The sequence below is a fragment of the Chryseobacterium sp. MYb264 genome (assembly GCF_035974275.1).
GTDB lineage: Bacteria > Bacteroidota > Bacteroidia > Flavobacteriales > Weeksellaceae > Chryseobacterium.
Map to the genome: position 1 here is coordinate 2,536,946 of NZ_CP142422.1, position 461,373 is coordinate 2,998,318.

The following is a 461,373-nucleotide window of genomic DNA, read 5'->3' on the forward strand; positions in this document are numbered from 1 at the left end:
ATCCAAATCCGTCCTGATTTGGATATTCGCCACCTCCCGCAATCGTTTCTGTATCTAATGCATTATACTTTTCCATTAATTTTCCGGTGTTTTTGTAGACTCTTTCCACGTTGAAACACCAGTTATTTTTTATTTTTTCGGCCAAATCATCAAAACCATAATTCTTCATCGCTTTAAAACCCAACCATTGATAAGGCGCCCAGGCATTTGGTAAATCCCATTGTTGTCCCGTTTTTTTAGTCGTGGTCACCAATCCGCCTTGATATAAAAATTTTTCAGAAATAATTTCAGCAACAGATTTCGCCTGTTCTTCACTCGCCAATCCAAGGAATAGAGGATAAAGAGCAGCAATATGTTCAGACGGGGTTTGTGTGTGTTTTTTTAAGTGATAATCTTTATAAATATTTCCATCCCAAAAGTATTTATCGATCATTTGTCTTCGGTCTGCTGCTCTTTCAGAATATTTTTTTTCTTTTTCGGTAAAATTTTGAAGCGCCGAAGATTTTGCCAATGTTTTCTCCAAATGCCACAAAAGACAATTCAGATCAACTTCAGCCAAACTCAACGTTTCAATCGTCTGTATATTTTCGCCGTCTGCAAACCATCTGCTGGAAAAATCCCAACCCGATTCACAAGCACTTCTGATGTTTCTGTAAAATTCTTCGCCAGTATTTTCGCCGTCTTCAATATCAATTAAATAACTTTCAGGGCGAGGCTCATTTTCTGCGTCGTAATATCTGTTTAAAATATTTCCTTCGACAGTTTTTGCCACTCTTTTTGTACTCGATCCGTTTTCCAGTTTTTCAACTCCGTTCATCCAGAAAGCGTATTCTTTTTCTAAAGTATCATGATATTTGATATAAGTATTTTCATCTTTTGTAGTCTCAAAAAGCAGATCCAACATCAACGAAAAATACGGCGGCTGAGAACGGCTTAAGAAATGAGTTCGGCTCGCATTCGGCACAAATCCAACAGTTTGAATTAAATAAGAACAGTTTTCAACAATATTCTCCATCATTTCCACTCTTCCGGAAACCTGTAGTCCAAGCATAATATAATAGCTGTCCCAATAGAAAAATTCGTTAAAACGACCTCCGGGAACGATGTACGGTTTCGGAAGTTTCAATAATGTTCCTTTTTCTTCATAAGCAGTTCTGGTCAACTCATCCCAAAGTTTTTCAATATGCTCTTCAATCGGCAACTGATCTTCTCTTTGAATTGAAACTCTTGCTCCTAAAAAGTCAAAGTTTGATAGTACGAAATTTTTCAAATCAAAATCATGAGATTGCTTCTCCTGCCCATATTTTTCATTAATCTCAGAAATTGGAAACAACGGAACTGCATCGGTCATCATTTTTTGATCTTCAAAAACCTTTGATCTCTGAACATCATCAAAAAGAGCCTGAATTTCTTTTATGTATAATTGTTTATTCATTTTTATTTTTTAGGATTTATTTTTAATTTATTCATGAAAATTGCCGAGATAATCAACAATGAAAGTGGAATTAATGAAAGGTAAAACGCCTGTTGACCACTGAATTCCTGAAACACAAAACCCGTGATAATAGATCCGATTGTTCCTCCGATTGCAGAGAAAACAACGATTAAACCAGACATGGCACTGTGTAAATATTTTGGAATCGATGCTAAGATCACCGAATTGATACTTGGATAAATGGGCGCCAATAAACCTCCCATCAACGGAAATAAATAGACAACCAACGGAGCATTCAACCAAGTTGTTCCTGCGTCAATATGAATATTGTGAGTTAAAGGAAGAACTAATAAAATACTGATTGCAAAACCAACGACGCAAAAAGAAACCACGTAAATCCAGCTGAATTTTTTCGAGAAAAAGCCCGATAAAAACCTTCCCAACGCAAAAGCTCCTGCCAAAACTGCTCCCGCCTGAATACTCATCGAAGTCGGAACTTTTAAAATTTCTTTATAAAAAGTCGGTGTCCACGTTTGGAAACTTTGTTCAACTAAAACGAAAAGGAAAGCACATAATAAAAAGAACAATACTTTTTTATAACTGAATAAACTGATGCTGTTTCTTAAGTCTCCGAGCAAATCTGTTTTCTCACTTTTCGCTTCGTGTTCGTCCAATTTTGTGAAGAATAAAAACAAAAAAGACAAGGTAGAAATTGCACCCAAAACCCAGTAAACATTCAGCCAATGGGTCGATCTTGGATTATGGTCATCAATAAATAAGCTGAATAAAACATTTCCCATTAATACGCCGATCATGAAAAACCCTTCCAGATAACCCATAAAACTTGAATGCTCTTTATCTGTATTCGTCACCAATCCGATAGAGGTGAACACGGAAATTTTAATTAAAGCAAAAGAAACCCCGACCACCGTAAACAAAATTTTGAAAAACCAGAAAGTATTCGCAAAAGGCATCACAAAACACATACAGCTTACCAAAAGCAATCCGATTAACATTGATTTTTTGATTCCGATCTTGGGTAAAAATGAAGCCAGAATGAATGAACAAATCGCAATCGGCAAATCTTTGAAACCTTCCAGAACACTGGCTGAAGATTTTGAGATTCCGAAGTTTTGTTGCATTTGCAAAATCACCGTTCCTACCGAATTCAGAAGAATCGCAAAAACGAAATAATTTAAAAATAAAACGGCCTTAATATTGAAATTTTTCATTCATATAATTTCTTGGTGACTAAGATAAAGGCATTTCGCTTAACGTTAATTTAACATCATAAATCAATATTTGAACTATATTAATATAATTATTATTTTAGTCAATAAAATATGATTAACTAAATGAAAGTTACTTTTGAAAGAGTTATCCCCGATGAAAAGAGCTCTTTTCGCATCATTCACAACAATTCTCCTATTTCAGAATTTAAATGGGAATATCATTATCATCCCGAAATCGAACTGGTGTGTGTGCTTTCCGGAAGCGGAACGCGACATGTTGGTTATCATAAAAGTAATTATACGAACGGAGATTTAGTTTTGATCGGTTCCAATATTCCGCATTCAGGATTTGGGTTGAATTCTATTGACCCGCATGAAGAAATTGTGCTTCAGTTTAAAGAAGAAATTCTCCAATTCCCGCATCAGGAAGTAGAAGCAATCTCAATCAAAAATTTATTGGAACTTTCAAAATTCGGGATTCATTTTCACCATAATATCCACAAAATGATGCTTCCAAAATTAAAACTCATGTTAGAATCAGAAGGATACAAAAGATATTTGCTGTTATTGGAAATCCTCTTTGAACTTTCAAAATGTGAAGATTATGAGCTTTTAAATAAAGAAATTATGCCTTATACCATTATTTCAAAAAATAAAACGCGACTGGAAAATATTTTCACCTATGTTGAAAACAATTATGACAAAGAAATCAATATTGATGAGGTGGCAAAGCTCGCCAATCTTACTTTGCCCGCTTTCTGTAACTTTTTCAAAAAAGCAACGCAGATTACGTTTACCGAATTTGTGAACAGATATCGCATCAATAAAGCCTGTTTACTGATGGCTCATGATAAAACGATCTCCGAATGCAGTTACAGTTGTGGCTTTAATAATGTGACTTATTTTAATAGAATGTTTAAAAAATATACTGAAAAAACGCCTTCAGAATTTATTAAGAATTTCTCACACAAAAAAGTGAATGTGGATTTGAAGATTGAAAATAAGGTGAAAATTAAAACTAGTTTTTAAAGTATTTTTTTAGATGTTTCGACAAGCTCAACATGACATTTCTCTAATAATAATTGCTATAAACCTCTCGCGGATTTGGCAGATTACGCAGATTTTTTTTTTTAACGCAAAGATTTATCTTTTTAAATATATTTTAAGGAGCAAAGATTGAATCAACAAGTTGATCTGATGAAGCTAAACGTTCGTTTCGCGAAGCAAATTTATTTGTCTTTGCTTGACTTAAAATCAAACATAAAGTTATATAAATCTTTGCGTTTAAAATTTCCCGCAGATCACACGAATTTCACAGATGATTGCACATAAAAATCTACTAAATCTGCGAGAGCAAACAAAAAAGCCGTCCAAAAGAACAGCTTTATATATTTTGAATTGCAAAGTCATCATCCGACAGCCCGCAAAAATCAACCAGAAATTATTTCCACTTAATATTACAACCCATGCTCGGTCTTTGAATTTCTTCCTGAGGTTCGCCCAACAAAAGATTTTCAAAAGCAATAATCAGATCCTCACCCGTTACATCTTTATGATTTCCAGGTCTAGAATCATCCATTTGCCCTCTGTAAATAAGGTCTAATTTATCATCAAAGAAAAAGAAATCCGGTGTGCAAGCTGCATCATAAGCTTTGGCAATAGCCTGGCTTTCGTCATATAAATAAGGAAAATCAAAGTTTCTTTCAATTTGAAATTCGATCATTTTTTCCGGAGCATCATCTGGATATTTTTCTACGTTATTGGAGTTGATCGCAATAAATTCAATCCCTCTTTCATTATAATCTTCATATAATTCATTCAGCTTATCAATCACATGAAGAACAAACGGACAGTGGTTACACATGAAGATCACCAATGTTCCTTTTTCTCCTTTCAGATCATCCAATGACTGAATTTCGTTTGTTTTTGAAGGGTTCGGAAGCTCAAAAAATGGTGCTTTTAAACCTAAATCAATCATATTTGAGGGAGTATTCATAACTTTTTTATTTGTGCACAAAGATAGAGATTTTCTTTATTATATAAGTAAATAAGCGTGAGGCAGGAAGATGGAAGTTTAAAAAATAATATTCAATTGAATTGGACTATAAACTATATTAATTTTTACAATGATTCAGAAATAAGAGCAAAAAAAGTAACTTCCAGCCTCTATTCTTCCAGCTTCCAGTAAATTTTCAAAATTATGTAAAACTATTCTTTAAAATGAAAGTCTAAAATTTGTTTGGAAGTTATGTTCAAAAGTTTGTAGTTTTGCTAACACTGTTAGAAAAAAATATCATGGGCTTACATGAACGTCGTCAAAGAGAAAAAGAATCTATACGTGCCAATATTTTGGACGCGGCTTTTTCTTTGGCTAAAACAGAGGGCTGGGCTTCACTTTCGATCAGAAAAATTGCTGATGCTATTGAGTACAGTGCGCCTGTAGTGTATGATTATTTTGAAAACAAAGAAGCTATTTTATTTGAAATATCACTGAATGGCTTCCATTGTTTGCACATCGAATTATTAAAAGCACAGAAAAAGCATGACACGCCTGAAGAGCAATTGGAAGCGATTGTAGATGCATACTGGAAATTTGCTTTTAAGAATAAGGAGTATTATCAGCTGATGTTCGGACTGGGAATGCAATGCAGCGGAAAAGGATTGATGAAAGAAGAATTTTCGTCGTTTCAGGATATGTTGTATGACTGCACCTATGAGATCATCAAGAAAAAAGGTTCAAATCCTGATAATGCCTGTCACTCCTCTCACGCGCTGTTTTCAGCGGTGCATGGTTTGATTTCCATTATGATGATGCGTAATGACGACATTCCTTCTACGATGAATAAAACGACTTTGGATGAAACAGTTTCTGCTTTCATTAAGTCTTTATAAATTTTTTTTGAACTAAAAATTAACACCGTTAGGAAAAGTATCACAGTATAATTAATAGTATTCAACTTAAAAAAAAATAAACTTTACAATGAAGACTAATTTCATGGCATTACTTTATGTAATTTTCTTTCCTTACCATTAACACTGTTAGGAAAAATAACACACGTACACCTTGCTTTTATATACTTAAATCAACATTAAAAACAATTTCGATTATGGAAACATCTACCTGATCAAGATTAATAATTCTGTAATTTTTTTTAAACTTTAAATTAACACCGTTAGGAAAAATAACAGAATATTAATTAAAAACAATATTATTTAATCTAACACTTCATTAAAAAATTTAAACTAAAAATGAAAATACCTGGAAAAATAAGGTTCATCGTACTTATATCAAGTATTATCCTTTTACAAAACTGCACAAAGGCTGCTGAAGGATCTAATACGGCTCCTCCCGCTCCAGAGCTGCCTGTTTATACTATCATCACGTCTCCGGCAACCACTTATCAGGAATTCCCGACTGCTTTGGAAGGAAAAAATAATGTGGAAATCAGATCGCAGGTAGACGGTTATCTAGACAAAATCTATGTGGAAGAAGGCGCTTACGTAAGAGCCGGACAGCCTTTATTCAAAATAGATTCAAGAACTTACGGCGAGCAGATGAATATGGCAAGTGCCAATTTACAGGCTGCAAATGCCAATATTCAAAAAGCTAAAGTTGAGGTCGACAGATTAGAACCTCTTGTAGCTGCAAAAGTAGTTTCAGACGTACAGCTGAGAACAGCAAAAGCCAATTATGCAGCTGCAGTGGCAGCCGCTTCACAAGCAAAAGCATCAGTTGGAAGCGCTAAAATTAATGTTGGATTTACTACGATTACCGCTCCTGTAAGCGGATACATCGGAAGAATTCCTTATAAAAAAGGAAGTTTAATTTCAAGAACAGATGTAAATCCGTTGACTTTATTATCAGACATCAGCGAGATTTATGCCTATTTCTCTTTAAGCGAACTGGATTTTATTGCTTTTCAGAATAAATATCCAGGTGCTACTTTGAACGAGAAGCTAAAAAATATGCCAATGGTAGATTTGGTGATCGCTGACAACAGTATTTATCCTGAAAAAGGTAAAATGAGCATCGTAGACGGGCAGTTTGATAAAACCACAGGAGCCATCAGTGTTCGTGCTGTATTCCCAAATGCCAACGGGGCATTGAGAACAGGAAATACAGGACGCGTTCGTATGCCGCAATTAATGTCTAATGCAATGGTTATTCCACAAGAATCAACATTTGAAATTCAGGATAAAACATACGTTTATGTGGTTGGAAAAGACCAGAAAGTAGCCAGCAAACCGATAAAAATATCAGGAAAAACAGAAAGCTATTACTTTATTTCTGAAGGAGTTTCCGCGGGTGACAAAATCGTTTACACGGGATTGGGCAGCTTAAAGGATGGTGTTTCTATCAAGCCGAAAGCTATTTCTTCTGACAGCTTACTAAAGGCAAAACCGTTGTAAAACAGCTTTTGCTTCTGGCTTTTTGCTTTTTGCCTTCAATGCAAGATTTAAAAATTATTAATTCTGAAGCATTATTTTTTTTAGTCAATGGCCAAAAGCTAATCGCTATAAGCAACTTAAAATTAAACTTCTTATGTTAAAACAATTTATAGAAAGACCGGTACTTTCAACGGTCATCTCCATAATACTTTTATTATTGGGGGCACTGTCCCTCTTTAATTTGCCCATCGCCCTCTTTCCGGATATTGCGCCGCCAAGTGTTCAGGTGACGGCTTTCTATCCGGGAGCGAATGCGGAAGTGGTTGCCCGTTCGGTAGCCACCCCAATTGAGGAAGCTGTAAACGGAGTGGAAAACATGACGTACATGACTTCCAATTCAAGTAACGACGGAACCATGACGTTAAGCGTTTTCTTCAAACAGGGTGCCGATGCAGATAATGCAGCCGTGAACGTTCAGAACCGTGTATCCAAAGCGATGAGTCAGCTTCCTCAGGAAGTTGTTCAGGCGGGAATTTCGACACAGAAAGTTCAGAACAGTATGATTATGTTTATGGGATTATCAAGTGATGACCCAAAACAATATGATGAGCTTTTCCTTCAGAATTATTTGAAGATTAACGTCATTCCACAAATTCAGCGTATTCCGGGGGTTGCTCAGGCACAGGTTTTCGGAACGAGAGATTATTCCATGAGACTTTGGCTGAAACCGGACCGATTAGCAGCGAACGGACTTTCTCCACAGGAAGTTTTGAATGCCGTAAAAGATCATAACTTAGAAGCGGCTCCCGGTCGTTTGGGACAAGGAAGCAAGGAAACTTACGAATATATCTTAAAATATAAAGGTAAATTAAATAAAAACGAAGACTACGAAAATATTGCTATTAAAGCAAACAGCGACGGTTCTTTCCTAAGATTGAAAGACGTGGCAAGAGTAGAATTCGGTTCTTATACGTATACAGCCGCTAACAGAGTTGATGGAAAACCGGTTGCCGGATTTGCTATTCTTCAAACAGCAGGATCGAATGCTAACGAGATCTTAACAGAGATAGAAAAACAGGTTGATCAGATGAAAACAACCCTTCCAAAAGGAGTTGAACCGATCATCATGTATAATTCTAAAGATTTCCTGGATGCTTCAATCCATCAGGTAGTTGAAACGTTGGTGATTGCGTTTATCCTTGTATTTATTGTAGTATATATTTTCCTTCAGGATTTCAGATCTACATTAATTCCGGCGATTGCGGTACCTGTGGCTATTGTGGGAACGTTCTTTTTCCTTCAGCTGTTTGGATTCAGTATTAATATGTTGACATTGTTCGCATTGGTACTCGCCATCGGTATTGTGGTGGATGATGCCATTGTAGTGGTAGAAGCCGTTCACTCCAAAATGGAAAGAACAGGAATGCCTGTGGAACATGCAACGATGAGCTCCATGAGTGAAATTTCCGGTGCTATTATTTCCATTACATTGGTGATGTGTGCTGTATTTATTCCGGTTGGCTTTATGCAGGGTCCTGCGGGAGTTTTCTACAGACAGTTTGCCTTCACATTGGCAATTGCGATTATGATTTCTGCAGTGAATGCCTTAACATTAAGTCCGGCTTTATGTGCGATGTTCCTCAATGATCCTCAGGGAGAACACGGTGAACATGGTAAAAAAACAGGTTTTGGAGCAAGATTTTTCAATGCTTTCAATGCCAGTTTTGATAACATGACCAGAAAATACATCTACAGTCTTAAATTTTTAATTAAAAATAAATGGGTCGCGATCGGAGGTTTAGCTCTTCTGATTGCCGGAAGTGTTTTCTTAATCAACAAAGCACCTTCAGGATTTATCCCAACAGAAGATCAGGGATTCGTTTTATATGCGGTGAATACGCCTCCGGGAAGTTCATTAGACAGAACCAACAAAGCGACAGAGCAAATCGATAAGATCATTAACGGGGAAAAAGCTAAAAATCACCTTTGGGTGGCCGATGGAATGAACTTCATCAGTAACTCTAATGCTTCACCTTACGCTGCAGGTTTCATTAAACTGAAAGATTATGATCAACGTGGCGAGATGAAAGATCCCGACCAGATTGCAGCTTCATTAACCGGAAAAGTCGCGCAGGTAAAAGATGCCAACGCGTTCTTCTTCAACTTCCCCACGGTTCAGGGATTTGGTAACGTTTCCGGGTTTGAATTTATGCTTCAGGATAAAACCAACGGTACTTTTGAACAATTGGGAACAACCACTCAGGCCTTCATCGGAGAATTGATGAAACGTCCGGAAATTGCTTTTGCTTTTACCACCTACGCAGCTGGAAATCCGCAATATACCATTGATGTAGATTCAGATAAAGCCAATCAGCTAGGTGTTTCGATTACGGAATTGATGCAGACTATGCAGATTTATTACGGAAGTAGCTTCGTTTCAGATTTCAACAGATTCGGGAAATATTATAGAGTAATGGCTCAGGCGGATATTCCTTATCGTACGGATGCGAACTCTTTGGAAGGAATTTATGTTAAAAATAAATCAGGAGAAATGGTTCCTGTAAAAACATTGGTGACTTTAAAAAGAACGTTCGGACCTGAAACGGTAACAAGAAATAACCTGTTCAATGCAGTTACAATTAACGGAACACCAAAACCTGGTTACAGTACCGGAGACGCCATTAAAGCGGTTGAAGAAACTGCACAAAAATCGCTACCGAGAGGTTTTGGGTATGAATGGACAGGAATTACGCGTGAAGAAATCAAAACAAGCGGACAAACGACTTTCATCTTTGCATTAAGTATTCTTTTCGTTTATTTCTTATTGGCAGCCCAGTATGAAAGTTACATCCTTCCGTTTGCGGTTATTCTAACGATTCCAACAGGGATTTTCGGAGTATTTGCTTTCACAGGATTAGCAGGAATTGACAATAATATTTACGTTCAGGTCGGATTGATCATGCTCGTCGGATTATTGGCGAAAAATGCCATTCTTATTGTGGAATTTGCCGTTCAGCGAAGAAATGCAGGAAGAAGTTTACTGGAAGCAGCACTTCAGGCTTCAAGATTACGTTTAAGACCGATTTTGATGACCTCATTTGCTTTCATCGTCGGAATGTTGCCATTGGTTTGGTCACAGGGAGCGGCTGCAAAAGGAAACCATTCAATTGGAATCAGTACCGTTGGAGGAATGTTTACAGGAGTGGTATTCGGAGTATTCATTATTCCTGTAATGTTTGTAATCTTCCAGTACTTACACGAAAAAATGCCGAGCAGAAAAAAGAAAAGACTTCAAAGACAAAAATTGGAGGAAGATCTTTTAACTCCGGCTCACTAATATAATGATTGACAAAACTTTGAGAATATTTAACCACAAACAGCACAAATATTTTCACAAATAATACAATCATCTGTGAAAATCCGTGGGTCTGTGGGAAATAAAAAAATAGAGAAGAAACTATTCAAACTAATATCATAAAAAGCAAAGCATTTTCTCCTACTAAAGACTTCTTTGCAACATAACTTCTCAAAGTTTTTGTCATCAATTAAAAATAAATATCGACTTATGAAAAAAGTAATAAATATCATCTTCGCTTTTGGACTGGCTCTGGGTTCGGTCTCCTGCGTGTCGAAACTGGCATACAAGGAGCCTGAGCTTGAGCTTCCGGAAACGTTTCAATATACAGCAACGGCCGATACAGCAAGCGTTGCGAACTTACAATGGAAAGAATTTTTCAGCGACCCTATGTTGCAAAGTTTAATCGAAAAAGGAATTAAAAATAATTACGATTTACAGATCGCTTTAAAACAGGTAGCTTCTTCACAGGAAAAATTAAAGCAGGCAAAATATCTTCAATATCCTGATGTTGGTTTTGGCGTTTCTGCACAGATTTCAAAACCTTCAAAAAACAGCATGAACGGGCAAAGCTTAAACTTATTTTTAGGTCAGAGTCATGTTGAAGATTATAATGCAGCATTCAACCTATCTTGGGAAGCTGATATTTGGGGGAAAATAAAAAATCAGCAGGAAGTTTCTAAAATGCAGTATCTGCAAACTTATGAAGCGACAAAAGCGATTCAGACACAGGTTGTTGCAGCGATTGCCCAAGGATATTACAATTTATTGATGCTTGACAAACAATTACAGATTGCAAAATCGAATTTAGAATTAAGCACCAATACCCTTTCTTTGACAGAAAAATTGTGGAAAAGTGGTGATACAACGTCTTTGGGAGTTCAACAGGCAACTTCTCAAAAACAATCCACAGAATTGTTGATTACGCAATTGGAGCAAAATATCACGATTCAGGAAAATGCCTTGAGTATTTTAGTAGGTGAAAATCCAAACAAGATCACAAGAACGATTGAAATGTCTGATACTTCTTTACCACAAGATATTTCTGCGGGACTTCCGGCAGCGATGGTAAGCCGTCGTCCGGATGTCCGTCAACAGGAATTGGTATTATTGGAATCCAATTCAATGGTGGGAATTGCGCAGGCAAATATGTATCCTGCATTGAAAATTACAGCCAACGGAGGTGTCAATTCATTTAAAGTAGACAATTGGTTTTCAATTCCGGCATCATTGTTCGGTTCTGTTTTAGGTGGAATTACTCAACCTATTTTCCAGAAAAGACAATTGAAAACAGACTTAAATGTTGCTAAAATTCAGAGAGAGAAAAACGTATTGGCGTTCCGTCAATCTGTTTTGAATGCTGTCGGTGAAGTTTCTGATGCTTTGGTTTCCAACGAAAGTTTAAAAGTTCAGGAACAAAAAGCAACCGAGCAGGTGGCAACCTTAAAAGATGGAATTAAAAGTGCCGAAATGCTTTACAAAGGCGGAATGGCAAACTATTTAGAAGTAATTACCGCTCAGGGAAATTCTCTACAGGCAGAGCTTAATCTGGCGTCCGTAAAAAGACAGAGATTGAGCAGTATTGTAGACTTATACCGAGCGTTAGGTGGCGGTTGGAAGTAGTAAATTTAATTATATTGTTAATGGAATGCGGTCTTTCGGGATCGCATTTTTTTGTTTTTATTTTTGTTGGAAAAACGCAAAGGCACAAAGAATTATAATAACAGGCTGTTTTTAAGACGCAAGAAAATCAAAGATTTTCAGCAAAATTCAACATTATACAATTTTATCGAAGATAAAATCCTTGCGTCTTAAAGCATTACTAAATAAAAAAACTTTGTGCCTTTGCGATTTTCCAACAACTAAATTATTTCAAAGCCTGTTCATTAATATACCCAATCAACCCATCAAAATCCTCCTGCGAATATCCCAACGTCAAATAATGAATATCATCCGCTTTTCGATACCAGGTCAATTGACGTTTTGCATATCTTCGGCTGTTTTTCTTTATTTCAGAAACGGCAAAATCTAAATCCCATTCGCCATCAAAATATTTGAATAATTCTGAATAACCAACCGTTTTCAAAGCTGTTAAATCTTTAAATCCTTCCAGACTTTTTGCTTCTTCCAGCAAACCTTTCTCCATCATAATATCCACTCTCCTATTGATTCGGTCGTACAATTCTTCTCTCGGCGCTTCAATTCCGATTCGGATCGAATTAAAATCTCTGGAATCCTGTGAAACAGCAATTTGTTCAGAATATTTTTTATTAGTCTGCCAAATGACATCAATCGCTCGTAAAAGTCTTCTGTGATTATGAAAATCAACAACGTTGAAATATTCAGGATCGAGTTCTTTTAATATTTCCTGAAGTTTATCGATTCCTTCATTTTCGAGAATTTCATGTAATTTTTTCTGATTGTCTTCGTCGGCTTCTGGCAAATCATTCAATCCTTCAATCACTGCTTTTTCATACATCATGCTTCCGCCAACCAAAATGACGGTATCATGATCTTTAAAAAGTTCATTGAGTTTTTTTAAAGCATCTTCCTCATATTGCCCGATTGAATAATATTCCTGAACCGAAAGATTTCCGATAAAATGATGAGGTGCTTCCGTTAATTCCTCTGCAGAAGGTGCTGCCGTTCCGATTTCCATTCCTTTGAAAAACTGTCGCGAATCGCAGGAAATAATTTCCGTATTGAAATGTTTCGCCAAATCAATCGCCAATCTCGTTTTCCCAATTCCGGTCGGTCCTACTACGGAAATCAAATTTTTCTTTTTCACAGCACAAATCTACGAAAACACGCTCATTTTATTTTACCGCAAAAGAGACAAAAGAACATTTTGAAAACATTTAGTTTATCAAAAGTTCAAAAAAGCAGGATGAAAACTTTTTTACACTTTTGAATATCTTAAAATGCAATGAAAATCTTTTGTCTCTTTTGCTGTAAAAATTGATTATAGTTAATACATAGACTTAAATGTTTATCTTTGTACGACAATAAAAAACTATGATTTTATCAATGACAGGCTTTGGTAGAGCCGAAGACGTTTTTGAAGGAAAAAAAATTACTATCGATATTAAATCACTGAACAGCAAAAGCTTTGATTTAAATATTAAAATTCCTTTACGTTATAAAGAGAAAGAATTTGAAATCAGAAAAATTCTTAATGATAGACTCATCCGTGGAAAAGTAGACTGCTACATCAATATAGAGAATCTTGAGGAGACCAACGATGTGAAAATCAATAAAGGATTAATTGATTCTTACATGAAAGAGCTTCGAAACATCGCTGGAGATGGACCCGATTTTGAGTATCTGAAAATGGCGGTAAGACTTCCGGATGCGATTACTTCCAGACCTGATGAATTGGCAGAAGGCGAATGGGAATCGTTGGCGAAAATTGTTCACAATGCGGTTGACCGTTTCGAAGAATTCAGAAAAACGGAAGGAAAAATTCTTCACGAAGAACTGGCAAGAAACATCCAGAATATCGATAAAAATTTAGCGGAAGTGATTCCTTTTGAAGAAGAAAGAATTGCTGCAGTAAAAGAACGTTATCAAAAGTCTTTAAAAGAATTTGAAAATGTTGATGAAACGCGTTTTTATCAGGAAATGGCTTATTTCACAGAGAAATTAGATATTTCTGAAGAAAAAGTGAGATTGACACAACACTTAAAATATTATAAAGAAGTAATGGATAACGAAGATTTCAACGGGAAGAAACTTGGATTTATTTCTCAGGAAATCGGTCGTGAGATCAATACTTTAGGGTCAAAAGCCAATCATGCACAAATCCAGAAATTGGTAGTGATGATGAAAGACGATTTGGAAAAAATTAAAGAACAGACGTTAAACGTACTATAATTTAGTTGATGGATTTTGGTTGATAGTTGATGGATTTTTTTTACAACTATCAACTAACAACCATCAACCAACAACAATATGGATAAAGTTATCATATTTTCAGCACCGTCTGGAAGCGGAAAAACTACATTAGTAAAGCATTCTTTAGAGGTTTTTAATGAATTGAATTTTTCGATTTCATGTACAACGAGACAACCGAGAGGAAGTGAAATCCATGCTGTGGATTATCATTTTTTAAGTCCGGATGAATTCAGACAAAAAATTTCGGAAGATGCTTTTGTAGAATTTGAAGAGGTTTATACGGATAAATATTACGGTACTTTAAAGTCTGAAGTTGAAAAAATTTGGAATCAGGGGAAAGTAGTGATTTTTGATGTTGATGTAAAAGGCGGAATTTCCCTGAAAAAATATTTTGGTGAAAAAGCATTATCGATTTTTATAGAACCACCTTCCATTGAAGAGTTGGAACGAAGATTGATTTCAAGAAATACAGATGATGCAGACACCATCAAAACCCGTGTAGAAAAGGCAGAAGAAGAACTATCTTATGCTAATGAATTTGACAAAATCGTCATCAACACGGATTTGGACGAAGCAAAAAGAGAAATAGAAAGTTTAATAAAAAATTTTATTGGGAGTTAAGAGGATGAATGATGAGAGCTGGAAGTTTGATGTCTAATAAATGATGTCAAAATTCTAATTTCTTATTTCTGACTTCTAATTTCTAATGAACAAAAACATTGAGGTTGATATGAGTACCGAAACATTAGAAAGGGCTAAATCGGCTATTCCGGTTAGGGGATATTTGGATATAAAAGACCTTATTATTCCGGAAGGTGAAGAATTGGTGAAAGCCATTCTCAAGTTGAAAGAAGAAAAAAATGCGGTTATTTTAGCGCATTATTACCAGCCTGGAGAAATTCAGGATATTGCTGATTTCCTTGGAGATTCTCTTCAATTGGCGAGACAAGCAAAAGATACCAATGCTGATATGATCGTATTCTGCGGAGTGCATTTCATGGCTGAAGCAGCGAAAATTCTGAACCCAACTAAAAAAGTAGTTCTTCCCGACACCATGGCAGGATGCTCTTTAGCAGACGGTTGCTCAGGAGAAGGTTTAAGAAAAATGCGTGAACAGCATCCAAATGCTTTGATTGCAACGTACATCAACTGTAACGCTGAAACAAAAGCTGAAAGTGATATTATCGTAACAAGTTCAAATGCTGAAACTGTGATTGAAGCACTTCCAACTGACCGACCGATTATTTTCGCACCAGACAAAAACCTGGGAAGATATTTATCTCAGAAGACAGGTCGTGATATGATTCTTTGGGATGGAAGCTGCATCGTTCACGAAGCGTTTTCAATGGAAAGAATTGCTCAGCAGCTGGCTGATAATCCGGATGCTAAATTAATTGCTCACCCGGAAAGTGAAGAAGCCGTGTTGAAATTATCACACTTTATCGGCTCTACTTCCGCATTGTTGAATTATGTGGAACAGGACGATTGTCAAAGATTTATCATTGCTACGGAAGAAGGAATTCTGCATGAAATGAGAAAACGTGCTCCCCATAAGGAACTGATCCCGGCTTTGGTTTTTGATGAAAGCTGCAACTGTTCAGAATGTTTCTACATGAAACGAAATACAATGGAAAAGTTGTATTTATGTATGAAATATGAACTTCCCGAAATTCTTATTGAAGAAGAACTGAGATTAAGAGCATTAAAGCCAATCGAGGCGATGCTTGATCTTTCAAAAAGTATAAAATAAACTAAAGCACTGTTTTTACAGTGCTTTTTTCGTTTTAAGTTAAACCATAGGTGCATAACAGGTTCCTCCGGGATTTCGCCAGCATCCCCAAGCTCCACCTCCGCGAAAACATACATAAGCTTCACCACCGCAGGCATCTATCTGAACTTGCGTAAAGCCACCCTGGATTTTTGTTTTCTCTTCTCTTGAAAGTTTTTTTAAATTTTTCATAATATTTTTTGTTTGGTTAAAAATCAATAGTAATAGGAACAAAGCACTCCGTATTTACGAGAACACAGTTTCTGCAGAACTCCGAAAGTGCCCAATAGGCATCACAAGAAAACGAGTCGTGAGGACCAAAAGCTCCTGTTGGACAGCCATTACAATGTGAAATCGGAGGAACTGCTCCCCCACTCATTTGTTTTAAATGAGTTCTGCTTAATTTTCTGAGTTGTTTCATAGTAATCTGATTTAGTTCATCTTATAAATATAATACTATTTAGTCGCTCCTTAAAAAGCTGTTTTTTGACTTTGAAAATTATATTTGCCTAAAAAGATTCGGAGAACAAGTTCGAGCCAAAGAAGAATTTGTTGTTTGATTTGATTCAATCTCATCTTCAAATTGTATCCAATCCCTGCTAATAATGCATTATTAATATCTCCAGCCACTCCTTTCAGGAAGTTTAATCCTAAGGAGTGGTTTCTTTTTAAATGAGAGATACAAGGTTCTATGGCTGCTCTTGCCCGGAATCTTAATCTGGCTACTTGTTGCCCATATTTTGTTTTTTCTTTTTTTGCGGGAAGCAAAATTGCTGTTCCTTCCACTTCTTTGATTCCTTTAAATCCTCTGTCTGTAGTGGCTTTCGTAGGTCTTGTTCCGCCAACGGATTTTCTTACCCTCTCACTCTGTGCCAATGATTCTTCAAGAGTTTTACTATCGTGAGGATTGCCAGAAAATCTCTTTACCGAGCTGATGATCCCTGTTTTCCGACCTCTTACTACTGCTACTTTTGTCCCAAACTCGTATGCTTTTCCCGATTTTCCTTTCGCAATACACGCAACTTGTGGCTCGTGAAGACTGTAAATTTTATCTTTCGTGGTACGTTCTTGGGTGAGTGCTTTAAGGTAAATTTTAAAAACGTCTTCGTAGCCTTTCAAAACATCTTTAGGAAGTTTTCTTTCCAATTCCCGAAGAACTCTTTTACCAATCGTCCTGAGCTTTTTCCTCGCCATTTTTGCCTTCTTCTGTCTTCTGGGATGATGTCCAAAAAAAGCGTCCCGCAATAATTGTTTGCTCACTCTTCTGTAGCTTTGTCTTTGTACAACGCTCTCTTTTTCTGCTATTTTTCTACAATTGTCGATTACTTTTTTTGCTAATTTGGCATCGGTAGGAAAGGTAATGTTCTTCTCCTGAACCGTCGTATCTACCTGAACTTCATCTTCTGTTTTGGCTTTGGGATGGAGAGAAACGCTTTGTCCCAAAAGAAATTCCAAACCCTTATCTCCAATTCTTTTTCTGAAGTGTACAAAATTGCTCGGATCGAAAGGCTGCTCTGTCTGGAAAAAGGTTTCTCCGGTAAAATATTGCCAATACGCATTCTCAATCCATCTCTCTATTACACTTTCATCACTTTCTTTAAACATTTCCTTGAGCAAAAGCATTCCTGCTATTTTACGGATAGCAATAGAAGGTCTTCCGTTTTCTGAAAATAATTTCTCAAACTCTGACTCCATTTTATCCCAGGAAATCTCCCCAGCTAATTTTACCACCGGATGCTCCATATTAATAAGCTCCGTAAGCCTGGTCTTGAATAAATTCTGCTGTAAATCCTCTCTTATTTTGCCTAACATTTTGCCACTTTTTATATCCTAAAAATACAATTTATTGCAATTTTTTACAACGATTTTTTACGAAATATAAGTGCATAAAACTGATAATCAAAATATTACTTGGTTTTTAAGGAATGACTATTTAAATAAATCACATTAATATGATAAAAATATTTTACCTCAAAAAACTGTCTTGTCAAAATAATTTGTACATTTGTTCAGTAACAATGAATTTTCTAAGAAACATATTTAATATTTCAGCTCCGAATTTCTCTATTTCGGAAGGAATTTTTGTTTCTATTATTGCTACAACAACTACGATTACCCCATAACGGGGTCTATTTTCACATATCATTATACGTTTGCGTACTCTTTTTTCTAAAGAGTAAAAATTTCAATTTTTTATCACTAAAATTTTACATAATGAAAGTTTTAAAATTTGGCGGAACTTCGGTCGCCAACGCTCAAAATATTTTGCTTGTTGAAAATATCATCAAAAAAGAAGCCTCTGAAAATAAAATAATCGTCGTAGTTTCAGCACTTCACGGAGTTACAGATCAACTCATAAAAGCAGCAGAAAGTGCCTCTCAAAAAGATGAAAACTATACTCAGATCATTAAAAATTTAGAAGAACAACATTTAAATGTTGTTAAAGAATTAATCCCGGTTTTAGAACAAAGTTCTTGGCTGAGTTTTGTAAAAAAACATTTCAACGATATTGAAGACATCTGCAACGGAATTTTTGTTTTAGGAGAATTTACCAATAGAATAAAAGATAAAATCACATCTTATGGTGAATTTCTTTCATCTCGTATTATTGCAGCCAAACTAAAATTTGAAGGATTGGATGTTCATTGGATGAATTCTTCAGAACAGATTTTGACTAACAGCAATTTCACAAACGCGAAAGTAAATTTTGAACGTACTGAACAAAATTTCAGAAAATATATAAATGAAAATCAACATCAGATTATCATTGCTCCCGGATTTATTGCTCAGGATGAAAAAGGAAATTCAACAACTTTAGGGCGCGGAGGTTCTGATTTTACAGCTTCGATAATCGCTTCTGCCATTCACGCAGAGGAATTACAAATCTGGACCGATGTCAGCGGAATGATGACCGCCGATCCGAGGTTGGTTTCCCATGCAAAACCTATTGCTGAGATTTCTTATCAGGAAGCTATGGAACTCTCTCATTTTGGTGCTAAAGTTCTATATCCGCCAACTATTCAGCCTGTAATGGTTAAAAATATTAATCTAAAAATTAAAAATACTTTTGAGCCTGAAGCTTTCGGAACATTCATTTCTCAGAATCTGAATAAAGTTGATATTGAAAATAAACCTATTGCGGTAGGAATTTCAAATATGAGCAATATTGCTTTACTCACTTTAGAAGGAAGTGGCATGATCGGAATTCCGGGTATTTCTGCAAAATTATTTCAATGTTTAAGTCATGAAAAAATTAATGTCATTCTCATTACCCAAAGTTCATCAGAACACTCCATCACCATCGCCATCAATGAAAAAGATATTTTAAATGCAGAAAACGCCATCAACAGTTCTTTTGAAGATGATTTACAGTTAAAAAGAATTGAACCTGTAAAAATCGAAAAAAATCTTTCGATTGTCGCTTTAGTGGGCGAAAATATGAAAAGCAGAAGCGGTGTAAGTGCTAAAATGTTCGGTTGTCTGGGAAATAACGGAATTAATATCAGAGCCATTGCACAAGGTTCTTCAGAAAAAAATATCAGCATTGTTATTTCCGAAAAAGATACCAAAAAGGCTGTGAATGTTTTGCATGAAGAATTTTTTGAATCTGAAATTAAGCAGGTTCATCTTTATATCTGCGGAACCGGAAATGTGGGAATGAAATTAATTCAGCAAATTTACGATCAGAACGAATATCTTAAAGATAATCTTCTAATTAATTTAAGAATTGTCGGACTATCTAACAGTCGTAAAATGATTTTCTCAGAAAAAGGAATTTCACAAAATGAATACGTTGATCATATCAACAATAGCGAAAATGCTTCTGCAGAAAAATTTGCTCAGGAAATGATATCACGAAACTTAAGAAATTCAGTTTTTGTTGATGTCACTGCAAGTTCAGAAGTTCCGAAAGTATATGAAAAGCTGCTGAAAAAGAGCATCAATATCATTGCCTGCAACAAAATTGCAGCTTCTTCGGATTTTGAACATTATAAAAATTTAAAATCAACCGCCCGAAATCACAGTTGCAAATTTTTCTTTGAAACCAACGTTGGTGCCGGACTTCCCATTATCGGAACCATCAATGATCTGATAAGAAGTGGAGATAAAATCACCTCTATTCAGGCAGTTTTAAGCGGAACCTTAAATTTTGTTTTTAATAATTATGATGGCAGCCAAAGCTTTTCGGAAGTTGTTCTTCAGGCACAAAAAGAAGGTTACACAGAACCCGATCCGCGGTTGGATCTCGCGGGAACAGATGTTGCAAGAAAAATTTTAATTCTCGCGAGAGAGTCTGGATATTCTCTTGAATTTAATCAGATTGAAAATGAAAGTTTTCTCCCTGAAGAGTGTCTGCGAGGAAGTGTTGAAGATTTTTATCAATCATTAATTAAATATGAAAATCATTTTAAAAACTTACTGAGTGAAGCAAAAAATAATGGTAAAATTCTAAAATATGTTGCTGAATTTAAAGATGGAAAAGCCAAAGTTGGATTACAGCATATTGCTCCTGAGAGCGATCTCTATCATCTTTACGGGAAAGATAATATTGTGATTTTTAAAACCCTACGATATTCTGAACAGCCCTTGGTTGTAAAAGGAGCTGGTGCCGGTGCAGAAGTGACAGCAAGTGGAGTTTTCGCTGATATCGTTCGTTCAGTTTAAAATTTTAAGTATGAAAAAAGTTAAATTACAAGTTCCGGCTACCGTTGCCAATTTGGTGTGCGGATTTGATATTTTGGGAATGGCCATCCATGAACCTTATGATATAATGGAGTTCAGCATATTGGAAACTCCTGAAATCATCATTAGACATACCGATCAGTTTGGTCTTCCTGAAGAAGCTTCACAAAATGTAGCGGGCGTCGTTTTATTGAAAATTCAGGAACATTTACAATTGAAAAATGGATTTGAAGTGATTATTCATAAAAATATAAAGCCAGGAAGCGGACTCGGTTCCAGTGCGGCAAGTGCAGCCGGAGCTGCAGTGGGTGCCAATATTTTGCTTGGCAATATTTTATCAAAAGAAGAATTGGTTCACTTTGCGATGTTTGGCGAAGAGCTGGCTTCTGGAGTACAACATGCAGACAATATTTCACCCTGCATTTATGGCGGAATAACATTAGTTAAATCTTTAAATCCTATTGATATTATTCCGTTGAATTCACCAGATTTATTTGTCACTGCCGTTCACCCGCAGGTGGAAGTAAAAACTTCTGATGCAAGACAGATTTTAAAGAAAAACATTCTCTTGAAAGATGCCATTGAGCAATGGGGTAATATTGCCGGATTGGTTGCAGGTATCCAGAAAAATGATTTTGCCCTGATCGGGCGAAGTTTACATGATGTGATTGTTGAACCCGTACGAAGTATTTTAATTCCGAAATTCGATGAAATAAAAGAAAAAAGTTTAAAAATCGAAGCTCTGGGAGGCGGAATTTCCGGTTCCGGGCCTTCTATTTTTATGTTGAGTGAACAAGAGGAAACGGCACAGAAAATTGCAAAAATGATGAAATCTGTTTATGAAGAAATTGATATTGAAAGTTTCGTGTATGTTTCAAAAATAAATCCGTCAGGCATCAAAATCATAGAATAAAATTAAACCGATGAAATATTATAATATAAAAGATAAACAGGAAGTTGTTGATTTCAAAACAGCAACTATAAAAGGACAAGGAAAAGAAAAAGGCTTATTTTACCCTGAATATATTCCGTCATTTGACAAAGAATTTATTGAAAATTTAAACAATTTTTCAAACGAAGAAATTGCATTTCAATGTATGAAAGATTTTGTAGGAGATGAGATTCCTGATGAAATTTTAAAGGAAATCGTTTCAGAGACCATCAATTTTGATATTCCTTTGAAGAAAATCAATGAAAAAGTATATTCTTTAGAACTTTTTCACGGTCCTACTCTAGCATTTAAAGATGTTGGAGCCCGATTTATGAGCAGATGTCTTTCTTATTTTTTGAAAGATGAAAACAAAAAAGTGACCGTTTTAGTTGCCACTTCCGGTGATACAGGAGGTGCGGTTGCCAATGGTTTTTATAACACAGAAAATACAAATATTGTCATTCTTTATCCAAAAAATCGAGTGAGTAAAGTTCAGGAACAACAACTGACGGCTTTGGACGAAAATATTTCAGCGCTGGAAGTGAACGGAAATTTTGATGATTGTCAGCAACTCGTGAAGCAAGCTTTTGCAGATGATGAAATTAACTCTCAGTTGTTTTTGACTTCAGCCAATTCCATCAATGTTGCGAGATGGCTTCCTCAGCAAATCTATTATCTATTAGCATTAAAACAATGGCAAGAGTTAGAAAAAGAAAATCCGGTAATTTGTGTCCCGAGCGGAAATTTCGGGAATATCTGTGCGGGAATTTTAACATATTTCAGAGGTCTTCCCGCAGATCATTTCGTGGCTGCCTGTAATGAAAATGATAGCATTCCAAATTATTTAAACACGGAAAAACTAGAAATCAAAGAAACTGTTGCCACACTTTCCAACGCAATGGATGTAGGAAATCCGAGCAATTTTGTGAGAGTTTTAGAACTTTTTGGAAATCAGTTTGAGGAATTAAAAAGTAAAATTTTCGCGTATTCTATTAATGATGAGAAAACTTTACAGACGATTCAGAACGTATATAAGAAGTTTAATTATTTACTTGAACCTCATGGAGCCGTAGCTTATGCTGCGTTGGAAAAATATTTAACAGAAAATCCTGATAAAAAAGGGTTTATTCTGGAGACGGCACATCCCGTAAAATTTCCTGATGCCGTGGAAAAAGCGACAAATATTAAAATTGAGTTACCGGAATCATTAAAAGAATTAATGAAAAAAGATAAAAAAAGTACAGAAATAGGTCCCGATTTTGAAGAATTAAAACGATTTTTGCTTAATAAAAATTAAAGAAAATATGAGCAAGATTTATCTTGAAGACGTAAAAATATATGCTTATCACGGGGTTTTACCTGAAGAAAATATTATCGGAACTTATTACATTCTAAATGTAGAACTTCACACTGATTTGTGGAAAGCCGCGGAATCCGATGATTTGAATGACACCATCAGTTACGCAGACATCAACGATATTATTCATGATGAAATGAAAATCAACTCTAAATTGCTGGAACATGTTGCAGGAAGAATCATCTCTAAAATTCATGAAAAATTTTCACAAATTGATTATATCAAGTTAAAAATAACCAAAACCGCTCCACCAATGAAAGGTGAAATGAAGGGAGCAAGCATTGAATTAGAACAAAGCTTTAAACCTCAGAATTAAATTTTTTTATTAATTTCGTTTATTAAAACATAAAGACTTGAAATCCATCAAAATAGTATTTCTTTTCGCATTCGCCGGAGTTTTCGGACAGACGAGTGTGAGCACTCAGCCCAATCCTTATAATTTCCCGAAGATAAAATCCAGCATTACCATGCCGGTGACGATCCCGCTTTTGGAGATCAGCAACATGATCAACGCTTCGGTGGGCGACCTTATTTATCAGGACGATTCTTATACGGATAACAACAACGACCAGTTTAAAGTAAAGGTGTGGAAAACTCGTGCTATACGCCTGGTTGGAGGAACAAACAATAACTTACTGATAGAAGTTCCCTTAAAGATCTGGGCAGAAAAAGGTATTGGAACTCTGGGCGTTTACAGTTATCAGAATACCACTTTTGAAACCGTAATGTCTTTTAACACCACGCTTAATTTTCAAAATAACTGGACCATTTCCACCAATACAAAACCCAATGGTTTTAAATGGGTGAGCAAACCGGTGCTGGATTATGGAAGAATTAAAATTCCCATCACCTCGCTGGTAGAGAAAAACCTGATTGAACAGCAGCAAAAATTCGCCAAAACAATAGATCAGCAGATGACGACTCAACTGAATTTTCAGCAGTATGCGGTAATGGCCTGGAACGTATTTTCGCAGCCTTTTAATATTTCGGAGGAATACAATACGTGGTTGAAAGTTACGCCCGTGAAAGTCAACATAACTCCTTTAAAATTCTACGGAAACCAAATCAATACCAATTTGGGAATCGATGTCTATTCTGAAACTTTTACAGGGTCGAAACCTGCTGCTTCACCTACGATCAACTCAGCGGCTAATTTTAACTTTTTGCCGAATTTGGCTGATCAATTTTCACTTCAGACGACCGCTAATATTCCTTTTACCGAAGCCAGCAATATTGCAAGACAAACTTTTCTGAATAAAGAATTTGATATTCAGAATTCAAAAGTAAAAGTGACGGACATCCGTGTGTATGGCATTGATGATAAAATTATGATCGAAGCCCAGACAGAAGGTTATATTAAAGGAACTGCAATTATTTCCGGTATCCCCGTGTATGATGAGGTGAAAAGAAAGATCGTTCTGTCGAATACCAAATTCAAGCTGAAAACTATGAATATTTTACATAAAACGGCTTCTGTACTATTTCAGGGGAAAATTGTAAAGACGATAGAACAGGAATATGGAATTCCCACACAGGAATTAGAGGATAATGCTAAAAAAAGTATAGAGGAAGCTTTTAACAAGGAATATTATAAAGGATTAAAAATGAACGGTCGGGTATTTAATTTAAAACCGTCAAAAATTCTTCTAACCTCAACGGGAATCACTGCTGTGATTGATACCAACGCTTCTTTAAAATTACTATTAAACGGAATGTAAAAACTTAAAACTAATAACTAAACATGAGAAAATATTTACAGATCATAGACAGAAACCGTGGCACAAAGTGGCAACGTTTCGCCAATTATTTTATTGACCGACTTATTATTAACATCTTTTTCTTTGGATTTGGTGCGTTTGGAGTACTGATTGATCAGCTTCTAGGCACCTATTATTTCACTAACTTTTTATTAAAAATCTCTCAGATAGGAAGATTCGGTGATATTCTTTTAACCTCTTTTATTTATTTTATGTATGCTTTTCTGATGGAATATTTTACTAATGGAAGAACGATTGGAAAGTATATTACAGGAACAAAAGTGATCATGACCGACGGGGAGCGACCGACACTGAGCAATTATTTTATCAGAAATATTTCGAGAATTGTTCCTTTCGATGTCTTTTCTTTCCTTGGTGAGAACGGTTGGCACGACAGCTGGAGCGATACCCGAGTCATTAATATTAAAAATTATGAAGCTGAAAGACAGGCAAAAAGCGAAATCGACAGCCTGGGCACGAAAGAAATTGCATAAAAAAATTTGGTTGAATAAAGAATTTTACTATATTTGCACACCTAAAAAATGGTAAAAACGGTGCTTTGGCCGAGCGGCTAGGCAGTGGTCTGCAACACCATCTACAGCGGTTCGAATCCGCTAGGCACCTCCAACCTCTTTGTATTATGCTGTAAATAAGCTAATTACAAAGAGGTTTTTTATTTTGTGTTTACGGAAAGTTTGATTAGAGGAAAGGAGGATCAGTTTCAAAGGATCAGTTTCAAAACTTGGGGAGAAATTCTTTAGATATTTTTTTGCCACGAATTCCCTAATATTTTTATTTCCTACAGATTTTCACAGATGATATCGTTGATTTTCTTTGCTTAACCTTCCCGGTCTTTTATAAGTGAAATCGAAGATTATCTCCTTTCAGTCGATGAATGATATTTCGACGGAGTCAAACGGCCTGGGGAGCCTGTCAACGATTAGTAGTTGTCAAAAACCTTGGAGAACTTAGTGTTCAGATATTAAATTACTTCAACATAGCTATCATTTGCTGAGTAGAACACCATTGCGAACGGAAAATAATTCGCATTAAAACAATTAAACCCTAGCGATCTTAGCGTTAAAAATAATGATTAGCCACGAATGCGCGAATATTTTTATTTCCCGCAGGCCGCAGATAATGCTTCCTATGTTGGTTTTTCGCGAAGCCGCAAAGATATTTTTCAATGCTTTATGTTTTTAAGTCGCAAGGATTTTATCAGAGATAAAATTGAGGGGTGAACATTATCGCTACGAATGCACAAATTTTATCTCCCACAGATTCTAAAGATTTTCACAGATGCTGCTGTTGATTTTTTATTGCTCCACTTTTCTGGTCTTTTATCAATAGAACGGCTTGATGAGCATTAAAAATAGGTAGTTGTCAAAAAACTTGGAGAGCCTTGGTGTTCGATATGCAAAGTGTAAGGAAAAAATCTGCATCATTTGTAAAATCTGCGAGAGTAACAAAAAACATTCTGATAAGTTAAAATTTTTGCTTCCTCCCCTAGTTTTGCGATTAAGCTACATTCGGTAACTTTTTGTATATTTAGAACGATCTAACAGCGATATTATGAATTACAAAGTATTACACAACTTATTTTTAGATTCTCTGGAACAGGAAGTTAATGAATACATTCTTCAGGGATGGCGGGCAAAAGGAGGAATAGTGGTTACAGACAAAGGGTTTTATCAGGCAATTTCAAAAGTATAAACTCTCTCTACATTTTCTTGAGAGAGGGCTTCATGAGTTCTTTTTATAATTGATTGATATTACAAAATCCTCAGCCTAAGCCGAGGATTAAAATTTGAAAGATATTATAATAAAGTGTTATAATACTATATTCAACCACTATGCCAGTAGCATAATGAATCCTGAAAAAGTGAATTTTTGTGGTACTTTTTACCAAATTATAGTTGAGGGATCATTTACGAAACCTGAAAATTAAGAAGAAAGTTGGCAGCCGAAAAGTTGCCCAGCCCCGTAGGGATTAAACATCGGATTAGAATAGAAGAATCAACAGTTCTTCATTTTATTTTTAACACCATCAATCGTTAAAGCGCTACCCCTCCTTTTAATTATTTTCTTTCGCCATGACGTTTCACTCAGAGCGTGTTTAAAATTATAATTAAAAAATGTTTTAGCTTATATCCTATTAAATTGTAAAATTTCAATGTTTTTTTTGTAACGCAAAGATTTTATTTACTTTCTACTGATTTTTAGAATGCACAGGCAAATGAATTTGCCTCGCGAAGCTTGAAAACACGCTTTGTAAAATCAACTTGTCGATTCTTCTTTGCTCACTTGAGTGTTTTTTACATTTAAATTAAAACTTTGCGTTAAAATTATACCACTAAAATTGAAACGGGCTCTCAGTAAATGCTAGCGACACTTAAAGATTTAACAGTAAAAATTCAAAGTCTTATACGTTAAACACTAGAGAATCATCAAGTTTTATGATTAAGTTTCAGCCAGCCGTTCTGCTTATAAAAGACCGTAAAAAGTTGATCATCTTATATCATTTTACCTTTAAAATTTTCTTTAAATGATTCAACCCCTTCGTGGTTATAACATTATTAAATACCTTATAAATCGAGTTTCACCCGACGCTACTGATCTTTAACCCCTTCGGGGTTTTTAAGGTAAATGCAAAAAGAAATCAATATTAGTTAAATGCTTGACACTAAATATACAGTATCACCTGTGGAAATCTGTACGATCTGTGGGAAATAAAAATCAAACTCCTTTTTAATTTTCAAAAGATCTAAACTTTTTTTCCAGATCCCCAAGTTTTGAGCTTGATCCTTTTCTTTCCATAATTCCATGCGGGACAGTGCTGCAATACGGAATACAAAACAACCCTCTGCGAACAGAGGGTCATAAAAACACAAATGATGAAAAAAAACGTCTCTTACGAGACATTGCAAATATACTAAAAAAAAACACTTCCGCGTGAATATTGCATACTATTTTTATCACGAATGTATTGATTTCCATTAATAACCGGTAGAATAAATACTCAGCATAACTATCCCAATGTTTGATACTCACTATATTTACCTGGAATAAACTTAGCCTTCTGTTTTCGATCAGTAATCACCGAATATTTTGCGCTGGAAGCCGCGAACAGGATTTGTAAAAAAAAAATCCTCAGAAAACTCTGAGGATAAAAACTAATAACCATGAAAACTCAAATTAAACATGAGTACTATACCATATTGAAAAATTATGCCAATGTATTTTCAAATTCATACTTTAAGAATATTTTAATAAATTTTATGTATTTTTAATAAAAATTCATTTATTTTTTCTCTTACGGTGAACTATAAACTATGACTATAATTGACAGAACAGCTCCATTCTACAGATACAGCATGTTACGATTATATCAATTTTTAAAAGGGTTATTTTATTTATCCTCTATTAAATTCTAAGGCATGATGGTTATTATTTAGTAAAAAACAAAAGCATAAGATACATTAATAGCAATTACAAAATGCTTAATAAAAAAGCTTTTTTTTACAAAAACAGCAAATAACAAAATCTAAAAACCTTCACTTTCATGAGCGATCACGAGAGAACAAAAAAAATAGAAATTATTGATAATAAGAAAATTACATACATTATACTTTTTTCTTACGACGTATTTTTTTTAATAATCACAGATATTTGATTTAAAAAATCAACCCAAATTAAGCATTTACTTAGCAAATTCAATAATTCACAATGGATAAAATTTATAAATTTTATAAAAAAAACAACTCTTCATATACTAAAAATAAGTAAAAAACGATTTAAATTTGTAAGATTAATATAAATAACGACAACTTATGAAGAAACTCTCTACTATTTTAGTACTTCTTCTGTGCCTCATTGACATTGGTTTTGTCCCCAATGCCTATGGTCAGGCCTCAACATTACCCTACAGTCAGGACTTTTCAACAGCTAATGACTTTACTTTCGTAAACGGAACTCAAACCAACGTCTGGTATTATGGTACGATAGCCGGTAACCCAGGTGGATCCCTTTACATTACCAACAATGGAGGAACCTCCAATGCGTATACAACAAATAATACCACCGTATCGCATGCGTACAAAGATTTTACTATTCCTGCAGGATCAGCTCTGGCTACTTTGATGTTCGACTGGCGGGCATATGGAGAAGGTGGCTATGACTACCTAAGAGTATGGCTTGTGCCAAGCACCTATACCCCTACCCCAGGCACTGAAATTACCGAAGATGCAGGAAGAATTCAGGTTGGCGGCGACTTCGGTGAGATTTCAGATTGGGAAACATACAGTAATTTTGCACTTGATATTAGTACTTTTGCGGGAGGTACCGTTCGCCTTGTCTACGAATGGACCAATGACTCTTCCTTTGGAACCCAGCCGGCAGCTGCAGTTGACAATATTACTCTGCTTATTCCGACTTGTTTGCAGCCGTCAGCACCTGCTGTGTCCGCCATAGGATCAAATACAGCAACTATTGAATGGACGGCACCGGCTACTGTACCCGGAAATGGCTATGAATACTATCTATCAACAGTAAATACTGCGCCCGATGTAAATACGGCAGGAACAGCAGCCCCGACTACATCTGCTATTTTACCTTCATTGGCAACCAGCACAACCTACTATTGGTGGGTACGATCAGTTTGCAGTACAACAGACAAAAGCATCTGGATTTCAGGAGGAAACTTTAGCACCACTCAAGTTCCCGCTCCGCTTCCTTATTTACAGGACTTTACAACAACTAACGATTTTGAATTTGTTAACGGAACCTCGGTTAACAAGTGGAATTACGGAACCGCTACAGGAAATACCGGGGGATCTATATACATTTCTACCAATAACGGCACGACCAACACATACAGCACAACGGACGCATCCACAGTACATGCCTACAGAGATATTACGATCCCTGCAGGAGCAACAACTGCAGTCTTCTCCTACGACTGGAAAGGACAGGGAGAGAGTATCTATGATTATTTAAGAGTATGGCTGGTTCCCACAACGTATACTCCGACTCCAGGAACATTAATTACTGCAGGAGGCGGAAGAATTCAGGTAGGCGCTGACTATATTAACCTAAAAGGTGATTGGCAGCATTATATGAATCCGATATTAAATATCAGCAATTTTGCCAATAGTACCATGCGTTTGGTGTTCCAATGGAGAAATGACTCAGGAGGAGGTACACAACCACCTATTGCCGTCGATAATGTCAACTTATATATTCCTACATGTAATGTGCCTACAGCACTTACGGTAAATTCTCAAACACAGGACGGTGCTTCACTGTCATGGACAGGCCCTAACCCGGCACCGGCGATCGGATATGAATATTACCTTTCAACAACCAATACAGCTCCTACCGGAACAACTGCGGGAACACCGAATACCGGAACGACTGCCAACCCAAGTGGTCTGGCATCAAACACGACCTATTATTGGTGGGTACGCGCTGTATGTTCAGGAACTGATCAAAGCATCTGGATGGCTGGACCTTCGTTCACCACAGGACAGATAGGTACAGGAACAACAACGTCTAGTTATCTGCCGGTATACTCTTACTATGGCTACAACTATTCTCAGCAGATTTATACAAAAGCTGAACTTACAGCTGCCGTAGGAAATAATAATTCTATCACAGGAATCAAGTTCTTTGTAGCAGCGTCTCAAAATCCTCAGTCGAATTATAACCAATGGGTAGTTTATTTAGGAAATACAGCGCAGAACAATTTCAGTTCAACAACAAACTGGGTTCCCCTTTCAGGTTTAACACAAGTTTATTCCGGAACGTTGCCTAATATGACCTCCGGTACCTGGGTTGAAATCCCTTTTTCAGCACCATTTATTTGGGACGGAAACAGCAATATTGTCGTTGCTGTTGATGAAAACTCTCCGAATTACACCTCAGGAGCAACCTGGGGAAGCTATACAGCAGGTTCAAACAGAGGTATTTTATATTATAATGACAATACGAACCCAGATCCTGCCAGCCCTCCTACAGCGAGCAGCAGATATTCCGATATTCCGAGAATTCAGTTCAAAGGAGAGCCTCTATTACCATGTTCCATCAACCCTCCAGGCAACATTGCTTTGGGTACGGTTACATACTCTACCGCTATTATCAGCTGGACACCGACACTCGGAGCGACTTATAATATTCAATACAGAGTTCAGGGTACCGGTCCGTGGATTCCGGCAGGACCTGTGGTTTCCCCTGGTTACAGTATCACGATTACTGGTTTAGAAGAGCAAACCACCTATGAAGTACAGATTTCGACAACTTGTGGAGGCTCTACAGGAGGATACTCTACTTCAACCGTATTTACGACCACTCCATTGTCCTATTGCCCAATGACAGGTACAGGAACGAATGATCACATCGCTAACGTTACGGTAACTTCTGCCAACGTAGGTTTCTTACCTATGAGCAACACGACTGTTCAGAATAATTATACAAACTACAATACACCTGCTACCTTAATTAATCTGGATATCGGATCTACAGGAAATCAGGTCTCTGTTGGTAAAGGATGGACAGGTACTACACAAAGTGACGCCGTGTCTGTCTGGATTGATTTTAACAGAAACGGTACTTTTGAAGCTTCGGAACGAATTCTAAACGCAGCAGCAAGTACTACGACTCCTGTTGCAGCCTATTTTGATGTTCCGGCAAATGCTTACCCAGGACCGTTAACGACGACAATGAGAGTTGTATTAAAACGTTCAAGTGCTCCTACTATGTGTGAGGCTTCTGTTACAAATGGCGAGGTTGAAGATTACGCAGTAAGATTGAGACCTTGTTCTACAGTTGTTCCAACTGCGCCAACATTTACAGCACCTACGCACACATCAACTACAGTTAACTGGACAGCAGTAGCAAACGTAACCTATCAGGTAAGATACAGAAAACAGGGACCTCCCGCCGGAGCCTGGGAAACTGCCTATGCTTCAACTCAGCTGGCTAATATTCCTTTAACAATTACAGGTTTAGATCCTGCTACAATTTATGATGTAGAAATCGCAACAGTTTGTGGTTCAAACGTAGGAACCTATTCTCCTACAACATCATTCACAACAAGATGTGATCCTACTCCTCCAAGTATCACTATCAGTAATATTACAGCATATTCAGCTACAGTAAGCTGGGCGCCAGTGGTTCCTAATGCTACTTATATCATGAGATACAGAATCGTAGGAAGTGGAGCTGCGGGATGGAGTGCAGACATTGCATTACCAACCACTTCAAACACGTATGCACTTACAAGTTTAACTCCTTATACAAGCTATGAAGTTCAGATTGCTAACCAATGTGTAGGAGAAACAACTCCAAACGCCTGGTCTAACCCTAAAGTATTCATTACAGAAAGAATTTGTGAGCTTCCTCCACCGGGACTAACAATCACAAACATTACACCTACTACCGCAGTTGTAACCTGGGATTCTTTCCCTGGAGCCACCTATATCTTAAGATATAGAAAAGTAGGAATTCCGAGCTGGACAAGCATTCCTTCCAACACGAATACAATAACCATAACAGGTTTAATAGAATTAACGAAATACGAAATGCAGGTAGTAAACGTGTGTAACGGAACCCCGGGAACCTACACCCCTCCGTACTATTTCACAACTCCAACTGTTGTTTACTGCCAGATGGAATCTGCTAACGGAACGGCAAATTATATTTCAAATGTAACAGTAAAACCTAATGGAAAACCGGAAATGATTAATGAATCAACAGGTTCAACATATACTGATTACACCGGTGATTCTACGAAATTCATCGAGCTTATTCAGGGATCCGAGGGCAATGAGATTTCCATCTCCAAAAAGCTATCAGGAACCAACAGCGATGCCGGCATTGCCGTTTGGATTGACTTTGATAGAAGCGGCACTTTCGATATTAATGAAAGAGTTTTTGCAGCAGGCCTGGATCAAACCGAGAAGCTGACAGGAACATTCAATGTACCGGCTGATGCTTTCGTGAGTTTAACAGATTACAAATATGTTGTCATGAGAGTGGCAATGCAAAAAGGAGGAATCCCTGTAAACTGTACAAGCTTTGCCGACGGAGAAGTAGAAGATTACACCATTAGAATTACTAAAAATCCGGTTCCGAACCCTACTAATCAGACGGATATCATGATCTATCCTAACCCGGTAAGTACAATACTGAATGTAAGAAACATCAGCGCAAGAGCTAATTATAAGCTTTACAATGCCGCCGGACAAATGATCTCAAGCGGAGTAATCTTAAATAATAAGATTGACGTAAGCAAATTGATAAACGGAGTGTATGTAATAGACATTGAAGATGTGAAAGGTACAGCTCAAAAGAAATTTATCAAGGAATAATAAAGCAAATTATTGCCATTTTAACGAGACCCGGAATATTCCGGGTCTTTTTTATATTTCCAGGCTGGTTATAAAGCATCTGCCTTACAGTTGCCATATATCCTCAATGATTCCGAACCTCATCTTGTACGCTGAGCGATATCACCGGAATAAGTAAAGGTAATACTGTTTTCTTTTTGAATTTACCTTACCCCCCGAAGGAGCTAAATATCAGTAGCGTCGGGTGAAGCCCGATAGATAAGTATTCAATGATGTTATACCCCTGAAAGGGTTAAATAATGTAATGGATATTTCAAAGATAAAATGGTATAAGATGATCAACTTTTTACGGTCTTTTATAAGCGGAACGGCTGGCTGAAACTTAATCATAAAACTTGATGATTCTCTAGTGTTTAACGTATAAGACTTTGAATTTTTACTGTTAAATCTTTAAGTGTCGCTAGCATTTACTGAGAGCCCGTTTCAATTTTAGTGGTATAATTTTAACGCGAAGTTTTAATTTAAATGTAAAAAACACTCAAGTGAGCAAAGAAGAATCGACAAATTGATTTTACAAAGCGTGTTTTCAAGCTTCGCGAGACAAATTCATTTGCCTGTACATTCTAAAAATCAGTAGAAAGTAAATAGTAACTGATCCAATATTTACGATCTGCCTTATCCCGCATTTTTCATTCTGTGGCTGAGAAAACGGATCACTTATTTCAAACTCGACAGCACAAAAAATTTTGAAAAATCCCAGACCTCATCATAAAAAGCATCCAAGAAGACATCGGCGACATCTTATAACACGAGTTGCCGTGGTACTTTAAACTTAGGGCCATAAAAACAAATGAACCCCACGGCAATCATGATACTAAAAAAAACCTCCCAAAGGAGGTTAAAAACACAAATGATGAAAAAAATTATTAATTAGATAAATTAATACCTATCAATTAATTCTCAAACAAATATACTTTCAATCATCAATAATATTTTATGACTCCAATCATAACACGAAAGATTCAGCAAATTAATTCACAAAAAAAAGACAATTAAATTAATAATTGTCTCAAAGTAAATTTCGTGTTTGTGTAAATTCTACCTGCGTTGTCTTTTATTATACCTTTTCCAGTAGGGCGTATCAAACCCGTACGTCCGAAAACCATTTCTTAGATTTTTTCTTTTAAGAAGCTGATAATAACCTAAAAGAGTCAGCAGAACTGAAACAAGCATACACGCGAATTTCAGAATAAATGAATAGTCTTCAATCTCCATAGTAAAAATAGCATTAGATAAAATGGGAGAATAAATTTACCATTTATTTCTTATCGACGTGAATAAAAAACCATTAATTTTTATTAAAGATTAAAATTTTTCACTTTAAGTAGAGAATTTCAGTAAGTTATATATTAAATCTTATTCTTCCCAGGTAATCGGAATATAGATCGTCACATATCCGTCAGCATCAACCTGTGCGTCTGAAACAGAAGAGGTCACAGAGCCATATCCTACCCAACCACCTTGTCCCTGCATGGCATAAAATTCATAAGTTCCTTCAGGAAGTCCCTCAGAATAAGCAGGTAAAGACTGGAAACCACCGCTATAGTAGGTATCAAAGCTTTCACCGGTCGTTGTATTGGTTGCTACAAAGCTTCCCACATCATAATTTCCCGAAAGTACTTTAGTTCCGCTTTTTGTCAAAAGACCATATCTTATTTTATAGGTTTTTGATGCAGCAACTTCTTTCGAAGAAATGTTTGAGCCAGATTCCTCATTTTTTAAAACATCTGTAGTTGTAAAAGAAGTCAAAACTGTCGTAAACCCTACTACAGCAAGGGTTTTAATCATTGAAATATTCATAATAATGTAATTTGGTTAAGTCAAAAGTAGAAATTTTATATGAATTGAAAGCAGATCCGAGATTAAATCAACATTACATTATTCAGTATTAAAAAATCAATGAAAAATATTAATTCAATTTTACTTTATCATAAAAAAAAAGATAATTAAATAATAATCAGTAAAATATAATTGCATATTATTTCAAACATCAATTAGATAATAGAAATTTTTTATTCATTGCATAAAATCAAAAATTTATTTTAAGATAATTTTAGATTATTTAACATTAGTTAACTCGGTTTTGGCTTTATAATTGAAAATACCTACACAATTAAAGGTCATCAAGACTTTTAATTCACTTCTAAAAATTTGAATTATGAAACGTTTAGTGTTAACAGGATTTTTGTCAGTATTTTTAATGACAGCCTGTAAAAAAGATGATCAGGTGGCGGAAAGATCTTTGGAACAACAGAAAATGGAGTTCCAGATGAGACAGCTTGAAATTGAAAAGCAGAAATTAGCAATTGAGAAAGAAAAAATGGCTTATGAAGCTCAGAAAAAAGCAGACAGCATTGTAGAAGCTAAAAAAGTGAAGGAAGCGGCTGCTAGCAATTCAAAACCGCAAGTGATAAGAGAAACGAAAACGATATACAGAGATAGAAATTCTTCAAGTTCAAATGGTAACTACGCCGATAACGGAAGTAGCTCTTCACAAGGAACAACCAAGAAAAAAGGGATGAGTAAAGCCGCCAAAGGAACCATTATCGGTACGGTAGGTGGTGCTGCCGCAGGGGCAATTATCGCTAAGAAAAACAGAGGTCTCGGTGCGGTAATCGGCGGTGTTGTTGGTGGTGCTACAGGTTATACGATCGGTAGAGCCGGCGACAGAAAAGACGGAAGAGTACAGCCTAAATAATTTATTATTTTCACGATAACTATAAAAGATTGCTTATTTTTAGGCAATCTTTTTTATGCTGTTATTATTTCTTTCCACCATTCTCATCATTCCGACCTTAATGGGATTGGGGAAAATTTTCACATTTTTTTCTCAGGAGAAAAGTATTTCAAGAAATATTTTAATCGGCATATTAGGTTTAAGTTTATTATTAACACTTAAATCTTTTTTTGGAGCTATTGATTTCTATACAGAAATAATAACTTTATCAATAGGATTATTTTCTTTTGTCTACCATAAATTATATAAAGACTTTTGCCAATTCTCAAAGAAAGAAATTTCATTATTAAGCATAGTTTCATTGATAATTTTATTCTGTTCTTCATTTCATCCTTATATATTAGATCATTTCGGATATTACGTTCCCACGATAAAATGGTTGAGAGAATTTGGAATGGTAAAAGGAATTTCAAACTTAGATCTCATACTTGGACAAATGTCGATCTGGCATATTTTTCAGGCTGGATTTTCACATTTTTCAGACCCTTTTTTACGAATGAACGGAATTTTACTGATAATTTATTCCATCTATGTTATAGAAAAGAAAAGCTGGATTCAATTGTGTTTTATCCCGGTTTTACTGCTTTTCTCACAATCGCCAAGTCCGGATTTACCCGTAATTGTTTTTTCATTAATTATTTTAAATGAAATTTTAAAAGGCAATAAAAATACAAATCTGCTTTTCGCATTTTCAGTTTTTGTTTTTGCCATCAAACCCACCATGATCTGGCTTCCGATTTTAAGTTTCCTCTACTCTATTTTCATCATTAAATCGCGTTTTAAATATTTAATTCCGGGAAGTTTAATTTTAATTTTATTCTTCATTAAAAATGTATGGACTTTCGGGTATCCTATTTTTCCGGTTGCAATTGGAGACTTGGGAATGTACTGGAAACCTAATCCCGAAGTCTTAAGAATATCGTCTCAATATGCCATTATGAAAACCTATGACATGCAATATTCTTATTCACAAATTCAACAATTTTCAGGTTTTGATTATATTAAAAACTGGCTTTTCTTAAACGGAATCAAATCAAAGATCAATATTTTATTTATTCTCAGTCTTTTAATTTTTATCATTTTTACCTATATCAAAAAGAACAAAATCATTACTCTTATTTGCATTTCAATTGTTATAAAAAGTATTTTAGTCTTATCATTTTCCGCGCAATACAGATTTTTTATTGATGTATTTTTTGTGATTATTTTTGTTATGTTTTTTCATCTTATTAATCAGAAAAAATCAATTATACTATTTTCAGGTTTAAGTATATTTTTCGTTCTGTTTTTATCATTTCCGAATATCATTCAAAAGTTGGCTCCGAGTTTCAGATTGGGAAATTACATGGCAAAATTCAATCAAAAGCAAATTTACAAGCCATCAACTTACGATTACAATCAATATCAAACATTTAAAGTCGGAAATTTAAAACTCAACGTATCAAATAATTATCCTTATAATTTTGACACAAAACCGCCTGCCATTTCTACAGGTTTTATTTTTGATGATGTTAAAGCAAATATTTTTCCGCAATTAATTGATGAAAATAATATTCAAAAAGGATTTATCTGGAAAAATTTAACACCGAAAGAAAAAAAAGAAGCGGAAAACGTTATCAATAATATCAAAAACAACTATAAATAGAACAAATCCTGAAACTTTATTATCTGAATAAAAAACGGTATTTTTGTACTATGTTCAATACTTTAGGTAATCTTCTCAGTCTTACAACATTTGGAGAAAGTCACGGTGTGGCTTATGGTGGAATCATCAATAATTTTCCGGCAGGTCTGGAGGTTGATCTTGATAAAGTTCAGCATGAATTAGATCGTAGGAAACCCGGACAGTCCGCTATCGTGACACAAAGAAAAGAAAGTGACACGGTGAAATTTCTTTCGGGAATTTTTGACGGAAAAACCACGGGAACCCCAATTGGTTTTATCATCGAAAACGAAAATCAGAAATCAAAAGATTATGATCACATCGCGAATTCTTATCGTCCAAGTCATGCCGATTTTACGTACGATCAGAAATTTGGGATCAGAGATTATCGTGGCGGAGGAAAATCTTCGGCAAGAGAAACCATCAATTGGGTAGTGGCTGGCGCTTTGGCGAAGCAGCTACTATCAAATATTGAAATCAACGCTTATGTCTCTTCTGTAGGCGATATTTTCTGCGAAAAACCATATCAGGCTTTAGATTTTTCTCAAACGGAAAGCAATGAAGTTCGTTGTCCGGATGCAGAAACTGCAGAGAAAATGATTGCAAGAATCAAAGAGATCAAAAAAGAAGGAAATACGATTGGTGGAACTGTTACCTGTGTGATTAAAAATGTTCCGGTGGGAATTGGTGAACCTGTTTTCTCTAAACTTCAGGCTGAATTGGCAAAAGCAATGCTTAACATTAATGCTGCAAAAGGTTTTGAATATGGAAGCGGATTCTGCGGTGCAAAAATGACAGGAAAAGAACATAATGATCTTTTCAACGAAGATTTTACGACTAAATCTAATCTTTCGGGAGGTATTCAGGGAGGAATTTCTAACGGAATGGATATTTATTTCCGTGTTGCTTTCAAACCTGTGGCCACAATTATCAGACCTCAGGAAAGCATCGATAAAGATGGAAATCCTGTGATTGTGGAAGGAAAAGGCCGTCACGACCCTTGTGTTGTCCCGAGAGCGGTGCCTGTAGTTGAAAGTTTGGCAGCATTTGTACTGGCAGATTTATTTTTAATTAATAAGACAAGAAATATTAATAATTTTTAATCATATATAAAGATGAAAAATTACTGGGATAAAGGAATTTCTTTCGAGGAATATCTTGAAATCGGAAAACAAAGACTTGAAAGTCCTGCTACACAACAGGAAATTGATTATCAACAATATTACGAACTGGGACTTCAGAGAATCGACAGAACGTTGAAAAAATTTATCCCAAATGAAGAGCAGTTGCAGGAACTTACCGCTAAAAATTTCGATGGAAAGATTTTAATTATTTCTGAAGTTTGGTGTGGTGATGCAAGCTCTACCGTTCCGGCTTTGGTTAAATTTTTTGAAGGTAAAAATGAGGTTAAAATTTTCCTTAGAGACAGCGATAAAAGTTTAATCAATCAATTTCAGACCAACGGAACAGAATCTATTCCGAAAGTTATTATTCTGGATAAAGATTTTAACGTAAAAAATTCTTGGGGCCCGCGTCCTCAATACGGAAAAGAATTGTTGATGAAACATAAAGCAGATCCTGAAGGTTATCCGAAAGATAATTTTTACAATGATCTTCAGATCTACTATGCAAAAAATAGAGGTAAAGATGCTGTTCAGGAAATTTTAGATCTTCTTTAATATGAATTCTGTACGATTTTTTATTATTTGTATTCTCATTTCAACGCTTTCGTATGCACAAAAAGGAGCATTTGAGGCTAAAGAAGTTTATTTCGCTACAGAATATAAAAAGATTCGGGAAAATAACGATTACGACAATAAAGATATTGAGTCTGTACAATTTTCTAAAGATTTTAAAAAGTTTATTTCTGAAAATCCTGAAACACTAAATTACAGTTTTAAGCAATTCAAAGAAATTGGAATTGATGTCGTTACTTCTGAGGATAAAAAATTAAGATTCTATGTTTGGGATACTGAATTGGGAGGAACGATGAAAAGTTATGATCAGATCATTCAATATTCTTCCGGTAAACAAGTGAAAACTGTTTACACCAAAGATCAGGAGGAAAATCATCATTTTGTATCTGAAATTTTGAAAACAGACATTAATAACGTAAATTATTATCTCGTTATTTTTAACGGAATTTTTTCAACCATGGACCAATCACAGGCTGTTCAGGCTTTTACGATTCGTCATAATGAATTGATTGATTCCGATAAAATTTTTAAGACCAAAACAAAAAGTCTCAACAAAATTGAAGCTAATTTTGATTTTTTCAGCGTGGTAGACAGACCCGAACGCCCTTTGAAACTCATTAAATTTGATCATAATAATTTGTATATTCCGGTGGTGAATGACAAAGGAGTGGTTTCAAATAAATATCTGATTTATCAGAAAAATAAAGATGGCTTCCAATATATTGGAGTAAAATAAATAGTATCATTTTCATGAAAAAAAATATAATTTATCTCGTATTAATTGTTATTATCGGAGGAATTGCCTTCATTCCCGGAGTAAGAAATATGTTGAAAGATACCTTTTTCCCGGTTGCTACTATTGAAAATGCAGTGCATATTGGCGAAGACGATTATGATATAGAATTAAAGGGAATCAATGTTCCGAGCACTAATCTGAAAACATTTAAAAACAAGCCTGTTTTTCTTAATTTTTGGGGCACATGGTGTCCTCCGTGCAGAAAAGAATGGCCTACCATTCAGAAACTGTATGATTCTAGAAAAGACCATGTAGATTTTGTGTTGATCGCCATGAATGATCAGGAAGATGCGGTAAGAAAATTCCTGAAGGATAATAATTACAATGTTCCTGTATACATCGCTCAAAGTCCGATCTCCGAAAAGCTGTTACCAAAAGCGTTCCCCACTACTTTTCTTTTGGATAAAACAGGACGAATCATGATCAAGGAAGATGCTTATAAAGATTGGAACACAGAGACTGTCCATCAGTTTATTGACAATATTATTAAATAATTATTTAACTAAAATTTATAATTACTTGGTACAGAATTTGCGAAATTTATACTGTTGAAAATTATTTTAAAACTAAACACAAAATGAAATATTCAAAATTACACGTAGCTAAAGAAGCCATCAGCCATAAGGGCTTTCTAAAAAAAATCCCTGATATTTTCAGAATGATAAAAGCATGGAGAAAGGGATCTTATCCCGTAAAATCAATGGACATGATTTTACCTCTGTTAGGTTTATTATATGTGATCTCACCGATAGACCTTATTCCGGAAGTAGCTATTCCCGTGCTTGGAGTTTTGGATGATTTGGCAGTATTGTCGCTTGTTATTCCCAAACTGGTTAAAGAAGTTGATAAATTTCTCCTGTGGGAAGCAGAACGCAAGTACAGTTCGGGCATCACTAAAATAATCGATGCAGAAATTGTAAAATAAATAAGAAACCATCTCTATACGGGATGGTTTTTTTATTTACTATTTTCAAATTAATACTAAACAAATTCACAATTGACTTTTAACCGTAAATCCTTAAATTTGCAACATCTAATAAAAAATAATGGAAAGTAAAAAAGAATTCTTTTTAGAATGCTACAAACTAGGTATCATTAAATTCGGAAGATTTACATTAAAAAGTGGGATCGAAAGTCCGTTTTATGTAGATTTAAGACCATTGGCTTCAGATCCTAAAATCTTAAAAAATCTTGCTAATTATTTATTGGAAATGCTTCCTTTAGATAATTTCGATTTGATTTGCGGAGTGCCGTACGCGGCTCTTCCCATGGCAACAGCTATGTCTTTAGAAAGTTATATTCCATTAATTATCAAAAGAAAAGAAGCTAAAAGTTACGGAACAAAAAAATTAATTGAAGGCATTTATCAGAAAGGGCAAAACTGTCTTTTGGTAGAAGATGTCATTACTTCCGGAAAATCTTTGGTTGAAACCATTGCTGAAGTTGAGCAGGAAGACTTGAAAGTAGCTGATATCGTAGTGGTTCTGGACAGAGAACAGGGCGGAAAAGAACTTTTGGAAAGCAAAGGATACAGAGTTCATACGCTTTTTAACATTTCAGAAGTCTGTGCTATTCTTCAGGAAGACGGGCAGCTAAGTGATGAAGAGGTAAAAAGAATTCAGGATTTCCTGAAAGGAAATCATATTCAGTTTGAAGAAAAGCAGAGATCTTCTTACGAGCAAAAATTAAACGTCGCTCAACACTCGGTTTCCAAAAAATTATTAGAAATTGCATTAGAAAAAAAATCAAACCTTATTGCTTCCGCAGACGTTACAACCACCCATGAACTATTGGATTTTGCGGAGAAAGTAGGCCCACATATTATTGCTCTGAAAACTCATATAGATATTATTTCGGACTTCGAGTATGAAAAGACAATTGCTCCACTAAAAGCGTTGGCTTCAAAACATCAGTTTTTATTAATGGAAGACAGAAAATTTGCTGATATCGGAAATACCCAGGAGCTTCAGTTTACAAGCGGGGTTTTCAAAATCACGGATTGGGCAGATTTTGTGACTTCTCAGGTTATTGGTGGTTTTGAATCTTTAGACTGTTTTAAAAACGTAGGTGTTGTTGCCATTATAGGAATGTCTTCAAAAGGAACTTTAACAACTAGCAGCTATCGTGAAGAAGCGTTGAAAGTTGCGCTTTCTCATCCAAACGTAATCGGTGGGGTTTCCCAGAATCAACTTCCGGATGAAATGTTATTATTTACCCCGGGAGTCAATTTAGCAGATTCAGGAGATGGAAAAGGCCAGCAGTATAATACCCCGGAACATGTTTTTAAAACCCTTCATACGGACTTTATTATTGTAGGAAGAGGCATTTATAAATCTGAAAACCCTGAGCAGTCTGCTTTAAACTATAAAAATGAAGGTTGGAATGCTTATTTAGGCTCTTTAGAGAAAAAAGCAATTCAGAACTAAAAACTTAAGTTAAAATTCAGCATATTTTAACTAAAATAAATTATATTTGGAGCTTTATCACATTTAATTGAGAAAGTTTAGTATTTGCTTTGTTTTGTTTTTGGGAATTGTTCAGGTTTCTGCACAGAAAGACAGTATTTATATTGAAGCCAAATTATCGGCCGACAAAAAAATACTGGACGTAAATCAGGAAATTACCTATTACAACCACTCCGATAAGGAGCTTAACACCGTAAAACTTCTCAATTGGGTTTCGGCTTATCACAAAAGAGGAACATCTTTGGTGTACAGAAAACTTGAAGACAGAAATAATGATCTTCATTTTGCACAACCTGAACAACAGGGAAAATTATTACAGCTTCATGTAAAAAATTCCGAAAATCAGGAAGTTTCTGTGGAAGATTTTTCAAAAGAAACGTTATTTGTTCCGCTTTCTCAGCCTTTGAAACCAGGTGAAAAAGTGATTTTACAACTGCAATATCAGATGCAGCTTCCCGATAAAAAATTTACGGGCTATGGAACATCTGATAAAAATATAGCTTTAAAATATTTCTTTATTGTTCCGGATCATTTTGATCCGGACAATATTTTGAAAAGAGATTATTATGATATTGAAGAAACGGTGAACTTCAATACCTACTGGACCGTTAATTTCGATGCACCCGTTAACAGTTTTATCGAAAGCAACCTTCAGCAGATCCAGATGAATTTTTTCAAAGGATATTTAGATTCTGATCCCGAATTTTTAATCTCGGATCGACCATTTTCTTCCATAGGTATACATTCGGAAGGAATAGATACTGAAATAATATTTGGTTATCCTCTCAAACCTCAGGAAAAGCAGGATCTTGAGTTTTTTCTTCCTCTACATTTAAAATTTATTAAAGACCGAATCGGCATCATTCCTGAAAGACTTTTCATTACAGATAAGTTCAGGACAAAGGAGGATTTTTTCGGAAATAATGATATCAGATTCTGGAAACTTAGATTTCAGATGTTCACCGATGCAGAGAAAACTGACTTGGATTATTTTGGAATCATCACTAAAAAAATTCTTGATGAAACGGTGATTGCGGATAAGGAAAATAAACACTGGTTTAAAAATGGGTTAAAATCTTATCTCGAAATACAGTATTTACAGAAATTCTACGGTGAAACTAAAATTCTCGGTTTCCTTCCAGAAACCAAAATTCTGGGTATGAAACCACTGAAACTGTTTCATGCCTCCGAGGTGAAATTGATTGATCGGTACGGATTGGCCTATCAGTATATTATGTCTCAAAATCTTGATCAAAAAATTGACGATCAGTTCTCAAAGCTGAGTAATTTTAATGATATGGCCATCAGTAGTTTTGAGACCGGAAGCCTATTGAGCTATTCAGCCGACAAAATGGGCTATGATCATTTCAATACACTGGTTAAAGATTTTATCACCAAAAATACAGACAGACCTATACAGCCTGAAGACTTTCTGAAAGAACTGTCGGAAAAAGACAAAACCACCAGCTACCTAAGTGAATTCTTAAGACAGAAGAACAGGATAAATTTCAAATTAAAGCGCATAAAAAAAGAAGAAGATTCTCTACATATTCATATAACAAAAAATACAGATGCGCCCATTCCAGTAAAACTGGAAACCGAAAACACCGATGGCGGTAGAAAATCATACTGGATCGAAACAGACGAAAGGGAAAAAGTAAAAACATTTACAATCCCTGCCACAGATATTAATAAAATCACGTTAAATGATAATTATATCTTCCCTGAATCCAACTACAGAGATAATTTTTTATATGCCAAAGGCTTTTTCTCAAACAATAAAAAGATCAGGCTTAAGCTGATAAAAGATATCCCAAACCCTGAATTCAATGAAATTTATATCAGTCCGAGAGTTCGTTTTAATAATGCATACGATAAATTTCTTTTAGGTTTTAATTTTAAAAATCAGTCACTGTTTGATCAGAAGTTTCTCTATTCGTTTACTCCGATGTACAGTACAGGAACAGGAAAACTGACAGGCTCAGGAGCCGTCTCTTATTCTATTTTGCCTGCTGAAAGTATTATCCGAAGCCTGACTTTTGGTGTTTCGGGATCATATTTTCACTATGATTATAATCTTGCTTACAGAAAAGCATCGTTCTTCACCTCGATTAACTTTAGAAAAGACCCGAGAAGTACTGTAGGACGCGGTGTTTCTTTTTCATACAATTATCTGGAAAGAGATCTGAACCCTATAAGAATAGCCCGAAGAGACTACAGCAAATATAATCTCTGGAGCTTAGGCTATGGGTACACCGACAGTCAGATGATTCATGAAAAAAGTTTAAGCATCAGTACTCAGGGGATGGAAGATTTTAATAAAATTACCGCAGAAGGGCTTTACCGATGGGAGTTTGCACCAAAGCAAAAGTTGAGTGTAAGAGCATTTGCCGGATATTTTGCCAGAAATGAGACCAGAAATGCCATGTTCAATTACGGTATTTCCAGAGTTTCCAATTACGCTTTTTCTTATACCCTGCTGGGTGAAAGTGCCAATAGTGGAATCTTATCGCAGCAGTATATTTTGGCGGACGGGGGCTTTAAGTCTTTTATTCCTGGAACTGTAAATCAGTGGATTACTTCTCTGAATGTTGACACCAGTGTATGGAAAATTTTCCACGTTTATGCAGATGCCGGCATGTATAAGAATAAAAATCAGACCACCCAGTTTATTTGGGACAGTGGTATAAAGGTAAGAGTTATCCCCGATTTCCTCGAAATATACTTCCCTGTTCAGTCTTCACTGGGATTTGAACCCGGATTTAAAGATTATGCCAGACGCATCCGATATACTTTGGTACTTAATTTAGGTTCTATTGTTAATGCCACCAGAAGAGGTTGGTACTAAATTCGCAGATGATGCTGTCTCTGTTGGTTTTTCGAAGGCCTAAAGGTATTTTTGAATGCTTAATATTTTAAATCGCAAGGATTTTATCAAAGATAAAATTGAGGGCTGAAAAATAATCGCCACGAATGCACTCATTTTATTTCCCACGGATCGCACAGATTTTCAAAGATGATATCGTTGATTTTCTTTGCTTCATCTTTCCGGTCTTTTATCAATAGAACGGCTTAGTGCGACTTAAAACGGGAGTTGTCAAAAAACTTGGTGGGGCTTCGTCTTCAATATGTAAAGTGTAAGGAAAAGAATCCGCTTCATTTGCAAAATCTACGAGAGCAAAAAATTTCATCTTACATAATCTAAATTTTTTGCCTAGTCCCCAACTTTTGTACTTGATCCGTTTCGACCTGAGATCGGGATAATAAATCCATCATTACATGCTAAACGAAAAACAGCTTCTCTAAAAAGAGAAGCTGTTTATGTTTGTAAAATTCTAATCTGAGATTAGTCTTTCAGGATTCTCTGAGAAACCGACTGATTGTTTACAGTTCCTGTAACAATATAATTTCCTTTGGCAAGTTCTGCTACATTAACCGAAGCACCTGATTTTACAGAAGCTGATTTTACAATCTGTCCTGACATATTGTAAATCTTTACATCTTTTACATCTGAACCGAAAGTAATTTCATTGGTTTTAACAAATGTGTTTTTCACAAAGTTTCCTTTAGCTGCAGAAGCGAAATCAGAAACTCCCAAAACAGCTGCCGACGTTACCACAATATCATCTAAGAAAAATCTGTTGTTAGAAGCAACATTTCCTTCAAAAGTTAGCGTAACATCTCCGGTAGCGTCTGTAATATTCACAGTGTAATCGGAAAATGAACCTTTAACCATCGTTACCGTAGCTTGACTTAAAGTTGCTCCCGTAGCAGAAATTTTCAAAGTAGTTGACTCACTGCTTCCACTCCAGGCTCCAGCTCTGAAAGTTAATGTGGCGTTACCTGTTAAAGTGAAACTAGGAGTTTTAACACTTCCTTTGCTATTACCTGTTCCTACCTTAATACATTGATCTCCTTTATACACTTTTGAAAAATCCCATGCTCCTCCTGTGGTATAAGAAGTATTTCCATCAGTGTAGCCAGCATTAGCTGCACTTCCACTCCATCCACCACTGTTTCCACCTGTTCCTGATACATCATCAAATGTTGCACTGAATACAGTTTGAGCAAAAAAACCGGACACTACCATTACTGTAGCAAAAAGCGAATAAATCTTTTTCATTTCGTAAAGTTTTAAATTAGTGGTGTAAAACTAGAAAAAATATACCGCCATATTTTGACGGCATATGATAATTAACAATAACTTAAAATTAGAGCTTAATAATTTTCACCGAAAGAAATTGGCTTTCCGAAGTTCCCGCCACTATATATGCTCCCGATTTCAAACCGCTGATATCAAGTGATATACCTGGCGTAACCAATGCCTTTTTAACAAGTTTTCCGTTTATGTCATATATCTTTACTTCAGCCTTTATCCCAAATATAAGTTCATTGGTTACCATTGTTTCTTTCAGGAAGCTTTTGGGGGAAATAAAATGTTCTGCGGTTCCCAGATAAGAAGAATTCTGTGGGGTCAGTGAAAAATCGTCCACAGCAAGACCGTCATCATTTCCGGGAATATTTACATCCACAAATCTGATCCAGAAATGCTCTCCCGGAGCAATATTCAGTTCCGTAATGGTTGAACTTATCAGTGACCTGTAATTATCATTGTTCCCATTTCTCGCACCTGCATTTCCTGAGATATCTGTTGTCATATACGAAAGCCCGGAAACTGTGGTCCATGTTCCTGTACTTAATGAAACAGCATCGGTACTGATTTCAAAAATAATCTGGTCCTGTGTAGTTCTTCCGGTGCTTCCCATTCTCCATTCTTCCCCGGTGTATGAAACCAGCAGTTGATTGATGCTGTAGCCGGTATCATTTTTAAAATGGGCTCCCCATCGCGATGTCAAATTCGTACTGGCTACTGCTCCGAGAGCTCTGTCACTGTCTCCCGCTGCCCCATAGCTATAAGTGTCTCCTGAGCCTGAAGATCCATTAGCTGCTGTATAGCTGGTATTGGCAGCAGAGCCCGTTTCTAAGATACTCCAGCCCGTGAGGTTTTCTGTAAGGGTTGTGGATCCGGTACCGGTACTTACCAATCCATCAAAATTCTGGGTATACTCCACATTCATTGTGGTAAGACTGATTTGTGCGAAAACTGAACATGCCAAGCAGATCATCATCGCTAGATAAAGTTTTTTCATTGTTTCGAAATTTTATTTTTAATCATTTTGAATCTTAAAAATAATTCGAATTAGACTTTAAACACAATAAATTGGCTAAAATTTTGTTAATAATGCTAAAATCTTAATTATAAACAATTTTTAGTTATTTTTACCAATTATTTTTAAGTTCTTGCGGAATTTTTTTCTAATATTCGTGATATTTTTCATGGGCCTTTTGACAATAAATGGTCAGACTTTTACGTGGAAGAATCCCAATATTCCTCAGGACTCTGTAAAAAAAGACAGTATACTGGCTGCAAGACTGGAGCAGGACATCTTCGCTAAAGACACTCTCGATTTTGTTAAAACCAGTAACAGAATTATCGTGGATGAGGCTGTGTTGGCTAAAAATGATAAAAAAAGATTTTTAGGAGAACTTAACTCTAAAGGCTCGATTATCCGTGGAATTACTTTTGGTAATAATCAGGGGCAGTCCGTCCAGAGTTCTATGGATCTTCAGATTTCAGGAAGACTGTCAAAAGATGTCACCATCTTAGCAAGTATTTCAGATCACAACCTTCCTATTCAGGCGGATGGTTATACCCAAACCCTGGAAGAGTTCGACAAAATATACATGCAGCTTAATATAAAAGACAAGTCTATCTTAAGAGCCGGACATTTAGATCTTGTTGAAGCTAAAAACTATTTTGCCAAATTCCAGAGACGAAGTATGGGTCTTGAGTTTCAGACTGAATTTGGTAAAGAAAACAAAACATTTGTCGATGTGTCCATGGGGGTTGCCCGAAGTGAGTTTCACAGAGTCCGCTTTCAGGGGGTGGAAGGCAATCAGGGGCCCTACCGTTTAACAGGGAAAAACGGGGAACAGTTTATCACTCTTATTTCAGGTTCCGAGCAGGTTTTTATTGATGGTATTTTAATGAAACGCGGGGAAAACCAGGATTATGTCATTAATTACAATACCGGTGAAGTCACATTTACCAGTTTCCGCCCTATTTTCCAGCAGAACTTTATTACCATTTCCTATAACTATACCAACCGGAATTATTCCAGGTATTTATTTACAGGAAAAGTGGAGCATAAAAGGGAAAAATTCAAAGTCGGATTAAATTGGTTCATGGAAAATGACAATAAAAATGCTCCGTTAGCTTTAAATCTTTCCAAGGAGGACGAGCAAATTCTCGCTGACGCAGGCAATAATCCTGATCTTATGTATGCTCCTTCCGGAGTAGTTACCCCTTATGATGTCAATAAGATTTTATATCGTTTAGTTCAAAACGGCAATGGCAATTATTATGAATTTTCCACCGATGCTGACGAAACACTTTATCAGGTCTCTTACACCTATTTCGGAGCTAATTTAGGGGATTATAAAACATCACAAACCACTAATAACGGACGTGTTTTTGAATATGTAGGACCTAATCAAGGAGATTACAGAGCCGTGAGAAAACTTCCTTCTCCACAAAAAGCGCAGGTGTATTCTGTGAATACAGAAGTAGCATTGAAAGATGGAAAGATAGGAGCAGATTTCTCATTAAGTAATTATGATCTCAACCTATTTTCATCAAAAGACTCTGACCAGAATTTAGGATACGCGGGACGTATTTTCGGAAATAAAACCTTCTCGAAAAATAACTGGAAAGGAACACCTAGTTTTGAATATCAATACATTGACAAGCAATTTCATATTCTGGACCGTATCAATGATGTGGAATTCTCCAGAGATTTCAACCTTGCTCAGGAATTCAGCGGAAGAACACAGAACAGATTTATTTTCAGTTTTCTGAATAAATGGAATAATAAATCAACCTTAAACTACCGCATCAACTATCTGGATGAAAAAGAATCCTATAAAGGGATTAAAAATGATCTGGACTTTGGCTGGATCAAAGGAAAATTTTTCACCAAGGGAAATTTCTCTTACCTCGGAACCAACGCGACCCTTCAGGATACTAAATTTATCCGGGGTGGTGCTTCTACAGAATATTCCGGCAAAAAAGGGAGCTGGACATTGGGGGGAAGTATGGAGCATAATGAAAAAACATACAATGACACCCAATTAATGGATGTTACAAGCTTCAGCTGGAAGGAACTCTTTGTTCAGAAAAAAATTGGGGACAGTACACGAACCAAGCTTTTAGCCAAAGTTTATATGCGCGATAACGACTCGGTACGTGATAACAAACTTCAGAATATGAATAATATTTTGGGAATCATGGCCGAAAGTCAGTTGATCAAAAGTGAAAAAACAACGCTTAACGTACTTCTCCATTACAGAAAATTCTTTTATCAGAATCAGGATGTCGATGCAGCAAGAAATAATGACTTTGTCGTCGGAAATATTCTGTATAACCAGCAGTTATTCAGAAACGGAATGCGTTTGCAGGCTTTTTATGAATTGGGTAATGGCCAGGAAGCACAAAGAGAGTTCCAATATATAAAAGTGACAGACGGACAGGGAGTTTATAAATGGACGGATTATAACGGTGATGGTGTTCAACAGCTTGATGAATTTGAAATTGCAGAATATTCAGATTTAGCACAATATATAAGGGTTTACACGAATTCTGTACGATATATTCCTTCCAATAAAAACAAGTTACAATTGGCATTATTTGTAAATCCTTCCATCATTTTTAATTCTGAAAATGCCTTTTTAAAACGCTGGAATTTTAATGTCTCTTTAAATTCACAAAACTCTTTTTATAAAAAAGATAAAGTTTTAGTACTCAATCCTTTTGAAAAAAGTGATGATCAGATTCTGAAAAATCAAAATATCCTGGCTTCTGTTCAGTTCAGCCCTACCGAAAAGTCAGGTTGGAATGGTAACTACCGTTTTATAGCCAATGACAATGTCATCAATGCCAATTTCAGTAATGAAGAACGCGAGCAAACTTCTCATTTTGTAAACATAGGCTACTGGTTTAATAAAGAATTCAGGATAGACTGGGAAAATTCCGTGCACGATATTCAGAATTCATCACAATTATTTGCCACAAGAGATTATCATTTAAGTAATTTTGAAACCAAACCAAAGGCTACCTATAAATTTACAGATGCCATTCAGGCTGAGCTCTCCTCTGCTTTCAGACAAAAAGAAAGGCTGGACGGTGAAGAATTATTAAAGGCTTTTGACATTACAGGAACCATTCAATGGGAGCGCAAGAAAACTTCTATCAGAGGGAATTTTTCTTTCATTAACAATAACTTTAACGGAAATAATTTCAGTATTGTCGGTAACCAGATGCTTGACGGTCTGAAACCCGGAAAAAACCAGGTTTGGAGTGTATTTATCCAGCAGGCTCTGAATTCTTTCCTGCAATTAAATCTGAATTACGAAGGAAGAAACTCCGGAGAGCGAACCATCCATATTGGAAGTATGCAGGTGAAGGCGAGCTTTTAGAGTTTTAGAGTTTTAGAGTTTTAGAGTTTTAGAGTTTTAGAGTTTTAGAGTCAAAATTACATATTATCGCATACTTCTGCCGCAAGAATAAAATATGATAAAAAAAATCTGAATAATTAGACGTTTTACCACTTTAAATAAATATCATCATATTCCACTTCAATACTTCCATCTTCCCACCTGATCCCTCTACTTGGCTCTTTTTACTTTTTACTTTTTACTTTTACCTTACAACCTTCCTCCATCTCATCTCTTACATTAATAGATACAATTATATTTTCGGAAGTTTAAAATTTTGTAATTTTGCAGCATGATAAAAATAGGCAATATAAAACTGCCGGAATTTCCGCTTTTACTGGCTCCTATGGAAGATGTGAGCGACCCTCCGTTCAGAAAGCTATGTAAAATGCATGGTGCAGATTTAATGTATTCAGAATTTATTTCTTCTGAGGGCTTGATTCGTGATGCCATGAAAAGCCGAAAGAAACTGGATATTTTTGATTACGAGCGTCCTGTCGGTATCCAGATCTTTGGTGGCGACGAGGAAGCTATGGCCATGTCTGCAAGAATAGTGGAAACCGTCAATCCTGATTTAGTTGATATTAATTTCGGATGTCCCGTAAAAAAAGTAGTTTGCAAAGGCGCCGGCGCCGGAGTTTTAAAAGATATTGACCTTATGGTCCGCTTAACGAAAGCCGTAGTTAGGTCAACCAGTCTTCCTGTTACCGTAAAAACCAGATTAGGCTGGGATTCTACTTCCATTAACATCGATGAAGTTGCAGAACGGCTTCAGGAAACAGGTATCAAGGCGCTCACTATTCATGCCAGAACACGTGCACAAATGTATAAGGGTGAAGCAGATTGGGAACACATTTCAAGAATCAAACAAAATCCGAATATTGAAATTCCTATTTTTGGAAATGGCGATATTGACTCTCCGGAAAAGGCGTTGGAATATAAACAAAAATATGCGTGTGACGGGATTATGATCGGTCGTGCCGCTATCGGGTATCCGTGGATCTTTAATGAAATCAAACATTTTTTTAAAACGGGAGAACATTTGGCTGCCCCCACTATCGAAGACAGACTACTGGCGGTTCGTCAACATGCTGAATGGAGTGCTGAATGGAAAGGCGAAAGATTAGGGCTTGTGGAAATGAGACAGCATTACAGCAACTATTTCCGCGGAGTTCCTCACTTCAAAGATTTCAGAAAAAAATTCCTTGAAGTTTTTACTTTAGAAGAAATGGATGCTCTGATTAAAGAAACCCAACAGTTTTATAAAGAATATCTTGCACAGCAAGAGGCATAGAATAAAAAAATAAACCATCAAAGTCAATTTTGATGGTTTATTTTTTATTATTTATCTGACTTTTCAATACGTTCCAGAGGCCGACTCATTTTTAATTAAAGCCAATGCTGAAGAGGTACCTATTCTCTTTACTCCGAGATTGATCATTCTTTCTGCATCTTCGGGAGTTCTCACTCCTCCGGCAGCCTTTACCGGCAGCTTTCCTGCATTGTTCAGCATAATTTGGATGCCTTCAAACGTCGCTCCGTTCGGCTTTCCATCTTTCGTTTGATAAAACCCCGTTGAAGATTTCACGAAAATAGATGCTACATCACCTTCTGAGAAATTTTCTTCAGCCCAATGAGAAATATGTTGAGTAAGATCTGCAATTTGTTCATCATTTAAAGCAGCAATTTCAATAATCCACTTCGCTATTTTATGATGCTGTAAACATAACCGGGTACACTGAACAAATTCTTCCTTTACGATATCCAGATTTCCTTTCAGATATGCTGTGTAATTAATTACGAAATCCAATTCGTCGGCCCCGTCTGAAATAGCCTTACCGGCTTCTGTCAATTTTTCGTCGATATTATAGGTTCCTTCATGAAAACCGATAACCGTTCCTACGACAACATCTGAATTTCTATCCTGAATATACTTTTTGATCGGTGCCACATAATCTGGACGAATCATGACGGCAAAGATACCATTATCAATAGCTTCCTGAGCAAGTTTCTCGTTAATTTTTAAAGTTTCTTCTTTTGATAGGCCTGACTGTTCAGGAGTTTTCAAATAGGTTGAATCCAAATATTGCGCAATATTCATAATCTGTTATACTTTCAATTGTCTGTAAATTCCTTGCTCCAAAGATATGAAAGTTTCCGTTCTTGTCACCCCTTTCAGCTTTTGAAGTTTACTCAAAATCTGCATAAGATGATCATTATCTTTACAAAGGACCTTAAGGAAGATGGTATAATTTCCTGTAGTATAGTGAGCTTCCACGACTTCATTGATATCTTTCAATGATTTTACGACATCCGGGTAATGGCTGGGCTGATCCAAAAATACCCCGATATATGATATTACCTTATACCCTATTTTCTTAGGATTCAGAAAAGAAATTGAATTTTCGATAACCCCTGCATGTTCCAGTTTTTTTATTCTCTGATGAACAGCTGTTGTCGAAATCCCTACATTTTTGGAGATATGGGCTAAAGATGTTTTAGCGTTATCCATCAGCATATAGATAATTTCCTTGTCAATGGAATCCAAATGATAGTTTGCGTTGCTTAAATTTTTCATTTTTTCTACTTTTTTTTATTATTCATGTTTTTAATTAACAATATTATAAACCTGTGAATTCCACGAAAACCGGAAAATGATCACTGTACCCTCCCAAATATCTTGTACCGGCGTAAGTACGGAAAGGTCGGCCTTCAAAATTCCTGTTGCGGCTTCTTATTTTTTCAGAATTAAAGATCCCTGCTTTCTCGAAACAAAGTACAGCATCACCGTCAAATAAAGATTTTGACAAAATAATCTGATCAAACAACAGTCCGGATTTGTAATGAAAAGTAGAATATTTTCTGGCAGAAAACAGCGCTTCAAAAGGGTTTTCCAACACCTTTATCTGGCTATCATCGAAGAGAATTTTTTTCAAATTTTCATCATCTGGGTTTTCGTTAAAGTCACCACAAAGAATTACATGTTCCTTATCTTTATCCAGAAGGCTCAAAATTCTGCCCCGAATTTCTGAGAGTATAAAGGCTCTTTTGGGTCTGTTAACATCCTTTTCGCGCTTAGAGGGAAGGTGCGCAATAAAAATGTTTAGGACAGCTCCTTTATATTTCACTTTTGAATAAAGTACATCCCTAGTTGTATCGTAATTCTCTGTGTTTTTATCTATAATTTCAAAGAAGTAAGTAATCGTTTCTGAATCTATTACCTCTATTTTATCCTTATCATATAACATGGCAACATCGACCTTTCTTTCATCCATGGAATTGTAATGAACAATTCCGTATTGAGAATTAAAAGGTTCTAGCTGCACAAGATCTTCCAGTACTTTCCTTCCGGAAACTTCAGAAAGACCTATGATAAATGGCAAATTACCATTTTTTTCTTTCATTAGCTGAAAAACGTGTGAAATTTTAAAGAGCTTGTTCTTGTATCGCTTTTCATCCCAATTCCTCAATCCCGATATCGTGGGATCCAGCTTATGTTTGGGCGGGGGATCCGGTAAAAATAAATTTTCTACATTATAAAAAGAGAACAGCTCCATCAACACGCATTTCTTTCCTAAAGTTTATACTACACTTTTCTTGATGTAAATTTATTATTTTTTTTTAAATATGATTAATTTATTTACAATATTTTCATATTTATTTTATATTCAAATAGTCACATTTTAGAAAAAACGTTTAACCACAATGGTTAATTTGGTTAAAAATTTCAACATATTTGAAATTAATTACTTTTTTCTTAAAATAAAATAGAATATATTTTTTTAAATTTAAGAAAAAAAATAACTCATTTAAGGCCTATAAAAGATAATATTTTAACTTCAAACGCATTTATAACAATTATCATTCCAATTAAAAAATGATTTATAGAACTATAATCCTGAAAACTAACTTTATTACCAATTATCATAGTAAATCGGGACGTTTTTCTTTTGTTATTCTCACCGCTTCATCATGACGCCATTCTTCAATTTTGCCAAAATTGCCACTTAAAAGAACTTTTGGAACCCCCAGACCTTTATAAATTTCAGGACGGGTATAAATAGGAGGAGATAACAGATCATCCTGAAAACTATCGGTTAAAGCACTTTGTTCATCATTTAACACGCCGGGAAGCAGTCTGATGACAGAATCAGCAAGAACACAGGCTGCTAGCTCACCACCGGTCAGCACATAATCTCCGATAGAAATTTCTTTTGTCACGTGCAGATCTCGCACACGCTGATCGATCCCTTTATAATGACCGCATACAAAGATTAGATTCTCTTTAATAGAAAGCGTATTCGCTATTTTTTGATTTAAAGTAACACCATCCGGCGTCAGATAGATTACCTCATCATACTCTCTCTGCGATTTAAGCTCAGAAATACAGTTATCCAGAGGTTCAACCATCATCACCATTCCTGCACCGCCACCGTAAGGTTCATCATCAACCTGCTTCTTCTTGTGAAGTCCCCAATCTCTCAGCTGATGAAAATGTACTTCGGCCAGACCTTTATCCATTGCTCTTTTCAAAATAGAAGTTTGAAAAGGACTTTCCATTAATTCTGGAAGTACACTTATTATATCAATTCTCATTGTACTGTTTCGTTTTTCTTATTAGGTAAAATAATGAGTCGTAAAGACGAATCTTTGTTGAAATAACTCCACATCCAGTTGAAGAACACGGCCAGTTTATTTCGAACGCTCAAAATTAGCATTAAATGTAGGAACATCCAGAAATACCAGGCCAAAAATCCCTGAAATTTTATAAAAGGGAGATCTACGACGGCTCTGTGCTTTCCGATAGTAGCCAATGAGCCCTGATCTTTGTATTCATACTCCACCCAATCGGCAGCTGTTTTCTTTAAAAGATTTTTACCCAGATTCTTTGCCTGATTAATCGCTACATTCGCCACCTGAGGATGTCCGTGCGGATATTTTGGAGTCTCCATATAAGCAATATCCCCAATGGCAAAAATATTATCATATCCTTTTATCTTATTATAACGATCTGTAATATATCTGTTTCTTATCAATTTATCTTCCGGAAAACCGTCGACTACATTCCCGGTAACTCCCGCTGCCCAGATGACGTTGTTGGAAGCAATTGTTTTCCCGCTTTTCATGTGTACTTTGTCACCGTCGTAATCTGTCACATATTCTTCACTGAGAAAAGTAACCCCCAGCTCTTTCAGATATTTTTCAGATTTTTCCTGAGCCTCGGAGCTCATTACTGCTAAAGGCTTTTCTGTAGAGCTCACCAGAATAATATTCAAATGGTCAAAATTCATAAAAGGATAATCTCGTGGAAGAATTTCCTTTTTCATTTCAGCAAAAGCTCCCGCGAGTTCAACTCCGGTAGGACCACTTCCTACGATCACAATATTCCAGTTTCCGTCATCACTTCGCCCTTTCTCAATGATCAGTTTTTCAAAGGTCATTAAAACGTGATTACGAATCCCAATTGCTTCCTGGGTATTTTTCATCCCGAAAGCTTTATTTTCAAGATCTTTATTTCCAAAAAAATTGGTTTTACAGCCGGTGGCAATGATGAGCTTATCGTAAGTAAATTCCGCTTCTTCCGTAATAACTTTATTGTTTGCCGCATCTATTTCGCGTACTTCTGTCATCCGGAACTGTGTATTTCTGGACTGCTGGAAAATCTTCCGGAAAGGAAAAGAAATATTGGAAGGTTCTATCCTTCCACACGCCACCTGATAGAAAAGAGGCTGAAACATATGATGGTTTACCCGATCTAAAACAATGACTTTTTTGTTCTTGTTATTTAATGTTTTTGCAAGTTGCAGCCCCGCAAATCCTCCTCCTATAATGATGATCTTTTCGCGTGTTTCCATAGTATACAAATTTACTGATTTTATTTAGCATTTAGTAGTGAAAAAAGTTAGTTTTGTAAAACTTTATGTCACCGAAAAAGTACAGCAAAAAGACCGCCAAAAGGCTCCATAATAACCGACGAAAGAACTATTTTTTCCGTCGCAAAGTGGTATTGGCTATTTTGATTATTGCATTAATCGGAACGGGGTTATATCTAAAACAATCAATCAGTTACTATTACGCCCTTTACTTTAATAAATTCACACATAAAAAGCTTCACAACAACGAAACTGAAACCTTAAGAATTCAGAAAATATTGTCCAATAACCTTGATAAAACATATGGTTTTGATATTTCACATTATCAAAACCGAGAAGACATCAAATGGGACAGTTTGACCATCGGAAATAAAACAATTCCCTTGGAATTTGTGGTGATGAGAGCCACCATGGGGAATCGTAATGCCGATAAACATTTTGATGAGTTTTGGGAGCAGGCTAAAAAAAATGATCTTATCCGCGGTGCCTATCATTTTTATCGCGCTGATGAAGATCCGGTCATTCAGGCTAATAATTTTTTAGAAAACGTAAAACTGGAAAGTGGAGACCTACCTCCCATACTTGATATTGAAAAGATTCCGAAACGTAAAACCAACAAAAAGCTCGTGGAGGATTTAAAAATCTGGTGTAAAATCGTGGAAGAAACCTATGGTGAAAAGCCAATTATTTACACCTATTATCATTATTATAAAGATTTTCTGAAAGGCGATTTTGATGATTATCCGCTCTGGCTGGCCAATTATAATGACGTCCCTACTCCATCTCCGGACAGCGACTGGGATCTTTGGCAGTTCACCGAAAACGGAATCGTACAAGGCATTAACACCAAAGTAGATCTGGATATTTACAATGGCAGTTCATGGTCTTTAAAAAGACTGACTTTAGATTAAACAAAAAACACTTCCGAGCCGTTCGAAAGTGTTTTTTATATTTTGATTTAGTAATTTAATTCTTCAAAAAATCAATCACATCTTTATTCAGTTCATCCGCAATTTCAAAAGGAAGATAATGAGAAACCTTCGGATAAATCTTCAGTTTTGCATTCGGAATTTCTTTAGCCAGCATTTCTGTATGATCTTTTCTGATAACATCATTCTCCCCGGCAATTACAAAGACCTTACTTTTTATTGTATTTAAGGATTTCTTGGTAATATTAGGTTCATTTAACATTAAATTCAGTAATCTTTTTTCGTTATTATATTCTGCCTGTTGAGAAAGCTCCATGAATTTCACTTTGCTTTTAAAATTTTTCAATAATTCTCCGTCAACGCCTTGCGGATAAGCATTCGCACCAATGATAATTAATTTTTCTACGTTTTGAGGATATTTTAAAGCAAATTCAAGTCCTGTATTTCCACCGTCACTCCACCCCAGAATATTGGCTTTAGACAAATTCAATTGATCCATTATATTTTTAAGATCATCAGCAAAGATCTTATAGGTTAAATTCCCTTTCGTAAGGTCTTCACTTTTCCCCTGAGATCTGGTATCAATGGCGATCACTTTGAATTGCTTTGAAAGCTCAGGAATCTGCCTGTAAAACTCTTTGATGCTACCGCCGTTTCCATGAAGTAAAATAAGAGGCTCTCCTTCGCCATAGGTTTCGTAATATAATGCTGCATCATTCAGTTTCACCGTTTTTCCTGCCGTTTCATTTCTTCCGTAAATAGAAGCTTCAGACTCCATATTGTACTGGCTGAGATCCGGAGTAAGCATTGAAGCTCTGTCGCTGTTATCTTTCACTTCGTCTTTGAGATTTTTTCCGCTCTTATCCACTTTTACGTCAATATTAATTGCCGGAGCTGCGATAGACATTTTTTTCCAGTCACCATAAAACTCTCGAATATATCCCGTTCTGAATAATGCTGCACTAATTTTTATTCCACCCTCAATTTTTCTTAAAAATTGTATTCCTACGAAAAATTTTCCTTGCAACCAAATATTACGATCATTTACATCAAGCGTAAAAGTACCGTCCTTCAGCTTATCTTCCGTTAATTTTACTGTAATCTCCTCATTTAGAATATTTTTATCCGGAAAACCATTTTTCTCTGAGTAAATACTATAACGTATTAAAATAGGCTGTTCAGAATCTATTTTTACAACATTCAGATTAATATTTTTAATTTTTGCTCTTTTGTTTGTATTAAATTCCAAAGCAGTTTCCAAATAATCTTCAGGCGACGAATCTTTGTTTAAAGAGTACATTATGCTCTTTGTTTTGGTCTTAACACCCCAATTTTTATCAACTAATTTTTTCGGTGCAATTTTCACTTCCTGAATATCCTTTACTTTTTCGTTTAAAATAATTTTTCGTGGATTTTGCTGAATGAAATCTTTAATATTCTCTGAAAAACTTTCGTAACCGGCAACATCTATTTTTACTTTATGGGAAGCATTTGACTTTGAAAGATCAATGGTAAAATTCCCTTTCTCATCTGAGATCACGCCGGTCGACTCTTTTTCCACACCTATTTTCACATAAGGGATTGGTCTTTTTTCATCATTGGAAATAACCGTTCCGGAAATGATCTGCGCATTATAATATAAAGTAGAGAATAAAAGAAATAGAATATTGAATTTTTTCATGTTAAAAGTTTGCGGCAAAAATCAAAATTTTTATCAACAATTACTCATAATATGATATTAAAATTAATTCCGTTTTAGTTAAATTTACTTAAAAACATACTTCACAGAAAATGCAACAACATAAACTATTTAAAAGGTTTTCTCTGAATCCATTCTATTTTCGGGGAAAGAGACGGAAAAATATTTTTCATAAATGGATTAATGGCGCAATTATTATGCTTGATCAATCCGAAAATTTCAAACGGTTCTGCTCCGATTGTTGACTTTATCTCTAAAGCCGTTCTTCCGAAAATTATTCTTGAAAACTGTTGAGTTATTCCAAATTCAACCATATCTAAGAGCATATTCAGATAAAGCTGCATCTGTTTTTGAATTTCTTTATCGTACCCTAAAAAGTAGGTATCAATATCTTTTGAGTTAAGAATTAAGGTATAAAAACCGACAAGCCTATCATCAAAAAAATATCCGAAAATTTTAAAATTTTTATTCAGGCATTCTTTCATTTTTTCAAAATGATTTTCAGCGAGAAAAAAAGTATTGAAAGGAGCATTTTCAGCAACATTTTGATATAGAACATTCATGGTATGCTGATGCTTTCTGATATCAGATAAGCTCAGTTCCTGTTTTATAATGCCAAGTGATTTTTTCTTCGCAGATTTAGCTCTGTCGCGGTATTTTTTAGAAAAATCACTCAAATAATCATTGAAATTTTTCCAATTTTCCCTGAGCCTCATCATCATATTGGGCTGCACTGAAAACCTGAAATACGATTCGTGGTTTTTATCCTGAAAATATTTTACAAAATTAGACTGATAATCTTTATAAATAACCAAGTCTGTTTTTCGGATTTCCTTCTGCATTCTGCAGACGGCTTCGTCCAGAAGTGAAACCATCTTTTCTATGGTAACTTTCGAACCATCGAAATAAAACCCGTTTTGTCCCGTCAGCATATTATTTCCGAGAATCATCACATCTTTGCTGAATTGTCTGGCTGTAAAATTCCGCATATCACACAACATCTCATTTTTCTGAAACGTTTTATGCTGAAGAAAATCCAAATACTGAAACAAAGCGCCGCCAATCAATTGATCATCCTGAAAAAATCCGAAAAAAAAACATTCCATATTCTCTGGTTTCGAGACCTCAAGAACACAAAAATATTCTTTGGAAAGCATGATATTATGATTTCCAACGATGGCATTCCAATTTTCAGGCAAATCAGAAGTCTTACTGTAAATTTTCAAAGTATATGACATAAAAAAGGCTACGCAAAAGTAGCCTTATCTTTTAAATATGTTCAAATTATTTTTGTGTTACCCAATGAAAACCGTCTACCGCATACCAGCCGCAGATAATTCCGCCCATAATGGTGATGGTAATTGTCCAGTAAGCAGAATTAATCATCGTATATCTCCAGGATTTCCTTTCAAACATTGCATTGATTGCCGTCATCGGAAAAACAAATAAAAATCCTGCCATGAAAGAATGTAAAGCCCCGTGTCCAAAAGAGCGATAGGCCATTTTATAGTCTTTCATAAACGCGTGATAAGAATCATTAGCATTCAGCTCATCTCCGCCTACCATTCCCAGTGCTCCAAACTGATGAATAGTGACAAATTGAAGAAAAAGCCCCATCAATAAGGATAAAATCACAGAGAAAACAAAGACACCAATCATAGAGCCTTTCATTTTTTCTTCTGTCAATCCGGATTCTTCCATCCAGATTCTACCAAAAATTTTGGGATGATACCAGATAAATCCCATTATTAATGGAACAAGTGCAGCTACGAAAATAGCCCAATAGTTAATTTGCATCATAGTTTTAATTTTATAATATGTTATAATAAAGCTACATTAAAAATCAATACAAAATGTATTTAATTTAAAACATTGTTAATTTTAATCACAATATCACAATTAAAACACCATCCATTGAATAATAATTCAAACCCAATAGCAATTTGTTGTTTATTTCAACCACAAACAAAATTCAAAATCGCATATTCTCAGAGGCTTTATTTAAAAGTTTTCTTGTTACATTTTCGTACTTTTGCGGCTCAATTGAAATTAAATATCAAACCATTACATTCCAATGAATTACGTTTCTGTAGAAAACCTTACCAAATCTTACGGCATTAAAGTTTTGTTTGAGGATATCTCTTTTCATGTAAATGAAGGAGATAAAATTGCCATCGTTGCCAAAAATGGAAGCGGAAAGTCTACCCTTCTTAAAATTTTAATGGGCAAGGAAATTGCAGACAGCGGAACGGTAAAAATTAATAAAGATATTCAGGTTGTTTTGTTTGATCAGGAAATCGAATTTGATTCTGATCTTACCATCGATGAGTTTATGATGACCTTAGATTCGGCACCTATTCAGGCTCTGAAAAATTATCATCAGTCGCTTCTTTCCACGGATTATGATTTCATTGAAAAAGCTTTGGCAGAAATGGAAATTCACAAAGCCTGGGATCTGGAAAATGAAATGGCACAAATCCTTTCTCAGCTAAAGATCACGGATCTGACGGCGAAAATGGGAACTCTTTCCGGAGGTCAGATCAAGCGTGTGGCACTGGCTAAACTATTGACAGAAACCAGAGCTGAACACCGCCATACTCTATTGATTATGGATGAGCCGACCAACCACCTTGATGTGGAAATGGTAGAATGGCTGGAAAGTTATCTGAGTAAAGCAAAAATCACGTTGATACTTGTAACCCACGACAGATATTTTCTGGATGCGGTTTGTGGAATTATCTGGGAAATGGAAGACAAAAATCTGTATTTCCATAATGGTTCTTACGCCACCTATCTTGAAAACAAAATGATTCGTGAGGATAATATGAATGCAACCATCGACAAAGCCAATAATCTTTACAGAAAAGAGCTTGAGTGGATGCGCAGACAGCCTAAAGCAAGAACAACAAAATCAAAATCCCGACAGGAGGACTTCTACGAAACGGAAAAAATAGCAAAAACCGACACGAGAAAAGAATCTCTGGAACTCGATTTCGAAATGAAAAGACTGGGAAATAAGATCTTAGAACTAAGAAATATTTCTAAAAGTTACGGTGAAAAATTATTATTGAAAGATTTCAGCTACCAGTTCCAGCGAGGTGAAAAAATAGGGATTGTAGGAAAAAATGGCGCCGGGAAATCTACTTTATTAAATATTATCCAAGGGTTTGAACCCAAAGATTCCGGAGAAATAGAAACCGGAGAAACCATCAAATTCGGGTATTTTTCACAAAAAGGACTTAAATATAAAGAAGAGGAAAGAGTCATCGATTTTATCAAAGAAATTTCTGAAAACTTTCCTTTGGCCAATGGAAGAACGATTTCGGCATCACAGTTTTTAAGATTATTCTTATTTGATGACCAAACTCAATATTCGCCCATCTCAAAACTTTCAGGAGGTGAAAAAAGAAGATTACACCTGATGTACATTCTATATCAGAATCCGAACTTCTTAATATGTGATGAGCCTACGAATGACCTGGATCTTCCGACATTGACGGTACTCGAAAATTTCTTATTGAATTTCCAGGGGAGTTTAATTATTGTTTCTCACGACCGATATTTTATGGATCGAATTGTTGACCATATTTTAGCGTTTGAAGGAGAAGGAAAAATCCGGGATTTTATAGGGAATTTCTCAGAATACAGAGAAAATTTAAAATTAGAAGATAAAACACCGAAAGCAGTTGTTGAGAAAAAAGCAGAAGCGCCAGTTCCTAAACCTACGCCAGTTGCTACGCCTCAGGCTCCAAAAAGAAAACTTTCTTTCAAAGAACAGAGAGAATTAGAGACTATTGACAAGGAAATTCCTCAGTTGGAAGAACAACGTGCGAAGATCCTTGAGCAGTTGAACAATGAAACGGATTACGAAAAAATAGCCAAACTTTCAGCTGAATTAGAAGCACTTTCCGAGAAATTGGAAAACCACGAAATGAGATGGCTTGAGCTTCAGGAAATATAATGAATTTAGAGTGAGAGGGTTGTAGAGTAGATAAGTTTGAGGAGTATCCGTATTTTAAATAAATTGTCTGAATTAATTTAATTAAGATACAGCCTCTACAACTCTCCTACTCTAAAACTCTCCCACGCTAATACTTTCAAACTCTATTCAAATGTAATTACCCGCTCGTCTTTCGAACTCGCCCACGCAGCATCAATAATTTTCATATTCAGAATCACTTCTTCTGCCGGTGATGGCAAGTAATATCCGAAAACGATATGCTCATAAATGTTTTGATAATAGTTCATATAATTTCCGGCCTCGCTTGAGGTAAGAATTCTTTCTGTTTCTTTATTTTCATTTAAATAATTCAGGATTCCATCTGCTTCTTTTAAAGGTAACGTCCAATCTTTACCATATTCAGGAACTGCTCCGGCTACCAGTTCATTTTCCTGATTATCTGTTCTTTCCTGTAAAAAACTACCATTGCTTCCATGCAGAACATAGGCGTAATGAGCTTCTTTACTAAACACGGAAGATTTTAACCTCACTCTTAATTCATCTTTATAATACAATAAAATTTCAAAATAATCGTTGGCATATTCAATTCCTTTCATAGAAAAAACATCTGCGAAAAGCTTTTCCGGAAAACCGAATAACTGAACTGCCTGATCTACCAAATGCGCCCCTAAATCGTGAAGAGAACCTGAACCCGTTTCATTTGGATTTTCTTTGTGAGATTTTCCACTTGGCTCGGTACGGAATCTATCAAAACGAATTTCCACTTCTTTAATAGTTCCTAATTTTTGTTCACTGATCACTTTCTGAACCTGAAGATAATCACGGTCAAATCTTCTGTTTTGGTAAACACTTAGAAAAAGACCTTTTTCTTCAGCTAATTTTGCCAACTGCTCTGCTTCTGAAACATTCACGGTGAAAGGTTTTTCCACCACAACGTTCTTTCCTGCCTCCAATGCCATTTTTACATATTCAAAATGAGTCTGAACAGGCGTATTCACCACAACCAGTTCGATATCTGCATGCTGCAACATTTCTTCGACGGAACGAAAAATTTCTGCATCGGGATATTTTTCTTTTGACTCTTCCTTACTTCTTTCTACCACAGCCGACATAAAAAATCCCGGATGTTCTTTTAAAAAGGGAGCATGGAAAACTTTCCCACTCATTCCAAAGGCACAAAGCCCGACTTTTACCAATTGCATAATTTTATTTTTAACAAATATATTTATAATTATTTTTAGCACATCCTTGATGATTCATTTTGGGATATGCATCATACGCAGAACTTTCCCGTTAGAATCTCACGGGATATTTATTTCAGTTCATCCCATTACTTTTACTTTTTTATTAAAAGCGGTAATCAGTACAGTACCTTTAAAGTTAAAACCCTTTACAGAGCCTTTATCAATTTATAATCACTATAATTTCTTTTTATAAAACGGAAGTTGCAAATTTGCATTTTTTAATTTAACCTTTAAAAGCAAAACAATTTACCTATGGATAAGATTAAGGATACGAGAAGTTTTATGAGAATCACCCATCGGTACCTGGGTTATTTTCTCGCGGGTATCATGGCGGTATACGCCATCAGCGGGGTTCTGCTGATCTACAGAGACACCGACTTTCTGAAAAAAGAACAGTCTTATGAAAAAGTAATAGAGAAGAACCTTTCCGAGAAAGAGATCAGCAAAGCGCTAAACATCAAAAACTTTGAAATAGAAAAGCAGGAAGGAGATATTCTTAAATTTAAAGAGGGCACCTATACCCCTTCTACAGGAGAGGCAAAATACACAAAAAAAGAACTTCCTTATCTACTTGACAAAATGGCTAAACTACACAAAGCCAAATCAAAGGACTCTTTGTCACCCTTAAATGCTTTCTTTGGGATTGCCTTATTATTTTTTGTGATTTCCAGCTTTTGGATGTTCAAACCGAAAACCAAAATATTCAAACGAGGAATAATTTTCACCATTTCAGGTATTATTATTTCTATTATTTTATTATTAATATAATTTTGCGAATTTTTTATTTTAAATGTTAAAAAAAACAATTATCAATTTTGTTAAATTTAACATTATTTTAAGAAAATTATCTGAAAATAAAGCTTTTGGCACGCATATTGAATCTCACTAGTTTTAGAATAATAAACATTAATTAATAAAAATTATAAATTATGAAAAAACTAATTCTAGCAGGTATACTAGGAGCAGCAGGATTAACAACTTCCATGAATGCTCAGATTCAAAAAGGAAACTGGATGGTAGGAAGCAGCTTGGTAACAAGTAATTTCGGATTAAATACCGGTGGTGGATATCAGATTAATCTTCAGCCAAAAGGTGCTTATTTCATTGAAGACAACGTAGCTGTTGGGGGATATGTAAATTTAGGTATTGGTAAATCATCAAACACATCAAATACCAGATTTGATTATGGAGTAGGTGCTTTAGGACGTTACTATCTTTCTCCGGGAGAGCAAGGTGTAGACAATTTATTAAACCACGGAAGATGGTTCTTCGAAGGTAATGTAGGTGTTGGTGGTTATTCTATCAGCAAAGGAGGTAACTCTACAACAGGTCTTGACTTTGGGGTAGGTCCTGGTTATTCTTACTTTATTACTCCGAACATCGGTTTAGAAGGTTTAGTAAAATATGCTGGGGTAACAGGTTTCGGGAACACAGGTTTAACGTCTAATATTACATTCAACCTTGGTTTCAGTATTTATTTGCCTACTTCTAAAGCTAAGCAGATTGCTAACGACGTTAAGTAATTTAATTACCTAACCTATATAAAATGAAATCGCCTCGAAAATATTTTCGAGGCGATTTTCTTACAAATTAAAACTAAACTATAAAAAATCAAATAAATCATGTATTGGGTTGGGGCGTATATCGTAGATACGGCTTTATTTCTGTAACCCCTTTTGGGAAAATTTTCCTCGCATCTTCTGTAGAAACCGCAGGGGGAATAATTACATCATCTCCATTTTTCCAGTTCACAGGGGTAGCAATTTTATGTGAATCAACCAACTGAAGAGAGTCCAGAACGCGGATAATCTCGTTGAAATTTCTTCCTGTAGAAGCAGGATATGTAATAATCAGACGAACTTTTTTTTCAGGATCAATAATTAATAATGACCGAACGGTCGCTGTCGCAGAAGCATTCGGATGAATAAAATCATACAATTCTGAAACTTTTCTGTCTTTATCGGCAATAATAGGAAACTGTACATCTGTATTCTGGGTTTCATTAATATCTTTTATCCAGTTTTGATGATCTTCTACACCATCTACACTTAAAGCAATAACTTTGGTTCCTCTTTTATCAAACTCAGATTTTAATTTTGAGGTAAAACCTAATTCTGTTGTACAGACCGGTGTATAATCCGCCGGATGAGAAAATAAAATTCCCCACGAATTGTCTAAATAAGTATAAAAATCAATGTTACCTGCAGATGACTCTGCCTGAAAATTCGGTGCAATATCTCCTAGTTTGATTGACATAATACGTTGTTTTTATTAGTCTACAAATTTAGTAGACTTTTTCTAACTGGCAAAATTTTTGCTGAAAATTTATATATTTAAATAAAAAAAGTTTCAATTCATGGAAAAAGAGAGTTTAAGGTATGTAGATGTGGTTTACAGAGTGCTGGAAAGCTGGTATATGAAATTTGCGGAGCTTACGCCCAAATTAATTGTAGGAATTCTTGTTTTTTCTTTCTTCTTAGTTACCAGTAAGTACCTCAGTAAAATTTCAGTAAAAATATTTCACAAACTGTTTCCTAAAAGCCAGAAGGAAAGTTCACTGGTCACCCTGATTGGTGTTTTCAGGTTCATTATTATGATCATGGGGACTTTTATTTCTCTGGAAATTATGGGATTCAGCGGTTTTCTATGGAAATTCATTGGGAGTCTGGGAGTTGCCGGGGTGATTGCCGGGGTAGCTTTGAAAGATCTGGTATCCAGCATTTTTTCGGGAATGCTTATCGGTATCGATAAAGCTTTTAAAGTAGGAGACTATATCAGTATTGGCGCCAACTCTGGAACGGTTTCGGAAATTGGCTTTCTGACCACAAAAATTATTACGGATGATGGTAGAAAGGTTTATATTCCGAATCAGGTCATTTTTAACGCACCCTTTTCCAATATTACCGCTTCACCACAACGCCGAATTATTTTAAATTTTGAAATTCCTGCTGATGAAGATATTTCCATAGCTCAGAAAGGCATGATGGAAGTACTTAAAAATTTAAAAGATATTGACCGTTCGGACAGTGCGGAGGTAATCTTCACAGATTTAAAACAGGGTATATTTACGCTTCAGGCTAAATTCTGGATGAAAGTTGGCGCCAACATCACCCACTTTAAAAGTGAGGCTTATTTAAAAATAAAGGAAAGACTGGATGCGGATGGCATACAGTTGATAACACCAACGAGCATCAGCATTACAGGTGTCGATAATGGAAACATCTCAAACCAGAGTTAATAACACTCCCATTTCCAAGCCGTCACCAGCCGCAGCCGCAGACTAGAAAAACAGCCTACACTTGCCCGGATGACATAATACAAATTATTTCAGAACTTAGAATGAAGGTCGGGACATCATATTTTTTTGATTTCCGACCTTATGCTTTATAGATGGGAAGAGTTAATGTACACAGATGGATACCCATTAACATTGTCATTTTCTTTGATTTTTTAGCATCAGTATTCCGCATGCTTCCAGCCGGATCTTTATTTTAGTTTCAGCGTCACTTACAGTATAGGATGCCCCCTATTGTGAAATCTTACCGTTATTACTTTTCTCTATCTGCTGTCCCTTCTTTTTTTCGGAAACAATACTCAATAAAACACCAAAAGTAATTAAAGATACTCCAACAGCTAAATTGACCCTAAAATCTTCACCGAAAAACAACACACTCACAGCCACAGCCACGATAGGCTCCAAAGCTCCCATAATAGAGGTTGGCGTTGAACCAATCATTTTAATTGCATACACTAAAGTGAGTATCGAAAGAACCGTGGTAACCAGTGCAAAAAGGGAAAGGTTACAGAAAATATCTAATTCAGGAATCAGCAATGAATCGCCCATTACCTGTGCTTTCACCAAATAATAAAAAGAAGAAAACAACATAGAATAAAATGTAATCTTCAGACTGGAGCCTCTAATTTTCACTTTATTTACCGTTACGATATACAATGCATAAAAAACAGCACTTAACGTTGCAATACCTAATCCCAGGATATTAATATCAAAAACCGAATCTTTGACACTTAAAATAAAAACACCGAAAATCGTTATAAATAATGATAAAACCGTGAGCTTCGTAATCGCTTCTTTAAAAACAAAAAAGACAATCAAAGCCACCACTACCGGATAAACGAAAAATATCGTTGACGCAATTCCCGGTGTGAGGTAGTCGTAACCCATAAAAAGAAATTCTGACATCAGTGCAAAAAAAACTCCCAAAATAAACAAAGTCAGGGTTTCTTTTCCGGAAATTCTCAGCGACTCTTTTTTGTAGATCAGCAAGGGAAGAATGAATATTGCAGAAAGAAAAAACCTGTAAAACAAGGTGATATTCATGGGAAACCCAATGGTTTTCAGAGGCAGGATAAACAAAGGAATCAAGCCATAGGAAACTGAAGAAATAAGAGCCGAAATGTAGCCTTTTGTTTTTATATTCATAGTGAATCAGCATCTATTTTTAATGCAAAAGCAAAGATTTTGATAAAAAACAGGGTAACAAATGACTTACATCACCGTTTTCATCTGATATAGATCAAATTTAAGGCTTTGAAATGCGGCTTAATGTCTCTCGGGAAATCCCCAGATAGGAAGCGATGATCGACTTGGGAACCCGCTGAATCAGCATCGGATATTGCAGAAGAAAAATTTCATACCGTTCTTTGGCATCATTACAAAGCAAAGAAACCAAACGTCTTTGGAAAGCGGCATAGGCTGCTTCAATTTTTTTTCGGAAGAAATATTCCATTTCGGGTAATTCATTACAAAGTCTCTCCCGGTCTTCAAAACTAAGCACCAGCAATTCACAGTCTTCAAGACATTCAACGGTAAGTGTGGCATTCTTTTTCTTAAAATAAGCATCGTAATCACTGATCCACCAATCTTCCATAGCAAACCGAACAATACGGTCTTTCCCGTCTTCAGACATCACAGAAGCCTTCAGACATCCCTTCACCACACAATATTCAAAATGAACGGAATCCCCTTCCTGAATTAGAAACCGATGCCTTTTTATTTTTTTAGACTTAAAAAAAGAGAGAATATAATTAAACTTTTCCTCTGTGAGAGGCGATAATTTTTCGATATGTTGTCTAAATTCTTCCATTCATCAAGAAAACCGTTTAAATCTAATTTTTATAAAGCGGGATAAATATATTAAAATCTCCATTGAATTCAATGAAAAAAGAACACTCCATGAAAATAGTAAAGGATTGTTCTGTTAAAAATAACAAGTCCTAAGTGTCATAAGAAACGACAGGTCACCTTTATAACCTGAGTTCGATTAAAATCAATAATTTAAAATTTTGATTTTATGGTTATTAAGATACGTATCATTGGGCTGAAGCCTATCCCTATTGGCCAGGTAGAATATCTTACCGATCAAACTCAGGTTTATATAGTATATTCAAAATAAAAAAAGGCAGCTTTAAAAAAGCTACCTTCTGTATGATATGAATCTCAGATTATTTTAAATCAAAACGATCTGCATTCATCACTTTTACCCAAGCTGAAACGAAATCTTTTACAAATTTTTCATTAGCGTCAGAACTTGCATATACCTCAGCAATTGATCTCAATTCAGAATTGGAACCAAAAACTAAATCTGCACGGCTCGCTGTCCACATTTTCTCACCTGTAGAACGATCTGTTCCTTCGTACAGTTCATTATCTGCTGAAACAGATTTCCATTGAGTTTGCATGTTTAACAGATTTACGAAGAAATCATTGGTTAAAACTCCTGGCCGTTTTGTAAAGATACCACGATCTGAACCGTCGAAATTTATATTCAAAGCTCTCATTCCCCCCACTAATACGGTTAATTCCGGAGCAGTAAGATTCAGCAACTGAGCTTTGTCAATTAATAAAGACTCCGTAGAAACAGCAAATTTTCTTTTTAAATAATTTCTAAATCCGTCTGCCGCAGGCTCAAGATACCCCATTGATTCCACATCAGTCTGTTCCTGAGAAGCATCTGTTCTTCCAGGTGCGAAAGGGACAATAATTTGATACCCTGCATCCTTTGCCGATTTTTCCACCCCTGCACTTCCCGCAATAACAATTAAATCAGCCAATGAAACTTTTTTACCTCCTGTCTGATTTTCATTAAATTCTTTCTGAATATTTTCTAAAGTTCCTAATACTTTTTGAAGCTGAGTCGGATTATTAACTGCCCAATATCTTTGAGGAGCCAACCGGATTCTTGCTCCGTTTGCCCCGCCTCGCTTATCGCTTCCACGGAATGTCGAAGCCGAAGCCCATGCCGTTGCCACTAACTCGGAAACTGATAATCCTGAATTTAAAATCTCAGATTTAAGAGCTTCCACATCAGAATTACTGATTAATTCATGATCAACTGCCGGGATGGGATCTTGCCAGATCAAATCCTCCTGTGGAATATCCGGACCAAGATAACGTTCTTTTGGCCCCATATCTCTGTGCGTCAGTTTAAACCAGGCTCTTGCAAAGGCATCTGCGAAGGCATCCGGATTTTCATAAAACTTTCTAGAAATTTTTTCGTAGATCGGATCAAATCTCAAGGATAAATCCGTTGTCAACATGGTTGCTCTATGCTTTTTAGCAGGGTCAAAGGCATCAGGAATAATCTCTTCACCATTTTTGGCCACCCACTGATGAGCTCCTGCAGGGCTTTTCGTTAATTCCCATTCATTTTCAAAAAGGTTTTTAAAGAAATAATTGCTCCATTCAGTCGGAGTTTCAGTCCATGTAACTTCTAATCCGCTGGAGATGGCATCCGTTCCTTTTCCGGATTTATAAGAACTGCTCCATCCCAATCCCTGATTTTCAATTCCCGCTGCTTCAGGCTCTTTTCCAACATGATCTGCCGGTCCGGCACCATGTGTTTTACCGAAAGTATGCCCTCCGGCAATCAAAGCCACTGTTTCTTCATCATTCATAGCCATTCTTCCGAAGGTATCTCTGATATCTTTTGCCGCGGCAATGGGATCAGGATTTCCATCAGGACCTTCCGGATTTACATAAATCAATCCCATCTGCACAGCCGCTAATGGCTTTTCCAAATCTCTGGAATGGATATCGCCGTCGGCATTGTCATCACTTGGCAGTACCCCGTGTCCAGGAACACCTTCTGAACCGTGAGCATAACGAATATCTCCTCCCAGCCACGTTTTTTCCATTCCCCAATACACATCCTGATCTGGTTCCCAAACATCTTCACGACCTCCTGCATATCCAAATGTTTTGAATCCCATCGATTCCAAAGCGATATTTCCTGTAAGAATCAATAAATCGGCCCAGGAAATGCTCCTGCCGTATTTTTGTTTGATAGGCCACAAAAGCCTTCTTGCTTTATCCAGACTTACATTATCCGGCCAGCTGTTCAATGGTGCAAACCGCTGTTGCCCTGCACCTGCTCCACCTCTACCGTCGCCTACACGATACGTTCCCGCACTGTGCCAGGCCATACGGATGAATAAAGGACCGTAATGCCCGAAATCCGCCGGCCACCACTCCTGTGAGTCCGTCATTAATGCATGAAGATCTTTTTTTACCGCTTCCAGATCAAGACTTTTAAATGCTTCTGCATAATTAAAATCTTCATCCATAGGATTTGAAAGCGAAGAATGCTGACGAAGAATGTCAACTCTTAATTGATCGGGCCACCAATCCAGGTTTTTAGTACCTCCTCCGGCGACATTTTCTTTTTTCATTGTACCGTTGTGAAACGGGCACTTGCTGATATCATTTGAATCTTTTTCCATTGTCGTTTAAATTTTTTATGTTGATTACAATTAAATTTCTCTGTTTAAGAACAAGGCAAACCTACAATAGTTTTAAAATAAATACAATCTATTAAAAATATTTTTACAATAGTAAAAAACTATAACATCTATTTTATCTTGTTTATAAGTTCATCTTCAAATGGAATACGCATTTAAATTAATAAATATTTGTAAGACTTGGACAGGAATAATGATGAGATTTTGATATTTAGAATAATTCAATTTAAAGAATAAGCAACTCATTAATTTTAAAGAATTATAAATAATATTGTAAAAATCAATTACGGTTCATTATAAATAAGTTCGGTATTGTTTACCTTTGTACATATTAAAGCACGAAAAAGAATTTAAAAATAGAACTCATGCAGGAAAACTGGCAAAATAAACATATTGTATTTTTCGACGGAGAATGTGGCGTTTGTAATTTTTGGGTACAATGGATCTTGGAAAGAGATAATGAAGACAAATTTATGTTTGCTTCTTTACAATCTGATTTCGGCCAAAAATTCTTATCTGAAAGAGGATTGGAAACGACTGTTTTTAACACCATGTATCTATGGAAACCTAATAAATATTATCTTATAAAATCAAGTGCAGTACTTCAAATCGCTAATCTACTGGGAGGAATTTACAAGCTTTCTAAAATAGGAAAAGCAATCCCCAAGTTTTTCAGTGATAAAGTATATGATCTGATCTCGAGAAACAGAATGAAACTGGCAAATCAAAAATGTTATCTGCCTACACCTCATCAGCGAGGGAAGTTTATTGAGGTTTGATTTTTTTCTTAGATATCAATTTACTCAACCTTCAAGGTAGTAATTAAGCTAAATAAATACAAAGACTGCTTCAAAATTGAAACAGTCTTTTTTTATTTAAATATATCGTTAAAATTTTATTGATTCAAAGACCAAACCGTGTAAGAATTTGGTGGACACTGAATTTTCACCCGTTTATCTGCCGCGGTTGTAGGATACCAGGTAGAATTTCCTGTAAAATCTTTAATCTGCTGATTGCTCCAGTTCGTATCCACCCATTTTTCCTGCCAGTCTGATGAATTATTGATATAAACCACCAATCCCGGATTTCCGTTATAGCCGTTTCTTCGTGCAATATACTCATCATTATCGGTATACAAAATGGACGTGTTTCCTGTGGCTTTGTTATTGTGAATCCATATTAAATTGTTCAGTTTATCTTTATTCAGCCATTCTTCATAATCGCGATAGAAAATGGTAGGATATCCTTCATGGGTTAAAATATAAGCATACGCTAACGTTTTATTGTAAATAATATCCGTGTCATGATTCGCTACAAAAGTCACCGCTTTATATGGGTTTCTTTTCCACATCATATCGTCATTCAAGACATTTAAATTTCCGTTATCAAACGCTTCATCCATCTTATAATATGCAGCAAAATCAAACACTGAACTATTCGCATTATTCGCCCACCACTCCAGCGTATTAACGTTAGAATCCCAAAGCTCACCCACAGAAAATCCGCCTACACTTGAATTCCACGCATTCACGACCCAAGGTCCGAAACCCTTCACATAATCGAATCGCCAGCCGTCGAATTTCATGACATTTTTATAATACTTCGCGACAGAATCATCTCTTCCCCAAAGCCAGTCCTGAACATAAGGATTCGCATGACACAGATCCGGGAAACCACCGAAAGCGCCTTCATCATTATTTCCGTAAGCATTTTTGTAAAAATCATTATAATTTCTCGGAAATTTTCCTGAGGCGATGCCTGAGAAATTAGTCCAGGTATTGGTTCCAGTGTAAGGATTCGCTTCCGATTGCCCGCCACTGTTATGGTTAATCACAATATCGGCGTAAACCTGCATATTTTCAGCGTGTGCCTGCGTGATCAATGCTTCCAGTTCCGTTCGAGAACCAAAACGGGTCTCCACACTGCCATTCTGATTATAATTTCCGAAGTCATAATAATCGGTAGGATCATACCCCATAGAATACGCTCCGTTTTGTGCTTTCGACGCAGGCGGCAACCAAATGGCCCCGATTCCTGCATTCGACCAGGCGATCACTTTTCCTTTTATGGTATTCCACCAGTTTCCGCCATCCGGAACATCCCAGTAAAATCCCTGCATCAGAACACCACCTCCTGGTCCCGCAACAAACTTTCCATTGACCGAAGAATTGGTTCCTGTACTGAATGACCGCCCATCATGTTTGGTGACATTCACAATTCTGTCATGAACTTCAGAATCTAAAGCTTTTTCACCCATCAGCTCATCACTGTTCTGACATGAATTAATAAGCATGAAACCTATTAAGGGAAGGAATACTTTTATTTTTTTCATAGACAATATTTTAGTTATTAACCTATTACCTAAATTACAATTTTATTCATGTAAATTCTATATTTTGTGATTTATTTTAGGTTTAATTAAAAAAAATAAGAATAATTGTAATTTAAATTTTAATTAAAAAAACATAAACTTTAAAGATTTTCGGTACAATTTTTCCATTATTGCATATATTTGCAGACTATGGAATACAATACCCAAAAAACCCAGCTTCATATACCGGAATACGGTAGAATTATACAACAGTTGGTTGAGCGTTGCAAAGAAACTTCTGACAGAAATGAAAGAAACGAAATGGCAGCCGCAATCATTGATTTTATGGGTCAGAGAAACCCTCAGCTTCGTGATGAAGATAATTATAAACATAAACTTTGGGATCATTTATTCATTTTAGCGGATTATGATTTGGATGTAGATTCACCTTATCCTTTCCCTACCAGAGAACAACTGGCAGAGAGACCAAAAACCATGGAATACCCTAAACTACAGGGAGATTTTAAATTTTACGGAAAGAGTATTCTTCAGTTAATAGAAAAAGCAATTGAACTGGAACAAGGCGACGAGAAAGAAGCCCTGATCGAGGTAATTGCGAACAATATGAAGAAATCTTACAACGTATATAATAAAGAACACGTAACGGATGATGTAATTTTCCGTCATTTGAAAGAACTTTCGGAGAACAGGTTGGATTTAACCGGAATTGATTCGCTTGAAAAGAGTAAAATTTACTACACCAGCAACAATAACCGTAATAACAATAATAACAACCGAAATAACAACAACCGAAGCAATAACCAGAACAATAACAACAAAAGAAGACATAACAACAATAATCATAAAAACAGAAAGTAAATGAGTGGAACATTTCAGATAAGAGGAGGGAAAAGATTGCATGGTGAAATCACTCCACAAGGGGCTAAAAATGAAGCTCTACAAATTCTTTGTGCGGTTTTATTAACTGACCAGGAAGTTAGAATTAAAAACATTCCGGATATTCATGACGTGAACCGACTAATTGAAATCCTGGGAGACTTCGGGGTAAAAGTGACTAAAAACGGACATGGAGATTATACTTTCCAGGCTGATAAAGTTAATTTTGATTATATAAAATCCAGCGAGTTCAAAAAGGACGGCGCGAGATTAAGAGGATCAATCATGTTGATGGGTCCCATGTTGGCAAGATACGGAGAAGCCTATATGCCAACTCCAGGTGGAGACAAAATCGGAAGAAGAAGATTAGACACTCACTTCCAGGGTCTTGTTGAACTGGGTGCCGAATTTCATTATGATGAAGAAGAATATTTCTATTCTTTAAAGGCGAAGGAGCTTAACGGTAAATTCATTTTACTGGAAGAAGCTTCCGTAACAGGAACTGCCAATATCGTAATGGCAGCCGTTTTAGCAAAGGGTAAGACAAGAATTTATAATGCCGCTTGCGAACCTTATCTTCAGCAGCTTTGTAAGATGCTGAACAGAATGGGCGCTAATATTTCGGGAATCGGCTCTAATTTATTAACAATTGAAGGTGTTGAATATCTTCATGGGACTGAGCACACCATGCTTCCTGACATGGTAGAAATAGGATCCTGGATTGGTCTTGCAGCCATGACAAAATCTGAAATCACTATTAAAAATGTAAACTGGAACCAATTGGGCGTTATCCCTAATACATTCAGAAAATTAGGTATTCAGCTTGAGCAAAGTAATGATGATATTTTCATTCCGGCTCAGGAAAATTATACCATCCAGAAATTCATTGACGGTTCGATCTTAACCATTTCGGATGCGCCATGGCCAGGATTTACTCCGGATTTGTTATCAATTATTTTAGTGGTTGCCACTCAGGCGAAAGGAAGTCTTTTAGTTCACCAGAAAATGTTTGAATCAAGATTATTTTTTGTTGATAAATTAATTGACATGGGCGCACAGATTATCCTTTGTGATCCGCACAGAGCAACCGTCATCGGATTGAATCAGGAAGCTCCTTTAAGAGGAACAACGATGGTTTCTCCAGACATCAGAGCGGGTAATGCGCTTCTTATCGCGGCACTTTCTGCAGAAGGAAAATCGATTATCCACAATATCGAGCAGATCGACAGAGGATATGAAAATATCGATGGAAGACTAAAAGCGATTGGTGCTGATATTGAAAGAATATAATAAGTTATAAATGATGAGTTTTAAGTTATTAGTTTACTTAAAATTATAATTTCATAAAAAAGCGTTCAAAATTATTTGAACGCTTTTTTTTTACTTTAAAAAGTATGTTTTTTTTAACGCAAAGTTTTATTTTTAATACTGCATATTTTTAAAGGAGCAAAGAGGAATCAACAAGTTGATTGGATCAAGCTTTCGTTTTAGCCTCGTGATACTTCTTGACATCTTTGTTTTAAAGGTTTTCTTACCCTATTTTTACTTTTACCTTTTTACCCGGCTCTCTTTACTTTTTACAGAACCGACTTACCAGCCGCCTCCGCCTCCACCACCGCCTCCACCGCCGGAGAATCCACCCCCTCCGGAACCGGAGCTGCTGCTGCTTGAATTGGAAGATGAAGGTTGTGTAGATGTAGACTGAATAGAGTTTGTAAGACTAGAGTTCAGCGCACTTGCAAAAGCATATTGATTTAAAGTAGAGCCTGTATACCACGTATTATTGTAGTCTGTAGACATTCGGCTCATGATCTGCTCAAATTTCTTTCCCCAAATATCATCAACCCCCAAAATCATCGCATAAGGCAATAAGGTTTCAAAAACCTGTGGCGTGATCTGAGGAGGATTGTGAAATTTCAACTGTTCATTTTCAGCAGCGCCCATGTACATTTTAAATCCGTCAATCAAAGATTTTTTTCTCAACTTTTCTTCACTGGGTCTTTTAACCAAATATTGAAATATAATTAAAAACATAAAAGCTAAAGCGAGAAAAAAATAACAGAAAATGAAATTATTGTTCTCGTAATTACCGTAGTTTAAGGCAGCAAATCCACCTAATCCTACCGTGATAAAAATCGGTAAAGGAATAAATACCCACCAGAACATTTTTCTGACAGCAAAAGTGAAGATAAGAAATGCAATCAGTAAAACCACATAAAACACTCCTCCCACTACCAAAAATACAGGATCATCAGACACTGTAAAACTCACAAACAATCCCACAACATAAATGATGGAGATCAGGAAAAATGGTAGTAACAGTTTCTTCCTGTTGTTTCCTTCGTTCAGAAGTTTATCATGCTGAAAAGATAAAGACGAGCGAAAACTATTCACCGCATTTTCCACCTTAGAATTATAATTTCCATCAAACTTTATGGAACTTTTAGCACCGGTAAATAAACTGTTCATCAAACCAATTTCTTCAACCGGTAAACTCTGATCAGGCTCTTTTATTTTTTGAATGGTAAAAACTTTACTGCTGAAAATACCTAGTATCCCAGAACTTGCGCTTTCGATAATTTTAATATATCCTTTTACCGCAAGATTAACCAAAGCCGCAGTCAAGAAACTATTTTTAAAACTTTCATGCTGAATATATCCCATAGAACCCGGGGATAGATTATCGGGAGCATTAAACTGAGGATAAACAGTAGGTGTCGCAGGATCTACTCCATATTTTTGCCATGTTCTGAAAAAATAAGCAAACAATCCAAATAATAGAATCGCAAAAACTGATAAAAGTCCGTACTCTTCTAAAAATCCGGGCGGTGGTGGCGGAACCATTATTCCTTTTTTGAATCCGACGGCAATGGTCAGCCCTTCCGAAGGATATAATTTTGAAGCCCCCCACTCTATTGAGGTATCCGATAAAAGTTTCGCATTACAATTCTGAGAATTGCTTCCAGAAGCTCCGGTATAACATGAATTCTGTAAAATATTGGCGCCCGCCGGAAGATTTACTTTTGCAGAAATTGTGTCTACATCAAAATTCCATGCATTTCCGTTGACATTCCAATACAATTCATCGTAATTATTGAAGAAACCGATCTGGTTTTTCGTCTCATATTTTATTTCATATGCATAATTTCCTGTATCCAGAATAACATCTCTGTTTCCGACATATATTTCAAAATTATCTCCGTTGGTCTCGGTATGATAATCTTCTTTTTCACCATTTTTTGTAATGGATATAATGTCATACTGAATCTTTTGCTTCTTATTATTCAGATTTCGGGTTAAAGGCAATGTGCGGAAAATTCCTCTTTTAATTTCATTTCCGGTACTATAAACATTAATCTTTTCAGTCACCGTAAGCCCTGAATTTTTATTAACATCTATATCCGAATGAAAAGAAGTTATCCTTTCCTTTTCATAATCCACACTTACGGCATCAGAAGAATTTAGATCATCTTCAATATGCTGCTGAGCAAAGCTCAATGCAAAAAATAAAAGGTAAAAAAGCAACAAAAACTTCTTCATTGCTTAAAATTTTACCGTTGGAACTTCTCTTTCTGCAACATTCTGAAGTTCGAAGAAAGGAGATTTTTCAAACTTATACATATTAGCGATGATATTGCTTGGGAAAGACTCCACGGCAGTGTTATTTTCGCGAACGGTTCCGTTATAATATCTTCTGGATTTTTCAATATCATTTTCTATAGAAGTAAGTTCGGCCTGTAATTGCTGAAAATTAGCGTTTGCTTTCAGATCAGGGTATTGCTCGGCCACTGCGAATAAATTCATCATTGCCTGATTCAGATTTTTTTCTGCTGCCTCTTTTGCTTCCACAGAATTCGCTCCTAACGCCAAATTTCTCGCTCTGGTCACATTTTCCAGTGTTTCTTTTTCGTGAGTAGCATAACCTTTTACAGTTTCTACCAAATTTGGAATAAGGTCATGGCGTTTTTTCAACATCACATCGATACTGCTCCACCCTTCCTGAACGAGGTTCCTAAGTCTTACCAATTTGTTGTACACCGAAACTCCGTAAAGAAGGAAAATAACCACTAAAGCGATTACAATAATTAAAATCATCATAGTCTTAAAATTTTTAAATGTTACTTAAAAATAAGCCTTTTTTCGATAACACAAACAAAAGGATGCCCAAAATGAGCATCCTTTTCGTAATTAAAACTATATGAATCTGGCTTAAGAGTATTTTCGGCAGAGATATTCTACCGTGGTACTCAAAAGTTTATTGTTTTCCAGATAATATTCGAGTTTTTGAAAATCATCTGAGTTGACATTAATATATAACTGTACTGAACCAAAACTATTTCCGTTCACATATTCCACATTAGCTGATAACACTCTGTGACATATCCCGAATTTATTGTAAATAGTATTCATCAAATGTTCGAATTTCATCTTCCCATTCAACTCTATTTCCAAGATCAATTCTTTTTTCGGCAGGTTTACTTTTGTCTGTAAAAACTGCAGGTTTGGATTAGGTGTAATCATAACTAAACATTTTTTTTGGTTAAACATCGTCGATTCAAGTATTATTAAGTCTCAAATCTTTGACAAAAATATAAAAAATTATTAGTCCACCAAATTAGTAGACTAATAATTTTTAATTTTAACATAAAAAAAAGAGAAGTTGATGCACTTCTCTTCTTTTTTATAACTCTTTTATTCGGTTTAACTTTTCGGAAGCTGCCAGACCATTGGGATTACAACCGGGCTCGCCTTCAGGCACTCTGAGGTTTTTCTTTCGGTAAAATTCTTGCCAGAATTCGTTTATTTTTCCTGTTTTCGGATCCATAAAGGTCATTGGTTCCAATTTAAAAATATGATCATCCCGAAAAGCTCTTTCAATATAATCTGAACAGTAATAAGAATTTTCATCCAGAATATAATTGAAATTATAAGGTTTTCCTAACATCGACTCTGCTTTTTCGATGGCCTGAGGAATTGTCTTCTGATAGTCGGGTTTCAAACGATAAACAACGACTCTTTGTCCGTCTTTCGCCTGATCTTTAAGAAAATCCTGTAAATTTTGTTTTTGAGAACCCCCTTTTGGGGCTGCATGCAGAACAAAAGCTCCCGTTTTATTTTTTTCTAAAATCCCGATATGATCGAAAGATGCATTTTTCTGCTTTTGGGTTACGTTATTAATCGCTCCTGAAAGTCCGCTTTCTTTTGCCGTAACAAAGAGCAGATCTCCAGTTTTTAAACCGCTTCCCAAAGAAGATGCGCAGGAATTCAGTACCAGAAAAAAGGCACAAAAAGTAAATGGTACGAAGAGGCTTTTGGCAAAAAAAAAGGGCTTTTTAGTATTCAATATCATCATTCAAAATTACAAATTTAGAATTCATTACTTTTGTAAAAAACACAGCAAAGCGTTTTTTACAAAAAAAACAATTCATCCAATGCCTCATATCCTATTATTAGAAGACGACAAAAGACTTTCAAGGCTCATTGCTACAGGCTTGCTGGAGCAGGAGATGGATGTGAGCTTTGCTTATGACGGAGAAAAAGCCTATGAACTGGCTTCGACCCAGTATTTTGATCTTATTATTACGGATATTATTGTTCCTCTAAAAAACGGAATAGATTTTTGCACAGAAATAAAAGAATTAAAACCCAATATTCCTGTGATTATGCTGACAGCTCTGGGAAATACCGATGATAAACTGAAAGGTTTTGACTCGGGAGCCGATGATTATCTTACCAAACCTTTCGAGATGCTGGAGCTGCTCGCCCGAGTGAAAGTTCTGCTCAAGAGATTTTCTCCACAAAACCTTCATTCATCCAATATCCTGAAGTATGAAGGTATAGAAATGGATCTAAAGCTTAAAACCATCCATCGGAACGGGATTCTTATTAAGCTGACTCCAAAAGAATTTAATCTGATGCAGTTTTTGCTGGAAAATCCCGAACGCGTGCTTTCAAGAACCGAAATCGCGGAGAAAGTTTGGGAAACACGTTTCGATACCGGTACTAATTTTATTGATGTGTATATTAATTATATCAGAAAAAAAGTAGATAAAGGTTTTGACGTTAAACTGATTCATACAAAGCTCGGAATGGGTTTCATCCTGAAAAAGGGCTACGAAGATCATATTCTCTAAACCATAGCATAATGAAAACCAGAACCAAGCTTACTTTACTTTTCACCATTGTGACTGCCGTACTGGTAAGCCTGTATGGCATTGCTGTTTACTACTTTTCAAAAGAGGCCAGGGAGATTTCATTTTACTCAGAATTAAAAGCTGAAGCAACTGCGAAGGCCAATCTTTTCTTTGAAGGCGCTCTCACGGAAAAAGAAATGCACCGGCTTTATAAAAGTAATATTCAGACCCTGACTGAAGTTCAGGTAGCCATCTACGATTCTGATTACCATCTTATTTATCACGACGATTATAAAGTGGACTATGTAAAAGAAGACTCGGCGATGCTGGCTTCTATTTTCAAGAGAAAGCAGGTTAGTTTTTTTATCAACAATCTTCAGGCAACGGGAACCGTTTATACATATCAGGGGAAAAAATATGCGGTAACCGCTGCCGGATATGACCAGTATGGATACCATTCAACATTAAATTTATTAAGCATCAGCATTTTTATCTTTATTATTATTCTGGTTCTGGTTTATTTTGCGGGACTTTTTCTGTCTAAAAAAGCTCTGAATCCTGCTGTGGAAATGGTAAAAGGCGTTAAAAATATTACCGCAGGAAAACTTCAGTTGCGGTTAGAATATCAGACCGAGAAAGATGAGTTTTATGAACTTGCCAAAAACTTCAATCTGATGCTGGAAAGACTCGAAAATTCTTTTTCTTCTCAAAAAAACTTTGTCTCTAATATTTCTCATGAGCTGAATACCCCTCTGGCTACAATGACTGCCGAGCTCGAGCTTGCCCTTCAGAAAACACACGGCACCGAGGAATACCGCAATATCATTCTTAATACCCTGAATGATGTTAAAAATCTCAGCAAACTCTCCGCAAGCCTCATGAATCTGGCGAAGGCGAGCTATGACCCTTCTGAGATAAACTTTGAAGACATAAGAATTGATGAAATCGTACTCGATTCCTATGCCAAGATCTTAAAAGAAAACCCACAGTACAGCATACAGATTAATCTGGATGATTCTATTGAAGAACAAAAGCTGATCTATGCGGGAAATCATTATCTTTTGCTGGTGGCCTTTACCAACCTTATAGACAATGCCTGCAAATATTCTCCCGACTATTCCTGCATTGTTTCTATCCGGATTATCAGTGGTTTTTTATCTGTAGAATTTATCAATCACGGATCTTTTATCTCGGAAAAAGACTATCAGAATATTTTTAAACCATTTTACAGAACCGAAGAAATACCTCATAAAAAAGGTCATGGTATCGGTCTTTATCTCACAAAAAAAATAATTGGCCTTCATCACGCCCGCCTTTCCGTATTGTCTAAGGACGGAATCACCTCTTTTCAGATTCTCTGGCCGTAAATTCGGAGTCATTTTTACATTTACTTTTTCTAATGGGATTCTAATATGATTCTAAAACCTCTCTAACAGCTGGTTAGGAGACGTATGTCTAATTTTGCAGCAAATAAAAAAACAATGGATCCTGACCCCTACAGTCTTAGCATTTATTAAATTTTCTGCGCATACTTTTCCTGTATGCCCGGAAGGCATATAAAAAAAAGGAAAAGTTATGAGTACATTAGAATTTACTAACAGGCTTTTTATTGCCTTTATCTTAGGCGCCGTTATCGGTTTCGAAAGACAATGGCATCAAAAAAGCGCAGGTCTCCGCACCAACACGCTCGTCTGCCTGGGCTCGGCGGCATTTATTTTACTTTCTATAAAAATCGGAGATGGTGCAACCGGAAGGGTGGCTTCTTATATCGTGAGCGGTATCGGTTTTTTAGGAGGAGGAGCGATTATGAAAGACGGACTTACCGTACGCGGGCTCAATACGGCTGCTACCATCTGGTGTTCGGCATCTGTGGGGGCATTAGCGGCATTGGGATTGTTTCCGGAAGCCGCTGTGATAAGCGGATTTATTGTGCTTACCCACACTTTTCTCCGGCCTTTGGGTATGAAAATTGGCAGCCAGACCTTACGAATAAATACCACAGAATACCTGATACGCATAAAATGTAAAACCGAGATTGAAAATCATACGAGAGCTTTATTAATGCAGTCCTTTAATTCTACCGATAAGATCCTGCTAAAATCTCTGGCGAGCGAAGATTCAGAAAATCCTGAGCACATTATTATCTCTGCGGAACTCTATGCTTCTTCTCCTCAGGATAGTTTTATAGAAAAAACAATAAGCAGGCTGACTCTGGAAGATAAAATACTTAAAGCCAGCTGGGAAATCATAGGAACAGAAAACGATCTATAAATTTTTAATACTAAAAAAATGCTAAAAAAACAGAACGACAACGTCCTGAATTCTGCTGCATTCTCAAAAATAAGAGAAATCTCAGCGGCAGATGATAAAAGAGTATATGCCATTCTGGAGACTTCAGATGATGGGATTAGCGAAAATACGGTGAAAGACAGGATTCGGATATACGGTAAAAATGAGATTGCCTCACAAAGCAGTCCTTCCGGGGCGAAGCAGCTCGCGTATGCATTTTTTAATCCATTCAATTATATCCTCGCCTGCATCGTTGTAATCTCCATTTTTATTGATGTTATCATCGTGCCAGCTGAGGAAAGAGATTTCAGTACCATCATCATTATTACCACGATGCTGTTATTCAGTACCGGATTAAGGTTTATTCAGGAATTCAGAAGTAATAAAGCGGCAGATGCTTTAAAAAAGATGGTAAAAACAAGCTGTCATATAAAAAGAAAATTTAAGGAAAGTGAAGAAATAGATATCAGTGAAATTGTACCGGGTGATATTCTCTATCTTTCTGCAGGAGATATGGTCCCTGCAGACTGCCGGATTCTGAAAAGTAAAGATATCTTCATAAGTGAAGCTATTTTAACCGGGGAAGCTTTACCTGTTGAAAAAAATAACCTTCCGGTTTCCAACGCCCAGAAAGAAAATCCACTTTCGTTATCCAATATCTGTTATATGGGAACCAATGTCGTGATAGGCACTGCAATGGCTGTTGTGGTGAATACAGGATCTCTGACCTATTTCGGCAGTATAAGCAGAAGCCTGAATACGAAACGTGCAGAGACCTCTTTTGACATTGGTATTAACAAGGTTAGTATGATTCTTATTCGGTTTATGCTGGTAATGACACCGGGGATCTTCCTGATTAATGGTCTCATCAAAGGAGACTGGATTCAGGCGCTTCTTTTTTCTATTGCGGTAGCTGTAGGGCTTACTCCAGAAATGCTTCCGATGATCGTAACGGCTAATCTTGCCAAAGGAGCCTTGAATATGAGTAAGAAAAAAGTAATCGTAAAGAGACTCAATGCGATTCAGAATATCGGCGCCATGGATATTCTGTGTACAGATAAGACGGGAACCCTTACTTTAGATAAAATTGTGCTGGAAACCCATCGCAATGTAAAGGGAATTGAGGATGAAAGAGTGCTAAAATGGGCATATCTCAACAGTTTTCATCAGACGGGCTTAAAAAATCTTTTAGATAAAGCCGTTTTAGACCATGCCGAAATGCACGATTTGCTGAAGACAGAAGAATCTTACGAAAAAATAGATGAAATCCCGTTTGACTTTGAAAGACGCAGAATGTCGGTCATACTCCGTACACCAACCGGTAGACATCTAATGGTTACCAAAGGCGCGGTAGAAGAAATGCTTCCTTTATGCCAATATTCTCTGGATCCCAGCGCAGATGAAAGCCGGACAATCGATCCTGAGCAGATGATTCCGCTGGGACAAGCCATGAGAAATGAAATTATTGAAACCTCTAATAAACTCAATGGTGAAGGTCTTCGTGTCCTTTTAATTGCCATCCGGGAATTTAAAGAAAATCATCCTTTGAATTATTCTGTAGCAGATGAAAAAGACCTTGTGCTCACAGGATTTATAGGATTTCTCGATCCTGCAAAGCCCAGTGCAGGCCCGAGTATTAAAGCCTTACAGGAACTTGGGATTGATATAAAAGTAGTGACGGGAGATAATGAGATTGTGGCGAGAAAGATCTGTCATGATGTAGGCATTCCCGTAACTCATATTATGTCTGGCGATGAGCTTTCACATATTTCGGATAAAGAACTTACGGATAAAATAGAGAACTATTCAATTTTCGCAAAAGTGAGTCCGCTACAGAAGCAGCATATCGTGAAAATACTGAAATCAAAAGGTCACAGTGTTGGTTTTATGGGAGACGGTATTAACGATGCGGCGGCCATAAAAGAAGCCGATGTGGGCATCTCTGTAGATACAGGAACTGATATCGCCAAAGAGAGTGCCGATATTATTCTTCTGGAAAAAGATCTGATGGTCTTGAGAAGCGGCGTTATCTATGGGCGAAGAACTTTTGGAAATATCATTAAATATATTAAAATGACCACCAGCAGCAATTTTGGAAATATGCTGAGTGTTATCGGGGCGAGTATATTTTTGCCGTTTCTGCCTATGCTTCCCTTACAGATTCTGATCCAGAATCTTCTGTATGACATTTCTCAATCTTCCATCCCTTGGGATACTATGGATAAAGATTTTCTAAAAAATCCAAAGAAATGGGATCCCAAAAGCTTACAGAAATTTATGTTATTTATAGGCCCGATAAGCTCAGTTTTTGACTATGTTACATTCGCGGTGATGTTTTTTATCTTCAAAGCAAACAGCACAGAGCATCAGAGCCTGTTCCAGACCGGATGGTTTATCGAGGGGCTTCTTTCTCAGACCTTAATTGTACATATTATCAGAACCAAGAAAATCCCTTTTATCCAAAGCTGGAGTACAGCTCCCGTTCTGGCGCTGACAAGTCTGATTATGCTTATCGGTATCGCCCTTCCTTTTAGTCCTCTGGCTGCCTATTTTAAAATGGAAGCACTGCCACTGAGCTATTTCCCTTATTTATTCATCATTTTATTAAGCTATTGTGCATTAACACAAATTATAAAAACATGGTACATCAAAAAATTCAACGAATGGTTATAGAAAAAATCCTGAAAACAGCTTTGGTAAGTTCTCTTTCTATTATAATAACTTCCTGTAATAATAAGGCCGAAACCTCATCCGCCTCATCAGAATGGATAAAAAAAGAAGGACAACATATTGTGATTTCAGAGAACAATCCTGTTTTAAAGAAAATTCAGGTAAAACCTGTTATCCAGCAGCCTTCTTATCATGACATCAGCTCTGTGGGGCTTATTGAAGCAATTCCTAATAACTATGCCGAAATCGCCAGTCCTTTTTCAGGAAGAATCGTTAAATCTTACGTGCAGATTGGTGATAAGGTCTCCGCAGGAAGTCCGCTGTTTGAAGTTCTTTCATCAGATTACCTATCGGTTCAGAAAGAATATGCCCAGGCATTAAATGAATCTCAGCTTGCCGAAAAAAAATTTACCCGGCAAAAAGATCTGGAAAAACATGGAGTGGGCATTCAAAAAGACCTGGAAGAATCGGAAACTGAATTTAAAAATGCAAAAAATTCACTGGCCAATCTTTCATCTGCTTTAAAAGTATATAACAGTACAACAGGTAAAAATCTTCTTGTACGCTCGCCAATCAGCGGAAATGTAACTTCAAGCAAAATTGTCAGCGGACATTATTTAAAAGATGATGCCGAGCCTGTGATCACCATTGCCGAGCTCTCCAAAGTATGGATTTCCGGTGAAGTAAAAGAAAAAGACATCCGGTTTATTAAAACCGGAGATGCCGTTTCCATTCAGGTGAACAGTTTTCCGGATACTCCGATCACCGGAAAAGTTTATCATATCAATGATCAAATCGATGAAAATACCAAAAGTCTTAGAGTTTTAATCGAGTGTGACAATCCCATGAAACGTCTTAAGCCCGGAATGTTTGCTTCGATTACGTATGCTACCAACCCTGAAGAATCCATTGTTATTCCTGAGCGTGCGGTAATGCAGGACGGAATAGAGCAATATGTATGGATAAAAACAGGCAAAAATAAATTTCGCAGGCAGAATATCGTCACCAAAGAGCTGTCCGATAAGGACGTAAAAGTAGTTTCGGGATTACATCCGGGAGATTCTATAATCGTTGCCGGAAGCATTTATTTACTTGATTCTTTATAATACTATTCATTGAGAATCTTTTACATCTTAATATTTTTTAGAAAAAATGGAAAAGTTATTAACACTTTCAATACAAAAGAAATGGCTGATCTTAGCTTTGTTTATATTTCTCGGTCTCTTCGGATATTACTCATGGACAAAACTTTCTATTGAAGCCTATCCCGATATTGCAGATACCACTTCCCAGATCGTAACTCAGGTTCCGGGGCTGGCGGCAGAAGAAATTGAGCAGCAGATTACCATTCCTTTGGAAAGAGCCGTAAACGGTTTACCAGGAATGCATATTATGCGAAGTAAAAGCACATTCGGACTTTCCATGATCACGATTGTTTTTGAAGATGGAACCGATGATTACTGGGCAAGACAGAGAATTCAGGAAAGACTAATGGAGGTATCTCTTCCTTACGATGCTCAGCCAGGGTTAGATCCTCTTACCTCTCCGACAGGGGAAATTTACAGATATATTATTGAAAGCAACAGCCAAAGTCTGAGACAGCTGACAGATTTACAAAATTTCGTCATCATACCTAAAATAAAAGAGGTCGCAGGAATTGCGGATGTTACTAATTTCGGAGGGATTACCACCCAGTTTCAGATCGAAATAGAGCCCGAAAAACTTGCTCAATATCGAATATCGCTGGCGGAAGTGGCAGAGGCGATACAGAAAAACAATATCAGCGCCGGCGGAAGTATGCTCACCAAAGGGGATCTTGCTTATGTGGTACGGGGAATAGGTCTGATAAAAAACCTTGACGATCTGGGAAAAACGGTGATTAAAACAGAGCAGGGAGTTCCGGTTTATATTAGTGATATCGGAAATTTAAAGTATGGAAATCTGGAACGTAAAGGAATTCTTGGCTTTACAGACAGAAATCGGAATTACAATGAAAGTGTTGGGGGCATTGTTCTTTTATTGAAAGGACAAAACCCGTCCCAGGTTTTACAAAAGGTACACGAATCCATAGATGAACTTAACTCGGGGCTCCTTCCGGATGATGTAAAAATACACACGTATCTGGACAGGACAGATTTGGTAAAAACCACCCTTTCAACAGTCTCCCATACCTTAACTGAAGGGATTGTTCTGGTTATTATTGTTCTTATTGTTTTTCTGGGAAGCTGGCGTGGAGCCCTTCTGGTAGCCATTACCATCCCTCTTTCTCTACTCATTGCATTTATTTTAATGTATTTTACAGATATTCCTGCTAATCTTCTCTCTCTGGGTGCGATCGATTTTGGAATTATCGTGGATGGATCTATCGTAATGCTGGAAACTATCCTGAAAAAAAGAGAGGAATCTCCAAAATCAGAATTAAAAGAGAAAACGATGATACAGGCCGCAACAGAAATTGCAAAACCCATATTCTTCTCAGGATTAATTATTATCACGGCCTATCTTCCTTTATTTGCTTTTGAAAGGGTTGAAAAAAAGCTGTTTACCCCAATGGCCTTCACCGTGGGCTACGCACTGGTAGGAGCATTAGCGGTCTCCTTGCTTGTGATTCCCGGGTTGGCTTATATTATTTACAGAAAACCACAAAAGATATATCATAATCACCGGCTTGAAAAATTAAGTGAATTATACTCAAAAAAAATAAAAAGTATTTTAGATGCTCCTAAAAAAATCTTTATTCCGGTAACGCTGATTCTCATCGGGGCAGGCATTCTGTCTTTTACGGTAGGTAAAGACTTTTTACCCGAGCTGGATGAGGGTTCTATCTGGCTGCAGGTTCAGCTCCCACCCGGAATCTCGCTCGACAAGGCCCGAGAAATGAGCGATACCCTTCGAAGTCAGACAATGAAGCATTCTGAAGTGACTTATATGATGGTGCAGGCAGGCAGAAATGATGATGGAACAGACCCTTGGACGGCCTCTCACTTTGAAGTTTCTGTAGGAATAAAACCTTATAAAGAATGGAAATCGGGAAAAACAAAGGCAGATCTTATCCGGGAACTTTCTGAGGATTATAAGAAAATGCCCGGTTTTACCGTAGGATTCTCCCAACCTATGATCGACGGAGTAATGGATAAAATTTCCGGAGCCCACAGCGAACTGGTGGTCAAAGTATATGGTGACGATTTTAAAGAAACCCGAAATATCGCAGAAAAAATACGTTCCACCCTGGAAAAAGTACCCGGCTCCGCAGATGTCGCCATCGATCAGGAACCTCCTCTTCCGCAGTTACAGATTATTGCCAACAGGGATAAAGTGGCTCAGTATGGGCTCAATCTGTCGGATGTAACAGATCTTATTGAGGTAGCATTGGGTGGAAAAGCTATTTCACAGGTTTTTATAGGAAACAAAGTGTATGATATCTCCTGCCGGTATGCTGAAATAAGCAGAAATACTCCCGAGAAGATAAGCAACCTCATGCTTACCTCAGCCGAGGGGCAGCCTATCCCGCTTTCGCAGGTTGCAGATATTAAGCTGAATACAGGAGAGAGCACGATTACGAGAGAGATGAACAAACGACATCTTACCGTAAAATTAAATATCCGGGGAAGAGATCTTACTTCATTTTTAGATGAAGCACAGAAAAAAATCACTCAGAACGTGCATTATGACGCGGCTAAGAATAGTATAAAATGGGGCGGCCAGTTCGAAAACAAAAACAGAGCTTATTCCCGACTGGCGGTTGTTGTACCTGCCGTTTTGGTTCTTATGTTTTTACTGCTGTATGGTGCTTTCAAGAGCTTCCGTCAGGCTTCGGTTCTCATGACGGTTATTCCGTTAGCATTATTCGGAGGAATGCTCGCCTTAAATGCGAGAGGTATGTCTTTGAATGTCTCTTCCGCAGTAGGCTTTATTGCTCTCTTCGGAATTTCAATTCAAAACGGGGTGATTATGGTTTCGCATATTAATACCCTCCGAACTCAGCACTATCCTCTTGCAGCATCCGTTATAAAGGGAGCAAAAGACCGTTTCAGACCCATATTAATGACGGCCTCGGTTGCCATTATAGGTTTGCTGCCCGCTTCACTGGCAACAGGAATAGGCTCAGATGTGCAGCGTCCCTTAGCTACCGTTATCGTCTATGGCCTTCTGTTTTCTACATTGCTCACCCTTTTTGTTCTTCCAGCCATTTATTATATCGCAGAATCCGGATCTCAAAATAAAAACGATTAAGATGAAATTTAAAATAATATATATATTGTATTTTTCCTTAGGTATGACAGGAATATCTGCACAGACCAATACGCAGGATACATGGACATTTAATGAATATATTCAGCATGTAAGAGAAAAAAATCTGAGCACCAAAGCTCAGCAATACAATATCAGTATGGCAGAAGCCGCTATTCTTGCTGCAGAGATACTTCCCGATCCGCAAATTGATCTTGAAAGCTCTAATAACGGTGTTTCAGCAGACTTAGGCTACACTCTGGGAGCAGGAATAAGCTGGACGTTGGAGCTCGGCAAAAAAAGAAAAGCCCGGATAAGCTATGCTAAGAACGAAGCCGAATTCAGCAAATTACAGTTTCAGGATTATCTCAGAAACCTTATGGCAGAAGCTGCCATACGCTATATTGATGCTATAAAATCTAAAATCCTACTCGACGTTCATAAAGATTCTTATGAAAATATGCGTAAACTAGCCCAGTCAGACAGCATACGGCATGCATTGGGAGATATTTCCAAAGTGAGCGCTCAGCAAAGTAAGGTGGAAGCTTTATCTTTATTAAACGAGCTTCACCAGCAGGAAAGTACGCAGAGACAAAATATAACTTCTTTAGCAGAATTTACAGGGGATTATTCTTCAGAAAAAATAGCGGAAGGAAATCTGAATTTTTTAAACAGAAGTTTTGATCTTAATGAACTTATTTCCGCGGCTCTCCTGTCGCGAACAGATGCTTTAGCCTCTCAACAGAATATCAGTCTCGCAGAAAGCCTGGTCGGTCTTGAAAAAGCTAACCGACATATTGATTTAGGGCTGAATATAGGAGCAGAACACAATACTGTCGCGAATAATGTGGTGGCACCCTCCCCCGTTTCCAATGCGGTGAAACTCGGCGTGAGCATTCCTCTTAAATTTTCTAACAGGAAAAATGCAGATCTCAAAATTGCCTATATGAAACATTCACAAGCCGAATTAGAATACCGGCAAACCGAAAATATCATCCGCATAGAAATTAGAAATGCATATCAACAATATCAGTCTACTCAAAAACAGATCCAGCAGTTCGACAATGGCATACTGAAAGAGGCAAAAGATATTCTGGAGGGGATAAAATACAGCTACCACCGCGGAGAGAGCTCAATTTTAGAAGTTTTAAATGCCCAGAGAACCTATAATGAGCTTAGAAAAAACTATTGTGAGGTACTCGCAGAAAATGCAACAGCTCTGGTTGATCTTGAAAGAAAATCCGGGATATGGGATATTGATTTTTAAAAACAAAAAGGTCTCTGTACGAATTGTAACAGAGACCTTTATTTTATTTTTTATATTGAGATTCGTAGATACTGATCCACTCCTGAACGGTCATTTTCGTGCATAATTCACCGATAAGCGCTAAGGGAATATCGTCCATATTTTTAAAACGTACACAGGATTTCCCCATATCCAGTTTTCTTTTTGAATATTTGGGATACTCCCCAACAAACCAATCCAACAGATCAGGCTTTGCATACATTCCCATATGATAAAATGCAATAAAATTTTTCTGAGAAGCGAGGGCCATAAAAGGAAGCGGCGAACCCGGCGTGCAATGGTAACCTGCAGGATAGAGATCCAGAGGAATAGCCCAGCCAATCATTCCGTAACTGATATTTTCCTGAAAACCTTCGGGCAAATGATCATTTACTGCTTTAACAAGCTTTCTAAAAGCTTCCTGTCTTTCCTCAGGAATTTTTGAAATATAATCTTCTGTTGAACTTGCGAAAATTTGCATTTTGTATTCGTTTTATAGTTCTAAAAATAACAAAAATTCTCATTAAAAGTATATTTAAACTTTTAACAGCTCAAAGAAATTTGATGTAAATAAAAAAAACAGTTACACAATGCATGTAACTGTCAGGTAAAAATTTGTTATAAAAAATTATTGCTTAATCGCTTTTGTCGTCAGCTGAGATCCGTCTTTAAACTTTAGGGTCACTAAATATAATCCTGAGTTTAAAAATTTCAAATCAATTTCTTTGGATGGGCTATCTATTGTTCTTACGACCCTTCCGGAAATATCACTTATCGTTACAGAGCTTACTTTATCAATTTCAGAGACATACAGCACCTCTTTGAATGGATTAGGATGAACTGCCAATTTTTTCTTAGCAGCAATAACTTCTGAGGTTGACAGCTGGGACGTTTCCCAATAGATATCATCCCAATAATAAGACTTACCATCATTTGCACTCCTGATTGCCAATCTTGCATTAGCAGGTAAGGTAGAAGGAATTTGAACAGTATATTCAGCATTGGATGCATAAGAGGTATTGGTAATAGAAACCGATTGCAGCTCTACAAATGTTCCTGCATCTGTAGGATCCGTTACATAACCGACAATAAGAGATCCCGGCGCTCCACTGCTTACTCTAGCTTTAAATCTCAGCTGATTGGCGCCTGAGTTAACATTAGTGAATTCAGGAAGTACCACGTAGGTAGGTGTAGCTGTAGAACCCGTATATTGATAAATATTTCGGGTACCGGATGCGGGGCTTGTCGATGTAATGGTCTGAGAACCTGTTCCCGCAATTCTGTTCCAACAGTCTGGCACGCTGGATCCTATACCATAGGAATCGAAATTTTCAAATAATGAAGCCACTGCCCCGCAAGCTGTTTTAAATGTTCCGGAGAAAGACCATACACTCTGGCCTGTTGAGGAGCTGCAATTGGCTCTTACCCAATAGTAATAGTTGGTATTGGGATTCAGATTATCGATAATATAGGCAGCATTGGATATTCCCTGTACAGAAGGCGTAGCACCTGATGCCGGTGGTGTATTAGTGGTACTGTAGTAAATATCATAACTTGTCACCGTTGAAGAATTAGCCACCCATGAAACCTGAACGGTGGTCGGTGTGACAGAGGCAACAGGCTGTAATGTCGGAGCAGCACAATCTGAATAAGCATCCGCAGAGAAGGCAAAAATATTTGGAATACCGGATCCTGACACTTTGCTTACCGTTACACTTTGAATAGGTTTCGTCTGATTTCCCGTATCCATATTCAACTGAGCCTGATAAAGTCTGGGATTTGTAGTGCTTGACTCCAGGTTATCATTATTTCTGTTAATCCTACCGATGCCCTGAATGGCATAATTTGTCCCACCATACCAGTCAGCCAGCTCCTGATTCGAAAAAAGCTGCGATGATCCGTCAGTAAAATTGACGAGAACATTTACCACAGAAGTACCACTACCACTTGTAGAAAGCATATAAAGTCTAAATGCAGGTACGGGTGTTGTGAAAGTCAGAGTCCCTGACTGTCCTGCGGTAATTAATTTCAAAGAATTGGGCGCATTCAGGTCTGCCAACTGGAAATTAAGTCCCGGAGTACCTGTTACGACAGAGTTAATAAGTCCGTCAGCCGGAAGACCATACGTAATAGGGGTACTCGCAGATGTTGCCTGAAAACCTTTTGCTACAAAAGCAAATGAAACCCCATCCACATCAGCGGAGGTACTGACAGAGGATGATCCGGTACCATTGGCGATAACATCCTCCGTAAAGCCTGACTGAATAGGCATTGTCTGAAAGTTCTGTGCCGACATCTGAGACACAAAAAAGAGAGCTGCAAAATTAGCAAATCCTAAAAATAAATTTTGTTTCATATTAAATAGTATTATCATTGTAAACTTAATTAAAAACAATTAAGTTTATTTTTTTAACTAAAAATAAACAAAAAATAATAATAAATATTAAATTATAAACTAAATAAATTAACAAATAAAAATAAAGTAAACCCAATAATAAAATACAATTAATAAAAATTCATTTAAAAAAAAATAATTCACCAATCATCTATTAAATACATATTATTAACTAAGAAAATAAAAAAGAAGCCAGACAGATCTTAGGACGCACGGGAAATATAAAATCGCACCTCGCAGGCGCAGCTTTCCTATGGAAACCACAAGTATCTACCCTTTTACAACCTGATTGGAAACCCGGCAGTATTTGATTGACGCTTTTATACATCATGCATTGCTTTAGATTTTATTATTGTAAAATTAAATCCTATTTTTGTCATACAAATTTTTGAACAATGCCGAATATTTCAAACAGAGCACAACACATGCCGCCATCGCCGGTAAGAAAACTGGTTCCTTTCGCCATACAGGCCAAACAAAAAGGAACAAAAGTATATCACCTTAATATTGGGCAACCCGATATTGAAACTCCGGAAACGGCACTGAATGCTTTAAAAAACATTGATTTAAAAGTATTGGAATATGCCCTTTCAGAAGGAAATATAGAATACAGAAAAGCGCTAACAACGTATTATCACTCTCTTGATTTTACAGATCTTACGCCTGACAACTTTATTGTAACCAACGGGGGATCTGAAGCTCTGAACTTCGCTATTTCCACGTTATGTGATGACGGGGATGAAGTCATTATTCCTGAACCTTATTATGCGAACTATAATGGATTCACAAGCACTTTCAATGTTAAGGTAGTAGCTGTCCCTTCCACTATAGAGACCGGTTTTGCACTTCCTCCGATTGAAGAATTTGAGAAAAAAATCACCGCTAAAACAAGAGCTATCGTTATCTGTAACCCTGGAAATCCTACAGGATATCTTTATACGCGTGAAGAACTTCAGAAATTAGCAGAGATTGCTTTAAAATATGACATCGTTGTTATTTCAGACGAAGTATACAGAGAATATGTATATGATGGAAAACAGCAGATTTCAATGCTTGCTTTTCCGGAGCTAAGCGAAAACTGCATCATTATCGATTCAGAATCAAAACGCTACTCTATGTGCGGGGTAAGAATCGGATGTTTGATTACCCGTTCCAAAAAAATCCACGATGCGGCTATGCTTTTTGCACAGGCAAGATTAAGTCCGGTACTTTTAGGACAAATTGCTGCTACAGCAGCACACCAGAATGACGGAGCTTACATCCGGGCAGTAAGACAAGAATATACACATAGAAGAAACGTTTTGGTAGATGAACTAAATGCCATTCCGGGGGTTATCTGCCCTAAGCCAAAAGGTGCTTTCTACTGTGTTGCTGAGCTTCCGGTAGACGATACTGAAAAATTCGCACAATGGTTGCTTGAAAGCTACACTCATAATAATGAAACGATTATGGTAGCTCCAGCCGGAGGGTTTTACAGCAATCCTGAGTTGGGTAAAAAACAGGTGAGAATTGCTTACGTTCTGAAAGAAGAGGATTTAAAAAGAAGTGTTGAGATTTTAAAAAATGCTTTAGTACAATATAAATTAGAATTCAACCTTTAATTAAAAGTATAAATGTCAGCAATAAAAAACCTTCGTTTGAAAATATTTTTTCCAACCTTTTTATTGCTGATATTTTTTTCCTGTGAACAAAAGAAAGAAATTCCTGTAAAAGCAGCAGCAACTTCTAATGAGATTACCTTTGTCGGCTTTTCAAAAGTAGGCGGAAAAGGGGGAAATTACAGGACAATAAAAATCACGAAAGATTCTATTCAATTAGAACAAGGCAGCACTGTCACAAAAAAGCATAAGCAATGGGCTTCCTCCGTTACTCCTGATCATTGGAAGCTGCTTACCTCATCTTTTGACCTTACTACTTTAGATCATATTAAAAGCTCTGAAAGCGTACAGGCGCAAGACGGCATAGATGAAACCTTCCGGATAAAAACTACGAAAAAGTCTCATGTCTATGTCAATTCTTATCATGACAGCATTCATTATAAGCAATTTGAAAAATTTAAATCTCAATTAGATAAAATTCTACCAAAAGAATATAAATAACTCCTCATGCAAGAAAATTTTTCTCTAAAACCGTTTAACACTTTTGGTGTAGAAGCAAAGACCAAGTATTTCACTGAAGTTCATACTGTTGATGAATTAAAAATTGCAATTAACTTCTCAAAATCAAAAAATCTGCCACTGCTTTTTTTAGGAGGCGGAAGCAATATTCTGTTGACGAAAGATTTTGACGGACTTGCCGTAAAGTTACATTTAAAAGGTTTTACCGAAGAATTTATCGGGGAAAATACAATCTGGCTTACTGCAAAAGCGGGTGAAAACTGGCATGAATTCGTATTGTACTGTTTAAGTAAAAACTACGGAGGATTAGAAAACCTTTCTCTTATTCCGGGGAATGTAGGGACATCACCAATGCAGAATATCGGAGCGTACGGAACGGAGATCAAGGATATTTTTGTACAATGCCATGTACTGGATCTTCATACCTTGGAAGTTAAAAATTTTAACCTTGAGGAGTGTAAGTTTGGCTACAGGGATTCTATTTTCAAACAGGAAGGAAAAGGAAGATATGTAATTCTGGATGTTACCTTTAAACTAACAACTGAAAATCATCATATTAAAACCGAATATGGCGCCATACAATCTGAACTGGAAAAATCGGGTATTGAAAATCCTACGATTCAGGATGTTTCAAAAGCCGTAATTGCTATCCGACAAAGTAAACTTCCGGATCCTAAAGAAATTGGAAATGCAGGAAGCTTCTTTAAAAACCCCACCATTCCTTTACGTCAGTTCAAAGAATTACAGCAAAAATTCGAAAATATTCAGGGGTATCCGAATGGAGATTTTGTAAAAGTTCCTGCCGGATGGCTCATTGAGCAGTCAGGCTGGAAAGGAAAGCAGATCGGAAACGTGGCTTCTCACCAACTTCAGGCCTTAGTCATCGTGAACGCAACCGGAAATGCAACCGGAAAAGAAATTTTTGACTTTTCAACACAAATCATCCAATCGGTGAAAGAAAAGTACGGGATAGAACTTGAAAGAGAGGTGAATATTATATAGCACATAAAATATTTCTTTTAATTTCCATTCCTTTATTATTTTGGCAAAATCTTAAACTTTCTAAAAAAATTTCTTTGTATTCATTTCTAGTAAAAACATCCAGCCAACCTACAACAGCAAAACTTATGAAATATAATCCTTCAGGATTGTGAAACTTATAATTACGACTCATCAATCATGTTTTTATAAAGATAAAAAACTTTTTAAGAAATTATTGGATAATAAAAATGCCACACGAAAGCATTCGTACGACAGTGTGGGTATATTGGAGAGCATTAATAGGTGGTGAAACAACCATGTTTGAATACATTAATCAGTTACCCATCACCAGCGATGAATACCACTTGACAAGATATGCCATTTCTGATGGGGCATGGCATATATCTAACACTCTAATCTATTCTATATCAGGCGGAATTACACAGGAAAAAAAAGCAAATTCTAACATTATGGCAAACCAACCATCTTCAAAAGAGGTAATCGATACGGCTAACCAAAATGATTTATTCGTTTTCTTTAATAATTATAAAGATACTCAAGGTGAAATACATCTGGTCAATTTTCAAATGGCAGATCTGAAAAAATAATGAATCTAAACATTAAAGACAACAAAACTTCACAAAACTGGACATTCCCAGCACACTATCTTCCAGGAGTATACGCATATAAAGTTATATTCAATGATGGTACAATAAAATCAGGCAAAGTAATTAAAAAATAAATTCAACAAAATAAATACAATACAGCAGCGAATAATTTTGCTGCTTTTTGATTGAAATTAACTGAACACAACGAAGATTTATAAAATTTCAAGACCCGAAAAAGTCATATTCCATAGGCCTTTATAAAACTTTAACATAAAAAAAAATCACTAAACACTGAGGTAAAATCAAGTTATTTTTATGATTATTATAAGATATCCTTCGTTACCCCTCTTAAAATTAAATAATTCACTCTCATAAACCCATATTCTTCCATAATATCTAATATACCCTGAGTTCCAAAATTTAACAATATTATCTAAGTACTTACATATGAATTAGTTATTTTTGCACAAACTAATTTCATGACATACAACGATGCCTTAAGACATAAAAAACAATTCCTGAGAGACTCAAGTACCTTTACAAAATCATTGTATCACTGTTTGATTACGCCGGCTATTCCTGAAGAATCTCAAAAATACATCAGTCTATTTACCAGTTCGCCTTCTTCCTATATTGATGAAAGCTGCAAACTACACTGTACCAATGCTGAGTTCAAAGTAGTAGTATTACCAAAAAAAAATATTTCATCTGCCAATCAGACCAAAGAAGCAGAAATGAGCACTTTGGAACAACCATAATACGTACATGAAGATGATTATCCTTTTAACTACCCTGTTTTTTAAGGATAATCGGATCCAATACAAAACCTGGCGAGTAAGAGCAAAAAGTTTGTCAGCACCATATAGGCTTGAGCACCGTATTAGAAAACAAAACGAGAACAATTCGGATCAAGTACAAAGTTGGGGACTATGCAAAAAAGTTTAGATAATGCAGGATGAAATTTTTTGCTCTCGCAGATTTTGCAAATAATGCAGATTCTTTTCCTTACACTTTACATATTGAACACCAAAGTTTAAGCAATATAAAATCGGCATCATCATAAGTGAAAATCTGTGGGAAATAAAATTCGTGCATTTGTGGCCACAATATGCAGCCCTCCATTTTATCAAAGATAAAATCCTTGCGTCTTAAAAACATAAAGCATTAAAAAATATCTTTGCGCCTTTGCGAAAAACCAACAAGGAGAGCAACATCTGTAAAAATCTGCGCGATCTTTTGGAAATAAAAAATTCGTGCATTCGTGGCCATAATATGCATACCTCCATTTTATCAAAGATAAAATCCTTGCGCCTTAAAAACATAAAGCATTAAAAAATATCTTTGCGACTTTGCGAAAAGCCAACAGAGACAGCAGCATTTGTGATCTGTGGGAAATAAAAATATTCGTGCATTCGTGGCAAAAAATACATCTAAACAATTTCTCCCCAAGTTTTGAAACTGATTCAACAATTCTTCATTTTCTTTTTAACACGATTGATCGGTATGGATTTAGCTCTCATTTTAAATATTTCCGGTAACAACAGCATTCTACTCAGCAAATACCAGCAATACTTAAAGGCTTAATAATAAAATTCAAAGCCTTCCCCTTTGAATATAAGTCCGGAAATTTTTATGATGATGATGACAGGTTTGAAGTTTCACAAAACGAATTTCCTCCGATTCAGATTGAATTAATTTTATAATTGAGATAAAACTGTTCCAATTATAAAAGACCGTAAAAAATGAAGCTACCTTCTCGCCAAGTTTTGAGATTGAACCTGAATACCCCCTTCAAAGAATGCTTACATAAAGCAATCCAAAGGACTTTTTTTAAGATTCCGCTATAAAATTCCCTTCATTTATAAATTGTTTATATTAAATAGCAATCAAGTCTCATTTAATTACTAATTTAGATTTAAATATTAACATTTAACAATTGGTGAGACATGAAAATTGCTATTCTTGGAGCCGGAAATATGGGGCTTTCTTTCTCAAAATCTTTTCTGAAATATGAATTGGTAAAACCAGAAAACCTTCATTTAATTACAAGAAGTGAAGAAAAAATCTCCAAAATATCGTCTGAATTTCCACAGTCCCAAATTTCAACCTTTGAACAGGTAAAAGCTATTGATGCAGATCTTATCATCATTGCTGTAAAACCTCAGGACTTTAAGAAGATAGCTGAAAATATTCGTTTTTCTTTACAAGAAGATCAAATGGTTTTATCAATTATGGCGGGAATAAAGATTGAGAAAATTAAGAGGTTGCTTAACCACGCATTGGTGGTAAGAGCTATGCCCAACTCTCCTACTCTTTTGGGTATGGGTATTACAGGATACACTGCCGCAGAAGGTATTTCTTTCAATCGCCTGATCAATATCGAACGATTGCTCAACTCAACCGGGCGATCCGTTTATCTTGAAAATGAAGAATTGCTGGATGGTGTTACTGCCCTTTCAGGAAGCGGACCTGCCTATTTTTATTATATTGTTGATGCCATGATAAAAGCCGGTGTCGAGATGGGAATTGATGAGAATTTATCTAAACTTTTTGTGAAACAAACCATGCTGGGGGCTTATCATTTAATTAATAATTCTGAGAAAAACTTAGAAGAATTAATTAAAGACGTTGCCTCAAAAGGGGGAACCACAGAAGCTGCTTTAAAAACTTTTAATCAGAATAATTTTAAGGATATTTTAAAAGAAGGAATTCTTAATGCGGAAAAAAGAGCGAAGGAATTGAATGGATAACTGTTTGCAGCAGATCACTACTCATTAAGAGCTTTTGTCACCAGGCTCTCTTTCCATGGTATTTCTGAAATCGTTATTACAGCCCTTGGAGTCTATGTAAATATTAAACCGACTCTTTATCATTTAAAAAATAAATGCCGAAAATCTTCTCTCCAATAACCGTTTAACAAAATATCCAATACAAACCCCTGATGTATTTAGAATAATATCATCCACTTCAAAAATTCCCATCCTGGTAAAATACTGTAAAGCCTCTACAATAATAATAGCAGATAAAAAATGGAAGACTAATGTTGTCGGATCTTCAATTTTAGGAAAAATCCAGCCCAGAAATCCATAAGGAATAAACATCACAATATTCCCCAATATAATAGTAATAATCGTTTGAAGGCGGATCGTATTTTCAATAAACATTAAGGTGGAAAAAAAAGGTGTTAACCTGATTATATTATCGTCAAACTGAGTTCTGCCAAACCCCAGAAGCATGAGATACAGCAACAGCAAAGTGTAGGGAACGATTATGACTTTATAAATTTTCTTTATCATCAATTACAAAGATATTCATTTCAAAAACATTAAATTTGTGTGTTAAATCAATTTAATGAAGTACGTTTTACTTACGCTTATTTCAGCGATGTTATTATCCGTTTCGTGGCCCACTTACGGAATTCCGTTTTTTATATTCTTTGCTCTTGTTCCCTTATTAATGATGGAGCATGGGGTCTCAAAATTTTCAAATTACAACAGGAAAAGCTGGGTAGTTTTCGGGCTCTCCTATGTATGCTTTGTGATTTGGAATGTGGTAACTACCGGATGGCTGTATGGTTCCAAAAACCCGGATGGAAGCCATTCTCTTATGGCCGTATTATTTCCTGTTCTGGTTAATTCTTTCTTATATTCCTTAGTATTCCAGTGCTATCACTGGTATAAAAATGCACAAGGCACCTATTGGGGATTAGGATTTTTCATTGCTATCTGGATGAGTTTTGAAAAATTTCACCTCAACTGGGAGCTTACCTGGCCCTGGCTGAACTTAGGAAACGTATTTTCAGAATACCCAAAATTTGTGCAATGGTATGACACGCTGGGTGCCACAGGCGGAAGTTTCTGGATCCTGCTGGTTAACATTCTGATATTTTATATGGTGAGAACCTGGGAAGCCGGCAGGAAAAGAAAGGATCTGATTAAAAACAGCCTGATGGTATTAGGTTTAATTATCTTTCCTATGATAATTTCCTTTATTAAATACAATAACTTCAACGAAAAACCGGTCGGCCAGGTCAATGTACTGATGCTTCAGCCGGATCTTAATCCGTATGGAGAAAAATATTCCAAAGACAGTTTAACGATTTTAAATGACCTTTTAACACTTGCTGATAACAATGCGAAAGGAAAAATTGACTATTTTATTGCTCCCGAAACGGCAATTCCCGGAAGAGGATCAATTTCCGAAACGGCTTTTGAAAAGAGCCTGCTTTTAAACAACATCAAAAATTTTCTTTCAAAACATCCCGGCTCTGTTTTCGAAACAGGAATTTCTTCGCATAAATTCTATCTGAATAAAGAAAATTTACCCGCTGAAGCATATCAACTCAATCAGGGACTTTGGGTAGAAAGCTTCAACTCAGCAGTTCAGCTAATACCGGATCATAAAGTGGAGGTCTATCACAAAGGAAAGCTGGTACCGGGTGTTGAAATATTCCCCTATATGAGCGTTTTAAAACCACTTTTAGGAGATGCAATGCTTAATCTGGGCGGCACGGTAGCCTCACTGGGAACCGATAAAGAGCGCATTGCTTTTTCCAATCCTTATAACAAAGGAAAATATGCCCCGATTATCTGCTATGAAAGTATATATGGGGAATTCACGACAGATTATGTAAAAAAAGGAGCCAATTTTCTAGGAATTATGACTAACGATTCCTGGTGGGGCGTAACAGAAGGACATAAGCAACTTTTATCCTACGCCAGACTAAGGGCTATTGAAACAAGAAGAGAAATTGCAAGAGCTGCCAACAGTGGTATTTCAGCACATATCAATGCGAAAGGGGAGATTGTGGAGGATACCTTTTATGGAGATAAAACCGCACTATTTGCCAAAGTAAACCTGTATGAAGGGATGACCTTTTATGCGCGAGCCGGTGATTTGTTATCACGTTTTTCAATGTTTGCACTAGGCTTCTTAGTTTTCTATTATTTAATTAAAAGAGTTCAGAACAGAAAAAAGCAAGGCCAGACATCCTGATGAAAAAGAAGCGAAATATACGAATGGGGGCACTTTTTCTTTCCCGCAGATAGCAGGTTTTCGGAGACAATGTCACTTACTTGTACAGGTACACGTAAAAAGAACCAATTGATAAGAAGCTAAGGTTACCTCAAATACCAAAATTATCTCGCTGAAGCATTTTTTCTCTCAAAAAATAAAAATAGGCTGCCCTTTTGGACAGCCTATTATCTTTTTTATCTAAAATTTTAGTCTTATGCCAAAACTTCTTTTACTTTGTTTGCAGCTTCTTCTAAAGTAATTGCAGAGTGAATTGGTAATCCAGCCTCGTCAATTAATTTTTTAGCTTCTACAGCGTTAGTTCCCTGTAATCTTACGATCAATGGAACAGGAAGACTTCCCATTGCGTGGTAAGCATCTACAACACCCTGAGCAACTCTGTCACATCTTACGATACCTCCGAAGATATTGATCAAGATTGCTTTTACGTTTTGATCTCTAAGGATGATTTCGAAAGCAGTTTTTACTCTTGCAGCATCAGCAGTACCTCCAACGTCCAGGAAGTTTGCAGGGTTACCACCAGATAATTTGATGATATCCATAGTTGCCATTGCAAGACCAGCTCCGTTTACCATACAAGCAACGTTACCATCTAGTTTTACGAAGTTAAGACCAGCTTCACCAGCTTCAACATCCAAAGGATCTTCTTCTCTTGTATCTCTAAGCTCAGCAAGATCTTTGTGACGGAACAATGAGTTACCATCCAAAGTTACTTTAGCATCTACAGCGATAATTTTGTTATCAGAAGTCTTCAACACAGGGTTGATTTCGAAAAGAGAAGCATCGATACCTACATAAGCATTGTAAAGAGATGAGATAAATTTCACAAATTCTTTGAATGCATTCCCTTCAAGACCTAGGTTGAAAGCAATTTTTCTAGCCTGGAAACCCTGAAGACCCAAAGCAGGATCAATTAATTCATTGTGGATCAAGTGAGGAGTTACTTCCGCAACGTGCTCAATATCCATACCACCTTCAGTAGAATATACAATCGTATTTTTACCTTCAGCTCTGTCTAAAAGAATAGAAACATAAAATTCTTTAGTTTCAGTTTCACCAGGATAATATACATCCTCTGCAACCAATACAGAATTTACCAGCTTACCTTCAGCAGAAGTTTGTGGAGTTACCAACTGCATTCCGATGATGTTCTGAGCGTTTTCCTTAAGTTTATCCATGTTTGGAGAGAACTTTACACCACCACCTTTACCACGACCACCTGCGTGGATCTGAGCCTTTACTACCCACCCTTGAGCGCCAGTTTCAGCAGTTAGTTTTTCAGCAGCTGCTACAGCCTCGTCTACGTTATTGGCAACGTAACCACGTTGGATAGCTACTCCGTACTTTGATAAAATCTCTTTTGATTGATACTCGTGAAGATTCATATTATTTTTATTATTTTATTTTAATAGTTAAAGGTTGACAAATTTACTAAAAATGAACAAGGTTAAAAAGAAAATTATAGAACTTTTAACGCATTCATTCAGTTTCATCTTAATCTTATCCAAATTCCAAACACCGAATCGGTGAATAACGCCGTAAAGATGGTAAAAAACCTTGAATAACAGCTTATATTCTAATCACATTTTAATAGCATTCTAATCTAGATAAGAATAATCCCCAATCTCATATTTTATCTTTGTACCGCCGAAAAAACCACGGATCTTTTCAGAATTTCAGACAATTCAGAGATCACTAAAATCGGTATTCACACCTACCATTCACAAAATAGCAATGAAGTATTTAAAAACATTTAAACTTACAACATAAGAAAATGGAAATAACTGCTAATGAACAGGGAAAAAGATTGATCCACTACATTACAAAAGAGAAAAAAGACGTTACCAACATTTATTTTTATGCTATTCTGAACGGGCTTGTCTCGCTAAGCATTCCTTTGGGGATACAGTCTATCGTAAGCTTCGTAATGGGTGCCACCATGGCTACTTCAATTTATATCCTCATATTTTTTGTCGTTATCGGAACATGGCTTGTCGGCTATTTCAGATTAAAAGTAATTGAGATCATCGAGAAAATACAGCAGAAAATATATGTTGAGTTTTCAATGGCCATTGCAGAAAAAATACCCAGACTCAATCTTTCCTACACCAGAAAATATTACCTTCCGGAATTGGTTAACCGTTTTTTTGATATTCAAAACCTTCAGAAAGGCGTTTCTAAAATTTTACTGGAAATTCCGACTGCTCTGATCCAGATTTTCTTCGGAATCTTATTACTTTCCTTTTATCACCCCTGGTTTTTGGCATTTGGAGCTTTAGTTGTGATTTGCGTGATCATCATTTTCCGATACACCATGGAAAGTGGCATTAAATCCAGCATTGAAGAAAGCAACAAAAAATACGACACCGCTGCATGGATCGAAGATATTGCCGGATCAGTAAAAACATTTAAAATGCATTCTGAAAGCGGAGCCCATATCAAAGGGACAGACGACCGTGTTGTGGAATACCTTAATCACAGAACTTCGCATTTTAAAGTTTTGGTCTTTCAATATAAAACCATTATTGCTTTTAAAGTGATTATTACGTTGGCGATGCTTGCAATTGGAACCTATTTATTGATTAATCAAAAATTAAATATCGGTGCTTTTATTGCCACAGAAATTGTTGTATTAAGTATTATGGCTGCCGTTGAAAAACTAATTGTAAGCCTTGAAAGTTATTATGACCTGATTGCTTCTTTCGCTAAACTTTCGAAAATTACCGACCTTAAAGAAGAAAAAGATGGCGAAATTGTTCTTTCTCAAAAAGAAAAAGGAACCGAAATTGAGTTTAAAAATGTAAACTTTTCTTTCAACGACAGCACGCCTATTCTTTCGAATCTTAATTTTAAAATAAAGGAAAACAGCATCACGGTTTTAACCGGAAAATTAGGAACCGGAAAATCTCTTTTGCTGAATATGATCGCCGGATTTTTTGAACCCAGTTCTGGAACTATTCTTTTTGATAAAATTCCGTTACAGAATATTGATAAACAGAAGATGCGAAATTCTATCGGATTGCATCTTGAAAATATGAAAGTCATTCAAGGCACTGTAAAGGAAAATATTCTCCTGGGAAACACTGTGAGTACAACAGAAGATATCATTGAGCTTTCCGAACATATAGGTATTGAAAATATTTCAAGTATTTTCAGCAGCGGTTTCCTTACAGAAATAAGTGAAACAGACTCCGAAATCACCTTTAGTTCAAAGAAAAAAATATTGCTTCTCCGAGCGCTTTTAGGAGAAAAAACACTCATTATTTTAGAAAATCCCTTTGCGGGGTTACAGCCGGAACATCAGGAAAAAATGATGAAATACCTTCAGATGAAAAAAGAAAAAACGACGATTATTCTGGTCTCTCAGGATAAAAACTTGTTGGAGATCGCAGATCAGCATATTCACATGGAGGACGGTACTTTAAAAATTCTATCATAAAATTTCGCACAATGAAACTACAGTCATTCGACAAAATATATCATATTCATAAAAAATCGAGGGTCAAAAGATGGTTTTTATTCATTTTTATCGGTGGAATTATCACTTTATTTCTTCCCTGGACTCAGAATATAAAAGTAAAAGGCAATGTAAGTTCGCTTTATCAGGAACAGAGACCTCAACAGCTTAACTCCCCTATTCCCGGCAGAATTACCAAATGGAACGTGAAAAACGGAGATTACGTAAAAAAAGGAGACACTTTGCTTCAGCTTTCAGAAATAAAAGATGATTATTTAGATCCGCTTTTGGTGCAAAGAACACAGGAGCAGGTCAACGCAAAAAAAGGTGTTCGGGATTATTATGAAGCCAAAGTGGGAACTGCAAAAAGTCAACTTGAGGCTTTGAATGCTGCGAGAGATTTAAAATTAAATCAGTTAAAAATAAAAATCAGTCAGCTGAACAACAAACTTACCGGTGAAGAAGCAGAACTGGAAGCTATTAAAAACGAACTGAAACTTTCCGAAGACCAATTTGCCCGACAGAAAAAAATGTATGATGAAGGGTTGGTTTCTCTTACGCAGTTTCAGCAGAGAAGTATTTCTTATCAAAATGCAGTGGCTAAAAAAACCTCTTCGGAAAATAAAGTCGCTCAAACGCGTCAGGAAATTGTAAATGTGGGCATCGAGCAAAACTCAGTTATTCAGGATTACACGGAAAAACTGAGTAAAATTGAAGGTGAAAGATTCCAAAGTATGGGACAAATCGAAGGCAGCGACGGGGATATTGCTAAACTTGAAAATCAGGTCGCTAATTATAAGGCACGACAAGGTTTATACTTTATTATTGCATCTCAGGACGGACAAATTGTTCAGCTAAATAAAGCCGGAATCGGAGAAATTCTGAAAGACGGTGAAAATATCGGAACTATTGTACCAACCGTTGTAGATCATGCGGTGGAAATTTATATCAAACCTGTTGATCTTCCTTTGGTAAAAGAAGGTCAGCGTGTGATGTGTACTTTCGATGGTTTTCCGGCGATCGTATTTTCGGGATGGCCCAATTCAAGCTACGGAACATTTGCTGGAAAAGTAATTGCAGTAGAAAGCAATATCAGTGTGAATGGCCTTTTCAAAGCTTTAGTGATTGAGGATAAAAATGAAAAACAATGGCCGCCCAAGATCAAAATGGGAACCGGAGTGCAAGGGATTGCTATTCTGAATGACGTCCCGATCTGGTATGAATTATGGCGAAACATCAACGGTTTTCCACCAGATTATTATGAAGTAAAAAATGAAAAAGCAGGCAAAGATGAAAAGGCAAAATAAAATTATTTTCACCCTTCTTTTATTCTTTTTTCAATATAGTTTTGCGCAGGATTCACTGAAGATTTCGGCGCAGGAATTTATTTCAGTGGTTAAAAATTATCATCCGTTGGCCCTAAAGTATCAGCTTCAAAATAAAATGGCAGAAGCTGAAATTACCCGGGCAAGAGGAAGTTTTGATCCTGTCGTCGGTGGAAAACTGGGAGAAAAGAATATTGACGGCACAAAATATTACGAACAGAAAAATGTAGAATTGGGAATTCCAACGTGGTATGGGATTGAAGTAACCGGAAGCTATAATTATCTTAATGGCGAAAAATTGAATTCCAGTGATACCAAAGGCGGATTGTATCAAATGGGAATTACGGTTCCTTTGGCTAAAAATCTTCTGTATGATAAACGAAGAGCGGTTCTGGATCAGGCAAAATTTGCACAGAAAATGACCGAAGCCGAGCAGGCGGTGCTTACCAATGATCTTCTTCTGGAAGCCGAAAATATGTATTTGGAATGGGTACAGCATTATGAAATCTATCAGCTGAAGTCTAAAATTGTCGACATCAATAAAGAACGTCTGAAACTAACAAGAAAAACTTTTGAATACGGAGAAAGACCCGCCATAGATACGGTTGAAGCCGTTTCTCAACTCCAGAGTTTTGAGCTTCAGCAGAGAGATGCTTATCTTAATTTTGTAAAAAGTACACAGCAGCTTCAGGTATTTTTATGGAAAGACGGACAGGAATTATATGAAATCTCGCAGCCTCTTTTTCCATCAGATCATCTTGCAGATCATGTGGCCTATTCTGATTTTGAATTTCTTTTGCAGGAGTTTGGAAATAGGGAAACAAGCCGTCATTTATCAATTTTATATTACAATCAGAAAAATAATATTCTCGAAAGCGAACGAAAGCTGAAGTGGCAGAGTTTTCTTCCCAAACTGGATTTCACCTATAATTTTTTCAATAAAGAAAATTACCGTGCAGACTATCTTCCGCTTTTTGACAATAATTTTCAATATGGCTTAAAGCTTGAAATCCCGATATTCCAAAGGGAGGCAAGAGCAAATTATCAGATAGCCAAAATTAAAATCAATCAGAACCAACTGGATACTCAGCTGAAAATACGAGAACTCGACACCAAAATTGAGACTTATAAAAATGAACTCATCAATTATCATCTGCAAATTGATCTATCTGAAAATAATCTTACCAATTATCAAAGGCTTTTGTATGCAGAAGAAACCAAATACAGCAATGGGGAAAGCTCACTTTTCCTTATCAATTCAAGAGAAAATAAAGTGATTGATGCGCAGGAAAAATTTATTTCCATTAAAACTAAATTTCTGAAAAGCTTTAATAAACTGAAGTGGATGAAAGAGAATTTTTCATTGTAAAATTATCATTCAGAAAAAACTCTCGCAGATTTAGCAAATTTCGCAGATAAAAAAAATCTGCATAATCTCTAAAATCTGCGAGAGATCTTAAAAACAAAAAGTTCAGGTTTTGCCGAGGGCACTGAAAAAGTAAACTTCATTAAAAAAAATAAGCAAAACTTTAAAAGTTTTGCTTATTTTTTTATCTTCAATGTAAATTTCAATAGCAAAGCAAATGTTAATACAGCAAGAAAAACTTCCGTTGAGTGCCTATTCCGGTTTGTATGATTTAATTGTACCGAAGGAAAACCTTCTTAGAAAAATTAATGAGCTGATTGATTTTTCTTTCATCTATGATGAGCTTTTGAGCAAATACTGCTTAAACAATGGTCGCAATGCTGAAAGTCCGGTACGGATGTTTAAATACCTGCTTTTAAAAAGTATTTATACAGTTTCTGATGTAGATGTGGTAGAGCGTTCCCGGTATGATATGTCCTTTAAATATTTCTTGGATATGACTCCGGAAGAAGATGTAATCAATCCCAGTTCCCTTACAAAATTCAGAAAACTGCGTTTGAAAGATAGTGATCTTTTAAGCTTGCTCATTGGTAAAACCGTGAGTATTGCGATTGAAAAAGGCATCATCAAATCCAGATCCATCATTGTAGATGCCACTCACACCTTGTCGATGAGCAATCCTTTTTCAACGATAGAAGTATTGCGGGAGCGCTCAAAACTGCTTCGCAAGACCGTTTATCAGTTTGATGAAGAATTTAAAACTAAAATGCCCTCAAAAAATATTGAAAATGATTTAAACAAAGAATTGGATTATTGCAGAGAACTCGAAAAACGCATTGAAAACGAAGCTTCTATCAGGGAGATTCCTGCTGTAAAGGAGAAGCTGAATCTTTTGAAGGAAACAGTGAGAGACACCGGGGAGCAGATGGTTTTTTCAAAAGATGCCGACGCTAAAACGGGTCACAAATCGGCTGACAGTTCTTTTTTCGGATACAAAACGCACTTGGCGATGAGCGAAGAGCGGATTATTACGGCGGCCGTGGTAACTTCGGGAGAAAAAGGCGACGGCCCGGAACTGCCAAAATTACTGCAGATGAGCCAGGACAACGGGATGGAGGTAGATGCCATCATTGGTGACGCTGCTTACAGCGGAAAAGAAAATCTGAAAATTGCGGGCGAACAAAATATTAAAATAGTAGCCAGACTTAATCCTTCCATCACCCAGGGTTTTCGAAAAGATGAAGACCGTTTTGATTACAATAAAGATGCCGACCGTTTTGTGTGTCCTGCAGGGCATTTGGCGATTCGCAAAGCTCGTGGCGGGAAGAAACACGTAGGCGGAAATCAAGTGGATACCTATTATTTTGATATTGAAAAATGCAAGGTTTGCCCATTAAAAGAAGGATGTTATAAAGAAGGAGCAAAATCTAAAACTTATTCGGTTTCCATAAAATCAGACTTACATAAGGAGCAAATGATTTTTCAGGAAAGCGATTATTACAAAGAAAAATCGAAACACCGCTATAAAATCGAAGCCAAAAACAGCGAGCTTAAAAACGTACACGGCTACGACAGGGCGATTGCAAATGGTATTGAAAATATGCAAATGCAGGGTGCAATGGCTATTTTCACTGTCAATTTGAAGAGAATCCTGAAATTAATATAGAGAAATCGATCTATACTCCGTCTTTTATAAACATCGCAGGCGTGGCGCAATATCAATCCCGTTAAACCTCAAAAATTTGATACTGAAAAAAAGAAAAAAAGCTTATTACGAAGGTTTAATTTTCGTAATAAACTCTTAATTCTAAATCCAAATCAATTGGTAATTCTATATGAACGGGGTTTTTCAGTGCCCTCCCAATTATCAAAGGCTTTTGTATGCAGAAGAAACCAAATACAGCAATGGAGAAAGCTCACTTTTCCTTATCAATTCAAGAGAAAATAAAGTGATTGATGCGCAGGAAAAATTTATTTCCATTAAAACTAAATTTCTGAAAAGCTTTAATAAACTGAAGTGGATGAAAGAGAATTTTTCATTGTAAAATTATCATTCAGAAAAAACTCTCGCAGATTTAGCAAATTTCGCAGATAAAAAAAATCTGCATAATCTCTAAAATCTGCGAGAGATCTTAAAAACAAAAAGTTCAGGTTTTGCCTGAACTTTTTTTATATCTAAAAATTAAACTCAATATCTACTCTTCTTCCGATAACTGTTCGGATTGGGAACCGATGAAAGGAATTTTTGGAGCTAAGAAATATCCTGTTAAGCTCGCAAAAAGTATCGGAACAAAATAAGTGAAGCCCGTTAAAGTTCCCAAAATAATCGTAGTACTCATCGGCGTTCTGGTGACACACGCATTGATTGCTGCCATACAGCTTACAATCGCCAATGTGGTATCAATACTTGGAAATAGATTATGAATAATTAATCCCAATGTCGTTCCCACAAAAAACAACGGAATGATGAAACCTCCTCTCCATCCTGAAGTTACCGTGATCGCAATGGCCAAAATTTTAAAAATCAAAATAATAATTAAAAAATTCAAGGCATAATTTCCGTTGATTAATTGATTTACTTCGTTGTGACCAAAATATCTCGTCAATGGAAAATAGAATGCGATAATTCCTAAAATAATTCCGCCAACGCAGGTTTTGATATAAATTGGAAATTTTCTGTATTCAAAAACTTTTTTGAAAAATTTTACGACAAAAATAAAGATCCAGCCGAATAAAGTTCCTACAATTCCAAACAGCGAAGCATAAAGGAAATCATAAACTCCTGTGTAATGATAAGCTTTCAGATCCCAGGTCGCCCCGATTCCCAAATGGATAATCAAAGCAAACATCAGATAACTGAAACAGCTCGCCACCAATGCAGGAATAATCGCTTTATAATATTCTACTGCGTGTTTGTGGTGCAGAATTTCCAGAGAAAATAAACTTCCTCCAAGCGGAGCCCCGAAAAGTGCCGTAAAGCCAGACGCCATTCCGGCAATACTTAAAGAACGTAATTCCTCTCCTTTCAATCTGAATAATTTTCCAAGATACGTTCCTGTAGAACCTGTGACCTGAACCAAAGGTGCTTCCGGACCTAAACTTCCTCCCGATGCCACACAAAAAAGTGATGATAAGATCATGGAAGGATTATTTTTAGGATCTAGCTTTCCTTTATTAAATCGGATATTGTTTACAATTAAATGAATCTCCCCGGGATCACCAATAAAGTGAATGACAAGTCCAGCCAGCAATCCTGAAATTGCCATCGTTGGAATCACCATCCAGCCTTGAAATTCAGCTAAAAACTCAGTAAAATGCTCGAGGACGATCCAGTATAGCCCGGCGATAATTCCGCCCACGAGCCCTGTAATCGCCCACATAAAAAAAGTACGGCTGAATACAAAAGGATTAAACCTGATGGGTTGATCCAACAAATTAAATGTTTTGATAATCCGTCTTCTTCTGTTAATTCTCATTTTGATTTATTTTACATTTAAAAAAATAATCATCATTTGTTATACTGTTTTACCAGTCTTTTATTCAAATTTCACCACAATAGGTTGGGAAAAATTTTGTGTAATAGGTTTGTTTTCAAAAAACAAAGGTTTTTCCAAACCTCCGATCGCATAGAGGAATAATGCGCTGATGATATTGAATTCTGTACCTGAAGTTCCGCTGTATTTTATTTTTTTAAATTTTCCATCTTCATCTATCAGGAAATTTAAAGTACAGCGATGTGTTTCATCTGAATCATTTGTCATTAAATAAGTAGGAAAATCAATCGTCAGTCGTTTTTGTAGATCCAGAATTTGTTGACCATTTTCTATCTGGGCAAGCGATGAAATTCCACCATTAGCTCCTACTTTTCCAATCACAATATCTTTATCATAAATATTTTGATACAGATTTTTCAGATCTCTTAGTTTTTCTCCATAAAAATGTCTGTATTTTTCATCATATAAAACAGAATTTTTCTGGAAATTGTAATGACTGATACTATCAGAAAAGCGCTTTTGTATATTCTTTACTTCTGTTAATATATTTCCGTTCAACAATTTTCCTTTTGTCTGCGCATTCATTTTATGAATACTTAGAAAGGAAATTATCAAAGTGAGAAATAATGAAAAACGACTGTTCAAATTCATTTTTAAGGAATAGTTTACTGCAATTTAGCCTTAACAAAATAAAAAATCAGCATCAGCCAGCTTACAATCATAAACAAACCTCCAAGAGGAGTAATCGGACCTAAGAACTTCAAATTTGCCCCCAAATAATCCTGCAAACTTAAAAGATAAATACTGAAAGAAAATAGCATTGTCCCTGCAATCATCAGAATAGAAATCCATTTTTGTGATGATGTGTCGAATTTTAAAATATACCCTGCAATCAATAAAAAGAACGCAGCATACATCTGGTATCTCACTCCTGTTTCAAAGCTTTCCAGCCTTTCTACAGATAAAATTTTCTTTAAAGCGTGCGCGCCGAATGCACCTAAAATCACGGATAACATTCCGTATACGGCACCAAAAACTAAAGTAATTGTTTTCATCTTATAACTCTTCTAATTCTAGTTTTAAATATTTTTTTGTATTATAATCCTGCCAGGTTCCTGTAATCTTATTACCTTTTATGTCTGCTTCTATTGCAGTTTTTAAGATCCACATACGGGTTTCCTCGCTGTAATAATCGCTTTCCAAAAGTGATACATGATTTCCTTTCAGCTTTCCATGCCATTCAATCAGTTTTTTATTCTTATTGTACCAATATTTTGCAGAAAGAGAACCGTCGTCATATACCTGATCGATTAACATCGTTATAGGATATTTACCGTCAATACTTCCTTTATAAAGCTTATGATCCAAACTTGTTTTATCAACTTTTTCAGAACCCGACAACAAATTTTTCGCGTAGGAGCTCCAATATGTATCCAAATCTTTATAAGGAATATCCACAACATGATCTCCCAATTCATCCAATGCTCTCATGGCATGATTAGAACATCTTCCGGCAATAAACCTGAGTTTATCCTTTCCGAAATAATATCTTATACTTTCCAGTTTATAATTGGTATAGCATTCTTCGTAAATCGAAATTTGATCTGCCACTTCTGATGATGGATCTTTCTCCGATTTTAATTCCACAAGAAAATCATTGATTTCCTTTTTTACACTTTTCTGAATTAAATTTTCAATGAGTTTTCTTGAATCTGGTTGAAAAAGATCTTTGGCATTGATTAAATTTCCTGTTCTCAGATCAAAGTTTTTCCAAATTGAAAAGCCTTCTGGATATGCTCCTGTTGCTTCACCATCTATGGCAATGCTCAAAATATTTTGTGGAGTTTCCATTTTCTCCCAACTATAAAAATAGACATAGTTAGAATAAGAGGTTTTTCCTGACAACACCAATTTTGAAGGACTTTCTCCAGAACCGGGAATATACTCCAACTGATCAACCTGCAAAAAAGTATTGATTTTATTTTCAATTCTCGGATTTTGAGAATAAGAAACCAACGGAAAATTGAAATCTTCCATTTTTGGCGGCAAATTCTTGATGGTCACATTTTTCTGTTGAGAAAAACCTAAACCCGAAATCAATAAAAAGAATAAAATTTTACTTTTCATTATTTTGATGCTAAATACATTAAAATAAATTTTGCGACCAACGTTGAAATCCCCAAAATAATAAACATCGTAGCAAATTTTTTAGAACTTCTAAACCCCGGATTATTGGTTTTCTTTAAAAATAATCCGAACATTAAAAATATAATTGGCAGGATAATTTGCAACATTATTTTTCTCTTAAACGGTTAAATTCATTAATAACTTCATGATGCGTTACCGTTTTATCTTTAAAATAGGTTACAAAATGTTGTTTTTCTTCTTCTGTTGCACCCATTTGGTTTAAAATATTCAGTAAATGCATTTTCATGTGACCTTTCTGAATTCCTGTGGTAATTAAAGAACGTAAAGCTCCAAAATTCTGAGCCAGTCCTGAAACCGCCAGAATACTCATTAATTCCTGAGCAGAAGGTTTTCCAAGAAGAGCTAAAGAGAATTTCACCAAAGGATGAAGATTGGTTAAACCTCCCACAACGCCTACCGAAATCGGAAGATCGATCCAGAATCTGAAAATTCCGTTGTCGGTTGTACAATGCGTTAGTGAAGAATATTTTCCGTCTTTTGCAGCGTAGGCATGTGCGCAGGCTTCCGTTGCTCTGAAATCATTTCCGGTCGCAATCACCACTGCATCTACTCCATTCATAATTCCTTTATTGTGAGTCGTCGCACGGAAAGGTTCAATTTCAGCAATGGTTACGGCTTGCTTAAATTTTCTCGCAAACTCTTCATTTGAAATTCCGCTGTCGTCTTTTAAATCCTCAATTTTACAAGAAACCTCAGCTCTTACGATACAATCTGGCGTAAAATTGGAAAGAATGTTCATCACCACCTGCAAAGAATTTTTCTCTTCCTGAGTGAAATCTTCACTAATCGCGATCTCCTGTTTTAATGTTTTTCCAAACTGTTCCAGACAAGAATTAATAAAATTCGCTCCCATGGAATCCACCGTATCAAAACTTGCCTTCAACTGATAATAATTCGGCATTTCTGAAGTTTTATCAATCAGTTTGATATCTAAAATTCCGCCGCCACGATTTCTCATGTTTGATGTGATGTCATTCGTCGCTTCTATTAATTTTTTCTTTAAATTGAAATTAAAAAAATGAAGCAGTTTGTGAGATTCAACATTAAAAATAAAATGGGTATGCCCTAATTTTTCGTTGTTGATGATCGTTGTTTTGAAACCTCCTTTATCGATCCAGAATTTAGCGGCTTTAGAAGCAGCTGCCACAACCGAACTTTCTTCAACCGCCATCGGCAGAGCGAATAATTTTCCGTCAATTAAAAAGTTGGGAGCAATACCGTAAGGCATATAAAAATTGGAAATCGTATTCTCAGAAAACTCATCATGAAGCTTCTGCAAATCAGCATTTTCATTCCAGTATTGATTTAATATATTTTGATATTCGTTGTTTCCTTCAAGGTATTCGTTTACAAGCCAATCGATTTTTCCTTGTTTTGTAAGCTTGGAAAAACCTTCAACGGGTTTATGATTCATAGGGATATGTTATTTCTTTTAGTGGGAATCGTAGTTTTACGACTTCACGCATAAATTAATGACCGTAAATATACTAATTTTGTCTCTGTATTTTGTTGATAACTTCAATGAAAAGATGTTGACTTTTATCAATTTTGGAATTATTTTTGAACAAAAGTTAATCCTTAAAATTAAAAATTTCACTCAATAAAAATGAATTTTGACCGCCTGAAAGAAAAACTCGAAATCCTTGCTGATGCAGCGAAATATGATGTTTCATGCTCATCCAGCGGAGGTTCGAGAAAGAATAAGAAAGGCGCTTTGGGAGACAGTTCTGCAAGCGGGATTTGTCATACCTATACCGAAGACGGGCGCTGTGTTTCGCTTCTCAAAATTCTCTTAACCAACCATTGCATTTACGATTGTGCCTATTGTGTTTCCAGAAGTTCAAATGACATCAAAAGAGCTGCTTTTACAGTGGAAGAAGTGGTGGATGTAACCATCAATTTTTACCGCAGAAATTATATTGAAGGCTTATTTTTAAGTTCAGGAATTTTCAAAAATGCAGATACCACGATGGAACGTTTGGTTCGAGTAGCGAAAAAATTACGCTTGGAAGAGAATTTTAACGGATATATTCATTTAAAATCAATTCCGGGAGCAAGTGATGAACTGATGCAGGAAGCTGCTTTGTATGCCGACCGATTATCAATCAACCTTGAAATCCCTACCGAAAGCGGTTTAAAATTATTGGCTCCCGAAAAAAATAGACAGGATATGCTGAATCCGATGAAATATATTCAAAACGGAATTGCGCAATATAAAGACGAAAAGAAAATTTTCAGAAAAACGCCAAAGTTTGCTCCGGCTGGTCAATCAACGCAAATGATCGTCGGCGCAACCAATGAAAACGATTTGCAGATTATTAAAGTTGCGGATTATTTTTATAAAAATTTCAGTTTAAAAAGAGTGTATTATTCGGGTTATGTTCCGGTTTTGGAGGATAAAAGATTACCGTCTTTAACCACGGAAGTTCCGATGCTTAGGGAAAACCGTTTGTATCAGTCGGATTGGCTGATGCGTTTTTATGGTTTTAAAGCAGAAGAAATTTTAGATCCCACCATGCCGTTTCTTGATTTGGAAGTGGATCCGAAATTGAGTTGGGCTCTAAGACATTTGGATCAATTTCCAATAAATCTTCAAACCGCAGATTATCAGATGATTTTGAGAATCCCCGGAATTGGGGTGAAAACCGCTCAGAAAATTGTCAGTGCGAGACGTTTTCAGGTGTTGAATATAGATCATTTAAAAAAATTAGGCGCCGCTGTAAACAGAGCAAAATATTTTATTGATTTCAATGCTGGAAATGCTTTCCTGAAATATTTAACAGATCAAAATTTGAAGAAATTGTTGATTGGCGGAAGTTCCTCAAAGTTTCATAATCAATTTTCGCAGCAGTTGACTTTGTTTTGATTTAAACACAAATTGCACGAATCTTCTCACGAATGGGCACAAATCATCTTTTTTAAATAAATGATAAAATTATCATTCTGAAAAGAATCGATCTTTTTAACAAACGTCCATATTTGCTAAATTTAGATATAATTTGTAATTTCGAAGAAAAGAATTTATCATGAATGTCAGTTTTACAAAAAAGCAGGAAGAATATATTTCAAATCAGATAGAATCAGGCGATTTTCAGAACGCAAGTGAGGTTGTTCGCGATGCTTTGCGACTTCACGAAGTTTATCGCCACCGAGTTATTCAGGATTTGAAAGCAGAAATAGAAAAAGGTTGGAGCGATGCCTCAAGCTCTCGTTCTGTAAAGGACATTATCCAAGATAAAAAAGATAAAATCAGTAATGTCTAAAAAAATCTATATTTTATCAGAAATTGCTGATAAAGATTTGGAAGATATTTTTGATTACACTTTGGCTGAATTTGGATTGGACCAAGCTGAAAGATATCTTTTGGAATTTGAAAAAAGTTTTCAAAATTTACTTTTAAATCCACAATTAGGAAAAAAAAGAGATGAAATAAAAAAAGGCTTATATAGTCTGCCGAAAGACAATCATATTATATTTTATCGAATTTTACAGAATAATATCAAAATTGTTAGAATTTTGCATGGAAGCAGAGATATTCCAAAATATTTTTAATTGATAAGTGATAAGCCTTTTGGAACCTAAACTCTAAACTCCAAACCCTAAAACTCTCAAACCCTCCCACCCAAAATGACCACTCTACTTTACGACGGCAGTTTCGACGGACTTTTCACCGCGATATTTGAAGTTTTTGAATATCGATATAAAGATGTGGAAATTGTAAGCAGAGAAAGATTTCATCAGGAAAATATTTTCGCTGAAATTCATGAAGTGATTACACAAAATGATAAGGCGGAACAGGTTTTAAATAAATTAGAACAAAATATCGGAAAATCGGGAGTTCATCAATTACTGAAAGTTTTTTTATCCGAAAATATCGAACTGGAAAAAACTATTTTATCTGCCGTTCAACAATCCATCAAACATCCCGATGAAAATATTCTGCAAAATTACGCAGACAGTGATATTTTAAAAATCTCAAAAATCTGCAAATCCGTTGATAGAGAAAGACATCGAATGACCGCATTTGTTCGTTTTGAAAAAATGCAGGACGACGTTTTTTTTGCAAAAATAGATCCTGATTTTAATGTGGTTCCTTTAATTCTAAAACATTTTAAAGACCGTTATCAGGATCAAAAATGGATGATTTATGACCTTCGAAGAAATTATGGAATTCTTTATGATTTAGAAACCTGTGACTTCTTTTATCCTGAAGAAAAATTAGATTTGCATCAATATCAACAGAAGTTTCATGATGATGAAAAAAACTACCAAACGCTTTGGCAACGGTATTTTACAAAGACCAATATTGCCGAAAGAAAAAATTTGAAACTGCATATCCAGCATGTTCCGAGGAGGTATTGGAAGTATTTAACTGAAAAATGGTAATTCGGTTATTTTATTTCTGAATTGTCCGCAATGCTTTTTTAACAATATACCTTGTCTCTTTTGTCGGACTTTCATCAAGCCATTTCTCACATAAATCTTTCACAAAATCTGGCTGTGACTTGCTTGCATCATTTAGCCAGTTTCCAACACTATCCTGAACATATTTTGCTTCGTCAGACTTCATTGGATTTAAAATTTGTAAACCTAATTCAGGATTTTGTTTTAATTCTTCAATATGCGCACACCAAACTCCTCGTGGACGCGTAGATTCACTGGCAAAACGCCTTATGTTTTCATCTTTATCGCTCGTCCACGCTGATAAAATCTGTAAACTCGCATTAAGATTTTCGGAAATATCAGACCTTACCGCCATCCAACAAATTTCGCGAACACCAAAATGTTGATCGGCTGCGAAGATTTTTATTTTTTCTAATTTTTCACTAATACTCAAACTCTGATCTTTACCAATCGTATAAGTCGCCCAACAACGAATCAAATCTGATTGATGATGAGAAATAATCTGTAAAAACTCAGAATCATTATTTTCTAAAGTCAGATTAAAAATACTGGTTCCAATCGCCTCATTAATGGTATTGACGGTTTGTTTTTTCAAACTGTTGATGTTTTCTAAAACGGGCTGAAAATAGGCAAATCTGTCATTTTGTTTCAATACATTTTCAAGCAGAATTTTCTGATCAACCGCAAGCCATTCTGTAAGATTTACGGTTTCCATTTTACCTTGATTGAGTTGCTTTAAAATTTCCTGTGGAATATCTTTTACAGAACGTGCGCCTTTTCGTTTTTCAGTCATAATACTTTTAATTATTAACTTTACAAAGATCTAAAAGCTTTACAAAAGAAGCAATACCGCATATTTTTCGCCCATAGAGATAAAAAAGTCAATTTTATGAATACAAAAGAACGCGCTGAAGAAAATAAAATTTGTCCGTTGGAAGTTGCTGTGAATACCATCAGCGGAAAGTGGAAAATCCCTATCGTATGGCAGATTAATGAAGGTAAGAAACGTCCGAGTGAATTTCTGCGCGGCATTGCCAAAGTAGACCGAAGAGTCTTAAATCAGCAGCTTAATGAAATGGTCGCCGATGGAATTTTATTGAAAGAATCCTTCAATGAGCTTCCTCCGAGAGTTGAATATCGTTTGACAGAGCTGGGGGAAAAACTGGTGAGCGTTCTCTGGCAGCTGAATGACTGGGGGTAAACTGTTAATTTCTGAAGAATAAAAATTTTAACTTAATCATATCCAGACTCATATTTTAATCAAAATGATCAATTAACAATTTCAGGAAGATGCATTTTATAAGTTTTACACATGAGATCTATTTTCAATTCTTCAAATATTAGAAGTTTTTAATCATTTATATTCAAATCTCCTATAAAGTTAATGTTATTATCTGAACTTGTTTTTGTAGATTTGTGTTCGAAATTTTTTACTAGATGAAAGAGAGTGCTGTAAAAAAAATTGCAGTTCTTACTTCCGGAGGAGACTCCCCGGGTATGAATGCTGCATTGAGAGCGGTAGTAAGGACCGCCAATTATTATAACATAGAATGCTACGGAGTAAGAGAAGGCTACAATGGCCTTATCAACAACGATTTCCTGAAAATGGGACCTCGTTCCGTAAAAAATATAATCAACCAGGGGGGAACTATTCTGAAATCTGCCCGTTCCATGGAATTTAGAACCAAAGAAGGTCGTCAGAAGGCTTATGATAACTGTGTAAAGCTTGGTATCGACGGTTTGGTGTGTATCGGAGGAGATGGAACTTTTACCGGAGCTAAGATTTTCAATGAAGAATTCGGAATTCGTGTAATTGGTATCCCGGGAACGATCGACAACGATATCTTCGGAACAGATAATACGATTGGTTACGACACCGCATTGAATACCGCGATGGATGCCATTGATAAAATTCGTGATACGGCCACATCGCACAACAGAGTTTTCTTTGTGGAAGTAATGGGTCGTGATGCAGGATTCATCGCTTTAAATAGCGGATTGGCAACGGGAGCTCTGGATATCTTGATTCCTGAGAAAAAGGACAGTATTGACGAACTTTTTGCCAACTTCAAAACTGCTGAAAAATCAGGAAAATCTTCAAGCATTGTGGTGGTTGCGGAAGGTGAAAAATTAGCCAACGTTTACGAATTAGCAGAAAAAACAAAACTTTCTTTCCCGGATTATGACATTCGTGTTGCGATTTTGGGACATATGCAGAGAGGAGGTTCTCCGAGCTGTGCTGACAGAGTATTGGCGAGCAGACTGGGCTATGGTGCAGTAACAGGATTAATGGAAGGACAAACAAACGTGATGGCAGGAATGCGTTCTAATGATGTGGTGTATACGCCAATTGAAGAGGCCATTAAAAAACATAATGAAATCAACCAGGATCTTTTATTGATTTCAGAAATTTTAGCAATCTAATATTTTTTAATATAAATTAAAAACAAACTATTATGTCAACAATTAAAGTAGGTATCAACGGGTTTGGTAGAATTGGACGTCTTGTGTTCAGAGCAATGACTGAAAGAGATAACATCGAAGTTGTAGGAATTAATGACCTTATCGATGCTACATACATGGCTTATATGCTTAAATATGATTCAGTTCACGGGATTTTTCCAGGTGAAATTTCTGTAGAAGGTAACGACCTTGTAGTAAACGGAAAAAGAATAAGAGTAACAGCTGAAAGAGACCCTAGTAACTTAAAGTGGAATGAAATCGGTGCAGATTACGTAGTAGAATCTACTGGTTTATTCCTTGATAAAGACAGTGCTGCAAAACATATTACAGCTGGTGCTAAGAAAGTAATTCTTTCTGCTCCTTCAAAAGATGATACGCCAATGTTTGTAATGGGTGTAAACCACACAGAACTTACTGACGATGTAAAAATCTTGTCAAATGCTTCTTGTACTACAAACTGTTTAGCTCCTTTGGCTAAAGTAATTCACGATAACTTCGGTATCGTAGAAGGTTTAATGACAACTGTACACGCAACAACAGCAACTCAGAAAACTGTTGACGGTCCTTCAATGAAAGACTGGAGAGGTGGTAGAGCTGCGCTAAACAACATTATCCCTTCTTCTACAGGTGCTGCTAAAGCGGTAGGAAAAGTAATTCCTTCTTTGAACGGAAAACTAACAGGTATGTCTTTCAGAGTACCAACAGTTGACGTTTCTGTAGTAGATTTAACGGTAAGATTAGAAAAAGCAACTTCTTATGAAGAGATCTGTGCTGCTATCAAAGCTGCTTCTGAAGGTGAATTGAAAGGTATCCTAGGATACACTGAAGATGCTGTAGTTTCTCAAGACTTCATCGGAGATAAGAGAACTTCAATCTTCGATAAAGATGCTGGTATCATGCTTTCTCCTAACTTCGTAAAACTTGTTTCTTGGTATGACAACGAAATGGGTTATTCTAACAAGTTAGTTGATATGCTAATCCACGCTGCTTCTTTATCTAACTAATAAAGTTTTTAGCTTGAAATATAAAACAACCTTCCGATTTGGGAGGTTGTTTTTGTTTACATTATTTTTTAAAATAGCTGATTAAGCGGAACTCCAAACTTTACACCCCAAAAACTTTCATCAATTCCAGCATCATAATTATCAAAAGATGTTGATCTCCAAAAAGGTTCTATGTTTATAGTTGTTTTTCCATCTTTATCTTTCAATGGAAACATAATGCCTACACTGTAAATATTTTTATTACTTGTAAATGTTGTTGTTCCAGGAGTAATAAATTCTTTGTTTTGATATCCTAAATCTAAACCAATTAAGTTTTGCTGGCCAACAGGAATAAAACACAAAAGCTGCACAGATATATCTCTTTTATATCTTTTTTTTAACTTATTAAGATCTGTTATATAAACACTTTGCTCTCCCATATCATAGTATACTGTATTATTCGTTCCATTACCATATTGAATCCTATTCCAGTCTACTGTAGAAAATATTTCAGAAAGTGACGTTTTTCTTGAATATGAAAGTTGGCCGTTTAAATAAAATATAAGACCATTTTTTAAACCATAGAAAATATTTCCAGATAATGAAAAATATCCTCCTCTTATATTTTTATTAATAGGATCTAAGACTGATTTTTGAACATTAATGCTATCAATTATTTTTAACTTATCTTCCGCATAACCTATATCCAATTTGGTCCACGCAAGAATTTTCGTTGTCCAATAATTTTTATAAACTGTATTTTCATACTTTTCAACTTCTTGATGATATAATCGTTTATAATCATTACTATCTTTTTCTTTATTTATAAGCTTGTCTAATTTTTTTTTTGAGTTTTTTTCATCAATTATTTTGTCTTTTATTAACCCGTAAAGTTCAGAATGCTTTGGGTATTTCTTTGAGAAATTATAAAAATATTTTGAGTACCAAAGAGCCGTCCAACTTCCTCCTACTTGAAGTTTTTTCCTGTCAGAAAAATCGAAAAAGCCATTATTATTTAATTTACCGCTTGTATTTACCGCAAGAATGTGTTTAAATGGCTTTGAAAAGTTATCTGCATGGACGACATAGTTAATAGGGCTAAAGGAAAAACTCTGCTCATTTTTATCAACAGATAAAGCTGCATATTTTCCCACTTGCGTATTATCTGCTGCCCCAGTAATTAACAATGAAAAATCTTTTTTTACCATTTGAGTAAATGTATAAGTTGATACAAGAGGACTAAACTCATCTTTGGCTACAAAAATAGAATCTGCCTTTGACAATTTAATAAGCAATGTATCTATATCTAATTCTTCATTTCTTTTTTCTTGTCCAAACACTATCCCCGCGCAACCTAGCAGAAACAGTAATAATAATTTTGTTTTCATGGCTATTAATTTTTAATACAAATTTTCAAAATCCAGAAATACAAAGAAATTACCCGTTTGTGTAATTTTTAAACATAAAAAAAACCTCTCAAATAAATGGGAGGTCGTTAGTTTATCATTTCCAAACAACTAATAAAGAAAAGAATAAACCGTTTAATTTTTTTCATTCCTGATTTTCACCTTAGCGTAAAAACTAAAATACAGGAAAAGCTCAAATTACAAATAACTTGCAGCTAAAATGAGCCCTTACGGTTATTAATTTAGACAAAGGTTGGAATTTTATCCTGTGAAAAAAATAACCCTTTTGGGGTATTTTTATGTAAACTTTAACTATTTTAGCCCAAAATTCAAAAATGGAGACTCCCGATAAGAAACACCCTTTGCTTGAAGTGTGGAAAACCTATCCCAGAATGAGGAAGGAAGGCAAAAAATTCTTAAACACTCCCCCTATTGAACGCATTATTGGTGAAATGTTTGCCATTGGTGAGTTTTATTATTACGTGATGAATCTTACGACCAGCACTCTTTCTCATCATCACGAAAATATCCTGAAACTTCACGGACTTGAAAAATATCCTGAAAACCTGAAAGAAGTCATAGATCTTACTCACCCCGACGATATTCCGTTTGTGATACAGGCAGAGCAGACCGCTATTCAGAAAATGATAGAAATCGGTCTTGAGCATCAGCTTTATTTAAAGATCAGTTACTGCTTCAGGATGAAGACCTCAAAAAATACGTATGAACTCTTCCATCATCAGTCCATTCACACCATGGAAGATGAAGATGGACAGCTTGTGCAATCGATAAACATTCATACCAATATCAATCATATTACAAAACAAAATCCCAATACAGTACTTATTTGCGGGATTGGGCCAAGAAACGATTTTCATCAAATCAAACTTCAAAATTTTAATCAAAATCCTTTATTTTCTGAAAATCTTACCAAAAGAGAAATTGAAGTGTTGGCACTTATCGCCAAAGGTTATTCAGGGCGTGAGATTGCCCGGATTTTGATTTTATCTGAACATACCGTCCGAACACACCGAAAGAATATTCTAAAGAAAACAAATTCCCGAAACAGCAAAGAATTACTGAAAAAAGCTTTTGAGGCAGGCGTTGTTTAAGTGTTGATTTTTAATAAGGATCGATTCATCATTGATAGATTTAATCAAAATCTGACAAATCTCACTGTGGAATTTCGGTGTAAAACTTGTATTTTTATATGAAATTAAAGGGATGATTTTACAACCTCGATTTAAAGATTCGCCACATTTCAAAGATTTTTGGAGCCATGGAAACGGAAAACAGCTGACTGATTTTTCCGGAGCTGAACTGAGCTTTGATGACTTTGAAAAATTTTCTCCTTATTTCTATGATGTGGATGAAATTGGTGATCAGGTGGTAAGAGAGGTTTATTTAACAAAAAAATTTCAGGAAGCTTCCAGAGAAATTGAAGGCTACATCCGAAATGGCGTATCTGAAAATGATCATGTTCCAGAAAGTGTAAAAAAATTATTCCTTCAAACGCAAAAAGTTCCGGATTGGCTGGATTATGACTTAATAAAAAGCGGCGCCGAACTTTGCATGAGAAGCAATCTGGATTCATTGATTTCCCTCAGAGATTACTGCCTGATTGGCGGATATGATTATGCTTACCTCAACAAACCTCTGATCGCTACCGAAGCCTTGAAAAAAGGAGCCGTAAAACGTCTTTCGGAAACATTGGATTTTTGGGTGAATGCCACAAGATACGATGCTTTGGAAATTCATAAAAAAGGCTATGAATTTGCCATTAAGACAAGATTGATTCATTCTTACGCCAGACTTTCCATTAAAAAATATGATAAAGATTGGGACACCGAAAATTGGGGCGAACCCATCAATTCCTGGGATATGATGGCGACTTATATAGGTTTTAGCCTTGTTTTTCTTCACAGTTTGAAAAAATTGGGAAATACATTTTCTGAAAAGGAAGAAAAAGGACTTTTTCATCTTTGGAAATATGTGGGTTATCTCCTCGGAATTCCTGAAAACCTTTTACCCAACGATAAAAAACAGGCGACGGAATATTTTTATTTATGGACTTCCGTGCAGCCGCCTTCCGATAAAGATTCTGTTCTATTGGCTCATTCTTTGTTGAATGAATCATTGGAAAACCCTATTTTAAAATATCAGTTTCAAAGAAAAAATTTAAGATATCTCCACATTTGCTGCACCTGGTTTTTACTCGATGATGAAGTTTGCAAAAGGCTTCAGATTCCGGATGTTTCCAATAAAAAAGCTTTCCCGCGAACGAAATGGGTTATCAACAGAATTTATGATTCCATCGTCAGCCGAAAAGCAAGAATAAAAAAAGGAAATAAGGACCAGATGAAGGTGTTGGAAGATTATTTAGCCATAACAAAAAACTCTAATTTTCATTAAATTAAAAATGAATTTATGAGCATGCATCCTTTTAATTGTTAACTGTTTAAGAAATAAAATTTTATATTTTTTTAACTATAAAAACAGTTTCCACAAAGAAAAAACATTAGTTTTTGATGTTTAAATTATGTATTTTTGAGAAATTATTAAAGACAAGATGAGTAATATTGACGATAAGAAAAAAGCACTGGCTTTGGTGCTTGACAAGCTAGATAAAACGTACGGAAAAGGAACGGTAATGACGTTGGGAGACAACTCGGTAGACAATACCATCGAAGTGATTCCTTCGGGTTCTTTAGGATTAGACATCGCTCTTGGAGTGGGTGGATATCCTAGAGGAAGAATCATCGAAATCTACGGTCCTGAATCTTCTGGTAAAACAACTTTAACGCTTCACGCCATTGCTGAAGCTCAAAAAGCGGGTGGTATCGCTGCTTTCATTGATGCTGAGCACGCTTTCGACAGAACTTACGCTGCAAAATTAGGAATTGATTTGGAAAACCTTATCATTTCTCAACCGGACAACGGGGAGCAGGCTTTGGAAATTGCAGATAACCTGATTCGTTCAGGAGCAATCGACATCGTGGTGATTGACTCTGTTGCAGCCCTGACTCCAAAAGCAGAAATTGAAGGTGAAATGGGAGATTCTAAAATGGGTCTTCATGCAAGATTGATGTCTCAGGCATTGAGAAAATTAACGGCAACGATCAACAGAACAAAATGTACGGTAATCTTCATCAACCAGTTGAGAGAGAAAATCGGTGTGATGTTCGGAAATCCTGAAACGACAACGGGGGGTAACGCATTGAAATTCTATGCTTCTGTAAGAGTTGACATCAGAAAAGCAAGTGCACCAATTAAAAACGGAGACGAAGCTGTTGGTAGCCGTGTGAAAGTGAAAATTGTAAAAAACAAAGTAGCTCCACCTTTCAAAATGGCTGAATTCGACATTATGTATGGTGAAGGTGTTTCTAAAACAGGAGAAATCCTGGATCAGGCTGTAGAACAGGGAATCGTGAAGAAAAGCGGATCTTGGTTCAGCTATGAAGAAACAAAACTGGGACAAGGTCGTGATGCAGTGAAAGAAGTTTTAAGAGACAATCCTGAACTTTCTGAAGAACTGGAGAATAAAATTAAAGAAGAGATTGCTAATAAAAAGCAGTAAGAAGAGCTTCTTGCAATTAGCTTTTTGCTATTGGCTTTACAATGAAAATGATCAGTTTTCAAAAATAAAGTAATAAATTATTTCAGAAACTAAGTTTCTGAAGACAAATAAAAAAACGGCGAATCATTTAGATTCGCCGTTTTTGTTGTATTAATTTCTTTATTTAAGCAGACTTAATATTAGGGTTTATCATCAGTTAACTCAAATCCCCAATCTCTTCCTTTTTGTGTAGCGGGAACACCTTTAGTCATCCACAACGGAGCTTTTGCGCCTTTAAGATAATAATCAAAGAATTGCTGCTCACGAATCTGGATATCTTTTCTGTTCTGACGTTTCATCAGGTTATGGTCATCCCCATTATAATTCAGAAGCCAAGATGGCTTTCCTAGACGACGCAATGCTGAAAACATTTCAATTCCCTGATACCAAGGCACTGCACCATCTTTATCATTACTCATGATTACAACCGGAGTTTTTACTTGATCTATCGCAAAAAGCGGTGAATTTTTAATATAAAGATCCGGAGCTTCCCACAGATTTTTCCCTAATCGGCTTTGTGTTTTTTCATATTGAAACTGACGATTCATTCCTGAACTCCAACGAATTCCTCCGTAAGCTGAAGTCATGTTTACAACAGGTGCACCACTCCATGCCGCAGCGTACATATCAGTATGTGCGATAAGATACGCAACCTGATAACCGCCCCAACTTTGTCCCTGAATTCCTATTTTAGAACCATCGACCCAAGAATTTTGTTTTAATTTTTCAACTCCTGAATTGATATATTCCATCGCAGATTCTCCAGGATAGCCATCAACATACGAAATATCAGGTGTGAAAACCAAATATCCGTTGCTCACAAAATAAGAGATATTTAACCTTGAAGGCGTTGGAGCCGGAGCTACATAACGATTTAGGTTATCCGAAAGTTTTTCGTAGAAATAAACGATCATTGGATATTTTTTGTTCGGATCAAAATTTTCTGGTTTAAACAAAACACCTGTTGAAGAATTTCCTTTTGGCGTCGTCCAGTTGACCAATTCGTCTGTTCCCCAGTTGTAAGTATTTTGTTGAGGATTGGTATTGCTCAATTTTTGTTGATTTGAAAAATCGGTTGTTGCAAAAATATTTGGCGAATCGGTGTAAGATTCTTTAACTAAAATATATTCTTCTGCATTTTTGGCCTTTTGAAGCGTTCTATACCCCCAAACATTTTCCATCTGAATTTTTACAGGATCTTTACCAGCCTGAATCGTTATTTTAAAAATTCCGTTGGCTTTCGATGTATTGTCAAACGCTGATAAATAAATAGAAGATTTTCGGTTTACACTTTTAATATCTTTATCTAAATCGTAGGTATCAAAAGTGATTTTATTTTTTCGCCCGAATCCGTTGGTGATATTTCTTGGCTTTTTAGAACCATTCAGGAAAAATTCCCAAAGATCATAACGGTCTCTGATAATAACCGATTCATCATTATCCGTCCACGAAGCAATTCCATAAGAACCCGGAAAATCAGGCATATCAAAATCTTCGTCAACGAAAGAAACTGATAATTCATTATTTAATGGAAGCGTCTGTTTTGTTTTCACATTATAACTGAACCATTTTCCTTTTTCTCTATCAAAAATCACAACGAACTTTCCAAGAGGTGAAACAGAAACTGCTCCGTTCAGATTTTTGATGACTTCTGTTCTTTCACCAGTTTTATTATCGATAAGGAAATAAGTCTTCTTTGTTGAACCCTCCCATTGCGAAGGAATACGATTGTTGAAACTCGTAATTCCCAGTGTAAATTCGGCATCTCCGTCGTTTATCAATCGTAAAGTATCAAGATTTTCCCCGTCAATAGTCGTAAAGAAATCCGGTTTATCGGTCTGCATCACCGCAGCGTAAGATTTTTTAAGATCATCTTTCAGCTCTTTCAACTGAACCGTTTGCAGGTAATCATCTTTATAATTCCAGATATCAACCACTGCATGATCGTTAGCAATCATTGCTGTATCCCTTGCGATAGGTTTTGGCGCAACTCCAAAATACAGCTGTTTTCCGTTTTTACTGAATTTCGGCAAGCGGTTTTCAGAAACTACCCAGTTCTTTTTCATTTGTGAATTGTCGTTGGCTATAATTTCCTTCTTTTTTCCTTTAACATTAAAATAATACAGCTGATACAATTTCACCAGATCATTCTGCGCAGAAGAAGTTCCCACATACGCCAACTGATTTCCTTCTTCATCAAAAGATAATTGTGAAAAATCACCTTCCATTTCAGAAATTTTATCCACAGTTCCGGTTTGCAAATTCACAACCTGTACCGTTTGAAGGGCATATTTCTTAGGCTTAGATTTATCTGTTTCCTTTTTAGCCACAGATTTATCATCCAAAGAATCTTTCTTTTCTTTTTTATCCTTGCTTGGCTTTTCCTCAGGCTTTTTGGTTACAAAAACGAGTTGTTTTCCGTTATTGCTGAATTCATAACGAGATACATTATCGTAAGTCGTACTTTTACCGTCCAAAAGATTTCGAACCACCAATTGCAATGGTTTTGCATTTTTATCATCATCTTTCTTTTCGTCCCCATCTTCTTTATCCGAAGCATCATCTGAAGATTTATCTTTTACATTTTCCAAAAGGTACGCAACATAAGAATTCCCTTTTTCAGGAATTTTAAAACCTTTTACATTAGGAATTTTCTCCGTTTTACCCGTAGAAAAATCAACAATTGCCAAGCTGTCTTTTGTCAATTTATCTTGCTTTAATTTTTTATCCTTTACCGCCTTGATATCTTTATATAAAGGACGAATCTGGAAAACAGCAAATCTGGAATCATTTGTTAATTCCACTTTTATTGCTCTTGGAAACTTCTGAGATTTTTTATTTTTAACGGAATATAAAAAAAGGTTGGGATTTCCTTCCTGAACATCAACAGAATAGGCGATCCATTTTCCGTCATTGGAGATTTTTCTTGAACCGATGTTTTGCCAACTGTCATAAACAGAGTGATCCAACGGCTTTTTCTGTCCATACATAAAACTGGTCATGATGAGCAGAACAAAAACTGTACATTTCAACTTCATTAGTAAGTAAATTTTAAAGTTTAAAAATAAGGTATTTTGATGAAAAAAGTGTTATTTGGACGGGAGATAGAGGCTGGAAGATTGAAGTTAAAAGCAGATCGCTAATATTTTAGGTTTATTTAATAAGATCACGGAACAGAACTTCCAGCTCCCATCTTTTAGCCTCCATCATTAAAAACAATGTCAAAATGTCACTTTTATCCAAACGGTATTTTTTTTGAGAAAGAAATAGAAAATTAAAAACAAAAATTATTATGACTAAAGGAAATATTAATGTATCTGTGGAAAATATTTTCCCGCTTATCAAAAAATTTCTTTACAGTGACCACGAAATATTCTTGAGAGAATTAATCTCTAACGCAACGGATGCTACTTTAAAATTAAAGCACTTAACAAGCATTGGCGAAGCAAAAGTTGAATACGGAAATCCACAGCTTGAAGTAAAAATCGATAAAGAAAATAAAAAGCTGACCATCATCGATCAGGGAATCGGGATGACGGCTGAGGAAGTTGAAAAATACATCAACCAGGTGGCTTTTTCAGGGGCTGAAGAGTTTTTGGAAAAATATAAAGACACGGCGAAAGATTCAGGAATTATCGGACATTTCGGACTTGGATTCTATTCTGCATTTATGGTGGCTGAAAAGGTTGAAATTGTAACTAAATCATACAAAGACGAGCCAGCCGTTCGTTGGATCTGCGACGGAAGTCCAGAATTTACTTTGGAAGAAACCACCGATAAAACAGACAGAGGAACGGAAATTATTCTACACATCGCAGAAGATTCTGTAGAATTTTTAGAAGAAGCAAAAATCCGTGAGTTGTTGTTGAAATATAACAAATTCATGCCTGTGCCGATTAAATTCGGAACTAAAACGCATACTTTACCATTACCGGAAGGTTCTCCGGAAGATGCGGTTGCTGAAACTGAAGAAGTAGACAATATCATCAACAACCCCACTCCGGCCTGGACAATTGCACCAAGTGAACTGACGAGTGAAGATTATATGAAATTCTACCACGAATTGTACCCAATGCAGTTTGAGGAGCCTTTATTTAATATTCACCTAAATGTTGATTATCCGTTCAATTTAACGGGCGTTTTATTCTTCCCGAAATTGAGCAATAATTTAAATATTGAAAAAGATAAAATTCAATTATATCAGAATCAGGTATTTGTAACGGATGAAGTAAAAGGTATCGTTCCGGATTTCTTAATGCTTCTTCGTGGAGTGATTGATTCTCCGGATATTCCGTTGAACGTTTCTCGTTCGTATTTACAAGCTGATGGCGCAGTGAAGAAAATTTCGTCGTATATCACGAAGAAAGTGGCCGACAAAATGTCTTCTTTAATCAATGAAAACCGTGAAGATTACGAGAAAAAATGGAATGACATTAAAATCGTTATCGAGTACGGAATTGTAACAGAAGAAAAATTTGCCGAAAAAGCAGATAAATTTACATTATATCCTACAACAGACGGAAAATACTTCCTTTGGAATGAATTAGAAGAAAAAATCAAACCAAATCAAACCGATAAAGACGGAAAAATGGTTGTTTTATACGCTTCTAATACAGATGAGCAGCACAGCTATATCCAGTCTGCCAAAGATAAAGGATATGAAGTTTTACTGTTAGATTCTCATATTATTCCTCACGTTATTCAGAAACTGGAAACTTCAAAAGATAATATTTCTTTTGTAAGAGTAGATTCAGACCATATCAACAATCTGATCAAAAAAGATGAGCCGATTATCTCTAAATTAAATGATACTGAAAAAGAATCATTAAAGAAAAATATCGAAGAGTCTGTGAATGACACTAAATTCACTGTTCAGCTGGAAGATCTTGACAGCACAGATGCTCCGTTTACGATTACCCAACCGGAATTTATGAGAAGAATGAAGGATATGCAGGCAACCGGCGGTGGCGGTATGTTCGGAATGGGCGGTTTCCCGGAAATGTATAATTTGGTGGTAAACTCTAACAGTGAATTTGCCAATCAGGTATTGAAAACTGAAAATGCAGAAGAAAAAGAAAGCTTAATTAAGTATGCTTTAGATTTGGCTAAACTTTCTCAGAATTTGCTGAAAGGAAAAGATCTGACGGACTTTATCCAGAGAAGCTACAAGCAATTGGAAAAATAATCTAACTAATTTATATTGAAAAATCGGGGCTGGAAACGGCTCCGATTTTTTTGTGGAAAATCCTTAATCTGTTAAAAAGACCATTTAGTAGTCAAAAATAACCATTCGGGCTATAATTTTTTTAATTTCCTGGATCTTGAAATATCTTTGCTTCAACAAATCGAGATAACAATACATAAAAATAAAAACCATGAAAACTAAAGCAATCTTAACTCTTCTTTTCGTATTAACGTTACAATTTTTCAACGCTCAGATGGATGATAAATTTTATCAGCCTAAAAAAGAACTGAAGCCGATAGAAAATATGAAATACGAAAATCTAAGCCTTCCTGTAGATAAAGATACCATCACCGCTATTTTTATAAGACCTGCCGCAGCAAAACCGAAAGCTACGATCCTATTTTTCCATGGTGCGGGCGGAAATGTAAGTTCTTACACTTTTATGATTAAACCTTTAGTTGATGACGGATTTCAAGTCGTAATGGTTGATTTCAGAGGCTACGGAAAATCCAGCGGTACCCCGACTCATAAAAATGTGGCAGAAGACGGACAGAGATTCTTTGATATTATCACCAAAAGAGAAGATGTGAAAAATACAAAAGTCCTTCTTTACGGAGCCTCTTTAGGTTCGCAAATCGCCACTCACCTTTCAAGAATCAACAAAGATAAAATTTCAGGGCTGATCATCGATGGCGGAATGTCCTCCTTTGCCGATATCGCATCTGCTTTTGCTCCTGATTATAAAAGCGTGATCGAGCAGGCTTTAGCTTCTGTGTATGCTGCGAAAGAAGATATCAAATTTACACAGGGTCTTCCCAAACTTTTCATCTACAGTAAAAATGACAGAACGGTTCCGTATTCTCAGGGAGAACTTATGTTTGCGAATGCTTCTGAACCGAAACAGTTTTTAGAATTTTCAGAAGATCATTTGTTAGCAGTGAAAGAAAAACCGGCAGATGTGGTGAAGGCGGTGGAAGCTTTATTGAAATAAAATCATTTCCATATTATAAAATTTCGGCAGGGCATTACGTCTTGCCGAAACTATTTTCACTTACAAAAGTATAAGATTTTCATTATATCATTTGTAAATATTACATTTGTAGAAACACCAGTTGCAAATGTTTGAAATAGATATTCAACTATTGCCTTTTCTAATGCTTTTCGGATTAGGAATCGCACTTTTTCATACGCTCATCCTTACAGAGCTGTTCAAATTAAAACTAAAGCCCGGTTGGATACTATTTATTATTGATCCACTGATTATCGCTTTGGGATTTTTTCTATTTCCGAAGCAGTCGGGATTTATCTTTATCGGACTTTTCGCTTCGGTTTTCGTTTTGGGAATTATTGCCTTTATCAGACATGGCATTCAGGGAATCGTAGACAGTTTTCGGGAAGCAAAAAAAGATAAAAAACCGCTATGGAAAGTCGTTGCATCAGGATTAGCTATTGTTTTCTTTTTTCTGTGCTTCCTTTTTCTGGGTATCTATTCCTTTTTCATCGTTATCTTTTTAGTCATTATCACTTCTATTCTTCCGAGTAATAAAAACCGTTTTTATTTTTATCAGCGAAATCTTTCGACCTCAAAAATTAAAAGTGTTGCTATGGGTTTAGCCGAAATCTGTGGAAAGGCAAAAGCCATTACGAAAGCTGTTTCGCCCCATACCTCTACCCAATGTGTTGCCTATATTTATACTATTGATGAGATTACCGAAAAAACAGACGATGACGGAAGAACCGACAAATCTTACAGAGAAATAAAAAGAGAGATTAACGCTAAGAACTTTCTGCTGCAGGATGAATCGGGAAGTATTGAAATTCAGACAGATAAACTGGAATGGATTAACTTTTCGCCCAGTTTTGAAACCGAAACCGGAAGCCGCCGTTACCGGGAATATATTTTAGATGAAAAAACAGAAATTCTGATGATTGGACAAGCTTTTTATGAAGGCTCAAACACTATTTTCAGATATGATGAGACGAAAAAGCTTTTCGGAATGGCTCCTTTGGAAATTGTAAACTTTGCCAATAAATGGCGACCTTTAAAGCTTCGTGCCGTAACTACTTTACTTTGTATTGCCCTGATTTCCGCGTTTATTTTCATCACGCCGATGAGAGCTGAAGGCAGCAGACTCATTTTTGAATCCATCAACCTAAAAGAAAGATTTTCTAAAAATCCATTAGAAATGTTCAATGATTTTTTCAAATAAAACTCAACTGTAAAAATGCTTGTACCGATTCTTATTTTTATCATTGTTATTGTAGCAGTCGTTACATTTCTGGTTAAATCTTACAATCAGATTGTAATCCTGAGAAATAATGTGGATAAAGCCTTTTCCAATATTGATGTGATTTTAAAACAGAGAGCCGATGAAGTTCCGAATCTCGTTCGTGTGGTAAAAGCAACGGCTTTAAACGAAAATACCGTACTCAAAGAACTGGTTGCGTTAAGAAGCCAGTACAATCACTCTGAAAAAACCAATGAAAAAGTGAAAATAGCCGGAGCTATTGAGGGTAAAATAAAATCTTTTTTTGTTACGGTAGAAAGTTATCCACAAATTAAGGCCTCACAATCATTTCTTGAACTGCAAAAAAGACTGAGCGATTTGGAAGATATGATTTCAGACCGAAGAGAATACTTTAATGATTCGGTGAATTTATATAATACAGGAATTCAGACTTTTCCGGATATGATCTTTGCTAAGATGATGCGGTATCAGAAAATGGAAATGCTGAAGTTTTCTGAGCAGGAAATAGAATATAACGGCGTTGAATTATAAAAACAATTGAAATATGACCATTGATTTAGGTATTTTAGGCGAGTTTGTCAACTCAAGAAAATTTTGGGGAAGCATGGCGATTGGCTTTCCTGTGATTACGATCGGGCTTTTCATTATTTACAGTATGGTTCGCAAAGTTCCTTTTTTAAAAGGAATTGTTCAATATATCATCATGACCTATGGTTTATCCATTTTGGTATTAATGCCCGTTGTTTTCTTCTCCGCTTTTTTGGAAACTGAAAAATTAAAAATAGCACTTACCTATCTTGTGATTTTATTTTTCACCGCAATTTTTACCTTGTTCAATCAAAAACAAGTGGTTAATTTCATGAAGGAAATCCAGAAAATGAAAAAATAAATCTAAAAACGATCAACCATGTGGTATACTTTAATTTTCACTTCAATTATTGTCGCTCTACTTGTCATCAAAAAGAAAAAAGCAAGAGAAAATATTTCGATAAGTCAGTTTTTTCTACCTATACTTGCCATACTTTTTGTTTCGGGGATATTTTTCTTCTTAGCCGGAATCGTTGGTCGCTCAGCCTATGCTTATCTGTTCGAGAAAAAATATGATGCAAAAGTCGTAAAATATGATTATACCACCGGAGATTCAGAATCTGATCCGGTACCTATTGCTATTGTGGAGTTTAAAAATGATAAAAACGAAACCATTCAAAAATCAATCGGCTACGGGACAAGCCATCCTATTGAACGGGGAAAAACCATTAAAATTTCATACAAAGAGGGTGATAAGCACATAAAAAACATGAATTTCGGAGATCAAAAACTCATTGTTTCCATTGTACTTTTATTCTTTTCTATTTTTTCATTTGCTATACTCGGAATTACGCTCTATGCCTTTGGACGCGATATCTCTTTTATCTGGAAAATCGTGATCGGTTTTGTGATGTATATTTTATTTCCCGCAGCCATGCTTGGTTTTATCCTTGTTCTGTCATGGGTTATCTGGGAATATTTTGAAGGAAAAAGAGATGACACCCCAATTTGGGCATTGGGAGTCTGTAGTTTGTTTGTCACCATTTTAGTTCCGGCTTTAATTGGCTATATTAAAATGCTTTTCGAAAAAAAAGATATGAAAATTGAAGAAAATTCAAATTCAAAAAGAATGAAAGTAAGACTTTCAAAGTTCAGTAAGAGGATTCCAAAATAATTTTTTGAAATTTTTAATTCTAAAGTTTTCCACCACAATTCCTTCTGCTTCCAGTTTTTTCTGAAATTCGGGTACCGACAAAGTTCCCGAACTGGAAATCACACGGTGCGCAGGAACATCTTCCGGGCAACCTCCCATCGCTTTTCCAACATGACGGGAATGGTTGGGATAACCAACCGCTTTGGCAATCGCTCCATAACTTGTGACTTTACCTTTGGGAACCAACTTAGTAATTTCCCAGACTTGTTTTTTGAAAATTTCGTCCATAATACGATCTCAATACAATAAAGATAGAGATAATTTTTAGAATGTTGAATATAAATTAAGTTTCGATATATCCTCGATTCGAGTAGAAATAACTTTAAATTTAACCGCAAAAGAAACAAAAGACTTTATAAGATTTATTAAAAGTATTTCAAAAGTCTACAAAAAGAAAAAATCTTCGATTTTTTTTAAACTTATGTGGTCTTTTTGCATTTAACCATTAGACTCAAAATAACTAAAGTGTAAAAATCTTTTGCACCTTTTGAGGTAAAAAAACTTAAACACAAATAATTTAAAATAAAGGTCTCGATACACTCCTTTTTATTGCATTACTCGACCTGACGTCTCATTTCATTATGAGATAATTTAAACGAGGTTTTCCACTTTCTTATCATACATCAATACCACAAAAATTTTTAAACGGTAACTTTAGATAAATCAAATTCAAATAAAATTATGGCAAATTTAAAAGGGAAAGTAATTATTGTAACGGGAGCAGCAATGGGTCTTGGCTTGGCTGCAGCAGATGTATTAGCTTCTAAAGGAGCCGATTTAACTTTGGTAGATTATAATGGTGACGCGTTGGATAAAGCAAAGGCTGATCTACAATCAAAATATACTGAAAGTAAATTTTTAACGGTAACGGCTGATGTATCTATTGAAGAAAATGTGAAAAATTATGTGGATGAAACCGTAAAAGAATTCGGGAAAGTTGATGGATTATATAACAATGCCGGAATCGAAGGAAAGCAGGCTCCGATGATTGATTATGATATTAATGTTTTCAAAAAAGTAATTGATATTAATTTGTTGGGTGTGTATTACGGAATGAAATATGTGATCCCCGAATTACAGAAAAATGGAGGCGGAAGAATAGTGAATGTAGCTTCTGTAGGAGGAATCAGAGGAGTTTTGAATCAAACAGCTTATGTAGCAACTAAACATGCCGTAGCCGGAATGACGAAAAATGCAGCTTTGGAATACGGAAAAGATAATATTTTAACGAATGCCATTGCACCTGGAGCGATTTTGACGCCGATGGTTGCGGAAGCTTTTAATCAGGTAAATCCTGCAGATCCGAAAGCTGCTGAAAAAGAATATGCATCGAGAAATCCTACGAGAAGATTAGGAGATCCGATGGATGTTGGTCATTTGGTGGCTTATCTTTTAAGTGATGAAAACGGATATGTTTCCGGACAGGTAATCGCCATCGATGGTGGAGAATCTAATATGTACGGAAATCCTTAATAAAAAAAAATAAATTTTTTAATCTTTGTTAGTGTTAAAAATTGCCTGTCTTTGGATGGGCAATTTTTCTTTTTTAGAAATAGGAATAGTTTATCAATAAACCAATTTCTGACTTCTGACTCGATTTCGCACAATTTTTGGACTTTCACTTAGTATCACTAAAATATACATTATGAAAAAGTCATTTTTTAGCTTTTTGAATACAATCAATAAAGCATTATTACCGAAATTGAGTGATAAAGATCCGAATAGCCTGACTACATTTCAAAAGGGAATTTTGGCATATCGATATTTTGTGTTGATTAATTCTATGGATTGATTTTAAACACAAATCTCACGAATGTTTTTCACGAATGGCACAATTTTTTGCGCTCTCTGATTTTTCTGATGAAGCAGATTATTGTGTTTAATTAAAACAAAAAAACGCCCCAAAATTTGGAGCGTTTTATATGATAGATCCTTTGACAAGCTCAGGATGACAAATCAAAAAACATGATTAAGCGTTCTCTAAAATATAAGAGAACATTAATGGTGCACAGATGGTTGCATCACTTTCAACGATAAACTTCGGTGTAGTAATATCTAATTTACCCCAAGTGATTTTCTCGTTTGGAACAGCTCCTGAATAAGAACCGTAAGACGTTGTAGAATCTGAAATCTGACAGAAATAAGACCAGAAAGGAATGTCATGCATTTCCATATCCTGATACAACATCGGTACCACACAGATCGGGAAATCTCCTGCGATACCTCCACCAATCTGGAAGAATCCAACTCCTTTTCCTGCTGAGTTTTTAGTATACCAATCAGCCAAATACGTCATATATTCGATCCCTGATTTCATTGTAGTAGCCTTCAATTCACCTTTAATACAGTAAGAAGCGAAAATGTTACCCATTGTTGAATCTTCCCATCCCGGAACTACGATTGGCAAATTAGCTTCTGCAGCAGCGATCATCCAAGAATTTTCTCTTGGAATTTCGTAATACTGCTCCAAAACTCCTGAAAGGATCATTTTGTACATGAATTCGTGAGGGAAATATCTTTCTCCTTTAGCTTCAGCATCTTTCCAGATCTCAACGATGTGTTTCTGCAATCTTCTGAAAGCCTCTTCTTCAGGGATACAAGTATCTGTAACTCTGTTTAATCCTCTTTCCAAAAGATCCCACTCATCCTGAGCCGTCAAATCTCTGTAATGAGGCACTCTTTCGTAGTGAGAATGCGCCACAAGATTCATTAGGTCTTCTTCAAGATTTGCACCTGTACAAGAGATAAAATCTACTTTTCCCTGACGGATCATCTCAGCAAGAATTTTCCCCAACTCTGCAGTAGACATTGCTCCCGCCAAAGTAATCATCATTTTTCCGCCATCCTTAAGATGTGCAACATATCCTTTAGAAGCATCCACCAATGCAGCTGCGTTGAAGTGCAGGTAATACTTTTCTATGAATTCAGTTATCGGTTTGCTCATTATTTTTTAATTTTTGCAAAGATAAAACTTAAAAACGGAATGCAGCGGCTGCACTTAAAGAAAGTCTCGCTAAACCTTCTTTTTGACCTTCTCCCAATTCGTAAGCTACTCCGTCTATCTTCATTTTATTCAATGTCCCGGCTGTAAGCCCTAATTTTGGCCCAATATGAATATTCTTTGTCACCTGATACTGATACCCAAGATTCAGTTCTGCACCGAGATTGGAGCCGGTGCCTTTCACAGTCGCCGTTTTAGTAGTATATGTAATTACTCCCAACCCCATGTCCACAAACATTTTATGTCTGGTCGCTTCATTAAAATTGGAAATCATTACAGCCGGTCCGTAAAAATGAATATGATCTTTCGTCGTTACCGGAACAGAAAACGGCATCCCATTGACATATCCCAAAATATAGCCGTCACTTGAGGCACTAAAATTTGAATATTTTAACCCGACCGACAGTATTTTGTTCACCTGATAATAAGCCGAAATATCGAAATTCATTCCGCTTTTTAATCCTTTCACATAATTTTTTTCTTCTTTTGAAAGTCCTTCGGCTATTTTAGCCGTTCTCCAGGCATATCCGACTGACGGAATAATAGTAAATCTTGATTCTGATTGAGTTTTACCTTGATTTTCCTGAGCAAATGAAAACATTGATACAGAGAATAATCCCAGCGTTATTAGTTTTTTGATCATAAATTAAATTTTGTCCAAAAATACAGTTTTATGCAATGTTAATAGTGATTGAACAAAAAGTAGATATCTAATTTTATAAATTTAATATTTAAATTTTCGGTTTTCTTTTTTGTCAGAAAGCTTCTTTTTATTGTCGAGTCTTTTTTGTTTCTGTCCTTTTGAAGGTTTGGTAGCAATTCTCTTTTTATGAATAAATAAAGATTGATCTACTATATCAAGGATTTTTTCAATCGCTTTATTTTTATTCATTAATTGAGTTCTGCTTTCAGAAACTGTTAAAAATAAAAACCCTTCTGCATTGATTCTGTTTCTCAGCTTATTCTGAATTAAAACTTTTTGGTCTTCATTAAAAAATTCAGATTCATCTACATGCCAAAGAACGGTTACCGAAGTTTCCACCTTGTTTACATTCTGACCTCCTGCTCCACTGCTGCGGGAAGTTTTAAAGCTGAGTTCTTTTGAGAAATCTTTCATTTTTAATTTGAGTTTATAAATAATAAAGTTTTTACTGATTTTTACCACCCCGTCAAAAATTTCTATGAAATTTTCGCCACCCCTACAAAGGTTTCGTACCGTTTATTTTTTTGCGATGATTTTATTTAATTCTATTCTATTCACTTTTCCATTCGGAGTTCTCGGAATTTCTTTCACAAAAATAATCTCTTTCGGCTTATGAAATTTTTGTTGATAATTGATTGTTGATAATTTCTGATTTATTAATTCAGAACTATTTCCTTCGATTACAGCAATTAATTTCTGACCCAAACTTTCATCATCAATTCCTAAAAAAATAACTTCATTCGGAATTTCTTTTTTTACCAAAGTCTCCAACTGTTCAGGGAAAATTTTGACTCCCCCCGAATTAATCACATTGTCTATCCTTCCTAAAAATTTAAATTCTTTTTCATTATTGATTTCAACCAAATCATTCGTCTGCAAAACCTCAGCATTCACATTAGGTGCAAAAATTTTCAGACAACCTCTTTCATCGGTTGAAATTTCCACATTTTCAAAAACGGTAAAATAATCTTCAGATTGAGGTGCAATTTGTTTTAAGCCAATATGAGAAAGCGTTTCCGACATTCCATACGTTTCAAATATTTTTGTTTGAGCTTTTGAGTGTTTGAGCGCTTGAACGATTTTTGACTTTAAACTTTCGGAAACTGCCGCACCACCAATGATTAAATTTTTAATTACATATAATTTATCCAATGAATTTTCCACCTGAAGCGGTGTCATTGCGCAGAAATCTACTTCTGTTTCCAAATTTTCCAAAGGATGAAGAGAGGGTTCTGTAATAATTAACCGTAATTTTCTTACGACAGAACGTACAACCATCATTTTTCCGGAAATATATTCAATCGGAAGACAGATCAAAGCAGTATCTCCTTCTTTCAATCCTAAGAAATTACACGTCATTATCGCAGAATTCACCATTTTATTTTTTTCTATATCAAAAACTTTAGGTGTTCCCGTGGAACCGGAAGTCTGTACTTTGACCGTTTCGGAGGTAGAGAACCATTCCTCAAGAAATTGATCTATTTTTTTTTCAAAGTCAGTTTTAAAGTATAATTTACTCGTATTGAGATTATTGAAGTCTATCTGCATGATCGTCGTAATAAAAAGTGTAGTAAATTTAAAAAAAAGTTTAAAAAGTTCTTGCAAATAATTAAAAAAGCTGTAAATTTGCACCACTAAAACAAACAGAGACTCATGGTGTAGCGGTAACACTACTGATTTTGGTTCAGTCATCTGGGGTTCGAATCCCTGTGAGTCTACGAAAGCCATCCTTTTTAAGGATGGCTTTTTTTATTGATATGCCCCATTTTAAAATCAGTATTAAGGGATCAAGTACAAAAGTTGGGGACTAGGCAAAAAAAGTGTAGATACTGTAAAATGAAATTTTTTGCTCTCGCAGATTTTGCAAATGATGCAGATTCTTTTCCTTACACTTTACATATTGAACACTATGTTCTCCAAGGTTTTTGACAACTACTAATCGTTGACAGGCTTACCAGGCCATTCTACTTATCAGAGATCACTAAGATTAAACAAAAAAATATCAGCATCATCATCTGTGAGAATCCGTATATCTGTGGGAAATAAAAATATAGGTGCATTCGTGGCAAAAAAGACACTTCAACAATTTCTCCCCAGGTTTTGAAACTGATCCATTATTATTAGGCACTACTGGGTGAAATGATTTTTATTTTTCCTTTAGATAAAATCCATTGTGTCCGATTTTTAGGAGAATTCTATCATTTATTATCTTACTTAGACGCCTTTTTAATTGTTCAACGGAAATATTTCAGTTTTCATTTGTGGTAATATTACTATTAAAATACGAATAGAAATGTCAATTATTCATTTTCTTACATTCGAGTTATCACGATATATCGAAATTGTAATCTTCCCGAAAAACTGGAACATTTAAAAATATAGTTTTTAAATTTGGAAGACTATGAAAAACAGTAAATTTTCAGAAGTTCAGATTATTAAGATCCTATCTGAACAAAATCAAGGTAAAACAGTGAATGAGATCTGCCGGGAGCATGGCATCAGCCAGCCGACATTTTACAAATGGAAGAGTAAATATGGAGGTTTGGATGTGCAGCAACTCTCCAAAATGAAGGAACTTGAAAAGGAACTTTCGCAGTACAAAAAAATCGTAGCGGAACTTACGCTGGAAAATGTGGTGATGAAAGATGTGATCGCAAAAAAGCTTTAACACCTTCCGAGAAGCGGGAACTGGTTGTTTATTCCGGATCAGAACACGGGATAAGCACTCGGAATGCGTGTAGACTTTTTATCATAAACAGTTCGGTATTTTATTACAAGAAGAAGAAAAACAATGAAGACGACAAAATTCGGGAGGAACTATTCTTGCTTGCAAACCAGCACCAGACCTGGGGATTTTGGACGATGCATCACCGTTTGAGAAACTTAGGCTTTGGGTGGAAATCGAAGATTCGACGTAGTCAATCACAAGCGGGTTTACAGGATTTACAAATCGATGAAGCTGAACTTGAGAAGCAAACGAAAAAGACGACTTCCGGCAAGGATAATGAACCCTTACTTCGTCCGATGTATCCCAATGTGACGTGGAGTATGGATTTTATGCACGACACTTTGGAGAATGGTAAAAGCGTGAGAAGCCTTAATATCATTGATGATTTTAACAGAGAAATTTTGAATATTACCATCGATACCAGTTTGCCGTCAGCAAGAGTAGTTTCACAACTGGAACAACTGATCGACTGGCGTGGGAAACCTGAAAAGATAAGAGTTGACAACGGTCCGGAGTTTATTGCAGAAAAATTGAAAGACTGGTGCGAAAAAAACGGAATTATCATCCATTACATTCAGCCCGGAAAGCCAACGCAAAACTCTCTGATAGAAAGATTCAACCGAACTTTCCGTACAGAATTCTTAGATGTTTATCTATTTGAAAACTTAAAACAAATGAGAAATTATTCAGAAACCTGGATGTGGATGTACAACAATGAGCGGCCTCACAGTGCGCTACAATACCTCACGCCCAGAGACTTTTTATTGAAATATGGAAAAATCAATAACAATAACTCTAAGGATTTTCCCACATTCCAACAAAATTTTAACAATGACAACAGTAAATTAATAAAGAAAAACTCTACTTTTGAGTGTGCCTAAGTTGGGTAAGATTACACTGCACATAACATAGGTTTATCATAGAAATATTTAAAAAAAAATAGAAGAGACTTTGACAAGAGTCTCTTTTTTAGTGGGTGATGATGCAGATTACAAAACCAAACTGTCAAATTAAAGTTTAAACGACCTCAGTTTTAAAATTTATAATAAAGTATATCAATTAATGGAGATTTTGAAATATAACTCACATACATAACAATTAATACAATATTTGCTACGGTAGTATTTTTTAATAAATGAATACTTGTTAATTGGAAAATAGAAATAATTGAGAAATTGAATATTATCAATAAAACAATTGGTATTTCTCCGATACGGAGAAAATATGGCGTAAGCAATAAACAATAAAAACTTAAAACAATTATAAATTTTGATAAAAAATATAGTATATATGGAAAACTATATAGCTCCTCATAAATAAACGTGTTATAAAAATAGGATTTACCCAAGAAAAAATCATTTATTTTAGTACTTAATAACAACAACATTACCAATATAAAAAGGAGAAAATTCTGCTGTACGAAAAATGAAAGAAACCAGAAAAGGAAAAAAAATGATAACAATTTATTACTAATATTAACTCTGAATAAAAAGAAATCTTTTTTCAAATAACTAATTAAAGATAAGTCTGTTTGATTAACATTAGATATATTTTCAATTGAAAAATCACCATTTTTAATATCGGTTGAAGATCTATTCAAATAAGCTAAATCATCACTATTATTGGTAGTAAAAAGTCTTTTAATTCTAATGAAAGACAGAAGATAAGCACTAAGAACAGTGAAAACTATTAGTAATAATTTATAATGTGTAAAGTGTGGTTCTATAAATTTTTTTAATGTTATTAGATTTAATACTTTTTCTTTAGAGATAAAACCAATTGCAAAGTTTTTCACAGGAACATTTAAATTCTTATAAAAAAGAAAAAGTTCTGAATTACCTGTAATGTATAAAAGCTTATCATCATAAATGATAAGTAATATAAAAATGGAATAATAAATAAAATATTTGAGATATTTATTCTCTAAAAGATATTCTATAAAATAGCATAGCGTAGAAATAAGTAATAAAAATGGAATACAAAAATATAAAACAGGTATAATAAACAGTACAATACTAATATTTTGGATATTTGCTAAGATTAATGATAAGTTTAATACCAAAAGTAATAATAGTGAAATTAGGTATAGTGCTGAAATTTTATATGAGTTTTTAAGAAAAGGATGTAACGAAGATAAATCTTCATTAATATAATAACCAGCAACAATATCTTTTTCTTTATCTCCTGCTATAATTAAGAAAAGTAACAAATAAATAATTAGATTGGAAAAAACGCCCGAAAGATTACCAATCCAATACTTATTACTAACAATTGACGAATTATTGCAATAAAAAGTAACATAATCTGAATTTTCATTAGGGATTAGAAAAAAGCCTAATAAGACTAATAATACAACACACAATAAAAATATTTTTTTATTAATTAAGTGTCTGAAATATATTATAGTTAATTGTAAAAAGGACAAAAGCATTAAAAATATTTTTTTAAATTTAAACTTTTCATATCGGCTATATTCTCACTTAATGAAATACTACCGTCTTTCATTATTATAACTTTATCACAATACTTAATAGCTTCATCTATTAAATGGGTTGAAAATATAACTATAGTATTAACACTTAAGCTTTTTAACAATTGATATAATCTCTCCCGTTCTATTTCATCTAAATTGTTAGTAGGCTCATCCAGTATCAATAATTTTGGATTATTGATAATCGAAATAATTATTGATACTCGTTGTTGTATTCCTCCAGATAAATTTTGAACTTTTGCATTTTTGAATTGAAGAATGCTAAAGGATTCTAAAAATAAATTTATTTTTGACTCTATATCTTTATTTTTCATCCCCTTAAGAAGACCAAAATACATAATATTTTGATAAACTGTCAAATCTAAATATAGATTAGGTTGTTGGGGCATAAATCCTATCTCCTTTTTTATTTGGCGATTTTTTTTTACATCCACATGATTATATTGATAAATTCCCGAACTAGAAGCAGTTAATGTACTCAACAGTTTCAGAAGGGTTGTCTTTCCAGACCCATTACTGCCCATTAATATATGAAGCCCATATGAGAGTTGAAAAGATATACTATTTAATATTTTGTTATCTTTTATTTTATATGAGATATTATCTAATTCAATACTTGTCATTAAATCTATATTTTTTCAATGGTTTAAAATCAATATTTATATAGTTACCCCACGCTATATAATTTAATAAAATCATTACAGTGCCAAATGTGTAAAATTGCATAGTAATGGCTATCATAAGGTGTAATAAAATAATACAGTAAAAAACAAAAACTCTTGTATATTTTATGTTTATTAAAAAAGGATATGATATTTGTAGTAATACGACAAATAAACTGGAAAATAGATAAAATACTGAGGGTAAATTCTTAAAACTGATATACTCAACAAAATAAAGGTGAGATATTTTCCAAAATGCATTACCATTCATCCAATCAATACCAAACAGCTTTCCAAGCCCTGCAAAAAAGTAGATTATACATAAATGTATTTGTGTTAATCGCTGTATAAAAGACTTTAAAATAATATTATTTTTTCCTGAATATGAAAAAAAAAACATTTATAAAAAGAGCAAAATTTATAAAAAAATCTGCACCATAAGAAAAGATATTACTACTATTAATCATCATTGTATGCAATAGTAGTGCAACTATAGAAAATATAAGTTTATAAAAATCTAAAACTATAGAGAGTAAGGAAAAAAAATAAAAAGATAACAATACTAGTATTGTAACTTTTGAACTAATTCCAATCACCTGAAACAATTCTGTAATATGTGAAAAATTTAAATAATATTTCGGAATGTAAAATCCATTAAATTTTGCAGGAATATAGGAATTATCTACATATATATAAATATAATCAGGAAATATTAATAATAAATTAATCAAACAAAAAAGGGAAATAAGCAATGAATATAGTTTTATATTTTTGCAACTAAATTCAAATAAATAACTATTCATTTTTTTTAATTTTAGCTATTAACATTTTATTTTTTTTTCCTGAAACTTTTCTATTGTTTAATTCTGAAACCATTGTTGAAACGATAAATACATTTATTTCATCTACATTTTGATATTTTTGAAATAAATGGGCACAAATATTTCTAAGGATAAAACCCTTATTTTCTGTGTTTGGCAATAATGGATTTATATAATTATTAAATGTATAATACTTTAAACTTCCTTCTATGGAACTTAATAGATATAATTGCTCATTATTATTACCTATAAAAATCAGTTTATTTTCACTGTTAGAAACATTAGGCGAAAAAAATTCGAACCCTCTATCTGCACCAAGTAAGTTTTCATAGATTCCTATTCTTTCAATAGTTTTTTTTGATACTTTATTTTGTTTCAAATAAGGAACAACTTGTTTTGATATTTCATTAAATTTAGTTTTTTTTTCTATTAGTACAGTTAATGCATTATAATTTATAATAAATAAACTAAGAATATGAAATATTAAAAAAATTTTCAGTAGATTTTTCATATTTATTAAATACAAATAATAAGGCTGTTAAGTTAACAGCCTCATTTTTTTTAGTTATTAGCTACAACAAGAACCCAGTCTTGTCCAAATGCAACATACCATCCTGCATTTTGATCAATGCTTTCAGGAGAAGCATTATAGCTTTCAACAGAAAGTTTCTTTAAAGAGACTTTTGTATTAGTAGCATTAGCAAAAACAGTTGTACAAAATGCTCCTGCACATAAAAATGCTACTAAAGATTTAGCAATTTTAGATTTCATTTTTGAAATTTTTTAATATTAAACATAATTTCTTTTTATTTCGCACAATTCTCTCCCTTATGGTTTTTACAAAAACTTTCTTAAAAATATTTTATTCTAATTCTATAGGATTATCAATTTTATTAACCATTTTTTTCACTTTTGCCTCTTCTTCTTTAAAACTTTCCTCGAATGTTTTACCGTTGGGCATCTTACGTTGAAGTTGTTCTGGTTTTAATGTTTGTCTGACACTTCCAAAAGGATCTTTTTTATAATCCTGATAGATTTTCGTATATTTTTCTTTTGAAATTGGGATAATATTTTTGGTTGACTCCTCAATTCTAGTTTTTTCGTTGTAATTATCTATCTTTTTATTTCCTACAAGTAACCAAGCATAGTTGTTATTAGTATCATTTATTTTTACAATTAAATCAGGTAATCCAAAAAATTTGTACGGTCCATCTTGAAATGGGAAATCAGTAGAAAACCATGCTTCCCATTGTCTTCCTCCATAATTACAAATAGCTTTTTGCGTATTATATTCTCCTATTCTTTTCTTTTCTGGCTTAATTTCCCAGTTAAATTTAATTTCTTCTTTATAGATAAAATTATCTTGTAATATTCTATCAGTAAATTCAATATTTTTTATAGGAAACTTCTTTTCAATTTTGTAAGTAAAGTCAGGCATTTTAAAATTCATTTTCTGTGGATCAATCGTTTGTCCTGATTTTATTGCCTTCTCTTTTATTGCCTTTATAATTGAATCTTGTGATATTATTGAATAATCACGATATATGGATTTTTCAGAAGTAATATCCAATACCATTAGCTATTTTTTTATTTTAGATGAGTCCTTATTAGGTTTGTATGCTAGTTCATAAAAAAAACGGTTTGCAGTGATTTGAGAAAATACAAATGGTGAAATACTTACTAAAATTATAGTAATAATTTTCAGAGTAATTTTATGAATATTATTTATTGTTTTTTTATATATTTTACTTTATAATATTTCTTGGAATCCTTTGTACAAGCATAACAAAACTAATAAATTATTTCATTAAATCAAGAAAAAAATTCAATCCCTAGTAGAAATGTTAATCAAAACAAGAAATACAATTCTTATATTTTCCAAATAACATTTAAAACATAAAACGACACACTATTAATTTATTTTAGACATAAATCAAATGCTAAAAATTAATAAATATTATTTTTTACTCATTTTTTTTGTAATCATAAAAAACATAGCCTGTTCCGTGAATATCTAATAATATTGCTCTGTCTGGGCATAATTTCAATAGGTAATAATTTTCATCATTTACAATCTTGTAATCATAAAACTTCACTGGATATTTTGGAAATTTTATTTTTTGTGAATTATCAAACAAATCATCATCAATATTGATAAATATTTTACTATTGTTAAATAATTCGTTGGTACAGACAACTTTTGATTTATTTGTTCCTGTATTAAACGTACATACAAACAATATTATATTGAATATCAATGATTTGTAATTAACAAAAATCATTCATTATTAATTAAAATTCATAGGTGATATAACCTGTGAGTCTACGAAAGCCATCCTTTTTAAGGATGGCTTTTTTTATTGATATGCCCAATTTTAAAATCAGTATCAAGGGATCAAGCACAAAAGTTGGGGACTAGGCAAAAAAAGTGTAGATACTGTAAAATGAAATTTTTTGCTCTCGCAGATTTTGCAAATGATGCAGATTCTTTTCCTTACACTTTACATATTGAATACGAAGCCAACCCAAGTTTTTTGACAACTTCCGTTTTAAGTCTCACCAAACCGTTCTACCTATAAAAGACAGGAAAAGATAAGCAAAGAAAATCAACGATATCATCTGTGGGACATAAAATATTCGTGCATTCGTGGCCATAATATGCAGCCCTCAATTTTATCTTTGATAAAATCCTTGCGCCTTAAAAACATAGAGTATTAAAAAAATATCTTTGCGTCTTTGCGAAAAACCAACAAAGACAGCAGCACCTGTGAAGATCTAAAGGAAAATCTGTATCATCTGCGGGACATAAAATAGTCATGCATTCTTGGCAAAAAGAGCCTATCTTCTGGTTTTCATTCTCTATCCTCCTGCTTATGTATCTCGGCATCGATACTCTGAGACGAAAATTAAATCCGTTTAAGGTATTATTCAGACAACAAACGATAGAATCTTCATTATTAAAATTCAGAATTTAAAATCTTTTAAAGAATAATTAAACACAAAAGATTATAAAGTTTAGAATAAAATATCAAATACTTACAGTAAGCATCTTCTTTTCAATTTTGTATTCATAGAATTGTTAATATTATATCAAGATAAATGTGATAATTCAAAGAAAAAAATAGAGGACTGATGTATTTATTAGTTTTCATGTGTGATTTAGTGTTGGCATCCTGAAAAGGATGCTTTTTACTTTACATCGCAGTATTTATACCATTTTATCTTTGAACTTTCCTTTAAATTATTCAACCCCTACGGGGTTATACCATTATTAAATACTTGTTCGTCGGGCTTCACCCGACGCTACTGATATTTAACCCCTTCAGGTTTTATTAAGGTAAATTCAAAAAGAAAATAGTATTAGACATAAAAAAAAGGATAGACCTTCTAGATCTATCCTTTTTCTATATTTTATTTTAAGTTTAATTTTTTTTATAAATCTTAAACATTGCAAATAAAAATCCTAACCAAACCGGAATCAGAATAACCTGAATTTCCATACCTGTGATACTCATTAAGACTAAAATCAATACCAAAAAGGCGATACAGATATAATTTGAAACAGGATAAAATATCGATGGAAACTTCAGATCCGTCCCTGCTTTAATATTAGCTCGTTTAAATTTCAGATGCGTGTAACAAATCATCAGCCAGTTGATGATCAGCGTGGAAACCACTAAAGCCATCAGGTATTCAAAAGCTTTCTCAGGAACGAGCTTATTAATGATGATACAAATTCCGGCAAAGCAAGATGAAATAATAATTGCATTCGTAGGAACACTGCTTTTATTCAGTTTCGTTAAAAATTTCGGAGCATTTCCCTGCTGTGCCAATCCGAAAAGCATCCTGCTGTTGCTGTAAACACTACTGTTATACACCGATAAAGCCGCTGTTAATACAATTAAATTAAGAATATTCGCAATCAACACATTGAACTGAATGACCTTTCCAAACATTTCAAACTGGAATCCATTCAGATTTTGGAAAACCATGACAAACGGGCTCGTTCCTTCCGTAATTTCTCTCCACGGACTCAATGAAAACAGAATTACCAGTGCCCCCACATAGAAAATTAAGATTCTGTAGATGACCTGATTGGTTGCTTTAGGGATTGTTTTTTCAGGATTTTTGGCTTCTGCTGCGGTAATTCCTATCAATTCCAACCCTCCGAATGAGAACATGATCATCGCCATGGCAGAAAATAAACCAGAATACCCGTCATCTCCTTTATTGAAGAAACCTTTAGGAAAAAATCCACCATCGTTCCATAAATTGGAAACCGTAGCCTTTTCACCTCCCGTTCCGCTTACCAAAAGGTAAATACCAAAAACAATCATTGCGATAATTGCCATAACTTTTATAATAGAAAACCAAAATTCGGTTTCTCCATAGACCTTTACCGAAGCTAAATTCAAAGCCGTAATTACAACGAAAAAGAATAAGCTGGAAGTCCAGAGCGGAATTTCCGGCCACCAGAAATGAACATAGTGACCAATGGCAGTGAGCTCTGCCATACTTACGAGAATATATAGGATCCAATAGTTCCAACCCGACGCAAATCCCGGGAAATTGCCCCAATATTTGTAGGCAAAATAACTAAAACTCCCCGAAACAGGCTCCTGAACCACCATCTCACCAAGCTGCCGCATGATAAAAAAGGCAATAATACCCGCTAATGCATAGCCTAAAATTACAGATGGACCGGCCAAAACCGCAGCAGGTCCAATTCCCAGGAAAAGCCCTGTACCGATAGCTCCACCAAGGGCAATTAACTGAATATGTCGGTTGGTGAGTCCCCTAACCAGAGAACTATTTTCGTTCTCTTTCTTCTCGTTGCTCATAGATTAAAATATTGCCCTTAAATATATAAAAACTTTCCCTCTGCACGCGAACAGAAAGTGGATAATGGAAAGGAAACCCTAAATAATCTAGAAAATGGCAATAAATTTTAAATAAATTGATCGGGAATCGAAATATTATTCTCCTTCATATAGTTTTTGAGTGCATTGTATTTATCTTCAAAATCATTTACACCACATCTATGTGAAATGCTGCATATATCTGAAGGTTTGATTTCGAGGATATTTGAGATTCTGGTTAAAATATCAAGGTTGATTTTTACTTTCGCGTTTTCGATATCAGAATATGCTTTTTGCGAAATTCCCATCTCAAAAGCCATATATTCCTGGGTAAAATCCTTATTTCTTCTGATTTTCCTAATATTTTGACTGCATACTTTCATTGTGTTTATTTTAGTAGTTTTCGGTATATTTTAGAAGGATATCTATTAGACTTACACAAAGTTAGTGAATACCTTTGGCAAAACATTATTACGCTACATGATATTTATTTTTAATTAAAATTCAAGTTTAAAAATTATTCAAAAACTTCTGTTTTAAAGGAAAATATTTCTTCGGTACAATACAATTGGAATTATGGAGACGCAACAATTTAATTATGACAATAACATTGTCAGAGCATTCCTCTATGCTACAATCGCATTTGGTTTGGTCGGTTTTTTACTCGGTCTTACCGCTGCACTGATGCTTTTTTATCCTGAACTTCCGGAATTTTTATTCGGAACGGATGATACGACAATTAAAAGTTTAGCATCCGGAAACATTCAGGGACTGATTAATACACAAGGAGCCTTAGGTTTCGGAAGGATCAGAATGTTGCATACGAGTGCGGTGATTTTTGCGTTTGTCTGTAATTCCTTTTTCTGTGGCGCATATTACAGCATGCAACGATTGCTGAAAACAAGAATGTACAGCGATACCCTATCATGGATCCACTTCTGGACATGGCAAATTATGATTATTTCTGTGGTGATTACCTTCTTAATGGGAATCAACACCTCAAAAGAATATGCGGAACATGAATGGCCGATTGATATTTTAATTACCGTTTCCTGGGTCATTTTCGGGATCAATATGTTCGGAACTATTGCAAAAAGAAGAGTAAGACATCTTTATGTTGCCATTTGGTTTTATATCGGAACGTGGCTCGCTGTGGCAATGCTTCATATTTTCAACAACCTTGAAGTGCCTTTATCATTCACAAGCTGGAAGTCTTATTCGGTATATGCAGGTGCGAAAGACGCCTTGGTACAATGGTGGTACGGTCACAATGCGGTAGCGTTTGTCTTGACAACTCCGGTTCTTGGTTTAATGTATTATTTTTTACCCAAAGCAGCCAACAGACCTGTATTTTCCTATAAATTATCAATCATTCACTTTTGGTCGCTGATCTTCGTTTACCTTTGGGCTGGTCCGCACCATTTACAATATACCGCACTTCCGGCTTGGGCACAGGCTGTAGGAACTGGTTTTTCTATCATGCTGATCGCCCCATCTTGGGGAGGAATGCTGAACGGACTTTTAACATTAAGAGGCGCCTGGGATAAAGTAAGAGAAAATCCAATTCTAAAATTCTTCGTAGTCGCTGTGACCTGTTACGGGATGGCAACTTTCGAAGGACCACTTTTAGCAACAAAATCATTAAATAAAATCGGGCATTACACCGACTGGGTAATTGGTCACGTACACTTGGGAGCTCTTGGCTGGAATGGTTTCATGGCATTCGGAGTGGTATATTATTTAATCCCTGTGATGTGGAGAACCGAACTTTGGTCTAAAAAATTAGCCAACTGGCATTTCTGGCTGGGAACTTTAGGAATTATGTTCTATGCCGTACCGATGTATATTTCAGGATTCACCCAAGGACTAATGTGGAAACAATTCAACCCGGACGGAACTTTATTATGGAAAAACTGGCTGGATACTGTAACCGCAATCATTCCATACTTTAAAATGAGATTTTTAGGAGGTATATTTTATCTTCTGGGTGCTATTTTAATGGTGGTGAATGTCTTTAAAACGATCAGACAAGGTTCATTCCAAAAAGATGTTCCTGCAGAAGCTCCGGCATTGGCAAACATCGGAACAGCAAGAAAAGAAGGCGAAGGCGTTCATCTTTGGCTGGAAAGAACTCCGAAATTATTAGCCATATTAGCATTCATTACTATTGCTATCGGAGGTATTGTGGAAATTATTCCGACCTTAACTTTAAAACAAAGTGTTCCGACCATTACCGCAGTAAAACCTTATTCACCTTTAGAATTGGAAGGAAGAGATTTATACATCAGAGAAGGCTGCAACTCTTGCCATTCGCAGATGATCCGACCGTTTCGTGATGAAATTGTAAGATTTGAAGGTAAAAATGGGCAATATTCTAAAGCTGGAGAATTCATTTACGACAGACCATTTTTATGGGGATCTAAAAGAACCGGACCCGATTTGCACAGAGAAGGCGGAAGAAACCCAGATTCATGGCACTTTAAACACATGTATAATCCAAGAATTACTTCTGCAGGATCTATTATGCCCCGTTTCCCTTGGTTGATTACCAATAAACTGGACAGAACACAAATGGTGAATAAAATGAAACTGATGAAAAACTACTTTGACGTTCCGTATTCCAAAGCAGAAATTGATTCCGCCAATGCATGGGCAGACAATCAGTCGAAAGCCATTGTAAAAAGAATCTATGCTGAAGCTACAGATGTAAAAGATCAGGTAGAAAAAGACAGAGCAGCAAAAGGAGCATCTTACGTTCCTCTGGAGCAAAGAGAAATTGTAGCAATGATCGCCTATCTGCAAAGGCTGGGAACAGATATTAAAACCACTCAGATTCAGACTGCAAGCGCTGATTAATTAAAATTGAATACAATGAAAACGAGAACCCCAATATCAGTCTACATCGCTGTAACGATAGGTTTAACCATTCTTGCCTTCGAAATGTTTGCACAGGATACCGCCTATTTTTCATCGCCCTTTTTCTGGGGACTGATTCTGATAACGATTATTCTTTTATTCATCATGAACTCCATCGGAGATCTGGTTGAAAATGAAAGTTTCAAAAAATTATCAGACGAAGAAAAAGCGAAATTTTTAGAAGAAAAAAATACGCCTTATTATCTGAAGCTTTGGAATTCTGCTTTCAAAAAACAGTCGGCGACAGAAGAAAAAGACATTCTGATCGATCATGGATTTGATGGAATTACAGAGCTTGACAATTCGCTTCCGAAATGGTGGATTGGTTTATTTTATTTCGGATGTATTTTCTGCGTGGTCTATCTTACGGCATTTGCCTTCACAGATTATGCCCATCCCGAAGCAGAATTAACGGTAGAAACAAAGAAAATGCTCGCTTCAATTGAAGATTATGAAAAAACAGCTCCACAAATCAATCTGGAATCTGCAAAATACAGTGCCGATAATATTGCGGAAGGTCAGGAACTGTTTAAAACCAATTGCGTAACCTGCCACGGAGACGGCGGCAAAGGAGGAATTGGACCAAACCTTACAGATACACATTGGATTAACATCAAAGAAAAAAGCCTTTTCAAAAATGTATTCTGGATGCTGGAAAACGGTTCGCCAAACAATCCAACTATGCGACCTTTCATTAAAGAAGGAACCATTACAGGAAGAGATGCCGAAAAAATTGCCGCTTATGTTTACCATATCAACCAGGAAACTGCTCCCATTACCCAAACTCAGGGTGGCGCGGCTCCACAGGGCGAAAAAGTAACGTGGGAAAACGGAAATAATTAAAAAATAAAAAAATTTATTACCTCATATATAAACCATGTAAAGTCCCCTTTTATCACTAACATTTTGAATTTTCATTTTTGCTAAACCTTTTCATACAACAGAAAATCAACACAAAAGGGGGCTTTTTTCAAAAACTACAAATCCGCGCCTTGGTTGTTTATATCAACTAATTCACTTGACTACTAACTAAACTAAATTCCATAATAGGCAGCCGAGGCAGGATTTTTGTATAAGAAAAGGGTACCATAACAATTATAATTAACATATTTTTCTCAAATGATTTATTATCTTTGTTTTAAACCCTCCCACATTTGAAACGAAAATTTAATACACGAAAATTCCTTAAGCGAACAGCAATCACCATTATTTCCATACTGGTTTTTCTCACCCTGCTCATCTTCAGTTTGAGGCTTCCGGTGGTTCAGAATTTCATCAAAGACAGGCTTGTCGTCTATCTCGAAAAGAAAATAAAAACAAAAGTAAGCTTAGAAAGGGTTTACATTGGGTTTCCAAACAGTCTTGTTATGGAAAATTTGTATTTAAAGGGACAGGATGTTGATACGCTTTTGGCAGTAAAAAAACTGGATGTTGGCTTGAATATGCTTAAACTTCTCAATTCCACAGCAGATATTACTTCGGTAGATCTTGAGGGAACGAGAGCCAATGTGGTAAGAAAACCAGACGGAAAATTCAATTTCGATTATATCATCAATGCTTTTGCTACAAGTGATAAAGAGGAAAGCCCGTCGAAACCATTCATTATTTCTTTAGATAAAATTAATTTAAAAGATATTGGCGTTACTTTCAACGATCAACAGTCTAAAAATGATATTAAACTTTACTTTAAATCTTTCGATACGAGGGTAAAAACATTCGATCTTACCAATAACAAATATGCTGTAAATGATATTAATCTTGACGGATTAAAGCTAAAACTGAAACAGGATATTGTAAAAGAAGTTTCTAAAAAAGTAGAGAAAAAGGTAGATTCTCTTAATAATCAAAAGCCGATGCAGATTGGTTTAAGAGGAGTAAAACTAACCAATTTCGACATCGATTACGGTGATGATAATACCAAAACTTTTGCTAAAGTTTTATTTAAAGAACTAAGCACGAAAGTCAATAAGCTGGATCTGGAAAATAACGCTTACAATATTGGGAATGTAGTACTTTCCGGGGCAGATGTTAATGCGAATCTTTACCTTCCGGCTCAGGATGCCAATCCGAAAGATAAAAAAGAGCCTGAAGTTTCAAAAGCTTCAGACAAAGAAAAAGCCATGCAGGTTCTTTTAGGAAAACTGGTTTTGAACGATGTAAAAGTAGTGTATAACAACACTGCAATTGCCCCAACAAAGCAAGGGATGGATTTCAACCATATGAATTTTTCTAAAATGAATGTTGAGGTTCGCAGTTTCAAAATGGAGAACAATACGTTTGCAGGAACGGTAAATTCTGCGGAAATTCAGGAAGCGCGAGGGCTTGATATTCAGAAATTCAACACCGATTTTGTGTATGCAGAAAAAGAGGCTTATTTGAAAGATCTTTACCTGCAAACGCCAAAAACATTGATTCGTGATGAGGTGATTTTAAATTATGAATCGATCGATCAATTAACATCCAATTTAGGTGCTGTAAAAATTTCAGCCAATATTAAGGATTCCAAAATAGGTTTCGCTGATATTTTGAATTTGGTTCCTACTTTGAAAAGTACCGTTCCATTTAATAAATATCCGAATGCTATTTTAAATGTAAACGCTAATGTAAAAGGAAGCGTAAATGATCTTTTGATTAATAATCTGAAAGTTTCAGGTTTGGATCAATTACGGGTTGCCGCTTCAGGACGCATCAAAAATGCGATGAATCCTGAGAATTTGTATTATGATCTGAGAATTGCAGAATTTTCATCATCGGCAAAAACGATCTTCAATTTAGTTCCGAAAAATACGATTCCGTCGAATATTTCTTTACCGTCTAATTTCAGCATCAAAGGAACTGCAAAAGGGACTACGAAAGTGGTTGATACAAATTTGAACCTCTACTCTACTCTCGGAAATGCCTCATTGATTGCTCAGGTCGACATGCGCAGAAAAAATCATGAATTGTATGATGTAAAAGCCAATCTTCAGGCAATACAAGTCGGGAAAATTATTCAGAATAAAGATATCGGATCTATTTCGGCTCAGATTTATGCGAAAGGTGAAAGTTTTGATTTCAAAAATGCTAAAGCAGATCTTAAAGGTCACGTGGCATCGGCGGTTTACAAAGGTTACCGTTATCAAAACATGAATCTTACAGGAAAAATAAACCGTGGCGCTTATAATATTTTGCTAGATTCTGAAGATCCGAACGCTAATGTAAAATTAACCGCTTCGGGCGTGTATGACGAAAAAAATCCTACCATTAAAGTAAATGGAGAAGTTATAAAACTTGATGTAAACAAATTAGGTTTTTATGAAAAACCAATGATTATCGCAGGTAAAATTGATGGTGATTTTACCAGCATCGATCCTGATCATTTAAACGGTTATTTAAATTTAAAAGATTTTGCTTTTTCAGATACCAAAGAAGTTTATCCGGTTCAGGAATTAAATTTAAAGGCATCTTCTACCAACGATTCAACGAAAATTGTTTTCAATTCTCAGGTTGCAGATGTAGAACTGGAAGGAAAATATAAATTAACTCAGATCTTTGGAGCATTATCGAATACGATCAATCAATATTATCAGTTTCAAAAGCCCGGAAAAACAGAGAAAATTACGGCAGGACAGTTTTTTACCTTTAATGCTAAAATTAAAAATGATGACATCATCAGAAAGTTTGTTCCGGATCTGAAAAGTTTTGAAACCATAAATATCACCGGAAACTACGACGCTGATTCACAAAAAATTGAAGTTGACGGACAAATTCCGCAATTGCTGTATGGTGAAAATACAATTGAAAATGCTTCATTAAAAATCACCAATGAAAATCAGGCTTTACAATATGCACTGAATGTTGCTGCACTGAAAAGTTCAAGTCTGGCATTAAATAAAGTAGGTATTAATGGAGATGTCGCAGATAATACCATCAATTATAATGTAACGACAAAAGATGAAAAAGATGTAACGCAGTTCCTGATCGCAGGTAATGCTAAATCGATGAACGATATTACAGAAATTTCATTGAACCCGAATGGTTTAAAATTAAATTATACAGATTGGACAGTAGGTGAAGGCAATAAAATTCAGATCAGCAGCAAAGGAATTTTAGCCGATAATTTCAGACTTTCGAATGGCGGAAGTGAAATTGCTTTGCAATCTGAAACTCAGACTCCAAATTCTCCTTTAAATGTTTCGTTGAAAGATTTTAAAATCGAAACGATTACCGAACTGATTAAAAAAGATACCGTCCTGGCAAGAGGAACCATTAACGGAACGGCTCAGCTGAGGGATTTAACCAAAAATATGACCTTTACGTCAGATTTAAAAATAGCAGATTTAATTGTTTATGGAAATCCTGTAGGAAATGTTGAAGCAAAAGTGAATAATGCCTCTGCTAATATCATCAACGCGGATGTTACGCTTTCCGGAAACGATAATGATGTGAAACTTCTGGGAGATTACAATACCTCTTCCAGCACATTTGATCTGAATATGGCGATCAACAAACTTCAGATGAAGAGTGTGCAAGGCTTCTCTATGAACGCCATTACCAATACGGAAGGTTATATTTCGGGAAATCTGAAAATTACGGGAAGTGCCGACAAGCCGAATATTTTAGGTAAGGTAAAATTCAATGAGGTAGGAATGGAAATTGCCAAAACAGGAAGTGATTTCAGAAAACTGAATGATGAGATCGATTTTACCAGCCGCGGAATTGAGTTTGATAATTTTAAAATTAACGATAAAGACGGAAATTCTCTGAAAATTAACGGTCAGGTTTTAACACAGACGTATAGAGATTTTGCGTTCAATCTTGATTTAAATGCTAAAGATTTTAAAGTAGTGAACTCGGAAAAATCTAATGATGCGATGATGTACGGCATTCTGGCAATTGATGCGGCTTTGCGTATCCGCGGAAATTTAGATTTACCAAAAGTAGATGGCAGACTGGCGGTTGCAGACAATACAGATTTCAGTTTTGTATTGCCACAATCCAGTCCTTCTTTAGAGGAGAGAGACGGAATTGTAGAGTTTATCGATCAGGATCAGGTGGTTTTAAATAAGACGGTAAAAGCAGATTCATTAAATGCTCAAAGCCGCATCAAAGGAATGGACGTGAGTGTCAATATTGAAGTGAGCAAGGAAGCAAAAATGTCGATTATTATTGATAAAGCCAATGGTGATTTTGTAAAACTACAGGGCGAAGCGGAACTGACAGGTGGCGTTGATCCATCCGGAAAAACAACTTTAGTCGGGGTATATGAAGTAGAAAAAGGCTCATATGAAATGTCTGTCAGTCTGCTGAAGCGTAAATTTGATATCCAGAAAGGAAGCACCATTACATGGACAGGAGAGCCGACAACGGCAACACTGGATATTACCGCCGTTTATACCACCGAGACAGCACCACTCGACCTCGTGGAGCAACAGGTAACCGACCAGACGACCATTAACCAGTTTAAACAGAGAATTCCTTTCAACACATTACTGATGATGAAAGGCGAATTGCTGAAACCGGTCATTACCTTTGATATTACAACAGATAAGAAAAATAACTCTGTGTCTTCAGCGGTCACCGATTTGGTTGATCAGAAACTTTCGCAGCTGAGAACTCAGGAATCTGAAATGAACAAACAGGTGTTTGCTTTGTTATTACTAGGAAGATTTATCGGTGAAAATCCGTTTGAATCCAGCGCGGGAATGTCCGGCGAAATGATGGCGAGACAGAGTGTGAGTAAACTTCTTTCTCAGCAGCTGAATAATTTAGCTTCAGGACTAATCAAAGGTGTGGATCTTAATTTTGGATTAGATTCTTCCGAAGATTATTCCACAGGGCAAAAAAATACAAGAACAGATCTGAATGTAGACATCAGTAAAAAACTACTGAATGATCGTCTGAAAGTAACGGTGGGAAGTAATTTCGGATTGGAAGGTGAAGCCCGACAAAATGAAAATATGACTAATATTGCGGGAGATGTAACGGTAGATTACAGTCTTTCCAAAGACGGAAGATATATGCTGCGTGCGTACCGTAAGAATGAATATCAGGTGGCTCTTCAGGGACAGATCGTGGAAACGGGACTTGGATTTATCATCACATTGGATTACGATAAATTCCGTGAGATTTTCCAAAAAGCGAGAAACAGAAAACAGAGAGAAACAAAAGAGAATAAGAAAAACCAAGTGGTAGAATTTAAATAATGAATACGAAGTTCCAAACCTATTTTAAATATTTGTTCGCATCCGGAATGGCTTCGGCAACGCTTTCGTGCAGCAATGTAAAATACCTGAAAGAAGGGCAAATGCTTTACACGGGCGCAGAAGTGAAGATCGACAATGATACGATTCCGAAGAAACAAAAAAGCGAACTGAAGTCTGCCCTGGAAGACAAGCTGGTTCCTAAGCCCAATTCTACATTGTTAGGATTAAGACCTAAACTGTATTTCTATAATATTGCCAAAGAGCCTAAAAAAGAAAAAGGGTTCAACTACTGGTTAAAGTACAAAATGGGAGAAAAGCCCGTTTTACTGGGCGATGTAGATCGTGAATTTAATAAAGATCTTATCGTAAATTATTCTGAAAACAAAGGATATTTTAATGCAAAAGCAACCTACGATACTGTTTCAAAAAATAAAAAAGCCCAGGTAATTTATACGTTGAGACCTGGCGCACAATATCTGATCAGTGATGTTAAATTTCAGAAAGATTCTACATTAATCAATCAGGAAATCCAAAAAATTTCTGACAGATCATTGCTAAAAAAGGGGAATTCTTTTGATCTTGATGTGATAAAATCTGAGAGAGACCGGATTGATAACAGTCTGAAAGAAAGAGGTTTTTATTATTTCCATCCGGATAATATTATTGTTCAGGCAGACAGTACAGTGAGTAAAAACCATAAGGTGGAGCTGAATGTAAAACTGAAAGAGGACACTCCGGATCTGGCGACTCAACAGTTCAGTATCAATAAGGTGGTTGTTTTTCCGGATTATACGATTCAGGATGTAAAAGACGGAAAATATTCCGTTCCGATGAACTCTGATTCACTGTCCCATTATCAGTATGATCATATTCATGTGATTGATCCCAGACATAAATTTAAACCTAAAGTTTTTGACCGGGCTTTATATTTTAAAGAAGGTGATATTTACAACCGTACCAATCACAACCTTTCCCTGAACAGACTGATTAGTCTGGGTGTTTTTAAGTTCGTGAAAAATGAATTTGTGGTTTCAGATTCTTTACGTCATAAATTCGATGCGTATTATCTCTTAACTCCAAGAGAAATTCAGTCGTTACGTTTGGAAGCCCTGGGGAGAACCAACTCCGCAAACTACGCCGGGAGTGAAGTAAACCTCAACTGGACCCACAGAAACTTCTTTAAAGGGGCAGAACAATTTAAGGCTGCTGTTTACGGAGCTTTTGATATCCAGATGGGAGGTCCTGAAGATGCAAAAAATATTTTCAGAGCCGGAACCAATGTTCAGCTTTCTATACCAAGGATCGTAGCGCCATTCCGCTTTAATTCCTCCAGTGCTTTTGTTCCGCGAACAAATATTTCTCTGGGGTACGAGTTTCAAAACCGTACAGAATATTATACCCTGAACACCTTTACGGGATCCTTCGGGTATTTATGGAAAGAAAATGCACGAAAAGAACATGAACTGAAAGTATTTGATGTCACCCTTGTTTCTCCGGCAAAGGTAACCCCTCTTTACGATTCTATCTCTAAAAAGAGTGATGCCATGAGAAGAGTGGTAGAAAAACAGCTGATTTTCGGACCTACTTATTCTTACACCTATACCAACACCATGCTGAATAAGCCCACGACTTTCTATTATAAAGGAATACTGGATTTAGCGGGAACTGTTACCGGTCTTGCTTCCGGTGCGGATGTAAAAAAAGGTAAAGAGAGAAAACTTTTCGGAATCCCGTTCAGCCAGTACGCAAAAATTGAGAATGATGTAAGGATGTACCATAAATTTACAGAAAAAACCTCTCTTGCCACGCGATTTATTGCGGGAGTGGCCTATCCATACGGGAACTCTGAACATATTCCTTTTATAAAGCAGTTTTTTTCGGGAGGGAGTAACAGTATCAGAGCATTCCGAGCCAGAACCCTGGGCCCTGGAAGTTTTGATCCGAGAACTGCTGAAGCAGGATCTTTTTTTGACCAGTCCGGAGATGTTAAGCTTGAATTAAATGCAGAATATCGTGCTAACCTATATAAATTTTTAAACGTTGCCTTATTTGCTGATGCGGGAAATATCTGGTTAATTAATGATGATCCTCAAAGACCCGGAGCAAAATTTTCAAAAGATTTTTTAAACGAAGTTGCCGTGGGCGCAGGGTTTGGTCTGAGACTTGATTTCTCTATTCTGATATTAAGATTAGATCTGGCAATGCCTTTGAGGGTTCCCTATTATGAAAAAGGCAACAGATGGACCTTTGACAGAATTAATTTCGGGGACTCCAATTGGAGAAAAGATAATCTTATTTTAAATATAGCAATCGGATATCCTTTCTAATATGGTACAAAATATAAAATTTTTCTGGGAAGCTTTAAAAGAAACATTTTCTGAGTGGAATAGCTCTTCTGCATCTAAGGATTCAGCGAGTCTGGCTTATTATGCTATTTTCTCCATTCCGGGGCTGCTGATTATCATCATTTGGATCGCTGGTTATTTTTTCGGAGAAGAAGCTATTCGTGGGCAAATCAGTTCGCAAATCAGTGAATTTATGGGGCCTGAAGCTTCCAAAAGTGTAGAAAGCATGATCGCCGGCGCTTTAATCGATAAGAAAAATTTTATTATGAAAGCAGTGGGAGTAGGTTCTCTGGTTTTTGGTTCCACGACTCTCTTTTTTCAGCTTCAGCAGTCACTTAACAGTCTCTGGGATGTGCAGTCTGCTCCCAAGAAGGCATTGATAAAATTTCTTTTAGACCGTGCCAACTCATTAGGAATGATCTTAATATTGGGGTTTTTACTGATGATTACGATGGTTTTATCCTCACTCATTAGCGTTTTCAATACCCTCATCACTAAATATTTTGGGTTTGAAACCTATATGTTGGTTGAACTGGTTAATTTTGGGGTAGGATTTGGATTTATCATGCTCCTTTTTGCCCTGATGTTTAAAGTGCTTCCCGATGTACAGATCAGCTGGAAACCTGTTTGGAGAGGAGCCCTTCTAACGGCAGTACTGTTTACGTTAGGAAAGTTTTTATTAAGCCTTTACTTCAGTAAAGCAAATCCTACTTCTGCATTCGGAACTGCCGGGACGGTAATTCTGATCATGATGTGGATCAATTATTCCTGTATGCTTGTATTTTTCGGTGCAGAATTCACAAAGGTTTATGCCTATAAAAGAGGATTTAAGATTACCCCTTCAAAACATGCCAAATGGAGTAATGCAAAGCTTTATGAAGACAGCCATTCTCATAAAACAGAGGTAGAATCGTAAATAACATACGGTCGAAACAAGAACCGCATATTTGAAGTTTCAGCCAATATATATTTTTTTTAACACAGAATTTAGTAAAAATACCTTTTACCTGGGTTTGATTAATAAAATATGCTACCAGATCGATAGGGACGGGATTGAGCCCACCTAAAAAAGATGAGACTACCAGAGGCTTTATCCGAAATTTATACCATTTTATCTTTGAAATTCCCATTACATTATTCAACTCCTGCGGGATTATAACATCATTAAACACTTGTTCATCTGGTTTCAACCGACGCTACTGATATTTAACCCTTTTGGGATTTTTAAGGTAAATTCAAAAAGAAAACAGTATCAGGTTTTTACTTTTTACTTTAACATACATTTCAGTAATAAACAAATCCTGCCCGAATCGGACAGGATTTCCCCTTATTATAAAAAAATAACCAATTCTATGGTTCTTTATGATCTACCGGTGTATGAATAATATCATAGTACGTGGATGGATCTCCTGCATTAGGAGTAATTCTGTAAGTAAAATCACCGTTATTCATCACGAGGATATCTACCACTCTAGTCCAAAGTTCATTTCCGTTTCCATCCAATGCAGTAATGGTACGTGTTTTACCGTCTGCAGAAATTGACCATCTTCCGCTGGATCTCAATACATCATCCAGTCCGAAAATAGAATACGTTCCGTTGGCTCTGAAATAAGAGTATCCCACAAGCCCTGCTACATTCGGGTTATCAAGCGCTACTGCATTACCGTCTTTATCTTTAGCTCCCGTTGTTTCCCAAGGTGTTGAAGCGAGGATCAGCTGACCGTTTGCCGGTTCAGCATGAGAGGTCTTTGTATGGATAATATCAAAATATACGGACGGATCCTGAGCATCTGTATGAATTCTGTAGGTGAATACGTTTTTGTTCAGCTCAAGAATTTCAACGTCACGAGAAAAAAATGCAGTTCCGTCAGGTCTTAATGAAGTGATAGATCTGGTTTTTCCTAATGGATCAACAGACCAGGTTCCTAATGATCTGATGACATCATTAAGACCGTAAATCACAAAATTACCATCTGCTTTAAAATAAGCAAATCCTACAAATCCGTTAACGCGGGCATCGTTAAGATCTACATCTTTGCCCTGATTGTCTTTGGCACCGGTCGTTTCCCAAGGTGTTGATGACAGAACCTGAGAGGGCGTCAGTTGTTCTTCAGCAATTGGGTTGTTGTCATCATTGGAACAAGATACAAGTGGTGTTGCCAAGGCAAAAGCAGCCACCAGGTAACAAACTTTTTTTAGTGTAATCATAATTTAAATTTTTTATCAGTACAAACATATCCCATTCTGATCATAAATCATTGTAGATCCTATTCCTTTTTTTGTAAAAAATATAACTTTTTGAAAGATACTGTCACTACAACTCTAAGTATTTCCATCAATTTTTCACGATTTCATATCATAAAAAAAACCTTTCAGAAGTTCTGAAAGGTTCTCTATGCATACGTTTTCCCTTGCAATTTTAAACTGAGATTTAATCTCATATCAGGTTTACTACATTCTGTTGACAGTCTGTATTCCCAATAGACTTAAGGCCTTTTTAATGGTCTTCGCAGTTAATTCCGATAGATTTAAACGGAATTGTGTGATATTTTTATCTTCCTGATTCAGAATTGGACTGCTCTGATAGAACGAGTTGTAAGATTTCACCAAATCATAAACATAATTGGCTACCAAAGCCGGGCTCAAAGCTTCTGCCGCTCTTGCAACAACAACTTTAAAGTTGGCCAACTGCATAATCAATTCTTTCTCAGACTGACTTAATTCAATAGCCGCAACTTCTGTAAATTCAAATTGAGCTTTCGTTAATAAAGACTGAATACGTGCATAAGTATATTGAATGAAAGGTCCTGTATTTCCGTTAAAATCAATACTTTCTTCAGGATTGAACAGCATTTTTTTCTTTGGATCAACCTTTAACATGAAATATTTTAAGGCACCCATTCCTACACTTTCGTAGTTATCATTCTTTTCTTCTTCGGTAAAGTTTTCTAATTTACCAAGCTCTTCAGATTTAGATTTAGCAATATCATGCATTTCCTGCATCAATTCGTCTGCATCTACTACCGTTCCTTCACGAGATTTCATTTTTCCGTTCGGAAGTTCTACCATTCCGTATGATAAGTGATACAACTGATCTGCCCAAGAATAGCCTAACTTCGCCAATACTTTAAATAAAACCTGGAAATGATAATCTTGCTCGTTTCCAACGGTATAAATTAACTTTTGGATGTTATTTTGTTTAAAACGTTCTACAGCCGTACCCAAATCCTGAGTCATATATACCGAAGTACCGTCTGAACGTAATAATAATTTCTGATCCAGACCTTCATTTGTCAGGTCGCACCAAACAGAGCCGTCTTCTTTCTGATACAAAACACCTTTATCTAAACCTTCCTGAATAAGATCTTTTCCTAAAATATACGTATTGCTTTCGTACTGAACCTGATCGAAATCTACTCCTAATCTTTTATATGTTTCGTTGAAACCTTTATAAACCCAAGTGTTCATTTCGTTCCAAAGATTTCTTACTTTTTCGTCTCCATTTTCCCAGTCTAAAAGCATTTGCTGAGCTTCCTTCATTAAAGGAGCTTCTTTTTTAGCCTGATCTTCAGAGATACCCTGCTCAACCAATTCAGCAATTTGCGTTTTATATTCCTGATCGAATTTCACATAGTAATTTCCAACAAACTTATCTCCTTTTGTTTGAGTAGCTTCCGGAGTTTCACCTTTCCCGAATTTTTCCCAAGCCAACATCGATTTACAGATATGAATACCTCTATCATTAATGATTTGAGATTTAATAACATCATATCCTGCCTCTTTCAAAATCTGAGAAACAGAAAAACCTAATAGGTTATTTCTAACATGCCCTAAGTGAAGGGGTTTGTTGGTATTTGGAGAAGAATATTCTACCATAACTGTAGAATTTTTCTTTTCTATATTTTCAAAATCATTATTTACAGACTTAAATTGATCTACAAAAAACTGATTTTTAACTTTAACATTAAGAAAACCTTTCACTACATTAAAGCTGTCAAATAATTCGGTTTGCTCCGTTAAAGCTTCTCCCAATTCTACTCCAATACTTTCAGGATTTTTCTTCAGTTGCTTCACCAAAGGAAAAGTAACGATGGTAAAATCTCCCTCGAATTCTGTTTTATTTTCTTGAATTTCCAAAGCAATGTCCTTCAATTGAAAGACATTTAAGATTACTTCAGAAAGTTTTTCTTCTATTATATTTTTAATATTCATCTTCTATAATTACGCGTGTACAAATTTAATAAAAAAAAGACTTCATTTCTGAAGTCTTTTTCTACTAAGGAAGGCAATTAAAATCCCACGCTGAACAATATCTCTTGATAGGATCCCAATCAATACAGCAAGGTGGAGCAGCACCTCCCTGAACTTTTTTAAGCTCTACAGCGCTTAGTTTTTTTAGATTTTTCATATTAAAATATTTTAGTAACCTAATTTAGCAAAAAATATATATTCAATACTAAATATTTTCAAAATAAAAAACCGCCCGAAGGCGGTTTTCATGTGAATGTTAAAATATTAAAATTTGTTCTATCATTTTTAGAACTTATCCCAGAATAATCTTGTCTGTTGCTCATCACCACCAATAGCTGATGAAGCCTGAGCCTGGTTAGCCCCATTTAAATTAACCTCTCGAACTGGATAAGTAAATCTTTTAGGAACCGGAGTTTGTGTTGACACAGGCAGTTTAAGAGCTGGTGCATCATACATTCTCCATACATTCCATGCATCTATTCCTCTATTATACATGGCAATCCAGAATTGTTTTCCTATTTTCTCTTTCCAGGTACCCGCCGCAGTACTGTATACAACATCAGGTCTGGCTAAGTATGTTGCAATATCTGCAGACGCTAATCCCCAATATTCCATATTTGCCGTAATGGCCTGTGTATAATATGCAGACGCTGTCAAAGGAACGTTATAACCTCTTTCCTTTGCTTCAGCCAATAAAAATGAAATTTCAGAATAATCTAACAAATCTCCTTTTAAAGTAGGCGTGAAAAATACTACACCGATATGGGTATATGCCGAATAATTATTAAAATCGCCATACACTCCACCTACATACGGAGTTTTATTATTATCCAAAAATACTGTTCTTCTTGGATCATCTAATCCATTTAAATAATCAACAAAAGTATCAGAAGGTACAAAATCCTGTCTTCCACTAAGAACTAAATCTGAATATAAAGGATTGGCATTTGCAGTACTATTTTCATAACTTAATACAAAATTATCCACATTAGAAGAAATCAATCCTTTATTAACCGCATCTTCTGCTTCAGTCTTTGACAGAGCTGGATCTACGTCTGCCAGTCTCATAGCTAATCGAAATTTAATTGAAGCCGCTAATTTTTTCCATTTTGAAATATTGTTTCCGTATACAAAATCGGTTTCAAAACCTTTATTGGCAGTATCAAAATTATTATAAGCTACTGTAATTTTTTGTAACAGATCCTTATAAATAGTAAAAGCATCATCGTATGCTGGAGTCGTATTCGCAGTTCCTTGAAGTGCCTGAGAATAAGGAATATTTCCAAAGGTATCTACCAATTGTTGCCATGCTAATACTTCAATAACCGAAATCATTGCTTCCTGATTACTTTTTTGGCCAGCAACTAAAGAAGGATCTGCATTAACATATTCCTTTGCTTTTTTTAAATCATAAAGAACATTGGTGTAAAGATTATTCCAGTAAGTATCCGGAATACTTCTACTTCTGATATTATAATTCGTTTCAGTTACATACTGACATTCAGTCCAATGTTGAGCTACTAATCTGAAAATATTGTTATTTACACTTGTAGACCCCATTTGATCAAATAAACTTTTAACACCTCCGGTAAAAAGGAAGCTACCTGGTACCTCCGAAGGGGTTTTAGGGTCTATGTTTAAGTTTGCATAATCATCATTTGAACAAGAAGCCAAAGAAAGAGCTGCAAATACTACTAATATCTTTTTCATTTTTAATTAAATTTTAAAATTCTACTTTAATACTTGCACCAATTTCTCTAAAAGCTGGGTGAGCACCGCTTTGGAACCCAATTGTATTACCTGCTGATAATCCTGCTTCAGGATCTGTATATGGTGTATTTTTATGAATAATCCATAGGTTTCTTCCAATTAAAGATAAAGTCATGCTATCAATGAATGAATTACCGAATGTTTCTTTTGGAAGTCTGTACGAAATAGTAACATTTCGTAATTTAACAAAGGATCCGTCATAAACATGCATTTTTTCAGGTGCCTCAGTACCACCACTACCTCCAGCATATCCATAAGGATTCGTAGAATCAGAAAAATCTGAGCGAATATCATTTGGAGTTCCATCAGCCTTAACACCTGGAAGTATAATACCTCCGCCGTTTGCTAATGAATTTCTAATAGGATTACCTAGATCATTTAAACCTGCGGTTTCTTCATACAAACCAGTTGACAGTCCGTAGGCCATATCTCTAGAGTACACATCCCCACCATGTTTTACATCAATAAGAAAACTTAAGCTAAGGTTTTTATACGTAATGGTATTTAATAGACCTCCACGCCATTTAGCTACTGCATCACCAATAACTGCGTTAGATTGTTCACCTTGTAAATATTTACCATCACTACCTACAACTCTTTGCCCATTTAAATACACAAAATCGTAACCTCTAATTGTTCCGGTAGATTCTCCTAATTGTGCACCTGTAGTAACATTCCACATGGATCCAGATTGTAAATATTGAATATCTCCATTGATTTTTGTAACCGTATTCTTGTTTTTAGACCAGTTTGCTGTCATTTCCCATTTAAAATCCTGAGATTTAACCGGAACTACTGTTAATCTAGCTTCAATACCTTTGTTTTCAATATCACCTGAATTCATCCAAGCTCGGGTAAACCCAGACCCAGAAGATACATCTGCAGCAGTAATTAAATCTCTTGTTTTTGATTTATAAACAGATACATCAAAACTCAATCTATTCTTAAGAAAGCTCATTTCTAAACCAGCTTCAATTTCTCTCATTCTTTCCGGCTTCAAATTGTTATTCGCCGTCGTTTGGGGATTTGAAGCACTATAAGAACCATTGAAAGCTGCATTTAATGTGTATGTATTTAATAATTGATAAGGATCTGTATCATTTCCTACTTCCGCATAGTTTAACCTTAGTTTACCAAAATTAATAACCTTTTTACTCTTTAATAATTCTGAAAATACAAAACTTCCTGAAGCTGAATAATACCAATATCTGTTATTACTCGTTGGTAAAGCAGATGAACGGTCTGTTCTGATAGACCCATCCACAAATAACATATTTTTATATCCTAAACTCCCTTGCGCATAGAAACCATCGACTTTTTTATTGATATCAAAATCAGTTATATTAGCTTCTGTAAGAGGTTGGGCAGTATTAGTAATCGAATATAATCCAGGAATTTTCAAACCACCATTAGTAACCGCACTATTTCCATATCTGCTGTTTGTTCTTAAATTCCAGCCTAAACTACCTGTTAAATTAAAATCAGAACCAAAATCCTTATTGACATTTAACATTAAATCATAATTATTTTCAGTCACTTTATGATTTAAAAAATAATACTCGCCTTTTCCTCCGTGTGCTAATCTCCCCTGCTCACTTGAAGATCCCATAGCAACCCTTTCTTCTCTTAACTCATCAAAGGTATCAAATGTATATCTAGCCATTGCACTTAGCCAGCTGGTAAGCTTGTAATTTAAACCAAAGTTTCCAAAATAGCGATTTCTCGTATCAGTCTGATAATTTTGATACCTGTTAAAATAATAATTATCAGAATAACCTATAGCTTGCGTTTGATAATCCTTTATATTCCAAGTCATATTTTGACCTGTAAGATTATAAGCCTCTCTCTGCTTATCCATGTCAACAGACATATTCCACCATTGTCTGAAGGATTGCATCGGATTTCTTGAATCGTAGCCTGTTAAAACTCTACCTTTTCCTCTTGTGTTAACATATGAGATATTACCAAACGCACTTAATTTCTCTGTAAAATTATAATCAGCTGAAAAGTCGAGCGTATTTTTCGTTATATTGCTGTTATCAAGAGCTCCTTCTTGTAAAAAGTTAGTATAACCAAATCTGTATTTTCCTTTTTCATTTCCTGCTGAAAACGCTACTGAATTCTGGTAGGTAGTAGCTGTTCCCCAAATTGAATTTGGATCTTTACCTGCTACAAATGCTGTTGGTTTTAAGTAGCCTGGCAATTGAGGATACTGGGAATCCCAGTTATAAACCATTAAGTTTGGGTCAAATGGTGACCCAAAAGATGCGTCATCATAGGTGTAAATAATATTATCCGGAATACCATCACCATTAATGTCATTATTTCCCGGATAGAAGGATGTTCCTGAATATCCACCCCCATATTGTTTCTGATACTTAGGGAGAGTAGATTTATCAACGAAACCTAATGTTGTAGAACTGTTGAATTCAACACCAATCTTTCTACTTTTTTTACCCTTTTTCGTGGTAATCATGATAACACCATTCATACCTCTTGAACCGTATAATGCAGATGCAGCCGCCCCCTTAAGTACGTTTACACTCTCAATATCATTTGGATTGACATCAGCCATACCGTTCGAGTAGTCATATGCTCCGACTCCTGAGCCAATATTAGCCTGGTTAAAAGTATCATTATTTATTGGGGTACCATCCACAACCACTAGAGCCTGGTTACTTCCAACAAAAGATTTTGTACCTCTTATAACCATATTTGCTGAGCCCCCCATCGTTCCGGATTGAGTAATATTCAACCCCGCTACCTGTCCCGCCAAAGCGTCTGTTACATTGGCAACCGGAACATTTGAAAGCTGATCTCCTTTTACTTCTGTTGTAGAATATCCAAGAGACTTCTTCTCTCTTTTAATTCCAAGGGCAGTGACTACCACGCCTTCAATTTCCTGAGTTCTTACTGTGTCACTCTTCTTTTGCTGAGCATTAGCAACAGCTAAAGATGAAGATAACACCAGCGCAAGAACACCAGCAGTTAGTTTCTTCATAATCAAATTATTTTTGTACCGTACAAATTTGTAAAACTTTCTTAAGAAAACAAAATGAAAACTTAAAAAAATATTATTTTAATCATAACATTTAAATTATTCGTACTTTTGACCAATTAAAAACGTTAATTTTTATGGAATTAATAAAAAACTACACCAATCTTTACATCGAAGCCGGGTGCGATGAAGTGGGCAGAGGATGCTTAAGCGGACCGGTAGTTGCCGCAGCGGTAATTTTGGATGATGATTTTAAGCAAAATTTGGTTAATGATTCCAAAAAGTTAAATTTTAAAACGAGAATGAGTCTCGATGAATATATAAAGGATAATGTAAAAAATTATGCGATTGCGGAGCTATCCCCAGCATTCATTGACGAACATAATATCCTAAATGCCAGCATACATGCCATGCATCAGGCACTCGACAAATTAACAACAAGACCCGAGTTTATTTTAGTTGACGGTAATAAATTTCATCCTTATAATTTCATTCCTCATCAATGTATCATTAAGGGGGATTCAAAAATTTTATCTATTGCTGCGGCATCTATTTTAGCAAAAAATTATAGAGATAAACTGATGATTGAGCTACATGAAGAGTTCCCCGATTATGGTTGGGATACCAACTTCGGATATGCCACAAAAAAGCACCAGGAAGCCCTTATAAAGCATGGTCCGACGAAATACCACCGTCAGTCTTTCAGATTGAAATATGATTAAATAGCGCAAACAACAGATTACGACTTTCATAATGAGCAAATGCAAATTTAAATTCTATCTAAATAAAAAAGAGAAGCAATATTCGCTTCTCTTTTTTGTTATATAAGATTATTTATCTATTTCTTTTTTCGTTGGTTCTCTTGAACTTTTTGCTGTTCCTGAGCTTTTTCCATCATTTCTCTCATACGTTTCTGGAACTTACCTTCCGCTTTTGGCTTTTCTTTATTCGCCTGGATCTGTGCATGGATCTTCTTTTCATCGAGAATCACATACTTAATCACAAGGATAATTAAGATATTAATTGCGTTTGAAACGAAGTAATACCAAGAAAGACCAGATGCAGAAGTATTCAAAAAGAATAAAAATGTGATCGGGAAGATGTACATTAATACCTTCATATTTGGCATTCCTTCCTGCTGTGGCTGCTGCATATTTCCTGAAGTCATTATGGTATAGATCAAGATAACCACGGTACATGCAATCGCGAAAATACTCAAATGATCTCCCAAGAAAGGTACCTTGAATGGCAATTTAATAATATCATCATACGCTGTTAAATCTTTTGCAAACCAGAAACCCTTTCCTCTCAAATCAATAAAGTTCGGGAAGAAACGAAACAACGCATAGAAAATAGGAACCTGAACCAATGCCGGCAAACATCCCGCCATTTGATTTACTCCGGCTTTTCTGTAGATTTCCATCGTAGCCTGCTGCTTTTTCATTGGATCTGCATCCTTAAATTTAGCATTCGCTTCATCAATTTCCGGACGAATTACTCTCATCATGGCACTCAATTTATGTTGCTTGTACATAATTGGTGATAAGATTAATTTAACCAAAATCGTTAATAAGAAAATAGCCCAACCAGCAGTTAATCCCCAAGATGAAATGAAATTATAAATAGGAATAAAGAACCCTCTGTTCATCCATCCTATGAAAGACCAGCCTAATGGTAAAATTTCATCGAAGTTTTTATCGTAAGATTTTAATAAAGGTAAATCTAATGGCATAAAGTACCAGGTAAAGTCCTGATTCAATTCGCTTCCTGTCATTTGAACAAAACCTTCATAGTTCAGTTTTTTCAAATATTCACCCTCTTCTACATTCTCCTGATTTCCTTTGCTTTGAGTAAATCCGTTTTTCGCTTCAATCACTGATGCAAAAAACTGCTGCTTCACTCCAATCCAGTTCAGCGTTTCTTTTTCTTCTTCCATCGTTGTTCTTCCGTCATAATCATAATCTTTATAATTATTGAAAGCATACGAGAATTCTGAGTGAGATTGCTCCTGAGCTCTCCCTTTTTCAAGGTTTCTCACACTGTAATCCCAGATAAAATCGGCTTTGTTATCAGAAGTAACTTTAGCAAGCCCCTGAGTTCTTACTTTAAAATCAAGCGTATATTTTGGAAGTAAAGTATAAATGAATTGGATAACCGCTCCGTTGTAATTAGCCGTCATCGTTACTGCATTTCCATTAACCGTTGGAGAAAAAACAAGATCTTTGGTATTGATTATCTTTCCTGTTTTATCCTTGAACTGGAAACCGTAGTTTGAATTATTTTTTGTGATCAGATACAACGGAAGATCTGCATTATCCGTTTTATGATCATATGCTTTGTATTCTGCAAGTTCTACTTTAGAAACCTGTCCGCCCAAACTTGCAAATTCCACTTTCAATTCTTTGTTAGCAAGATTCGCAGTCTGAATAGCGTTCGGCGTTACATTTGGATTGATATTGCTTGCCTGAGACTGTTTTACAGCATTTTTTACCTGTTCGGTCTTCTGTTGCTGAGCTTTTACCTCTTCCTCTTTCGATTGCTTGTTTTGGAAATAAAACATGAAACCAAAAAGAACCACGCATAAAACCGCAAAACTAATCATTTGACTTTTATCGAGTCCGTTGTTCTGTTGCATTTTATCTTAATTAAAATTTTTACCTATTTTCTGTACATAAATATATGTACGTAATTCGAGTCGACAAAAATACTGTTTTTTTATCAAAACTCTATACTATAATACGTTACTATATAATAAACTCAGGCTGAGAATAATCAGTCTGAGTTTATATATGACGTCTGTAATCTGTAAATTACTTTATTTCTGTGTACAAGCATTAATAAAAGCTCTGAATAAAGGATGCGGTGTTGCTACCGTACTCTTATATTCCGGGTGATATTGTACCCCAACGTAGAATGGGTGATCCGGCATTTCTAATGCTTCCACCAATCCTGTTTCCGGGTTTGTACCTGTTGCCAGGAAACCGTTTTTCTCGAATTCTCCAATATATTCACTGTTGAATTCATATCTGTGACGGTGTCTTTCGGTAATATTTTTCGCTCCGTAGATTTCGTTTAATTTAGAACCGTTTTTCAATGTACATTTCCATGCACCAAGACGCATTGTACCTCCTTTATCAACAACATTTTTCTGCTCTTCCATCAAAGAAATGACAGGATGTTCCGTAGAAGTATCGAATTCCATTGAGTTTGCCTTAGTATAACCAAGAACATTTCTTGCAAATTCAACAGTCATAATCTGCATTCCCAAGCAAATACCCAACATCGGAACTTTATTCTCTCTTGCATACTGCGCGGTAAGAATTTTACCTTCAATCCCTCTGTCGCCAAAACCTGGAGCAACAAGAATTCCGCTTACGCCGGCTAAAGTTTCTTTAATATTTTCAGCAGTTAAATCTCCACTGTAAACCCATCTTACCTTAACTTCAGTTTCCAAATCTGCACCTGCATGTTTGAAAGCCTCAGCAATGGATATATACGAATCCTGAAGAGAAACATATTTTCCAACCAAAGCAATTTCGATTGATTTTTTAGGATTCTGGAATTTCTTCAGGAAAGATTTCCAGTCTTTAAGATCTGCTTCTTTATCGCTTTTCAGATCCAATTCTTTAAGAACAACATCATCAAAATTTTGTTTCTGAAGGTACATTGGAACCTCATAGATCGTTTCCAAATCTTTACATTCAATAACGTTTTCTAAAGCTACGTTACAAAACTGAGCCAATTTTGCTCTCTGATCTTTCGGGATTTTATGTTCTGTTCTGCAAACCAAAACATCAGCCATAATTCCGCTTTCCATCAACTGGCGAACAGAATGCTGAGATGGTTTTGTTTTTAATTCTCCACTTGAAGCCAAATAAGGCAACAAGGTCAAGTGAATGACCATAGAATTATTTTCCCCCAATTCCCACTTCAACTGACGAACAGTTTCAATGTAAGGTAAAGATTCAATATCTCCCACAGTTCCACCGATCTCCGTAATAATGATATCGTAGTTCTGTTTAGATAAAATTTTAATTCTACGTTTAATTTCGTTGGTAATATGAGGAATTACCTGCACTGTTTTTCCAAGGAAATCTCCTTTTCTTTCTTTTTCGATAACAGTTTGGTAAATTTTTCCTGTCGTAACGTTATTGTTTTGGGAAGTCGGAGCATCAAGATAACGCTCATAGTGTCCTAAATCCAGATCCGTCTCCGCGCCATCTTCGGTTACATAACACTCTCCGTGCTCATAAGGATTCAAAGTTCCCGGATCGATATTAATATAAGGATCTAGTTTCTGAATAGTTACGTTGAAGCCACGTGATTTTAGTAATAGTCCAAGAGAAGCTGAAACGATTCCCTTTCCCAAAGATGAAGTTACACCTCCTGTCACAAAGATGTACTTTGTATTCTTTTTACTCATTAGATTAGGTTTGTGCAAAGTTAGGGGAAAAAGAAATACAAAGCAATTTTGTTTTAAGTTTAAATCCTAATGTCTTTTCTATTGGTAGATGAATAATCAAAAAGAACTTTAGATTTGATAGATTTTTTTATCTAAATTTGATTAAATCAAAACTCAAAAGACTAATAGGCACAATGATTTCCGTATACAAACTCAAACCAAAATTCCAGCAACTCCTCACTCCTATTCTATTATTTCTTCATCGAAATAAAATTACTGCGAATCAGATTACGATAAGTTCAATCTTACTTTCTGCAATTATCGGAATATTATTTTGGAACGCAGAACATTCAAAATGGTTTTTCCTGAGCTTACCCATCGGATTATTAATAAGAATGGCACTGAATGCGTTGGACGGAATGATGGCAAGAAAATTTAACCAAATCAGCAAATTAGGCGAGGTTTTGAATGAGGTTGGCGACATCGTTTCAGATGTTATTATCTTTTTTCCATTATTAAAATTTCAACCCGAAAGTTTATATTTAATCATTATTTTCATTGTTTTAAGTATTATTAATGAATTTTCAGGATTACTTGGAAAAGTAATTGGTAAAGATCGACGTTATGATGGGCCAATGGGAAAAAGTGACCGCGCTTTACTCTTAGGTTTATATGGATTATTGATTTTTTTCGGGGTCAATATTTCAGGAATTTCCAATTATATTTTCGGCATTATTATCGCTCTTCTCATCATCAGTACATTTACCAGATTAAAGAAATCTCTGCATGAATAAAGAAGAAAACAAATTTGCCGACGTTCCGTTACGCGTAAAAACATGGATCTATATTATCCTCGTTTTTGCCCTCGGAATTTCGCATCCTTTTGCCATGAAAATCTTCGTTTCGTGGATTGCCTTTCAAAGCTTTTTTGAATTTTTGAGATTATTTAAAATCACTTCAAACCGAATTATTACGTCCGTTTTCATCGGAATTTCACAATTTTTATTATTAAATTTTTTCAGTCTTGAACATTATTTTCTGTGCAGTTTAGCGCTAAGTTTAATTGTCTTGATTTATTTTTCATTATTAAAAACTTCCTTTAAGCAAATTTTAAAAATAGGAATTGCCTTGATTGTGTGTCTTTTTGCTTTTCCACATTTATATTTCATCAGAGAAAATTTTTCCGGCATCAATTCCATTATTTTCATTGTTGTAGTCACAGAACTGAATGATGTTTTTCAATATTTAATGGGAAAATTCTTCGGAAAACATAAAATCACCCCACAAATCAGCCCAAATAAAACATTAGAAGGATTTATCGGCGGAGTTTTTTTAACAATTATTTTAAGTAATATTTTAGGTTTTTTCTTATTAAAAACTAATATTTTAGTTAATTCAACTTTAGGATTAACATTGGGAATTTCAGGATTTTTCGGAGATGTTTTTATGTCTTATTTAAAACGAAAAGCCAATATAAAAGACACGGGAAAACTTCTTCCCGGACATGGCGGATTATTAGACCGAATGGATAGTTTAATCTTTAATGCGCCAATTTTTTTCTGGACTTTATCATTTTTAATCAAATTTTAAAAAGCAACGAGAAACTTTGCTGAGTGAAACGCCTTTGCGAACGAAAAATATTCTCAATTAATAAAAAAAAAAGCCTTTGCGAACTTTGCGTTAAAATAAAAAAACAAAATGAATCAGAAATTCGAAAAAGCAATACTATTTTCAGGAGGCGGAACAAGATTAATGATCTACCTCGGAATGTTTTCTGCTCTCGAAGAACTCGGAATAAAACCTGACGTTTTGATTGCTTCATGCGGCGGAGCTTTTGCCGCAACTGTCGTCAATGCTTTTTCGAACCATCTTTCAAGAAAACAATATTTACATTCTGAAGAATATTATCAGTTTGTTTTAAAAACAACCTTAACAAAACATCGAAAATTTAATAAAATTGGACTTTTTACTTTAAAGAAAATATTAAATAAAAGTAATGCGCCCTTTATAGAAGACATTTTCAACAGATATTTGGTTGAAATGAATCAGGATTTATCCGAAGATTTTCCTTCATTAAAGAATGTGAAATTTTCTCAGGAAATCCCAACGTTAATCATTGGTTCGGAAATTCTATTTACCCCAGAAGGAGTCAATCAAAAACGAAACAACAGAAAATTATATCAAAAAACAATTTTCACCGATCCTGAAACAACAAAGAAAATTATTCCTAGTCAAATACTAATTAATTCCGATAATTTAAAAAAAAGTGCCGTTGAAAATCTACCAAAAATAGAAACCCAATTTTCAATGTTGGAAAGTACAAGAATTTCAATCTCTGATATGTTTTACGTTGAACCCGTTTTTATTCATGGAAAATATTTTGCAGGAGGAGCTATTGATCTTATCCCGATTGAATTGGCAAAACATTTGGCCAATGAAGTCATTATTGAGAAAAAACAATCTTACAATAAAACAGAAGAAGCATTTGTCCGTGCCGTTTTAGGATACAGCGGAAATAAAAGATTGCAGGAAGTTGAAAAACTTTCTCCAGATTTTCAGATTGACACCATTAATATAAAGCAAGATTTGGAAGGACATTATTTAAAAAAGAGCATCAATTGGCGAAAATTTGAAATTGACTTTTCATTACCAAAAAGTTATCCACAATTTAAAAAAGATATGGAAAAACAGTGGTATTATGGTTTTGATCAGACGATAAAAAGTTTGAGAAAATAAATTGAAGTCTTATTGACATTACATATTGATAATTTTAAACGCAAAGATTTTTATTTCAAACCTTCCATTTTAGTGGGCAAAAGCAATAAATTTACTTCGCAAAGCTTGAAAACAACGCTTCATCAAATCAAATTGTTGATTGATCTTTGCTTACTCAAGTCATTAATCCTCACAAATAAAACTTTATCTCAAAAACACTCCAGATAGATATTAAACTAACCGTGTCAAGGTTTTGAACCTTGACACGGTTGATGCCAACAATCATTTTAAAATGAAGATTTTCATTTTTTATTTTCAAATAAAATCTATTTTTACATCAAATTCAAAATCACAAAAATCTCATGAAAGTTTTTATCGCAGGCGGAACTTCGGGAATTGGCTATTCTCTTGCCCAACATTATCTTGAAAAAGGTTTTCAGGTGGGAATTTGCGGACGTGATGTAACGAAAATTTCTCAAAATAATTTTCAACATTTAAAAACTTTTGAAGCGGATGTTTGTGATATCAATGCTATTTCTTCTGCAGTGAAAAATTTTCTCTTAAACAATGAAAATTTAGATTTATTGGTCAACTGCGCCGGAAGTTATGCAGAAGATGTTGCCGGAAATATTTCTTACGAAGAAGCTGAAGAAATGTTGAGAACAAATATTTTAGGAACCGTCAATTGTTTTGAAGTTGCGCGATATTTCATGAAAGATCAAAAATCAGGAAAAATTGCTGTGATTGCTTCGGTGTCAGGGATTCTGGATTATGAAAATTCAAGTTTGTATACGAAAACAAAACGTTCTGTGATTCAGATTGCCGATGCGTACCGAAGGGCTTTAAAACCTTTTGGAATCTCTGTAACCACAATTGCTCCGGGGTATATTGACACTCAGAAATTAAGAGATCTCAATAATAATGACTTGAGCAAAAAGCCATTTCTAATGGATGTAAAATCTGCAACAGAGATCATTTCTCAAGCGATTGAAGAACGAAAAAAATTCATCATTTTCCCATCGAAGATGAAATGGATGATGAAATCACTTGCCCTATTACCTTCCTCTTTATTAAATATCATCATGTTTAAAAAAGCAAAATGGATGAAAAACGACTGAAAATATCACAGAAAATCTACGCTCTACTATTGTGTTCTGTCGTATTCATGATGGTTTACAATTATTCAGCATGGTATATTTCGAAGCTGGAAAATGTTCCATCTTTTGTTTTTAATTTTGAAAAATATATTCCTTTTATTCCATGGGCGATCATTCCTTATATGACCAGCGGATTATTTTTTGGTTTGGTATTTTTCTTTTGCAAAACCAGGGAAGAACTTACTGTTCTAACTAAAAGAATGCTTTTTGTGACGGTGATTGCAGGAATTTGCTTTCTTTTATTTCCGTTAAAATTTTCATTAAATAAACCTGAAATCAGTAGCTCTATTTTTGGAATTCCGTTTCAGTTTTTAAAAATATTTGATTCACCTTTTAATCAGGCTCCATCGCTTCATATTGCGTATGCTTTTATCTTTTGGTCAGTTTTCAGAAATTTAAAACATGGGAGAATATTTTTAATAATTTGGCTTATTCTTTTAGGAATTTCTACACTCACGACTTATCAACATCATTTGATCGATGTTTTAGCCGGAGGAATTCTTGCACACGTAAGCTTTATTATCTTCCCTTATCGTAAAAATGATTTTCTTTACCGAAATTTTCAGGTTGCGAATTATTATTTTTTATTCAGTTGGCTTTTATTAACAGTAACTTTATTATTTCATCAATTTGTAACAAAATTTGATTCTACTTTTTTGTGGATAACTTTGTGGATAAAATTGTGGATAACTTTTTCATTAACCCTTATCGGATATCAATACCAAAAGAATAATATTCACTTTTTAAAAGATAAAAACGGAAATATTTCAATTTTCAAAAAGATAACCTATGCTCCTTATCTATTAATGTATCAGGCATTTTGGAGGTTTTTAAGAAAGAATAAAAAGCCTATTGAAATTGTTCCTAACATTTATATTTCATCCAAACCAAGTACGGAAGACTTACTTTATTTTAATGTTAATAAAAATACTTTCGTATACGATTTGTCGGCTGAAATTGAAGAAATAAAATCATTAAAAGACAACACAAAATATCAATCTGTTCCGTTTTTAGATATCGGAAGTTTTGATATTGATCAAACAAGAAAACTAGTAACTGAAATCACCAATAATTATTATAATCTTCCGAAAGACGGAAAAATCCTGATTCACTGTACGATGGGCTTTAAGAGAAGTTCTGTGATTGGGATTTTGGTAATGAAAAATATCCTATCTTTATCGTTAGAAGAAGCAGTAACCCACATGAAAACCAAGAATAAAAATGCAATTATCCATTCTTATGTATTGGATTTTTTGAAAAAAATTTAACTTTATGAACAGCGGAATTTTTAAAAGTTTTGACGGCAATGAAATTTTTTATCGCGAATGGAATTTTCAGCCTCAACAAAAAAATATCATCATGATCCATCGTGGTCATGAACATTCTGAAAGATTGAATGGTATCGCACAATCGCCACAATTTTCTAAATATAATATTTTTGCATTCGACCTTCGTGGTCACGGTCATACCAAAACCAAAACGTCTTCTATTTTTATGGATTACGTTCGCGATCTGGATGCTTTTTCGAAGTTTTTACAAACGAAATATGACGTAAAAATTTCAGATATTTTTATCTTAGCCAATAGTATTGGAGGTGTTGTCGCTTCGGCTTGGGCTCATGATTTCGCACCACAAATTGCCGGAATGGCTTTATTGGCACCAGCTTTCAGGATTAATCTGATCGTTCCTCTGGCAAATGAGATGATTACTTTGGGAACTAAGCTGAAAAAAGGATTGATCATTAAAAGTTATGTGAAATCAAAAATGCTGACACACGATCCGGAACAGCAAAAAGCGTACGACACAGATCCGCTGATTACAAGATCAATTGATGCTGAATTGCTGATAGATTTGGCAAAAGCAGGAAAAAGATTGGTTCAAGATTCCGAAGCGATTGATACACCAACTGTGATTTTAGCGGCCGAAAAAGATCATGTGGTTTTTAATAAAGATCAGAAAATTTTTCATGATAAATTAGATACTGATTTAAAACATTATGAAGTTTTACCCAACTTTTTCCACGGAATTTTATTTGATACCGGAAAAGAAATGGTGTATGATAAAATTGCAGATTTTGCAGAAAAATGTTTCCATACCCCCCCAAAACAGCCTTCCCTTTCACCGGATCAATTTTCTGTGAAAGAATATCAGGATTTGCAGAATAATGTTGGAAACAACCTGAATTTCAAGTTTCAAAAGTTTTCGTTAAATAATATCGGAAAAATTAGTGACGGAATGGCGATTGGCCTGAAATACGGTTTCGATTCCGGAGCTTCGTTGGATTATGTGTATCATAATCAGCCAAGTGGAAAATTTGGTTTCGGAAAAATGATGGATAAAAATTATCTGGAAGCGATTGGATGGCGAGGAATCAGGATTAGAAAGCAACATTTAATTCAAATTTTAGAAGAAAAAATTCAACAATTAAAACAGGAAGGTAGAGCTATTAAAATTCTTGATATTGCCGGAGGAACGGGAAATTATTTATTTGATATTAAAGAAAAATATCCCGAGACTGAAATTGTTATCAACGAATTTGTACAGTCAAACATCGAAATTGGCGAAAAAGTAATCAAAGAAAAAAATTATCAAAATATTCGTTTTACTAACTTTGATTGTTTTCATCCTGCAACGTATCAGAAACTTAATTTTCAACCGAATATCACGATTGTTTCAGGGATTTTTGAACTTTTTGGAGATAACGAAATGGCAAGTAAAGCCGTTCAGGGAATTTCGTCAATTTCAGAGAAAAATTCTTTCGTAGTTTACACAGGGCAACCGTGGCATCCGCAGTTGAAAATGATTGCTTATGTTTTAAATAATCATCAAAATAAAGACTGGATCATGAGAAGACGCTCGCAAAAAGAACTTGACAGAGTGTTTGCTTTTAATCATATTCAAAAAGAAAAAATGCTAATCGATGATTTTGGAATTTTTACGGTTTCTTCTGGGAAGGTGAATGTGTAAAAATGGCCACGTATGAACGAATATTTTTCTTCTCGCAGATTTTGCAGATAACGCAGATTCTAAAAATTTAATATAAAGTATCGTCATTTGTGCATTCTTGGCTATAAAAATCGCATGTAAGGATAATTTCTTGACTATTTCATACTCAATCCCAAAAGCTTTTAAAACAACTTTTGAATCTTTTGCTGTTAAAACTTTCAAACACAAATACTAATTTTTTTTTTTCACAGATCGTATAATTAGCCTCTCGCAGATTTTGCAGATAACGCAGATTTTTAAAATTTCATGCAAACAAAAAGGTTTTCAAAAAATTGAAAACCTTCTTCCTAAACCAAATTAATATGAAAATTATTGCTTAATTAACTCAAAATATAAGTTAACGTCAACGTCTTTTGCTACACCTGCTCCCGTTGGATCATATTTGATGTTATAATCTAAACGGTTCACTTTAAATGTTGTCTGGAAACCAAGAATCTCTTTTCCCTGCTGATTTTTTGTAATTCCTCCGAATGTAACAGGAACTGTAATCTCTTTCGTTACGTCTTTGATTGTTAATTTCCCCTTCAACAGATAAGCATTAGTTCTTTTATCCTTCGCTATAGAAGTACTTTCAAATTTCATTTCGCCGTATGCTCCTGCATCAAAAAAGTCTGCACTTTTAAGGTGCTTATCTCTCATTTCAACGCCTGTATTGATTGAATTGGCGTCAGCTGTGAAATCGAAAGTTGCATTATCCAGCGTGTTTCCTTTGGTAATCACTTTTCCTGTGAAAGTATCAAATCTCCCCTGCACGAAGCTGATCCCCATGTGCTTGATGTTGAAATTTACAGAAGAGTGCATCGGATCAACAATCCAGCTGTTTTGTGCAAAACTTACTGTGCTTAATAAAGCAAAAACGAAAGTTAAAAATATCTTTTTCATTATATAAATAGTATTGTTTGAATGGTTCAAAGGTAAAACAAGCCTGAGAATCTCATCTTGATCTATGTTATTTTTTTGATTTTGTCATAATTATTTTTGAATACAACACATGATACAAATAGATAATAAAAAAAGTAATCGCAGAATTTATATAAATGAATAAACTGAAGACATTTACTTCTTTAGTTCCAAAAGGATTAAAACCTGATAACATTAAACAAATCAGATAAATAATTTCAAACAAAACTGCAATTCTTGAAATAGAATAGTAACTCTTTTTAAATATCATAACTGTTATAAAAGCAACTACAGAAACAAGACAACATTCTATAAGGATTAAAAAAAGATGCATCCCAAAGCTTCCATCATGGATATTGAGTAAGTATAAAACTAATATGCTTAATAAAAAATTAATAAAGGTCATCAACACAAAAACCTGAGCACTTTTAAGTAAAATATTTTTCATGCCTGAAAGTAAGAAAAATTCAAAAAAAATTTTGAACTTCGCGATATGGCAAAACTAAAAACAGCATATTTCTGTCAAAACTGCGGAACCCAGTATCCACAATGGATGGGGCAATGTAAAAACTGTGGCGAATGGAATACTTTGGTGGAAGAAGTCGTGGAAAAAACGTCGTCTAAAACTCCGCCTTTCTCAAAAACGAAACAAAATGTCATCAACATTATTGAAGTTGAAACCAATGAAGAACCCAGAATAAAAACTCCTTCCGAGGAACTGAACCGGGTTTTAGGCGGCGGAATTGTCTTAGGCTCCGTAACGCTGATCGGCGGCGAACCGGGAATTGGGAAATCTACCCTTTTGCTTCAGCTGGCCTTGAAAATGAAGAAAAAAATCTTCTATGTTTCAGGGGAAGAAAGTGCTTCACAAATCAAAATGAGAGCCGACCGACTGACGGATGTTCAGAATCCCAACTGTTTTCTTTTTACAGAAACCAATCTTGAAAAAATTCTTCACGAAGCGAAAAAGCTGGAACCTGATTTTGTCATTATCGATTCTATTCAGACCTTGCAGTCTCAGCTGATTGAAAGTTCTCCGGGAACGGTTTCCCAGATCAGAGAATGCTCCAACGAGATCATTAAATACGCCAAAGAAAACAGCGTTCCTGTATTTTTGGTAGGTCACATCACGAAAGACGGACAGATTGCCGGACCAAAAGTATTGGAACACATGGTAGATGTTGTTTTGAATTTTGATGGTGATAGAAACCACCTTTTCAGATTGCTGAGAGCCAATAAAAACCGTTTCGGATCGACTTCTGAGATTGGAATTTATGAGATGATCTCGCAGGGTCTAAAGGAAATCAGAAATCCTTCTGAAATTTTAATTACTAAAAAATTTGAAGAGCTTTCCGGAAACTCCGTTGCCGTAACTTTGGAAGGAAACCGACCTATGTTATTGGAAATTCAGGCATTGGTAAGTACGGCAGTTTACGGAACTCCGCAAAGAAGTTCTACCGGCTTTGATGCTAAAAGGCTGAATATGCTTTTGGCTGTTCTGGAAAAAAGAGCAGGTTTTCAGTTGGGTGCAAAAGACGTTTTCCTAAATATAACGGGAGGAATTAAAACCGATGATCCTGCACTGGACTTGGCGGTTGTAGCATCTATTCTTTCATCTAATGAAGATATTGCAATTTCTGAGCATTATTGTTTTGCAGGAGAAATTGGACTGAGTGGAGAGATCCGTCCGATTGCACAGGCTGAACAGAGAATTACCGAAGCTGAAAAATTAGGTTATGAGAAAATTTTCATTTCCAATTTAAATAAACTTCCGAAGAAAAAATTTGGAATAAAAATTGAGGAAGTCAGTAAGATTGAAGATTTTCACGACAGACTTTTTTAAACCATGAAAAACAGCATTTTAGAATATTATAATCATCTCGCAAAAACCTATGACGAAAATCGTTTCGGAAATTCTTACGGGAAATATATTGATCAGCAGGAAAGAAAATTTTTAACTTCTTTTTTTCATGATAAAAAATATTCTAAAGTGCTGGATCTGGGTTGCGGAACCGGAAGATTATTAAATTTTGCCACTCACGGAACAGATTTCAGTGAGGAAATGCTTTCCGTAGCCCAACAAAAACATCCTGAAAAAATTATAGAAAGAGGAGAAATCTCAGGAATTCCGTTTGAGGATACATTCGATTGTATTTTTTGTTTTCATGTGATCATGCATCAGAATAAGCAGGATACTATATCTTTTTTACATGAATGTTATCGTAAATTAACCCATAACGGAACTTTAATTTTTGATTATCCTACCAAAGCGAGAAGTAAAAACATTTCTCCACAGGAAGACTGGCATGCAAACAATAGTTTTACCCTTTCAGAAATTTCTGAGCTTTCAAAAGATCAGTTTACCATAAAAAATACAGCAGGAGTTTTACTATTTCCCATTCATCGGTTTCCGAAAAGTATACGAAAATATTTTTTACCGTTAGACGTATTTTTATGTAAAACGTTCCTTAAAAAGTACGTTTCTTATCACATTGTTGTTTTAGAAAAAATATGAAACAGCAACTGAAAAAATGGCTACCTCATCGTTGGAAACTGCAATTAAAACTGTTGCAGCGTTATTTTGACGAAAAGAAGAATCAATACGTTTACCCTAAAAATTATCTTTCAGAAAATATTGGTGAATACAGAATTGAGCTTCAACAAATTATTAAAAAAGGAAATTTTCATGAAAATAAAGTTCATAATCTAAAGATTGTTGGCAACAAGATCCATCACTTAGTTATTCAGCCGAATGAAGTTTTTTCTTTCTGGAAACTGATCGGCAAACCAAGTGAAAAAAATCATTTTAAAGAAGGAAGAAATTTAATTAATAATCATATTTCAAGTGATTTCGGAGGCGGAATTTGTCAGTTTTCCTCCATTTTATATTTTCTGGCGTTGCAATCTGGTTTGAAAATCATTGAACGGTTTCCGCATTCTGTTGATATTTACAAAGAAAATGAACGCTTTACGCCTTTGGGTTCTGATTGTACAGTGGTTTACGGTTATAAAGATCTTCAGATTCAGAATTTGTTTTCTTTTCCGATTCAGTTGAAATGTGTTGTCAGTGATGATGAACTTCAGCTTCGTTTAATTTCTCAGAACAAAATTGAGAAGAATTTGATTCATTTTAATTATTCTGAAATTGAAAAAGGAGTTTGGGTTGAGACTTTTTGTAATGATAAAATTTTGTTCAAGAATTTTTATTTGAGATTTTAAATCTTGTTTTTTCTGTTTTTTAATACTATGCTTAGATTCCTTCGGGATGAAAAACTTGATGTATAGATAGTAGGTATTTTTTCTACTTCTCGATACGATTTTTTTCAAAAACCTACTCGAACTGACGGAATGTGTTTACTATAACGGGTTTTCAAAATTGAGATCGATTGATTTAAATTCAATTAAAAAAATCACTAAAGTTTGAAATAAATTATTTACATTTATTATACCAAATCATTAAACTTTAGTACACATGAAAACAAAATTTATTATCCTTGTGATTTGCTGCTTTAATGTATTGTCAGCTCAAATCAATGTATTTCAAAATTCAGTAAACGAAGCAGGTTTAAATTCTAATCAAAAGATTACCAAAGAATTGGCTTCAAATTATCTTTCAACGAAATATTACATTCAACCCGCTTTCAAATTAGATTCAGATTTGAAAATCAATCTTCCTAACAAGAAGCAGATCACGGCAAAATTTGAAAAATTGTTCACCTACGGAAACAAAAGTGAATCGTATGTTTACTCCATTGAAAACGAACCTGAATCGGAATTAGTTTTATCAAAATATGATCATATTGTAACCGGAATGTATGCTCCAGTTTCCGGAGAAAAAGTAATGTTTCACCAGACGAATGGAGACGTATTTGCTTTGTCGCTGGTAAGTGATCAGAAAATTTTAGATCAAGATTCCAGAGACGATTCTGTTTTAGATTCTACCCTTCCTGAATATGCTGGTAAAGCAAATACCAATGTTTGTCTTAGCACAACTCCGGTTTGCTCTGCTTCAAGAGTAGATGTGATGGTGGTGTATACTTCGGCGGCGAGAACGGCTTGGGGCGGCGTTTCGCAAAGTAACTCCTTTATTGCGACTGCAATTACCAATTTCAATACTTCTCTTATTAATTCCGGAGTGTCGAATGTGAATATTAATCTGGTTTATTCAGGTGAAATTGCCTATACCGAACCAGGAAACATCAGTACAGATTTAACGAGATTAAGAACGAATAACGACGGATATATGGACAATGTTCATACCTTAAGAACCACTTACGGTGCCGATCTTGTGGCTTTGGTGACAGGAACACCGACGAACACCTGCGGTTTGGGTTACGTGAATACAAGCCCGACCAATTATAGCGGTAGCAGCGGATTTTGTGTAAGCCTTTATAATTGCGCCGTTTCCAACTATTCTTTGGCTCATGAATTGGGTCACAATATGGGATTACAACATGACTGGTACGTGAATACAAGCACTTCGCCTTGTAGCCATCATCACGGATATGTAAACAGAACAGCGATTAATCTGGGAACTTCAAGCACGTCTTCTCAACGTTGGAGAACGATTATGGCGTATAATGATGAATGTTCTTCCAAAGGGATCAGCTGTACAAGGGTTAACCGTTGGGCCAATCCTGCGGTGAATTATAATTCTGAACCTACAGGAATTGCCATTGGAAACACCAATCCGTCTAACGAAGCCTATGGTTTTGCCCGTTTTGCGTGTGTAGTTTCGAACTTTATGCCGGCGGTGGCTGCGGACGCTTTAGTCTTATCTACAAATGAACTTGCTAAAAATTCAAAAGGATTTACGATCTATCCGAATCCGGCTAAAGAAATCATCAATATTTCGACTGCAGACGATAAAAAATATATGTTTACGATAGTTAATTCAGCGGGGCAGAACGTCATTACTACTTCTGAAACGAGTATTAACATCAGAAATCTGAATTCAGGAGGTTATTTCCTGAACATTTATGATGAAAAAGGAAATCTGATAGAAAATAAAAAATTCATTGTTAAATAATTTTCATAACATTTTACTCATTAAATCCCCTGAATATACCTTAATTTGTTCAGGGGATTTTTCAATTTTAAGCCTTATCTTGTGGTATGAATTATTTAGCACATTCTTTTCTGACTTTCACAGACGGACAAATTGTTGGTCAGTTCCTGGAAGATTTTATAAAAAACAGAGATCGCTTTTCTTTTCCGAAAGATATTCAGGATGGTATTACACTACATCGTGCGATTGATACATTTACCGATTCTCATCCCGCCATTCATGAAGCGAAAAAAGTTTTTTCACCGCTGGTAAGATTGTATGCCGGGGCTTTTGTGGATGTTTCGATGGATTATTTTGTGGCAAATGATCTTAGTTTACATTCGTTGGCGGAATGGAAAGCCCATTCTTTAAAAGTATATCGAGTCTTGAATGAACATCAGCAATATCTTCCAGAAAATTTTAAAAATATGCTGATAAGAATGGAAGGTGATGACTGGCTGTATAATTATCGTAATGACCGCGGCATAAAATTCAGCATGCAGAATGTGTTGAATAAGGCTAAATATTTAGAAAAAGATATTCCGGTTTTTGAGGCATTTTTAAACAATAAAGATATTTTACAACAATGCTATGATGATTTCTTTCCTGATCTGCTGGATCATGCAAAAGGGGTAAATGCATTGCTTCAAATGGAAAATTAATTCCACAAAAAAAGCATCCACCGTGGTGAATGCTTTGGGAATATAGGAAATTTGTGTTATTAGAATTTTTGCCTGAATAGAGTAGATTAATTATTTTTTAGCTTCTACTTTCTCCAGTCTTGCTTTTAATTCATCGATTTGAGTTTGCTGCTCTTTGATTAATTCCTGCTGCTGTTGTACAGCTTTTGTAAGAACTACCGTCATTTCCGCATAGTTTACTCCAAGGGTTTTCATTTCGTCATTGGCTGTAGTTACCAATTCCGGCATAGCAGCCTGAATTTCCTGGGCTACAAATCCCACTTTTTTATCTTTGCTTAAACGCTCGTCTTTGTATTTATAATTAATAGTTCTTAATTTTAATAATTCATTCAAACCATAGCCGTTATCCACGATATCTTTTTTAATTCTGATATCCGAAGGCGTTACCGTTCCTGATGCTAAGATATTTCCGATCACGTGAAGTTTTTCTGTTGGAGCTGTAGTTCCTATCCCAACTCTTCCTGAATTGTTATCTGTCATATACATCAATTCATTAAGGGTAGTTCCTACGCTAAAAGAAAGGTATTTTCCTGTACCTGCTGTACCGGTACTTGTATCTCCAAAATTAATTCTGGCAACCGACCCTCCTCCAATTGAAGAAGAAGATCTTACGTTTATCCCAAAATTATCATTTCTGTTACCATAACCTAAACCATCCTGACCTATGTTAATATCAATGGCATTTTTGGTTACTCCTGTAGTTACCGCAGCGTTAAAGTAACTTGCCCCTTCTACATGTAGCTTTCTAGTAGGCGCTGTAGAGCCAATTCCAAAGTTACCAGTAGTGGCTAGGGTCATATGTTCAACCCCCTGCGTTCCAAAGGCTAATCTTCCGTTAGAACGATTATCAAGATAAGCTTTAACACCTGCCCCGAAGATCGCGGAACCATTATCTACCCCCAGATATACCGAACCTGTACCTGTTCCAACACTAACATCCATTCTGCTACTTGCTCCTGTATTTGTATTGGTAAAAGCTGAACGTTGAAAGCCATTATTATTTGTCTGTACAGAAAAGGTTCCCGTAGTTGAACTAAAAGTAAGATTATTGGCTCCTAAAGTTGCTATTCTGTTCCCGGTAAGAGAGCCGTCTGAATTATAAATATTCACATTTGTTCCTGTTCCCACCGTTTGCCACGTTGCTACACCACTGGCATCTGAAGTTAAAACTTTACCGGCTGCCTGATTACCATCTACTACTTTAAGTGCAGCAACAGGAGCTGCAGAGGTTCCACCTGAGTTTACATCGAGCTTAACTGATGGATTGGTAGTACCAATACCTACATTTCCAAGAGGATCTATACGCATTTTTTCTCCGTTAGAAGTGTTAAAAACTAAATCAGTAAGAGTTGTTGCACCATCACCACGATATGCTGATACAATAGAGGAATACGCACTTGAACCGCTTTGTATCTTACTTCCAAAATATAAGCTACCCGCAATATCACCTGCTAAAAGGTTAGTAGGAGCAGCTTCTGTACCTCTCGCGGACAATAAAAATATTGCAGGATTAGTGGAGGTTCCAAAGCCTCTGAAATAATAATCATTTCCTTGGGTATTTCCAATATTATCCGAAACAACATCAAATCTCCCTATCGGAGCACCTGTACCAACACCTACTCTAGAATTTGCCCCATCCACGGAAAGAATACTTGAAGTTCCTGCAGCGTTATTAACAGAAAAAGCATTAACAGCCCCTCCCCTAAAGGCTAAGGTATTTGCTGCTTGGGTTACTATTCTATTTCCTGTAAGATTACCATCACTATTATAAATATTTACATCATCGTGAGAAACAGCCTTCCATTGTGTACCATCAAACTGATGATATCCAGGAGTGTTGATCAGGGAAACCTGCGATATACTGGGCGTAGTACCTGACGGGGCTGCCACATCTGTAATGTATACCAGTGTACCCATCTGTGCAGTTCCATACGTACCTGCTACCTTCGCCGCCAACTGCTGCTTTGAAAGTCTGGGAGGCATAAGCCCATCTTTTACTGTGGTAGAATTACCATTACCTACAATATCCAAAGTTGCTTGCGGATTGGGAGTATTAATCCCTACTTGAGCGCTTAATCCGGCAGAAACCAGAAAAAAAGCTGCTAGAGAATAAACGTTTTTAAATTTCATATTAAAAAATATTTATAAGTTATTATTTAAATTTTCCATAAAAGCTTATTGGGTGTAAACCCGAGAAACTTAAAGTTTTGAGCAGGAGTTAACTTAAATAGAAAAATGAAAACGAAAAAGATTATGATATCGCCAAAGTAAATTTTGTTATAGGCAGCGGTAATACGCTAAAGTAAAAATATTTCATGTCAAGTTTAGTTTCAAGTTTAATTCCTATTCATATGTTAAAATAATTAATCTTTAATTGTTAATTGTTAATTATTAAAATACATTCATAATCTGGAATCAAAATAGAGGATTTACTTCAATATTTTGTTCCATGGCTCTTAGTGTTAAAACAAATATAGAAATTATAATATTATAAAACAAATAATATTAACAAAGGTTCATTATTTATTTAATTCATTACAAATCATTTAATTCAATAAAATATTTTCAATAGAAATCAATATTGAGAATAAAAATTATTCACCAGCATTTGTATTACTTTTAATTCCCATTTTACTATTTAAATAAAAAAACACCCGCCGAAGCAGGTGCTTTACTATTTGTGTTATTAGAATTTTTTTGCCTAAAATTAATTTGGGAACTATTTGATGTAAACAAAATAACTACTTAGATAAGTTATCAACTTTTGATTTCAGATCATTAATTTGTTGTTGCTGATCTTTAATCATTTCCTGTTGATCTTTAATCATTTTTTGTTGCTCCTGAACTGCTTTAGTTAAAACTACTGTCATCTCTGCGTAATTTACTCCAAGCGTTTTCATTTCATCATTAGCTACAGAAACTAGTTCTGGCATTTCTGCTTTGATTTCCTGTGCTACAAAACCTACTTTTTTATCTTTGCTTAAACGTTCGTCTTTGTATTTATAGTTGATTGTTCTCAGTTTCATAATCTCATTCAAACCATATGAATTATCTATAATATCTTTTTTAATTCTGATATCCGAAGGCGTTACCGTTCCTGATGCTAAGATATTTCCGATTACATGAAGTCTTTCTGTAGGAGCATTAGTACCAATACCTACATTTCCTGTAGTTGCTATCGTCATACTTTCATTACCTTGTGTTCCAAATGCTAATCTTCCGTTAGAACGATTATCAAGATAGGCTTTAACACCTGCCCCGAAGATCGCGGAACCATTATCTACCCCCAGATATACCGAACCTGTACCTGTTCCAACACTAACATCCATTCTGCTACTTGCTCCTGTATTTGTATTGGTAAAAGCTGAACGTTGAAAGCCATTATTATTTGTCTGTACAGAAAAGGTTCCCGTAGTTGAACTAAAAGTAAGATTATTGGCTCCTAAAGTTGCTAATCTGTTCCCGGTAAGAGAGCCGTCTGAATTATAAATATTGACAGAGTTTCCGGCTACACTTTTCCAAACGGTTCCGTTGAAGAAGTAATATCCGATGTTGGCAATTTCGGCAGTTTGCGCTAAACTAGGTGTGGTACCTGTAGGTGTGGTTGCATCTGAAACATAAACCATAGTACCCGTTTGTGCAGCAACATAAGTACCTGCTGCTTTAGAAGCCAATTGCTGTCTGGTAAGCCTTGGCGACGTTACCCCATCTTTGGTTGTAGTAGAAGCACCGTTACCTACAATATCCAAAGTTGCTTGCGGATTGGGAGTATTAATCCCTACTTGAGCGCTTAATCCGGCAGAAACCAGAAAAAAAGCTGCTAGAGAATAAACGTTTTTAAATTTCATATTAAAAAATATTTATAAGTTATTATTTAAATTTTCCATAAAAGCTTATTGGGTGTAAACCCGAGAAACTTAAAGTTTTGAGCAGGAGTTAACTTAAATAGAAAAATGAAAACGAAAAAGATTATGATATCGCCAAAGTAAATTTTGTTATAGGCAGCGGTAATACGCTAAAGTAAAAATATTTCATATCAAGTTTGTTTTCAAGTTAAATTCCTTTCAATACCATAAAATAATCAACAATATTCATTAATTATTAAAATACATTCATAGTCTGGAAGCAAAATATAGTAATATTTCAATTAAATAGAGGAAGTACTATATTAATGGTTCTTAGTGTTCGAACAAATATAGAAATTATAATATTATAAAACAAATAATATTAATAAAGCTTAATCCTTTTATTTAATCATTTAATAATCAAATAACTCGTAAAAATATTTAAAAATAAAACGAATTATTTTGATCACTAAAAAGTGTATTATTTCAATCATAAAAACAATATCTATGAAAAGTATTTAGATATTTAAAATTTTATTATTTTATCAATATTAATCTGAAAATAATAATTGCTATTGATAAAAAAGCACCTACCGTAGTAAGTACTTTACATTTATATTGTATTTGTGTTATTAGAATTTTTTTTGCCTCAACATTTCAAAACGGTAAAGGGAACTTTTTACCTGTGTTTATTTTTTTTTATAGTGTATTATATTAACTTCCAAGTTTAAAAATCAAAACCTGTGTTGCATAATCAAACAGTTCCATTCCTGCACCAGAACAATTTCCAGATTGCCCACGACCTAAGTTAATCGTCCATGAATTACTGGATGTTCCATCAAATAATGCAGCAAAAGTAATGGTACCTCCATGGTTAGAAAGCCCTCCCTGGTTGTGAGCCGCGGTACTATGAATACGTCTAGCATGAACTCCCGGAAAATCCATAAAGTAAGAACTTAAGTTACATCCTGTAGCATTATGAGTTCCTTCATACATAAAAGTGATCTGGTAAGCACCATTCGGGAAGGTTACCACACTTGTTGCCGGATTGTAAGTTAATCCTGGAATATTATTTCTTCCGACTTCCAAGGGTAGCCTTTGGGATGCCCCAATTCCTGCTGATGATAAAAAGTTGGTTTGAGCATTTCTTAATACTAATATAGCAGGAGCAGGAATCGCTAAACTTTCTAAATTCCCTAATGATTTTACAACTCCGGTAGCATCGGTTGCTAAAATGGCATCGGTATTAGCGGCTGTAGTAAGCCCTTGCAAACGAATAGGGTTTGTTGCATTCACATGAAGCCTGGTTTGTAGGGGCAGTAATACCTATTCCCATATTTCCTGCAGATGTCATCGTAGCTACTGTTGCCAATGTTTGACCATCCCCATAGGTACCCGTAGCATTGGCCCCTACATTAAACTGCAGACCTGTTTCAGCCCCAGATGCATTGATAGACGGTGCACTTCCCGTTAAATTAAACCAAAGATTATCCCAGCTACCTCCTCCTGTCGCCATCTTCATCCCAAAAGTAGTTCCCACTGCGTCTAACTTGGCTAAAGGTGTCGTAGTACCAATTCCTACTCTATCATTAGCAGCATCTACAGACAATGTTGCCCCGTCAACAGAAAAAGCATTCACTGCAGATCCCGTAAAAGCCAATGTATTGGCAGCCTGTGTTACCACTCTCGGTCCTGTAAGAGATCCGTCTGCATTATAAATATTGACAGAGTTTCCGGCTACACTTTTCCAAACGGTTCCGTTGAAGAAGTAATATCCGATGTTGGCAATTTCGGCAGTTTGCGCTAAACTAGGTGTGGTACCTGTAGGTGTGGTTGCATCTGAAACATAAACCATAGTACCCGTTTGTGCAGCAACATAAGTACCTGCTGCTTTAGAAGCCAATTGCTGTCTGGTAAGCCTTGGCGGCGTTACCCCATCTTTGGTTGTAGTAGAAGCACCGTTACCTACAACATCTAATGTTGCCTGCGGATTGGGCGTACTGATGCCTACCTGAGCGTATAAGCTAAAACTTGTACCAATCAGAAAGGCTAGAGAATAAACGTTTTTCAGTTTCATATTAATTTCTTTATTAAGTTGTGGAATATGGGTCAGGGAAATTAGCGCATAGCTATAACAGTCTTCCTTTGGCAGAGCAAAGCAGAACTTATGATAATTCAAATGATAAAACTAAATGTGAAAAGGGTAAATTACCCGGCAGCTTTAAAAGCTTTTATAAAAGGATTGTGATTCAATATTTTCATGACAAGGTTATTTTAAGTTTAAATATATCTTATCGAAAATCTAAAATAGATCAACTTCCAATTATCAACAGCATTTTAATTCGTGATTTTGAAAAGATGACAATTAATTTTATTAAACCTAAAATTTTAAATAAAATTAACTGCTTTTGATTAAAGCAAATATAACAAAAATTACATATAAAACAAATTTTCCCAATAAATATTAATTATTGTTAATAAATTTCTATAAATCACATGATTTAGAAATCAAAATCATTGTAAAAGATGAATAACAAACAGAAAATTGAAATTAATTAAATATCAAAAAACAGAAGCTAAATTGAATAATGCACATCAAGTCTGGTTATTTCTCCAAAAAGTAAAACATCTATATCCGAATTTAACACTTCAGGTCATAAAATAAAACAAGGCAGGAACAAAAAATGCCCTCACCTACACAAAAAAAATCCCGTATATTTTTTTCATAATGAGATAGGTAACACTTAAAAAAGCAGAGATTGAGGTATTAGAGCATCTTCATCAAAATAGTCCTAATAATACGGTCAGAAAACGCAGTCACTACCTGGTTTTATCGAATCAACGGTATAAGATTAAAGAGCTTCCTTCTATTTTTAAGGTCAGTCCCGAACGATTGAACGTTGGTTTGACAGTTGGTCTAAAACAGGGGTTGATTCCCTTGCTATATCAGAAGGAAGAGGAGCAAAAACAATTTTGAAAGACTATTCTAAAGCGGTTTCAGAGCAATTAGAACTTCACAGTAAATATTTAAAAAATGTATTGATTTACTTTGAGCAACAACACAATATTATCATCTGCAAAAAAACATTGCAGAATTTTTTTAAAGTTACCGGGTTATAAATGGAGTTTTGAGGCTTATGATTCATTCCAAAACCTCAAAGAAAAATGACATCATGTATCGACTGATTTTGGAACAAAATACGACATTAAATTCTGATCATCACTTAACTGTTCAGGATCCTGATCTTCCATCATAAAGAACGAGGCCAGATCCCATTAAGATATCGCGGCAGAGCAAAACTCAGATAAGGAATCCGCGAAAACTAATTTCTGTGCAGTACGATGGGATACTGTGAAATCAACTTTTCAGTATTAGGGAAAAAGCTGATAAACATATCGTTGGGGATACGTCAGCTTTTCGCTTTTCCTTTTCCCATCAACGATAATATGGATTATATTGATCTGATCATCGAAAAGATTGTATAAAAAACTCGCAGCGACTTCTACTTTCTTAGGAGCTTTACTCGTTTCGGTTTCCAGATAAACATTGACCGATTCGCTGTCTTCTTCGTAACCGATATAATTAACTTTTAAAAATTGATTGTCTGATTTTACTTTAAGATATTCTTCAGCATAATTTTTCAGAGCCTCATTTAACTGATTTTTATATTTCGGATCATTAAAATGAAAAGGTTTTCCGTATTTCTTTGCTAATCCGTTTTCAAGATCATCAAGAAAAAAACGGCCGGTAATTTCAAAAGATTTTGATTTATAATTATAATTAATCTCCACGGACCCCACATGATAAGGGTGAAAATCTTTCATTGTAAAAGAGCTTTGAACTCCTAGAAATAAAAAGAAAACAGAGAAAAAAAGGTATTTTTTTAAAATCAGCGTCATTGGATAAGTTTTTCCAAACAAATATAAAAAAAGTGGCGGTTAATAGCCGCCACCTTTTCAATGATAGATATAATTAAATTATTCTTTAATCACTTTTTTCACCACTTTCGTTTCATTATCCAAAACGATATTGAATACATATGTTCCTTTCACCAATCCGGAAACGTCTATTTTATTGTCTTTTGAACTCACGTTTGCTGTTTTCACCAACTTACCTGATGCGTCAAAGATAGTAACCGCAGCTTTAGAAGCTTTTCCAAGTTCTACGTTAACAACAGATTTAGCAGGATTCGGATAGATATTAACACCGGCATCATTTCTAAGGTCATTCAATCCTAGAGAAGCCTCGGTTGTTTTCACAAAATATCCTCCAAATCCGGTAGTCTGGAAGCTCACTTCCCAATACTGATAGGTATTATTCCAAACAATATCAGCAACATTTGGCGTAATTACCGTTGCCGTTCCTCCATAAGAAGCCACCGTCCCCGTATTGCTTGCACTTGTTCCTGTATATTTTTCGATCATAAGATTCGCCTTATTGGCATTATCTGTACTTGAAGTAGGAAGTTTTACAGTATGGGTAAGGTTATACTCATCAAATTCCGCCTGCTTGAAGTATAAGGTTATTTTTCCCGTTGCGGTAGTAGCCGCCGCCTCAGGGTTGATTTCAAATCTTCTTGCAACATAATTTGGCTGTGCACTGTCTACCCAAACTTTTGAAGTCACGTTTCCTGCAACAGTACTCGCTGCTTCTTTTTCCACTCTTGAAATTAACTGACAAGAATTGGTAAAGTAATTATATCCGCTGGCAACGGCAGAAGCTTTAGTTTGATTGGAAGTTGCTAAGTTTTTCACCTCAGCGATGTTTTCGTAAACGGTAGCTCTCATTTTAAGATCGAAAGTCCTTGCGCTCCAGTTTGTGCCATCTGTCGATGTTTTACTACGTCCACTTACGGTTACAGCTTCATTTTTGATAGGTACTCTTCCGTTCAATCCATTGACAACAACATAAAAATCTTTTCCGGTAGCCACCTGAACATTCAGATCAGAGATGTTAATATAATTCCATGTAAATCTTTGGATATTATCCTTCCAGGAAGCAACTGTTTTTGTAGCAATAATATCTCCCGGATTACCATTTACATCCACTTTTCTAATCTCGATATTTACCGGAATGTCAGTTACAATATCAGCCGAACTCGTAGAAAATGCTACAGCACCCAGTTTTCCTGTTAGTGTAGGAGTATAACGAACGGCAAGCGATGCATTATCAAAATACGTATTCGCTTCCTGATTTACTGTTAAAAAAGGATCATCATAAGTTACAGTCTCAAAATTAGATTTTACACAACCTAACTCATCAGTAACTGCTTTATAAATATCTAATTTTCCGTAGCCCCATCTTGCATTAGGAACCACCCCTGTCGCTCCGTCTTGTCTTGCATTTGCTGTAAGACGCGCTTTTACCTGAGCAGCAGTTAATGTAGGATTAGCCTGAAGTAATAATGCAGCAGCTCCTGCAACACCCGGGGATGACATACTTGTTCCTTGGTTCATAACATAGTAATTCGTATTTTCAATAATATTAGAAGCTGCTGATGTAGAGCTGCTAGATCTTACAGAAATTACGGCCTGCCCGGAGGCTGTGATATCCGGTTTCTGAAAACCATCAGCTCTGGGACCCTGGGAACTGAATGAAGAAATAGACTCCTGAGGGGTATTACCATATCCAACACCTCCTGCTGCGCTGTACCAGGTTACTCTTCCGAGGTATGAAGCCACAGTAATTGCGTTGGAGGCATTCCCCGGTGATCCTACAATGTATTCATTATCTCCTCCCTGCAGCGTCGTTGGAACATCCTGTCTATACCTCCATCCATGTATCGTCACAGGCAGTGTATTATTATTAGTGATCTCCAAAGTGTAATTACCTGCGTAGCTGAGATTAGAGCTTGTTGGTCTATAAATAACCAGCTGTATAGACCTTTTTCCATTGCTTGAAGAAATATCGTTAGAAATATAAGCCCCCAATCCACCCATGATTGTATACTCTTCATCCGAATCAATCACTTGCGTATACTGTTGTCCATCAGGAGCAGTCAGCTTAGCGGTTAGAGGGCCATTGTTATTTGCGTATGCAAGGAGACCAAAAGCTATAGAAGAACTGGTTACACCGGTAGCATTATTCGCAATGTTAAATGTATAAGTTCCCGTAGCATTAGGCTCTAAGTCTACTTTTTTATGAAGATTAAATCCGTAATCATTACCTGCGGAAATAACCACAACTCTACCCGGTGCTGAAGTTGTAAAATCATTAACTGCCACCTCATGATTTTCCGTACCGTCATGAGCACTACCCTGCCCTCCGATACTCATATTAACAACAATAGGCTTATTAAGTGCTGTTGCTACATTTTTAAAATAGGTTAAAGCATTAATTGTATTGGTAGTTGGGAAAGAACCATTACCACCTTTTACAAAAACAATGTCCGCATTCGTAGCAAATCCCTTATGTCTGTTATCTGCTATTCCCATACCGTTTCCGGCAACTGTTCCGGCAACATGAGAACCATGACCATTGGTATCATTTTCACGCACGAAATTTGCAGGAGAGCCATCCAGCTCATCTTCAATCTGAGCTCTCGTATATTCAACACCTGTTGCAAAACCTGCCGGTGGTGCTTCTGTACCTTGCGCTGTTAACGTCTGATCCCAGATAGAAACAATTCTGCTCTTTGTCTGGTCATCTGCTTTTCTGAAGTCAGGATGCTTCCAGTCGATACCGGAATCATAAATTCCTACCAGAACTCCGGTTCCGTTATACGCTGTATTATTGAATACGCCGTCTTGTAACAAACTAGCCCCGGACTGCGCTCTGGAAACATCATTATGAAGCTCGTCAAATGTCGGCGCCATGATAGACGTTACATAAGGCAATTGTCGCAGCTTCTCGATATCCTCAATGCTCGCCAAAGCGGTAACAAAGCCAGGTAACTGGCTCTGAACCAAAATCCCGTCTTCTTTTAACTTCTCCGGTGTCTTGGTATATACGATACATGAATACATCGTTTGAGCCCCCTTAGAGGTTACCACGAGATGTTTGTCGAGTTTTATGTCGTCACGCTCCAGCTCTTTAACAGCTCCGCCCTTCTGTACCTTTTCTTTGTTCTTAAGCAGCAAAGAAAAGCGGTAATCCAGCTTTTGTGCCTGCCCGGAAACTGTATAAGAATACAAACCGAGAAAAGCAGCTGCCGCATTACGTAAAAGTTTCACACCTCCATGAGGAATGCTTACTTTTGTAAATAGTAGTTTTTTAATATTCATTTTTAAAGCATTTTTTAACGATACAATTATACTATTTTTATTTCAATTGGCTTTTATATAAAAATACATTATTCAATTTTAATATAATTTTAAAATCACATTACCAATTAGCATCATTTAACACAAATAAAATAAAACATCATGCAGGATTTTCTTTTCTACCTCAACCTCGGCTGGGAACATATTATCTCTTTAGACGCTTTAGATCATCAGCTTTTTGTATTAGCATTAATTGCAGTGTATTCATTCAGTGACTGGAAAAAAATATTGGTACTTGTTACAGCTTTCACGATCGGGCATTCCGTAACATTAGCATTGAGTATTTTAGATATTGTAAGAGTGTCTTCAGATTGGGTAGAATTTTTAATTCCGTTAACGATCGTTATAACAGCTTTTGGAAATATTGTGATGAAAAACAAAAAACAGTCGCAAAACAAAATCGCTTATTATTTAGCATTATTTTTCGGATTAATTCATGGGATGGGATTCGCCAATACCGCAAGAGTGATGATCTCTAAAAGCCAAAGCATCGCTGTTCCGCTTTTAGGCTTCAATATTGGGTTAGAATTGGGACAGATCGTCATTGTTTTTGCGATATTAATTCTACTTTTCATCCTCCTAAACATCTTTAAAGTAAATAAAAAAGATTGGATACTTTTCGTTTCCTCAGGGGTTTTTGCGCTATCGCTGAAGATGACGCTGGAAAGAATTCCGTTTTAAATTGAAACATCTTTAAATTTTCAACTACTTATTATTATATTTGATAATTCTTAAATGATTTGGCTATGAAATTAAAAGTAACTGCACTTTCAGTTTTATTATATGCGGGTGCAACTGCTCAGAATATTCAAAATAATCCGGGAAGTAATCACGGAAATAAATTCGAGCAACTGGGAACCATCCTTCCCACTCCCAATATCTACAGAACAGCTTCCGGTGCGCCCGGACACGGATATTGGCAAAACAGGGCAGACTATAATATTACTGCTTATCTGGATGAGGACAAACGAAATCTGAAAGGTTCAGAAACAGTTACTTACTACAATAATTCTCCTGATGATCTGGATTACATTTGGCTTCAGTTAGATGAAAACCAACAGTCTAATGTAAAAAACGCAGATTATCAGTACGCTTCTACCCTTCCGAAAAATACAACGGATAAACATTTAAAAGTAACCGAACTTCCTGCAAAAGATAACGGATATGGCGTAACGCTTGAAAAAGTGACCGATGCAGCCGGAACCCCTTTAAAATATACCGTCAATAAAACAATGATGCGTATTGATTTGCCTAAAGCTTTAAAAAAAGGTGAACAATTAACATTCAAAGTAGACTGGAATTACAATATTCCGAACAGAATGGAAAAAGGCGGTCGTGGCGGTTACGAAAACTTCCCTGAAGACGGAAATGATCTTTACACGATGACGCAATGGTATCCCAGAATGTGTGTATACAGCGATTTCCACGGATGGCAGAATCATCAGTTTACAGGAAGAGGCGAATTTGCTTTGGTTTTCGGAAATTTTAAAGTTTCGATGAATGTTCCCGCAGATCACGTGGTGGGAGGAACCGGAGAATGTAAAAACTACGATCAGGTTTTAAGTTCAGACCAATTGGCAAGATACAGAAAGGCAGAAAATGCAAGTGAACCGGTTGAAATTATAACGTTGGATGAAGCTAAAAAAGCAGAGAAAAATCATTCCAAACAAAGAAAAACCTGGAATTTTGAAGCCAATGATGTGAGGGATTTTGCGTGGACTTCTTCAAGAAAGTTTGTTTGGGACGGAATGCGTGTTACGATTCCTGAAAACAACAATAAAGTAATGGCGATGAGTTTCTATCCTAAAGAAGCTTATAATTTATACAGAAAATATTCCACAAAAGCAGTTGCACATACGATTAAAACGTATTCAGAATTTACGATTCCGTATCCGTATCCTGTAGCGCAATCTGTAGAAGCTGCCAATGGAATGGAATATCCGATGATCTGTTTTAATTTCGGTAGAACGGAAAAAGACGGTACCTACTCTGAAGGTACCAAAAACGGAATGATCGGCGTTGTTATTCACGAAGTCGGGCATAACTTTTTCCCGATGATCGTGAATTCTGACGAAAGACAATGGAGCTGGATGGATGAAGGTTTGAATACCTTTACGGAATACCTTACCGAAGAAAAATGGGATAATAAATTCCCATCCAAAAGAGGACCGGCCTGGGCTATCGTAGATTATATGAAACTTCCGAAAGATCAGCTGGAACCTATTATGACAAACTCTGAAAATATCGTGCAATTTGGTCCGAATGCCTACTCAAAACCGGCAACCGGATTAAATATTCTTCGTGAAACAATTATGGGAAGAGAACTTTTCGATAAAGCATTTAAAACCTATGCTAAAAGATGGGCTTTCAAACACCCGGAGCCAGCAGATTTTTTCAGAACAATGGAAGATGCAAGCGGTGAAGATCTGGACTGGTTCTGGAGAGGCTGGTTTTACGGAACAGATCCTGTAGATATCGCCATCGATAAAGTGACTATTGCAACCCCCGATCTGGCAACAGCTCCAAAATCCGCAGGAGAAGTAACCTATAACATAGACCCACCTGCTGTCAACAGTTTCGAAGACTTATCTAAAATCAGAAATAAAGAAGATAAAACCATCAATTTTGCCGTAGATAAAGATAAAGAACTTCAGGATTTTTATTACCGATATGACAGAGGGCAGGAAAAAGTGGATGCCGCTAAAAAATATATCGTTAAAACCGCAGCCTCTGAACCTTTAACTCAAAAAGATAAAGATCAGTTTAAAAACATCACCGCCTATCAAATCGATTTCACAAACAAAGGCGGATTGGTAATGCCGATTATTCTTGAATTTACTTTCGAAGACGGAACAAAATTAAGAGACAAAACGTCGGCTCAGATCTGGAGACTGAACGAACAGAAGGTTTCAAAAACATTTTATTTTGATAAAAAATTAAAATCAATCCAGCTTGACCCGATGAGAGAAACCGCAGATATTGATACCTCGAACAACTTCTGGAGCAATGACGGTCATATAGGAGAAGTTTCCAAATTCCAGCTGTTCAAAGAAAAGGAAAAAGGCAGCGCAAGAGGATCTTCCAACGGAAGAGTAAACCCGATGCAGGCTGCAGGAAAGAAAAACTAAAATAATTAACCCCATCAAAAACAGACTCCTTTTATTAAGAGTCTGTTTTTTTCTGCCAAAATTTCCACTCCCAAAAAATAAATTCTGCCATTTGCGCCACGAATAATTGATGGCACACATTTAGGGAATTTCAACAAAGAAATAATAAAAAAATTAAATATATTATGTCAGTAAACTTTAAACCATTGGCAGACAGAGTTTTGGTAGAACCAATCGCTGCAGAAACTAAAACAGCTTCAGGTATTATTATTCCGGATACAGCTAAAGAAAAGCCACAGGAAGGTACTGTAGTGGCAGTAGGTCCAGGTAAAAAAGATGAGCCTACAACTGTAAAAGTGGGTGACAAAGTTCTTTATGGAAAATATTCAGGTTCTGAATTGAAATTGGAAGGAAAGGATTATTTAATTGTAAAAGAAGGAGATTTACTAGGAATAATTGGCTAATAGCTCTTGGCTTCTGGCAAATGGCTTTCCAGCGTTGAAAATAGTATATGAGGGATTTTAAAAAGTTTGAAGTTTGGCAATTAAGTCATCAGTTAACTTTAAAAATTTATAAAGCAACTAGGGTTTTTCCAAAAGAAGAATTGTTCGGTATAACCTCTCAAATCAGAAGATCATTTGCTTCAATCGGATATAATATTCCGGAAGGAAGCGGAAGAAATTCAGATAAAGAATTTGCTAATTTTATTAATATTGCGCTAGGATCATCCAACGAAGCCGAAAACCAATTAATTCTTGCTAAAGATCTAGATTACATTAATGAAAATGATTATCAAAATCTTTTAATTGAATTAACCATCTTAAAAAAGAAGCTTGTAACACTTTGGAACAGGCTCAACGGAAATTAAAATCAAATTATAAAATTAAAACAGCGAATTGCTAAAGCTAAAAGCCAAAAGCAAATCGCCAAAAGCTAAACAATATGGCAAAAGAAATAAAATTCGATATTGAATCAAGAGACGCTTTAAAAAGAGGTGTTGATGCATTGGCTAATGCAGTAAAAGTAACGTTAGGACCAAAAGGTAGAAATGTGGTCATCGAAAAATCTTTCGGTGCACCTCACGTAACGAAGGATGGTGTTTCTGTTGCAAAAGAAATCGAACTTGAAGACAGAGTAGAAAACATGGGAGCGCAAATGGTAAAAGAAGTGGCTTCCAAAACTAATGATATCGCAGGAGACGGTACTACTACCGCTACTGTTTTGGCACAGGCTATCGTAAGAGAAGGTCTTAAGAACGTAGCTGCAGGTGCAAACCCAATGGATTTGAAAAGAGGGATCGACAAAGCAGTAACTGCTGTTGTTGAAAACTTAAAAACTCAGTCTCAAGCTGTTGGAGATTCTACAGATAAAGTAAAGCAAGTTGCTTCAGTTTCTGCTAACAACGACGAAACAATCGGTGCTTTGATCGCTGAAGCTTTCGGAAAAGTTGGTAAAGAAGGTGTTATCACAGTAGAAGAAGCTAAAGGTATCGATACAACGGTTGACGTTGTAGAAGGTATGCAGTTCGACAGAGGTTACCAGTCACCATATTTCGTGACTAACCCTGAGAAAATGTTAGCTGAACTAGAAAATCCATATATCCTTTTAGTAGAGAAAAAAATCTCTTCTATGAAAGAATTACTTCCAGTTCTTGAACCAATCGCTCAAGGTGGTAAATCTTTATTGATTATCTCTGAAGAAGTTGAAGGTGAAGCTTTGGCAACTTTAGTGGTAAACAAATTAAGAGGTTCTCTTAAAATTGCTGCTGTAAAAGCTCCAGGATTCGGAGACAGAAGAAAAGCAATGTTAGAAGATATCGCAATCCTTACAGGAGGTACTGTTATTTCTGAAGAGCAAGGTTTCACAATGGAAAATATCACTATCGATATGTTGGGAACTGCTGAGAAAGTATCTATCGATAAAGACAACACAACTGTTGTAAACGGTGGTGGTGAAGAAAGCAAAATCAAAGGTAGAGTTGCGCAAATCAAAGCTCAAATGGAAACTTCTACATCTGACTACGATAAAGAAAAATTGCAGGAGAGATTGGCTAAATTAGCTGGTGGTGTTGCCGTTCTTTACGTAGGTGCAGCTTCTGAAGTTGAAATGAAGGAGAAAAAAGACAGAGTAGATGATGCACTTCACGCTACAAGAGCAGCAGTTGAAGAAGGTATCGTTGCAGGTGGTGGTGTTGCTTTGGTAAGAGCGATCGCTTCTTTAGATACTCTTTCTGGTGCTAATGCAGACGAAAATACAGGGATTAAAATCGTAAAAAGAGCAATCGAAGAGCCATTGAGACAAATCGTTGCGAATGCAGGTGGTGAAGGTTCTGTAATCGTTGCTAAAGTAGCAGAAGGAAGCGGAGACTTCGGATACAACGCTAAAACTGACGAGTATGTAAATATGCTTGAAGCAGGTATTATCGACCCTACGAAAGTAACAAGAGTTGCTCTTGAAAACGCAGCTTCTGTTTCTGGAATGCTTCTTACAACTGAATGTGTTATCACTGAAGTGAAAAGCGCAGAACCAGCTATGCCAATGGGTGGTGGAATGCCAGGAATGATGTAACAGCGTGTCGCTGAGACAATTTAATATATAAACCGTTCTGCTTTTGTGGAGCGGTTTTTTGTTTTAAAACAATTAATTAACAAATCTGCAATTATGATATAAATGTATATATTTAGATAACAAATTAAAACTCAAAAAAATGTGGACTTTTATTGTAACTATAATTGCAGGAATTATAATTTGGGCTATTATCAGCAATAACACTGATAACAAAAAAATTAGAGAATATAATAACAAGCTAGGTGGACTTAGTAATCAATTTTTGATTTTTTCAAGTATATTAGAAAATAAATTTAATATGAACTTAAAATATGATGATGATCGAATGATTCGCTATAAGAAAGAAGTTTCAGTTGGCGAACTGAATATAGGGGTTCAACTAGATTACGCCAATTATAAAGTAATTTATTCTGAAATACTAAAGAAAGACGGAACAATTATTAAATGTCAAAATGTTACTTATCCTATTGTTAATGATGTAAAATTAATTGAAAACAGTATAAATATTAGTATAAAAAATCTAATGTCTGAAATTTCAAAAATGGATTTGCAAAATCAGGCATTTCATATTCAAACTAAAAAAAATACTAAGCATTGGATGAAAATTATTAACAATTCAAATGTAGAAGATGAAATAAATTTTTATGCAAATGATCTGTTTTTGAAAGATGACATTAATCCCGATGTAGTTAGAGCTAATTTATTTTATTATAAATTTGGAGAGGCTCATCCTGAAAGATACGAATCTCAATCAATACGACATATCAATTCTGTGCCACAAATTTTTGGTGATTTATTTATTTCAGCATATCCAGATGTATATCTATGGATTAATAAAAATAAATTAGATATTAGCACATTTTATAATTTAAATAACCAAAATAATAACCAAGAGTATATGAGAGGATTAATGGATTTTTACAGATCATTTATTGATCGATATGTAGCTGAAAAAAATAACCTAGAATGTCGAAATCCAGGATTTCGACTTGCTTGAAAATTCTATTAATACTGTCAGCTGCCACAGCTGGAGCGAGCCCCCTTGCTCGCACCAATAAATATAAAACCGCTCAATTCCCAGAGCGGTTTTTCATTTCAAAACAACATCGATACTGGAAATTCACAATCCGCTACTTTTCCCTATCTTTAAAACCAAATTCGCGATTTCTAAGTAACAGCGTGTCGCTAAGATAATTTAATATATAAACCGTTCTGCTTTTGTAGGACGTTTTTTTAATAATAATTTTCCGTTAGGAAATAGAATATTTACATAGTATTTTTAATAATTAATAAATAGAAAGTTAAAAACAAAATTAATATAATGTGTAAATTTGAATTTTAGCTATAATATCAATACTATCATGGAAAAACCTCAATCTCAAATAGTTTTCATAGATACAAGTATTTTTGAAAGTGAGAATTATTTTGAAGGACGAAATATTAATCTTTTATTTCATTTATCTCAAGAAAAATTGATTAGTTTAAAAATAACCGATATAATTTATCGTGAAATTCAAAAAAGATTGGAAGAGCATTCCATTAAAGCAATTAATTTATATAAAAATCAGAAAATCGAATTTAATCACGAAGCAAGAATATTAAGGAATATTAATCTATTGAATGACCAATTCAAAAAAGATAATATTAAATTACTTAAAGAAAATTCTAAACAACTTTTATTAAAAAAATTTGATGAAGCAATTGAGAATAATAGCATTGAAATTATTAATACAAATATCGCTGATACATCAGAAATATTAGAGGATTATTTTGCCGCTAACGCTCCATTTAAAGAAGGAAATAAAAAGAATGAATTTCCTGATGCATTTAATATAAATACAATTAAAAAATGGTGTGAAAATAATTTTAATGATTGTTTCTTTATTACAAATGATAAAGATTTCACAAATTATGAACACCCACAAATCAATAGTAAATTTAATTTATCAACATTACTTGAATTCTTATATATTGAAAATAGCGATGTTAAAGAAGAAATATTTAATAGAATTTATCGAGATTCATTAAGAGAAATTGAATACGAAACTGAATCTTCTTTAATTAGCAATTTAGAGAGTTTTGCTTTTGAAATGTTATACAACGATCCTTGGATGGAAGATGTCGAAGTTAATTTTCACGCGTTTGAAGAAATTGAGCTTGATATTGCTTTAATAAATGAAATCAAAACAGATACTTTTACATATGAAATTGAATTAAATATTAAATATTCTGTTGATTGTGACTATACAGATTTGAATTCTGCTTTCTATGATAAAGAAGACGGAATGTGGTTAGGAGAAGTAAATAGAAGTGAAAAAAGAAATTTTAAAGCAAATGCTTTAGTTTATCCATTATTTAGTTATGATTCTAAAAAATATACTGGAGAGTTTATAGAAATTGTAGATTATGAAATAAGAGAAATTGAAGAAGTTTAAAACTACATCTTATGTCTAAGTCCGACTTTGATCCCCTGCTGGTGCGAGCGTCTCGCTCGCATCAATAAATATAAAAACCGCTCAATTCCAAGAGCGGTTTTTCATTTTAAAACAACCTCGGTAATATTGAGAATAAATTATAAATCCGCATGATCTAACATCCCAGCACAACAATAAAAGAAAAGGGAAATTCAATATTCTTTCAGTTTAACTTTATCTTTTTAAAATGTCATTTTATATTATCGCAGTGTAGATTAACATTCTCCCATCGTAAGAAGACATTCTTGTGATGTAAATTCACTTTATTGCGATGTAAGTTCACTTTTCTACGATGTAATTTTATATTATCCCCAGCTGGTGCTCGTATCAATCGATATAAAGCCACTCAATCATAAGAACGGCTTTCCATTTCAAAACAAACTCGATATTGGAAATTCACAATCCGTCACTTTTCCCTATCTTTAAAACCAAATCTCAACACCATTGAAAACAAAATCATTCCTCCCCTTAATTTTCGGCTTATTCTTCGCAAATGCACAGACCCTAAATTTCAAACATCTCGCAGATATGTCTATGGGCAGAGGCGCTATAAGCAGTGTCATTGTCGATGATAATATTTATGTAAGCAATGGGTATAAAAGCACTAATGGTAATGCCAATTTTATCGAGAAATACAATATTAAAGATAACCGATGGAGTATCATCAACTCTACCCTTTTTCCCAAAAGATTTGCCAATTCGGAGACTTACAATAATAAAATTTATATTTTTAACGGTTGGGGAAACAGCCATCTAGAAATTCTGGATCTTGAAACTAATAAAGTAACAAAGGGAGCAGTTAACCGTGCCTACACAGGAAATGCAGGTTCTGCCATCCACAACGGCAAAATATATACGTTCGGCGGCAGCGGACTAAATAATACTGCGACCACTGTATTTTCCAATAGATTTCAATACTATGATATTGCATCAGATACCTGGAATCCGTTACCGGATATGCCCACAGCCAGAGAAACAAAGGGCAAAATTGTGAATGATAAGCTGTATGTGATTGGTGGTTTTAACGGCACATCATCCCGTCTGATCAATGTTTTCGATCTCAACAAAAATATCTGGACTGATCAATATACGATGCCTGCCGCGATATCGGGTCACTCATTAGCAGTATCCGGTAATAAGATTTTTATTGCAGGCGGTTATAACAATCAGACTTTTCTGGCTTATTTTGATACAGAAACCAATAAGTTACATCAGTTAACTTCAAACATGATTCCACGAAGACATGCGGCTGCAGAAATTTATAACAATAAATTATACATCGTTGGCGGAAGTACAACATCTGTTACGACATCAGCTATTAAAAGCATTCAGGTTGCGGATATTAGCGAAGAAGCACTTTTTGGTGAAAATACCGAAGAAGATGTATTTAAATCAAAAGTGTATACCAATGCTCAAAAAGACGGTTTCGTCATCAGCAATAAAAATAACAGCAACCAGTTTGAATTTACTGTCTATACAATGGATGGTAAAGAAATCTGGAAAGACGTTGCGTATTACAACAAAAATATAGATTTAACAAAAGTACGTCGCGGAACTTACATTTTTACCTATAAAAATGAGAAGGGGGTTTTACAGAAAGTCAGAATCGTCAGATAACAAAAACAGCACAGATTTTAAATCCGTGCTGTTTTTGTTTTACTAAGCTTTCCTACTCATTTAAAGGTAACCGTATCAGATTTCAACAGACCTTCAGCATTCTTTATTTAAAAAGATTTCCCAAATCTTCTTTAGCCTTTTTTAGTTCCTTATCAGCAGATTTTTTGGCGTTATCCGATGCCTTTTTAAGGTCATCGCTTGTTTTTTTGACCTCGGATTTTGTTTTATTAACAGTAGATTTAGCCTCAGACTCCAGTTTTTCAGAAGCTTTCTTAAGATCAGCTTTCTTTACGACATCACTTACCGCCTGGGCAGCTTGATGATCTACCACTTTACCGACTTCATTGCCTACCGCTTTTGCAGCATCTTCTACCTGCTCCACCGGGGTTACGGGAGTCTGGGTCTGACTTCCCTGGGAAGCGGGATCTTTTTCAAGTGCTTTGGAAGACGTTTCCAGATAATTTTCATATTTGGCATTGGCTTCCCCTCCTTTGGAAACATATACTTTTTTGGATTCCATATAATTAAGCCTTGCTTTTTGCAATGCCGCTTTGGCTACTTCAATTTCTTCCGGCACCTGGCCACTTAATGCTTCCTCATATTTCTGCTGTGCACTGTGGAGGGCCAGTGCGGCATCCTCGTAAGACTGCGTAAAATCTATCTTTATCCCTTCTGAAGGGGTACTTTTTTTACAGCTGATGATATTCAACAGGAATACCGCAGCTAAGATGAATAATAATTGTTTTTTCATTTCGGTTGTATTTATTGTAATTGTTTTGTCAGTTTCTGAATTTCCTCATCTTCTGAAGACTGGGAAATATCACCATTCAGCTTGCTGATTTCCAGATTATTGATCTGTTTGGCGAGATCAAGATATTTTAAATATTTATTCAGGATCTCAATCTTTTTATCATCCGGCACATCCGGCACATTGGCGTGCTTCACAAAAGTCTGCATATTATCACTACACAGAATATAAGCCTGAAAGGCATTCGACGAAAAATAATCTGAAACCAGAGAATTGCTCTGCATATTGCTGTATAGTTTCGGCATCTCTACCGGAGCGTCATGAAGAATCTTCGCGAGATCGGATCCTTTTTCGGCTGGGTTAAGGTACATTCCTTTGGTTCGCATCTCACTGCTTTCTATGGAAAGATTGGTCGCGGAAAGGAGTTTGACAAGATTTTTTTTCTGATTCACATCCAGCAGAATGGTATTCAGACTCAAAGCCACAAAAAAACCTGTAAATGTAGAAATAAGAGAAATAAAGAATTCAAATGTTCTTTTATGCCTTTCCCTAAAAGGATTTAAAGATGGAATATTGATTAGAACTAAACTTAAAGTCACTAATAAACAAGCGATTATAATATACATATGTGTTTTTTTCCGGGAATTAATCAATTTCTATGCCTTTATTTTTATTAATAAAAGAAAAACATCAATTTTCCGTTTTCCATTCAATAATAATTTATTTTTAAAGCAAAATTTTAATAGTATTATAAATAAAAGAGAATAAAATAAATCATTACATAAAATATTAAGTCTATTTTTTATTTAAAGAAAAAATTAAATAAAAAAATAAGTTTAACAAGTTTTATATACTATATTTCAACTAAAACAAAATATAAAATTCTTTTCTTCCAGTTTCATCTGCATCACTATTATTTCCTGACAGGTATTTTCTCGCTCATTGATATTTTTTGGCGGCTAATTCGTCTGATTTTATTACTTTTATGTAAAACTAAAAATATAAAATGATGAGTTTAAAAACATTAGTTACCCACAGTGTTCAGTACAACGAATGGGTTGTCAGCAAATATGTGAATTGGTTATCCTCAAAATCTGATGAACAACTGAATAAGGAAGTTATTTCAAGTTTTCCCACTATTTTAGCGACTTTACATCATATCTGGCAAACCCAGGAATATTGGTGGGGACATATCGCCGAAAATGATGACTTCGACTTTGAGAAAAATTCGGCTCAAACCGGTAAAGAGGAAATTTTTTCAGGACTGAAAAACAATTCTGAAAAACTCACAAAATACGTAGAAAGCCTCTCCGAAGCAGATTTATTGAAAAATGTAAAAATAGAATCTCCCTGGTTTCAGTGCAATTTTTCGAAGTATGAATATATCCAGCACATCATCATGCATGGCATCTATCATCGCGGACAGGTAGTGACCATGGGAAGAAATGTCGGTATCACGGACGCCCCTATGACGGATTATAATTTCTGGAATATTTACAAAAATGATTCTCCCCTCCAATGATCCTGATCTAAGCGACTTTCCAAAAAAAATAAGCGGAACAACCAGTTATTACTTTAAAAAAGCATAAACAAGTAGGATAATCTCAGAGAAAAACATACACAGTAAACCTGGCTGAAATTTTAATCTATAAAAGTTTTTCAAAACGCTAAAGAGCCTGTTATGTATATACTTTATCTTTGTATTTCTTTTTGTTCGTGAAAGAGAATAAAACCTAACCCATAATCACTGCTTCAAAAAAAATAACCAAGAAATGTCTACTTTTCCAGTAATAGCTTCAATACTATCAGAAACGGAATTAGCTCAGTTTATAAAAGAAAAATATCTATTAAAAGAGGATAGTAACTGTCAATTATTCAGGACAGGAGTTAACCACACTTATTTTATTTCTGATAACGAAAAAAAATATGTTGTGCGTATTTACTGTAAAAATTGGAGAACGAAGTCTGAAATTCAGGAAGAATTACAGCTTTTACTCATGTTAAAGGATAATGATCTTGCAGTATCCTACCCACTTCCCGATAAAAATGGAAATCTGATTCAGGAGATCAATGCTCCGGAAGGGCTTCGATATGCAGTATTATTCACCTTTGCGGAAGGTAAAAAAATGCGGTTTATGCACGACGAAACCTGTTTTGCTATTGGCGAAATAATGGCTAAAATCCATAACCTCACGGCGGGTAAAAAAATTAACAGAATAGATTATAATTCCGAGGTTCTTTTAGATCAGGCGTATGATAATATTAATTCTTTTTTTGCTGAAGATCTTGAAGAGATGCAATATATCAGGAAAATTAGTCCTCAAATAACACAAAAATTCAACGAAATTACATGGTCTGAAAACCAAAAAGGAATCGTTCATCTGGATATTTGGTATGACAATCTAAGCGTAAATAAGGAAGATGAAATTATAATTTTCGACTTTGATAATTGTGGAAACGGAGCGCTTATTTTAGATGTTGCCTATTTTTGCAAACAGTTATTTTTTATAGAATCCGACAAAGAAGAATACGAACGTAAGTTTCAAAGCTTTATAAATGGCTATCAACAAATAAGAAGTTTATCCGATAAAGAAATTAAATTAATTCCCGAAGCCGGAGCTTCTGTATTTATATTTTATATCGGTGTTCAGGCAAAAAGATTTGATTGGTCTAATATATTTTTCACTGAAAATTATCTTAAAATGTTCGTCGGAAGAATAAAAAATTGGATGGATTATTATGAAACTGAGAAATAATTAATGGAAAAAGGAATTTTAACAATAAGAGGTTTGATAGAGTAAGCAATGAGTTTCAAAAACTCAGTAACCAGTCATTTAAACTTAACATTGAGTCTTTTTACTTCAGCAACCACTATTTTATACTGGAAAATGAGTCTTTTATATTCGCCAGCCACTCTTTTACAGTGAACGAAAAGTCTTTTTGCGTCGATAATCAGTCTTTTATATTCGAATTTTCAACAAAGAATTGAATCCCAAAAATATTATTCATTTATTTTTGCTATTGTAAAATGCAGGATACATTTAAAACATTCAAGCCGCGAAATTCAATCATAAAAAAATATGTGGATTACTATTATTTGGATATTAAACCGAATAATAAGGTGACTGAATATGAATGTTTTCCTCATTTCAACAACACAATTTCGCTGTATCAATCGCATATTCGGGCGAAAAACGGAGAAGTTATTTATAATGAAAAAGCAAAACCTTTACAGATTTTCACACCAATTCGAGAGAAGGTTTTGCATGTGAAACAATCGGGCAAGGTGCATAGAATCGTTCTTGTTTTTCATCCGTTGGGAATTCAGCAGTTTTATAAAGAACTTAATTTTGTAGATTATCTTTTTGATTTCGAATTTTTTAATGAAACAGAATTACTTGAAATTTTCTCCACAACAAACACAGATATTCTTTCTCAAACAATAGATTCTTTTCTGGAACAAAGATTCATCAAATTTGAGCATCTCATTCTTGAGCAAACCATTCATTATATTTTTAATTCAGATGAAAATTTTTCCATCATAAATATTTCCGAAAAAATAGGAATCAGCAGACAGCATCTCAATCGTGTTTTTCAATCTCATTTTGGAGTTTCCGTTAAAAAATTCTATAAAATTGTAATTTTCAGAAATACCATCAATAAAAAGTTGTTTGAAAATCCTGAGGAAAGCTTCACAACTTTGGCGCACGAATTTAATTTCAACGACCAATCTCATTTCAACAAAATTTATAAAAACCTTACAGAAAAATCTCCAAAAATATTCTTCAATAAAGGAACGATCTTAGGAAAAGAAGATACCTTCTGGCATTTGGAACCTTAAGAGGAATGTTCCATTTTTACAAGTTTTTATCATCGTATATTTTTAGTTTTGTCTCATTAATTAATAGTCATGAGATTTTACGCCCTTTTATTTTCGATGGTATGCTGTTTTCTAATAAAAGCTCAGGAAAATTATTCATCGTTAACGAGAAAAGCATTGGAAACAATGTGGAAAGCCAAAACAGAGCAAGACTATGAAAAGGCGTTGGCAATGTACGAAAATGCATTCAGAATACATCCTGATAAAATAGACGGAACTGGTTTGTACAAAGCTTCAGTTTTAGCTTCAGAACTAAAAAATTATGACAAGGCATTTAAGTATTTAACGCCTTTGTCTATGATGAAAATCACCGAAGACGGCTATCCTGGTTGGGTATATCTTGCCGGAAAATATTCTGACGGTGAATATAAAAACTTACTGACAGATCCGAGATGGAAAACTTTAAAAGAGCAGGCAATTAAAAACAAGGAAAGTTTTTACAACGATTTAAAAAGTAAAGAAAATGAATTTTACAATGTTAAATCAAACGATTTGAAAAACATTCAAGATCCTGAAAAATTATACCAAACCATTAGAAATTTCAACCCCTACTTGCCTAAAAAAGATCGTGACTATTCACTTTCTTTTTCCGTAAATAGCTCCAATACGACATCATATTTCATTCATTTACCCAAAAACTACCAACCTGAAAAAAAGTATCCTCTTCTTTTCTTTTTACATGGTGCAGTAAAAAATAATGCACTGACAGATTACCAGTTTGCCAACGGAAATTTAGATGGCTGGAACCGATATTACACAAAATATGCAGACCAAAATGATGTTATCCTAGTATTTCCGAAAGGCAGCAAACAATACAATTGGATGGCTCCCGATGACGGATTTTTTATGGTTCCCGAAATGTTGAAACAAATAAAAAAAGCAATTAATATTGATGATAACAAAGTGTTTATTTCCGGACATTCCAATGGTGCGACAGGCTCGTTTTCTTATTTGATGAAAAAGCCTACTCAATTCACCGGATTTTATGGTTTTAATACCTATCCTAAAATTTTTACCGGAGGAACTTTCGCTGAAAATGCTAAAAACCGTTCATTTATCAACTTTTCAACGGATGAAGATTATTATTATCCGCCTAATGCCAATGATGATTTCACTACTTTAATGAAAAGTATTTCAGTTGACTACAAAGAATACCGATATAGCGGATTTCCGCATTGGTTTCCACAATTTGATGAATCTGAACCCGCTTACACCCTTCTTTTTAATGATTTGAATCAAAGAAAAAGAAACCCTTTTCCCAAACAAATTTCATGGGAATTTGATGATGAAAAGTATGGTGACCTCGACTGGATTTCTAATATGAAATTAGATACCACCAACGCTGCTTATCAAAAAAATAAAGAATTAAATTTCAAAATCACCAAGTGGCTGGAATATGACGAGGAAGACAGCCTTCAAACAAAAACGGTCAACAAAAATGCGTTCGATTTTCCAAGAAAATCAGGGAAAGTAAAAGCAGAGTATCAGAATAATATATTTCGGATAGAAACCTCAAATATTTCGTCACTTTCTATCAATATTTCACCTGAAATGGTTGATTTGAAAAAGGATGTGAAAATTTTCATTAACGGAAAATTATACTTTAAAGGAAAAGCAACATACAATCGTGAATTTATTTTGAATAGCTTTGAAAACAGCCCTGAAAGAGAACAGGTTTGGATAAATTGGGTGGAGATTAAAGTTTAGTAAAATAAAAATTTCGTAGCTTAGTTTCACTGAATAATAACCCATGAAGTCACGAATCACTTTTCTAACAATTTTTATCAATATTCTTGTTTTTGCACAAACAGAAAAAGCTATAGAAATTTTCGCAAAAATTAAAAATGATTCTGCGATTCATGTTGAAGTAAAAAATGTAACCGAAGATTCTTTATCTGTCAATACACAGGATTCAAAATTTTTTATGATTAAAGAATTCAAGAATAAATCAGGGGTTTGGCAGCCACTTGAATTTTGGAAATATTCAACTTGTGGGAATAGTTATTTTGAAAACTTGGTGATTGCTCCAAAGGAACATACGGAAACAGAAATCAATTATATAAAAGGAAAATCTCCTACTGAAATTCGAATAAAATTTCTTTTTAAAGATGAAATTTATTATTCAAACAGTATAAAATTGAAAATAAATTCCTCAAAAATCTACACGAAAAAAGATCTCAAAAAGGATGCTATTTATAATAAAGTGTTAAATGTTTCTGATAAAAAACTAGCTGAAAGAGTAGTTCTTTTAAAACCATTTGCAACGAAAGAACATGTTGCTAAATATAATGAATGGTTGAAGAAAATCACTCTTAAAAGAGAGAAAATAAACGATAAATAAAATTTCGGCAAAAGTATCAACCACTCTTTTTTTAGTTATTTTTATCTACATTAGATTCTTTAAATAAAACCATGATTTCCATAAAAAACCCATCACTCCTACCCTCTCCTCAAAAACTGCAAAATCTTTGCAAGGCTCTTTCTGTATTAGATTCTATCCTTTCTCAGGAATGGGAATATCGATATTATTCGTATAATAAAGATTGGTCGGATCATGAAGAGTTTTTCGAAATGCGTGACGGTTCGGGCAATCAGATGTTGATTTTATTTACCAAAAATGGCTGCGTCATCAATGGTTTTGCACATGAATATCCACAACCAAACAAGCAAAAATTGACTGCAAACTTACCTTCCATTTTTTATGAATTTATTTTTGGAGAGCCTGTAGCTTCTATCGGAACTACTTTTTGTCTATGGGCGAATTCTGAGAATCAATGGCAAACAGGGCAACTCGAATATAGTGAAGATCATTCTGAAGAATTACTGAAAATTTTTAATGGAAATCCTCAAACCTATATCGATTGGGCAACTGAATATTTTGAAGATAGTTATAAAGAATCCGGAATTCCTTTAGAGACCGTTACAAAAATTTATAATGGACAAACATTAACCAAAGAAATGGTTTTAAGCATTGTTGATGAACTTGAAGATTGGGAACAACTGGAAAATGATCTTCAGGAAATTGGATATCCTTATCAGTTTAAATAAAATACAAATTATGGATAAAAAAGAAAAGGAAAGAAGAAAGCAATTTCTCAATGAACTAAGGCAAAAACAACAACAAGAGTTTGAAAATAGCCTGCCCATGGATCGATCATCTTTTGAAAAACTTTTCGATTTTCTGGATGCTCAGCTCGAAAATAAAGGTTGTGATCATAGCCATACAATAACCCTTGAATTTTTAGAAAATCATAAAATTCAACATATCGATACGGTATTAAAATGGTTAGCCGAAAACGGTGGTTATTGCGACTGCGAAATTCTAGCCAATGTGGAGGAACTGTTTTAACAGATTTTAATGTAGAATACAGTCTTATTTAAAAATATAATTTAAATTTAGTTTAAAATAACAATGTCCTATTAATTCATACCTTATGAAAGCAAAATTAGAAACTACTTTATTCTATGTGAAAAATGTAGAACTGATCAAAAATTTTTATGTAGAAAATTTCAGTTTAAAGATAATGGAAGAAGATTCGGCTTGGGCGCTGTTGAATGCTGGCACTTCAAATATTGGATTTCATAAGATCGGAGAGGATTATTTAAAAAAAATTCCAAACGACCATCAGTTTGAAAATAATACAAAGCTGATTTTCGAGATCGATACCGACATTGTGTCTGCCAGAAATGAACTGATTTCAAAAAATATCCAAATGCGTGAAATCAAAACTTTTGATAATTATAATTTCTGGCTTTGTGACGGTCTGGATCCTGAAGGAAATGTCTTTCAGCTGAAAAGCAGAAAAATAACAAATACTCTTGAAGATAAAGGACCATTTTATCACGGCACAAAAGCAGATCTTACGATCGGAGATGTATTAACTGCCGGTTTCGAGTCTAATTATCATAACGGAATTATTATGAACCACATTTATTTTACAGCCCTACAAAACGGCGCCGGATTAGCCGCAGCACTGGCAAAAGGTGATTGTGATGAAAGAATTTATATCGTAGAGCCTACTGGAGAATATGAAAATGATCCCAATGTGACTGATAAAAAATATCCAGGAAACCCTACCCGATCTTACCGAAGTCAAGATCCTTTAAAAATAGTAGGAGAAGTAAAAGAATGGGTGAAACTAACCGACGAAGAACTTCAAAAATGGCACGAAAATATAGCTATATTAAAAAGTAATCCTGAAGTACAAATTATCAATTAATTGAACCCTCTTAAGATTCGGACATCAGTTTTCAGATGACCTAAAAATAATCATATGAAAAGTACATCTTCCCATACGTTCAAAAATAAACTTACTGTATTCTTTATTTTAGGTTTACTGACTATCATTGCGATTATCCTGTTCGCTATTGTTGCCTTCAACAGCGTTTCGGCAGCAGATGGATTGGCAGGACTTTATGCTTTATATGGAATCCCGCCCGTTATCCTTCTACTTATTATCGACAGAATCTGCGTATGGAAATTCGGAGCTAAAAAAGTCAATAGAATCCAGTGGCGCATTATCGGGATATGTTTTGTACTCATGATTCTCAACTATATCCGATTGCAGCTTCAACAGTTCTGAAACGAACTGCAGATCCTTTCTAGACCTCTCCCCTGTCGATAAATATCTACAAAAGGACCGACGTTTATCTACCAGTTTTATCGTGAAGAATTCAGTACAGCTTGCTATATTTGCATCAGAAAGTAAGACAAACAACACAATTAACCTTTTGATTATTCATTGAAACACAAATGATGAAAAAATCAAAAATCCTATATACACAAATGACTGAGAATCAAACCTCCGAAACTGCATCGGAGGTTTTACTTTTACGATATTCACTTACCGAATTCATAGTTACCGATCACCCACTGAGTAGTTTAAAAAGTCTGGCTTCTGGCAAAAATACAAGTATCAATGGGAGACATGACAATTTTTTATTGCCACGAATACACGAATATTTTTATTTCCCATAGATCATAGAGTTGGTTTGCTTCTTTAGGCTTTCGGAGATTATCTTTGATTTTACGGTCATAAAAAGGATCGGCGGAAGCAAAAATGTAATCCTATCTATTAAGATTGCTAATTATTTGCGATTGGAATTTACCTTAACTATTCGCAGATTTCTTTATAGTAACAGGTCGCTCCTACGGAGCTTTTTCACCGGGTCAACATCTGGAGCTATTAACAGATCGCCCCTCCGGGGCTCTCCCGCTTCTAGCGTCTAGCGTCTAGCGTCTAGCGTCTAGCGTCTAGCGTCTAGCAAAAATATAAGTATCAATGGGAGACATGATAATTTTTTATTGCCACGAATGCACGAATGATATTTTCATTTCCCATAGATCATAGAGTTGGTTTGCTTCTTTAGGCTTTCGGAGATTGTCTTTGATTTTACGGTCATAAAAAGGATCGGCGGAAGCAAAAATATAATCTCATTTATTAAGATTGCTAATTATTTGCGATTGGAATTTACCTTAACTATTCGCAGATTTCTTTATAGTAACAGGTCGCTCCTACGGAGCTTTTTCGCCGGGTCAACATCTGGAGCTATTAACAGATCGCCCCTCCGGGGCTCTCCCGCTTCTGGCTTCTGGCTTCTGGCTTCTGGCAAAAATACAAGTATCAATGGGAGACATGACAATTTTTTATTGCCACGAATGCACAAATGATATTTTCATTTCCCATAGATCATAGAGTTGGTTTGCTTCTTTAGGCTTTCGGAGATTGTCTTTGATTTTACGGTCATAAAAGGACCGGTGAAACCTAAAATATAATCTCATTTATTAAGATTGCTAATTATTTGCGATTGGAATTTACTTTACCTATTCGCAGATTTCTTTATAGTAACAGGTCGCTCCTACGGAGCTTTTTCGCCGGGTCAACATCTGGAGCTATTAACAGATCGCCCCTCCGGGGCTCTCCCGCTTCTGGCTTCTGGCTTCTGGCTTCTGGCTTCTGGCTTCTGGCTTCTGGCAAAAATACAAGTATCAATGGGAGACATGACAATTTTTTATTGCCACGAATGCACAAATGATATTTTCATTTCCCATAGATCATAGAGTTGGTTTGCTTCTTTAGGCTTTCGGAGATTGTCTTTGATTTTACGGTCATAAAAGGACCGGTGAAACCTAAAATATAATCTCATTTATTAAGATTGCTAATTATTTGCGATTGGAATTTACTTTACCTATTCGCAGATTTCTTTATAGTAACAGGTCGCTCCTACGGAGCTTTTTCGCCGGGTCAACATCTGGGGCTATTAACAGATCGCCCCTCCGGGGCTCTCCCGCTTCTAGCGTCTAGCGTCTGACATCTGGCATCTGGCATCTGGCATCTGGCATCTGGCAAAGGTAACTTTGTTTGAGTTTCGAGCAAAAAAAAGTCTCATACTAATTAAAGTATGAGACTTTTTAATAAAAACTGGCGGCGACCTACTCTCCCGCGTTAGCAGTACCATCGGCGCTGGTGGGCTTAACTTCTGTGTTCGGAATGGGAACAGGTGAGCCCCACCGCTAAAACCACCCTAAATATGGTTTAATATAACAATGTAGTTAATGTAACAGTGTAACAATTAATTTTATTTCTTACAATTATTGTTACATTGGTTAAATGGTACATTCTTAAATTATATGTATCGGTAAATTTCATCACAAAGGCAAAACCAGTGGCGCACTTATAAGGCTTGTTTAATAGCAACCAATAGGCTATAAATCTACGGGTAATTAGTACTACTCGGCTATGCTGTTACCAACTTTACACCTGTAGCCTATCAACGTGGTCATCTCCCACGACCCTTAAAAGATGTCTCATCTTGAGGCGAGTTTCGCACTTATATGCTTTCAGTGCTTATCTCTTCCAAACGTAGCTACTCAGCGGTGCACCTGGCGGTACAACTGATACACCAGAGGTTTGTTCAATTCGGTCCTCTCGTACTAGAATCAAGCCCTCTCAAACATCTAACGCCCGCAATAGATAGAGACCGAACTGTCTCACGACGTTCTGAACCCAGCTCGCGTGCCACTTTAATGGGCGAACAGCCCAACCCTTGGGACCTTCTCCAGCCCCAGGATGTGACGAGCCGACATCGAGGTGCCGAACCTCCCCGTCGATGTGAGCTCTTGGGGGAGACTAGCCTGTTATCCCCGGAGTACCTTTTATCCTATGAGCGATGGCCCTTCCATACGGAACCACCGGATCACTATGTCCTGCTTTCGCACCTGATCGACTTGTTGGTCTCACAGTCAAGCACCCTTATGCCATTACACTCTACGCACGGTTACCAAGCGTGCTGAGGGTACCTTTGAAAGCCTCCGTTACTCTTTTGGAGGCGACCACCCCAGTCAAACTACCCACCACGCAATGTCCTTCTAAAAGAAGTTAGGCTCCAAGTAAGTAAAGGGTGGTATTTCAACGTTGACTCCACAAACACTAGCGTGCCTGCTTCAAAGTCTCCCACCTATCCTACACATTACTTACTCAAAGTCAATACGAAGTTATAGTAAAGGTTCACAGGGTCTTTTCGTCCCATTGCGGGTAATCGGCATCTTCACCGATACTACAATTTCACCGAGCTCGTGGCTGAGACAGTGCCCAGATCGTTACACCATTCGTGCAGGTCGGAACTTACCCGACAAGGAATTTCGCTACCTTAGGACCGTTATAGTTACGGCCGCCGTTTACTGGGGCTTCAGTCAAACGCTTCGCTTACGCTAACGCCCTTCCTTAACCTTCCAGCACCGGGCAGGTGTCAGACCCTATACAGCATCTTTCGATTTAGCAGAGTCCTGTGTTTTTGATAAACAGTCGCCTGGGCCTCTTCACTGCGGCCACCATTGCTGATGGCGTCTCTTCTTCCGAAGTTACGAGACTATTTTGCCTAGTTCCTTAGCCACGACTCACTCGAGCACCTTAGGATTCTCTCCTCGACTACCTGTGTCGGTTTTGGTACGGGTTGCTTCACTTCGGCTTTTCTTGGATCCGAGTTCACTACAGCAGCTTCGCCCGAAGGCTAGGCCTTGACTATTCCGTCAGTCTCCAGTAGCTACATCGAACCGTCCCCTTTTTAATGTGAGCAAGTATGGGAATATTAACCCATTGTCCATCCACTACCCCTTTCGGGTTCGCGTTAGGTCCCGACTAACCCTCAGCTGATTAGCATGGCTGAGGAAACCTTAGTCTTTCGGTGAGGGGGTTTCTCGCCCCCTTTATCGTTACTTATGCCTACATTTTCTTTTCTGTCCGCTCCACAATACCTCACGATACTGCTTCGGCGCAAACAGAATGCTCTCCTACCAGATGTAATAAATTACAAATCCATAGCTTCGGTAATATGTTTATGCCCGATTATTATCCATGCCGGACCGCTCGACTAGTGAGCTGTTACGCACTCTTTAAATGAATGGCTGCTTCCAAGCCAACATCCTAGCTGTCAATGCAGTCCAACCGCGTTGCTTCAACTTAACATATATTTGGGGACCTTAGCTGTTGGTCTGGGTTCTTTCCCTCTCGGACATGGACCTTAGCACCCATGCCCTCACTGCCGCAGAACATTTATTAGCATTCGGAGTTTGTCAGGAATTGGTAGGATTTGACTCCCCCGCATCCAATCAGTCGCTCTACCTCTAATAAACTTTTTTACGACGCTGCACCTAAATGCATTTCGGAGAGTACGAGCTATCTCCCAGTTTGATTGGCCTTTCACCCCTACCCACAGGTCATCCGAAGACTTTTCAACGTCAACCGGTTCGGTCCTCCACTTTGTGTTACCAAAGCTTCAACCTGCCCATGGGTAGATCACAAGGTTTCGCGTCTAATCCTACTAACTATGCGCCCTATTCAGACTCGCTTTCGCTCCGGCTCCGTAACTTAATTACTTAACCTCGCTAGTAAAATTAACTCGTAGGCTCATTATGCAAAAGGCACGCCGTCACCCAACTTGTGGGCTCCGACCGCTTGTAGGCGTACGGTTTCAGGTTCTATTTCACCCTTCTATTCGAAGTGCTTTTCACCTTTCCTTCACAGTACTTGTTCACTATCGGTCTTTCAGGAGTATTTAGCCTTGGAGGATGGTCCCCCCATATTCAGACAGGATTTCACGTGTCCCGCCATACTCATTTATCATCTTAATATACCTTTCGAATACCGGGCTATCACCGTCTATGGCTGTTCTTTCCAGAACATTCTTCTAAATATATAAAAACTTTTGGGCTAATCCGCTTTCGCTCGCCACTACTTACGGAATCTCTTCGATTTCTTTTCCTCAGGGTACTTAGATGTTTCAGTTCTCCTGGTTTGCTCCTCTTACGAGGTGACAGGTCTTCAACCTGCCGGGTTGCCCCATTCGGACATCTGCGGATCTATTCGTGTGTGCCAATCCCCGCAGCTTTTCGCAGCTTACCACGTCCTTCTTCGCCTCTGAAAGCCTAGGCATCCGCCATACGCCCTTAACGATTTCTTTCCTATTTTTAGGTTACTCAAGCACTTATAAGTGCTCGGTTTTCTCTTTGTGATGTCTTTACCGTTAATGTCAATGATCTTAATTTCTTCTCTTCCGTTTGATGAACAATTGTTGTTTTTGGCTCCAATCGTAACTTTTAAATCAAACTTCCAAAACTGTGGAGAATAAGGGAGTCGAACCCTTGACCTCCTGCGTGCAAGGCAGGCGCTCTAGCCAGCTGAGCTAATTCCCCCTCTAGTTGAGTGTATGAGTAGTAGTGTGGGAGAGTTTGAGCGTTAAACTCATATTCCCTTATACTCTAAAACTCTTATACTCAAAATTAGTAGTCTCGGGCAGGCTCGAACTGCCGACCTCTACATTATCAGTGTAGCGCTCTAACCAGCTGAGCTACGAGACTTTGTTATGAGTAATGGCCGATGAGTAATAAGTAATACCTTTCCTCATGTTCTTTTCTCAATCTCTTCCCTATACTAATTTCTAGTGGGTTTTGTATTTTTTATATAATCAACCAAACAAAAAACTAAAGCTTCTCTTTAAGTAAGTACTTGTGTATCTTGCGATACTAATTTTGTTTATCGTCCAAAGACGCTCTAAAATGAGATGTTCCAGCCGCACCTTCCGGTACGGCTACCTTGTTACGACTTAGCCCTAGTTACCTGTTTTACCCTAGGCAGCTCCTGTTACGGTCACCGACTTCAGGTACCCCAGACTTCCATGGCTTGACGGGCGGTGTGTACAAGGCCCGGGAACGTATTCACCGCGCCATGGCTGATGCGCGATTACTAGCGATTCCAGCTTCATAGAGTCGAGTTGCAGACTCCAATCCGAACTGAGACCGGCTTTCGAGATTTGCATCCTATCGCTAGGTAGCTGCCCTCTGTACCGGCCATTGTATTACGTGTGTGGCCCAAGGCGTAAGGGCCGTGATGATTTGACGTCATCCCCACCTTCCTCTCTACTTGCGTAGGCAGTCTCACTAGAGTCCCCAACTTAATGATGGCAACTAGTGACAGGGGTTGCGCTCGTTGCAGGACTTAACCTAACACCTCACGGCACGAGCTGACGACAACCATGCAGCACCTTGAAAATTGTCCGAAGAAAAACACATTTCTGCGTCTGTCAATTCCCATTTAAGCCTTGGTAAGGTTCCTCGCGTATCATCGAATTAAACCACATAATCCACCGCTTGTGCGGGCCCCCGTCAATTCCTTTGAGTTTCAAACTTGCGTTCGTACTCCCCAGGTGGCTAACTTATCACTTTCGCTTAGTCTCTGAATCCGAAGACCCAAAAACGAGTTAGCATCGTTTACGGCGTGGACTACCAGGGTATCTAATCCTGTTCGCTCCCCACGCTTTCGTCCATCAGCGTCAGTTAAGACATAGTGACCTGCCTTCGCAATTGGTGTTCTAAGTAATATCTATGCATTTCACCGCTACACTACTTATTCCAGCCACTTCTACCTTACTCAAGAACTGCAGTATCAATGGCAGTTTCACAGTTAAGCTGTGAGATTTCACCACTGACTTACAGATCCGCCTACGGACCCTTTAAACCCAATAAATCCGGATAACGCTTGCACCCTCCGTATTACCGCGGCTGCTGGCACGGAGTTAGCCGGTGCTTATTCGTATAGTACCTTCAGCTACTCTCACGAGAGTAGGTTTATCCCTATACAAAAGAAGTTTACAACCCATAGGGCCGTCGTCCTTCACGCGGGATGGCTGGATCAGGCGCTAACCCATTGTCCAATATTCCTCACTGCTGCCTCCCGTAGGAGTCTGGTCCGTGTCTCAGTACCAGTGTGGGGGATCACCCTCTCAGGCCCCCTAAAGATCAATGACTTGGTAGGCCGTTACCCTACCAACTATCTAATCTTGCGCGTGCCCATCTCTATCCACCGGAGTTTTCAATATTAATTGATGCCAATCAATATATTATGGGGTATTAATCTTCCTTTCGAAAGGCTATCCCCCTGATAAAGGCAGGTTGCACACGTGTTCCGCACCCGTACGCCGCTCTCTCTGTCCCGAAAGACAAATACCGCTCGGCTTGCATGTGTTAGGCCTCCCGCTAGCGTTCATCCTGAGCCAGGATCAAACTCTCCATTGTATGTTTGTTCTGACTCACTCAAAGTTTTGACGCTTTAGTTTTTCCTTACTTGGTTGTTATATTATATTTCAATGAACTTCGTTCTTTCGCTTTTTTACCAGGACAATCTTTCTGTCAGTGTCGTCCCGTATTTGCGAGTGCAAAAGTAATAACTTATTTCTTATTGACCAAATTTTTATGAAGAAAATTTTAAAGTTTTTTGATGACCTTAACTCTTCGTTTATTATTTATCAACCTCACTCCTGCTCCCCGTTTTACCGGACTGCAAAGATACAAACTTTTTCTAAACTCGCAAGCTTTTATCTAATTTAATTTTGAAATTATTTTAAATTAAAAACTGGTAGTTTTTATTTGTTTATCTTAAAGTGATCTTTAATTTATTGCTTATTCAAAAGCTCTTCTGCGCTTACTGATATACTCTCGTTTTCAGTGGGGCAAAGATAGGAGCTTTGGACAATACAATCCTAATTTATTTAACATAACATTATCATTGAAAAATAATTGTGGAAAAAAATAACATTTAAACTATTGATATCATATACATTATAAGCGAACTCCTACTTATCCACATAAATGATCATATTGTGAACTATATTGTAAAATGTATTTTTATCGTGTAGAAAAGTGATTAAAGAAGCATTTAGCATTTAGCATTTAGCATTTAGCAAAAAAAAAAAGGATTGGCAGTATATACATTTGAAGAATAGTTGTCAGAAAATTTTTGCCTTTCATAATAGATTATTTCCTTTAAAGATTCTTATTAGGATCATAAGCAGGTTGCCTTTACAGGGTTTGATTATAAAAATAATATTGAGCCTATTAACAGTTCGCTTCTAGGGAGTTCCCTTTCCTATTACTGTGATAGCAGCTTAAATAAAAAATTTGGGAGAAGTATTACGCAAAATATTGAGCTTATTTTATTTCCCGCCGATTGCACGGATTCCCACAGATGATACTGAAAATATTTTATAGCCACAAATACACGAGGTTTAAAGAATCTTGGTGTTTAACTGTTGAGCGGGCTCTTATGAGTGGGACAGCTTGGTAAGAACTTAAATATCCAGTGGGGAAAAAAATTGGTGGACTTAATCGTCAAAAATTAAATCGATTTTTATTTAATCTCTAATTTTTTACAGAAGCCCCATCATAAAGACAAGCTTAATTAATTGTTACAAAATTTATCTGATTCTTTTGTGTCCTCCTAAATATTGTTTTAACGGTAAGATCTATTACAAAGACGTATTCTTAGTTGAAATTGCAATCTATAATTTAAAAATAAAATTAACAGGTTTATAGCCACTTCGTGTCCATTTTCTAGAGTATAGGATGGAGTGCTCGGATTTTAAAACATCTCTAGTATATAAACAGACTTCTCCCGCTTCTAGCTTCTAGCTTCTAGCTTCTAGCTTCTGGCTTCTGGCTTCTAGCTTCTAGCTTCTGGCTTCTGGCTTCTGGCTTCTGGCAAAAATACAAGTATCAATGGGAGACATGACAATTTTTTATTGCCACGAATGCACGAATGATATTTTCATTTCCCATAGATCATAGAGTTGGTTTGCTTCTTTAGGCTTTCGGAGATTGTCTTTGATTTTACGGTCATAAAAGGACCGGTGAAACCTAAAATATAATCTCATTTATTAAGATTGCTAATTATTTGCGATTAGAATTTACCTTACCTATTCGCAGATTTCTTATAGTAACAGGTCGCTCCTACGGAGCTTTTTCGCCGGGTCAACATCTGGGGCTATTAACAGATCGCCCCTCCGGGGCTCTCCCGCTTCTAGCGTCTAGCGTCTAGCGTCTAGCGTCTAGCAAAAATATAAGTATCAATGGGAGACATGACAATTTTTTATTGCCACGAATGCACAAATGATATTTTCATTTCCCATAGATCATAGAGTTGGTTTGCTTCTTTAGGCTTTCGGAGATTGTCTTTGATTTTACGGTCATAAAAGGACCGGTGAAACCTAAAATATAATCTCATTTATTAAGATTGCTAATTATTTGCGATTGGAATTTACTTTACCTATTCGCAGATTTCTTTATAGTAACAGGTCGCTCCTACGGAGCTTTTTCGCCGGGTCAACATCTGGGGCTATTAACAGATCGCCCCTCCGGGGCTCTCCCGCTTCTAGCGTCTAGCGTCTGACATCTGGCATCTGGCATCTGGCATCTGGCATCTGGCAAAGGTAACTTTGTTTGAGTTTCGAGCAAAAAAAAGTCTCATACTAATTAAAGTATGAGACTTTTTAATAAAAACTGGCGGCGACCTACTCTCCCGCGTTAGCAGTACCATCGGCGCTGGTGGGCTTAACTTCTGTGTTCGGAATGGGAACAGGTGAGCCCCACCGCTAAAACCACCCTAAATATGGTTTAATATAACAATGTAGTTAATGTAACAGTGTAACAATTAATTTTATTTCTTACAATTATTGTTACATTGGTTAAATGGTACATTCTTAAATTATATGTATCGGTAAATTTCATCACAAAGGCAAAACCAGTGGCGCACTTATAAGGCTTGTTTAATAGCAACCAATAGGCTATAAATCTACGGGTAATTAGTACTACTCGGCTATGCTGTTACCAACTTTACACCTGTAGCCTATCAACGTGGTCATCTCCCACGACCCTTAAAAGATGTCTCATCTTGAGGCGAGTTTCGCACTTATATGCTTTCAGTGCTTATCTCTTCCAAACGTAGCTACTCAGCGGTGCACCTGGCGGTACAACTGATACACCAGAGGTTTGTTCAATTCGGTCCTCTCGTACTAGAATCAAGCCCTCTCAAACATCTAACGCCCGCAATAGATAGAGACCGAACTGTCTCACGACGTTCTGAACCCAGCTCGCGTGCCACTTTAATGGGCGAACAGCCCAACCCTTGGGACCTTCTCCAGCCCCAGGATGTGACGAGCCGACATCGAGGTGCCGAACCTCCCCGTCGATGTGAGCTCTTGGGGGAGACTAGCCTGTTATCCCCGGAGTACCTTTTATCCTATGAGCGATGGCCCTTCCATACGGAACCACCGGATCACTATGTCCTGCTTTCGCACCTGATCGACTTGTTGGTCTCACAGTCAAGCACCCTTATGCCATTACACTCTACGCACGGTTACCAAGCGTGCTGAGGGTACCTTTGAAAGCCTCCGTTACTCTTTTGGAGGCGACCACCCCAGTCAAACTACCCACCACGCAATGTCCTTCTAAAAGAAGTTAGGCTCCAAGTAAGTAAAGGGTGGTATTTCAACGTTGACTCCACAAACACTAGCGTGCCTGCTTCAAAGTCTCCCACCTATCCTACACATTACTTACTCAAAGTCAATACGAAGTTATAGTAAAGGTTCACAGGGTCTTTTCGTCCCATTGCGGGTAATCGGCATCTTCACCGATACTACAATTTCACCGAGCTCGTGGCTGAGACAGTGCCCAGATCGTTACACCATTCGTGCAGGTCGGAACTTACCCGACAAGGAATTTCGCTACCTTAGGACCGTTATAGTTACGGCCGCCGTTTACTGGGGCTTCAGTCAAACGCTTCGCTTACGCTAACGCCCTTCCTTAACCTTCCAGCACCGGGCAGGTGTCAGACCCTATACAGCATCTTTCGATTTAGCAGAGTCCTGTGTTTTTGATAAACAGTCGCCTGGGCCTCTTCACTGCGGCCACCATTGCTGATGGCGTCTCTTCTTCCGAAGTTACGAGACTATTTTGCCTAGTTCCTTAGCCACGACTCACTCGAGCACCTTAGGATTCTCTCCTCGACTACCTGTGTCGGTTTTGGTACGGGTTGCTTCACTTCGGCTTTTCTTGGATCCGAGTTCACTACAGCAGCTTCGCCCGAAGGCTAGGCCTTGACTATTCCGTCAGTCTCCAGTAGCTACATCGAACCGTCCCCTTTTTAATGTGAGCAAGTATGGGAATATTAACCCATTGTCCATCCACTACCCCTTTCGGGTTCGCGTTAGGTCCCGACTAACCCTCAGCTGATTAGCATGGCTGAGGAAACCTTAGTCTTTCGGTGAGGGGGTTTCTCGCCCCCTTTATCGTTACTTATGCCTACATTTTCTTTTCTGTCCGCTCCACAATACCTCACGATACTGCTTCGGCGCAAACAGAATGCTCTCCTACCAGATGTAATAAATTACAAATCCATAGCTTCGGTAATATGTTTATGCCCGATTATTATCCATGCCGGACCGCTCGACTAGTGAGCTGTTACGCACTCTTTAAATGAATGGCTGCTTCCAAGCCAACATCCTAGCTGTCAATGCAGTCCAACCGCGTTGCTTCAACTTAACATATATTTGGGGACCTTAGCTGTTGGTCTGGGTTCTTTCCCTCTCGGACATGGACCTTAGCACCCATGCCCTCACTGCCGCAGAACATTTATTAGCATTCGGAGTTTGTCAGGAATTGGTAGGATTTGACTCCCCCGCATCCAATCAGTCGCTCTACCTCTAATAAACTTTTTTACGACGCTGCACCTAAATGCATTTCGGAGAGTACGAGCTATCTCCCAGTTTGATTGGCCTTTCACCCCTACCCACAGGTCATCCGAAGACTTTTCAACGTCAACCGGTTCGGTCCTCCACTTTGTGTTACCAAAGCTTCAACCTGCCCATGGGTAGATCACAAGGTTTCGCGTCTAATCCTACTAACTATGCGCCCTATTCAGACTCGCTTTCGCTCCGGCTCCGTAACTTAATTACTTAACCTCGCTAGTAAAATTAACTCGTAGGCTCATTATGCAAAAGGCACGCCGTCACCCAACTTGTGGGCTCCGACCGCTTGTAGGCGTACGGTTTCAGGTTCTATTTCACCCTTCTATTCGAAGTGCTTTTCACCTTTCCTTCACAGTACTTGTTCACTATCGGTCTTTCAGGAGTATTTAGCCTTGGAGGATGGTCCCCCCATATTCAGACAGGATTTCACGTGTCCCGCCATACTCATTTATCATCTTAATATACCTTTCGAATACCGGGCTATCACCGTCTATGGCTGTTCTTTCCAGAACATTCTTCTAAATATATAAAAACTTTTGGGCTAATCCGCTTTCGCTCGCCACTACTTACGGAATCTCTTCGATTTCTTTTCCTCAGGGTACTTAGATGTTTCAGTTCTCCTGGTTTGCTCCTCTTACGAGGTGACAGGTCTTCAACCTGCCGGGTTGCCCCATTCGGACATCTGCGGATCTATTCGTGTGTGCCAATCCCCGCAGCTTTTCGCAGCTTACCACGTCCTTCTTCGCCTCTGAAAGCCTAGGCATCCGCCATACGCCCTTAACGATTTCTTTCCTATTTTTAGGTTACTCAAGCACTTATAAGTGCTCGGTTTTCTCTTTGTGATGTCTTTACCGTTAATGTCAATGATCTTAATTTCTTCTCTTCCGTTTGATGAACAATTGTTGTTTTTGGCTCCAATCGTAACTTTTAAATCAAACTTCCAAAACTGTGGAGAATAAGGGAGTCGAACCCTTGACCTCCTGCGTGCAAGGCAGGCGCTCTAGCCAGCTGAGCTAATTCCCCCTCTAGTTGAGTGTATGAGTAGTAGTGTGGGAGAGTTTGAGCGTTAAACTCATATTCCCTTATACTCTAAAACTCTTATACTCAAAATTAGTAGTCTCGGGCAGGCTCGAACTGCCGACCTCTACATTATCAGTGTAGCGCTCTAACCAGCTGAGCTACGAGACTTCGTTATAATTTTAAATTTTAAATTGAAAATTTTAAATGCTTTTTAAATCTAAAATCTATAATTTATAATCTAAAATCTCTCTATCCCTATACTAATTTCTAGTGGGTTTTATATTTTTTATATAATCAACCAAACAAAAAACTAAAGCTTTACTTTAAGTAAGTACTTGTGTATCTTGCGATACTAATTTTGTTTATCGTCCAAAGACGCTCTAAAATGAGATGTTCCAGCCGCACCTTCCGGTACGGCTACCTTGTTACGACTTAGCCCTAGTTACCTGTTTTACCCTAGGCAGCTCCTGTTACGGTCACCGACTTCAGGTACCCCAGACTTCCATGGCTTGACGGGCGGTGTGTACAAGGCCCGGGAACGTATTCACCGCGCCATGGCTGATGCGCGATTACTAGCGATTCCAGCTTCATAGAGTCGAGTTGCAGACTCCAATCCGAACTGAGACCGGCTTTCGAGATTTGCATCCTATCGCTAGGTAGCTGCCCTCTGTACCGGCCATTGTATTACGTGTGTGGCCCAAGGCGTAAGGGCCGTGATGATTTGACGTCATCCCCACCTTCCTCTCTACTTGCGTAGGCAGTCTCACTAGAGTCCCCAACTTAATGATGGCAACTAGTGACAGGGGTTGCGCTCGTTGCAGGACTTAACCTAACACCTCACGGCACGAGCTGACGACAACCATGCAGCACCTTGAAAATTGTCCGAAGAAAAACACATTTCTGCGTCTGTCAATTCCCATTTAAGCCTTGGTAAGGTTCCTCGCGTATCATCGAATTAAACCACATAATCCACCGCTTGTGCGGGCCCCCGTCAATTCCTTTGAGTTTCAAACTTGCGTTCGTACTCCCCAGGTGGCTAACTTATCACTTTCGCTTAGTCTCTGAATCCGAAGACCCAAAAACGAGTTAGCATCGTTTACGGCGTGGACTACCAGGGTATCTAATCCTGTTCGCTCCCCACGCTTTCGTCCATCAGCGTCAGTTAAGACATAGTGACCTGCCTTCGCAATTGGTGTTCTAAGTAATATCTATGCATTTCACCGCTACACTACTTATTCCAGCCACTTCTACCTTACTCAAGAACTGCAGTATCAATGGCAGTTTCACAGTTAAGCTGTGAGATTTCACCACTGACTTACAGATCCGCCTACGGACCCTTTAAACCCAATAAATCCGGATAACGCTTGCACCCTCCGTATTACCGCGGCTGCTGGCACGGAGTTAGCCGGTGCTTATTCGTATAGTACCTTCAGCTACTCTCACGAGAGTAGGTTTATCCCTATACAAAAGAAGTTTACAACCCATAGGGCCGTCGTCCTTCACGCGGGATGGCTGGATCAGGCGCTAACCCATTGTCCAATATTCCTCACTGCTGCCTCCCGTAGGAGTCTGGTCCGTGTCTCAGTACCAGTGTGGGGGATCACCCTCTCAGGCCCCCTAAAGATCAATGACTTGGTAGGCCGTTACCCTACCAACTATCTAATCTTGCGCGTGCCCATCTCTATCCACCGGAGTTTTCAATATTAATTGATGCCAATCAATATATTATGGGGTATTAATCTTCCTTTCGAAAGGCTATCCCCCTGATAAAGGCAGGTTGCACACGTGTTCCGCACCCGTACGCCGCTCTCTCTGTCCCGAAAGACAAATACCGCTCGGCTTGCATGTGTTAGGCCTCCCGCTAGCGTTCATCCTGAGCCAGGATCAAACTCTCCATTGTATGTTTGTTCTGACTCACTCAAAGTTTTGACGCTTTAGTTTTTCCTTACTTGGTTGTTATATTATATTTCAATGAACTTCGTTCTTTCGCTTTTTTACCAGGACAATCTTTCTGTCAGTGTCGTCCCGTATTTGCGAGTGCAAAAGTAATAACTTATTTCTTATTGACCAAATTTTTATGAAGAAAATTTTAAAGTTTTTTGATGACCTTAACTCTTCGTTTATTATTTATCAACCTCACTCCTGCTCCCCGTTTTACCGGACTGCAAAGATACAAACTTTTTCTAAACTCGCAAGCTTTTATCTAATTTAATTTTGAAATTATTTTAAATTAAAAACTGGTAGTTTTTATTTGTTTATCTTAAAGTGATCTTTAATTTATTGCTTATTCAAAAGCTCTTCTGCGCTTACTGATATACTCTCGTTTTCAGTGGGGCAAAGATAGGAGCTTTGGACAATACAATCCTAATTTATTTAACATAACATTATCATTGAAAAATAATTGTGGAAAAAAATAACATTTAAACTATTGATATCATATACATTATAAGCGAACTCCTACTTATCCACATAAATGATCATATTGTGAACTATATTGTAAAATGTATTTTTATCGTGTAGAAAAGTGATTAAAGAAGCATTTAGCATTTAGCATTTAGCATTTAGCAAAAAAAAAAAGGATTGGCAGTATATACATTTGAAGAATAGTTGTCAGAAAATTTTTGCCTTTCATAATAGATTATTTCCTTTAAAGATTCTTATTAGGATCATAAGCAGGTTGCCTTTACAGGGTTTGATTATAAAAATAATATTGAGCCTATTAACAGTTCGCTTCTAGGGAGTTCCCTTTCCTATTACTGTGATAGCAGCTTAAATAAAAAATTTGGGAGAAGTATTACGCAAAATATTGAGCTTATTTTATTTCCCGCCGATTGCACGGATTCCCACAGATGATACTGAAAATATTTTATAGCCACAAATACACGAGGTTTAAAGAATCTTGGTGTTTAACTGTTGAGCGGGCTCTTATGAGTGGGACAGCTTGGTAAGAACTTAAATATCCAGTGGGGAAAAAAATTGGTGGACTTAATCGTCAAAAATTAAATCGATTTTTATTTAATCTCTAATTTTTTACAGAAGCCCCATCATAAAGACAAGCTTAATTAATTGTTACAAAATTTATCTGATTCTTTTGTGTCCTCCTAAATATTGTTTTAACGGTAAGATCTATTACAAAGACGTATTCTTAGTTGAAATTGCAATCTATAATTTAAAAATAAAATTAACAGGTTTATAGCCACTTCGTGTCCATTTTCTAGAGTATAGGATGGAGTGCTCGGATTTTAAAACATCTCTAGTATATAAACAGACTTCTCCCGCTTCTAGCTTCTAGCTTCTAGCTTCTAGCTTCTAGCTTCTAGCTTCTAGCAAAAATACAAGTATCAATGGCAGACATGACAATTTTTTATTGCCACGAATGCACGAATGATATTTTCATTTCCTATAGATCATAGAGTTGGTTTGCTTCTTTAGGCTTTCGGAGATTGTCTTTGATTTTACGGTCATAAAAGGATCGGTGAAACCTAAAATATAATCTCATTTATTAAGATTGCTAATTATTTGCGATTAGAATTTACCTTACCTATTCGCAGATTTCTTATAGTAACAGGTCGCTCCTACGGAGCTTTTTCGCCGGGTCAACATCTGGGGCTATTAACAGATCGCCCCTCCGGGGCTCTCCCGCTTCTAGCGTCTAGCGTCTAGCGTCTAGCGTCTAGCGTCTAGCGTCTAGCGTCTAGCGTCTAGCGTCTAGCAAAAATATAAGTATCAATGGGAGACATGATAATTTTTTATTGCCACGAATGCACGAATGATATTTTCATTTCCCATAGATCATAGAGTTGGTTTGCTTCTTTAGGCTTTCGGAGATTGTCTGTGATTATTACGGTCATAAAAAGGATCGGCGGAAGCAAAAATGTAATCCTATCTATTAAGATTGCTAATTATTTGCGATTGGAATTTACTTTACCTATTCGCAGATTTCTTTATAGTAACAGGTCGCTCCTACGGAGCTTTTTCACCGGGTCAACATCTGGAGCTATTAACAGATCGCCCCTCCGGGGCTCTCCCGCTTCTAGCTTCTAGCGTCTGACATCTGGCATCTGGCATCTGGCATCTGGCATCTGGCAAAGGTAACTTTGTTTGAGTTTCGAGCAAAAAAAAAGTCTCATACTAATTAAAGTATGAGACTTTTTAATAAAAACTGGCGGCGACCTACTCTCCCGCGTTAGCAGTACCATCGGCGCTGGTGGGCTTAACTTCTGTGTTCGGAATGGGAACAGGTGAGCCCCACCGCTAAAACCACCCTAAATATGGTTTAATATAACAATGTAGTTAATGTAACAGTGTAACAATTAATTTTATTTCTTACAATTATTGTTACATTGGTTAAATGGTACATTCTTAAATTATATGTATCGGTAAATTTCATCACAAAGGCAAAACCAGTGGCGCACTTATAAGGCTTGTTTAATAGCAACCAATAGGCTATAAATCTACGGGTAATTAGTACTACTCGGCTATGCTGTTACCAACTTTACACCTGTAGCCTATCAACGTGGTCATCTCCCACGACCCTTAAAAGATGTCTCATCTTGAGGCGAGTTTCGCACTTATATGCTTTCAGTGCTTATCTCTTCCAAACGTAGCTACTCAGCGGTGCACCTGGCGGTACAACTGATACACCAGAGGTTTGTTCAATTCGGTCCTCTCGTACTAGAATCAAGCCCTCTCAAACATCTAACGCCCGCAATAGATAGAGACCGAACTGTCTCACGACGTTCTGAACCCAGCTCGCGTGCCACTTTAATGGGCGAACAGCCCAACCCTTGGGACCTTCTCCAGCCCCAGGATGTGACGAGCCGACATCGAGGTGCCGAACCTCCCCGTCGATGTGAGCTCTTGGGGGAGACTAGCCTGTTATCCCCGGAGTACCTTTTATCCTATGAGCGATGGCCCTTCCATACGGAACCACCGGATCACTATGTCCTGCTTTCGCACCTGATCGACTTGTTGGTCTCACAGTCAAGCACCCTTATGCCATTACACTCTACGCACGGTTACCAAGCGTGCTGAGGGTACCTTTGAAAGCCTCCGTTACTCTTTTGGAGGCGACCACCCCAGTCAAACTACCCACCACGCAATGTCCTTCTAAAAGAAGTTAGGCTCCAAGTAAGTAAAGGGTGGTATTTCAACGTTGACTCCACAAACACTAGCGTGCCTGCTTCAAAGTCTCCCACCTATCCTACACATTACTTACTCAAAGTCAATACGAAGTTATAGTAAAGGTTCACAGGGTCTTTTCGTCCCATTGCGGGTAATCGGCATCTTCACCGATACTACAATTTCACCGAGCTCGTGGCTGAGACAGTGCCCAGATCGTTACACCATTCGTGCAGGTCGGAACTTACCCGACAAGGAATTTCGCTACCTTAGGACCGTTATAGTTACGGCCGCCGTTTACTGGGGCTTCAGTCAAACGCTTCGCTTACGCTAACGCCCTTCCTTAACCTTCCAGCACCGGGCAGGTGTCAGACCCTATACAGCATCTTTCGATTTAGCAGAGTCCTGTGTTTTTGATAAACAGTCGCCTGGGCCTCTTCACTGCGGCCACCATTGCTGATGGCGTCTCTTCTTCCGAAGTTACGAGACTATTTTGCCTAGTTCCTTAGCCACGACTCACTCGAGCACCTTAGGATTCTCTCCTCGACTACCTGTGTCGGTTTTGGTACGGGTTGCTTCACTTCGGCTTTTCTTGGATCCGAGTTCACTACAGCAGCTTCGCCCGAAGGCTAGGCCTTGACTATTCCGTCAGTCTCCAGTAGCTACATCGAACCGTCCCCTTTTTAATGTGAGCAAGTATGGGAATATTAACCCATTGTCCATCCACTACCCCTTTCGGGTTCGCGTTAGGTCCCGACTAACCCTCAGCTGATTAGCATGGCTGAGGAAACCTTAGTCTTTCGGTGAGGGGGTTTCTCGCCCCCTTTATCGTTACTTATGCCTACATTTTCTTTTCTGTCCGCTCCACAATACCTCACGATACTGCTTCGGCGCAAACAGAATGCTCTCCTACCAGATGTAATAAATTACAAATCCATAGCTTCGGTAATATGTTTATGCCCGATTATTATCCATGCCGGACCGCTCGACTAGTGAGCTGTTACGCACTCTTTAAATGAATGGCTGCTTCCAAGCCAACATCCTAGCTGTCAATGCAGTCCAACCGCGTTGCTTCAACTTAACATATATTTGGGGACCTTAGCTGTTGGTCTGGGTTCTTTCCCTCTCGGACATGGACCTTAGCACCCATGCCCTCACTGCCGCAGAACATTTATTAGCATTCGGAGTTTGTCAGGAATTGGTAGGATTTGACTCCCCCGCATCCAATCAGTCGCTCTACCTCTAATAAACTTTTTTACGACGCTGCACCTAAATGCATTTCGGAGAGTACGAGCTATCTCCCAGTTTGATTGGCCTTTCACCCCTACCCACAGGTCATCCGAAGACTTTTCAACGTCAACCGGTTCGGTCCTCCACTTTGTGTTACCAAAGCTTCAACCTGCCCATGGGTAGATCACAAGGTTTCGCGTCTAATCCTACTAACTATGCGCCCTATTCAGACTCGCTTTCGCTCCGGCTCCGTAACTTAATTACTTAACCTCGCTAGTAAAATTAACTCGTAGGCTCATTATGCAAAAGGCACGCCGTCACCCAACTTGTGGGCTCCGACCGCTTGTAGGCGTACGGTTTCAGGTTCTATTTCACCCTTCTATTCGAAGTGCTTTTCACCTTTCCTTCACAGTACTTGTTCACTATCGGTCTTTCAGGAGTATTTAGCCTTGGAGGATGGTCCCCCCATATTCAGACAGGATTTCACGTGTCCCGCCATACTCATTTATCATCTTAATATACCTTTCGAATACCGGGCTATCACCGTCTATGGCTGTTCTTTCCAGAACATTCTTCTAAATATATAAAAACTTTTGGGCTAATCCGCTTTCGCTCGCCACTACTTACGGAATCTCTTCGATTTCTTTTCCTCAGGGTACTTAGATGTTTCAGTTCTCCTGGTTTGCTCCTCTTACGAGGTGACAGGTCTTCAACCTGCCGGGTTGCCCCATTCGGACATCTGCGGATCTATTCGTGTGTGCCAATCCCCGCAGCTTTTCGCAGCTTACCACGTCCTTCTTCGCCTCTGAAAGCCTAGGCATCCGCCATACGCCCTTAACGATTTCTTTCCTATTTTTAGGTTACTCAAGCACTTATAAGTGCTCGGTTTTCTCTTTGTGATGTCTTTACCGTTAATGTCAATGATCTTAATTTCTTCTCTTCCGTTTGATGAACAATTGTTGTTTTTGGCTCCAATCGTAACTTTTAAATCAAACTTCCAAAACTGTGGAGAATAAGGGAGTCGAACCCTTGACCTCCTGCGTGCAAGGCAGGCGCTCTAGCCAGCTGAGCTAATTCCCCCTCTAGTTGAGTGTATGAGTAGTAGTGTGGGAGAGTTTGAGCGTTAAACTCATATTCCCTTATACTCTAAAACTCTTATACTCAAAATTAGTAGTCTCGGGCAGGCTCGAACTGCCGACCTCTACATTATCAGTGTAGCGCTCTAACCAGCTGAGCTACGAGACTTCGTTATAATTTTAAATTTTAAATTGAAAATTTTAAATGCTTTTTAAATCTAAAATCTATAATTTATAATCTAAAATCTCTCTATCCCTATACTAATTTCTAGTGGGTTTTATATTTTTTATATAATCAACCAAACAAAAAACTAAAGCTTTACTTTAAGTAAGTACTTGTGTATCTTGCGATACTAATTTTGTTTAACGTCTAAAGACGCTCTAAAATGAGATGTTCCAGCCGCACCTTCCGGTACGGCTACCTTGTTACGACTTAGCCCTAGTTACCTGTTTTACCCTAGGCAGCTCCTGTTACGGTCACCGACTTCAGGTACCCCAGACTTCCATGGCTTGACGGGCGGTGTGTACAAGGCCCGGGAACGTATTCACCGCGCCATGGCTGATGCGCGATTACTAGCGATTCCAGCTTCATAGAGTCGAGTTGCAGACTCCAATCCGAACTGAGACCGGCTTTCGAGATTTGCATCCTATCGCTAGGTAGCTGCCCTCTGTACCGGCCATTGTATTACGTGTGTGGCCCAAGGCGTAAGGGCCGTGATGATTTGACGTCATCCCCACCTTCCTCTCTACTTGCGTAGGCAGTCTCACTAGAGTCCCCAACTTAATGATGGCAACTAGTGACAGGGGTTGCGCTCGTTGCAGGACTTAACCTAACACCTCACGGCACGAGCTGACGACAACCATGCAGCACCTTGAAAATTGTCCGAAGAAAAACACATTTCTGCGTCTGTCAATTCCCATTTAAGCCTTGGTAAGGTTCCTCGCGTATCATCGAATTAAACCACATAATCCACCGCTTGTGCGGGCCCCCGTCAATTCCTTTGAGTTTCAAACTTGCGTTCGTACTCCCCAGGTGGCTAACTTATCACTTTCGCTTAGTCTCTGAATCCGAAGACCCAAAAACGAGTTAGCATCGTTTACGGCGTGGACTACCAGGGTATCTAATCCTGTTCGCTCCCCACGCTTTCGTCCATCAGCGTCAGTTAAGACATAGTGACCTGCCTTCGCAATTGGTGTTCTAAGTAATATCTATGCATTTCACCGCTACACTACTTATTCCAGCCACTTCTACCTTACTCAAGAACTGCAGTATCAATGGCAGTTTCACAGTTAAGCTGTGAGATTTCACCACTGACTTACAGATCCGCCTACGGACCCTTTAAACCCAATAAATCCGGATAACGCTTGCACCCTCCGTATTACCGCGGCTGCTGGCACGGAGTTAGCCGGTGCTTATTCGTATAGTACCTTCAGCTACTCTCACGAGAGTAGGTTTATCCCTATACAAAAGAAGTTTACAACCCATAGGGCCGTCGTCCTTCACGCGGGATGGCTGGATCAGGCGCTAACCCATTGTCCAATATTCCTCACTGCTGCCTCCCGTAGGAGTCTGGTCCGTGTCTCAGTACCAGTGTGGGGGATCACCCTCTCAGGCCCCCTAAAGATCAATGACTTGGTAGGCCGTTACCCTACCAACTATCTAATCTTGCGCGTGCCCATCTCTATCCACCGGAGTTTTCAATATTAATTGATGCCAATCAATATATTATGGGGTATTAATCTTCCTTTCGAAAGGCTATCCCCCTGATAAAGGCAGGTTGCACACGTGTTCCGCACCCGTACGCCGCTCTCTCTGTCCCGAAAGACAAATACCGCTCGGCTTGCATGTGTTAGGCCTCCCGCTAGCGTTCATCCTGAGCCAGGATCAAACTCTCCATTGTATGTTTGTTCTGACTCACTCAAAGTTTTGACGCTTTAGTTTTTCCTTACTTGGTTGTTATATTATATTTCAATGAACTTCGTTCTTTCGCTTTTTTACCAGGACAATCTTTCTGTCAGTGTCGTCCCGTATTTGCGAGTGCAAAAGTAATAACTTATTTCTTATTGACCAAATTTTTATGAAGAAAATTTTAAAGTTTTTTGATGACCTTAACTCTTCGTTTATTATTTATCAACCTCACTCCTGCTCCCCGTTTTACCGGACTGCAAAGATACAAACTTTTTCTAAACTCGCAAGCTTTTATCTAATTTAATTTTGAAATTATTTTAAATTAAAAACTGGTAGTTTTTATTTGTTTATCTTAAAGTGATCTTTAATTTATTGCTTATTCAAAAGCTCTTCTGCGCTTACTGATATACTCTCGTTTTCAGTGGGGCAAAGATAGGAGCTTTGGACAATACAATCCTAATTTATTTAACATAATGTTTACTTTGAGTTCATATTTGAGCGTAACGAGCTGATTGATTGGGAGATTTTTTTGATTAAAAGGGTTTTCTGTGCGAGGGTTTTGTATGCGAGGGTTGTAGAGTTTGAGGGTCGGTGGGTTTGGGGGGAGTGGAGACCATGAAGTTGAAGATACGTGGAATGGGATTATGTTCTATTAGATAAGGAAACCTTATAGGTTTTGAAAACCTATAAGGTTGGGGGGTAAATGGTGGATGATGGCAAGGTTATGTTATCATATGGATGGGAGCAGCTTCGGAAGAACCACCTCGTCAAAAATTCTTTGAATTTTTGACACTCCTCCAGAGGAGGAGAATTTTTTCGAAAGGCGATCTGAGGTTGGGAAATGCTTCAATTGAACGTTTTTTAAGTGATGTGAACTTGAAAAGAGAGACTTCAGACACCAGCTAACCTGCAAAAAACAGGAATCAAAAGCAAAGACAATCTATTATTCTAATTTAATACCAGTTAACCACATTCATAGTATCAAATTAGATAAGTGATGTAAGCAAATCCTGCAAAGCACTGTGTTTATATATTACACAAAAGGGTAATGGACTGACTTTTAATTATTTCATAATTTTAAATCAGCAAACCAGGTATTAACAAAAATTACTAACATTTAAAATTCAGAAATTATGAAACCACGTATTATATCAGCATTTATTTTAATGCTTTGTATCTATTCTTTTCAGGCACAGGATCTACCAACCGGTTGTAAAAATCAGGCCGATACATTTAATGACATCATGAAGGGCAAAATTACCAGTGAAGTGAGGGCGGTGCATTTATATTATTTTGGCAGTGAAAAACCGCAGGCAGGATCTACGTACAATGAAAAAGCAGAAAATTTACAAAAAGAAATTAAAAGAATTTTTCAGGCTTTTATGAAAGCGCGAAGAGAAGAATATAAAAAGACCGTCTGCTCCTATTACAAAACAGATTGGAATCAGGCAGGAAAAAGCAGTTTTCGAACTTTGACTGTTCAGCCCGGATTTTATCTTTTAAAGAAAACTTTAAAAAGAACGACCAACGGAGACTGGAAAGGAGGTCCCGACTGGACACAGGACGAATCTTTCCCAACATCGATTACGTGGAAAACCGGTGGAAACAAAAAAAATGAAACATTTGTCGATATTAAAGCGATGTACAATGAAGATTATATAAAAAACATTATCATCGAAGAATTAAATTCGGCACGGAAAGAACTTAACAGCATAGGAATCCCTACAGAAATCCCGCCATTTGTGGAAGGATAACGTAAAAATAACAATTGAACCGCTCCGGAAATCGAAGCGGTTTCTTATAAAAAAAATCCTTTACAGATAAGGATTCCCGTAAGGCAGCCTGCCTCACTTGTTTTATTTTTGAATTTCAATTTTTGATCATGAAAAATATAACAATGAAAAAGGCTGCACTGATCGTCACCTTACTTATTTCTGGAATTTCATATTCCCAAACCAGTCCGAAATTTGAGAATGACACCTTAACCACTTCCACGGGCTTCAAAGTATACGAAGGACTGGATTTAAAAATCGGGACAGGCTCCATGAATGACGGAGACTTTAAATTTATCCGAACCAATGCATCTTCTATGTTCAATTATTATTCAACAACAGGTTATCAGGGGTTGGCCAATCAGGCGAATTCTTTCAGAAGAAACAATTCAGGGCTGACTTTTAAAGTTAAAAAAATAATGACCAGAGGGAATAAGCGAAACGGCTTTGTCTATTATGCCAAAATAGGAAACGGAATTATAAATTATGAAGTGGATATAGAAAATGCCATACAGTCCCATGAAATCATTGTTCCCAATGAATTTTTACCTATCGAAAAACCTCAGCAGCAAAATTCAGAAACAAAATATGACAAGCTGAAGAAAATTAAGGAATTAAAAGATTCAGGCGTTTTATCTGATGAAGAATTTCAGAAGGAAAAGGATAAAATTATGAGTGAGAAGTAAATTTTAATTACCGTTCTGTTTCAGAGCGGTTTTTTCTTTACCTTTATATTCATCAAAATACACGAATTGAAAAAATTAGCCACTTCACTCATTATTTTATTCTTCATTGTTTTCGGATTCATTTATATATTTAAAAAATTCAAGAATATTGGGCTGGTTAAGAAAAGAATGCATACCTTAATTTTAAAATAACAATTAAGCCCATGCCCGAAAACTACGAAGAATCCGGTTACTTACACCTAGAAGATTTTTTCACAGAAAATGAATTACAGGATTTGGAAAAAATACTGATTCCGTTTCATAATGTTTGGCTAAAAAATAACGAAAATGGGTTCCAATCAGGTCTCATCAATAGCCATAGCATCACATCAAGCGAATATATTGAAGAGAATGAAAGGTTACACATTTTCAGATTTATTTCTCAGGAGAAAATTGCCGATATTGTTGCTGGCTTATTTCCCAACAAAGCTTTATTTCTGAATACTCAGTTATTTTTTGATCCCTTTAATAAAGAACAAAATAACTACTGGCATCGCGACATTCAATACACAGGGATGAGCCTTGAACAACAGCAAGAAAATATCTGTCGGCAAAATGTGATCCACTTCAGAATTCCGCTAAAACCTGAATTAGGAATTGAGCTGGTTCCCGCCTCCCACAGAATTTGGGATTCAGAAGAGGAATTGGAAACCCGACTTTCACTAAACGGCAGAAAGCCCAGTGATAAGCTCACAACAGGAAAAATGCGCCCTTTGAACAGAAGAGATCTGCTTGTTTTCTCTGCCAATATGATTCACAGAGGCCTCTATGGAAACGACCGTTTTACATTTGATATTATTTTCTGCGATGACATTCCTGATTTTAAGAAATTTATAGATGTCAGAGATCAGCCAACAAAAAAAGAACTGGAGTTTCTGAACAAAAATTTGTTTTTAATGTAATACTTTCGTCAGGCCAATTGTCTTTAATTTAATTAAAGAAAAACTCAACCATGAAATATCATTTTCTTACTGTATTATTCATCCTAATATTCAGCAACGCATTTTCTCAAGAAGCAGAGAAAGTCATTCTCAAAAACAGCAACAATTTTTACTACAGAATTGTTCCGGAAAAGAAACCTGAAGGAATGCTTATTGTCTTACCAGGTGGTGGCGAAACTGCTGAAAGGGTAATGAATCAGATTTACCTTGATGAACTGGCTTACGAAAAAAATATCCTTGTTATTTTCACCAATTGGGAAGAAAATGGTGATTTCTTTTATCATTCTGATCAGAAACTACTGGATCAGATTGCTAGAGATAATGTTGAAAAATTTAACATCTCTAAAAATAAAATCTCCATTGGTGGGCTTTCAGGTGGTGGAATGTTGGCCATTACCTACGCTGAACGTTCAGTGCGAGATAAGAATACCTATTTTACACCGAACTCTATTTTTGCCTTAGACCCTCCTCTGGATTACGAAAATATGTATTACCGACTGGAAAGAGACATCGCCAGAAATTTTTCCGAAGTGGCCGTCAACGAAGCTAGAATGTTCAATAAAGAACTGGTAGCTGAAATCGGAACACCTGATAAAAACAGAGACAAATATTTAAAACAATCCATGTTTACCTACAGGGATAAAGACGGCGGAAATGCTAAATACCTGATGAACATTCCTATTTTAATGTACACAGAGCCCGGCATTATTTGGGAAGTGAAAAACAGAGGAAGAGATCTTTACGACCTCAACTGTACAGACATTACCGCGATGATGAATTTATTGAAATTAAAAGGTCATAAAAACGCAGACCTCATCATTACCAATGACAGGGGTATTCGTCCTGAAGGCTTCAGACATCCGCATTCATGGAGCATTATGGATCCTGAAGAATGTTTGAATTGGATCCTAAAACATTTTAACTCAAAGAATTGACGGTTTTCGGCTTCTTTTGGTATACATAATGAAAACAATTGTCGCTAAAATTCCCATTCCTCCTTCAATCAAAAGAACATTTCGAGTACTTATGTATTCTGCCAGAAAACCGATCAAAAGACTTCCAATGGGAGTCATCCCGATAAATGCCATAATATAATAACTGATGACGCGGGCTCTCATTCCGGGCTGAGCATTAAGCTGAACATAGGTATTGATGGCCGCTGATTGGGAAATCATTCCGAGACCACTCAAAGCCAGTCCTAAAACAGCAAAATTAATATTTCGGCTTAGTGAAACCGTGAAAAGTCCGGCACTCATAATCATGCTGGAAATAACAATAATCCGATACAGTTTTCCCATTTGTTTCAGTCGGGTCATATAAACTGCGCTCACCAAAGAACCCACTCCCACCGCACTTTCAAACACCGTAAAAGTCTTGGAAGTTCCGGAAAATACTTCTTTAGCGATCACCGGAAGCAATGTGGTAAAAGGAATCAGCATTAAACTGAAAAAAGAAAGCAGCAAAAGCTGTGAAAAAATAGTTTTCTCACTTTTCACATACATAAATCCTTCCTTCAGCTCCTGCCAGGCATTCGACAGATGTGCTTTTTTCTCATAAAAAGGCAGATTCATCATGTAAAGACAGCAGATAACGGGAATAAAACTCAGAAAATTACTGATAAAGCAGAAATCGTCCCCAAAAAGCGACAATAAAATACCGGCTAATGCTGGCCCTACTACTCTTGCCAGATTGCTCATCGCAGAATTCAGTGCAATGGCATTCGGCAGAGATTCTTTATTGTCTACCAGTTCAATCATCATCGCCTGTCGGCAGGTAACGTCAAATGCGTTGATGATTCCCTGCATCAAGCTCAATGCGACAATTAAACTGATATTATACATTTTAAAATAAAACAGAAACGCCAGTAAAAACGCCTGAAAAGCAGCAAGATACTGGGTATTTTTCATCACCTTATATTTATAGCTATGTTCTACAAAACTTCCTACGTAAGGCGATAGAAGTAAAGTAGGAACCAAGCTTACGAAACCAATTAATCCTAAAATAAACGGTGAGCCTGTCAGTTGATATACCACCCAGGCCACAGCCGTTTTCTGAATCCAGGATCCGAGTACGGATATGGATTGACCGATGAAGAATAATTTGAAATTCGGAGATTTTAACGCAACTAATGACTGCATTTCGAAATTTTTCACAAAGTTACCCTTCAATTTATAATTGATAAAACGCTTTTTTTCGATATAACCAATCGTTTTTCCCGATAGATAACAATTGAAAAACAGAGATTTTGAGGCTTCCGGCTCCCCCCCTGCCCTATATTATTTCTTCACTAAATGATCACCCCTGATTAAGATCAATCATTTAAAATTCCTATTAAAACTCTTTCCCTATTTCAAAAAACTTCCCGAAATTAGCGACCTGTGTATTAAATAACAATTAATGAATTAAAAAAATTTAAACAAAACATACAGTAAAAACTTAGTATAAGTTTTCTTCGGGGCAGGGTGCAATTCCCTACCGGCGGTTATAGTCCGCGACTCCTTTCTTTTTGAAGGGACTGATTTGGTGAAATTCCAAAACCGACAGTTACAGTCTGGATGGGAGAAGAAAATGGAATGATCAGTGAGGCTATTGCTATAGACTCGCTGTGTCGTATTTCATTTCCATGTACCGAAGTGTATTTTAACTTTTAAAGTAAAAATAACATGGAAAAATTAATTGAAAAATTCGGAGCAACTCCGAAAGAACGTGTAGAAAATGCACTTTTAAAACTACAGCAAGGCAAAGGAATTCTTCTTGTAGATGATGAAAACCGTGAAAACGAAGGCGACATCATCTTTCCTGCCTCCACCATTACAGAAAAAGACATGGCACTTTTGATTCGTGAATGCAGCGGAATTGTCTGCTTATGTATTTCTGAGGAAAAAAGTAAACACCTGAATCTTCGTCCGATGGTGGAAGCCAACAATTCTAAAAATCAAACTGCATTTACCATTTCTATTGAAGCCAAAGAAGGCGTTGAATCCGGAGTTTCTGCAAAAGACCGTTTAACAACGATCAGAACTGCCATTGCTGAAAATGCTTTGGCGGAACATATTGCAAGTCCGGGACACGTTTTCCCTTTAATCGCAAGAAAAGATGGCGTTTTTGAAAGACGCGGCCACACAGAAGGTAGCGTAGATTTGGTAAAACTCGCGAATTTGGGAGACGATGCCGTACTCTGCGAATTAACCAACGAAGACGGAACAATGGCAAGACTTCCTGAAATCATCAATTTTGCAGAGCAAAGAGAAATGACGGTGGTGACCATTGAAGATATTTATAGTTATCGTAAAATGATGATCAGTCAGAATTAAGAAAAAGAGATTTAATGCACAGATAAGCCGTTCAATGATGTTGAACGGCTTTTGTTATTTTAATTTTAATAGCAGAACCCGTAGAAATACGTAACGCTTTTTTATTGAAATAATCTAATTTCGCCAAAACGATATCAAAATAGTTCCTATTATTAGAATTATTTTGATATGATTTAAGAATTAAAATCATATTAAACTCAATTTCAATAAGATATTCAACACTCATTGAATCTTAAATGATTTATTTCACTAACTTTAAAAAAATTAAAAACATGAAAAAAAATCTACTGATGATGCTCGCGGCATATGGATTATGTTCGGCACAAACTACGATTACCAAAGCATTTAACGACCCGAATTCGGGAGATTCTCCCAATTATTTTACAATAAGCGGATCGATAGATAATTCTCCTACAGGAAATGGTGTAACTTTCAATAATTCGTTGGTAACGCAAGGGGCAGTCTCTTCTACGAACTATTCTACACCAAGTGCAAGCGAAATTTCCACTTTTCCCGGCTCTACTTTAAAAATGGTCGGAAGCGGAAATACAATCTATTTTAAACAATCGGCTTCAAAACTGGAAATTACAGGATTGGTAATTCCTGAAGCTACCTTGAACTTTTCTACCAATAACGGAACTTATATTTCTTATCCTACAAATCCAAGTTCCGAGCAAGATTCAGATACTGCTTCAGGAACATTTACTTCGTCTCCTGCTAATGGAAATATCACCGGAAACTTTTCCGGAACCATCAATATTACAGTAGATGGAACAGGCACTTTACTCCTTGGAGGAGCTACGTACACCAATGTTTTAAAGATAAAGTCTGTTCAGAGTTTTAATTTATCCTTTTCCGGATTTCCTTTGGGAACCATTACAAACACTGCCTATTTCTATTATGACAGCACTCACAAATTCCCATTACTGTCTTATACATCGGCCAATATCAACGTCCCTGCTCTTAATATGAACCAAACAACAACCGCAGCGCAAGCTTTGTTTGAAAATGTTTTGGCCGTGAATGACAGTTTTGCGAAAAAAGATAAATTAAAAGTATACCCCAATCCTGCAACAGATTTTATTGAATTTAGAGGAGAAACAGAAAGTTATTCAACAGCTAAAGTTTATAGCTTAGATGGAAAACTGATTAAAACTTCGGATATAAAATCTGGAAAAATTCAAGTTTCAGAATTGCCTTCTGCAGCTTATTTCATAGAAGTTTCAGGCAAAGATGCTAAAGCAGAAACTACGAAATTTATCAAAAAGTAAAAGTTTTTAATTATTAATAGAATCCGCCCGGAATATTTTTTCAGAGCGGATTTTTTTTGTTTATTTGAAGTGTTTCAGAAATGATTTCATCCCACTTAAACTGATTGTATGTCTAAGAGCCTGTTTAGAATTTTACGGTTTTATTTATTATCCTTAATGAAGTTGATCTTTGCTCAATTTTGATGCTCTTTTGAGCGTATTTTTCACTTCCTATTTTTGATTTAGCCCGCTAAATCTGCAAACACGAAGCAAAAAATCCATCTCAAAATAGCTATAAAAATTTTTGGCAATAAAATTTAAACAGCCTCTAAAATTATATTTCTTTTTTCGTTTTTTCTGTCGATCTCAGTTTGTGCCTGTAAATGTGAGCCATTCAATATTGAGCAGTCTTTTGAAAATGCCGATATTGTTTTTACAGGAAATATTATTTCTGTGAGGCGAACACCTTCGGGATTCAAAAATTTGCAGAATTTTATAAGCAGTGTAAAGATTGAAAAAGTTTTTAAATCTGATCAGTTTGAAGGGTTTTATCAGGATCAGGCCACTCTGTTTTCGTCTTAGATCGCGTCCTGTGACTATCCATTCACTGAAGAAGGAAAATATCTTATTTTCGGCTCTATTGATTCAGATACCGGTTTTATTCGTTCTCCTATCTGTCTCGCGACGAAAGCATTAAACCAGATTAAACCAGATGACTTAAAACGACTTAATCATTTAAGTGAAATTTTTAAACAAAAATTAAAAAAGAGAGATCGTGAAACCATTGTTGTAAGACCCTTCATTGAAGATAATCCAGACCGGATTATCAGTGATTTAAAATTAGAAATCTCACAGCGGAAATTGGAAAACAAAAAATGGAAAACCATGGCTTTATTGTCAGCTTCAGCATTTATTTTATCAATTATCATTTTAGTGCTTAGAAAATTATATAATCAAAAATAAATCCGCCCAGAAATTCTGAACGGATTTTATTTATCTAAAATTTTAAAAAGTTTATTTCTTAATTATTTTCGCAGAAGTAGTATTACCTCTTAAAAAATAATTTCCTGATGGATATTCGCTGAGATCAACTTTATTATTTCCTTTATTTAAAGGTACATTTTTAATCACCCTCCCTACGCTGTCGTACAAATAAGTATTTTCGTTTGCTACAGCTTCAACAGTTATCACCCCTGTTGTTGGATTAGGATAAGCTGAAGTTTTTGATTTTGGTGAAATTTCTGAAGTTGATAAACTTGCGCTACAATTTGCATTATAAGTGTCTCCGATAATATTGAAACCGTTGTTAACCAATTGAGCTCTTGCCATAATAGCCTGCGGTGTAGAATAAGTTAATCCTTCTGCTTGTATCACTCCAATTGCCGATCCTAAATTTGATAATGTAGGATTATTGCTGAGCGCAATTAGGAATTTATTATAATTAATACATGATAAACCAGAATTGTTAAATCCGAAATACACATAGGCTGAAGGAACATTTTGAAAGCTGATATTCCAGGTAGAAAGATCCTGATCAAAAAGTGAAGCACCATTAAACATACTAAAACTATCAGCACCCCAAACTTTACTAACATCCCAGTTTCCAATAGGCTGATTAAATGATGATGCATTGGTAAACATTTGACCAAAACTTATTACTTTACTGGTGTTCCAATTATTAAGAGGCTGATTAAAGGATTTAGCATTAGAGAACATAGAACGGAAATTCGTTGCATTGCTCGTATTCCATGAATTTAATGGCTGATTGAATGCTAGCGCATCCTGAAACATTGAAATAAAATTGGTCCCGGACGAGGTATTCCATGCTGAAATATTTTGATTAAAAGCAGATGCGTAAGAAAACATATCCCGAAAATCTGTTACTTTTGCTGTATTCCAATTTCCAATAGGCTGATTAAACAATTTTGCTCTGCTAAACATACCCTTCATATTTGTGATGTTGCTTGTATTCCAGCTAGCAAATGACGGATTACCAATCAAAGACGGACAATAAAGGAACATTTCCGATAAATTATTAATTTGTGTCAGATTAGGAACATCTGTAGCAGTTACATCAAGATTTGGACAGCTCGAAAATCCCTGATCAAATTGCTGGAGCCAAAGAATATCTCCCCATTGACTCACCTCGAAGAGTTTCGGATTTCCTAAGGCAGGCATATTTGCGCTACCTCTAAATCCGTAAAATAATCCACTCCCATTGGATGCTTTTACTCTGTAAGTTGCCTGAATAGGATTTGCATTTAAAGAAGTACCAAAAGAAATTACCGCAGGGCTGCCGCTACTCGATGTTACAGAACTAAGAACCCCATTATGCTGAGGAAATCCTATTTCTTCCCAGGCAATGGTATAGCTCGTTCCGGTGCCTCCAAAAGATATGGAGTTATCAATCGTTCCTGTGATATTAGGTTTCCAAACCGTAATAAATTCATTCTGCGCATAAGAAATGAAAAATAGAAAAAGAAAAAATGTTACCAATAGTTTTTTGTGCATAGTTTAATAGAAAATTTTAAGGTTAAAGTTTAATTTATTAAGACATCATTTCCCGGGACTCTGTCTCTTATTTCTTATATAAAGATAGCTATGGAAGGCGACAAAACACGTCGTATTAAAAATTTATTTAAGTATTTTATCCTTTTTTTCTTTGGAAAATCAACTTCAAATACATAAGAAAGCAAATCCGCTCAGAAATTCTAAGCGGATTTTTATTGATATTTACACTGACTTTAGAAGTGGCAGGCGGAGGTGTTTGTGCAGTTTTCGCATTTTCGTATGCCAGGGCACATATCCAAAAAGACAGTCTTTACATAATAATTATTACATCCCAAATCCATTAAATTTATCCGTTACATCAAAAATCTTCAATCTGCAAATATTTTTTCACTAAAAAGTGTATTTTTTTATTTCTGCCCGTTTTTTGCTTTCATCTTTATAACACCAAATTTCAAAATATAAAGTCATGAAAAAATATTTCCTTATACTTCCGTGCTTTATTTTTTCAGGAATATCTGCACAGGAAATAACGACCGCTGAGCCTTCTGAAAAGATGAATATCATCAAAACGAACGTTACAGCCTATGCTTTCCGAAATATTAATCTCTCTTATGAGAGAGCCTTTACCGAATGGTTTTCACTGAATATGGGGTTCGGCGTAATGCCTGAAGGAAAAGTTCCTTTTATCAACTCTTTTTTAAGCGATGCAGACGAAAAAAGATTTCAGAATCTTAACGTAAAATCTTTTAATTTCACCATTGAGCCCAGATTTTATATCGGTTCAGGTTATGGAAAAGGATTTTATATTGCTCCTTACTACCGCTACTCCCAAGTTACCTCTAATACTTTTGATTTTTATTATGATTATAATTTCAGCGGAACGACCTATCAAATTCCCTTAAAAGGAAACGGAACCGCCCATGGAAACAGCGGCGGATTAATGGTCGGCGTACAGTTTTTCTTAACCCGAAGCCAAAATTTAGTCTTAGATTTCTGGATTGCCGGAGCCCATTACGGAGCCGGAAAAGGAGATTTCACCATGACAAGCGATGTTATTTTAACACCCGATATGCAGGCTCAGCTGAAAAAAGAGATTGAAAACCTTGACATTCCGGTTGTGAATTATACAGTGGAAACCAATGCCAACGGAGCAAACATAAAAGTAGATGGACCATGGCTGGGTTTAAGAAGCGGATTATCGCTTGGATATAGATTTTAAAATTTATTATAAATACTTTCAAAACCGTTCATATTTTGAGCGGTTTTCGTTTTTATAATCATTCTAAAAACTTTAATTATTACTTTCAATTAAATATTTTCTCAATTTTTATCTGTCTCGAAAAAATCTATATCTTTCCCACATGAATTCATCACAAATTACCACCGCACAAAGAATCAAAGCCATTGTAGGCGGATCCATAGGAAATTTGGTGGAATGGTATGACTGGTATGCCTACGCTGCATTTGCCATCTACTTTTCCCATTCATTTTTTCCCGATTCCGATCTTACGGCGCAACTTCTAAATACCGCCGGAATTTTTGCGGTTGGTTTCCTGATGAGGCCTGTCGGAGGATGGGTTTTCGGAAGTATCGCGGATAAGATCGGGAGAAAAAAAGCAATGACCTATTCCGTTTTGTTAATGTCTTTCGGTTCATTACTGATTGCCTTAACACCCACTTATAAAACCATCGGTGTTTTAGCCCCTGCTTTACTTTTATTGGCAAGACTTTTACAAGGATTAAGCGTAGGTGGTGAATACGGAGTGTCCGCCACTTACCTCAGCGAAATGGCTACCGAAAACAGAAGAGGTTTCTACTCAAGTTTTCAATACGTAACCTTGATTGGCGGACAATTAATTGCCTTAGGAATTCAATTGATTTTACAGAAATTACTATTAACAGAAGCCCAACTGGAAGACTGGGGCTGGAGAATTCCCTTTGTGATCGGAGCGGCATTATCGATTATTGCACTATACCTTCGCTCCAATCTTCATGAAACGGAAGCTTTCGAAAACAAAAAAGAGGTCAGTGAAAAGAAAAAAGGAAGCATCAGCGAACTTTTAAAACATCCCAAAGCCTTAATTACAGTGGTAGGTTTAACATTAGGAGGAACACTGGCATTTTATACCTACACCACGTATATGCAGAAGTTTTTAGTGAACACGGTTCATTTAACGAAAGAACAGTCTACACTTGTTTCTTTCATTTCCCTCCTTATTTTTGCGTGCCTGCAGCCCGTTTTCGGAGCATTATCAGATAAGATTGGAAGAAGACCGTTACTGTTATCGTTCGGGATCTTGGGAACACTATGTACCTATCCGCTTTTAACGGCTTTAAGCCAGACAACATCTATGTGGGGTGCCTTCTTTTTGATTATGGCGGCATTAATTATTGTAAGCGGCTACACTTCGATCAACGCGGTGGTAAAAGCAGAACTATTTCCTTCGGAAGTAAGAGCACTGGGCGTGGGATTGCCTTATGCCTTAACAGTTGCTATTTTTGGAGGAACGGCAGAATATATTGCCCTTTGGTTTAAACAGGAAAATAAAGAACCTTATTTTTACTGTTACATCACCGCGTGTATTTTCTTTTCCCTGATTGTATATGCAGGAATGAAGGATACCAAGAAGAACTCTACTTTAGATAAAGATTAAACTTTTTTGTATATAAAAGCAGCGCGCCAAAGAAAAAATCCTTAGCGCGTTTTTATTTTTTTAGTGATAAGCCTGTTTGAACTTCTCGACCATTGTGTCCAATGTATGGCGCTGAACAAAAATGGTTTTTACTTCCTCATATCGTGGAGATTTATAGTATACTTCATGGAAATCCATGCTTCCGTTTCCCACTTTCACGATTTTCTGTACATCAATATTCAACTTTTTCAACTCACTTTTGAAAACTTGGAACTCGTCTTGGATATTATTCATTGTTCGATCTGGATTTTAATTAAAAATTAGTGTTTTATATCAAACACCCTACCAATTTTTAGGGGGTCAGGGTGAAATTTTGACTAAAGTTAATAATTTTTTAACACAAAAACAATATTAAATTAATAATTATTCAATTTATTTTAAAAATTAAAAACAATTTAGCAACATATTTTAAGTTTTGTTAAAAATATCGCGCAGACAAAACCATTCTGAATATATCATAACCTCGATGAATAAAGGCTTTTCAACACTTGATCAAAGAAAAACATTAGCTCTGTTTAAAATTTATGATTTTTAACAAAAAAAATTATTTAAGTATTTTAAAAACAGTTGTATACCTTAATTTCAGTGATTCCAAAAGAAGCAATAAAAGAAGAGTTATTATGTTAAAGTATTTTTTGATAATTCTCACTTTAACTTCAGCCATAATTTAGCATCATAAAGAGAAACAATAACATGAAAAACTCAAAATTATTTCTTTTACTGATCTTATTATTTTCCGGAATAATTTGCGCTCAGAAGAACGATACTAAAATCACCGTCAAAGAAAAAGGTAAAGCTGCAAAAACAGTAGAGAAACAGGAAAACCTTCCCCACTTTATCCAGTTTGGAATTATGTCTAAAAATCATCAAGCCTTTAGAAATAAATATAAAATTGATGTGAAGTATGAAAACTGTGTGATCAGCCCAACCGTTTCAAAAATGGCAAAAGAAAACAACCTTGCGATTGCAAAGTTGTTGACTGAAAAATATGGTGATAGCTGGAAAAAAGAGCTGGAAATTATTCCTTACGGATTATAATTTGCTTTCCTCTTCCAGTTCTATTTCGTGTCTCAATTGGGCTTTATATAAAGTGGCGTAATATCCGTTCTTATCCAAAAGTTCCAAATGTTTACCTTCTTCAACAATTTTACCATGTTCCATTACGATAATTTTATCGGCTTTTTCGATAGTTGACAATCGGTGGGCAATAATGATGGATGTTCTGTTTTTGGTAATTTTTTCCGTGGCTCTCTGGATTAATTTCTCACTTTCGTGGTCAATAGAAGAAGTTGCTTCATCCAGAATTAAAATCTTTGGATCTGATAAATAAGCTCTCAGGAAAGATAATAATTGTCTCTGCCCCAGAGAAATTGAAGAACCTCTTTCGCTCACCACATAATCATAACCACCCGGAAGTTGCTCAATAAACTGGTCGACTTCAATTTCTTTGGCACCCGCTTTTATTTTATCTAAAGTAATAGTTTCATCACCAAAAGAAAGATTTTCAAAAATACTTCCGTGGAAAAGGAAAACATCCTGCAACACCACGCCAATGTGGCTTCTCAGGTTATACAGTTCGTAATCCTTCAGATTCACATCATCAATTAATATATTTCCGGAATTGATGTCATACAATCTTGTAATCAAGCTGATAATGGTAGATTTCCCTGCTCCCGTTGCTCCAACGATGGCTACCGTTTCTCCCGGACTTACTTTAAAATCGATGCCTTTTAAAACCTCCTGCTTTTCATCGTAGGCAAAACGTACATCCTGAAATTCAATTTTACCATCGAAATGATCTTTTTTCACAGTTCCTGTATTTGGCATCGCAAAATCTTCATCCATTAATCCCAATACTCTTTCCGCTCCCACAATTCCTCTCTGAATATTGTTAAATCGGTCTGCAATTTGTCTCAAAGGACGAATCAACATTGATATATACTGAATAAATGCAATAACAACCCCCGCACTGATCGTAATATATCCTCCATAAAAAAGTATAAACCCGATAAAAAGTGAAGAAATTAATTCCACCACAGGAAAGAATAAAGAGAAGATGAAAACGGTTCTCAATAATGCGCCCTTCAGCGTAATATTAATGTCATCAAACTTTTTAAACTCAGATTCCTGTCTGTTGAACACCTGAATAATGGGCATTCCTGCCAGCCTTTCCTGAACAAAAGAGTTTTGATTCGCCGTCCAGTTTCTTTCATCCCCAAAAGCCTTTTTCAATCTCTTTTGGAAAAATCTTGTGATCACCACCATCAGTGGTAAAATCGCCAATGTAATATAGCTCAGATGAACGTCTGTGCTGAACATCATGATCAGTACAAAAACAATTCTCAGAACATCTCCGAACACCATCAAAAAACCGTCCGTATACACCGTCGCAATAGTTTCCACATCACCGACAGCTCTCGTTACCAACTGACCGATGGGTGTTTTATCAAAAAACGAAGTTTTAAAATAGATCAGTTTTGCATATAGCCTTTGTCTGATATCTCTGATTACGTTTTGAGAAATATAATTGGAGAAAAAGACTAAGAAAAAATTCAGCACGGTTTCTGCAAATACCAGCGCTACCAGCAGATAAATATGCTTCATCATCAAAGCTTTATCCTGTAGTTTCGTGATATCATTATCCACCACATTCATCGTAAGATAAGGTCTGTATGTAGAAACGATGGAGAGTATAATGGAAATTATCAGAGTGACGATGAACCAAGAACGGAACTTCATCCCGATAAAGAAAAGCCTCTTAATAATATCCCAGGTATCTTGTTTTTTCATTGTTCGAATGGAAGAAAGAATTAATTTAAAAATTCCCTGCAAAAATAAGACTTTCTAATTTCACACGCTTTACAAGTTGATTAAATACTCATGAAAATTACAGATAGATATTATTTATGATATAGATGGTTATCGGATATGACTGATTTTTTTTAATAAAAAACTTACTCCCCCGAAGTTCACCTTCCCTAAGAAAGTAAAAAGACAGATAGTATATAGGGGAAAAATAAGGTTATTTTTTTAATTTTCTTGTGTAAGTCCTGCAAAATGTTTCAGGGCAAAGGCTCATTTTTTGATTTCGTCTGTGGGGTTTTAATTGAATTAAAAATGGTGACTTAAATTCGAGCCACCATCATTTATTACAATTCTTTATTTCCTATTTCTTCAATTTCCAGAGAAGGTTTGTGTAGATTTTCTTTCATAAATTTATTCTCAAGAAATTTATAAATTCCATATACAGCAGCAATCGAAAGCAGCCAGCCTATAAAATTAATCCCTGAAAACGCCATAAAACTGGAGTCTTCCAAAGATGCAGCATCCGTGATTCCTTGATAAATACCATACGCCACTCCAAAAAGCAACTGAGTTCCCAAATAAACTCCTATTGCTAAAAGCCCATAGTGCCATTTTGTTCTGCTGAACCTCTCAGCCAGTCGCGCATAATATCTGTAAGCAGCGATTAAAATAAAAATACCTAGCATAATGTTATTAGTTTTTTATAATAAATATTTTTTTAAACACGAATTACACTAATATTTTTTTCACAAATAACACAAATCTACTTAAATCAGTTTTAAAATTATTTGTGAAATTCGTGTGAATATTTGTGGTATTTGTGTTTAAATCAGTCAAATTCATACCCAACATCCACCAGATACAATCCATGCGCCGGTGCGGACGTTCCTGCAGAATTTCGGTGTTTGTCTTCAATGACTTTTCGAAGATCCTCAGGTTGTATTTTCCCGGAACCAATTTCTACCATTGTTCCTACAATCGCTCTCACCATATTTCTTAAAAATCGGTTGGCAGAAACGGTGAATTTCAGTTCGCTTCCGTTTTGTACCCACTCTGCTTTGTACATTTTGCAGATATTGGTTTTGTTGTCGGTTTTCAGTTTAGCGAAACTTGTAAAATCTTCGTATTCGAATAAAATCTTACAGGCTTCGTTCATTTTATCAATATCCAGATCACGTCTCCAATGTTGCCACGCAGATTCTGTGGTAAACGGATTTTTCTCTAAAGTAATATAATATTCATACGTTCTGAAAGTAGCATCAAAACGTGCATGAAAATCATCTTTTACCTGAAAAATCCTTTTAATGGAAATATCCGGCGGAAGAAAACTGTTCAGTCTTCGCGGAAGATCTTGATCCAACACTTTTTCGGTGTCGAAGTGGGCGAAAATCTTCTTCGCATGCACACCGGTATCAGTTCTTCCTGCTCCTGTCGTTTTTATTTCTTCTCTTAAAATCGTGGAAAGTGCTTTTTCCAATTCTTCCTGCACAGAAATAGCATCCGGCTGTATCTGATAGCCGAAATAATTTTTACCGTTGTAGGAAAACTCAATAAAATACCTCAATGTGATAAATATAACTCCACAAAAATACTTTAATTTAATAATAATCGGGAATAGAATTTTTAAAATAAATATTGAAAAGAAGCTACCATATTGAATCAAATCCCTTTGAAAATTCTTATTTTTGCAATCGTATGAAAAGATGGTACCTTTATCCTTTTTCCCTCGGTTATCATTTGGTCACGGGTTTCCGAAACACAATGTATGATCTGGGAATATTTAAATCAACGAAATTCAAAACACCGATTATTTGTGTCGGTAACCTTTCTGTGGGCGGCAGCGGGAAATCGCCAATGGTGATGTATCTCGCCCAATACCTGTCTAAACATTACAGAACAGGTGTACTTTCGCGCGGTTACGGAAGGCTGACCAAAGGTTATGATGTGACGAACTACGAAAGTAACTATAAAATGGTGGGTGATGAAGCCATGCAGTTGTTTGAGCGCTTCAAAAACCGTTTTGTGATTGCTGTCTCTGAAGAGAGAGTTCCGGGCGCCAAAAAAGTAATTGAAGATATGGATCTCGATGTTCTGGTACTGGATGATGCCATGCAGCACAGAGCGATAAAAGCAGGATTCAATATCATGATGACGGATTTCAACGATCCTTATTTTAGAGACTATCTGCTTCCTGCAGGAGATTTGCGAGAATCGAGAGCGGGTGTAAAAAGAGCAGACATCATTATGGTAAGCAAATGCCCTGATGAACTGACGGAGGAAACCAAGCAGTATTATGTTTCGAGAATAAGACCAGACCGTACCCAAAAAGTATTCTTTTCATCCATCGGGTATGACGAAAATGTATACGGAAGAGAAAAAATGCTTCCTGACAACAACCTGAATTATTACGATATCCTTCTGATTACCGGAATTGCCAACCCGACGCCGCTTATTCAGCAACTTGCTAAATTTACGAAAAGGGTAAAGCATCTGAAATTCAGGGATCATCATAATTTTTCTGAAGACGATATCAAAAAAATCGTCACGGAATATAAAAAACTGGGAGAATATAAACTAATCTTAACAACGGAGAAAGATTATGTTCGTCTTAAATCTTTTGACTATCTTAGAGATATTCTTTACTATTGGCCTATCAATGTCATTATTGATAAGAAGGAAGAATTTGATCAAATCATCTTAGATTATGTTAGAAAAAATTAAGGCGACGGCAGATTTCATTAAAAACACGATTCAGGACACCCCTGATTTTGCGATTATTTTAGGTTCCGGACTGGGAAAACTTCAGGATGAGGTAGAAGCCCTTCACATACTGGAATACAAAGACATTCCGAATTTTCCGCAAACCACGGTTACGGGACATAGCGGAAAGCTGATCTACGGAATTCTGGAAGGTAAAAAAGTGCTGATGATGAGTGGCCGTTTTCATTATTATGAAGGTCATTCCATGGAAACAGTAACTTTCCCGATACGTGTTTTCAAATTGCTGGGAATTCAAAATCTTATCCTTTCCAACGCTTGTGGCGGAGTAAATCCTGACTACAGTGTGGCGGATATCGTGATCTTAAAAGATCACATCAACATGATGCCTGAGCACCCGCTTCGTGGCAAAAATATCGATGAATTGGGACCTCGTTTCGTAGATATGAGTGAACCTTACAACAAAAAAATGATTTCAGTTGCCGAAAAGGCAGCTCAGGAAAACAATATCAACATTCATCAGGGAGTTTATGTAGCATTGCAAGGTCCAACCTTTGAAACGCCTGCGGAATATGGAATGATTAAAGCCATCGGTGGTGACATGGTTGGAATGAGCACCGTTCCTGAAGTTATTGTAGCCAAGCATATGGAAATGGATTGTTTCTGTATTTCCGTGATCACCGATTTGGGCGGTTCCGATATTGCCTTTGCCGTTTCTCATGAAGAAGTTCTGAATGCTGCGAATAAAGCAATGCCGAATGTAATTGCACTGGTGAAAGGCCTGGTAAAAAATTATCAGTAAGCCTTTATAGAAAACCTCAATCTCTTAAATTTTTACTAAATAATAAGAAACCAGTTTCAAATTGCGTTTCATTGTTTAGATTTGCATAAAATGAAACTGAAAAAATGAGAAAGTTACTTTTAATTTTAATGATAAGCATTTTCGGGCTAAGCTATGCGCAGGAGGTTCCGAAAGTTTTAAAAACTAGTTTTTCTAAAGAAGCTTTGGCTCAGAAACTGGAAAACAAAGAAGGAAAAACTGTAACAATACAACAAATTCTTGATCAGCATAAAGGAAAAGTTCTAGTGATCGATTTCTGGGCCGGATGGTGCAGAGATTGTTTAAAAGCACTTCCTAAAGCTAAAGAACTGGAGGAAAGTAATAAAAATATTGATTTTGTATTCCTTTCACTAGACCGTTCGAGAGAAGGTTTTGAAAAAAGTCTTGAACGATTTGAAATGAAAGACAAAGAGAATTATTGGTTTTCCACAGGTTGGAAAAATGCTTTCAACAATTATATTGACCTGAACTGGATTCCTAGATATATGGTGATCGATCAGAAATCAGCGATTGCAAAATATTATGCTATTTCTCCGGAAGATCCTGAAATCCAAACAACAATTAATAAATTACTTAAATAAGTTTAAAGGCTAAGGTTGAGGTTTTAGGTCAATACCTAAAATCTAAATCCTGCAGTCTAATAAAATATTGAATCCATATCTTTGCGGTATGGATTTTTCTTTTCCCGTTCGCAAAATCATTCATGTTGATATGGACGCATTCTATGCATCCGTAGAGCAGCATGATGATCCTACTCTGAAAGGGAAACCTATTGCCGTGGGAGGCCAGCATCGTGGTGTTGTTGCTGCGGCAAGTTACGAAGCCCGAAAATTTGGAGTTCGTTCTGCAATGCCCAGTAAAACAGCCAAAGAAAAATGCCCGCACCTGATCTTTGTCCCGCCGCGTTTTGCCCGTTATAAAGAAATTTCAAAAAAAATTCGGGAAATTTTTCACGAATACACCGATCTGGTAGAACCTCTTTCTCTGGATGAAGCCTATCTGGATGTTACCGAAAATAAAAAGGGAATAGAATCTGCCAATCAGATTGCTAAAGAAATTCGTCAGAAAATTTTTGAAGCCACAGGATTAACTGCTTCAGCCGGAATTTCCGTCAATAAATTTTTAGCTAAAGTGGCTTCAGATATTAATAAACCAAACGGACAGAAAACGATTCATCCCGACAAGCTTGAGGAATTTCTCGAAGAATTACCCGTTGAAAAATTTTATGGTGTCGGAAAGGTTACAGCTAATAAAATGTTCAGCCTTGGAATTTATAAAGGAAAGGATTTAAAGAAAAGGTCGATAGAAGATCTGACAAGAATGTTCGGAAAATCTGGTGGATATTATTACAATGTTGTTCGCGGAATTCATAACTCCGAGGTAAAACCTCATCGGATACAGAAAAGTGTAGCGGTGGAGAGAACTTTTTTTGAAGATCTTTTTGATGAGCAGCAGGTCAACGAAAAACTGGAAAGTTTAAGTGACGAACTTCATACCCGACTGCAGAAAAATAAAATATTGGGACGAACTTTAACGCTGAAAATTAAATATAAAGATTTCTCGCTTTTTACACGAAGTATAACTAAGGAGGAATACTTTACATCACCTGAAGAATATTTCAAAACTGGAAAAAAACTTTGGGAACTGAGACCATTCGACAAACCTGTCCGTTTGCTGGGTTTATCGTTATCGCACCTCAACACGGAAGAAAAAAAACAGGTTTCCGTTCAACTAAAAATCCCGTTTTCAGAATTTGAGAATTGATAATCTCGATTTTTTTCGCTAAATTGTTAATACCAAATTTTACAATTTATGAATGAAACGATGATTCAGTTTTTCCACTGGTATTCAGACGGGGATGGAAAGCTTTGGAAAGAGGCAGAGCAGAACGCAGATTATTTATCAGAATTAGGAATCACTTCGGTGTGGTTTCCGCCTGCTTACAAAGGCGCAAACGGTGGTCATTCTATTGGCTACGACGCTTATGATCTTTTTGATCTCGGTGAATTCGACCAGAAAGGAACGGTTCCCACAAAATACGGCACCAAAGACGATTATATTAAAGCAATTAAAGCTTTAAAAGAGAAAAATATTCAGGTAATTGTTGATATTGTTTTAGGACATAAAGGTGGCGGTGACGAGCTGGAAACTTTTAAAGCTGTAAAAGTAGATGAAGAAAATCGTGAGAAAATAATTTCAGACGAAATCGAAATTCAATCCTATACCAAATTTACATTTCCCGGAAGAGAAAAAAAATATTCAGATTTTGAATGGAATTTCACTTGTTTCAGCGGCGTAGATTATGCGGAAGGAATGGATTCTCATATCTACAAAATTAAAAATGAATACGGAACCGGCTGGGAACAGATGATCGATGATGAAAAAGGGAATTACGATTATCTGATGTTTAATGATGTGGAACACCGTAATCCTTTTGTGCGCGAAGAGCTTAACAACTGGGCAAAATGGTATTTTGATGAAACCGATTTCGATGGTGTACGATTGGATGCTTTAAAACATATTTCCTTTGATTTTTATAAAGAATGGCTCACTTTATTGCGTTCTAATTCCGGAAAGAATATTTTTGCGGTCGGAGAATACTGGGCACCCGGACAATTAAATTTATTACAAAAATACATTGAAGCCACCGAAGGATGTATGAGTCTTTTCGACAGCTCACTTCACAACAATTTCCATACGGCTTCTCATGAGGGAGGCTCTTATGATCTGCGACGGATTTTTGATGAAACGCTTACCCAAGCAGACCCGCTTCACTCGGTGAGTCTGGTTGATAATCATGATACGCAACCTTTGCAGGATTTGGAAGCTCCTGTTGAAAAATGGTTTAAACCTTTGGCTTATGCACTTATCTTATTGAGAAAAGATGGTTATCCATGTATATTTTATCCCGATTTATACGGTGCACATTATGTGGATAAAGACAGAGAAGGCAATGATCAGGAAATATTTTTGGATAAAGTTGACGGAATTGAAGAACTGTTAAAAGCAAGAAAATACCATGCGTATGGCGAAGAAAAAGATTATTTTGAGGATGCCAACTGTTTGGGCTGGGTTCGTGAAGGCGATGAAGAACATTCAGGATGTGCCGTTGTTTTAAGCAATAAAGAAGCCTACGAAAAACCTATGGAAGTGGGTGAAAAATATATCGGACAGGAATTTTATGATTTCCTGGGAAGATTTGAAAAAACAGTGACCATCGATGAAAACGGTTGGGGAAATTTCCCTGTTCCGGCCGGAAATGTAAGTGTTTGGATACCTAAATCTGAATAAATTAAATACTTAAAAAATATAAAGCATACACAACCAAATGTGTATGCTTTATTTTATTATTAATGATTAGCAAAAAATATGTTGGCAGCTCCACATATCCATCGCCCATTCGCAGCAATAGCCATCTTCATTATAATTGCAACAATGTCTGTTACGAATACCAATTCCGGCTTTTACTGTTTTAAGTTGTTCACGATCGATCTTTTTTAAATTTTGTTTGTTTTTCATGATTGATATATTTTACGTTTAGTCCCTTTAAATATACACAAAATATCACAAAATAATGAATATAATTTAAAAATTATTAAATAAAGGGATATATAATACAATTTTATTCTGTCGAAAAATTTAGTTTTCGAAGGTTTAGAATTTCCGGTAAATCTGTATTGGAAATCTTACCTGTTCGAACAAATTCTGCCCATGCAGAACGAATTTTTTTCCCGTGTTTATCCACCGTTTCCCAAGCAATATCTTTCAGTAAATCTGCCGTTTTCCAAGCTTCTTTATCTGCAAAAATCAGAGGAAGATCAATACAATGAGGAGCACCTAAAGAATTAGTTTTCAATTGAGAATGAATACTGAACAAATAAATATCCCCTCCGGCTTCTGCATAGTTTTCAGCAAAGATCTTCGCCGGCTTTCCATAAATTATGTCAGTGGTTAACCTGATCAGCTTATTTAAAATATTTAAACCAATTCCTTTTCCGAAATATCGGTTCAGTTTTTCTGAAGTTTTTAAATAAAAGGAAGTTTCATCATGATTGAATCCTATCAGCACGTCATATTTTTTTGCAATCTGTTTCCACTTTTCGATCGATTCATTTTCTGAACATAAAGGAGGAAAACCATACTGAATACCAAAAGGCATCGCCGCTTTTAAGCCATACTTCATTACCGACGGAACAAAACTGCGATATTCATCCATCATTTTTAAAACATCTTTTTCATCTTTCAAATGCTCTGTTTTTCTAAGAAATTCTTCAGACATTTTCTGACGGTTATGTCGTAATCCTAACGGTGCACTTTGGATAATTACCCGCTGAAACAACCCTTCTACTCCATCCGAAATCATTAAATGAGCAATGGCATCGCCACCGGAAGACTGTCCTAACAAAGTTACATTTTTGGAATCGCCGCCAAAACCATGAATATTATGATGAATCCATCTTAAAGCTTCAATAATATCAAACAATCCCAAGTTGGGAATTCTATACCCGTTGCCTCCCAGAAATCCAAATAATCCCAATCTGAAAGTAACCGTAACCACGATTATGTTTTGTTCTTTAACCCAAACCGAAGGATTGGAAGTCGGAAGATCTCCACAGCCAATTTCGTGTGACCCGCCATGAATCCAAACTACAATGGGTAGTTTTTCATTTTCATTAATAAACTCCGGACGAAAAACAGAAAGATACTGGGAAGACTCATCAACTTCAAAACTTTCAATATGGGTCGGGCCGATCATTCTTTCAACCAACGGACTGATCGTTTGCGGGCAAACTGGTATTTTTTCAGGGAAAATAATTTCCGAAGGAGAATTTTCTATCGGAACAGGCTTTTGATAACGCTCCGATCGAGCATAGCGAATGCTTTTAGCTTCAATAATTCCATTTTCCTTTAAGGCTAAAATTTTCCCAAAAGGAGTTTGAAAAGTATGAGTTCTAAGATGTTGTTGTGATGTCATGTGATATTGGCTTTTAGCAGTAAGCAATTGGCTTTAAGCTAATTTCAATCACAATTTACGATTTTTTTTGCTAGTTGATGGTTTTTGGTTGATAGTTGCTGGTTTAAGATTCTATCTAAAAAAGCCATTAACTTCCAGCCTCCCGCTTCCGGCTTCCAACCGGCATAAAAAATTAATTCAATGCTTTAAATTCGCTTGGAGAAATTCCAACTTTACTTTTAAACAATCGTGTAAAATGCTGTGGATATTTAAAACCGAGATCGAAAGAAATTTCGCTGATCGATTTCGAAGGAAAGAAAATCTGCTCTTTGGCCACTTCTATCAATTTATTATGAATATATTCCTGTGCGGAAATTCCCAGTTCTTTTTTGATCAGATCTCCGAAATAATTAGCAGAAAGATTGAGCTGTTCAGCAAAATAATTAACCATTGGAAAACCTAGACTTTTAGGTTTGTCAGATTTTAAATATTCATCCAAAGAATTTTCAAACTTACCAATAACGCCCTGATTTACGTGATCTCTAGTCAGAAATTGGCGATCATAAAAACGCATACAGTAATTCAGGAACAATTCGATATTATTTACAATTAAAGATTTGCTGTGCTTATCGATGGATTGTTCTAATTCAAGCTTAATATTTTTAAAACATTCTAAGATAATTTCACGCTCTTTTTCAGAAAGATGTAAGGCCTCGTGAACTTCGTAAGAAAAGAAATTATAGTCTTTTATATTTTTTCCTAGATTGGTTCCTTTAATCAGATCCGGATGAAATATCAAAGCATATCCTCCCGGCTGAACGTAATTTCCGTCATTATTAATTCCGTAGATCTGCCCAGGCGCAATAAAAACCAAAGTTCCTTCCTGATAATCGTAGCTGTGCTTTCCATAATGCATATCGCCGCACATAATATCTTTCAGAAAAACTGTATAAAAACCAAACGTTCTTCTGAACTGGCAGATGGGATCTGACTTTGAAAAATCAATGATACTCACCAGCGGATGCAGGGTTTCATGGTTCGCCATCTTATTATATTCCGAAACGCTGCTATAAACCTCAACCTTTTGATCTTCCATGAAATACACTTTTATTCTTATTCAAAATTACCACTTTCCGGCGGACATTTCACCGTTTCAGTAAAATTGGTAAATCTTTCGGTAATTTATATAAGTATTTTTATCTTTAAACTATCGACTTTTGTATCAGAAAAAATCGAAATATTTAAAATTTAAACGAAACGAAAGACAAATGAGTACATTCACAGTAAAAGCTTACGGAGCTGAATCTAAGACAACGGATTTAAAAGAATTAAATATTGAAAGAAGAGAAGTAACGCCTCAAGATGTAGAAATTGAAATTCTATATTGCGGAGTTTGCCACTCGGATCTTCATACAGCAAGAAATGACTGGGGCGGCTCTATGTATCCTGCGGTTCCGGGACACGAAATTGTGGGAAGAGTTACCAACGTAGGAAGTGGGGTTTCTAAATTTAAAGTTGGAGATCTGGCTGCTGTAGGTTGCATGGTAGATTCTTGTGGCGAATGCGAAAGCTGTAAACACGATCTTGAGCAATATTGCCAAAACGGTTTTACAGGAACTTATAACGGGCACGATAAACATTTGGGCGGACAGACTTTCGGAGGATATTCTCAAAAAGTAGTTGTTGACGAAGGTTTTGTATTAAGCGTGCCTGAAAACTTGGATCTGGCTGCCGTTGCACCACTTCTTTGCGCGGGAATCACAACTTGGTCGCCTTTGAGACATTGGAACGTTGGTCCGAATTCTAAAGTGGCAGTTGTAGGTTTGGGAGGTTTGGGACACATGGCGATTAAACTGGCAAAAGGTTTAGGTGCTGAAGTTACTTTATTCTCAAGGACTCCTGGAAAAACGGAAGATGCTAAAAAATTAGGAGCAGATCACGTGGTGATTTCTACGGAGCAAGATCAGATGGATGCTGTAAAAGGAAAATTCGATGTTATTATCGATACGGTTCCTTACGAGCACGACATCAACCCTTATATGCACACCGTTGCCCTGAACGGAACTTTAGTATTGGTAGGTTTTGTAGGTGAATTTGAAAATGAATCTCCAAGCACAAGACCCATGATTTTCCAACGTCGTTCTGTAGCAGGATCATTGATCGGAGGAATTGCTGAAACTCAGGAATTACTTGATTTCTGCGGACAGCATAATATCGTTTCTGATATTGAATTGATCAAGATGCAGGATATTAACGAGGCGTATGAAAGAATGCTGAAAAGCGACGTAAAATACCGTTTCGTGATTGATATGCAATCTCTATAAATCTTCGTATATTTTAACTGAAAGGCTCTTCATTTTTGGAGGGTCTTTTTTGTTTTTTTAGTTGATAGTTGTTGGTTGATGGTTGATGGTTGATGGTTATTAGTTTACAGTATATTAGTTGTATTACTACATTGTTACATTGCTACATTGCTACATTGTTACATTGCTACATTTCTCATCGTATTTTCCCTCCATGTCTTTAAAAGCCCATTCCGCCATAGAGTGAATTACCGGAATTAATCCTTTTCCGGCTTCGCTTAATTCGTAGGTTACGTGGGGAGGAACAACAGGTTTTGCCGTTCTGATGACCAAGCCATCGTTTTCCAGCTGCTTTAAATGCTGAATCAACATTTTTTCTGTTACAGCAGGAATGGCGCGCTTCAATTCGCTGTATCGTTTATCACCGTTCGAAAGATGATATAAAATAATCGGTTTCCAAAATCCTCCGATTTTCTCCATCACATACGTTACAGGGCATAAATCGAGTGCATATTTTTTATTCTGCTGAATGGTTGAACTTTCTTTAATAGCTGTCATAATTAAACATACTTTAGGGTAAGTACTTGTATAAAAGTAAGTACAAATATACCTTTGTATCAGGAAATAAAAAAATAATTATCAACAAAAAATAAAATTATTATGAAAATTGTAATCACAGGTTCATTAGGAAATGTAGCGAAACCTCTTGCTCAACAATTAATTGCAGAAGGTCATGACATCACTATCATCAGCAGCGATGATGCTAAAAAAGTTGAGATTGAAAACTTAGGTGCAAAAGCAGCAATTGGTTCGATCACCGATGTAAACTTTTTAGTGAACACTTTTCAAGATGCTGATGCTGCATTTTTAATGACTCCTCCGAATATGGGTGGAACGAATATCGTTGAAAATACCATTAATGCTGGGAAAAATTATGCTGAGGCTATCAAGCAAACCGGAGTTAAAAAAATTGTCATGCTAAGCAGCATCGGTGTCGAATCTCCTGTTGAAAACGGACCAATTAAAGGGCTTCATTTTATCGAAAAATTCTACAATGAACTGGAAAATATATCTGTCACTTTCTTAAGAGCCGGATATTTTTATATCAACTTCTTCAATGATATTCCTTTAGTTAAAAATGCAGGAATTATTGGGGCTAATTTTCCTGCAACCGCAACAGTTCCATTGGTTCATCCAACTGATATTGCCAAGGCTGCTGCGAAAGAGTTGATTAACAACGCTGAAGGTAAGAATGTGAAATATATTGTGAGTGATGTTCGCCCAGCTTCTGATTTTGCAACAGTTTTTGGAAGTGCGATTAGTAAACCAGAACTTCCATGGATCGAGTTTAAAGATGAAGATTCTCTGAATGGAATGCTTCAGGCCGGAGTTCCACAGGAAATGGCTGAATTGTATACTGAAATGGGAAGAGGAATCAGAACAGGTGTTGTGCAAAAGGATTTTATTGAGCATGGCTCTGTTGTGAATGGAGAGGTGAAATTGGAAGAATTTGCAAAGGAATTTGCTGATAAGTTTAATGCTTAATTTCTTTTGTCTTGAAACAAAAGAGACAAAAATTCAAGACTTGGAAATTTTCGTTAAAAAATAAAAATCAATTCTAAAATTTCCAAACTTGCGCTAGCTCAAAAACAGTTTTTTAATTCAAAATTTCTGTCGCGCTTCGAACAGTGGAAATTTTTTAACGAATTTATTATTATTTTTCTTAACGCTTCATTTTCCTATGTCATTTTAACCAATTTTCGGCGAGCCTTTGGCTCGCCGAAAATTGATTATCTTTTGATAAATTGATAGGGTTAAAACCCTATCCTATTATAAGTCGTCCTTTCAGGACTCCTTCTATTTCTTCTCTTTCAATATTCCTTTTAAGACCTTGAATTTTCCATCGATCGGCTGATCAATTTTTAATCCTAAAACATCTGCAACTAAAGGATAAACATTAATATTAGCAAATTCATCAATGACCAGATTACTTTTAAATTCAGGCCCCCAGGCAAAGAATGTCGCTTTCATTTCTGGAACTTCTTTTGGATTGTATCCGTGTTTTCCCACAGAAGTTTTCTTTCCTTTTTCCAGGAAGATCTTAGGAGCTTTTGGGATTAATAAAATCTGTCCTATTCGGTTGTATTTATCATCTTCTGTTCCGAAGTGAAGATATTTTGGTAGCTTTTTATCCAGATACACTTCATAATCATCCGTTTTATTTGCCTTCAATTCTTTATAAGCAGTTTTTACATCCGCCGGATTTTTAACATACACTCTTAAAAGAGTCTGAGAATTATAAAAATCAAATTTTTCTTTATTAAAAAGCATTGCCGGAATCTCCAAAGGAGTTCCGCCATCCACTTTTATCATTCCGTGGTCTGAAACAAAAACAAAATTAACGTTCTTCAATCCTAAAGCATGTACTTTCTGAACCAATTCACCAATCGCATTGTCAACCAAATGAACCGCTGCTTCAGTTTCTTTTGTATCCGGACCAAAATGATGTCCGCTTCCATCAACTTCAGGGAAATATAATGAAATAAAATGCGGTCTTTGATCCATCGGTAACTTCAACCAATTCACTACTTTTTCCACTTTTTCAGAGGGTGTAAATTTTTCGTGATAAGGATAATAATAGGTTGGTCTTTTTCCTCCCGCTTCACTCGCAGAACCAACCCACATTAAAGAGGCTGAAACCATTCCCTGTTTTTCTGCCAATGCCCAAAGCGGAGTTCCACCGTACCAGCTTCCATCTTCAGCATTCTCCTTATTGCTCATTGCGTAGGTTTCTTTTCTCTTATAATCGTAGAAAAAATTATCAATCAATCCGTGATGAGAAGGATATAATCCCGTAATTAAAGACCAGTGATTCGGAAAAGTGATGCTCGGATAGCTTGGAATCATTGCTTTTGCCTGAACGCCTTCGTTGGAAAATTTCAACAAATTTTCAGCATTGTATTTTTTAGCATAATCATAACGGAAACCATCGGTTGAGATCATGATTACATAAGGTTTTGTCTGCGCATCAACGCTGTTGTATCGGTTTCGAATAATAACCTGTGCGGTATCCGCTGTAATTTTCTGAGAAAAAACGGAACAGCAAAACAACAATAAGGTAATCTGTATTATTTTATTCATAACTATTTCAAAATCTTTACTAATCTTTGTAAGTCCCCATCTACAGGAGAAATCATTTTTAAATTTAATATTTTTGCAACAAGAGGGTAAATATCCACATTAGGAAATTCATCAATAACAAGTTCTTTTTTAAACTTCGGACCCCAGGCAAAAAAGGTAGATTTCATATCCTGAACAATTGCCGGATCATAGCCATGATTTCCGGAAGGTGATTTTTCATCCTTATCTAAAAAAGTCTTCCCGGGATCCGGAACCAGTAAAATATGACCAATCCTGTTATAATGATCATCTTTTGTACTAAAATGAAGATAGGTTGGAAACTTTTTAGTCAGATAAACTTGATAATTCACATTTTTTTCAGCTTTCAGTTCCCTATAAATAGTTTTCACTTTTTTTGGGTCTTTTACATGCACCCGCAGCAATGTTTGAGAATTATAGTAATCAACATCTCCTTTATTAAGGAGAATTTCAGGTATATCAATACGGTTGTCATTACCAATTTTTGTCATACCATGATCTGAAACAAAAATAAAATTTACGTCTTTTAAACCCAGATCATTCACTCTTTTGACCAATTCCCCTATTGCCTGATCTATCACATGTACAGCATTTTCTGTTTGAGGAGCATCAGGTCCGAAGTGATGCCCATTATAATCGACTTCCGGAAAATAAAGTGAAATAAAATGAGGTCTTTTCTCTTCCGGAATACTAAGCCAGCTAATCACCTTATCTATTTTCTGCAATGGTGAAAATTCTTTATGGTAATGATAATAATAGGTAGGTCTGGTATCTGAAGCATCACTCGCGGAACCGACCCACTGCAACGAAGCACTTATTACATTTTGCTTTTCGGCCAGACTCCACAACGGAATACCTCCGTACCAGCTTCCATCCTCAACATTTTTGCTGTTAGTCATTGCATATCTTTCTTTTCTTTTGTAATCATAAAAAGAATTATCAATCAGTCCGTGATGTGAAGGATATAATCCGGTAATTAAAGACCAATGATTCGGAAAAGTGATGCTTGGATAGCTCGGAATCATTGCTTTTGCCTGAACCCCTTCGTTAGAAAATTTCAATAAATTTTCAGCATTGTATTTTTTAGCATAATCATAACGGAAACCATCGGTGGAAATCATGATTACATAAGGTTTTGTCTGTGCTTCAACACTGTTATACCTGTTAGGAATAACGACCTGTGCGGTATCCACCGTTTCTTTCTGAGCAAAAACTGCCAATGAAAAAATCAACAGTAAAAATTGTACCCCTCGCTTCATTATAAAAATTTGTACAAAGTTAGTTTCTGTATTCCTGACTGAAAAGTTTTATAGATTAAAATAAATTTAAATATAATAGAATCTGAAAAATGTTCATCAATTTGAATTAATGAACACTCATCTTTGCTTAAATATTAAATGAATTCTTTTGTAATTTATTAATTTTCATTTGTTTGATAATCTGATAAACCGAACCCATCATAAAAAGTATAAAAATCACAAGCAAAGTCTTACCGATTAACGGATCATTGATATCTTTAGCCAAAGGATGCCCAACCGGAACTCTTGTAAGAGTTTCATTGACAGTGGGAAGCATTGATAGCAGAAAACTGAACGACATGAGAAAATTCTCAAAATAACGAGCTCTATTATTACCTTTTTTTTGGGTGTGAAGATAAAATGCAGCGGTTACAAGAATCAAAATAATTAAAGATAATACATGTCCTGCATTAAAACCTCCGTGCTTAGAAATTCCTAATGCGGTAAGCGAGGTGATGATTGTAAAATAAAAATAGATCTTACCCGTACTATTTTTCAAATTAATTTTACCGAATCTTACTAATGAAATTAAAGCTGAAACAATGGCAATAACGCCAATAATCGTGTGGAAAATTCCTAAATTTGATAGTCCCATTTTAGTATTTTTTTGAATTTGTTTTCTTTTAAAATTGTATGTCTTAATTAACATTACAAAATTGCATCAGATTCAAAAAAAGTACTTTGCGAATTGGCTCAATTATTTATCATTTTGGTTCAACCGATATTTTGTGGGCGGAACATTATATTTTTCGGTAAAACTTCTGGTAAAATTGGCAAGATCATTGAAACCGCAATCGAAGGCAATTTCAGAAATGCGTTCATCAGAAACTAAAAGTAATTCGGCCGCTTTCTCCAGCTTCTTTGTTTTAATATAATTGGCTGGTGTGTCCTTGTACAGCTTTGTAAATTCTCGTTTAAAAGATGAAACACTTAAATTATTGTGTTGTGCCAATTCTTCAATCGTTAATTGCGAAAATAAATGTGCTTCAATTATTTGCTTGAAAGTATAAGCCGCCGGTGAAAAAAGTTGCGACAGTATGATCTGTATTGCTTCCACATTACGTGTTTGTGAAAGAAGAAGTATGATTTCTTTTAATTTTAAAACTAAAATATCTTCGTTTACCAAAGACGGGTTTTCAAAATAAAATAATAATCCTTCAATATATTTTTGAATCAAAAAATCATTGTTAATCTTTTCAATTGACTTATTTGATACAATATTTTTTTGTGATTTGATTATTAAAGGTAGTTCTTTATCATAAATTTTCTTCAGAATATCGGGATGAAAATTAATAATAAGAATCTCGTTTTTGTTTTCTACATTTTCATTACTTATCTGTTTGTCAGATTTTATACAATTTTGAAATAATGAATGCTTCCCCGGAAGATTTACCTTTTCATCATCAAACTTGTACTGCATTTCGCCTTCCAGCATATATAAAAAACAGGCATTATCTGTGATAGGAAAATCAAATATAAAAGGTGATTTTAAAACCAGTTTATGCAATAAAGGTTTCCCAAATAAGTCATATTGTTGATGGTCTATTATCATAATCCTCTAATTTTATAAAAGAACAGATTTTATATTACAAATGTGGATAAATTTATCAAAATACTTTTAAACAAAGAAAAAATCCTGAAAGCCTTACAACTTTCAGGATGATAATAATCAAGATTTTAATTCAATTATTCTTTAATCAATTGTTGATAAGAAGTTGTTCCGTCTTTCAAAGTGATCTCAAAGTAATAGTTTCCGGATTTTAAATCATTAATATTGATGTTTTCTCCGTCTACGATTACGGTTTTCACTTTTCTTCCCGTAGCTTCATAAATATCAATCGATTTAATTTTATCGGCATTTTTAAAACTCACCGTCTCTTTTGCCGGATTTGGATAAAGCATTACTTTTTTATTCGCTAAATCCGTTTCGCTTGTACCCAAAGTTGCTCCCATCGTTAAGGTTGTATATCCTCTGTTTCCGCCATGATAGCCTAAACTTTGGCTTCCTGCAGTTCTTGCAAAGAAAATATTAATAGATCCTGCCGAATTCGAAATAGGAAAATCGCCACTTCCGCCATTAAGAGATCTTGTTGCAACAACCGTTCTTGTGCTTCCCGAAACTGTATTCGATGTTTGGGTCCAATCTTGGGTTGTATCCGCGGTTGGCGTTGTCATTCCTACAAAGGTATAATCTCTGTTAGCCGATGAATTATAAATAAAACCATCCGAACCGGAAGCCATTCCCACGTTTCCAAAACCAATTCCCATCATAGAGTTGCTGTCGCCGATCAGCGTAATGGTTACTGTTGTTGCATTGGTGTCCAGCTTTACGGACATCCCAGTCGAGCCAAGGCTCACTGTTCCTGATGAAAATTGAGCTCCCACAGCATTTGCCAGAGCTAAACTTACTACTAATAAAACTTTTTTCATATTTAATTCTTTAAAAGATTGATGATTTCTTTATTGTTAGTTTGAAGCGCATATTCAAAAGGAGTCATTCCCTGCGCATCTTTGATCGATTTATCTGCTTTATATTGAAGCAGTAATTCTATGAGTTCTTTGTTTCCAAATTTTACAGCCCAAAATAAAGGGGTAAATCCTGTAGCATCCGCGATATTTGGGTTCGCATTTTTAGATAAAATATACGTTACCAAATCTTTATTATACTTTATAGAAAGCCCAGCCAATGCCGTTCCTTCCTGGCTTTTATAATTGATGTCTTTCACATGATCTATCAAAAATTTAGCGACTTCCACATTGCCTCTGTAACATGCTAAAATAAGCGGCGAAAAGCCATTTTCATTGGTTTGATTGATGATATCCGGGTTCTGCTTCATCTGTTCTTTTACCTCATCTACTGTTCCGTTTCGGGCAATATCGAAAATTGATTTTGCTTTTTCCTGCGCAGAAATAAAGGTAAAACTAAGGACGAAACTTAATAAAAAGATTACCCTTTTCATGGTTTTGCCATTACATAATTATACTCTACTTTCACAGTTTCAGCTACTTTTTTCATCACCATTTTAGGAATGGTCACTTTATAATCTGCTGCTTTCGCCATGAAACTTCCCTGAACATAAATTTTTCCGTCTTTTGAATAAATCGTTGCATTGGAAGTCACCGGATTTTCAACGCCGTGAAAATTTAATTTTCCCTGAATTGTATATTTCTGTGGATTTGCCGTTAATTTAGATTTATCAAAATTGGCAATCTTTCCCGTGAACGTCGATTTCGGATATTTTGCTGTTTCTGCATAATTTTCGTTGAAATGCTCTTCCATTAATTTCGTTTTAAAATGGAAATTTTTCACCGCAGAAATCGAAGCGATATCACCGGTATCTGCATTCATAATGACAACATTGTTATCATCCTGAGCAAAAATATCTTCAAATAAAGGAACCGATGCTTCAAAGGTTACTTTTCCGGTTTTCGAGCTGTATTTTTGAGCCAAAGCAAGGTTTGACAATACTAACGATACAATAACTAGTGCTAATTTTTTCATATTAATTAAATTTTAGTTTTCCAAAAGCCCATCTGCTTTCCATGTAACAATGACGTTGATCTGGCTGCCGGATAAAGATCCGCCCTGAGGCATTTTCAGAGGATCTCCGTTTTGTTTTTGAATTCTTTCGATAATCGCATCGATATTGGTTTTTACATCGTTGTAAGTTGTTAATGGTTTAAAACTTCCTGCCCCGTGACAACCGATACAATTGTTATCAATAATGGTCTTTACTGCAGTATTATATTTTACCACTTCCGTGATTGGTGTGTTATCTGAAATTTCTTCGTAGGTTCTGCTTTCACAAGAAATAAGGAAAACAAAACCTGATAATATGTAGAATAAATTTTTCATTTTTAAAAAACTCTATAAAGATTAAACCCAAAGAAAATCTGTCCTTTTCCCCATTTTCCGGTGGCATTCGTAAGATATCCTATATCCGAATTCAGCTGAGAATTGGTGAATAAAAGCTGGAAAACGTGACCTCCCGTTTCAATATCCAAGCCCAAAGACAAAGGATTTTGATAGAAACTACGGTTATTGAAATTCACGAAATATTCCGCGTTGATGGAAACTCTTTTAGAGATTTTGTAACGACCTCCCAACCCTGTAAGAAACTGATTTTTGTCTTCAACAGTTGGTTCGTAAAGATTTTTGTGAACATAAGACGGCGTTAACTGCAAAGAAAAATTCTCGCTAAATCTTCTCGATATCAAAGCCTGTGTAAGGTAAGAAAGTCTGTCGCCAAACTTCAGATGAGGATAATTGTCTTTATCCAGATCCGTATTTACAGCCATTACGTTGTAGCCTACGATGTCAACCGGGAAATTATCGCTTTGCTTTACCAGTTTGTACTTTGCGCCACCCTCAAAAGTTTTCATATTGGTTTCTCTTGAAAGACTTAACGAAAGTCCGTCGGTAACACCATAGATCACGCCCAGTTTTGTGGAAGCATCATCTAATCCAAAGAAATCTTTGAACCCTTTGCTTACATCTCCAAAACGGTGGGCAACGACGATGTACCATTCGTTTTTTGCAGCTAATTTTGTGGATTGTCCCGTGACAATCTGCAGCGCCTTAAAGGCAGGCTGTTGAATTTCGGTTGTTTTAATAGTGTCGATATCCTTCAACAAATCTTCCTGAGAATAAGCAAGAATTGAAGCGAACATCGACAAAAAGAAGAAAGTTTTTGTCATACAAATTTTTACTTAAATTATTCGTATGACAAACTTATTACGTTATAAATTCAAAAGTGTGTGATAAAAGTCACCGATGAAATTGTTTTTATCAATCATAATATTAAATTAATTAAAACAATATAAATTAGACACGTCTAACATTTTCATTTTCAGGGATTCTGATGCCTTCTTTGCTTTGCAAAATTTCTCCTTCATTTTCAATTTTTTTTAAAACTCGGCTCACAACTTCTCTTGAAGTTCCCAAATTGTTGGCAATTTCTTTGTGAGTAAGCTTAATTGGATTGTTTCCGGTGATGTTAATTTGTTGTTTAATGTAATTCAGTACCCTTTTATCCAGCCTGTGGAAAACGGCATCATTTACCATATTCATCACATCGGAAAAACGCTTATCGTATTCGCTGTAAAAAACACGATTGATCTCCGGATATTTTATCAGCCATTCATGAACAACAGAAACGGGAATCAGCATCACTTCCGACTCATCTTCGGTAATGGCATATACACGGCTCGTATAATCCGTAAAAATGGAGGAAAAGGTCATCAGACAGCTGTCATTGGGTCTGATGTAATAGTAAATCAGTTCTCGCCCGTCATTCAAAGAATAGACTTTTATAGAACCTTTGATCAAAAAAGGAACATATTTGTTCTTCTGCCCTTCTCTGATGATTTCAGTTTTTGCTTTTATATTTGTTATCACCGCATGTGTTTGGAGTTCGCTAGAAAAGTCACTACCCAAGAACCCAAATTTATCAAGAATAAATTGGTTGTTTATCATATCGTTATTCATATCCGAAAGCAAATATATAAAATTGAAGAATCCGTCGTATATTTTTTTAATCTATTAAAGATATTTAACAATAAGTGGATTTTGAGACTTTTTGAGTGAGAGGAATATAGAGGGTTTGAGAATTTGAGGGTTGTAGGGTTTGAGAGTTTTTAGGGTAATGTGAGTAGTTTGTGGAGGAACTTGGGATCAGTTTCAAAACTTGGGGAGAAATTGTTTAGATGTATTTTTTTGCCACGAATGCACGAATATTTTTATTTCCTACAGATATGACGGATTTTCACAGATGCTGCTGTCTCTGTTGGCTTTTCGCAAAGACGCAAAAACATTTTTTAATACTCTATGTTTTTAAGGCGCAAGGATTTTATCTTCGATAAAATGGAGGGCTGAAAAATAATCGCCACGAATGTGCGAATATTTTTATTTCCCACAGATCGCAAAGATTTTCACAGATGATATCGTTGATTTTCTTTGCTTCACCTTTCCGGTCTTTTTATCAATAGAACGGCTAGGTGAGACTTAAAAACGGGAGTTGTCAAAAAACTTGGTGGGGCTTCGTGTTCAATATCTAAAGTGCAAGGAAAAGAATCTGCATCATTTGCAAAATCTGCGAGAGAAAAAAATTTCATCTTACATGATCTAAACTTTTTTGCCTAGTCCCCAACTTTTGTATTTGATCCGGAACTTGACAAATCATCATAGAAATTTGGCAATAAAAAAATGCCCCAATAAAATTGAGGCATTCTTATGTATGATTAAGAAAATCTTAAGCTTGTACGTTGTTTCCACCTAATACGAAAGGCTCAACTTCTTTGATTTCACCAAATTGTTGCTCGTAGTTTGTGATGTTTTGTTGAAGAGCAGTAAGTACTCTCTTAGCGTGAAGAGGAGCAAGAATGATTCTTGATCTTACTTTCGCTTGTTGTACACCCGGCATTAATTGGATGAAGTCTACAACGAATTCAGATGGAGAGTGGTTTACTAAAGCAAGGTTAGCATAAACTCCAGCAGCTACCATTTCGTTCAATTCGATGTTGATGTTCCCGTCTTGTGGATTTTGATTGTTGTCCATTGTTATAAAATATTTTTTTTATTCGAAATTTTGAGGTTGTGAAAATATAAAAATAATTTCAAACCTCAAATTTCCGAATCATTAAATTTAGTTAAGATCTTCGAATTCTTTCTTAGAACCAACGATTACGTTCTGATATTCTTTAAGACCTGTACCTGCAGGGATTCTGTGTCCTACAATTACATTTTCTTTAAGACCGTTCAGATCATCAATTTTACCTGCAACAGCCGCTTCGTTTAGAACCTTAGTCGTTTCCTGGAACGATGCCGCAGACATGAATGACTTAGTTTGAAGAGCCGCTCTTGTAATACCTTGAAGTACAGGTGTTGCTGTAGCCGGTAAAGCTTCTCTTACTTGAACTAATGCTTGATCTTCACGCTTCAGTTTAGAGTTTTCGTCTCTTAATTCTCTTGCAGTGATCATCTGACCTGGCTGGAAGATTTTAGAATCACCAGCTTCTACAACTACTTTAAGACCAAATACTCTGTTGTTTTCTTCTAAGAAGTCATATTTGTGTTCAAGAGCTCCTTCAAGGAATTGAGTATCACCTCCGTCAACGATAGATACTTTTGTCATCATCTGTCTTACGATGATTTCGAAGTGCTTGTCGTCGATTTTTACCCCTTGTAGACGGTAAACTTCCTGAATCTCGTTTACCAAGTATTCCTGAACCGCCGTTGGACCTTTAATTCTTAAGATATCGTCTGGAGTGATTGAACCGTCAGAAAGTGGCGAACCAGCTCTTACGAAGTCATTCTCCTGTACCAAGATCTGGTTTGATAATTTAACTAAATAAATTTTTCTTTCACCAGTTTTAGCCTCAACGATCAATTCTCGGTTACCTCTCTTAATTTTTCCGTAAGAAACTACCCCGTCGATTTCAGTAACAACCGCTGGGTTTGAAGGGTTTCTTGCTTCGAATAATTCGGTAACTCTCGGAAGACCTCCGGTGATATCCCCTGCTTTTGCAGATTTTCTTGGGATCTTGATTAAAACTTTACCAGCCTTAATTTTTTCACCATCGTTTACCATTAAGTGGGCTCCTACCGGTAAGTTGTATGCTTTCTGCTCAACTCCTTTAGAATCTACCACCTTCAAGGTAGGTACGGCTTTCTTATTTCTAGATTCAGAGATTACTTTCTCTTCGAATCCTGTTTGTTCGTCAATTTCAAGTTGGAATGAAATACCTTGGATAATATCCTCGTATTCTACCTTACCTGAAGTTTCTGCAATGATAACCGCGTTATACGGATCCCATCTACAGATTGTATCACCTTTGCTTACTTTATCACCTGGTTTTACAGATAATATAGATCCGTAAGGTACGTTAGCTACCATTAATGGAGTTCTAGACTCATTATCAGCAACTAATCTGAATTCTGTTGAACGAGATACTACAACCTCAGCTGTATTACCGTTTTCATCTTCAGAAGTAATTGTTCTTACTTCGTCCATTTCTACGATACCATCTCTTCTTGCAACAATTGAAGGGTTTTCAGAAACGTTACCTGCGGTACCCCCTTGGTGGAAGGTTCTCAACGTAAGCTGAGTTCCCGGCTCCCCAATTGACTGTGCACCGATAACACCTACTGCTTCACCCATGTGGATCATCTTACCTGTTGCTAGGTTTCTACCATAACATTTCGCACAGATACCTTTTTTAGCCTCACAAGTAAGTGGTGAACGTACTTCAACAGCTTCTAATCCTGCTGCCTCAATTTTCTTAGCTAATTGCTCAGTAATTACCTGGTCAGCCTCAGCGATTAATTCATCACTTTCAGGATCGTAAACATTATGAAGAGAAACTCTACCTAAGATTCTTTCAGAGATCTTTTCAACGATCTCATCATTTTTCTTAAGTGCAGTAACTTCTGTACCTCTTAGAGTTCCACAGTCGTCTTCTGTAACGATAACATCCTGTGCAACGTCTACCAATCTTCTCGTTAAGTAACCTGCATCGGCAGTCTTAAGAGCCGTATCCGCAAGACCTTTACGAGCACCGTGGGTAGAGATAAAGTATTCTAAGATGGAAAGACCTTCCTTAAAGTTTGCAAGGATCGGGTTTTCGATGATCTCCGCACCGGTAGAACCAGCTTTCTGCGGTTTCGCCATCAAACCTCTCATCCCTGATAACTGACGGATCTGTTCCTTAGAACCCCTCGCCCCAGAGTCAAGCATCATGTATACAGAATTGAATCCACCTTGGTCAACTTTCATTCTGCTCATGATCATTTCAGTTAATCCAGCGTTGGTGTTTGTCCAAACGTCGATTACCTGGTTATAACGTTCTGTATCGGTAATTAGACCCATGTTATAGTTAGCTCTAATTTCGTCTACAGTTTCAATAGATGAAGCAATCATTTGTTTTTTCTCAACAGGAACTACGATGTCTCCTAATGAGAAAGAAAGACCTCCTTTGAATGCGTTTGAATAACCTAAATCCTTCATTGCATCCAAGAACTTCACAGTTGTAGGGAAATCTGTATCAGCAAGGATCTTACCGATAACATTTCTTAATGATTTCTTCGTAAGAAGCTCATTAATATACCCTGACTGCTTAGGTACGATTTGGTTGAATAAAATTCTACCAACAGAAGTTTCGATTAATCTAGTTACGATTTCACCGTCTTCTTTTACCGGAAGTCTACATCTTACTTTAGCATTTAAAGATACTCTACCTTCAGCATAAGCGATTTCCGCTTCTTCAGGAGAATAGAATGCAAGACCTTCACCTTTTACTTTCATATCTTCTGTAGAGCTCAATTCTTTAGTCATGAAATAAAGACCAAGAACCATGTCCTGAGAAGGTACCGTAATTGGAGAACCATTTGCAGGGTTCAAGATGTTTTGAGAACCTAACATCAATAACTGAGCTTCAAGGATCGCTTCAGGACCTAACGGTAAGTGTACCGCCATCTGGTCACCGTCGAAATCGGCGTTGAATGCCGTTGTTACTAACGGGTGTAGTTGGATTGCCTTACCTTCGATCATCTTAGGTTGGAAAGCCTGAATACCCAGCCTGTGAAGCGTAGGTGCTCTGTTCAATAGAACAGGGTGACCTTTCATCACGTTTTCTAGGATATCATATACTACTGGTTCTTTTCTATCAATAATTCTCTTTGCAGATTTTACTGTTTTTACAATACCTCTTTCAATTAGTTTTCTAATGATGAACGGTTTGTAAAGTTCCGCAGCCATATCTTTAGGAATACCACATTCGTGAAGCTGTAAGTTTGGACCTACAACAATTACCGAACGCGCCGAGTAATCTACCCTTTTACCTAATAAGTTCTGACGGAAACGACCTTGCTTACCTTTCAATGAATCAGAAAGTGATTTCAATGGTCTGTTTGATTCAGATTTTACTGCTGAAGATTTTCTTGTATTATCGAATAATGAATCTACTGATTCCTGAAGCATACGCTTCTCGTTTCTCAAGATTACTTCAGGAGCTTTGATCTCCAATAATCTCTTCAAACGGTTATTTCTGATAATAACTCTTCTGTAAAGGTCATTCAAATCGGAAGTAGCGAAACGTCCACCATCCAATGGAACCAATGGTCTTAGTTCTGGTGGGATAACTGGAAGTACACGCATAATCATCCACTCTGGTCTGTTGATCATTCTTGTATTAGCACCTCTCAATGCTTCTACAACGTTCAATCTTTTCAGCGCTTCAGTTCTTCTTTGTTTTGAACCTTCGTTGTGAGCTTTGTGTCTCAAGTCGAAAGACAATGCATCAAGGTCGATTCTTTTTAATAATTCCTCAACAGCTTCAGCACCCATTTTAGCGATGAATTTGTTTGGATCAGAATCGTCAAGATATTGGTTCTCGATCGGAAGAGTTTCCATGATATCAAGGTACTCTTCTTCAGTTAAGAACTCCATGTTTTCGAAATCAGAACCGTCTAATTTTTTAGCAATACCTTGTTGAATCACTACATATCTTTCGTAGTAGATGATCATATCTAATTTCTTAGAAGGAATTCCTAAAAGGTAACCGATTTTGTTCGGTAAAGAACGGAAATACCAGATGTGAGCGATAGGAACAACAAGGTTGATGTGCCCAATTCTCTCTCTTCTTACTTTTTTCTCCGTAACTTCTACACCACAACGGTCACAAACGATCCCTTTGTAACGAATTCTCTTGTATTTACCACAAGCACATTCGTAATCCTTTACAGGACCGAAGATTTTTTCACAGAACAAACCGTCTCTTTCAGGCTTATGCGTTCTGTAGTTAATAGTTTCCGGCTTAAGAACCTCCCCTCTTGAGTCTTGTAAAATAGACTCCGGTGAAGCTAAACCGATGGTTATTTTATTAAATCTACTTGATTTATTTTTATTTGACATAATTTTATTTTTGATTAAAAGATTAAAGATTGAAAGATTTAAAAATTACTTTCGCTCTTATATCTCGGAGTTAATTAATACTTTAATTTTTATAATTAAATCTTAATTTACTCCTCCAATCTTACGTCTAATCCAAGACCTTGTAACTCGTGAAGTAATACGTTGAATGATTCTGGAATACCTGGTTCAGGCATAGATTCACCTTTAGCAATTGCTTCATAAGTTTTCGCTCTACCAATCACGTCATCCGACTTCACAGTCAAGATTTCTCTTAGGATATTCGATGCACCGAATGCTTCAAGTGCCCAAACCTCCATCTCTCCGAATCTCTGACCTCCGAACTGAGCTTTACCTCCTAACGGCTGCTGAGTAATCAATGAGTAAGGCCCAATAGAACGTGCGTGCATTTTGTCATCAACCATGTGACCTAGCTTCAACATATAGATAATACCTACTGTTGCAGCCTGAGTAAATCTTTCTCCGGTACCACCATCATAAAGGTGAGTGTGACCGAATTTAGGAACTCCTGCTTTTTCAGTATATTCAGTAATCTGTTCTAAGCTAGCTCCGTCGAAGATAGGTGTAGCGAACTTCAATCCTAATTTCTGACCAGCCCATCCAAGAACTGTTTCATAGATCTGACCGATGTTCATACGAGAAGGTACCCCTAGTGGATTCAATACGATATCTACCGGTGTTCCGTCTTCTAGGAATGGCATATCTTCTTCACGAACGATTCTCGAAACGATACCTTTGTTACCGTGACGTCCTGCCATTTTATCTCCTACGTTCAGTTTACGTTTCTTAGCGATGTAAACTTTAGCCAACTTCATGATACCTGCTGGTAATTCGTCTCCGATTGAAAGTGCAAACTTCTCACGGTTTTTAACCCCTTGAATATCGTTGAATTTGATTTTGTAGTTGTGAATTAATTGTTTGATCAATTCATTTTTGTCATTGTCAACTGTCCAGTCAGAACCGCTTACGTTAACATAATCTTCAACTGAAGTCAATAATTTGTGAGTGAATTTCACTCCTTTGCTGATGATCTCTTCATCTAAGTCGTTGGTAACTCCCTGAGAAGTTTTACCGCTAACAAGAATATTTAATTTTTCAATTAAAGTATTTCTTAAATCATCAAACTTAGCCTTGTAAGTGTTTTCAATCTCTTCAAGTTTAAGTTTTTCTTCAGTTCTCTTCTTTTTATCTTTAATGTTTCTTGAGAACAATTTTTTGTTGATAACAACACCTCTTAATGAAGAGTCTGCCTTCAATGAAGCATCCTTTACATCACCAGCTTTGTCACCAAAGATTGCTCTAAGAAGTTTTTCTTCAGGAGTCGGGTCAGATTCACCTTTTGGAGTAATTTTACCAATCATGATATCTCCAGGCTTCACTTCAGCACCAATTCTGATCATACCGTTCTCGTCAAGATCTTTAGTAGCTTCTTCAGAAACGTTAGGAATATCTGCTGTAAGCTCTTCCATACCTAATTTAGTATCACGAACTTCAAGAGAATATTCATCTACGTGGATTGAAGTAAACCAGTCTTCACGCACAACTTTTTCGTTGATTACGATAGCATCCTCAAAGTTGTAACCCTTCCAAGGCATGAACGCAACCACTAAGTTTCTACCAAGAGCTAATTCTCCTTTTTCAGTAGCATAACCGTCGCAAAGTACTTGTCCTTTTTCCACTACATCACCTACTCTTACGTTTGGTCTTAGGGTAATTGTTGTACTCTGGTTGGTTTTTCTGAACTTAGTTAATTTATATGTTTTAGTAGCAGACTCGAATTGTACTAAATCTTCGTCTTCGCTTCTTTCATATTTAATCACAATTCTGTCAGCATCTACGTACTCTACAGTACCTCTACCTTCAGCATTGATCAAAATTCTTGAATCTCTCGCAACTTGTTGTTCCAGACCTGTACCTACGATTGGAGCTTGTGGCTTCAACAAAGGAACTGCCTGACGCATCATGTTGGATCCCATCAACGCACGGTTCGCATCATCATGTTCCAAGAAAGGAATCAATGAAGCTGAAATACCAGAGATCTGGTTTGGTGCAACGTCGATTAGGTTCACCTGAGCTGGCTCAACTACCGGGTAGTCACCATCCAATCTTGCAATAATTCTGTCTGTTAAGAAATCACCGTTATCGCTCAATTCAACGTTTGCCTGAGCAATTACTTTGTCTTCTTCGTCCTCAGCATTTAAGTAGATAGGATCTGCAGCAAGATCAATCTTACCATCTTCTACTTTTCTGTACGGAGTTTCGATGAAACCTAGTCTGTTGATTTTAGCATAAATACCTAAAGATGAAATCAAACCGATGTTTGGTCCTTCCGGAGTTTCAATCGGGCAAATTCTTCCGTAGTGAGTATGGTGAACGTCACGAACCTCGAAACCTGCTCTTTCTCTTGATAAACCACCAGGCCCTAGTGCAGAAAGTCTACGCTTGTGCGTGATTTCTGAAAGCGGGTTGGTTTGGTCCATGAACTGAGAAAGCTGGTTGGTACCAAAGAACGAGTTGATTACTGATGTTAAAGTTTTAGCATTAACAAGATCAAGCGGAGTAAAGATTTCGTTATCTCTAACGTTCATTCTCTCCTTAATCGTTCTTGCAATTCTTGAAAGACCTACACCGAACTGTCCTGCCAATTGCTCACCAACAGTTTTAATTCTTCTGTTTGATAAGTGGTCAATATCATCCACATCTGTTTTTGAGTTTACTAACTCAATTAAGTGTCTTACGATTGCAATGATGTCTTCTTTTGTAAGAACTTCAGTTGCAGTCGGGATGTTTAGGTTTAGTTTTTTGTTTAGTCTGTAACGTCCAACTTCACCTAATGAATATCTTTGCTCAGAGAAGAATAATTTTTCGATAATTCCTCTTGCAGTTTCCTCATCTGGCGGATCTGCATTTCTTAACTGACGGTAGATGTACTCTACTGCTTCTTTTTCAGAGTTCGTAGGGTCTTTCTGTAATGTATTCTGGATGATAGAGAATTCATTGCTGTTTTCTTTGTGAATCAAGATAGATTTCACACCAGCATCTAAGATTAGATCTAAATGTTCTTTTTCAAGAATAGTTTCTCTATCCAAGATGATTTCGTTTCTTTCGATAGAAACTACCTCACCTGTATCTTCGTCTACGAAATCCTCGAACCAAGTGTTCAATACTCTCGCAGCCAATGTTCTTCCTTCTACTTTTTTAAGGGCAGCTTTAGAAACTTTCACTTCCTCAGCAAGGTCGAAGATCTGAAGGATATCCTTATCAGATTCATAACCGATTGCTCTTAATAAAGTCGTTAATGGTAATTTTTTCTTACGGTCGATATACGCGTACATTACGCTGTTGATATCCGTTGTAAATTCCATCCAAGATCCTTTGAAAGGGATAATTCTTGAATAATACAATTTTGTTCCGTTTGCGTGGTAAGTCTGTCCGAAGAATACACCCGGAGATCTGTGTAACTGAGTTACGATAACACGCTCTGCTCCATTAATGATAAATGAACCAGATGGAGTCATATAAGGAACCGGACCTAAATATACATCCTGAACTACCGTTTGGAAATCCTCGTGCTCAGGGTCTGTACAATACAATTTAAGTCTAGCTTTAAGAGGTACTGAATACGTCAATCCTCTTTCCACACACTCATCGATTGAATAACGTGGAGAATCTACCAAATAATCTAAGAATTCCAATACGAATTGGTTTCTAGAATCGGTAATCGGGAAGTTTTCCTGGAAAGTCTTATACAAACCTTCGTCTGTTCTGTCTTCCGGAAGGGTATCTAGCTGAAAAAACTCACTGAAAGACTCAATTTGGATATCCAAAAAGTCTGGAGTGATAATTTTTCCTTTCGCTGAAGAGAAGTTAACTCTCTGGTTTACCCTGGTTGTTGCTGGTGTTTTACTCATAAAACTTTTAAGAAAGGGTTAAAAAATATTTTGATTAAAAAAATATCAGAAATAATAAAACTGCGATGGAGAAACAACTAAAGACCTTATAATGTTTGGCGCTATTAAGAATAGCCTTTAATTTTTCTTCTTGATTCCCAGAATCTTATTCCTATATTGCAACACTGGTATATCTTTTCACAGCGTAATGCAAAATATTTTTATTACTTTTGAGGCAAGGATCGCCATAACATCCATATACAAGAAAGCCCTTTCATTCTGATGAAAGAGTTGATTTCTAATATTTTACAGATTTATATACAATTTTTAGCGCCAAAAGAGGAGCAAAATTACAAAAATTTATTCATATTTACAATAGTTGCAGTATTAAAATACTAATTTGCACCTTCCTAATAATAAGAAAGTCTTTATTGATGGGAAAAGTGTGAATATTTTTTTTGTGAAAATATCTTGATTATTCTGAACACGAAGTGCGCTAAGTTTCTTTTTCTATTCTTACTTTTTTTAGTTTCATAAAGCCGTTTCAAAGATAAAAGGGATCAGTTTCAAAACTTGGGGAGAAATTGTTTAGATGTATTTTTTGTCACGAATGCACGAATATTTTTATTCCCCACAGATCCTGCTCTATTTGTTGGTTTTTCGCAAAGCCGCAAAGATATTTTTTAATACTTTATGTTTTTAAGACGCAAGGATTTTATCAAAGATAAAATTGAGGGCTGCATATTATCGCCACGGATGCTCGAATATTTTTATTTCCCACAGATCGCCTTTAGATTTTCCACAGATGGTATCGTTGATTTTCTTTGTTTAACCTTTGCGGTCTTTTATAGGTAGAAAGGTTTGGTGAGACTTAAAACGGGAGTTGTCAAAAAACTTGGCGGGGCTTCGTGTTCAATATGTAAAGTGTAAGGAAAAGAATCTGCATTATTCGCAAAATCTGCGAGAGCAAAAAATTACATCTTACATGATCTAAACTTTTTTGCTTAGTCCCCAACTTTTGCGCTTGATCCGATAAAAGCATTTTTTTTCAAACCTCACAGGTTTTAAAAACCTGTGAGGTTTAAATTTGTTTATTCTACAAAGCGGTTTCGCTTGTTCAAGATTAAGAACATACAATATTTCCATCAATATCTAAAGTACAAAAAAGCCTGAGTACTTACATACTCAGGCTTCATATTTTTAGGTAAACCTAGAATTATTTCAATTCTACTTCAGCACCAGCTTCTTCTAATTGCTTCTTAAGAGCTTCAGCTTCGTCTTTAGAGATACCTTCTTTGATAGCTGAAGGAGCTCCGTCTACGATGTCTTTAGCTTCTTTAAGACCAGCACCAGTTAAATCTTTTACCAATTTAACGATAGCTAATTTAGAAGCACCTGCAGACTTAAGAATTACGTCGAATTCAGTCTTTTCTTCAGCAGCTTCACCACCACCTGCAGCAACTACTACAGCAGCAGCAGCTGGCTCAATTCCGTACTCATCCTTAAGGATAGTAGCTAATTCGTTTACGTCTTTTACTGTTAAGTTTACTAGCGTTTCAGCTAAATTTTTTAAATCTGACATTGTTGTAATGTTTTTGTTGATTATTGATTATTTTTTGAGTGTAATTATTCAGCAGCTGGCGTTTCGTCAGTGCTTTCTGCAGCAGGAGCTTCTGGAGCTTCCTCAGCAGCTTTTTCTTCAACAGCAGGAGCAGCTTCTTCAGCTTTAGCTTCTACAGTTTCAGGTTTGTTTTGAAGAGCAGAAACAACTCTTTGAATTGGAGACTGAAGTAATCCGATGATTTCACCGATCATTTCTTCTCTAGACTTGATGTTTGCCAACGCGTCTAGGTTGTTGTCACCAACATAGAAAGTTTCCTGAACAAAAGCAGACTTCAATGCTGGCTTTTCTTCTTTCTTTCTGAACCCTTGGATTAATTTAGCTGGACCGTTTGCAGTCTCAGAAATCATTAATGCAGAGTTTCCTTTAAAAGTTTGGAACATTTCAGAGTAATCTACTCCTTCAATTTGCTCCATTGCTTTTTGCAAAAGTGTATTTTTTACAACTTTTACTTTGATATTTTGTTTGAAAGCCTGTCTTCTGAATTCTGAAGACTTAGCAGCGTTCAATCCGTCTAGATCTGCTACGTATACTACTTTTGCATCCTGAAGCAAGTCTTTGATCTCTTGTATTGCTACAACTTTTTGGTCTTTTGTCATTGTCTTAAGGAATTATTATTAGTTAACAGATTTAGTATCGATTGCAATACCAGGACTCATTGTAGAAGACAAATAGATAGACTTCACATAAGTACCTTTAGCAGCCGTTGGTTTCATTTTGATCAAAGTAGAGATCAATTCCTGAGCATTTTCCTTGATTTTAGCAGCATCGAAAGATACTTTACCAATACCAGCGTGGATAATACCGTATTTGTCTACTTTGAAGTCAATTTTACCTGCTTTTACTTCAGTTACTGCTTTACCAATTTCCATAGTTACAGTACCTGATTTAGGGTTTGGCATAAGACCTCTTGGTCCTAATACTCTACCTAATGGTCCTAATTTACCCATTACAGCTGGCATAGTAACGATAACGTCAACGTCAGTCCAACCGTCTTTGATTTTTTGTAAATATTCGTCAAGACCTACATAGTCAGCACCCGCTTCTTTAGCTTCAGCTTCTTTATCTGGAGTTACTAAAGCCAAAACTTTAACATCTTTACCAGTTCCGTGAGGAAGAGATACAACACCTCTTACCATTTGGTTTGCTTTTCTAGGATCTACCCCTAATCTTACAGCGATGTCTACAGAAGCATCAAACTTTGCAGTGTTTACTTCTTTTACAAGAGCTGAACCTTCTTCAAGGTTATAGATTCTTCCTTTTTCTACTTTGCTTAAAGCTTCCTTTTGCTTCTTAGTTAATTTTGCCATTTCTTTAAGTATTAAGCGTTAAAAGTTGGTTTAGTTCCTGTTACTCTTAATCCCATAGATCTTGCAGTACCTGCAACCATAGAAACAGCAGAATCTAATGTAAAGCAGTTAAGGTCAGTCATCTTGTCTTCAGCGATCTTTTGAACCTGAGCCCAAGATACAGCACCTACTTTGTTTCTATTAGGTTCTCCAGAACCACCCTTGATTTTAGCCGCATCCATTAACTGGATTGCTGCAGGAGGAGTTTTAATTACGAATTCAAAAGATTTGTCTTCGTATACTGTAATTACTACAGGTAAAACTTGTCCTGGCTTATCTTGAGTTCTTCCGTTAAATTGCTTACAAAACTCCATGATGTTCACACCTGCAGAACCCAATGCTGGACCTACTGGTGGAGAAGGGTTAGCTGCGCCACCTTTCACCTGAAGCTTTACCATTTTAAAGACTTTTTTAGCCATTGTTTGTTTTTTAAATTTGAATAATTAATGAGTTTGGAAGCATTTATTATTCAGCAGATTATCCATATCTCACCTCAGATAATCTACTTTTCGGATTGCAAAAGTATGAAATATTTTTTAAATAGCAAACGGAAATAATTGATTTTTAGAAAGATTATAAAAAACTTCCTTATACTCTCGATATAAGGAAGCCACCTACATTTAAAAACTCAGATAGAAATGTAATTATAATACTTAAAAACTTTCATATACCAGGCAGTCCGCCGATTCCTTCTGGAATTAGACCTTCTTATGCCCAACAGATTAAAAAAATTTCTATATCAGATCAAAATAAACGAATCCCAACCTATAAAAATAATTTTTAAAAGAGATCAAATCAGCCCACCCTATCCCCTGCTATAAGAGATTATTTACAAAATTCAAAATTAATGGAAATATAAAAAATTTCAAAATAATAAATTCTAAATTAGAATTTTATCATACTTGTGTGATTTAATATAAAACACAATAGAAATCACTTAATTTAGTTTAGTGATGAAAATTTTACAATAAAACACTCATCAAATATTAAAAACAAATTAAATAAACGACGCATTTAAGAATAATATAAATATTTTCTTCTGCTATTCAAAACTAAAATAAATCGCTAAATATTCAATTTTAATTTAAAACAATAACCTAGAACAAATGTATACAGACATAAAATGAGCTGGTTTGCAATGCACTTCACATTCGCTAAAACCAGGAACATTCTGAAAGCTTGGGAAAGAAATTGTTATAGCTACGTGATAGCAGCTTTTCTTCGCCACGAATGCACGAAATATATTACTTCCCGCGGATCGCTCAGATTTCGCAGATAATGGATCAAAATAGATCAATAGTATCATTGCGAAATTCCGAAATTCATGGGAAATAAAATCAAGCTCCTACTTTAATTTTCAAACGATCTAATACCATTTAATCTTTGAAATTTCCTTTACATTATTTACCCCTGTTAGGGTTATAACATCATGGAATACTTAACACCCCACGCTAGTCCTATTTAACTCCTTGGGGTTTTTAAGGGAAATTCAAAAAGAAAACAGGATAAGCTTACTTGGGGAGAAATTCTTTAGATATTTTTTTGCCACGAATTCCCGAATATTTTGATTTCACACAGACCGCAGATAATGCTTCCTATGTTGGTTTTTCGCGAAGTCGCAAAGATATTTTTTAATGCTTTATGTTTTTAAGGCGCAAGGATTTTATCAGAGATAAAATTGAAGGGTGGACATTATCGCTACGAATGCACAAATTTTATTGGATCAGTTTCAAAACTTGGGGAGAAATTCTTTAGATATTTTTTTGCCACGAAATCCCGAATATTTTTATTTCACACAGACCGCAGATAATGCTTCCTATGTTGGTTTTTCGCGAAGTCGCAAAGATATTTTTTAATGCTTTATGTTTTTAAGGCGCAAGGATTTTATCAGAGATAAAATTGAAGGGTGGACATTATCGCTACGAATGCACAAATTTTATTGGATCAGTTTCAAAACTTGGGGAGAAATTCTTTAGATATTTTTTTGCCACGAATGCACCAATATTTTGATTTCCTACAGATATCACGGATTTTCACAGATGATATCGTTGATTTTCCTTGCTTCACCTTTCCGGTCTTTTATCAATAGAACTGCTTGATGAGCATTACAAATGGGTAGTTGTCAAAAAACTTGGGGAGCCTTGGTGTTCAATATGTAAAGTGTAAGGAAAAAATCTGCATCATTTGCAAAATCTGCGAGAGTAACAAAAAACATTCTGATGAGTTAAAATTTTTGCTTAGTCCCCAACTTTTGTACTTGATCCGTTTTAGGCTTGTTCTGGAAAAATCAAGAATCCAGAATTCAGGTAATTGCACAAAAAAAGACCGCTTTACAGCAGTCTTTATATATTTAAGTATATTATTTACACTTTTTCTACTTGCATGTAGCTTAACTCCATTGGAGTTTTTCTACCGAAGATAAGAACAGATACTTCGATTTTCTTTTTATCCTCAAGAATTTTCTCTACAGTTCCGTTGAATCCATTGAATGGTCCGTCAATTACTTTAACGTTTTCTCCTACTACGTAAGGAATTTCAACATCACTTGCAAATTCGGATAGTTCATCCATTCTTCCCAACATTCTGTTCACTTCAGACTTTCTCATTGGAACAGGATCACCACCTTTCGTTAAACTTAAGAAAGAAATAACTCCGGGGATGTTCTTAACAACATGTGGAATCTCCCCCATTAAATCTGCTTCTATCATTAGGTATCCAGGATAGTAAGGTCTTTCTTTAGGAACTTTTTTTCCGTTTCTAATCTGAATTACCTTTTCCATAGGAATAACCACCTGAGTAACGTACTGCTCAAACCCTAAACGCTTGATTTCTGTCTCAATATAGTTTTTCACTTTATTTTCCTGTCCGCTGATTGCTTTCAGCACATACCATTTCAATTCGCTCATTATGGGAAAATACTTTTATTATTAATTGAACAAGTTGATTAGCATTCCTATTATGTTGCTTATTGCTTTTGAAAACAATTCGTCAACCCCAAAGGTAAATAATGCCAAAATAACGGTTGCTATAGTAACTACGATTGTAGATGACTGCAGATCAGCCCATTTCGGCCATTCAACTTTATGTCTGAATTCGTTATAAGAACCTTTTAAAAAATCGATAAATGAACTCATAATTGTTATTTGCACGGGCACAAGGATTCGAACCCTGATCAACGGTTTTGGAGACCGGTATCCTACCATTGGACGATGCCCGTAGTTAAAAGCTTCCGAGAGTTTCCTTTCGGAAGCTTATTTATTTTAAGATGATTAGTCTAAGATTTCAGTTACCTGACCTGAACCAACTGTTCTACCACCTTCTCTGATCGCGAATCTAAGACCCTCGTTAAGAGCGATTGGTTGTAACAATTCTACAGTGATCTCTAAGTTATCACCAGGCATTACCATTTCTACACCTTCTGGCAAGAAGATCTCACCTGTAACGTCAGTAGTTCTTACGTAGAACTGAGGACGGTATTTGTTGTGGAATGGAGTGTGACGTCCACCTTCTTCTTTAGAAAGGATATAAACAGATGCTTTGAATTTCTTGTGAGGCTTCACAGAGTCTTTCTTAGCGATTACCATACCTCTCTTGATGTCAGTCTTTTCAATACCTCTCAACAATAGACCTACGTTATCACCAGCTTCACCTCTGTCAAGGATCTTTCTGAACATCTCAACCCCTGTAATAGTTGAAGTTAATTTCTCTTCACCCATACCTACGATATCAACTGGATCACCAGTGTTGATAACACCAGCCTCGATTCTACCAGTTGCTACAGTACCTCTACCTGTAATAGAGAATACGTCTTCGATTGGCATCAAGAATGGCTTATCTGTATCTCTTACAGGCTCTTCGATCCACTCATCAACTGCATCCATTAATTGTTCTACAGTTTTGAACCACTTATCTTCTGAATCACCGTTAGTAGCTGCAGTAAGTGCTCCAAGAGCAGAACCTTGGATTACTGGAGAGTTATCTCCGTCGAATTCATATGTAGATAATAAGTCTCTAAGCTCCATTTCAACAAGCTCTAATAACTCAGCATCATCTACCATGTCAACTTTATTCATGAAAACAACAATTCTAGGTACGTTTACCTGACGGCAAAGTAGAATATGTTCTCTTGTTTGAGGCATTGGTCCATCAGTTGCAGCACATACTACGATTGCTCCATCCATCTGAGCAGCACCAGTTACCATGTTTTTAACATAGTCGGCGTGACCTGGACAGTCAACGTGAGCATAGTGTCTTTTTTCAGTTTCGTATTCGATGTGAGCAGTATTGATAGTGATACCTCTTTCTTTTTCTTCTGGAGCAGAGTCAATTGCAGAGAAGTCTTTTTTCTCAGCAAGACCTTTGCTAGCTAATACAGCAGAAATAGCAGCTGTAAGCGTAGTTTTACCATGGTCAACGTGACCAATAGTACCAATGTTCAAGTGTGGTTTGTTACGATTAAACGTTTCCTTTGCCATGATTTAAAATTATTTATTTATTGTTTTTCAAATTTTCGGTGTGCAAATATAATGATTTTTTACATACCAAAACCTTTTTATTAAAAAAAGTTTTAATATTTGCATTCAATGAAGTACAAACCTTATATTTCAACGTATTGAGACTGCAAATTTACACATTTTTCTCAATTGAAAAAAACTTTGTAAAACCTTTTGCAGAAGTCACTGAAAAACAACCTGTTTAACATTCCCTAAAGTACAAAATTCATCAATGATGCACTACTTCCTGTTCAGGGCGGGCTTTTTAAAAGATTTAATGAACAGTATCAATCCCGCGATAAAAGCTCCCCCCAGAATAATAATAGATGTTGCATAGGTACTGAAGGTAAATAATGAGAAGAATTTATTGATCGTAAAACTGATGATATTAATATTGAATATAATAAATACGGAAATCAATACCATAACGATCCCTAAAGCAATATTTTTATATTGGAGGCTGAATATTTTTTGTAAAGCATTTTTTACAGTTTTCTTCAATTTTTCAGACAGTAAAGCTGTAGGAATGAAAAGAGAATACAGTCCTATAGAGTAGACAAACGATATATTAAGCATAAACAATACATTGAGATGAAAAAACAAAGCAAGAAGAAGCATTATCCTAAAGAATTTCGGTCTTATAAATGCGATAATAAATAAGGTTTCAAAAATGACAGTGAAATAATCTAAAAATTCCCAAAATATTTTTGAGGTTATTTTAACAAAATAATCAGATAAAAGTGCGTTCCATCCAATACCATAACGATACTGATACAGGAAAATCTGCGTGTACTGAAGGTCCGGGTTCAGCCATCCACCTTTTATTTTTGCAAATCCTGCGGTAAACATTCCGAATGAAAAAATCATGCTGACTAAAAAAACAGGCCATGATTTAGACAATATATCATTTTCTGTCTTCGGTTCCTTAAAAAAACTGTAAGAACAGTTCCATGGAGAAAATGACATGATGAGGATAGGAAGCGTATAAATAAAATCATGATTGATCTTTCCGAAAGAATAGGCATAATTACTCGTGATGATATAAGTAAGCATATAAAGCACAGCAAAAAGCCGGGGCCTAAGACCTATGAGGATAAACAGAAGACATCCATACATAAGGTATTTGGTAAAGAAAAAGAAAGCAACAGGAGGAATGGTATCTGCAAATGACAACATACTGATAGGGGGATGCATGGCACTGTTAGGAATATTATTGATCCAGCTCGCATCCGAAACCCCCATCCAGAGAAGGAATAATGAGAAAAATATCCTGTAAAATGCCAAAAATTCATAACTCGGGTGATAACTGCTAAAAGGCAGCTCTTTTATTTTTTTGATCATGGCTCAATTAAAATTTAAAATTCAACACTGTATCTTGTACAATCCGATTGGTAATTTTCCCCGTGGTTACATCAAAATCTTTGTTTTCGTTAATCACCAAAACCCGGGAAACCTCTTTATTCGGAAAACGCTCTCTAAGTTTTCCTACCACAAATTTTTTGCTTTCATCCATGTTGACTTTTTTAATATTCCTGTTGAGAATGGATTTTTTAAACAAATACATTTCTCTCTGATATACCGGCAGAGATTTAATACGTGAGTCTAAAACTGGATACTCTTTAGGAAATAATAAGTTCTGTATCAGCGTAATCTGAATGGTTCTGGGAATCTTCTCACCTAAATAATCGTTCTGAGCCAAAATATCCGAAGATCCGTCTTTAAAAAAGACTTGTGAGGTTGTTTTGGTAAATTTGATATACTTCCCTTCTTTAAGAGGAAGAGAAGAAAATCCCGGGAAAATAAAAGAAGGGTAAGTTTCCTCAAGGTTCATTTTAATGATCAATTGCGAAGGCAACAGAAAAATGAAAAACAGGAATACATACAGCACTTTTTTTTTGTAATTTTTCATAAGTGTTGACAGTAAAAATGAATATAATATGGATAGTTTCAGGCACTGGCCTCAACTTTAAAAGTAATAATACTAATGAATATCAGACCATTCAGATAACCTTCATGATAAGAGAGTCAAATTTTAAATTCATAGGTTTTGTATTTTTAGGGATTAAGCATAAGGGGGGATTTTATTCAATCATTAAATAATAATTTTCCCGTTACACGACAAAGGTAAAATTTTAATTTAAAAGTGACAGATCCAGGATAAAAATATCTTCCTCAAAACCGTGGCGCCGTTTAAATGTAGCAGAATCAGATACCCCCTGAACTCACTACCATTTAAATAATTTATTCTTATGAGTAAGGCCATTTGTATCTTCAAATTTATTTTTGGCTTAAAATTCTACTTCGAAATAAGCAAATTTAAACTTAATATTTTCTATTAGCGAGATTGCTTATTATTCTCCTTCTTTAGATTATATAAAACTACCTAGCAGAGAGTTTTTTTTATCATCAGATAAATATTATAGTACTCTATTTCATGAGATCATCCACTGGACAGGTCATAATGATAGATTATCAAGAGATATGAAAGGCCATAAAGACAAAGAAAGTTATTCATTCGAAGAATTGATAGCTGAACTTGGCAGTATGTTATTATGCCTTCAATTTGGAATTTTAAGCGAATTTTTAAACTCAGTCAGATATTTAAAAGGTTGGACTAATCACAATATTGAAAATAGAGAACATCTTATTCGTAATGCATTTACACAATCAAAGAAAGCAAAAAAATATTTAGAAAACATTTAAAATAAACAGAATATATATTCTGTTTATTTTAAAAACAATTATTATTATGGAGAGACTATCAAGCGATTTAGCCAATGATCATTATAGACATTGTTACGGAAGTGAAAATTTTTACAAATATTTTAAAAATATTGCGATAACGGAAGGTATAAAAGAAGTTGCAGAGAAAGAGCAATGCTTTTGGTTCCTAGATGTAATTATAAGTTATCAAATTTATCCAATATTTAAAAGTACAAGTTTTCAAAATTGGAAACTAACTAGAGTTGATAATTGTGAATTTGAAGTAACAGGAAATGACGGAAATGGAAATATTTTAGTAGTACAAAAAATTCCTTTCTCTGATTTCTTTTTTGATAAATTAATAGTTTTATTTAAGGGAATCGGTAATAATAATCAATATTTAGTGCATCTGCACCAAAGTACAGGCGATAAACACCTGCATATTATAGCGAACCGGATAGATTTTCACGGTAAAAATCAGGTAAAGAGCCACAATATAGGAGAAAGAGCATCCGGACACGCTGAAGTGTTATCCAAAGAGCGGAACTCGAAGACCGCACAGGAGATCACCGGAGAGAAGAAAGCAGAATTTTAGTTAATTGCGTATAAATCGGCTTCGCCTACTCATGTTTTTTTCAAAAATTATAAATTTTATCAAAATACATTTGGTTGAAATTCATGTTTTTATACAGCTAAAGATGCATTGTAAAGACTAAAAATTGGTTAAATCATAAAATTTAATAACTTCTTTTTTATCTATATCTTCCTTCCATGGATTTAAGTTACCAGTATAAGGATCATAGCTACATTTAAGAGGTTTAGAAAAATCTAAATTATCTTTATCTATGTGATTTCTTTCTGTATAGACTCTACAATCTGTACAGATATACCTAAACTCACAATCTTTGCATACATCAATAGAATCTTTAGAGATATCCCAATATTTTTTAAAACCAGGAGCTTGAATAATTTCGTCTAAGTTTTTATCATTTATTTTACCAAACGATTTTGACATAGAGGGACAGTTCTTAATATTTCCGTTGGAATCAACGGAAAGCTTACAATTTAAGCATGAATTGTAAGACATCGATTCAAAAATTAAATTTCTTGTTAAAGAGTTTATGTTATTATCGACAACTCCACAATCTTTTTCATTTAATACTTTTTTTTCATGAATGTGAATTTTTTCATTTTCAAGTTTTAGAAATTTATTAAGACTAAATATATTAACAGTATTTATAATAGGATTTTTTGCTAAAGTAAGTATTATTTTTTTTTGTAAACTTGATAAAGATTGATTGTTGACTGAAATATTAATTTGAATATTTTTTAGTCGATTAAGCCTATTCTCCCCACTTAAAAAAGAAACAAATTGATTTGTATATTCTAAGTATTTTAATTCAAACACTCTGATTTCTAACGAATGAACTCCAAGTTTTCCTATTTCAAAAGAAAATTTATCTTTTTGTATTTCATAGTTTCCAACATCTATAACCATATTGGTTATTTGGGAAGGTGTTTCCCAATTTGTACTTAGTTTGGGAAAAGAAGATTCGTCTTTTGACGAAACCTCAAAAATCAATTCATTTTTAGTTAAAAACTGAATATAATCATCAATGATTGTAATGTCATCAGGATGTTCTTCATAAAGTTTATTAACATCAATAAAATCTTCAGAAATTATTTCATATAAATCATTAGGAATGAAATAGTAATTATCTCTACTTGAGTCAAGTAGAAGTGATCTAAGATAGCCTTTTACCGGAGTTAGGGAAGGAAATAACTTATAATATTTTTTCAAAATTTTGTAATGTTTTTATAAAACCCATAATTAACAGTAATCCCTGAATTATTAAATAAACTGCCTTTTACGTGTCTATGCCCATCATTTGGACTTAATTCAGAGTTTTTAATAAATAATTTTTTTGGATCTTTGAGAATAAACGGCACTAAATTTTTCTTTGTTAATTTCTTAAATGAATCCATTATTTAATTTTTCTAATTCGTTTATGAGAAAATCAGCCACTTTTTTTTCTAAATTATAATTACAAGGATATGATACCATTCCAAATTGACCGATAGGATTAACTTCTAAAAAATAATGCTTATCATTTTGGTCTAAAATAAAATCAACTGATCCTGTTTTTAAAGATAAGTCGTTCATTAATTTTTTTAAGCTATCTTCAATATCCTTTGGTAGCTGGTATGGAATTCTTCTATTTGGTTTTCGAAAATCGTACTTTCTAAAATCAACAGAAGTCTTTTTGTTACTGGACGAAAATATTGCCATAGAATAACAATCATCTCCTAAGACAAAAGTTCTTATCTCTATTTTTTTGTCAATTTTCACTTGAAAAAGAGAAGGGATAAACTCCCCATAAATGCTTTCAACTTCTTGCGTATGAGACATATATGAGCCTTTGTTTTTATCATGGTCATAGTATGAAACTTCAGCTATAGGTTTTGTAATTAATGATTTTTGTTTTAATAGATTTTTTATAGGAGCGCTCTCGTTAGAAATATATGTTTCAGGTATTAAAAGACCATTTTTTCTGGCTTTTCTTAAAACATCAAGTTTGTCTATTGCCAAAATATTTTTATAATAATCAAACCATTGTATATGAGGGTAAAAATCAAATATAGATTTTAAAAAAATATTTACTTCTGAAGAAATAAATTTAGAAAGTGATTCTGAGTTTGCACTTACATTATCTTTTTTTAAATCAAAAAAATATGATTTGAATGTAAATCTCCTACTCCAACCAACTTTAATTGTTGATAAATCTATTAATTCTTCTCTCCTTTTGTCAAAAATATGTAAAATGTTGTTTTCTAAATCTGAAAAAACAGAATATAGTTTTGGATTATATAATTCTTCAATGTTTAATCTAATAAAATTGGCTTTTAAGTGATATAACCAATTGCAAACTTCATCAGTTGTATCTTCAAAATGATACTGAGAAATTATTAATATTTCGTAACTCATCTATGTCGGTTGAATAATAATTAAAAAAGGCTGTCCAATGGTCAGCCTCTATAACTTCTGTAAGAAGAATTAATTAACAATCTTCACTAACACTGTCTGTTTTTACTACTCCACCTTTATTAGTCATGTTCAATGTCTCAGCATCAAGAGTAGAATCCGAGAGACCTAATTTACCTCCTTTAATAGTTACTAATGTGTTTTTTTGCAGTGATCTTGACTGTAATGATTCTAATTTTTTTTTCATAGCGAATATATTTTTTTATTAAGTCACTAATATAATAAAAAAAATAATATAAGCACGATTTAAATAAAAATTAAATCTAAATTTATTTTATTATTGTCTATGGTAGTGTAGTTTATACGATTTCACACTAGGAAAATATTCCGTTAATAATTTATTTTATGATTAATTTCAACAGGATTATTACAAGATTCAATTTTAGCCTGTCTAGATTTAGTCCATCCTTTAAAATCGGGTTCCATTACTTTTCCATTTTCATCACGAAAAACTACTTTTCTATTTGAAGCGGAGTTAGATTTCATTTCTGCGTAAGGATCAGAGTAATACTGTTTAGATAATTTTTCAAATTTAACCCAGTTTATATTTAAGCTTTTTTTACCTCTAACATCGTATAAATCAGAATTTACATTTTTTACTTGAATAAGTGAAAAATCATACTGTTTATTCGTATCATATAGTTTCACAATTAATCCTGGAAGTCCATGAAATACATATGGACCGTCTAAAACAGGAATTTGAGAAGTAAAAAATGCCGTCCATTGTCTTCCTCCATAATTTGCCATAGCCTTTTGACAAGAATAATCACCTATTTTTACAACTTCAGGATCAATTTTCCATTCCATTGTTTCTTCTATGTTTATAGAATAAGTATCGGTATTGTTCTGTATAAGTTTTGTCACCTTTTTTTTGTATAAATCCTTAATTATATAGAATTGATTGTCAAACCCGACAGGGTAATTAGTTATTTTTTTTGTACTGTATAAAATAGAATCGCTGTCTTTATCTTCAGAGGATCGGAATATAGATTTTGATTTAGAAAAATCTAAGATCATATTTTGCATTTGTACTGAATCTTTTTCTTGACATGGTTTATATTTCATCTCATATACGAATGTATTAGTTTGAGAAAATAGTAAACCACTAAAAATGAAAATTAAGAGAAATAATGTTTTTTTCATATTGAATTCTAATTATGTAAAAGCTAATTTAAGAAAGATAAATTAAATATCCATCCAGAGAAATTTTTCAGCCGTCACTTCATCAGACTGCTCCTTAGTTCAAAATTCATTAGTCTTTATCCAGTCCTTTTTCTTTGGCTTCAATGAAATTTTTTTCTCTCAAACTCTGCACTAGAGATTTATTTGTTTCGGTCTGCTGAGCAAAATTAAATCTCAAAAATTCTAATTCTGTTTTAAGACTTTCAATATATTCTTTGAGAACCAGATATTCATTGATCCGCTTTTGGAACTCTATATACTCCTCAGTTGTGAACGCTTCAAAATAATCAAATTCTTCTTCATTTTCGTTGTCTGAAATTTGTCTAAAAAATTATATTTTTTAAATCTTCAGATATGGTAAATCCTTTAGAATAGGGGTTTTTTAGTTTGTCTGAAATTGTCTGAATTTGTCTTAAAATTGTCCTTTCTGAAACTTCAAAAAGTTCCGCAAGTTCTTTAATGGTATAAGTTTTCATACTTTATTTTTTTACAGGTAAAACCCCTTTTTTCTGATATATTCCGATTAGATATCCGACAGAATTTTCAATCTTCAGTTTTCTCTGCCTGATCTTTTCGTTCAGCTCTGTAATTAAGATATCAAAATCCTTTTCTTTTTCTTTTTCTTTTCCGGCAATCAGTTCCGCCTGTTCTTGGTTAAAACCATAGGTAACCAATTTAGAAGCAAATTTTTGAATGTTTATAGGTTTTTCAAAATCTATTTCGAGCTGTTTGAATTTTTGTGAGTTAATTTGTAAAGTGATCCAAAAAAACTCTCGACCACGCTTTTTTAACTCGTAATCAATTTCTATATCAGTATTTTCACAAATTTGTGTTCGTGCAGTATCTAAAACAAACTTTTTGAAATCGCTTATTCTTTCAAATTGTTCGTTCCCTTTTTTGTCAATCAATCCGAGCATATTTTTTAGTTCAGGAATTTCAAATCTTTTCGTACCAACACTCCGCCATTGACAGACAATTGCATACAGTCTTTTAGCATATTTTGAAGAACAGTTTAGAACAGATTTTAACTGCATAGCAGTAAAATTATTTTTCAGATCAAAAAAGTACGGTGTTGCTTCATCGTTTAATTTTATTGTAAAACTTCCTGTACCTTTCAAGTATTTGACACGAGAGAAAAGCCAAATTTGATCGTAACTTTCCGGAGTATCAATTTCAAACATTCGAGAACCAATACTTTCAGTAGCTTCTCTTAATTGTTTATAGTTCCATTTGCGCCCTGTAATTGCTTCAATGTCGTGCGTGTGAATAGTGTATTCCAACTTATCTTTTTCAAGGCAGGAAAGCACCATAAAAAGAATATCTAACATACACGCTGAGTAATCATATCGTCCGGAAGTGATAACATTATGCTGATAAATTAACTTATCATCCTTACTAATATCCATTAAGGATGAAATTATTTTACTTCCTAGTGAAGATTAAAATAACAGTAAATTATTTCCCTGAGTTTCCTAATAGAGTGCTCAGGGTAAATATTGAATTACTCTAATTTTGTTAATATTGATATTTCGCAGCATAACGATTAATTAAACGTTAAGTTTTTTGAATTAAATAAGGAAACTGCCCATAGTAAAATTGAGTTACTTAATTCACTTGCAAACCGAATTATTTATGAAGAGGATAATATGCAAAGTCAGAGAATGAGATTATGGTAGTCTCATTTTTTATATTAAATGTGATTAAAGTTAAATAAAAAATTTCTTTTAATATTTTATTTTTAACAAAAAAATAATAACTTATAATTGATTGGATATTAATTAATTCAAGTCGTTTACATAAAAAAGGTAACCTAAAATAGATTACCTGCGTTATAAAATTCAACTATTTATTCGATTTATTCAGCAAACAAATCCCAAGCTTTAGAAAAGCCTGCAATTGCAGCTCCGCCGCCTACGATGGCTCCTGCTACGGCTCCAATAACTGTTGCAGAAGCAGCTCCTCCAATAGCATCAGCAACACCGGTAAAAAGTTTTTCCAAAACTCTTTAGCGGAAAGATTTTCTTCACCGATTCTGCTATTCCAATATGATAAAGAATAACGGTGATTTTAAAATTATCTACAACATACCACCTAAACGTTAAAGCGTTTTAAAAAAGAATTGTTAAATTGGTTATCTAATAACAAAAACTATTTATCATGGGAAAATTTTTTTTTGGTACACATACCGATAAAGAAAAAGCAATGAGAATTGCAGATATTGCCGCTAATGCTTATTCAGAGGGTAAATGCTATACACCCGCTAGTCGTATGAAAAAGATACCTCCAACTTTTAATGAAATAACCAATCTTTGGACTTGTGCAGCAGAAGCACATCACCATTGGGGTAGTTGTGGCTCAACAGAAATTACTTGTGGACATCAAACAGGGAGAGGTATAGAATGGGATATTAGCATACCAATTGGAACAACTAATTCACTAAATTCGGTTGATGCTGATATATCAGAAGAAGATACAATGGCTGAACCCGAAGATTATTTTAATACTTAAAAAACGTTCTCATTATAAGGTAGTCCCTTATATGTTTTTTCCAATAGTAATATAATACCTGCAAGTTGTTCCAAAATACTTGCAGGTTTTTTATTTTAAGTCCATTTATACGGTAGTATTTTGAGATTTTAAAAGATACACACTTTGAAATCTTATTTTTTCAATTGACTTTCTCAAAATCTCATATCATTAAACAAAGTTTCATAAATTTATATGGTATGAGTTTAATGTAACAAATTATGAAAATAGGATATGCCCGGGTTTCAACCAAAGACCAAAATTTGGATTTGCAAATTGAAGCTTTAGAAAAAGCAGGTTGTGAGAAAATCTTTCAGGAAAAAATTTCTGGTGCGACAAAGAATCGCCCCGAACTTGATAAAATGATTGAACAGTTTAGAGAAGGTGACGAACTGTATGTCTGGAGATTGGACAGATTGGGTCGAAGTTTGAAAAATATTATTGATCTTGTATTAAGTTTGAGTGATAAAGGCATTATAATAAAAGGTCTTGTAGATGGTGTAGATACTTCAACGATTAATGGAAGACTTTTTTTAAATTTAATGGCTTCATTGGCTGAGTATGAAAGAGAACTGATTAGGGAAAGAACAAATGCTGGATTGCAATCTGCAAGAGCAAGGGGAAGAACCGGGGGACGACCAAAAGGATTTACTAAAGAAAAGATATCTAAACTGATAATCATGCGTTCATTATACAAAGATTATACTAAAACACCGGAAGAAATTTATAAAGCATTAGGATTGACAAGAGCAACCTTTTATCGCTACGCTAAAATACTTGACAATCATACAAACGAGGAAATAAAAGAAATGGAAATAAAAAAACGTTAAAAAAATAATGTATGAACATTAATAATGAAATAGAAAAAATATTGTTAGAAATTAATTCAACAGAAAATTATACCAAAAAATATGATGATGATTTTTATGATGATGAAGATGATGATGAAATTGGCGACGACCGTGCCCATATAAATCTTCAAAATTATAATATTACGATTGATAAACTAATTCAAGAACAATTGATAATCGGAAATAAATTTGATAGAAGATTATTTTTAACGGAAAAAGGACAAGATATTATTAATAAAGGAGGTTGGATTAATCATTTAAATTCCATTAAAGAAAATAAGGAAAAAGATATTGAGAAAAATAATTACGATTTTCTAACTAAAAAATGGATTTATAAAACTAGATTTTTGCCTTATATTTTTTCCTTTTTAGCACTTGTTATTTCAATTTATGCGGCTTTTTTTAAGGATAAAAAAGAAAATATTAATACTGGAAAAAAACTAAATAGTTTAGAAACATCAATAAAAAAAATTAATTAGCACTAAAATAAAATGATAATATGACAGAAAATTATATTCAATTTGCAGGCGGCTATCAAAAAGACAATATTGAAGAAGAGGATATAGAAAAAGCTATATCAGACATTCAATTAATGGATGACGAACATGGAGCATTCTGGGTTTCAGTTATAACTAATCATGAGAATGTTATTGAAGTAAATAAAGATTTATCACTTTTTGTAATTTTCGATGGACAACAAACCAACTATCAGGCTAAAGATTGGAACGAAGTCACAGAACTTTATAAGCTATTATTAACTGAAAAATTCGATGAAATAGCCGAGAGAGTAAATAGAAATAAGTAAATCTCACAAAAATGACACTCTTTATTTTTAATTTTGCCTATAAATAAAAACTAATACTTTATGGATATATTAACCATTGCTGATCTACTGGATGGATTTGTTCAAGCAGAAAGAGAAATTCTTAATAAGCATCATATAAAGCATCCAACAACGATTGGAAGTATGTATGAAGGACTTACTGAAACTATTTTAAACCGTTCTATATTTGAAGGACTAGGGTTAAAGGTGATAAAAAATAGTTTTATTAAAGGATGTCCAACTGAGTTCGATATATTGCTTGTTGAGGGAGAAGGACAAAAAATTCCTTACACAGAAAGATTTGAATATGATGCAGATAAAATAATTGCTGTCATTCAAGTAAAAAAGAAGCTGTTTTCAAAAGATATTGTCGAGGGTTTTACTAACTTACAGTTTATTGTAGATCATTATGACAATGTAAAGCCGGAGCCCTTCATGATGAGATTGCTAAATGATGGTTTTCGCGCAATATGTCAGAAAGATATTTCATGTATAAAATCAGGTGATTATACTATTTACGAGGAAGGAATTTATAATACTTTAGTTACTGAGGCTAAATTGCCAGTTCGTATCTTATGGGGATACAATGGTTTTTCAACTGAATATAATTTTCGAGAGGCTTTTGTCGAATATTTAGGCAATAATATAACTAAAGATTCAAATATAATTGGCGGTTTTGGACCTCATAATTTTCCTAATTTGATTGTCTGTGGAAATTATACAATGATGAAACAAAATGGAATGCCTACAGCCGCAGCAGTACAAGATGAAAACTGGTGGCCATTTTTTACATCATCAGCTTATAATCCAACTTATTTTTTTTTGGAACTAATATGGACTAGACTTAGTTACAAATATGAAGAATTATCTATGGAAATATTTGGAGAGGATCTTACAATTGAACCTGTAAAAAGATTTCTCGACTGTAAAATAGGTAAGTTTAATGGAACTAATGGATGGGAATATAATTATTGGGAAACAAAAAGGAAATCATTGAAAGAGTATTCTGAAGTTGCTGATTGGCAACCAATAGAACTTGATGAGAAACAACATATTATTTTGCAAGAATTATGCAAAAAAAGTATGGTAGATATTGATGATGATTTGGAATCGTATGTTATTGAGGGAGGATTGTACAGTTCATTGATGGAATTTGTAGATAAGCTTAAAGAATCAAAATTAGTTTTCGTTAGCAATAATAAGCTAAAATTATTAACAGATTATTGCCAATGTGCAATACTTCCTAATGGAAAAATTTTTGCTGCTGATAATAAAAGTGGTAGATTAACCAGATGGATAGAAAAAGAACTTGAAAAAATTAGAGAACCTATCTCTGAAGACCATTCTACTTTTGAAGAATTTTAGAAATAATCTCAAAAAACGATATATGAAATATAATTGTCAAATTTTAAACGAAACGAAAGCTGTTGTAGAAATTGTTCCTGAAACGGATATAGAGAAATCATTATTAAATCAAATCGATAAAGACAGTCCTGATCAGAATACACTTGGATATCATTATAGCAAAGCATTAGAAATTAAAAATAGATATGCTGTTTTGTTAGCCATAGATAGTTTTCAAAAGTTTCCTACCAAAGCGATCATATCTTACGATATTGCAAAAGGTATTTAATAAATCTCAAAAAACGATGTCTAATCAATATAGAATGGAGAGTATATAAATTTTGTCTCAAAAATAGTTGCAAGTTCAATAATTGGTGTAATCCTTATTTGAAACAAATATTATGGAACTGAAAAATAAAATATTAGAAATTATTAAAATAGCTGAAGCTAAACATTTAAATGATCCAACCATTTCAAATGAAATGGATCTATTAACACAATTAATGCTAATTGATGTTAATAATACTATTGAAGTATTGGAAAAATTAGATATTGAAAATATATTGTGGCTAAATTCAGATTTTGAGGAGTTATCCTATAAATTTCAAAGCAAAGAATTTATAGAATGTTTGGAAAAACTAAAAGATAAATATCCGAATAAAATGAGTTCAGAAATACAGAATGCTATCGAAGCATATTATGGAGATTAATAGAAATAAATATATTTATTGTAAAATGTAAAAAAACACTAATAAAATGGTTGTCCTGTATTTTATAAATTAATTTTCTTAGGATTTAAATGCTGACAAATAGATAACAAAACCATAAATACTAATTAATTTATGAAAAAAAATAAGTTCTATATTTTCGCAATAATCGTGGTAACTATAGTATTCTTAGCTTTTTTTTCTAACTATAACAAAGGAGTAGAAGTTGAAACCTGGGGAGTAAATAGATCAATAAACTGGGGATTGAACTTTGGCTTCTAAAAATAATTTAATCTCAAAAAACGTTCCACCACAAAAACTGTATCATTTAACTGATAAAAAAATTCACTATATAGATTCAAAAGGTGAAGATCTTATAATTGAGCTAATTCAATATTTAAAAGATAATATAAAGAAGGATTATGAAAATAAAATGGTTTCAACAGAAATTTATGCTGAATTTCTCAGAAACTTTAATTTGAAATCTGATATAGAAATTAATGAGTCAACAAATACCATAAAAAATTTTAGTGGTTTAAATGGAGATACCGAAACAATAGCAGAATTTGTAATAGATTCAACTTATCCAGAGATAAATAAGGTGATAGATGCCTCTGAGGGTGAATTCATTGACGAACTGATAATTGATAAATCTGCATTTAAAAATTTAGATTTAAGAATGGAAGGAATTAAAATAGCCGATCTAAGTGATATCGCTACTTTAACGATCTCTCCTATACCAATATTTGATAAAGACGTCGATGTTTCTTTTGAAAATGGATATGAGATTAATGATATAAGTGTTAAAGTGACAAGAGGCGGCAGCAGAACTAAAGTGCTCATTGAATTTCAAAAGAATGAATTTGAACTTATAATAACTATCAAAGAAAATAATTTTATTTTACACGTAGACTATAGAAATTCTACATTAATAAATAACGTCTCTAGACAACTTCAATTTTACAATGCTATGAATTTGTTAGCGACAGGAAATACAATAAATGCATTCTCTGAAGGTAAATTAGTATTTACTTCAATGGAAAAATTTGATAGGCGAATTTTAGATGGTTTTAAAGGTCTTTATGATTATAACTTGTTTTATCTAAAGTATTTTGAAAAGTTAAAAGAAATAGAAAAAGAATATAATATTAGATTCTCAAACATTGATATAAATGAAGTATCGGATAAAAATGATATAATTCTAAACAGAATAATATCCAAGATTAGAAAAGAGCCAATAGAAGAGTTTTTTAAGGGTATTTCATTTAATATACCCCTCACTGAAAGGAATAAGAAATTGTTTGCAGATATTGAAAATCCAGCTATAAAGTTTGCTGCAAATATGGAAAAATTTACTCTACATAATCAAGAATTTCAATTAGGAGAACATGATATACATATCGTAGAACCGAGAATATTAAATTATGAGAATGTTCTCAAAGGAATTGATGAAGAAATAAGAATAGAAAGTAAAAAAGAAAAGATATTAATTAAATTCAAAGATTAAAAATTATATATAAGTTGAATAATTAATCTCAACAAACGATTAGAAAAAACCCCGCAACAATGTTTATATGAAAGATATATTTATTCTAATTTTATCACTTATTATAATGTCTTCCTGTAAAGAAAAACATACAGAAGAACAAATTCTAGTCAATCAAAATAAAAAAGTCATTGATTCTTTAACGTATATAAGACATAATTTGCATCCAGAATATTTAAAATCTGGTAATTCTGAGTTAATAGCAGATGAAATAATAAAAAATTCCTTTTCGGTACTTGAAATAGATAGTAAAAATTTAGATGCAGTTAAAGATTTAGCTCATTTCAATTTTGAAATAAAAAATTATAAGGAAGCTGTACATTATTATACCATTTTAATAGATTTAAAAGATGATCTGAACAATAGATATGTTATCCCATATTACCTTCAAAGAGGAATCGCAAAATTTCATCTACAAGATTTTAATGGTGCAATAGAAGATCTTCAACACTATAAAGATGAAAACATTGACAAAAGAACTAATGGTTATACAGAGGCTTGCTATTATTTAGGGACTTGTTATAAAAATGTAAATGATCAATCTAATGCATGTGATAACTTCAGAACGTATGCTGAAAACGTGGCAACAGATGAAGCCTGGGATCTAATTGCAGAATATTGTAATTAGTCTCACAAAACGATATGATGGAAAAATTAAGATCTTATACTATACTGCTGTTTAGCTTTTTTGCCGTTTTTTGGATGGATGAGAACTATATTCACTCATTTCCTTTTTCAAAATTAATAGTTTCTCTTTTCATTGAAAATATAAACATAATTTTTTCAATATGGTTTATTATATTTCTAGCAGTTTGGATTTTTGAAAAGAAGAGAATTACAAAAGATAACTAATCTCGAAAACCGATAATAAGTAGTATCTAATTAATACGGTTTGCCGTAAATAAATTTAATTTTTAAAATTTAATTTTGTTAGTTAAAAGAATTGATGAAGATGAAACATCTAATGAAGTCATTTAAACTTTTAATATAAAAAACGGCTTGTTTATTTTTGTGTTGCGAAACATAAAAAACAAATCAAGCCGATGATGTACCAAGTACTAGACAAAGATATAATAGAAAATGAAATAGTACCTAATCTTCCTAAGCCAAAACGAGGATTTTTTCCCAAAGCCCCTCTTGCTGAAATAGTAAATTGCATATTATACAAACTGAAAACAGGGGTTCAATGGGCTTATTTACCTGTAAAAAGTCTTTTTGCAGAGAATGTTTTGACCTATCAAAGTGTTTTCTATCATTTTCGTAAATGGTGTGTAAAAAATATTTGGCAAGATTGCTGGATAAAGCTATTATCAAAAAATAAATCGAAATTAGATTTATCCAGTGCAGATTTAGACGGGAGTCATACATCAGCATTACGGGGAGGAGAAGAGGTCGCTTATCAAGGGCGTAAAAAGAGAAAGACCACTACTTCGCTTTATTTTACAGATAGACAGGGACTTCCTTTAGCAATGTCAGACCCTATTGCAGGAAATCATAATGATCTGTATCATATTGAAATCTATTTTGATCAGATCACTCAAACATTAGAAAAGGCAGATATTGCTGTAAAGGGATTATTTATGAATGCTGATGCAGGGTTTGATGCTCAAAACTTCAGAAAGCATTGTGAAAATAAAGATATCATAGCAAATATTGCTTTCAATAAGCGTAATGGCTCAGATACAGACGAGATTTATTTTGATGAGCTTTTATACCATCAAAGATATACTATAGAAAGAACAAATGCTTGGTTAGACAGCTTTAGATCATTGCTCAATAGGTTTGATACTACTGTATCTAGTTGGAAATCTTTTAATTATTTAGCATTTATGGTCATTGCACTAAGAAAGTTTTATAACACAAAAAAGTTTAAATGACTTCGAAATAAAAAAAATTCATCAAAACAATATCCGGCTGGGGTATTATTTTGATGAATTCTCAGGAAATTCCCGTTATATGATACAGAGAATTTTAAAAATCTAAATCTGTTGGGATTTTCTTGTTCTGTTAAAAATCCAGAATATAATCGGGAAAATCAACAAAGTAAGAACAGTAGCTGTGATTAATCCACCAATGATAACAATAGCCAATGGTTTTTGAGATTCGGATCCGATACCGGTAGACAAAGCGGCCGGCATTAATCCAATTGAAGCCATTAAGGCAGTCATAATCACTGGTCGTGTTCTGGATTTAACCCCATGCAATATTGCTTCATCAAGACTCTGTCCGTTTTTTACATTCTGATGAAATTCCGTAATAAGAATTACTCCATTCTGAATACAGATTCCAAGAAGAGCGATCATACCTACACCGGCAGAAATTCCAAAGTTAATTCCTGTGACATGCAAAGCGATAATTCCTCCAATTAAAGCAAAAGGAACATTTGCCAATACCAAAAGAGAATCTTTCATATTTCCAAAAAGAATAAACAAGAGGAAGAAAATTCCCAAAATACTGATTGGGACAACCTGGGTGAGACGTTTTGAAGCTCTCTGCTGGTTTTCAAACTGTCCTGTCCATCCCACAGAATATCCATCAGGAAGGTCTATTTTAGCCACTTCTTTCTGAGCATCGGCAATAGTGCTTCCCAAGTCACGATCCCGGATCGAGAATTTCACTCCGATATATCTCTTAATATCATCTCTATAGATAAATGCAGCTCCATTATCTTTAACAATGGTACTGATCTCTTTTAAAGGGATTTTTGCGCCATCCTGAGTGGGCACCATTAATGCTGCAATATCGTTTTCATCCTTCCTGTACTCTTGGGAGTAACGGAGACGAATCGGAAACTTTCTTTCGCCATCAAACATCTCTGAAGCTGTTTTCCCCCCAAAGGCCATCTCCAGTACAGATTGGGCATCATCCGGCATTACTCCGTAAGCCGCCATTTTATCACGATCCAATACCACACTTACTTCAGGCTGTCCTATATTTTTTATAATCCCAGGATCTTTTACTCCCTGCACATCTTTTATCTGCTTTAAGACCTCCTCAGCAAGCCGATCCAGGGTTTCAAGATTATCGCCATAAATCTTAATCCCATTCTCGGCCTTAAAACCAGCTACCGCCTCAGCAACATTATCTGAAATAGGCTGGGAATAATTAAATGTAATTCCCTGATAGGATCTTAGTTTCTTATCAATCTCCTCAATAAGCTCTTCGTAGGTAATTTTCCTTTTCCACTCTTCCTTAGGCTTGAGATTGACTGCAAATTGTACAAATCCGAAACCATTAGGATCGGTTCCGTCATTACTTCTCCCGGTTTGCGCCAGTACATCAGTAACTTCAGAAAAACTCATAATGTCCTTCTTTAAAAGATCGGCCGTTTTCAAAGACTCCTTAAGAGACGAGCTCATTGGCATTTCTGCCGTGATCCAAAGTGATCCTTCATTTAACTGGGGCAGGAATTCTGTTCCTAAAAATTTTCCTGAAAATAAGGTCACCGCCAAAAATGAAATTGCGACAATTAAACTCATTTTTTTATGTTTAAATGTATAGCTGAAGCCCTTTAAAACAATGCGATCCCAAAAGTTCACGAAAGGATTATTCTTCTCTTTAACATTTTTATTCAAAAGGAGATGGGAAAGTACAGGAACGAGGGTTAACGTAAATATTAAAGCCCCCATCAAAGCAAACCCCAATGTAAATGCAAGCGGAGAAAACATTTTACCTTCCACTTTCTGAAATGAGAAAATCGGAATAAGAGAGGTAATAATAATTAATTTTGAAAAGAAGATGGCTTTCCCCAATCCGGTTCCGGTTTGCTTTATCCAGCCTCCCTTCGCCATTTTATTGAATTTTTCTTCCCCGTACTTATGCGCTTTATGATCGAGCATAACAAAGAGGCCCTCCACCATGACGACGGCTCCATCAATGATAATTCCAAAATCTACCGCTCCCAGAGACAATAAGTTCGCGCTCATTCCTGCCATTTTTAAACATAAAAAAGCAAATAATAAGGAGAGTGGAATAATGATGGATACGATTAAGGTGGTTCGCCAGTCTGCCATAAAGATCAATACAATAACCGTAACCAGTACGATACCTTCTATAAGGTTATGCATCACGGTATGCGTTGTAAAGTCCATCAGATTATCACGGTCATAAAAAGTCACCATTTTGACATCCTTGGGAAGAATTTTATGATTAAGTTCCTCAATTTTGGCTTTTACTCCTACCAGCACCTCCCGCGGGTTCTCACCTTTTCTCATGACTACGATTCCTTCTACAGTGTCTTCCTGATTGTTGAGACCGGCCTGCCCTACTCTTGGCATTGCACTTTCATGTACATCCGCTACATTCTTAACCAGAACAGGGTTACCACTGTCATTCTGAATGGTTATGTTCCCGATGTCAGCCACTGATTTCACAAGTCCTATTCCTCGGACTACGTAGGCCTGACCATTTTTTTCAATCACATCTCCCCCAACATTAAGATTACTTTTTGTCACCGCATCATAGACCTGAAGCGGGGTCAGGTTATATTTATCCAACGCTCGAGGATCAATGCTAAGCTCAAAAACTTTGTCCTGGCCTCCGAAAACGTTAATATCTGCAACCCCCGGCACTCCTCTCAAAGCCCGGTCGATAACCCAGTTTTGTAGGGTCAGCAGTTCGCGGGAATCTTTTGTTTTACTTTGTAAAGTATACCGGAATATCTCCCCTGTAGGTCCGTAAGGTGGCTGCACTTCGGGATCTACTTCATCAGGAAGGCTGACTGTTCTTAGTTGATTATTGACCTGATTTCTGGCAAATGTATCGTCTACCCCATCATCAAAAAGAATTTTCACAATCGAAAGTCCGAACATTGTGGTACTTCTAACACTGGTTTTCTTCTGAACGGGGCTCATCGCCAACTCAATGGGAGTGGTAACAAAACGTTCTACCTCTTCCGCACTTCGCCCGTTCCACTGAGTGATAATAACAATTTGGGTATTGGTAACGTCAGGAAAGGCTTCAATAGGCATATTTTTGAAACTGATAAATCCTGCAACTGCCAAAATCGCCACCCAAATAAAGGTAAATGCTTTATTTTTTAACGAGAAAGCAATTATATTTTTTATAAATTTATTCATGATTGATTTTTTGATGACCTAAAAAAGTCGTTGAAAGAGTTTTTTATTTTTAAACCATTAAGATAACCAAAGAAACCAGAAGTTTGATAAGATCGGTCAACAGCTGAATACTTAGAAATATCTTTTGTTTATATCCTTAACAACTCAAGTTTCTGATTAAAACCCGGAGCCCGTTTAAATAGTATCCTTATTATTTTCTACTGCTATTCTGAGATAGAATTTTCATTTCTTATGTAGAGACCGGGCGATACCCCATCAAAAATAAAAAATGAAAAAATACATTCTGAAAAACATAAAAAGAAATCAAAGATCAAATGATAAACAGATCTCCTTAATCTGTAAAATTTTAAATGGATTCTTAATAAATAAAATTTTAACTATTCAAAGAACGGTAAATCAGCAGTTGATTATTCGTGATTACCTGTTCTCCTTCCGTTAAACCGTCCTCAACATACGTGGTATCTCCCACTTGTTTCAGTACTTTTATTTCTTTCACCTTTACATCTGCTCTGGAGTGATAGATCACAACAAAGCTTCTGTTATCATCGAAGATCACCGCCTTGGAAGGAATAGTAAGTGCCATGTCATTCTCAGATTTGGATACTTTTATGGTGGCCTTACTTTCGGGGATCAGCAGACCATTGGCATTATCAAGGACCACCCTGGCCTGCATGGCGTTCGTCTGCGGGTCTATAATTTTAAATATTTTATCAATTTTTCCATCAAATACTTTATCCGGATAAGACAGAGTGGATACCTGAGCACGCATTCCCAGACTAATTTTATCGATATCAGATTCATTGATATTCATAATAGCCCAGACATTCGTGGTATTGGCTACATCAAAAATATTATCACTCCGATCACTTCTCAGCTGCATATCTTTATTGATATTCTTCTGCACAATATATCCGCTGATGGGAGCCACTACACTGTAAATATTTCCTTTCTGTACATTATATACCGTACTTACTGCATTGGCTCTCTGCATCTGATCCTGCGCCTTTTGCAACTGACTTTTAGCTTCCAGCACATCACGTTCTGTATTCAGCTTTCCTTCATACATTTCTTTTGCCACCCGAAGATTGTTTTGTGCCACCACTAGATCTGTCCTTGCATCACTCACGTCTTTCTGAATTTCTGCCAGCTCCGTGCTTCGTATCGTTGCAAGAACCTGCCCTTTTTTTACATAGTCTCCCAGCTCCACATTGACGTTCAAAACATTACCTCCTACCAACGGATATACATCAATATAACTATTTTTATCCGCAGAAATTTTTCCGTAAAAATTATAGTGATCTTCTATATATTTCTTTTCAACTTTTGCGAATGTCATCGAATTGAGCATGGTGTTGCTTAGTTCAAAGCCTTTTTTAGCCTGAAGTTTTTCGTCGCCTCCTTTTTTGGAGCAGGATAGGATCGATAAGGCTACCATTACGGGGATTATATAATTTTTCATGTTTAATAGAAGATTTTCGTTTGTACTAGTTGGTTCAATTGTTCTGCAGACTCCATAATACTGTTTTTCATATCATAAATCTGAAGGGCAGTCTCCCGATAGCTGTCCATAAAATCCGTGAATTCTATAAGACTGATATTTCCTTTTCTGAAATTATTTAGCATTCCGTTATACACCAATTCCATATTTTCCATATCTGAGGTTTTAATTTCTGCTAACTGATCATACTGACTTTTCCAGGTCTTATAGGCAGCCCGTACTTTGGTCTCAAGATTTAATCTCTGAAATTCTGCATTCTTTTGATTTTGCTGAATAGCGTACCCAGCCTTTTCAACATTCCCCTTATTAGATTTCCAAAGCGGCAGCGGAATTCCCACCAGAATGTTGACTTCATTTTTAAAGGTTCCTCCGTTCTGATCCCAGCCTGCCCCCACATTTAAATCGGGAACATTCAATGACTTTTGCCATTGGGCATATAATTTACTGTTGTCGATCAGTTTTAAATTGTACTGGTAATCGGCATTATTTTCCAGCGCTTTTGTTTTCAATTCCGAATCGTCTCCAAAAGGTTGTCTTGCCAGAATCTCTTTCGCTTCGGATTCTGAAAGCAGAGGTTCCACATCGTCAGTAATTCCAGTCAATACCTTCAGATTCTGCTCAAGTTCCACGATATCTTTATTAATACCTATTTTATCATTGTTAAGCTGAATCACAATACTCTGAAGCCGTACTTCATCCTTAAGGGAAACATTTCCTTTCGCAGACTGTATTTTATACGCTGCCAGGAGATCATTCATATAAACAAGCTGTCTAGCAGTATTTTCAAGTTTTAATTTTTCGTAGTATAAATTAAAATACGTGGATCGAAGCTGAGAGCGCAAATCCACCAAAAGCTGTGAAAACTGAAGCTGTGCCAGCTCTTTATTCGACCGGGCAAAAGCAATTTCATTTTTCTTTTTACCCCCCATATAAATTAGCTGGGTCACCTGTGCCCCTTTTGACTGGCCTATATCAAAAAGTTTCTTATCCTGAGGGTTATAGGCATTGATCTGCCCGCTTAATTGGGGAAGTTCCCAGATTTTTGCCTGCAAAACATCTGCATCAGCCATATTAATATTATACTGTTCGGCGAGCAGTTGCAGATTATTCTCCTGAAAGGCCTCTTCACAGGCCTGAAGAGACATCTTTTGTTGTGCTGCCATGAATGAGGAAACAAGGATAAGCAGCCCGGTAATCTTGGTCATTTTTTTGTTATTAAATTACAAAAATGCCCTCATATAATTAAAAGAAACTTAAAGCAGCCTTAAAATAATATTAAATTTAAATTAGAAAATGATTAGAACATCGTATGAAAGCCCCCATTAATAAAGAATGTATACATCGATCCATTTTTTTTCTGAAATCAAATTACATATTCAGTAAAGAGTTCAAAAGCCGATCAGTTTTTATACCACTTTATCCTTGAAATTTCCTTTACATTATTCAACCCCTGCAGCGTTATAACATCATTAAATAGGTATTCATCGAGGTTCACCCGCCACTACCGATATTTAACCCCAGCGGATTTATTAAGGTAAATTAAAAAAGAAAACAGTATTATTCTCTACTCTGAGCCCGGGATAAAGAAGGGGTAGAAAACAGGAAAAACAAAGCACAATACCCAAGGTATGCAGAATCTTTTGATCAGAGTAAAAACACAGTAAAAATACGATGCTCTGATCTTTCAAAATATAACCTTCCATACAACATGATACCGTACAGAAAATCCATTATCCCTGCCAGTATACCTCCCCTTTCATCATCCCAAGTAAATTCAATAGAATTCTTTTAATTTTGAAAAATTCTTTAAGTATTAACCGAAAGGTAAGCCATCATTCAACATCCTGCTTTCGTTTACAGAACCATAAACAGATTGTTTTATCCTAACCCGGTATTGACAGCAAAAATGTCCCGTTCCAAGTCGATTTAATTTTTTTTTCATCGAATTTATTTTCATTAGATAAAAAGCAATCAACTCGGGATTTCTGCAGCTCGGTCAAGCTATTTATTAAATATGACACTGAACTTATTAAGCATTTCAGTGGGAGAAGTATAGATGATTTTTGCACCGTGATATTCAAGAATTCTTTTAACAATGCGAAGCCCCAATCCGGATCCGGAAATATTCTGAGAATTATTTCCGCGCATAAAAGCTTCAAAAAGCTTGGCCTGTTCTTCTTCAGGGATCGTGTTACCGTTAGAAATAACATCTACCATCAGCTGCTCATCCGTTTCCTTGATTAAAACATCCATTTCTGTATTCTCAGAATAAACTGCAGCATTTTTAAACAGGTTAATAAATACAATATCAAGGAGAGACTGAACCCCCTTTATAGTCAGTAAAGCATCTTCAGAGGTATCTTCAGAAATAAGAAAATCCATTTTCAGACGGGGGTAACTTTTTTCAACAGCCTCGAAAGACTCAAAAATAACTTCATCAATCCTCACTTCCTCGTAGATCGTCTGAATATTTTCTTTATCGAATTTTGTAAGTAACAACAGTGAATTCGTAAGATCCGATAGTTGATAAACATCCTTCTGAATTCTTTTTAATGCAGCAATGGTCTGCGGGGAATGTTTCTCAAATTTTATTAAATTCTCCAGCTGAAAAGCCATCCTTGTAATCGGCGTTCGTATTTCATGGGAAGCACTTGCCGTAAAATCTTTCTGGGACTGAAAAACATCATCCAGTCTGGTAATCATAGTATTGAAAGACTGTGCCAAAACATTGATTTCATCATTTGACTCACGAACCGGAATCTGTGTCGTGAGTTTATGAGCGGTTACCTCAGAAATTTCCGTATTGAGATCTTCTAAAGGTTTTAAAAACCTTCCCATAAAATAATAACTGAAAAAACCTATGAGAAGCGTACTCATCACATAAGCCGTTACCAAAAGGTATTTAAGATAGGAAAGTTTTGAGTTGCCATTGGTATCAAAAGCACTGGTGAGAATATAATAATTTTCACCATTAATATTCTTCAGAGCGGCATAAATCTCAGGAACCGTTTTTTCAGAATAAATGATCTTTTTTTCATCCAGTTCCTTCAGCAAGGAATTATCCCACGTCACATTGCGGTCTTTAATTGTACTGTAAATTAATTCCTTTTCGCCATTAAAAATAAGAATCGTCTCGTTCAAAAGAATATTATCCGAATTTTCATTAAAAAATACAGGAGCCTCTTCTTCAAAATCTTTGGATTTCGCAATAAAATGAGAAGTAAAATCCAGCCTCTGCCTGAATCTTTCCTTAAACTCATCTTTTCTGAAATCATTAAAAGACATGTAGATCACCATCATTACGATAGCAAATAGTAATGAAAAGGCAATACTGAGGGTAAGAGCAATCCTTCTTTTTAAAGACATTCTATAACGGGCTTAAATAATATCCGAATCCGGAACGTGTATGGATCAGTTTAATCTTAAAATCTTTATCTATTTTCTTCCTAAGGAAATTAATATATACTTCTACCGTGTTGGTATTGGTATTAAAATTATGTTCCCACACATGTTCGGTAATCTGCTGCTTGGAAACCGTTCTTCCTTGCGCCTCCGCAAGATATTCCAACAACTGAAATTCCTTCAAGGTAAGGCTAATCTCATGTCCTCCCCGGTACACTTTCTGTTCAGTTTTATTTACAATAAGATCATCTATTCTAATGATATCCTGATCGGTGACATCAGAAGGAGCTTTCCTCCTCAACAATGAATTAATGCGCAGCAACAATTCCTCAAACTGAAAAGGTTTTACCAGATAATCATCCGCCAATCTTGTAAATGCATCTTTTTTATCGGACAGATCCCCATAGGCAGAAATAATAATAATCGGTGTATTTTTATCGAAAGACCGAATGGTCTGGCAAACATCGAGACCGTTTATTTTGGGTACGTTAATATCCAGTAGATACAGGTCGTAGGTACTGTTCTTAATCTGACGAAGAAAGGTCTCTCCGTCATAGATTTTGTCACAGTTAAAATTGTTAGATTCCAAAAACTTACAAAGCTCTGCAGAAAGTATGAGATCGTCCTCCAATAAAAGAATATTCATCGAAAAATTATTTTATACGAATGTAACGAAAATTTTGATCACACGCTATACGTATCATTCATGCTTACGGCAATATTTTTCAACCGGTTCAACAGCCACCGCAATAATCTCATCACTGAATCCCGAATCAATTATTTTACGGGCATCTTTCTTTAATTCTTTTAACGACCTACAGTACCCGGATTCAACATTCAGTTTTTTTAATGCTATGAGTAATTCGGGGGTAAGACTATCCAAAATCGGGCGTACCTCTGCTGCCAAGTCAGGAGCCGGCTCAAAAAGACCGTGGTTTTGGGTTTCCCATTCTTTATGAAGCCTCCTCTGCTCCATTTTTCCGGCCTCAAACTGGGCCTGAAAAAAATCTGATGCCAACTGTGCGCTAAGCCCCATCTTTTCTGCTTTTACTTGTACACTGTCCAGAATAATTTTCTCCCGGACAGGATCATCTATGGGGGCTTTGGTGTTCCATTTGCTTTGAGCAACAAGCGGTGCTACCAGCAATCTCTTGTTTATTAAGGTAAGCAGCAACCGGTCCTCAGAACTTACAGAAGCTTCTTCTGCTCTTCCTGAACATGCACCCAACAATAATATGATAATAAGAAAAGTAACTGATATTTTCATAACCTTTTATTTTTCATTAAATTACCTTTTTACCCATATTCCTTCCAAGCCAAACCTTCACCTTGTTGATCAGAATGCATTTTTTAACTTTCACCATTAACGAATAGCATCAATTTTCTTAAAAATACTTTAATTCGTAAACCCGGAGCATCTTTATAGGCACGAATGCACGAATTTTTTGTTTCCTTCAAATCGATCAGGTTTCGCAGATTATGCTGTTGATTTTCTTACTGCTCAATTTTTGTAGCCTCTTATGCGCAGAAATCTGTGGGAAACAAAAAAATATTGGATCAGTTTCAAAACTTGGGGAGAAATTGTTTAGATGTATTTTTTGTCACGAATGCACGAATATTTTTATTCCCCACAGATCCTGCTCTATTTGTTGGTTTTTCGCAAAGCCGCAAAGATATTTTTTAATACTTTATGTTTTTAAGACGCAAGGATTTTATCAAAGATAAAATTGAGGGCTGCATATTATCGCCACGAATGCACGAATTTTTTTATTTCCCACATATCGCACAGATTTTCACTGATGATATCGTTGATTTTCTTTGTTTAACCTTTGCGGCCCTTTATAAGTGGAACGGTTTGGTGAGACTTAAAACGGGAGTTGTCAAAAAACTTCGGGTGGCTTCATGTTCAATATGTAAAGTACAAGGAAAAGAATCTATATCATTTGCAAAACTGCGAGAGCAAAAAATTTCATCTTATAGTATCTAAACTTTTTTGCCTACTCCCCCAACTTTTGTACTTGATCCAAAACGGATCAGTGTCAAAACTTGGGGAGAAATTGTTTAGATGTATTTTTTGCCACGAATGCACGAATTTTTTATTTCCTACAGATCGCAGATAGTGCTGTTTCTGTTGGTTTTTCGCAAAGTCGCAAAGATATTTTTTAATACTTTATGTTTTTAAGGCGCAAGGATTTTATCAAAGATAAAATTGAGGGCTGCATATTATCGCCACGGATGCTCGAATATTTTTATTTCCCACAGATCGCAGATAGTGCTGTTTCTGTTGGTTTTTCGCAAAGTCGCAAAGATATTTTTTAATATTTTATGTTTTTAAGGCGCAAGGATTTTATCAAAGATAAAATTGGAGGCTGCATATTATCGCCACGAATGCTCGAATATTTTTATTTCCCACAGATCGCAGATAGTGCTGTTTCTGTTGGTTTTTCGCAAAGTCGCAAAGATATTTTTTAATACTTTATGTTTTTAAGGCGCAAGGATTTTATCAAAGATAAAATTGAGGGTTGCATATTATCACCACAAATGCACGAATTTTTTATTTCCCACAGAATACACGGATTTTCACAGATACTGCTGTTAATTTTTTCTGGCTTCAACTTTATAGTCTTTTGTAAGTAGAACGGCTTGATGAGCCTTAAAGCGGGAGTTGTTAAAAAACTTGGCGGTGCTTCGTATTCAATATGTAAAGTGTAAGGAAAAGAATCTGCATCAATTGCAAAATCTGCGAGAGCAAAAAATTTCACCTTATATTATCTAAGCTTTTTTGCCTAGTCCCCAACTTTTGTACTTGATCTCAAAAAACTTGGCGGGGCTTCGTGTTCAATATGTAAAGTGTAAGGAAAAGAATCTGCATCATCTGCAAAATCTGCGAGAGCAAAAAATCTCACCTTATAGTATCTAAACTTTTTTGCCTAGTGCCCAACTTTTGTATTTGATCCAAGTTTTGCTCTCGATCCAGAATTGACCCGATAAAAAAGGAGAAAAAAAAATCCCGAATAATTCGGGATTTTTGAAGAGCCAACTACGGGACTTGAACCCGTGACCTCTTCCTTACCAAGGAAGCACTCTACCGCTGAGCTAAGTCGGCATTAAGCAAAAAAATCATACTGTATAGCATGATTTTTTTGAGCGGAAGACGAGGGTCGAACTCGCGACATTCAGCTTGGAAGGCTGACGCTCTACCAACTGAGCTACTTCCGCAATTTTGTTTTCCAAAACTGTTGGTAAACGCTTTGCAAACTTAAGGAAAACCTTTTAGTTATGCAAGTTTTTTTTAATATAAAATGTGGGGAGAGCAGGATTCGAACCTACGAAGCCGAAGCAACTGAGTTACAGTCAGTCCCATTTAGCCACTCTGGAATCTCCCCAGACATAATATATTAATAGAGCCTCCAGAGGGATTCGAACCCACGACCCCGAGATTACAAATCACGTGCTCTGGCCAACTGAGCTATGGAGGCATTTACTATTTTTATTGAACTGAAAGTTTCGAGAAAATTCTACTCTCACTGTTCAGTAGTTAAAAAAAATCATGAGATACGTATGATTTTTTTGAGCGGAAGACGAGGGTCGAACTCGCGACATTCAGCTTGGAAGGCTGACGCTCTACCAACTGAGCTACTTCCGCAATTTTGTTTTCCAAAATTATTGGTAACGGTTTGCAAATCTAAGAATACTTTTTGAATCCTGCAAGACTTTTTTATTAAAATAAAATGTGGGGAGAGCAGGATTCGAACCTACGAAGCCGAAGCAACTGAGTTACAGTCAGTCCCATTTAGCCACTCTGGAATCTCCCCAGACATAATATTCTAATGAGCCTCCAGAGGGATTCGAACCCACGACCCCGAGATTACAAATCACGTGCTCTGGCCAACTGAGCTATGGAGGCATTAAAATCAAAAAGAATTCAAAAGAACGCTGTTCCCTTTTTGCGAGTGCAAATATAGAACGGTTTTTTTGAATTCTCAAATTTTTTAATGACTTTTTTTTACTTTTTTTTTAAGCCATTTCTTTTTTCTTGATTAATAGCTTTTTAGCAGTATCAACGCATAGGTCTAAACTTTCTTCAAAACTAGCTGTAGTCTTTTTCACTACTATATCTTCTCCCGGAACGGCTAAAATAAGTTCGGCTGTTTTATTAATTCTGTCTGCATTGTTTTCTACTTTCAAAAACACTTTACATTCCTGGATTTTGTCATAAAACGTATCCAACTTACTTACTTTTTTGTCAATGTGTGACTCTAGTGGTTCGTGAGGAGTTAAACCAATTGATTGTACTGTAATCTTCATAATTCTTCTTTTTTTGATGCTCGAGGATGAGCCTGATTAAACACTTTTTTCAATTGTTCGATATTAGCATTCGTATAGACCTGAGTACTTGCAAGACTGGAATGACCTAATATTTTTTTTACTTTGGAGATCTCCGCCCCATTATCCAGAACGTGTGTAGCAAAGCTGTGACGCAGGATGTGAGGGCTTCTTTTTTCTTTTGTTGTTATAAAACTAAGGTACTTATTAACTACCACATAAACAAATTTTTCAGTGAGTTTTTTCCCTTTCTTATTCACGAAATAATATGATTTATATTCTGCCATGGGTCGTCTTATTTCCTGATAACTTTTTAGCAGATTTGACAAATCAGCAGAGATGGGAATGATTCTTTCTTTATTCCCCTTCCCTTTTATCTTTAATTCATTTTGGTGTAAATTAACATTCTCAAAAGTCATACCACAAAGCTCAGACTTTCGAATTCCTGTTTGATAAAGAACCTCAACGATACATTTTTCGAGCGTATCAGTAATCTGATTAAACACCACGTCATCCAACACCTGCATCTCTTCCTTTGACATAGGAATCTGTCTTTCCGGATAAAATTTAACTGATGGAATACTTTCTGTGGGTGAGACTTTAACTTCGCCGATTTTTAAAAGGAAAAGATAAAAACTGCGTAAAGAAGACAGTTTTCTGTTGATACTCCTTTTGGAGATCCCTTTTTCGCTCAATTCAACGATGAAATTCCTAATTACCTTTTTATCTGCTTCCGCAAGATTTTCAGAAGACTCCGTTCTCAGAAAAAACCCGGAAAAGTCTGCAAGATCTTTTTTATAACTTGTAATTGTATGTGGAGAATACCGCTTCTCGAATTGTAAGTAGTCTAAAAATTTATCTAACATATCATTAGATTATAAAACAAAAATTCACTCTTCAAATATAAGTATTTAAAGAGTGAATTCAGTATGTGTCTAAGAAAATTTCTTAAGCCTGTTCTTCTTTGCTAAGATTTCTTTGCTTGTGAGCAGCTTTCAATCTCGCTTGTCTTAAAGTTACTGAAGGCTTGATAAATTGTTGTCTAGCTCTTAATTGACGAACTGTACCCGTTTTATCAAATTTTCTTTTATATTTCTTTAATGCTCTGTCGATAGACTCTCCGTCTTTTACTGGAATTATTAACATATATTACATCTCATTTTGGATTGCAAAAATATACATTTTTTATTAAAATACAAAACATCAGAGCATTTAAAATGATATTTTTTAACCAAACCCTCTTCAACAGTGCATTATAAGCACCTATTTATTAAAAATCCACAAAGCGTAACAGAATAGTTCTCATTTTGAAACAAAAGTCTTATCTTTGCATCCACTTTATTCACGGGGTTGACTGGTTTCGACAGCAAGGTCAGTGGGTAAGTAAGCATGCAGAGAACCGTAGCGCGATCTCTATAATCCCTTGCTACAAAATTTTAACTGGCAACGAAGAGTTCGCTCTTGCAGCTTAATCCGAATAAAGTAAGATTTCAAGCGCTTTCCCGAAGATAGTAAGGAAGCAAGATATCTCACAAATGCTCCGTTCTGCGGCGTTTGATTCTGAGATATAGTAATGCAGAAATAAGGTTTTAGATGCTTTGGCTAGAACTCGAAAACCTCAGAAGATAAGCCGGAAGTTGGGTGTCTGCTCTCTGCCTCCGGTCGAAAACCAATAGTAGAATAAGCATGTAGAAAGCTTATGTATTGCTTGTTTGGACGAGGGTTCGAATCCCTCCAACTCCACTTAAAACCCTGTAAATCATTCATTTACAGGGTTTTATATTTTAAGGTGCTATTGTAGGTGCTAGAAAATTGCGAATATTTTATACACAAAAATTAAAAATAATCTCTTTAGAAAATGAAAGTAGAAAACTTAGGAGCAGTTATAATGGAATATAAAGCAAAATCAGCACCGACAGACAGATATACCTCTTTTGATTATTGCTACAACCATTTTAAAAACACCGACAACCTTAGAGTAGACATAGAGAAAAGCTGTTTAGTCCTAGGGTTTTATTTAGCAAGCTGGGGGATGCTTAGAGGCTCAAGTTTTTTATTACAAAAAAGTATAAAACACCTACAACCTTTAGCTGAATACTATTTAATGTTAGACAAAGACACTTGGTATATAGATATTGATAACTACACTGAAAACAATATTCAAAAAATTATAGAAATTTACAATAACTCTAAAAGACTAATTATTGATAAAAACAACTCTCATTTGACACTTATCACAAAAATATTACTTGGAGTATTTGGATTCATCCCAGCATTCGATCAATTTTTTTGCAAAACATTTAAAACATTATTTTACAATAAATGCGGATTTGCAACAGTAAACACAAAGTCCTTAAATTTACTATCGGAATTTTATTTCAATAATGAATTTGAGATCAGTGAAATCTCTAAAAATACATTCACAACAGATTTTACCACAGCAAATAAAACAAATATCAATTATCCCAAAGCTAAAATTGTAGATATGTACGGCTTTACCCAAGGATTGAAATAGTTTGTAAGTATCATTGCTAAAATATTTTCAAAAGCATAACCTTACAACTTTTTGCTAATTTTTTACCCCTTGAGATCGACTTACCAACAATTAAAACATTGACTAACTCACATTACTACCAAAATTGAAGCTTAAAAACAAATTCGTCTGTGGCGGATTTGCTTGCGAAAACCCTCAAAATTAAGGTGCAAAAAGTAAGATATTTATCAAATACATAATATGAAAAAGCTAGAAAAAGTTAGATTTAACTATGGTTAAGGCTAAAATATAAATGAGAAAAATCTTGCAGAACAAGTTGTAATTCCATATTTTTGGACAAAATTAGTCCGAACCGAAAAGTTTACATATATGGAAGTTACATTTGGAGAATATATAAAACAGAAAAGAACTGAGTTAGGTTACCCACTTCGCAAAGTCGCCTCTCATATTGACATTGATCCGTCAACATTAGGAAAAATTGAAAAAGATGAGCGTCAACTTAATATTGAACAGTTTGATAATCTTTGCCAAATATTACAAGCTGATAAAAATACACTTTTAAATTATCATTATTCAACAAGAATATTCGGTGATTTAAAAAGCTATCCAAAATTTAAAGATGTTTTAAATATTGTAAATGATCAACTAACACAATTCGTAACAAAACAGACCTCGATTAAATTTGACGAAGATTGGCGTGAGAGGGAGTTCTCAAATCCTGACGCAACGATTCAAATTGGAACAATGTTCTCAGGAATTGGTGCGATTGAATATGCTTTAAAACGTTTGAATTTAAAATCAAAAATTCAATTTGCCTGTGATATTGACAACTTCGTAAAACAAAGTTATTTTGCCAACTATGACATTGATGAGAGCAATTGGTATAGTGATGTTCACAATATCGATGGTAAAAAATATAACGGAAAGTTAGATTTATTAGTTGGTGGAAGTCCTTGCCAATCCTTTTCAATGGTTGGCAAAAGACGAGGTTTTGACGACACTCGAGGAACGCTATTTTATGAATTCGCAAGAGTTGTAAAAGAAAGTCAGCCAAATGTTTTCATTTTCGAAAATGTGAAAGGATTGATAAATCACGATAACGGAAACACCTTCGAAACAATAAAAGCAACATTTGACGAACTTGGTTACAAATATTTTTATCAAGTTCTAAATGCTAAGAATTACGGGATGCCTCAACATAGAGAAAGAATTTTCGTAATAGGTTTCAAGGATAAAAACACAAAATTTGCTTTTCCTGAACCAATTGACTTAGAATATAAGATGCAGGATTTTTTAGAAGACTTTACAGATAGCAAATATTATCTGAAAGAGAAAGGAGTGAAATTTGTAACTAGTTCTAAAAACCGGAATAAAAGGTACACTCAAATTAACGGAGAGATTGCTCTTTGCCAAAAAGCTAATCAGCAGTTTAACTGGCACGGGGATTTTGTTTTCGAGCAGGGACAAAGAGAATTTGACGAATTTATTTTTGATGTAAATGATGTTGAAGAAAAATACTACTTATCAGATAAAGTTCGTGATTATGTTTTAAGCCCTGGAACAAAAACGTTTAAAACCTCAATAAAAACAGATCTTGAAGTAGCAAGACCACTTTTGCAAAGTATGCATAAAATGCATAGAGCTGGGGTAGATAATTATGTAACACACACTGGGAAAATTAGAAAACTCACACCAAAAGAATGCTTGCGCCTAATGGGATTTAGAGACGACTTTACACAAGTTGTAAGCGATACTCAAATGTATAGACAAGCAGGGAATAGCATAGTTGTCGATGTTCTTATAGCATTACTAAAACAAATGGACATTACCAAATACGCAGGCTAATGAATCGAATTGAAATATTAGAAGAGGACTACGAAGTTTTAGGAATATTAAAGAACATAAATATTGCCGATTCTTTTGTAAGTCCCGTAAATAAAATTGGGGAAGGGAATGGTGAGGCAAAGCTTTACGTCGGTCAAGATGGAGAAAAGATCACAGACTTTTTTGGTAATAGAGGATTTGAATCCAACTGTTTTTTACTAAAAGAGGACTTAATTCAGTATTTAGATGAGATCAGAAAAGAACACATTGCTCCAACACAAGAGTATAGAGAAAAAGACAGATTTGAAAAATTATGGGAAATCAAACGTGAAAAAATTCTACGCTTAGATGAAGTAATTGAGTTCAAAATTAAAGACCAAAATAATTTACAGGGTCCTCGAGTATATATAAATTCCACTTCGGAAGGATATAAAATAATACGTGACATTTCACTCCCTGTAATTTCACATCTTGAAATAACCAAGATTAAGAATTTGGAAGATGATGGAGTCAAATATTATTTTTATTTGTTTTCGGACTATGTAAATGAGATTATTGAGGAGGAAGAACCCACAAAAGAAGACCCTGAATTTGAACCATTTAATCCTGAATTAATATCTATTGATACCAAAAAGATAACAATGGATACACTTTTGAGAAGATTAATACAGGGCACTATAAATCTTAGTCCGGATTTTCAAAGGAATTACGTTTGGACGATGGATAAAAAATGTCAACTTATAGAATCTCTAATGCTCAAAATTCCTCTTCCAATGTTTTATGTTTCAGCAGACGATAAAGGTAATTACACTGTAGTAGATGGTTTACAAAGACTTTCAACAATCAGAGATTATATTTTAGATAAGAAATTCAGGCTTCAAAAATTAGAATTTTGGGGAGATCAGTTTAACGATGCCACATTCGAAGATTTACCCACATTTATTGAAAACAGAATCTTAGAAACAGAATTTACTTTTACAGTTATTAATCCTGGAACACCTGAGATAGTTAAAAGAAATATTTTTAAGAGAGTAAACCGTGGAGGCGCACCATTAACTGATCAAGAAATACGACACGCCCTTTATAGTGGAAAGGCAACCGTATTACTAAAGGTATTGACTTTAAAAAAGCAGTTCCTTACTGTTACAAACAGTTCCATAAAGGCTAATAGAATGCTTGATAGAGAATTTGTATTGAGACTTCTATCGTTTATGATTCGCGATTATAATCTATATCCGAAAAATGGAAATATGGATGAATTTCTAAGTGATACGCTTAAAATAATAAATTCAATGCCTGAAATGAACTCGAAAGAAGTAAAAAAGATTTCAGAAAACATAATATCAGAAATAAAAATTAGCGATGTAAAATTACTGATTGATAAATTTACTCTAGGTATGGTAAGGTCATCTATTATATTTGGTGAGCATTCCTTTAGAAAAAGCTATCCTGGAAAAAGAAAAACACCTATTAATAAATCTTTATTTGAAGTTTGGGGTGTTTTGTTATCCGAAATTTCGGATATAAAATTTAACCAACTAAGAGAACATAAAAATGAGTTTCTAAATGATTACAAAAATAATTTTTTGAAAGATTATAAATTTGATGAAATCATTTCAAGAAATGCTCTGAAATACAGCTCTGTAGTGGAAAGATACACGAAAATGAATAATTTATTATCTAAATACGCAAAATGATAAACAGTCTCACATTACAAGCATTTAAATCATTTTTTTACAGAGAATTAGATTTAGAGAACTTAACTATTCTTACAGGTTTAAATAGTAGCGGAAAAAGCTCAATTATTCAATCGTTGTTAATTCTTGAAAAAGCATTTAAAAATGAGAAAAGCCTGTTACTAAATGGTCACGGAACAGAATCAGATTTAAAGAACAAAAACTCGAAGGATGATATTGAACTTAAAATTGAAATAGACAGTGAGGAATATTCAATACAATTTCCTGACAGTACAAAAACATTTGAACCAGGTCTTTTTCCTAAGTTATGGTATATTTCGGCAAATAGATTTGGGCCTCAATTATCAATTCCTATTTCAAATGATGAAGAATTAAAAAATATGATAGGCAGAAATGGTGAAAATGTATTACAATGCATAAGATATTATGATTCAGTAAATCCAACACCCCTTAATGAATCAATAAAACACCCCGACGCAACTTCTTTCACTATCCTAGAAAATGTTCGAACTTGGTTAAAAGTGATTTCGCCTAATGTTAGTTTCAACTACGAAGTACTAGATATTAGCGATACATCTTATGCAACGTATGACGGACATAGAGCAACAAACGTTGGCTTTGGACTAAGCTACATTCTTCCAGTAATAACAACTTTGTTAGTCTCAACATTAGAGAAAAACAATTTGGTGATTATTGAAAATCCGGAAGCTCATTTACACCCGAAAGGTCAAACTGAGCTTGCAAAACTAATTTGTATGTGTGCAAAATTAGGTACACAAGTAATTGTAGAAACGCATAGTGACCACATATTTACGGGAGTTAGATTATTTACAAAAGAAAATGACTTTTCGGATAATACATTAATACATTGGTTAGAACTAAACGAAAATAGAAATACTGAGGTTACGACAATTTTTATTGATAAAGATGGTCGTGTCAATGACTGGCCAAAAGGATTTTTTGATCAATTTGAATTAAATCATTCTAAACTAATTTAGTATGAAGCTATTTGTATTCAATGACTTAATTCCTAATCCTATTTCTAATCAGGAAATTAATGTTGCACTAAAAAATACTGTGATAGAATACAAAATTCTGAAAGAGAAATACCCGGACAATATCGATGGAATTATTTCCTGCGCACAATTAAGCAGCATTACTCTTAACCCAAATTTAACTTTAGCTGATGCTTTAGAATTAATAGATAATAAAGAAATCAAAGATTATTCATATAGCATCTTCACAAAACATCCAATAGAAAATTTTTTCGATATCGAATTTGTGTTAGCAGAAGGAAAAGACCATACTATTTCACTAGATGATACTAAAAGAGATGCTTTTTTTATTAAAATTGCTTCTAATGAAAATGGTATTTTATTCAGTTTAAATCTGCATACAGACCTAGCTAAGGATATACTTATTGTTAATTGTAGCGATTCCACAAATTTTTCTATTGATAATTTATATGGAATAGAGCCAAATACTGCTACTATAGAAAAAGTTATTAAAAAGGAAGAAATATCTAAGTTAGGTAATTTAGATAAACTAAAAAAAATACTTAATAACGCAACTACATCAAAAAAGTTTGACAATGCTTTTAATAAAACGTCTAAAGAAATTCAGGACTTAATTATAGAAAATTTTGAAACAGTAATAAACTATAAAACGAAAGGATTTAATATTCCAAAAACACTATTAAAAGATGTAACTCATAAAAGCGATACAATTAAGGAATTAAAAATGAGAGATCCTATCGCAAAAAGATTATATTTTGACGAGATTGATGGTGCATACTACTTAGCTTCGTTGGAGAATAAGCCTCTTAAAGATAGGCAAACAAAGGAACAAAGTTTACACATAAAAAACGCAGTTTCGATATTGAAAGAATTAAAGAAGTAAAAAATTAAACTAGATTATATATTATGCCTGAATATCAAAAAATAAAGATAGACAACCTCGAATACTTTATTATCGATGCAATACAGGATTTTAGAGCTGAAGATAGCTTCATTCATCGTTCCAATAAGCTAGCCCAATTTGACGGTAACGGAGAAAGCAAAAAGCACGTAGGCACATATAAGGGTGAACTTGGTCGAAAAATTTCTAATTTTTTTGATTATTCTACCTGGGGTTTGGAACATTTTGACAGTCATAAAAAACGCAAGACTTTAAACTCTGCAAGAGAAAGCGGTGCTATTATACAGGATTACACCTGTTTCTTTAGCAAAACAAATTTGCTTAAATATTTAGATGACGCTAAAGCGGAATATTATAATCAGGAACAAATTTACCATAATGACATTAGCGTTTATTTTGAAAAACGATATCAAGAAGTCCAAAATATTGATACAGAATACATTCCTTTTTCAATCTATGATGCTTCTGATAATTTATCACAACGTCAAAATAGAGGGTACATCAGATCGGATGACAGTATATGGAAACTGTGGAGAGAATTAATATTGCCAAAGATAAGTTATCTTTCAATTTTAAAATTAGTACCTGTTCTACCACAGGAGGGAAACAGTAAACCAATATTTTATTTTAGAATTTTATTAGATTATCAATTTCGAACCTTTGTACATCCAAGTGCTTTACAAATGATTGAGGAAATAGTTTTCGATATCCCCGAAATTGAAGAAATTAAAAAATCATATCGAATTGGACAGGAAAAATACAGAAGAGCTGTTATAGAATATATGCCACAGTGCCCTTTTTCAAAAATTACTGATGAAAGACTTTTAATTGCAAGTCATATAAAACCATATAGTGTCTGCATTAAAGAAAACAATCAGGAAGAGGCTTTAGATTACTTGAATGGCCTAGCTCTTTCACCAACATTTGACAGACTTTTTGACCAAGGTTATATAACGTTTTTAGACAGCGGAGAGTTAATATGTGGCACTCAGTTAAGTTCTTATACCTGGGATAAACTTAATATTAATCCAACTGCTAAAAATAAAATGCGGATTTATCCTGAAAATAGAGAGAGATACTTGGAATATCACCGGAAAAATGTATTTTTAGACGATATTAATGATTTAACTTAAAGATTAACAGCAACTTAACAAATAAAAGATTAAGAAATTCAGCGGAAGTGTTATTTAAATTATTATGACGGATAAACACACTCCGGAGCAGAGAAGGTTCAATATGCAACAAATAAAAGGTAAGAATACCAAACCTGAAATGTTGCTGAGAAAAATTCTTTTCTCCAAAGGTTATAGATATAGAATAAACAGTAAAAATTTACCGGGAAAACCTGACATTGTCCTTAAAAAATACAATACAGTAATTTTCGTAAATGGATGTTTTTGGCACGGACATAAAAACTGTAAATATTTTGTTATACCTAAAACTAGGACAGCGTTTTGGACTGCAAAAATTAATTCAAATATTAAAAGGGATCAAAATAATGTTGAGTCACTATTAAATCTTGGATGGAATGTCATTACGGTTTGGGAATGTGAATTAAAAAAAGATAAGATTGAGGAAACAATAGATAAACTGATTACGGAGCTAAAGAATAATATAGACATTTCTTGAAATTTCACTTTTGTCAAGATATAACTTCTTCGAATATAAGTAATCATCATCCTGAGAAAACTAGTCAGAAGTAAAATATTTTCCAATAACACTCTCTACAAGAAAATAGAGAAATTCCATTATCAATTCCGCTTCCTCCTTGGTGACAATCATACCTTCGCTTCTAAAATACTCAAGCACCTCCTCTATGGGTATTTTTTTTATTTCTTTTAATTGAGACATATATTTAGATGTTTAAGTTTAAATCCAAAAATAATAAATCCGAAAATTAACTTTCAACGAATTTTTGATGATATTTTTTGTAAATTTTTTATTAGTTTTTCGACAATCACTTTCATTTGAGTCACCTCTTCTTTTTTCAAATGTGTGATATGATGATGAAGAATCATATGGTAATCTAAATATGGGAAGAACTTAGTCCAGAATTCTTCAAACAGATAATTGTAATTTCTCAATTCAGGATTTGCAAACTCACATAGTCGCCACAAAGCATAATTGGATAAATAGTTCGGCATATAGTAAAGCTTTGCATAAATGTATGTCCTGCAAAATGAAAGAAAAAATAATGTGAAAAAGTATGGCAGACCTTGATAATTTCCTTTCTCATCTTCTGCTAATGCAAGAAACTGTTTAGAAAACTTCATTGTCGCCTCAAAGTAATAATCAAGATCGGAATAGTTCGGAGTATGTGGATATTCCCAATGAGGCTCCGGATGAAACGGATGAGATTGGTAAATTTTATTTTTGCTTTGAATAACATTTGCAAAGAAACTTTGATAAAAGTACAGATTCTTCTGAATCCAATATCGGTCGTGACTGATTAAAACAAAATCAGACAAAATTCTGTGCTGACTTTACCACTGATATTTTGCCACCAACAGAACACTGGCATGTAGAGCTGTCTAACAGCTCTTTTTTGCCTTCAATTTCAAAATCAGAAGTATTATCCCACTTAACAGGTGATGGAGAACAGAAAGACCTTAAAACCCTACACATTCCAAAAGGTTTAATATTACTGTTAGGTTGCTTGTCTTCCTCCGTTGCCTGTAGCTTATCTTCAATCTTCATAAAAGACTGACTGGTTACTGTGAGTGGGGCTGCTGAAGCTCCTTTATCACACTTTAGCTGAGTTGTATCCGTGATGTATTGTGGCATACTTTCATTTTTTTGAAGTTTTCTTTTTTAGTGCTACTCCAACAAGTTTTTTGATGTAACTATCTAGTTCCTTAGATTCATAAAAATCCATACAATACCAAAAGATGTAGTTAGCATTAGCATCTTCAAGATTTTCCAGAACTCCCCTTTTGTAATAATCTCCAGTAGTTTTATCTACGAAAGCATCTATAGCATTGAGATTATTGTAATCAGCTTTTTTAATCTGAAATATATAGGATGCTGAATAATCATGACTGACAAATGAAGGGTCAGCATTTTTGTAATTATTTGACAAACACTTATGTAAAGCATATTTTTTAAGAATTACATTTTCAGTTTGTGCTGTTATAATTGTACTAAAAAATACACATAAAGCTGCAATTATTATTTTGGCCTCATTTACTCTTCTTTCCATTAACAATTTCTTTAATATAACTATCTAATGCTTTTGATTCATAAAAATTAAAGCAATCTGCTGTTATTGTATTACTTGTACCAGTTTCAGAATGGTAAGATGACTCAATATTTGCTAAATCTTTTGTTTGTTTTTCAGTGAACTTTCTGATTTTGGCACTTTCTGTGTCAGAAATTTCACCTAAATCAAGAAATAGATTTTCAGATTTATCACTTAGTTGAAACTTACTATCCAAATAGGTAGTATCTGTCTTGTTATTATTTATATATATACAATTGCAATAAGCATATTTTTTCATATACCTAACCTTATTTTCTTTTGTCTGACTGTAAATGATGTTACTTAAAAAAAACAAACTAGCAACTATTAATTGACTCACTTTAACTCCCATATTCTTATTCTATTTGTTTGTACAAAATCTAACTCATCATTTCTATTTTTTGTTGGATAAAGCATATGAAAATAATACTTTGAACTTTTAGGGTCATCATGTTCTGCCCCACCTGGATATATTAAATGGCTACCATCCCAAAGTGTAAAATGCCCAGAAGCATCGGTCCATCCTGAGACATCAAATGTTATTATACCTTTAATAGCATATACCTTTAACCAGTCAGCTTGTGAAATCTTCTTTTTACTACTCCACAATTGTGTCCATTCTGATTGTGAAAGATTTTTTTTATTTTTAAAATTGGCTGGCATTTCAATTTTATCTAATTTTATATCAATCTCTGGTTTCCCAAGATGTTCAGATAAATACGGAGCTAATTCACGTACTCTATACCAGTAATTCAACTTGTCATCTCCTATGTGAACACCTCCTTTTGAACCTTTTGCCCTATACTTTGTATTATTATAGGGTAACTTATATCCACTATAATTTAGTCCTTTACTCATTCTGAATGCACAGGTATTTTCCCATGCTCTATTTTGTTTCAACATACTAAGTAAACCATTTCCAATATCTGTAATATAATGTATTTACATCCACAGAAGTATTAGGATAATTTTTAAGCATATCTCGCCAGCTTGGTCTTAAAACCTGAACAGGTCTTGTCTGTTGATTTCCACTTGTTGCAACGATACCTCTTCGTTGTTCTAACAATATAGGTAAACGGTTAATGATATTCATATTAATGTGTTTTTTATATAGTTTCTATCTCTTCATCTTTCATCAGTTCAAGAGTATAAGGTTTTAATGGTTCTTTAAAAACCACTATTCCATCTCTATCAACTACTCCTGATAACGTCAACTCAGTAAGACCTTCAGCCAAAGGTTCTCCATCATCAGACTTTATAGTAACATCAATGCTTTCCCCCTCTTCATAGTTTCTTGTTTGAACAATAAGATTCATATCTACAAAAAACTTGGAATCATCCATCAACGAAGCATTTTCTTCTTCGTAAGCCCAGTACATCGAGGCTATTTGTTTTTCTCTTGTATATTCAAAATCTCCATTCTGAGGAAGTTTATTCATTTGAGGGGCTTTATACTCAATCTTTTCTTTAGCCGTAAGCAATGAATTAGCACCATAAACATGCATTCTCTCTTTTGCTCCGAACTCTGTCTGCCCATCTGTATAACCAATTAACTTTTCCTTACCATAAAGGTCTAGGTGAGCTTTTGCTGATATTTCAGTATTGGTTCCTGCATTTATTGCAGTTTTCTTACCACTGTCTTGTGTGATTTCTTGTTTCGCGATAACTCTTATGTTCTGCCCAACATTTGTATCCATGTTCTTACCTACATGGGTTTCGATATTTTCTTCAATATCAAACTTTAGATTCTTTGATTTTATAGTTATGGTCTCAGGAGCCGTAATATTAATATTGCTTCCTTCAGTATCAAACCTCAACTCATTCCCACTCTTATCTGTTAAAAGAATACTCTCATCCTCTGTAAACACTAGTCTATGTCCGCTTCTAGTCTGTAGAGACTTCACACGATTATCCATACCGCCTCCCAAACCTATACCACCATGAAACATTCCCCCCATTGCGAAAGGAAAATCTGGATTATGGTATTCAAAACCTACCATTACTTGGTCTCCTATCTCTGGAACTGCAACGAAACCCCTATTTTGATTTATAACATCTGTACCTCCAGCATCAGGACTCATCATTCGAATAAAATGAGTATTATCATTTACTTGCCAATCGAACCTGACTTGGATTCTACCCTGGTTTAAAGGGTCAACATTAGAAATCACCGTAGCTATCTGTGGTTCAGCTTTTGGTATTTCATAATCTGGTTTAGGCATATAACCTGTACCTTCTGCAATAGCCTCAAAACTTCCCGAATAAAATCCTCTTCCATCAACTTCATGGTTTACTTCTGTCATCATTAATGTGGTGAAGTGTGAGGTTTGATTACTACTTTGATTTCTCATATCAATATCTGCTACACATCCTACGTAAAGAAAAGGAACTGTAGTATTTCCAGAAACAGTAAATACTTCTACTGCTTTACTTCCCCTAGCACTTTTTTGAGAATCATCTACATCCATAAACATATTAGCGTTGATAGGGGTTGGTGTAAGCGACCTTGTTTTGAAAATAGATTCGTTCAGCTTGTATGCTTTTTGAGATAAGTCTCCAACATGTTTAATTTCATTATCTGAGCCTAACATTTTAGAGTTGTTACTACTATTATATCCGAAGTATTCAGGCTTTGTATGAACCGCTTTTAACTCTACTTGTATATCTGTAACGTTACTTCCATAAACAAGCTTAATAGCCTTTTTTGTTTGAGGAAGCTTTCCAAAATGTAAGATATCCCCTTCATAATAAAATTGTTCACCATAAGCTTCTGCTAACCGTGCAAGATAATTATAATGTGTTTCACAGTACTGCGTGCTATAATTTATATAACTTTTATTCTGTGTATCAATTCTGACATCAAAATCATCATTACCTAGTGTCTCCTTAATAATCTTACTGGCAATGATTGAAGTATTTACAGGCTGAGCTCCTCCAAAACTTTGAGTGTGTGGAGCAGAATCCATTAAAATAGTAGGACTATGACCTTTAAGAACAATGTTACCCAAACTCATCTTTTCCTGGCTGAATGCGACCTTTGTAACGAGTCCGACAAATGTCATTTCTGGACTTTCCATATCAACTTCTTTGTATTTAAATACAACAGTTATACGTTTTCCTAAAAACTGTTGAGCCTGCTCTAAATTGTGATTCTGAACCTCCTCAAGAGAGTCATGTGCTAATATCAATTCAAAGCTATGATGTGTTTTAGCACTCTCATTCAAGCGAAAATACTTAAAGCTATTTATCAGTAAACCATTAACTACAATATCGAGTTTAACAGTACGGTTAATGCCTATTATTTGATTCCGTAAAATCTTCTCAGAGTTGGAGATATCTTTGTTCATAATTGTGCTTTTTTGAATTTCATATCACCGAAGATAGATAAAAAAAACCATGCCAAATGACACATTTCTAATGAATTAATAACAATTGTAGTAGAACTACGATTCATGAAAGTTTTTAAATTAATTTAAAGATATCCACAGTTCCAGCATTATACAAATCATTTAAAATCCTAGACTTTTAAAAATCTTAGCTGTTAATTTCGCTTTTTCAGCATCTGTTTTATTTATATATGTAAGGAGCTGTCTTTCTGTTTTGTGTCCTGTAAAATTCAGCAAGTAAGTAATAGAAATTTTTTCATAAAAGTTTGTAGTAAAGCTTTTTCTTCCAATGTGAGAAGTTACAAGTTGATACTTTGGATAGTTGCCAAACACTTTTCTTGTGATTCTTGGTAACCCCTCTCTTTCGATTGTTATTACCTTTCCATTGTACAACACTTCATCTATACCAGCCAGTTCACAAACATCTTTAATATGAATGTTCCATTTTTTGAGAAGTACTTAGGCATAACAATTGGAGAGCTTAATTACGGCATTTATGATAAGACAACAGTGAGTAAATTGTTAACTCCTTAAACTTTTTAAAATGAATAAGATTAGACTTTTCCTTATTTCAGTATTTTTTTTATTTAACACTCTTGTTTCATGTCAAAATATTAAAAATCAACATTTTATTAGTGATGCAGATAAAGTAATTATTTCAACTGTATATTTCAAAGATAAGACAACAGAACCTCAATTGTTAAAAAAAGATCGTGCTTCCAAATTGTATTATCCTACTGAAGCTAATATAAAAGAAAGTATTACAAAAACAGGCTTTGCCAATTTAAACAAGGAAGAAAGTAAAAAATTAATATCATTATTGGAGGAACCAAGTCTAGGTCACGCTTTGCCATATCAATATGATATACAAATTGATTTCTATAAAAAAATAAGATTGTTCAAACTGCTACCATTTCTTCTGAGACAAAAAATTTAGTCGTAAAAAAAATTGGATGCAAACCCCACAGTTATGAAAATGGGCAAGAAGATGACAATTGTTTCTTTAGAGGGATGGTTTCGCAAAGCTTAAAAAAATATATCGTTAGTTTATTAAAAAGCAAAAAGCTTTGGAATAATGAACAACAATTTATGGAAGACTATAAATAAATATAACATGCCCCAACACATTACAGATACTACCCAGCTAAAATGTGATAAAGGAGCTTCACCAACTCCGCTCACAGTAACTAGTCAATCCTTTATGAGTATTGATGGAAAGCCACACTTGCAACTTCATTTTTTATTACAACTAAATTATTTTACTTGGCGATGCACCAAACTGTTTTTTAAAAGCAAATGAAAAGTGAGAAAGGTCTTCAAAACCAAGATCCAGATAAATATCGGAAGCCATCTTCCCTTTTTCTAAAATTAAATAATGCGCCTCCTGCAATCTTTTTCTGAGCAACCATTTTCCGGGTGTAATGCCGAATATCTTTTCAAAATCACGTTTGAATGTTGCCAAACTTCTTCCCGTTAAATAAGCAAACCGATCTAAATTAACATTAAAATGAAAGTTTTTATTCATAAATGCTTCAATATCAATTTTACCGGGTTCATTAAAATCAAACAAAATATTTTTCAAATCGGGATCTTCCTGAAGCAATAAAATCAACGCTTCTTTTATTTTTAGATCAACCAAACGAGGATCCGAAAGCTTTCCAGAATTTTGATATATTAATAATGAGTGCATATAATTTTGAAGTTCCGAACTTTCATGCAACAGCCACAAGGGTTTATGATGCTCTTTTTTTTCGGAGATCAAATTATATTCAACACTAAAATCCTTTAACGTTTGTTGATCGAGATAAATGGACAAAGACTGAAATTCGCCATTCGGAGGTGGTTGTTTAATAAATTTCAACAACTGATTTCTTCTCAAAAAACGGATAGAACCATCTTTTGCTGAATAATCATGAAAACCGTCATTCAAAACCAAGTCTCCGGCAATCTGATAACTCAGCACATGATCCGACACAAAATGCTCTCCCTGCCGGCTCAGTTGCGTATAACAGGAATAAACGATATTGCCAAAATCTTCTCTTTTAGATTTCATTTCATACAAAAATAAGAAAATGAGACTGCATTTTTCACAGTCTCATTCATTAAGAGCCTGTTTAAAATTTTACCGTTTTATTTATTATCCTTAATGAAGTTGATCTTTGCTCAATTTTGATGCTCTTCTGAGCGTATTTTTCACTTCCTATTTTTGATTTAGCCCGCTAAATCTGCAAACACGAAGCAAAAAATCCATCTCAAAATAGCTATAAAAATTTTTGGCAATAAAATTTAAACAGCCTCTAAAATTATTTCAAACTAATTCCTTTGTGAGCCAAATATTGCTTACCATATTCAGTTTCAAACATATTTACGGCTTCATCATGATCGGTAGAAATCGTTACATCCATCCATTTTTCAAACTCTTCCTTTCTTTTTTCATCAGCAGCACGAAGAATAGAAGCCGCTTCGCTTCCCAACACAAGATGCAAAGGCGGGTTTTCAGCTTCAACAACATCAATCATTACTTTCGCTGCTTTTGCAGGATCTCCCATCGGTAAAAATTTCCCTGAAGTTAAATGTTCTTTAATTCCGCCCACGGTTGTCTCGTATCCTTCAACATCTTTGGCGAAACTCATTGAAGAACCTGCCCATTCTGTGCGGAAACCACCGGGTTCAATGCACGTCACTTCAATTCCGAGAGGCGCAATTTCTTTACTTAATGATTCCGAAAATCCTGAAAGACCGAATTTTGCAGCCTGATAAATCGAAAGCCCCGCATTCCCTACTCTACCGCCAACAGAACTGATCTGTAAAATATTTCCCGAACGTTGTTTTCTCATATAAGGTAAAACCGCTCTCGTTACTTCAATCGGCGCATATAAATTAACTTCCAGCTGATTTCTGACCTGCTCATTGGTAAAAGCTTCTGCCGCTCCTGTAATTCCGAAACCTGCGTTATTCACCAATACATCAATTCTTCCAAAATAATCCACCGCTTTTTCTACTGTTGAATAAATCTGTTCTTTGTTCTGAACATCTAATTCCAATGCGAGAGTCTGTTCCGGATATTTTTCAACCAAATCATTTAACTGTTGAGGATTTCTAGCGGTTGCCACCACGTTATCTCCTTTTGCTAAAACTGCTTCAACAAGATTTTTACCTAAACCTTTTGAACTTCCTGTGATAAACCAAACTTTTTTCATTTTCTTTATTATTGAATTTTGTTGATACAAATTTCCGTTAATTCCTATCCTCTTAAGTTTGTTAAAAAGCTCAACTTTACTTTGTTTAAAAAGTCAATTTTACTCAATCTGTATTTTTATGTGTCTGCAGGTTTTAGTTTAAATAAATTTTAAAATGAGTTAAACTGAAACCATAGCATTACATGTTAAAATATAAACCACTGAAAACTAAAATAATAACCTCCATTATCATAAAATACATACCTACGCGCCACAAAAAAGAGTAAAAAAATGTTTTATCGTAAAGAATTTTATATATTTGCACCATCTAACAATTAAAAAAATAATTTACTATGTCAGACATTGCATCAAGAGTAAAAGCTATCATCGCTGATAAGCTTGACGTTGAAGAAACAGAAGTAACTCCAGAAGCTAGCTTCACTAACGATTTAGGAGCAGATTCTTTGGATACAGTTGAACTTATCATGGAATTCGAAAAAGAATTTAACATTCAAATCCCTGATGATCAAGCTGAAAAAATTACTACTGTAGGACACGCTATCGCTTATATCGAAGAAGTAGTAAATAAATAATATTCTTCAACAAAAAAGAAATTAAAGAAAGTTTATGGAATTAAAAAGAGTAGTTGTAACCGGTTTTGGAGCAATAACACCGATTGGAAATAATGCAAAAGAATACTGGGAAAATCTTCTAAAAGGTGAGAGCGGTGCTGCTCCGATTACTCTTTTTGATGCCACAAACTTTAAAACGAAATTCGCTTGCGAGGTGAAAGGTTTCAATCCATTAGACCATTTCGATAAGAAAGAGGCTAAAAAAATGGATAGAAACACACAACTTGGGTTGGTAGCTGCTAAGGAAGCGGTATCCCACTCAAGGATTATTGAAGACAATGTAGATAAAAACAGAGTTGGCGTAATCTGGGGTTCCGGAATCGGAGGTTTAGAGACTTTTGAAACTGAAGTTTTAGGTTGGGCTCAGACGGATATTCCGAGATTTAACCCTTTCTTTATCCCTAAAATGATTGCGGATATTACTCCGGGGCATATCTCAATCGAATATGGATTCCATGGACCGAATTACACAACTGTTTCTGCATGTGCATCTTCAGCAAATGCTATAATTGACTCCAAAATGCTGATCCAGTTAGGAAAAGCGGACGTCATTGTTTGCGGAGGCTCTGAGGCAGCCGTTACAGCAAGTGGTGTCGGTGGATTCAATGCAATGATGGCACTTTCTACAAGAAATGATGATCCTACAACAGCATCCAGACCATTTGATAAAGACAGAGACGGCTTTGTACTGGGTGAAGGAGCAGGATGCATTATCCTTGAAGAATATGAGCACGCGGTAAAACGTGGGGCTACAATCTATGCAGAATTAAAAGGTGGCGGTATGAGTGCAGATGCACATCACATGACAGCGCCTCATCCTGAAGGTTTAGGAGCTTACTTGGTAATGAAAAATTGCCTGGAAGATGCAGGATTAACTGCTGATGAAGTAGATCACATCAATATGCATGGTACGTCTACTCCATTAGGAGATATTGCAGAATCTAACGCGATTTCAAAATTATTAGGAGAGCACGCTTTCGACATTCAGATCAATTCTACAAAATCAATGACAGGTCACCTTTTGGGTGCAGCCGGAGTGATTGAAGCTATTGCTGCGTTGGGAACTATTATTCATGGTATTGTTCCTCCTACCATCAACCATTTTACTGATGATGAAAATATCGACAGCAGACTGAACTTTACGTTCAATGATGCTGTGAAGAAAGATGTAAAAGTAGCCATGAGTAATACTTTTGGGTTTGGTGGACATAACGCTTGCGTTCTATTTAAGAAAATCTAAATTTACTGAATGGAGTTACAGAAATACTTTTCTAAATTCCTTCTCAAAAAAAGAAAAAGACAGCTTACAGAGAGAGACTACAACCTGAGTATGGCATTAAATAAAATGCTGGGAACTGAGGTGCAGAATGTTGCTCTTTACCGCGAAGCTTTTTCTTTAAAAAATTCTTCTAAAAATCAGGATAACAGTAATTACGAAAGGCTTGAATTTTTAGGAGATTCTGTTTTGGGTACAATTATCTCTTGTCATTTGTTCCAGACTTATCCTCAGGCTAATGAAGGATATCTGACGCAGATGAAATCTAAGATTGTTAATAGGAAAAATCTTAATAAATTAGGAGAAGATCTCAAGTTGACAGATCTGTTACAAAAACAGGCTTCTGCAGCACTGGGTGAAAACATCTCCGGAAATTTATTTGAGGCACTCATTGGCGCCGTGTATTTAGACTTCCACTATGATACCTGCAAAAAGATCATTTTGGAACGATTGCTTACGCCAACTGAGATTAATAAGCTTGAAAACAAAATTGTCAGCTATAAAGGGCTTCTCCTCGAATGGAGCCAGAAAAAAAAGCTGAATATAAAGTATGAAACTTGTGAGGAAATCCAGGTGAACAAAGCAATAACATTCAGATGCCATGTATGGCTGGGAGCTGAAAAAATTGCCAACGCCACCGAGACTTCCAAGAAAAAGGCAGAGGAAAAGGCAGCACAGAGGGCATTTTATATTTTAAACAAAAAAGAAAACATACTTGGAAATTCAAAAACTTTATGACCTGGATGATATAGAATTTGAAGATATTGCCATAGGATTGGTAAGATTAGCAAAACATATACCCGATCATGAGTTTTTCTATAAAATAAATCAAAACAACGACCTCAAATTTTTCAGAAAACAAGACATTGTTTTTCATGGGGTGTTTTATGACTACTATTTTTCAAGATTCGAGGCCTACCACAAGTTTACAAAGACCTGTTTTACTTTCATTTCAAATAAATCTACGGAAAGTAAGCAAAAAAAACTACAGACTGAGCTATTCTCAGGAGAAGATAACATTAAATTTTTATTAAATAATCAGGTAGATGTGCAATATATTTTGCATAGTTCGGAACAGTTTCCTGATTTTTCCGTAATTTTGCTCCCTGAAAATCTTGTGTTTCCAATTCAAGATTATACATTAGGTTCTGAAGAGGAACTTTATCAAATTATCCAGTATTATGAATAAGTATTTAAAGAAGACAAAAATTATCGCGACACTTGGACCGGCGTCATCGTCGAAGGAAGTAATGTTAGGGCTAATGAAAGCAGGTGTTGACATTTTCAGAATCAATTTTTCACATGCAGATTACGACTTAGTTCGATCAAATATTGAAATAATCAGAGAACTTAATAAGGAATATGGTTATTCAGTGGGTATTTTGGGAGACCTACAAGGGCCGAAACTAAGAGTGGGGGTTGTAAAAGAAGGTTCTTACCTGAATCCGGGTGACATCCTTACTTTTACCAATGAAAAAATAGAAGGGGATTCTACAAAAGTGTATATGACTTATCAACAGTTTCCTCAAGATGTAAAAGCTGGTGAAAGAATTCTTATCGACGACGGAAAATTAATGTTGGAAGTTATCGAGACCAATAGTATAGATACTGTAAAAGCAAAGACAATTCAAGGGGGACCATTAAGTTCTAAAAAAGGGGTAAACCTTCCTAATACAAACGTTTCTCTTCCTGCTTTAACAGAAAAAGATATTCAGGATGCCAATTTCATGCTAGACATGGAGGTTGATTGGATCGCACTTTCTTTCGTTCGTCATGCTCAGGATATTATCGATTTAAAAGAGTTGATCAATGCTCATCCAAACGGAAAATTCAAAACTCCGATTATCGCGAAAATTGAAAAGCCGGAAGGGGTAAAAAATATCGACGAGATCCTAATGGAATGTGATGGATTAATGGTTGCTCGTGGTGATCTAGGTGTGGAAGTTCCGATGGAAGAAGTTCCTGCTATCCAAAAAACATTGGTAGAGAAGGCGAGATATTATTCTAAACCGGTAATTATCGCTACTCAGATGATGGAAACAATGATCAACAGCTTAACGCCTACAAGAGCGGAAGTGAATGACGTTGCCAACTCTGTATTGGATGGTGCTGATGCGGTAATGCTTTCAGGAGAAACTTCTGTAGGTAGATACCCAGTTCAGGTGGTAGAAAACATGGCTAAAATTGTGAAAAACATCGAGATGACCCATTTTTACCAACACAAAAACGAACCAATTGAAAAAGACTTCGACTGTATTGATGAGAGATTCATCACCAACAGAGTATGTCTTGCTGCGGTAAGAATCGCTAAAACAACTAATGTTTCTGCTATCGTTACTTTAACGAGTTCTGGTTATACTGCATTCCAGTTGTCAGCTCACAGACCAGATTCTCACATCATTGTTTACAGCGGTAACAAAAGAGTGATCAACATGTTGAACCTTCTTTGGGGTGTTCACGCATACTATTATGATATGAACAAATCTACTGACGAAACAATTATCCAGGTTAATATGTTAACACACAACTACGGATTTATCGAGTCCGGAGACTTTGTCATCAACATCAATGCTACTCCGTCTTACGAAGGTGGAAAAACAAATACCTTGAGATTGACTACGGTTTAATTTGATCATTAAAATTCAACCTCAACATATCAAAAACTCCCGAAGCTTCGGGAGTTTTTTAGGTATAGGTGTTTCGCTTTTTTTGCCACGAATGCACGAATATTTTATGTCTCACAGATTTTCATAGATGATGCTGTTTTTTGTAGGTGGTGCACAAGAGCGCAAGGATTTTATCAAAGATAAAATTGTGGAGTGCTTAACGCTACAAATGCAGGAATATTTTATTTCCCACAGATCGTACAGGTTTTCACAGATGATATCGTTGATTTTGTTGTTGTATAAAACGTAAAAAATATTCTTCTAAAACATCAGTCAGATTAGAAATTATAGCTTAATGCCATTCCGTTTCCACTGCCTTCCAGCTTAAAATAAGGGTAAAATGCTGTAGAAGTCTCATTTTCGGCATTGAGCGCTTTGTCAAAATTTTTCTTCGAAGATAATGCAAAAGGAATTGCTATGGCTACTAAGCCAGCACCAATACCTACCAGCCCCCAACCTTTGGTCTCTGTTTTATGCTGTTTCCCATACTGGTCAGTAACCGTTTTATCTCCTCCGCTTAATGCTCTTGCCAACCCAAACCCCATACAACCTCCTCCTATACCTCCGAAGATCATAGAAACCGTACTGTTGGTTCTGTACTTTTGAAAGTAGTGCTTCGCTTCTGTATTCTGAAATACCTTTTCATATTCAGTCATACGGTATTCTTGGCCGTCTTTTAGAAGTTTTCCTTTTCTGGTTACACTTACCTGTGAGAATGCTATCTGAGACAGCAAGATAAAGCTCACGACAATAATTTTTTTCATTATGTTTTAATTTTAAAAGGTTTTTTATTTTAGTAGGATGTACTTCGTATTCTATCGAATTCACATTACTATTCGAGAGTTCTGTGTTTTTTATTCTTGCATATCATAAGAAATCTTATCCCATTTCATCTTTGAAATTACTTTTCGATTAACTTAACCCTTCCAGGGTTCTTGCATCATGTATAACATCGGGGTTCAGTTCACCCCACGCTATTCATCTTTAATGCTCTACGGGGTTTATTACGGTAAATGTAAAAAAGGTAGATTCTCATTTGAAGATACTTTTTAAATAATTGTTGAATATGAATTTTATTATTAAAAAAAGTCTACTCGGTATCTTTCTCTGAAATGTTTATGAATAGGCTATCTTCTATGATGGGTTGCAATACAAATTTTGCTCTACCAAAATTGAGTTTTGAAAATCTTCTCAGATATTCTCCTTCCGGATAATTTCCCTTTAATACTTTCTCATAAGGATAATAGTTTTGTTTGTATTTTGAAGCATACTCATAATACGGTGGTGATTGTTTAATTTTCAGTTTATATTTTACTCTTGTAGACTCATAAGGTTTTAGATAATATACAGAATTTCCATCACCTGCCTTTTGAGCATTAATAAAATTAGCATTGCCAATTTCTGTCAAATAAGAATTATGTATACTGTCAAGTTTTTGCTGATAAAATTTTGAAGTATGTCTAGGCTCAATTATTCCATAAATAATGATTGGAGGAAAACCATCTCCATCTGGTATTGAGGTTGGTCTTTTCTTTTTAACATCACTAAAATGAAGTGTATTAGGAGCTAAAAAAATGATATCATAGTTTAATTTATTTTCAAAATCAAGATATACTTCGTTGCTATTTTTTATATACTTTAGTTCAAAAGAATTACTTTGCTCCTGTTTGCAAGAAAAAACAAATATGATACTTATTATAAAAAAAATCTTACTCATTATTTTAATGTACTTTTTAAATAATTATTATAAATAGGAATAATTTTATTCATTAGCTTTTCTAAAGATTTAGAATAAAATGCTTCGGTATTAAATGGTTGCATACTTAATTTAAGATTATCCCAACCTCTAAATTTTATATACTGCTCTTCCCATCTTGAAGTAAAATATTCATGTGCTCTTGCTTTTGTATTAACTGCAGTGATCGTATATTCGTCAAAAAGTCCAGCATTGTTTAAAATAGTATGAAAAATTTCATGACCCATCGTTAAATCTAACTGCTCAAGACTTACAAAAGTTCCTTTAGGTAAATAGATTCGCTGCCAAACTAATTTTCCTTTATTAGTTACCATTTCTGTAACACCCCATACTTGTTCTCCACTGCCATTAACTACCCTACTAATATTACTATTATAAATATAACCTTCATTTCGTAAATGTTGGCTAAGATCACTCGTTTCATCTACAATACGATAGGCTCCTCTTACAAACTGCCCTCTATATCTCGTATTATCTATCTTCTTTACTGTATCAATAGAGAAATCTGCTTTTGTACCTCCTTGTAGTGTATTATCATCACTTACCAGCATTTCATTAATACTGTATTGGTAAGAGTTACTTAATCTGTTTACTACCCAGCTAATGCCATTCACAATTCCTGCTGTGGCAGCACCAAACACCGCCCCTCTATACATCCCCGTAAAGAAATTCTGCCCATTAAACAACGCATCAATCCCCCCTGCAATACCTCCATTCATACTTCCGACGATGACCGCTCCATTAAATCCACTGGCAGACATTCCTCCGAGCAGTCCAGCGGTAGCTCCTCCTGTGATTGCTCCCATGAGCAGGCTTCTTGCAAAACCATTCCAGGACCAGTTTCCACTGATCAGGGATTTTATGATATATAATCCTCCGGCAACTGCTGTACCTAAAATGGCTCCCCAGAGTACAGGAGCAATATAAGCTAAGAAAAATCCGGCGACAAAATATTCACCACTCGGATCATTAAACATCAGCGGATTGTTCATGACATACCCATATTTATTGTAATTCTGGGTATTGGTAGGATCCTGAATGTTTTCATCAGCATTTAAAAACCTTCTTAACAGAGGATCATACAAACGACCATTCATGTGGATGATTCCTACTTCCATGAAATGCTCATGGCCGGTATATCCCCTATCGACAATAAGAGTCTTCGACAGGCTCAGAATGGTCGCTTTATCGGTAACAGCAGCTCCATTTCCAATTTGAAGGTGAGTGAAATTTCCCCATGCGTCAAAATGCCTTTGCTCTACTTTATTTCCTGCTTCATTACTGATGGCCAAAATACTACCGATGTAATCTTTATGTAAAAATTGGTAAGAACCGCTGCTCTCTGCAAAGTCTTTGAAATATACAATATTTGATTTATAAGGTGTCCCTCCGATATAAAGAATATGTTTTTCTTTTCCGGTTGTATTATCTTTTACCACTTCATAGCTTCCGTCTTCACTGTATATTTTGGTGAATGTACCTTCTCCGTCTGTACTAAAATTACCGCCATGGGTAACTCTTTGTCGCATACCCGTCAATCCGTATTGGAACGCAACATCTCCTTTTTCACCATCAATAAATACCGGATCGTTGTTTTCGTTGTACACAATACTCTGGATGAGATCACTATTATAATTCTGTGTTCCGGCTACATTTAAAGTCATTCCGGTTGGCTGGTAGAGCCTGGCAGCGTTTTCATATTTTATGGTTCCCACCTGATCATTTTCCAGAATTCTACCTCTGTGGTCATAGACATTTCGATTCGTAGATGGTTTTATTCCCGTTACAGGATTGGTCCAGTTGATCAATCGGTTATTGTCATCATAGTCAAATGATTCTGTGATATTAAAATCTCCTCCGGTTGTTCTGCTTTTCAGTTCATTCTTTAAACCATCAAATGAGTATGAAATTTGAAGAATACCTGGTTTTACTGCCGATGAATGATTGACATTTGTTAAGAATCCATTAGTATTATAGGTATTATTGATGTTTGCGGCTCCCAGTTTTGCTTTTAAAACCTGTCCCTTTGCATTTGTTTCCTGCAGTTGCCATAGGCTTTTGCCCGTTATTTTGTCTTTCACCTGGTACAGTTCACCATTCCAGGTACTGTATAGATTTTCTACCGTCACCTTGGTTAGCGTACCAGACGAATAGAGTTGCTTTTCGTAAGAAATTACTCTTCCTTTGTCATCATACGTAATACCTTTTCTTATGAAATACTTACCGTTACTGCTTTCAGACGAAGATATTAATCTCCCTTGAAGATCAGATACCACATTTGAACTGTAAGCCTTTCCGTTCGAGGTTCCGCCTTTTGCAGTCACTCTCCCTTTATGATCATAAGAGTATGAAATTTTTTTATGAGTCGCCTGCCCTCCGTCTGAAGTTGAAATTTCCGTATGAGAGGTCAGTTGACCTAATGTATTATAGGTATATTCTTTGATTCCTTTCGGGCTGATAATTTTCTTTGCTTGTCCGAAAGGATCATATTCATATTTGTATAATCCGTTAGAAGGATCATTGAATTCAGATTTTCTGCCCCAGGAATCATACCTGGTTATAATTGTATTTCCGGCATATTCGGCTTTAATTTGTTCTCCGGCTGCATTATATGAGAACATGACTGTTCCGCCTTTATCGGTACTTGAAATCAAATTATTCAGGGCATCCGTGGTTTTCGAGGTTGTTCTTCCATAACCATTAAGCTCTTTCACAGTGGTGATCAACCCGGAAACAGAAGTTTCCATTTGCTTACCATTAAACGAAGTAGCAGTTCCTTTAGCTGGATATACAGAGTCATCATAGGCAATCGTATTCCACTGAGAGGCAATTTGTCCTTCAAAATAAGGTTCAGATTCTTTGAGTTTTCTTCCTAAAGCATCATATTGGATATCCTTAGAAACATACTTCCCTTCACCTAAAGACTTAGTTGATGATTTATATTCCTGACCTAGTTTATTAGTGAATTTCTTTGAAATATCCCCATCCGCATCATATTGAGTAACGATGATGTTGGAATTATTATCTCTTTCGTACTGATAGGTGGTTGTTCCTTCCAGATTGGTTTTGGATCTCAAGAGCTTACCCCATGCATCAAAAGTGTTGGTAAGCATATTTTCCAACGGATCAATCTGCGTTAGGATTTGCCCCCGGCTATTATAAGTATAACTGGTTACCAATCCTAAATTATCCGTATTTTTTTCAACAAACCTACCGGTAGACTCATAGGTAGAGGTATTGGTCTGCGTTTGAGAATCAATGCTGTTGCTGATTACTTTCTGTCTGATATTACCAAAACCATCATAACTGTAAGTTTCCTGTAAATAGGCGGTATTGTCCCTGTTCCATGTTTTTAATGTTTTCAAGAGATTGTTTTCATAAATATATTCTTCTTTTGTAGATTTTGTATCTCCATAGGCTTGATTTACCGTAGTTTTGGATTTTGGACGTCCAATATAGTAGTTAGCACCTGTTCCTGCCGGATTATGAATATATTCAAAAACGGTCTTTATCGTTGAAAAATTATTATTTACACGAAGCTCTGTGGAGGCAGGTAAATAGTAATTATCATAGGTTACTGATTTTGTTAAAGTAATATTTTTTAAAAAATCTTTTTCAATGATCGTACCGATAAGACAGGCTTTGACCAGTCATTTACAGCAGGTGGGGACGAGATGGTAAGTAAACCGGTATCATGAGGTTGGTAGGCAGCAGTTATCCAGACGACATCCGAGCCTGCCTGCTGCCATTTGCTTATTATTAGTAATCTGTAGTCCGTCAGATGTTGTACTGGTATTCAATTGTAAACGACCAAATGTTTCCAGAGAAATACCTACATCAGAATACTGCTTGATACTTACCTTCCCCGCGGAATTAATATTTACTCTTTCACTATTGTTAGATTTCAATATCAAATCCTTAGCATCTGTAGTCCCTAAAAAATGTGTTGATGAATTAATTCCCGAATTTCCATTGATATTCCAGGACTGTGCCCATGAGAAAGCGGCTACGAGTAGAGCAGAGATTGTACTAATTTTTTTCATACTATTTGTTTTTTAATGGTTGAACCTTATTATTTTGATATCCTTTTCGAAGCATAATATCTAGACAAAATTGAATGAAACAGATCATATTTCAAAGGACAATTGGTCTGAAAATAAATTATTTAACAGATAATTCGTCTAAATTTTGTCACAATCAAATCTTTTTAAATAAATTAGTAAAAAAACACACCATAGATTATGAAAAATCATCAAAGCCTTTTTTTTGATTTGCTGCTACATAAGTCAGGAGGGAAAAAAAATCTCGTTAGCACCATGACTGACCAGCTGGCATTATCCGGGGATTCTTCGTACCGGAGAATAAGTGGAAAAATCCATATCACGCTTAATGAAGGAATCTCATTGGCGACCCATTATGGAATTTCTTTGGATAGCCTTACACACACCTATCCTGATAACAAGATCATCCATAAAGTTCAGGACATCTATACTACAGAAGATCTGGAAGACTATTTTGATTCTACTATTGAAAATCTGAAAAAATTAAAAGAAGACCCCAATGCTGAATTCATCTATGCCGCAAAAGATATCCCTCTCTTCTATTTGATGAAATTTGAGACTATAAGAAAATTCAAAATCTATACCTGGATGAATCTTATGGATACAGACTACTTTTTGCAAAAAATAAGTTTTGAGAAATTTGCAATTCCTGAAAAAATCAAACAAAAAGCCAGATCACTTTTCAGGTCTTATCGTGATATAAATGCTACAGAAATATGGAGTACGGCAACCCTGCATACCCTTTTGGGACAAATCGCCTACTTTCTTCAACTGGAAATGCTGAACACGGAAAGTGTTTTAAAGATTTGTGATGAAATCATCCTCATGCTGGATTTTATCCATGAAAAAACAACAAAAAAAATTAAAAACACTTCGAATTTTAAGCTTCAACTTTATCAAAATGATCTATTGATCATGAATAATATGGTATTTATCAAATTTTTAGATCATAAAATGCTGTTTGTACCTTATACAATTTTAAGTTACTATTATACCATTGACGAAAGTATATGTCATCCCTTTGAAAAAAGCATGAATTTACAGATCAAAAATTCGGAACTGCTTTCCGGTAATCAAAAAGCCAAAAAGGTATTCTTCAATGCCATGTATAAAAGTGTGGAGGCTCTCAGGAAACTGACTAAAAAATTAGATTAAAAAATGAAAAAGGGAAGACTTCCCTCTTCCCTCCTCTCAAACTGACTTCCCGATCAAATATGCAGCCGCTGTCATCATTTTTTTTATATAGGACAAATTACCCGCTCTCCTACAGAAAGGTGATTGACTTAATTCAATAAAGGGCAAAAATTTTTATAGGGTCCGTATTTCCTTAAAGCAAAGAAAGCAAGATCAGAAAGTCATATTCTTTATTATTCTGCTGATAACTTCAGGGGTAAGTCCTAAGTAGGAAGCAATCATATATTGAGGAACTCCCAAAACGGCATTACGCTGCTTTCACTGACTTCAATTAAAAAAAGAAAAACTCGCGAAATATCGCGAGTTCTTATCTTGTTATTGACTGATATTTTAATTCCCAACAATCGTCTTAGCCGTCACAAACTCTTTTAAAGCCAATAAAGAAAGCTCTGTTCCATAACCTGATGCCTTGCTTCCCCCGAAAGGAAAACGCGGATCTGAACTCGTCATTCTATTGATATTTACCGTTCCGGATTCAAGATTTTCGATAAAGAATTGCTGACGGTCTTTATTTGCCGTCCAAACAGAATTTGAAAGCCCAAAAGGAATATCATTCGCCATTGTCAATGCTTCCTCATCACTGTTAGCGATCATCACCATTCCCAGTGGTCCGAAAAGTTCTTCCTGCAAAATAGGATTTCCATCCTGCACGCGAATTAATCCCGGTTTAAATTCATTATCAGAAACTCTTTCCAACGGAATAATAATTTCTGCACCATTTTCTAATGCTTTGTTGAATTGTTTTTCCAGATCATCTGCCAGATCAGCTCTAGCCATCCCGGCAATTTTCGTTTCCTTGTTAAAAGGATCGCCAATCTCATATTTTTTAAATTCCTCTATCAATTTCGGTAAAAACTCACCTTCAACCTTACGGTCGATGATAAATCTTTTGGCCGCCGTACAGGTTTGACCACAATTTTGAAGTCTGGATTTAGCACCCGCCTTTGCCGCTTCATCTAAATTAGCATCATCAAAAATAATAAAGGCGTCACTTCCGCCTAACTCAAGCAATGATTTCTTGATATTCAAACCAGCTATCGAAGCTACTTCTCCACCGGCTTTTCCGCTTCCGGTAAGACTTACACCTTTTACCGCATCATGCTCAAGAATTTCTTTTACCGCCTGATGTCCTACTTCAAGATTCTGGAAAATACCTTCAGGAAAACCAGCCTCCAATAAAACCTTTTCAATAGCATTTCCGCTTCCGAAACAGATAGAAGCATGCTTTAAAACAATAGTATTTCCGGCTAAAATGGCAGGAACAGCAAATCTCAGGACTTGCCAGAATGGGAAATTCCAAGGCATTACCCCCAGAATGACACCTTTGGGAACATAATGAACTTCAGAATAAGTAAACTCGGAGTCAATTTTTTCTGGTTTTAAAATATTCTCAGCATCCGCATAATAATTCATCATTAAAGCACATTTCTCCACCTCAGCAATCGATTCTGAAATGGGTTTGTTCATTTCCTGAGTAATGATCGTCCCATATTTTTCAGCATTTGATTTTAAAATTCCTGCTGCTTTAGCAATACGTTTTTGACGTTCTTCGAATGGTACTTTTCTCCATTCTGAAAATGCCTTATCTGCCTTGATAAGTTTATTTTCAATTGATTGTTCCATAATGTAATTTCTGTTTTAAATTCAATTGAATGAATTTATTTAATGCCTTTGTTTAAAAAGCATCGTCAAAGCAACAAATTTTGTTCCTTAGGGTTAAATAAAATAGTGATTTTCTCTATCGGAAAAATACCGTTTTGTCATTTAAATCATTAGCCACTCATTCATAAGACAGGCCGCCAGTCTTGCCGTTCTGTCCTGGATGTCATAGCGGGGATTTACTTCTGCAACATCGAGCGCCAGAAGTTTTTCACTTTTTAAAATATGTCTGTAAAAATGCATAAATGTTGCATCTGCAAAGATACCATTATATGCCGAAGCAGAAACTCCGGGCGCAATGGAAGCATTAAAAACATCCATACAAATCGTTAAATAGGTATAATCAACATTTTCCAACAACTCATCAATTCGCTGATAGATCGACAAAAGGTTCTCAAAAAATAGTTCGTCTGAGAGAATATACTTCATTCCGTAATGATGAGCAGTATCAAATAATTTCAGGGTATTTGAATTTCTCTGAATACCGATATGAAGTGAATGAATTTCACCCTCCTGGGCAATCTGCCAAAAACCGGTTCCTGAACTTGCTCCTACTCCATTTTCGGGTTGCCTGTTATCGAAGTGGGCATCAATATTTATAATTCCTATTTTCTGCTCCGGAAAAGCTGTTTTCATCCCCAGATAATGAGCATAGGTTACCTCATGCCCGCCACCCAATACCATAGATTTTCCGCCTTTTAATAAAACTTTTGAAACATTTTTGGCAAGCTGATTCTGGGTATTCTCCAGATGCCCATCCTCACAGGTAACATTTCCGAAATCCAGCAAAGAAAAATTAGGACGGATCACCGGAAAATTAGCCATATTTTTGCGAATCAGATCGGGAGCATCTTTCGCTCCCTGCCGACCTTGGTTTCTCCTCACGCCCTCATCAACGGCAAACCCGTGTAAAACGAAGTCTCCCGTTGAAATAAAATCGTAATTACTTTCCTCTTTTACTCTCTGAAATATTCTGTGGAGAAGAAGTTCTTCTCCGTCTAATCTTCCCTGCCAAATCATGAATTTCAATTTTAATTTACAGTATAACGTTCAAAACTCTGCCAGTATTTATCTTTATAAATATCTAATGAAATCTTATATGAGGAATTATCCTGTATCACCCGATGCAAAACTTTAGAGGGCTGTCTAAAATCTTTGCTTACAAAATAACTTTCCCGAATGTTATCTGCACTTTCTCTGCCGATATAAAGATGCCCATCTTCTCTTTTCAGTTCTGCTACGATACGGTCTTCAATCTCACTCAGCTTTTTATAATCTTCTATTTCCGGAAGTCCGCTATTATCATCTCCCTCATAATGAATTTTCAAAACCGAAACCCAAGGATAAGAAGCCTTTGAATCGTATTTTAATAATGAAGTATTAATAGCTGCTATAAGAGGCAGCCCATTCATAAGTTCAGCCTCCAGAATCGAAAACTCTTCATCACCTGAAGATATTTTTTCATTTTTATATTTTTCCGTAAATTCCCTTTCCCTCCATTTAAGGAAATCTTTTAGTTTTGTAATGGGAATAAGATCTTTTTTGGCATTCTCTTTTCCTATGATATTAAAGGTATCAATCTGTGTTGCAAAGTTGAGCTCACCTAAAAAATGATCCAAAAATATACATATTCCTGTGGTTACGGGATCTTTAATTTCTTCTTTAAAATTTTCATACACCAGGGTAATATCAATCTCATCTGGGTACTCTTCAAAATCATTAGAATAAAAAAAGATCGTATCTCCGGTAAATTTCAGACCTTCCAACTCTATATTTACATTCTCAATTCCCAGTTCGGGTTTTAAAGCAGTAAATTTCCAGCCTTTTATCTGTGGTGCTTCTTTAATAATTTCCTCAGCAAAAATAATATTTTTCACTTCACCTTCAACAGTTATAATAAGCTCTGCTGTAAGATCATCGGCCATCCCCGCGAGGAAATAGTAACCGGTATTAATCTGATGAAGCTTAGGAGCAATACAATCGAAAAAATTCTCTTCAATCTCTGTTCCTGACCGGATAACATCATGAAATTTTCTTTCGTTGGCTAAAAACCAGTCCCAAAAATCCTGATAGGTCTTAATATGCTTTTCTTCACTCCCCATGTTCTTGTATTTTATTTCCACCAATATAAACATTCTCTGCCTTCAGACTTCCCTGATTATAAAGAATATTTTGAAAATTAGGTGTTTTAAAGGTAACAAAATCTGCATTTTGTCCCTGTACCAATCTTCCCCTATCTTCTAAACTAAGAGCAAAAGCAGCACGGAAGGTCATTGCTGCCAGCACTTCTGCAGTCGTTAACTTTTCAAATGTGGCTAAAATGGAAGCCTGAGTAATAAGATTTCCCATAGGCGCAGACCCAGGATTCCAGTCGCTTGCAATAGCTACAATGGCGCCCGCGTCCAATAATTTTCTGGCCGGAGTGAATTTCTCCCCCAATCCTAAACTTGCACCGGGCAATGCTGTAGCCACGGTATCTGATGCGGCTAAAAAATCAATATCCTCATCTATCGTGGCTTCCAAGTGGTCAGCGGATCTGGCGCCTACTTCCACAGCAATTCTTGAGCTTCCCGGTGTAAACTGATCTGCATGAACGGTAATTTCAAACCCCAGTTCTTTAGCTTTAACTAAAAAGTCTTTACTCTCCACAGGTTGAAATGCTGATTTTTCAATAAAGATATCCACACGTTTCGCGAGATTTTCTTCTTTTACTTTCGGTAAAATATCGGTTAAAATATAATTCAGATATTCTTCATTGCTTCCATCAAAATCTCTCGGCTTTAAATGGGCAGAAAGGCAGGTCGGAACCAAAGTCGCTTTTGTCTGCTCCTGAGCTCTCTTGATAATCCGAAGCATTTTCAGTTCATTCTCGGCATCTAGACCATAACCACTCTTAACTTCAATTGTCGCAATTCCCAGAGACATTAAAAAATCAATTCTTTCTACTAGAGTTTTCAATAATTCTTCACCCGAAGCTTCCCTGGTATGCTGGACAGAACTCCAGATTCCGCCTCCGCTTTCAGCAATTTCAAGATACGTTTTTCCCGCATTACGCATCGCAAAATCATTCGCCCGGTTTCCGCCAAAGCAAATATGGGTATGAGAATCAACGAAAGCCGGAAGAGCGATTTGCTCACCTTCAATCGCGTCAATCTCTACATGCTGATTTTCAGATTTTAATATTTCAAAATTTCCGATTTGCTGAATTTTATCCTGATTGATTAAAATTCCGCCATCAACAATCACTTCGAGTTGTTCATCAGAAAGTTTTCCTCTTAACGGAAGATTGGCAAGGGTTACGACTTGTTTGAAAGGTCCTATCAGTTTCATTTATTTAGTTTAAAGCTAAAGTTCAGATAAAAATAATGTTATAATTTCACTTCGCCTAGATTCCTACGGAACGACAAAAAGAACGTATAGTTTGTCATTCCGTAGGAATCTCTACATCGTTATAGGCTGAACAATTTTTATCTTTAAAATTTTCTCTCTCAAAAATACTTAAAATATCTGTTGTTCTCAAATCTTAATTTTTCCTCCATTTCTCCTTCTAAACCTTAGCCTAAAATTCCTATCTTTACAGTAAATGAAATTGAATTAATGCCTGATTTTTTACATCCAGACAAAGACAATTATTCTTCTGAGGAGCTCGCTCAGGAAGAACAGATCCGGCCCCAGAGCTTTAAAGATTTTGCGGGACAGAGAAAAACCCTGGAAAATCTTGAGGTTTTTGTGACTGCTGCCAAAAGACGTGGTGGTGCGTTAGACCATGTTCTCCTGCATGGGCCTCCCGGTCTGGGAAAAACCACTTTGGCCAATATTATAGCCAATGAGCTTGGTGTCAACTGCAAAATAACATCCGGTCCTGTATTGGATAAGCCCGGAAGTTTAGCCGGGTTACTGACCAATCTTGAAGAAAACGATGTTCTTTTTATTGATGAAATCCACCGACTTTCACCTGTTGTGGAAGAATATCTGTATTCTGCAATGGAAGATTATAAAATCGATATTATGCTGGAAACGGGTCCGAATGCAAGAAGTGTTCAGATTGGTTTAAATCCTTTTACTTTGGTGGGAGCAACCACCAGAAGTGGAATGCTGACCAAACCAATGCTGGCAAGATTCGGGATACAAAGCAGACTGGAATATTATACCATTGAATTGTTGTCGATGATTATCATCCGAAGTTCAAGAGTTTTGGGTGTGAAAATATATGAGGATGCAGCGATTGAAATTGCCAGAAGAAGTCGTGGAACGCCGAGAATTGCCAATGCTCTTTTAAGAAGGGTTCGCGATTTTGCTGAAATTAAAGGCAACGGAGAAATTGAAATTGAGATCACAAAATATGCCCTAAATTCATTGAATGTAGATGAATTTGGTCTGGACGAAATGGATAACAAAATTATGCGGGTGATGATTGAAAACTTTAAAGGTAAACCGGTAGGAATTTCTGCTTTGGCAACCTCAATTGCTGAAAATCCTGAAACACTGGAGGAAGTTTATGAGCCGTTTTTGATTCAGGAAGGATTTATTATCCGGACGCCAAGAGGTCGTGAAGTGACTGAAAAGGCCTATAAACATTTGAATATTGCGATTCCGAGAAATCCGGGAGAATTATTTTAGAGTCTAAGGTTTAAGGTTTTTACCGCACAAGTCACAAAAGATTTTAACACTTTAGAAACTTAAGTTAAAATAAAACTGAATAGAAGGACACTTTAGTTTTTGAAAATCTTTGATTTTCTTCTAATGTGAACTTTTAAAACGAATGTTGTAAGGTGTTTGTCGTTAAAATTAAAATGTAAAAAAATTAATGTTTATTCCTAAATTATATAAAAGTGAAGATTATCATCTGATGAAAGAAATCATCCGAGAGAATTCCTTTGCTTTATTAATCTCTTCTGTAGATAAAATTCGGGCAACCCATGCGATGATGATGTTGAATGAAGATGACAAAGAAAATCTTTATATTGAAACTCATATTTCCAGAGCCAATCCACAGGCGAAAACCCTGAAAAACGGAGATGAGGTGCTCTGTGATTTTTTAGGAGCACATACCTATATTTCGAGCAGTTGGTATGATCATATCAATGTTTCGACATGGAATTATGAAGCGGTACAGATTTACGGAAAGATTGAATTAATGAACACTGATGAACTGTACCGGCATTTGGACAGATTGACATCGAAATATGAAAGCTCTCAGCAATGCCCGGTGATGGTAAAAAATATGGGCAAAGAGTTTGTGGAAAAGGAAATGAAAGGTGCTTTTGGAATGAAAATAACCCCTACTGAGATTTTTATTAAACAGAAACTCTCTCAAAACAGGAAAGAACATGATTTTCAAAATATAATTTCAAACCTAGAAAAAGGGAATGAAAATGGAAAACGAGTGGCAGAAAAGATGAAACAATTGAAAAAATAATGCTGCATTCTACCATAAAAAAGACAAAAGATCTTAGTTTTGAAAAATAAGCTATTCAAAAGATTCTGAAAGCGAATTTTATGTAGCCTGATGTAGGGGTTACGCATTTTAAGATTAAAAAAAGTATAAATAATACATTATAAAAAACTTAATATTATATGAAATTATATCCAATACAATGTGGAAAATTTAAACTGGATGGCGGTGCCATGTTTGGAGTCGTCCCAAAGAGTTTGTGGGAAAAGACTAATCCTGCAGACGAAAAAAATCTGATAGAACTGGGAACCCGCTCCCTCCTTGTGGAAGACGGCAAAAAATTAATCTTAATTGATTGCGGTCTCGGAAACAAACAGGATGATAAATTCTTTGGGCACTATTCGCTTTGGGGAGATGATAACTTAGATAAAAACCTCAGTAAATATGGTTTTGTCAAGGAAGATATCACCGATGTTTTTCTGACTCACCTTCACTTTGACCATTGTGGTGGCGCGATTGAATGGAATGATGATAAAACGGGCTACAGACCCGCCTTTAAAAATGCTCATTTCTGGACCAATGAAAACCATTGGCAGTGGGCGACAGAACCAAATGCACGAGAAAAAGCAAGTTTCCTGAAGGAAAATATTATCCCGATTCAGGAAAGCGGGCAACTGAACTTCTTACCCCTTCCGACCACTGGAAATTACGGTTTTGCCCCGGATCTGAAAATGGATGTTATTTTTGTGGACGGGCATACGGAAAAGCAAATGCTTCCTGTGCTGCAATATCAGGAAAAGACCATAGTTTTTGCGGCAGATTTAATACCAACCGTTGGGCACATTAATCAGGTTTATGTTATGGGATATGACACACGCCCCCTTTTAACCCTTGAAGAAAAAGGGAAATTTCTTAAACAATGTGTGGATAACGAATACCTGCTCTTCTTTGAACATGATGCCCACCACGAACTGGCAAGTCTGAAAATGACTGAAAAAGGAGTGAGACTGGATGAAACATTTAGCTTTAATGATGTTTTCGGATATTAATTTTTAAGTATGGAAGAATTACATTCAGAAACTCAGAAAGCAGACCCTGATCCGTTATCTTCGCCCAAAATCATTGGGTTGACAGGCGGAATCGGTTCTGGAAAAACAACGGTTGCCCAATTCATTGAAGAGTTCGGATTCCCGGTATATTATTCGGATGACAGAGCCAAGGATATTGTGAACGACAATGATGATTTAAAGCTAAAAATCAAGAAACTTTTAGGTGATGAGGCTTATGATGAAAGTGGACTTTACAACAGAAAATTTGTTGCTTCAAAGGTGTTTAACAATAAAGAATTACTTCAAAGTTTAAATGAAATTATTCATCCTGCTGTTCGGATCGATTTTGAAGAATGGGTAAAGAGACAAACGAAGTACCTCGTTTTCAAAGAGACGGCTCTTCTGTTTGAGCTCAAGCTCAACAGGCAGTGCTACCGCTCTATTTTAGTGACGGCTGAAGATAATATCAGGGCAAAAAGAGTGATGGACAGAGACGGCAAAACCTACCGTGAAGTAGAAGCCGTTATGGAAAAGCAGATGCCCGAGAAAGAAAAGGTAAGGCTGGCTAGCTGCATCATCTATAACAATACCAATCTGGATGATTTAAAGGAACAAACTGAAAAGATCATCTTCGATATCGAATAAAAACAAAACTCGTTAGAAATTACTCTAACGAGTTTTTTTTATGTGATACCCGTGACGTGAAACTAAGGGGAAATTGTGGAGTTTACATATTTTTCATGGTCACGAATTGCACCAACAATAATACCTCTTATTTTTATAGATCGCTCCATTATAAAACATGTTATACTATTTTTCTTTTTGAATTTACCTAAAAAAAACGAAGAGTTAAATATCAGTAGCGTCGGGTGGAACCCGATGTATAAGGAATGATGTTATAACCCTAATCGGGCTATAAATAATCGAAAGAAAATGGCAAAGATAAAACGGTATTAAAAATCAACAACGGTAACGATTCTTATTGATATAAAAAAAAATCAGCCCTCATCGCTGAGGACTGATTAAGTAATTAATATAAATAACGTTTATTGTTTAATAAACTTCTTCTGTGCCGTACCTTGAGTATCCTCAATATCGATCACATAGACTCCATTTATTAGCTTGCTTACATCGATATTGTTATTCAGAATTATACCACTTGAAACAAGTTGTCCTGCAGCATTGTAAAGCTTATAATTTGCTCTTTTGCTGATATTCTTAATATGCAATATCGTACTTACCGGGTTAGGGTAGATCATAATATCCGTCTGGTTAACCGGATTACCCACCGGATTTTTAGAAATTCTAACTGTATAATCCTCAACTTCACCAGCCGCAAAACTCGTACAGTTTACTGGGATTGCTCCTTTTTGCAAGGCCACTCTCATGACCACATATTTGTAGTCTGTAAGGCTTACAAAGGCATCAGCCGGTACACTGAACGTTCCGTTAATCGGCGTTGTCTGATTAGGAGCTACCGCAAGAACTCTTTCATTGATATCAAATGTTCCGCTTCTGTCGAAGTCAATCCAGACCGCAATACCAGAGTCACTGTTTGTTCCCGAAAGCGTTTTAGCAATTGAGATTTCGTTTCCTGTGGAACCCTGAATCAACTCAATAAACTTCTTAGGATCACCCGTAAAATCTGAATAGTTGGAAGCATTGGAATCATTAATCATCTCTGGTTTCCCATTTGGTTTTACGGTTACATTAGAAATATAATTCGCTGCTCCACTTGCAGACTGCATTTGGCAATAAACAACAGTAGGCGTTGTGAAATAGTAAGGAGGGGTGTATGTTCCCGGAGTTCCGTTACACACGTTAACCACCTGTAATTCATATTTCGTTAACTCTATTAAGTTAGTTAAAGTAACGGTATTGGTGGTAGAAGGAACATTTGTCCAACTCGGAATACCTACTTTTCTATATCTCAGGATATAGGTTGCTCCCGGGAAAGGATCCCAAACGACCACTGCAGTTGTAGGAGTGATATTGGTAATTGTTAATCCCGGAGGCGGTAACTCACACGTTCTTTCTGTAGTAAACACTTTAGGATTAGACCAAGGGTTTAATGTTGTTTCCCCGTTACACATATTCGCAATCTGTACCTCATACGTTGTATAAGGATCTAAATTAGGAAGCGTGTACGTATTAGCAGGAGGGTTAGGTAAATTGATATTTGGCTCCCAAGTTGCAGCTCCTACTTTTCTATATCTCATGACATAGGTTGCGCTTCCTACCAATGGAGTCCACGTTACCAATGCAGAGTTTGTCGTGATGTTACTGATGCTAACGTTCGGAGGTGTAGGATCACATCTTGTCGAGAAGGTCTTAATAGCAGTAAAGACTCCCGGTGTACCATTACAAACTGCCGCTACCTGTACTTCGTAAGTTGTAGCAGGGTTAAGACCAGTTAATGGTAAAGGCATATTTCCAAGAACAGTGGATGCTGTTATTGAAGTCCAGGTTGCAGTACCTAAAGGTCTGTACTGTACTAAGAAGGTAATATTATTAGTAGCTGCTGTCCAGCTTACCGTTGCTGAATTATGAGTAACTGCAGAAATTTCAACATTGGTAGGTACCGTAGTCGCACAAGGTCTCAATTTCACTGCATAGTCTTCCACTTCTCCGTTGGCCGGGTTCTGACACATTACTGGCGCACTGGTTCGTCTTAAAACGACTCTCATTGTCGTGGTTAATGGTCCAGGGTATGCTCCGGCAGGAACATCAAATGCACCATTTACAGTAGCTGTTGTACTTGCCGCAGAATTCAGAATACGTTCTGAAGTATCAAAAACACCATTTCTGTCAAAATCAATCCAGACAGCAACAGCATCACTCTGTGTAGCTCCTGTCCACCCTTTGGTTACTGAAATCTGATTATTGGAAGATCCAATTTCCAGATTAACAAGAGCAGAAGGTGTAGATGCGTAATTAATATAATTCGTTTGAACCGACGTATTCGTCATCGTAGGAAGCCCTTGGCTTACCGGAGTAACTGTCACATTCGCGATATGATCATTCGTTCCGGTGCCGGTCATGTTACAATACGTGATCGGGGTCGTGGTAAATGTTGTAGAAGGCGAATAATTTCCTGTAGTTGTACCACATTTTGCAGCTACCTGTACTTCATACTGGGTCTGCTCGGTAAGTCCGGTAATGGTATAATTATTTCCTGGAGCAGGAACAGGATTTATGGTATTGATCCAAGCTACATCTCCTACCTTTCTGTATCTTAAAATATAGGTAGCTCCGGTTGTAGGTAACCAGGAAACATTAGCTGAAGTCGCTCCGATGTTTGAAACCACAAGCGGAGACGGAGCTGTCGTTGAACATGGCTGAAGATCCACAAATTTAATGGCATAATCTTCCACTTCTCCATTGCTGCTTGAAAGATCAGAACAAGCATCCGTAGGAGTATAGTAATACACCACCACACGCATTTTCACTTTGTTTGTCCCTGTATACGCATTGGCAGGTACTGCAAATGTTGCCGTCAACGGAGTCGTCTGAGAATATCCTGAATTGATTATTCGCTCGCCTCCAGCTGTTCCTACAGCAACATTACTGAATACTCCATCTCCGTTAAAATCTATCCAGACATTCGTGGAATAAGTAGCAGAACCATTAAATGTTCTACCGACAGACAGTACATTTCCTGTAGTTCCACGTACCATCGTAATCAGCTTCGAATTGTCATTTGAATAATCCGTATAAGTACTAGGCCCGGAGTTATTCGTCATAGGCATAGAACTCGTAGGCGTCATAGTAACATTACTGATATATCCATCGGAAACAGATCCTGTACCTGACGGGCAATAAGTGAATGCAGTTGTGGTAAAGTTCACAGAACCGGACCAAGGTCCCTGAGTTCCGCCACATATGGTTGCCACCTGTACTTCATACTGAGTCTGAGCATTTAAACTTCCGATCGTATAAGGGTTGGTAGCCGGGTTCACCGTAGTCCACGTTGTTGCAGATACCGCTTTATATCGTAAGGCATAGGTTGCCCCTGTATAGTTTAACCATGATACCTGCGCGGTAGCACCGGTAACATTGGTTACAACAATTGGAGTAGGTGCAGCTGCAGAACATGCCTGTAGCGTTACAATTTTCACTGCATAGTCTTCAATTTCACCATTGGTTACGTTAGAACAAGGGTTTGTAATGGTAGACGTTGAGAAAATAACTCTCATTTTAAGGGTAAGAGGACCATTGTATGATCCTGCAGGTACAGGGAACGTAGCAGTAATAGGAGTTGTTGTGTTCGCTGTCGTACTGATTACTCTTTCATTGGTTTCAAAAATACCATTTCTGTTAAAGTCAATCCATGCTCCTACGGCTAAACTTGTAGATGAACCTGACCATGATTTGCTTACTGAAATAGAATTCCCCGTAGAGTTGGCTACTAATGTAATCAGTTTATCCGCATCCGCAGAATAGTCAGTATATCCGTTGGCTGCAGAATTATTACTCATCACATAAGACCCTGTAGGGAAAACGGTTACATTAGAAATATATCCGTTGGTACTTGTTCCTGTGACCGTACAGTAAACAACGGCCGGTGTTGAGAATTGCGCCGGGTTTGTAAATGTTCCCGTAGTTCCTGAGCACACATACGCTACCCGTACTTCATATTGAGTAGACTCTGTTAATCCCGGAATTGTATACGCATTTGTCGTTAATGGGATCGTTTGCCACGTAGGATCTCCTACTTTTCTGTATTCTAAAATATAAGAAGCTCCTATCGCAGGATCCCACATTACATACGCTGAGGTCGCAGTAATATTTGAAATTGTAAGGTTAAGCGGTGCATTAGAGGTACATGCAATAGGTTCTATCAATTTTACGGCATAGTCTTCTACTTCTCCATCTCCAAAACTAGAACACATAACCGGAGCATCATAATATCTCATTGCCACTCTCATTCTGGTTGTTGCAGTTCCGTTATAGGCTCCTGCAGGAACATCAAATGTAGCAGTAACCGGCGTCGTCGCACTAGCCGGAGAGGTCATCACCTGTTCATTCGCTTCAAATACTCCATTTCTGTTAAAATCAATCCATACGCCTACAGCCTCACTGTAGCTAAAGCCACCAGGAAAGAATTTAGAAACTGAAACGGTATTCCCTGTAGAGCCAATGATTAAATTTACTAAAGCACTAGGCGTAGATGAGTAATCCGTATAGGTAGATCCCGCAGAGTCATTACTCATTACCGCAGCTCCCACCGGAGTCACTGTAACATTCGAAATATATTCTGACCCAAAGTTGCTCGACTGCATCTGGCAGTAATTTAACCCCAGGGTTGTGAAGTTTACTGATGAAGACCATGCTCCCTGAGTACCGGAACAAACTGTCGCCACCTGTACTTCATATTGCGTACTGTCTGTTAAAGGCGAAAGAATGATTGTGTTGACAGGAACAGGAACTTCGATCCAAGCCGCAGAACCTATCACACGATATCTTACCACGTAAGTAGCGTTTGCATAAGCCGTCCAGTTAACTGTAGCCTGGGTCTGAGTAATCCCCGAAACCACGATATTGGAAGGAGCAGCACCTGTACAGTTTGCAAGAGTAGAAACGGTTGCGGTACTTACTGCATAAAACACGTTTCCTACCGCACTCACTCTGATTTTAACAGTAGCACCTACTGTTAAAGCTCCGAATGTTAATGCTTCACTGCCATCATTTGGCGTACTGGCTGTTAAAGTAGTCCAGTTAGCACCATTATCTAAGGTATAATCAATTTTTACATTGGCAACATTATAAGGGGCAGCAGTAGTATTTACCACATCCCACGCTACGTTTGTTGGTCCATTATTATATACCGTTGTTGTATTTACTTTAAATGGGCCATCACTTCCTACCACAATGGTCTGATCAGCAGACTGAGTCTGTTGCTGTTCAGGCACCGGGTTGTTATCTCTCACGGTCACTGTGAACTTAGTCGTTCTCGCTACAGTAGAAACCGCTTCCCATAAATTGTTTGAGTTATTAAGGACACCAGCTAATACTGATGATAATCTTGGGAAATATCTCGTAGGACTTGTAGAAGGTGGCATCGATCTGAACGTTGCCCCCGTTGTCGTGTTTCCAAGGTTATTCTTATTAACAGTAACACTTGCATTATCAGCCTGCTCCCAGGTATAGGTCATTGGATCATTTTCAGCATCCGTTGCTGAAGCTGTTAAAACAAACGCAGTACCCTTCGGAATATTATAAGTAGGCAAGGCCGCTATGACAGGCGGATTATTATTAATCGTCGTTTCAACATCACATGTTTTGCTGATTAAGTTTGTCTGAACCTGCTTAATGCTTGCAATATGAAAATAGGGATCAGAGTGAGGCTGAACATCTGTGTTCGCACCTGTAATCCCAGCATATCCCATAATTGTAGATCCTGAACCCGGTTCCTGATTTACTCCTGTTCCCTCAAGAGCATGAGAGAAAGTATGGTTGGCACCCAGCTGATGCCCCATTTCGTGGGCAACATAATCAATATCAAAATTGTCCCCTTGCGGAATACCATCCGCCGGAGAAGTATAGCCGGAACCTTTTTGAGTCGCAGTATTACTAGCCGGATTGATACATACACAGCCAATACATCCTGCATTTCCTCCGCCACCTGACGCTCCGAATAAATGTCCTATATCATAATTGGCATTTCCAACATTGGCTGTCAGAGTCTGCTGTAGCTGCAAGTTCCAGTTATTCATCTGGGCTGCCGGCGAATAAGGGTCGGTAGCAGCATCTGTATAGATAACTCCCGGATAATCCTGCAGATTTAAGTGTAAAGCAAAATCTTTTTCAAATACACCGTTCACTCGGGTAAGCGTAGCATTAATAGCAGCTAAAGCACCAGCAACCGTACCGCCGAAATACTGAGTATATTCTCCGGTAACAGACATTGCCAGCCTCATCGTTCTGTACTTTTTATCAGAAGTTTTTGCAAAATCAGTCGGATTTTTTGCAAATGATTTACCACTGTCATAAAGTTTGCTAATCTGCTCTTTAGATAATGTGCTTTCGTTCATAGAACACAGGAAGCCTTCATTGCTTTTATCGGTTTTCGGATGCACACCGTAAACCGTTTTGTTTTTGTCAGCAGGTTCTATAAATTCGTATTTCCCGTTTTTGATAATCATAGACTGAAAATCATTCGGTGCAACACTGAATCTCAGATATTTGCCGGGATCATCAATCCCCACACCTATATAAGATCCCAATTGATATTCATCTGCCAGAGACTTTACTACAACAGGAAAGCTGTAGACGGCAAATTTTTCGATTTTCCCTTCCAAAGTTGGCAAAGAGACGGTAACAGGTTTTGCATCTTTTCCCGTTTCTTGTGCTTTTGCCAATTGAGACTTGAGTAAGGAAATGTCTAGAGAGTAATAGTTCTTGATCTCAGAACTCCCTCTAATTCTCTCTCCGCTGTACGATTTGGGACTCCACTGGGCGTGGGTGATCGCAAATAATAAGAGGAAAAAGAAAGAAGTAAAGGTTTTCTTCATAATTTTCTCAATATTATATTAACAACACAAATCTAATGATTTTTTAATATCATTTTAACAATTAGATTATTTTTTTTATGAAAAAATTACAATATCAACTTTTATGATTGTAAATAAAAAAAATCCTCAAGCAAAACTTGAGGATTTATAAGTATTTGAAGCTAATTTTTATTTTTTAATAAATTTAAAGCTTTCTGAAATATTATTATCTTTTATCGTAATAATATAGTTTCCTTTCAATAGTTGGGTAACATTTACCTTATTATTATTAATCGTTCCATTTTTTACAATCTGACCTACTGTATTATGAATTTCGTAAGTAGCTTTGTTTGAAACTTTTGTTACATTCAAGATATCTGATACCGGATTTGGATAGATACCGAAGTTATCTTTTTTAACGACTTCACTTGTAGCTAAAGCTGCTGGAGAAATTACTACGTTATAATCTTCAACCTCACCATTATAGAAGTTAAGACCACATGCAAATTCTACCGGTAAATAGGCACCTAAATTATTTGGTCCCGCATAGAATGCAACGACTCTCATTCTTAAAGGAGTCCCTTCAATAGCATCATTAGGAACAGTAAATGTACCGGCAATAGGACCTGTAGGGTTACCTACTGGATAATCCAAAACTAGCTCGCCCTCATCAAAACTACCATCTTTGTTAAAATCTATAAATGCAGCTACTCCAACATATTGTGCATTGGCAATAGTAGCTGAGATAGGATATGGAGCAGCACCTTTGGTTAAATTAACCTGAAGAGCTGTACTTGTAGTATAGTTACTGTATGGAGCTCCCGCTGTTGAATTATTTATATTACCTACCGTAACATTTGATATATAAAGGATACTTCCATCCATGGTAGAGGCAGTACAATACGTAATAGCCGGTGTTGTAAAGTTAACAGATGCAGAATATGTTCCTACGGTTGTTCCACAGACTAATGCTACCTGCACTTCATAGGCTGTACCATCTAATAAATTATCTAAATTGATAGACGGTACATTTGTATCGATTTCAGTCCAAGCACTTGTACTTGTCTTTTTGTAGCGAACTTTATATGTAGCTCCTGTATAAGACATCCAGGAAACACTTGCTGAGAAGTTAGTAATATTACTTACCTCTATATTTGTAGGCGCATTATCACTACAAGCAGAAATAGGACCTAACGTAACTTTTCCAACAGCATAGAATATATTTCCAATAGATGAAATTCTAACTTTTACAGTCTGTCCATTCAAGGAAGAAGGGAACGTAACATTTTCAACACCGTCATTTTCAGTTGAATTTGTTAAAACAGTCCAGGTAGCACCTTCATCAGTAGTATAATCTATTTTAACATTGGCTACATTATAAGGAGCTGCATTTGTATTGGCAACAATCCATTCGATAGGAGTCGGTGTATTTACATCTGCATAACTATTAGCCAATCTAAAAGGGCCATTATTCCCTACTACTACTGTTTGTATTTTATAATCACTTTGTTGTTGAAGGATATTTGCATTATTATCTCTTACTGTAACAGCAAAATTGGTAGTACGTGCTCTTGTAGACACGGCTTCCCACTCATTGTTCGCATTATTTAAAACACCTCCTATTACAGATTCTAGTTTAGGAAAGTATCTGGTTGGGCTTGTTGAAGGAAGCTTAGATCTAAATGAAGCCCCACTTGCCGTTAATCCTAAGTTATTTCTATTAATATTCACTAATGCATCATCCACTTCCTCCCATGTATAAGTAAGAGGATCATTTTCTGGATCTGTAGCAGAAGCTGTTAAAACAAATGCTGTCCCTTTAGGAATATTATAAGTAGGTAAATCTCCAATAACAGGAGGATTATTAGTGATTACTGTTTCAACATCACAAGTTTTATCTATCAAATTTTCCTGAACCTGACCAATACTTGCAATATGAAAGTAGGCATCTGAATTAAGCTGTACATTATTATTAGCACCTGTGATCCCTGCATATCCCATAATTGTAGAACCAGAGCCTGGTTCCATATTAACACCTGAACCTTCTAAGGCATGAGAAAAAGTATGATTAGCACCTAGCTGATGTCCCATCTCGTGAGCAACATAGTCAATATCGAAAGCATCACCTTCCGGCTCTCCATTAGCTGGTGATGTAAAACCAGAACCTTTAGCAGTATCTGTATCAGAAGTTGGATTAATACATACACAACCTATACAACCTGCATTTCCTCCTCCGCCATCAGCACCAAATAAATGCCCAATATCATAATTTGCATTTCCTACTCCAGTAGCATTAGTTAGAGTATTTTGTAATTCTACATTCCAATTATCCATATCATCAGAGTCTGAATAAGGGTCATTGAGAGGATCAGTAAAAATTAAATTCTGGAAATCTTGTACATTTAAATGGAGTGCAAAATCTTTTTCAAATACACCATTTACTCTCGACATTGTTACATTTATGGCATCAACTGCATCAGCAACAGTCCCGCCATGATACTGAGTATATTCTCCTGTTACCGATATTGCCAATCTCATAGTTCTGTACTTTTTATCAGAAGCTTTTGAGAAAACACCTGGCTGGTTTGTAAAAGATTTTCCTTTCTGCAATAATTTTTCAACCTCTTTTACCGCTACAGGACTTTCAGAGGTCGTACATGCAAAACTTTTATTTCCAGTTTTAACCGTTTTTGGATGAACTCCGTAAACAGTTTTATCACTATTCTGAGGATCAATGAACTCATATCCTCCCTCGCCCATAATCATTGAATTGAGCCCTTTGGGAGAGACCGAAAATCGAATAGTCTTTGTGGGATCATCAATACTAGCTCCGATATAGGAACCCAACTGATATTGATCAGCTAAAGACTTTACAAGCACTGGAAAACTATAAACATTGAATTTTTCAATTTTCCCACTTAACGTAGGAAAGGAGATAACAACGGGAGTCGCATGGGATCCCATCTCCTGAGCATTCTTCAACTGAGATCTTAGGAGATTAAGATCTAACTTATAGTATCCGTTCTCTCTCACTCCAGATAGCTGCGCTGTAACCGCTCTTCCCTTTTTCTTTGTATCTACTTTATTAAATGAAGTTGGTGTCCATTGTCCGAACGCAGCTCCACCTATGAAAGTACACACCAAGGCAGTAAATAATCTTTTCATAAATTAAACACAATTATAATTTCCGCCAAATATAGAAATTTTAGAGGGCATATTACGAAAAATATCGTCTTTTATTTGACAACATATTAAATAAAATAGTTTTGATGCAAAAAATAAAAAAAACTTCAGAAAATTCCGAAGTTTTATATTGTAATTATTTAATTGAAATTAAGATGATTTTAAAACTTATATGCCAAATTCCATGCAAACCCCATATTAAACTTTGACGAACTTCTTCCAAAGCCCGGAACGATCATAGGCTGAATATCGTCCTGCTTTGTAGTGAAAACCATATATTTAGGCTGAAGGTTGACATCAATATAGAAATTAGATTCAAACAACTGCACTCTGCCACCAATAGTTCCTTCAATCCAATAAGATGACTGTGTGGAAGACGGATATGAAACAGAAGCATTACTCCCACCATAACCACGCACCGGAACAGACATATATTCCTGACTGTAAAAAGATCCGGCTACTTTACCGCCGGCATAAAAACCGTTAAATTCGTTCTCAGCATCTTTAGCCAACATATAAAAAGCGCCCAATTTCAAAAACGGACCATTCACTTTCGCATCATAGCCATTTTTCTGGTAAATATTCTTTTCAAAACCGGCATCAATTACAGCATGAACATTTCGATTTATTTGTGAAGATATAAATCCCTGATATAGCATTCTGTCTGAAAAGAATGAAACCCCAAAATTCAGAGCATCAACCCCCACCATAAAGTTGGGTGTATATTTCCATTTCTCTTTTTCTGCTGCTTCTTTCTTGTCCTGAGCAAAACTCAACAAGCTACAAAGACTCAAAAATAAGGTATAGATTAGTCTTGTCTTCATTCTCTATAAAATTTTGTGCCGTTTCTACTGATAAAACCGGAGTCGCTGTTATTAATTCTGAACTTAAATTTTCGTAATCTTTTTTCACTCCGCATCCTGGGGATACATAAATAGATTTGGTGGTGTAATTAACTCTAACGTGAGACTCCTGCCCTTTGTTGGTGAGCCTGAAATATACATCAGTATAGGGAGAATCATCCACTCTTAATGGAATCAGGCGTGAAGTGGCTGTTTTTGTTCCTCCCAGCTGAACTTTACCCGAACCATAATCTACCGCCACATAAATAGAATCCAAAGTAGTTTCTTTATCACCTCTTTTAAAGGAAACCTTCATTCGCGGTGTTCCTTCACCACTTTCACAAATATCGTCGTCACCACCGCATGACACCAGCATGCTCAGAAAACCGATCATCAGGAAAAATTTAAAATACTTCATATTAAAATTTGAAAGTCAAATGTAATGAAATTATTTTTTTATTAATAAAGCAATATTTTCCACGTGGTGGGTTTGCGGAAACATATCTACCGGTAAAATTTTAACTACGGTATAATGATCTTTCATTAAAGCTAAATCTCTCGCCTGAGTTGCAGAATTACAGCTTACATACACCACTTTTTCAGGCGATAATTTTAAAATTTGTTCCACCACTTTCTGGTGCATTCCATCTCTAGGCGGGTCTGTAATTAAAACATCTGCTTTAGGATGATTTTCAAGGAACTCGTCATTGAAGACATTTTTCATATCTCCACAATAAAAGGTCGTGTTTGTTAAACCATTCAGTTCAGCATGCTCAATAGCTGCATCAATAGCTTCCTGAACCGATTCTATCCCAATTACCTGCTTTGCATTTCTCGCTACATATTGGGCAATAGTTCCCGTTCCTGTATATAAATCGTAAACCACTTCATCACCTTTAAGATCAGCAAATTCAAGGGTTTTTCTGTATAATTCCAATGCCTGCTTATAATTGGTCTGAAAGAATGATTTTGGACCGATTTTAAATTTCAAACCATCCATTTCTTCCATTAAATAACCTTCTCCGAAATAAATATTCACATCTAAATCGTAGATTGAATCATTTGGCTTAGGATTAATCGCATACACCAACGTTTTAATCTGCGGAAACTTATTTAAGATAAATTCAAAAAGCTTTTCCCTGTTTTCCTTTTCTTCTCTGTACAACTGGAAAAGAACCATCCACTCCCCTTTCGAGTTTTGTCTCATCATTAAGGTTCTTAGAAAACCTGCGTGATTTTTAACATCAAAAAAGTCCAGTCCTTCATTTACCGCATAATCTTTTACCGCCAGCCTGATAGCGTTAGAAGGATCTTCCTGAAGGAAGCACTCTTTAAGATCAAGAATTTTACTCCACATTCCCGGAATATGGAATCCAAGGGCATCTTTACTGCCAAAATTCTCTTCAGAACTGATCTCATACTGAGTCAGCCAACGGGAATTCGAAAAAGAAAACTCCATTTTATTTCTGTAAAAATACTGCTCTTCAGAACCTAAGATCGGAACCGTTTCAAAATCTTCAATCCCGCCAATTCTTTTGATATTGTTATATACCTCTTCCTGCTTGAATGCCAATTGCTTCTCATAGCTCATATTCTGCCATTTGCAACCACCACAAACACCAAAATGAATACATTTTGGTTCTACTCTGTAAGGAGATTTTTCAATCACTTCTATAGCCTCGCCTTCAAAATATTTAGACTTTGCTTTTTTCACTCTTACATTCACAATATCACCAGGGATTGCTCCGGAAACCATCACTGCTTTACCTTCTTCCGTTCTTCCGATGGCAACACCTTTTGCTCCTGCATTCAGGAGTTTTATATTTTCAAGAATTAAATTTTTCTTATTATTCTTCCTACCCATTCTAAAATTTTCTGTTTTTCCTAATTGAAACATTTCTGTTTCAGCTTGCAAAAATACAATAAAAAAAACCTTATCCGAAGATAAGGTTTCTATCTATATTGAATATAAATTATTTTGTTGGAGCCGGTTGCGGATTTGCAGGCTGTGGAGCTTGCTGAGCCGCAGAAGGATCAATATTCAATCCCGGCTGCATTTGTGCCTGTGGCGCAACTTTAGGAGCAGAAAGACCTGTTTGTTTGTCTAAGATCTCTACCAATTCCTGCTCACCAAGATTCACAAAAGATCTTGAAGCCACTTTACCGTCTTTATCTATGATGATGAAATTCGGAAGTTTGAAAGCATATACTCCGTATTTTTTAGCAATATCAGAGTTTAATCCTCCTTCTGCATAAACGTTAGTTCCGGCGATACCTTTTAATAAAGAATTGCTTGTTTTAACAAACTGATCTTTGGTATCATCTACGTTTACAAATACAAAGTTCATTTTAGATTTGTAAAAGTTCACTACTTCTTTTAAGATTGGAACTGTAGCCTCACCGATATAAGGATTCCATGAAGCGTAGAATGCAATCATATAAGGTTTTCCTTTGTTTTCAGAAAGCTTGTATGCTTTTCCGTCTTGTTTAATTAATGATGCATCAGGAGCAACTTCACCAATTTTCAATCCGTTTACTGCCAACTGGATCTGAACAAGATCTTTTTTAATGGTTGCGTCTTTAATATCTTCATCAATGATTTTTTTGATTTTCTCCATTGTTTTGGCAGGAGTTCCCGGATGAATGTCTGATTGCGCCATTACGAATGCCAAAAGGTAATCTTTTGTTAACTGAGAAAACTCTTTTTTATCTTTCAAAAACTGACTGAATAACTCAGAAGTTGTAACATCTGTTTTTGCCTTACTTTTTGCCTCCGCGTATTTTTGGAAATCAGGGCTCATTTTTGATAAAAGATAACTTCTGTACGCAGGGTTTTCTTTTACCATGTCATCCTTATTCTCCTGAAGCTTGTTTTCATAATCTGTGAAAACTTTAGCCACTTTAAAAGAAGGAGCTCCGGACATTTGCTTTTTCATCATCTCGTATTGGCCCATGATAGAAAGCAATGTGCTTTTGATATCATTTTGCTTCCACTTGATTACTTCGCTGTCTGGGCTGAATTTCTTAGCGTTTTCATCGATATTTTTATTAATATCAGTTTCCACTTTCTGAATTCCTTTTACGAATGTAGCTTCGTCTTTCGTCATCAGCTCATTCATATTTACCTTCTGGGCATAGTCCGCCAGGTATTTTTGAGAAGCGGTGAAGAAATCATTGTTTTTCTTTGCATCCCCTGTGATCACATATTCCGATGGAAATGTAGCTCCGTTTCCGGAAATTTCAAGGTTTTGACCGCCTTTTAAGTAAACTAAATTTTGTTTTCCTCCATAAGAGATCACATACATTCCGTTTTTAGGAGCTTCAAAGCTTCCTGCAAACGTTCCGTCGTTTTTCATTCCGATATTAGCCAAAGGTAATGTAGCCACCCCTGAAGCTTCAATGAATTCAATTCTCTCTAATGGAGAACCTCCCGTGATTTTTCCTTTTACTTCAACTTTTTTAGAGCAAGACATCGCAAAAATCGCGATGATAAACAATAAAAGATATTTTTTCATTTTGAATTTTATAATTACGCAAAAATAAGTTTTTCTATTGGTTATTTAAAAGTTAAATCATTTTTTTGTGATAGTTTTAACAATAGATTATAATAAACGAATTACTATTCTCATTATTAATATTTTACCAGAGATGAATCCTTTAAAACAACTACTTCATCACAAATATTTTTTATATTTTCTAAATTATGAGTAATCATAAAAATAATTTTGTTCTTCTTTACTTTTATTATTAACTCATAAATAAAAGCTTTATTCGCAACATCTAAAGATGAAGTAGGCTCATCTAAGATTATAAACTCAGGATTATGATATAGTGCTCTCATCCAACTTAGCAACTGTTTTTGTCCGCCTGACAAATTAATACCCTCTTCACCTACTACCGTCATAAAGCCTTGTGGCAATGAATTAATAAAATTATCAAACCCTAATAAAACAAGTTCCTGTAGCTTTTGATCATCTCCTTCCTCTTCTAAAACAATATTTTGTAATACTGTACCATTAAATAGCTGACTATTTTGAGGTACCGAAGCTGTTATTTTTCTCCAGTCATCTAGTAAAATATCACTTAAGTGATGAGTTGTACAATACAAGGTAATCCACCTTCAATTTTGAGCATACTTTCTTCACTTAATTTTTTCATAATTTATTTTTTTTAATATAAAATTCAAAAAAACATCAAATAACACACCTGCCATACAAAACAAGATTATCTTAGCACTTCCTTCTATTTCAATAAAGTGATTTATAATAATCAAAGTTATGGCGAGAAATGAGTAAGCAAAAATTTTGACCTTCCTGTTCATAGATAAAAGATTTTAAATTACCAACAATCAGCTGAAGCAACAGCAATTCCAATGGCTGGCTCCCATAAACTCAAACCTACTGTACCTAATAATCCTACAGCTGCTAATAGACACTGTCTCTGAGATATTCCTCCTTGCAAATTTTCCATTTGCGAAACATTTAATTTTTTCATTTGTTTTATTTTAAAATTTGTATATTGAATATAGAAATAAAACCCCAACAAAACAATCACCTTAATAACTAATTAACAAAACATTAAGCACATCTATTTAAAATATTCTAGTAAAAATAAAAACATAAAAAAATGCCGTTTAAAAACGGCATTTTCTATTAATAAAATTAACTTTATTTTTTTATCCTCTATCAGCCAAAGCAGCCATGTATTCTCTGTTCATTCTCGCGATGTTTTCAAGAGAAATTCCTTTTGGACATTCTACTTCACAAGCACCGGTATTTGAACAGTTTCCGAATCCTTCTTCGTCCATCGCTTTCACCATGTTCAGAACTCTTCTCTTAGCCTCTACTCTACCCTGAGGTAAAAGAGCGTACTGAGAAACTTTAGCTCCTACGAATAGCATTGCAGAACCATTTTTACATGTTGCCACACAAGCTCCACATCCGATACAAGCCGCAGCATCCATTGCTTTGTCTGCATCTTCTTTAGGAACAGGAATAGCATTGGCATCCAATGTATTACCCGAAGTATTTACCGAAATAAATCCACCAGCAGCCATCACTCTGTCAAATGCACTTCTGTCTACCATTAAGTCTTTAATAACAGGGAAAGCAGCACTTCTCCAAGGCTCAATAACGATGGTTTCACCGTCTTTGAACATTCTCATGTGAAGCTGACAAGTCGTGATACCTGTATCCGGACCATGCGCTCTACCGTTGATGTAAAGAGAACACATACCGCAAATTCCTTCACGACAGTCGTGGTCGAAAGCGATAGGCTCCTTACCTTCGTTAATGATATTTTCGTTCAGAATATCCAACATTTCTAAGAATGAAGAATCTGTGGAAACATCCGATATTTTGTAGGTCTCAAACTGACCTTTAGTTTTGCTATTTTTTTGTCTCCAAATTTTTAGGGTAAGATGAAGGCCTTTTTTTGCACTCATAATTATTTATTTATAGGTTGGAGATTATTTGTAACTTCTTGCTTTAACTTCAATGTTTTCGTAGATCAAGTCTTCTTTATGCAGAACTTCTGTGGTGATATCATCGGTCTGATATTCCCAAGCTCCAACATATTTAAAGTTAACATCATCTCTTTCAGCTTCCCCTTCCGGAGTAGCATGGTCTTCTCTGAAGTGTCCTCCACAAGATTCGTTTCTGTGTAAAGCATCGATAGCCATCAATTGTCCAAGCTCGATAAAGTCTGCCACTCTGAACGCTTTTTCAAGCTCAGTGTTCATTCCGTCTGCATCACCAGGTACTTTCACATCTGCCCAGAATTCTTTTTTAACCTGAGCAATTTCAGCGATAGCTTCTCTCAACCCTTCAGGCGTTCTTCCCATTCCCACTTTATTCCACATAATGTGTCCTAATTTTTTGTGGAAATGATCTACTGAATGCGTTCCTTTATTATTTAAGAAGAAATCTACTTTATCTTTAATATCTTTTTCAGCTTTATCAAAATCTGCCGAATTTGTAGGAATGGCACCCGTTCTGATGTCTGCAGAAAGATAATCTGCAATTGTGTAAGGAAGTACGAAATATCCGTCTGCCAAACCTTGCATCAAAGCAGAAGCTCCCAATCTGTTGGCTCCGTGATCTGAGAAGTTAGCTTCACCGATTACGAAACATCCAGGAATAGTAGACTGCAAGTTGTAATCAACCCAAACACCACCCATTGTGTAGTGAACGGCAGGATAGATCTTCATTGGCGTTTTGTAAGGATCATCAGCCGTAATTTTTTCGTACATTACGAATAAGTTACCATACTTCTCCTCAACCCAAGCTTTTCCTAAATCATAGATCTGCTGATCTGTAGGATTATGAATATGTTTTTCTATAGCGGCTTCTTTACCTTTTTTAATGATCTCTGTAGAGAAATCTAAGTAAACACCTTCTTTAGTATCATTATTTTCGATTCCGAAACCAGCATCACATCTTTCTTTACCCGCTCTGGATGCAACGTCTCTAGGCACCAAGTTTCCGAATGCAGGATATCTTCTTTCTAAATAGTAATCTCTATCTTCTTCTTTAATATTTTCAGGTCTTAATTTACCTTCTCTGATCGCTACTGAATCTTCAATCTTTTTAGGAACCCAGATTCTTCCTGAGTTTCTTAATGATTCAGACATCAAAGTCAGTTTAGACTGCTGCGTTCCGTGAACCGGAATACAAGTCGGGTGAATCTGCACATAACATGGATTTGCGAAATACGCTCCTTTTTTGTGGATCTTCCAAGCTGCAGAAACGTTTGAACCCATTGCGTTGGTAGAAAGGAAATAGACGTTTCCGTAACCTCCTGAAGCAATAACTACAGCGTGAGCAGAATGCCTTTCGATTTCACCTGTTACCAAGTTTCTTGCGATAATTCCTCTTGCTTTTCCATCAACAATGACAAGCTCCATCATTTCGTGACGGTTGTACATTTTAATTCTACCTTTACCGATCTGACGGCTCATGGAAGAATAGGCACCCAATAATAACTGCTGACCTGTTTGTCCTTTAGCATAAAAAGTTCTTTTTACCTGAACCCCACCAAATGAACGGTTATCCAGCTGACCGCCGTAATCTCTACCGAAAGGAACTCCCTGAGAAACACATTGGTCAATAATATTTGCAGAAACTTCAGCCAATCTGTAAACGTTAGCCTCTCTTGCTCTGTAGTCACCACCTTTAATGGTATCATAGAACAATCTGTACGTAGAGTCACCGTCTCCCTGATAGTTTTTAGCTGCATTGATACCTCCCTGAGCTGCAATAGAGTGGGCTCTTCTTGGGGAATCCTGATAGCAGAATGCTTTTACGTTATAGCCCTGCTCAGCCAAAGTAGCTGCTGCAGAACCTCCTGCCAAACCTGTACCTACAACAATAATATCAATCTTATCTCTGTTGTTGGGTGCAACAAGGTTCATATGGTCTTTATGATTTTTCCACTTATCCTTTAGAGGACCCGCCGGAATTTTTGAATCTAATTTACTCATATTAGTATATTGATATTATTGAGTTACAAAGTGAAAAATTGCGATAAAAATAAATCCTGCAGGAATAAGGATAGAATACCATTTTCCAACAGCCTTAATTACCGGAGTATATTTTGGATGTCTTGCACCGATAGACTGGAATGAAGACTGGAAACCGTGAGCAAGGTGTAATCCCAACAACACGAAAGCAATAACATAGATAGCCACTCTCCAAAGGTCTGCAAACTTCTCGTGAAGTTCCGGCCAGAAACGTTCTGCATCAGGAGCGATTCCTTCTACATACTTGTACGTGATCTCGTGCAACCAGAAATCATACAAGTGAAGCGCCAGGAAAGCCAAAACAACAGCACCGGAAACAATCATGTTTCTGGACATCCATGAAGAATTCACGGAAGCGTTGTTTGCTGCGTACTTTACAGGACGCGCTTTGTTGTTCTTAATTTCCAGAACAAATCCCATAATAAAATGGAAAATAACTGCAAAACCAAGAACAGGCTGCATTAAGAACTGCACAAAAGGATTATAGCCCATGAAATCTGATGCTGTATTGAACGCATCACGATTCAGAACCGATAACAAATTGGTCGTCAAATGCAGTATAAGAAAAATCAGCAAAAATAGAGCTGATAATGCCATAGCATATTTTCTACCTATCGTAGAACTCGTTAAACCTGCCATATAAGTTTAAATTTGAATTTCCCACAAAATTAAGAAATGTTAACAAGATCAAAAAGTGAGAAATCTCACAATTAGACAGTTTGTAATCTTTCTAAATAAGAATTTAACAGGTTATAGATAAAGGAAAAAAGGAAAATTTAACAATTACTTCACCTGATAAATTTCACCATCAAAAACAATCTTTTCAGTCGCTGCAGGAAAGGTTTTCAATTCTGTTTTACCCAATCGCCTTGATGCAGCATAAGGAGCAATAATAAACTGTAGAACTTTCTTTTTATCCTCTCTTTCGTCCATCCAGAAGCAAGCTCTATTTCCTTTTTTCACCGAAAAAACAACGTGTTTGTTAATGCTATGGACTAAAATTTCCGTCTTTTGTTTTTCATATAAATTGAAACCCAACCGTAAGAAAAGAAAAGTAAAAATCGACATTACCAATCTCGCAGAATTTCTATGGTTTACTTTTAATATCGTGAATTTCACCATATAAACAATAGTAAAGAGTGACAAAACTTCTATTAAATTCATGGGAATATGCTCAAAAAATAACACTTCAAAACCAGCAAACCAATGGATGACTTTCAATAAAAACTGAATAATAAAATCATACACCGTATTTAAAATTTCAAAATCAAGTTTAAAAGCTACCAGAGCAGTCATTAAAAATGAAAATACAATAATGATTTCTGAAAATGGAACAATGAAAAAGTTCGCCGCAATCGAAAAGACAGAAAACTGATGAAAATAATATAAAACCAAAGGAAGTGTTGCCAGTTGTGCTGATATAGAAATGGAGAAGGTATTAAAAATTATTTTCTTAAACCTATTGTTCTGCTTGGGCAAACGATTTAAAATGGGCTGGTTGAGCCAAAAAATTCCGAGAACCGCCAAAAAACTCAACTGAAAGCCTATATCAAAAAGCTGCTGAGTATCAAAAATTAAGATCATAAAAGCAGACAATGATAAGGAATGCAGCAAATCCTGTTTTCTTTGGAGCAAAACATAGGTAAAATAAACGCTCAGCATAATAGAGGAACGAACGACGGAACTTCCAAAACCAATAAACACAGTAAAAAGCCAGATGAAAACCAGACTTGAAATAACCGCATATTTCCTAAGCTTCAGAGGTAAAATTTTAATTAATAAAAAGTAGAACAACCCAAAGATGGCAACGATATGAGTGCCTGAAATCGCCAAAAAATGCACCAACCCGGATCTGTTAAAATCCTGAACCGTTTGTGCATCCATTTCCGTTCGGTCAGCAAGAATAATTCCTTTTAAAAATTCTCTTGTATGAGCCGACATTTTTACTTTGTCAATATTCTGAATAACTTGTAATCTTTTTTGAGAAAATTTTTCACTTACACTTAAATCGTCTCTCTCGGCGGGAAGAATTTCCTTATTGACATAACATTGATATTGAATATTTTTTCGATGAAGATAGAGAGCATAATCGAACTGAAAATCATATTTCGGAGATTCCGGCTTTGAAATATAGGCTACAGATTTATAGTAATGATGAAAATCCAATTCCTTCTCATTTTTACGAATATAAATTATGGCCCTAAAATTTTCCCTTCCAGCCTGAATTCTTGCTTCATATTTCCTGTTTTTCTCGTTAGAATTAAGCTTTTTGGAGATCTTAAAAATAATGGTTTCCTTTTTCTCCACCGAAATATTCCGTGGATCAAATGAATTGCAAAAATGTAGAACTACCCCGATGCCGAAGAACATACATCCCAATATATACGGTTTTATCATATGGAAAATGAAAGACCTGAAAAATATTGAAATCAGAATAAACCCGCAAAAGCCACTTATTAAGTGAATAAAATGTTCATCCAAAGAAAACCGATCCTGAAAAAATATCCCCAAGATAAAGCAGATAACTAAAATTAGAAAAGGCTGTTTATTCAATATAAAAAATGTGTATGAGTCAAAACTAATGAATGATACAAAAATTGACAAACCAGTCTTCAAAAACCTTTTAAAACCAATAAAATTCCGCTGAAAAAGAAAAAACCGCGGAATTTTATCCCACGGCTCATCTACTTATTAGAAATATTTTAAACTTTCAAAATCACGTCTGCAGCATTTTCACTGGCTCCTTTACCACCCAATTTATCTCGCAGCAATGTGTATTCCTTTAAAACATCATTTCTTTTATCTGTTTCGAGAATTTTTTTCAGTTCTTCAACTAAATTAGCTGTATTCAAATCGCTTTGAATTAATTCTTTCACCACTTCCCGGTCCATGATTAAATTCACCAAAGAGATATATTTAATATTTTTAACCAATCTTTTAGCAATAGCATAAGAAACTTTACTCCCTCGGTAGCAAACCACTTCCGGAACATTCAGTAAAGCCGTCTCCAGTGTTGCCGTTCCTGACGTTACCAATGCTGCTTTTGAACACCTTAACAGATCATACGTTTTATTGGAAACAAAATGTACGTTATCATCCACATATTTCTGATAAAATTCTTTCGGAAGGCTGGGAGCTCCAGCAATAACAAACTGATATTGTTTGAAATACGACCTCACTGAAAGCATCATATCCAACATTTTTTCAACCTCCTGTTTTCTGGAACCCGGTAAAAGAGCAATAATCTCTTTTTCATTTAATTGATGTTCTGCTTTAAAATCTTCAATACTGAGATCCTGCAAAGTTGAGATTGCATCCAACAACGGATGCCCCACAAAATGCGAATGAACGCCATGTTTTTTATAAAAATCTTCCTCAAATGGGAGGATCACCATCATTTCATCCACATATTTTTTAATGATCTCTACCCTGCCCTCTTTCCATGCCCAAAGCTGAGGAGAAATATAATAGACCACTTTAATACCTAATTCTTTGGCAAATTTTGCAATCCGCAAATTAAATCCCGGATAATCTACTAAAATCAATACGTCTGGCTGGTTATTTTTAATATCCTCTTTACAGATTTTAATATTATTTAAAATTGTTCTCAGATTCATCGCCACTTCCAAAAAACCCATAAAAGCTAAGTCCCGATAGTGTTTCACCAAAGTACCGCCTTGCTGCTGCATCAGGTCTCCACCCCAAAATCTAAACTCTGCGTTGGAATCTTTTTCTTTTAAAGCTTTCATTAAATTGCTTCCATGCAAATCTCCGGAAGCTTCCCCTGCGATGATATAGTATTTCATAAAAGATAATTGATAGGGATGAATGATTTTTTCTATTGAAATGACATTTAATCTCAACATTTAAACATCAAAATTCAAATAATAATTAAGTAAATTTGCTTCAAAGATAACGATAAAAAATGTCAGAAGAATTTGAAATAAAAAATAAAGTTGCTGCAAGCGGACTGATCAACTTTGACCTTACTGATTTGGTTCCTAAAGGAGCAAGAAAAGGGATCGATCTTAAAGATTTTCTTTTTATGGAAATGATTTTAAAAGAAAAAGATTTTCGCGAAAAAGTAGCAGCCATTGACGTTGAAGAATACAGAGACAGCTACGTTTATATTTATAACTCGGCAGATGCTATTGTTCCTCTCTGGGCATATTTTCTAATCACGGCTAAACTTACGGAAGTTACTAAAAAAATTGTTTTTGGAAATAAAGAAGATCTGGAAGTCGTTCTGATGCACCAAGCTATTCAAAGCTACGATTTTGATGAAATGATCGGCAAAAGAGTATTGGTAAAGGGTTGCTCAGACAAAGAAATTCCAAACAATGCTTATATCGAACTGGTAGAACAACTACAGCCTATCGTAAAATCTTTGATGTTTGGAGAGGCATGTTCTAATGTTCCTATTTTGAAAAATTAATACTTAAAAATCAACATCTTAAAGTAAGATATAATTTTTAAGATTACTTTTTAACTAAAAAAAATCATTCAGGAATATTTTTTGATAACTTTGGTTGATTAACAATTAAACAAATACAAAACTATGAGTTTAATCGACTTACTGACAGGAAATACAGGCAATCAGGTGGCTGATCAGGCTGAAAGTAAATTCGGCATCAGTAGAAATCAAATTATTGCTTTATTGGCCGTGGCCGCACCTTTGATCATTTCTTATCTCAGAAAAAAATCTCAGGATACCAAAGAAGCAGAAGCTTTGAATAACGCACTGGATAAAGATCATGACGGAAGTATTTTAGATGATGTTTCGCAAGCTGACGCAAGACAGGATGAAGGAAATTCTATTTTGAGCCATGTTTTCGGAAATGACAAACAAAATGTAGAAAACCAGCTTTCTCAAAATACAGGAATTTCCATAGATAAAATCGGACCTATACTGGCCATGCTTGCTCCCGTAATTATGGGATATATTGGTAAAGAAAAGCAACAAAATAATGTGGGCGCCGGAGGTTTAGGAGATTTGTTAGGCGGAATTCTTGGAAATGCTTCTAACCAGGCACAAGGACAACAATCAAGTCCATTAAATGATATTTTAGGAAGTGTTCTTGGCAGTGGAAACTCTCAATCTTCAGGTAATCCTTTGAATGATATTCTAGGCAATGTGCTTGGAAGCGGTGGCGGTGGGAACGGCAACCCCAAACAACAAAGCGGAGGTGGATTAGGTGATTTGCTGGGTGGAATATTCGGAAAATAAATAAAATTTAATTTTGTATAAAAAAAGACCGGAGAGCGATCTCTTCGGTCTTTTTTTATAGTTACTTTTTAGACTTATCTTCCGAATTTTCAAAGGATTTTGAGTTTTTTTTCGGTCTTCTTTTACCGTAACTTCCGTTGTTGATCTTTCCTCTTCTTGATTTTTTGTCTCCTTTTCCCATAGTAATATAATTTGTTATTATCACGAATTTAAAAAATTTCATTTGAAGAAAGTTCATGATAGCTGTTAAAATTTTTATAAAGTCATCAGGTAATGAAACTCAACAACTTCCAACCCAACACTATTTTTAACAATTTAATTGAAAAATTACATTAAATTGAATATATAAATTCAAATCTTATGAAAACTTCACGAGATCTATCAAAAAAATAAATTAGCTTTGTACATTCCTATAAAGTTAAATTTTTATGAAAAAAATAATCTCTACGACCTTAGTGTTCGGATTCTGTGTTTTTGCCAACTTCCTTTTTGCACAGCAAATTTCTAAAGACCAGATGACTGCTTTTCAATCTGACAATGTAGAATCTTTTAAGACAGCCTTCCCTAAAGAAGATTATAACAAATGTATAGGCGTAAAAGAAAACAGCTATACCCTTTTATCATACAGCATAAAATATGAGAAAAACAATATTTTCAATTACATGCTGAATAATGGAGCAGATGTAAACAAAGAATGTGATCATCAAACTCCATTAATGGTTGCCGCGAGATACGGAAAAGCTGAAATGGGAAAAGTTTTATTGAAAAAAGGAGCCAATAAAAATGCTAAAAACAGTAAAGGAGAAACTGCAAAAGATTTTTCAGCAAAATATAAACATCCTGAATTTGCAACAGTTTTAAAATAAATTAAATCTCATTATATCAAAAACTTCCTTACCCGGAAGTTTTTTTGTTTTTAAAACCTTCAAAAATCTTATCTTTGCAGTCGAAAAATTCAATGTTCTGGATTTCATGTTTTGGATTTGATATTCAAAACCTTAAACGCAGAACCTTGAACTTTAAATTTTAGAACTTTAAACAAACAATTATGTTTCGATCGCACACAAACGGAGAATTATCTCTTCAACATCTTAATGAAGAAGTTACACTTTCAGGATGGGTACAAACCATTCGTGATAAAGGATTTATGATTTGGATAGATCTTCGAGATCGTTACGGAATTACTCAATTATATTTCAATCAAGATATTTCTTCAACGGAAATGATTGAAAATGTAAAAAAATTGGGACGTGAATTTGTGATTCAGGTGACAGGAAAAGTAATTGAAAGAACAAGTAAAAATCCCAATATTCCGACAGGCGATATTGAAATTTTAGTTGAAAAATTAACGGTTCTTAATGAATCTATTCTTCCACCATTTGAAATTGAAGATAAGCTTGATGTAAGTGAAGAGTTAAGAATGAAATACCGTTACTTGGATATCAGAAGAAATCCGGTAAAAGATAAATTGATCTTCCGTCACAAAATGGCGCAGAAAGTGAGAAATTATCTTTCAGAGGAAGGATTTATCGAAGTTGAAACTCCGGTTTTAATTAAATCTACACCGGAAGGAGCAAGAGATTTCGTGGTTCCTAGCAGAATGAATCCGGGACAGTTTTACGCTTTGCCGCAATCTCCACAAACTTTCAAACAATTGTTAATGGTAGGCGGAATGGATAAATATTTCCAGATTGTAAAATGTTTCCGTGATGAGGATTTAAGAGCCGACAGACAACCGGAATTTACACAAATCGACTGTGAAATGGCTTTCGTAGAGCAGGAAGACGTGATGAATGTTTTTGAAGGAATGACGAAAACGTTGATTAAAGATATTACAGGTCAGGAATTCGGAACTTTCCCAAGAATGACATTTGCTGATGCAATGCAGAAATACGGAAACGACAAACCGGATATCCGTTTCGGGATGGAATTCGTGGAACTGAACGATTTAGTAAAAGGAAAAGATTTCAAAATATTTGATGAAGCAGAACTGGTTGTCGGAATCAATGTTGAAGGATGTGCAGATTATACAAGAAAACAAATCGATGAGCTTGTTGATTGGGTAAAAAGACCTCAAATCGGAGCTTCAGGAATGGTTTGGGCTAAATTCCAGAATGACGGGGTAAAAACTTCTTCGGTAAATAAATTCTACAACGAGGAAGATTTAGCAAAAATTATCGAAAAATTCGGAGCTAAAGAAGGCGATTTAATGTTGATTCTTTCCGGAAACGAGCACAAAGTAAGAACTCAGCTTTCTGCGTTGAGAATGGAGCTTGGAAACCGTTTAGGATTGAGAAAAGGTGACGTATTCGCACCCCTTTGGGTTGTTGACTTCCCGTTATTGGAATTTGATGAAGAAAGCGGACGTTATCACGCAATGCACCACCCTTTCACCTCTCCAAAGCCTGAAGATATTCATTTGTTGGAGACAGACCCAGGAAAAGCAAGAGCCAACGCGTACGACATGGTATTGAACGGAAACGAAATCGGCGGAGGTTCTATCAGAATTTTTGATAAAGGTCTTCAGTCTAAAATGTTTGATTTGCTAGGATTCTCAAAAGAAGAAGCCGAAGCACAGTTCGGATTCCTGATGAACGCATTCAAATACGGAGCTCCGCCTCACGGTGGTTTAGCTTTCGGGTTTGACCGTTTGGTAGCTATTCTAGATGGAAACGAAGTAATTAGAGATTATATCGCATTCCCTAAAAATAATTCGGGACGTGATGTAATGATCGATGCGCCTTCTTCGATTGCTGATGAGCAGCTTGATGAATTAGAATTACAATTGAATTTAAAAGCATAAATTAGAAGCGGAGATTTTTTCTCCGCTTTTTTTATTATGAAAAACCTGATCTCCTCCCTTGTAACTTTGGGATATATTTCTGCAATAATTACTATTGTTTCTTTTGCTATAGTAATTATAAAGAAGTGCCTTTACTATCCTTCAGACATAAGAAGAGAAGCCTCAAAGAAGACAACAAAAATCTTCTATATCACAGGATGCTGTATGGTATTTAGCTCTATTTGTTTTTTAGGGGCAAAAGAAATTATTGAATATGATTTTAAAAGAACTCTGAAACAGCATACTATTATTTCTGCAGATATTGAAAATATTTTCTTTAGTCAAACCGACATAGAAGGTGTTTTTGATCATTTTGAATCTGATGAAGGTCGTTATCGATGTGAAAGTTTTACGGCTATAATTAATCTAGATGATAACGAATATATTCCGATTGAAATCATAAGACATTGTTATGAAAAGAACAGATATATTATTATTTCTAAGCAATATAGTATAGATTCCACGATTGGAGATATTCGGACTGATAAATTTAACCATATTCAAAAAGACACTATCACTCAATAAATTATGTCAAAACAAGAATTCATTCAATTCATAGAAAATCTTAGATCACAATTGATATGGGAACACCTTTTACTTATTTAGTTAATAAGGAAGAAACTGAACAGTATCAATACATTTTAGATTTTTTAAATAAAAAGTCGAAATTAAAGAAATAATTACGGCAACTTCGCCACCAAACTCTCCGGCAACATTTTCAAAATCAAATAAATCATTTTCCATTTGAAATTCGGCACGATCGTAAAAGAATTCCCAGCATTTACAATATATTTTGCTACATAATCTGGTTCCATCATTAAAGATTCATTCAATTGTAATCCTTCATTTATTTTTGTTCGGATATAGCCAATGACCAAAGCATTCACTTGTATATTTCTTGAAGCTAATTCCTGTCTTAAACCAGCCAGATACGTAGTAAAAGCTGCCTTTGTACTTCCGTAAACGAAATTACTTTTTCGACCTCTTACTCCAGAAAGAGAAGATAACCCGATAATTCTTTCTAAATTTTTATTGTCTGTATCTGTCGCAATAATATTCAGAATAGAAACAGCGCCCATATAGTTTACCAACATCATTTGCTGGGTGCCTTTGAAATCTTTCAACGCTTTTTCATTGTCTACTAAAAATCCTGCAGCATAAACGACAATATGAGGTTTTATAGGAAGTTCATCGTAAAATTTTTGGTGAGAATCAAAATCAACCGAATCGAATGATAGAATTCTTACTTTTTCAATAAGATTGTTATCCTGAACAAATTCTTCCAAAGATTGTGTATTTCGGGAAGCTGCAATGACAGACAATCCTTTCTGAATGTATTGTTTGATACTTTGTTTGGCTACATCGGAATTTGCCCCTAAAATGAGAACGGTTTTGCTTGTGTTTTGATTCATTGGACAAAGATATTTCTTTTTTTAAACACTAATTGCACTAATTTTTTCACCAATGACACTAATCCTGATTTTTAAATTATAAAGGCTTCGACAGGCTCAGCCTGACAGTGGATAATAATTATGGATAGTATTAGCATTGTCAGGCTGAGCGGAGTTGAAGCCCTTCATTTTTTCAAGTGAAATGATAATCTTAGTTGAAATAATAACCCAGATTCCTACAGAATGACAAATTTGGATATTACAAATACTGCTAACATTGAGTTACTATACATTATAAAAAGTTTCGGCGGGGTGAGCTTTGCTCACCCCGCCGAAACGAAATATCTTTCAAAAAACAAAAAGAATTACTTCTTCTCAGTTTCTATTTCTTTTTTGTCAGCAGCCTTTTCTGCCGTTTTTTCAGCAGCTTTTGCTTTATCTCCAAAACGTGTTTCTGTAAATTCTCTTGAAACAGCCGCTTTTTCGAATTTCAGTTTTCCTGATAAAGTTTCAATTACGAAACCATCATCCTGAACCTGAGCAATTCTTCCGTGAAGACCTGAAGTAAGAACTACTCTGGTTCCCACTTTCAATGTTTCCTGAAAGTTTTTCTCCTGCTTCTGCTTTTTCATTTGCGGTCTTATCATTAAGAAATAAAACCCTACAAACATTACCCCCATCATGATCAGCATCATGGAAGAATTTCCTCCCTGAGGCGTTGCCTGTAAAAAGATTGATAACGTATTCATGATATTATGGTTGAATATTCGCAGTGAATGTTAATTTAATAGGCGCTTTTTCTACATTTGCGTAAACATCAGCAAATTTGCTCACGTTTCCGTCGAAATTTGAAGAATCGAAATGTAGAGTGATTTTTCCTTTTTTACCTGGCAAAATCGGGTCTTTTGTGAAATCAGGAGCCGTACATCCGCATCCAGGCTTTACTTCAGAAATTACCAAAGGATTTGTTCCTGTATTTGTTACTTCATATACGTGCTCTACTTTGTCTCCTTTTTTGATGTTTCCAAAATCGAAGTTGCTTTCAGAAAGCGCGATTGAAGTAGATGGCTGGTTAGAAACTGGAGCCGCAGCCGTTGCATCAGCAGATACAGGAGCCACAGCAGAATCAGCAGGAGTTGCAGTTGCAGCCGTAGAATCTGTAGCGACAGCATCAGCACCCTGAGCTTCTGTGTTTTCTTTTTTACAAGAAACTAAACCAAAGCCTATGATAGATAAGGCGATAATTGATAACGTCTTTTTCATATTTAAAATATTTATATTCTATTTAAATCTTTACAATATTTATCTAAAATACCGTTGATGAAGATATTCGAACGGTCTGTTGCAAATACTTTAGCAACCTCAATATATTCATTAATAATAACTCTTGAAGGGGTAAAAGGGAAGTTGTCCAGCTCCGCGATCGCCGTTGATAAGATTACTTTATCCATTAAAGAAACTCTTTCCAGATCCCAGTTTTCTAATCTTTCAGCAAGCTTTTTTTCGTTAGTTTCCCAGCTGTCTAGGGTATTTCTAAGAAGTTTCATTGCGAAAGTTTTATCTTCTTCATCTTTAATCATTTTAATTAAAGTTCTGCTTTCTTCATCTTCTTTCAGGAAACCGATTGTTTTTTGAACCATAGAATTCGCGATGTGAATATCATCGTACCAAGAAAGTTCTTTATCACCAAGATAATCATGGAAATCATCATTCTCGGCAATATATCTTAAGAATAATTTTCCGATAAATTTTTGATCATCTTCAAAAGAATATCCTTCTTCTTTCATGAAATCCTGATAACGCTTTCCTGCTGTCATTCTCTGGAAGGTTTTCACCAACAGATCATCATGCAAATCCCATTTCAACTGCTTGTGCTGTCCGGTAAAAAATAATCTCTCAGGGTTTTCCTCAAGTTTAATTAATACCTGATTGTTGATGAATTTCTGGTTCGGGTTTACATCAGCATCACTTTTAATATACTTATTCTTTCCAATCTCAATTTGGTGTTCAGCCAATTCTTTAAGAGAAACCAAGAAATTTAGCTGGTAGATATAGAGATGATAGATTTTCTCTATTCCGGCAAACATGTTTTTCTCTAAAACATCAAACTTTACAGGATTCTGGTAATAAGAATACACAGTCTGTACTACTTTTTCACGGATTTGTCGTCTTCCTAACATTCAAAGAGCTTTTTAATGGCTGCAAAGATACAAAATTTAAAATTGATGAAATTCGTAATCTGATCACATTTTCGTAATTTTGTAAAACTATATGAAAGCGCTTAAAACCTTAAACCCTTATTTTTTAAAGCACAAAATATTATTATTTTGGGGGGTATTATTCATCATCACCAGTAATTTTTTCAACATATATAAAGTTCAGTTTGTAGGAAAATCTGTCGACGAACTCACAAAAAACGGGAATCTTGGCTTTAACAATCAAGTTCTGATTTACGTTGCCATTATTGTTGGCTGTTCTTTACTGACCGGATTTTTCACCTTTATGATGCGACAAACCATTATCGTTGCCTCCAGAAGAATTGAATACGAACTGAAAAATAAAATCTACAGACATTACCAGGAGCTTTCTTTAACGGATTATAAGCAAACAACAATTGGAGATTTAATGAACCGATTAAGCGAAGATGTTGTTGCGGTAAGAATGTACCTTGGGCCGGGAGTAATGTATGTTGCCAATTTAATCGTTTTGGTGATTATCACAGCAATCTATATGGTAAAAACGGACGCCTCCATGACGCTCTGGACCTTGCTTCCCCTTCCTGTTTTATCATTTGCTATTTATAAAGTAAGTTCTATCATTAATAAAAAGTCGAAGATCATGCAGAAAAGCCAGTCTGCGATTTCCACTTTTGTACAGGATAGTTTTTCGGGAATCCGTGTGGTAAAATATTTCGCAAGAGAAAAATATATCGAGAAAAATTATGGGATAAAAGTAACCGATTATCAGGATAAAGCACTCGATTTAGCGAAAACAGAAGCTTATTTCTTTACCATTATTTTATTTGTTATCGGATTATTAAATGTTGCGATTATCTGGATTGGCGGACAGAAATATATTGACGGACAATTAAGCATCGGTAAGATCGCTGATTTCTTTATGTATATTAACACCCTGATCTTCCCTTTCTCTATGGTGGGTTGGGTAACTTCTGTTAATCAGAGAGCTGAAGCATCCATGCAGAGAATTAATGAGTTTATGGATAAAAAATCTGAGATCGTAAATAAAAACTTTGAAAATTATACGATTAAAGGTGAAATTGAATTCAGAAACGTTTCTTACGTGTATCCGAATACAGGAATTAGAGCCCTGCATAATTTAAGCTTTAAAATCAATGCCGGAGAATCTTTAGCCATCATGGGAAAAACCGGAAGCGGAAAATCTACCCTTGCCCTGCTTCTTTGCCGACTGATAGATCCTACCGAAGGTGAAATTTTAATCGACGGAAAAAATCTGAAGGAGCATAATTTGGAAAACTACAGAAATTTCATTGGCTATATTCCTCAGGAAAGTTATCTTTTCTCAGACTCTATTGAAAATAATATCGGGTTTGCCATCGACAGCCCATCTCACGAAAAAGTGGTAGAATATGCCAAAATCGCGGATGTGGATAAAAATATTGTTGAGTTTAAAGAACAGTATAATACCATGGTTGGTGAACGCGGGGTGATGCTTTCGGGAGGGCAAAAACAGAGAATCTGTATCGCAAGAGCCTTAATAAAGAACCCGAATATCATCATTTTCGATGATTCCCTGTCTGCTTTGGATACCGAAACCGAACAGAATATCCTGGAAAATATCGACCGTAAAATCAGGAATGCGACTTCCATAATCATCACACACAGAGAGTCTAGCGCTCAGAGAGCAGATAAAATCATCAACCTTAGTGAAATTACCAATTCTGTAACGGCTTAGCCTATTTATTCATAAATGTTAAATAAATCATAAAAAAAATTTTGTGATTAAAAGAAAACTTTTATATTTGTTCTTAACAAGATTAAAAAATATCTAACAATGAGTGAATACAAGGAGCGCCATGAAAATGAAATTTTCACAAAGGTGTTAAAAGCAGGGAGAAGAACTTATTTCTTTGATGTGCGCGAGACAAAAGCAGGAGATTATTATCTTACGATTACAGAAAGTAAGAAAAATTTCGGAGAGAATGGAGAAGCTACATTCGAGAAACACAAAATTTACCTTTACAAGGAAGATTTTAAAAGTTTTCAGGAGATGTTTAATGAGTCCACAGATTTCATCATTAACGAGAAGGGTGAGGATGTAATATCAGAAAAACATGACAAAGACTTCAAAAGCAAATCTTACACAATAGATTCTGACGACGAAGTTTAAAAAAAGAATAATTCTAAAAACACAAGCATCTGAAAAAGGATGCTTTTTTTATATTCCTAAAGCAAAAATTCACTTATAAAAAAAGGTACACCGCTAAAGTGTACCTTTTTAATTTTTTAGGAAGGAAGATGGAAGTTTGAGGCAGGAGGTATGGCCAGATCTTATACCATTTTATCTTTGAAATTCCCTTTACATTATTCAATCCCAGAGGGATTATAACATCATTAAATACTTGTCCATCGGGTTCCACCCGACGCTACTGATATTTAACCCCTTCGGGGGTTATTAAGGTAAATTCAAAAAGAAAACGTTATTAGTATTTACAATGATACTGCTTCCTTACTCATTGATAAGCATCTTCAACTTCCTTTCTTCCAGCATCCATCATCCAGTTCAATTTCAGACAAATTCTCTCTTAATCTGAGAAAGTATCGTGGGATCCTGTATTTCGTTGTCTTTGGCCAGTAATAATACTTTAGATAAAACCTCAGCAGATTTAGGATCGTCATCAGCGAAAGGAAGGAACAATCTTCCTCTGTGCTGCGAATGAACAGGCAAAATAGATAAATATTTCCCCGGAACCTGATGCACTACCGCACTTCCCAAATGAACGCTGTATTCCGCCATTTGGCCTTTTACTAAAACGTGAGAACCATCAATTTTAATATTATCAAGCTTAAACAATCTCGCTGTTTCTTTCATTAAGACCGCTCTCATTTCGATGGATGAATGACTCGCTTCCGGATCTACTCCACCCACGTGCGCCACAGAAACCACCAGATCAATATCCCTCATTACTTCAGAGAATAATCTAGGATTGATCTCTTCAAAAGGAATATTTTTATAATCTTTCAACGAATGGAATTCTATGGTTTCAAGCGTCGGACTTTCCACATCTGCCGGTGAGAACCAATCTGCCATGGCATATAATTTCACCTGGAAACCTTCTTTATGATACACTTTTTGCAAGCCTTCTTCATAATCTACTTTCCAGCCTCTTGTTTTCAGCAATGCCAATGCCTGTTTTGGCTGAACCTGATGCCCCGCATACCGTCTGGAAATCGATTTTTCCTGCAATTCATCCGGGGTCGGAACATACAGTTCTCTGAAGATCTGCTTAAAAGGCTGAATCAGTTTTTCTTTAAAACAATAATGCTGGAAATCGCTCCAGACAGAATATTGATGCAAATCGACACAGTGAGCAATTCTTAAGGTATTATTTCCATTTAATTCATGAATTTCACCCTGTGCATCCACTAAATTACCATCATGGAAAAATCCGATTTTATTGTCATCGGAAATAAATACCAGTTTTTCCAGATGTTTTACGATCACCGGATGTTCAAACAGGTTCTGGATTTCAGCATACAGAAACTCATCGCCACGAATCATCGCTTCCTCAAGACCTTTTCTGGAACGGCTCCATTGCTCGCGCATAATTTTTCGATTGTTTCCTAATTCCACAATCGCTTTATCTTTTTTAATTTTTGGAGGAATTGATTTTAGCTGTTTATCATCTCTGAAAACCACCAATCCTGCCTTTCCGTCGTCTTCGATAATCAAACCAACAGTAACTCCGTCAATCGTTACCTGCGTATCTTTAGACAGTAGATTTTGAATTTGCTTGGTTTCCATTGCCCAAGTCAAACGGATTGGATCGGGATAACCTGCATTTCGGGCAAGATTTTCCAGTGCCACACGAATCGCCAGGGCTTCACTCGCCTGCTTCATCGAGCCAAATTCTTTACTTTCTTTTTTGAATTGCTGAATATATTCGTAACGGTTCAGCACATCTTTTTCAGGGTTTGTTTTGCTTAAAGGTACCAAACCGTACACGCGCAGATAATCCTGATCGCGTTTATCTTTCACTTTTGCCGTCACTTCTTTTATCTTCAGGCTTCCCGTTAAGGTGTCAGAATATAATCTTGCTCTGCGGTGCCCGTTTCCGTCTGAAATATATTTAGCCGAATCATACAGCATCTCCCAACGTGCTTTTCCTAATTCTTTATAGGCTTTTGTAAACCATTCTTTATCTACCGCACCATCTTTAAACTCCTGAACATCTACAGAAGAATATTTAGCCACCTCACTTTCCAACCCGGAATTCTGTGCTTCATAGGTGCCTGTTTTTGTATGAGCGTGCATCCACCAAATCGCAGAATCCAATCCTTTCCAGCCTAAATAATTACTGATGAATTTCTGCCATTGTGGAGCATAAACAGCCGCCTGAATCAGACGAAGTTCTGCAATCTTTTCTTTCTTCACCATTTCGTTGAATGATTCCTGAGTATCTGTTTCGCGAGGATAACAGTTCGATAAAAGATAAGAGAACAGCTTTTGCTTCGTCATGCTTTCGCTGCTGTAGCTGTAAATATAATTGGCATATAAATTCGCCTTGCCAAAACCTTTTAAAATTTGCACAAAACGTTCCGCACCATAAATCGACTGGAAATCCTGAACAAAATGAGAAACCGAAGTTCCTGCGTCGCCACGAATTAATTCGATATCTAAAAATTTATTCTGAATTTCCTCAATAATTGGTTTCAGGAAAGGGAATGTTTCCAAATATTTTTCGTTGTGATGATAGAATTTTGTTGTCGTAAGATCTCTTATTGCCGATTCTGCCGTGAAAATCCCTTCGTATAATTCATCTTTTGTAATTAAATTCAGTTCATACGCTTTGCAGAATAAATATAGATTCGGAACGGTATATTGTATATTTTCTTCCAATCCGTTGAACTGCATCCATCGGTACAGATTCCAGACCTTTACAAATTGTTCATCTGTTAAATTTTTAGTCGGAATCGTTTGTAAAAATATATTGAAAAAGAATTGCTGTTGCCAACCGTTTCCGTTTCTGCTGTAATAATATTCGTTTTGTTTTGCTTTAAAATTGATAATATCTTCCGGAAGATGGGCAAATAAAGTAGCGCTGGCATCGATCAGGAAATCATTCTTGTGTTCAAAAACAAATTTTCCCTGCAGAGATTCTAAAATTCTTTTTACAGGATTATCCCAGTAATAATTACTTTTCAGAGGATTAGGCATGATATCTTTGTGATAGAAAACATAATTTTCAAGGAAATCCCTGAATTTTTTACGGTCACAGTTATCCACAAATGTTAGTAAAAATAAATCCTGCGGCTGCAATCCCGATTCTTTATACCATTGTTCCCAAACCTCATGTAAAGGATAATTTTCAAATAATTGCTCGCCTGTAAACCCATCCGTATTTCTTTTGATCGGGCGGAAGCTGTTGCCTAGTAATTCTTTTGTAAAAGAACCATTCCAGTCTTCTGTTTCGTATTCGAAATCTTTATTTTTAAGGAAAAGATCACTCAGTTTTTTCAGTTCATTTTTAATATGAGCCTGCGATTGTGTAAAACCGTATTTATCACTTTTTGTTGCTTTCGCATAAACAGAATCAGAACCTACTTTGGGCAATTCATACGCTGATTTTACTGAAGGATTATAGAAACCAAAGCCATTTTCAGCAGAAAGAATTTCTTTATTTTCAGTAGGATTCAGCTGATCCAATAGGCCTTGTTCCCGTTCAGAAATTTTTGTTCTCTCTGAATATTGTTGAAGCCATTGCCCAATTTGTGTTGAAGCTCTTTTACTTTTTTGAAGCTGAAGCATAATATCCAAAGAAGCCGTTCTCTGCTCTACATCACCTTTAGTTGTCAGTTCATCCACTAAAGGCGTGACAACCTCATCTTCCTGCTTCATCATCAGCTCAATCAGCTTTTTACGAAGATTTCCACCTTTTCTTTTAAACAAATCATAGAAAGTCATGGCCTCCTCCTTTGTCAAAGGATTTTGCTGCAAAACGTTGATTCCTGAAGCCACTAAAGATTCCCCGCGGTCTTTAACGATTTTAAAGGCAAACTCTTTCTGGAAAGGCGTTACCGCTTTTTTCTTTTTCTCAAAATTGTAGGAATAAGAATAACAGTAGAAATCGCCCAGAAGGTTTCTCGTTAACTGCTCACGCAAAGCCAGTTCAAACTGATCGAAATACGAAAGCACCAAATCCAGCTTTTCGCTATCCTCGCCTACCAAATAAAACATGGAAGCATACAAATCACTCTTTCTGAATACTACATTCTGCCAGGAGAAAACTTTACCTTCAAATTTCTTTTCTTTGACTTCTATTTTTTGAGTCAGTTCATGCAGTTTTTCAAAGAAATCAGGATAATCGGGATTATTGATATAGAATTTTGATTTTACATTGACGCTCAACAACGAGCTTAAAGCCTGTCCCGCAAACGCCAACACTTGTAGATCGCCATTCAGAACAGCTTTATAAAAAAGAGGCATCTGGATATAAGGATCTCTGGTTTCTATGGCAAATTTTATCGCCAGACATTTCTTTTCTATACTTCCTTTATCCAGCAGATCATGCAGATAAGGAACAGCTTGTTCTACATCCCAAACCCCCTGCACCCAAAGCGCCATATAAACTTCGTTATTATTCTTGCTTTTTACCGCTTCTGAAATCTTATCAGGGTTATTGAAATACGTATTGGCCAGCGAAACAATATTTTTCACGACAGATTCTTTTTCAGACTCCCAGCCAAGTCCCGTCCATGTTCCGATAGCTCTTACAACGGATGAAAAACGGGTCAGCTTATTTTCTTCGATGACATTTACCATGTATTGTAAAGCCTGCGTATTTGTTTCATCCAAAGCTTCCAAAATGGTTTGTCTAAGACCTTCCTGACGCTGTGCCGCCAGCAATAGTTTTTCCACAAGCTCCCAACATTGTTTTTGCTCGCTGTTCAGCAAAGCGTGGATGATATTTCGTGATACTTTTCCTTCAGGATGTTTGTTGAATATAATATCCTCGATCAACTGATAAATTTCTTTGTTTCCGGTATCAATCGCTGCAGACCAGATGTAAAACTGACTTGCATTGTTAGAAACCTGCGTATCATAAATAATCTGCTCTTCCAAAGAAAGTTCGTAAGACTGATGTCCCGAACCATAATTATAAATACTCGGAAGCTCCAGCAACGTTCTTATTAAATTCACCTGATTAAGCAAAGTGAATCTTTCGTTATTCGGAGCACGGAATGAACGGCGTTCATAGCCTGTCTGATACATTTTGAAAGGCATTTTATTCCATGCATATTTCACCAAATCGGCTTTATCTCCGAAGAAATAAACCAATAATTCGTAATAGTCTTTATCTTCCCAGATATTACTTTTGATAAGCTCTTTAATTTTGTCGGCTTGTGAAGAGCCAAGGGTAATTTCTTCGTAATAATCATTCTTACCAAGAAGGAGCAATCCTAATTCTGCAACTTCTTTTTTCAGTTTTGATTTTGAAAAGAGTTTTGAGATCAACCCTTTTTCTGCCTGCTCTTTCAGGTCTTTTTTCAGATTCTTGTGGTAATCGACAATTTTCTTCGATTTTAGTTTTTCACTGATTTCCATTGTTAGTGTGATTTAGTATGATTTGACTATTTTTTTGGTTGGAAGATGAGTGATAGAAGCTGCAAGTAATAAGAGCCATCCCAGCAATAGCGTTACAAAACTTCCAGCTTCCAGCCTCTAGCTTCCCTTCCTAATTTACCAATAGCTTCCTGCCAGAAATGTAAGTCGGATGAAGGTAAAAGTATGTTGTAAACTCAGATCGATTGTGTGGGAAAGATTTTCAAGTTGCTCGTCATTATAAAAAACGGCAAACATTCCGTCTTCAAAAGCCTGAATAGCATTTTCCTGAGCCTTTTCAAGATTGGCTCTCTTTTCGTTGTAAATACTTCCGAAACCTACTTTTCCGGTATCGGTTAAAATGTTTAGATAATTATCCTGTGGAATTTTAGTATAATCTTCATCTTCCAATTCAAAAGATTTTGCATTAAATGCGTCTACCTGTTGTTGAACAACCAATTTTAAAAGATGTTCTAATGAAATGGTATTTTCATGATGAGCAATATTGAGAATTTGCTCTGAAAGAACAGGATGTTTCCTGCCGAGTTGCTTTACAGTAACCTTTATTTCCATATTTTGAGATTGTGATTTTAAAAATAGGGAAATATTTTTTGCTACCTCATTGTATATTTTTCACGTATTTTTAATCATAAACGAAATTCCTAGCCCCGATTGCAGTGAAAATCCTTTTTTGAAAAAAAAGATTGTAACGAAAAGCGGGAAATAGCTTCAAAAATAGAATATCGAGAAAAATAATGATTTTCGTCAAGTTTAATTTGTTCTAAATGATACGGAAAAATTTCAAGGCAAAAGTTTTATTTTCCGCTGATTCCACGGATTTTTGCAGATGATCGGTTGATTTTGGAGCCACGAATTAACGAATATTAATAAATTTTGCTGAATTCCCAAATTCCGTCTACTAATAAAGAGTAAACCAATATTTTAGATCGTTAATTTTAATCGAACTCAGTTTTTTAATGAAGTGACTCTTTTTTAACGCAAAGATTTATTTTTTGGAGTATATAAAGGAGCAAAGAGGAATCAACGAGTTGATTTAATGAAGCTATTTTTATGCTTCGCGAAGCATTTATTTGTATTTTTTGATTTCTAAATATTTAGGATTTGAAAAATAAATCTCTGCTTTTAACCTTAATTCGATTAATATCATATGCTATAAATCAATAGGGACTGGCTGAAGCCAGTCTTAGAAAGATGAGGTATCTGAGGCTTTAGCCAAAACTTATTATCAATTTAGACTTAAAACCCCATTTTATTGGATCAGTTTCAAAACTTGGGGAGAAATTGTTTAGATGTATTTTTTGCCACGAATGCACGAATATTTTTATTTCCCACAGATCACAGATGCTGCTGTCTCCGTTGGCTTTTCGCAAAGTCGCAAAGATATTTTTTAATGCTTTATGTTTTTAAGGCGCAAGGATTTTATCTTTGATAAAATGGAGGGATGCATATTATGGCCACGAATGCACGAATTTTTTATTTCCAAAAGATCGCGCAGATTTTTACAGATGTTGCTCTCCTTGTTGGTTTTTCGCAAAGGCGCAAAGATATTTTTTAATGCTTTATGTTTTTAAGACGCAAGGATTTTATCTTTGATAAAATGGAGGGCTGCATATTGTGGCCACAAATGCACGAATTTTATTTCCCGCAGATCACAGGTTTTCCACAGATAAATCGTTGATTTTCTTTGTTTAACCTTTGTGGTCTTTTATAGGGAGAACAGTCTGGTGAGATTTAAAACGGGAGTTGTCAAAAAACTAGGGGTGGCTTTGTGTTCAATATGTAAAGTATAAGGAAAAGAATCTGCATCATTTGCAAAATCTGCGAGAGCAAAAAATTTCACCTTACATAATCTAAACTTTTTTGCCTAGTCCCCAACTTTTGTATTTGATCCAAAAAACTTCAGAATGCAACTCAGAGGAGTCAAAGATAGAAACTTCTTTATATTCAGATTAACCAAACTTTTTGCTTAGCCCCAACTTTTGCGCCTGATTCATTTTATTTAAATTTTACCATCGGGCGTAATGTCAGCGCTCATCTTCGGTATTTAAAAATCCGTGGAAAATAAAAATCAGATTCTTATTTTTACATTTAAAATGATCTCAACTTTTTACCAAATCCCCAATTTTTGTGTTTGATCGGATCAGTATTAAAATTTGGGGAGAAATTGTTTAGATGTATTTTTTTTGCCACGAATACACCAATATTTTTATTTCCCAAAGATAGCATAGATTTTCACAGATGATATCGTTGATTTTCTTTGCTTAACCTTCCGGGTCTTTTATGTGTAGAACGGCTTGGTGATACTTAAAACGGGAGTTGTCAAGAAACTTGGGCTGGCTTCGTGTTCAATATGTAAAGTGTAAGGAAAAGAATCTGCATCATTCGCAAAATCTGCGAGAGCAAAAAATTTCATCTTACATGATCTAAACTTTTTTGCTTAGTCCCCAACTTTTGCGCTTGATCCGTTTGATCCTCCATTTGTTTTCGGATGGATCACAGCACTCACGTCCCAAATAGTAAAGTTAAATGGAAATTTTTGATAAAAGTTGTTAGAAAATTATGAAATAAGAATACGAAATAATTTCTCAGATAGGCATAAAATAAAAAAGTACACTTTATAAAAAGTGTACTTTTCTTGGGTGAATGAGGGGTCTCGAACCCCCGACCTTCGGAACCACAATCCGACGCTCTAACCAACTGAGCTACAATCACCGTTTTGTGAGTGCAAATATAGAGAAGATTTTTTAATTACCAAACTATTCCATCAAAATTTTTCAAAGAAATTAACTTTTCAGACGTAAACCCCTCAGCATAAGTCACTCCCGATAACCGCCCTAAATCCTGCGCTCGGTACGTTAAGCTCTCATAAAAGTCTTTTGACGTAATTGGCGTTTCCGGTTCCTTAGAAGTTGGGTCATAAAACTGAGTTTTGAAAGCCATGCACGCTTCAATTTTTTTATCCAAGTGATTTGAGATGTCGATTACGAATTCTGGTTTGATATCTTTCCACTGAATATAATGGAAAATATGCTTCGGTCTCCACACTTCCTGATTTTCTCCGTCTAAAACCGTTTCAATCTTTCTCAGTCCGGATAAAAAGCACGCATCCGACACTAATTTCGCTCCTTTTGCATGATCTGGATGCCTATCATCAATTGCATTCGCTAAGACGATTTCTGGCCTATATTTACGGACCATTTTTACGATCCTCATTTGATATTCTTCTGAGTTTTCCAAAAAGCCATCCTTCATCGCCAAATTCTCTCTGGCAGCCACTCCTAAGATCTTTGCAGAATCTGCAGCTTCTAGTCTTCTGGTTTCATCTGTACCTCTGGTTCCCAATTCTCCCCTTGTAAGATCTACAATGGCGCAAATCTTTCCTTCTGAAACTAATTTCGCAATTGTTCCTCCGCATCCTAATTCCACATCATCCGGATGAGCACCGAAAGCGAGTATATCTGTTTTCATTTTTCTTTTATTCTTTAATTTGTAAGACAGAACGTCCAAGAATTATTCTTAAAACATTCGTACTTTCAAATATAGTCATTAAAACAAAAACTCCCCAAACATTACGAATGGGAAGTTTTTATATCTATAATTTAAATTTTAAATTACTTGTTGATCTCTGCGTTTAATTTTACAGCATCCTGATATGTTGGATCTAACTGTAAAGATTTAGCAAGATAATCTTTTGTTTTAGCTACATCAGAGTCTTTGCTCATATAAGCTACTGCGAAGTAAGCATAAGCTAAAGTCTGCTTGTTTGCTTCCTGATCAGCAGGTTTTACTGTGCTGATGAATTTTTCGTAAGCAATTTTAGCTGCATCATTGTTACCCGCTTGTTGGTAAGAATATCCTTGGCTATAATATGCAGGCGCCCAGTCTGGTAAAAGAGCGATCATTTTCTGCCATGTAAGGATAGCTCCGTTCCAGTTTTTAGCATCCTGATAAGCTGTTGCTAACTTGAATAAAGAATCTGAATCCTGTGCATTAGCAGCAACTTTTTGCTTCAATCCTTCAATAGTAGGGTTTGTAGGTCCTGCATCAACAGAAGACTGAGAAACAGCACCACCTCCAGAGATATTTGCCAATTCCAGATCCCATTTCATTGTTTCGTCTTTCGCAGCTTTAGCAATAGCAATCTTTTGTTGAGATTCTGTTGTTAAAGCAGATTTTTTAGCAGCATCAGTTTCAGTTTTAGCCAAACCAGCAGCAATTAGACCTTGTAAACCTTGGTCAGCAGGTTGAACTCTTGACTTTTCTGCCTGAGATACGAAAGTATCCATAGCTTGTTTTGCTTCAGAATATTTTCCTTCGGCATATAATTGATAAGCTCTTAATTTGAACTTAATCGGATCTTGTACTTTATCAAAGATCTTATCTAAAACCGTTTTAGAATTAGCGAAATCTTCGTTTGTGAAATATAATTTAGCAATTTCTAACTGCGTGTACGGATCTTCGTCAGCATATTTTGTATAGTTGATCAAATCCTGAGTCGCCTTGGCATTTTGCTGATATTTGATATCATAAGCAGCTAATGCTTTATAAGCGGGTGCATAAGTAGCATCTGTAGCGATTGCTTTTTCTATACTTGTTTTAGCCTGTTGCCACTGTTGGGCAGCCATCCACAAAGTACCGATTCTTGTATAAACAGAAGCTTTGTTTTTAGCTAAAGGTAACGCCTTGTCATAAGCCGTCATTGCATCACCAGGAATTCTCTTCAATCTGTAAGCATCTCCTAAGGTATAATAATAATATGCAGGAACTTCTTTTCTAGATGCTCTTTCAATTGCTTTATTCAGAAACTGAATAGCAAGATCCGGAGCGTTATTATTTTCAAATAAAGTTAATGCTTCTGCCGCTCTGAAAAGCACTTCCGCATCTTTCTCTCTTGAGTCAGTTACAATCTTCTGAATTTCAGCAACAGCAGATTTATCACCTTTTCCTAGTTTTACAGCTGCCAAACCAATTTTGTTTAGGTAGCTTTTACCGTCTGCAGCAATACCTTTGTTAAAGTTTTCAGTAGCCGAAGCAAAATCAGGTTCTCCTTGCTTTAAAAACGTATTACCTAAGTAGAAATAGTTTTCAGCTGTAGGAGCTGTAGCAATCATGTTAGTAAAATTAGTTTTTGCTTGAGCAAACTTGTCGCTGTCAATGCTGTTAATACCATCTTGTAACGTTTGCGCAGAGGCAAAGTTGGCAAAAAATACCACGGCTGCTCCAAAAGCAATCTTCTTTACATTCATATTCATTATATCTTTCATTTTATATTTTCTAATCTAAATTTCGAATTACTGTAAACACAATTTTCAGACCAAAATAGTGTATTTATTTCGGGTAAAAGGTTTATTTAATACTTTTTAACGCATTTGCACTTCTCTTCTATAAATATTGTAAGGCTGCAAACCTTCCTTCTGTACAATCATTTGCCCCAATTGAGTACATGAATATCTTATAAATCCGTTGGCGATGTTAAAGTTTCCTTCATTTGTTAAAAAATATAAAACACGCGTAAACGGATATTTCATTTCTCTAAGCGCAAAGGAATCTGGATTATATAAAACTCCCTTATTTTCAACCGGTAAAATTTTAACTAAATCTCTCAGCTGTTCTGAAGTTTTATCATAAGGTCTGCTAAAAGTATTTAAACCAATAACTCCTATTTTTCCAGGGAATTTATTTAATTCTTCAATGATATTTTTACTTCCCGGAAGGACTGAGAATTTCAAATCTTTCGGTTCCTTTTTAAGTTTTTGAGCAACGAAATTCAAATTACTGGAATTCGCTCCATCAAAGATAAATTCTTTACTTTCCGATGCCAACCCATTCTTAATTTCATCCATCGTAATAGAATTCTTCGGAGAATTTTTAGGAACAATAAAAATCACCGCATCAGCAGCAAATTTCGCGGGTAAAAACTTCAGATCTACCTGTTCTTCATACGCTTTGATTTCCTCAGGATTAAGTTCTTTAGACATCACAGCAATTCTTGCTTTATCCTGCAAAAGATCAAGAAAACCTAGATCTTCTTTCTTTGTTACGACCTTTATTTTCGTCTCAGGATAATTAATCATATAACCCTCTGCTAATGCTTCAGTTACACTTTTAAAAGATTCATCTGTAAGAATAGTTAAATCACCTTTATGATAAGACGGAGATTTGTCTTCCTGCTTGCAATTAATAACAATTATACTAATGAAAAGCAGCATTATCAGTTTAACACTATTTTTCATCACCAGAATTTTTAATTTTTGAAATAGCTCTATAGATTCTAAACAATCCGTAAAGTATTAGAAGTGCGCCTAATCCATAGGCTACAGCAGGTTCCAGAATTGTAAAAAAGAACTTATAAATAATAACTACAACTCCTAAAACGATATAAAATAATCCCGTAACAAGGGATAACCAATTGAACATCATGTAACAAAAATACCAAAAAAAATAAAAAGAGAAGCATAAGCTTCTCTTTTTTAATTATTATTTAAAGATAAATTATCCTTCAAAATTCATCGTTAAAGGTAATCTGAATCGGTAACGAACAGATTGACCATTGATTTTTGCAGGAGTCCATTTATTTTTAATAGACTTAATAGTTCTGATAGCTTCCGAGTTGAAGTCAGAGTTTCCTCCGCTAGCCTTCACATCAGTAATACTTCCATCTCTTTCAACTACGAAAGTGATTTCTGTTTTTACCGTACCCTCGTCACCATTCATCGCAGATCCGTCGAAGTTGCTTGCAACCTTGTTTCTGAAAGAGTTAATACCTCCAGGGAATTCTGCAGTCTGCTCTACCTCCGTATATACCTGAGTATCACTCACCTGAGGTTTAACTTCAGCTGTTGAAGCTTTAGTACCTGTAGATGGTGGTGGTGGTGGTGGAGTATAAGCCGGAGCTTTTACACCTTCCTGAGCTACCAAACCAGTTGTAGTTTCTAACTGCTTAGAAATTGGTGGCGGTGGAGTCTCAATTTTCGGAGCTTTTACAGGCTCAGGAACCACGTTCTGAATAACCTCAATTTTCTCTTCCTCTTTTGGAGGTGGAGGTGGTGGAGGTGGTTCTTCTTCTTTTGGCTGCTCAATAATTTTATCTTCCTGAAGAATTTCTACCAAATCAGCCTTCACTTCTTGCTTAGGTGGTTCAGTAAGTCTCTTAATGGTAAGATAAATAAAAGGAGACAAAGCCGCAACTAGGAATAATGCTGTTCCAACGATGAAAGATTTCGTCAGTAATCTAGGATACTGAGATCTAAGATCGTATGCACCATATTCCTTGTTTCTATTTTCAAATACAATCTCATCTAAAGTTAGATTAGAATTGTATACATTTTCATCTGCCATAGATATACAATTTTATGGTTAAATTACTTTGCAGCTGGTGCAGCAGGAGCTCCTGAATTACCAACCTTCTTGTTATAAATAGCTAATTCCCAAGGCTTCAAGTCGGTAACACCGTACTGTTCACTCTTTGTAATAGCCATTTCGTCAAGAATATCTACAAAGTTTTTATATACAGCATCGTCAGTCGGTTTGATAATAACAGTAAACTTAGTTTTATCAGCCGCGTTTGCTTTTGCCTGCTCAATTACTTTTCTAATCCCTTCTCTATCGAAGTTAGTTTCATTCAGGTTCTGATCTGTTAAAGACGTATTATCCTGTTGGTGCCAGAAAATTCTGTTGTCTTTACCTAATAATAAAGAGATAGAGTTAGAAAGTTTAATTTCTGTTGGAGGTGGTTTTTGTTTTTCATCTTTCGGTTTTGCCGGAAGACCCAAATCCATTACATTCGGTTTAGAGAATGTTGTTGTAAACATAAAGAAGGTAATCAAAAGAAACCCTAAGTCCACCATCGGAGTCATATCTACGCGGGTATTCTGCTTCTTGGATCTAACCTTGCCGCCTTTCCCGCCTTTTTCCTGTACTTGTACTTCTGCCATTTCTAAATGATATTAAGGTTTACCTTCTTGTGATGTAATCAACCAAAATTTAAGAAAATCGATATCTCTTAAACCCTCAAATAGGCTTTTAACTTTCGGATACTCAGTAGTAACGTCACCCTTGATTGCTAATTTGTAATCAGGATTTACGCTTAAACTTTGCTGTACCCAGTCCACTAACTGCTTATTTGTACTATCCATAGGAATCCCTGTAGGACTCTTAAAATTTTTCTGCTCTTCATCTGACAAATCAAGATAGCTTTTCAGCTGGTTCATAGGAACGCCGATAGCTTGTACTTTCTGGAATGAAGCTTTTTCGTTATTGTCAAAAGTAATCCCATACTTTTTACCCATATTGTCTAAAAGCTGAATTCTCTCAGATGCATTTTCTACGGGCTGGAAATAAAATTTTCCGTCCGGCGTAGCGTTGATAGTCATCAAACTTGCATCAGGAAGTAACTTCTCTGATATTGAAGATGGCGGTTTAATCTGCTCCACGTCAGGTTTTTTAAACTGAGTGGTCAAGATAAAGAACGTAAGTAGTAGGAACGCAACGTCACACATTGCCGTCATATCCGTCACTACTCCATGTCTTTTTGGTTTGACTCTCGCCATTATTATTAATGATTTTTAATTAAACTTTATTTACTAATACAAATTCTTTGCTAATTCTTAGTTGAATTCAGCGAAAGACTGCTGGATGCTCATTGCGATCTCGTCGATCTTATAAGTTAATCCGTCAATTCTAGATGTAAAGTAGTTATAAAGGATAATTGCGATAGCTGAAGTACCAATACCTAATGCTGTGTTAATCAAGGCTTCAGAGATACCTGTAGAAAGTGCAGCTGCATCTGGAGTACCACCACCAGAACCTAATGCGAAGAATGCTTTAATCATCCCGATTACTGTTCCTAATAGTGCGATCAACGTTGCAACAGTACCTAAAGTAGAAAGAATCATCATGTTCTTTTCTAGCATTGGCATCTCAAGAGTTGTAGCCTCTTCGATCGCTTTGTTAAGAGCTACCATTTTCTGCTCTTTATTTAAAGTAGTATCATGAGAAAGAGCTTTGTAAGTTGTAAGACCTTCTCTTACTACGTTACCTACAGAACCTTGTTGTCTGTCACACTCTTCTAAAGCTTCGTCGATTTTGTTGTTGTTCAACAAGCTTCTTACCTGTACTACGAAGTTATCTAGGTTTCCTTTTCCTGCTGCTTTACCTAACACGAAATATCTTTCAAAAGAGAAAACGATTACAGTAATCATGAAAGTAATCAAGATTGGTACGATAACCCCTCCTTTGTAAATAATACCTAAAAACGACTCTGGGTGAATGTCTTTTCCTTCAACACTTGAGAAAGCAACAGAACCACCGCCTAGTTTTTCTGCATCCTTGAAATTTCCTGGGTTACCAAGAACGAATAAATAAATAGCAATCCCTATTAAAAATAGAATAGGAATAATAACAGCTGGATTAAGACCTCCTGCTTTTCTAGCAACTACTTGCTCATCATTTTTTGAAACATTCATTTCCATATTTAACTAAATTATATTGTTTTAAAATTTTACAGGGTGTAAATTAAAGGCAAAATTAATTAAAATGCAAGAGTCTTAAATAAACATTTTAGTTTTTTTTGATAAAGAAATTTTAATACGATTTCGATATTATAATTATTTTTCAAAAAATTAAAAACTTTCCTCAATTTTAACAATTACGTTAAAAAATCAAAAAATTTACCCCTTCATTTTTTTTAATTTGCCAATGTTAATTTTTTTTTAAATTACTATATTCACAATTCGGTGATGCACCACAATAATTTTTTTCGGTGTTTTTCCTTCCAAAATTTGCTGCATTTTTTGATCCTGAATCACCAAATCTTCCACCTCCTTCGCCGAAAGTTGAGCCGAAAGTGAAATTTTGAACTTCATTTTACCATTTACACTTACCGGATATTCAATTTCGTCTTCTACTAGGTAATCCTCGTTCAACACAGGGAATTTCTCGAATTCGATAGATTCTTTATTACCTAATAAACTCCAAAGCTCTTCACAAATGTGCGGCGCATAAGGAGAAATGATAACGGCAAGAGGTTCTAAAATATTGCGTTTGTTACATTTTATTTTTTGCAATTCATTGACTGCGATCATAAATGAAGATACAGACGTATTGAAAGAGAAGTTTTCGATATCGTAAACTACCTTCTTTATTAAGGTATGCAAAACTTTATATTCAGCTTTTGTCGGCTCCTCATCAGAAACGGTGAAAGTATCTCCGTCAAAATACAGATTCCAGAATTTTTTAAGGAAACCATACACTCCACTTAACCCTTGCGTATTCCAAGGCTTAGATTGCTCCAACGGACCTAAGAACATTTCATACAATCTTAAACCGTCTGCTCCATATTCATTACAAATATCATCAGGGTTTACGACGTTGTATTTAGACTTAGACATTTTTTCTACTTCACGACCTGTGATATATTTCCCGTCTTCTAAAATAAATTCTGCATTTGCATAATCTGGTCTCCAAGCTTTGAAAGCTTCAGTATCCAACTCATCAGAAGTTCCTTTTAATAAAGATACATCAACGTGAATTGCTTGGGTTGCATAATCTTTTGCTAAATTTTTAGATACATATTGATTCGTACCATCAATTCTATATACAAAAGCACTCATCCCCAAAATCATTCCTTGGTTAATCAGTTTTTGGAAAGGCTCATCATGACTAATGAATTCTCTGTCCTTTAAGAACATATTCCAGAAACGAGAATATAATAAGTGACCAGTCGCGTGCTCGCTACCACCAATATATAAATCTACTTGTCCCCAATAATCAGCTGTTTCTTTCTTAACAAAAGTTTCCTGATCATTCGGATCCATATATCTTAGGAAATACCAAGAGCTCCCTGCCCAACCCGGCATCGTAGATAATTCTAATGGGAAAATAGTTTTTTCGTCGATTAAATGAGTATCCACAACTTTTTGGTTCGCTTCGTCCCAGGCAAAAGTTTTTGCATTTCCTAATGGCGGATCTCCGTCTTCGGTTGGTAAATATTTTTCAACTTCAGGAAGTTCCAAAGGTAGTGCAGCATTTGGTAATGTATACGGCATTCCATCCTTATAATAGATAGGAACCGGCTCGCCCCAATATCTCTGTCTTGAGAAAATAGCATCACGCTGTCTGTAGTTCGTTGTTCCGTGACCAATTCCTTTTTTCTCGATCGCAGAAATAATTAATGATTTTGCATCATTATAATTAAGACCGTTTAAGAAATCAGAATTTACACAAACAGAATCTTTAGAATCAAAAGAAGCTTCCTGAACGTCTTCGTCCGTCTCAACTACTTTTTTAATTTCTAAATTAAATTTCTTCGCAAATCTGTGATCACGCTCGTCATGTGCAGGAACCGCCATTACAGCACCCGTTCCGTAGCCCATCAACACATAATCTGAAATATAGATCGGCATCTTTTCATTGCTGAAAGGATTGATCGCATAACTTCCCGTGAAAGCACCTGAAACGTTTTTCACGTCAGACATTCTGTCTCTTTCAGACTTTTTAGAAGTTTCTTCAATATAATTTTCTACTTCAGCTTTTTGTTCAGCTGTTATAATGGTTTCCACTAAAGGATTTTCAGGAGCCAATACCATGAAAGTTGCTCCGAAGATTGTATCAGGTCTTGTGGTGAATACCTCAACAATTTCGTCGTGACTATCAACATTGAATTTCACCTGCGCTCCCTGAGATTTTCCGATCCAGTATTCCTGAGAATCTTTCAACGGTTGTGGCCAGTCTAAAGTTTTTAAACCTTGCAATAATCTTTCAGAGTAAGCAGAAATTCTCATGCTCCACTGCATCATTTTCTTTTGGAAAACAGGGAAACCTCCTCTTTCTGATTTTCCGTCTTTTACTTCGTCGTTTGCTAAAACTGTTCCTAAAGCTGGACACCAGTTTACCGTAGTTTCTGCTCTGTACGCTAAACGGTAATTTAAAAGGATATCTTCTTTATCAATTTCAGAAGCAGATTTCCATTCTTCTGCGGTGAAGTTTAACTCGTCATTTTGATTGGCATTTAATCCTTCCGTTCCTTTTTCTTCAAAATGTTTGATCAAAGTTTCGATAGATTCTGCCTTGTCGGTATTTTTATTATACCAGGAATGGAACAATTCAATGAAAATCCATTGCGTCCATTTATAATAAGAAGCGTCAGAAGTCCTTACTTCTCTGCTCCAGTCGAAAGAGAAACCAATTTTTCTTAATTGTTCTTCGTATCTTGTAATGTTTTGTTCAGTTGTAATCGCAGGATGTTGCCCTGTCTGAATGGCGTATTGCTCAGCAGGAAGCCCGAAACTGTCGTAACCAACCGGGTGAAGCACATTAAAACCCTGATGTCTTTTATATCTCGCATAAATATCGGAAGCAATATATCCCAGCGGGTGACCTACGTGAAGCCCTGCCCCTGAAGGATACGGAAACATATCGAGAACATAAAATTTCCGTTTGTCTGTGTTATTGGAAGTCTTATACGTTTGGTTGTCTTCCCAGTATTTCTGCCACTTTTTTTCTATCTGCTGATGATCGTAAAACACTTTATATAATAGATGTTAGATGTTAGACTTTAGATATTAGATTTATTTTTGCCGTTAAATCCAATTCTAATTTTCACAAATTTAATAATTTTAAAAGAAATGGAAATTTAATTTGTCATTAATTATCATAAAGATGCTAAGAGAATGTTTAAAATTTCATCAAAATATTTCTATTGAGATTCTACTTTATCATCGATTTCTTTTCAGCGCTTTTAAGCATACTTTTCACAGCCTATTCTTGATCTGGTCGTCAAAATCAAGAATACGAAATAGAGTGCATGCACTAAAAAAAATACCAACAAGATTTAAACAGGTTCTAATAAGAAAAATCCCACCCGAAGATGAGATCTATATATTTATCGCATTTAATTCTTTAGTATAATTATTGCGGAATTCTTGTATAGGTAATGGTTTTAGATTCGTATGTCGTCGGATCTGAAGTATCCTCAAAAGTAAGATTCAATGTATTGGCATCAAGTCGCGTTACTTTTCCTTTTTCAGATTCCACAATTCCCTGATATTTTATTTCAAATTGTGTAGAACTCTTATCATAAGTATATGAAAAATTATAATCAGCCACTGCGCTGCAAGCTCCTCCCACCTCTTCTCTGTCAGTTCTTTTTCCGTTCCCTGCTTCGAAGAAATCCCATCTTGAAGATTTCTGACAGTCTGTATAATCAATAGTATCAGAATAAGGGTCTTCTCCCGTTTCCACTACTGTTCTTACTTCTTTTATCGGCTGCCACTTCCCTACCAATGGAAACACCTGCTCAGTCACATCGTCCTTACATCCGCTAATTGTTAACAACGATACTCCTGCAAATAGTAATGCTAATTTCTTCATATCAAATTTTTCAGGCCTTAAAATTATAATTTTTTTACTTTATTTAATCATTTTTTGTAAAAAACGTTGCTGAAATTTACATTTTCAAAGATATTCAAAAAAATTATACCTCCGAAAAAAAATTTAATCCTGTAAATCATCACAAAACACCTTTGCTTACGTATGCTTAACACAAACTTCAAAATAAAAAACTATTTTTGTTAAAAATATACAAATGCAAGACATCGCGAAAAATAATTTTGATTTTATCCGTGTTCTCCTCGCTTTCATCGTTTTTGTTGGTCATTTAGGGTATCTGAGTGCCTCTCAGGATTTGGCCTTTCTAAAACACAGTCCTGTAGAAGTCGCGGTTTTTGCCTTCTTTATCGTAAGTGGTTTTCTGATAGCCCGAAGCTACGAAAGAACGAGTACTTTGAAAAAATACGTAATGAAAAGGCTTAAAAGAATCCTTCCCGCTTACTGGCTGGTGGTTATCCTGTGCACTCTGCTGTTATGCCTTGTAAGCACGCTATCTTTTCCTCAGTATTTCACGAATATAAAAACGTTAAAATACTTCTTATGGAATTCGGTATTTATGAATTTTATGGCTCCGGATCTGCCTGGAGTATTCGGAAATGGAGCTGTAAACGGAGCACTTTGGACATTAAAAATTGAGATGTGCTATTACTTTCTGGTTCCCGTTTTATTTTTATTTTTCGGAAAGAACAATAAGTACCGAAACATCAGTTTAATTATATTTTACTTCCTCTCTTTAGCCTATCTGAATTATTTTGAGCATATAGGAAAGGTAGAGCTTTCAAGACAGATCCCCGGCGCACTCTGCTATTTTATCGGCGGAATGCTGATCTATTTTAATTTTGATCAATTTATTAAACATAAGCATACTCTATTTATTATTGCCTTCATAACCGTTTGGCTTGATTTAATTTTAAAAGTTAAATTATTCTCACCCATCATGATCAGCATTATCGTTCTGTACATCGCCTACTCTTTCAAGTTTTTAAACCACTTCGGAAAGTACGGAGATTTCACTTACGGAATTTATATTTTCCACTTCCCCATCATCAGAGTTTTTGCCACTTTAGGATTATTTACAGATTACAATCCTTATTTCATGGGGATTATCTGTATGTTTGTTGTTATTGGGGTAGGAATTGCATCATGGCATTTATACGAAAAGAAATTTTTATAATTTTACATCACCAATGAAAGACCTTGTTTCCATCATCACGCCGTGTTACAATTCTGCAGAATTCATCGAAGAAACGATACAATCTGTCTTGAACCAAACCTACGAAAACTGGGAATGGCTGATTACTGATGACCTTTCTAAAGACAATACTGTAGAAATCATCCGAAAATACAATGATCCAAGAATAAAACTCGAAAAACTGCAGATAAATGGAGGCGCAGGAAATGCCCGCAATAAAAGCCTGGAAAGAGCTGAGGGAAGATATATTGCCTTCTTAGATTCTGATGATCTTTGGTATCCTGAATATTTGGAAACCATGACAGATTATATGGAAGAACACAACGTAGAGTTGGTTTACAGCAACTATTCGAGATGTGATGAGCATACGATGGAGCCTATTTTAAAGGATTTCATGGCCGATAAAATTGTTACTTTTTCTAATTTGCTTAAAACGTGCAGGCTGGCTCCGGTTTCCACCATGTACGACACCAAAAGAGTTGGAAAATTTTTCTTTCCTGTAAAAAGTAAGCGCGAAGATCACGTCATGTGGCTGAACTTATTGAAAGAAATTCCTGAAGGTCATCCCGTAAAAAAGACCCTCGCAAAATACAGAATGCGCGAAAACAGCGTTTCGAGAAAGAAAAAAAATATTATTGTTGACCAATATTTGGTGTATAAAGATTTTATGGGATTTTCAACAATAAAATCATTGTATTATACTGCCAATTGGGCAATGAACGGGTTCCTGAAGTATTCAAAAATATTTAATTAATGGAATATTCAAAAGAATTTAAAGCTGCACTCAGTAATTTTTCATCTATAGAAAAAGACCGTCTTATTTTCAGGTTGCTTAAGAAAGATAAGCTTTTGTCTAAAAAACTGTATTTCGAACTAATCGATCAGGAAACGACCGATAACAAAAGAGATGCAATGGAAGAAATGATCGGTGAGAAAGTTCTTTTGGCTTCAAAATATATAGGAAATCAAAAATATTTCCTAGGAATTATCCGAAAATTAAGCGCAGAAATCACGGAGCACGTAAAGATTACAACCGATAAATTCGGAGACGTTTCTTTAAACTTATTAATGATCAATAAAATCCTTGATTACAATGATGACTTGAGAACTCAACGGTTTGATAATGTGTATAAACTATACATTTATCTCATCAATAAAATTTTCAAAGCATTGGTTTTAACTAAAAAACTAGATGAAGATTATTGGATCGAAATTGATGAATATTTAGACAAACTTTCGGATAAAATTAAAGAAAATCATTACCTACAAAAACTTTGCATCAACAACGGATTAGACTTTAACTGGCTGACTTCCGATAAGATTCCAGATAATATTGAAATGATAATTAAAGAAATAAAAAGTCAGGGATTTTTAAGATAAAATCTTTTCGATAATCAACGCAGTAGAATTCGGTTTATCATCTACAAATTTCTGAGCATTTTCAGACATTGAATGAAGCATTTCTTCATCATCAAGAAGGAATAAAGTAAAACTAGTCGCTAAACTTTCATTATCGAAAGATTTTCCGCCTTCAAAAGAAATTAATTCATCGGCTTCAGGATTTTTCCTGTATTTATTTCCGAAAATCACAGGAACGCCAAAAGTAGCCGCCTCCAGGATATTATGAAGTCCCGCATCATGGAAACCACCGCCAACAACAGCGATATCTGCATAAGAATATAATTTGGAAAGTAAACCGATACAATCGATAATCAATACTTTGGACTGTGAATCTGCCAATAAAGAATGACTGATCTCACTATACAGAATAGCATCCGGAAACATCAGCTTTAAGTTCTGAACTCTTTTTAAATCATGCGGCGCAACAATAAGCTTAACAGAGGGATTTTTCTCAGAGATTTCTTCCGCAATTTTATCCTCGGCCTGCCAGGAACTTCCGAAAACAATTACTTGATCTTCACCGATAAATTCATCAACTAAATCAACCTGATTTTCTCTTTCTCTCAATTGCTTTACACGATCAAACCTCGTATCTCCTGTCACAGAAGCATTTTCTAAGCCAACACTTTTTGCCAGAACATAAGACATTTGCGTTTGATGAAAAAACCAATCAATATGCTGTTGCAATTGTGTTACAAACCATTTTCCATAAGAAGTAAAAAATGCCTGTCTTTCATAAAATAACGCTGAGATAACATACGTTTTTACATTCTGATTTTTAAGCTCTTCCAAAAGATTATACCAATAATCATACTTCACTGTAAAAAATAGTTCAGTAGAAAAATGAGAAGTAAATTCTTTTATTTTGTTCTTTTTATCGAAAGGCAAATAGCAAATTACATCTGCTATATTTTCCTTTTTAATCACATTTTCATAGCCGGAGGGAGAGAAAAATGTAATCAGAATTTTATGGGTTGGAAACCTTTGTTTTAATTGTTCTAAGACCGGTAAACCCTGCTCATATTCGCCTAAACTTGCGGCATGCATCCAGATGACCTTATCTGATTTTTTTAAAGCTGATTTTACTTTTTCCAAAGACTTTTTTCGCCCCTCCACTCCCTTTTTTGTTTTCTCATTGAAAAACGAAAAAACTTTCATTCCGAAAATAAGCAGACTTATAAAAATATTGTAAAGAAACTTCAAACCTGATTTTTATTTTAAATAATACTTTTAATGACTCTTAGCTTATGGGTATGCTTATTGAGTTCTTTATTGAAAATCCCTGTAGAATCCAATGTATCAATTCTTACCTTTCCCGAAGCATGAATAATTTTCTGATTCTCCAGCATAATACCGACATGGATAATTTTTCCTTCAGGGTTTTCAAAAAATGCCAAATCACCCAACTGGCTTTCCTCAACAAAAGTTAGAGACTCACCCACTTCCACTTGCTGCGAAGTATCCCTTGGCAATTTTATATTGTGAACTTTATAGACCAACTGTGTAAAACCGGAGCAGTCTACCGCAAAAAAGCTTTTGCCGCCCCATAAATAAGGAACATTCAGGAATTCTCTGGCCGTTAAAGCAATACTCTCTCTTACATCATGACTTCTTCTTGATGCTACCACAGGAAATTCTACCTCCGAACCTATTGAAAGTAAAGTTTTGCCGTCATTCATCAGAACAGAAGAAAAATCTTCCGTAACAACAGTCACTTTTCGTTTTGCGAGATCTTCGTCTGTTACAGGCTTCAGCTGTTTCGTGTCCATCCATCCTTCATAACCGTCATAATGCATTTTTATCCTGGTCCAGTTTTTATTCACTTCCAGAATATCTGCACTTTCCCCAAACAATATTTCCGTAACAATTTCCGCTTTGTCAGATCCTTCTGCACGAACGGGAGCCACTGTAACAATACAAATTCCTTTATTCATTAACTTTAATTAAAAGATTGAATGATTTAAAAATTAAAAAATTAGAGACTGCTTAATCTTTTAATAATTTAATATTTAAATCTTTTAATTTTATTTTCTTCTTAAAAAATTAACACCGTCACGCAAAGGTAAAATAAGATTTTCAAAATCATTATCTTTTGCTACGGAATCATTTAATTCCTTGATCATTTGCGTCGATTTCTGCTTCGGATTTTCTTCCAGTACTTTTCCGTACCAAAGCACATTATCAAACAGCACTACAGAACCGGATTTTGTTCTCGGTTTTATCAATTTGAAATATTCAGCGTAATTTTCTTTATCCGCATCAATAAACACCAGATCGAAGATTTCGTCTGTAGTTCTTAAAAAATCTTTCGCATCCTGAAGCTTAAAATTAATTTGACTCGAATATTCACTTTCGATAAAATATTTTTTCGGCAAATACGCCAGATCCTCATTCACATCCAATGTGGTTAATTTCCCTTCTTTTGGCAAACCTGTTGCAAGGCAAAGAGTAGCATATCCCGTAAAAGTACCGATTTCAAGAATATTTTTTGGCTGCAACATTTGGGAGATCATTGTTAGTAACCTTCCTTGCTGATAACCTGAAATCATATGAGGTTGTGTTGTTTTCTGATAAGTCTCTCTTCTTAGTTTTTTCAGAATTTCAGGTTCGGAAGACGCGTGATTTTCCAGATACCTGTCCATTTCAGGATTTTTTTCTTCAAAAAAGCTCATTCTACAAAATTTTTGGTATTCAAATTTACTTAAATATAATCAAAATAGGGAAAAACCCATATCAATTACCGTAAAAATACGGATGGTTTGGTGCCTGTAAAACGCAGTACATTTGCAACAAGGAATTAACACACACTTGAGGGTAAAAATAATAAGCGATGGAAAAACTAATTATTAAACACGAATCAGTACAATCAAAAGAGGCAAAGGTTTTATCCTCAAAAAAAACTAATAACGAAATATCCAATTCATTTTTACGGAAAATTATTTCATTATTGAAAAAAGAAGAACTAATTTGATGAAAAAGAAAAATCCCGAAGCAATTCGGGATTTATTTGTTTATCACTTTTTCATTTATTTCTTCGGAGCAATATCCATCAATTTCATAAACTCATCAAGTTTAGGCATAATGATGATCTCTGTTCTTCTGTTTTCAGCTCTTCCTGAAACGCTCATGTTTGTCGCTTTAGGATTATATTCTGAACGACCACCTGCTGTAATTCTGGCAGGATCTACCCCAAACTGAGTCTGTAATATTTTAGCAACCGCTGTACCTCTCAAAGCTGAAAGATCCCAGTTGTCTCTTGGTAAGCTTGAAGAATTCAAGGCTGCATTATCTGTGTTACCTTCGATCAATACAGAATATTTATCATAATCGTTGATTACTTTCGCTACTTTTCCTAACACTTCCTGAGCTGCCGGCAAAATGTTATAATCTCCCGTTTTGTAAAGCATCTTATCTGAAAGAGAAATCATCACAACTCCTTTCAGTACTTTCACCTGAACATCATCATCAGTCACATTATCCAAAGATCTTTTCAGTTTGTTTGATAATGCTAAATTTAAACTGTCGTTTTTAGCATTATTAGAAATCAACTGCTTGATATAAGAGTTTGAAGCGTTGATCTCTCCTACCAGTTTATCAATATTGGCAGAACTTTTACCCGTGTTGGATAAACAAGCATCCAAAGATGATTTTAAAGCATCATGCTGGCTTTTTAATAAATTATTCTCACTTGTCAAAGCAGAGTTCTGAGACTTTAGATCCTGAATTTCTCTTTGTCTCTCCCCTACGTTTTCGATACATTGCTTGTAATTCGAGCTCAAGGCATCGTATTGCTTTTTGCTAATACAAGATGTCATCCCTAACACCATTGCAGAAACCGCTAAGATTTTAAAAAATTTCATAAATAATCATTTTTAGACGAACCAAAGGTAGAAAATTCATTTTAATTATATGAATTATCTTTGCATAAAAGAAATCCTCAACCTAGATGTTGACAGAAACACACTTCAGAACCCGATTAGAAAGCCTTACAGGTTCCCCCGAAAAGCAGAACTATCTTCTGGCGGTAAGCGGAGGCGCCGATTCTATTGTACTGGCCGCTTTATTCAAAGCTTCAGGCTATTCTTTCGAAATCGCACATATCAATTATAAACTTCGCGGCGAAGATTCTGAACTGGATCAGAAAACAGTTCAGGATTTTTGTGAGAAAAATCATATTAAATTTCATCTGTATCAGGTTTCCGAAAAGGATAAAAAACCTGAAAATTCGATCCAGCTTTGGGCAAGAGAACTGCGCTACCGATTCTTTAAAGAAATTCAGGAAAAAGAAAAACTGACATTTCTGGTCACGGCTCATCATCTGAACGATCAATTGGAAACGTTTATCATTAATCTTTCAAAAGCTGCCGGAATTAATGGTTTAAGCGGAATTCCTGCGAATGACAATTATATTTTAAGACCGCTTTTGGATTTTACTAAAGAAGAAATCTACGAGTTTGCAACCCGGAATCATATTGAATACCGCGAAGACCTTTCCAATAAAAAAAGTGATTATTTAAGGAATAAAATCAGACTTGAAATTGTTCCGAAATTATTAGAAACAAATGAAAATTTTCTGGAAAACTTCCAAAAAAGCTCTTCTTATTTAAATCAAACCAAAAATTTTGTTCAGCAACAGATTCAGGAAAAAGAAAATCGGCTGACGATATTTAACAAAGAGCATAAAATCCTATCAAAGGAAAGACTTAATCAGGAAAATGATTTTGTAAAATTCGAGATCTTAAAAAAGTACGGTTTTAATCAGGAAGAAGAAATCTCAAAAATTTTTAAAGCCGAAAACGGAAGTCATTTTTTCTCAAAAGAGTATCAGCTGATGGTAAGTTATGATGAATTGATTATAATCAAAAGGCAAAAAGCAATAAGCAATAAGCCTGAAGAAATTCTTTTAATTGAAAAATTTGACTATTCTGAAAACCAAATGGTCATTAATCTCGAAAATATAATCAGCGACATTGAAGAAATCAATAAAAACTTCGAATGGAGCTTTGATGCTGAAAAAATCAGCTTCCCACTGCGATTGAGAAGACAGCAGGATGGTGATGAGTTTTATCCCATTGGGTTTTCGGGGAAAAAGAAAGTTTCTAAATTTTTTAGGGACGAAAAAATATCTATTTTAGCGAGGCAAAAAATCTGGATATTAACTGACAGTGAAAATTCCGTACTCGGAATCATACCTTTCAGACAAGATAGAAAATATGCAATGGATGAGAAGACAAATAAAATTCTCAAAATTTTTAATGAAAAGTAAGATGAAATTTAGAAACTGGTTTTTATTAATTCTGTTGTTTTTAGCGACAGGAATTAATGCACAAATCAAAAATCCCGTAAAATTTAAATTTACAGTTAACGAATTAGGAAACAATCAATACGAAGCCGTGTTGAATGCCACGATGGAAAGCGGTTGGCATATTTATTCACGAGATATTCCTGAAGATACGGGAATTCCGACGGAATACAAGGTTTCCGGAAAAAATATTGAGCTGATTGGAAAATTCGTGGAAGTTGGAAAAAAACATGAAGAATTTTCTGAAGCCTTTGGCGGAAAGATCGTTTTTTATTCAAATTCCGCAGGATTCAAACAAAAATTTAAGCTAAAAGACGGAACAAAACCGGCTGATGTTGTAGCAGAAATTACTTATCAGACTTGTGATGACCGTGTTTGTTTGGCTCCGAATACCTTAGAATTCAACAAACAGGTTATGCCAAAAGGGGCAACTGAAGAAGCAAAAACGGAGGAGAAAGCAGAACCTGCAAAAGATTCTGTAACTGCTCCGGTAACAACAGAAACCGTTGTTGAAAATCCGGCAAAAGATCAAATTACCGTAACTGAAACATCAAAATTAGATCCTAAACAATTAAAAATTGAGTCGATTGATTTTCAAAATCCCTTGACAGATTGCGGAACTGCTTCTACAAAGGTTGATGAAAACTACTGGACTTATCTTTTCTTAGGATTTATCGGAGGACTAATTGCATTGTTAACGCCATGTGTATTTCCAATGATTCCGTTAACGGTTTCGTTCTTTACCAAAGGAAGTAAAAACAAAGCAAAAGGAAAAAGAGATGCCTTAATCTACGGATTTTTCATCTTTTTAATTTTCGTTTTATTAAGTGTTCCTTTCCATATTATTGATGGGATTGCAGGAAACATTTTCAACGAAATTTCAACAAGCGTTTGGCTGAATATCGCCTTCTTCATCATATTTATTTTCTTTGCAGGAAGCTTCTTCGGATATTACGACATTACGCTGCCAAGCTCGATTGCAAACAAATCTTCAAAAGCGGAAGAAGCAGGTGGAATCATCGGAATTTTCTTCATGGCGTTGACGTTGGTTATCGTTTCTTTCTCATGTACAGGACCCATTTTGGGAAGTTTATTGGGAAGTGCCGTAACAGGTTCTACAAACGTTCCCATGTTGCTAACATTTGCTTTGGCAGGTTTCGGATTGGCTTGGGCGATTATTTTTGGATTATTGGCTTTATTCCCGCAAGCGTTGCAAAGTCTTCCAAAATCGGGAGGTTGGATGAATACTGTGAAAGTGGTTTTAGGTTTTGTGGAATTGGCTTTAGCGTTAAAATTCTTGTCAAAAGCAGACTTAGTTTCTAAAACATTCTTATTAAAAAGAGAACTTTTCATCGCGGTTTGGATTATCGTGGCGTTAGGTTTAGCATTATATTTATTTGGATTAATCAGATTCCCGCACGATGATAAAAAACCAAAAATTTCTATCACAAGAAAGATTTTGGGAGTTTTAGGATTCGGGTTTGTGATTTATCTGGTTCAGGGCTTGATTCCTTCTGAGCGTCCGAAACTGCAATTATTAAGCGGTATTTTACCTCCGTTAAATGTTAGCTATTTCCATGATGAAAAAGACGGAATTTTGGGAATGCATCCTGAACACGATTTCTTTAAAGCGATTGAATTGGCTAAAAAAGAAGACAAGCCGATCTTGATTGACTTCACAGGTTACGGTTGTGAAAACTGTAGAAAAATGGAAGAATTCGTCTGGAGCCAAAGTGATGTATTGCCAATTCTTCAAAATGATGTAGTTTTAGCTTCTCTTTATGTGGATGACAAAGAAGAACTTCCTGAAGATCAGAAAACAAAAATTGATTTAGGAGAAGGGCAGATAAAAAAAGTAAAAACCATTGGTGACAGATGGAGCTTATTCCAACAGGTTAATTTTAATAATAATTCTCAGCCGCATTATGTTTTGGTAACTCCGGACGGAAAAGTGATTAACACTCCGGTTTCAGGATATATGCCGAAAGAAGATTTCAAGAAATTCTTAGAATGTGGAGTCAATTATTACAAAAAGAATAAATAAAAACTTCAAAATAGTATTGAAAAACTCATGTCGAAAGGCGTGAGTTTTTTGTTTTTTAAAGCTGAAATTTAAAATTACCGATTGCTAAACGTTTGAATTTATAAATTGACGCGCCAACTTGACTTTCAACAACATTAATAAAACACAAACCATAACTAAATAATAATCAACATTTTAATCAAAACTAAAAAGAAATAAATTTATAAATCAAAGGAGTATCTCCTATTTCTCAGATAAAAAACAGCTGTTTCAGGTATTAGCTTTGTATCAATCATTACAGATCAATACTCATCGATATTCAACACTAGAGTAATTGTTTAACATTAAAAAACATCAAAGTTATGGCTGAAGTAATTGCACAAGAAAAACAAGGAGGCAGCAAGCAACGTAAAAAACCGATACGTGTAGATATGACTCCCATGGTAGACTTAGGATTTTTATTAATCACCTTTTTTATGTTTACCACTAATTTTACAAAACCGAATGTAATGGATTTGGGATTGCCCGGAAAATCAAGAGATCCAATCAATAATCTTGATAAATTTATCGACAAAAGAAATCAAGTGACCTTTATTCTAGGAAAAAACGACAGAGTTTTCTATCATCAAAGTGATGCCGAAGATTTAAATACAAGCAACCTGAAAGAAACCGATTTTGGAGGCATAAAAATCACAAAGATCATCGCGGAAGCTTATAATAATGCTCCGAAAAAGGAAAATTTCACGATCATCATAAAACCAACCGATGATGCTAATTATAAGAACTTTGTAGATGTGCTGGATAATATCGCGATCTCCAAAAAAGAACGCTACGGAATTACCGACATCAAGCCGTGGGAAAAGAAAGTTTACGAAGAATTAACCAAATAATACGAGAGGGCATTTTCAAAATGCTCTTTTTTTGTTTACATTTGAGATAAAATTTTATTTTTTGATGAAAAACTTCTTAACCGCAATAGCTTTAGCTACTATAATTATTTCGTGTTCAAAAAAAGAAACACAATCGACAGACGGCAAATCAGACAGCACAACAGCTGTTGATTCTATTAATGCTGCGAGAACAAAAATCAATGACAGCATTAAAGCTAAAAACAGTATAAACCGTTTTAAAGATTTCAATGGAGAACACAAGTTCACGTATCAGAATGACAGTTCGCCTAAATATTCAGGATCGGTAAAATTCGATAAAATTGATGGCGAAAGAGACCATTATACGATTTCTGGAGATATAAAATCCGGTAAAAATAACGTTACCATTAAAGGTTTTGTAGCCGTAGTTTCAGACAAACATCTGAATTTCACCGGAGAAATTACTCAAAGTATTGCCGATAACGACAACGGAAAAACGTATACCAGAAAAGGAACCAAAACTTTTATGTCGAAAGATGGCGGTAAAACTTGGAGACTTCAGGATATGGTGAATGGTTCAGGATTTGTTGATTATATTGACATTCACTTTTAACAAGTAAGATCATGCTACATTTTGAGAAAAAAGGAAACGGAAAAGAGACTTTAGTACTGCTTCATGGCTTCATGGAAAATATTTCTATCTGGAGCGATATGGAACCTCATTTGTCTGAAAATTTCACCTTGCTAAAGATTGATCTTCCAGGGCATGGGCAATCTGAAATTATCGCTGAAGTACAGACGATGGAATTGGTGGCCGAAGAAGTAAAAAAGGTGCTGGACAGCCAGAATCTTAAAAAAGTTCATTTATTGGGGCATTCCATGGGTGGTTATATTTCTTTAGGTTTTGCAGAAAAATATCCTGAATATCTTAAAAGTTTAACTTTATTTTTCTCAACTTATTTTCCGGATGATGCCGAGAAAAAAGCACAGCGCATTAAAAGTTACCGAATTATACAAGATGCGTTTGCCCATTATGCAAGAGCCGGCGTTCCGAATCTTTTCAACCCAAATGAAAAAGATATTTTAGAAGGAAAGATTGAAATTGCTTTGCAAACGGCACTTTCCACCAACAATCTTGGAGCATTGGCTTCTGTAAAAGGAATGGTGGAGAGAACTGATAAAAAACACATTCTTGAAAATTTGGAAGCCAAAATTTTAGTCATTGCCGGAAAACACGACAACGCCGTAAAAACCGAATTGCTTATCAAAAATCTTCCGGACAGAACCAATATAAAATCTTATGTTCTAGATTGCGGACACAACGGGCATTGGGAAAAACCGAGCATTTGCGCCGCGATCATTAATACCGAGCTCCTTCACAACTTACCAAAACACCTTGTATTATAAAATATTTTTATGAGAATTTACTTATTTTCAGCATTATTATTTTGTTTAATTAATTGCAAAAAAGAAGGCAAAACAGCCAGCAAAAATCCTGCAAAAGATTCTGTTATCAATACTGAAATTCAGAAAAAAGACAGTCTTCAAACAAAGAAAATAAAGAAGGAAGTCTTTAATTTTGAAACAGAATTATGCACAAACAAGGGCTATTTTGATGCTAATACCTATTCAAAAGAGGAAATCCAAAACACGTACAAACTCTGGTTTGAGCTGGGTGGTCTTTCTCTGAATGATCCTGCTGTTTTTAAACTGGAAGACCTTCAGCAGGTAAGAAGAGATAAAAACCAGCTTCTCGCTAAACTGGATAAAGATTTTACAGAAAAGAAAGCCTTGATTCAAAATCTGAAAGTGGTCAATACCCCTTATTGGCAGAATGTTAAAACCCAGACAGCTCAAGCTTTGGTTCAGGAATACGAACTGGATAAGATCAAAATAATGGCTTATTCTGATCCTTCCGTTTTGTTGAATTCTAAATTTAAAAGCTGCAGTCATTTTGCCCGTGTTTTAAACTCCGGAGACAATGAAATCATTGAAGAATGGAGAAAAATGCGTGAACAAATGAGTAAAAAAAATGGCGATCCGCAGAGAATAATGGATGAGTTTGAAAGCCGTTTGAATTCTTCATACAAAAAAGATTATGCGATTCTTGACCTGATTGTCTTTGGATGGGGAAATTGTGCTAACGATGAAATTCAGCGTCCTGAACATGATGAAAAAATGAGTAAACAGTTTGAATCTCTTTTCATTAAAACAGATTCAGAATGTGATGAGCCTTAATTCATAACCTCAAAAAATCTCGTATCTTAGTCAGAACTTACTATTTTAATGAGAATTTTCAATTTCAAAAAAAAGAAACCGGTTATCGGGCTGACACTTTCGGGCGGAGGAATGCGCGGAATTGCCCATATTGCGGTTTTAAAAGCTTTGGAGGAATTTGATCTGAAACCCCAGATTATTTCGGGAACCAGCGCAGGGTCTATTATTGCAGCCTTCTATTCTTTCGGGAAAACCCCCGATGAAATGATGGAAATTGTAAGAGAGACCACTTTTTTTTCCAGATCATATCTGAGACTTTCCAAAAATGGGATTTTCAGCTCTAATTTTATTTTAAAGCTTTTTAAAGATCATTTTCCTAAGGATGATTTTAATATTTTAAAATTACCTGTTTACGTGGCCGCCACCGAAATGACGCATGGGATTGTTGACTTCTTTTCAGAAGGCGAATTATTTGGTCCTTTATTGGCATCGTCAAGCGTTCCTTTTGTACTGCCGCCCGTGAAAATGGGTGAGAAAATATATGTTGACGGCGGTGTTTTAGACAATCTTCCGATTGAACCTATTATTGATAAATGTGATTTTTTAATTGCGTCACACGTTAATTCCATAAGTTACGACAGTCTGCAAAGCATGAGTTTACTGAAAGAATTTGACCGGATCTTACATTTAGCAATCGCCAAATCGGTGTATTCTAAAGTAAAACATTGTGATATTTTTCTGGATCCTCCTAAGATGACCAAATTCAGTTTATTCAACAAAAAATCGCTGGATGTGATGTTTCAGGAAGTATACGAATATACCTGCCGTGAATTGGAAGAGAAAGGATACTCGAAAGGTTTGAGAGAATTAGAGTGAGAGGGTTTTAGAATTGAAGAGTTTTTGGGGTTACCAGAAGTTATTGCTGAGAAATAATTTCATTATTTAAATAAAATTATTCGCTTTATTCGACATGATAAAAAAAGAGGAAAATTTCATCAATAATCCTCTCTATTTTTAACTATAAGTTTTCTCCTTCTATTTTTTCTTTAAAGATTTCAAGCGTATTCAACAAAGAATCATTTGATTTTCCGCCTGCTGCGTTGATGTGTCCTCCTCCATTGAAATATTTTCTTGAAAACTGGTTCACATCCATATCATCTTTACTTCTGAAAGAAATTTTAATAAAATCTTCATACAGATCTTCCATGAAAAATGCGGACATTTTTACACCCAAAATACTTAGGCCGTAATTTACAAAACCTTCGGTATCTCCTTTCTGGAAGCCATACTCCTTCAATTCTTCTCTGGTAAGATATAAAACCGCAACCGTACCCTCTTTTACCACTTCAATTCTTCCTAAAATCAAGGCTAATAAATGAAGTCTTGAAACCGTGTTTGTATCCCAGGTATTGGAGGTAATCATCGCAGGATCCGCTCCTTTTTCAATTAAATTCGCAATAATTCGATGTGTTGTTGCACTTGTAGAACGGAAACGGAAACCGCCGGTATCCGTCATAATTCCGGTATAAAGACATTCTGCAATATCATTATTAACCAAATTTTCATCACCCATCGCTTCGATAAAATGATACACCATCTGGCAAGTCGCAGGAATAACGGTATCTGAATAGACAAAATCAAACTGTTCCGGCTGTTGATGATGATCGATAAGGATTTTTTTAGCTGTCGCTTTCGTTAGCCAATCTCCCAACAAACCAATTCTTGAAGGTGAATTGAAATCTAAGCAGAAAATAACATCCGCTTCGCTGATCAAATCGAATGCAACCTTTCTTTTATACTCACCAATAATGGCTTTTTTAGATTCCGGCATCCATTTCAAAAACTTCGGAAAATCATTTGGAACCACAACTTCAGCGTGAATTCCTTTTGCCTTTAAATAATGTTTCAGACCCAAACTGGAACCAATAGCATCTCCATCCGGATTATAATGAGTAAGAATTACTATTTTATTTTCTGGAATAAGTAATGTATTGATTTCTAAAAGTTCTGCAGGTGTAAACATCATTATGTTTAAATTTTTCTTTAATTTTGAGTCTCCAAAGATAGAGCTTTTAAATAAATCATTAATATTATTATTTAAATATAATAGGAATTCGTTTTACAGCGGAGGTTTATCAGTAATCCATTAAAAAACACTGCAAATATTTTCAAAAAAAACTTAGGAATATTTGCAACTTCTAAAAAATTCCATATCTTTGCAACCTGAAAATTAATAGAATAATTACGATTTAAACATATAGTAATGAGTAAAAGAACATTCCAGCCATCAGAGAGAAAAAGAAGAAACAAACACGGTTTCAGAGAAAGAATGTCTACGCCAAATGGAAGAAGAGTTTTGGCTGCGAGAAGAGCTAAAGGCAGAAAGAGTTTAACTGTAAGTGCTGCACGCGCTAAGAGATAATCACTCTATTATCATATACAAATCATGCTTGAAAAGAAATTTTTCGAGCATTTTTTGTTGTTAAAATTTCCTAAAATTCAAGGTTCTTACGTTTCTTTTTTCTATTTTTAAAATCTGAAAAAATATTCCAGAAAAAGCCTTATAAAATCGAATTTATGCCACATACCAATATCTCCGGAGATAATATTATAAGTTTGCAACACGCGAAAATCGCACAAAAAAACTTCACTGTTCTTTCTGATGTTAATCTAAACATTAAAAAAGGAAGATTCTGCTATCTTATCGGAAAAACAGGTTCCGGAAAAAGTTCATTGCTAAAGACTTTGTACGGGCATATTCCATTAGCTTCAGGACACGGAGCGGTGGTAGGTTTTGATTTGGCTAAACTGAGAACTTCCGACATTCCGAATTTAAGAAGAAAGCTAGGCATTGTTTTCCAGGATTTCCAATTGCTTTCTGACAGAACGGTTGAAAAGAACCTGAAATTCGTACTTGAAGCCACCGGATGGAATGACAAAACAAAAATGGAAGACCGTATCAACGAGGTTTTAGGAAGCGTAAACATGAAGAGCAAGAAGCACAAAATGCCTCACGAACTTTCTGGTGGAGAGCAGCAACGTGTGGCGATTGCAAGAGCCTTACTAAATCATCCGGATCTTATTTTGGCAGATGAGCCTACCGGAAATCTTGACCCTGAAACTTCCAATGAAATTATGACGCTGCTAAAGCAGGTTGCTCTTGAAAACGGAGCTGCTGTGGTAATGGCAACGCACGATTATCACATGATCCAAAACTTCCCTGGAGAAGCAATCAGATGTGAGGATGGAAAAGTTTCTGTGTTGGATACAGCAGAATTATTTGAATAAATTTAAACCGTTAAGATCTATTAAAGAAATTAAGTTCCATTAAGAGAAATTATTAGATTTCAAAGCACTACTAACTTAATTCTTTTTAATGGTTCAAAATAAAATATTTTATTTACGAAAAATATGAAACTCTTTGGTGAGTTCAAGATATTGGTCCGAGTATTGTCTCGGACTTTTTTCTATAATAAATTCCAGTTCTTCGAAAGGTCTTTTAATCAAAGAAAATTCTAAAATCTGTCTTTTTATTTTTGAATTTTCAATTCCTATTATATTAATTTCTTTTATTAAATGAAAACCGTTTTCTCTGGCAATTTTAGAAAATTCAAGCCCGGCCTCAACAGGAATAATGACGGAAAAAATTCCTTTTTTGGTAAGTAATTCTGATGATTTTGAAATGAGTTGTCTGAAATTCAATTCAACCGTTTGTCGTGCAATCTTATCTTTTTCAGAATCTGAAGCTTCAAAATAGGGTGGATTTGAAACAATTAAATCAAACTTTTCTTCTATTTCAAAATATTTAAAATCATGATAAATATTTTTCAGTCTCGACGCAAAAGGTGAGTTTTGAAAATTGATATGGGTAAACTTTACAGCCTCATCGTTGATATCAATTCCTAAAAACTTAGCTTTCGTATTTCTTTGCGCTAACATTAGTGAAATTAAGCCTGTTCCCGTTCCAATTTCCAGAACATTCGAAGCTTCACTCACATTTGCTAAAGCGCCCAGCAAAACACCGTCCGTTCCTACACGGAAGACGTCTTTTGACTGTTGAATCTCAAACTGTTTAAACTGAAAAGGTTTCACTATAAATTCGTAGGTAATGTAATGGTAAATGTAGAGCCCTTGCCGACTTCAGACCTTACAGCGATCTCGCCTTTATAATCTTCGATCATCTTTCGAACCATTGATAGGCCAAGTCCCATTCCGCTGTTTTTTGAGGTAAAATTAGGTTCAAAAATTCTTTCGTACATATTTTCAGGAATACCGATTCCGTTGTCCTGTATAGAAATCATCACCCTTCTCTGATGTTGTTCTACATCTACATTAATAATCAATTTCCGATCATCACTTACCGCCTGTTTAGCATTCGTCACCAAATTGGTAATGATCCTGGAAAGGTAAATCCTATCCATATTAATCATGATATTACTTTTATTGGAATGCATGAAAATACTATCATCATTGAAAACACGCAGAATATCTTCCACTTCGGTATTCAGATTAATGACTTCATTATTTTTTTCAGGCAATTTGGCAAATTCTGAGAAGGCAGAGGCAACTGTGGCAATCAAATCAATCTGATCTACCATTGTTTTGCTCATTTGCTTTACTCTTTCTCTGATATTCGGATCTTCTGGATCAAATTTTCTTTCAAAATTCTGAATAGTCAGTTTCATTGGTGTTAAGGGGTTTTTCACCTCATGAGCTACCTGTTTTGCCATTTCTCGCCAAGCTTCTTCCGATGCTTTAAAACGAAGCCTTTCTTTTTGATCCTGAATCTGAAGAATCATTCGGTTATAAGCTCTCGCCAAAGCATTTAATTCATCATTTTTATAATATCTGATGGGGCGCATCTCATTCTCAAATAAGGTAATACGTGTGATCATATCAGAAAATTTAGTAATCGTTTTTGCTAAATTATTTGATGTTACCCAACTCAGCCAAATACTGAAAAGAATTAAAAAAAGATCGACTAAAAGAATATATTTTACATACTTATGAAGTACTTCAAGATAAGCAGATTCGTTGTGATATAGCGGAATATACACAATCCCGATCGGCTCCAGCACATTATTTCTCAACAGAATATAAGACGAGGTAAAAACTGCATCTTTTGTCTGGTCGTACCCACGAATATCCACCCGTGCATCGGTAGACAGAATTTTATTGACAATATTGATGGGAATAATTTTCTGCTCAATAAGATCAGAATCTCTATTCGAAAGGAGATAATTTCCTTTCAGATCATAAATAATAATATCGTGCTGATTAATATCTGCAATTTCCAGAATTTTATTTCCCAAAACACGCGGAAGATCCCCGGTCTGCACCTGGGTTCTGCTTACGGCATAATCCAGATAACCCATGACAGCATTGGTTTTATCCTGCATATCAATACGGCTCTCCTCAAGAGAATTATTCCGGAGAACAAAGTACGGCACCAGCGAAGAAGCAGCAACACTTAAAAGACATACCAGTAAAAAACCGAAAAACACCCGGTTTCTTAAGCTATATCCCCTGTAAATATTAATTGACATTCTGTTTATTAATTAACCTAGCAATATACTTACCAATTATATCAAATTCAAGATTTACCTTATCTCCTGATTTTAAATGTTTCATGTTGGTAAATTCCCAAGTATAAGGAATAATTGCTACGGAAAACTGAGTGTCTTCACTTTTTGCAACCGTTAAACTAATTCCATTGACTGTAATTGAACCCTGAGGAACCGTTACAAAACTTCCGTTATCTTCGTATTTAATGGTAATGAAATAACTTCCGTCTTTATTTTCAATGCTTACCACTTCTCCGGTTTTATCTACATGCCCTTGTACGATGTGCCCGTCTAATCTTCCGTCCATTTTCATGCAACGTTCAAGATTTACCACAGAACCAACTTCCCACTTTCCAAGATTTGTTTTTTCAAGAGTTTCGTTGATAGCGGTCACCACATATTGATCTCCTTCAATTTTCACCACCGTTAAACAACAACCGTTATGTGCAAGGCTTTGATCTATCTTTAATTCATTAGTAAAAGGGCATGTAAGGGTAAAATCTATATTACTTCCGTTTTCCTCAATTTTCTCAATAACCCCAACTGCTTCAATAATTCCTGTGAACATATTATTTTTTGCTAAATTTGTAAAATTATAATCTTCAAAGATAATCAAAATGAGCCCAAAAAACCATAAAGTACGAGTAGGAATTTCAATCGGCGATTTCAACGGCATCGGCCCTGAGATCATTATGAAATGCCTGAAAGACAAAACCATCACGGATTTTTTCACTCCGGTAATTTTTGGTTCGGGAAAATTATTTACCTATCAGAAAAATATTTTTAAATTAAATCTCAATTTCAATTACATCAACGAACCTTCACAGGCACAGGCAGGAAAACTGAATATGGTAAACCTTGTGAAAGATAATGTGAATGTAGAATTGGGAAAACCTACCGAAGAATCTACCAAAATGGCGATCGATTCTCTGGAAGCGGCTACCGAAGCTTTAATTAAAGGAGATATTGATGTTATTGTTACCGCGCCTATCAATAAAGACGAAATGGTGAAAATGGGTTTTAAACATACCGGCCACACCGGATATTTTGAAGAAAAGTTCAACAAAAAAGGATTGATGTTTCTGGTAACCGAAGATTTGAAAGTTGCTGTTTCTACGCACCATATTCCAATTTCAAAAGTTGCTGAAAGTATTTCAAAAGAAAAAATAAAGAAACAGATCAGAATGCTAAACCAGACGCTGATCGAAGATTTTAACATTTCTAAACCTAAAATTGCCGTTTTAGGATTAAACCCTCATTCAGGAGACGGCGGCGTGATCGGAACTGAGGAAATAGAGATTATTGAACCCGCCATCAGAGAGCTTTCGGATAATGGAATTCTTACTTTTGGCCCTTTTCCGGCGGACAGCTTTTTCCAGCCAAATAAGTACAAGAGCTTCGACGCAGTATTAGCGATGTATCACGACCAAGGTTTAGCACCATTCAAAACGTTAGCGTATGAAGAAGGTGTTAATTATACAGCAGGACTTCCTTTCATCAGAACATCTCCCGATCACGGTGTTGCCTATGATATTGCGGGAAAAAATTTAGCCGATGAACAGAGTTTTATGGAGTCGATCTTCACAGCCATTAAAGTTTTCAAGAACAGACAGGAGTACAACGAACTGATGCAAAACCGTATGCAGCCAAGGAAAATGGCGATGGACAACGGAATTGATGAAGATCTTCCTGATGAAACTGAGTCTTAAAATGTTGATGCAAATTTTAAATTAATTTGTTAGGAAATTTATTTGTTATTATAAAAAAATTGCATATTTTTGCACACTCATTTTATGGACAAGTTAAGAAACTACGACGTAAGCTTTTCCGGATTGAAAACCGGCAAGCACGAGTTCAGGTTTGAGATAGATAAAGAGTTCTTTCAATTATTCGACACTGAACAGGAATTTACAAATCCCAGAATCGCAGTGGATGTTTTATTAGACAAACACTCTACTTTCCTGGAATTTGAGATTAAAATAGAAGGATTATTGGAATTGGTTTGCGACATAAGCAACGAAAATTTCGACCATTCTATTGAAAATGAGATAAGAGTTTTGGTAAAATTCGGTGAGGAATATGATGACAGCGAAGAAGATGTAATCACAATACCTACCAATGATCATGCTTTCAATGTAGCACATCTTATTTATGAAAATGTGATGCTTTCCATTCCAATGAAAAAGATATCACCCAACGTAAGTGAAGAAGATCTTGAAATTCTAAACAAGTTCAGTCCGAAAGAAACTGAAGAAGAGAAAGAACATGAAAGTGACCCAAGATGGGACGCTTTAAAAAATTTAAAGAATAAAAATTAAATAGTTTAATGATGGGATGATGAATCTCATCGCTCATCAATTAAAAAAGTTATTACAAAATGGCACATCCAAAGAGAAGACAGTCGTCTACAAGAAGAGATAAGAGAAGAACTCACTATAAAGCTGTAGTTCCTCAATTAGCAAAAGATGCAACAACAGGAGAGCTTCACCTATACCACAGAGCTCACTGGCATGAAGGAAAACTTTACTACAGAGGTAAAGTAGTATTGGAAAAAGAAGTAGCAACTACTGAAGAAAACTAAGAGTCGCTTTTCGCTGAAAAAGCCTCATTTTAATACAAAAACCGCCCAATTTTGATAAAATTTGGCGGTTTTTTGTTGTTTTTTACGTTTTTTTGGTATCTTTGGCAAAAATCAAATATCAAATTTATGGACATTAAAGACATACAAAATCTTATCAAGTTTGTATCTAAGGCAGAGGTTTCTGAGGTGAAGTACAAAACTAAAGATTTCGAAATCACTATTAAAACTCCATTAGCTGGAAGCGAAGTTGCTTATGCTCAACCTGCAGTTTACCACACTGCTCCTCAGCAAGTGGCTGCTGCTCCTGCACCAGTAACAACTCCTGCTGCTCTTGCTGTTGAAAAAACTGAAGCTGCATCTGATGACAGCAAATATATCACGATTAAATCTCCAATGATCGGAACTTTCTACAGAAAGCCATCTCCTGATAAAGACGTATTCGTAAATGTAGGTGACGAAGTTTCTGTTGGTAAAGTTGTTTGCGTAATCGAAGCAATGAAATTATTCAACCAAATTGATTCTGAAGTAAGCGGAAAAATCGTTAAGATTTTAGTTGATGATGCTACCCCTGTAGAATACGACCAACCATTATTCCTGGTAGATCCATCTTAATTAAGAGGTTAGATGTTAGACATTAGATGTTAGATTAAATTCTACATTAAAATAACATTATCTAATTTTCAAATTATCTAATTTTCAAATTGAAGAAGATGTTCAAAAAAATATTAATTGCCAATCGTGGCGAGATTGCAATGCGTATCTTACGTACTTGTAAAGAAATGGGAATCAAAACTGTGGCGGTATACTCTACTGCCGATAAAGACAGTCTTCATGTAAGATTTGCTGACGAGGCTGTTTGTATTGGTCCTGCAATGAGCAAAGACTCATATCTGAAAATCCCTAACATTATTGCTGCTGCAGAAATTACAAATGCAGATGCGATTCACCCAGGTTACGGATTCTTATCTGAAAATGCTAACTTCTCAAGAATCTGCCAGAAAAATGGTATCAAATTTATTGGTGCTTCTCCGGAACAGATCGAGAAAATGGGAGACAAAGCAAATGCTAAAGCGACCATGAAAGCTGCCGGAGTACCTTGCGTACCTGGTTCTGACGGTTTGATCGAATCTTACGAGCACGCTGTAAAAACTGCTGAAGAAACAGGTTATCCTGTAATGATCAAAGCGACTGCCGGTGGTGGTGGAAAAGGGATGAGAGCTGTTTGGAAAGCTGAAGATCTTAAAGAACACTGGGAATCTGCAATTCAGGAAGCTGTGGCTGCATTCGGAAACGGAGGGATGTACATGGAAAAACTGATTGAAGAGCCCAGACATATTGAAATTCAGGTAGCAGGTGACCAATTTGGTAAAGCTTGCCACCTTTCTGAAAGAGACTGTTCAGTTCAGAGAAGAAATCAGAAATTAACGGAAGAAACACCTTCTCCTTTCATGACTGATGATCTTCGTGAGAGAATGGGTGAAGCAGCGGTAAAAGCAGCAGAATTCATTGGATATGAAGGGGTAGGAACTATTGAATTCCTTGTAGACAAGCACAGAAATTTCTATTTCATGGAAATGAATACGAGAATTCAGGTAGAACACCCTATTACTGAGCAGGTTATTGATTATGACTTAATCAGAGAACAAATTCTTTTGGCTGCAGGAACTCCGATTTCAGGTATTAATTATTATCCGAAATTGCATTCTATTGAGTGTAGAATCAACGCGGAAGATCCTTATGCTGATTTCAGACCCTCTCCGGGAAAAATCACCGGATTAAATATTCCTGGCGGACACGGAATCCGAGTAGATACTCACGTATATTCTGGATATTCAATTCCTTCAAACTACGATTCAATGATTGCTAAGTTGATCACGACGGCTCAAACTCGCGAAGAAGCGATTGCAAAAATGAGAAGAGCGTTGGAAGAATTCTATATTGAAGGAGTAAAAACAACTATTCCTTTCCACAGACAACTAATGGATAATGAAGATTATCTTGCAGGAAACTACACGACGAAATTCATGGAGGATTTTGTAATGGATAAAAAATATGATAATCACTAAGAGCCTGTTTAAAATTTTACCGTTTTATTTATTATCCTTAATGAAGTTGATCTTTGCTCAATTTTGATGCTCTTTTGAGCGTATTTTTCACTTCCTATTTTTGATTTGGCCCGCTAAATCTGCAAACACGAAGCAAAAAATCCATCTCAAAATAGCTATAAAAATTTTTGGCAATAAAATTTAAACAGCCTCTAAGATTATTTAAAATAGAAAACTTGAAACTGTCTCTTTGGAGGCAGTTTTTCTTTTATAAAAAAACTTTGTCAAAGTTCAGAACTTTGACAAAGTTGGCAGAAAAGATATTATCACCGTAATCAATAATTAAATTAAACGGGATATCCAACTTATCCTGATATGCCTTAATTTACACCTCAGACAAGCACTTATGACGGATAAGATCTCTGCTGAGGAATATCATTTATAATGTTTAACTTTGTCCAAAACCAAAATATATGTCAACAGTAGAAACAGCAAAAAACTCACAGTATTTTATTGACCTTGAAGACAAACATGGCGCTCACAACTACCACCCTCTTCCAGTTGTTCTAGACAAAGGAGAAGGCGTTTTTGTTTGGGATGTGGAAGGCAGAAGATATTATGATTTTCTCTCAGCGTATTCTGCTGTGAATCAAGGGCATTCTCATCCTAAAATTGTAGATGCTTTAGTGGAGCAGGCTAAAAAATTAGCCTTAACTTCAAGAGCATTTTACAACTCGAAATTAGGAGAATACGAACAAAAGATCACTACTCTATTCGGATTTGATAAAGTTTTACCCATGAATTCCGGTGCTGAAGCTGTGGAAACTGCCGTAAAATTAGCCAGAAAATGGAGCTACGAAGTAAAAGGAATTTCAGAGAACGCAGCAAAAATCATTGTTTGCGAAAACAATTTCCACGGAAGAACAACAACCATTGTTTCTTTCTCGAATGACCCTGATGCCAATCAAAATTACGGACCTTTCACTCCTGGATTTATCAAAATTCCATACAACGATATCAATGCTTTAGAAGAAGTTTTAAAAAATGAAGCAGATAATATTGCAGCATTTTTAGTTGAACCTATTCAAGGAGAAGCCGGAGTATATGTTCCGGATGAAAACTTCCTTAAAAATGCTTCTGAACTGTGTAAAAAACACAATGTTCTTTTTATTGCAGACGAAGTTCAGACAGGTATTGCAAGAACCGGAAAATTAATTGCTTGTCATCACGAAGATGTTCAGCCTGATATTTTGATTCTAGGAAAAGCACTTTCTGGCGGAATGTATCCTGTTTCAGCAGTTTTAGCAAACAATGAAATCATGAATGTGATTAAGCCCGGACAACATGGTTCTACTTTCGGAGGAAACCCGATTGCTTGTGCGGTTGCAGTTGCAGCTTTAAATGTTGTTGAAGAAGAAAAATTATCTGAAAGAGCGGAAGAATTAGGAAAATTATTCAGAAGCAAAATCGAAAAACTGATCGACAAAACAAGCCTGATCACTAAAGTAAGAGGAAAAGGTTTACTTAATGCAATCTTAATCAATGATACTCCAGACAGCTCTACTGCATGGAATATTTGTTTACAATTAAAAGAAAACGGCTTACTGGCTAAACCAACTCACGGAAATATCATCAGATTGGCACCACCTTTGGTAATTACTGAAGAGCAATTATTAGATTGTGTAAAAATTATTGAAAAAACAGTATTAGAATTTGGGAATTAATTCTGATTAAGAATTTTTTCATAAAACTTAAGATAATTATTGGACATGGCTTTATAACTATATTGCTTTGTCCAATTTTTTATATCCTCACTCATCACTTCTTTATTCCTGTTATAAATCGTCATTTTTTCCTGAAAAAGAGCACTCATGGCTTTAGGTTCAAAATTATCAAAATAAAAAGCCTGATCTCCGCCAATCTCGGGAAGGCTGGTATATCTTGAAAGGAATACCGGTTTCCCAAATGCCATAGCTTCTATAGGCGGAATTCCAAAACCTTCTGCTATCGATGGATGACACATGGTTTCACAATGCTGTATAATAGCATACTTTTCTTCTTCAGAAACATTTCTCAGAAAATGAACCCTGCATTCCAGATTTAAGTCTTTAATTCTTTTTCTAACCTCATCTGCATAAGGCTGCCTTTCATCCGAAGCCAAAAGAACCAAATCTTTATCGATATAGGGTAACATTTCAATTAAAGTCAGCTGATTCTTTTTGCTAAAGAGCACACCAATGTTGAGGATATATTTTATATTCTTTAGAAAACGGTATTTTCCCAAATCATATTCTTTATCTTCAGGAAGTTGAATCCCGTTATGAATGACAACAATATCCTTAAGTTTATTAAATGTAAAAAGCCCTTTATTCTGTATTAAATCCTTTTTGGCATATTCAGAGATACAAACGATATAATCCGCATTTTTAACGTTACTTCTCACCTTCCCCAGCATTTTTCTTTTTTTGGATTCAGTGAGGTTTTCATGTAAAAAATTTAGATCATGAAGTGTTACGATTTTAAGGGTATTTTTATAATTGCGATGAAAATAAGATGAAAGCTGATGACTTACATGGATCAAGTCAAACTGACCACTGAAACGCTCAAAAAACTTATGGGTCTTATTCCAGAAAACACAGGCCTGTATATTTTTAAACTTTCCAAGCTGTTCTTTATTTCCAAAATAAGCGATCTCAAATTTAGAATTACTTTCAAGTAATCCCTTCGTAAGATTTCGAAACACATTGGCAATACCTGAGTTGGGATACCTAAGACGTTCAAGGTCAATTAAAATCTTTGCCATAGTTTACGACGAATAATGAATAATTAGGAAAATTTATTTTTAAAAAATGCTTCTTCTTTTTCCAGACTATGATTATTTTTAATAAAATTGTGAGCTTTTCCTCTCATCAATTCGTAAAATGCATCATCTTTAAAAAGAGTTTCAATATAATGTGCAAATTCCACTTCATCGTCTGTAACCAAACATCCATTATCATTTTTTTGCGAAAGGCCATCCACTCCACGTGTATTGGTAACAACCGGTATATTATTGCTTAAAGATTCCAATACTTTAATCTTAACGCCTGTTCCGGTAAGCATAGGACAAATAGCCATTCTTGCATTATCATAGTACTCCTGCAAATCTTCTACCATTCCATGAATAATTACATTTGGATATGATTTTTTAATCTCTTCACCAATTTTCCCAATAATATGGATTATTCTATTTTCCTGCAAATAAGGTAAAACTTTTTCTAAAAACCAATAAATCCCCTGAATATTATGAGGATTATTACTGGCTATAAAAATAATATCGTACTTCCATATATTTTTTTTCTGCGCTAAGTTCTTTTGAGGAAACGGTATAGGAAGGTAAAGCACCTTTTTGTTGGTAAATTGATTAAATATATACTCCTCCTCTACAGAATACGTCCAAATCTCATTAAATGTATTCAGAATATTAATTTCATCCTGAAAAAATTTCCCAATTTTTTTTCTATTACTTTTTTTTTGCGCGGTAATAAAGTCGTGAGTATCAATAATACAATTGGAGGTACTTTTTATTTTATTAATAATTTTTCCCCAGCTCGCATAGCTAACAATAATATGATCAAAATGTTCATCATTCGCAATTTCTGAAAATTCTTTTCTCAATATCCAGCTTGTCATGTCAATAGAATTTCTTTTGAAAAAAAACGGAATCTTATACAAAAAGAAATATTTCAAGAAATTGCTTTTATGCTTTTTATCTAAAAGAATTAATTTAATATGATGATACTTTTCAGAAAACTGCTTTTTTTCCTCCTCTTTCCACAACCCCCAATCTTTTAATGAAACAAATGTCACCTCCAAGTTCTCAATATGATTAAAATAAGTTAATAACTGATTGAGTCTCGTCGTATTTCCTGCTTTTCCTGACATAGGATTATCAGGCATAAAATACAAAAGTTTTTTCTTCAAAATCTTCTTTTTCTATTGTAGTATTTTAGAATATATCTCGATATGCTCATGAACCGCTTTTTCCCAGGAAAATTCTTTTGATCTGGCTAAAGCTTTCTCCGCATAATCTGTTCGAAACTTTTCATCGCTATACAATTTCCAAATAGTCTCAGACAAAGCCTCTTCATCATTAGCATCCAACATTATGCCAGCATCTCCCACTACCTCAGGCAACGATGAATTATTAGATGTTACCGCCGGCACTCCGCACTGCATAGCCTCTAAAGGTGGAAGGCCAAAACCCTCATATAGAGACATATAGTAAAATGCATTGGCATTGCTGTAAATTGGTGCAAGTTCTTCATCCGGTATCCGGCCGGTAATGATAATCTTTTCTTTTAGTTCCTTTGAATTTTCATATTCCTCAAAGATCTTGTCATATTGCCAACCTTTTGCTCCGACTAAAACAAGATGCAGATCTTCCATGTTATATTGATTAAGTGCTTTTACAAAAACTCTGATAAGATGATCTATATTTTTTCTCGGCTCTAATGTACTGAGACTTAAAATATATTTATCCGGAAGATTATATTTTCTTTTTATTTCAAGATTTCTTTCCATATCTTTCGAGGGATAAAAAATCTCGGGAGCGGCAGCAAGCCTGCTTACAAAAACTTTATTGGGATCTAAATACGGTGCATAGGTAAGTAAATCTTTTCTGGTATTCTCAGATACACAGATAGCATAATTATCTTTTCCTATACTTTTAACTACCGAATCTAGTAGTTTTGTATTGGCGTTATATTCAGGAAATAAAATGGGAATTAAATCATGAATGGTAACTACTTTTTTTAGATTCGCAAAATTCTCCAAACTCCGGTGGATCGGATAATATAAAGAATGATAAATATGTCCTTCAGAAATATTTTGGTTATAATTAATTTTATAATCAAAAATATTTAATTTATTATACAGCTTTCTAAAAGGCTTTTCTTTTCTGAACGGAATAAACTTTACTCTATCGCAGCTATTTACCGTTTTTACTCTTAAAGAGTTCTCAGAAAGAAAACGTTCAATTTTGGAATGGGTTTCTTTATGATTATTAAAATTAAAATTAGAATAAAAAAGTTCTAATTCTTTCCTCGACAGAAAGCGGCTAAAAAGTTCGTAAGCAACTCTAAATATTCCGGTTTGATTAATCTTATAAGAATTTCCAATTATTTCAAGATCATAAATAAGTTTTATCTTCATCAAATATTATATTTCCTTTATAAGCTTATAATGTATCATAAAAAGCATTCTGCTTTTTTTGTCTCTCTATTTCTTTAATATGCACCAAACAATAATCACCATTGAATGTTGGCAGTTCTTTTGGATTATTATAATTGGTTAAAACTTCGTGGATTTTATTTTTCCAAAAAATATTCTTATTCAATTTAAACAGTCTCATTTGAAAATCAGGAAAATTCACATAATTTCTATCATCAACTTTCCAATTCCATTTTTTTATATATTCTTCTGTGATCCCATTCACAATATTAATCCTGGGAACCAAAATACAATCAGCTTTTCTATTTTTAAATAAAAACCATTTTAAATTCTTTATCAATATATCCTTAGGATATTCGTCTGCATCAATTTGAAATAAATAATCTTTATTAGATTCTTTAATTAAATTATTTTTAAAAGTTGCAAAATCGCCGTTCAACTTAGAGGTAATTCTTTTAATTTTATCTCCGTAAGAATACAAAATTTCAGTAACTTCTTTTGTTTCGTTTGTTGTATCTTGTAAGACGATAATTTCATCCGTTTTATCAATCAGAGTAATTAAAATATCTAAAAGAACTTTAATCTCTTTTACTTCGTTATTTACTGTAATTCCATAAGAAATAGTAGTGCCACTAAAAAGATTAAAAAAATTCATTATAAGATTTGTTTACATTTTGATATTCATAAGATTGTTTATTCAGAATCTCAATTTTAATTCCATACTTTATATATACTTTATCAAATCCAAAAAACATTTTTGAAAATGTCTTTTTTGATCCTAATTTATCTATGATTTCGGGAATATTATTTACTATTTTTTGCGATTTACTTTTCCATTTTTTACTATTGATCGTAATGATAATATCATTATTTTTTTCAGTTTTTAAAGCTTTAAATTTCGCTTCTATATCAACTTTAGATTGTAATTTTTCTTTCTCCAAATAAGAATTTACTAAATTGATATCATCTGTGTATATGGTAGTTGCAAAAGGTTCTATAGCCTTAATTATATCATCTGTGGTATTTTTTAAAACAAAACCTATATTAAATGTTTTTTTAATTTGACTATAGGTGTAAAAATGCCATTTTCTCGTAAAATTTCTAAAAGAATTTTCTTCAACAATTCTTGTCTTTTTCGAAAACTCTTCCGAAAATCTTGAAGTTTTACTTACAAAGTGATAAACCATACTTCCTTGAGCTAGAAATAATTTAACCCCATTAAGTTTCAATCTAATGATCAGATCATCGTCTTCACAAAACATGGGAAAAAATAAAGGATCAAGCCCTTTTATTTCTATCAATTTCTTCCTTGATACAGAAATAAAAAAAGTAGTATCATTTACGGATATTAATTCGTTATATTTTTTTACATTTTCATTTTCAAATGTAAAGAAACTATCATACTGAAAATTAGAAAAATCACTTCCAAAATCTTCAACTGTTTTCCAAGATCTCGGATCACCGGCAAAAACAGGAGGTTCAACAGCTTTATAACAAACAATTTTATCTTCAGATAAATGCTTTTGAAGATTATCTATAAAATGATGTCCCAGTACCATATCATTATGCAGGAAACAAACATATTCCTTAGATGCAATTTGTATGGCTTTATTATAAGTGTCGGATAATGATTTACTTTCTTCGGAATAATAATAAATAAGATTGGGATCGTTTAATGAATCGAGCCAATCGTGGGTTCCGTCTGTACTCCCGAAACTTACAAATACGATTTCCTGCTCCGGAAAGTTAGTGCGTGTATTTTCGTAAAATTTCTGGGAATACTCTAGATTATTTTTTAGTCCTATTAAAAGTGAAATTTCATTCATATTTTAAATATCAACTTCTATCATATTCATCCTCAATCCTTACGATATCATCTTCACCAAAATAAGTTCCTGTCTGAACTTCGATGAAAACAACGGGCTTATCAGAAAGATTCATCATTCTGTGTTTTGCACCCAATGGGATAAAAATACTTTCACCATAAGCCAATTTAATTTCTTTATCGTCTAAGACAATTGTTGCATCGCCTTCAATGATAGTCCATTGCTCCTGTCTTTTATGGTGGTATTGATAAGAAAGCTTTTGTCCTGGATCAACTTCGATTCTTTTCAATTTATAATTAGGCTCATCCGCTAACACATAATATTTGCCCCAAGGTCTTTCTCCAATTTCTAACATAATTCGATATTTTTTTAGCGAATGTAGTCAAAATACTTTTTTAAAACCAAAAGTGATATTAAATTTTCAATATTTTTATTACCAAATTTGGCTCTGTATTCTTTTGCATTTTCAATGATATCCTTGGCTTCATTTAGATGTTCTAGATAATACTGAAGTTTCTCTTCAAGATTTTCATAATTTTCATCAATACAGATAAAATGTTCATCCGGTATTAAAGTTCCCTCCATATACCATGTTTCCATTTTTAGCGGTGGAGTTACCGCAATTGAATTTGAAGACATGATCCATTTTAAATTGGTTGCTACATCATTCCCTTCAAGACTTAAAATAAATTTATTTTTTAAGTGCTCATCAATAGATATTTTGGGCTTTATCCAATCCGGATTTCCACCGTTTTTGTTCACCTGACCTAAATCGCAAATCGGATTATTGAAATATTTTTCATAAAACCTTTTTCTGTGCTCCTGATGAACTGCTGCTCTTCCAATCATCAGATCTTTTTTACCTTCAAATTCCAGATTGTCCTGCACAGAAACAAAATGCCTGGCTTTATCAAGATTTAACAGAATATTATTATCATTACCTCCATGAATAGGTCTGCTTTTGGTAATCATCGGAAAATCCAAAATCGTATTAACATCCCCAAAAGCATAATCTATCTTTAGATCTTTAGGGAAATATCTGGCGTGTTCATACGTATCAAAATAATAGGCTTTGGGAGTTCTGGGCTTCAATAAATCCTGAATAGTAGTACCTATATGATTTACTTTAACTTCGGAATTTATTTTATTATAATAATCTACCCTTGAGTCTACATTCTGTAATTCTTCTTTTGACATCTTTTTATAAAGACTGTCAATTTTTTTATCGTGGGATTTTACAGATAAAAATCCCCTGGAAAAACCCTGAATATAGAAAGATAATTTATTTTGTTTCTTAATTTTTGTCATGGTTATATGAAAATTGCACAAAAATACACTATTCTATCCATTCTTTTTCAATCAGATATAAATTTTAATCTGAATTTTATTTTTCTTAAAAAACAGTTTTGATCATCTCTTTGCTATACTGATTACTTTGAAATAAATTTATCTTTTTAGCTTAGTTTAAGTAAATTTGCATCAAAATTTTAATTGAAATGGACAAAGTAAGAGTACGTTTTGCTCCAAGTCCCACGGGACCTTTGCATTTAGGAGGCGTAAGAACCGCACTATACGACTATCTTTTTGCTAAAAATCAAGGTGGTGAATTTGTATTGAGAATTGAAGATACAGACACTGCCAGATATGTGGAAGGAGCCGAGGATTATATTGAAGAAGCATTGGAATGGTGTGGAATTATAGCCGATGAAAGTCCTAAAAAAGGAGGAAAATTTGCCCCTTACAGACAATCTGAAAGAAGAGATATTTACGATAGGTATACAGAGCAGATCTTAAAGACAGATTATGCGTATATCGCTTTTGATACGGCTGAAGAATTAGACGCTATCCGTGCTGAATATGAGGCAAGAGGTGATGTATTTTCTTATGATAACAAAACAAGAAATCAGCTGAGAAACAGCCTTTCTCTTTCTGAGGAAGAAGTTCAGAAATTGCTGGCAGAAAAACAGCCCTATGTAGTAAGATTTAAAATGCCGATTGACAGAACCTTGAATCTTGTTGATATTATCAGAGGAAATTCTTCCGTAAATACCAATACTTTAGATGATAAAGTTTTAGTTAAAAACGACGGAATGCCAACGTATCATTTCGCCAATATCGTGGATGATCATGAGATGGAAATTTCTCACGTTATTCGCGGTGAAGAATGGCTGCCGTCTTTAGGGCTTCATACTTTACTTTATGAAGCAATGGGTTGGGAGGCGCCGCAATTTGCACACCTTTCTTTGATCTTAAAGCCAGAAGGAAAAGGTAAACTCAGTAAAAGAGATGGTGACAAATTCGGATTCCCGGTTTTCCCGTTGAATTTTACAGATCCGGCAACCGGAAATGTTTCAAAAGGATACAGAGAAAGCGGTTACCTGCCAGAAGCATTTATCAATATGGTAGCTCTTTTAGGCTGGTCCCCTGCTGATGACAAAGAAATTTTGTCACTGGACGAAATGGCTAAGGAATTTGATTTAAATAAAGTTCACAAAGCGGGAGCAAGATTCAGCAAAGAAAAGGCAGAATGGTTCAACCATCAATATCTTCAGTTAAAATCTAATGAAGAAATTCTTTCTATCTTGAAAAGTTCTGACCTTAATTTAAGTATTTCGGATGAAAAACTTTTAAGAATCATTCATTTGATGAAAGAAAGAGCTACTTTCCCAATTGATATTTACGAAAGCGGAAAATTTTTCTTCGAAGCACCTCGTACTTACGATGAAAAAGCATCTAAAAAAGCTTGGAATGACGAAACTTCTGTCATTTTAGGAGAATTTGCTTCAGGTTTAGAAAATGCGGAATTTAATGCTGAAAATTTAAAGCAGGGCATTCACGATTTCGCGGAAAATAAAGGACTTGGAATGGGTAAAGTAATGATGCCATTGCGTTTATCACTAGTAGGAGAATTGAAAGGACCGGACGTTCCGGACATCATGGAAATCCTTGGAAAAGAGGAAACTATCCTAAGAATAAACAATGCAATCAATAATTTTAAATAGGTTTTCATAATTTTTCATACATTTGAAAGATTTAATTTACTTCAAGAAATGGAATATTTAAGTTTCGAACTTCCTATAAAAGAATTAGTGGATCAATACCAAACATGTTCTTTAGTAGGAGAAGAAAGTGGTGTTGATGTAAAATTAGCATGTAGCCAGATAGAGGATAAAATCATAGAGAAGAAAAAAGAAATCTATGGCAGCCTTACACCTTGGCAGAGAGTACAACTATCTCGTCACCCCAATCGTCCTTATACATTGGATTATATCAACGGTATGGTAGACAAAGGTAGCTTCCTGGAACTTCACGGAGACAGAAATTTTGCCGATGATCCTGCAATGATTGGAGGTATTGCTACCCTGGACGGGCAGAAAGTAATGATCATTGGAACTCAGAAAGGAAGAACGACTAAAGAAAGACAACACAGAAGATTCGGAATGCCGAACCCTGAAGGCTACAGAAAAGCTTTAAGATTAATGAAGCTTGCTGAGAAATTCAACATTCCTGTGGTTACTTTAGTTGATACACCGGGAGCTTACCCCGGACTGGAAGCCGAAGAAAGAGGTCAGGGTGAAGCCATTGCAAGAAATATTTTCGAAATGACCATGCTTAAAACTCCTATTTTCACTTATATTATCGGTGAAGGAGCGAGTGGCGGTGCATTAGGAATTGGCGTTGGTAACAAAGTATATATGTTGGAAAATACTTGGTACACGGTAATTGCTCCTGAAAGCTGTTCTTCTATTCTTTGGAGAAACTGGGATCACAAAGAAGATGCTGCGAATGCATTGAATCTGACTCCCAAAGATGCTTTAAGAGAAAAATTCATTGACGGAATCGTAGAAGAACCACTGGGTGGTGCGCATTATGATCCCGAAGCTACATATCAGAACCTAAAGACTTCAATTTTACAGAACATCAAAGCGTTCTCGAAATTTACAGGAAAAGAACTGGAAACCCAGAGACAAGATAAATTTATCGCAATGGGACAGTTTAAAGGATAAAATAAAAACGGTTAAGAAAAATTTTCTTAACCGTTTTTTGTATAGTTTAGTTGTAATTTTGAGATCTGATTAAATTGCAATACCTTTTTCTTTTTGAATCTACCTTGATAGGTTAAATATCAGTAGCGTCAGGCGAAACCCGATGAATACATATTCAATGATGTTATAACCCCTCAGGGGTTGAATAATGTAAAGGAAATTTCAAAGATGAAATGGTATAAGCAACCTCTTTACTCATCTCTTAAATTGAGCTCGATTTCAATATCTTTATTAATATTTTTCAGCGATGAATATTTGGCATCACAGACCATCGTTGTTAATACATATTCTCCTTTATCTATTAAGATAAAATTCTGACCGCTTGCGGGAACATCCAGGTTGTAATATTTTTTCCCGGTGATTTTTACGATCAGGTTGCATTTTGATCTGTTTCTGATATTAATGTACGCTTCTTTATCAGTAGGATCATTATTAAAAAGATGGGTCAACATCTTGGCTGTTTTCTTATTTCTCTCGGAAGGTTCAGCTTTTTTACTCACATTTGCAGCAGCAGAACTCAGATTTCCGGCAGATCCTTCAGAATTTGCTTTTGAACTGGCAGCCAATGTTTTATTTTGGGAAGTTTTTGATTCATTTTTTGCCATGGCTGCAACTTCAGTCCTGCTTAAAGGGGTGATGGAAGGTTTGGCTTCCGGAGAATTATCGGCCATGATAATATCAATTAACTTTCTTTTAAAGTAATCGGTCTTCGCATGCCCGGGGTTTTGTTTCAAAAAACCCGCAATTATTCTTGCTTCCTTCGTACTTTCAGCATCCTGCTCTGTATAGATAATAAGGGTCTCTTTTTCAGCAACAGCCTTAGATTTTGCTTTCTTCTTTTTTTGGGAAAAGCCTAAAGTAAAAATGCACAAAAACAGCAGAAGTAGTATTTTTTTCATTAACTGAACATTTAAAAATTTATTAAATATACAAATAACGCAAAAAGTCATTTTTTAGTTTATCATTAAAATCATTATCTTTGCATCGCTTTAAAATTAAGCTGAAAATTAATACTAATCTTACAATAAAAAAATAATAGATATTATGTCTTATACACCAGCTGCTGCAGACGTAGCAAAATTGAGAAACCAAACAGGTGCAGGTATGATGGACTGCAAAAAAGCTTTAGTTGAAGCTGAAGGAGACTTCGAAAAAGCAGTAGATATCCTTAGAAAAAAAGGACAGAAAGTTGCTGCTAACAGAGCTGACAGAGAATCTACAGAAGGTGCTGTCATCGCTAGAGTGAACGAAGATAACACTTTGGGTGCTATTATCTCTCTAAACTGTGAGACTGACTTCGTAGGTAAAAATGAAGCTTTCGTAGAACTGGCTTACGAATTAGCTGAAATGGCAATCTTCGCTGCTACTAAAGAAGAATTATTGGCTACAGATTTCCACGGAATCACTGTTGCTGAAAAATTAATCGAGCAGACAGGTGTTATCGGTGAGAAAATTGAGATTGGTGCATTCGAAAGAATCGAAGGTCCTTTCTTAGGAGCTTACATCCATGCTGGAAACAAAATCGCTGCTATCACTTCTCTTTCTGCAAAAGTAGAAGGTTCTGACGAGGCTGCTAAAGCTGTTTCTATGCAAGCTGCTGCAATGAACCCGATCGCTCTTGATGAAACTTCTGTTTCTCAGGAAACTATCGATAAAGAATTAGAAATCGAAAGACACAAACTTGTAGAAGAAGGTAAGCCTGCAAACATTATTGACAATATCCTGAAAGGTAAAATGCAGAGATTCTATAAAGATAATACTTTAGTACACCAGGATTTCATCAAAGACAGCTCTATATCAGTTGCTGACTATGTGAAGTCTGTAAACGGAGATCTTAAAGTTACCGGATTCATCAGAATCAGCCTTTAATCTTTTTAGATTTTAACATATTAATCCCGATGAAAATTTCATCGGGATTTTTTTATTTATTCTATGATAAAAACCCATCAATATTAACTCATTATTAAATATTTACATAATTACGCATTGTAGGATATATGAAGAAAAATTCATATAAAAATTCACTTATTAATAGGTACATTTGCACCCCTTTATTAATAAACATGAAAAAAATTCTACTAAGTATTTGTGTGTTTCTTTGTGTAACCTTTAATGCCCAATTAGATCTCGAACATTGGTTCGCTCCAATGTCAGCAAGTTCTCTACAGGGAACCCCAAAAGGTTTTCTCTACCTGTCCACGAATGAGACAACCCCATTTCCGGTTCAGGTTTATAACAACAACAATGTGATCTCTACTGTCCAGCTGAGTAAAGGAAATCCCGCGCAGGTAAACATCCCTAATAATATGATGATTGCCTCAACGCCCTCCAATCTATTTACCTCTACTCCTATGGGACTTTATGTAAAAGGAGGTAAAAAGTTTTTTGCGAGTTATCGATTTACGGTCTCCGATCAGGCAGAATTTGTGACCTCTAAAGGTTCCGCAGGACTAGGGAAAACCTTTTTTGTGGGAATGGCACCCAATACAACGGCTAAACCTTATGTAAACTCTACAATTGGGGTTACGGCTACGGAGGACAATACCACGGTGACGCTTTCAGGATATAATCCGGGAGTTGTTTTTTCTGACGGCGTTTCGGCCACTTCGAGAACCTTTACCATTAACAAAGGAAAATCCTATATTATTGAGGCTCAAAGTAATCTCAATCCAATTAACCTCACCGGATTGGTGGGAGCGAAAATTGTGGCTAACAAGCCCATTTCTGTAACTAACGGAAATTTTAACAGCATCTATACCAATTTTAACAGCACGAATGTTGATGTCCTGATGGATCAGTCTGTTCCGGTAGAAAGACTGGGAAAAGATTTTGTTGTGATGAAAGGTAACGGGCCCGCTAATTCGGGTATGGAAGTGGCAGTGGTGGTAGCTACCGAAAACAACACCAAACTTACGGTGAATGGGAACCTGCTGAATAGTGTAAATCTTAACGCCGGACAGTATTATATTGTACAGGGAAATAACTATGTAACCCAAAATAACGGGAATTACAATATGAGTATTTCTGCAAACAATAATATCTATGTATACCAGCTTCTCGCAGGTACCTCTACAGGAAATATATATGCAACAGGAGGAATGAACTTTATTCCGCCTCTAAGCTGTTTTTTACCACAGGAGATCAATGAGATCGGATATATTAACAAGATCGGGGCGGACACCTTCAATACAAGACTGAACATCATTACCCAAACGGGGGCTGCGGTAACCATCAATGGTAATCCGATTCAGGCAAGTGCCGGGCCGGCTCCTGTTACAGGAAATCCTAACTGGGTTACGTATTCCATCCCGAGTGTCACAGGAAATATTACCATTTCTTCTACCAAACCTGTCACAGCAGGTATTGCGGCAGGTAACGGAGCTGTCGGATACGGTGGATATTTTGCCGGCTTTTCTTCTGTTCCCACGATTACAAAAACCGGAGACTGCTACGCGGGTATGCTTCTTCAGGTAGACAGCTCCTATGACGCCTACCAATGGTATCTGAACGGAGTCCTGATTCCGGGTGCTAACAGTTACTCCATTAATCCCGAGTTATACGGAGCGGGTGCATATACCTGTGAGATCACAAAGAACAGCTGTGAAACAAGAATGACCGCAGTGTATGATTACACATTATGCCCCCCGATTACCACAACAACCTTCACCATCGGCTCTTGCGGTACCCAAACCATCACTCCGATTTTTACTGCTTCAACGCAGAGCATAGTGCCTTCTTTAACGAGCATTATTTCTCCTCCGACATCAGGCACAGCGGCGGTGAATCTGGTAACAGGGCAAATTGTATACACCCCAAATCCGACCACAGTCAATACAACAGATTCATTTATATATTATATCCAGGGTAACGGAAATCCTTTTGATTTTGAATATTTTAAAATTGTAATCAATACAGACGTTCTTCATGTAAATAGTGCGTCTCTTACATCTTGTACAAATGCAAGCGGAACCGGAACATATGATTTAACAGGGGCAGTTGTAACCTCCAATCCCGGAACAACGGTTACTTATTTCACGAATGCCAATTTAACGGGGCCAATTACGACTCCCACAACTTACAATGGCCCTACCGGAACTGTTTATGCTCAGGTAACTTCAGCGTACGGATGTTCACAAGTTGCACAGATTACTTTATCATCTTTTCCTTCACCTAATCTGAATATTAATAATTTCAATGCCAATATTTGTGATGATAATTTTGACGGAATTATTCCTGTGAATTTCTCCAATGTTACTTCACAAATTGTCAACAGTGCAGGAAGCTTTAATGTCAAGTACTATTTAACACAAGCTGATGCTACTGCAGGAAATACAAACACCCTCCCAACGAACTGGAACTATACAGCCAATACCGTGGTCTATGTAAGAGTAGAGTCACCTGGCGGTGATTGTCCTGCTGTTTTAGGGCAAATCAACTTTACGATCGGAAATAAAATCAGTTTAATAACAAATGCTGCAACCACAGATGTTTGTGATAATAATTTGAACGGTTCTGAAAACATCAACCTTAGTGACTATAAAAATTTATTGACGACAGATCCCACTGTAACCCTCACTTTTTACACTTCTCTAGCGAATGCTCAAAATGCAACCAACGCTATCCCTGCTGCACAAACAATCACCTCAACTACGACCTGGTACATTAGATTGGTAAGTGCAGGTGCCTGCCCGAATGTGGGAACGTTAACTCTTAATTTTAAATCTCCGCAAAAATCGGGCACTCTTCATGACCAGGTGATCTGCTCTGATGATAAAATCATGCTGGATGCGGGCCCCGGCTTTACTTCTTACCAATGGAGTACAGGTGCTTTGACCCAAACTATTCTGGCAGCTGCAGGAAGCTATTATGTTGACCTCGGAATGAACGGGTGTGTTTATCGTCAATATGTAAATGTAAACACCGCCCAGGCACCTCTTATCACCAAAATTGAAGTATCAGGAAACAATGCTACGGTACATGTTACAGGCGGAACTCCTCCCTACAGATATTCTTTAAACGGGATTGATTATCAAAATTCAAATGTATTTAACGGATTATCAAGAGGTACACATAAAGTATACGTTCTGGGATCAGACGGATGCCTTCCGGTAACAAAAGAGTTTCTGATAATCAATATCATCAATGCCATTACTCCGAATGGGGACGGAATAAATGATGTTCTTGACTACTCCGAATTAAGAATTAAAGAGAATGTAGGCATTGAGGTTTCAAACAGATATGGAGCCATTGTTTACAAATCTGCTAAAAACGTTTATACATGGGACGGAAAACAAGACGGAAGAACTTTACCCACCGGAACCTACTGGTACGTATTGCAATGGACAGAACCCGAAACGAAATTAACAGTTTCATACTCAGGATGGATTTTAATAAAGAATCGTGAATAATTATTCACGATTCTTTATATTTTACAGATAATATTTTAAATATTTACTACTTTTGTAAAAATCCTAATTCCCAAACATATGAAAAGATTTTTCCTCAGCTTATTACTCGTTTTTTTTACGTGTAATTTACTCTTTTCACAAAGAGATACCGATCATTGGTTTGCGCCGATGGCGGCAACTACTACAGCATATTCCTCTTTTTATCAGGGGCTGTATTTTTCTACAGATTCGACAACACCTTTTGATGTTACTATTTATACCAATGACTCTAACGGGAACAGCGTTCCTATTGGTACAGTCAATATAAAAAAAGGAGATCCAAAAGTATTTGAATTCCCGACAACTCCTGCTATCCCCAATGTGAATATGACCACGGTAATGGTAACAACAGGTTCCGCAGATAAATTCACCAAGGTTAATAAAGGAATTTACACTCACGGTGAAAAGCCTTATTTTGTGAATTACAGATTTGGAGTGACCAATCACGGTGAAATTTTAACTTCAAAAGGAAAAGCTGGAATTGGCAAGCTTTTTTACACTGTTGTCGCTCCTCTTACCTACCTTAATGCGGGAGGAATTATGAACTTTACCACAGGAATTATGGCTACAGAGGACAATACAACCGTCAATGTTTCGGGCTATGCTTCCAATGTTCAGTTTACCAACGGAACTACAGGCGCTACAAATCCTACCATCACTGTTAACCTAAACAAAGGAGAATCATATATTATCGACGGATCCGGCTCAACCGGGGGAAACGCTACAGGATTTATCGGCTCCAGGATAGAGTCTGACAAACCGGTTTCTGTAACCAACGGAAATTTTAACGGTCAGTTTGCAATCCTTACTCCCCCCAATGGTTTCGACGGTTCAGATATCATTATGGACCAATCTGTACCTGTTGACAGGTTAGGAAACGAATTTGTTTTGGTAAAAGGAAACGGAGACATTTCAGAAGGAATGGAAGATGCATTGGTTGTTGCTACAGAAGATAATACTGAGGTCTATGTAAATAACGAAGGACAGGCTCTTTTTACCCTAAACGCAGGACAGTGGAAACGCGTAAACTCACCGGATAATATCACTTTTAACAATAAATATATTGATCAGGGGAACGGGCATTATAATCTTCGTGTAAAAACCTCTAAAAATGCTTATGTTTATCAGCTTTTGGCAGGTATTAACAATAGTAATGCGACAGTAGGATTTAACTATATCCCACCACTCAACTGCTTTTTACCAAGAAAAATAGACGAGATAGCGATGGTTAATATTTTGCCTCCTACCTCTAATACCGTAAAATTAAACATCCTTACAGAGGCAGGAGCTACCGTAACAGTCAATGATGCTCAGTTACCCGTTGCTCAAGGCCCTTATCCTGTATCAGGAACAACTGCCTGGGTATCCTATTCTGTTCCTAATGCCACAGGGAATATGACCGTAGCTTCTACAAAAGCAGTTACTGCAGGTATTGCCGGAGGTAGTGGCGCCGTAGGATATGGAGGATACTTCGCAGGATTTTCCTCAATTCCGGTTATTGCAAAGAAAACAGGAGAATGTGTACCCGGCATCGTCCTCGAAGTGGACGACAGCTACGAAACCTATCAATGGTTCAGAAACGGAGTTGCCATTACTGGAGCCACTGCCAACACATACACACCTACCCAATCCGGAAACTTTACGGTGAAAGTAACTATGGGAACATGCCCTCCTGTAACAACACCTATATATAAAGTATATACCTGTCTTAAAAAGACGACTAAAGAGCTTACCATTTGCGGAACAACGGTGATCACTCCAGCTTTCACCAGCTCTACCCAAACCCCTGTTCCCAATACGGTAACCATTCTTACCGCTCCTACTCATGGAAATGCAACCCTGAATACCTCAACCGGCGCTATTACCTATACCCCCACCGCGGGATATTTAGGACCTGATAAAATTGTTTATAAATTCTGTGGCAATGATGCCGAATTTATAGATTGTGAAGAGATTACACTGAATTTAACAGTGGTTCCATTTGTGATTAAAGATGCAACCATTGAAGCATGTCAGTACGATACAGATCCTTATGCTGAGTTCGACCTGACGACTGCTCCGGTGACAGATTATCCATTAGTTACCAAGAAGTTCTACAAAACAATGGCCAACCTTACTTCAGGAACCAATATGATCGCAGATCCTGCACATTACCAATCTCTGGACGGGATCATCTATGTAAAGGTGACCACCAATGAAGGGTGTACGGCTAACGCACAGATCACATTAGTTGCAAAACCGATCAAAAAGTCACCTCTTTTGGTAGACCAGTTTATTTGTATTGATGCAAGAACCAGTATTGATGCAGGTCCCGGATATGATTCCTACCAGTGGAACACAGGCGCTACCACCCCTTCCATTCAAGCGGTAAGTGCCGGACAGTATACCGTCGTTCTAGGCAAAAACGGATGTTTTATTACTCAGGTTGTGAACATTAAAAAAGCCCCTGATCCCGTTATTACACAAATCGATATTACAAACAATACCGCTACCGTAATTGTAAACGGAGGAAAGCCACCCTATCAGTATTCGGTAGACGGGGTTACGAATTGGCAGGAATCCAATGTATTTACAGGCCTTTCCAGAGGACAACATACATTTTATGTAAAAGATTTTTATAATTGTGATCCTATTTCCGTGGAAGTTACTGTTCCTAATCTGGTTAATGCCATTACTCCTAACGGTGATAATGTGAACGATTATATCGATTACAGGGAATTAGGATATAAAGAAAATCTCGTATTCGTTGTATATGACAGATACGGTAACAAAATATTTACCGGAGATAAATTCAATAACTATACATGGGACGGAAGACATTATGACAAAAAGATCCTGACAGGTACTTACTGGTATCACATTACCTGGAATGAGCCCAACAAGAATAAGACCCCGATAAAATATACCGGCTGGATTCTTGTTAAGAATATAGACTAACAAAGCTTTACAAAGTTTTACAATATTAGGTTAAACCACGATTTTTTGAAATCGTGGTTTTTTTATTCACTATTGTATGAATATTTTAAATATTACATTACTTTTGTAATCATCCTAATTCCCAATTATATGAAAAAACTTTTATTAAGTTACGTATTGATCCTGTTATCAATACCTTTTTCTTTGTATGGCCAAAGAGATACCGAGCATTGGTTTGCTCCTATGGCAGCCAGAAGCTCCGTACTAACCAGTCCCCAGCAAGCGCTTTATTTTTCAACAGATTCCACAACACCTTTTCCGGTGGACATCTACAGCAATAATACCGTTATCGGTACAGTTACCATTAGTAAAGGAAGTCCCCAAACTTTTTCAGTTCCCTTAGGTACTATGATCAGCTCCGCGACCTCAGATCTCTTTCACCCGATAAATAAAGGGCTTTATACAAAAGGTAGCAAGCCTTATTTTGTAACATTCCGGTTTTCAGTAACAAGTCATGGTGAAATTTTGACTTCTAAAGGAAAAGCGGGTATCGGGACAAAATTCTACGCCGTTGTTTCTCCTATTGAAGATATTCAGGTATCTTCTACCAATCCTCTTCTGAATTTCACAGCAGGAATTTTAGCTACAGAAGATAATACTACGGTTACCGTCTCCGGATATGCTCCCGAAATCGAATTTACAAACGGAGACACCGGCCTTAGCACACCGGTTTTAACTTTTACTTTAAACAAAGGGCAATCTTACATTATTGAAGGTATCAGTAATAAAGTAGGAAATAAAGACGGCTTCATAGGATCAAAAATAGAATCCAGTAAGCCCATATCTGTTACCAACGGAAACTTCAATGGACAGTTTGCTATTGACCCCGCGGGAGGGTATTGGGACGGTTCTGATATTGTCATGGATCAATCTGTACCCGTTGACCGATTGGGAAATGAATTTGTAGTCGTAAAAGGAAACGGTAATATCAACGAGAAAATGGAAGATGCCCTTATTGTTGCCACCGAAGACGGAACCGAAGTTTACATTAATAATGCAACCACTCCCGTTTACGTTCTTAATGAAGGTGAATATTACAGGGTAAATAAAACCAACAATAATAATTACATTAATCAAGGAAACGATCATTACAACATGTATATTAAAACCTCGAAAAATGTATATGTTTATCAGCTTCTTGCGGGTGTGGCAACAAGCAACGCAACTATCGGTTTCAATTATATTCCGCCTTTGAATTGCTATTTGCCAAGAAAAATTGATGAAATCGGAATGATCAATATCCTTCCTCCAACCACCAATAATGTTAAATTGAATATTCTCACAGAAGCAGGCGCCGTGGTCACAGTAAACAACGGAACTCCTCCTGCCACACAAGGTCCTTATCCTGTATTGGGAACTTCATCATGGGTTTCTTATTCAGTTCCGAATGTTACTGGAAATATGACGATTACTTCATCCAAAGCCGTAACGGCAGGTATTTCCGGAGGAAGTGGCGTTGTAGGATACGGAGGTTATTTCGCTGGGTTTTCATCTATTCCGGTCATCGCCAAGCAGACGGGAGACTGCATTCCCGGGATTGTTCTTGAGGTCGACGACAGCTTTGAGTCTTACCAATGGTACAGAAACAATGCCCCTATCCCCGGAGCTACAAACAACTCCTATCTGCCTAACCAGTCAGGAAACTATACCGTAAGAATAACCGTAGGTTCCTGCCCACCGGTTATTACACCGGTTTATAAAGTGTTTACATGCTTAACTGAAACCCACGTCAATGATACCGTCTGTGAAGGGGTAAAAACTATTATTCCACAGTTTACCAACTCTAGCCAGGCCTATGTTCCCGGATCTGTTATTATTGTCACTCCCCCTGCGAATGGAAATGCTGTTATTGATCCTTCCAACGGTGTCATCAGCTATGCACCGAACTTTGGATATTTTGGTCCTGATTCATTTGTATACAAATTCTGTGGGAATGATCCTGAATTTACTGATTGTGAAGAAGTAACTCTCAATTTAACTATTTCTGAAAGTCCGGCAGTAACGAATGCCACTTTGAGATCCTGTTTTATTGAATCTAATCCTGCAGCCGCAGTGTTTAACCTAACCGCCGCTGCCGTTACATCTCAGCAGGGAATTATCAAAACATATTACCCTTCTCCAACGGATGCACAGAACGGAACGAACGAAATCCCTACCCCGGGCAATTATATTGCTCCTAACGGAGTGGCTTACGTAAAAGTGACTAATGCTAACGGATGCTACCGAATTGCTGAGGTTACTCTCGTTGTTCTTCCTCCTGTAAAATCAACGGTATTAAAGGATCAGATCATTTGCATGGAAAAAACCACCGTTTTAGATGCAGGTCCGGATTTCAACGGATACCAATGGAGTACCGGAGCCACAACCCAAACGGTTACTGATATTGGAGTAGGTGTTTATTGGGTAGATCTTAAAACAGGAGACTGTATCACAAGACAAACGGTAAAAGTATACCCGGCAGAACAGCCTGTTATCACCGGAATTGATATTTCCACGACCAATCTCACTGTCAATGTTATTGCCGGCACAGCCCCCTATCAATATTCACTGGACAATATTCACTGGCAGGAATCCGGCACATTTACAGAAGTTCCCAGAGGAACCGGAACTGTATATGTAAAGGACTCTTATAACTGCAACCCCATAAGTGTAAACTATACCAACCCGAACATCATTAATGTTATCACCCCGAACGGAGACGGCATCAATGATATCCTCGATTACGCTGCACTGTCAGGAAAAACAGATCTTATATTCAATATTTATGACAGATATGGAAGCAAGATCCATCAGGGAGAAAAGGCAAACGGCTATCAATGGGACGGAACGATAGGTGGCAATAAAAAAGTATCCACCGGAAGCTACTGGTATGAAATTGTCTGGAAGGAACCTAATAAGCAACTGACTCCTGTTAAATTTACAGGCTGGATCCTGGTAAAAAACAGGGATTAACATAAAACGGACAAAGGCAGCCCCCGCCAACAGTATTACAAACCACGATTTTATTATCGTGGTTTTTTATTGGTTTTCCAACACATTAACGGTTTTTATTATTAAATTTGTACTAAATCAACTGCTGAATGAAGAAAATTTTATCCTTTTTTCTTATATTTTATATTTTCTCTACCGCTTTTGCACAATTAGATAGAGAGCACTGGTTCGCACCTATGGTCGACAGAACGGGAAATCCCAATCCGTATCAGAAACTTTATATGTCGACCAATCGTTCAACTCCCTTCCCTGTAAGCATTTACAACAACAATATTCTGATCGGAACGGTAAATATCAGCAAAAATAATCCTCAGAAGTTTGATGTTTTGAGAGATTATATTATCACCACACAACAGACCGATCTATTTACTCCGACAACGAAAGGGCTTTACCTAAAGGCAGATTTTCCTTTTTATGCTAACCTGAGATTTTCGGTATTCAATCACGCGGAGATTATTACATCCAAAGGGATCCCGTCTACCGGAAAGCTTTTCTATATAGCCACAGCACCCATTACAGTCATAAACCCTATTCTGAATTTCATGACCAGTATTTTGGCCACAGAAGATAATACCACCGTTACGATTTCCAATTATAAACCTACTGTTCAGTTTTCGAATGGCAGTACAGGAGCAGCCAATCCTACAATGACTGTCACCCTGAATAAGGGACAGTCCTATATCATCGACGGTATCGGAAATCTTTCAGGAAATGCAGATGGTTTTATAGGAGCTAAGATTGTTTCTAATAAAAATGTGAATATTACCAATGGTAATTTTAATGGTCAATATGCAGGAAACTACCCTTCCAGTTCAGATATCCTTATGGACCAGGCCGTTCCCGTGGACAGACTGGGAAGTGAGTTTGCCTTAGTAAAAGGAAACGGAAATGTAGGGGCCAATATGGAAGGTGCTATTGTTGTTGCCACAGAGGACAATACT

Annotated in this window: 370 protein-coding genes, 17 tRNA genes, 9 rRNA genes, 1 other RNA gene and 1 riboswitch (2 of these 398 only partly in view); of the genes, 191 read left to right on the forward strand and 206 right to left on the reverse strand. The window is 35.8% G+C overall.

Annotated features, from left to right (window positions below; translation table 11 throughout):
* A protein-coding gene (locus VUJ46_RS10875) for a trehalase family glycosidase (protein WP_326985002.1) crosses the window boundary here: on the reverse strand, nt 1-1,435 show its 5' portion. The gene continues 38 nt to the left of window position 1, outside the view; the window shows 1,435 of its 1,473 coding nt (coding positions 1-1,435); the start codon lies at nt 1,433-1,435; its stop codon lies off the left edge, out of view.
* A 2-nt stretch (nt 1,436-1,437) separates the two neighbouring features.
* Complete coding sequence (locus VUJ46_RS10880) at nt 1,438-2,667, reverse strand: MFS transporter (RefSeq protein ID WP_326985003.1); 1,230 nt, start codon at nt 2,665-2,667, stop codon at nt 1,438-1,440.
* A 123-nt stretch (nt 2,668-2,790) separates the two neighbouring features.
* On the opposite strand from VUJ46_RS10880, the gene VUJ46_RS10885 reads away from it, so the two are divergent.
* Complete coding sequence (locus VUJ46_RS10885) at nt 2,791-3,696, forward strand: AraC family transcriptional regulator (protein WP_326985004.1); 906 nt, start codon at nt 2,791-2,793, stop codon at nt 3,694-3,696.
* Between the two features lie 412 nt (nt 3,697-4,108).
* On the opposite strand, the gene VUJ46_RS10890 is transcribed toward VUJ46_RS10885, so the two are convergent.
* On the reverse strand, nt 4,109-4,663 hold the full coding sequence (locus VUJ46_RS10890; RefSeq protein WP_326985005.1) for a thioredoxin family protein: 555 nt from the start codon (nt 4,661-4,663) through the stop codon (nt 4,109-4,111).
* Between the two features lie 272 nt (nt 4,664-4,935).
* Between VUJ46_RS10890 and VUJ46_RS10895 the strand changes: the two genes are divergently transcribed.
* From VUJ46_RS10895 to VUJ46_RS10910, 4 genes are all read left to right on the forward strand, one after another.
* Nucleotides 4,936-5,559, forward strand: coding sequence for a TetR/AcrR family transcriptional regulator (locus tag VUJ46_RS10895; RefSeq protein ID WP_326985006.1), 624 nt, complete (start codon nt 4,936-4,938; stop codon nt 5,557-5,559).
* A gap of 357 nt (nt 5,560-5,916) precedes the next feature.
* On the forward strand, nt 5,917-7,077 hold the full coding sequence (locus tag VUJ46_RS10900) for an efflux RND transporter periplasmic adaptor subunit (RefSeq protein WP_326985007.1): 1,161 nt from the start codon (nt 5,917-5,919) through the stop codon (nt 7,075-7,077).
* A gap of 133 nt (nt 7,078-7,210) precedes the next feature.
* Nucleotides 7,211-10,393, forward strand: coding sequence for an efflux RND transporter permease subunit (locus VUJ46_RS10905; protein ID WP_326985008.1), 3,183 nt, complete (start codon nt 7,211-7,213; stop codon nt 10,391-10,393).
* Between the two features lie 228 nt (nt 10,394-10,621).
* The gene (locus VUJ46_RS10910) at nt 10,622-12,034 is read left to right on the forward strand and encodes an efflux transporter outer membrane subunit (protein ID WP_326985009.1); all 1,413 of its coding nucleotides are present in this window, start codon (nt 10,622-10,624) and stop codon (nt 12,032-12,034) included.
* A 244-nt stretch (nt 12,035-12,278) separates the two neighbouring features.
* Here the strand turns inward: VUJ46_RS10910 and miaA are convergent, their stop codons facing one another.
* Nucleotides 12,279-13,199, reverse strand: a complete 921-nt coding sequence (gene miaA / locus VUJ46_RS10915; protein WP_326985010.1) for a tRNA (adenosine(37)-N6)-dimethylallyltransferase MiaA — start codon at nt 13,197-13,199, stop codon at nt 12,279-12,281.
* 239 nt (nt 13,200-13,438) lie between these two features.
* Here miaA and VUJ46_RS10920 point away from each other — a divergent pair, with 239 nt between their 5' ends.
* From VUJ46_RS10920 to nadA, 3 genes are all read left to right on the forward strand, one after another.
* Nucleotides 13,439-14,284, forward strand: a complete 846-nt coding sequence (locus VUJ46_RS10920; protein ID WP_326985011.1) for a YicC family protein — start codon at nt 13,439-13,441, stop codon at nt 14,282-14,284.
* 78 nt (nt 14,285-14,362) lie between these two features.
* Nucleotides 14,363-14,926 (forward strand): guanylate kinase, encoded by a 564-nt coding sequence (gene gmk, locus VUJ46_RS10925; RefSeq protein ID WP_326985012.1) that lies wholly within the window; start codon nt 14,363-14,365, stop codon nt 14,924-14,926.
* Between the two features lie 109 nt (nt 14,927-15,035).
* Complete coding sequence (nadA, locus tag VUJ46_RS10930) at nt 15,036-16,055, forward strand: quinolinate synthase NadA (protein WP_326985013.1); 1,020 nt, start codon at nt 15,036-15,038, stop codon at nt 16,053-16,055.
* 39 nt (nt 16,056-16,094) lie between these two features.
* Here nadA and VUJ46_RS10935 read toward each other — a convergent pair whose 3' ends face one another.
* The 3 genes from VUJ46_RS10935 to VUJ46_RS10945 are packed head-to-tail and all read right to left on the reverse strand — an operon-like array spanning nt 16,095 to nt 17,885.
* Nucleotides 16,095-16,265 (reverse strand): bacteriocin-like protein, encoded by a 171-nt coding sequence (locus VUJ46_RS10935; RefSeq protein WP_326985014.1) that lies wholly within the window; start codon nt 16,263-16,265, stop codon nt 16,095-16,097.
* A 16-nt stretch (nt 16,266-16,281) separates the two neighbouring features.
* Nucleotides 16,282-16,494 carry a hypothetical protein gene (locus VUJ46_RS10940; RefSeq protein ID WP_326985016.1) on the reverse strand — a complete coding sequence of 71 codons (213 nt, stop codon included), beginning with the start codon at nt 16,492-16,494 and terminating at the stop codon, nt 16,282-16,284.
* A 50-nt stretch (nt 16,495-16,544) separates the two neighbouring features.
* Nucleotides 16,545-17,885 (reverse strand): IS5 family transposase, encoded by a 1,341-nt coding sequence (locus VUJ46_RS10945; protein ID WP_326981209.1) that lies wholly within the window; start codon nt 17,883-17,885, stop codon nt 16,545-16,547.
* A gap of 402 nt (nt 17,886-18,287) precedes the next feature.
* Here VUJ46_RS10945 and thrA point away from each other — a divergent pair, with 402 nt between their 5' ends.
* From thrA to VUJ46_RS10990, 9 genes are all read left to right on the forward strand, one after another.
* Nucleotides 18,288-20,738 (forward strand): bifunctional aspartate kinase/homoserine dehydrogenase I, encoded by a 2,451-nt coding sequence (gene thrA, locus VUJ46_RS10950; RefSeq protein ID WP_326985017.1) that lies wholly within the window; start codon nt 18,288-18,290, stop codon nt 20,736-20,738.
* A gap of 10 nt (nt 20,739-20,748) precedes the next feature.
* Nucleotides 20,749-21,669, forward strand: coding sequence for a homoserine kinase (locus VUJ46_RS10955; protein WP_326985018.1), 921 nt, complete (start codon nt 20,749-20,751; stop codon nt 21,667-21,669).
* 10 nt (nt 21,670-21,679) lie between these two features.
* A complete protein-coding gene (gene thrC / locus VUJ46_RS10960) occupies nt 21,680-22,984 on the forward strand; it encodes a threonine synthase (RefSeq protein ID WP_326985019.1) in 1,305 nt (434 codons plus the stop codon).
* A gap of 7 nt (nt 22,985-22,991) precedes the next feature.
* A complete protein-coding gene (folB, locus tag VUJ46_RS10965) occupies nt 22,992-23,360 on the forward strand; it encodes a dihydroneopterin aldolase (protein WP_326985020.1) in 369 nt (122 codons plus the stop codon).
* Between the two features lie 37 nt (nt 23,361-23,397).
* The gene (locus VUJ46_RS10970) at nt 23,398-24,762 is read left to right on the forward strand and encodes a DUF4403 family protein (RefSeq protein WP_326985021.1); all 1,365 of its coding nucleotides are present in this window, start codon (nt 23,398-23,400) and stop codon (nt 24,760-24,762) included.
* 23 nt (nt 24,763-24,785) lie between these two features.
* Entirely contained in the window at nt 24,786-25,295 is a 510-nt protein-coding gene (locus VUJ46_RS10975) for an RDD family protein (protein WP_326985022.1), read from the forward strand.
* A 59-nt stretch (nt 25,296-25,354) separates the two neighbouring features.
* Nucleotides 25,355-25,428, forward strand: a tRNA-Cys gene (locus VUJ46_RS10980).
* Nucleotides 25,429-26,373: 945 nt separating this feature from the next.
* Nucleotides 26,374-26,514, forward strand: coding sequence for a hypothetical protein (locus VUJ46_RS10985; protein ID WP_312388949.1), 141 nt, complete (start codon nt 26,374-26,376; stop codon nt 26,512-26,514).
* A gap of 2,117 nt (nt 26,515-28,631) precedes the next feature.
* Nucleotides 28,632-33,167 carry a fibronectin type III domain-containing protein gene (locus VUJ46_RS10990; RefSeq protein ID WP_326985023.1) on the forward strand — a complete coding sequence of 1,512 codons (4,536 nt, stop codon included), beginning with the start codon at nt 28,632-28,634 and terminating at the stop codon, nt 33,165-33,167.
* Between the two features lie 1,395 nt (nt 33,168-34,562).
* On the opposite strand, the gene VUJ46_RS10995 is transcribed toward VUJ46_RS10990, so the two are convergent.
* Entirely contained in the window at nt 34,563-35,006 is a 444-nt protein-coding gene (locus VUJ46_RS10995) for a hypothetical protein (RefSeq protein WP_326985024.1), read from the reverse strand.
* 358 nt (nt 35,007-35,364) lie between these two features.
* Here VUJ46_RS10995 and VUJ46_RS11000 point away from each other — a divergent pair, with 358 nt between their 5' ends.
* The 9 genes from VUJ46_RS11000 (at nt 35,365) to VUJ46_RS11040 (ending at nt 45,412) form a co-directional block, all read left to right on the forward strand.
* Nucleotides 35,365-35,904 (forward strand): YMGG-like glycine zipper-containing protein, encoded by a 540-nt coding sequence (locus VUJ46_RS11000; protein ID WP_326985025.1) that lies wholly within the window; start codon nt 35,365-35,367, stop codon nt 35,902-35,904.
* Nucleotides 35,905-35,959: 55 nt separating this feature from the next.
* Nucleotides 35,960-37,588, forward strand: a complete 1,629-nt coding sequence (locus VUJ46_RS11005) for an LIC_10190 family membrane protein (protein ID WP_326985026.1) — start codon at nt 35,960-35,962, stop codon at nt 37,586-37,588.
* Nucleotides 37,589-37,638: 50 nt separating this feature from the next.
* A complete protein-coding gene (gene aroC / locus VUJ46_RS11010; protein ID WP_326985027.1) occupies nt 37,639-38,709 on the forward strand; it encodes a chorismate synthase in 1,071 nt (356 codons plus the stop codon).
* A gap of 12 nt (nt 38,710-38,721) precedes the next feature.
* On the forward strand, nt 38,722-39,285 hold the full coding sequence (locus VUJ46_RS11015; protein ID WP_326985028.1) for a thioredoxin family protein: 564 nt from the start codon (nt 38,722-38,724) through the stop codon (nt 39,283-39,285).
* A 1-nt stretch (nt 39,286) separates the two neighbouring features.
* Nucleotides 39,287-40,039, forward strand: coding sequence for a hypothetical protein (locus VUJ46_RS11020; RefSeq protein ID WP_326985029.1), 753 nt, complete (start codon nt 39,287-39,289; stop codon nt 40,037-40,039).
* Between the two features lie 14 nt (nt 40,040-40,053).
* On the forward strand, nt 40,054-40,593 hold the full coding sequence (locus VUJ46_RS11025; RefSeq protein WP_326985030.1) for a TlpA family protein disulfide reductase: 540 nt from the start codon (nt 40,054-40,056) through the stop codon (nt 40,591-40,593).
* Nucleotides 40,594-40,676: 83 nt separating this feature from the next.
* Entirely contained in the window at nt 40,677-41,024 is a 348-nt protein-coding gene (locus VUJ46_RS11030) for a YkvA family protein (protein WP_326985031.1), read from the forward strand.
* A gap of 121 nt (nt 41,025-41,145) precedes the next feature.
* Entirely contained in the window at nt 41,146-42,525 is a 1,380-nt protein-coding gene (gene pyrF / locus VUJ46_RS11035) for an orotidine-5'-phosphate decarboxylase (RefSeq protein WP_326985032.1), read from the forward strand.
* Between the two features lie 67 nt (nt 42,526-42,592).
* Nucleotides 42,593-45,412 carry an aminopeptidase gene (locus tag VUJ46_RS11040; protein ID WP_326985033.1) on the forward strand — a complete coding sequence of 940 codons (2,820 nt, stop codon included), beginning with the start codon at nt 42,593-42,595 and terminating at the stop codon, nt 45,410-45,412.
* 498 nt (nt 45,413-45,910) lie between these two features.
* Here the strand turns inward: VUJ46_RS11040 and VUJ46_RS11045 are convergent, their stop codons facing one another.
* The gene (locus VUJ46_RS11045; RefSeq protein ID WP_326985034.1) at nt 45,911-46,687 is read right to left on the reverse strand and encodes a T9SS type A sorting domain-containing protein; all 777 of its coding nucleotides are present in this window, start codon (nt 46,685-46,687) and stop codon (nt 45,911-45,913) included.
* A gap of 88 nt (nt 46,688-46,775) precedes the next feature.
* A complete protein-coding gene (locus tag VUJ46_RS11050) occupies nt 46,776-47,714 on the reverse strand; it encodes a T9SS type A sorting domain-containing protein (RefSeq protein ID WP_326985035.1) in 939 nt (312 codons plus the stop codon).
* A gap of 187 nt (nt 47,715-47,901) precedes the next feature.
* On the opposite strand from VUJ46_RS11050, the gene VUJ46_RS11055 reads away from it, so the two are divergent.
* A complete protein-coding gene (locus VUJ46_RS11055) occupies nt 47,902-51,099 on the forward strand; it encodes a hypothetical protein (RefSeq protein WP_326985036.1) in 3,198 nt (1,065 codons plus the stop codon).
* A 310-nt stretch (nt 51,100-51,409) separates the two neighbouring features.
* Nucleotides 51,410-52,411 carry a tRNA dihydrouridine synthase DusB gene (gene dusB, locus VUJ46_RS11060; protein WP_326985037.1) on the forward strand — a complete coding sequence of 334 codons (1,002 nt, stop codon included), beginning with the start codon at nt 51,410-51,412 and terminating at the stop codon, nt 52,409-52,411.
* Between the two features lie 63 nt (nt 52,412-52,474).
* On the opposite strand, the gene deoC is transcribed toward dusB, so the two are convergent.
* From deoC to VUJ46_RS11085, 5 genes are all read right to left on the reverse strand, one after another.
* Entirely contained in the window at nt 52,475-53,221 is a 747-nt protein-coding gene (gene deoC / locus VUJ46_RS11065; RefSeq protein WP_326985092.1) for a deoxyribose-phosphate aldolase, read from the reverse strand.
* A 3-nt stretch (nt 53,222-53,224) separates the two neighbouring features.
* The gene (locus tag VUJ46_RS11070; RefSeq protein WP_326985038.1) at nt 53,225-53,695 is read right to left on the reverse strand and encodes an Lrp/AsnC ligand binding domain-containing protein; all 471 of its coding nucleotides are present in this window, start codon (nt 53,693-53,695) and stop codon (nt 53,225-53,227) included.
* Between the two features lie 43 nt (nt 53,696-53,738).
* On the reverse strand, nt 53,739-54,674 hold the full coding sequence (locus tag VUJ46_RS11075; RefSeq protein ID WP_326985039.1) for an endonuclease/exonuclease/phosphatase family protein: 936 nt from the start codon (nt 54,672-54,674) through the stop codon (nt 53,739-53,741).
* A gap of 367 nt (nt 54,675-55,041) precedes the next feature.
* Entirely contained in the window at nt 55,042-55,713 is a 672-nt protein-coding gene (gene trmD, locus VUJ46_RS11080; protein ID WP_326985040.1) for a tRNA (guanosine(37)-N1)-methyltransferase TrmD, read from the reverse strand.
* Entirely contained in the window at nt 55,710-56,972 is a 1,263-nt protein-coding gene (locus tag VUJ46_RS11085) for an NAD(P)/FAD-dependent oxidoreductase (protein WP_326985041.1), read from the reverse strand. Before VUJ46_RS11085 ends, trmD begins: the two co-directional genes overlap by 4 nt.
* 65 nt (nt 56,973-57,037) lie before the next feature.
* On the opposite strand from VUJ46_RS11085, the gene VUJ46_RS11090 reads away from it, so the two are divergent.
* Nucleotides 57,038-57,901, forward strand: a complete 864-nt coding sequence (locus tag VUJ46_RS11090) for a glycoside hydrolase family 25 protein (RefSeq protein ID WP_326985042.1) — start codon at nt 57,038-57,040, stop codon at nt 57,899-57,901.
* A gap of 55 nt (nt 57,902-57,956) precedes the next feature.
* On the opposite strand, the gene VUJ46_RS11095 is transcribed toward VUJ46_RS11090, so the two are convergent.
* The 3 genes from VUJ46_RS11095 to VUJ46_RS11105 form a co-directional block, all read right to left on the reverse strand.
* Nucleotides 57,957-59,600: an alpha/beta fold hydrolase gene (locus VUJ46_RS11095; protein ID WP_326985043.1), complete on the reverse strand. Its 1,644-nt coding sequence runs from the start codon at nt 59,598-59,600 to the stop codon at nt 57,957-57,959.
* 125 nt (nt 59,601-59,725) lie between these two features.
* Nucleotides 59,726-60,856 carry an 8-amino-7-oxononanoate synthase gene (locus tag VUJ46_RS11100; protein WP_326985044.1) on the reverse strand — a complete coding sequence of 377 codons (1,131 nt, stop codon included), beginning with the start codon at nt 60,854-60,856 and terminating at the stop codon, nt 59,726-59,728.
* 46 nt (nt 60,857-60,902) lie between these two features.
* Complete coding sequence (locus VUJ46_RS11105) at nt 60,903-61,418, reverse strand: DUF1761 domain-containing protein (RefSeq protein ID WP_326985045.1); 516 nt, start codon at nt 61,416-61,418, stop codon at nt 60,903-60,905.
* A 274-nt stretch (nt 61,419-61,692) separates the two neighbouring features.
* Here VUJ46_RS11105 and VUJ46_RS11110 point away from each other — a divergent pair, with 274 nt between their 5' ends.
* Entirely contained in the window at nt 61,693-63,579 is a 1,887-nt protein-coding gene (locus VUJ46_RS11110; protein ID WP_326985046.1) for an ABC-F family ATP-binding cassette domain-containing protein, read from the forward strand.
* Nucleotides 63,580-63,722: 143 nt separating this feature from the next.
* On the opposite strand, the gene VUJ46_RS11115 is transcribed toward VUJ46_RS11110, so the two are convergent.
* Entirely contained in the window at nt 63,723-64,781 is a 1,059-nt protein-coding gene (locus VUJ46_RS11115) for a Gfo/Idh/MocA family oxidoreductase (protein ID WP_326985048.1), read from the reverse strand.
* Between the two features lie 294 nt (nt 64,782-65,075).
* Between VUJ46_RS11115 and VUJ46_RS11120 the strand changes: the two genes are divergently transcribed.
* On the forward strand, nt 65,076-65,591 hold the full coding sequence (locus VUJ46_RS11120) for a hypothetical protein (protein ID WP_326985049.1): 516 nt from the start codon (nt 65,076-65,078) through the stop codon (nt 65,589-65,591).
* Nucleotides 65,592-65,752: 161 nt separating this feature from the next.
* Nucleotides 65,753-66,346, forward strand: coding sequence for a hypothetical protein (locus VUJ46_RS11125; protein WP_326985050.1), 594 nt, complete (start codon nt 65,753-65,755; stop codon nt 66,344-66,346).
* A gap of 97 nt (nt 66,347-66,443) precedes the next feature.
* Here the strand turns inward: VUJ46_RS11125 and VUJ46_RS11130 are convergent, their stop codons facing one another.
* The gene (locus VUJ46_RS11130; protein WP_326985051.1) at nt 66,444-67,079 is read right to left on the reverse strand and encodes a peroxiredoxin; all 636 of its coding nucleotides are present in this window, start codon (nt 67,077-67,079) and stop codon (nt 66,444-66,446) included.
* A gap of 100 nt (nt 67,080-67,179) precedes the next feature.
* On the opposite strand from VUJ46_RS11130, the gene VUJ46_RS11135 reads away from it, so the two are divergent.
* Nucleotides 67,180-68,061 (forward strand): mechanosensitive ion channel family protein, encoded by an 882-nt coding sequence (locus VUJ46_RS11135; protein WP_326985052.1) that lies wholly within the window; start codon nt 67,180-67,182, stop codon nt 68,059-68,061.
* A 288-nt stretch (nt 68,062-68,349) separates the two neighbouring features.
* On the opposite strand, the gene VUJ46_RS11140 is transcribed toward VUJ46_RS11135, so the two are convergent.
* The 3 genes from VUJ46_RS11140 to katG all read right to left on the reverse strand — a co-directional run bounded on the left by VUJ46_RS11140 (nt 68,350) and on the right by katG (nt 72,563).
* On the reverse strand, nt 68,350-69,264 hold the full coding sequence (locus VUJ46_RS11140) for a DMT family transporter (protein WP_326985053.1): 915 nt from the start codon (nt 69,262-69,264) through the stop codon (nt 68,350-68,352).
* Nucleotides 69,265-69,364: 100 nt separating this feature from the next.
* Nucleotides 69,365-69,928, reverse strand: coding sequence for a Crp/Fnr family transcriptional regulator (locus VUJ46_RS11145; RefSeq protein ID WP_326985054.1), 564 nt, complete (start codon nt 69,926-69,928; stop codon nt 69,365-69,367).
* 358 nt (nt 69,929-70,286) lie between these two features.
* Nucleotides 70,287-72,563 carry a catalase/peroxidase HPI gene (gene katG, locus VUJ46_RS11150; protein WP_326985055.1) on the reverse strand — a complete coding sequence of 759 codons (2,277 nt, stop codon included), beginning with the start codon at nt 72,561-72,563 and terminating at the stop codon, nt 70,287-70,289.
* A gap of 383 nt (nt 72,564-72,946) precedes the next feature.
* Here katG and VUJ46_RS11155 point away from each other — a divergent pair, with 383 nt between their 5' ends.
* Nucleotides 72,947-73,360, forward strand: a complete 414-nt coding sequence (locus tag VUJ46_RS11155) for a thiol-disulfide oxidoreductase DCC family protein (RefSeq protein WP_326985056.1) — start codon at nt 72,947-72,949, stop codon at nt 73,358-73,360.
* Nucleotides 73,361-73,476: 116 nt separating this feature from the next.
* On the opposite strand, the gene VUJ46_RS11160 is transcribed toward VUJ46_RS11155, so the two are convergent.
* Complete coding sequence (locus VUJ46_RS11160; protein WP_326985057.1) at nt 73,477-74,913, reverse strand: alpha-amylase; 1,437 nt, start codon at nt 74,911-74,913, stop codon at nt 73,477-73,479.
* Between the two features lie 189 nt (nt 74,914-75,102).
* Between VUJ46_RS11160 and VUJ46_RS11165 the strand changes: the two genes are divergently transcribed.
* Nucleotides 75,103-75,771, forward strand: a complete 669-nt coding sequence (locus VUJ46_RS11165; RefSeq protein WP_326985058.1) for a DUF4290 domain-containing protein — start codon at nt 75,103-75,105, stop codon at nt 75,769-75,771.
* A complete protein-coding gene (gene murA, locus VUJ46_RS11170; protein ID WP_326985059.1) occupies nt 75,772-77,079 on the forward strand; it encodes a UDP-N-acetylglucosamine 1-carboxyvinyltransferase in 1,308 nt (435 codons plus the stop codon).
* 300 nt (nt 77,080-77,379) lie between these two features.
* Here murA and VUJ46_RS11175 read toward each other — a convergent pair whose 3' ends face one another.
* The 4 genes from VUJ46_RS11175 to VUJ46_RS11190 form a co-directional block, all read right to left on the reverse strand.
* Nucleotides 77,380-79,329, reverse strand: coding sequence for a DUF2207 domain-containing protein (locus VUJ46_RS11175; RefSeq protein ID WP_326985060.1), 1,950 nt, complete (start codon nt 79,327-79,329; stop codon nt 77,380-77,382).
* Nucleotides 79,330-79,332: 3 nt separating this feature from the next.
* Nucleotides 79,333-79,887 carry a LemA family protein gene (locus VUJ46_RS11180; RefSeq protein WP_326985061.1) on the reverse strand — a complete coding sequence of 185 codons (555 nt, stop codon included), beginning with the start codon at nt 79,885-79,887 and terminating at the stop codon, nt 79,333-79,335.
* Nucleotides 79,888-79,998: 111 nt separating this feature from the next.
* Nucleotides 79,999-80,310 (reverse strand): NIL domain-containing protein, encoded by a 312-nt coding sequence (locus VUJ46_RS11185; RefSeq protein WP_326985062.1) that lies wholly within the window; start codon nt 80,308-80,310, stop codon nt 79,999-80,001.
* Between the two features lie 160 nt (nt 80,311-80,470).
* Nucleotides 80,471-81,142 carry a YiiX/YebB-like N1pC/P60 family cysteine hydrolase gene (locus tag VUJ46_RS11190; RefSeq protein ID WP_326980876.1) on the reverse strand — a complete coding sequence of 224 codons (672 nt, stop codon included), beginning with the start codon at nt 81,140-81,142 and terminating at the stop codon, nt 80,471-80,473.
* 79 nt (nt 81,143-81,221) lie between these two features.
* Between VUJ46_RS11190 and VUJ46_RS11195 the strand changes: the two genes are divergently transcribed.
* The 7 genes from VUJ46_RS11195 to VUJ46_RS11225 all read left to right on the forward strand — a co-directional run bounded on the left by VUJ46_RS11195 (nt 81,222) and on the right by VUJ46_RS11225 (nt 92,379).
* Entirely contained in the window at nt 81,222-81,923 is a 702-nt protein-coding gene (locus tag VUJ46_RS11195; protein ID WP_326980877.1) for a response regulator transcription factor, read from the forward strand.
* A gap of 11 nt (nt 81,924-81,934) precedes the next feature.
* Entirely contained in the window at nt 81,935-83,290 is a 1,356-nt protein-coding gene (locus tag VUJ46_RS11200) for a HAMP domain-containing sensor histidine kinase (RefSeq protein WP_326980878.1), read from the forward strand.
* A 208-nt stretch (nt 83,291-83,498) separates the two neighbouring features.
* A complete protein-coding gene (locus tag VUJ46_RS11205; RefSeq protein WP_326980879.1) occupies nt 83,499-84,194 on the forward strand; it encodes an MgtC/SapB family protein in 696 nt (231 codons plus the stop codon).
* 18 nt (nt 84,195-84,212) lie between these two features.
* Nucleotides 84,213-86,885 (forward strand): magnesium-translocating P-type ATPase, encoded by a 2,673-nt coding sequence (gene mgtA, locus VUJ46_RS11210; RefSeq protein ID WP_326980880.1) that lies wholly within the window; start codon nt 84,213-84,215, stop codon nt 86,883-86,885.
* Entirely contained in the window at nt 86,876-87,988 is a 1,113-nt protein-coding gene (locus VUJ46_RS11215) for an efflux RND transporter periplasmic adaptor subunit (RefSeq protein ID WP_326980881.1), read from the forward strand. Before mgtA ends, VUJ46_RS11215 begins: the two co-directional genes overlap by 10 nt.
* Nucleotides 87,989-88,034: 46 nt before the next feature.
* The gene (locus tag VUJ46_RS11220; protein ID WP_326980882.1) at nt 88,035-91,115 is read left to right on the forward strand and encodes an efflux RND transporter permease subunit; all 3,081 of its coding nucleotides are present in this window, start codon (nt 88,035-88,037) and stop codon (nt 91,113-91,115) included.
* A 1-nt stretch (nt 91,116) separates the two neighbouring features.
* Entirely contained in the window at nt 91,117-92,379 is a 1,263-nt protein-coding gene (locus tag VUJ46_RS11225; RefSeq protein ID WP_326980883.1) for a TolC family protein, read from the forward strand.
* Between the two features lie 43 nt (nt 92,380-92,422).
* Here VUJ46_RS11225 and VUJ46_RS11230 read toward each other — a convergent pair whose 3' ends face one another.
* On the reverse strand, nt 92,423-92,878 hold the full coding sequence (locus VUJ46_RS11230; protein WP_326980884.1) for a DUF1801 domain-containing protein: 456 nt from the start codon (nt 92,876-92,878) through the stop codon (nt 92,423-92,425).
* A 147-nt stretch (nt 92,879-93,025) separates the two neighbouring features.
* Nucleotides 93,026-94,753 carry a fibronectin type III domain-containing protein gene (locus VUJ46_RS11235; RefSeq protein ID WP_326980885.1) on the reverse strand — a complete coding sequence of 576 codons (1,728 nt, stop codon included), beginning with the start codon at nt 94,751-94,753 and terminating at the stop codon, nt 93,026-93,028.
* A 434-nt stretch (nt 94,754-95,187) separates the two neighbouring features.
* Here VUJ46_RS11235 and VUJ46_RS11240 point away from each other — a divergent pair, with 434 nt between their 5' ends.
* Genes VUJ46_RS11240 through murB form a run of 3 tightly spaced genes read left to right on the forward strand, consistent with a single transcriptional unit; the run spans nt 95,188 to nt 97,911 of the window.
* Complete coding sequence (locus VUJ46_RS11240; RefSeq protein WP_326980886.1) at nt 95,188-96,393, forward strand: pyridoxal phosphate-dependent aminotransferase; 1,206 nt, start codon at nt 95,188-95,190, stop codon at nt 96,391-96,393.
* Nucleotides 96,394-96,405: 12 nt separating this feature from the next.
* Nucleotides 96,406-96,891, forward strand: a complete 486-nt coding sequence (locus VUJ46_RS11245) for a hypothetical protein (protein WP_326980887.1) — start codon at nt 96,406-96,408, stop codon at nt 96,889-96,891.
* A gap of 6 nt (nt 96,892-96,897) precedes the next feature.
* The gene (murB, locus tag VUJ46_RS11250; protein ID WP_326980888.1) at nt 96,898-97,911 is read left to right on the forward strand and encodes a UDP-N-acetylmuramate dehydrogenase; all 1,014 of its coding nucleotides are present in this window, start codon (nt 96,898-96,900) and stop codon (nt 97,909-97,911) included.
* Here the strand turns inward: murB and VUJ46_RS11255 are convergent.
* On the reverse strand, nt 97,904-98,083 hold the full coding sequence (locus VUJ46_RS11255; RefSeq protein ID WP_326980889.1) for a hypothetical protein: 180 nt from the start codon (nt 98,081-98,083) through the stop codon (nt 97,904-97,906). The genes murB and VUJ46_RS11255 overlap by 8 nt on opposite strands.
* A 55-nt stretch (nt 98,084-98,138) precedes the next feature.
* Here VUJ46_RS11255 and VUJ46_RS11260 point away from each other — a divergent pair, with 55 nt between their 5' ends.
* The 3 genes from VUJ46_RS11260 to proC all read left to right on the forward strand — a co-directional run bounded on the left by VUJ46_RS11260 (nt 98,139) and on the right by proC (nt 101,248).
* Nucleotides 98,139-98,498 (forward strand): hypothetical protein, encoded by a 360-nt coding sequence (locus VUJ46_RS11260; protein WP_326980890.1) that lies wholly within the window; start codon nt 98,139-98,141, stop codon nt 98,496-98,498.
* 479 nt (nt 98,499-98,977) lie between these two features.
* Entirely contained in the window at nt 98,978-99,256 is a 279-nt protein-coding gene (locus tag VUJ46_RS11265) for a hypothetical protein (RefSeq protein WP_326980891.1), read from the forward strand.
* Between the two features lie 1,188 nt (nt 99,257-100,444).
* Nucleotides 100,445-101,248, forward strand: coding sequence for a pyrroline-5-carboxylate reductase (proC, locus tag VUJ46_RS11270; protein WP_326980892.1), 804 nt, complete (start codon nt 100,445-100,447; stop codon nt 101,246-101,248).
* 123 nt (nt 101,249-101,371) lie between these two features.
* Here the strand turns inward: proC and VUJ46_RS11275 are convergent, their stop codons facing one another.
* Nucleotides 101,372-101,794 (reverse strand): VanZ family protein, encoded by a 423-nt coding sequence (locus VUJ46_RS11275; protein ID WP_326980893.1) that lies wholly within the window; start codon nt 101,792-101,794, stop codon nt 101,372-101,374.
* 55 nt (nt 101,795-101,849) lie between these two features.
* Here VUJ46_RS11275 and lnt point away from each other — a divergent pair, with 55 nt between their 5' ends.
* Nucleotides 101,850-103,493 carry an apolipoprotein N-acyltransferase gene (gene lnt / locus VUJ46_RS11280; RefSeq protein WP_326980894.1) on the forward strand — a complete coding sequence of 548 codons (1,644 nt, stop codon included), beginning with the start codon at nt 101,850-101,852 and terminating at the stop codon, nt 103,491-103,493.
* A 233-nt stretch (nt 103,494-103,726) separates the two neighbouring features.
* Here lnt and sucC read toward each other — a convergent pair whose 3' ends face one another.
* Nucleotides 103,727-104,917, reverse strand: a complete 1,191-nt coding sequence (gene sucC / locus VUJ46_RS11285) for an ADP-forming succinate--CoA ligase subunit beta (RefSeq protein WP_267402013.1) — start codon at nt 104,915-104,917, stop codon at nt 103,727-103,729.
* 389 nt (nt 104,918-105,306) lie between these two features.
* Between sucC and VUJ46_RS11290 the strand changes: the two genes are divergently transcribed.
* From VUJ46_RS11290 to VUJ46_RS11310, 5 genes are all read left to right on the forward strand, one after another.
* Entirely contained in the window at nt 105,307-106,971 is a 1,665-nt protein-coding gene (locus VUJ46_RS11290; RefSeq protein WP_326980895.1) for a peptidase domain-containing ABC transporter, read from the forward strand.
* Nucleotides 106,972-106,982: 11 nt separating this feature from the next.
* Nucleotides 106,983-108,296 (forward strand): HlyD family secretion protein, encoded by a 1,314-nt coding sequence (locus VUJ46_RS11295; RefSeq protein ID WP_326980896.1) that lies wholly within the window; start codon nt 106,983-106,985, stop codon nt 108,294-108,296.
* Nucleotides 108,262-109,683: a TolC family protein gene (locus VUJ46_RS11300; RefSeq protein ID WP_326980897.1), complete on the forward strand. Its 1,422-nt coding sequence runs from the start codon at nt 108,262-108,264 to the stop codon at nt 109,681-109,683. The genes VUJ46_RS11295 and VUJ46_RS11300 overlap by 35 nt, the downstream gene beginning before the upstream one ends.
* A 214-nt stretch (nt 109,684-109,897) precedes the next feature.
* Nucleotides 109,898-111,346: an IS1182 family transposase gene (locus VUJ46_RS11305; protein ID WP_326980898.1), complete on the forward strand. Its 1,449-nt coding sequence runs from the start codon at nt 109,898-109,900 to the stop codon at nt 111,344-111,346.
* A 169-nt stretch (nt 111,347-111,515) separates the two neighbouring features.
* On the forward strand, nt 111,516-111,725 hold the full coding sequence (locus VUJ46_RS11310) for a hypothetical protein (protein WP_326980899.1): 210 nt from the start codon (nt 111,516-111,518) through the stop codon (nt 111,723-111,725).
* Nucleotides 111,726-111,875: 150 nt separating this feature from the next.
* On the opposite strand, the gene VUJ46_RS11315 is transcribed toward VUJ46_RS11310, so the two are convergent.
* From VUJ46_RS11315 to VUJ46_RS11335, 5 genes are all read right to left on the reverse strand, one after another.
* Nucleotides 111,876-113,156, reverse strand: coding sequence for a chloride channel protein (locus VUJ46_RS11315; protein ID WP_326980900.1), 1,281 nt, complete (start codon nt 113,154-113,156; stop codon nt 111,876-111,878).
* A gap of 60 nt (nt 113,157-113,216) precedes the next feature.
* Nucleotides 113,217-113,759, reverse strand: a complete 543-nt coding sequence (locus tag VUJ46_RS11320) for a hypothetical protein (protein WP_326980901.1) — start codon at nt 113,757-113,759, stop codon at nt 113,217-113,219.
* A gap of 80 nt (nt 113,760-113,839) precedes the next feature.
* Complete coding sequence (locus tag VUJ46_RS11325) at nt 113,840-114,229, reverse strand: DUF423 domain-containing protein (protein ID WP_326980902.1); 390 nt, start codon at nt 114,227-114,229, stop codon at nt 113,840-113,842.
* 1 nt (nt 114,230) lies between these two features.
* A complete protein-coding gene (locus VUJ46_RS11330) occupies nt 114,231-115,301 on the reverse strand; it encodes a hypothetical protein (RefSeq protein ID WP_326980903.1) in 1,071 nt (356 codons plus the stop codon).
* A 166-nt stretch (nt 115,302-115,467) separates the two neighbouring features.
* Nucleotides 115,468-116,796 (reverse strand): hydroxymethylglutaryl-CoA reductase, degradative, encoded by a 1,329-nt coding sequence (locus VUJ46_RS11335; protein ID WP_326980904.1) that lies wholly within the window; start codon nt 116,794-116,796, stop codon nt 115,468-115,470.
* A 192-nt stretch (nt 116,797-116,988) separates the two neighbouring features.
* On the opposite strand from VUJ46_RS11335, the gene VUJ46_RS11340 reads away from it, so the two are divergent.
* The 4 genes from VUJ46_RS11340 to VUJ46_RS11355 all read left to right on the forward strand — a co-directional run bounded on the left by VUJ46_RS11340 (nt 116,989) and on the right by VUJ46_RS11355 (nt 119,768).
* On the forward strand, nt 116,989-118,248 hold the full coding sequence (locus tag VUJ46_RS11340) for a putative DNA modification/repair radical SAM protein (RefSeq protein ID WP_326980905.1): 1,260 nt from the start codon (nt 116,989-116,991) through the stop codon (nt 118,246-118,248).
* 160 nt (nt 118,249-118,408) lie between these two features.
* On the forward strand, nt 118,409-118,645 hold the full coding sequence (locus VUJ46_RS11345; RefSeq protein WP_326980906.1) for a type II toxin-antitoxin system ParD family antitoxin: 237 nt from the start codon (nt 118,409-118,411) through the stop codon (nt 118,643-118,645).
* Entirely contained in the window at nt 118,638-118,934 is a 297-nt protein-coding gene (locus tag VUJ46_RS11350; RefSeq protein ID WP_326980907.1) for a type II toxin-antitoxin system RelE/ParE family toxin, read from the forward strand. Before VUJ46_RS11345 ends, VUJ46_RS11350 begins: the two co-directional genes overlap by 8 nt.
* A gap of 75 nt (nt 118,935-119,009) precedes the next feature.
* Nucleotides 119,010-119,768: a TIGR03915 family putative DNA repair protein gene (locus tag VUJ46_RS11355; RefSeq protein WP_326980908.1), complete on the forward strand. Its 759-nt coding sequence runs from the start codon at nt 119,010-119,012 to the stop codon at nt 119,766-119,768.
* Between the two features lie 10 nt (nt 119,769-119,778).
* Here the strand turns inward: VUJ46_RS11355 and VUJ46_RS11360 are convergent, their stop codons facing one another.
* Nucleotides 119,779-120,579: a DNA alkylation repair protein gene (locus tag VUJ46_RS11360; RefSeq protein WP_326980909.1), complete on the reverse strand. Its 801-nt coding sequence runs from the start codon at nt 120,577-120,579 to the stop codon at nt 119,779-119,781.
* A gap of 96 nt (nt 120,580-120,675) precedes the next feature.
* Here VUJ46_RS11360 and VUJ46_RS11365 point away from each other — a divergent pair, with 96 nt between their 5' ends.
* The 3 genes from VUJ46_RS11365 to gap all read left to right on the forward strand — a co-directional run bounded on the left by VUJ46_RS11365 (nt 120,676) and on the right by gap (nt 123,253).
* Entirely contained in the window at nt 120,676-120,987 is a 312-nt protein-coding gene (locus VUJ46_RS11365) for a winged helix-turn-helix transcriptional regulator (protein ID WP_326980910.1), read from the forward strand.
* A 236-nt stretch (nt 120,988-121,223) separates the two neighbouring features.
* Nucleotides 121,224-122,210, forward strand: coding sequence for a 6-phosphofructokinase (pfkA, locus tag VUJ46_RS11370; RefSeq protein ID WP_326980911.1), 987 nt, complete (start codon nt 121,224-121,226; stop codon nt 122,208-122,210).
* 32 nt (nt 122,211-122,242) lie between these two features.
* Nucleotides 122,243-123,253 (forward strand): type I glyceraldehyde-3-phosphate dehydrogenase, encoded by a 1,011-nt coding sequence (gene gap, locus VUJ46_RS11375; protein ID WP_326980912.1) that lies wholly within the window; start codon nt 122,243-122,245, stop codon nt 123,251-123,253.
* Between the two features lie 68 nt (nt 123,254-123,321).
* Here gap and VUJ46_RS11380 read toward each other — a convergent pair whose 3' ends face one another.
* On the reverse strand, nt 123,322-124,620 hold the full coding sequence (locus tag VUJ46_RS11380; protein ID WP_326980913.1) for a hypothetical protein: 1,299 nt from the start codon (nt 124,618-124,620) through the stop codon (nt 123,322-123,324).
* Between the two features lie 353 nt (nt 124,621-124,973).
* On the opposite strand from VUJ46_RS11380, the gene VUJ46_RS11385 reads away from it, so the two are divergent.
* From VUJ46_RS11385 to recA, 3 genes are all read left to right on the forward strand, one after another.
* Nucleotides 124,974-125,750, forward strand: a complete 777-nt coding sequence (locus VUJ46_RS11385; RefSeq protein WP_326980914.1) for a response regulator transcription factor — start codon at nt 124,974-124,976, stop codon at nt 125,748-125,750.
* Between the two features lie 112 nt (nt 125,751-125,862).
* The gene (locus tag VUJ46_RS11390; protein ID WP_326980915.1) at nt 125,863-127,050 is read left to right on the forward strand and encodes an oxygenase MpaB family protein; all 1,188 of its coding nucleotides are present in this window, start codon (nt 125,863-125,865) and stop codon (nt 127,048-127,050) included.
* Nucleotides 127,051-127,207: 157 nt separating this feature from the next.
* Nucleotides 127,208-128,215, forward strand: a complete 1,008-nt coding sequence (gene recA / locus VUJ46_RS11395; RefSeq protein ID WP_326980916.1) for a recombinase RecA — start codon at nt 127,208-127,210, stop codon at nt 128,213-128,215.
* Between the two features lie 179 nt (nt 128,216-128,394).
* Here the strand turns inward: recA and VUJ46_RS11400 are convergent, their stop codons facing one another.
* Nucleotides 128,395-131,292 (reverse strand): S9 family peptidase, encoded by a 2,898-nt coding sequence (locus tag VUJ46_RS11400; RefSeq protein WP_326980917.1) that lies wholly within the window; start codon nt 131,290-131,292, stop codon nt 128,395-128,397.
* Nucleotides 131,293-131,546: 254 nt separating this feature from the next.
* Here VUJ46_RS11400 and htpG point away from each other — a divergent pair, with 254 nt between their 5' ends.
* The 6 genes from htpG (at nt 131,547) to VUJ46_RS11430 (ending at nt 137,390) form a co-directional block, all read left to right on the forward strand.
* Nucleotides 131,547-133,439, forward strand: a complete 1,893-nt coding sequence (gene htpG, locus VUJ46_RS11405; RefSeq protein WP_326980918.1) for a molecular chaperone HtpG — start codon at nt 131,547-131,549, stop codon at nt 133,437-133,439.
* Nucleotides 133,440-133,629: 190 nt separating this feature from the next.
* Complete coding sequence (locus VUJ46_RS11410; RefSeq protein ID WP_326980919.1) at nt 133,630-134,430, forward strand: alpha/beta hydrolase family protein; 801 nt, start codon at nt 133,630-133,632, stop codon at nt 134,428-134,430.
* 127 nt (nt 134,431-134,557) lie between these two features.
* Nucleotides 134,558-135,649: a hypothetical protein gene (locus VUJ46_RS11415; protein WP_326980920.1), complete on the forward strand. Its 1,092-nt coding sequence runs from the start codon at nt 134,558-134,560 to the stop codon at nt 135,647-135,649.
* 15 nt (nt 135,650-135,664) lie between these two features.
* Nucleotides 135,665-136,219, forward strand: coding sequence for a LemA family protein (locus VUJ46_RS11420; RefSeq protein WP_326980921.1), 555 nt, complete (start codon nt 135,665-135,667; stop codon nt 136,217-136,219).
* A gap of 13 nt (nt 136,220-136,232) precedes the next feature.
* Nucleotides 136,233-136,577: a hypothetical protein gene (locus VUJ46_RS11425; RefSeq protein ID WP_326980922.1), complete on the forward strand. Its 345-nt coding sequence runs from the start codon at nt 136,233-136,235 to the stop codon at nt 136,575-136,577.
* A gap of 18 nt (nt 136,578-136,595) precedes the next feature.
* Nucleotides 136,596-137,390, forward strand: a complete 795-nt coding sequence (locus VUJ46_RS11430) for a hypothetical protein (protein ID WP_326980923.1) — start codon at nt 136,596-136,598, stop codon at nt 137,388-137,390.
* Here VUJ46_RS11430 and VUJ46_RS11435 read toward each other — a convergent pair.
* Nucleotides 137,361-137,657, reverse strand: a complete 297-nt coding sequence (locus VUJ46_RS11435; protein ID WP_326980924.1) for an MGMT family protein — start codon at nt 137,655-137,657, stop codon at nt 137,361-137,363. The genes VUJ46_RS11430 and VUJ46_RS11435 overlap by 30 nt on opposite strands.
* Before the next feature lie 453 nt (nt 137,658-138,110).
* On the opposite strand from VUJ46_RS11435, the gene VUJ46_RS11440 reads away from it, so the two are divergent.
* Both VUJ46_RS11440 and VUJ46_RS11445 read left to right on the forward strand, forming a co-directional pair.
* Entirely contained in the window at nt 138,111-138,902 is a 792-nt protein-coding gene (locus tag VUJ46_RS11440) for a glucose 1-dehydrogenase (RefSeq protein WP_326980925.1), read from the forward strand.
* A 172-nt stretch (nt 138,903-139,074) separates the two neighbouring features.
* Entirely contained in the window at nt 139,075-139,221 is a 147-nt protein-coding gene (locus VUJ46_RS11445; protein WP_326980926.1) for a hypothetical protein, read from the forward strand.
* Nucleotides 139,222-139,398: 177 nt separating this feature from the next.
* On the opposite strand, the gene VUJ46_RS11450 is transcribed toward VUJ46_RS11445, so the two are convergent.
* The 4 genes from VUJ46_RS11450 to VUJ46_RS11465 form a co-directional block, all read right to left on the reverse strand.
* Nucleotides 139,399-140,373, reverse strand: a complete 975-nt coding sequence (locus VUJ46_RS11450) for a deoxyhypusine synthase family protein (RefSeq protein WP_045500886.1) — start codon at nt 140,371-140,373, stop codon at nt 139,399-139,401.
* A 28-nt stretch (nt 140,374-140,401) separates the two neighbouring features.
* Nucleotides 140,402-141,073: a hypothetical protein gene (locus VUJ46_RS11455; protein WP_326980927.1), complete on the reverse strand. Its 672-nt coding sequence runs from the start codon at nt 141,071-141,073 to the stop codon at nt 140,402-140,404.
* Between the two features lie 81 nt (nt 141,074-141,154).
* Nucleotides 141,155-141,547, reverse strand: coding sequence for an alternative ribosome rescue aminoacyl-tRNA hydrolase ArfB (gene arfB, locus VUJ46_RS11460; protein ID WP_326980928.1), 393 nt, complete (start codon nt 141,545-141,547; stop codon nt 141,155-141,157).
* A gap of 102 nt (nt 141,548-141,649) precedes the next feature.
* Entirely contained in the window at nt 141,650-142,681 is a 1,032-nt protein-coding gene (locus tag VUJ46_RS11465; protein WP_326980929.1) for an AMP-binding protein, read from the reverse strand.
* A gap of 99 nt (nt 142,682-142,780) precedes the next feature.
* On the opposite strand from VUJ46_RS11465, the gene VUJ46_RS11470 reads away from it, so the two are divergent.
* From VUJ46_RS11470 to VUJ46_RS11480, 3 genes are all read left to right on the forward strand, one after another.
* A tRNA-Gln gene (locus VUJ46_RS11470) sits at nt 142,781-142,851 on the forward strand.
* Nucleotides 142,852-143,534: 683 nt separating this feature from the next.
* Nucleotides 143,535-143,801 carry a transposase gene (locus tag VUJ46_RS11475; protein WP_066678585.1) on the forward strand — a complete coding sequence of 89 codons (267 nt, stop codon included), beginning with the start codon at nt 143,535-143,537 and terminating at the stop codon, nt 143,799-143,801.
* Between the two features lie 50 nt (nt 143,802-143,851).
* Nucleotides 143,852-144,742, forward strand: coding sequence for an IS3 family transposase (locus VUJ46_RS11480; protein WP_326985093.1), 891 nt, complete (start codon nt 143,852-143,854; stop codon nt 144,740-144,742).
* Between the two features lie 152 nt (nt 144,743-144,894).
* Here the strand turns inward: VUJ46_RS11480 and VUJ46_RS11485 are convergent, their stop codons facing one another.
* The 6 genes from VUJ46_RS11485 to VUJ46_RS11510 form a co-directional block, all read right to left on the reverse strand.
* Entirely contained in the window at nt 144,895-146,070 is a 1,176-nt protein-coding gene (locus VUJ46_RS11485) for a hypothetical protein (RefSeq protein WP_326980930.1), read from the reverse strand.
* Between the two features lie 221 nt (nt 146,071-146,291).
* Complete coding sequence (locus tag VUJ46_RS11490; protein WP_326980931.1) at nt 146,292-146,975, reverse strand: ABC transporter ATP-binding protein; 684 nt, start codon at nt 146,973-146,975, stop codon at nt 146,292-146,294.
* 834 nt (nt 146,976-147,809) lie between these two features.
* The gene (locus VUJ46_RS11495) at nt 147,810-148,346 is read right to left on the reverse strand and encodes a hypothetical protein (RefSeq protein ID WP_326980932.1); all 537 of its coding nucleotides are present in this window, start codon (nt 148,344-148,346) and stop codon (nt 147,810-147,812) included.
* A gap of 50 nt (nt 148,347-148,396) precedes the next feature.
* Entirely contained in the window at nt 148,397-148,606 is a 210-nt protein-coding gene (locus VUJ46_RS11500; RefSeq protein WP_326980933.1) for a hypothetical protein, read from the reverse strand.
* 91 nt (nt 148,607-148,697) lie between these two features.
* Nucleotides 148,698-149,411 (reverse strand): GLPGLI family protein, encoded by a 714-nt coding sequence (locus tag VUJ46_RS11505; protein ID WP_326980934.1) that lies wholly within the window; start codon nt 149,409-149,411, stop codon nt 148,698-148,700.
* Nucleotides 149,412-149,799: 388 nt separating this feature from the next.
* Nucleotides 149,800-150,117, reverse strand: coding sequence for a hypothetical protein (locus VUJ46_RS11510; protein WP_326980935.1), 318 nt, complete (start codon nt 150,115-150,117; stop codon nt 149,800-149,802).
* A gap of 162 nt (nt 150,118-150,279) precedes the next feature.
* Here VUJ46_RS11510 and VUJ46_RS11515 point away from each other — a divergent pair, with 162 nt between their 5' ends.
* Nucleotides 150,280-150,414, forward strand: a complete 135-nt coding sequence (locus VUJ46_RS11515; RefSeq protein ID WP_326980936.1) for a hypothetical protein — start codon at nt 150,280-150,282, stop codon at nt 150,412-150,414.
* A gap of 843 nt (nt 150,415-151,257) precedes the next feature.
* On the opposite strand, the gene VUJ46_RS11520 is transcribed toward VUJ46_RS11515, so the two are convergent.
* Both VUJ46_RS11520 and VUJ46_RS11525 read right to left on the reverse strand, forming a co-directional pair.
* Nucleotides 151,258-152,676: an amino acid permease gene (locus tag VUJ46_RS11520; RefSeq protein WP_326980937.1), complete on the reverse strand. Its 1,419-nt coding sequence runs from the start codon at nt 152,674-152,676 to the stop codon at nt 151,258-151,260.
* A gap of 107 nt (nt 152,677-152,783) precedes the next feature.
* Nucleotides 152,784-153,077, reverse strand: coding sequence for a helix-turn-helix domain-containing protein (locus VUJ46_RS11525; protein WP_326980938.1), 294 nt, complete (start codon nt 153,075-153,077; stop codon nt 152,784-152,786).
* Between the two features lie 193 nt (nt 153,078-153,270).
* Between VUJ46_RS11525 and ccoN the strand changes: the two genes are divergently transcribed.
* The 5 genes from ccoN to VUJ46_RS11550 all read left to right on the forward strand — a co-directional run bounded on the left by ccoN (nt 153,271) and on the right by VUJ46_RS11550 (nt 165,056).
* A complete protein-coding gene (gene ccoN / locus VUJ46_RS11530) occupies nt 153,271-155,550 on the forward strand; it encodes a cytochrome-c oxidase, cbb3-type subunit I (protein ID WP_326980939.1) in 2,280 nt (759 codons plus the stop codon).
* A 15-nt stretch (nt 155,551-155,565) separates the two neighbouring features.
* Nucleotides 155,566-156,453: a cbb3-type cytochrome c oxidase N-terminal domain-containing protein gene (locus VUJ46_RS11535; protein ID WP_326980940.1), complete on the forward strand. Its 888-nt coding sequence runs from the start codon at nt 155,566-155,568 to the stop codon at nt 156,451-156,453.
* A 311-nt stretch (nt 156,454-156,764) separates the two neighbouring features.
* On the forward strand, nt 156,765-161,795 hold the full coding sequence (locus VUJ46_RS11540; RefSeq protein ID WP_326980941.1) for a translocation/assembly module TamB domain-containing protein: 5,031 nt from the start codon (nt 156,765-156,767) through the stop codon (nt 161,793-161,795).
* Entirely contained in the window at nt 161,795-164,122 is a 2,328-nt protein-coding gene (gene tamL, locus VUJ46_RS11545; RefSeq protein WP_326980942.1) for a translocation and assembly module lipoprotein TamL, read from the forward strand. The genes VUJ46_RS11540 and tamL overlap by 1 nt, the downstream gene beginning before the upstream one ends.
* Before the next feature lies 1 nt (nt 164,123).
* Nucleotides 164,124-165,056, forward strand: coding sequence for a YihY/virulence factor BrkB family protein (locus tag VUJ46_RS11550; protein ID WP_326980943.1), 933 nt, complete (start codon nt 164,124-164,126; stop codon nt 165,054-165,056).
* Nucleotides 165,057-165,490: 434 nt separating this feature from the next.
* Here the strand turns inward: VUJ46_RS11550 and VUJ46_RS11555 are convergent, their stop codons facing one another.
* The 5 genes from VUJ46_RS11555 to VUJ46_RS11575 all read right to left on the reverse strand — a co-directional run bounded on the left by VUJ46_RS11555 (nt 165,491) and on the right by VUJ46_RS11575 (nt 173,162).
* Nucleotides 165,491-166,348: a DUF4822 domain-containing protein gene (locus VUJ46_RS11555; protein ID WP_326980944.1), complete on the reverse strand. Its 858-nt coding sequence runs from the start codon at nt 166,346-166,348 to the stop codon at nt 165,491-165,493.
* Nucleotides 166,349-166,591: 243 nt separating this feature from the next.
* Nucleotides 166,592-168,352 (reverse strand): arginine--tRNA ligase, encoded by a 1,761-nt coding sequence (gene argS / locus VUJ46_RS11560; RefSeq protein WP_326980945.1) that lies wholly within the window; start codon nt 168,350-168,352, stop codon nt 166,592-166,594.
* A 64-nt stretch (nt 168,353-168,416) separates the two neighbouring features.
* Nucleotides 168,417-168,548 (reverse strand): bacteriocin-like protein, encoded by a 132-nt coding sequence (locus VUJ46_RS11565; protein WP_326980946.1) that lies wholly within the window; start codon nt 168,546-168,548, stop codon nt 168,417-168,419.
* A gap of 128 nt (nt 168,549-168,676) precedes the next feature.
* Nucleotides 168,677-170,101, reverse strand: coding sequence for a SusD/RagB family nutrient-binding outer membrane lipoprotein (locus tag VUJ46_RS11570; RefSeq protein WP_326980947.1), 1,425 nt, complete (start codon nt 170,099-170,101; stop codon nt 168,677-168,679).
* Between the two features lie 13 nt (nt 170,102-170,114).
* The gene (locus VUJ46_RS11575) at nt 170,115-173,162 is read right to left on the reverse strand and encodes a SusC/RagA family TonB-linked outer membrane protein (protein ID WP_326980948.1); all 3,048 of its coding nucleotides are present in this window, start codon (nt 173,160-173,162) and stop codon (nt 170,115-170,117) included.
* A 134-nt stretch (nt 173,163-173,296) separates the two neighbouring features.
* Between VUJ46_RS11575 and VUJ46_RS11580 the strand changes: the two genes are divergently transcribed.
* Nucleotides 173,297-173,881 (forward strand): ribonuclease HII, encoded by a 585-nt coding sequence (locus VUJ46_RS11580; protein WP_326980949.1) that lies wholly within the window; start codon nt 173,297-173,299, stop codon nt 173,879-173,881.
* Nucleotides 173,882-173,997: 116 nt separating this feature from the next.
* Here VUJ46_RS11580 and yidC read toward each other — a convergent pair whose 3' ends face one another.
* Both yidC and VUJ46_RS11590 read right to left on the reverse strand, forming a co-directional pair.
* Nucleotides 173,998-175,794, reverse strand: a complete 1,797-nt coding sequence (gene yidC / locus VUJ46_RS11585) for a membrane protein insertase YidC (protein WP_326980950.1) — start codon at nt 175,792-175,794, stop codon at nt 173,998-174,000.
* A gap of 180 nt (nt 175,795-175,974) precedes the next feature.
* Nucleotides 175,975-177,582 carry a CTP synthase gene (locus tag VUJ46_RS11590; protein ID WP_326980951.1) on the reverse strand — a complete coding sequence of 536 codons (1,608 nt, stop codon included), beginning with the start codon at nt 177,580-177,582 and terminating at the stop codon, nt 175,975-175,977.
* Nucleotides 177,583-177,755: 173 nt separating this feature from the next.
* Here VUJ46_RS11590 and VUJ46_RS11595 point away from each other — a divergent pair, with 173 nt between their 5' ends.
* From VUJ46_RS11595 to VUJ46_RS11620, 6 genes are all read left to right on the forward strand, one after another.
* A complete protein-coding gene (locus VUJ46_RS11595; protein WP_326980952.1) occupies nt 177,756-178,355 on the forward strand; it encodes a CDP-alcohol phosphatidyltransferase family protein in 600 nt (199 codons plus the stop codon).
* Nucleotides 178,348-179,151, forward strand: a complete 804-nt coding sequence (locus VUJ46_RS11600) for a phosphatidate cytidylyltransferase (RefSeq protein WP_326980953.1) — start codon at nt 178,348-178,350, stop codon at nt 179,149-179,151. The genes VUJ46_RS11595 and VUJ46_RS11600 overlap by 8 nt, the downstream gene beginning before the upstream one ends.
* Before the next feature lie 108 nt (nt 179,152-179,259).
* Nucleotides 179,260-180,297, forward strand: coding sequence for a patatin-like phospholipase family protein (locus VUJ46_RS11605; RefSeq protein ID WP_326980954.1), 1,038 nt, complete (start codon nt 179,260-179,262; stop codon nt 180,295-180,297).
* 341 nt (nt 180,298-180,638) lie between these two features.
* The gene (locus tag VUJ46_RS11610; RefSeq protein WP_326980955.1) at nt 180,639-181,394 is read left to right on the forward strand and encodes an SDR family NAD(P)-dependent oxidoreductase; all 756 of its coding nucleotides are present in this window, start codon (nt 180,639-180,641) and stop codon (nt 181,392-181,394) included.
* Entirely contained in the window at nt 181,376-182,701 is a 1,326-nt protein-coding gene (locus VUJ46_RS11615) for a phosphatase PAP2 family protein (RefSeq protein ID WP_326980956.1), read from the forward strand. The genes VUJ46_RS11610 and VUJ46_RS11615 overlap by 19 nt, the downstream gene beginning before the upstream one ends.
* A gap of 4 nt (nt 182,702-182,705) precedes the next feature.
* Nucleotides 182,706-184,400: a bifunctional alpha/beta hydrolase/class I SAM-dependent methyltransferase gene (locus tag VUJ46_RS11620; protein WP_326980957.1), complete on the forward strand. Its 1,695-nt coding sequence runs from the start codon at nt 182,706-182,708 to the stop codon at nt 184,398-184,400.
* Nucleotides 184,401-184,748: 348 nt separating this feature from the next.
* Here VUJ46_RS11620 and VUJ46_RS11625 read toward each other — a convergent pair whose 3' ends face one another.
* On the reverse strand, nt 184,749-185,321 hold the full coding sequence (locus VUJ46_RS11625) for a YceI family protein (protein ID WP_326980958.1): 573 nt from the start codon (nt 185,319-185,321) through the stop codon (nt 184,749-184,751).
* A 511-nt stretch (nt 185,322-185,832) separates the two neighbouring features.
* Here VUJ46_RS11625 and radA point away from each other — a divergent pair.
* The 5 genes from radA to VUJ46_RS11650 all read left to right on the forward strand — a co-directional run bounded on the left by radA (nt 185,833) and on the right by VUJ46_RS11650 (nt 191,048).
* Nucleotides 185,833-187,182 (forward strand): DNA repair protein RadA, encoded by a 1,350-nt coding sequence (radA, locus tag VUJ46_RS11630; RefSeq protein WP_326980959.1) that lies wholly within the window; start codon nt 185,833-185,835, stop codon nt 187,180-187,182.
* A gap of 3 nt (nt 187,183-187,185) precedes the next feature.
* Entirely contained in the window at nt 187,186-187,854 is a 669-nt protein-coding gene (locus tag VUJ46_RS11635; RefSeq protein ID WP_326980960.1) for a class I SAM-dependent methyltransferase, read from the forward strand.
* Complete coding sequence (locus VUJ46_RS11640) at nt 187,851-188,558, forward strand: VanW family protein (protein ID WP_326980961.1); 708 nt, start codon at nt 187,851-187,853, stop codon at nt 188,556-188,558. The genes VUJ46_RS11635 and VUJ46_RS11640 overlap by 4 nt, the downstream gene beginning before the upstream one ends.
* Before the next feature lie 253 nt (nt 188,559-188,811).
* On the forward strand, nt 188,812-190,368 hold the full coding sequence (locus VUJ46_RS11645; RefSeq protein WP_326980962.1) for a zinc-dependent metalloprotease: 1,557 nt from the start codon (nt 188,812-188,814) through the stop codon (nt 190,366-190,368).
* Between the two features lie 86 nt (nt 190,369-190,454).
* Nucleotides 190,455-191,048: an acyl carrier protein phosphodiesterase gene (locus VUJ46_RS11650; protein WP_326980963.1), complete on the forward strand. Its 594-nt coding sequence runs from the start codon at nt 190,455-190,457 to the stop codon at nt 191,046-191,048.
* Between the two features lie 90 nt (nt 191,049-191,138).
* On the opposite strand, the gene VUJ46_RS11655 is transcribed toward VUJ46_RS11650, so the two are convergent.
* From VUJ46_RS11655 to VUJ46_RS11670, 4 genes are all read right to left on the reverse strand, one after another.
* Nucleotides 191,139-193,217 (reverse strand): tail fiber domain-containing protein, encoded by a 2,079-nt coding sequence (locus VUJ46_RS11655; RefSeq protein WP_326980964.1) that lies wholly within the window; start codon nt 193,215-193,217, stop codon nt 191,139-191,141.
* Between the two features lie 611 nt (nt 193,218-193,828).
* Nucleotides 193,829-194,935: a tail fiber domain-containing protein gene (locus VUJ46_RS11660; protein ID WP_326980965.1), complete on the reverse strand. Its 1,107-nt coding sequence runs from the start codon at nt 194,933-194,935 to the stop codon at nt 193,829-193,831.
* 711 nt (nt 194,936-195,646) lie between these two features.
* Complete coding sequence (locus VUJ46_RS11665) at nt 195,647-196,228, reverse strand: hypothetical protein (protein ID WP_326980966.1); 582 nt, start codon at nt 196,226-196,228, stop codon at nt 195,647-195,649.
* Nucleotides 196,179-197,009, reverse strand: a complete 831-nt coding sequence (locus tag VUJ46_RS11670; protein WP_326980967.1) for a hypothetical protein — start codon at nt 197,007-197,009, stop codon at nt 196,179-196,181. The genes VUJ46_RS11665 and VUJ46_RS11670 overlap by 50 nt, the downstream gene beginning before the upstream one ends.
* 20 nt (nt 197,010-197,029) lie before the next feature.
* Between VUJ46_RS11670 and VUJ46_RS11675 the strand changes: the two genes are divergently transcribed.
* Complete coding sequence (locus VUJ46_RS11675) at nt 197,030-197,344, forward strand: hypothetical protein (RefSeq protein ID WP_326980968.1); 315 nt, start codon at nt 197,030-197,032, stop codon at nt 197,342-197,344.
* Nucleotides 197,345-198,304: 960 nt separating this feature from the next.
* Here the strand turns inward: VUJ46_RS11675 and VUJ46_RS11680 are convergent.
* Nucleotides 198,305-198,757, reverse strand: coding sequence for a DUF6702 family protein (locus VUJ46_RS11680; RefSeq protein ID WP_326980969.1), 453 nt, complete (start codon nt 198,755-198,757; stop codon nt 198,305-198,307).
* Between the two features lie 153 nt (nt 198,758-198,910).
* Nucleotides 198,911-202,156, reverse strand: coding sequence for a S8/S53 family peptidase (locus tag VUJ46_RS11685; RefSeq protein ID WP_326980970.1), 3,246 nt, complete (start codon nt 202,154-202,156; stop codon nt 198,911-198,913).
* A 141-nt stretch (nt 202,157-202,297) separates the two neighbouring features.
* Between VUJ46_RS11685 and VUJ46_RS11690 the strand changes: the two genes are divergently transcribed.
* The 8 genes from VUJ46_RS11690 to VUJ46_RS11725 all read left to right on the forward strand — a co-directional run bounded on the left by VUJ46_RS11690 (nt 202,298) and on the right by VUJ46_RS11725 (nt 211,961).
* Entirely contained in the window at nt 202,298-202,876 is a 579-nt protein-coding gene (locus VUJ46_RS11690) for a HupE/UreJ family protein (RefSeq protein ID WP_326980971.1), read from the forward strand.
* 65 nt (nt 202,877-202,941) lie between these two features.
* Nucleotides 202,942-205,323 (forward strand): M1 family metallopeptidase, encoded by a 2,382-nt coding sequence (locus tag VUJ46_RS11695; protein ID WP_326980972.1) that lies wholly within the window; start codon nt 202,942-202,944, stop codon nt 205,321-205,323.
* A gap of 164 nt (nt 205,324-205,487) precedes the next feature.
* Nucleotides 205,488-205,766 carry a co-chaperone GroES gene (locus VUJ46_RS11700; RefSeq protein WP_039369684.1) on the forward strand — a complete coding sequence of 93 codons (279 nt, stop codon included), beginning with the start codon at nt 205,488-205,490 and terminating at the stop codon, nt 205,764-205,766.
* Nucleotides 205,767-205,813: 47 nt separating this feature from the next.
* Nucleotides 205,814-206,170 (forward strand): four helix bundle protein, encoded by a 357-nt coding sequence (locus VUJ46_RS11705; RefSeq protein ID WP_326980973.1) that lies wholly within the window; start codon nt 205,814-205,816, stop codon nt 206,168-206,170.
* 74 nt (nt 206,171-206,244) lie between these two features.
* Nucleotides 206,245-207,870 carry a chaperonin GroEL gene (gene groL / locus VUJ46_RS11710; RefSeq protein ID WP_312394814.1) on the forward strand — a complete coding sequence of 542 codons (1,626 nt, stop codon included), beginning with the start codon at nt 206,245-206,247 and terminating at the stop codon, nt 207,868-207,870.
* A gap of 139 nt (nt 207,871-208,009) precedes the next feature.
* Complete coding sequence (locus VUJ46_RS11715) at nt 208,010-208,867, forward strand: hypothetical protein (protein WP_326980974.1); 858 nt, start codon at nt 208,010-208,012, stop codon at nt 208,865-208,867.
* A gap of 364 nt (nt 208,868-209,231) precedes the next feature.
* Nucleotides 209,232-210,305, forward strand: a complete 1,074-nt coding sequence (locus VUJ46_RS11720; protein ID WP_326980975.1) for a PIN domain-containing protein — start codon at nt 209,232-209,234, stop codon at nt 210,303-210,305.
* A gap of 483 nt (nt 210,306-210,788) precedes the next feature.
* On the forward strand, nt 210,789-211,961 hold the full coding sequence (locus VUJ46_RS11725) for a Kelch repeat-containing protein (protein ID WP_326980976.1): 1,173 nt from the start codon (nt 210,789-210,791) through the stop codon (nt 211,959-211,961).
* Between the two features lie 103 nt (nt 211,962-212,064).
* Here the strand turns inward: VUJ46_RS11725 and VUJ46_RS11730 are convergent, their stop codons facing one another.
* Nucleotides 212,065-212,712, reverse strand: coding sequence for a hypothetical protein (locus VUJ46_RS11730; RefSeq protein ID WP_326980977.1), 648 nt, complete (start codon nt 212,710-212,712; stop codon nt 212,065-212,067).
* Nucleotides 212,713-212,723: 11 nt separating this feature from the next.
* Nucleotides 212,724-213,335, reverse strand: a complete 612-nt coding sequence (locus VUJ46_RS11735; protein ID WP_326980978.1) for a hypothetical protein — start codon at nt 213,333-213,335, stop codon at nt 212,724-212,726.
* Nucleotides 213,336-213,718: 383 nt separating this feature from the next.
* On the opposite strand from VUJ46_RS11735, the gene VUJ46_RS11740 reads away from it, so the two are divergent.
* The 9 genes from VUJ46_RS11740 to VUJ46_RS11780 all read left to right on the forward strand — a co-directional run bounded on the left by VUJ46_RS11740 (nt 213,719) and on the right by VUJ46_RS11780 (nt 221,172).
* Complete coding sequence (locus VUJ46_RS11740; protein ID WP_326985094.1) at nt 213,719-214,231, forward strand: DinB family protein; 513 nt, start codon at nt 213,719-213,721, stop codon at nt 214,229-214,231.
* A gap of 250 nt (nt 214,232-214,481) precedes the next feature.
* The gene (locus VUJ46_RS11745; protein ID WP_326980979.1) at nt 214,482-215,465 is read left to right on the forward strand and encodes a phosphotransferase; all 984 of its coding nucleotides are present in this window, start codon (nt 214,482-214,484) and stop codon (nt 215,463-215,465) included.
* 272 nt (nt 215,466-215,737) lie between these two features.
* Nucleotides 215,738-216,550, forward strand: a complete 813-nt coding sequence (locus VUJ46_RS11750; RefSeq protein WP_326980980.1) for an AraC family transcriptional regulator — start codon at nt 215,738-215,740, stop codon at nt 216,548-216,550.
* A 69-nt stretch (nt 216,551-216,619) separates the two neighbouring features.
* Nucleotides 216,620-218,296, forward strand: a complete 1,677-nt coding sequence (locus VUJ46_RS11755) for an alpha/beta hydrolase-fold protein (RefSeq protein WP_326980981.1) — start codon at nt 216,620-216,622, stop codon at nt 218,294-218,296.
* A 43-nt stretch (nt 218,297-218,339) separates the two neighbouring features.
* Entirely contained in the window at nt 218,340-218,930 is a 591-nt protein-coding gene (locus tag VUJ46_RS11760; protein ID WP_326980982.1) for a hypothetical protein, read from the forward strand.
* A gap of 71 nt (nt 218,931-219,001) precedes the next feature.
* Nucleotides 219,002-219,637 carry a hypothetical protein gene (locus VUJ46_RS11765; RefSeq protein ID WP_326980983.1) on the forward strand — a complete coding sequence of 212 codons (636 nt, stop codon included), beginning with the start codon at nt 219,002-219,004 and terminating at the stop codon, nt 219,635-219,637.
* A gap of 10 nt (nt 219,638-219,647) precedes the next feature.
* Nucleotides 219,648-219,938: a DUF2695 domain-containing protein gene (locus VUJ46_RS11770; protein WP_326980984.1), complete on the forward strand. Its 291-nt coding sequence runs from the start codon at nt 219,648-219,650 to the stop codon at nt 219,936-219,938.
* 442 nt (nt 219,939-220,380) lie between these two features.
* Entirely contained in the window at nt 220,381-220,809 is a 429-nt protein-coding gene (gene arr / locus VUJ46_RS23000; RefSeq protein ID WP_442784954.1) for an NAD(+)--rifampin ADP-ribosyltransferase, read from the forward strand.
* 54 nt (nt 220,810-220,863) lie between these two features.
* Entirely contained in the window at nt 220,864-221,172 is a 309-nt protein-coding gene (locus VUJ46_RS11780; protein ID WP_326980986.1) for a hypothetical protein, read from the forward strand.
* A 1,837-nt stretch (nt 221,173-223,009) separates the two neighbouring features.
* Here VUJ46_RS11780 and rrf (VUJ46_RS11785) read toward each other — a convergent pair.
* From rrf (VUJ46_RS11785) to VUJ46_RS11855, 15 genes are all read right to left on the reverse strand, one after another.
* Nucleotides 223,010-223,117: ribosomal RNA gene (rrf, locus tag VUJ46_RS11785) — 5S ribosomal RNA — on the reverse strand.
* 176 nt (nt 223,118-223,293) lie between these two features.
* Nucleotides 223,294-226,048 (reverse strand): 23S ribosomal RNA (locus VUJ46_RS11790).
* A gap of 158 nt (nt 226,049-226,206) precedes the next feature.
* Nucleotides 226,207-226,280 (reverse strand) — tRNA-Ala (locus tag VUJ46_RS11795).
* Nucleotides 226,281-226,371: 91 nt separating this feature from the next.
* A tRNA-Ile gene (locus VUJ46_RS11800) sits at nt 226,372-226,445 on the reverse strand.
* A 196-nt stretch (nt 226,446-226,641) separates the two neighbouring features.
* Nucleotides 226,642-228,158, reverse strand: a 16S ribosomal RNA gene (locus tag VUJ46_RS11805).
* Together the 16S, 23S and 5S rRNA genes with 2 tRNA genes alongside form the textbook arrangement of a ribosomal RNA operon.
* 2,257 nt (nt 228,159-230,415) lie before the next feature.
* Nucleotides 230,416-230,523, reverse strand: a 5S ribosomal RNA gene (gene rrf / locus VUJ46_RS11810).
* Between the two features lie 176 nt (nt 230,524-230,699).
* Nucleotides 230,700-233,454 (reverse strand): 23S ribosomal RNA (locus tag VUJ46_RS11815).
* Nucleotides 233,455-233,612: 158 nt separating this feature from the next.
* Nucleotides 233,613-233,686: transfer RNA gene (locus VUJ46_RS11820), tRNA-Ala, on the reverse strand.
* A gap of 91 nt (nt 233,687-233,777) precedes the next feature.
* Nucleotides 233,778-233,851, reverse strand: a tRNA-Ile gene (locus VUJ46_RS11825).
* Nucleotides 233,852-234,066: 215 nt separating this feature from the next.
* Nucleotides 234,067-235,583: ribosomal RNA gene (locus VUJ46_RS11830) — 16S ribosomal RNA — on the reverse strand.
* 2,260 nt (nt 235,584-237,843) lie between these two features.
* Nucleotides 237,844-237,951 (reverse strand): 5S ribosomal RNA (gene rrf / locus VUJ46_RS11835).
* A 176-nt stretch (nt 237,952-238,127) separates the two neighbouring features.
* Nucleotides 238,128-240,882: ribosomal RNA gene (locus VUJ46_RS11840) — 23S ribosomal RNA — on the reverse strand.
* Between the two features lie 158 nt (nt 240,883-241,040).
* A tRNA-Ala gene (locus VUJ46_RS11845) sits at nt 241,041-241,114 on the reverse strand.
* Between the two features lie 91 nt (nt 241,115-241,205).
* Nucleotides 241,206-241,279 (reverse strand) — tRNA-Ile (locus VUJ46_RS11850).
* A 215-nt stretch (nt 241,280-241,494) separates the two neighbouring features.
* Nucleotides 241,495-243,011: ribosomal RNA gene (locus tag VUJ46_RS11855) — 16S ribosomal RNA — on the reverse strand.
* A gap of 1,141 nt (nt 243,012-244,152) precedes the next feature.
* Here VUJ46_RS11855 and VUJ46_RS11860 point away from each other — a divergent pair.
* The 4 genes from VUJ46_RS11860 to VUJ46_RS11875 all read left to right on the forward strand — a co-directional run bounded on the left by VUJ46_RS11860 (nt 244,153) and on the right by VUJ46_RS11875 (nt 247,392).
* Nucleotides 244,153-244,773 (forward strand): hypothetical protein, encoded by a 621-nt coding sequence (locus VUJ46_RS11860; protein WP_326980987.1) that lies wholly within the window; start codon nt 244,153-244,155, stop codon nt 244,771-244,773.
* Between the two features lie 143 nt (nt 244,774-244,916).
* On the forward strand, nt 244,917-245,477 hold the full coding sequence (locus tag VUJ46_RS11865; RefSeq protein WP_326980988.1) for an SHOCT domain-containing protein: 561 nt from the start codon (nt 244,917-244,919) through the stop codon (nt 245,475-245,477).
* Between the two features lie 203 nt (nt 245,478-245,680).
* Nucleotides 245,681-246,418 (forward strand): phytanoyl-CoA dioxygenase family protein, encoded by a 738-nt coding sequence (locus VUJ46_RS11870; protein WP_326980989.1) that lies wholly within the window; start codon nt 245,681-245,683, stop codon nt 246,416-246,418.
* A gap of 50 nt (nt 246,419-246,468) precedes the next feature.
* Nucleotides 246,469-247,392 (forward strand): hypothetical protein, encoded by a 924-nt coding sequence (locus VUJ46_RS11875; protein WP_326980990.1) that lies wholly within the window; start codon nt 246,469-246,471, stop codon nt 247,390-247,392.
* Here VUJ46_RS11875 and VUJ46_RS11880 read toward each other — a convergent pair.
* On the reverse strand, nt 247,381-248,595 hold the full coding sequence (locus VUJ46_RS11880; RefSeq protein WP_326980991.1) for an MFS transporter: 1,215 nt from the start codon (nt 248,593-248,595) through the stop codon (nt 247,381-247,383). The genes VUJ46_RS11875 and VUJ46_RS11880 overlap by 12 nt on opposite strands.
* Before the next feature lie 306 nt (nt 248,596-248,901).
* Nucleotides 248,902-249,028: riboswitch (FMN riboswitch) on the forward strand.
* Nucleotides 249,029-249,120: 92 nt separating this feature from the next.
* Here VUJ46_RS11880 and ribB point away from each other — a divergent pair.
* Together ribB and VUJ46_RS11890 are read left to right on the forward strand one after the other, a co-directional pair.
* Nucleotides 249,121-249,771 (forward strand): 3,4-dihydroxy-2-butanone-4-phosphate synthase, encoded by a 651-nt coding sequence (ribB, locus tag VUJ46_RS11885; protein ID WP_326980992.1) that lies wholly within the window; start codon nt 249,121-249,123, stop codon nt 249,769-249,771.
* A gap of 272 nt (nt 249,772-250,043) precedes the next feature.
* Nucleotides 250,044-251,042 (forward strand): T9SS type A sorting domain-containing protein, encoded by a 999-nt coding sequence (locus VUJ46_RS11890; protein ID WP_326980993.1) that lies wholly within the window; start codon nt 250,044-250,046, stop codon nt 251,040-251,042.
* Between the two features lie 993 nt (nt 251,043-252,035).
* On the opposite strand, the gene VUJ46_RS11895 is transcribed toward VUJ46_RS11890, so the two are convergent.
* Nucleotides 252,036-253,532, reverse strand: coding sequence for a BspA family leucine-rich repeat surface protein (locus tag VUJ46_RS11895; RefSeq protein ID WP_326980994.1), 1,497 nt, complete (start codon nt 253,530-253,532; stop codon nt 252,036-252,038).
* A 466-nt stretch (nt 253,533-253,998) separates the two neighbouring features.
* Here VUJ46_RS11895 and VUJ46_RS11900 point away from each other — a divergent pair, with 466 nt between their 5' ends.
* Both VUJ46_RS11900 and VUJ46_RS11905 read left to right on the forward strand, forming a co-directional pair.
* On the forward strand, nt 253,999-254,751 hold the full coding sequence (locus tag VUJ46_RS11900) for a DUF3575 domain-containing protein (protein ID WP_326980995.1): 753 nt from the start codon (nt 253,999-254,001) through the stop codon (nt 254,749-254,751).
* 142 nt (nt 254,752-254,893) lie between these two features.
* Nucleotides 254,894-256,186, forward strand: coding sequence for an MFS transporter (locus tag VUJ46_RS11905; protein ID WP_326980996.1), 1,293 nt, complete (start codon nt 254,894-254,896; stop codon nt 256,184-256,186).
* A gap of 60 nt (nt 256,187-256,246) precedes the next feature.
* On the opposite strand, the gene VUJ46_RS11910 is transcribed toward VUJ46_RS11905, so the two are convergent.
* Nucleotides 256,247-256,459 (reverse strand): hypothetical protein, encoded by a 213-nt coding sequence (locus VUJ46_RS11910; RefSeq protein ID WP_326980997.1) that lies wholly within the window; start codon nt 256,457-256,459, stop codon nt 256,247-256,249.
* 459 nt (nt 256,460-256,918) lie between these two features.
* Between VUJ46_RS11910 and VUJ46_RS11915 the strand changes: the two genes are divergently transcribed.
* Nucleotides 256,919-257,263: an FEKKY domain-containing protein gene (locus VUJ46_RS11915; protein ID WP_326980998.1), complete on the forward strand. Its 345-nt coding sequence runs from the start codon at nt 256,919-256,921 to the stop codon at nt 257,261-257,263.
* Here the strand turns inward: VUJ46_RS11915 and VUJ46_RS11920 are convergent.
* The 3 genes from VUJ46_RS11920 to truA all read right to left on the reverse strand — a co-directional run bounded on the left by VUJ46_RS11920 (nt 257,258) and on the right by truA (nt 260,594).
* Nucleotides 257,258-259,015: an ABC transporter ATP-binding protein gene (locus VUJ46_RS11920; protein ID WP_326980999.1), complete on the reverse strand. Its 1,758-nt coding sequence runs from the start codon at nt 259,013-259,015 to the stop codon at nt 257,258-257,260. The genes VUJ46_RS11915 and VUJ46_RS11920 overlap by 6 nt on opposite strands.
* 359 nt (nt 259,016-259,374) lie before the next feature.
* On the reverse strand, nt 259,375-259,716 hold the full coding sequence (locus VUJ46_RS11925) for a hypothetical protein (protein ID WP_326981000.1): 342 nt from the start codon (nt 259,714-259,716) through the stop codon (nt 259,375-259,377).
* 143 nt (nt 259,717-259,859) lie between these two features.
* Nucleotides 259,860-260,594, reverse strand: a complete 735-nt coding sequence (gene truA / locus VUJ46_RS11930; protein ID WP_326981001.1) for a tRNA pseudouridine(38-40) synthase TruA — start codon at nt 260,592-260,594, stop codon at nt 259,860-259,862.
* Nucleotides 260,595-260,725: 131 nt separating this feature from the next.
* Between truA and lpxK the strand changes: the two genes are divergently transcribed.
* The 5 genes from lpxK (at nt 260,726) to VUJ46_RS11955 (ending at nt 265,880) form a co-directional block, all read left to right on the forward strand.
* Nucleotides 260,726-261,751: a tetraacyldisaccharide 4'-kinase gene (lpxK, locus tag VUJ46_RS11935; protein WP_326981002.1), complete on the forward strand. Its 1,026-nt coding sequence runs from the start codon at nt 260,726-260,728 to the stop codon at nt 261,749-261,751.
* On the forward strand, nt 261,735-262,550 hold the full coding sequence (locus tag VUJ46_RS11940) for a purine-nucleoside phosphorylase (protein ID WP_326981003.1): 816 nt from the start codon (nt 261,735-261,737) through the stop codon (nt 262,548-262,550). The genes lpxK and VUJ46_RS11940 overlap by 17 nt, the downstream gene beginning before the upstream one ends.
* Nucleotides 262,551-262,654: 104 nt before the next feature.
* Nucleotides 262,655-263,170: a TlpA family protein disulfide reductase gene (locus VUJ46_RS11945; RefSeq protein WP_326981004.1), complete on the forward strand. Its 516-nt coding sequence runs from the start codon at nt 262,655-262,657 to the stop codon at nt 263,168-263,170.
* An 88-nt stretch (nt 263,171-263,258) separates the two neighbouring features.
* Nucleotides 263,259-264,353 (forward strand): DNA polymerase IV, encoded by a 1,095-nt coding sequence (gene dinB / locus VUJ46_RS11950; protein WP_326981005.1) that lies wholly within the window; start codon nt 263,259-263,261, stop codon nt 264,351-264,353.
* A gap of 48 nt (nt 264,354-264,401) precedes the next feature.
* Nucleotides 264,402-265,880 carry an alpha-amylase gene (locus VUJ46_RS11955; RefSeq protein ID WP_326981006.1) on the forward strand — a complete coding sequence of 493 codons (1,479 nt, stop codon included), beginning with the start codon at nt 264,402-264,404 and terminating at the stop codon, nt 265,878-265,880.
* A gap of 66 nt (nt 265,881-265,946) precedes the next feature.
* On the opposite strand, the gene VUJ46_RS11960 is transcribed toward VUJ46_RS11955, so the two are convergent.
* From VUJ46_RS11960 to VUJ46_RS11970, 3 genes are all read right to left on the reverse strand, one after another.
* Nucleotides 265,947-266,108: a bacteriocin-like protein gene (locus VUJ46_RS11960; protein WP_326981007.1), complete on the reverse strand. Its 162-nt coding sequence runs from the start codon at nt 266,106-266,108 to the stop codon at nt 265,947-265,949.
* Between the two features lie 103 nt (nt 266,109-266,211).
* Nucleotides 266,212-267,564, reverse strand: a complete 1,353-nt coding sequence (locus tag VUJ46_RS11965) for a carboxylesterase family protein (protein ID WP_326981008.1) — start codon at nt 267,562-267,564, stop codon at nt 266,212-266,214.
* Nucleotides 267,565-267,736: 172 nt separating this feature from the next.
* Entirely contained in the window at nt 267,737-268,639 is a 903-nt protein-coding gene (locus VUJ46_RS11970; RefSeq protein ID WP_326981009.1) for a helix-turn-helix domain-containing protein, read from the reverse strand.
* A 172-nt stretch (nt 268,640-268,811) separates the two neighbouring features.
* On the opposite strand from VUJ46_RS11970, the gene VUJ46_RS11975 reads away from it, so the two are divergent.
* Entirely contained in the window at nt 268,812-269,867 is a 1,056-nt protein-coding gene (locus tag VUJ46_RS11975) for an NAD(P)-dependent alcohol dehydrogenase (protein ID WP_326981010.1), read from the forward strand.
* Nucleotides 269,868-270,017: 150 nt separating this feature from the next.
* Here the strand turns inward: VUJ46_RS11975 and VUJ46_RS11980 are convergent, their stop codons facing one another.
* Nucleotides 270,018-270,404 (reverse strand): winged helix-turn-helix transcriptional regulator, encoded by a 387-nt coding sequence (locus VUJ46_RS11980; protein ID WP_326981011.1) that lies wholly within the window; start codon nt 270,402-270,404, stop codon nt 270,018-270,020.
* A 102-nt stretch (nt 270,405-270,506) separates the two neighbouring features.
* On the opposite strand from VUJ46_RS11980, the gene VUJ46_RS11985 reads away from it, so the two are divergent.
* Nucleotides 270,507-271,391, forward strand: coding sequence for an NmrA family NAD(P)-binding protein (locus tag VUJ46_RS11985; RefSeq protein WP_326981012.1), 885 nt, complete (start codon nt 270,507-270,509; stop codon nt 271,389-271,391).
* A gap of 312 nt (nt 271,392-271,703) precedes the next feature.
* On the opposite strand, the gene VUJ46_RS11990 is transcribed toward VUJ46_RS11985, so the two are convergent.
* The 23 genes from VUJ46_RS11990 to VUJ46_RS12100 form a co-directional block, all read right to left on the reverse strand.
* Nucleotides 271,704-272,987: an alkaline phosphatase family protein gene (locus VUJ46_RS11990; RefSeq protein ID WP_326981013.1), complete on the reverse strand. Its 1,284-nt coding sequence runs from the start codon at nt 272,985-272,987 to the stop codon at nt 271,704-271,706.
* A gap of 2 nt (nt 272,988-272,989) precedes the next feature.
* Entirely contained in the window at nt 272,990-274,264 is a 1,275-nt protein-coding gene (locus VUJ46_RS11995; protein ID WP_326981014.1) for an alkaline phosphatase family protein, read from the reverse strand.
* A gap of 127 nt (nt 274,265-274,391) precedes the next feature.
* Entirely contained in the window at nt 274,392-274,898 is a 507-nt protein-coding gene (locus VUJ46_RS12000; protein ID WP_326981015.1) for a hypothetical protein, read from the reverse strand.
* A 102-nt stretch (nt 274,899-275,000) separates the two neighbouring features.
* Complete coding sequence (locus tag VUJ46_RS12005) at nt 275,001-275,855, reverse strand: helix-turn-helix domain-containing protein (RefSeq protein WP_326981016.1); 855 nt, start codon at nt 275,853-275,855, stop codon at nt 275,001-275,003.
* 134 nt (nt 275,856-275,989) lie between these two features.
* Nucleotides 275,990-276,733: a T9SS type A sorting domain-containing protein gene (locus VUJ46_RS12010; protein WP_326981017.1), complete on the reverse strand. Its 744-nt coding sequence runs from the start codon at nt 276,731-276,733 to the stop codon at nt 275,990-275,992.
* A 2-nt stretch (nt 276,734-276,735) separates the two neighbouring features.
* The gene (locus VUJ46_RS12015; RefSeq protein ID WP_326981018.1) at nt 276,736-277,263 is read right to left on the reverse strand and encodes an ankyrin repeat domain-containing protein; all 528 of its coding nucleotides are present in this window, start codon (nt 277,261-277,263) and stop codon (nt 276,736-276,738) included.
* Nucleotides 277,260-277,805 (reverse strand): YceI family protein, encoded by a 546-nt coding sequence (locus VUJ46_RS12020; RefSeq protein WP_326981019.1) that lies wholly within the window; start codon nt 277,803-277,805, stop codon nt 277,260-277,262. Before VUJ46_RS12020 ends, VUJ46_RS12015 begins: the two co-directional genes overlap by 4 nt.
* 12 nt (nt 277,806-277,817) lie before the next feature.
* On the reverse strand, nt 277,818-278,159 hold the full coding sequence (locus VUJ46_RS12025; RefSeq protein WP_326981020.1) for a c-type cytochrome: 342 nt from the start codon (nt 278,157-278,159) through the stop codon (nt 277,818-277,820).
* Nucleotides 278,160-278,161: 2 nt separating this feature from the next.
* A complete protein-coding gene (locus tag VUJ46_RS12030) occupies nt 278,162-279,001 on the reverse strand; it encodes a DUF5777 family beta-barrel protein (protein WP_326981021.1) in 840 nt (279 codons plus the stop codon).
* 127 nt (nt 279,002-279,128) lie between these two features.
* Nucleotides 279,129-279,701, reverse strand: a complete 573-nt coding sequence (locus VUJ46_RS12035; protein ID WP_326981022.1) for a Crp/Fnr family transcriptional regulator — start codon at nt 279,699-279,701, stop codon at nt 279,129-279,131.
* An 853-nt stretch (nt 279,702-280,554) separates the two neighbouring features.
* Nucleotides 280,555-280,860, reverse strand: a complete 306-nt coding sequence (locus VUJ46_RS12040) for a DUF3467 domain-containing protein (RefSeq protein ID WP_267402166.1) — start codon at nt 280,858-280,860, stop codon at nt 280,555-280,557.
* An 87-nt stretch (nt 280,861-280,947) separates the two neighbouring features.
* The gene (gene rpoC, locus VUJ46_RS12045; RefSeq protein WP_326981023.1) at nt 280,948-285,213 is read right to left on the reverse strand and encodes a DNA-directed RNA polymerase subunit beta'; all 4,266 of its coding nucleotides are present in this window, start codon (nt 285,211-285,213) and stop codon (nt 280,948-280,950) included.
* Between the two features lie 107 nt (nt 285,214-285,320).
* Nucleotides 285,321-289,142 (reverse strand): DNA-directed RNA polymerase subunit beta, encoded by a 3,822-nt coding sequence (rpoB, locus tag VUJ46_RS12050; protein ID WP_326981024.1) that lies wholly within the window; start codon nt 289,140-289,142, stop codon nt 285,321-285,323.
* A gap of 1,195 nt (nt 289,143-290,337) precedes the next feature.
* Nucleotides 290,338-290,703: a 50S ribosomal protein L7/L12 gene (gene rplL, locus VUJ46_RS12055; RefSeq protein ID WP_326981025.1), complete on the reverse strand. Its 366-nt coding sequence runs from the start codon at nt 290,701-290,703 to the stop codon at nt 290,338-290,340.
* A 44-nt stretch (nt 290,704-290,747) separates the two neighbouring features.
* Entirely contained in the window at nt 290,748-291,341 is a 594-nt protein-coding gene (gene rplJ, locus VUJ46_RS12060) for a 50S ribosomal protein L10 (protein ID WP_326981026.1), read from the reverse strand.
* An 18-nt stretch (nt 291,342-291,359) separates the two neighbouring features.
* Nucleotides 291,360-292,052: a 50S ribosomal protein L1 gene (rplA, locus tag VUJ46_RS12065; protein ID WP_027380917.1), complete on the reverse strand. Its 693-nt coding sequence runs from the start codon at nt 292,050-292,052 to the stop codon at nt 291,360-291,362.
* A gap of 11 nt (nt 292,053-292,063) precedes the next feature.
* Complete coding sequence (rplK, locus tag VUJ46_RS12070; protein WP_072955489.1) at nt 292,064-292,510, reverse strand: 50S ribosomal protein L11; 447 nt, start codon at nt 292,508-292,510, stop codon at nt 292,064-292,066.
* Between the two features lie 1,944 nt (nt 292,511-294,454).
* Nucleotides 294,455-294,997 (reverse strand): transcription termination/antitermination protein NusG, encoded by a 543-nt coding sequence (gene nusG / locus VUJ46_RS12075; RefSeq protein WP_267402179.1) that lies wholly within the window; start codon nt 294,995-294,997, stop codon nt 294,455-294,457.
* Between the two features lie 21 nt (nt 294,998-295,018).
* Nucleotides 295,019-295,225: a preprotein translocase subunit SecE gene (secE, locus tag VUJ46_RS12080; RefSeq protein ID WP_039369543.1), complete on the reverse strand. Its 207-nt coding sequence runs from the start codon at nt 295,223-295,225 to the stop codon at nt 295,019-295,021.
* A 12-nt stretch (nt 295,226-295,237) separates the two neighbouring features.
* A tRNA-Trp gene (locus VUJ46_RS12085) sits at nt 295,238-295,308 on the reverse strand.
* A gap of 52 nt (nt 295,309-295,360) precedes the next feature.
* Entirely contained in the window at nt 295,361-296,566 is a 1,206-nt protein-coding gene (tuf, locus tag VUJ46_RS12090) for an elongation factor Tu (protein WP_326981027.1), read from the reverse strand.
* A gap of 258 nt (nt 296,567-296,824) precedes the next feature.
* Nucleotides 296,825-297,925: a hypothetical protein gene (locus VUJ46_RS12095; protein ID WP_326981028.1), complete on the reverse strand. Its 1,101-nt coding sequence runs from the start codon at nt 297,923-297,925 to the stop codon at nt 296,825-296,827.
* A gap of 7 nt (nt 297,926-297,932) precedes the next feature.
* Nucleotides 297,933-298,493, reverse strand: a complete 561-nt coding sequence (locus VUJ46_RS12100; protein WP_326981029.1) for a hypothetical protein — start codon at nt 298,491-298,493, stop codon at nt 297,933-297,935.
* 434 nt (nt 298,494-298,927) lie between these two features.
* On the opposite strand from VUJ46_RS12100, the gene VUJ46_RS12105 reads away from it, so the two are divergent.
* Both VUJ46_RS12105 and VUJ46_RS12110 read left to right on the forward strand, forming a co-directional pair.
* Complete coding sequence (locus VUJ46_RS12105; RefSeq protein ID WP_326985095.1) at nt 298,928-299,287, forward strand: zincin-like metallopeptidase domain-containing protein; 360 nt, start codon at nt 298,928-298,930, stop codon at nt 299,285-299,287.
* Nucleotides 299,288-299,333: 46 nt separating this feature from the next.
* A complete protein-coding gene (locus tag VUJ46_RS12110) occupies nt 299,334-299,882 on the forward strand; it encodes a DUF6876 family protein (RefSeq protein ID WP_326981030.1) in 549 nt (182 codons plus the stop codon).
* Between the two features lie 117 nt (nt 299,883-299,999).
* Here the strand turns inward: VUJ46_RS12110 and gwsS are convergent, their stop codons facing one another.
* From gwsS to VUJ46_RS12145, 7 genes are all read right to left on the reverse strand, one after another.
* Nucleotides 300,000-301,088 carry a grasp-with-spasm system SPASM domain peptide maturase gene (gwsS, locus tag VUJ46_RS12115; RefSeq protein ID WP_326981031.1) on the reverse strand — a complete coding sequence of 363 codons (1,089 nt, stop codon included), beginning with the start codon at nt 301,086-301,088 and terminating at the stop codon, nt 300,000-300,002.
* Between the two features lie 171 nt (nt 301,089-301,259).
* Complete coding sequence (gene gwsG, locus VUJ46_RS12120) at nt 301,260-302,273, reverse strand: grasp-with-spasm system ATP-grasp peptide maturase (RefSeq protein WP_326981032.1); 1,014 nt, start codon at nt 302,271-302,273, stop codon at nt 301,260-301,262.
* Between the two features lie 73 nt (nt 302,274-302,346).
* Nucleotides 302,347-302,517 (reverse strand): hypothetical protein, encoded by a 171-nt coding sequence (locus VUJ46_RS12125; protein WP_326981033.1) that lies wholly within the window; start codon nt 302,515-302,517, stop codon nt 302,347-302,349.
* Nucleotides 302,518-302,660: 143 nt separating this feature from the next.
* Nucleotides 302,661-303,473 carry a GLPGLI family protein gene (locus VUJ46_RS12130; RefSeq protein ID WP_326981034.1) on the reverse strand — a complete coding sequence of 271 codons (813 nt, stop codon included), beginning with the start codon at nt 303,471-303,473 and terminating at the stop codon, nt 302,661-302,663.
* A gap of 362 nt (nt 303,474-303,835) precedes the next feature.
* Entirely contained in the window at nt 303,836-303,988 is a 153-nt protein-coding gene (locus VUJ46_RS12135; protein WP_326981035.1) for an HTH domain-containing protein, read from the reverse strand.
* A 3-nt stretch (nt 303,989-303,991) separates the two neighbouring features.
* On the reverse strand, nt 303,992-304,918 hold the full coding sequence (locus VUJ46_RS12140; RefSeq protein ID WP_326981036.1) for a replication initiation protein: 927 nt from the start codon (nt 304,916-304,918) through the stop codon (nt 303,992-303,994).
* 449 nt (nt 304,919-305,367) lie between these two features.
* Nucleotides 305,368-305,511 (reverse strand): hypothetical protein, encoded by a 144-nt coding sequence (locus VUJ46_RS12145; RefSeq protein WP_326981037.1) that lies wholly within the window; start codon nt 305,509-305,511, stop codon nt 305,368-305,370.
* A 158-nt stretch (nt 305,512-305,669) separates the two neighbouring features.
* On the opposite strand from VUJ46_RS12145, the gene VUJ46_RS12150 reads away from it, so the two are divergent.
* The 10 genes from VUJ46_RS12150 to VUJ46_RS12195 all read left to right on the forward strand — a co-directional run bounded on the left by VUJ46_RS12150 (nt 305,670) and on the right by VUJ46_RS12195 (nt 313,186).
* Nucleotides 305,670-306,020: a hypothetical protein gene (locus tag VUJ46_RS12150; RefSeq protein WP_326981038.1), complete on the forward strand. Its 351-nt coding sequence runs from the start codon at nt 305,670-305,672 to the stop codon at nt 306,018-306,020.
* 239 nt (nt 306,021-306,259) lie between these two features.
* Nucleotides 306,260-306,868: a recombinase family protein gene (locus tag VUJ46_RS12155; RefSeq protein ID WP_326981039.1), complete on the forward strand. Its 609-nt coding sequence runs from the start codon at nt 306,260-306,262 to the stop codon at nt 306,866-306,868.
* A gap of 11 nt (nt 306,869-306,879) precedes the next feature.
* Nucleotides 306,880-307,368, forward strand: a complete 489-nt coding sequence (locus tag VUJ46_RS12160; RefSeq protein ID WP_326981040.1) for a hypothetical protein — start codon at nt 306,880-306,882, stop codon at nt 307,366-307,368.
* Between the two features lie 20 nt (nt 307,369-307,388).
* Nucleotides 307,389-307,694, forward strand: a complete 306-nt coding sequence (locus VUJ46_RS12165) for a hypothetical protein (protein WP_326981041.1) — start codon at nt 307,389-307,391, stop codon at nt 307,692-307,694.
* Nucleotides 307,695-307,754: 60 nt separating this feature from the next.
* On the forward strand, nt 307,755-309,077 hold the full coding sequence (locus VUJ46_RS12170; protein ID WP_326981042.1) for a DUF6602 domain-containing protein: 1,323 nt from the start codon (nt 307,755-307,757) through the stop codon (nt 309,075-309,077).
* A 22-nt stretch (nt 309,078-309,099) separates the two neighbouring features.
* The gene (locus VUJ46_RS12175) at nt 309,100-309,345 is read left to right on the forward strand and encodes a hypothetical protein (protein WP_326981043.1); all 246 of its coding nucleotides are present in this window, start codon (nt 309,100-309,102) and stop codon (nt 309,343-309,345) included.
* 112 nt (nt 309,346-309,457) lie between these two features.
* Complete coding sequence (locus VUJ46_RS12180) at nt 309,458-309,766, forward strand: hypothetical protein (protein ID WP_326981044.1); 309 nt, start codon at nt 309,458-309,460, stop codon at nt 309,764-309,766.
* Between the two features lie 268 nt (nt 309,767-310,034).
* A complete protein-coding gene (locus VUJ46_RS12185) occupies nt 310,035-311,270 on the forward strand; it encodes a hypothetical protein (protein WP_326981045.1) in 1,236 nt (411 codons plus the stop codon).
* Between the two features lie 67 nt (nt 311,271-311,337).
* Nucleotides 311,338-311,937: a hypothetical protein gene (locus VUJ46_RS12190; RefSeq protein WP_326981046.1), complete on the forward strand. Its 600-nt coding sequence runs from the start codon at nt 311,338-311,340 to the stop codon at nt 311,935-311,937.
* Nucleotides 311,938-312,355: 418 nt separating this feature from the next.
* Nucleotides 312,356-313,186 carry an IS5 family transposase gene (locus VUJ46_RS12195; RefSeq protein ID WP_326985081.1) on the forward strand — a complete coding sequence of 277 codons (831 nt, stop codon included), beginning with the start codon at nt 312,356-312,358 and terminating at the stop codon, nt 313,184-313,186.
* Nucleotides 313,187-313,288: 102 nt separating this feature from the next.
* On the opposite strand, the gene VUJ46_RS12200 is transcribed toward VUJ46_RS12195, so the two are convergent.
* From VUJ46_RS12200 to rpsU, 16 genes are all read right to left on the reverse strand, one after another.
* On the reverse strand, nt 313,289-316,387 hold the full coding sequence (locus VUJ46_RS12200) for an efflux RND transporter permease subunit (protein ID WP_326981047.1): 3,099 nt from the start codon (nt 316,385-316,387) through the stop codon (nt 313,289-313,291).
* 373 nt (nt 316,388-316,760) lie between these two features.
* Nucleotides 316,761-317,846: an efflux RND transporter periplasmic adaptor subunit gene (locus tag VUJ46_RS12205; RefSeq protein WP_326981048.1), complete on the reverse strand. Its 1,086-nt coding sequence runs from the start codon at nt 317,844-317,846 to the stop codon at nt 316,761-316,763.
* A gap of 2 nt (nt 317,847-317,848) precedes the next feature.
* Nucleotides 317,849-319,090: a TolC family protein gene (locus VUJ46_RS12210; RefSeq protein ID WP_326981049.1), complete on the reverse strand. Its 1,242-nt coding sequence runs from the start codon at nt 319,088-319,090 to the stop codon at nt 317,849-317,851.
* 796 nt (nt 319,091-319,886) lie between these two features.
* Nucleotides 319,887-321,251 (reverse strand): ATP-binding protein, encoded by a 1,365-nt coding sequence (locus VUJ46_RS12215; protein WP_326981050.1) that lies wholly within the window; start codon nt 321,249-321,251, stop codon nt 319,887-319,889.
* Between the two features lies 1 nt (nt 321,252).
* On the reverse strand, nt 321,253-321,933 hold the full coding sequence (locus VUJ46_RS12220; RefSeq protein ID WP_326981051.1) for a response regulator transcription factor: 681 nt from the start codon (nt 321,931-321,933) through the stop codon (nt 321,253-321,255).
* 54 nt (nt 321,934-321,987) lie between these two features.
* Nucleotides 321,988-322,554, reverse strand: a complete 567-nt coding sequence (aroQ, locus tag VUJ46_RS12225) for a gamma subclass chorismate mutase AroQ (protein ID WP_326981052.1) — start codon at nt 322,552-322,554, stop codon at nt 321,988-321,990.
* Between the two features lie 1,767 nt (nt 322,555-324,321).
* Nucleotides 324,322-324,393, reverse strand: a tRNA-Thr gene (locus VUJ46_RS12230).
* A gap of 40 nt (nt 324,394-324,433) precedes the next feature.
* Nucleotides 324,434-324,506: transfer RNA gene (locus tag VUJ46_RS12235), tRNA-Gly, on the reverse strand.
* Between the two features lie 86 nt (nt 324,507-324,592).
* Nucleotides 324,593-324,673 (reverse strand) — tRNA-Tyr (locus tag VUJ46_RS12240).
* Between the two features lie 19 nt (nt 324,674-324,692).
* A tRNA-Thr gene (locus tag VUJ46_RS12245) sits at nt 324,693-324,766 on the reverse strand.
* Nucleotides 324,767-324,860: 94 nt separating this feature from the next.
* Nucleotides 324,861-324,933: transfer RNA gene (locus VUJ46_RS12250), tRNA-Gly, on the reverse strand.
* A gap of 88 nt (nt 324,934-325,021) precedes the next feature.
* A tRNA-Tyr gene (locus VUJ46_RS12255) sits at nt 325,022-325,102 on the reverse strand.
* A gap of 18 nt (nt 325,103-325,120) precedes the next feature.
* Nucleotides 325,121-325,194 (reverse strand) — tRNA-Thr (locus VUJ46_RS12260).
* Between the two features lie 110 nt (nt 325,195-325,304).
* Nucleotides 325,305-325,595 (reverse strand): HPF/RaiA family ribosome-associated protein, encoded by a 291-nt coding sequence (locus tag VUJ46_RS12265; RefSeq protein ID WP_326981053.1) that lies wholly within the window; start codon nt 325,593-325,595, stop codon nt 325,305-325,307.
* Nucleotides 325,592-326,479, reverse strand: a complete 888-nt coding sequence (locus tag VUJ46_RS12270; RefSeq protein WP_326981054.1) for a tyrosine-type recombinase/integrase — start codon at nt 326,477-326,479, stop codon at nt 325,592-325,594. The genes VUJ46_RS12265 and VUJ46_RS12270 overlap by 4 nt, the downstream gene beginning before the upstream one ends.
* A gap of 82 nt (nt 326,480-326,561) precedes the next feature.
* Nucleotides 326,562-326,759, reverse strand: coding sequence for a 30S ribosomal protein S21 (gene rpsU / locus VUJ46_RS12275; RefSeq protein WP_062697349.1), 198 nt, complete (start codon nt 326,757-326,759; stop codon nt 326,562-326,564).
* A gap of 200 nt (nt 326,760-326,959) precedes the next feature.
* Between rpsU and ssrA the strand changes: the two genes are divergently transcribed.
* The 8 genes from ssrA to VUJ46_RS12315 all read left to right on the forward strand — a co-directional run bounded on the left by ssrA (nt 326,960) and on the right by VUJ46_RS12315 (nt 335,174).
* Nucleotides 326,960-327,359, forward strand: a transfer-messenger RNA (tmRNA) gene (ssrA, locus tag VUJ46_RS12280).
* 112 nt (nt 327,360-327,471) lie between these two features.
* Nucleotides 327,472-328,128, forward strand: coding sequence for a hypothetical protein (locus VUJ46_RS12285; RefSeq protein WP_326981055.1), 657 nt, complete (start codon nt 327,472-327,474; stop codon nt 328,126-328,128).
* Between the two features lie 348 nt (nt 328,129-328,476).
* Nucleotides 328,477-329,952 carry a DNA (cytosine-5-)-methyltransferase gene (dcm, locus tag VUJ46_RS12290; RefSeq protein ID WP_326981056.1) on the forward strand — a complete coding sequence of 492 codons (1,476 nt, stop codon included), beginning with the start codon at nt 328,477-328,479 and terminating at the stop codon, nt 329,950-329,952.
* Entirely contained in the window at nt 329,952-331,628 is a 1,677-nt protein-coding gene (locus VUJ46_RS12295) for a DUF262 domain-containing protein (protein WP_326981057.1), read from the forward strand. Before dcm ends, VUJ46_RS12295 begins: the two co-directional genes overlap by 1 nt.
* Nucleotides 331,625-332,626: an AAA family ATPase gene (locus VUJ46_RS12300; RefSeq protein ID WP_326981058.1), complete on the forward strand. Its 1,002-nt coding sequence runs from the start codon at nt 331,625-331,627 to the stop codon at nt 332,624-332,626. Before VUJ46_RS12295 ends, VUJ46_RS12300 begins: the two co-directional genes overlap by 4 nt.
* Nucleotide 332,627: 1 nt before the next feature.
* Nucleotides 332,628-333,527 carry a hypothetical protein gene (locus VUJ46_RS12305; protein ID WP_326981059.1) on the forward strand — a complete coding sequence of 300 codons (900 nt, stop codon included), beginning with the start codon at nt 332,628-332,630 and terminating at the stop codon, nt 333,525-333,527.
* A 23-nt stretch (nt 333,528-333,550) separates the two neighbouring features.
* On the forward strand, nt 333,551-334,678 hold the full coding sequence (locus VUJ46_RS12310; protein ID WP_326981060.1) for an HNH endonuclease: 1,128 nt from the start codon (nt 333,551-333,553) through the stop codon (nt 334,676-334,678).
* 64 nt (nt 334,679-334,742) lie between these two features.
* Nucleotides 334,743-335,174, forward strand: a complete 432-nt coding sequence (locus VUJ46_RS12315) for a very short patch repair endonuclease (RefSeq protein WP_326981061.1) — start codon at nt 334,743-334,745, stop codon at nt 335,172-335,174.
* Nucleotides 335,175-335,234: 60 nt separating this feature from the next.
* Here the strand turns inward: VUJ46_RS12315 and VUJ46_RS12320 are convergent, their stop codons facing one another.
* From VUJ46_RS12320 to VUJ46_RS12355, 8 genes are all read right to left on the reverse strand, one after another.
* Nucleotides 335,235-335,396, reverse strand: coding sequence for a hypothetical protein (locus VUJ46_RS12320; protein ID WP_326981062.1), 162 nt, complete (start codon nt 335,394-335,396; stop codon nt 335,235-335,237).
* Between the two features lie 53 nt (nt 335,397-335,449).
* Nucleotides 335,450-336,013: a hypothetical protein gene (locus VUJ46_RS12325; protein WP_326981063.1), complete on the reverse strand. Its 564-nt coding sequence runs from the start codon at nt 336,011-336,013 to the stop codon at nt 335,450-335,452.
* Nucleotides 336,006-336,329 (reverse strand): DUF4280 domain-containing protein, encoded by a 324-nt coding sequence (locus VUJ46_RS12330; protein WP_326981064.1) that lies wholly within the window; start codon nt 336,327-336,329, stop codon nt 336,006-336,008. The genes VUJ46_RS12325 and VUJ46_RS12330 overlap by 8 nt, the downstream gene beginning before the upstream one ends.
* Nucleotides 336,330-336,333: 4 nt before the next feature.
* Entirely contained in the window at nt 336,334-336,744 is a 411-nt protein-coding gene (locus VUJ46_RS12335) for a hypothetical protein (RefSeq protein ID WP_326981065.1), read from the reverse strand.
* Entirely contained in the window at nt 336,725-337,042 is a 318-nt protein-coding gene (locus VUJ46_RS12340) for a hypothetical protein (protein WP_326981066.1), read from the reverse strand. Before VUJ46_RS12340 ends, VUJ46_RS12335 begins: the two co-directional genes overlap by 20 nt.
* 77 nt (nt 337,043-337,119) lie before the next feature.
* Nucleotides 337,120-337,686 carry a T6SS effector amidase Tae4 family protein gene (locus VUJ46_RS12345; RefSeq protein ID WP_326981067.1) on the reverse strand — a complete coding sequence of 189 codons (567 nt, stop codon included), beginning with the start codon at nt 337,684-337,686 and terminating at the stop codon, nt 337,120-337,122.
* A 1-nt stretch (nt 337,687) separates the two neighbouring features.
* Nucleotides 337,688-337,876 (reverse strand): hypothetical protein, encoded by a 189-nt coding sequence (locus VUJ46_RS12350; protein WP_326981068.1) that lies wholly within the window; start codon nt 337,874-337,876, stop codon nt 337,688-337,690.
* A gap of 13 nt (nt 337,877-337,889) precedes the next feature.
* Entirely contained in the window at nt 337,890-340,130 is a 2,241-nt protein-coding gene (locus VUJ46_RS12355) for a type VI secretion system Vgr family protein (RefSeq protein WP_326981069.1), read from the reverse strand.
* A 583-nt stretch (nt 340,131-340,713) separates the two neighbouring features.
* Between VUJ46_RS12355 and VUJ46_RS12360 the strand changes: the two genes are divergently transcribed.
* The gene (locus tag VUJ46_RS12360; protein ID WP_326981070.1) at nt 340,714-341,106 is read left to right on the forward strand and encodes a hypothetical protein; all 393 of its coding nucleotides are present in this window, start codon (nt 340,714-340,716) and stop codon (nt 341,104-341,106) included.
* A 312-nt stretch (nt 341,107-341,418) separates the two neighbouring features.
* On the opposite strand, the gene VUJ46_RS12365 is transcribed toward VUJ46_RS12360, so the two are convergent.
* Nucleotides 341,419-342,222, reverse strand: coding sequence for a helix-turn-helix domain-containing protein (locus VUJ46_RS12365; protein ID WP_326981071.1), 804 nt, complete (start codon nt 342,220-342,222; stop codon nt 341,419-341,421).
* 250 nt (nt 342,223-342,472) lie between these two features.
* On the reverse strand, nt 342,473-343,369 hold the full coding sequence (locus tag VUJ46_RS12370; protein WP_326981072.1) for an oxidoreductase: 897 nt from the start codon (nt 343,367-343,369) through the stop codon (nt 342,473-342,475).
* Between the two features lie 332 nt (nt 343,370-343,701).
* On the opposite strand from VUJ46_RS12370, the gene VUJ46_RS12375 reads away from it, so the two are divergent.
* From VUJ46_RS12375 to pyk, 5 genes are read left to right on the forward strand one after another with little or no spacing between them, the layout of a single operon-like run.
* Nucleotides 343,702-343,941 carry an acyl carrier protein gene (locus tag VUJ46_RS12375; RefSeq protein ID WP_002976354.1) on the forward strand — a complete coding sequence of 80 codons (240 nt, stop codon included), beginning with the start codon at nt 343,702-343,704 and terminating at the stop codon, nt 343,939-343,941.
* A gap of 34 nt (nt 343,942-343,975) precedes the next feature.
* A complete protein-coding gene (gene fabF / locus VUJ46_RS12380) occupies nt 343,976-345,220 on the forward strand; it encodes a beta-ketoacyl-ACP synthase II (protein ID WP_326981073.1) in 1,245 nt (414 codons plus the stop codon).
* Between the two features lie 9 nt (nt 345,221-345,229).
* Nucleotides 345,230-345,994, forward strand: a complete 765-nt coding sequence (rnc, locus tag VUJ46_RS12385) for a ribonuclease III (protein WP_326981074.1) — start codon at nt 345,230-345,232, stop codon at nt 345,992-345,994.
* Complete coding sequence (locus tag VUJ46_RS12390) at nt 345,972-346,445, forward strand: IPExxxVDY family protein (protein ID WP_326981075.1); 474 nt, start codon at nt 345,972-345,974, stop codon at nt 346,443-346,445. Before rnc ends, VUJ46_RS12390 begins: the two co-directional genes overlap by 23 nt.
* Nucleotides 346,438-347,883 (forward strand): pyruvate kinase, encoded by a 1,446-nt coding sequence (gene pyk, locus VUJ46_RS12395; RefSeq protein ID WP_326981076.1) that lies wholly within the window; start codon nt 346,438-346,440, stop codon nt 347,881-347,883. Before VUJ46_RS12390 ends, pyk begins: the two co-directional genes overlap by 8 nt.
* 317 nt (nt 347,884-348,200) lie before the next feature.
* On the opposite strand, the gene VUJ46_RS12400 is transcribed toward pyk, so the two are convergent.
* The 4 genes from VUJ46_RS12400 to VUJ46_RS12415 all read right to left on the reverse strand — a co-directional run bounded on the left by VUJ46_RS12400 (nt 348,201) and on the right by VUJ46_RS12415 (nt 353,721).
* The gene (locus VUJ46_RS12400; RefSeq protein WP_326981077.1) at nt 348,201-348,686 is read right to left on the reverse strand and encodes a hypothetical protein; all 486 of its coding nucleotides are present in this window, start codon (nt 348,684-348,686) and stop codon (nt 348,201-348,203) included.
* A 326-nt stretch (nt 348,687-349,012) separates the two neighbouring features.
* Nucleotides 349,013-349,639, reverse strand: a complete 627-nt coding sequence (locus tag VUJ46_RS12405) for a hypothetical protein (RefSeq protein WP_326981078.1) — start codon at nt 349,637-349,639, stop codon at nt 349,013-349,015.
* Nucleotides 349,639-353,043 carry an RHS repeat domain-containing protein gene (locus tag VUJ46_RS12410; RefSeq protein ID WP_326981079.1) on the reverse strand — a complete coding sequence of 1,135 codons (3,405 nt, stop codon included), beginning with the start codon at nt 353,041-353,043 and terminating at the stop codon, nt 349,639-349,641. The genes VUJ46_RS12405 and VUJ46_RS12410 overlap by 1 nt, the downstream gene beginning before the upstream one ends.
* 327 nt (nt 353,044-353,370) lie before the next feature.
* Nucleotides 353,371-353,721, reverse strand: coding sequence for a hypothetical protein (locus VUJ46_RS12415; protein ID WP_326981080.1), 351 nt, complete (start codon nt 353,719-353,721; stop codon nt 353,371-353,373).
* 198 nt (nt 353,722-353,919) lie between these two features.
* Here VUJ46_RS12415 and VUJ46_RS12420 point away from each other — a divergent pair, with 198 nt between their 5' ends.
* Entirely contained in the window at nt 353,920-354,894 is a 975-nt protein-coding gene (locus VUJ46_RS12420; RefSeq protein ID WP_326981081.1) for a hypothetical protein, read from the forward strand.
* 369 nt (nt 354,895-355,263) lie between these two features.
* On the opposite strand, the gene VUJ46_RS12425 is transcribed toward VUJ46_RS12420, so the two are convergent.
* From VUJ46_RS12425 to hutI, 4 genes are all read right to left on the reverse strand, one after another.
* Nucleotides 355,264-356,556, reverse strand: coding sequence for an aldehyde dehydrogenase family protein (locus tag VUJ46_RS12425; protein WP_326981082.1), 1,293 nt, complete (start codon nt 356,554-356,556; stop codon nt 355,264-355,266).
* Between the two features lie 141 nt (nt 356,557-356,697).
* Nucleotides 356,698-357,612: a formimidoylglutamase gene (gene hutG, locus VUJ46_RS12430; RefSeq protein WP_326981084.1), complete on the reverse strand. Its 915-nt coding sequence runs from the start codon at nt 357,610-357,612 to the stop codon at nt 356,698-356,700.
* An 11-nt stretch (nt 357,613-357,623) separates the two neighbouring features.
* Complete coding sequence (locus VUJ46_RS12435; protein ID WP_326981085.1) at nt 357,624-358,694, reverse strand: DUF695 domain-containing protein; 1,071 nt, start codon at nt 358,692-358,694, stop codon at nt 357,624-357,626.
* Entirely contained in the window at nt 358,684-359,922 is a 1,239-nt protein-coding gene (hutI, locus tag VUJ46_RS12440; RefSeq protein WP_326981086.1) for an imidazolonepropionase, read from the reverse strand. The genes VUJ46_RS12435 and hutI overlap by 11 nt, the downstream gene beginning before the upstream one ends.
* A gap of 267 nt (nt 359,923-360,189) precedes the next feature.
* On the opposite strand from hutI, the gene ruvB reads away from it, so the two are divergent.
* The 4 genes from ruvB (at nt 360,190) to coaE (ending at nt 363,681) form a co-directional block, all read left to right on the forward strand.
* Nucleotides 360,190-361,212: a Holliday junction branch migration DNA helicase RuvB gene (gene ruvB / locus VUJ46_RS12445; protein ID WP_326981087.1), complete on the forward strand. Its 1,023-nt coding sequence runs from the start codon at nt 360,190-360,192 to the stop codon at nt 361,210-361,212.
* A 187-nt stretch (nt 361,213-361,399) separates the two neighbouring features.
* The gene (locus tag VUJ46_RS12450; RefSeq protein ID WP_326981088.1) at nt 361,400-362,011 is read left to right on the forward strand and encodes an FMN-binding negative transcriptional regulator; all 612 of its coding nucleotides are present in this window, start codon (nt 361,400-361,402) and stop codon (nt 362,009-362,011) included.
* Nucleotides 362,012-362,169: 158 nt separating this feature from the next.
* Nucleotides 362,170-363,036: an MBL fold metallo-hydrolase gene (locus tag VUJ46_RS12455; protein WP_326981089.1), complete on the forward strand. Its 867-nt coding sequence runs from the start codon at nt 362,170-362,172 to the stop codon at nt 363,034-363,036.
* Nucleotides 363,037-363,045: 9 nt separating this feature from the next.
* Nucleotides 363,046-363,681 carry a dephospho-CoA kinase gene (gene coaE, locus VUJ46_RS12460; protein ID WP_326981090.1) on the forward strand — a complete coding sequence of 212 codons (636 nt, stop codon included), beginning with the start codon at nt 363,046-363,048 and terminating at the stop codon, nt 363,679-363,681.
* Between the two features lie 401 nt (nt 363,682-364,082).
* Here the strand turns inward: coaE and VUJ46_RS12465 are convergent, their stop codons facing one another.
* From VUJ46_RS12465 to lpxB, 13 genes are all read right to left on the reverse strand, one after another.
* A complete protein-coding gene (locus tag VUJ46_RS12465; protein ID WP_326981091.1) occupies nt 364,083-370,550 on the reverse strand; it encodes a GEVED domain-containing protein in 6,468 nt (2,155 codons plus the stop codon).
* 168 nt (nt 370,551-370,718) lie between these two features.
* Nucleotides 370,719-373,670: a reprolysin-like metallopeptidase gene (locus tag VUJ46_RS12470; RefSeq protein ID WP_326985096.1), complete on the reverse strand. Its 2,952-nt coding sequence runs from the start codon at nt 373,668-373,670 to the stop codon at nt 370,719-370,721.
* 203 nt (nt 373,671-373,873) lie between these two features.
* Nucleotides 373,874-374,536 (reverse strand): DUF6048 family protein, encoded by a 663-nt coding sequence (locus VUJ46_RS12475; protein WP_326981092.1) that lies wholly within the window; start codon nt 374,534-374,536, stop codon nt 373,874-373,876.
* Nucleotides 374,493-374,972, reverse strand: a complete 480-nt coding sequence (locus VUJ46_RS12480) for a DUF6452 family protein (protein ID WP_326981093.1) — start codon at nt 374,970-374,972, stop codon at nt 374,493-374,495. Before VUJ46_RS12480 ends, VUJ46_RS12475 begins: the two co-directional genes overlap by 44 nt.
* Before the next feature lie 30 nt (nt 374,973-375,002).
* Nucleotides 375,003-376,418, reverse strand: coding sequence for a 23S rRNA (uracil(1939)-C(5))-methyltransferase RlmD (gene rlmD / locus VUJ46_RS12485; protein ID WP_326985097.1), 1,416 nt, complete (start codon nt 376,416-376,418; stop codon nt 375,003-375,005).
* A 109-nt stretch (nt 376,419-376,527) separates the two neighbouring features.
* A complete protein-coding gene (locus VUJ46_RS12490) occupies nt 376,528-378,069 on the reverse strand; it encodes a TlpA family protein disulfide reductase (protein ID WP_326981094.1) in 1,542 nt (513 codons plus the stop codon).
* Nucleotides 378,070-378,185: 116 nt separating this feature from the next.
* Nucleotides 378,186-378,662: an ABC transporter ATP-binding protein gene (locus VUJ46_RS12495; RefSeq protein ID WP_326981095.1), complete on the reverse strand. Its 477-nt coding sequence runs from the start codon at nt 378,660-378,662 to the stop codon at nt 378,186-378,188.
* Between the two features lie 230 nt (nt 378,663-378,892).
* The gene (locus VUJ46_RS12500) at nt 378,893-379,048 is read right to left on the reverse strand and encodes a hypothetical protein (protein WP_326981096.1); all 156 of its coding nucleotides are present in this window, start codon (nt 379,046-379,048) and stop codon (nt 378,893-378,895) included.
* Between the two features lie 181 nt (nt 379,049-379,229).
* On the reverse strand, nt 379,230-379,997 hold the full coding sequence (locus tag VUJ46_RS12505; protein WP_039365171.1) for a succinate dehydrogenase/fumarate reductase iron-sulfur subunit: 768 nt from the start codon (nt 379,995-379,997) through the stop codon (nt 379,230-379,232).
* 24 nt (nt 379,998-380,021) lie between these two features.
* Complete coding sequence (locus tag VUJ46_RS12510) at nt 380,022-382,034, reverse strand: fumarate reductase/succinate dehydrogenase flavoprotein subunit (RefSeq protein ID WP_326981097.1); 2,013 nt, start codon at nt 382,032-382,034, stop codon at nt 380,022-380,024.
* A gap of 15 nt (nt 382,035-382,049) precedes the next feature.
* Complete coding sequence (locus VUJ46_RS12515; protein ID WP_326981098.1) at nt 382,050-382,712, reverse strand: succinate dehydrogenase cytochrome b subunit; 663 nt, start codon at nt 382,710-382,712, stop codon at nt 382,050-382,052.
* Between the two features lie 144 nt (nt 382,713-382,856).
* On the reverse strand, nt 382,857-384,677 hold the full coding sequence (locus VUJ46_RS12520; RefSeq protein WP_326981099.1) for a ComEC/Rec2 family competence protein: 1,821 nt from the start codon (nt 384,675-384,677) through the stop codon (nt 382,857-382,859).
* A 98-nt stretch (nt 384,678-384,775) separates the two neighbouring features.
* Nucleotides 384,776-385,879 (reverse strand): lipid-A-disaccharide synthase, encoded by a 1,104-nt coding sequence (lpxB, locus tag VUJ46_RS12525; RefSeq protein WP_326981100.1) that lies wholly within the window; start codon nt 385,877-385,879, stop codon nt 384,776-384,778.
* Nucleotides 385,880-385,998: 119 nt separating this feature from the next.
* Here lpxB and VUJ46_RS12530 point away from each other — a divergent pair, with 119 nt between their 5' ends.
* Nucleotides 385,999-386,508, forward strand: a complete 510-nt coding sequence (locus VUJ46_RS12530; RefSeq protein WP_326981101.1) for a DUF2480 family protein — start codon at nt 385,999-386,001, stop codon at nt 386,506-386,508.
* Between the two features lie 123 nt (nt 386,509-386,631).
* On the forward strand, nt 386,632-387,300 hold the full coding sequence (locus VUJ46_RS12535) for a DUF937 domain-containing protein (protein ID WP_326981102.1): 669 nt from the start codon (nt 386,632-386,634) through the stop codon (nt 387,298-387,300).
* 61 nt (nt 387,301-387,361) lie between these two features.
* Here the strand turns inward: VUJ46_RS12535 and VUJ46_RS12540 are convergent, their stop codons facing one another.
* Nucleotides 387,362-387,481 (reverse strand): 30S ribosomal protein THX, encoded by a 120-nt coding sequence (locus tag VUJ46_RS12540; protein ID WP_326981103.1) that lies wholly within the window; start codon nt 387,479-387,481, stop codon nt 387,362-387,364.
* Between the two features lie 247 nt (nt 387,482-387,728).
* Between VUJ46_RS12540 and VUJ46_RS12545 the strand changes: the two genes are divergently transcribed.
* From VUJ46_RS12545 to VUJ46_RS12555, 3 genes are all read left to right on the forward strand, one after another.
* Nucleotides 387,729-388,166, forward strand: coding sequence for an ankyrin repeat domain-containing protein (locus VUJ46_RS12545; RefSeq protein WP_326981104.1), 438 nt, complete (start codon nt 387,729-387,731; stop codon nt 388,164-388,166).
* Nucleotides 388,167-388,348: 182 nt separating this feature from the next.
* Entirely contained in the window at nt 388,349-390,103 is a 1,755-nt protein-coding gene (gene aspS, locus VUJ46_RS12550; RefSeq protein ID WP_326981105.1) for an aspartate--tRNA ligase, read from the forward strand.
* A 36-nt stretch (nt 390,104-390,139) separates the two neighbouring features.
* On the forward strand, nt 390,140-390,667 hold the full coding sequence (locus VUJ46_RS12555; protein ID WP_326981106.1) for a hypothetical protein: 528 nt from the start codon (nt 390,140-390,142) through the stop codon (nt 390,665-390,667).
* 155 nt (nt 390,668-390,822) lie between these two features.
* Here the strand turns inward: VUJ46_RS12555 and VUJ46_RS12560 are convergent, their stop codons facing one another.
* The 4 genes from VUJ46_RS12560 to VUJ46_RS12575 all read right to left on the reverse strand — a co-directional run bounded on the left by VUJ46_RS12560 (nt 390,823) and on the right by VUJ46_RS12575 (nt 393,713).
* Nucleotides 390,823-391,554 carry an SDR family NAD(P)-dependent oxidoreductase gene (locus VUJ46_RS12560; RefSeq protein ID WP_326981107.1) on the reverse strand — a complete coding sequence of 244 codons (732 nt, stop codon included), beginning with the start codon at nt 391,552-391,554 and terminating at the stop codon, nt 390,823-390,825.
* 344 nt (nt 391,555-391,898) lie between these two features.
* Complete coding sequence (gene yajC, locus VUJ46_RS12565; protein ID WP_326981108.1) at nt 391,899-392,282, reverse strand: preprotein translocase subunit YajC; 384 nt, start codon at nt 392,280-392,282, stop codon at nt 391,899-391,901.
* A 4-nt stretch (nt 392,283-392,286) separates the two neighbouring features.
* Nucleotides 392,287-392,796, reverse strand: a complete 510-nt coding sequence (locus VUJ46_RS12570) for a DUF1573 domain-containing protein (RefSeq protein WP_326981109.1) — start codon at nt 392,794-392,796, stop codon at nt 392,287-392,289.
* 11 nt (nt 392,797-392,807) lie between these two features.
* Complete coding sequence (locus VUJ46_RS12575) at nt 392,808-393,713, reverse strand: transcription antitermination protein NusB (RefSeq protein WP_326981110.1); 906 nt, start codon at nt 393,711-393,713, stop codon at nt 392,808-392,810.
* 91 nt (nt 393,714-393,804) lie between these two features.
* Here VUJ46_RS12575 and VUJ46_RS12580 point away from each other — a divergent pair, with 91 nt between their 5' ends.
* Nucleotides 393,805-395,466 carry an ABC transporter ATP-binding protein gene (locus tag VUJ46_RS12580; protein WP_326981111.1) on the forward strand — a complete coding sequence of 554 codons (1,662 nt, stop codon included), beginning with the start codon at nt 393,805-393,807 and terminating at the stop codon, nt 395,464-395,466.
* Between the two features lie 99 nt (nt 395,467-395,565).
* Complete coding sequence (locus VUJ46_RS12585; RefSeq protein WP_034679055.1) at nt 395,566-395,901, forward strand: DUF3276 family protein; 336 nt, start codon at nt 395,566-395,568, stop codon at nt 395,899-395,901.
* Between the two features lie 399 nt (nt 395,902-396,300).
* On the opposite strand, the gene VUJ46_RS12590 is transcribed toward VUJ46_RS12585, so the two are convergent.
* The 13 genes from VUJ46_RS12590 to VUJ46_RS12650 all read right to left on the reverse strand — a co-directional run bounded on the left by VUJ46_RS12590 (nt 396,301) and on the right by VUJ46_RS12650 (nt 414,723).
* Nucleotides 396,301-401,337, reverse strand: a complete 5,037-nt coding sequence (locus VUJ46_RS12590; protein ID WP_326981112.1) for a DUF4132 domain-containing protein — start codon at nt 401,335-401,337, stop codon at nt 396,301-396,303.
* 135 nt (nt 401,338-401,472) lie between these two features.
* Nucleotides 401,473-401,907, reverse strand: a complete 435-nt coding sequence (locus VUJ46_RS12595) for a hypothetical protein (protein ID WP_326981113.1) — start codon at nt 401,905-401,907, stop codon at nt 401,473-401,475.
* Between the two features lie 1,726 nt (nt 401,908-403,633).
* Nucleotides 403,634-403,768 (reverse strand): hypothetical protein, encoded by a 135-nt coding sequence (locus tag VUJ46_RS12600; protein WP_326981114.1) that lies wholly within the window; start codon nt 403,766-403,768, stop codon nt 403,634-403,636.
* Nucleotides 403,769-403,992: 224 nt separating this feature from the next.
* A tRNA-His gene (locus VUJ46_RS12605) sits at nt 403,993-404,068 on the reverse strand.
* 35 nt (nt 404,069-404,103) lie between these two features.
* Complete coding sequence (bshB1, locus tag VUJ46_RS12610; protein WP_326981115.1) at nt 404,104-404,823, reverse strand: bacillithiol biosynthesis deacetylase BshB1; 720 nt, start codon at nt 404,821-404,823, stop codon at nt 404,104-404,106.
* A 143-nt stretch (nt 404,824-404,966) separates the two neighbouring features.
* On the reverse strand, nt 404,967-406,619 hold the full coding sequence (locus VUJ46_RS12615; protein ID WP_326981116.1) for a tetratricopeptide repeat protein: 1,653 nt from the start codon (nt 406,617-406,619) through the stop codon (nt 404,967-404,969).
* A gap of 96 nt (nt 406,620-406,715) precedes the next feature.
* Complete coding sequence (locus tag VUJ46_RS12620; protein WP_326981117.1) at nt 406,716-407,588, reverse strand: PstS family phosphate ABC transporter substrate-binding protein; 873 nt, start codon at nt 407,586-407,588, stop codon at nt 406,716-406,718.
* A gap of 259 nt (nt 407,589-407,847) precedes the next feature.
* Nucleotides 407,848-408,693, reverse strand: coding sequence for an energy transducer TonB (locus VUJ46_RS12625; RefSeq protein ID WP_326981118.1), 846 nt, complete (start codon nt 408,691-408,693; stop codon nt 407,848-407,850).
* Between the two features lie 23 nt (nt 408,694-408,716).
* Nucleotides 408,717-409,289 (reverse strand): ExbD/TolR family protein, encoded by a 573-nt coding sequence (locus VUJ46_RS12630; RefSeq protein ID WP_326981119.1) that lies wholly within the window; start codon nt 409,287-409,289, stop codon nt 408,717-408,719.
* A 12-nt stretch (nt 409,290-409,301) separates the two neighbouring features.
* Nucleotides 409,302-409,904, reverse strand: coding sequence for an ExbD/TolR family protein (locus VUJ46_RS12635; protein ID WP_326981120.1), 603 nt, complete (start codon nt 409,902-409,904; stop codon nt 409,302-409,304).
* A 57-nt stretch (nt 409,905-409,961) separates the two neighbouring features.
* The gene (locus tag VUJ46_RS12640; protein ID WP_326981121.1) at nt 409,962-410,825 is read right to left on the reverse strand and encodes a MotA/TolQ/ExbB proton channel family protein; all 864 of its coding nucleotides are present in this window, start codon (nt 410,823-410,825) and stop codon (nt 409,962-409,964) included.
* Between the two features lie 240 nt (nt 410,826-411,065).
* A complete protein-coding gene (gene leuS, locus VUJ46_RS12645) occupies nt 411,066-413,879 on the reverse strand; it encodes a leucine--tRNA ligase (protein WP_326981122.1) in 2,814 nt (937 codons plus the stop codon).
* A gap of 382 nt (nt 413,880-414,261) precedes the next feature.
* A complete protein-coding gene (locus VUJ46_RS12650; RefSeq protein WP_326981123.1) occupies nt 414,262-414,723 on the reverse strand; it encodes a lipocalin family protein in 462 nt (153 codons plus the stop codon).
* A 214-nt stretch (nt 414,724-414,937) separates the two neighbouring features.
* On the opposite strand from VUJ46_RS12650, the gene VUJ46_RS12655 reads away from it, so the two are divergent.
* Genes VUJ46_RS12655 through VUJ46_RS12665 form a run of 3 tightly spaced genes read left to right on the forward strand, consistent with a single transcriptional unit; the run spans nt 414,938 to nt 417,313 of the window.
* Nucleotides 414,938-415,915, forward strand: coding sequence for an acyltransferase family protein (locus VUJ46_RS12655; protein ID WP_326981124.1), 978 nt, complete (start codon nt 414,938-414,940; stop codon nt 415,913-415,915).
* Nucleotides 415,916-415,928: 13 nt separating this feature from the next.
* Nucleotides 415,929-416,687 (forward strand): glycosyltransferase family 2 protein, encoded by a 759-nt coding sequence (locus tag VUJ46_RS12660; protein WP_326981125.1) that lies wholly within the window; start codon nt 415,929-415,931, stop codon nt 416,685-416,687.
* A complete protein-coding gene (locus VUJ46_RS12665; RefSeq protein ID WP_326981126.1) occupies nt 416,687-417,313 on the forward strand; it encodes a deoxyuridine 5'-triphosphate nucleotidohydrolase in 627 nt (208 codons plus the stop codon). Before VUJ46_RS12660 ends, VUJ46_RS12665 begins: the two co-directional genes overlap by 1 nt.
* Here VUJ46_RS12665 and VUJ46_RS12670 read toward each other — a convergent pair.
* The 4 genes from VUJ46_RS12670 to VUJ46_RS12685 all read right to left on the reverse strand — a co-directional run bounded on the left by VUJ46_RS12670 (nt 417,305) and on the right by VUJ46_RS12685 (nt 421,194).
* Complete coding sequence (locus VUJ46_RS12670; RefSeq protein ID WP_326981127.1) at nt 417,305-418,537, reverse strand: 3-deoxy-D-manno-octulosonic acid transferase; 1,233 nt, start codon at nt 418,535-418,537, stop codon at nt 417,305-417,307. The two genes, VUJ46_RS12665 and VUJ46_RS12670, sit on opposite strands and share 9 nt — an antisense overlap.
* A 14-nt stretch (nt 418,538-418,551) precedes the next feature.
* Entirely contained in the window at nt 418,552-419,268 is a 717-nt protein-coding gene (locus tag VUJ46_RS12675) for a C40 family peptidase (protein WP_326981128.1), read from the reverse strand.
* Nucleotides 419,269-419,358: 90 nt separating this feature from the next.
* A complete protein-coding gene (locus tag VUJ46_RS12680; RefSeq protein ID WP_326981129.1) occupies nt 419,359-420,006 on the reverse strand; it encodes an O-methyltransferase in 648 nt (215 codons plus the stop codon).
* 354 nt (nt 420,007-420,360) lie between these two features.
* The gene (locus tag VUJ46_RS12685; protein WP_326981130.1) at nt 420,361-421,194 is read right to left on the reverse strand and encodes an OmpA family protein; all 834 of its coding nucleotides are present in this window, start codon (nt 421,192-421,194) and stop codon (nt 420,361-420,363) included.
* Nucleotides 421,195-421,280: 86 nt separating this feature from the next.
* On the opposite strand from VUJ46_RS12685, the gene tilS reads away from it, so the two are divergent.
* The 7 genes from tilS (at nt 421,281) to VUJ46_RS12720 (ending at nt 428,621) form a co-directional block, all read left to right on the forward strand.
* A complete protein-coding gene (tilS, locus tag VUJ46_RS12690; RefSeq protein ID WP_326981131.1) occupies nt 421,281-422,600 on the forward strand; it encodes a tRNA lysidine(34) synthetase TilS in 1,320 nt (439 codons plus the stop codon).
* 1 nt (nt 422,601) lies between these two features.
* Entirely contained in the window at nt 422,602-424,680 is a 2,079-nt protein-coding gene (locus VUJ46_RS12695; RefSeq protein WP_326981132.1) for a protein-disulfide reductase DsbD family protein, read from the forward strand.
* A gap of 341 nt (nt 424,681-425,021) precedes the next feature.
* On the forward strand, nt 425,022-425,549 hold the full coding sequence (locus tag VUJ46_RS12700) for a biopolymer transporter ExbD (RefSeq protein ID WP_326981133.1): 528 nt from the start codon (nt 425,022-425,024) through the stop codon (nt 425,547-425,549).
* Nucleotides 425,550-425,613: 64 nt separating this feature from the next.
* Complete coding sequence (locus VUJ46_RS12705) at nt 425,614-426,141, forward strand: hypothetical protein (RefSeq protein ID WP_326981134.1); 528 nt, start codon at nt 425,614-425,616, stop codon at nt 426,139-426,141.
* Between the two features lie 11 nt (nt 426,142-426,152).
* Nucleotides 426,153-426,935: an alpha/beta fold hydrolase gene (locus VUJ46_RS12710; RefSeq protein WP_326981135.1), complete on the forward strand. Its 783-nt coding sequence runs from the start codon at nt 426,153-426,155 to the stop codon at nt 426,933-426,935.
* 9 nt (nt 426,936-426,944) lie between these two features.
* Nucleotides 426,945-427,766 carry a hypothetical protein gene (locus VUJ46_RS12715; RefSeq protein ID WP_326981136.1) on the forward strand — a complete coding sequence of 274 codons (822 nt, stop codon included), beginning with the start codon at nt 426,945-426,947 and terminating at the stop codon, nt 427,764-427,766.
* Between the two features lie 48 nt (nt 427,767-427,814).
* Nucleotides 427,815-428,621 carry a patatin-like phospholipase family protein gene (locus tag VUJ46_RS12720; protein WP_326981137.1) on the forward strand — a complete coding sequence of 269 codons (807 nt, stop codon included), beginning with the start codon at nt 427,815-427,817 and terminating at the stop codon, nt 428,619-428,621.
* Nucleotides 428,622-428,763: 142 nt separating this feature from the next.
* Here the strand turns inward: VUJ46_RS12720 and VUJ46_RS12725 are convergent, their stop codons facing one another.
* Nucleotides 428,764-429,768, reverse strand: a complete 1,005-nt coding sequence (locus VUJ46_RS12725; RefSeq protein ID WP_326985098.1) for a DHH family phosphoesterase — start codon at nt 429,766-429,768, stop codon at nt 428,764-428,766.
* Nucleotides 429,769-430,008: 240 nt separating this feature from the next.
* Here VUJ46_RS12725 and rpmH point away from each other — a divergent pair, with 240 nt between their 5' ends.
* Together rpmH and VUJ46_RS12735 are read left to right on the forward strand one after the other, a co-directional pair.
* Nucleotides 430,009-430,167, forward strand: a complete 159-nt coding sequence (gene rpmH / locus VUJ46_RS12730; RefSeq protein ID WP_039365072.1) for a 50S ribosomal protein L34 — start codon at nt 430,009-430,011, stop codon at nt 430,165-430,167.
* Nucleotides 430,168-430,322: 155 nt separating this feature from the next.
* Nucleotides 430,323-431,033, forward strand: a complete 711-nt coding sequence (locus VUJ46_RS12735) for a cell division ATP-binding protein FtsE (protein ID WP_267402352.1) — start codon at nt 430,323-430,325, stop codon at nt 431,031-431,033.
* Between the two features lie 108 nt (nt 431,034-431,141).
* Here the strand turns inward: VUJ46_RS12735 and VUJ46_RS12740 are convergent, their stop codons facing one another.
* From VUJ46_RS12740 to VUJ46_RS12750, 3 genes are read right to left on the reverse strand one after another with little or no spacing between them, the layout of a single operon-like run.
* Nucleotides 431,142-431,837, reverse strand: a complete 696-nt coding sequence (locus tag VUJ46_RS12740) for a tRNA1(Val) (adenine(37)-N6)-methyltransferase (protein WP_326981138.1) — start codon at nt 431,835-431,837, stop codon at nt 431,142-431,144.
* Nucleotides 431,837-433,291, reverse strand: coding sequence for a sensor histidine kinase (locus tag VUJ46_RS12745; protein WP_326981139.1), 1,455 nt, complete (start codon nt 433,289-433,291; stop codon nt 431,837-431,839). Before VUJ46_RS12745 ends, VUJ46_RS12740 begins: the two co-directional genes overlap by 1 nt.
* On the reverse strand, nt 433,281-433,877 hold the full coding sequence (locus VUJ46_RS12750) for a riboflavin synthase (RefSeq protein ID WP_267402358.1): 597 nt from the start codon (nt 433,875-433,877) through the stop codon (nt 433,281-433,283). The genes VUJ46_RS12745 and VUJ46_RS12750 overlap by 11 nt, the downstream gene beginning before the upstream one ends.
* A gap of 49 nt (nt 433,878-433,926) precedes the next feature.
* On the opposite strand from VUJ46_RS12750, the gene pdxA reads away from it, so the two are divergent.
* The 6 genes from pdxA to rocD all read left to right on the forward strand — a co-directional run bounded on the left by pdxA (nt 433,927) and on the right by rocD (nt 439,659).
* Nucleotides 433,927-435,018, forward strand: a complete 1,092-nt coding sequence (gene pdxA, locus VUJ46_RS12755) for a 4-hydroxythreonine-4-phosphate dehydrogenase PdxA (RefSeq protein ID WP_326981140.1) — start codon at nt 433,927-433,929, stop codon at nt 435,016-435,018.
* An 84-nt stretch (nt 435,019-435,102) separates the two neighbouring features.
* Entirely contained in the window at nt 435,103-435,627 is a 525-nt protein-coding gene (locus tag VUJ46_RS12760; RefSeq protein WP_326981141.1) for a YceD family protein, read from the forward strand.
* Between the two features lie 59 nt (nt 435,628-435,686).
* A complete protein-coding gene (rpmF, locus tag VUJ46_RS12765) occupies nt 435,687-435,890 on the forward strand; it encodes a 50S ribosomal protein L32 (RefSeq protein WP_007843326.1) in 204 nt (67 codons plus the stop codon).
* 126 nt (nt 435,891-436,016) lie between these two features.
* On the forward strand, nt 436,017-436,502 hold the full coding sequence (gene accB, locus VUJ46_RS12770; protein WP_326981142.1) for an acetyl-CoA carboxylase biotin carboxyl carrier protein: 486 nt from the start codon (nt 436,017-436,019) through the stop codon (nt 436,500-436,502).
* 98 nt (nt 436,503-436,600) lie between these two features.
* Nucleotides 436,601-437,956: an acetyl-CoA carboxylase biotin carboxylase subunit gene (accC, locus tag VUJ46_RS12775; protein WP_326981143.1), complete on the forward strand. Its 1,356-nt coding sequence runs from the start codon at nt 436,601-436,603 to the stop codon at nt 437,954-437,956.
* Between the two features lie 452 nt (nt 437,957-438,408).
* A complete protein-coding gene (gene rocD, locus VUJ46_RS12780) occupies nt 438,409-439,659 on the forward strand; it encodes an ornithine--oxo-acid transaminase (protein WP_326981144.1) in 1,251 nt (416 codons plus the stop codon).
* Here the strand turns inward: rocD and VUJ46_RS12785 are convergent.
* Genes VUJ46_RS12785 through VUJ46_RS12815 form a run of 7 tightly spaced genes read right to left on the reverse strand, consistent with a single transcriptional unit; the run spans nt 439,656 to nt 446,169 of the window.
* Entirely contained in the window at nt 439,656-440,738 is a 1,083-nt protein-coding gene (locus VUJ46_RS12785) for a glycosyltransferase family 4 protein (protein WP_326981145.1), read from the reverse strand. The two genes, rocD and VUJ46_RS12785, sit on opposite strands and share 4 nt — an antisense overlap.
* Before the next feature lie 23 nt (nt 440,739-440,761).
* Nucleotides 440,762-441,898, reverse strand: coding sequence for a glycosyltransferase (locus VUJ46_RS12790; RefSeq protein ID WP_326981146.1), 1,137 nt, complete (start codon nt 441,896-441,898; stop codon nt 440,762-440,764).
* A gap of 12 nt (nt 441,899-441,910) precedes the next feature.
* Nucleotides 441,911-443,128 carry a glycosyltransferase family 4 protein gene (locus VUJ46_RS12795; protein ID WP_326981147.1) on the reverse strand — a complete coding sequence of 406 codons (1,218 nt, stop codon included), beginning with the start codon at nt 443,126-443,128 and terminating at the stop codon, nt 441,911-441,913.
* Nucleotides 443,129-443,153: 25 nt separating this feature from the next.
* Nucleotides 443,154-443,801: a glycosyltransferase gene (locus VUJ46_RS12800; RefSeq protein WP_326981148.1), complete on the reverse strand. Its 648-nt coding sequence runs from the start codon at nt 443,799-443,801 to the stop codon at nt 443,154-443,156.
* Complete coding sequence (locus VUJ46_RS12805) at nt 443,788-444,972, reverse strand: glycosyltransferase family 2 protein (RefSeq protein WP_326981149.1); 1,185 nt, start codon at nt 444,970-444,972, stop codon at nt 443,788-443,790. Before VUJ46_RS12805 ends, VUJ46_RS12800 begins: the two co-directional genes overlap by 14 nt.
* A 10-nt stretch (nt 444,973-444,982) precedes the next feature.
* Nucleotides 444,983-445,327 (reverse strand): phosphomannose isomerase type II C-terminal cupin domain, encoded by a 345-nt coding sequence (locus VUJ46_RS12810; protein ID WP_326981150.1) that lies wholly within the window; start codon nt 445,325-445,327, stop codon nt 444,983-444,985.
* Nucleotides 445,328-445,341: 14 nt separating this feature from the next.
* The gene (locus tag VUJ46_RS12815; protein WP_326981151.1) at nt 445,342-446,169 is read right to left on the reverse strand and encodes a glycosyl transferase family 90; all 828 of its coding nucleotides are present in this window, start codon (nt 446,167-446,169) and stop codon (nt 445,342-445,344) included.
* Nucleotides 446,170-446,468: 299 nt separating this feature from the next.
* Between VUJ46_RS12815 and gltX the strand changes: the two genes are divergently transcribed.
* Together gltX and VUJ46_RS12825 are read left to right on the forward strand one after the other, a co-directional pair.
* Nucleotides 446,469-447,974: a glutamate--tRNA ligase gene (gltX, locus tag VUJ46_RS12820; RefSeq protein ID WP_326981152.1), complete on the forward strand. Its 1,506-nt coding sequence runs from the start codon at nt 446,469-446,471 to the stop codon at nt 447,972-447,974.
* A 48-nt stretch (nt 447,975-448,022) separates the two neighbouring features.
* Nucleotides 448,023-448,979: an acetyl-CoA carboxylase carboxyltransferase subunit alpha gene (locus VUJ46_RS12825; RefSeq protein WP_326981153.1), complete on the forward strand. Its 957-nt coding sequence runs from the start codon at nt 448,023-448,025 to the stop codon at nt 448,977-448,979.
* Nucleotides 448,980-449,209: 230 nt separating this feature from the next.
* Here the strand turns inward: VUJ46_RS12825 and VUJ46_RS12830 are convergent, their stop codons facing one another.
* Nucleotides 449,210-449,917: a DUF6759 domain-containing protein gene (locus VUJ46_RS12830; RefSeq protein WP_326981154.1), complete on the reverse strand. Its 708-nt coding sequence runs from the start codon at nt 449,915-449,917 to the stop codon at nt 449,210-449,212.
* 145 nt (nt 449,918-450,062) lie between these two features.
* Between VUJ46_RS12830 and tsf the strand changes: the two genes are divergently transcribed.
* The 5 genes from tsf to VUJ46_RS12855 all read left to right on the forward strand — a co-directional run.
* A complete protein-coding gene (gene tsf / locus VUJ46_RS12835; RefSeq protein ID WP_326981155.1) occupies nt 450,063-450,887 on the forward strand; it encodes a translation elongation factor Ts in 825 nt (274 codons plus the stop codon).
* A gap of 194 nt (nt 450,888-451,081) precedes the next feature.
* On the forward strand, nt 451,082-454,426 hold the full coding sequence (locus tag VUJ46_RS12840) for a gliding motility-associated C-terminal domain-containing protein (RefSeq protein WP_326981156.1): 3,345 nt from the start codon (nt 451,082-451,084) through the stop codon (nt 454,424-454,426).
* Between the two features lie 78 nt (nt 454,427-454,504).
* Nucleotides 454,505-457,402 carry a gliding motility-associated C-terminal domain-containing protein gene (locus tag VUJ46_RS12845; protein WP_326981157.1) on the forward strand — a complete coding sequence of 966 codons (2,898 nt, stop codon included), beginning with the start codon at nt 454,505-454,507 and terminating at the stop codon, nt 457,400-457,402.
* A gap of 129 nt (nt 457,403-457,531) precedes the next feature.
* Complete coding sequence (locus tag VUJ46_RS12850; RefSeq protein ID WP_326981158.1) at nt 457,532-460,393, forward strand: T9SS type B sorting domain-containing protein; 2,862 nt, start codon at nt 457,532-457,534, stop codon at nt 460,391-460,393.
* 128 nt (nt 460,394-460,521) lie between these two features.
* Nucleotides 460,522-461,373, forward strand: the start of a protein-coding gene (locus VUJ46_RS12855; protein WP_326981159.1) for a T9SS type B sorting domain-containing protein. 2,547 nt of this gene lie beyond the right edge of the window; only the first 852 of its 3,399 coding nucleotides appear in the window; the start codon lies at nt 460,522-460,524; the stop codon falls past the right edge of the window.

Excerpts from the sequence above, each read along its gene's own strand:
- VUJ46_RS10880 (WP_326985003.1), bottom strand. The coding sequence starts at position 2,667 with ATGAAAAATTTCAATATTAAGGCCGTTTTATTTTTAAATTATTTCGTT.
- VUJ46_RS10885 (WP_326985004.1), top strand. The coding sequence starts at position 2,791 with ATGAAAGTTACTTTTGAAAGAGTTATCCCCGATGAAAAGAGCTCTTTT.
- VUJ46_RS10890 (WP_326985005.1), bottom strand. The coding sequence starts at position 4,663 with ATGAATACTCCCTCAAATATGATTGATTTAGGTTTAAAAGCACCATTT.
- VUJ46_RS10900 (WP_326985007.1), top strand. The coding sequence starts at position 5,917 with ATGAAAATACCTGGAAAAATAAGGTTCATCGTACTTATATCAAGTATT.
- VUJ46_RS10905 (WP_326985008.1), top strand. The coding sequence starts at position 7,211 with ATGTTAAAACAATTTATAGAAAGACCGGTACTTTCAACGGTCATCTCC.
- VUJ46_RS10910 (WP_326985009.1), top strand. The coding sequence starts at position 10,622 with ATGAAAAAAGTAATAAATATCATCTTCGCTTTTGGACTGGCTCTGGGT.
- VUJ46_RS10920 (WP_326985011.1), top strand. The coding sequence starts at position 13,439 with ATGACAGGCTTTGGTAGAGCCGAAGACGTTTTTGAAGGAAAAAAAATT.
- gmk (WP_326985012.1), top strand. The coding sequence starts at position 14,363 with ATGGATAAAGTTATCATATTTTCAGCACCGTCTGGAAGCGGAAAAACT.
- nadA (WP_326985013.1), top strand. The coding sequence starts at position 15,036 with ATGAGTACCGAAACATTAGAAAGGGCTAAATCGGCTATTCCGGTTAGG.
- VUJ46_RS10935 (WP_326985014.1), bottom strand. The coding sequence starts at position 16,265 with ATGAAAAATTTAAAAAAACTTTCAAGAGAAGAGAAAACAAAAATCCAG.
- VUJ46_RS10940 (WP_326985016.1), bottom strand. The coding sequence starts at position 16,494 with ATGAAACAACTCAGAAAATTAAGCAGAACTCATTTAAAACAAATGAGT.
- VUJ46_RS10945 (WP_326981209.1), bottom strand. The coding sequence starts at position 17,885 with ATGTTAGGCAAAATAAGAGAGGATTTACAGCAGAATTTATTCAAGACC.
- thrA (WP_326985017.1), top strand. The coding sequence starts at position 18,288 with ATGAAAGTTTTAAAATTTGGCGGAACTTCGGTCGCCAACGCTCAAAAT.
- VUJ46_RS10955 (WP_326985018.1), top strand. The coding sequence starts at position 20,749 with ATGAAAAAAGTTAAATTACAAGTTCCGGCTACCGTTGCCAATTTGGTG.
- thrC (WP_326985019.1), top strand. The coding sequence starts at position 21,680 with ATGAAATATTATAATATAAAAGATAAACAGGAAGTTGTTGATTTCAAA.
- folB (WP_326985020.1), top strand. The coding sequence starts at position 22,992 with ATGAGCAAGATTTATCTTGAAGACGTAAAAATATATGCTTATCACGGG.
- VUJ46_RS10975 (WP_326985022.1), top strand. The coding sequence starts at position 24,786 with ATGAGAAAATATTTACAGATCATAGACAGAAACCGTGGCACAAAGTGG.
- VUJ46_RS10985 (WP_312388949.1), top strand. The coding sequence starts at position 26,374 with ATGAATTACAAAGTATTACACAACTTATTTTTAGATTCTCTGGAACAG.
- VUJ46_RS10990 (WP_326985023.1), top strand. The coding sequence starts at position 28,632 with ATGAAGAAACTCTCTACTATTTTAGTACTTCTTCTGTGCCTCATTGAC.
- VUJ46_RS10995 (WP_326985024.1), bottom strand. The coding sequence starts at position 35,006 with ATGAATATTTCAATGATTAAAACCCTTGCTGTAGTAGGGTTTACGACA.
- VUJ46_RS11000 (WP_326985025.1), top strand. The coding sequence starts at position 35,365 with ATGAAACGTTTAGTGTTAACAGGATTTTTGTCAGTATTTTTAATGACA.
- VUJ46_RS11005 (WP_326985026.1), top strand. The coding sequence starts at position 35,960 with ATGCTGTTATTATTTCTTTCCACCATTCTCATCATTCCGACCTTAATG.
- aroC (WP_326985027.1), top strand. The coding sequence starts at position 37,639 with ATGTTCAATACTTTAGGTAATCTTCTCAGTCTTACAACATTTGGAGAA.
- VUJ46_RS11015 (WP_326985028.1), top strand. The coding sequence starts at position 38,722 with ATGAAAAATTACTGGGATAAAGGAATTTCTTTCGAGGAATATCTTGAA.
- VUJ46_RS11020 (WP_326985029.1), top strand. The coding sequence starts at position 39,287 with ATGAATTCTGTACGATTTTTTATTATTTGTATTCTCATTTCAACGCTT.
- VUJ46_RS11025 (WP_326985030.1), top strand. The coding sequence starts at position 40,054 with ATGAAAAAAAATATAATTTATCTCGTATTAATTGTTATTATCGGAGGA.
- VUJ46_RS11030 (WP_326985031.1), top strand. The coding sequence starts at position 40,677 with ATGAAATATTCAAAATTACACGTAGCTAAAGAAGCCATCAGCCATAAG.
- pyrF (WP_326985032.1), top strand. The coding sequence starts at position 41,146 with ATGGAAAGTAAAAAAGAATTCTTTTTAGAATGCTACAAACTAGGTATC.
- VUJ46_RS11045 (WP_326985034.1), bottom strand. The coding sequence starts at position 46,687 with ATGAAAAAGATTTATTCGCTTTTTGCTACAGTAATGGTAGTGTCCGGT.
- VUJ46_RS11050 (WP_326985035.1), bottom strand. The coding sequence starts at position 47,714 with ATGAAAAAACTTTATCTAGCGATGATGATCTGCTTGGCATGTTCAGTT.
- VUJ46_RS11055 (WP_326985036.1), top strand. The coding sequence starts at position 47,902 with ATGGGCCTTTTGACAATAAATGGTCAGACTTTTACGTGGAAGAATCCC.
- dusB (WP_326985037.1), top strand. The coding sequence starts at position 51,410 with ATGATAAAAATAGGCAATATAAAACTGCCGGAATTTCCGCTTTTACTG.
- VUJ46_RS11070 (WP_326985038.1), bottom strand. The coding sequence starts at position 53,695 with ATGAAAAATTTAAGCAACGCAAACTATCATTTGGATTCCATTGACAAG.
- VUJ46_RS11075 (WP_326985039.1), bottom strand. The coding sequence starts at position 54,674 with ATGGAGCTGTTCTCTTTTTATAATGTAGAAAATTTATTTTTACCGGAT.
- trmD (WP_326985040.1), bottom strand. The coding sequence starts at position 55,713 with ATGAGAATTGATATAATAAGTGTACTTCCAGAATTAATGGAAAGTCCT.
- VUJ46_RS11085 (WP_326985041.1), bottom strand. The coding sequence starts at position 56,972 with ATGGAAACACGCGAAAAGATCATCATTATAGGAGGAGGATTTGCGGGG.
- VUJ46_RS11090 (WP_326985042.1), top strand. The coding sequence starts at position 57,038 with ATGTCACCGAAAAAGTACAGCAAAAAGACCGCCAAAAGGCTCCATAAT.
- VUJ46_RS11095 (WP_326985043.1), bottom strand. The coding sequence starts at position 59,600 with ATGAAAAAATTCAATATTCTATTTCTTTTATTCTCTACTTTATATTAT.
- VUJ46_RS11100 (WP_326985044.1), bottom strand. The coding sequence starts at position 60,856 with ATGTCATATACTTTGAAAATTTACAGTAAGACTTCTGATTTGCCTGAA.
- VUJ46_RS11105 (WP_326985045.1), bottom strand. The coding sequence starts at position 61,418 with ATGATGCAAATTAACTATTGGGCTATTTTCGTAGCTGCACTTGTTCCA.
- VUJ46_RS11110 (WP_326985046.1), top strand. The coding sequence starts at position 61,693 with ATGAATTACGTTTCTGTAGAAAACCTTACCAAATCTTACGGCATTAAA.
- VUJ46_RS11115 (WP_326985048.1), bottom strand. The coding sequence starts at position 64,781 with ATGCAATTGGTAAAAGTCGGGCTTTGTGCCTTTGGAATGAGTGGGAAA.
- VUJ46_RS11120 (WP_326985049.1), top strand. The coding sequence starts at position 65,076 with ATGGATAAGATTAAGGATACGAGAAGTTTTATGAGAATCACCCATCGG.
- VUJ46_RS11125 (WP_326985050.1), top strand. The coding sequence starts at position 65,753 with ATGAAAAAACTAATTCTAGCAGGTATACTAGGAGCAGCAGGATTAACA.
- VUJ46_RS11130 (WP_326985051.1), bottom strand. The coding sequence starts at position 67,079 with ATGTCAATCAAACTAGGAGATATTGCACCGAATTTTCAGGCAGAGTCA.
- VUJ46_RS11135 (WP_326985052.1), top strand. The coding sequence starts at position 67,180 with ATGGAAAAAGAGAGTTTAAGGTATGTAGATGTGGTTTACAGAGTGCTG.
- VUJ46_RS11140 (WP_326985053.1), bottom strand. The coding sequence starts at position 69,264 with ATGAATATAAAAACAAAAGGCTACATTTCGGCTCTTATTTCTTCAGTT.
- VUJ46_RS11145 (WP_326985054.1), bottom strand. The coding sequence starts at position 69,928 with ATGGAAGAATTTAGACAACATATCGAAAAATTATCGCCTCTCACAGAG.
- katG (WP_326985055.1), bottom strand. The coding sequence starts at position 72,563 with ATGGAAAAAGATTCAAATGATATCAGCAAGTGCCCGTTTCACAACGGT.
- VUJ46_RS11155 (WP_326985056.1), top strand. The coding sequence starts at position 72,947 with ATGCAGGAAAACTGGCAAAATAAACATATTGTATTTTTCGACGGAGAA.
- VUJ46_RS11160 (WP_326985057.1), bottom strand. The coding sequence starts at position 74,913 with ATGAAAAAAATAAAAGTATTCCTTCCCTTAATAGGTTTCATGCTTATT.
- VUJ46_RS11165 (WP_326985058.1), top strand. The coding sequence starts at position 75,103 with ATGGAATACAATACCCAAAAAACCCAGCTTCATATACCGGAATACGGT.
- murA (WP_326985059.1), top strand. The coding sequence starts at position 75,772 with ATGAGTGGAACATTTCAGATAAGAGGAGGGAAAAGATTGCATGGTGAA.
- VUJ46_RS11175 (WP_326985060.1), bottom strand. The coding sequence starts at position 79,329 with ATGAAGAAGTTTTTGTTGCTTTTTTACCTTTTATTTTTTGCATTGAGC.
- VUJ46_RS11180 (WP_326985061.1), bottom strand. The coding sequence starts at position 79,887 with ATGATGATTTTAATTATTGTAATCGCTTTAGTGGTTATTTTCCTTCTT.
- VUJ46_RS11185 (WP_326985062.1), bottom strand. The coding sequence starts at position 80,310 with ATGATTACACCTAATCCAAACCTGCAGTTTTTACAGACAAAAGTAAAC.
- VUJ46_RS11190 (WP_326980876.1), bottom strand. The coding sequence starts at position 81,142 with ATGATGATATTGAATACTAAAAAGCCCTTTTTTTTTGCCAAAAGCCTC.
- VUJ46_RS11195 (WP_326980877.1), top strand. The coding sequence starts at position 81,222 with ATGCCTCATATCCTATTATTAGAAGACGACAAAAGACTTTCAAGGCTC.
- VUJ46_RS11200 (WP_326980878.1), top strand. The coding sequence starts at position 81,935 with ATGAAAACCAGAACCAAGCTTACTTTACTTTTCACCATTGTGACTGCC.
- VUJ46_RS11205 (WP_326980879.1), top strand. The coding sequence starts at position 83,499 with ATGAGTACATTAGAATTTACTAACAGGCTTTTTATTGCCTTTATCTTA.
- mgtA (WP_326980880.1), top strand. The coding sequence starts at position 84,213 with ATGCTAAAAAAACAGAACGACAACGTCCTGAATTCTGCTGCATTCTCA.
- VUJ46_RS11215 (WP_326980881.1), top strand. The coding sequence starts at position 86,876 with ATGGTTATAGAAAAAATCCTGAAAACAGCTTTGGTAAGTTCTCTTTCT.
- VUJ46_RS11220 (WP_326980882.1), top strand. The coding sequence starts at position 88,035 with ATGGAAAAGTTATTAACACTTTCAATACAAAAGAAATGGCTGATCTTA.
- VUJ46_RS11225 (WP_326980883.1), top strand. The coding sequence starts at position 91,117 with ATGAAATTTAAAATAATATATATATTGTATTTTTCCTTAGGTATGACA.
- VUJ46_RS11230 (WP_326980884.1), bottom strand. The coding sequence starts at position 92,878 with ATGCAAATTTTCGCAAGTTCAACAGAAGATTATATTTCAAAAATTCCT.
- VUJ46_RS11235 (WP_326980885.1), bottom strand. The coding sequence starts at position 94,753 with ATGAAACAAAATTTATTTTTAGGATTTGCTAATTTTGCAGCTCTCTTT.
- VUJ46_RS11240 (WP_326980886.1), top strand. The coding sequence starts at position 95,188 with ATGCCGAATATTTCAAACAGAGCACAACACATGCCGCCATCGCCGGTA.
- VUJ46_RS11245 (WP_326980887.1), top strand. The coding sequence starts at position 96,406 with ATGTCAGCAATAAAAAACCTTCGTTTGAAAATATTTTTTCCAACCTTT.
- murB (WP_326980888.1), top strand. The coding sequence starts at position 96,898 with ATGCAAGAAAATTTTTCTCTAAAACCGTTTAACACTTTTGGTGTAGAA.
- VUJ46_RS11255 (WP_326980889.1), bottom strand. The coding sequence starts at position 98,083 with ATGAGTCGTAATTATAAGTTTCACAATCCTGAAGGATTATATTTCATA.
- VUJ46_RS11260 (WP_326980890.1), top strand. The coding sequence starts at position 98,139 with ATGCCACACGAAAGCATTCGTACGACAGTGTGGGTATATTGGAGAGCA.
- VUJ46_RS11265 (WP_326980891.1), top strand. The coding sequence starts at position 98,978 with ATGACATACAACGATGCCTTAAGACATAAAAAACAATTCCTGAGAGAC.
- proC (WP_326980892.1), top strand. The coding sequence starts at position 100,445 with ATGAAAATTGCTATTCTTGGAGCCGGAAATATGGGGCTTTCTTTCTCA.
- VUJ46_RS11275 (WP_326980893.1), bottom strand. The coding sequence starts at position 101,794 with ATGATAAAGAAAATTTATAAAGTCATAATCGTTCCCTACACTTTGCTG.
- lnt (WP_326980894.1), top strand. The coding sequence starts at position 101,850 with ATGAAGTACGTTTTACTTACGCTTATTTCAGCGATGTTATTATCCGTT.
- sucC (WP_267402013.1), bottom strand. The coding sequence starts at position 104,917 with ATGAATCTTCACGAGTATCAATCAAAAGAGATTTTATCAAAGTACGGA.
- VUJ46_RS11290 (WP_326980895.1), top strand. The coding sequence starts at position 105,307 with ATGGAAATAACTGCTAATGAACAGGGAAAAAGATTGATCCACTACATT.
- VUJ46_RS11295 (WP_326980896.1), top strand. The coding sequence starts at position 106,983 with ATGAAACTACAGTCATTCGACAAAATATATCATATTCATAAAAAATCG.
- VUJ46_RS11300 (WP_326980897.1), top strand. The coding sequence starts at position 108,262 with ATGAAAAAGCAGGCAAAGATGAAAAGGCAAAATAAAATTATTTTCACC.
- VUJ46_RS11305 (WP_326980898.1), top strand. The coding sequence starts at position 109,898 with ATGTTAATACAGCAAGAAAAACTTCCGTTGAGTGCCTATTCCGGTTTG.
- VUJ46_RS11310 (WP_326980899.1), top strand. The coding sequence starts at position 111,516 with ATGAACGGGGTTTTTCAGTGCCCTCCCAATTATCAAAGGCTTTTGTAT.
- VUJ46_RS11315 (WP_326980900.1), bottom strand. The coding sequence starts at position 113,156 with ATGAGAATTAACAGAAGAAGACGGATTATCAAAACATTTAATTTGTTG.
- VUJ46_RS11320 (WP_326980901.1), bottom strand. The coding sequence starts at position 113,759 with ATGAATGCGCAGACAAAAGGAAAATTGTTGAACGGAAATATATTAACA.
- VUJ46_RS11325 (WP_326980902.1), bottom strand. The coding sequence starts at position 114,229 with ATGAAAACAATTACTTTAGTTTTTGGTGCCGTATACGGAATGTTATCC.
- VUJ46_RS11330 (WP_326980903.1), bottom strand. The coding sequence starts at position 115,301 with ATGAAAAGTAAAATTTTATTCTTTTTATTGATTTCGGGTTTAGGTTTT.
- VUJ46_RS11335 (WP_326980904.1), bottom strand. The coding sequence starts at position 116,796 with ATGAATCATAAACCCGTTGAAGGTTTTTCCAAGCTTACAAAACAAGGA.
- VUJ46_RS11340 (WP_326980905.1), top strand. The coding sequence starts at position 116,989 with ATGAATTTTGACCGCCTGAAAGAAAAACTCGAAATCCTTGCTGATGCA.
- VUJ46_RS11345 (WP_326980906.1), top strand. The coding sequence starts at position 118,409 with ATGAATGTCAGTTTTACAAAAAAGCAGGAAGAATATATTTCAAATCAG.
- VUJ46_RS11350 (WP_326980907.1), top strand. The coding sequence starts at position 118,638 with ATGTCTAAAAAAATCTATATTTTATCAGAAATTGCTGATAAAGATTTG.
- VUJ46_RS11355 (WP_326980908.1), top strand. The coding sequence starts at position 119,010 with ATGACCACTCTACTTTACGACGGCAGTTTCGACGGACTTTTCACCGCG.
- VUJ46_RS11360 (WP_326980909.1), bottom strand. The coding sequence starts at position 120,579 with ATGACTGAAAAACGAAAAGGCGCACGTTCTGTAAAAGATATTCCACAG.
- VUJ46_RS11365 (WP_326980910.1), top strand. The coding sequence starts at position 120,676 with ATGAATACAAAAGAACGCGCTGAAGAAAATAAAATTTGTCCGTTGGAA.
- pfkA (WP_326980911.1), top strand. The coding sequence starts at position 121,224 with ATGAAAGAGAGTGCTGTAAAAAAAATTGCAGTTCTTACTTCCGGAGGA.
- gap (WP_326980912.1), top strand. The coding sequence starts at position 122,243 with ATGTCAACAATTAAAGTAGGTATCAACGGGTTTGGTAGAATTGGACGT.
- VUJ46_RS11380 (WP_326980913.1), bottom strand. The coding sequence starts at position 124,620 with ATGAAAACAAAATTATTATTACTGTTTCTGCTAGGTTGCGCGGGGATA.
- VUJ46_RS11385 (WP_326980914.1), top strand. The coding sequence starts at position 124,974 with ATGGAGACTCCCGATAAGAAACACCCTTTGCTTGAAGTGTGGAAAACC.
- VUJ46_RS11390 (WP_326980915.1), top strand. The coding sequence starts at position 125,863 with ATGATTTTACAACCTCGATTTAAAGATTCGCCACATTTCAAAGATTTT.
- recA (WP_326980916.1), top strand. The coding sequence starts at position 127,208 with ATGAGTAATATTGACGATAAGAAAAAAGCACTGGCTTTGGTGCTTGAC.
- VUJ46_RS11400 (WP_326980917.1), bottom strand. The coding sequence starts at position 131,292 with ATGAAGTTGAAATGTACAGTTTTTGTTCTGCTCATCATGACCAGTTTT.
- htpG (WP_326980918.1), top strand. The coding sequence starts at position 131,547 with ATGACTAAAGGAAATATTAATGTATCTGTGGAAAATATTTTCCCGCTT.
- VUJ46_RS11410 (WP_326980919.1), top strand. The coding sequence starts at position 133,630 with ATGAAAACTAAAGCAATCTTAACTCTTCTTTTCGTATTAACGTTACAA.
- VUJ46_RS11415 (WP_326980920.1), top strand. The coding sequence starts at position 134,558 with ATGTTTGAAATAGATATTCAACTATTGCCTTTTCTAATGCTTTTCGGA.
- VUJ46_RS11420 (WP_326980921.1), top strand. The coding sequence starts at position 135,665 with ATGCTTGTACCGATTCTTATTTTTATCATTGTTATTGTAGCAGTCGTT.
- VUJ46_RS11425 (WP_326980922.1), top strand. The coding sequence starts at position 136,233 with ATGACCATTGATTTAGGTATTTTAGGCGAGTTTGTCAACTCAAGAAAA.
- VUJ46_RS11430 (WP_326980923.1), top strand. The coding sequence starts at position 136,596 with ATGTGGTATACTTTAATTTTCACTTCAATTATTGTCGCTCTACTTGTC.
- VUJ46_RS11435 (WP_326980924.1), bottom strand. The coding sequence starts at position 137,657 with ATGGACGAAATTTTCAAAAAACAAGTCTGGGAAATTACTAAGTTGGTT.
- VUJ46_RS11440 (WP_326980925.1), top strand. The coding sequence starts at position 138,111 with ATGGCAAATTTAAAAGGGAAAGTAATTATTGTAACGGGAGCAGCAATG.
- VUJ46_RS11445 (WP_326980926.1), top strand. The coding sequence starts at position 139,075 with ATGAAAAAGTCATTTTTTAGCTTTTTGAATACAATCAATAAAGCATTA.
- VUJ46_RS11450 (WP_045500886.1), bottom strand. The coding sequence starts at position 140,373 with ATGAGCAAACCGATAACTGAATTCATAGAAAAGTATTACCTGCACTTC.
- VUJ46_RS11455 (WP_326980927.1), bottom strand. The coding sequence starts at position 141,073 with ATGATCAAAAAACTAATAACGCTGGGATTATTCTCTGTATCAATGTTT.
- arfB (WP_326980928.1), bottom strand. The coding sequence starts at position 141,547 with ATGAAAGATTTCTCAAAAGAACTCAGCTTTAAAACTTCCCGCAGCAGT.
- VUJ46_RS11465 (WP_326980929.1), bottom strand. The coding sequence starts at position 142,681 with ATGCAGATAGACTTCAATAATCTCAATACGAGTAAATTATACTTTAAA.
- VUJ46_RS11475 (WP_066678585.1), top strand. The coding sequence starts at position 143,535 with ATGAAAAACAGTAAATTTTCAGAAGTTCAGATTATTAAGATCCTATCT.
- VUJ46_RS11490 (WP_326980931.1), bottom strand. The coding sequence starts at position 146,975 with ATGACAAGTATTGAATTAGATAATATCTCATATAAAATAAAAGATAAC.
- VUJ46_RS11495 (WP_326980932.1), bottom strand. The coding sequence starts at position 148,346 with ATGAAAAATCTACTGAAAATTTTTTTAATATTTCATATTCTTAGTTTA.
- VUJ46_RS11500 (WP_326980933.1), bottom strand. The coding sequence starts at position 148,606 with ATGAAATCTAAAATTGCTAAATCTTTAGTAGCATTTTTATGTGCAGGA.
- VUJ46_RS11505 (WP_326980934.1), bottom strand. The coding sequence starts at position 149,411 with ATGGTATTGGATATTACTTCTGAAAAATCCATATATCGTGATTATTCA.
- VUJ46_RS11510 (WP_326980935.1), bottom strand. The coding sequence starts at position 150,117 with ATGATTTTTGTTAATTACAAATCATTGATATTCAATATAATATTGTTT.
- VUJ46_RS11515 (WP_326980936.1), top strand. The coding sequence starts at position 150,280 with ATGAAATTTTTTGCTCTCGCAGATTTTGCAAATGATGCAGATTCTTTT.
- VUJ46_RS11520 (WP_326980937.1), bottom strand. The coding sequence starts at position 152,676 with ATGAGCAACGAGAAGAAAGAGAACGAAAATAGTTCTCTGGTTAGGGGA.
- VUJ46_RS11525 (WP_326980938.1), bottom strand. The coding sequence starts at position 153,077 with ATGAAAGTATGCAGTCAAAATATTAGGAAAATCAGAAGAAATAAGGAT.
- ccoN (WP_326980939.1), top strand. The coding sequence starts at position 153,271 with ATGGAGACGCAACAATTTAATTATGACAATAACATTGTCAGAGCATTC.
- VUJ46_RS11535 (WP_326980940.1), top strand. The coding sequence starts at position 155,566 with ATGAAAACGAGAACCCCAATATCAGTCTACATCGCTGTAACGATAGGT.
- tamL (WP_326980942.1), top strand. The coding sequence starts at position 161,795 with ATGAATACGAAGTTCCAAACCTATTTTAAATATTTGTTCGCATCCGGA.
- VUJ46_RS11550 (WP_326980943.1), top strand. The coding sequence starts at position 164,124 with ATGGTACAAAATATAAAATTTTTCTGGGAAGCTTTAAAAGAAACATTT.
- VUJ46_RS11555 (WP_326980944.1), bottom strand. The coding sequence starts at position 166,348 with ATGATTACACTAAAAAAAGTTTGTTACCTGGTGGCTGCTTTTGCCTTG.
- argS (WP_326980945.1), bottom strand. The coding sequence starts at position 168,352 with ATGAATATTAAAAATATAATAGAAGAAAAACTTTCTGAAGTAATCTTA.
- VUJ46_RS11565 (WP_326980946.1), bottom strand. The coding sequence starts at position 168,548 with ATGAAAAATCTAAAAAAACTAAGCGCTGTAGAGCTTAAAAAAGTTCAG.
- VUJ46_RS11570 (WP_326980947.1), bottom strand. The coding sequence starts at position 170,101 with ATGAAAAAGATATTAGTAGTATTTGCAGCTCTTTCTTTGGCTTCTTGT.
- VUJ46_RS11575 (WP_326980948.1), bottom strand. The coding sequence starts at position 173,162 with ATGAAGAAACTAACTGCTGGTGTTCTTGCGCTGGTGTTATCTTCATCT.
- VUJ46_RS11580 (WP_326980949.1), top strand. The coding sequence starts at position 173,297 with ATGGAATTAATAAAAAACTACACCAATCTTTACATCGAAGCCGGGTGC.
- yidC (WP_326980950.1), bottom strand. The coding sequence starts at position 175,794 with ATGCAACAGAACAACGGACTCGATAAAAGTCAAATGATTAGTTTTGCG.
- VUJ46_RS11590 (WP_326980951.1), bottom strand. The coding sequence starts at position 177,582 with ATGAGTAAAAAGAATACAAAGTACATCTTTGTGACAGGAGGTGTAACT.
- VUJ46_RS11595 (WP_326980952.1), top strand. The coding sequence starts at position 177,756 with ATGATTTCCGTATACAAACTCAAACCAAAATTCCAGCAACTCCTCACT.
- VUJ46_RS11600 (WP_326980953.1), top strand. The coding sequence starts at position 178,348 with ATGAATAAAGAAGAAAACAAATTTGCCGACGTTCCGTTACGCGTAAAA.
- VUJ46_RS11605 (WP_326980954.1), top strand. The coding sequence starts at position 179,260 with ATGAATCAGAAATTCGAAAAAGCAATACTATTTTCAGGAGGCGGAACA.
- VUJ46_RS11610 (WP_326980955.1), top strand. The coding sequence starts at position 180,639 with ATGAAAGTTTTTATCGCAGGCGGAACTTCGGGAATTGGCTATTCTCTT.
- VUJ46_RS11615 (WP_326980956.1), top strand. The coding sequence starts at position 181,376 with ATGGATGAAAAACGACTGAAAATATCACAGAAAATCTACGCTCTACTA.
- VUJ46_RS11620 (WP_326980957.1), top strand. The coding sequence starts at position 182,706 with ATGAACAGCGGAATTTTTAAAAGTTTTGACGGCAATGAAATTTTTTAT.
- VUJ46_RS11625 (WP_326980958.1), bottom strand. The coding sequence starts at position 185,321 with ATGAAAAAGATATTTTTAACTTTCGTTTTTGCTTTATTAAGCACAGTA.
- radA (WP_326980959.1), top strand. The coding sequence starts at position 185,833 with ATGGCAAAACTAAAAACAGCATATTTCTGTCAAAACTGCGGAACCCAG.
- VUJ46_RS11635 (WP_326980960.1), top strand. The coding sequence starts at position 187,186 with ATGAAAAACAGCATTTTAGAATATTATAATCATCTCGCAAAAACCTAT.
- VUJ46_RS11640 (WP_326980961.1), top strand. The coding sequence starts at position 187,851 with ATGAAACAGCAACTGAAAAAATGGCTACCTCATCGTTGGAAACTGCAA.
- VUJ46_RS11645 (WP_326980962.1), top strand. The coding sequence starts at position 188,812 with ATGAAAACAAAATTTATTATCCTTGTGATTTGCTGCTTTAATGTATTG.
- VUJ46_RS11650 (WP_326980963.1), top strand. The coding sequence starts at position 190,455 with ATGAATTATTTAGCACATTCTTTTCTGACTTTCACAGACGGACAAATT.
- VUJ46_RS11655 (WP_326980964.1), bottom strand. The coding sequence starts at position 193,217 with ATGAAATTTAAAAACGTTTATTCTCTAGCAGCTTTTTTTCTGGTTTCT.
- VUJ46_RS11660 (WP_326980965.1), bottom strand. The coding sequence starts at position 194,935 with ATGAAATTTAAAAACGTTTATTCTCTAGCAGCTTTTTTTCTGGTTTCT.
- VUJ46_RS11670 (WP_326980967.1), bottom strand. The coding sequence starts at position 197,009 with ATGAAACTGAAAAACGTTTATTCTCTAGCCTTTCTGATTGGTACAAGT.
- VUJ46_RS11680 (WP_326980969.1), bottom strand. The coding sequence starts at position 198,757 with ATGAAAGATTTTCACCCTTATCATGTGGGGTCCGTGGAGATTAATTAT.
- VUJ46_RS11685 (WP_326980970.1), bottom strand. The coding sequence starts at position 202,156 with ATGAATATTAAAAAACTACTATTTACAAAAGTAAGCATTCCTCATGGA.
- VUJ46_RS11690 (WP_326980971.1), top strand. The coding sequence starts at position 202,298 with ATGCAGGATTTTCTTTTCTACCTCAACCTCGGCTGGGAACATATTATC.
- VUJ46_RS11695 (WP_326980972.1), top strand. The coding sequence starts at position 202,942 with ATGAAATTAAAAGTAACTGCACTTTCAGTTTTATTATATGCGGGTGCA.
- VUJ46_RS11700 (WP_039369684.1), top strand. The coding sequence starts at position 205,488 with ATGTCAGTAAACTTTAAACCATTGGCAGACAGAGTTTTGGTAGAACCA.
- VUJ46_RS11705 (WP_326980973.1), top strand. The coding sequence starts at position 205,814 with ATGAGGGATTTTAAAAAGTTTGAAGTTTGGCAATTAAGTCATCAGTTA.
- groL (WP_312394814.1), top strand. The coding sequence starts at position 206,245 with ATGGCAAAAGAAATAAAATTCGATATTGAATCAAGAGACGCTTTAAAA.
- VUJ46_RS11715 (WP_326980974.1), top strand. The coding sequence starts at position 208,010 with ATGTGGACTTTTATTGTAACTATAATTGCAGGAATTATAATTTGGGCT.
- VUJ46_RS11720 (WP_326980975.1), top strand. The coding sequence starts at position 209,232 with ATGGAAAAACCTCAATCTCAAATAGTTTTCATAGATACAAGTATTTTT.
- VUJ46_RS11730 (WP_326980977.1), bottom strand. The coding sequence starts at position 212,712 with ATGAAAAAACAATTATTATTCATCTTAGCTGCGGTATTCCTGTTGAAT.
- VUJ46_RS11735 (WP_326980978.1), bottom strand. The coding sequence starts at position 213,335 with ATGTATATTATAATCGCTTGTTTATTAGTGACTTTAAGTTTAGTTCTA.
- VUJ46_RS11740 (WP_326985094.1), top strand. The coding sequence starts at position 213,719 with ATGAGTTTAAAAACATTAGTTACCCACAGTGTTCAGTACAACGAATGG.
- VUJ46_RS11745 (WP_326980979.1), top strand. The coding sequence starts at position 214,482 with ATGTCTACTTTTCCAGTAATAGCTTCAATACTATCAGAAACGGAATTA.
- VUJ46_RS11750 (WP_326980980.1), top strand. The coding sequence starts at position 215,738 with ATGCAGGATACATTTAAAACATTCAAGCCGCGAAATTCAATCATAAAA.
- VUJ46_RS11755 (WP_326980981.1), top strand. The coding sequence starts at position 216,620 with ATGAGATTTTACGCCCTTTTATTTTCGATGGTATGCTGTTTTCTAATA.
- VUJ46_RS11760 (WP_326980982.1), top strand. The coding sequence starts at position 218,340 with ATGAAGTCACGAATCACTTTTCTAACAATTTTTATCAATATTCTTGTT.
- VUJ46_RS11765 (WP_326980983.1), top strand. The coding sequence starts at position 219,002 with ATGATTTCCATAAAAAACCCATCACTCCTACCCTCTCCTCAAAAACTG.
- VUJ46_RS11770 (WP_326980984.1), top strand. The coding sequence starts at position 219,648 with ATGGATAAAAAAGAAAAGGAAAGAAGAAAGCAATTTCTCAATGAACTA.
- VUJ46_RS11780 (WP_326980986.1), top strand. The coding sequence starts at position 220,864 with ATGAAAAGTACATCTTCCCATACGTTCAAAAATAAACTTACTGTATTC.
- VUJ46_RS11860 (WP_326980987.1), top strand. The coding sequence starts at position 244,153 with ATGAAACCACGTATTATATCAGCATTTATTTTAATGCTTTGTATCTAT.
- VUJ46_RS11865 (WP_326980988.1), top strand. The coding sequence starts at position 244,917 with ATGAAAAAGGCTGCACTGATCGTCACCTTACTTATTTCTGGAATTTCA.
- VUJ46_RS11870 (WP_326980989.1), top strand. The coding sequence starts at position 245,681 with ATGCCCGAAAACTACGAAGAATCCGGTTACTTACACCTAGAAGATTTT.
- VUJ46_RS11875 (WP_326980990.1), top strand. The coding sequence starts at position 246,469 with ATGAAATATCATTTTCTTACTGTATTATTCATCCTAATATTCAGCAAC.
- VUJ46_RS11880 (WP_326980991.1), bottom strand. The coding sequence starts at position 248,595 with ATGCAGTCATTAGTTGCGTTAAAATCTCCGAATTTCAAATTATTCTTC.
- ribB (WP_326980992.1), top strand. The coding sequence starts at position 249,121 with ATGGAAAAATTAATTGAAAAATTCGGAGCAACTCCGAAAGAACGTGTA.
- VUJ46_RS11890 (WP_326980993.1), top strand. The coding sequence starts at position 250,044 with ATGAAAAAAAATCTACTGATGATGCTCGCGGCATATGGATTATGTTCG.
- VUJ46_RS11895 (WP_326980994.1), bottom strand. The coding sequence starts at position 253,532 with ATGCACAAAAAACTATTGGTAACATTTTTTCTTTTTCTATTTTTCATT.
- VUJ46_RS11900 (WP_326980995.1), top strand. The coding sequence starts at position 253,999 with ATGAAAAAATATTTCCTTATACTTCCGTGCTTTATTTTTTCAGGAATA.
- VUJ46_RS11905 (WP_326980996.1), top strand. The coding sequence starts at position 254,894 with ATGAATTCATCACAAATTACCACCGCACAAAGAATCAAAGCCATTGTA.
- VUJ46_RS11910 (WP_326980997.1), bottom strand. The coding sequence starts at position 256,459 with ATGAATAATATCCAAGACGAGTTCCAAGTTTTCAAAAGTGAGTTGAAA.
- VUJ46_RS11915 (WP_326980998.1), top strand. The coding sequence starts at position 256,919 with ATGAAAAACTCAAAATTATTTCTTTTACTGATCTTATTATTTTCCGGA.
- VUJ46_RS11920 (WP_326980999.1), bottom strand. The coding sequence starts at position 259,015 with ATGAAAAAACAAGATACCTGGGATATTATTAAGAGGCTTTTCTTTATC.
- VUJ46_RS11925 (WP_326981000.1), bottom strand. The coding sequence starts at position 259,716 with ATGCTAGGTATTTTTATTTTAATCGCTGCTTACAGATATTATGCGCGA.
- lpxK (WP_326981002.1), top strand. The coding sequence starts at position 260,726 with ATGAAAAGATGGTACCTTTATCCTTTTTCCCTCGGTTATCATTTGGTC.
- VUJ46_RS11940 (WP_326981003.1), top strand. The coding sequence starts at position 261,735 with ATGTTAGAAAAAATTAAGGCGACGGCAGATTTCATTAAAAACACGATT.
- VUJ46_RS11945 (WP_326981004.1), top strand. The coding sequence starts at position 262,655 with ATGAGAAAGTTACTTTTAATTTTAATGATAAGCATTTTCGGGCTAAGC.
- dinB (WP_326981005.1), top strand. The coding sequence starts at position 263,259 with ATGGATTTTTCTTTTCCCGTTCGCAAAATCATTCATGTTGATATGGAC.
- VUJ46_RS11955 (WP_326981006.1), top strand. The coding sequence starts at position 264,402 with ATGAATGAAACGATGATTCAGTTTTTCCACTGGTATTCAGACGGGGAT.
- VUJ46_RS11960 (WP_326981007.1), bottom strand. The coding sequence starts at position 266,108 with ATGAAAAACAAACAAAATTTAAAAAAGATCGATCGTGAACAACTTAAA.
- VUJ46_RS11965 (WP_326981008.1), bottom strand. The coding sequence starts at position 267,564 with ATGACATCACAACAACATCTTAGAACTCATACTTTTCAAACTCCTTTT.
- VUJ46_RS11970 (WP_326981009.1), bottom strand. The coding sequence starts at position 268,639 with ATGGAAGATCAAAAGGTTGAGGTTTATAGCAGCGTTTCGGAATATAAT.
- VUJ46_RS11975 (WP_326981010.1), top strand. The coding sequence starts at position 268,812 with ATGAGTACATTCACAGTAAAAGCTTACGGAGCTGAATCTAAGACAACG.
- VUJ46_RS11980 (WP_326981011.1), bottom strand. The coding sequence starts at position 270,404 with ATGACAGCTATTAAAGAAAGTTCAACCATTCAGCAGAATAAAAAATAT.
- VUJ46_RS11985 (WP_326981012.1), top strand. The coding sequence starts at position 270,507 with ATGAAAATTGTAATCACAGGTTCATTAGGAAATGTAGCGAAACCTCTT.
- VUJ46_RS11990 (WP_326981013.1), bottom strand. The coding sequence starts at position 272,987 with ATGAATAAAATAATACAGATTACCTTATTGTTGTTTTGCTGTTCCGTT.
- VUJ46_RS11995 (WP_326981014.1), bottom strand. The coding sequence starts at position 274,264 with ATGAAGCGAGGGGTACAATTTTTACTGTTGATTTTTTCATTGGCAGTT.
- VUJ46_RS12000 (WP_326981015.1), bottom strand. The coding sequence starts at position 274,898 with ATGGGACTATCAAATTTAGGAATTTTCCACACGATTATTGGCGTTATT.
- VUJ46_RS12005 (WP_326981016.1), bottom strand. The coding sequence starts at position 275,855 with ATGATAATAGACCATCAACAATATGACTTATTTGGGAAACCTTTATTG.
- VUJ46_RS12010 (WP_326981017.1), bottom strand. The coding sequence starts at position 276,733 with ATGAAAAAAGTTTTATTAGTAGTAAGTTTAGCTCTGGCAAATGCTGTG.
- VUJ46_RS12015 (WP_326981018.1), bottom strand. The coding sequence starts at position 277,263 with ATGAAAAGGGTAATCTTTTTATTAAGTTTCGTCCTTAGTTTTACCTTT.
- VUJ46_RS12020 (WP_326981019.1), bottom strand. The coding sequence starts at position 277,805 with ATGAAAAAATTAGCACTAGTTATTGTATCGTTAGTATTGTCAAACCTT.
- VUJ46_RS12025 (WP_326981020.1), bottom strand. The coding sequence starts at position 278,159 with ATGAAAAATTTATTCTACATATTATCAGGTTTTGTTTTCCTTATTTCT.
- VUJ46_RS12030 (WP_326981021.1), bottom strand. The coding sequence starts at position 279,001 with ATGACAAAAACTTTCTTCTTTTTGTCGATGTTCGCTTCAATTCTTGCT.
- VUJ46_RS12040 (WP_267402166.1), bottom strand. The coding sequence starts at position 280,860 with ATGGACAACAATCAAAATCCACAAGACGGGAACATCAACATCGAATTG.
- rpoC (WP_326981023.1), bottom strand. The coding sequence starts at position 285,213 with ATGTCAAATAAAAATAAATCAAGTAGATTTAATAAAATAACCATCGGT.
- rpoB (WP_326981024.1), bottom strand. The coding sequence starts at position 289,142 with ATGAGTAAAACACCAGCAACAACCAGGGTAAACCAGAGAGTTAACTTC.
- rplL (WP_326981025.1), bottom strand. The coding sequence starts at position 290,703 with ATGTCAGATTTAAAAAATTTAGCTGAAACGCTAGTAAACTTAACAGTA.
- rplJ (WP_326981026.1), bottom strand. The coding sequence starts at position 291,341 with ATGACAAAAGACCAAAAAGTTGTAGCAATACAAGAGATCAAAGACTTG.
- rplA (WP_027380917.1), bottom strand. The coding sequence starts at position 292,052 with ATGGCAAAATTAACTAAGAAGCAAAAGGAAGCTTTAAGCAAAGTAGAA.
- rplK (WP_072955489.1), bottom strand. The coding sequence starts at position 292,510 with ATGGCTAAAAAAGTCTTTAAAATGGTAAAGCTTCAGGTGAAAGGTGGC.
- nusG (WP_267402179.1), bottom strand. The coding sequence starts at position 294,997 with ATGAGCGAATTGAAATGGTATGTGCTGAAAGCAATCAGCGGACAGGAA.
- secE (WP_039369543.1), bottom strand. The coding sequence starts at position 295,225 with ATGAGTTCATTTATCGATTTTTTAAAAGGTTCTTATAACGAATTCAGA.
- tuf (WP_326981027.1), bottom strand. The coding sequence starts at position 296,566 with ATGGCAAAGGAAACGTTTAATCGTAACAAACCACACTTGAACATTGGT.
- VUJ46_RS12095 (WP_326981028.1), bottom strand. The coding sequence starts at position 297,925 with ATGATCAAAAAAATAAAAGAGCTGCCTTTTAGCAGTTATCACCCGAGT.
- VUJ46_RS12100 (WP_326981029.1), bottom strand. The coding sequence starts at position 298,493 with ATGAAAAATTACAAAAAAAAAGTGCTGTATGTATTCCTGTTTTTCATT.
- VUJ46_RS12110 (WP_326981030.1), top strand. The coding sequence starts at position 299,334 with ATGGAGAGACTATCAAGCGATTTAGCCAATGATCATTATAGACATTGT.
- gwsG (WP_326981032.1), bottom strand. The coding sequence starts at position 302,273 with ATGAGTTACGAAATATTAATAATTTCTCAGTATCATTTTGAAGATACA.
- VUJ46_RS12125 (WP_326981033.1), bottom strand. The coding sequence starts at position 302,517 with ATGAAAAAAAAATTAGAATCATTACAGTCAAGATCACTGCAAAAAAAC.
- VUJ46_RS12130 (WP_326981034.1), bottom strand. The coding sequence starts at position 303,473 with ATGAAAAAAACATTATTTCTCTTAATTTTCATTTTTAGTGGTTTACTA.
- VUJ46_RS12135 (WP_326981035.1), bottom strand. The coding sequence starts at position 303,988 with ATGAAAACTTATACCATTAAAGAACTTGCGGAACTTTTTGAAGTTTCA.
- VUJ46_RS12140 (WP_326981036.1), bottom strand. The coding sequence starts at position 304,918 with ATGGATATTAGTAAGGATGATAAGTTAATTTATCAGCATAATGTTATC.
- VUJ46_RS12150 (WP_326981038.1), top strand. The coding sequence starts at position 305,670 with ATGGGAAAATTTTTTTTTGGTACACATACCGATAAAGAAAAAGCAATG.
- VUJ46_RS12155 (WP_326981039.1), top strand. The coding sequence starts at position 306,260 with ATGAAAATAGGATATGCCCGGGTTTCAACCAAAGACCAAAATTTGGAT.
- VUJ46_RS12160 (WP_326981040.1), top strand. The coding sequence starts at position 306,880 with ATGAACATTAATAATGAAATAGAAAAAATATTGTTAGAAATTAATTCA.
- VUJ46_RS12165 (WP_326981041.1), top strand. The coding sequence starts at position 307,389 with ATGACAGAAAATTATATTCAATTTGCAGGCGGCTATCAAAAAGACAAT.
- VUJ46_RS12170 (WP_326981042.1), top strand. The coding sequence starts at position 307,755 with ATGGATATATTAACCATTGCTGATCTACTGGATGGATTTGTTCAAGCA.
- VUJ46_RS12175 (WP_326981043.1), top strand. The coding sequence starts at position 309,100 with ATGAAATATAATTGTCAAATTTTAAACGAAACGAAAGCTGTTGTAGAA.
- VUJ46_RS12180 (WP_326981044.1), top strand. The coding sequence starts at position 309,458 with ATGGAACTGAAAAATAAAATATTAGAAATTATTAAAATAGCTGAAGCT.
- VUJ46_RS12190 (WP_326981046.1), top strand. The coding sequence starts at position 311,338 with ATGAAAGATATATTTATTCTAATTTTATCACTTATTATAATGTCTTCC.
- VUJ46_RS12195 (WP_326985081.1), top strand. The coding sequence starts at position 312,356 with ATGTACCAAGTACTAGACAAAGATATAATAGAAAATGAAATAGTACCT.
- VUJ46_RS12200 (WP_326981047.1), bottom strand. The coding sequence starts at position 316,387 with ATGAATAAATTTATAAAAAATATAATTGCTTTCTCGTTAAAAAATAAA.
- VUJ46_RS12205 (WP_326981048.1), bottom strand. The coding sequence starts at position 317,846 with ATGAAAAATTATATAATCCCCGTAATGGTAGCCTTATCGATCCTATCC.
- VUJ46_RS12210 (WP_326981049.1), bottom strand. The coding sequence starts at position 319,090 with ATGACCAAGATTACCGGGCTGCTTATCCTTGTTTCCTCATTCATGGCA.
- VUJ46_RS12215 (WP_326981050.1), bottom strand. The coding sequence starts at position 321,251 with ATGTCTTTAAAAAGAAGGATTGCTCTTACCCTCAGTATTGCCTTTTCA.
- VUJ46_RS12220 (WP_326981051.1), bottom strand. The coding sequence starts at position 321,933 with ATGAATATTCTTTTATTGGAGGACGATCTCATACTTTCTGCAGAGCTT.
- aroQ (WP_326981052.1), bottom strand. The coding sequence starts at position 322,554 with ATGAAAATATCAGTTACTTTTCTTATTATCATATTATTGTTGGGTGCA.
- VUJ46_RS12265 (WP_326981053.1), bottom strand. The coding sequence starts at position 325,595 with ATGAAGATTACAGTACAATCAATTGGTTTAACTCCTCACGAACCACTA.
- VUJ46_RS12270 (WP_326981054.1), bottom strand. The coding sequence starts at position 326,479 with ATGTTAGATAAATTTTTAGACTACTTACAATTCGAGAAGCGGTATTCT.
- rpsU (WP_062697349.1), bottom strand. The coding sequence starts at position 326,759 with ATGTTAATAATTCCAGTAAAAGACGGAGAGTCTATCGACAGAGCATTA.
- VUJ46_RS12285 (WP_326981055.1), top strand. The coding sequence starts at position 327,472 with ATGAAAGTAGAAAACTTAGGAGCAGTTATAATGGAATATAAAGCAAAA.
- dcm (WP_326981056.1), top strand. The coding sequence starts at position 328,477 with ATGGAAGTTACATTTGGAGAATATATAAAACAGAAAAGAACTGAGTTA.
- VUJ46_RS12295 (WP_326981057.1), top strand. The coding sequence starts at position 329,952 with ATGAATCGAATTGAAATATTAGAAGAGGACTACGAAGTTTTAGGAATA.
- VUJ46_RS12300 (WP_326981058.1), top strand. The coding sequence starts at position 331,625 with ATGATAAACAGTCTCACATTACAAGCATTTAAATCATTTTTTTACAGA.
- VUJ46_RS12305 (WP_326981059.1), top strand. The coding sequence starts at position 332,628 with ATGAAGCTATTTGTATTCAATGACTTAATTCCTAATCCTATTTCTAAT.
- VUJ46_RS12310 (WP_326981060.1), top strand. The coding sequence starts at position 333,551 with ATGCCTGAATATCAAAAAATAAAGATAGACAACCTCGAATACTTTATT.
- VUJ46_RS12315 (WP_326981061.1), top strand. The coding sequence starts at position 334,743 with ATGACGGATAAACACACTCCGGAGCAGAGAAGGTTCAATATGCAACAA.
- VUJ46_RS12320 (WP_326981062.1), bottom strand. The coding sequence starts at position 335,396 with ATGTCTCAATTAAAAGAAATAAAAAAAATACCCATAGAGGAGGTGCTT.
- VUJ46_RS12330 (WP_326981064.1), bottom strand. The coding sequence starts at position 336,329 with ATGCCACAATACATCACGGATACAACTCAGCTAAAGTGTGATAAAGGA.
- VUJ46_RS12335 (WP_326981065.1), bottom strand. The coding sequence starts at position 336,744 with ATGGAAAGAAGAGTAAATGAGGCCAAAATAATAATTGCAGCTTTATGT.
- VUJ46_RS12340 (WP_326981066.1), bottom strand. The coding sequence starts at position 337,042 with ATGAAAAAATATGCTTATTGCAATTGTATATATATAAATAATAACAAG.
- VUJ46_RS12345 (WP_326981067.1), bottom strand. The coding sequence starts at position 337,686 with ATGTTGAAACAAAATAGAGCATGGGAAAATACCTGTGCATTCAGAATG.
- VUJ46_RS12350 (WP_326981068.1), bottom strand. The coding sequence starts at position 337,876 with ATGAATATCATTAACCGTTTACCTATATTGTTAGAACAACGAAGAGGT.
- VUJ46_RS12355 (WP_326981069.1), bottom strand. The coding sequence starts at position 340,130 with ATGAACAAAGATATCTCCAACTCTGAGAAGATTTTACGGAATCAAATA.
- VUJ46_RS12360 (WP_326981070.1), top strand. The coding sequence starts at position 340,714 with ATGAATAAGATTAGACTTTTCCTTATTTCAGTATTTTTTTTATTTAAC.
- VUJ46_RS12365 (WP_326981071.1), bottom strand. The coding sequence starts at position 342,222 with ATGAAATCTAAAAGAGAAGATTTTGGCAATATCGTTTATTCCTGTTAT.
- VUJ46_RS12370 (WP_326981072.1), bottom strand. The coding sequence starts at position 343,369 with ATGAAAAAAGTTTGGTTTATCACAGGAAGTTCAAAAGGTTTAGGTAAA.
- VUJ46_RS12375 (WP_002976354.1), top strand. The coding sequence starts at position 343,702 with ATGTCAGACATTGCATCAAGAGTAAAAGCTATCATCGCTGATAAGCTT.
- fabF (WP_326981073.1), top strand. The coding sequence starts at position 343,976 with ATGGAATTAAAAAGAGTAGTTGTAACCGGTTTTGGAGCAATAACACCG.
- rnc (WP_326981074.1), top strand. The coding sequence starts at position 345,230 with ATGGAGTTACAGAAATACTTTTCTAAATTCCTTCTCAAAAAAAGAAAA.
- pyk (WP_326981076.1), top strand. The coding sequence starts at position 346,438 with ATGAATAAGTATTTAAAGAAGACAAAAATTATCGCGACACTTGGACCG.
- VUJ46_RS12400 (WP_326981077.1), bottom strand. The coding sequence starts at position 348,686 with ATGAAAAAAATTATTGTCGTGAGCTTTATCTTGCTGTCTCAGATAGCA.
- VUJ46_RS12405 (WP_326981078.1), bottom strand. The coding sequence starts at position 349,639 with ATGAGTAAGATTTTTTTTATAATAAGTATCATATTTGTTTTTTCTTGC.
- VUJ46_RS12415 (WP_326981080.1), bottom strand. The coding sequence starts at position 353,721 with ATGAAAAAAATTAGTACAATCTCTGCTCTACTCGTAGCCGCTTTCTCA.
- VUJ46_RS12420 (WP_326981081.1), top strand. The coding sequence starts at position 353,920 with ATGAAAAATCATCAAAGCCTTTTTTTTGATTTGCTGCTACATAAGTCA.
- VUJ46_RS12425 (WP_326981082.1), bottom strand. The coding sequence starts at position 356,556 with ATGGAACAATCAATTGAAAATAAACTTATCAAGGCAGATAAGGCATTT.
- hutG (WP_326981084.1), bottom strand. The coding sequence starts at position 357,612 with ATGATTTGGCAGGGAAGATTAGACGGAGAAGAACTTCTTCTCCACAGA.
- VUJ46_RS12435 (WP_326981085.1), bottom strand. The coding sequence starts at position 358,694 with ATGGGGAGTGAAGAAAAGCATATTAAGACCTATCAGGATTTTTGGGAC.
- hutI (WP_326981086.1), bottom strand. The coding sequence starts at position 359,922 with ATGAAACTGATAGGACCTTTCAAACAAGTCGTAACCCTTGCCAATCTT.
- ruvB (WP_326981087.1), top strand. The coding sequence starts at position 360,190 with ATGCCTGATTTTTTACATCCAGACAAAGACAATTATTCTTCTGAGGAG.
- VUJ46_RS12450 (WP_326981088.1), top strand. The coding sequence starts at position 361,400 with ATGTTTATTCCTAAATTATATAAAAGTGAAGATTATCATCTGATGAAA.
- VUJ46_RS12455 (WP_326981089.1), top strand. The coding sequence starts at position 362,170 with ATGAAATTATATCCAATACAATGTGGAAAATTTAAACTGGATGGCGGT.
- coaE (WP_326981090.1), top strand. The coding sequence starts at position 363,046 with ATGGAAGAATTACATTCAGAAACTCAGAAAGCAGACCCTGATCCGTTA.
- VUJ46_RS12465 (WP_326981091.1), bottom strand. The coding sequence starts at position 370,550 with ATGAAGAAAACCTTTACTTCTTTCTTTTTCCTCTTATTATTTGCGATC.
- VUJ46_RS12475 (WP_326981092.1), bottom strand. The coding sequence starts at position 374,536 with ATGAAGACAAGACTAATCTATACCTTATTTTTGAGTCTTTGTAGCTTG.
- VUJ46_RS12480 (WP_326981093.1), bottom strand. The coding sequence starts at position 374,972 with ATGAAGTATTTTAAATTTTTCCTGATGATCGGTTTTCTGAGCATGCTG.
- rlmD (WP_326985097.1), bottom strand. The coding sequence starts at position 376,418 with ATGGGTAGGAAGAATAATAAGAAAAATTTAATTCTTGAAAATATAAAA.
- VUJ46_RS12490 (WP_326981094.1), bottom strand. The coding sequence starts at position 378,069 with ATGAAAAAATATCTTTTATTGTTTATCATCGCGATTTTTGCGATGTCT.
- VUJ46_RS12500 (WP_326981096.1), bottom strand. The coding sequence starts at position 379,048 with ATGAAAAAATTAAATGTTTCGCAAATGGAAAATTTGCAAGGAGGAATA.
- VUJ46_RS12505 (WP_039365171.1), bottom strand. The coding sequence starts at position 379,997 with ATGAGTGCAAAAAAAGGCCTTCATCTTACCCTAAAAATTTGGAGACAA.
- VUJ46_RS12510 (WP_326981097.1), bottom strand. The coding sequence starts at position 382,034 with ATGAGTAAATTAGATTCAAAAATTCCGGCGGGTCCTCTAAAGGATAAG.
- VUJ46_RS12515 (WP_326981098.1), bottom strand. The coding sequence starts at position 382,712 with ATGGCAGGTTTAACGAGTTCTACGATAGGTAGAAAATATGCTATGGCA.
- lpxB (WP_326981100.1), bottom strand. The coding sequence starts at position 385,879 with ATGAAATACTATATCATCGCAGGGGAAGCTTCCGGAGATTTGCATGGA.
- VUJ46_RS12530 (WP_326981101.1), top strand. The coding sequence starts at position 385,999 with ATGTCAGAAGAATTTGAAATAAAAAATAAAGTTGCTGCAAGCGGACTG.
- VUJ46_RS12535 (WP_326981102.1), top strand. The coding sequence starts at position 386,632 with ATGAGTTTAATCGACTTACTGACAGGAAATACAGGCAATCAGGTGGCT.
- VUJ46_RS12540 (WP_326981103.1), bottom strand. The coding sequence starts at position 387,481 with ATGGGAAAAGGAGACAAAAAATCAAGAAGAGGAAAGATCAACAACGGA.
- VUJ46_RS12545 (WP_326981104.1), top strand. The coding sequence starts at position 387,729 with ATGAAAAAAATAATCTCTACGACCTTAGTGTTCGGATTCTGTGTTTTT.
- aspS (WP_326981105.1), top strand. The coding sequence starts at position 388,349 with ATGTTTCGATCGCACACAAACGGAGAATTATCTCTTCAACATCTTAAT.
- VUJ46_RS12555 (WP_326981106.1), top strand. The coding sequence starts at position 390,140 with ATGAAAAACCTGATCTCCTCCCTTGTAACTTTGGGATATATTTCTGCA.
- VUJ46_RS12560 (WP_326981107.1), bottom strand. The coding sequence starts at position 391,554 with ATGAATCAAAACACAAGCAAAACCGTTCTCATTTTAGGGGCAAATTCC.
- yajC (WP_326981108.1), bottom strand. The coding sequence starts at position 392,282 with ATGAATACGTTATCAATCTTTTTACAGGCAACGCCTCAGGGAGGAAAT.
- VUJ46_RS12570 (WP_326981109.1), bottom strand. The coding sequence starts at position 392,796 with ATGAAAAAGACGTTATCAATTATCGCCTTATCTATCATAGGCTTTGGT.
- VUJ46_RS12575 (WP_326981110.1), bottom strand. The coding sequence starts at position 393,713 with ATGTTAGGAAGACGACAAATCCGTGAAAAAGTAGTACAGACTGTGTAT.
- VUJ46_RS12580 (WP_326981111.1), top strand. The coding sequence starts at position 393,805 with ATGAAAGCGCTTAAAACCTTAAACCCTTATTTTTTAAAGCACAAAATA.
- VUJ46_RS12585 (WP_034679055.1), top strand. The coding sequence starts at position 395,566 with ATGAGTGAATACAAGGAGCGCCATGAAAATGAAATTTTCACAAAGGTG.
- VUJ46_RS12590 (WP_326981112.1), bottom strand. The coding sequence starts at position 401,337 with ATGGAAATCAGTGAAAAACTAAAATCGAAGAAAATTGTCGATTACCAC.
- VUJ46_RS12595 (WP_326981113.1), bottom strand. The coding sequence starts at position 401,907 with ATGGAAATAAAGGTTACTGTAAAGCAACTCGGCAGGAAACATCCTGTT.
- VUJ46_RS12600 (WP_326981114.1), bottom strand. The coding sequence starts at position 403,768 with ATGAAATTTTTTGCTCTCGCAGATTTTGCGAATGATGCAGATTCTTTT.
- bshB1 (WP_326981115.1), bottom strand. The coding sequence starts at position 404,823 with ATGAAAACAGATATACTCGCTTTCGGTGCTCATCCGGATGATGTGGAA.
- VUJ46_RS12615 (WP_326981116.1), bottom strand. The coding sequence starts at position 406,619 with ATGAAAGATATAATGAATATGAATGTAAAGAAGATTGCTTTTGGAGCA.
- VUJ46_RS12620 (WP_326981117.1), bottom strand. The coding sequence starts at position 407,588 with ATGAAAAATAGTGTTAAACTGATAATGCTGCTTTTCATTAGTATAATT.
- VUJ46_RS12625 (WP_326981118.1), bottom strand. The coding sequence starts at position 408,693 with ATGGCAGATGAAAATGTATACAATTCTAATCTAACTTTAGATGAGATT.
- VUJ46_RS12630 (WP_326981119.1), bottom strand. The coding sequence starts at position 409,289 with ATGGCAGAAGTACAAGTACAGGAAAAAGGCGGGAAAGGCGGCAAGGTT.
- VUJ46_RS12635 (WP_326981120.1), bottom strand. The coding sequence starts at position 409,904 with ATGGCGAGAGTCAAACCAAAAAGACATGGAGTAGTGACGGATATGACG.
- VUJ46_RS12640 (WP_326981121.1), bottom strand. The coding sequence starts at position 410,825 with ATGGAAATGAATGTTTCAAAAAATGATGAGCAAGTAGTTGCTAGAAAA.
- VUJ46_RS12650 (WP_326981123.1), bottom strand. The coding sequence starts at position 414,723 with ATGAAGAAATTAGCATTACTATTTGCAGGAGTATCGTTGTTAACAATT.
- VUJ46_RS12655 (WP_326981124.1), top strand. The coding sequence starts at position 414,938 with ATGCAAGACATCGCGAAAAATAATTTTGATTTTATCCGTGTTCTCCTC.
- VUJ46_RS12660 (WP_326981125.1), top strand. The coding sequence starts at position 415,929 with ATGAAAGACCTTGTTTCCATCATCACGCCGTGTTACAATTCTGCAGAA.
- VUJ46_RS12665 (WP_326981126.1), top strand. The coding sequence starts at position 416,687 with ATGGAATATTCAAAAGAATTTAAAGCTGCACTCAGTAATTTTTCATCT.
- VUJ46_RS12675 (WP_326981128.1), bottom strand. The coding sequence starts at position 419,268 with ATGAATAAAGGAATTTGTATTGTTACAGTGGCTCCCGTTCGTGCAGAA.
- VUJ46_RS12680 (WP_326981129.1), bottom strand. The coding sequence starts at position 420,006 with ATGAGCTTTTTTGAAGAAAAAAATCCTGAAATGGACAGGTATCTGGAA.
- VUJ46_RS12685 (WP_326981130.1), bottom strand. The coding sequence starts at position 421,194 with ATGAAATTTTTTAAAATCTTAGCGGTTTCTGCAATGGTGTTAGGGATG.
- tilS (WP_326981131.1), top strand. The coding sequence starts at position 421,281 with ATGTTGACAGAAACACACTTCAGAACCCGATTAGAAAGCCTTACAGGT.
- VUJ46_RS12695 (WP_326981132.1), top strand. The coding sequence starts at position 422,602 with ATGAAATTTAGAAACTGGTTTTTATTAATTCTGTTGTTTTTAGCGACA.
- VUJ46_RS12700 (WP_326981133.1), top strand. The coding sequence starts at position 425,022 with ATGGCTGAAGTAATTGCACAAGAAAAACAAGGAGGCAGCAAGCAACGT.
- VUJ46_RS12705 (WP_326981134.1), top strand. The coding sequence starts at position 425,614 with ATGAAAAACTTCTTAACCGCAATAGCTTTAGCTACTATAATTATTTCG.
- VUJ46_RS12710 (WP_326981135.1), top strand. The coding sequence starts at position 426,153 with ATGCTACATTTTGAGAAAAAAGGAAACGGAAAAGAGACTTTAGTACTG.
- VUJ46_RS12715 (WP_326981136.1), top strand. The coding sequence starts at position 426,945 with ATGAGAATTTACTTATTTTCAGCATTATTATTTTGTTTAATTAATTGC.
- VUJ46_RS12720 (WP_326981137.1), top strand. The coding sequence starts at position 427,815 with ATGAGAATTTTCAATTTCAAAAAAAAGAAACCGGTTATCGGGCTGACA.
- VUJ46_RS12725 (WP_326985098.1), bottom strand. The coding sequence starts at position 429,768 with ATGTTTACACCTGCAGAACTTTTAGAAATCAATACATTACTTATTCCA.
- rpmH (WP_039365072.1), top strand. The coding sequence starts at position 430,009 with ATGAGTAAAAGAACATTCCAGCCATCAGAGAGAAAAAGAAGAAACAAA.
- VUJ46_RS12735 (WP_267402352.1), top strand. The coding sequence starts at position 430,323 with ATGCCACATACCAATATCTCCGGAGATAATATTATAAGTTTGCAACAC.
- VUJ46_RS12745 (WP_326981139.1), bottom strand. The coding sequence starts at position 433,291 with ATGTCAATTAATATTTACAGGGGATATAGCTTAAGAAACCGGGTGTTT.
- VUJ46_RS12750 (WP_267402358.1), bottom strand. The coding sequence starts at position 433,877 with ATGTTCACAGGAATTATTGAAGCAGTTGGGGTTATTGAGAAAATTGAG.
- pdxA (WP_326981140.1), top strand. The coding sequence starts at position 433,927 with ATGAGCCCAAAAAACCATAAAGTACGAGTAGGAATTTCAATCGGCGAT.
- VUJ46_RS12760 (WP_326981141.1), top strand. The coding sequence starts at position 435,103 with ATGGACAAGTTAAGAAACTACGACGTAAGCTTTTCCGGATTGAAAACC.
- rpmF (WP_007843326.1), top strand. The coding sequence starts at position 435,687 with ATGGCACATCCAAAGAGAAGACAGTCGTCTACAAGAAGAGATAAGAGA.
- accB (WP_326981142.1), top strand. The coding sequence starts at position 436,017 with ATGGACATTAAAGACATACAAAATCTTATCAAGTTTGTATCTAAGGCA.
- accC (WP_326981143.1), top strand. The coding sequence starts at position 436,601 with ATGTTCAAAAAAATATTAATTGCCAATCGTGGCGAGATTGCAATGCGT.
- rocD (WP_326981144.1), top strand. The coding sequence starts at position 438,409 with ATGTCAACAGTAGAAACAGCAAAAAACTCACAGTATTTTATTGACCTT.
- VUJ46_RS12785 (WP_326981145.1), bottom strand. The coding sequence starts at position 440,738 with ATGGCAAAGATTTTAATTGACCTTGAACGTCTTAGGTATCCCAACTCA.
- VUJ46_RS12795 (WP_326981147.1), bottom strand. The coding sequence starts at position 443,128 with ATGAAGATAAAACTTATTTATGATCTTGAAATAATTGGAAATTCTTAT.
- VUJ46_RS12800 (WP_326981148.1), bottom strand. The coding sequence starts at position 443,801 with ATGAATTTTTTTAATCTTTTTAGTGGCACTACTATTTCTTATGGAATT.
- VUJ46_RS12805 (WP_326981149.1), bottom strand. The coding sequence starts at position 444,972 with ATGAATGAAATTTCACTTTTAATAGGACTAAAAAATAATCTAGAGTAT.
- VUJ46_RS12810 (WP_326981150.1), bottom strand. The coding sequence starts at position 445,327 with ATGTTAGAAATTGGAGAAAGACCTTGGGGCAAATATTATGTGTTAGCG.
- VUJ46_RS12815 (WP_326981151.1), bottom strand. The coding sequence starts at position 446,169 with ATGTCAAAAGAAGAATTACAGAATGTAGACTCAAGGGTAGATTATTAT.
- gltX (WP_326981152.1), top strand. The coding sequence starts at position 446,469 with ATGGACAAAGTAAGAGTACGTTTTGCTCCAAGTCCCACGGGACCTTTG.
- VUJ46_RS12825 (WP_326981153.1), top strand. The coding sequence starts at position 448,023 with ATGGAATATTTAAGTTTCGAACTTCCTATAAAAGAATTAGTGGATCAA.
- VUJ46_RS12830 (WP_326981154.1), bottom strand. The coding sequence starts at position 449,917 with ATGAAAAAAATACTACTTCTGCTGTTTTTGTGCATTTTTACTTTAGGC.
- tsf (WP_326981155.1), top strand. The coding sequence starts at position 450,063 with ATGTCTTATACACCAGCTGCTGCAGACGTAGCAAAATTGAGAAACCAA.
- VUJ46_RS12840 (WP_326981156.1), top strand. The coding sequence starts at position 451,082 with ATGAAAAAAATTCTACTAAGTATTTGTGTGTTTCTTTGTGTAACCTTT.
- VUJ46_RS12845 (WP_326981157.1), top strand. The coding sequence starts at position 454,505 with ATGAAAAGATTTTTCCTCAGCTTATTACTCGTTTTTTTTACGTGTAAT.
- VUJ46_RS12850 (WP_326981158.1), top strand. The coding sequence starts at position 457,532 with ATGAAAAAACTTTTATTAAGTTACGTATTGATCCTGTTATCAATACCT.